This window comes from Zhouia amylolytica (genome assembly GCF_900116365.1).
Lineage (GTDB): Bacteria > Bacteroidota > Bacteroidia > Flavobacteriales > Flavobacteriaceae > Zhouia > Zhouia amylolytica.
Genome location: NZ_FPAG01000001.1, coordinates 271,595 through 600,677, shown reverse-complemented (window position 1 = coordinate 600,677; position 329,083 = coordinate 271,595). Strand labels below are relative to the sequence as shown.

Sequence of the window (329,083 nt, the reverse complement as noted above, 5' to 3'; positions counted from 1 at the left end):
ATTTTTGCTATCGCAAAACCATGAATTCAATCCTAAATGGTCTCCAAGGCTTCGACCATTTTTAACGGATTAAATCCATATATACTGCCGACGGGAGTACTCTTCTATCAAAATTTCTAATCGGATATATATGAAGGTTTTCATGAAATAGCTGTGGCTCAAGTGGAAGTGCGTTAGCGATAGCTAACAATGCATGTAACGCTAGAGACAACAGCGGTTTTGCGATAGCAAAAATTTCCTATAAACCTTCTTGATTTTTTGGTTCGTTTTGCATCAAGGCAAAATGAACAAGGAATATAATATTATAAACGAATGGTTATGGCAATGACGTTGCCGAAAACAATTTCTTTCACCCTGCACCCTTAAAGGGGGAAATTGTTTTATGTACTTATTGTCATTCCGTACTTGTTACGGAATCTATTGATACTATGTTTGAATTAGTAGGGTTTTTAAATCATTCAATTTCTTGAATTCCGATTTCCTTTAAATATTCATACGTCTTGTCATAAAAAGCCTTAGGTCTTGTATGATCAAATTCACTGCTTTGCGGAACAAAAATCACCATGCCTTGTCTTGCTCTAGTAAGAAGTACTCGGTATGTGTTTTTTAGATATTCTTTGTCTAAATTCTTATGAATATTTTGCCACTTCGTTCCTTTAAAGCTTTGATATTTCCAATCTGTATTATTCATATAGAAATTACCTCCCCAAGCAACACAAGCCCAATCTATTTCTAGCCCTTGAATATCAAATTCCGTTGCCACTTCTTCTAAGAAATAAGAAGATCGGATGTCATGGCTATTATTTAAAAACCAGTTTGGTGCAGATATTTCATTTTTAACATCTATTCCTAATGGTCGAAGTCGCCTGGCCCCAGAGGAGCTTATTAATCCAATCCTTTCGGTTCCTTTAGCCTTATCACGAAGCCATTGTTTTGCCTTTTCAAGGTTACGAGTCAAAACAATAGGATATAAATTTTTAATTTCGGAATAAATTCGCTGCGAGTTTTGAATATTAGTATTAAGTAATTCGTGAATGAAATTCGATAATTGTTCTGATCTAAATGATCTTACAGAAACTGCAAGATGCAATTCGTTTTCACTTATTCCATTTCCAATCAGCCACTTTCTTGATTCTTCTGATTTTAAATAATTATCGCTTTCCAGAATTAAACTTGAATAATGAATTTTCCAGTCAGAGAAATGATTTTTCAGAGAACTAATCCATTCTTCCAATCCAGCTTCACCTGTATTTATTTCTTGTCCACCACCAATTAAACAAACAATTGTACACCATTGAGAATGTCTGTCCATAACATCAATAAGAAATTCGGGCTCCGATTTGTTAAAATCTTCAACCCCCTTTTTTCTTTTCATGAATGAACTAACTTGATCATTTGTCCAAGCCCTTTGAGCTTCATCAAAAACTACAACCTTCTCAATTGGGGCATTATCTGAAAGTAAATTATCATCTCGAAAATGATGGATGTTTTGAATAAAGGCATTGGCTTTAATAGCAGCCTGCTTTTTGCTTATTCTTTCTCCATTTTCTTTAGCTGTTAATACCTCATCCCTTGTAAGTGCTTCTCGTAGAACCTCAACTAATGGGCCGTTCCCAGATAAAAATACTGCGTGTTCATCTTCATCAGCTTTCATTCTTTCAACCGCTATATTTAAACCAGCTAAAGTTTTACCTGCACCAGGCACACCGGTCACAAAGCAAATTGATTTAATTCCTTTGACCTTTGACTTTTCAATTACTGAATTAATACATTCTGCAGTTTTAGAAAGATTAATGGTTCCGGAATCAGATCTGGTTATTTCTTTAACATTATGTCCCTTATAAAGAGCTTGAGCTGCTTCTACGATGGTAGGAGTTGGTTTGTAGATTGAATTTTCCCAACACTCAATATCAATGGATTCGCTGTTTTCGCTTAAATATTTTTTGAGTGTTTCAGCTAAATTGTATTGATTGCATTTAGCAGCTGTTTTATGAACGATAACCCGACTATACTCTTCAGAAACACTTAAAGCATTTGTGGCAACCAAAACTGGTATTAGACTAATATTATGGCTTCCTTCATGGAAGTTTTTCAAATCAATTGTGTAATCAATTACTTGTTCAATTGCGTGTTTTTCATATCCACCATCACCAACCTTAAATTCGATTATAAAAGCCACATTATTAGTGATTACTATATTATCAACTCGTTTACCCATTCTTGGAATTGCAAACTCAAAATAAATTTGACCTTGAAATCCAATAAGTTGATTTTTTAGGATGGTGATTTGTTTACGCCATGCATTTACTTGTAACTCTTCAAGTGTTCGGTTACTATGATTAGCAGTTAATTCACCTAAAATACTCGAATCATGTTCTGTTAAAAATTCTTCTATATTATTCGAGTAATAGGCTCTTTTCATAAATGATTGTCTTGTTTACAGGCTACCTTAATGTTTTAGCCCATTCGTTTTCTCATTTAATTTATAAATATAGCTGAAAAGATGCAATTATATAAGGGTATTACCTCTATCCTTCATAGTAAATAATTAACATGAAGCATAATTATAAAGACAAAGAAATGCGTGAAGAAACTGGCTGAAGGTTGATTTTTTAGAGCTCTTTAAAAAGGTTTGACCTTTTTGGCTAGATTATGTTACAGCCTAAAGAGATTGCCACGCCTTGGTATTGCAAGGCTCGCAATGACGTTGCCGAAAACAATTTCTTTCCCCCTGCACCCCTATGATCTAAATGTCATTCCGCACTTGTTGCGGAATCCATTTTCCATATAGCATTACTCCAACACTACGCCAACGTCTATCTTTTCCAATAAATAAGGGTTATGGTCTATTACTAAAAGATCATTGTTCTCACTTAGTTGTTGTAATACCTCGTACAACAAATCTATATCGGCATAATGCAATCCGATGCTTGGCTCATCTAATATTAATAGTTGATCTTTGGTTTTGTTTTGCAACCAATTGAGCAATAACAGTCTTTGCTTTTCTCCAGAGGACAGTGATTTTACCGTTTGGTCCAATTGTACATGAGAAAGTCCTATTTGGCTCAGCTCTTGTAATTGTTGTACGGCCTTGGTCGTACCTGCAAAAGGGGCTATCCAATCCAGTAATTCTGTAATATTCATTCCTAAAACTGCTGCAATATCTTTTCCTTCGATGGTATATGCTAAAATAGCTTCCTGATAGCGTTTCCCTTCACAGACATCACACGTTTCAATATGCATGGCTGCTACATCCAAACTAGTGGTTACTACACCGCTTCCCTGGCATTGAGAACACTGACTCGTTTTGGTTTTATATGAAAAGTCTTTGGCTTTACCTCCTGTTTCCTTTGCGAATACCTTGGTGATCACTTTTAAGATATCTAAATACGCTACTAATAAGGTGCTGTTGTAGGCTTGTAGTTTCTTTGGTTCAAAATAATGTACCCCCTGGTATTGCTTCGGAAAATCAATACGGTTGCAATATACGGGTTGATGCTGCTGTAAACTTGGCATCACCACTTCTTTTACCAAGGTAGTCTTTCCAATTCCCGACTTGCCTGTTATGGCCGTAATACCTCCTACAGGAATATCCAGTTGAGCTTTTTCCAGGCTGTGACGTTCTACCCCTTCTATATGAATATACTTTTTCCCTTGCTGAAAGCTTATCGCCCTACTTTCTGTTTTTACATACGGGTGACATACTTCTGAAGACTGGTAAGCGGCTGCGCTTCCCTGAAACGTAATTGCTCCACCCATGCTTCCTGCCTTCGGACCTATCTGCACTATCTGATCGGCCGCCAATATAATGTCTTTATGATGCTCAATCACAATAACCGTATTGCCTTTGGCTACAAGGGCTTTTAACAATGCAATGAGATCCGGTATATTGTTTTGCGATAAACCTGCTGAGGGTTCATCCAGTAAATAAGTTACTCCTTGTAACGGACTATTCAATTGTTTGATGAGCGAAACCCGTTGTTGTTCACCGCCACTCAAAGTACTCGACTTTCGGTTGAGGTGTAGATGGTCTATATGCAATTGACGCGCCCGTTCTAAGGTATTTTGTAAATGCCCTTTCAATTTTGCTATTAATTCAGCATCAATGGTTTCTTCTGGCCGCGTCTTCACCAACCATTCTTCAAATGCCTGTAGACTCATGGTCTTCAAATCTCGCATAGATTGGCCGTCGATGGTAACTGCTAAACGCTCAGGCTGCAATCCGCTGCCCTGGCAATTGCTACAACCCTGGGGAGCTAACAAAGCGCGTAAGTGTTGAATGTTTTTATTCTTACGGGTCAGAAAGTACTCGTCCATTAAATAGGTAAACAAGCCTTTCCACACCATCTTCACCTGCTGGGTTCCCGCTCGTGATTTGGTTTTGAAAGTCCACGTAGCTTCCCAGGTTTTCTCAGGAATTCCATGAAAAATAATCGTCCGCTGCTCCGGAGTCAACTCCTTAAAAGGCGTTTGCAAACTAAAACCATGCGCCTTCCCTATTTCTCCTACAATGGCCATGTATTGTCCGCCTGCCTGTCCGTAGTAATGCAATGCTTTATTATGCTCGAAGAGTCCGTCGGCAATGCTCAGGGCTGAGTCTAATACTATTTTGGAGAGATCAGGGAGTAATTCTTGTCCCACACCATCACAAACACCACATTTCCCCAAATCGTGAGCATTCGAAAAATGACTGGCAGACCATCCCTTGCCTTGGTATTGCGCTTTACGCGAAAAGGCAAATCGCAAACTTTTATCAATATCGGTTTGCTTGGCTACATCCGAACGCTCAGAAAACTGCTGATCTTTTCGGGTGATGCAAATGCTGGGGGTTAGTCCGGTGATATGATCTACCTCAAACTGATAATCAACGCCTACTCTGTTTTGTTGATAGCTTGAAAATTGTTTGCTCATTTCCTGTAATCCATATCCGTGCAGGGTATCGATCACCAATGAAGATTTTCCCGATCCTGAGATTCCCGTCACCACCGTGAGTTGTTGTTTCGGGAATGTAATATCAATGTCTTTCAGCGCATGTGTTCGTGCTCCTTTAATATGAATGGTATCGGTGGCTGATGGTTCGGGAATAGTTTCGCTTACTGCAGTAATAGGTTCCGTATTATCTACCCATACATCACAGTCGGACTGAAACAAAGCGTGATTCTCAAAACATACAATCCCCGAGGTTTCGTGTTTCAACTGATGCAAAGCCTTTAGCAGTTGTACTACATTCTGCTGGTGTAGTCCGATGCTGGGTTCTTCCAACAATAGGATGGTTTGTTTGTTAGGTTTCGCAAAATACTTGGTTAGCTTAATACGCTGTGCTTCGCCTCCACTTAGGGTGTTAGAGGGTTGCCCGAGTTTGATATATCCCAGGCCTAAGCGTATCATCAGCTTCAGGGTTTCAGATAATTTCTTTTCTTGCTGAAAGTAATCATAGGCTTCTGCAATGCTGAGTTGATAAATTTCGGCAATGTTTTTATGGTTCCAGTGTACTTGAAGCACTTCGGATTTAAAGCGTTTCCCGTTACACTCGGGGCAGGTTTGGTTGATGGTTCCCATCACACTCATGGAAAGGGTTATAACCCCTGCTCCTTCACACCGTGGACATCGTCCCGCTTTATTATTAAAAGAAAAGGCACTTTTCTTTAGTTGCAAGGTTTTGGCTTCCTCCGTTTTTGCCAGCAGATCCCGAATCTTATCGGCCATGCCTGTATATGTCGCCGGATTGCTGCGCGGTGTTTTCCCTATGGGTTGATCGGTTACTGTGAGTAATTGCAGTGCTTTTTCTTCACTATAGGCTTTAATGTTATCTAAAACGGCAGCTGTTTTTTTACTTACTACAGCCAAGTTCCTGGCTTTTGGATAAAAGTCCGCTACTGAAAGCTCTTGCCGCTCGCTATTCAAACATTGGGAAGGGGCACGAAATTCAGCTAGGGTAGGGCTCTCTATCTCTTCTGCCTGTAGAAAGTCCGTTCGCTTTCCGTTAAAGATCACCTCTCCGCCATGAATCCCGGCTTTCGGACCTAATTCCACAATCCAATCTGCTTTTTGAATCAAATTTAAATCATGCTCTACGACCATAACGGTATTTCCCCGGCTGATCAACCGTCTTAAAATACTATATAAGTGCTGCTGATAGGTTGGCGACAATCCGATAGAAGGTTCATCAAAAACATATAAGATACCTTGTAAACTGCTATTTACCTGTTTTATGAGTTTGATCCGTTGTCCATCGCCACTGGAAATACCCATGCTCGGTGTACTCAAACGATAATGATCCATTCCCAACCGAATCAAATCGTATAATGGGGTGCATAGTTTGTCTACCAATACCTGCTCACCTGCCTCGTATTTCCCTGCTTTCAGGGTGTCATACAATTGCTGTAAAGGCAACTCCATCCACTCCTGAAAGTTCAATCCTTTCCATCGATATTTCAGATGTTCAGCCTTGATCCGTGCGCCCTGGCAACTGGTGCAAAGTTTAGCGCTGGTAAACCGAAGAATGCTTGGGTTTCTATCGGTTCGAAGAATATTGCTCATAATAGGCAATACGCCTTTGTAATAACCAATCTCGCGTGGTTTCGCTTTAAACCCTTCCCAGCGCAAACGCGATTCCAGGCTATGCTTTCCGTAGTACACCTGTACCCGCTCACTACCATTCCATATCACCTCTTGTTGTTCGGGGGTTAGGTCTTTCCACGGGATGTCTACATTAAATCCATGTGCTTCACAAACCTTATTCAACTCCTCCACCGTTACTTGAGAATACACGATATAGCCGTTGGGTAAGGTGGTTACAATAGCGCCTTCGCGCAAAGTTTTGGTTTCATCACCCACCAATTTACTGGTATCAATATACTCGGCCTCCCCAATGCCGCGACATTCCTCACAAGCCCCTTTGGGATGATTGAACGAAAACAAGGACTTGCTCACAAAGTGAGCTTTATAAGGCTCTGACGCCTGGGTTGAAATGCTTTTGTTTGGATTTTCCGATGGGTGCCTTTTGGACTTACCAGGAGGTAGTTGACTCGTGCTTTCTTCTGCAGCATACCGCGCAAACAAAATCCGAAAGATGGGCGTTAGTTCGGATAGCGTACCAAAGGTAGCGTTGATGGATTGAAAACGCCTTGATTGATCTACCTTGATCACCGGTGGAAGCTCCGCTATATCATCGACGGAAGCTGTGGGTATTGCAGCTGCATTTTGTTGATTATACGCCGGCAAACTCTCCAAAAAATACCGATAGCCTTCATTCCCGATCACACCCATGGCCAGGGAAGACTTCCCCGAACCGGAAAGTCCGGTAACCACAATTAATTGGTTTTCCGGGATGGTTAGGGATATATTTTTAAGATTGTTTTGGTAGGCGTTGTGAATGCGCATGTAGAACTTTCTTTTAATAGTATTGCCAAAGGTAAGGTAGTTAGGGCTCGTTTAAAAACAATTTAATTGGCTTTAAAAATGATTTTTAATCTGTATTGGTGTTTGTAATAAACCTTCATCGCGAACTGAATGGGGTGCAACAATTTCTTACCCCTGCGCCCCTAAAGGGGGAAATTGTTTTCTTCCTTGCTGTCATTCTGTTTTTTTTGTCATTCCGCATTTATTGGGGAATCTATGGGTTATCCCTTTTCCCAGGGGGTTTGATTTTTGATTAATTCAAAAACTTAAGTCATGATCATTTTCATCGCAAATCAGTGTTATGTTCATTTTTGTATTCGAGAGCTTGTCTATTGTTTTTAAAGGTTCTCATGATATGCTACGCAGTTCTTGAAACAAAAACGAACCAAAAAATTCAAGCCTTAGCTGTTCGGCTACCCGCTAGTTTTTTGAACACTAAATTATCTGAACTCGGCACTTTGCCTCAAACAGCAGATAATTTCACGTGTTCTGCAAATAGCGGGGCCCAGCCTGCCACAGCCTAGGGCGGTTTTCTATGTATGGATTAACAGACCTTTGGTTCGTCTAGCTTTATAGATGGAGATTTTTTGGCGGTAGGTGAATCCTTATAAAGAGTTTGCCAAGCCCTGCTAGCGCAAGGCTCACAATGAGGTAATACAATTTCTTACCCCTACACCCCTAAAGGGGGAAATTGTTTTTTTACTTCCTGTCATTCCGCATTTATTGCGGAATCTATTGATTCTATGTTTGATCTTTTTTATTTAGTAAGGAATTGTCTTAATTAATTTAACGGGCATGTTTATTTTTATTCATTTCTTTTATTCACCAATTTGCTAATTGTTTTATAAGGAGTTCATGATATGCTGCGCAATTGATCGTCCAAAAGAAACGAACCAAAGAAAAGGACGCCCGTCGAGAGGTATTTTTGCTATCGCAAAACCATGAATTTTATCCTAAATGGTCTCCATGGCTTCGACCATTTTTAACGGATTAAATTCATATATACTGCCGACGGGGGTACGCTCCTATCAAAATTATTAACCAAATAAAGAATCTTAACCTCACCTGCCACAGCCTAGGGCGGATTTAAATATCTGGTTAATCCTAACAAACCGTCATCGCGAACGGAACGAAGTGGAGTGCGGTGATATTTTGAAGGCTGGTAACTATTATTGAAGAGATTGCCACGTCAGGCTAAAGCCTGCCTCGCAATGACGTTGCCGAAAACAATTTCTTACCCCTGCACCCCTAAAGGAGAAATTGTTTTTTCCTTACTGTCATTCTGTATTTATTGCGGAATCCATGGATCCAGAGTTGAATCTGTTCTCTTAATATGCAATTACACACCAAAATAAAATAGTTAGCATTAACCCCTCTTTATTCTAAAAAGTGTAAACGCATATATAATCGTAAAAATGCCAGAAGTAATAATAAACATATAATCATGCTTATTATAGGCTATTACCACATACAAATGCTGGGCTATAGGAAATAATAATATCAGGCCTCCAATGAAAAATAGGTAGAAGTTCTTTTTAAAATCATATAAACTCTACCTCAAACCCCAATTGGTCAATAGGGATTAAATCTACACCCTGGCAACCTACCTCTTCTATGGCATTTTTTAAGTCTTCGGAGACATAATATCCTCTAAAGGTATGATCTAATCGGAAAATATCAGTATTTATTTTCTCTAATTTTAATACTAGTCGGTTTGGATTGAAGTATTTACCTTCTTTCATCTTCTTTGCAGTAAAATCTTCAAAAGAATATTTCATTGGTTCACCTATGATTGTGCCTCCTACTGAGGTTTCTACAAAAGCAGATTGTTGCCAATCAATAATTTCATTTTCCTTAGCATCGTATATGTATAAAAAATTGTAATGGTATTTTTTATCTTTATATAGAGCATAAGCGTCAAATATTTGAGTTTCAATAGGAATGGTATGATTTAAGATAGTTTTAGTCAATTTATCGCTAATGATTAGGTGACTACTCCCTATAGGAACTGAAACAATGATGTCCATCATTTTAGCTCGTTTAAGAATTTCAATCGCATCAATATCAGGAGTAAACTCGAGTTTACCTCTGACATTTAATTTGTATACTGAGTTTTCAGTATTGTACATATAACCCTCAACCATTTTATTTGATGCAACATAGCCAACTACTTTATTTATTAATTTAGGACGAATTCTGTACAACATCATTGAAAAAGTTCGTTTATTTTTTTTGTGGGATTAGCGTCTATCATTTGTTGTAATTCATTTGAAAGCTTTTATAATTCCTGATAAGCTCTTTCAGGATTGTTAATATATCGACGCAACCCTTCAAGGCGACTTTCAACATAAAGATCATAAGTGTTACGCCACCAGCCATCATACCAAGCAGAAAAAATGTACCGAAAAACTCTCCAAGATATTCTGTATCGAACGTAATTAAGAGAAGAGAAATACTGTGACTATTTTTAATAGGTTTAGGGTCATTTTAGGGGCTTACAACTAGTTTAATTCTCCGTTCGGAATATTTTTTTCTTCACAATATTTTTCGAATTCAGCATCATTTTCGAAATAGTTATCACAAAATTCATCGAGCTCTTTTTCTGTTGATTTATAATAACGCTCTTGGGCAGTCATTAACCTATCAGTTTGTTCTATGAATTGCTCAAACTCCTTATTTATTTTACAAAGCTTATCAATAGTCTTAAAATCCAATTCTTTATATTTTGCAGGGTATAGAATCTTACTTTTAAATGGATTAGAATTTAATACAATAATCCCTATACCAAAGGATTGATTTAGTCTTTCCATTTCATCAGATAAACTATCCCTAAATTCAAAGGCCACCAAATACCCATAATTTGCCCAGCTAGAATTCGAAACAGCTTGAAAATAAGCTTTCTTTAACTCTGAATCTGAGTTAACTTCCTTTTTCAATTCATAAGAACTTAATTTAAAAGTGTCTACCCTATTAATAGACTTTAAAAAATTTTGACTAACCTTGTTTTGCAAATTCAAAAACTTAACTCCAACCATGTCTGGATGCGTCCATATTTGATTATTATCCTTACCATATTTAGATTGTTCATGAAAAATGGTCTTTGAATAAATCGATGTGTTTTTGAGATAGCTACTTAATAGGCGATGTAAATCACGTTCAGCATACCCTTTAGGCTTTTTGCCTTTAATCTTTACATTTGGCTTTTCGCCAGATATTATTTCTAAATCAATATTTTCTTCCTTTCTAGTCAAATAATATGAATAATTTCCATTTTCTTGTTTAATTCGCTTAACTCTAGTGTCACCATTTCGAATAAACTCACCAAGTTGGGCAGAAATCGTTCTTTCTGGTGTTTTAGCCACTTTAAATTCGTAATATCCTTTATCAATAATATGATTGTACACATCTAAATATGTTACTATCCCTTCTAAATCTGATAAACTTTTTAAAATGGCTTCTTTGATTGTCATATTATAAGTTTTGCTCTAATATTGTTTTTACAATATTTATTACTCCATATTTCCTAAAAAAACTCATTACAAATACCACATCGATTATGCTCACAAAATCTACGGCGTTTTGAATTGTTTTTTCTTAAATTAAATCTGAATATTAATAAGTAGAAAACACAAAATAAGTTCTTTTAAAATTCTTACTAAATTTAATAAATAATCGGATGACTTTATTGTTTGTTCCTATTTTTTAAAAATATTTCAGATCCCTATAATGAGTAAAAAAAGAAACCTCACAGAAAATAGAGAACTTCCCACTGATTGGGGGTCAAATATTTATTCCAGTTTAGGGCCCAAACCTTCATCCTTTACCAGAGAGCTTGGTGGTTATTCCTTATAAGAGGTTGAAGCCTTTACTAAGATTCCAAAAGAACTTATTTTAAAATATGAAAAGGGGGAAATTGACACCCCGGAGGAGCACTTGAGGCTGATTAAAGAATTCTATAATAATGTAATAGATCCAGAGCACTAAATAAGCATCTACACTAACGGATCATAATTGTACTTAATAGTTGGTTTTAGAATAGCACCAAGAAAGGCATGGTAGCCATAGGGTAACTATAAGGAGACAACGGAATTCAAACGGACTTTAACGGAGTTCTAAGGGACTTGAAGGGACTCTATTTGGTAAATTTTGTATAAATTTAAGCTATTGTAGCGTATTCTTTTTCTTATTCATTTACAGAATAAATGTACATAAAAACATCATAAAATCCATAAAATATGCCCCTTAATAATGAAAAAAAATCTAATCATCGACTGAGTCCGGAAAGTATAAAAAGCAGTAAAGAATTTACATACGCCTCGCAGGCGGCATCAATTCTTAAAAAGAAATTAGCACCTTTGGTATTTAACAGCGAGGGTAAAAAGCTTCATAAACTACTTCAGTCGGTTGTAATTGCAATTCTCACCACCGGTCCGGTTGCACTAAAAGGTAAGCGTCAACTTGGTCATGGTAATGTTGGATTACTTAAAGGGACAGAATTAAACCAGCACACGAAGTTCGATAGTCTGGCGCATTTTATGTTTACAAGGATTGAGATAGAACCTACAAACGGAAAGGTAGTCGTTAGAGTGCCTGCTATTGCATCCAGTGATATAAACTGGCCTGAAAAGGCCGTTCAGGTAGTGTTGCGTATTCGCTGTTTGCTTATAGACCCAGATAAAGAGGGGTTCGCTGCTACGGTATTTGAAACGGCTCCTTTAATCTCTTCGGTATACGGCACTCTGTCGAAAGCGAAGAAAGCCTTATTGAAGGTAGGTGATACTGAAGGAAAGGTCATATTAGTGGCAGCTGGTATATCGTTTATAAGAACTGATGGTAATGGCACTGAACCCTATGAAAGTTATAACCGTAAGCATTATGCCGCCAGAATCCTGGAAGCGGTTTTTATAAAGGATGGAAAGGTGGTGGTGTTTAAGGAACAGACGAAGGTAAAACAGGTTGAAGTCCCTTCGGATACCTCAATTCCTGAAAAGTCGCAATGGGAGGATGATGAGGAGTAATATAATTATTGTCATTCCGCACTTGTTTCGGAATCCATGAGTTCTATATTTGATTTATTTTTTTCTTGGAAATGAATTGTCTTTCTTGCAGCAACAGGCAGGTATCAATAAAATTTACTCTTAATATATGTTCACTTATATACATTCTGATTAAAGAGCTCAATGGATATGATTATTGAGGCTGAGTAAATCGTCAAGGGTTTTTAGTGGTCCCAAAAGAAAAGCACAGTTTGTTAATGTTCGGCGATTCTCCTATATTTATTCTCCCATTTAATAGAGAATAATGTCTAAATCCAAATTTGAGTTTTTACAATCCGATTATCCGGAGTTATTTACTATTGCCGAGCTTACGGAAAAGCTTATTCATGTAGACCCTAGTTCTTCTTTGGCAAAATCTCGTTTATTTTCTGAAAAGCTATCTCATATCGTTTGGGATTTTGAGAGCTTAGGGGTTTTTAATGGTAATCAGGTAGAGCGAATTAATCAACTTAAATACACTAATGCCATACCAGATGTGGTTGCTGATTTAATGCATACCATTCGTAAATCTGGAAACAAGGCATCACATAGTGGAAAAGGATCATATCCTGAGGCGTTATTTGTTTTGAAAAAATGCTTCCGATTATCACAATGGTTTTACGAAACTTATGAGAATGATTATTTGGAAAACGGTCATTATGACTTGCCTAAGACAGAACAGCAACCATCAGTTGAAGAATTAAATAAACAATTACAGCAGTTATCACAACAGGTAATAGACTATCAAGCCAAAATTTCGGCTTTAAATGCTTCGCCAAAAATTATTGAGGAACGTAAAGAGCGGTCTATTAAAAATGCAAGGAATATTGATAAATCGGAAGCAGAGACCAGAGAACTTATCGATGAACAGCTTCGCAGCGTTGGGTGGGTATGCGATACTGAAACAATAAATTATAAGAAGAATAAGTCTTTACCCGAGAAGGGAAAAAATAAAGCTATAGCTGAATGGCCATGTAATGGAAAATGGGCTGACTATGCACTTTTTATAGGGAAAGAGTTATATGGTATTGTTGAGGCAAAGAAATATGCAACAGATATCTCGACCGATTTACGCCAATCTAAGGTTTATGCTGAAAGAGTTAATGAAATAGATAAGACAAATGTACTAGGCGAATGGCATGGATATAAAGTCCCTTTTTTATTCTCAACAAACGGAAGATCATACCTAGAACAACTTAAAACTAAAAGCGGTATTTGGTTTTTAGATATTAGAAATAACAGAAATCGTCCCCAAGCATTACGAGGTTGGTATTCTCCTGATGGTTTGCTAGAATTGTTCAATCGTAATGTCGAGGTTGCAGATAATCGATTAGAAGAAAGTGGGTATGATTACTTGAAAAATAAAAATGGCCTCGGTCTTCGTTATTATCAGATTGAAGCAATTAAAGCCATCGAAAATAAAATACGTAAGCATCCTGAAGATGGGCGCTCTCTATTGGTGATGGCTACTGGAACTGGAAAAACCAGAACAGTGTTAGGGCTCGCTTATCGTTTAGTTAAATCGGATCGTTTTAAGCGAATTTTATTTTTAACAGATAGGCGCTTATTGGCTGGACAAGCCAGAGATAGCTTTTTAGATAATAGAATTGAAAACCTACAGACTTTTGCTGGCATCTACCAAATGGAGGATACTACCATCACTCAACCGGATTCTGATACTCGTTTACATTTTGCAACAGTGCAAAGTATGGTGAAACGATTGTTTTATTCTGAAGAACCACTTGCAATTGATACGTATGATTGCATCATTATTGATGAGGCACATCGTGGGTATAATTTAGACAAGGAAATAGATGAAGGGGATTTACATTTTAAAGATGAAAAGGATTATGTGAGTCAGTACAAACGTGTTATTGAGTATTTTGATGCTTATATTATTGGTCTTACGGCTACTCCTGCTTTGCATACTACAGAAATATTTGGTGCCCCGGTTCATAGCTATTCGTATCGAGAGGCTGTAATAGATGGTTACTTAACCGACCATGAACCTCCTTATCTGATTAAGACAAAACTTAGTGAAGAAGGTATAGTTTGGGAAAAAGGAGAAAAGCCTGTAGTGTACGATCCTGAATCAAATTCTTTGGTAGAGTTAGCAGAACTAGACGATGAGTTACACATAGAGATAGAACAATTCAATAAGCTTGTTATCACAGAACCTTTCAATCGTGAAGTAGTTAAACAATTGGTGCAAGAGCTTGACCCTGAAAGTGATGAAAAAACGCTCATTTTTGCCGTACGCGATAGCCATGCAGATATGATTGTGGAACTACTTCGAGAAGAATTTGAAAATATTGGATGTGATATAGAACAAGGTACAATTGAAAAGATTACGGGTAGCGCCTATGATCCAGCAGGATTAACCAAGCGTTTTAAAAATGAAAAATACCCAACCATTGCAGTTACAGTAGACTTGTTGACTACTGGAATAGATGTCCCTCAAATTACCAATTTAGTTTTTCTTAGAAGAGTACGCTCTAGAATTCTCTTTGAACAAATGTTGGGTAGAGCTACAAGAAAGTGCGATGACATAGGCAAGGAATATTTTAGAATTTATGATGCTGTCAGAGTGTATGAAGCTTTGGAGGATTATACACAAATGCAAACGGTTTCTAATCCTAGTATTTCTTTTCAGAAGTTGGTAGAAGAACTCGATCTTATAGAGACACCGGAACGTGCCGAGAAACAGTTACAACAAATTATTGCCAAGCTACAACGAAAAAAGAAGAATTTAGAAGAAGAACGTCAGGAAGAATTCATGTATTTAGCTAATGGCAATAGTCCAGAAGAATTTATAGAGCGTTTAAAAGAAGTATCAGGAAACGATGTGCATCGTATTATTGCTGATTATGGAAGTTTATGGAAATTCTTAGATAAAAAGGTTTATCGTCCTAAAAGGCAATTGATTTCTGATCATGAAGATAAGCTATTAGGTATTGAGCGTGGTTATGGCAAAGCTCAAAAACCTGAAGATTATATAGAAGGCTTTAAGAATTTTATTCAAGATAACCGAAATAAGATTACTGCTATTAACGTATTGTGTACCCGTCCTTCGGAACTAGACCGAGCTTCCTTAAAAGAGCTTAAATTGTTACTAGATCAGGAGGGGTATACTGATATCGGATTAAAAACAGCCTGGAAACAATGGAAAAATGAAGATGTTGCTGCCGATATTATTTCTTTTATCCGTACCATGGCCTTAGATACAGATTTGGTTAGTCATGAAGAGCGAATTCACAATGCTGTTGAAAAAATTCGCGAAATGAAAAATTGGAATAAGATTCAACTACGTTGGATCGATCGTTTTGAAAACCAGTTGTTAAAAGAAACTATTTTACAAATACCCGATTTGAATCAAGAGCCGTTTAACAAAGATGGGGGGTATAAAAGATTAAATAAAATTTTTGACGGTAAATTAGATGATATAATCACACTATTAAATGAAAATTTATATTCAGCTTAAATCCCATGTTTATTAAAAACTATACCGATTTAATTACAAATTTACCTTATCAAGAACAGGCATTTACAATTAAAAGGAGTAATTGGTCTAAATATATCTCGGCAATAGATAGTAACAGGTTTTTTAAGGAAAGTAATGAAATAACGCTTTCTAGAATGGATCTTTTTCATGGAGCAGAAGAAATGGAATCATTTATTGTAAAAACATTAATGTGGGGATATCCAACTGGAGGAAGAGGAGATAATATTCAAAAAGTACTAAAAAAAGATTCCTTATCTCTACTTGTCGATATTTTATGCGATTATAAAAACGGCAATATTTCGAATGAGCGATTTACAAAAGATTTAAGTAATATAGAAGGGGTTGGAATTTCAACATTATCAAAGTTTACTTACTTTTTACAAACTTCAATTGAAGGATACTCATCACTTATCTTAGATGAAAGGATTATGAGAGTGATCAATGAGGTTAAGTTTAATGAATTAAAAGACTTAGGGAAATATAACAGAGAAAATGCAGGAAAGAAATATTCTATGTATATAAAGTTAATGGATGAACTAGCTAAAGATATGTCGGTAAGAGCAGACCAAATAGAGTTATTTTTATTTATGTTTGGTCAGAATTTAAAAGAATAGAAAATAATAGACGATAACTATGAGTGCAGAAGAAATTGCAAATAGGCTGTGGAACTTATGTAATGTTTTACGAGACGATGGAGTAACCTATCACCAATACTTAAACGAATTAACTTATATACTTTTTTTAAAGCTATCGGAGGTTAAAGATTTTGAAGAACATATTCCAGAAGCATACCGTTGGCGTGGTTTCGTAGAAGAACACGACAATAATGAAGCCTTTGTGCGTTACCGCAAGTTCTTGGCAGAAATTAGTAACAAAACAAGTAGTGAAAGTATAAAAGAGATATATACCAATGCTTCTACGAGCCTTCGTAAACCTGTAAACTTTAACACCCTGTTACAGGCTATAGATAAAATTGACTGGTATGAGCAAGACGACCGTGATGTGATGGGTGATATTTATGAGAGTCTGCTCGAAAAGAATGCAGGTGAGAAAAAAAGTGGTGCGGGACAATACTTCACGCCACGTCCCTTAATTAATGTGATGGTAGATTTAATGGTGCCGAAGATAGGAGAACGATGGAATGACCCAGCAGCAGGCACTTTCGGTTTTATGATCGCTGCCGACCATTACTTACGTAGTAAAACAGACGATTATTATACCCTCGATGCTAAGGCAAGAAAGTTTCAGGAAGAAGAAGCCTTTAGCGGTGTAGAGCTGGTGAGTGACGCCCACCGGTTAGCCCTAATGAATGCCCGTTTGCATGGTATGGAAAGTAAAATATACTTAGGTGATACCTTAACCGAATTTGGTAAAAGCTTGAAAAACTTCGATGGTGTATTAGCTAACCCGCCTTTTGGCACAAAGAAAGGAGGAGAACGTCCATCACGTGATGATCTGACCTTTTTATCCAGTAACAAGCAGCTTAATTTTTTACAACATATTTACCGAAGCTTAAAAAAGAATGGCAAAGCACGAGCAGCTGTAGTATTGCCCGATAATGTGTTGTTTGAGGACGGTGATGGCCAGCGCATACGTAAAGATTTAATGGACAAATGTAACGTGCATACCATTTTGCGTTTACCTACAGGTATTTTTTATGCAGCTGGTGTAAAAACAAATGTTTTATTCTTTACACGCGGTAAAACAGAAACCAACAATACTAAGGGTGTTTGGTTTTACGATATGCGTACCAATGTGCCTAACTATGGAAAACGTACCCCGTTTACCGAAACCGCTTTTACCGACTTTATTAAAGCCTATACTGGTGGTATTACCGCTGAAAATGTAGAACAAGATTATGATGGTATAGTAGATCAGGATAAACGTTTAGCCATTAAAGATGAACGTTGGCAATATCTAACCCGAGAAGCCATTACTAAAAAGAACGATAGTTTAGATTTAGGTTTGATAGCCGATGACAGTGTTAGTAATGGAGATGATTTAGGCGAACCAATCGCTATAGCCAAAGAAGCCATGGAGGAATTACAAAGTATAACGGCACAATTGGAAGCCATGATAAAGGAATTACAATAGTATGGGGCTACCAAAGAATTGGGTTGAAACAGAATTACATGATGTAGTTTTATACAAAAAGGGGAAAAAACCAAAAATCCTTAAGGAAGAGGAATTTGAAAATTCTCTACCATATCTAGACATAAAAGCTTTCGAAGAAGGAGAAATTAGGAGATATGCAGATAAAGATTCTTCTAATTTTATAGATGAAGAAGACATTGGAATTGTATGGGATGGAGCAAGAAGCGGTTGGGTTTCTATTGGAAAATCTGGAGCTTTAGGTTCAACAATAGCTAAATTAACACCATTAAAAATTGAAAGTACTTACTTATATAGGTTCCTTCAATCTAAATTTGCATATATAAATTCTAATACAAGAGGTACAGGAATACCTCACGTAGACCCGCAAGTTTTATGGTCTATACAATTTCCATTCCCTCCACTACCAGAACAGGAGCGCATTGTCACCAAATTAGATGCTTTGTTTGGGCAGATAGACCAAATGAAACAAAGTCTAGAGCGCATTCCCCAACTTTTAGCCAATTTTAAACAACAAGTGCTTACCCAAGCGGTAACTGGTAAGTTGACAGAGGCTTGGAGAGAGGGAAAGGAATTGGAGAGTTACCTAAATCAGATTAAATTAAATAGAGAGAACGCCTATAAAGAAATACTAGAAATAGCTAAAAGAGAAGGTGAAAGAAAACCTAAAAAGTTAATCAATAATAAATATGAAAATCATGCTTTTAATGAAGATTTTCTTAAAGTTAAATATTGGAAAGTTGATAATCTTGTAAATATAGCAGACTTAATTACAGATGGAGAGCATTCAACTCCTCAAAGACAGGACGAAGGCTATTATTTATTATCTGCAAGAAATGTAAAAAATGGATACCTTGATTTAAGCAAAGTTGATTACGTAGGAGAAGAAGAATATAAAAAGCTTGTAAAAAGATGTAATCCTGAACCTAATGACGTACTTCTTTCTTGTTCAGGAACGGTAGGCAGAACAACAGTAGTTCCTAAAGGGATTGAATTTGTAATGGTAAGAAGCGCCGCTTTAATTAAGTTTCAATCCAATAAAGAAATTTCAAAGTATATTGAAATTTTCTTGATGTCAACACCTGGCCAAAATCAGATAAACGAATTAAAAAAATCTACTGCTCAGGCTAACATTTTTATAGGCCCTATTGGCAAAATATCTATAACAATCCCATCTTTAAAGGAGATTTCTGAAATCATCAATCGTGTAGAAAATTTATTTACTAAATCAGACGCTATAGAAGCCCAGTACAAAACCCTAAAAGCTAAAATAGATAGTTTACCTCAAGCCATTTTACATAAAGCCTTTAAAGGCGAGTTAGTCCCTCAATTACCTACAGATGGTAATGCTAAAGATTTGTTGAAGGAAATTGAGAAGTTAAAATTAGATAAAAAGCAAATAGGTAAAAGAACACGAAGAAATAAATCTCCTTTAACCAAAAAGAATCAGATTGAACAGTTAAAACAAGAGATTAAAAAAATCTTAAAAGAAAAAAAACAAGGTTTAGATTACGAGTCTTTAAGGAAGGAGCTTTTGACTAATAAAAATGATATCAACTTTAAAATGATATTAAAAGAATTAATGGATGACGGCATAGTAAGTCAATACTTTAATAAAAATGAGAAGCAAATGATGATAAAAATTAATTTATGAATTTACTAAGTGTTAATTTATTAAGTGAAGAATTTAAGTCTTTAAAAAAGTTTGAAGAACCTATCATTTTTGAAGAGTCTCCTTCAAATGTTTTCGACCCTATTTGTTTTGTTGGTTTAAATGGAAGCGGAAAATCTCACCTAATGGAATTTATCGCTGAAAGTTTCATGCATTGCGAATTTTATTTAAGAAACGAAAAGATAATATCTGAAAGTAAAAATCCATTATTTTTTGAACTCATTTATTCATTAAATGCTGGCTCAAAAAAGGAAGTAGTAAAAGTAAGAAGAGATAAAAAAACTAAAATCGATTTTTTAAGACTTAATGATAAAGAAGAATTTGAAAATGTAGATTTAAATTATAATTTAATTCCAAAAAGAATTGTTGGTTACTCATCCGGTTTAAACGAAACTTTAAGCGCACCTTTTTTAGAAATCAATGCAGATTTTTCTCAAAAGTTAAGTACAGCTGCTAATACTAAAGAGAACTACAATGACATTGTTGATCCTGTAAGGATGACCTATTTGGATTCAAGTACAAATTTAATATTAGTCATTATTAATCTAATTTACCAGCCGGATGAATCAAAATTAGCCAGCTACTGCCATCTTCAAAAATTAAAGCATTTCAGTATTGAAATTGATCGAAATATAAGAGTTAAGGTTAATACGAATGCTCAACTAGATGGTATTATTGATGATTTAGGAAAGTGTGCTTATAGTAAGAATATAAATGAAGATAATAGTTTTTATTCTTTTAATTTCAATGTAGATGAATCCCTTAAAACTGCAATTAATGAAGTTTTTGGAGGGCCAATGTTGTTTTTTGATAGTTTAATTTTATTAAATCATCTAAACTTTCTTGCAATTCCTCCAAAACAAATGACTTGGTTAAGAAATAAAAGAAAGGAAGGTAAAATAATTGGTTCTCCTGTTATTCCTGATTTTCAAAAGTTTTTTAAAATCTCAAATGTCATTTTTGAAAATGAAAATGGAATAGAAATGGGATATGAAGGGTTAAGTGATGGAGAACATCAATTGTTTCAAACTCTTGGAAGCTTAAATATAATTGATGAAACAGATACTTTGTTTTTATTTGACGAGCCTGATACACATTACAATCCTGAATGGCGAAGTCAACTTTTTTTAGAATATAGTAATGTAAGTAAAGCTAGAAATCAAGAAATAATAGTGTCTTCACATTCACCATTTATTATCTCTTCTGTTAGAAGTGAAATGGTTTACCATTTTGAAAAGAATAGAAAACCATTAATAGAAAAGCCAAGATTTGAAACTTATGGCTGTTCTATAGATACAATATTAAGAAGATTATTTAAAAAGACTACGATGGTTCCTCTATTGCCTTACAAAGAAATGGAAGAGCTAGCCGAAAAAGGATATGAGGAAATATTAAGTAAAATTGATAATTATGGTGAATCTCACCCCAAAGCTATGCTATATAAACGTCTTATAGAATTAAAGAAATAAATGCTTTATCCAATAAATCAAATACCTACTGAATTATCAAGAATAGAAGAAATTCCAGATACGTTTTTTGCAAATATTGCAGCTAACCAAGATTTTGGATATGATTTGCTTCCTGATTGGTTTAAGGATGAGTATGGCCCACTTAGAGCAAGAGGGTTATATAAAAAAGCAGAAGATTTCTTTAATGCAATAAAAGCTTCAGGTAGAGAAAATGACATAATTAATGGTTATAATTCTAATAAGAAAATTGAAAATCATTGTTTTAATGTTAGTTCAATTTTATTCTATTTAGAGAGCATCGATCATAATTTATCTAGAACAGGTAAATCTTTTTTCGATGGCTTATTTGATAATCTTGATAAAGATTGGTTTACAAACTATACAAACACCAATGTTCTTGAATATCTCAAAGATTTTAAAGAAAGTAATGAATTTTACTTATGCCCAGTGTGTGCTAATGAAACAATTAAATCCAATATATATGAAGCTAGAGGCGCTTTAGATCATTGGTTTTGCAAGGCTAAATATCCTTTAACTGCTGTATGTTGGTCAAATTTAACACCACTCGGTGAAGGTTGCAATAGATCTCCAGTAAAAGGTCAGAACGAAATTGTATATACAGATAATAATCGAACAGGTAGGCAAATATTTCAATATCCATTTACTTATTTAGGAGACGTTGAAATAAGCTTAAACTGTTTAAGAGAGCCTGGTAATGGTATTAATGATTTTGGTGAATGGGAATTTGAGTTTACTGGTGAAAATGCAAATCATCAATCATTACTTGACACATGGAATGCTTTCTTTAGAATTAGCAATCGATGGGTTGAAGAAACTTTAATTGAATTTATTCAAACTTGGGTAAAACTCTTTTCAAAGTTTATTGTTTCAGAAGGGGTTGAAGACGATTGGGAGAATAATTACGATGATTATCTAGAAACTTATAGGAATTCGAAAGTTGCTTTTAATTTAATTCCTGGAGAGCGGATTCATTGGTTTTTTTTAAACTTTATAATAAATAACGCTTCAGAAGCTCTATATAAAGGCTACAAAGAACAGGTTAAAAATATTGTCAATTCATATTGAATATGGAGTTTTTCACAAAAAAAGATTTAGATTACTATTCAAGCGTCATTGGGCCAAAATATGATAAGCGTTCAATCGAATGGGACACTATAAAGAATAAATTAATAAATAATGGTGTTTTTGATAAAACAGAACATTGGGCTAAATTGCTGCAGAGATTAGGTTATACTTTTAACTTTAGATATGACTGGCAGATTTCTGGAAAAATTAGACATTATACTTGGGCTAAAGTATATTTAAAAGGACAAGAAGATTCCCGAATTTTATTTACTGTTGGAGTTGGTAGCCGAGTAGCAACAGGTTTGAAAGTTCATGATTTACATTTTAAATTGGATTGTAGACGTGACAAATTATCAAAATATCAAGTAGAGCTATTCGATAATTATATTAAATCAAATAATGTTAATTACTTAGGCATTATTCGAAATGAAAATCTTAAAGATTATTCTTGGGAATCATTAATAAATGAAACCAGAGATTTGTTTCAATCTCTTGAATTTCATTATTTAAAATTAATAGATATTATTTGGCCAGAAGGGAGTCATATTAGTCCAAAGGTAGCACGCATATGTTGGAATGATTTAGGTTGGGAGAAACCTTCTGGTAAGAAAGGTAAGAGCACAAACTCTGATACTTTTGAAAGTAAAGGCTATGGTCACGAAGAATGGTTGTTTGATTTAGATAGGGTTATTGACGGTTATCACTATGGTTTTGTTCAAGCTTTTAACAAGGGCCAACATTATGGTAAAAAATTCGATTTACATCTTTATACTCTAAAATATGTTAATGCTAGTGCACAATATTTTTGGGCGGGAAGAATTAAGGAGACCGCCGTGTTAACAAAAGAAGAGCAGGAATCAATTTTAAAAATTTATAAAGGAAATGGTTGGTATTCAGAGATGATGCAAGAACTAAATGATGCAGGTGTTAAAGAAAGGGATTTGGAAATGGTTTCAGAAGCAGAGCTGTTTAATGTCAAATTTAAAATAGACTCTGATAACTTTATAAAATTTGATGAATTGAAGGAAATTACTAATCCTTCTGAAGAAATAGGTCTGGGGTATACTCGATATGGTATAAAAGGTTTGAATAAAACTACTCAAACAATAATAAATACAAGCAAAAACTACAAATTCAGACCAGGTCATAATCCAACAAAAACAGGAACATCAAAAACAAAGTTTGTAAAACGCACGATAAACCGAACTCTTAACCATAAAAAGATTCAAGAATCAATGTTTAATCAGTTGGTTTTAGTTCACGGTAAGGATAACGTAGGCACCGAAGTACCAACTGGTTTTGGAACTAATATAGATGTTGTGGTACTTCAACCTGATAAATCAGAATGGTTTTATGAAGTTAAAACCTATAATCAGCCTATCATTTGTATTAGAGAAGCATTAGGGCAAGTTTTAGAATATGCTATGTTCTCAAAAAATAACCGTGCTGATAAACTCATAGTTGTTGGAATCAATAAACCTAATAAATTAGAGCATGAATATTTAGATCATTTAAGAGAGGTCACGAAGTTAAAATTATTTTACCAAGTTTTTGATTTCTTTAAAAACCAATTAATAAATAAGCTTTACTAATTCGAGATAATGAAACCACAAACCATACAAATATTTTTACCTGACGGATCTCCTACCAGTATTCGAGAAGCTGAACTAACAAATAGGTTAGTGAAAGCTATTTTATTTCCTAGAAATAAAATACAAGAAGTCGCTAAACGCGATATGGTACATTATACTGGTGTATATTTTTTGTTTGGTAGCACAGAAGATGGTGCCAAGCCTTTGGTTTATATAGGAGAAGGTGAAGATTGTTTTAAACGTATTCAATCACATAACTGCAACAAAGATTTTTGGACGCACTGTGTCATTATTTCCACTAAAACAGATGAATACACCAAAACTGATGGTAAATACCTTGAATATCACAGTTTGGTTAAAGCTAAAGAAATTGGTAGGTACATTATTGAAAATGATGGTGGCTCTAATAAACCTTCCATATCCGAAAGTAGAGAATATGACTTGTTGGATAATTTTGAGACAGCTAAAATGCTTTTGGCGACTTTAGGTTATCCTGTTTTTGAGGAAAAACGAAAAAAAGATTCAAAAAAGGAATTATTTTATTGCAAAGGAAAAGATGCCTATGCCGAAGGTGAATATACTGAAGATGGTATGTTAGTATATAAGGGAGGAAAATGCACTTTAAAAGAAACTCCAACAGCAGGGCCATGGGGCATTAATAGAAGACAAACACTCATTCAAGATCATATTTTAGTTAAAGAAAATGGGATGTATGTTTTTCAAGAGGATTATATTTTTGACTCGGTTTCAGCAGCTGCTGCAACTGTATTAGCAAGGAGGGCAAATGGATGGAAAGAATGGAAGAATAAGGAAGGAAAAACATTAGATGAGTTAAAAAGGAAATAATATATAAATACTACTAATAAGATAACATTGTTATGAGTAAATTAAAAGCTCTCTCCCTATTAAGAACAGCAATTGATCAACCAACCGCATCCTTTAGAGAAGGACAATGGGAAGCTATTGAAAGATTAACTGTTTATAAAGAAAGATTATTAGTAATAGAACGTACTGGATGGGGAAAAAGTTCGGTTTATTTTATAAGTAGTAAAATCTTAAGAGATCAAGGTAAAGGGCCCACAATTATTATTTCTCCACTATTAGCTTTAATGCGTAACCAAATTGAAGCAGCAGAAAGATTAGGGATAACAGCTGTTTCGATTAATTCGTCTAATTTTAATGATTGGAAAGAAATCCAAAATAGAGTTTTAAGAAATGAAATCGATACTTTATTAATATCCCCTGAGCGATTAGCAAATGAAAGATTTATGGATGAGATATTATTTCCAATCTCTGACCGAATTGGATTATTTGTAGTAGACGAAGCACATTGTATATCAGATTGGGGACATGATTTTCGACCTGATTACAGACGCATAGTAGGAATATTAAAATCTATGCCTAATGGTATGCCTATTCTTGGAACAACTGCAACTGCAAACGATCGAGTAATAGAGGACATTAAAAATCAACTTGGAGGTTTTAAAATTATAAGAGGGGCTTTGACCCGAGATAGTTTAATACTTCAAAATATTAAATTAGCTGACCAAGCTTCGCGTTTAGCATGGCTTGCAGAAAATATACCATTAATGAAAGGTAATGGAATTGTTTATGTTTTAACTAAGAGAGATGCAAGAATTGTAACTGAATGGTTAAATAATTACGGCATTGAAGCAGAAGCGTACTATTCTGGGATAGAAAATGATCATTTTGAAGATTCAACGGCTTATAGAGAATTTTTGGAAGACTCTTTATACAACAATGATATAAAAGTATTAGTTGCATCCACCGCTTTAGGTATGGGATATGATAAACCTGATCTTAGTTTTGTAATCCATTATCAGGCACCAGGTTCAATTATAGGATACTACCAACAGGTCGGTAGAGCTGGTCGTGCCATTAATACCGCTCATGGCATTTTACTTTCAGGTAAGGAAGATGGTGACGTTCACCAATATTTTAGAGAAGGAGCTTTTCCTCCAGAATCAGTAGTTAACAAAATACTTGAAGCTTTAGAAGAACATGACGGATTATCTATTCCTAAACTTCAAGAAACTCTAAACATTAAATATGGTCAAATTCAACAAACTATCAAATACCTTAGTGTTGAATCTCCATCTCCTATTTTTAAAGACAGAACAAAATGGAAGCGCTCCGCTGTAAGTTTTTCTATGGACAAAGAAAAAATTCATCGTTTAACAAATCAACGACAGGAAGAATGGAATACAGTTCTAAGGTATATAGAAACTAAGGAATGTTTAATGAATTTTCTTCAGAAGGAATTGGATGATTCTAACATTAAAAATTGTGGTAGATGTGTTAATTGTTTAGGAAAAGAAATCTTTTCTAGTTCAGTAAGTGATAAAAATAATTTAAAAGCTTCTATTTACTTAAAACACTCTGAATTTGATATTTTACCAAGAAAGCAAATAGCTGGGGGCGCATTACCAGAATACAATTGGCGAGGTAATTTAAGACAAGATTTATTAGCAGAAACAGGTAAGGTTCTATCAAGATGGGGTGACGCTGGTTGGGGGCATATGGTTTCAGAAGACAAGCATTCTGGATATTTTAGAGATGAGTTAGTGGAAGCAATGTATGATATGATTGTTAATAGATGGCAACCAGATCCCTTTCCTCAATGGTTAACTTGTATTCCTTCATTAAGACACCCTGAACTTGTACCAAATTTTGCAAAAAGGTTAGCGCGTAGATTAGGCATACCTTTCTTACCGATTATTGATAAAGTAAAAGATACGCAACCTCAAAAAGAACAAGAAAATAGCTACCATCAATGCCATAATTTGGATGGAGTTTTTAAAATAAGTGGAAAAGTTGAAAATAAACCTGTATTTTTAGTAGATGATGCTGTAGACTCTAGATGGACATTTACAGTAGCAACAACGTTATTAAAAAAATCTGGATCAGGTCCAGTATACCCAATAGCATTAACTTCAACATCAGTAAGTGAATAAAATGATTACAGAAAGAACCAAAGCCATATTATTATTAACATCCTATTTTTCTAAAGAATTAGACTCTAAAAACAAGCCTTTATCTATTTTGGAATGGAATAGAATGGTTAAATGGCTTCAAGTTAAAAATTTAAAACCTGAAGATCTTTTAACTAAAGATTTAAAAATTATTTTTTCTGATTGGTTAGATAAGACTATTGATTATAATAGAATTATATCTTTATTGAATCGTAAAGTTGCTTTAGCTCTAAAATTAGAAAAATGGACTAAAGCCGGAATTTGGATAATTAACAGAAGTGACCCGGATTATCCAAATAATTTAAAATTAAAGTTAAAAGATCGTGTTCCTCCAATTCTTTTTGGAATAGGAAACAAAGAATTATTAAATAAAAGTTACATTGGGATTGTAGGTTCACGGAATATTACCGCTAATGATATTGATATTACTGAATCTATTGTTAAACAAATCATTGATCAAAATTATGGTATCATTTCTGGAGGGGCAAGAGGTGTTGATGAACAATCAATGGTTGGCGCACTAAACTCTAACGGTTACACAATGGGGGTTTTAGCTGATAGTCTTTTAAAAAAATCAGCTTCTAAAATTTACAGAGATAGCATTTTAAAAGACAAACTTATTTTAATAACTCCTTTCAATCCTGAGGCTGGCTTTAATGTTGGAAATGCCATGGGAAGAAATAAGTTAATATATGTTCTCTCTGACGCTACAATAGTTATAAAATCTGATACAAAAGGTGGCACTTGGGAAGGAGCTAAAGAAAACATTAAATACAAATGGGTTCCATTATGGGTTGTTAATAATAAAAACATTAAAGAAAATAAAGGAAACAAAGAAGTTGTAAAGCTTGGTGCAAAATGGCTTGCAGAAGATTTTAAGATTAACACCTCTATATTAAGTAAAGAAGTATATAAAGAACCTATTTCAGTTAAGCAAGGAGATTTATTCGACTTAACTAGTAAGAACGAAAATATTATAAAGGAGATTGAATCGGAGGAACCAGAACAAGAAAAAGCCGACTTAAACACAGAAAATACATCCTTTTTTGATTTTTTTATTAATCAATTATCATCAAAATTTAAAACTGAGGAAATTAAAAAAAACGAAATTGTTAATCACTTTAATCTTACAAATAAACAAGTTGATGAATGGTTAAAAATAGGTGTAGATAAAAAACTAATTATTAAGAAAACAAAACCCGTCAGATATCTTTTAAAAAATTAACTATATAATAAATAATATCCCTTAGTTGTACACAAGCTAAGACACCAGCCCCACGAACAGCACATTTGTTTTTTTGCCGACACAAAAGCCAACGTTTAAAAAACCAAAAGAGCTGTTTTTTGCCAACGCTCGAAAAAACTGAAATGAAAGAATGCTAAATAAGATTATAATTATAAATTCTGAACTATATGCAAAAGCAAGTATCCATATTGGAGAAAGTGCAAGTATTCAAATTACGGCTGAAAACAATGTCGGAAAAAGCTCTTTTATAAATGCTTTAAATTTCCTTTACATAACAGACAAAGACCAAATGAGATTTGAGGACGACAGAAAACTTTCTGACTCAATGAAACATTACTTTGACGGAACAAGTTTACACAGCTTTATAATTTTTGAAATTATTAAAAATGGCTACTACTCTATTCTTGTAAAAGCGACACCAGAAAATACAATTGAATACTATAAAATTACAGGAGAATATGATGAATCGTGTTTTGTAGAAATACAAAACAATAAATTTAAAGCAAGAAAATTTCGTGATATTCTTCAAAACCTAACATTAAAAAATCCTACTGATGTCCCTGTAAAGCTTACAAATGAAGAATTGTATAATTTGGTCTATAATTCAGATAAAAATAAAAACCCTGTAGTTTGGCTCAAAAAATCTATTAAACGAAACGGAAGAAAATCCTTCTCAAACAGTTTTACTGACATATATAGGCATTTGATTAGAACAAGTGACATTAACGAAAAATCTTTTAAAAATGCTCTTTTGGTTGCTGATGGACAGCAGCACTTTCCCTTGAATGTGCTTTCAAGTTCAAGTTTTGAGAAAATTGACGAGTTTGAAAAAAAGAAAACACATCTTCAATGTCTTATTTCAATAAAACCAGATTTTGAAAAGCTAAAACTACTTAATGACGAATTTATCAGCCACGAATCAATTTTAGGGAAATTAAAAAACACTTTCCTCAAGAAATTTGACAAAGTTGAACAGGAATTATCTAATAAAATAGATGAAAATAGTGAGCTTTCTATTTTGATTAAAAATCTACAAACTAAAATCAATATAAATCTAAAAAAAGAAAGAGACGATTTGATTAGTCTTAAAACAACTAAAAAAAATAATTTAGGAACTCTTCAAAATGAAAATAACAAACTGTACACAGAATTAGAAGAACTTAAGGACTATGAGCCAAATGCTGAAAATTTGCTTTTTCAAGGCTTAAAAAATAATTTAGTTGAGGAAGATAAAAGACTCACAGAATTAGTTTCTAAATTAAGCCAACTAGAAAGAAGTCAGTTTACCGAAAAAGAGATATTGTTTTCAATCGAAACTCTTAAAAACGATATAACGAAAAAGCAAAATGCCATTAAACGATTTGATAATTTACTTTATCAAAATATCTCAAAAGATGAAAATACAATTAAAAAGGTCTATAGTTTTTTAAATCGAGATGTTGCGGAACTTGATAAATCAAAAATCAAAAAGGAGATTTCAAAATCTGATTTCCCATTACAATTTTTTGATGGATTAATTGATGTTTCAGATATTAACATTGAGACAGAACTTCCTACTATTAAAAATCTTCAGGAAGAACTTTTATCAAAACAAAAAGAACTAAAAGAAAAAAACTCTCAATTACAGATAATCCAAAATAGAAAGAGTGTTGAAAAAGAAGTACAGAAATTAAAATCTACAATTAAGACTAATTCTGAATTTATTCAAAGAATTGAAAAAAAACCTGAACATCAAACTAAACTTGAAGAAAATAAAAAAGCATTAAAATACCTTGAAAAAGAGCTGAATGATATTGACAAGAAAATTGACGATAAAGACTTAGAAATTGATAACGCTAAAGCCGATTTATCGAAAAAAATTACAGAAAAAAACAAGTACAAAGAAGATTTAATAGGTTTTAAAAAACAATACAAAGAAATTTTAGAGACTTATGACATCTATGAAATTGAAGAAATTTTAGATACATCTTTTGAGAACATTCACGAAGAATTTCATTCAAAGTACAAAAAATTTCTTCGTATAAAAGATAATAGAAACACTATTAAAAATGAATTAAACAACATTTTAAACCTGGATATTCAAGATATTAAAATGTTCATTCGTGAGATCGATGAAGAAATCACAAACATTCCTAGTACTCAAAAGGTAATAAATGGTTTACTAGACACACTCTCTCACGAAATAGGAAGCCCTACACACTCTTTTTTAACACAGTTCAATGATTTTAAAACTTTTGTGTCGAGAAGCTATAACCAAAAGTTAGCAGAATATCCCATTTCAAATATTCAAAGTGTTAAAGTAAAGATTGATGACAATACAGATTTAATTTCTGATTTGGACAAAATCTCTAAATTAAAGTTTTCGGATGGTTTAGACTTTGATAATTCCTACGCAGAATCAAGAGAAGCTTTAGAAAGACAATTATCAAATAATAATGGAAAGACTATTAATATTGTCGATTTATTTAAAATCAATGTAGAAATAACAAAGGTTACAGGGAAAACAGAAACTATTGACCTTTCAAAGCAAGTTCAATCGAGAGGAACTAATATTGTGCTTAAACTATATCTATTTCTCAATATTCTTAAAGAATTGGTTCATAACAATTCTGAAAATCGAGTTATAATTTATGTGGACGAACTTGACGCAATAGGTCAAAAAAATGTAAAGCACTTAATTCAATTCTGTAAAGTTAATCACTTCGTACCAATTTTTGCAGCACCGAGGAAAGTTGAGGGAATCGAAAAATATTATTTAATCAAAGAACCACAAAAAGATTCCAAAAACCAAAGAAGAAAAATTTCATTTGGAGAACTACAATCATTCCCAGTAATTTATAGAGATGCAGAATAAAACGTTTTTTAACTTTCTACTTAAGATGCTAGAAGAGGAAAAAATAAATTCCTCTTCTATAAGCGTATCAGTTAAACAAAGTGGAGACTTTAAAACATTACTAAATGGTAAGTTCATTAAGTATTCACAAGCTGTATCAGGTGGTGGAAGTTACCTCTTGAACGATAGAGATAATTTAGAACGTTATTTCAAAAGCAAGTTTCCTAAAGAACTTCAAGATAGTTATTCTGCGATTGGCAATATTGGAACTTTTAGAAATACTAAAGTAGGTAAGAGAACTAGCCAAAACGTAATATTAGTAAGAGGATTTAAAAATGTACTCATAAATTCAAAATTTGTAGAATTAGAGCACTTTACAAGTCAGTTCGGAACTTTTTCAGTACAAGTTAATGAGTTAGAAACTGATAGAATTTGCATTGTTGAGAATCTCGATTCATTTTTATTGGCAGAAAAAGTAATTGGAAAAGATTTTGTTTTTATTCATACTTATGGAGGTTTAGGAAAATCCGTTTTAAATAAATTCAAAACAAAAAACGTATTGATTTTTCCTGATTATGATTTTAAAGGTTTACAAAATTACTTAATGGTTAAAAAAGTATTTTCTAATACAAAGCTGTTCATTCCATCAAACTATGAGGAGCTATTTAAAATGTACTCTAGAACTACTAGAACAAAACAAGGAAGAGAACAAAACCCAACTAAAGAAGTAAAAGAATCCGTTGATGAAAATGTTATAAAAATTAGAACAGATATTTATAAAACCAAGCGCTTTTTGGAGCAACAAGCACTATTCGTAAAATTTCAGAATGATTAAATTATCAGGAAAATACATACTTAAATTTTTGCAAAATCATTACGAATTTGTACAGGATGCATTTAATTATAGCAAACCTGACTTTATTATCGATATTGATATTTTAGAAAAGTTAATTGAAGAATACAACATTAGTAATGAACCCAAAATATCTTTATCTAAGTTAATAGATGTCAAGTTTTGCAGACAGTTACCCACTAAAGATTTTAAAATAAATAGAAGTTACGTAGATTTCTTGCAGTTTCTCTTTGATGACTTTACGCTTGATTTACCACAAACTTTAAAGGAAAGGTATAAAACCATTTTTGAATTATTTTCAGCTTTAAAAACAGAGACTAAAACAAGCAAAACAACTATTTTAATTCAAAACATTATAAACGTAATTGATGTTTTCTTAAATGATATTCATAGACAAACTCAAAGACTTTTAAGTGATACAGAATCTTTAAAAGTAAATGCAGATGAATATTCAGATTTATCAAAACGGTTAGAAAAAGCAGTTTTTTGGATTGACGAGTATATTGAGCCGTTAAATAAAATTCTAGAAAAAGGGCATCCAGAATCCTTTTATTCTGCTTTAGTCGAAATTCAAAAATACACAAGTGAAAAACAGTACATAGCAAACAGTTTTAAACTTAAAAGAGAATATAAAAAACTATATGGTGCCGTTGTTTACGCTCGTGCTGAATTAGACCAGAACTTACAAAAACTAACAAGAGAATTAAGACCATTGCTAGATAGAGTCAAAAGTGATTCAATTATTTTAAGTGGATTTTATCATTTTGTAGAAAATATAGATTACCCTGAAAACTATGCTGTTCCTATTCCTAGTCCAATTAAAAAGACTAAAGGAAGTGCCATTTTCAAAGAGTTTCATAGCGAAGCAGAATTTTTTGTTGACCAATTTAATTACAAAACTTCTGATGTATATTATGAAGAACAAATTGAAGAGTTAGAATGGCTTCCTGATTCTACATATTTTAAAGAACAGCTACTCAATGAAAATAAAGTTGATGATTTTTATTTATGGTGCTTTAATACTTTAAAAAAGCATACTGATGAAATCACATTATCAAAATTTTTCTCTCTAACTAATCTTTTGTTAGAAGATGATTTAGTGGCAGAATACAAAACTGACGAGAGAAAAATAATTGATTTAAAAGATGCCTCAATTAAGATACCTAAAGTGAAAGTATATGAGAGAATACCCAAGTGAGCATAATAAAATAGTAAGTGAATTATTAGACGGCAAGTTCATTATTTCACCAAGTCCTTTGTTTTATAAAATTCAAGAACTAGAAGATGACTATTTCGAATTTTTTACGAAATCATTTAATTATAATCTGAATATTGAAGCAGAATTTGCCTATTTATCGTCAGATGAAGTAAACGAGAAAAGGACTAGAGACTTTACTTTGTTTCTAGCTATATTGTCAAGAGAGCTTGATTATTCAGGAAAAAACTTTAGAGATAAAATTGAATTAGGTTCATTTGACATAAACGAAACCGAACAATTATTAAGGCAATCAAGTAAATGGGAAATATTGGAAAAAACTACAGTTTCCGAATTTGAAAAGTTTTTAAAAACTTGGCGTGGTAAAAATTTAATTGTTTTGGATGGTAACAAATTTAAGTTTACCAAAGCCGTAAAGCTATTTTTCACTTTTGCTATAGAAATCGCAGAAGAGAAATTAAAAGAAAAAACAAATGAGGAAAATACCAACGCTTAATCGAAACAAAATGAATAAATTAGAAGTCAGATATAAGCCGAAAAGTTAGCACATAAAATCCGCTACTTTTTATATACAAGACCGTCAACAAAAAAACAGCATGTTAAATATGAATGTAGTTTGTGCAATAATATACAGAGACGATAAAGTTTTTATTGCTCGACGGAAACAAGGTAAATCGATGGCTAGTAAATGGGAGTTTCCTGGTGGTAAAATTGAAGAAAACGAATCTGAAGTAGAAGCTTTAAAAAGAGAGCTAATAGAAGAACTCGGAATGTCTGTTGATATCCATAAAAAATTAGGCTCTAACATTCACAACTATGATGATTTTACAATTAATCTTATTGCTTACAGTTGTGAATTTAAGTCTGCCACTTTTACACTAACAGATCATGATCAATACATTTGGGTGGAACCAAAAAACTTAAGTAAATATGATTTAGCAGAAGCCGATATACCAATAGCAAATCTTATTCCAGATTAAATTTACCTTCTAATACGTTAAATAAGGTTTAATTTAACGTATTAAAAACCGATACTAGTTATTTATCGGTAGTATACCAAATAAGTCAAGAACATACCTCAAAGCATCAGCATCTGAAAAATCAGGGACGCGTTCTTTTTTTGACTTGCCTTTGTTTAATGGAAAATTCGGTTAAAGTGAACCACTCTTGCCGGATGAAAGTGAGCAGTGTAAATGAAGTACCAAAAAATCGTTTCATTTGAGTGTTAAAATTAGTGATTCTTTTTTAATTTTTTTCTCATGGATTCTCCTTTAAAGTTAATGCGATGTGCTGAATGTACCAATCGATCTAAAATGGCATCAGCAATGGTCTTTTTCCCAAGAATACGCTCTTTGATAAACTGGGATTTCAAATAATTTTTGGGAACTATCAAACAGTCCTAATGTTGTTTTTCTATAAAAACCCATTTTTGAGTTTTGTTGTTTTAATGAATATCAAGGTTTGTGTATACGCATTTTTTATTTATAGATATTTAGCTATAAAAATATAAAAGAAAACCTCTCCAATCTCCCAAGGGCATTTTCCCCATTTCCTCAAAGAAACTAAACCAAAACCAACTTACGGTTTCCCGTATGAGTATATAAAAAACAACATCCTATTTACCCGTTCCGATCACACGAATGCTTCTTAGTTATTATAAGCAGTTTTTATTCTTTTATAGGGTTCTTAAATTCAGTTTCAATTTCAGTTGGCGAATCTATAAACTCAATTGCGTTTAAGTCCGTTTTTAAACTCCAAAGTGTTTCCACCATAAACTTATCTAAATCTGATGGGATTTCCATTTTACTATCTTCAAACTGTTTAATTAACACACTTAAATATTCCGAAATTGTTTTTTGTCCATGAAATAGAATTGTCCATAGTGATTACATTAAAATTTGTATAAATATAAAATTAAAACTCTTCATAGGGGTTTTTCACTTTTACCAAAGCAAAACACCATAATGAAATATCCTTTACGGAAAACCATAATTTATAATGAAAGGGGTTAGGGTTCTTGGTGGGTTTGGTTACCGCCTGGTGAGATTACCATGCTTTTTTATTACAAGGCTCGTAATGACGTTACTGTATATTATTTATAAAAATATATTTATCATTCATTTTCTTTGCTCATCCAAAGAAAACGAATCAAAAGAAAGGATGCCCGTCGAGAGGTATTTTTGCTATCGCAAAACCATGAATTCAATCCTAAATGGTCTCCAAGGCTTCGACCATTTTAACGGATTAAATCCATATATACTGCCGACGGGAGTACTCTTCTATCAACATTTTTAACCCATTAAAGAACCTTAACCTCGCCTGCCAAACCCTAGGGCTGGTTTTTTTGTATACGTTGACAATCTCACAGCCTGTTCGGTTCTTATAATTAATGTGGGAACAGCTATTGAAGGTAGGTGACTCATTTTGGTGAGATTGCCATGCCTTATTAACACAAGGCTCGCAATGACGATTCTATATATTATTTATAAAAATATATGTATCATTCATTTTCTTTGCTCATCCAAAGAAAACGAATCAAAAGAAAGGATGCCCGTCGAGAGGTATTTTTGCTAACGCAAAACCATGAATTCAATCCTAAATGGTCTCCAAGGCTTCGACCATTTTTAACGGATTAAATCCATATATACTGCCGACGGGGTACGCTCCTATCAAAATTTCTAATCGGACACGTTTGAAGGTTTTCATGAAATAGCTGTGGCTCAAGTGGAAGTGCGTTAGCGATAGCTAACAAAGCATGTAACGCTAGAGACAACAGCGGTTTTGCGATAGCAAAAATTTCCTATAAACCTTCTTGATTTTTTGGTTCGTTTTGCATCAAGGCAAAATGAACAAGAGATTAAAATATTGAAAACAAAAAATCCAACCTAAATGAATAGATTGGATTTCTTTACCTGTGGTCCCACCTGGGCTCGAACCAGGGACCCCCTGATTATGAGTCAGGTGCTCTAACCAGCTGAGCTATAGGACCGGCTAAAATTGGAGTGCAATATTACTACTATTTTTAAAATCGTGCAAGCCTTTTTTAATAATTACTCACCTGGTGAGAATTAATACCCTCCAACACTTGCGCTTATGATCTATTTTTTGGTTTTTCCGTTGTCATATCCGGCAAGGTTACTCCCGTCCTGTTTACTTAATTTCTTCACACAGCTCCACCAGTACGCCATTGGTGGATTTAGGGTGCAGAAAAACAACTTTCTTATTATCGGCTCCCTTTTTCGGGGTATCATTCAATACGACAAAGCCTTCTTTCTTTAATCTTTCTACCTCTGCTTCTATATTATCCACATCAAATGCAATGTGGTGAATGCCTTCTCCTTTCTTTTCGATAAACTTAGCGATCGGACTCTCCGCATTGGTCGCTTCGAGCAGTTCGATCTTACTTTCGCCGGTTCTGAAAAACATGGTCTTTACTCCTTCTGAGGCTACTTCTTCGGTTTTGTAGGCTTCCGTGTTTAACAGCTTCTCAAATAAGGGTCCTGAAACGCCTAAGTCTTTTACGGCGATGCCTAAATGTTCTATTTTCTTCACGTGTGTGTTTTTGTGTGTTTGAAATACATTGAATATAACTACTGAGAATCCTTACCTGGATGCTTTGTGAGCCTTCTCAAATAAATTTATCTTCACTTCTTTTCAAAACTCAAAGTTAATACTTTTATACTGTAATCTTTATTGTTGTATTTTTGTGCCATGGAATCTAACAGACAGAAAAAAATAGCAGGGGTAATTCAGAAAGATCTAGCCGATATATTACAACGTGCTTTGAAAGATAGTGGCTTAATGGGAACGTTGATTTCAGTCACCAAAGTAAAAGTTACTGTAGACCTTTCTATCGCCAAGGTATATCTTAGTATCTTTCCGAATAAGAATGACAAAGAGATCTTAGAAGATATTCGTACCATTCAGCCTAAAATAAAACACGAATTATCGCAACGTACCAAGCATCAATTAAGGAGAATTCCTGAACTTGAATTTTTTATTGATGATTCATTAGAATATATCGACCAGATTGATCGTTCTTTAAAAGGTGGGGAGAATCCTTTGGAGAATCCTGACCTATTAGGCAAAAGAAAGAAATCATAATTATTGTTTTTCCCTTTTTACATAGCGAAACGGTACCTTGTTTCTAAAAGCAGTCAGAATGCTGTGAACATCATCAATATGGTTACCTTTCTGGTGATCGTTATCGGTGCTGCTTCTCTTTTTATTGTACTTTCTGCTTTTGCCGGACTCAAAACCTTTAGCTTATCTTTTGCCAATGCCTTCGATCCGGATCTGAAGATCGTTCCCGTGAATGGCAAGGTCATTTCCTTCGATTCGGAAACCAACAAAAAGCTTGAGGATATCGATGGGATCGCTTCGTATTCCAGGGAACTGGAGGAGCGCGTTTTTTTGATGCACGATCAGAAAAATCACGTTGCTTACATTAAAGGGGTGGATGAGAACTACAATTTGGTGACCAAAACGGATAGTACGCTTTATGTGGGGGAATGGCTGAATGTCTATCCCGACCAGGTGGTTACAGGGTTTGGTATTGCTAATATTTTAGGGCTCGCGGTCAACGACCGGCTTAACTCCCTGGTTATTATGGCGCCTAAACCTGGTACGGGTCCGATCAGGACTTCTCAGAAGAAACCTTATAATACTTCTTATGCTTCCGTAAGCGGGGTTTATGCGGTGAATGAGGATCTGGATAAAAAATATGTTTTTGCGCATTTAAGCACCGTTCAGGGACTTTTAGAACGTGGACCTAGTGATATTAGCGGAATCAATATTAAACTCAAAGAAGGGGCCGATACGGCTGTTGTAAGCGAGAAGATCGCTGCGGCCTTCGATGGGCAGGTGGACGTTAAAACGCGTGCCGAACTGAATGCTACCTTGTACAAAATGCTCAATACGGAAAACCTGGCTATATACCTGATCTTTACCCTGGTTCTTATCATTGCGCTCTTCAATCTTGTTGGGGCGATTATAATGATGGTACTGGATAAAAAGTCGAACTTGAAAACCTTATACAGCCTGGGTATTACGATAAAAGGCCTTAGGCAAATCTATTTCTACCAGGGTCTCATCGTTTCTGCCGTAGGGGGTATCATCGGTATTTTGATCGGGTTTGTGTTGACGTGGACTCAGAAAACCTTCGGGTGGTTTATGATCACACCATCACTACCTTATCCGATGGATCTGACAGTTATGAATTTTGTGGTGGTATTATTCACCATTCTTATCCTTGGGTATCTGGCCGCTAAAATAGCTTCCCTGCGAATCAGTAAGAAGCTGATCGATTAAGATCAGGCTATACCATAAACTCTACATCCGTAAACTTCTCGATTACCTCATCTAGCACAGCAAATATATCTGCTGCATCGTCTGTGGTTACCAATTGCTGACGGTACGGTTTAAAGTTCGGGATGCCTTTGAAGTAGTTGGCATAGTGTCTGCGCATTTCCAATACTCCTAATTTTTCACCTTTCCAGTCGATAGACATTTCCAAATGGCGACGTGCCACTCGTACGCGTTCTTCCATCGATGGTGGTGCTAAATATTCGCCGGTTTTAAAATAGTGTTTTACTTCGTTAAAAAACCAAGGGTATCCGATACTGGCTCTTCCGATCATCGCTCCGTCGAGACCATATTCATCACGCATTTCTACTGCTTTCTCCGGACAGTTTACATCGCCATTTCCGAAAACGGGAATGTGCATACGCGGATTGTTCTTTACGGCAGCTATGGGTTTCCAGTCGGCATTTCCTTTGTACATCTGTACGCGGGTTCTTCCGTGGATGGAAATTCCCTGAATTCCGACATCCTGCAATTGCTCTGCAACTTCTACAATTTTGATGGAATCGCTGTCCCAACCTAAACGCGTTTTCACGGTAACAGGGAGGTTGGTGCGTTTTACCATGGCTTCGGTAAGTTTTACCATTAGCGGGATATCTTTAAGGATTCCGGCTCCGGCATTTTTACAGACTACCTTTTTTACCGGGCATCCGAAGTTGATATCAATAATATCAGGTTTGGATTGTTCCACGATATCGATAGCTTCGAGCATAGAATCCATTTCGGCTCCGAAAATCTGGATCCCTACCGGACGTTCCTTTTCGTAGATATCGAGTTTCTGCACACTCTTGGCTGCATCGCGTATTAATCCTTCCGAAGAAATAAATTCCGTATACACCACATCGGCACCATTCTCTTTACACAATGCACGGAATGGTGGATCACTCACGTCTTCCATCGGTGCTAACAACAAAGGAAAATCCCCTAATTCTATGTTACCTATCTTAGCCACAGTCTTTTACATTCAAAATTCGAGGTGCAAAGATAAACAAATATCACAACTTGCTAAAAAAGGGCTCCTTCTTAAATATTTATCTTTTCCTTAATCTGCTCATAAGCGCTTCTGGCACTGATTAGTTTTAAGGGTTCTTTGCCGTCCAGGTGAATGACAAACCGTCTGTTAAAATATTTTTGAACTTCTGTTACGTGATCAAAATTCACCATTAAAGACCGGTGTATTCTGATAAAACTATCCGGCAAGCTTTTAGAAATCTGTATTAAGGATTGTTCGGTGAGGTGTTTATTTCCTTTGTTATCGTAGATGTATGCATACTTCTCGGAGGCTTCAAAATAAAGAATATCGGCAATCTTAAGCAATACCATGCGGTCACCTTTTTTAATCGTAAAAGAGGTTGCTTTCTTTTCCTGCGGTTGCTGCTGTAAATCTTTTAATACGTCCAGCAGTTCTTTTTTAGAAATGGTGCTTGTGCTTACTTGTTCTAATTTCGCTACGGTTTGCGTTAGGCGATTTAGCTGTAAGGGTTTTAATAAATAGTCTATACCATTGGCCTCGAAAGCTTTAAGGGCATACTCATCGTAGGCGGTACAAAAGATTACCAGTGGAGCTGCGGTCATTCTTTCCAGGAGTTCAAAACCTGACAGCCCCGGCATTTGAATATCCAAAAAGATCAGGTCGGGCTGCAGATTTTCTATCATCTCCAGTCCTATGGTACCGTTAGGGGCTTCGCCTATAATTTCAAAGGTATCGGGAAAGTGCTTTGTTAACCTTATGATCCTGTCACGAGCAGATTTCTCATCATCAATTACGAGGGTTGTATATCGATCTACCATTTTTTACAAGTGTTTTTGTATCACGATTTCTATCATTTTTTCCGGTCTATTCTGCCATGATAATGTTGCCTGATCTCCATAGGTTAAGCTCAAAACATCCTGTATCATTTGCAATCCGTAACCACTAACCAATCCCTCGGGAAATGACGGTCCGTTATCATAAACGGTAATATGAAGGTCGTGCTGTTGTTTCTCAATCTTTAGTTTTATAATCCCTTTTTCTTCTGTTTTTGAAATACCGTGTTTTACGGCGTTTTCGATTAAAGGCTGAATCAGGAACATGGGTATTTCTACATTTTCAAGGTCATGCTCTACCTCGATGTTATAATCAAGTTGGTCTCCGAATCTAATCTTTTCAATTTCGAGATAATTCTTCACCATTTCGACTTCCTCCTTCAGGGTACTACTTTTTTTACTGCTTCTATTGATGGAATACCTGAAAAGATCTGAGAGTGACAAGGCCATTTGTTCGGTTTTATCCCGATCTGTATGGACTAATTCTGCAATCGAATTCAGGGAATTATATAGGAAATGCGGATTGATATGTGCTTGTAAGGACTTTAGTGCGGTTTGGGTTTGCAATTCTTTTAGTTGACTTAATTCCAGATCTTTCTCTTTGATGATGTTATCTGAAAAGCGTTTTAAATATATCAACACTCCTCTTCCCAAAGCCAGGATAAATGCCAGGGCATTGACCGCACTAAAATTACCGCTCGATATGACTCCGTCCGGTGTATTCCATTCTATTATTAAATAATAGATATTGATTGGAATTATGATCGACAGGTATAATAAACCTGCTTTAAGAAGTAGTTTATATATAAAACTATACCGTTCCTTAATTAAGTATTTCTCCGAGATCCACAACAGAAATGAAATGATCAAGGCACTTAGCACAGCCAAGATCAGATATGCAAATCCTCCCTGCCAACCACTAAAAATAATTTGATTAGGGTATAACAGATGGCTATGAAGATTATTAAAACCAAAAACCGTCATTAAAATAACAAAAGCGGTAAAACAATAATTAAGGTATTGGTTTTGAAATTTAGTCCCTAGAATGAATGGCCCTCCCAAGGCTACCACACCTAAAAAAAGTATAGCTAAAATGGTAAATACTATAGAAGTAATGGCAATTGGATTGGTAAAATTTAAGGTGTATCCAAATCCATAATAATCATGTAAATATGATTTAAACTGATCGATAAAATCAGGGGCATACAGTTTTTGCAGTAAAAACTTGTCTTGAGATGTGAATTCATATTGATCGGGGGTGTAAGCAGCTGATTCATAAACCGAATACTTCGTCTTTTTGTTCACATGATGTCCTTTTCTGATGTCACAAAGACTTCGTAACATTTCATATCTTATGTATGATTGTCTTTGCTGCCTTGAAATTGATTCTGAAAATGAAAAACAAACGGTGTTCGAACTAAAATATCGTGTATAGCCTACTTCTTTATAAGTTCTTAGGATCTGGTTCCCATCTTTTAAAGGAGATTGTGAATGACGTTCATTTATTCTATCGAGTGCATAACAATTGAATTTCAATTTAATGGCCGCCGTAGCTAAATCCAGGTAATTGTAGTCATCTTTCTCTTGATCATATTTTCCAACTGCTCTAATTTCGGCAGAAGACATACCCATGTAATCATCAAAAAAGCCCACTTTTTTATTGGGTAGAAGCCCTTGAATTTCCTTAATGACCTTGGAAACGGCCAGGCTATCTTCCTTTGTAGCCCTAAACATTTCAAATAAAATGGGTGTATGGTATTTGTTGACATAAAAATGATCTCCTGCAAACAACCTTTCTTTTACATATTCCCAATTAGGGTCAGTGTTATTTTCCTTTTTAGACACATTTGGAGAACGGTGACTATCAAGTCCGGGAAAGAATAAAATCAGTATTAAAAATAAAACAAGGGTAATGGCTCTTTTCATTGGATACAATTATAATATTTATATCACAAATGAAGGGTCTTCACGATTTAAAAAAAACAGATTTCTGACGAACGGTCTAATGGAAGCATCAGGTGCATTACATCACCGGTTTCTCTTCCAATCGCTCCTGCTCTTCGGATTTGGTTTCCCTGTTGTTATCGGCCAGTCTGAAGTTTCCAAACTTGTATTTAAATCCAAGGGTGATGTTTCTGTTTTCGGCCATCGATTTATAGGCGTTATCCTGGTTTAAGTACTGCGAGCGAATCCACACCTGGTTCGTATTGAAGATATCCGCGATGTTTAAACTGACAGTAGCCCTCTTATTCCACAGCGATTTTGTGAGTCCGAGGTCTACGTAGAACTGATTCTTAAAATGGTACGACCCCTGGATAAAGTTCGATAGGTAATACAGGGTCATATTCGCATTCAGCGTTCCGTCTTTTGCCAGGCTGAACTGGTTATATGCTTGTCCGAGGTAGCCCATAGTATGGTTCTGTTCCCTGACACCTCCACTTTCTAAGGCCACAAATTCATTTTCCAAATAGAATCCGGACATATAGGTATATAAATACCACCATGAATTTACATACCCGTAATAGGTAAAGTCGAGGCTGTATTGAAATTCATGATCGATATTATAGTAGGATTCGTATAGGATCTGATTCTCATTCTCCTGGAATACGAGCTTGGAAAGGTTGTTATTCACATGCTGGTAATAGAGTGAAAAAATGAACTGCCCTTTGTAGGTATAGTCCAAGGCTATTTTGTTCTCAATGGCCCTGGTTAAGCTTGGGTTTCCTCCGATGTACTGATCTTCGTTATAGTAATAGCGATACGGATTTAGACTCCCGTATTTCGGGCGCTCCAGGCTTCGTTTGTACGACATGCTATACTGATGATTCTCTGAAGGCACATACGTAATGATGGACGTTGGAAACAGTTCGAAATACTTTTGGGTATTGATGTCGCCCAAAGCGATCGAATTCGCTTCCACATCGGTGTACTCCCCTCTCAGTCCGGTGGACAATGACCATTTTTCCCATTCTTTGTTGAATTGAGCATAACCGGCATATACATTCTCGGTATACTTAAACTGGTCGTCGACCGTGTTTAAGGGTACCACATCGCCGGAATAATTTACCAAACTATTGCTTTTGATAGCACTGTACTTAACTCCTGTTTCAAAAGAAGAGGCATCTGAAGGGATCGAGAAGTCTAATCCCTGCGTATAGATATCATTCTTTTGCTCGGCATAAAAATCGAAACTATCGGTTCCGGTGGACGTATTATCGACCGCGTAATAGTTGGTTTCCAGAAACTGATTTTGAGCGTCTTTGTAATAGATATAGTCCGATACCAGATTCATGGTCGCTCCTTTCTCACCTATTTTCAATTCATAATCCATCGTAACGGATACGTTGGAACGGTCGTTATCCAAATCGCTGTCGGTATCGAAATAAGAAGCTAACTGCTCGTTAGCATCGTATACATTGGTTCTGATATCGTTGGCTAATTTCTTATTTGGTGAGTGGAGGATATTTGAACTGAGGCTGATATCACTTTTTTCCCCCAGGGTAAAATCTAAAATGGTACTCAGCTGATGCGCATACGAACGGGTTACTTTTCTAAAGTCCGATTCCCATTGTCCGTTCGGGGTGTTCCCATCGAACCAGTTGACATAACTGTTATCGTGTTTATATTGCTTTTTAGGGTTGTAGCTATAATTCAGAAAGGCGTTTACAAAATCGTTTTTGTAGTAATGACTGGTTCCAAGCGAATATTTTGGAAAAACAGCTTGAGTCCATCTCCCTTCTACACTTCCTTTATAACCAATAGATATACTTTTTGCAGTGGTGATATTAATGATCGTACTTGCTTCGGCATCGTATTTCGCGGAAGGGTTGGTGATGACCTCCACCGATTTTATGTTAGAACCCGAATAGTTGGTGAGTAAACTATTGAGCTCCGACCCTGTTAGATACACAGGTCGGTCGTTGATATATACTTCTGCGGAAGAGTTTTTTACCAGGATGGAACTATTGGTAACGATGACCCCCGGGGTTTGTTTCAGAATGTCATAGGAAGATAATTCTGAAAGGGAGGTGTTTTCTACATTAAAGACCAGGCGATCGGACTTGCGTTCTATGGTCGGTTGGTTGACAACAACGCCTTCTAACTCTTGCACATTTTTGGTTAATACCAATTGAATATCTTGAATGGAATTAGCAATTACCAAAGGTTGGGCATAATCGGTATAACCTACGTAACTCGATTTAAGAATGTAAGTGCCGGGTTCGATATGGGTAAACTCAAACGCCCCATGTTCGTTGGAAGAAACGGCTTTCACCAAAGTCGAATCTGAATTCTTTAGTAAAAAAACGTTGGCGTAGATTAAAGCTTTTTGCTCGTCGGAAATCACTTTTCCCTGAACTGAATATTTCTGGGCATTCCCTGAATAAGCAATAAAAACAAATACCAAGCCAAGTAATTTGGTTAGTTTAGTTAGCATGTTTTTAGTTGAGGCGTGTTAATTTGAGGTTAAATTTAAGAATATCTGCAAATGCCGCAAATTTTATATAGAGTATTTTCTGTAAATCTGTTATTTTAAATCCTTTCCAAAGTTCGATTTCAACTATTTTACCTCTTGAAAATAATGTATATTTGCAGATTCAACGATTGCTGAATCTTTTTAGGCCTAAAGCGCTCTAATTGATGAAATTGAAAACGACGGGATTGTTTGTATAAACCAAACACTGGAAAGAAGCGGCAACTAAATTGTACAAATGAAAAATATCAGGAATTTTTGCATTATTGCGCATATAGACCACGGTAAAAGTACTTTAGCAGATCGCTTGCTGGACTTTACAGGTTCAGTTACTGATCGTGAAAAGCAGGATCAATTACTCGATAATATGGATCTTGAACGCGAGCGCGGGATCACCATTAAGAGTCACGCCATTCAGATGGAGTACACTTACAAGGGGGAGCAATACATATTGAACCTTATCGATACTCCCGGACACGTCGACTTCTCTTATGAGGTTTCTCGTTCGATCGCGGCATGTGAAGGAGCTCTGTTAATTGTTGATGCTGCACAAAGTATACAGGCGCAAACTATTTCTAACTTGTACCTGGCACTTGAAAACGATTTAGAAATTATTCCTGTTCTTAATAAAATTGATCTTCCGAGTGCGAATCCTGAAGAGGTGACCGATGATATCGTAGACTTATTGGGTTGTGACCCTGAGGATGTAATTCCTGCCAGTGCTAAAACAGGACTCGGAATCGAAGAGATTTTAGAGGCGATTATCGAGCGCGTTCCTGCTCCAAAAGGCGAGCCGGATGCTCCTTTACAGGCCTTGATCTTCGATTCGGTTTACAATCCGTTCAGAGGGGTTGAAACTTACTTCAGAGTACTTAACGGTGAAATCAAAAAGGGCCAGAAGATTAAGTTTATGGCTACTGATAAGTCTTATTTCGCTGATGAGATCGGAACGCTTAAACTAAAGCAGCAACCGAAAAATATTATAAAGACTGGTGATGTAGGATACCTGATTACGGGTATTAAAGATGCCCGCGAGGTAAAAGTGGGTGATACGGTAACCAGTACTGAAAATCCATGTGTTAAGCCTATTGAAGGTTTTGAAAACGTAAAGCCTATGGTATTTGCGGGGATCTACCCTGTTGATACGGAAGATTATGAAGAGCTTCGCGGGGCTATGGAAAAGCTACAGCTGAATGATGCTTCTCTTGTTTTTGCTCCTGAAAGTTCGGCAGCATTAGGGTTTGGTTTTCGATGTGGATTCTTAGGGATGTTACACCTGGAGATCATCCAGGAACGTTTAGAGCGTGAGTTTGACATGACTGTGATCACTACCGTTCCTAACGTTAGTTACCACGCTTACACTAAAAAAAATCCGGACGAGATCATTATTGTTAATAACCCTTCAGACCTTCCTGATCCTTCTAAATTAGAAAGGGTTGAAGAGCCTTTTATCAAAGCAACGATCATTACCAAAGCTGATTTTATCGGTCCGGTTATGTCATTGTGTATTGAAAAGAGAGGGGTTATCACGAATCAGACGTACCTGACTCCGGAGCGTGTTGAATTGAGTTTCGACATGCCATTGGCAGAAATCGTATTTGATTTCTACGATCGTTTAAAAACGGTTTCAAAAGGGTATGCTTCATTTGATTATTCTCCTATCGGGATGCGTCCTTCGAAATTGGTGAAGGTTGATATCCTTATCAATGCGAACTCTGTAGATGCATTATCTGCCCTGGTACATATGGATAACGCTCATACCATCGGTAAAAAGATGTGTGAGAAGTTAAGAGAGCTTATCCCGCGCCAGCAGTTCGATATTCCGATCCAGGCGGCTATTGGGGCTAAGATTATTTCAAGAGAAACGATTAAAGCCTTGCGTAAGGATGTAACGGCTAAATGTTATGGTGGTGATATCTCTCGTAAGCGTAAGCTTCTTGAAAAGCAGAAAAAAGGTAAAAAACGTATGCGTCAGGTGGGTAATGTAGAGATCCCTCAACAGGCATTTATGGCAGTGCTCAAGCTGAACGATTAATACGGCCGATATATTATAATGAAAGCCTTCCTGAAGTACCATTCGGGAAGGCTTTTTTAATGCTATATTCTTTCTTTTGTAGGAGATTTTCTTGTAAAAACCTTAAGTTTTTATATCTTTAAGTAATTCACAACAAACAATTTACCTTACTTATGGCGGATTCAAAACCTATAAAAATGAAGTTCCTAAGGCTATTCGGAATCATTATATTCATGTTCGGAATGATCGCCTCTACCCTGTATCATTCCGCTACTGCGGATATTAATTGGATCGATTTTGTATTAGGCGCGATCACCGGTGCCGGATTAGGCCTCGCTCTTGGCCTCCTCAGACGGGGCTGATACTTTCTTTTTGGTTTCTTTTACCACCGGTTTTCCCATATAGACGAGTTTAGATCCTTTTTCGATTTCAAAATCTTCGTCAAGGGAACAAATGATATGCAACTCTCCGGTAAGGTCTTTTACAAATAAAGGAACTGCTTTTTGTTCTTTATTCAATTCATCTATTTGCTCTAAATATTGTTGCGTAGACTCTAATTCCAATTCATTAATGGTCGGGTAATCTCTGGCTACCTCACTTAGGTTGATGTAATCGTCTTTCTTAGAAAAAAGGTCTTCCAATGGTAATTGATTTGGGTTCCTTAATTCTTCTGAAGTAATCAGTCGGAACGCTCCGTTCTCACCCAGGTATTTCTTGAACCTGGACAGGGCATGTTTGTTTACATCATCACTACCGGTTAAAGCCAATAGATACCCAATATCACTCAACTCGACATCGGTTGATATATCTTCGGAATAAATATTTGATTCCATGGCGTCGAGGTTAATGGCTTTAGCCTTGGCTACATTGTCGCTGTTACTATCGATCAGTACCACGTGACGATCGTTATTTTTCAGGTATTTAGCAATCAATCGCGAAGCTTTGGAAGCTCCAACGATTAAAATACCGTTTGATTCTTTTAAGAATACCCCGATCAGTTTGGCAAACATCCTTGCGGTTGTTCCGTTCAGGAGTACGGTCACCAACACCAAGGTAACTACCAAGGGGGTTATATATTCTGCATTCGGCACTTCGTTCAGGGTTAGTTTAGTACCCAATAAAGAAGCGATACCTACCGCTACGATACCTCGTGGGCCTACCCAGCTAATAAAGAGTTTTTCGTTTGTTTTCAGGCTTGAGTTATAGGTACTGAAAAACACCGACAACGGTCTTAAGATAAATACAATTACTGCCATTAAGGCTGCGGTTTGCCAGTTATAAACCAACAACAGGTCGCTGATATTGATGTTAGCGGCCAGGAGTATAAATAGTATTGAAATCAACAATACACTCAATGATTCTTTAAAGTACAATAGTTCTTTGAGGTTAGGAAGGTTACTGTTTCCTAATACCATTCCCATAACCACCACTGATAATAAGCCTGATTCGTGTGCAAAGACATCCGATTCTACAAAGACTAGTAACACTACTGATAAGGCTGTTACATTCAGTAAGTAATGCGGAATTAACTTCTTCTTCATGGCGAAGTACAGCGCATAAGCTGCTGATACCCCGAAAGAGAAGCCGACGATGGCTATTTTTCCAAATTCCATAAAGGCTTGCTTGGTGAAGCCTGCGGATCCGCCTACGTTAATAAACTCGAATACCAATACGGCTACTAGTGCTCCCAAAGGGTCGATCAGAATTCCCTCCCATTTTAAAACGGCGGAAACGTCTTTCTTCAGCGGGATGTTTCGTAGGATTGGTGAAATTACCGTAGGTCCGGTAACGATGATCAAAGCGGCAAAAAGAAAAGAGATCTGCCAGGTTAGATCGAATATATAATGCGTGGCCACGGCAGCACCGATGAAGGTGATGACTGCTCCGATACTGATCAGTTTAAGGATCACCGGTCCTACCTTTGAGATTTCATTCTTCTTCAGGGTAAGACCTCCTTCAAATAAAATAACCCCCATTGCCAGGGATACGAAGTAATACAAGCTGTCTTCCGGGAACAATCCGTGGGTACCATTCCACACGGGTTCTATCCATTTGCTGCCATCTTCGGTAAACAAGGTTGACACCGGTCCAACGAATAACCCTATGAGTATCAATGGTAGTATCGCAGGAATTTTCAATCTCCATGCCACCCATTGAGCCAAAATACCAAGTATAACAATTCCTGCAAGCTCTAACATAAGCGTCGAATATTACATTATTTGAGTTCCTAAATATAGGAAAATGTTAAAAAACGCCTAATAAAATAAGGTAATAATGACTTTTCAGCAATGCTTTTATTAATTTGCAAGACTAATTTCTGAATATAGAAAATTGATTTTATGACACTTTACCCCATTGAATCCGGAAATTTTAAGCTTGATGGCGGCGCTATGTTTGGTGTAGTACCAAAGTCTATCTGGCAAAGAACCAATCCGGCAGATGCAAATAATATGATAGATATGGCTGCCCGATGCCTGCTTATTGAAGATGGTAATCGACTTACACTAATCGATACCGGAATGGGCAATAAGCAATCGGATAAGTTCTTTGGTTATTATTATTTATGGGGCAATCACGATCTTGACACTTCTTTGAAAAAGGCAGGTTTTCATCGGGATGATATAACGGATGTGTTTATGACTCATTTGCATTTCGATCATTGCGGAGGGAGTGTTCAATGGAACAAGGACAGAACCGGCTATGAGCCGGCATTTAAAAATGCGAAGTTCTGGACCAATAAAGATCATTGGGATTGGGCCGTAAAGCCGAATGCTCGTGAAAAAGCTTCTTTTCTTCCTGAAAACATAAAGCCCATGGAAGAAAGCGGGCAATTAAATTTTATCGATAATAATGGGGATTCATACGAAAGGTCTGTTGAAATGGGCTTTGACATTTTATATGTCGACGGTCATACCGACAAACAGATGATCCCTCATATTACATACCAAGGCAAAACACTTGTGTTTGCTGCCGACCTTTTACCAACCACCGGGCATATTCCTTTGCCTTATGTAATGGGCTACGACACCAGACCGTTACTCACTTTAGACGAAAAAGAGACTTTTCTTGAAACCGCTGTTGATCAGGAGTACTACATCATGTTGGAGCACGACGCCCATCATGAGATCTGTACCTTGCAGCATACTGAAAAAGGCGTTCGTTTAAAAGACACCTTCACCTTTGATGAAGTTTTTAAATAAGCTTTCAAAAAAATGAATCACTAAAAATTGAACTATAATTGATATTGAAAATGAGAATTGTTAAACCTATTTTAAGTACGGCCTCTATGGCTCTTATTTTGGCTGCATGTGGATCGCCAAAATTAGTTTCTACCCCAATAGAAAACATAGATAATACTCCTTTAAAAGTAACTGAACTTACAGATACTGAAATGAAGCACTGGGGTCATCTTGACCTGGTTCAGGATACCATCCCGGGAATGTCTGTTGAAAAAGCCTATAACGAAATCTTAAATGCTCGTAAGGGACAACCTGTGATCGTTGGGGTTATTGATTCGGGTGTGGATATTAACCACGAAGACCTGAAAGATGTGATCTGGATCAATAAGGATGAGGTTCCAAATAATGGAATCGATGACGATAAGAATGGTTATATCGATGATGTTTACGGGTGGAATTTCTTAGGGGAGGCTGTTGATGAAAACCTCGAATTGACCAGAATCGTAAAAAAAGGTGATGATGGTTCGGCAGCTTATCAAAAGGCAAAAGCTGAATTTGATAAGAAGAAGCAGGAGGCCTCTCAGAATGCACAGCGTTATGAACAAATATACCAGGTGGTTTTAGATGCGGATGAAGCCATCGCTAAACACCTGGGTAAAAAGGAATATACTAAAGAGGATGTCGATGCTATTGAAACTGACGATCAGGCTCTTTTACAAGCAAAAGGGATGATGTCTCAGTTTCTAAGCAGAACTGATGGTGTTGCGGATTTAAAAGAACAAATTAAAGGTGGGGTTGATTATTATACGGATCAACTTAAATACAATCTAAACCTTGATTTTGACGGAAGAGCTGTTGTTGGTGACGACCCTTATGATATCAATGATACTGATTACGGTAATGGTGATGTGATTACGGATAGCGAGCTTGCAAAGCACGGTACACACGTTGCAGGAATTATTGCTGCTACCAGAAATAACAATATCGGAATGGACGGTGTTGCTCAGAACGTAGAAATTATGGCGGTTAGAGCGGTACCTAACGGTGATGAGTACGATAAGGATATTGCTTTGGCTATTCGTTATGCGGTTGATAATGGTGCTAAGGTGATTAACACCAGTTTTGGTAAGTATTACTCTCCTAACCCGGAGTGGGTATGGGATGCGATTAAGTATGCTGCTGAAAAAGATGTGTTGATCGTTAATGCTGCCGGAAACGAAGGTGAGGATCTTGATAAAACGAATGTATATCCTAACGACGCAAAGGATAACAGTCCGGAGATCGCTGACAACTTTTTAACGGTTGGTGCTTTACACTACAAATACGGTCCTGAAATGATCGCTACGTTCTCTAACTACGGAGAGGTTAATGTGGATGTTTTTGCTCCGGGTACCAAGATATGGGCTACCACTCCTGAAAATACTTATGAATACCTACAAGGTACTTCTATGGCTGCACCTGCGGTTGCCGGGGTAGCGGCTACAATCAGATCTTACTATCCTAAGCTAAGTGCTGCACAGGTGAAGCAGGTTATTATGAACTCTGGTCTTGCGGCTAAATCTAATGTGATCTTAGGTGGTAATCCTGCGGATAAGGAGTCGTTTGCAACGATTTCTAAATCAGGGAAAATGGTAAACTTATACAATGCCATCATCCTTGCTGATAAGGTTTCGAGAGGAGAAATCAATTTATAAATATTATTCAAGAGGTTGTCTAAAAAGTGGTGAAAATTTATGTCACACTGAGCTTGTCGAAGTGTAATCTGTTGGAGATCAAATTGTCTTCGACAGGCTCAGACTGACAATTTTTATAAAAAGAAGCTTTTTAGACATGCTCTTTTTTTCTAAACTAACTTATTATGAAACGAACGCAATTATACATGAACTTATCTGTTGTCCTGATGTTGTTTGGTATTGCTTTAGCTACTGCTCAAAACAACACTTCGTATTGGCAACAGCATGTCGATTATAAGATGGATATCGATATGGATGTTGAAAATTATCGGTATGAGGGGCGTCAGGTGTTAACTTATACCAATAATTCTCCAGATACGCTAAACAGCGTTTATTATCATTTATATTTTAATGCTTTCCAGCCGGGAAGTGAAATGGATAGCCGTTTACAAAATATTCCTGACCCTGATGGTCGTATGGTTAATAACCTGGGGACTAAGGAAAATCCTAAATACGAAAGTCGTATTGCGAAGTTATCGCCTTCTGAGATTGGTTATATTAAGGTAAAAAGTCTTGAGCAAAACGGAAAGGCTGTAACTTATAATGTTGAGGGAACGGTACTGGAAGTTAGTCTTAATAAGGGTATCCTTCCTGGTGAGTCTGCTACTTTTACTATGGAGTTTGACGGGCAGGTGCCTGTTCAGATCCGAAGAAGTGGTAGAAATAGTAAGGATGGGGTTGCATTATCGATGACGCAATGGTATCCTAAAATGGCTGAATATGATTTCCAGGGGTGGCATACCAGTCCGTATATCGCTCGTGAGTTTCAAGGTGTTTGGGGTGATTTTGACGTGAAACTGACTATCGACAAGGATTATGTAGTTGGTGGTACGGGTTACCTGCAAAACCCTAATGAGATTGGTTACAACTACGAAAAAGAGGGTACGCAAGTTAAGCGTCCGCGCGGGAAAAAATTAACCTGGCATTTTAAAGCGCCGATGGTACACGATTTTACCTGGGCTGCTGATCCGGAATACATTCACGACAAACTGGAGACTGAAAGTGGTGTTACCTTACACTTCCTTTATAAAAATGATCCTGAGATCGTAGATAACTGGAAAAAGGTTCAAGGGCCTACTGCTGAGCTTTTAGCTTACTTTAATGAGCACATCGGACCTTACCCATGGAAGCAGTACTCTGTGATTCAAGGTGGTGACGGTGGTATGGAGTACGCTATGTGTACGCTTATTGCGGGAGGTAAAAGATATGGTAGTCTTTTCGGTACTACGGCACACGAAATGGCTCATGCCTGGTTCCAGCATTTATTGGCTACCAACGAGTCTAAGTACGAGTGGATGGATGAAGGGTTTACTTCTTATATCTCTACTCTGGCGGAAAATCACGTTGAAAACAAAAACCCTGTGAACCCGAGTATTGGTTCTTACAAGGGCTACTATTATATCGTTAAATCGGGAGTAGAGCAACCGCAAACTACGCATGCTGACAGGTATAACTATAATGCTGCATACAGTATTGCTGCTTATAGTAAAGGGGCTGTATTCTTATCTCAGTTGGGGTATGTAATCGGACAGGATAATTTAAAAGAAACGATTAAGCGTTATTACAACGATTTTAAGTTTAAACATCCGACGCCTAACGACTTTAAGCGTGTTGCTGAAAAGGTTTCGGGAATTCATTTAGACTGGTATTTAACGGATTGGACTCAAACTACCAATACTATTGACTATGGTATTAAAGGGGTTACTGCTGAGGGGAATAAAACCAAAGTAACTATGGAGCGTATCGGTTTAATGCCAATGCCTATAGATGTTATCGTTACCTATAACGATGGTTCTCAGGAGTATTTCTATGCCCCGCTACGAATGATGCGTGGTGAGAAGCCTACGAACCCGTATACAAATACAAAACGCACTGTATTGCCTGACTGGGCATGGGCGTATCCTACTTACGATTTTACCATTAATAAATCGAAGTCTGAAATAAAAAGTATCGTTATAGACCCTAACGGCTTTATGGCTGATATTAATAAGGATAACAATACTTATTCGGAATAATATTTTAAGTGTTATATTGTTTCTGATAAAAATGCCGACCTTAATTATTGAGGTCGGCATTTTTTATGTGGTTAATTATAAACTCTTTTTTTCGAACTATTACCGATTTAAAACAGGATACACACCGGAGAAGGAGCCGCTACTTCGCTTACATATGTTAGCAGTCCGGTTGTCTGATCTCTTTTAAATGCAATAATATTGTTGCTGTTTTGGTTGGCAACCAATAAAAAGTCTTGATCGGGCGATAATGTAAAGTTTCTGGGCCAGTCGCCTCTTACGGAATCAAAACCTATATTCATTAGCTCTCCATTCTCTTCCACTTTAAAAATGGCTATGGAATTATGTCCGCGGTTAGAGCCATATACATATTGACCATCTGAGGATATGTGGATATCTGCGCAATAGCTGTCGCCTTTAAAATCGGCTGGCAGGGTACTAATGGTTGATTGTTTTTCCCACTTGTCTTCAGCGTTTTTCTTCAGGGTTACAATGCTGCTGCTTAATTCATTAATAACATAGGCATAGGTGCCATTTGGGTGAAAGGTCATGTGCCGCGGACCGTCACCCGGATTCATATCGAGGGTTGCCGGTGCTTTGGCTATGAGGCTGTCATTTTTAATTTCAGAGAACCACAGTTGATTGGTGCCGAGGTCGACTTCCACCAAAGAACGATCGGGTTGTACCCATACGGAATGTGCATGCGGACCGGTTTGTCTTGCGTTTAAGGTATCGCCATGGTGCTGATGTATATCGAGCAAGTCTGATAGTTTTCCATTGGCATCCAGTTTTAAGAGTCCGGTATTTCCTCCTGTATAATTTGCTGTTAGCACATAATTATCTGGTGTGGTGGTAACAAAACAGGGATGTGCACCCCCGGAGGAACTTCTGTTTATAAACACCAGGCTGTCAGGGGTTATTTGGTAGGATTCTACCGTGCCTGTTTCATTTTCATTAACCGCCAATAAATAGGCTTTGTCTGCGGTATACGACAGAAAAGATGGATTTTCGGTAGCAGCCAGCAGTTTTTGTTTTTCGAGGGATCCGTCTTCAGAGAGTGCGTAGCGATAAATTCCGCGACTTTCTTTATCAGTATAGGTTCCGACGTAGAAATAGGTAACGTTTTCTTTTTTTTCCTCGGCGGTATCTTGTTTTTCTTTTTCCTTTTTACAACTTACAATAAGCATAAGCGTAAGGCTGGTAATAAGTAATTTCTTCACACTATTTTTGTCATGGTTATTAACTTCTGAAAGATACAATATCTATTCATAAAACAAGAGCCGGTGGTTTTTGAGACTTATGTGAATAGGTTTTTCTATTTTTACACAGAATGATATTTTGCTGCATGGATTACACATTTCCTAAAAAAGAGAAATTAAAAAGTAAGAAACTGATAGAACGCATGTTTACTGAGGGTTCGTCGGTTTCTAAATACCCTTTAAGGGTTGTTTATATTAAAAATGATGATTGGTTTGAAGCGTTTACGATTCAGGCGGGTTTTTCGGTTCCTAAACGCAAGTTTAAAAAAGCTGTAGACCGGAATAAGGTAAAAAGGTTGATGCGTGAAGCCTACCGTCTGAACAAAGAGCTCATTTTTAACAATCTGGAAACAAGTCATGCCTTTATGTTTTTGTACCTTGGAAAGGAAATTCCGGATTTTCAGGAATTAAATACCGCCATGCAAAAACTTTTAAATAAATTCATAAGTAAGATTCAGCAAGAATCGAACTCATAAAATACGATTGTTATGAAGAAGCTATTAAGAAAAAGAGTGCTAATCCCTGTTTTAGCGGTCTTCGTTTTAATTTCGGCAAGTTCGTTTAAAAACGATTTCTTTGAAATTGCCAAGCAGATAGAGATATTCACCACGATGTTCAAGGAGTTGAACATGAATTATGTGGATGAAACCAATCCTGCAGAACTGATGGATACTGCCATTAAGAATATGCTCGATGATCTCGATCCGTATACGCAGTTTATGAATGAACAGGATGTGGAAGAATTCAGGATTCGTAAAAATGGTGAATACTCGGGTATTGGTGCTGTGGTGCGCAACTATCCTGACAAAATTCTTATTGTAGAACCTTATAAAGATTCGCCTGCAGATAAGGCCGGATTAAAGGCAGGAGACGAAATTATTAAAATAGATGACGTCGATGTATCAGAATACAATGAAGATGCCTCAGAACTCCTAAAAGGAGCCAATAACAGTCAAATTAAGCTTACTTACAAGCGACAGGGAGCCACTGAGACGGCCACTATAGAGCGTGAAGAAATTGAAATTGATGCGGTACCGTTTTATGGAAAGATCGACGATAAAACCGGGTATGTTGTTTTATCGCGATTTAACAGAAAGGCTTCCAAACAAACCCAGGAGGCTATTGAGGCTTTAAAAGCCCAGGGTATAGAGCGTTTGGTTCTTGATCTGAGAGGGAATCCGGGTGGACTTTTAAGTGAGGCGATTGAGGTTTGCAATTTGTTTGTTCCTAAAGGCGAACTTATTGTGAGCACTAAATCGAAAGTTAAAAAGTTCAATCAGGCGTATTATACGAAACGTAAGCCTTTGGATGAAAACATTCCTTTGGTGGTATTGATTAATGGAAGAAGTGCCTCGGCGAGTGAAATTGTTAGTGGAGCGCTTCAGGATCTGGACAGAGCGGTGATTATAGGATCACAGAGCTTTGGAAAAGGACTGGTGCAGCGTCCGCTTAAACTGGTGTATGGAACACAGTTAAAAGTAACGATCTCGCGTTATTACACGCCAAGTGGAAGGTGTATTCAGTCGTTGGACTATTGGCATAGAGATGAACAGGGAAATGCGGTTAAAAACACGCAATTCAACGAGTTTAAAACCAAGAATGGCCGTAAGGTATACGACGGTGGAGGGGTTATTCCGGATCTTAAAATTGAAGCGCTTCAAAACAATGCTATCACGCGTGCATTGATTCAAAATAATGTGGTTTTTGATTACGCTACCAACTATTATTACAATCATCCGATTTCGGATATGTCTAACTTCGAATTAACGGAGTCTGACTACAGTGACTTTAAGTCTTTTGTGGCAGCGGCAGGTTTTGAATATGAAACCAAAACAGAAAGGGAACTCAAGGATTTAATGAGCTCAGGGGAGACCAAAGATTTTGGCGCCGAGGTACAAGCTGATTATGAAAAGCTATTAAAGGATATTCAGCAAAGTAAAATAAGCTCGATAGATACGTTTAAGAAGAATATTATTAAAGAGTTAGAAGATGAGCTTATTAAGCGTTATTTCTATCAGGAAGGACTTTATAATTACTATTTGAAAAATGATGAAGCGATAGTAACCTCATCTAAACTATTAGCTGATTCAGCAAAATTTAACAGCATATTACAATAAACACCCCAATGAACACAAACGATCATAATCCATTACCCTTATATGTACCGAATGCGAACCGTTATGAAACCATTCCTTACCGAAGGTGTGGGCAAAGCGGGATATTACTGCCTTTAATTTCACTTGGGCTCTGGCATAATTTTGGACACTCAAACGATTTTAAAAATGCGCGATCAATGGTAAGAACTGCTTTTGATCATGGTATTACTCATTTCGATCTCGCGAATAATTATGGTCCGCCATATGGTTCTGCTGAAGAAACCTTTGGCCGCATCCTTCAAAAAGATCTTGGTACTTACCGCGACGAACTCATTATTTCAACCAAGGCCGGATGGGATATGTGGCCGGGTCCTTATGGTAATCTTGGTTCGAGAAAATATCTTATTGCCAGTCTCGACCAGAGTTTAAAGCGTATGGGCTTAGACTATGTCGATATCTTTTATCATCACCGTCCGGATCCTGATACGCCGCTGGAAGAGACCATGGGTGCTTTGGATCACATTGTAAGACAGGGAAAAGCTTTGTATGTAGGTATTTCACAATACAATGCCGAAGACACAGCCAAGGCGGCTAAAATCTTAAAAGACCTGGGAACTCCATGCCTGATTCACCAGCCGCGATACAATATGTTCGACCGCTGGGTAGAAAACGGCTTATTGGATGTACTGGGAAATGAAGGGATCGGGGCTATTGCCTTTTCTCCACTGGAGCAGGGTATATTGACCGATAAGTATATTAACGGCATTCCTGAAGATTCCAGGGCGATTAAAGACGGTCGTTACCTACAGCGTGATAAGATTACCCCTGAAATTATTGAAAAGGTTAAGAAACTCAACGAAATTGCTCAACAACGCGGTCAATCGCTGGCACAAATGGCTATTTCGTGGTTATTGAAAGATAAAAGAATTACTACCGTATTGGTAGGGGTGAGTAAAACCGAGCAATTGAAAAACAATATTGAGGCTGCTCAAAACCTGAACTTCAGTAAGGAGGAATTGGATGCCATTGAAAAAGTTTTAAACGCTTAGTATCTATTTCAATGAATCATATTCCTGCGTTAAGTTCCATCCTTTGCCCGGAACATCTGGCAACCTGGGCGGAGACGAAATATGGCCTGTCAACTTGTGCACAAACGGGTATTTTAAAAACGGGTATCAACCATAATTACAGCATTCAAACTACGAATGGTAACTATGTGCTCAGGGTTTATTTTAAAGACTGGAAAACAGAAGAGGAGATAGCAGAAGAATTAAAACTGCTCCATTATTTAAATGAAAATAATGTTGGTGTTTCTTATCCGATAAAAGACCTGGAACAGCAATATATTCAACAAATTGAAGCTCCTGAAGGGCTAAGATTTGCTGTGCTGTTTTCTTATGCGGAGGGAGAAAACATTAAGAATCCATCAGAAAAGGTGTGTAGATTGTTGGGTAAGTCTATGGCTGAAATGCATCGGCTGACAGCGCATAAATCGATCGGTCGAAAATCCTATACTTCCGATACTTTAGTTGCCTGGGCTTATGACACCGCTCTGAGCTTTTTTCCGGAATCTAATCCTGAAATGCATTATTTTAAGCGTGCTAAAGAATTGATTCACGAAAGGTTCACCAGTGCTGATGCTACTAAATTGCGATCGGGGATCGTTCATCTGGACCTCTGGTATGATAATATGGCGGTTCAAAATGAGGATCGAATAACGTTCTTTGATTTTGATAATACCGGCAATGGTTGGTTGTTTTTAGACATCGGGTATAGCCTGATGCTGATTTTTAAAAATGAACCTGATAAGGAGCTGTTTAAAAGGAAAATGGCTGCTTTCTACGAGGGGTATGAATCTATAACCGGTATTTCAGAAGAAGAAAAAGAGCTGGTGCCTTTTGGCGGATTAGCCATTTGGCTTCATTATACCGGTATTCATGTGCAAAGATTTAACGATTTTACGAATCATTTTCTCAGTAATGATTTTTTGAAGTTCTGGATACATACCGTCAATGAATGGATGAAATATAACAGGATTAGTATTTAATTTAAACACTAAGAAGGGAATCATGAATGTTATTTATGCAAACGAGGCGCAATTAGGCATTGTACGTGCTTTGGCGTTAGAGACATGGCCTGCTACCTTTAAAGATATTCTATCGCCTGAACAAATTGATTATATGCTGGATTGGATGTATAGTACTGCATCGCTAAAGGATCAATTTAAAAGTGGAATAAAATTTATACTCGCAGAAGAAAACGACGACTATTTCGGCTTTGCGGCTTACGAGTTTAATTATAAGAACGAAGCTAAAACCAAGATTCATAAAATCTATATTCACCCTAAAAGTCAGGGTAAGGGTGTCGGCAGGATTTTAATAAACTTTATAGCTGAGGAGGCTAAGAAACACCATAATAATACCTTAACCCTGAATGTAAACCGTTACAATAAAGCAACTGGGTTTTATGAAAAACTGGGTTTTAATACCATGTATTCGGAAGATATTGATATCGGAAACGGGTATTTAATGGAAGATTTCGTGATGGATAAAGGGCTATAACGATCGGATAGTAGTATTGCTGGTGATGGGTGCAACAAAAGGCACTAATATAAAATCGGGCTCGGAAGGTATTTGTGGTAACGGGACCTCATTTTACCCGGCAAGAAACTGACCGCCTCTTATAAAATAATCAGGCCATTGTATCATACAATGGCCTGAATTAATCAACCAAATTAATCTATTTCTATGTGTAGATAATAGATTTTTTTTACTCCCAACCAGGATTTTGCTCCAGTTTAGGATTTAATGTAATTTCATTTAAAGGCACAGGAAGTAAATAATCTCTGTTCACATTAAATTGATTTCCTGATGCGATTTGATTTTGATGCGGATCTACATATCCGTCAGCATCTACCAAAACATCTACCCCAGGGGTAAGGTTAGGAAAATCTTCCTGTACAAAATAAACTCCTTTGAATCTTTTATTTACAATTAACTCATCTGCAGCTTGCCAACGCATGATATCATCAAATCGATATCCTTCAGCAGCGAACTCTACATGGCGTTCTCTTCGCACTTCATTAATAATTGGAGATAGCTCAGGGAAATTCCAATTCGGATCTGCAGGGATGCTGTTTAAGGTTAAATGAGGCATTCCTACACGATCTCTCAGCGCATTAATGGTCATATCGATATCCGTTTGGGTAATAGTTCCTAATTCGGCTTTTGCTTCTGCGTAGTTTAAAAGCACTTCAGCAAATCTAAAGATCGGTGATGACGTTGTACCTACACCTCCTGAAGAATATTGCGCAGGATCGGGATTTGCACCTTTAAACACCATATATCCTGAAGGGCAACCGGCAGATCCGCTCTGACCTAACGGAGCTTGTTCGAAAGCGGTAATTATTTCACCATTTACTTCCTCCATAGGATCTCCTGGTAAATATACTGTTTGGGCGAAACGTGGATCTCTGTTTGCTGACACGTTTTCCAATCCCTGATCGCCCTGGTATTGACCAGAGAGTGAAATTGGTAGGCCGTCGGCACATAGGTACTGATCTACAAGGTCTTTGGTTAATCCTACATCTCCTCCGATTCTCGGTAAATAACGTTGTCCGTTGTGGGCAATTCCCAAATCGCGATCGAAAGCTCTCCAGAGCATTACCTCAGGATGTCCTGAAAAATCGGTTTGATTGAATAATACCCAATAGTCGTTATCTGTGGCTCCGGTATTATAAACACCATAACCTGCAGGGTTATCTATTAATTGTTTAGCTGTATTGGCAGCAATTTGTAAAAATTGTGTTCCGTCAGATCCACTAACTCCGAAAGGGGTTCCTGAATGATACTTTTCCCAGGTACCTTCATACAATGCTACTCTTGATTTAAACAATAAAGCAATCTCTTTGTTTAATCTGTTCCCATTGCTTACTTCTCCGGAAGGCATATATTCTATAGCCTTATCAAGATCTGCGAGGATATTGTTTATTACTTCATTTCTAGGAGTTCTTTCACTGTATAATTCTTCTGAATCCGGGCTTAAAGGATCTGTGATCCATGGCACATCTCCGTAGCTTCTTACAAGATTAAAATAGTAATAAGCTCTGAAAAAATACCCTTCACCAACATATTGTGACATCTCATCAAATGGTGCATCTATTTCCTGGTATTTTGATAACATGGTATTTACAGAACGGATGTTACTATAGTTCCAGTTGCCATTACCTGAGTTGATGGTATTTCTTCCGGATAGCCTGTTATTGACATTGGTTCTAAGCATATTGTCACTACTGGCGTCATACCAGTAAATTCCTCCACTCCACTCTCCCGGACTCCATCCCGGAAATGAGGTGTAAAACTGAATGACAAATAAGTTTAAGTCATTCGGGGTTTGCCAATAATTATCGGTGGTTATATTATCCAGATCCGGGCGATCTAAAAAATCTTCATTGCATCCTACCAGTAGCATGATAGATGCTATAAATGATACTATTCTTATTGATTTCATAGTTATTTTTTTTTGTTTATAGACCTAGGTTTACTCCAAAAGACAATACACGTTGTAATGGATATATCTTACCATTACCCCAGGCACCTCCCAGCGCTTCCGGGTCAAAGTTCTCGTGTAAATCAGTAATGGTAAACAGGTTCTCACCACTGAAGTAAACTTGTGCTCTTGTTAAACCAATTTCATTAATTAAGCTGGTAGGTAATGAATAGCTTAATTGTACGTTCTTCAATCTTATATACGATGCGTCTTGTAAATATTTAGTTTGCGAACGCGTGTTCTTAACATGTTGACCTCCCATATAAGGTTTCGGGTAATATGCATCGGTATTTTCCGGTGTCCAGTAATCAAGAGATGTTTTGGTAATTGAGTTCTGCCACTGGTTTCCTCTGAATCCCCAGAAAAGGTTAGCTCCTGTTCCGAACATATAGTCTCTTTTTCCAACTCCCTGGAATAATACAGACAGGTCAAAACCTTTCCATGTAAGTCCGGCATTGATACCGTAGTTATAACGAGGTGTGCTGTTACCTATAATTTTTCTGTCGCCAGGATTATCGGTGGTATTATCACCAATATTAATTACTCCGTCACCGTTTAGATCGGCATACTGAATATCACCAGGTCCCCAGGTAGAAAAATAGTAAGATTGGTCTGCTGCATTTGCTACGTCTTCATCTGATTGGAAATAACCCACTGTTTCATGACCCCAGATCTCCCCTAACATTTGTCCTTCTCTATAAGTAGAAAAGATATTGGTAGGGTTATTAAACGAAACAACTTTGGTTTTGTTATCTCCAATGTTCACTCCTATACGGTATGATACTTGTCCGATTTGATCTCTCCACTTCAGGCTTAATTCCCATCCTTCCGTTCTTAATTCAGCATTGTTTTCCTGCGGTGCAGAAGCTCCTAATAAAGAAGGTAATGCTTCTACCGGTCCGATCATATCGCTGGTAGTTCTGCTAAACCAGTCGAAGGTCATGTTCAATTTATTGTTAAATAAAGCTGCATCTAAACCAAAATCGATACTGGTAACGGTTTCCCAGGTAAGGTTTGGGCTTACCAAAGAACCTAAATACACCACATTTGGTCTGGCTCCGTTTAACAAATAAGAACCGTTTCCAACATTTAAGAACTCTTGGAATCTGTTAGCTAAAGCCGGATCGTGATTTCCTAATTGACCCCATGATCCTCTGAACTTTAAGGTATTAACGGTATTTTTTATGCTTGACCAAAAATCTTCCTGAGATATCACATAACCGGCAGAAACCGATGGGAATACTCCACGACGCTTTCCTTCTCTAAAGAATGAACTTTCATCAATTCTTGTTTTACCTGAAAGTAAAAACTTGTCTTTATAGTTATAAGAAAGGCTGTAGAAGAAACCTCTTGTTGAATACTGACTTAAAGCATCGTCCGCAATGTCATCACCCACTGCCGTACTGATCGTTGGTACATTTTCAGTTACCAATTCAGATTTACGTCCGGTTAAGCCGGTATACTTTACTTCGCGTTGTTCATAACCTAATAAAAGGTCTATGTTATGATTCCCTATAGACTTTTTATAGTTGGTGGTGATGTTGAATAACTTATTGGTGTTTTCACTGAAACTACGAATAATTTCATCCGGATTGTACCCTACATTGTTAGAGGTTCCGTCTGGTAGAGGAATATAATTTCTCAACTCGATTCGTTCGGAATTGGCATTCGTAAGATGATAGTTATAACTCATTCTGGTTACCCAGTCGGTGATAGGCTCTAATTCTACCGCACCTTGAAGAATGGTGTTGTTGGTATAATTATTTGTATTCCCTGAATCCTGGATTCTTTTTACATCACTATTTACAATAGTTCCGTCAGGAGCGTACAATGGATTAACCGGCCACATTCTTGAAATCTGGTGATAGATGATGTTTTTGTCATAATTTCCAAATCCACCACTAGGCAATAAGGTATGTTCACGAGTATACTTAGAGGAAATATCAAATCGCAACCAATCGGTAGCTTCTGTGTTGAGGTTTAACGTAAAGTTATAACGATCGTACTCGTCGTCGGCGTATTCTAAATTACCTAATTGATTGTAATAGTTTCCGGATAGATAGAACGTTGTTTTTTCTGTTCCTCCATTTACCCCTAGTTTATGCTGCTGTCTCGGAGCATAATCTTTGTACATTATATCATACCAATCATTATTGGCATATCCATCAGTATAATACATCCAGTTGGTTCCTGAAACATTTGGTTGTGTTTCATCGGTAATATTTCCGGCAAGATAGTCCTGAATACGTTGTATTTCTTCGTCATCAAATAACGGGGTAGCCCCTCCGTTTGTTGCTGCATCATTATAGGCTCTTGCAAAGTCTAAACTGTTACTTGATTCAGGAAGGCTGGTAGGGGATGCAAATGCAATATTACCTGAATACTCAACAGAAATTCTACCCGCTTTACCTCTTTTTGTGGTAATTAATATAACTCCGTATGCACCACGTGAACCATAAATAGAAGCTGAAGCTGCATCTTTAAGAACGGAAACAGATTCTACATCATATGGGTTGATACTATTCATTTGACCCACGGTAATTGGCACACCGTCTAATAATATGTATGGGGTACCTCCGTTACCGGTTAAAGTTCCTGCACCACGAATATTTAAATTGGTTGTAGATCCGGGTTCACCACCACTACTATTTGTAGAAACATTAAAGTTGGCAATGGCTCCCTGAAGCATTTGATTTACTGATGCTACAGGTCGTTCCCCGATTTCCTTATCCATATTTACATCGGCAACCGCATCTGTTAAGTTGATTTTTTTCTTGGTACCATACCCTACGACTACCACCTCATCTAATTCTGAAGTATTTTCTACCAGGCTAATATTAATTTCCGTCTGGTTATTAACAGCAACCTCTTGCGTAGCAAATCCGACATATGAAAAGACCAATACAGGGTTTGATGCAGAAGTATTAATAGCAAATTTACCATTAAAATCTGTTGAGGTTCCGTTGGTGGTTCCCTTTACCATAATGGTAACTCCGGCCAAAGGTAATCCTTCGCTATCCGTTACCACACCTGTTATAGACTGTTGCATACGCGCCACAATCTGATCGTTTATTTTTTGTGGAGCCAGGCTTGATAATTCAGAATATCGCGATGTTAATAAATCAGTGAATTTTTGCTTGAGTTCAGGTTTACCCTTTGGAAACAGAATAATCTGATTTCTAACAAAACTATAGTCGATAGGACTTTTTGTAAAAAGAAGATTCATTACTTCTTCTAACTCCGTATTCTCTACAGAAATTGAAATTCGCTTTTTCACATCTATAATACTACTATTATAGAAAAAACTGTAACCACTCTTTTCTTCAATAGAAGAAAGAACAGTTTTTAATTCTTCGTTGTTGACACTTAATGATATGCTCTGTGCAAAGGCTTCAGATGCAAAAATTTTAGAAAGCGTAACACAAAGTAAAATGGCATAAATTTTCATAATCCGAAGCATGTGGATTTTTGAAAAAAGAAGTCTTCTTTTTTTCATAACTTTGGTCGGGTTTTAATTGTTTGTTTTACTTATTGTCTGTAACTAAATAATTAGCCTGAAAAGGTAAGTGCTGCAACACTTGCCTTTTATTTTTTCATTAATACTTCTATTTCTGTTTTATCATTGATTTTAAAGGTTATAGGCGACGATAATTCAAATAATTCTAATATTTGATTCAATGAAAGATTATCGAAAATGCCATTGTATTTATGTTCTAAAATTTTACTTGATTGTACTTTGAATACAACGTCGTAGGTTCTTTCCAGATCTTTTAAAACCTGGTCCATTGGAGTTTCGTTATAAATAAGTTTTCCTTTTCTCCAGGAGGTATAATGATGAGGGTCTACATCTTCAATAATGATTTGATCTTTTGTCTTTATATAGGTTGCCTTTTGAGAAGGATTTAATTCAACTGTTTTAAAAGTAGAATCTTCTATAATCTTAACCTTCCCTTCCACTAAGGTGGTTTCTATATATTGATCTTCCCTATATGATTTTATATTAAAGCTAGTACCTAAAACCTTTATTTTCATTCCGCTGGTGGTATAAACAATAAAAGGTTTTTCTTTATTCTCTGTTACATCAAAAAAGGCTTCTCCTTCTAGAATTACCTTGCGTTTAGAGCCTTCAAAATGTTTTTGATAGGTTAGGGAACTATTGCTGTTGAGAATAACTTTGGTGCTATCGGATAAATAGAATTCTTTCTTTTCACCTTTCTCTGCAATTATCTGAATTTTTGCATTCGAATTTTCAATTGGCAGTATGTCAGATTTATAGTTCCAATAAACCACAGAGGAGGTTATAATAGCTAATAAAACAATGGCATACTTATAAACATTCTTAGTGAAAGATTTTCTTTTGGGAGATGAAGTACCTGGGTCAGTACTTAAGGATTGAGCAATATGCTTTGCTTTTAACAATTCATATTGTCTTTGCCTTTTTGGGTTTTTAAACAACCATGCAATAACTTCCTTTTCCTTTTTTTCAGGAAGTTCATTTTTAATAAGTTTTAAAATTGTTTTTTTATTCATTCAAGAAACCCTTTACTATTATATACGAGAAAAGAGTTTACTACCCCCCAAATAAAAATCTGTTTTTATTAATTAAAGTACTCTGACAGGGTAGTTCTTAAATGCTTCAATACCTTGGTAATGTGGTTTTCTACGGTCTTTGGAGCAATTTGCAGTTCTTCTGAAATTTCTTTGTGTTTCTTTCCTTCGAACCTGCTTTTAATAAAGACAGTTTTACATTTATCAGGAAGTTGTTCCAGACTTTTTTCCACTTGTTTTTGAAGTTCTCTTTCTATAATACCAGATGCGGTATCGTTCGATAATGCATGATAGTTTAAAAGGTGTATTTGTTGCAGTGTATTAGATTCAACAGATAGTCTATTCTTTTTTGCTCTTAAATAATCAAGACAAGTATTACGGGTTATTCTGTATAAGTACCCTGTTACATTATTAGTAAAGTCTAGTGAATTTTTATTTTTCCAAACCTTTAAAAAAACGTCTTGTAAAAGTTCTTCGGCGTCCTCTTTAGAAACCACATACTGTCTTATAATTTCAAACAGCTTTGATGCGTGAAGTTCATATAAGGTATCAAACAAGGTATCTCCTTTTATTGGATCTGTTTTAACCGCATTCTTTGTTTCATCAAGAGATCGCATATCTGGAAGATTAATTCATAGTTTACTAATATAAAAAAAACATGTATCTATTTTTACAAATAAACAATTTTATTATTAATTAAATCTTAATTTAATGTAAGAAAAAGTAATATATTGAAAAATTATTAACCAATGAAATATTTTGAAGTCTTACGAATTCAGTTTTTTAATAAATAAATGAAAGTAAAGTTATGTTAATCTGTTTCTGGCAAGAACATATGCTCAAAAAGTCCTGAAAGGACTTTAATTCATGGGGGTGAAGGGTAATGAAAATAAGCTATAAAAATTGAAGTTATTCACGGATCATGGCAACATGAGGAATACCATCTTCCAGGTATTCTTCACCAACAGGTTCAAAACCATGCATTTGATAGAATTTAATCAAATAGGTTTGCGCTGATATTTTAATTCTGGATTGTTGATAGTGTTTTTTTATCGCTTCTATGGAAGCTTTAATTATATCATGGCCATAGCCGAATTGACGCTCAGTTTCTTTAACAACTACACGTCCGATACTAGGAAATTCAAAATAATCTCCAGCATTAAAAAGGCGGGTATATGCTACGATCTTTCCATCTTTTATACCCAATACATGAAGTGCTTTTTGATCTTTACCATCAATATCCTGATAAACGCAATCCTGTTCTACCACAAAAACTTCACTTCTTAACTGAAGTAGTTCATACAGTTCATTAGTAGTTAATTCATTATAGGTTTTAACAGTGATATCGATCATTCGGTTTAACTTTTAATCTTGAACAATAAAATCTTTTGGATCGTCTTTTTTAAACTCCGGTTGAATATTGACGTGGTTAATTCCGAAGTCTGTTTTAAGAAGTTCTTCTATTTGGTGTAGTATATGATTAAATTCATATAGATCTATGTTCTCTTTAAAATCAAGATGAGCTTCCAGGTGCATTTCATCATCATTTAAACACCAGATATGAATATGATGTAATTTATTAACTTTTGGTATTTGATGAACAGCTCGTGCCACCGCTTTTACATCTACACTATCAGGCGTAAAAAGCATTAACATTTTTGTAGATTCTTTTAAAAGGTCAAAACCCACATAAACCAGGTACACAGCAATTATAAAGGTGAGAAGACTATCTACCCAATATACCTGATAATACTTCATTAATAATCCGCCAATGAATACAGCAACACTTGCTAACATATCTGTTAATAAGTGTAAATATGCCGAACGCATATTGATGTTTTTATCAGCGTCTTTCTTGAGAATAAAAACACTTAAGCCATTCGCTATAATCCCCAAAAGGGATAACCAAATAACTAATTCTGAAGCAATTTCGTGGGGTTCTAAAAACCTTTTTACAGATTCTATAATAAGTAAAATGGCGATTACCACTAAGGTAACGCCATTTATAAACGCAGCTATTATTTCTGCTCTCTTATATCCAAAAGTACGATGGGTAGATGCCTTTTGTTTTGAAAGTCGATTCGCTATATAACTAATGACCAGCGAAACAACATCGGTAAAATTATGTAAGGCATCTGAAAGTAATGCTAAACTACCGGAGATAAAACCACCAATAACCTGAGAAAGGGTAATTACTATATTTAATATGATAGATATTAAAAGGTTTTTACCACTTATTGCGTTATGTTGATGCGATTGATGATTTACCTTCCCCATTTAATTTAGCAACCCATAGGTATCTTATTAATTCGGTTTTGATGTCTTCCACCTTCAAATTCAGTATTTAAAAAGGTTTCAACAATTTCAATAGCTTGTGGAATCGCCGTAAATCTTGCAGGAATACATAAGATATTAGCATTATTGTGAGCTCTGGTTAACTCCGCTATTTCCTTATTCCAGGAAAGACCAGCTCTGATTCCCTGATGTTTATTAGCAGTCATCGCTACCCCATTAGCACTTCCACATACTAAAATACCAAAATCAGCTTTGTTATTCTCTACATCATTAGCTACGGGATGAACAAAGTCAGGATAATCAACACTAGAAGTCTCATCAGTTCCATAGTTGGTTACTTCTATCCCTTTAGATTTTAAATACTCAACGATGGCAAATTTATAATCTGTACCAGCGTGATCGTTTCCTATTGCAATTTTCATTTGTTATAATTGTGTTGTTTAAACTGGTACAAAGGTAGTAAATAGCCTAGTTTAGAATCGTTAAGATGAAAATAAAATTATTTTCCTTCCTATTTTTAAACCTAAACAATATAATTATAAGGTGGATTACCTAATAATCGAGGTATTCAACACGATAATGTATTGTATTTAAAGGGTTTATATCGTAATTAAACAGTTATTAACAATGGTGTTTATTCAAAAGGTAAAAGCCTTATAAATAAAGAGGTTCTTTATTAACACAATCGTTAATAACTAATGCTTAAAAAAGGAATTAAAAATTTGGTGAATACAATTATAATCGAATAATGATTTTTTAATTGAATTGTGCAACTAAAGTTTTTTGGATTTGTTTCTTTTTTATCAATACCGAATTCAACAGTTATCAACATAAATTAACAGTCGATTTATTAAAATTTAAATCCAGTTAACAATTATCAACGGTTGTTAATTAAATATAAAAACTGTCTTATTTACAATTATTTAACGCCAAATAGAATTGTTAATTACTGTTTATAACGCTCCATAACTTCAACAAAAAAGAAAATCAACGAAAAGTTTTTCTACATATTCACAAGCAATAATAACAATCATAATAGATTTAAAATTTTTAAAAAAAGAAAAAGTATATAATGTATAATGTTTAAAATGTGAATAAGGTTAAACTAGTTTTAGATGTGAGTTAGGTTGATTTAAATCGTTTATGATTTCCTTTACGAAATCTACGTATGCCTTGTGTACTTTTAATTTAATGCCTCCGAGGGCGAATGAATAGAAGGGAGATACGGAAACAATGGTTTCATTCTCAAAAAAAAAGGGTACTTCCTCTTCGGTTAATACAGATTTTAAAACGATGTATTCGTGAGGATAGGTAAATGTAGCTACGGTAATGAAATTTTTCATAAGCACCTGTTTTTTGGGCTTATAATAAAGATACCAAGAACTTTTTAATATTAATTTGATATTCAGGAAAATTATTTGATTCGCTTGAATTCAAGTACTTTATGGATTGTACGATGTTTAAGATCGAATATTAAATTTAGAACAATTAATGGTTGTTAAATAGCGATTTTCCGGATAGGAAACCAGGAAGCTTACAGAAAATTAATACTTGTAAATGGTTCTGATATGATCTTTTTGCTTAGTTTTGCTACTGTCTACTGCATGTAAGACCTCCTTTTTCTCTAAAGAGTAGTTGATGTATACTGTAAAAGAGATTAAACCCATTATAAAAATGGAGGCAAAAAATATGATTATTTTATAAACTCGTTTCACAGATTCTAAGACTTTGTACTTTATAGACGAAGATAAATCCATAATGTTACAGTTTTTTTAATAAAATTTTAACTTTTTTTAAAGCCTGTAGATTCAAATCTTTTATTTGTATTTTACAGCAATTATTAAATTATATATGACGAAAAGAAAGAAAAGAGCTGAAAAGCAGCGGAAGGTAGAAATAACTAAAGGAATTTTTTCCGTACTTGAAAAGAACAAAAATCAACCACTAAACTATAAACAAATAGCTTCTAAACTGGGTATTAAAGATACCAGCGGAAGAAATTTATTGATTAAACGTTTAGGTCAGTTAAAAGCTAAAAATAAGATTGAAGAGGTTGAAAGAGGAAAATATAAAGTTATTCCTTCTCAAAATTATTATACCGGAATTGTAGATATTACCGGCAGAGGAAATGCTTATGTAATTTGCGACGACCTGGAAAAGGACGTTTTTATTCCATCATCCCTTTTAAGTAAAGCACTTCATGGCGATGAAGTGGAAGTATATGTTTTTCCACGAAGAAGAGGATCCAAGCGTTTGGAAGGTGAGATCACCAAAGTTATCAACAGAAAGCGAACGACCTTTGTTGGGATTGTACAAATGCAGAAGAATTTTGCCTTTGTCGTACCTGGAGATTTTAGAATGTATACAGATATTTTTGTTGCTAAAAACAAAATTAACGAAGCAGAAGATGGCGATAAGGTGTTGGTAGAAATTACCGATTGGCCGGATAAGGCTGAATCGCCATATGGTAAAATCATTAAAGTTCTTGGAAAGCCAGGAGAGCATCAGACTGAAATGCATGCGATTCTAGCCGAATATGGTCTTCCATATGAATTTCCAGGGGATGTAGAACATTTTGCCAATAAACTCGATACTTCTATTCAGGAGAGTGAAATTAAGAAAAGGCGCGATATGCGTGGGGTTACCACATTTACCATCGATCCTAAGGATGCAAAGGATTTTGATGATGCCTTGTCTTTTCAGGTACTTGATAATGGTAATTATGAAATAGGAATTCATATTGCAGATGTATCGCATTATGTTCAACCTGGTTCTATACTGGATGATGAAGCTTACAATCGTGCAACTTCGGTTTATTTGGTTGACAGGGTGGTACCGATGTTACCTGAGGTATTATCGAATAATGCTTGTTCCCTAAGACCAAATGAAGAAAAGTATACCTTTTCGGCGGTCTTTGAAATCGATCAAAACGCAGGGATTAAAAATCAATGGTTTGGAAGAACCGTGACCTATTCTGATCAGCGTTTTGCTTATGAAGAAGCACAACACATTATTGAGAATTATGAACTTGAGGATGGTGTTGATAACCCTAAAATTCTTCACAAGGAAACCGGAAAAGCTGATGCTGTGTCTATTCCTCAGGAATTATCGTTAAGTGAAAAAGAATACGAGGTTAGCGATACCATTGCAGAAGCAATTTTGGTTTTGGATAAACTGGCAAAAGTTATGCGTCACAGAAGAATGGATGCCGGGGCTATTTCATTTGATAAAGTGGAGGTTAAATTTCGATTGAATGAAGAAAACGATCCGATGGGAGTTTACTTTAAGGAAGCTAAGGATGCCAATAAACTTATTGAAGAGTTTATGTTATTAGCCAATCGCCGGGTAGCTGAATTTATTGGTAAACAAAAAAAGACTTTTGTTTACAGGGTGCATGATGAACCTGATGACGAAAAATTAATACAGTTAAATGGCGTTATATCTCGTTTTGGATATAGTGTTAACCTTAAGAGTAGAAAAACCATTACAAGCTCTTTAAATCAGTTATTGGATGAAGTGCAGGGTAAAAAGGAACAAAACCTTGTGGATACCCTTGCTATCCGAAGTATGAGTAAGGCTGAGTATACCACTGAGAATATTGGTCATTACGGATTGGCGTTTGATTATTATACCCACTTTACATCTCCGATAAGAAGGTATCCTGACGTTATGGTACATCGTTTATTGCAGCATTATCTGGATGGTGGTGAATCTGCAAAGGAAGAAGAGTATCAGGAAAAATGCAGACATTCTTCTCAAATGGAAGGTCTTGCTGCCAGTGCGGAACGTGACTCTGTGAAATACATGCAGATCAAATTTATGGAAGATCATAAGGATCAGGATTTTATTGGTGTTATTTCGGGAGTTACCGAATGGGGAATTTACGTAGAAATCATTGAAAATAAATGTGAGGGCATGGTGCGCATCAGGGACATAAAGGACGATTATTATGTTTTTGATGAACAACAATACGCGCTTGTTGGAGAGGTTACCAAAAATATGTATCAGTTAGGTGATGAAGTCATGGTGACTGTTAAGAATACAGATTTGATTAAACGTCATCTCGATTTTGAATTGTTAGGAAAGAAAGAAGAAGTATTGAGCTGATTATTTTTAGATTTTAGGATCACAAAGGCACAATAATTGTTGGAAGGATCGTTAACAATTAAATCTAAAATGTATTTACGTATGAAGAAAGTATTTTCAATACTCATGTTTGTATCAAGCTTTACGCTCTTGGCGCAAGATAAAGTTGTTAAGGAGTTAGGTGAGTTTTCAGAAATAAAAGCCTTTGATGGGATCTCTGTTAACCTGGTTAAATCTGATGAAAATAAGGCTATTGTTACCGGAGATGATGTTCATAAAGTAGTATTTGTTAACAATGGTGGAAAGTTAAAGATCAGGATGGAGATCGATAAAGTATTCAGTGGTTTTGAAACTTTTGTAGAGGTACATTACAAAGGAAGAATAGAAACTGTAGATGTTAATGAGAATGCCTTTGTAACTTCTAAAGATCTTATTAAACAGGAAACTTTAGAGCTAAAAGCACAGGAAGGTGGAGAAATTGATTTGAAACTCGAAGTACTCCGACTGAATGTAAAATCTATTACCGGTGGTATTATTGAAACCAGTGGTACTGCCAAGAATCAGGTGGTTCGTATCAATACCGGCGGACAGTACGAGGGTGACCGCTTGCAAACCGAACAAACCGATGTAGATGTCAATGCAGGAGGTACCGCTTATGTAAAGGCTTCTGAATTGGTTGAAGCTAAAGTTAGGGCCGGAGGTACGATTCGAATATTTGGTAAACCTAAGGTAATTGATCAGCAAAAACTTATCGGAGGTAAGATTATAGAACAATAAATATTGTTAAAATATATCTTTAAAAAATCAGCATATTCCATATTATATGCTGATTTTTTTGTTTTATCTCACTATTTTTGAAAATGTAAACCTTAATTATTACATTTTTTAACCGTTTCTAAATGACTCAAGACATTCTTTCTGCCATTCCGTGGGGTATATTATTAGCATTTACCATAGGACCGGTATTTTTTGTTTTGTTAGAAACCAGTGCATTAAAGGGATTCAGAGCTGGTTTGGCTTTAGATGTTGGTGTGGTATTAGGGGATATATTCTTTATTCTGATTGCTTATTTCAGTACCAATAAAATTTTAGAACGACTTAAGGATGAACCGGCATTGTTTATATTCGGTGGACTTATTCTATTGGTTTATGGAGTTATCTCTTTTATAAGAAACAGACGTAATTATCGAAGAGTTAAGGATGATGAACTTGAAGATTTCTTACCCAAAAAGAATTACCTGAATCTGGCGTTAAAAGGTTTTGTGCTCAATTTTATTAATATTGGTGTACTTGGGTTTTGGTTGGGAGTTATTATTGTTTTCGGACCAAAATTGGATATGAATCCAAATAGGATTTTTGTTTTTATAGCAACCATCCTTGTGACCTATTTATTGGTTGACTGTATTAAAATTTTACTTGCTAAGCAATTAAAAAGTAAGCTTACTCCTTACCGGATATTTAAGATTAAACGGGTGATTAGTATTGTCTTGATGTTTTTTGGATTTGCTTTAATCATTCAGGGTTTCTTTCCGAATGAAAAGGAAAAACTCAAGGATGCTATAGAAGACATACGAAACCGATGATTAACTACCATAATAAAATTTTTAAAACTGTTCGTAATTCCGATAACGGCGAAACCTCTTCTGAAACTGAATTTCGTTATCAGCAAGAGGGCAATATTTTAACTTCTGTTTATAAAGGAGGTCGTATTGTTTATGGACATTTATTGGGAATTGTACATGAGGATAGTAGTATCACCATGAAGTATCATCAGATAAATAAACAGGGTGAATTACTGACTGGTCAATGCCATTCAATACCTGAAATAATGCCTAATGGAAAAATAAGGCTTCATGAGACCTGGCAGTGGACTTCGGGCGATTTATCTGAAGGGACTTCGGTTATTGAAGAGGTTTAGCGAATAACAAAACCTTTTAAACCTTCTGCTAATTTTCGATCGTTAGATAACCTTTGAATTTTATTTTGTCCTCCGAGTTTACCTATTGATTTCATATACGAGGTAAAACCGCCATTTTCGATTTTACTTATTTTTAAGGTTTGCAATATCTTACCTTGAATTAGATCGTAATAATAACTATTTTGTTGTTGTAATGACGCATCTATTGTTTGAGCAAAGGATGCGAGATCCTGAGGTTCTTCTTCAAATTCGATAAACCATTCATGGTAGGGTAATTCATCACCTTCCGGATTGATTTGAGGTGCCACCGTAAATTCATTTATTGAGGCATTAGAAGCTTTTATCGCTTCATTTAAGGCCTCTTCTACTTCCTTGGCGATAACATGTTCACCGAAGGCAGAAATAAAGTGTTTAATACGTCCGCTAACGATAATGCGATATGGGTCTGTCGAAGTGAATTGAATAGTATCTCCGAGATTGTATGCCCAGAGTCCGGCATTTGTAGAGATGATCATTACATAATTAACACCAACCTCAACATCTTTAATGGTAAGACGTTTTGGATTCTCATCAAAGAATTCATCGGCTTTTACAAATTCATAAAAAATACCGGCATCCAAAAGTAGCAGCATACCGTTTTCTTTTTGTGAATCCTGATATGCAAAAAATCCTTCACTTGCCGGAAATAATTCAATACTATCTACTTTTCTGCCAATAAGATTTTCAAATTTAGATCTGTAGGGTTCGTAATTAACACCGCCGTAAATAAACAACTGAAAGTTTTTAAAAATATCACCTACTTTTTTATTGGTTTTATCATGTAAGCGTTCAAAATACATTTGTACCCATGAAGGTATACCGCTAATCACAGTCATATCTTCCTTTATGGTTTCTTCTACAATGGCATCTACTTTTGTTTCCCAATCCTCAATACAATTGGTTTCCCAAGTGGGCATTCTGTTTTTTTGGAGATACTTCGGAATATAATGTGCCACGATTCCTGAAAGGCGACCGAGTTTTATACCATGCTTTTCATTAAGAACCGGACTTCCTTGTAAAAAGATCATTTTACCATCGACAAAAGCTGCATTTTTAGTTTCATGAATGTAACATAGAATAGCATTTCTGGCTGCTTCTATATGATATGGCATGGATGCTTTTGTAATTGGAATGTATTTAGCTCCGGAGGTGGTTCCTGAGGTTTTGGCAAAATAGAGGGGTTTACCAGGCCAAAGAATATCTTCTTTCCCTTCTACAACTTTATCAACATACGATCTTAAAGCTTCGTAGTCTCTTACAGGAACGCGCTGAAGAAAGTCTTCATGATTGTTAATACTTATAAAGTCATGATCTTTACCAAAAGCTGTCCCTGCAGCACTGGCTATTAATTCCTGAAATACCTTTTCCTGAGCTTCAACGGGATGTTGAGCCCATTTTTGTATTTTTTTATAAACGTTTCTGGCAAATATTCTCGCAGCAAATGCTTTTATCGACATAGGTATTTATTCAAAATCAATATACTCTTCTGGGTTTACCGGGTTACCCTCACTCCACAATTCAAAATGTAAATGCGGACCGGTAGTGAGTTCTCCGGTATTGCCAACATTGGCAATGACTTCACCTGATTTAACTAAATCTCCTTGCTTTTTAGTTAATGAAGCGTTGTGTTTATAGACAGATATAAGGCCATAACCATGTTCAATGATTATGACATGTCCTGTTTCTGCAGTCCATTCAGAAAATATTACCGTACCATCTGCAACCGATTTAACAGGACTTCCCTCGGGGGCAACAATATCTACAGCAAAATGCTTTTCTTTTGCGTTGTAGGTATTGGTAATGGTTCCTTTTATAGGGGGAAACAACACAAAATCCATGCTGGATGATGCTGTTTCAAAGACATTGTATTTGTCTTCATGTGCTACTTCGGCACGTAGTAAAGAATCTTGTTTATTAGGAAGTAGATTTAACTGGGCAGTATCCTTCTTAAATTCGTCAAAGAGGGAATCTTTATCCATCTTTTCCATTTTGATATCACCTCTTAAAACCTGTTGAATTCTATCAAAATACAATTCATTAGTTGCTAATTTAGTTTCCAGTGAATCTACTTCATAGGCTAGTCTGGTGGCTTTCTGCTTAAGTGCGGTAGAGGCATATCCCGGGATGTATTCCCTCAATGGAGTAAAAGCAATAAGTACCGTAGTAATAGCAATGAGGAAAATAGCGAATAGGGTGCCTATTACAAATACATTGAGCCTGTTGAGTTTAAGAGAAAAGCGTTCTTCGAACGTATCTTCATTTAAAACTACTAACCTGTATTTATGCAGTAACTTTTTCTTTAATTGCTTTCTTTTACTTTTCTTTTTCTCCATGGAAAAACAAATATAGTTTTTTAAACTTTTTATTTATCCTAAAATATTCTGAAATCCCTATAAATTGAAGTTATGTTTGTAGTGTAGTTTCTTTTATATAAGTGAATTTCATCACACTTTTAATTGGAATATTTATAATATAAACTTATGAAATAACGTGGGTATTAAAGTTTTCTTATTACCTTTGTTTCAATAAAATTAAGAATCAAATGTTTGGATTACATATTTTTCTAGGAATGATTGGCCCATGGCAAATTGCAATTATCGTTGTTCTAGTGCTATTATTATTTGGTGGAAAGAAAATACCAGAATTAATGAGAGGCCTTGGTAGTGGTATAAAAGAATTTAAAGATGCCACTAAAAATGAAGATGAAGATAACCAGATTGAAGAAAAGAAATAAGTTATCAATAAAAAAAAACCTCGCTATTAGCGAGGTTTTTTTTGTTTATATAGTATTCTTCTTTTCTATTTTAAGTGTTTTCAGTATGGATTCTAACTGAAACATATAATCGCGTTTATCGGTTGAAGGGGCAAAGGTAAATCCTTCAAGAACCAATGTACGGTCGTTAATAGGATCCTTAACGATATAATTTATAAACGGACCTGCCATAAAGAAGTTTTTAACCTCCCACATACCTTTTGTTTCAATGGCTTCGTATCCATTAATATTGGAATCAAAGATATAAGGCGCATAGGCTTTCTCAGTTACCATCCACATCGTTTCCGGATTTCTTCCAGGAACATATTTTTTACCGATAGAATCTCTCATTTTAATAATTTGATCTACACGGGTACTATCTGTGGGATAATAATCTTTAGGCATTTCATAAACGATAATGTTCATGGTTCCTTTCGGAATTTGTCTTTCGATCCAAAAGAAATTATGATCTTCTTTTACGATCTTATAAACAGAAGGCATCGTTAATGAAACTCCTAACTTATTCTTTAATTCATTCTCCTTATTCAGGGACAGTTTAAACCTGTTTTGAGTTTCTTTAATGTCGTGTTTTTTGAAGGTACTTATAATTTCATCAGAATTGGCCTTGATAGCTTCTATCAGGCTTTCTGCTGTACTTCCTTTAATAAAGGCTACCTTTTGTGGTCTTGCGTATACATCGTCTTTAATAGCTGCTACATTAGAAGAATCTTGAGCTACATAAAGAATGTTACGACTATTACGAGCAAAATCGGTAAAGACTTCAGGAGGCATCTGATGAATGGTAAAAAGTGGCTCTTCCCAAGGTAATCCATCTACCGGTGCAGCAAAATGATCTCTGATCTCATCCCCTACCTTACCATTCCAAAGGTTATTGTCGATAACCACAGATAGTGTATTTATAGCACCTACTGAATTAGGTAAAACTCTTTTCGAATCCTTCTCTTGACAAGAGAAAATAAGCACACCAAGGGTTATTAAAACAAGAATTTTTTTCATTTTATTTTTGATTTAGCTGTGTTTCTAACATTTGCATAATTTAATTTTCATGCCAGGTTTTAAACTTCTACCGCTAATATCGTTCCATTCTTGTAAGTTTTTAACAGAAATTCCAGGAAATTTATTTGCAATACCCCATAGTGTGTCACCACTTCGAACCACGTATTCTTTTAAACCCTTAGTGTTTACAGTACTTGAGCTGCCAGATGACTTCTTAACTGCTACAGGTTTTTTAGGATAAATTTTTAAACGTTGACCAATTCGTATGGTATTACCTCTAAGGCCATTCCATCTTTTTATATCACTAACCCGTACGCCGTAACGTTCGGCTATTTTACCTAATACATCTCCACTTCTTACTCTGTGAGTAACCTGAGAATCCATTTTAAAGAGTTGAGGAAGCGGTTTCTCTTTTTTGGCTAGTTCTTCATCAATATGTTTATAGATAGCAGCTTCATTGGCTACAAATCTGCCAATATCCTTATTAGGCAGTCTTAAGATATGTACCTCGTCTTCGATATAAGGAATAACATCTATTTTATATGAGGGATTGAAGAATTGAACTTCTTCAACATCTATGTTTATCAGTTCTGAAATCTGATCAAAGGTGATCATTTTTTTAACCTGAATCGTATCGGTTTCAAAGTAGGCTACCTCTCCTCTTGGATCTGTTTTAAAGCCATGTTCTTCAGCATATTCAAAAATATACATCATAGTTAAAAATGCAGGAACATATCCGGCGGTCTCTCTTGGTAAAAATGGTCGTAGATTCCAATAATTTTCGTAACCACCACTTCGTCTTATCGCCTTGGATACATTACCCGGACCTGAATTATATGCTGCCAGTGCCAGGTCCCAGTCACCAAAGATATCATACAGTTTTGACAGATATTTAGAAGCTGCCTGGGTCGATTGAATAGGATCTCTTCTTTCATCTACATAGCTATTAACTTCTAAGCCATACATTCTACCCGTTTGAAACATAAATTGCCATAGACCTGTTGCACCAACCCTGGATCTGGCTTTAGGATTCAATGCTGATTCTATAACTGCCAGATATTTCATTTCTAACGGAATATCATTACGATCTAATTCTTCTTCGAACATTGGAAAGTAGAAACTACTTTTATTGATCATTCGTTGAACGAAGCCCCTCCTGTTTTTCAGGAACATTTTAATAACACTTTCTAATGATGGATTATACGCAACATTAAATGGTGTTTTTTGATTTAATTTCTCTAATCGCTTTTTAAGGGTATCGGTAGGAAGCTCCTGATATTCTACCTCTTCATAATCTAAACTTGTTATGTCGTTATAAAGGGTGTCAAAAAGTTCAGACTCATAGAGTTCCTGTAACCACAAACTATCATATTTAGCTGCCATCTCATTATCTTTGAGATTGTATCGACCTTCTGCTTTTAATAGTTTTTTGAGATCGTTAGAAATAGAATCTTTTGAAGTTTCGATGGTAATTTCTTGCTGATTCTTTATGATTGAATCGTTCGATTGTTCTGGTTTTGCAGGTTGCTGAGCAGCCGTTAAAAACGGAACAATGAAGGTTATCAGTATCAAAATCCTTTTCATCATCAAATTAATTTATTTAGAAAATAACACGAATTCGCCAAAAATCGTATTTTTTTGGTTATTTAACCGTTTAGAAATGTTAAAATACACGTAAAGTAGCCTTTATAGTGGCTTTAATAAAAAAGCGATATCAGATTTGATATCGCTTTTTTTATACGAATTTGTGGTATCCTTAATCTAGAATAGCCGCTATACCAGGTAATTTTTTACCTTCTAAACTTTCAAGCATGGCCCCACCACCGGTAGATACATAACTTACTTTATCTTCAAAACCAAATTGTTTAACTGCAGCAACTGAATCTCCTCCACCAACTAATGAAAAAGCTCCATTCTTTGTGGCTTCGTCTATAAAATTACCAATGGCGATTGTCCCTTTAGAAAAGTTTTCCATCTCAAATACTCCTACAGGACCATTCCAAAGAATAGTTTTCGATTGATAGATAACCTTTTTAAAGTTTTCCAGGGTAAGTGGACCGGCATCTAGTCCTTGCCATCCATCCGGGATTTTATCTACGTCTACCGTTTGAGTGTTGGCGGTATTACTAAAGTCATCTGCAGCAATTACATCGACAGGAATATGTACTTCTACCCCTTTCTTTTTTGCTTCAGCTAATATGTTTAAGGCAAGTTCTTGTTTATCATCTTCACAAATAGAATCACCGATTTTACCTCCCTGAGCTTTCACGAAAGTATAGGTCATACCACCGCCGATTATTAAATGATCTACCTTATCTAAAATGTTTTCTATAATGGTAATTTTCGAAGATACTTTTGCACCTCCAAGAATAGCTGTAATTGGTTTCTCACCACTTTGTAATACCTTGTCGATAGCTTCTATTTCCTTAGCCATTAGATATCCAAAGCATTTATTATCATCAAAAAACTGAGCTATAATAGCAGTAGATGCGTGTGCTCTGTGTGCTGTTCCGAAGGCATCGTTAATATAAATATCACCTAGTTTCGAAAGTTGAGCGGCAAATTCTTTATCGCCTTTTTCTTCTTCAGCATGAAAACGCAGGTTTTCCAACAATAGGATTTCACCTGATTTTAGATTAGCAAGTGCTTCTTCAGCTTTTTGCCCAACACAATCTTCAACAAATTTTACTTTTACACCCAGAATTTCAGAAACAGTGTTAACGATATGGGTCATAGACATATCCGGGTTTACCTGTCCTTTCGGACGTCCTAAATGACTCATTAAAACAGCGCTTCCGCCATCTTCTAAAACCTTTATGATTGTAGGTTTAGCTGCTTCTATTCTAGTGGTATCCGTTACATTAAAATCAGCATTTAAAGGAACATTAAAATCTACTCTTATAAGAGCCTTTTTACCTGAAAAGTTAAAATTGTCAATTGTCTTCATACACATAATGTTATTGAAGCCCAAAGGTAGTTATTTATTGTTTGTAGAGAAATTAGAATTCTTTATAAATCGTTAAATATTGGGGTTATTTGTTGTAATAAACAACTGGTTAATACATTTTATGGACCGAAATCGTTTTCAAAAAGTTTTATAGCATTATTCTATTCTTATAAAATTCTTCATCTTTGCTGTATTCTAGTTTATCAATATTACATGTTATTTTCTGAAATATTAGGACAGTCTCATATTAAAAAGCATTTAGTGTTCAGTGCTGATAATGGTCGTATTCCTCACGCCCAATTGTTTATAGGTCCGGAAGGTTCCGGAACCTTACCCTTGGCAATTGCCTATGCTCAATATATTTTATGCGGTAATAAGGATGGAGAAAATGACAGTGGAAATGCTGCGTGTAATGCTAAGTTTAATGCGTTAACCCATCCTGATCTACATTTTGCGTTTCCGGTGGCAACCACCAGCAAGATAAAGCAACATCCGGTAAGTAGTCATTTTCTGGAGGAGTGGCGATCTTTTGTAAAAGAACAGCCCTATGGTAATTTATTTGATTGGTATCAGGTGTTGGGAATTGAAAATAAGCAAGGTCAAATAGGTGTTGATGAAGCGCAGGATATTGTAAAATCACTTTCTCTCAAGTCATTTGAAGGAGGTTATAAGGTGATGATTATCTGGATGGCGGATAAGTTGAATACATCTGCTTCTAATAAGCTATTAAAACTTATTGAAGAACCACCTAATAAAACGGTTTTTTTACTGATTGCTGAGGATGAGGAGCAGATTATACAAACCATTAAATCTCGTTGCCAAATATTGCATTTTCCACCATTGGCAGAGAAGGATATTGTTGAAGCACTGGAACGTAGGAATATGAATAGTAATGAGGCCGTTAAAATTGCACACCGCGCCAACGGTAACTTTAACAAGGCTATTGATCTAATGAACAGGGATTCTGAAGATTTAGTCTTTGAACGTTGGTTTGTAGCCTGGGTAAGGAGTGCATTTCGTGCTAAGGGAAATAAGAAGGTAATTCACGATCTTATAAACTGGAGTGAGGAGGTTGCCAAAACGGGTCGGGAAACCCAAAAGAAATTTCTGGGTTATTGCCTCGATGTATTCAGACAAGCCTTGTTATTGAACTATAAGGCCGATTCATTGGTGTATATGGAAATGGAAACTGAAGGCTTTAAACTGGAGAAGTTTGCCCCTTTTGTAAATGGAAGTAACATCGTTGAGATTTCGAAGGAAATACAAGATGCGGCCTATCATATTGAGAGGAATGGTAATGCCAAGATTATTTTTACGGATCTTAGTATTAAACTAACCCGATTATTACATAAGAAATAAACCTTTAACACAATTATTTATGCATAACCTAACTACTAATATTACCGAGATTTTATTGTTATTATTTTTAATTATCACTTTCGGACAAAGTGGTTATGATAAAATTGCAGATTGGAAAGGAAACGTGAGTTGGTTGAAAGAACATTTTGCAAATACGATGTTTAAAAACCTCGTTCCTTTATCTGTTTTTGCTATTCTGGTAATAGAATTAATTGCAGCAGTATTATGTATTTGGGGTATTGTTGAACTTATTAGCAATAATGATCCGGATTATGCCTTATGGGGCGCTGTGATTTCTTGTATTGCATTGTTGGCCTTGTTATTTGGGCAGCGGGTAGCCAAAGACTATGACGGAGCGCGGACCATAGCGATTTACTTTATGGTAGCGATTTTTACAGTATATATGTTATCAAAATAAAAAAAGCGGCTTTAAAGCCGCTTTTTTATGTTTACACCTGATTATTTAGTGTAACTATCATTTAAAGCGTTTAATACCTCTTCAGTAATATCCTTAGATTCTGCGCCATAAAGTACGCTACCAGCTTCGTTAGCACCTAAGATAAAGGTATAACCGTTTTTCTTTCCATAGTCCTTTACAAACGTTCTAACTTTCTTTATTAAGCTATCTATTTCTTTTTGGCTCTCTTGAGATAGTTGTTGTTCTTCCATTTGCAACTGCTGCCCCATTGCTTGTCTTTTCTGTAAAAGAGCATTGTATTTTTCCTGTGCAGCTTGCTGAGATAGTTTTTTAGCTTCAGCCTCAAAAGCTTGTGCTTCTCCCTGGAATGCTCTTCCTAAACTGTCTGCTTTTTTATCGAAAATTTCGATCTTACCTTTAAACTTGGTTTCGATATCAATTTTCTCTTGATAGTCATTTATTACTTTTGTGTTGTCTACAAAAGCAATTTTATCTTGTTGACAAGAAACGAAACTCGTCGCTGCAATAATTCCTAAAATAATTTTTTTCATTTGATTCTAATTTTTCGGTCTTCTTTTTTTCTTTCAGTTGAACAGCAAAAATAGAAAAGTTGTGGTCATATCAATAAAAAATTTATCTATTTGTATTTGTTATCAATATTAAACAAACTATAAGATTTACTTATAATAACCAGGCCTTTTATTTTGCGTGTATAACATTATTAAATTTTATAAAGGTCTTTGTATGGGTTCTGTAATGAAAACAGCTCTAAAGGGCTAATATTGCTTAATGGGCTTTTTTTATCACATAAATGAGTGATGAGTATTCACCTGTCTGTTTTGCTTTAAGATTTGAAATAGTTCCACGTGTAAATGCTTTAATAAATCTCATTTTAGATCCTTTGTACTTTTCTGATAGCAGACTAACATAAAAGGAATCAAAAACCATAGGTAGGATTTTTACTACACGCATATTTCGCTCCATAAAAAGCTTTGAAATGGATTTTTTTGAAAAGTGCCAAAGGTGTCTGGGAACATCATATGCGGCCCAATGTTCTTCATAGTATTTTGCGTCATATGATTTGTAGTTTGGTACTGCTATAAAGATGGTTCCGTCATCTGATAATAGTGCTGATAGTTGTTGTATTTGTTCTTTCAAGCTTGGAACATGTTCCAATACATGCCACATGGTAATGACATCGTATTTTGTTTTTTCAATGGTGAGTTCTTCGGCTATGCTTATGCCTTTTTCTTTTGCAAGTATGCGTGCCTTTTTATTGGGTTCAATACCTTGCACCTCCCAGCCTTGTTTTTGAGCATAGAGTAAAAAGTCACCAGTGCCCGCTCCTATATCAAGTAGCAACCCTTTCTTTGGATTGGTGGTTTTAATGTGTTGAACTTTTTTATTGAGGTTTATTTTTTTAACGCGTTGGTAAAGCTTATCCAAGATCGTTTTGGAAGCATCGGTATGTGAAATATATTCATCGCTCTGATAATACGCAGGTAATTTTTCTGGGTCTGGTTGAGGATGCGTAATCAACATGTCGTAATCCTCATCATATACCAAATCAAAATTTTCACCGGTAACGGTATAATCCTTACATGATAAATATTTTGTTTTAGTCATAGGTGATATTTTTTTTAAACCTTCGAAGGTACTATTTATTTTTTTATGGTATAAAAAAAGCAGGTCAATGACCTGCTTTTACAAAATGTTCCACGTGGAACATGTCGTGTTTATCTTCCCATATAAACCAACATTACACTAATATCACTTGGTGAAACTCCGCTTATTCTAGATGCTTGTGATAGCGTTGTAGGTTTTATGTTTTTCAATTTTTCTCTTGCTTCATACGATAAAGATTTAAGTTTATCGTAATCAAAATTATTTGGAATGCGAATGTCTTCTAACCGGTTTAGTTTGTCCGCATTGTTTTTTTCTTTTTGAATATATCCCGCGTATTTAACTTTTATTTCCGCTTGTTCCAGTACTTCGTTATCTAGATTTTGATCGATAATAAAATCATTCACTCCTGGTAATTGACGCATGTGGTCCAAGGTGATTTTTGGTCGCGAAAACAACTTATACATTTTATCAGGTTGTTTCATGGTTGACGAATGGATATCTTCTAATATAGGATTTGCGTCTTTTGGTTTAACGCTTGTTTCTTTAAAGAATTTAACCAGTGTTTCGGTTTTGTTCAATTTCTCTTCTACCCTACGCATGCGATCTTCTTTTGCTAATCCAATTTCATAGGCTTTATGCGTTAGTCTAATATCTGCATTATCCTGTCTTAAAAGTGTACGGTATTCAGCTCTGGAAGTAAACATTCTGTAAGGTTCTTCAGTTCCTTTTGTTATTAGATCATCAATTAATACACCAATGTATGCCTCATTGCGTTTTAGTATGAATGCCTCTTTTTCCTGAACTTTTAAGCTTGCATTTAGTCCTGCCATTAATCCTTGACTTGCCGCTTCTTCATATCCTGTGGTACCATTAATTTGTCCGGCGAAATAAAGTCCATCAACAAGTTTTGTTTCCAAAGTGTGCTTTAATTGTGTAGGCGGGAAATAATCATATTCTATAGCATAACCGGGTCTAAAGAATTTTACATTTTCAAATCCTTCTACTGCACGTAATGCTTTGAACTGAACATCTTCGGGTAATGAAGTTGAAAATCCGTTTACATACACTTCAACAGTATTCCATCCTTCAGGTTCTACAAATAGTTGATGACGGTTTTTGTCGGCAAATCGATTGATTTTATCTTCTATTGATGGGCAATATCTAGGACCAATACTTTTAATTCTTCCATTAAACATTGGTGATCTTTCAAATCCTTCTTTAAGTAAATCATGCACATGTTCGCTAGTGTAGGTCATGTGACAATCGCGTTGATGCGTTAGAGGTTTTGTAATGTTTGAATACGAGAATTTTTCTGGGTGTTCATCACCTGGTTGAGGAGTCATTTTAGAATAATCTAAAGATCTTCCATCTACTCTTGGCGGGGTACCTGTTTTCATTCTGCCGGCCTCAAACCCAATTTCAACTAAATCTGCAGTGATTCCCGTAGCTGCTTTTTCTCCTGCTCTACCTCCGCCGAATTGTTTATCACCGATATGTATTAATCCATTTAAAAATGTTCCATTGGTGAGTACAACAGTTTTGGCGTAGATGTGTAAACCGAGGCTTGTTTTCACCCCTTTTATTTTGTTGTTTTCTATGATGAGACCAGAAACCATTTCCTGATAGAAATCGAGATTTTGTGTTTGTTCTAACATGTTTCTCCACTCTTCAGCAAATCGCATACGGTCACTTTGTGCTCTTGGAGACCACATTGCGGGCCCTTTAGATTTGTTAAGCATTTTAAACTGAATAGCAGTTTTATCGGTAACAATACCGCTATAACCCCCAAGTGCATCTATTTCACGAACAATTTGTCCTTTAGCTATTCCTCCCATTGCCGGGTTGCAAGACATTTGTGCAATGTTCTGTAGGTTCATGGTGATCAATAAAGTTTTAGATCCCATATTGGCAGCTGCAGCAGCAGCTTCAGAACCTGCATGGCCTGCTCCAACAACAATTACATCATATTCATTATAAAACATAAGTCTGTTTTTTTCTTGTTTTTTATTAAGAGTGTTTCACGTGGAACATTGAGATTTTTTCATTCTCTTTTTGTCTCATTAATGCTTTTTCTTCTGATGTTTTATCCTTGTAACCGCAATAATGTAAAACCCCATGAATCATAACTCTTTTTAATTCTTCTTCGAAATCTATATTTAAATCTGCCGCATTGTCTTTGACTCTTTCGATCGATATAAATACATCTCCTCCTATGGTTTGTCCTTCCGTGTAATCAAAACTGATGATATCAGTTAAAGTATCATGGTTTAGATATTCAACGTTTATTTTATGGAGATAATCATCGTCGCAAAAAATATAATTCAATTCTCCGATTAAAAGGTTTTCAGAATCAACACAGCGTTTGATCCAGTCATTATATGCTGCTGTTGCTTCTAGTTGAAATTCTGTTTCGTAATGAAAATTAATCATCTGTCTTAAAATACTGTTGAACCTTACGTTTGTAAATTTGCCGCAAAGGTAAGCTTTGTCTATTTAAAATTTCAACTTGATTGAAATATTGTTGTATATCAGGTGTTTGATTTTGAAGGTTATTGGTGTAATTTTTAGTGTTTGTTTCACTTTTTCGCTCTTTATTTTCGCCTTGCTGAAATGTAGCGTCGTCTAGTTTTAAAAGTTGATGCTTTAATCGAATCATACGTTGCAAGGTTTCATTATTAAAACCCTTTTCCAAAAGATCATTTTCAATACGTTCCATTTGTCTTAGTAATTGCTCCTCGTTACCAGACTTTCCTTCACCTTTTTTATTGTTTAATTGCTTTTCTAAAGCTTGTCGTAATTCCTGTTGTTGCTGGAATAAATTATAAAGCTCTTCACTCATTTGCTCATCAAGCGTGTTTCCGTTTTGTTGTTCGGACCCTCCTTTTTCCTGCTCTCCTTCTTTGCCTTGCTCTCCTTCTTTTTGTTGTTGCATACCCTCTTGCATTTGTTGATTTAATTGTTCCTGAGATTGGATGATGTCGGGAAGTTGCATTTCCTGACCAGATCCCTGGCCTCCACCTTGAGACATAGATTGCTGTAAATTGTCTAGGATATCACTTAAAAAATCAGATAGTTCATTGGTGGCTGTAATAGCATATTGTTGATTGGATACACCAATATAATAATTGGTTTCCGCAAAGGCTTCAAGACTTTTGTCGATGTTATAATAAACATCAGTAATGTTTTTATTAATTACCTCAGACATTTTTGGTTGTCTTAGTGAAAGAGAAAACAAACTATCATCTACATGTTTAAAGAGCGCCCGTAGGTCATTTTGTCTTTTTAGGTAATTAGCAATATTAGGATTGTCATCTTCAATATTGTAAAATCGATCCATTAAACTTTCTTGATCTAAAGAAAACTGAAGTAGATTATCGAGAATCTGTCTGAGCATTTCAACATCTTCATTAAGAGATTCTGTACTACTTCCCTGCATAGACATCGATAATTGTTTTGCCATTTTTTTCATTTTCTGGGAAGCATTTTGCTGAGATTTCTTTGCGTTTTCGTTGTTTTGTTTTTGTATTTCGTCTCCGGCATTTTTTAAGTCATCCGAAGTTTGCTGCTCCAGGTTTTTGTCTCGCTCCAATTCAAATGGCTTTTTTAAAGCACCGTTCTCTTTTTCAAGTTCATCTAATTGTTTTTTGATATTATCATATTTTTCTTCTATATCTTGCTGTTTATTCTTAGATAAAGAATCAATTTTTTCTTTAGAAAGTTCCTCTTGTTTTTTAGCCAATTCATTAAGATCCTTACTTATTTTTTCCGTTTTAGAGGAAACATAATATCGTTTTGTCAATTCTAAAAGTTGTTCCAGATTTCTTTTGTTATTGGTATTGTTCTTAGAAAGCTCCTCTAATTTTTTGGTAAGCTCTTCCTTGTTTATTTTTTCGGAAAGCTTTTCTATCTCTTCCATTAACTTTTCGTTTTTTTCTAGTTCCTTTTGTTGACGTTCTAAGCGCTCTTGTAACAATTCATTCATTTCATTTTTATCCGCTTCTTTTTCAAAATCGTTCAAGTTCTCCTCCAGGTTTTTGGAAAACTTTTTCATGAGTTGGTCTTGTTGTTTTTGACGCTGGATAAAATTTTCTAATTTCTTTTTATCGGAGTAGTTCAGGTTGTTCTTTTCTTTATTCAACCGAAGCATTTTGTTTAACTCTTCCTTTTGTGCCTCAGTCGATTTAATAGTTTTGTCAAGATTATTGATACTATTGCGTTGTTGATCTAATTGTTGTTGTTCTCTTTCGCTTTGCAATAGGCGATTATAACTGAAAATTTTACTCTTCGTTTTCTTTCCTCCCCTGAATGGATCATTGTCGGTAATACTAAAATAATAGCTATAAGAAACACCATCGTCCAGGGCGAGGCCGCTCGGAAATGTATAGTAGAATTGATCGAAATTGGCTTTTTTTACTGGTAATATCAATGCCTTTTTAGCTTCTTCCTGATTGGTTGGATAGTAGACAATTTCCAGTTTTTTTAATCCATAATCATCCGAAACCTGACCCAGATAATAAATTGTCTCCGTATTGGTTGAATCAACCACCTCTTTTAGGTTTATTTTGGGATACTGATCTGCTTCAGATTTTACAGAAAAACCCAGTTCTTCATAGTTTTTTAGGGACTCGTTGTTGGTGCTTAGTTTGTAATCGAAATTTGAAAATACCGTTTTATTATAAGTGAACAACTTCTCTTTTGCAGCGAAGGAGACCACTGTATCTTTTGTTATGAACTGAATGCTTTTTGTATTCGCTGCATTAATTTCCCAGGAAATTCGGCTGCCTTCAGGAACCGTAATATTTCCGGTACTTTCCAGAGTTTCATCAGTTTTGTTAGTATAAGCCGGATAATCGATGTTTAATTTAAAATTTAAAATTTTTGGAGCTTTTATTACTTTCAGTCTGTAGGGTGTTGATACGACATCAGAAGACTGAATTTTAAAAGTCAGGTCTTCTTTGGGTTGATTGAAAGTGTATTGAAAAGTAAGATCTGCTTTTTTTTGAAGGTAGTAGGATTCATCATTAATGACTATCGATGCGTCTTCAGGAACCACCTCCCCAACGGTTTGAATCCGAAGATTAAAGGCTTCATTCTCTATAGCGGTGAGTTCGTCATTTAGAATTACAAACTGAAAAGGTGCTGGAGGCACATAGGCAGTTTGATAATGAATTACGCGGTTGTAACTATCTGAAAACCATGTTATTTTTCCACTTGCCCAGAACAACAAGATGATTCCGATTGGAATAAAAACATATTTAATGTATTTGAGATTAGCTTTGAAATTAACGGCCAGATGAAAAGGTATAGGATTGATTTCCAACGATTTTTGTTCGATGCTTGCAAGAAGTAAATCAGACTTTTGTTCATTTTTAGCCAATTGCAGGAGATTGGTAAGCTTATCGCCTACTTCAGGAAAATAAGCGCCAATAATACTGGAGGCCTCTTTTTCATCGAGACCCTTTTTAAATTTAAATAGCTTAAAAAGAGGGATTCCTATAAATCGTATAAGCAACAAAAAGGAGATACTGACAAACAGCCAAAATAAAATACTGCGCCCCAGTTCATTAAGCCATAAGAAATATTCCAACAGTAAAGTAATTATACCGTATAATAAGAATATCGTTGCAAAAAGGATGGCACCTTTTATCAACTCATTGGTGTGATATCGCTTTATAAACTGTCCTAGTTTCTGTTGTATGTGCTTGTAATCGTTCATTTACAATGGTTATAACTAATAAATTTACAATTAATTCGGAATTATAAAGAAAGATTAAAGCGAATAGATTGTTAAAACTGATTGCCTTATTCCTGTGTAATAATTCATACTTTTGCATAAAATTTAAAAAAATGACGAAGAAAGTACGTGTTCGATTTGCTCCCAGCCCTACCGGGCCATTACACATAGGTGGTGTTCGTACAGCCCTTTTTAATTATTTATTTGCAAAAAAACATGATGGTGATTTTGTACTTCGTATTGAAGATACGGATCAGAATCGTTATGTAGAAGGCGCAGAACAATATATAATAGATGCTTTAAATTGGTGCGGTATTCCATTTGATGAAGGTCCGGGTAATGAAGGAAGCTTTGGTCCGTACAGACAGAGTGAGCGTAAAGCACTTTATAAGGAATATGCCGATCAGTTAATTGAAAGTGGTTGGGCCTATTATGCATTTGATACCTCTGAGGAACTTGATGCGCACCGTAAAGACCATGAAGCTAATGGCAAAACGTTTATTTACAACTGGCACAATCGTTTAAAGCTCAAGAACTCACTTGCTTTAACTGCAGAAGAAGTAAAGGCTAAAATAGATGCGGGTGAAGATTATGTGGTTCGATTTAAGTCGCCTCAGGATGAAACACTTCATCTAAAGGATATAATTCGTGGCGACATTAAAATAGACACCAATTTACTGGATGACAAGGTATTATTTAAGAGTGATGGCATGCCAACCTATCATTTAGCCAATATTGTTGATGACCATTTAATGGAAATAAGCCATGTTATTCGTGGTGAAGAATGGTTGCCGTCCCTGGCATTGCATGTTTTATTATACCGTGCTTTTGGATGGGATTCACCGGAATTTGCTCACTTGCCTTTAATCTTAAAGCCAGTAGGAAAAGGAAAATTAAGTAAGCGAGATGGTGATAAATTAGGTTTTCCGGTTTTCCCAATGATGTGGACAGATCCAAAAACCAATGATGTTTCACGTGGATACAAAGAAGATGGTTACTTCCCTGATGCCTTGATGAACTTTCTGGCGTTTTTGGGCTGGAACCCAGGAACCGAGCAGGAATTATTTAACCTTACTGAACTTATCGAAGCTTTTGATCTTAAAAGAGTCAATAAATCTGGTGCCCGCTTTGATCCCGAAAAGATAAAATGGTATAACCAGCAGTACTTGCAACAAAAAGATAATGCCGAGCTGGCAGAGCTTTTCATAAATTATATCGCAGCTGATCCGGTCATTGCGAATTCAATAGAGAAATCAGATACTTCTCTATCCATTACCTATGTTACTGAAGTTGTTCGTTTGATTAAAGAACGGGCTGCATTCGTTGCTGATTTCTGGAGTTTAGGTGGATACTTTTTCAAGGCTCCTGAAAATTTTGAGGCCAAAGCCGCCAAAAAGCAATGGAAGGAACAAACTCCTGAAATTCTAACTGAGTTGATTGGAGTTGTTGAAAATATTGAAGATTTTTCTTCTTCAAACGTCGAGACGATAGTTAAGGCGTGGATTGCGGAAAAGGAATTAGGCTTCGGACAAGTAATGCCGCCGTTTAGATTATCGCTGGTTGGCGAAATGAAAGGCCCGCATGTATTTGATATAGCTGCATTGTTAGGAAAACAAGAAACACTAAGCCGTATAAAATACGCTATAGAAACACTTTAATAGATTTCGAATGATTATAAAGCCGCTATGAGCGGCTTTTTTTATGCCTTTATTTTCGATTTTATCTAAGTAAGATTATTCTTTTTTGTAAATTCACTCTTACAAATTCTTAAACCTATTTTTCCATGATGGATTTTTTAATGTATCCCATTATTTTTGTGGGATTGGTCATTCTATTTAGCTCGTTTTTTATTGTAAAACAGCAAACGGCTGTTGTTATTGAACGTTTTGGTCGTTTTCAAAGTATCCGAAATTCCGGACTGCAAATGAAGATTCCTATTGTCGATCGTAAATCAGGACGTCTGAGCTTAAAGATTCAGCAATTAGATGTTATTGTTGAAACAAAAACCAAAGATGATGTTTTTGTAAAGCTTAAAGTGTCAGTGCAATATGTGGTTATTAGAGATAAAGTTTATGAAGCGTTTTATAAACTGGAATATCCACACGATCAGATAACCTCCTATGTTTTTGATGTGGTTCGTGCTGAAGTACCTAAAATGAAATTAGATGATGTATTCGTTAAAAAGGATGATATTGCTATTGCAGTGAAACGTGAATTGCAGGAAGCAATGCTGGATTACGGGTATGATATCATTAAAACCCTGGTCACTGATATTGATCCGGATGCTCAGGTTAAAGCTGCAATGAATCGAATTAATGCCTCAGAACGAGAAAAGATAGCAGCCCAGTTTGAAGGAGATGCACAACGAATTTTAATTGTAGAAAAAGCCAAAGCCGAAGCAGAGAGTAAAAGATTGCAAGGTCAAGGGATCGCTGATCAACGACGTGAAATTGCAAGAGGACTGGAAGAATCGGTAGAAGTATTGAACCGGGTCGGAATTAATTCGCAAGAAGCCTCTGCCCTAATTGTTGTTACCCAGCATTACGATACACTTCAGGCGGTTGGTGAGGAAACAAATAGTAATTTAATATTATTACCGAATTCGCCTCAGGCAGGAAGTAATATGCTAAATGATATGGTGGCCAGCTTCGTTGCAAGTAATCAGATTGGTGAAGCCATGAAAAAGCAACAAGACAAAAAAGATGACGATTCTAAGTAGCAAAAACCCATTTTAAGCACTTTTAAGAGCTCTTTATAATAAGGGCCTGGTATAACGACATAGATCGACCGTTTTGTGGGTTAAAAGACAGTTAACAAAGCCACTTTTAATAGATTTGATTAATTATTTCAGTATTACATATAGTTTTCTTCAATAATAGATTTAGACTATTAAAACATGAGTAGCCATAAAAAAACCCGAGATATTGGTCTCGGGTTTTTTTATTTAAATATGTCGAACCGCAACAGGTGAATTCCTGTTTTAGTGCTTTATTTTTTATCCTGAAGTTTTGCCCAGGTATCTCTTAAACCAACAGTTTTGTTAAAGATGATTCCATCTTTTGAAGATTCTGTATCTACACAAAAATATCCCAAACGTTGAAATTGATATTGTTCGCCTGGTTTACTTTCCTTTAAACTTGGTTCAGCGTATCCTTTTACCACAGTGAGGGATTCAGGATTGATAAATTCCATAAAATCTTTATTCTCATGTCCGTCAGGCTCCGCATCATTGAATAATCGGTCATAAACACGAACCTCTACTTCTTCCGCATGCGCTACCGAAACCCAATGCAGGGTTCCTTTCACTTTTCTCATGCTGGCTTCAGTACCACTTCCACTTCTACTTTCTTCATCATAGGTACAATGAATTTCAGTTATGTTCCCCTCATCATCTTTTACAACACTTTCAGCTTTAATGATGTAAGCGTTCTTTAATCGAACTTCCTTACCAAGTTTTAAGCGGAAAAATTTACGGTTGGCTTCTTCCCTGAAATCTTCCCTTTCAATATAGATTTCACGAGAAAACGGAACCTTTCTATAGGTCATCTCTTCCTCTTCAGGATTATTCTCTGCTTCGAGCCACTCTTCCTGACCTTCCGGATAATTAGTAATAACTACTTTTACCGGATCTAGCACAGCCATAACACGGTTGGCCTTTTTATTTAAATCTTCACGAATACAAAATTCAAGCAACGAAACATCAATAAGATTTTCTCTTTTAGCAATACCAATAGTATCTGCGAATTTTCTTATAGATTCAGCAGTATATCCACGCCTTCTTAATCCTGATATGGTAGGCATTCGAGGATCATCCCAACCTGTAACAACACCCTCCTCAACCAATCGCAATAGCTTACGTTTACTTACAACCGTGTGACTTAAATTTCTTCTCGCAAATTCTCGCTGTTTCGATCTTACATTTTGTTCCTCATAAACCTGGTCTAAAAACCAGTCATACAGTTCTCTATGCGGTAAAAACTCGAGCGTACATAGGGAATGTGAAACCTGTTCTATGTAATCACTTTCGCCATGCGCCCAGTCGTACATAGGATAAATATGCCAGTCATTACCAGTTCTGTGATGTGACTTGTTCAGGATACGATACATTACCGGATCGCGCATTAACATGTTGGTTGAGCTCATATCAATTTTGGCTCTTAATACATGCGCACCCTCTTTAAAGTCACCATTTTTCATGCCCTCAAAAAGTTCGAGGTTCTCCTCTATTGATCTATCCCTGTATGGGCTTGGAGTACCAGGTTTTGTAGGGGTACCCTTTTGTTCAGCAATTGTTTCGGAATCCTGACTGTCAACATAGGCCTTTCCCTTTTTTATCAAGTTAATCGCCCAGTCGTATAATTGTTGAAAGTAATCAGACGCATAACATTCTTTTTCCCACTCAAATCCCAGCCATTCTACATCGCGTTTGATAGCATCAACATAAGCTTGTTCTTCCTTGGCAGGATTCGTGTCGTCAAAACGCAAATTAACAGGAGCATCATATCGCTCGCCTAATCCAAAATTAAGACAAATAGAACTCGCATGTCCAATATGCAAATAACCGTTTGGCTCCGGTGGAAAACGAAAACGGAGTTTATTCTTTTGAAACCCCGCTTTTAAATCGTCTTCAATAATATGTTCAATAAAGTTTAATGATCTCTCTTCTGACATTTTACAGCTTATTTAAGATTGCAAAATTAGTGAAATCCACGAGGTAATCAATGGCTATTTTTTAAAAAGCTAATTTGTTTCAAACCTTTGGAAACGGATTTTTTTATCGAAAATTGTAAGCATTTTATTAATAATTAAATAAAAAGTCTTATTTTAGTTTTGTTAAAAGGACTGTTACGCCTAATATAAGTCACCCCAAACACTTTGTTAAGTACTACAAGTTCCTTGATTAACTAATTGAACCTAACCGAATTATGGATAGAAAGTTTTACCCCAACGCTATTCATGCTATTATGCTTTTGGTGCTTTTCTTTAGCGCGCAGATCGCTAGTGCCCAAACATTAAGTCAGCCGGTTTTAGGTTTTTCAAATCCCTGCCCTTCAGAAGGTTTTAATTCTTTTACAGTAGATTTTGCATGGCAAATCCCATTAGTTAATGAGGATAACAAATTTATTCTTGAATTATCTGATGCAAATGGCAGTTTTGATAATGCTACTACTCTTAGTACGGTTACCGATAAAAATACAGTGCTAACTTTTTCTTTCAAGTTTGCATTTCCGGAAGCGACTTATGGTGAAAAATATCGAATCAGGGTTAGAAGCACAAGTCCTGCAAAAACCAGTTCGGCATCAGGAAGCTTTCCTGCATATTACAGAACAGTCAATGAAAGCCTGGTATTGAATAACTTTCAGGATGCCACACTATGTAGTGACCCTATTTTACTTGAAGTTAATAATTACCCAGGCGAGGCCTATTATAACTGGTATAAAGATTTTAATCTGATACCAGGCGAAAAAAACGCTTACCTCGAAGTTACAGAACCCGGCCTATATTTTGTAGAAGTGGACTATGGTTTTTACTGCTCGAGTGAAACCTCGTCGAACCTGGTAAGCGTTACCCAAAACGATCAGTTAAGTGTTACTATTTCGGGAGATGCGAATGTGGAGCTTTGCCCAAACGGCTCATACACACTAACAGCGTCAACCGATATTACACCTGATGAAAACTTTACCTATCATTGGTATAGAGGTGAAACATTACTGTCTTCAACAGCTTCTAATTCATACACCGTTACAGACCGTAACGGTGATGCTGCTGGAGAGTATTTTGTGGAAGTAGATCCCGGTTCAGGTTGTCCTGCACTGTCATCTTCTGTAGTATTATCCATCAATGATTTTGAGGTAACAACCAATCTGGCAACAGACATTGTTTTAATGCCTTCCCAATCAAAAACGATTCAAGCTACCACCACCGCTTCAAATCCGGTGTATCAATGGTATAAGGACGATGTAGCGATCGCAGATGCAACCACAGCAACCCTGTCAATCAATGGTCCTGGCTCTTATTATGTTGAAGTAAAAGAAAGTGCCGGATGTGGGATCGCTAAAAAATCAACACCAATAACCGTTTCGTATCCTTCAGATTTTGAAATTAAAATTGCTGTAGGGGATTATACTGCATGTACTTCCTCTCAAGCTGCCTTAAGTTTAAGTGAACTTAAAGCACTAACCAATGACGGTACTGTGATTGCTGTAGATGAATCCATCGTCGAGCAATTCAGCTTCCAATGGTACCTGAATGGTACTGCTGTTTCGGGAGCAACAACCCGACAAATTACTGTGAACAACACCGCAGCGAATGGTAACTATACGCTTAAAGGTACTTTGGAATCGTTTAATTCAACCTCGAATGCTATAGCCATTAAAATTGGTATTGGTACTCCTGCAATTACGGCTGACCTCATGAAGATTTGCGAGGATGTAGATCAGGTAACAATTTCATCCTCAATTACAGCAACTTCATATACCTATTCTTGGTATAGAGACAACATACTTTTAGATGAAACCAGCGCAACACTTAAAACCTTAAAGTCAGGGACGTATCAGCTTAAAGTAAAAAATAATGATTGTGAAGTAGCTTCCAATACTGTTACGATTGAACCATATACCGACGACCAGATAACATTGAATAAAGAAGGGGTGATATACCTTCAAAAGGGTCAAGCACAAGAAGTTATAGCCAGTGGTGCCGATACCTATGTATGGTATGATAATGCCCAGCAAGTAGTAGGCACAACTGCAAGTTTATTAATCAGCACAGAAGGAGTGTATACACTGGTTGCTTCCATCGGAGGATGCGAGTTTGTTAAAGTTATTGAAGCAGTGTTACAAGAAAGTACCATTATTCCAAATGTTATTAGTCCGAATGGAGATGGAATAAATGATACCTGGGCAATTCCGGTTACCTATCTGAACAATCCTGAAATACAAATAAATATATATACATCGAGCGGAGAACTAGTGTTTTCCGGCGCGAATTATCAGAACAATTGGCCTGAGAGTACTATCAATTACTCTGGCAGAAATCCTGTGTATTATTACAGGATTATAAAGAATGGTGCAACCATAAAAAAAGGAACAATAACCATAATTAAATAAACTATGCGACGATCCCCCCTCCTTCTCGGCATTGTAATGATGTTTCTCGGTCTGCATTTTGTAAATGCACAGGAAGAAGATCCGTATATCTCTATTGATATACCGTCGCAAAACATGTTAAAGTTTAATAGATTTTTAATCAACCCAACTTTTTCAACTGTGAAAGAGACCAAGTCATATTTTAACCTATACCATCGTAATGAATGGGATAATAGTAATAAAACCTACTTAGGGAGTTATTCAGGGAGAATTAACGACCGAATGGGACTTGGGTTGAGTGTATATCATCAAAAATTCGGAGTGATATCTAATTTCGGATTGATGGGGAATTACACCTATGGGGTTCGTCTAAGCGAAACTGTAAACATGCACATGGGGGTTAACTTATCATATTATAATAGTGGCTTTGATCAAAGTGAAGCCCAAACTGTAGATGTAGATCCTATTATTCAAGAACTGAGTGGTAACTCATTAATTTCAGTACAACCCGGAATCAATATATCAATTGGTAATTTAGATTTTGGTGTTTATGCAGAAAACCTGGTTGATTTCAATTTGGATACAGGTGATGCACTTACCGAATTTGGAGAAAAAACCTTCTCCGGACATTTAATGTATACCAGAAATATTGCTAACGGAACCGGTTTGATGAAAAATGGCCGTTACAGTGTTCTTACACGCGCACGAAAAAGAGGCGACGAAAATATTTCACCATCTGCAAGTTTTATTCTAGATCTTCCAGCGGGTTGGTTTCAAACAGGTTACGACGATTACTATGGAGGAAGTGTCGGAGTTGGGTTTAATATTTCAAACCGAATCTCGATTGGATACGTATATGAAAAAGGTTTGAAGAATCCGATTTCTAACTTTGGATCTACTCACGAAATTAATTTTGCCTATTCTTTCCAACCACACTTAACGGATGACATGGTTCAAAATGAGGAAGATGAAGATGCAGAATTAGAGGAAAAACTTGCCGCATTAACTGAAAGTCAGGAACTGGAAGAAGGTGATACGGTGGTAGTTGAAAATGATACAATCATTGTTTATAAAAACGATGAAATGGCTATTGCATCATTAATTGAAAAAGAACAGGATGCTATTATGCGAAGTAGAGATACTACCCTGGAAAAGAAAATAATGGCAAGCGAAGACAGGAAACGTCAGTATGTAGAAAAATATATGGGTGAGTTAGCTGAAAAAGCACAACAAAACCCACAGACACAACAACAGGTTGCTCAGTTGAAAGATGAAATGGGCATCGAAGATCAGCCGGAAACAGCTATTGCTGTCGCGAATGACACGAAACCTGTGGTGACTATGAAAGAAGATAATAATATAGCTGGAACTAATAATGCCGCGAGCAAAGCTCCTGTAAGAAAAAGTTATAACAAGAACAACAAGAACAGTAGATATTTGGTAATCGCAAATGTTTTTAAAGAACAGAAAAACCTGGATGGTTTTATGAATGAAATGCGTTCGCAGGGAATTAATGCGAAAACTTTTTCTAAAAATGGATTACACTATGTGTACCTCGATGAATATAGAAATTGGGGTGAAGCAGCAGTGGCTTCTAATAATGGCTTGAACGGACAATACAATAATGATACGTGGGTGATGAGAGAACGAGTAAATGGGTATGAATCCGGTAAATATGGTGGGGCAAGAGATGGATGGACCAATGCCGGGCTTCTGGAATGTACAAAAGAAGATATCGAACGTTTAAATGCAACCAGTTTTTCCGGATTCAGAGGAAATGCGGGTATGCAAAAAATGTTAGATGATAAAATGCAGAAAGGGTATTACCTGATCGCAAATGTGTTTTCAGATCAAAATAATGCATCAAAGTTTATTGATCAGTTGAAATCGATGGGTATTGACGCCCGATATTTTATTAACCCTAATAACAATTATAGCTATGTGTACCTGAATGCGGATACAACATGGCAAAGTGCAAAAGCTTTATACAACCAAAATAAGAATAAAGAACATGCTTTTGATTTGTGGATCATGCATGTAAAAACATAACAAACTCAAAAGACTCAAAAAACTCAATTAGCCCCAGCAATCATGAAAAAAAACTACTCTAATATTCTAATAACGCTCCTTTTTTCCGGGTTCTTCATATATATGTACTCGGGAAATTCAGCCGAAAAGGTGCTTTATGAGAATGTTGAAAAATTATTCACTTTTATTGAAGAGACCAAAGCGTCCGTTGTGGAAGAAGTGTTTGAATCCAAAGCTTCGTCGGATAAGGGACTTTTTGAAACTGCTTCATTTGCGAACGAAATTGAATTAGTTAAACTAATTGAAGATACCAGTGGTAATACATTAAATACGAATGTAAATCCAGGGCAACAGCTTGTATATTCCCTGAATTACCACAATTCATCTGCAGCAACGATCTCTAATTATATAATTACTGACGTTCTGCCAGACAACCTGACTTATGTTAGTAATGACGCTCCGGGAATTACCTCTTACGATGCCAATACCAGAACAGTTACCATAAATGTGGGTAACCTGGCAGCTGATGAAGTTGGTGAGGTTAATATTACCGTTCAGGTTGCAAGTGATATAGAACTTTACAGAGATGCTTGTACAACAGCATTCAGTAATCAGGCGATTTCAAATTATAATGGACTGCAAGAAGGTAGTTACCCAAGTGTTGGGGCTACTACCCCTGCTCCATCCGTTTTTACGCTGAATCCTACAGCGGTTTCAACAGAAAGAACAGAGATATTATGTGGTGATACCTCTATTTCTGCCGGTGATGGATTTGATACCTATCAGTGGACACAAAACGGATCTTTTGTAGGGAATACCCAAACGATTACAGTAAACAATATTGGAACCTATGAAGTGGTGAAAACAAAAGATTGTAATGGTACTACCGTGAGTTATAAAGAAACGGTTCATATGCGATCTTTTAACAGTCTTACGAACCCTATCCTTGCTTATGCAGATGCTGTATCGGAATGTGTGAATGATGGTTCCGATATGCCGAACATTTTACTTTGCGGAGGAACTACTAGTAAAACCATTCAAACTGAATTTCAAGATATACAGAGCATTCATTGGCAAACCCTCAGTGGAAGTTGCTCTGCAGGCTCATTCAATTGCCCGAATACCAATAGTTCTTGCTGGACAACGGTTTCTACATCAAATGATTTTACAGTTGCTGCAGCTGGTGAATACCGCTTGGTACTTACCACCGATGGAGGATGTTTTAAAACCTATTATTTCAAAGCCTATACAGGATTAAATAACGTTCAGACGAGTTCTACAGATTATAACTCTCAATCTCTGGGTACTATTAGTATAACAGGAGCCGGAGACGGACCAATTTATACCTATAACTTAACCGATGGAAACGGCCTTACTACAACTTATGGGCCGACAACTGATAATAACTATACTTTTACCGGACTTAATACAGGAACCTATAACCTTGAAATTACAACCGATTCAGGTTGTTCTTATACCGAGAGTATAACTATTTCCGATAATAACCCACTTTATTTCGAGGCTAGAAAAGTATACGAAACGAAGGATTGTAACCGTGCTAAAGTACAGGTACACAGAGGTGGAGGTGATTCTCCTTATCGATTTGCAATCTGGAGTATCAATGGGGAAGCACTATATGATGATTTTAGTGAAATACCTGATTCAGAGTTTTCGAATGAAGAAAGTGATGGTACCGGAGGTTCTCAAGCACGTGTATTTGAAGTGCCTGTGCAGGAACAAGGGTACTATGTCTTTGTAATGAAAGATGATTCAGGAAACTATGCTTTATCAAATTCAGCATTAGTTGAGCTTGACCCTGCTTACCAGTTCAGCCTTTCTACCGAAAACGTTTCTTGTTACGGTGGGAATGATGGTTCGGTTTCCGTAGATTTCGTTCACGAAGATGATATTAAAGATTCGAGTATAGCGCTGTATATAGAAAATGAAGATGGCACTTATACCCTTCTTGGAGAAAATGTTGATGGAACCTATCCTAACCTTATTGCTGGTGACTACTTATTGGATGTTACCATTACCCTGCAACAAGGGAATGCAACCTGTACGTTCAGAAGGAACTTTACGATCACACAACCGGATGCCGCTCTAGTGGCTTTTGCCGGGGTGTCATCTGATGTTTCCTGTAATCCTGAAGATAACGTATCTGAAGTGCGTATTACCAATGCCAGTGGAGGGACTCCTCCTTATCAGTACAGTTTTGATGGAGGTAATACCTGGAGCGGTAATAACGTAGGTACCATGGCGAGCGATGGCTATGTGTACATCAGAGATGCGAACGATTGTTTACATGAAATGTTTGTAGACGTTAATGACGCTACCGAAATACCAGCTTTAGATTACGATACGGTATACGATTGTAGCGGAACAGGAACGGTAACCATCAACCCTTCAGTAACCGATCCGGACCTGGTTTATGAATATCAGTACAGTCTGAATGGTGGTATACCACAGGACAGTAATGTCTTTGATAATTTAGCTCCCGGACAACATACCGTTACGGTATATTACGAAAATGTAACCCCTGATATGCCAACACCGGGAATCCTGTTGGCAGAAGACTTTGGCGTTGGTGGAAATACTACTAACGATAATGTAAACCAAGACTATATTTATGAATCCCAAATGGGACAGGAAAATGATAATGTCGATGGAGATTCAGATAATATGTTGGATGATGGAGAATATGTTGTTACCTCAGATTTACAAGTGCTTGGAGGTCAGCAATGGTACAGCCCAACAGATGCTCAAGGAGTAACCGACGGCCGTTATTTAGCAGTAAATATCGGTGGAACCGCAGGTGAAGGAGGAGCTATCTATGAAAAGGAAATTTTTGATATTATTCCAGGTCTCGATGTTGAGGTAGATATTAGTCTTTACAATATCCTTTATTCTTCATCTAATCAGGCAGATCCAAATATTAGAGTAGAATTGGTGGATGCATCAGGTAATGTAGTGAGTTATGACGATACTGGCTCTATCAATAATGACGAACAATGGCATCATCTAAAACTTACGTTACCTTCAGTAGACGCTACCAACCTTACCTTTAGAATACGTAGTTACTCTACGGTATTCTCTGGAAACGATATCGCTATTGACGGATTAAAAGTATACCAGACTCCAATTATTTGTACCCAGTTTGGTGAGATTGTCATTGACGTTGAAGAAGCACAAGGGATTCAGGCTCAACTTATCGGAACTGATGACGTTTCTTGTTTTGGTGGAAATGATGGTAGTGCAACCTTCGAAGTAACCAATTTTGATGCTTCAACAGGTTTCGTATATAGCACGGATGGTGGAACGACCTGGTCTGCTCCGCAATTTTCTTCTCCTATAGTTATCGAAAACTTGCCTGCGGGTGATGTGGAAGTTATTGTGAGAGATTTACGTGATGAGGCTTGTGTAACTGAGCCAATTACGGCTACCATTACCGAGCCGACAATGCTTACCGTTACTGCTGATGTTACGAAAGATATAACTTGTGATACGACCCCTGGTGCAACAATCGTTGCAACCGCAGATGGGGGTACACCGGCGTATGAATATGCTCTTGACGACGGTGCCGGAACACCACTGGTTTGGCAGTCAAATAATGTTTTTGAAAACATTACTGCTGGGACTTATACCATTTATGTAAGAGATGCCAACGGATGTCAGGCGAATGCTTTAAATACGATTACCCTCGAAGATCCAAACCCTGTTGAATTTACTGCGGTTCCAACCGTATGTTATGATGGAACTAACGGGGAGATCGTGGTAACCGTAACCAATGGAAATGGAGACTACCAGTTTAGTATCGATGGAGGTACCACCTGGTTCAATGCAGATGCCACTACCCCTAACACATATACCTTTACCAATTTAACACCTGGTACTTATACGGTTAATGTTAAAGATGCTTCGAGTTGTCAGGGTACACCTATAGATGTTACCATAAATGAAACGCTGACGCTTTCTGCAACTTCACAAAGTAATGTAGACTGTTTTGGATCGAATAATGGGTCGGCAGTAATAACCGTGAATGATTTTATTCCACCATACAGTTACAGTGTGAACGGTACACCAACCGCAAGTGGTCAAACAAGCGGAACAATCAATTTGGATAATCTGGCTCCGGGAACTTATAATGTTGAAGTAACTGATGGAAATGGCTGTACTGCTGATGCTTCAGTAACGATTGAAGGGCCGCCTGCAACCTTAACAATGAGCCTGGATGTTACCCCGATGAGTTGTTCGGCAACTCCTTCCGGTAGTGTGACAGTTACAGCGGCCGATGGATGGGGTGGTTATGAATATACCCTAACGTATCCTGACGGAACTACAGCCGGACCTCAATCAACAAATGTGTTTACCGGTCTAACCCAAACAGGAACTTATACAGTGGCAGTAACAGATGCCGGAGGATGTACAATTACAGATACCTTTAGCCTGGAACCTGCTACCCCACCAACATTAACACTTAGCGATAGTGGTTGTTACGATGGTTCTTCCAATGTAACCATTACAGCAAATGCAAGTAATGGAACCGCTCCATACGAATACAGCCTTAATGGAGGTGCATTTGATAGTTCAAATACATTTAGTGTTGCACCGGGAACTTATACAGTAACCGTGAGAGATGCGCTTAATTGTACGGATCAGGAGCAAATTACTATTGATGAAGAATTAACAGTTACTGCTACCGCAGGAATATTACCAGCGTGTGGAGCTACAGCAAGTACTGATATAATAATTACGGCTGCTGGTGGCGATGGAAATTATGTGTATAGTATCGACGGCACGAATTTCCAATCCGGAAATACATTTGCAGTATCAACCCCAGGTACCTATACTGTTTATGTAAGAGATAATAACGGAAATCCAGTATACTGTGAGGCAACCACCCAGGTTACCATTACACAAGACAATGCCGTTGATTTTACTGAAAATCATACCGATGTTACCTGTTTTGATGGTACGAATGGAACCATTACGTTAACAGGCAGTGGAGGAACAGCACCATATACCTATCAGATTGAAAATACAGCTGATGGCATCGACATTACTAATACTACAGGTCAATTCGTTAACCTGCCGGCAGGTGATTATAATGTTACGGTTACTGATAACAATGGATGTACCGATGTCGGAACCATTACGATCACGGAACCAGCTGAAATTAATGCAACTATAGATGCTACTCCTTATACTTGTGTTAACGATGCCGCAATAACAGTTAATGCAACAGGCGGTAGCGGAAGCTTTGAATATAGCTTAAACGGAAGTGCGTGGGATAGCAATAATGTTTTTGCAGGTTTACAGGATGGTACTCATACCATAAGAGTAAGAGACGCTGCTGCAACAGATTGTTTTATTACATTAACACATACGATAGATCCATTACCGCCAGTACCAAGTTTAACGGCAACAGTTGATTATAGCTGTGATGGTACTGGGACAATTACGGTATTACCAAACGATCCGACCTATACCTATCAATTAGGTGCCGGAACACCTCAGGCTTCCAATTTATTTACAGATGTAGCTGCCGGAAGTTATGTGATTACAGTTGATTATGGTAGTGAATGTACAACTACAGTGCCGGTTAGTGTTCAACCTGGAGAGGCTTTAGCAGCCGATATCACTGCAGTTTCACATGTAACTTGTAATGGTGGTGTTGATGGAAGTATCACCTTCAATGTAGATAACTTTGATCCTGCTGCAGGATATGATTACCAGGTAATTGAAACTACCGGAGGATCTACAGTAGCCAGTGGAACGACAGAAACAAATCCTTCTGTTACTATTAACGGATTGGCTGCCGGAGACTATGAAATTATCATTACAGATCCAAGCGATAGCGCTTGTTCGATTACCCTGACACAGACTATTTCAGAATCAGCTGCACTTACGGTAGCTGCTGAGGTAACTACTGAAATGACTTGTAATAATGGGAATACGGCTGTGATTACAGCAACCGCAACCGGAGGTTCTGGAAATTATGAGTTCAGTATAGATGGAACTACTTTCCTATCTGACAATACATTTACTGTGACTACAGCGGGTAATTATACGATTACTGTACGGGATGTGGATAATCCTGGATGTACTGCTTCAACGCCTGCTCCAATCGCAGTAGACGAACCAGAGTTGGTTGATTTTACTTTCGATCCAACGTTATGCTATAGTGGTAATAATGACGGTACCATCGATATCGAAATTACTAGCGGAAATGGAAATTATTCAGTAAGCTTGAATGGAGGTCCATTTGTGCCTACTAATGTTGATGATACCCACCATCAGTATACAGGTTTAACCCCTGGAACTTATAATATTACCGTTAGAGATGGTTTTGGTTGTGATGTAACCAAATCAGTGACCATCGAAAGTCAGTTATCAGCGAATGCGATTTTAACTAAAGGACTAGACTGTAGTGTGAATGCTGATGGAGAAATCACTGTGAACATTAGTGGGGGAAATCCTGACTATGTTTATGATGTAAACATTAATGGTTCAGGTTATTCAGGAACAACCACAGCGGTTGGAGCAGGGAACACCTCTTTTGTTTATACATTCCCGAATCCGGCGGTAACTACTACATATCAATTTCAAATTACGGATAGTCAAGGTTGTACCGCTGAAACAGGTGTAATTACCATAGAACCTATTTCTGCACCACAAGCAACACACAATGTTACCCCTATTAGCTGTAGTGGAAATGATGATGGTGTTGTTAATATTAACATTAATAACAGTTTTGGAACCCCTCCATATCAGGTTAATTTTAATGGGTTAGGGTTCTCAAATCAAACAACATATTCTGGGTTAGCAGCTGGCACTTACAGTTACATAGTACAGGATGCAAATGGTTGTACCTATACCGATGATGTAACAATAGACCCTGTAGATCCTATTGAGGCAACATTAACCAAAACAGATGTGACTTGTAATGGGACAGGTGTAGACCCCGGAAGCGTTACGGCAACCATTACTTCTGGTGGGGTTGCTGACTTTACTTATACCTTATTTGATAGCAGCCATACACAGATCGACCAGGTGACAACTTCTTCTAAAAGTTATACTTTTAGTAATATCGATTATGGATTTTATTATGTTCAAATTGTAGATGCAAATGGTTGCGCCGGTGAAGAAGGTTCCATAAATGTAATTGCAGATCCTTTCTTAACACTAGAAGCGAATGTAACAGCTCCTGATTGTGTAACAGGTGGTTCCGTTACACTATTGGCCTCAACAGGTTCGGGAGATTATGATTTTGAAATTTATGGTTCATCACCTCTTGTTACTCCAGATAGTGAATATGCAGGATCTACGGTAGATGAAGAATATGCTGTATTTAATGGCTTAATTCCTGGATTGACCTATATATTTAAGGCAACAGATAATGTAAATGGTTGTATAAGTTACGTTGAGGTTGACATACCTTCAATTTCAAGCATGACCTTAACACTTTCTACTACTGATGTATTGTGTACTGCTGCAGATGATGGAACTGTGACCTTTTCGGTTGATCAGTACGATGCAACAACAACAGAATTAAAATATACAATTCTTAACAGTGTTACCAACACCTCCTTAGGTGCGGCGTATGAAGGTAATATCCCATCAATACCGCAACCAGGTCCAACGAGTGATGTTACCGTTGGAAATCTTCCTCCGGGCGATTATGTGTTGTTAATTGAGGAAGTTGATGGATTGCAATGTACGGTAACAGAAACATTTAGAATTACGGAACCAACTCCGGTTGATATAAGTTTAATTGATCAAACAAATGCCAACTGTAATGATGGTGCTTTTGTAACCGTTAGAGGATCTGGCGGAACCGGTCCTTATGAATATGCTTTTGTTGAAAATGGGGTAGCACCAACGGTTACAGACTATATCACAAATGCTACATCAGAATTAGATCCGGCCGTAAATACCGAATGGGATGTTTGGGTTAAAGATAGTAACGGATGTACTGATGTATTAGATGTTACGATAATTTTAGATCCTTCACCAATTATTTCTGCGATTGTAGTCGATGACTGTGTGAACGAAGGAAGTTTTGCCGTTGATGTTAATTTAACAACAGCTGGCATACCTCCATATAGTATAAGTCTTAATGGAGGGGTTTTCCAAAGTGCATCATTTGCATCAGGAACCTATCAATTAACAGGATTAAATTCAGGATTAAATCAGAGTGTAACTGTTAGAGATTCGAATGGATGTTTAACTACCGCTAACTTTGACATCTATCCTCCACTGGAGCTTAATGCTCAATTAATGGAAGGACTCGATTGTCAGGTTGGTGATGAAGATGCTGAAATCCAAATCGAAGTTAATGGAGGTTCTTCAGCAACCCCTTCTAATATTACTTATAGTATTGACGGTCCTGCTGGGTTTATAGATGTTAGTGGTGTTACTTTAACAGCGAACCCACTTACCATAACCAATGCTAATGTAGAAGGAATTTATACTATCACCATCAATGATACGGTGACAGGATGTTCCGTGATGACCACAGTTACAGTACCACCATTGGTAGAACCTGACCCGTATATTGACTCATATACCGATGCTACTTGCTTCGGTGTGGCTGACGGATCAATTACCGTGGGTGTAAACGACAATGGCTACGGGCCTTATACCTTTGAAATTACAAGTGCTTCTGACGGATCAGTTGTTACACCAATTCCAGCAGATAACACGACTCCGGGATACAGTGCCACTTTTAGCAATTTAGCCGGAGGATTTGCGCCGGATATTGAATATACAATTACAGTGACCTCAACGGTTAATGATTGTTCTGCAGTGGTATCTCAAATTATTACCCAACCTACAGAAATCACCGGCTTAGCCGCTACGGTAACTGACTTTGCCTGTACTGCAGGAAACACCGTAAACACGGCAAGAATTGTCGTTACGGGTGTAACCGGAGGTACTGGAAGTTATATCTACGAGTTCATTAATGATGCTACTAGTACGGTTGTTCAAAAAGGACCAAGCAATGAATTGGTATGGTCTGATCCTGCAGGTGGTAATTTCACTATCAATGTGTATGATCAAAACAATTGTCCTGCTAATACCAATGCGACCATAGCACCATTTATAGAATTAGATTCGATTACAGCAACGCCAACTGATCCAACTTGTACGACTGATGGACAGATCGTTGTAGATGTTACATTGAATCCATCTACCGGCACTGCCAATCTTACTTATGAGTTGTTTAATGCAACGGATATGAGTGTAGCTACGGCGGCTGTGAATCCTATTGTTTCAACGAATGATCAGGAAACATTTACAGGCGTGGGTGTAGGTAATTATGTGATCAGAGTAACTAATGACGACACAGGTTGCTTTATAGAAACCACCACCCAGTTAAGAGATCCGGATACTTTCGATCTTGATATTGATATCGTAAGCGATGTAGATTGCTTTAATACGACTACAGGTGTTGTAGACATTACAATTGTCGATACCGATACATCTAATGGAGATCAAGCTGGACAATTTACCTACACCATAACCGGCATTACGGATCCAGGCTTCACTGCTTCAGGAACCAGTTCCGGAATCAATGCTCAGGTTAATAGTTTGCCTGAGGGTGAATACACAGTAACGGCTACTTTAACGGGAGTTCCTGAGTGTTCAGTAACTGATACATTTAATATCCTCGGACCTGAGGCGGAATTAACGGCTACCGCTATCGTAACTGATATTACCTGTTTAGGTAATGATGGCGTTATCGAAATCACTGCCACTGGTGGTTGGGGAGACTATAGCTATTACGTATCCACTACCAACATTGCAGATCCAACAGATGCAACTTTATATACTGCAGGTCAGGCACGATGGGAAGGATTAACACCAGGTACTTACTACATCTATGTAATGGATGCCAATGGTTGTTATGTTGATCTTGGTACAGAAGTATTGGAAGACCCACAACCTATTACGGCCGATATTATTGCCAGCAATGCAAATTGTGATGGTAACAACGGTGAGATCACGGTTAATAATATTCTTGGCGGACAAGGAAGTAATTATACCATTCAACTTATAAAAGACGGGGTGCCTTACGGAGCTCCGCAAACCGGAATGAGTGCTGTATTTACAGGACTTGGTGCCGGAGAATATACTGCTGAGATCAATGATCAGTGGAGTTGTCAAACAACGCTGACCGCACCGGTAACATTATATGATGCCTTTACGCTAAGCTATAACATAGATAAACAAATATCTTGTGAGGCTCCGGTGGGAGGTCAGATAACGATTACCCCGGCTGGTGGCTCAGGAAACTTTAATTACAGTGTTGAGCTACCTGATGCAACTACAGTCGATAATGGAAATAACAATGTGTTTAGCGGATTAGACCAGGCAGGCACTTATACCTTTACGGTAGAAGATCTTGATACCGGATGTATCGAAACGATCGAAGTGATTCTTAATGATCCTGTGATCCCAATTATTGACACCATTGAAACTACCAATGTAACTTGCGTGGGTAGCGATGGTACAATAACAGTAAACCTCGATCCTGCAACTGAAACTGATCCTCCATATACCTATGAGTTGAGTCAGGGAGGTGCTGTCGTTCAAACGAACACTGATGGAATCTTTACAGGATTGGATGCAGGCACCTATGATGTGACGGTTACCTCTGCCTTAGGCTGTGAGGTTACGGGTACCGCTACTATCGGAACCGATCCTACACCGCAGATCTCACTATCGGTTACCGATAATTGTGATCCTGCAGGTGGATACGATATTACCGTTACATTAGATCAGGCGGGTATTGCTCCTTATAATCTAAGTGTAAACGGGGCGATCAGAAATATAACTTTCGACACCAACAATCAATATGTAATTACCGGATTAACAGCTGGCAGTTACGACATACAAATATTAGATGCTAATAATTGTGGTGATACAGCCAATAACAATATTGAAATCATTCCACTTGATTTCAATGCTCAGGTAACTGAACTATTAGATTGTGAAACTCCGGATCCTGCAGGTAATGCTGAAATCACTATCAGCGATATATCAGGTTCGGGATCTTATGAATATGAAATTACAGGTCCTTCAGGACTTACAAGAACAAGTCTTGATCCTGCGGGAGCTACCTGGAATGGTGCTGATGTAGCAGGTGATTATATCGTTACTGTATACGACTTGAACGGTAACTGTTCAGTGAGTAAAACGGTAACTGTTCCGGAACGATTAGAGCCGGAAATGGAGATTACCTATGTAGATGACGTAACCTGTGCGGGAGGTAGTGATGGAACCATCCACGTTCGAGCGATCGACACTGGTATCGGACCATTCATCTTCGAAATCACCGCGGTTGATGGAAGTGCAGCAACCATAGCTCCTACTTCTTCAACAGGCTATACCGCAATATTTGATGGATTAACCGGAACAACTACCGGAACGATCTATACCATAACGGCAACTGCAGCGAATAGCTGTGTGGTTAGTGAAGATCAGGTAATCACCGAACCGGATCCTGTTGATATCACAGATGTAAATGTATCTCAATTCTTGTGTACAGTGGGGAACATTACCGAGTATGCATTGATTGAAGTTGATACGGCTCAGATTACCGGAGGTAGTGGTACCTATACGCGATTTGAATTTATTCAAAATGGTACCGTACTTCAAGATGGAAGCAATCCGCAGTTGATCTATACAGACCTTAACGGAGGTACTATAACTGTTAATGTATATGACAGCAATGGATGTATGGATAGTATTGATGCTGTTATAGATCCGTTTACAGGTATTTCTGATCCTGTGGTAACGGTAGAAACAGCAGTAACTTGTGATACCGGAGAAAGTATCCGTGTCGATGTTACCGTTACGCCAGCTACAGCTACGCCTAACTTGCAATACATCATAGAAGACTCCAGTGGAAATGTAGTACATGACTCAGGAATTCAGAATACGACTTCTTATACCTTCTTTGATCTGGTTAAAGGCGGATATTATATAACCGTATTAAACACAGATACTGGATGTGAGGTGAATACTGTTCATAATGTGTTAGAACCAAACACTTTCGCATTAACAGCCAGACAAGAAAGCAGAGTAGCTTGTTATGATACCCCTTCAGGAAGTGTAGAACTTACGGTTGTTGATACATATTTGGCGGATGGAGATCAGTCAGGTAGCTTTAGCTATAGCATTGTGAACATAAATGATGCTTCTATAAGCTTCAGTGGTACCAGCACGGGCAATTCAATTGTAGTGAATGGTCTTCCGGCAGGTACGTATACAGCTTCAGCGATTCTAACCGATAATAACCAGAATTGTTTGATGAACCCGACATCGTTCAATATTTCACAATCTTTAGCTCCGCTTTCAGTCGTATCTGAAGAGGTGGCTAATGTGACATGTACAAATGACAAGGGTGAGATTTATGTGAATCCTGATGGCGGATATGCACCATATGATATAACCATCGTAAATAATCTGACCGGATATACTGAAACAGCAACAGATGTTAATGGATTTGTTTTTATCGGTCTCGGTGAAGGAACCTATGATATCTCAGTAATTGATGATGGTGGTTGTGAAATTACCGATCAGGTAACGTTGGTAAGACCGGAATTTATTCAGGCTGAGATTGAGAAAACAGATGTACTTTGTTTTGATACAAATACAGGGGAAGTTAGAGCAGTAAATGTTACAGGAGGTACGGGTCCTGAAGGTTGGTTCTTTGTATTAAAGAATCACGATACAGGAGAATTATCAGAGCCTCAGGATAACGGAACATTTAGTGATCTTCCAGTTGGAACCTATAGTATCATCATCGACGATTCCTGGAGTTGTTATTTCGAAACAGAGCCAATCACCGTTGGACAACCTAATCTTGTTGAGATTGTTGAGGTTGACAAACCAGCCCTGATCTGTTATGGTGAGAGTAATGGTTACTACCAGGCCCATGTAAGTGGTGGAATTGCACCGTACACAGCGATCTTAACGAATGTAGATACAGGAGATGTAGTAGAAACGCAAACCAACGTCCCTGATGACTCAGATATACTATTCAGTTCATTGAGTGGTGATGTGAATTACCAGATTACTGTTGTGGATAGCAATGGTTGTGAGCAAGTATTACCATTCATGATTCCTGAAGGTCCGGATTTAACCGCACAAGTAGAGGTGATCGAAGAATGTGTAGATAATTCAGCGACCAATAGAATTCGCGTAACGCTTGTTACCACAGAGATTACGGTGAATGATGTATTATATGCATTGAACTCAACGGATATCAATGACGCGACTATGTTCGATTATGTAGATGGAGATGCAGGTATTGTAGAGAATCTGGCACCGGGAGCAGATCAGTTTATTACGATCTTCTACGAAGGTTGTCAACAAATGATTCCGGACGATCAACGCTTTACCATCAATGAAATTGATCCGGTAACAGTGGTAGATACTTCAGATCCAAATACAATGAACTTGATTGAAGTAAATGCATCGGGCGGAGTACCACCGTATTCATATTACTTTAATGATAAGTATCAGGGCAGTGATAACACCTACTATTTAAGTAGTTCGGATCCTGGTTACACAGACGCTTCGGGTGCAGAAATCAAGCAGATTACCGTAGTAGTAACCGATGCCCTAGGATGTAGTCATGAAATTGTAGTAGAAAAAGAATTTATCGATATTGATATACCAGATTATTTCACTCCGGATGGAGATAGCTATAATGATACCTGGGGGCCAGACAATGATGAAGGATTCCCTGAAATACGAACAAGAATTTACGATCGTTATGGTAGAATGGTAGCTGAGATACGTGTAGGTGAAAAATGGGATGGTCGTTATAAAGGCCAGGAGTTACCTACAGGAGATTACTGGTATGTAATAAAATTAGAAGGAAACGATGAACGCGAGTTCATGGGTCACTTCACCCTAATGAGATAACCCCAATTAAACAAAGGGCTGGTAAAGCCCTTTGTTTTAACCATAACTTAAGTGTTGAATAGAAAAATTAAAAGCTAGTGAAACAAGTTGTAACCTATTTATGCGGTATTATATGTGTTTTAATGTCAGTGTGGCAAACTAATGCACAGGAATTAACCTTACCGCCATACACACAATATTTAGCAGATAACCCCTTTATCTTATCGCCGACATTCGCTGGTATTGGAGATCATATTCGAACCCGGCTAAATGGAGTCACCCAGTGGGTAGGTGTTAAAGATGCTCCGGATACTCAGTCGTTGGCGATAGATATGAGGGTAGGTAATCGCTCTGGTCTTGGAGCTATCCTTTTCAATGACCGAAACGGGTATACCCATACACGAGGGGCACGAGTATCTTTTGCTCATCACCTTACCTTCGATGCTTTTGATAATCATTATATGTCCTTCGGACTTTCCTATAATTACAATCAGTTTCGTATAGATACGGAAAGCTTTGATCCGAATGACCCAAGTGTAAATGACAGAAGAACGAACAACCACAACTTCGACGTGGGCTTTTTATACCGTTTACAGGACTTTTATTTTAGTTTGAATGCCTCGAACCTTTTAAACAAAGATCTTGACTTATTCGCCATTAATGAGCCTAATTCACTAAGAAACTATTATATCTATACAGGATATAAGTGGAGAGCTACCAGAACAAGTAATTTTGAGATCGAGCCATCAGTATTTTTTCAACTTTATGAAAGTGACCAACGTTCGAATACCGACATGAATGTGCGCTTTAGACAATACGATCTTGAAAACAGCTATTGGGCTGCCATTTCATACCGTTTTTTGAATGATCAGTTCTTCGATCCTTTGAATATTACCCCTATGGTAGGCTTTAATATTAAAAACTTCTTTTTTGCCTACGGATATCAGGTTACCTTAAATGAGTTGATAGGATACAATTCAGGGACACATATGATAACTATTGGCTTCGATTTCTTCCAGGGAATGAGTGAATGTCCATGTACCCAGAAGAAAAGTAGTGCACCAAAGATTTTTTAAACAAGCACTCAATACAAAACATAACATAGCCTGATAACTTCTCCTGAGCCTTGCGCTTTGGAGAAGTTATTTTTTTATGCCTATAGGAGTTAAATAGGCATTCTCTTATCAGGTATCATTTATATCCCTACCAGGAAAATTGGATTCCGCAACAAGTGCGGAATGACAAAAAAACACGGAATGACAAAAGGAAGAAAACAATTTCCCCCTTTAGGGGTGCAGGGGTAAGAAATTGTTTCGTGCAATCCCCATGTGAGGAGGATAATTAATTGTTTTCGGCAACGTCATTGCGAGCCTTGCGACAGTAAGGCGTGGCAATCCCATCACTGTTTTCTAAAAGACAATTCTTTGTTCATAATCATTCAGAACTCCATCTAAGAAAACAGATTATATCTTAGATTAAAGACTTCTTATAGAGATTCCGCAACAAGTACGTAATGACAAAAGGAAGAATACAATTTCCCCCTTTAGGGGTGCAGGGGTAAGAAATTGTTTTGGACTACCCCAAGGCGCGGCAATCTCATCAATAAGAGTCACCTACCTCCAAAAAATCTCCATCTATAAAGCTAGACGAACCAAAGGTCTGTTAATCCATGCATAGAAAACCGCCCTAGGCTGTGGCACGCGAGGTTAAGTTTCCTTAATTGGTTAAGAATGTTGATGGGAGTGTATTCCCGTCGGCAGTATATATGAATTGAATCCGTTAAAAATGGTCGAAGCCTTGGAGACCATTTAGGATTGAATTCATGGTTTTGCGATAGCAAAAATACCTCTCGACGGGCACCCTTTCTTTTGATTCGTTTTCTTTAGGTGAATAATTGCGTAGCACATCATGAACTCCTTATAAAACAATAAGCAAATTGGTGAATAAAGAAAATGAATAAATAATAAACATGCCTTATTAATTCAGTTCGACAATTCCTAATCAGGAAAAAACAGATCAAACAGTGGAATAACAGATTCCGCAACAAGTGCGGAATGACAAAAAAATACGGAATGACAAAGTAGTGCAGAAGGATATATTCAGGTAACTTAAAACCCTCTAGGCCCGGTGCTAAAGCATAGATAAGCCATAGATAAGGCATGTATAAGGTATGGATAGCCCATAGTTAAGGTGTACCAAACTAAAGGAAGTAGATATTTAAATGGCAGATAAAATCATAATATACGATTAAAAAGAAACCAATAAAAAGGCTAATTTTGCTTAAAAATTAAGCGTGGGAATAATTAGAGTAACAAACATTCAGGTATATGCCTATCATGGATGCCTTGTAGAAGAAGGAAAAATTGGTAGTGATTACAGAGTTGATGTAGAGGTAAAAGCTAACCTTCAACCCTCAGCAGTTAGTGATGCCCTGGAAGACACGGTAGATTATGTTCATGTAAACCGCATTGTCAAGGAAGAGATGGCTATACGTTCGAAGCTCCTTGAACATGTGGCTAAAAGAATCATTGACAGGATCTTTGATGAAATAGCAATTGCGAATGAAACCACAGTTCAGGTATCCAAGATCAATCCGCCTATCGGTGGTAATGTAGAAATGGTTACCATTGAAATGACATTGAAGCGATAATTTTTGTAAATAAATAAAATAAACTCTTATATTTGTCGCCCAAAATAACGGCATCGTGGCCGAGTGGCTAGGCAGAGGTCTGCAAAACCTTGTACAGCGGTTCGAATCCGCTCGATGCCTCTACAAAAAAGCACCTTTTTAAGGTGCTTTTTTTATGCGTTTACTTCAGCTTAGATCGTATTACTTAAAAGTTAAGCCTTTGTAATTTAGACCCTGGTACGATATTTTTATTTAAATTTATAGGTATCAATAGATTATAAACCATAAAACACAACATTATGAAAATTCGTTTAGTAATGCTGTTACTCTTCGTAGGGATCCTTGGAGTAAATGCACAAAGTAACTCCTGGATTAAATTGGCTGAAAAGACCGTAGCTTTTAAAAGTGAAACAGACAAAGTAACCTTGGTAGGAAAAGAGCAACGCGTAGATAGGATTAAAATAAAATGCACGCAGGGAACTCTGCAACTAAAGAAAGTGACCATTGTGATGAGTAATGGCACCAAAAAGGAATACGATGCCAAAGCTGGTGGTGTTCTTACCAAAGGAATGTCATCTCGAAGCTTTGACGTGCCTGGAAAAGATGAAAAAATCAAGCATATAGAGCTGGAGTATGACTCGAAAGGAAATGTAGTCTTAACAAAAAAAGCAAAAGTTGAAATATTAGGAAAACAAGGCAAGGACGATTAAACACCTATCAAACAGACTTTTAATTGCAGATTAATACATAGAAACCCCCGATTCTATGTATAAAATAACTATGTTTAGAAAAAGTTCTCGTACTTTTGTTTAGTAAAAATCTTTATGAATACAATTAAAGGAAGAACCAGGGCGCAGGAATCTACTAACGCCATCGAACGGATGTATATAACTATGAGACATCTGTTTAACAGGGGATTTTACAAACCTACCGGAGTCTCCGGAGATACTTTAAGAGAAGCATTACTGGAGTTAAGACCAGAAATATACGGATCTGTAGCTGAGGATAAAGCAGAGCTTAACGGATTGATGTATGTGCTGGATCGATTGCCTATAGGAATAGAAGAATGTCGTTATATTAATCTTATTTCTGATGAAGGGTATAAAGAGTCTCATTTTAAGGTGATCGTCCCTCCTAAAAGACGTAGAAATTGCTACCGGGTAGATGATGAACAGATGAATATTGAAATCACCCGAGGACGGTCAGATATCTATGATATCTTAACGCATCTTACCTTTTTGTTCATCGAATCGCATAAAATCAGTAAAAATGTTCTGGTCAATAAGTCAGGTGAGGTAACCAGAGACTGGACCAAGATTGAAAATATCGTAGGTAAAAAGAAATTAACCCTGGCAGAACGGGAAAATGCCTTAATTCATTTATCGAATATCTTGGGAAGGACATTCGATGAACTGCTTCAAGCCCATAAAACTTTTGCTACCAAAGAGAATCCTGAACGCTTTCTATCCATTATGTACTGGTTAGGAAAATTAGGCATCGAAGAGGTCGTTAATGAAAATAAAAGAAGCATCACCTTTAGTCCGATTCTCCGCGAACGTCTGGGACACCATATTCACGGGGAAATTTGGGCAAACACTATTAAGAAAACACTTAAAAAGGAAGAACTGTTAGGTCGGCCTATTCATATTATAAGTGCCAATATGCACAGTGTTATGAATTCTATTTATGCACCAATAGTAATCAACAAGGAAATTAAATCTAAAGGAGAATACAAGGTGTATGAGATGCTAAGCGACCCTAATAATGAGGAGCTGAGGGAAAAAGTCAAACAATATGCTGAAAAGAACGGGATGATCAGTATTCCGGATACATCTGGTACTAACATAGATGTTCAGATATTCGACACTTCCAAAATAGATTATGCCAAAGCAGATCTTAAATTAAAAGAGCATCTGAACAACCAAGAAAAGCCGGTGTTATTTGTCATGGATTACGCCTTTGGAGAACAGGCTTACGAAACCATTGATGAATTGCTTAAACCTTATAAAGAAGGGAAGCATAAAGAAGAATACTTAAATGTAGTATCAGTATCCATCATGGGTAAAGCTGGAATTTTAGAAGGAGGTAAAGGTGATTTAATGATTCCAACCTCTCACATCTTCGAAGGAACTGCAGACAACTACCCTTTCCATAATGAACTCAAAGTTTCCGATTTTGAAGAAAGTGAACTAAAAGTATTCGAAGGTGCCATGGTTACTGTGTTGGGTACTTCTTTACAGAACAGAGATCTTTTAAAGTTCTTCCATGACAGTACCTGGAATGTGATTGGTTTGGAAATGGAAGGAGCACACTATCAAAAGGCTGTTCAGTCTGCTTCAAAAATACGAAGGAGTATCCGGGAGGATGTTAAAGTCCGTTATGCCTACTATGCATCGGATAATCCATTAGAAACCGGAAGTACACTGGCTTCGGGGGGTTTGGGTATTACGGGAGTCAAACCCACTTACCTGATCACTAAAAAAATTCTGGAACAAATATTCGAGGGCTAAGCCTAAAATGCTGGTATTTAAAACTATTCATAGAAAATAAAAGCCCTTAGTCAGCTTTGTTTGTGGAGAAACATAAATATAGTACTTTTATCAGCCGTAAACTTTAAAGCAAATCAAGCATTATACTTAAGGGATGAAATAAGCGTTTTTAAATTTAATCAGATATCAATTGAAGGGTTGAATAGACTAAATTTAATTGGTAAATCTCTGAATATAACTTAGGGTTTAGCGCTTTATTTCGTTAATAGAATTGATAAATTATAAAACAGATGAAAATAAAAAACATTTGTTGTATTGGAGCCGGATATGTTGGAGGACCCACCATGGCGGTGATCGCACAAAAATGTCCACACATAAATGTAACCGTAGTTGATATCAATGCCGACCGTATAGCTGCATGGAACGATGAAGACGTAAGCAAGTTGCCGGTATATGAACCGGGATTAGATGCTGTAGTAGCTGAAGCACGAGGGCGAAACCTCTTCTTCTCTACCGATGTCGATAAAGCGATCGACGAGGCAGAAATGATCTTTATGTCGGTAAACACCCCAACCAAAACCTATGGTAAAGGAAAAGGGATGGCGGCCGATCTTAAATATATTGAATTGTGTGCCCGTCAAATAGCACGCGTGGCTAAAGATGATAAGATCGTTGTTGAGAAATCTACTTTACCGGTGCGTACTGCATCGGCCATTAAAAATATTCTGGATAATACCGGAAACGGAAACGGAATTAAATTTCAGATCTTATCAAATCCGGAATTCTTAGCTGAAGGTACAGCCATAGCTGATTTAATGAACCCAGACAGAGTATTGATCGGTGGCGATACCACCCAGGAAGGACAGGAGGCCATTCAGGCACTGGTTGATGTGTATGCTAACTGGGTGCCCCAAGCACAGATTCTAACGACTAATGTATGGTCTTCCGAGCTATCAAAATTAACGGCGAATGCCTTTTTAGCTCAGCGTGTATCCTCGATCAACGCCATGTCTGAGCTATGTGAAAAGACTGGTGCAGATGTTAATGAAGTGGCTAAAGCCATCGGAATGGATAGTCGTATCGGACCTAAGTTCCTGAAAGCCTCTGTAGGTTTTGGAGGTTCTTGTTTTCAAAAAGACATCTTAAACCTGGTATATATCGCTAAGACGTATGGGTTGGATGAGGTAGCTGATTACTGGGAACAGGTAATTATAATGAACGACCACCAGAAAAGACGTTTTGCGGATAATATCGTAAGTACTCTTTATAATACGGTTTCAGGAAAAAAGATAGCCTTTTTAGGATGGGCATTTAAGAAAGATACCAACGATACCCGAGAGTCTGCTGCAATTTATGTAGCTGACGACCTGTTGAACGAACAAGCCAAAGTGAGTGTATACGACCCGAAGGTACTGGCAGAACGTATGTATGCGGATCTGGATTACCTAAATACTCGTACAGCAGAAGAAAACAGAGAAGGTTTAGAGGTGTGCAAAGATCCATATCAGGCCTGTGAAGGCGCACATGCCATTGCAGTGCTTACGGAGTGGGATGAGTTTAAGAACTACGACTGGAAAAAGATCTATGATCAAATGCAAAAACCTGCTTTTGTTTTTGATGGTCGGGGGATTCTGGATAAGGAGCAATTAAAAGAAATAGGATTTGTATATTACAAAATCGGAGAAGGAGAATAAACCAGAATGGTTTATATTGTAGAATGTGCTGATGGTTCTTTTTACACAGGAATTACATCTGATATTGAAAGACGAATAAGTGAGCACAATACAGGTATAGATAATTTGGCATATACATTTAAAAGAAGACCTGTAGTTTTAAAGTGGTATGAGCGTTTTACAGCCCCCAGAGAAACTATTAAAGTTGAAAAACAATTAAAAGGCTGGAGTAAAAGGAAGAAAAAAGCTTTAATAAAAGAAAATTTGGATAAGTTAGTTCAGTTTTCTGAAAATTATACTCAGCATGGGTCTTCGACAAGCTCAGATTGATAAAAACAGGTTATATTAATAGAACGACAAAATTTAAACATTTGAAAAGAGTATTGATAACCGGTGCAGCCGGATTTTTAGGATCGCATCTGTGTGATAGATTTATCAAAGAAGGGTGTTATGTAATCGGAATGGATAATTTAATTACAGGAGATTTAAAAAATATTGAGCATCTTTTCAAATTAGAGAATTTTGAGTTTTACCATCACGATGTGACTAAGTTTGTGCATGTACCCGGACAACTTGATTACATTTTACATTTCGCATCTCCTGCAAGTCCTATAGATTATTTAAAAATTCCAATACAAACCTTGAAAGTGGGAGCATTAGGAACCCATAACCTTTTGGGTTTGGCGAAAGAGAAGAATGCCAGAATTTTAATTGCATCCACCTCTGAAGTCTACGGGGACCCTCTAGTGCATCCGCAATCAGAAGATTACTATGGCAATGTAAGTACGATTGGTCCAAGAGGTGTATATGATGAAGCCAAAAGATTTATGGAGTCGATTACCATGGCCTACCATCGTTTTCATGGATTAGACACCCGTATTGTTCGTATTTTTAATACTTATGGCCCTCGAATGCGATTGAACGACGGTCGGGTAATTCCTGCCTTTATAGGACAAGCGCTCCGAGGAGAGAATTTGACGATATTCGGTGATGGAATGCAAACGAGATCCTTTTGTTATGTAGACGATCAGATCGAAGGAATCTATAGGTTGTTAATGAGTGATTACCACTTGCCGGTTAATATTGGGAACCCCGATGAAATAACCATAAAGGATTTTGCAGAAGAAATCATTAATTTAACCAATACCGACCAGAAGGTAGTATATAAACCATTGCCTCAAGATGATCCGCTTCAGCGACAGCCCGATATTTCGAAGGCCAAGGAAATATTAGATTGGGAACCTCAGGTGAGTCGCCAGGAAGGAATGCGTGTCACCTATCAATATTTTAAATCCTTACCTTCAGAGGAATTGTATAAAAAGGCACATAAAGACTTTTCTAATCATAACAAAAAATAAGGTTTCCGTCAATTCGACTAAATTAAATTGCACTATCAGCGCATAAAGCCTTAATTTTGCCGAATCATTTTCATTTTTTAAATAGTAAGAAAATCATGAATATCCTTATTCTAGGTTCTGGAGGAAGAGAACACACGTTTACTTGGAAAATAGCTCAAAGCCCTAAAGTGGGTAATTTATTTGTAGCTCCTGGTAATGCTGGTACCGCTAAAATTGCAACCAATGTAAATATTGGCGTTACAGATTTTGAGGCAATAAAAGAGTTTGTTGTAGCGGAAGACGTAAATATGGTGATCGTAGGACCCGAAGATCCATTAGTTCAGGGAGTGGCTGATTTCTTTTTAGAAGATGATGCATTGAAACATATTCCGGTAATTGGACCACAAAAGGCAGGTGCAGCCTTAGAAGGCAGTAAGGAGGTAGCCAAAGAATTTATGTCACGTCATAAAGTGCCTACTGCGGCCTATAAAAGCTTCACAGCTGATAATCTGGAAGAGGGGTACGAGTTTTTAGCATCTTTGAACCCTCCTTATGTTTTAAAAGCAGATGGATTGGCTGCTGGTAAAGGTGTATTGATTATCGATAACCTGGAAGAGGCTAAGACGGAGCTTAAAAACATGTTGGTGGATGCTAAGTTTGGCGCTGCCAGCACTAAAGTGGTTATTGAAGAGTTCCTGAAGGGAATAGAATTAAGTGTTTTTGTGCTTACCGATGGTAAAGATTATGTGATTCTTCCAAATGCAAAAGACTATAAACGTATTGGCGAGGGAGATACAGGGTTGAATACTGGAGGAATGGGGGCTATTTCGCCGGTTCCTTTTGCAAACGATGAGTTTATGCAGAAAGTTGAAGATCGTATTGTAAAACCTACCGTAGACGGTTTTCATAAAGACGGAATACCTTATAAGGGCTTTGTGTTTATCGGGTTAATGAAAGTGGATAATGATCCTTTCGTTATTGAATATAACGTCCGAATGGGAGATCCTGAAACTGAGGTAGTACTTCCAAGAGTTAAAAATGACTTCGTTGACCTGTTCCAGGCTGTTGCTGATCAGAAATTAGGTGAAGTTGAGCTCGATATAGATGAGCGTACTGCTACTACGGTAATGGTGGTTTCGGGTGGATATCCGGAAGCGTATGAAAAAGGAAAAGAGATTACTGGAATTGAGGCGATTGAAGATTCTGTCGTTTTTCACGCAGGAACCAAACTGGATGATGGTAAAGTAGTAACCTCAGGAGGTCGCGTGATTGCTATTACTTCTTATGGTTCTGATTTTAAGGAAGCCCTTGACAAATCATATGTGAATGTCAAAAAATTAAACTTTGATAAAATGTATTACAGAACAGACTTAGGGTTTGACTTGTAGTATCATTAAATAATAAAAAAAGCCTGCATTTAGCAGGCTTTTTTTATTTCTATACCCATTATTCCACGCTAATAGTGGAAGTTTTCCGTAAAACTCATGTTTATGAGACACAAAAAAATACCCTTTCAATTTTGAAAGGGTATCAAATATATTTTAGCTGAAGTAACAACCTTCAGTTAATAGACGCTGTAAGTAATCGGATTAAATGTATGAATGTGCTGAAACATCCTTACGTTCCTCGTTATTATCGTTAAATTTCTTTAACTGAAGTACCCAGTATACCAAGGCTACGATACCGATAATAATAAAGATCCAGTTAATCGCGTTAGATCCCCACCAGCTATGCATAAAGCGTAAACTGTTTAAAGGAACAAATAAAATATCTTCAAATAAATATTGAATACCTTCAAAAAAATCTTTCATCAGTAAAAAGTTATATTAATTTTACGCTACAAAAGTATAAAAACACATCATGATTTCAAGCATTTTTGGTAAAACAAAACCCATAAATTTCATTTTTATTGGATTTTTTTTGTTTCTGTACTTTTGGAGTGTACAGTTTTTTGTGTTTGACAGTGCTTTTAAAGGTACTGAATGGCTTGAAAAATTCGGATTGTGTTTATTGCTTATTTTAAGTGCTCTTTTGGTGGATTTTATCAGCAAAAAGAACGATCTATCGCAAAGTAACTCCTATCCTATCCTCCTGTTTGTTTTACTTATGTGCATGTACCCGCCGATTTTAAAATCGAGTAAATTTATTATTGCTAATTTCTTTGTTCTTCTCGCAGTCAGGAGGCTGATGAGCTTACGGACGAACATGGCGATCAAACAGAAGCTTTTTGATGCTTCACTTTTGATTGGTTTTTCATTTTTATGGTATCAGTGGAGTTTACTTTTCGTATTGCTGGTATATACCGGAGTTCTGTTTTACGATGCAAAAGATTACCGAAATTGGCTGGTTCCTGTTATTGGAATTGGTGCGGTGTTATTCTTTGTGGTTACGTATTATTATATAACCGATAACATTTCCGGGTTGATTGAGGTTTTTACCTTTCATGTTGAATTTAATATTCAAAAGTATAAATATTTAAGCTTCTCCATTCCAATCGTAACTACCCTGATTATTGGAGTCTTTGCGTTGCTGGCATATCTGGTGAATATTAAAATACGCTCTGCAAAAGCCCAAAAAGCTATGGCATTGGTTGTGGCAAGTTTGTTTATTGGTTTGGGCATCTCAACCTTTTCGGAAGATGTAAACGTTGCAGAACTTATCTTTATCGCATTTCCTTTGGCGATGATTATCGCTAATTACCTTCAGATAACCAAGGTTAAATGGGTTAAAGAAACCGTATTATGGATATTTGTCTTGTTGCCCTTCCTGGCGCTAGTGTTGTAATTTAGCTCCATAAGAAAGGTCTCCCGCATCGCCCAAACCCGGTACGATATAGTCTTTTTCGTTTAGCTTTTCATCAATGTCGGCTATCCATAATTTAGTATCAGGGCGCAAGGTGCCTTCCAAATGCTTAATCCCTTCCGGAGTCCCTACCACTGCTGCTACATGGATATTCTTAGGAGCTCCAACACTTTCAATAGCTTTGTAGGCAGCTTCAAAAGATCGCCCGGTTGCAAGCATGGGGTCGACAAGAATCAACGTTTTATTTTCCAGAGATGGGCATGCTAAGTATTCGATTTCAATGTCAAAGGCATTACTATGATCGCGATGCTTTCGGTACGCAGAAATAAAAGCATTATCTGCCTGGTCGAAATAATTTAAGAATCCCTGGTGTAATGCCAGTCCCGCTCTGAAAATACCACAAATCACTAATTCCTCATTGATTTGATGTGTGTCTTTTATGCCTAAAGGTGTTTGAACCTCCAGGGTTTTATATACAAAGGTTTTACTCATCTCATACGCAAGCAACTCACCTATGCGTTCCATGTTCTTTCGAAACCGCATCCGATCTTGTTGAATATTAATATCTCTAAGGTCAGAAAGAAAGTGTTTTAATACCGAATTGTTTTTAGCAAGATGATGCGTTTCCATAAACCGTTTGTTTTAGAATGAGAAGAATCTCCCTCAAAAATAAGTAATAAAAGGTATATTTGCATTCAAAGTATCAGGAATGATACAATACACTAAAAAAGATTCTAATGCATAAAGATATCCACATATTTTGCATGAAGTGGGGTACCCTCTACGATGCTACTTATGTAAACCGATTGTACAGCATGGTAAAACGCAATTTAAACTTGCCTTTTACTATGGTATGTTTTACCGATGATGAAAAGGGAATAGACGATCATATTAAATGTTTTCCAATTCCTGAAATTGATATTCCCGGCAACCTGCCAGAGCGCATGTGGAAAAAACTAACCACATTAAAATCAGATCTCTATGGTTTAGAAGGGACGGCTTTGTTTTTAGATCTGGATGTGGTAATTGTCGACAATATCGATTGCTTCTTCGAAGATGATAATCCGTTCATGATCATCAAAGATTATCGAAAGCAATGGCGTATTACGGGAAACTCTTCTGTTTACAGATTCGAAATCGGGAAACACGGCTATGTATTTGACTATTTTGTAGCGAACTTTGATACCATCAGAAAGCAACATAGAAATGAGCAGGAATATTTAACCTGGGCGGTTCACGAGAAAGGAATGCTGAACTATTGGCCAAAACCTTGGTGTCCTAGCTATAAATATGATTGTATTTCTAAATTTCCATTAGCGGTTTGGAAAAAACCTACCATTCCGGAAGGAGCCAAAATTATTATTTTTCACGGAGAGATCAATCCGCCTAAAGCTATTAAAGGCGGAAGAGGCAAATGGTATCGCTATGTGCGACCAGCCAAATGGATTGCTAATTATTGGAAATAGAACTGTAATAATAACATACATAAAAAAAGGGCTCTGAGAAGAGCCCTTTTTATTGTTATATATCATCGTAGTCTACTACAATAGTATCGGTAAGAGGGTGCGATTGGCAGGTTAATATTAACCCTTCCTCCAATTCGCTATCGGTTAAGATCTGGTTTTTCACCATTTCAACTTTCCCTTCTTTCAATTTAGCCATACAGCTACTGCAAATACCTCCCTGACAGGAATATGGCGCATCAATATCTTCTTTTAAGGCTGCATCCAAAACACGTTCTTTATGATCCATAACGAATTCAAATTCTTCATCGTCAACAATCACTTTTACCTTGGTCTTTCCTTCGGGTATTGAAGAAAGATCTTCTTCTCCTTCATCAGAGGTGGTGAATAATTCGAACTTAATTTTCTCTTTGGCTACTCCCTTTTCAGTTAAAGTCTCAGAAACCGTATGAATCATAGCTTCCGGTCCACATAAATAAAAAGCATCGAAGTCGATCTCCTTATGCTTATTATTAAGCACAAAATTAACGGTTGAGCGCTCTATCCTCCCGAACATGCTATCACCATCTTGCTCCTGGCTGTAAATAAAGTATACACTTAAACGATCAGGATATTTGGCTACAAGGTCTAAAATCTCCTTGTGAAACATGGTTTCAGCAACGCTTTTATTACCAAAGACCAACACAAAATTACTATTGGTTTCTTCCAGTACGGTTTTCATGATACTCATTATAGGAGTAATACCACTACCGGCTGCAAAAGCGGCTATATTTTTATTGTTGCCTTCTGCAGGGTCAAAAGTGAAGTGACCTAAAGGGGGGTAAATCTCTAAAACATCACCAGCCTTTAATTCGTTGTTCGCATAGCGAGAAAACAAACCCGATGCTACCTTTTTAATCCCTATAGTTAGTTCGCCATTATTAGGCGAAGAACAAATCGAATAAGAACGACGAAGTTCTTGTCCGTTTAATTCCTTTTTTATATTAATGTATTGACCAGGTGTAAACTTAAACTCGCTTTCAAGGTCATTCGGGATCTCAAATGCTACCGTTACTGAATTTGGGGTAATGCGTTCTATATGTTTAACCCTTAGTGGGTGAAAATGACTCATAACTTTAAATTTTTGGTAAAAATAATAAATCCCATTGAACTTAATTCAATAAGTAAACCGCATATAATTATTAATATTATTTGATTACTAATTTCAAATTAGACTTTAAAAGAAAATAAAACCCCTACTTTTATGTAACAGATTACGAATTAGACCTACTAATACATACAAAACAACTAACCAAATAACAATGCTTAAACAATTTATTTCACTTCAGTGGAAGTCCTTTTTTCGGTCTGCTTCCCTAAGTTCTAATCTTTTTTTTAAGATATTAACCATATTCTTTGCCTTGTACCTCATTGCAATGTTTACTTTGCTTGGAGGGGGTATTTATTTTATACTTGAAGAAAAGGTACAGAAGGACCCTTTGTTGATTATTAATCAGTTCCTGATCTTTTATTTATTTATAGACCTGGTCTTTAAATACATGATGCAAAAAATGCCAGTAGTAAATATTAAACCCTTGTTGTATTTACCATTCAGCAAATCGAAGATCGTACATTTTAGTTTGTGGAAAACCATATTATCCTTCTTTAACTTTATACACTATTTCTTTTTTATTCCGTTTGCGGTTGTACTCATTATAGAAGGCTACCCCCCGGGACATGTTATCGGATGGACGATGGGAGCTCTTGCATTGATATATTGCAATAACTTCATTAATGTTTTTTTAAACGATGTGGACGCTGTTTTCTATTCATTTCTAGGAGCCTTGGTTATTTTATTCGGGTTGCATTACTATCAAATATTTGATGTAACCGTGTATACCGCTCCCATTTTTGATGCGCTATTCAATCAACCGTATTTGGTGATCATTCCGATTTTATTAATGATTTCAATGTATATCCTTGCTTTTAGATATTTCAAAAACATCTTGTATTTAGATGGAGGATTACAACAGAAGCAGCAAGAAGCTAAAACAGAAAGTTTTGATTGGTTAAATCGATTTGGAGGTATTTCCGTGTTTTTAAAAAATGATCTAAAACTTATTAAGCGTAATAAACGTTCGAGAACTGCAGTGATCATGAGCCTGGTCTTTATTTTTTATGGGATGTTGTTTTTTACCGGGGCTGTAGAAGCCTATGAAGGACCAGTTTGGAGAATTTTTGCTGGTTTATTTGTCACAGGAGGGTTTTTATTCACCTTCGGACAGTATGTGCCTAGTTGGGATAGCTCGTATTACCAGCTAATGATGAGTCAGAATATAATGTATCGGGATTATTTGAATGCCAAATGGTGGTTGATTGTAATAGCCACCATTCTCACTACCTTAGTGGCATCTTTTTATGCCTACTTCGGCCTTGAAGTATATCTGGCTATTTTGGTCGCAGCGATTTACAATGTTGGCGTGAATAGTCATATGGTTTTATGGGGGGGTGCCTATGTAAAAACACCTATTGACCTAACCTCCAATAAAAAAGCCTTTGGCGATAAACAGGCTTTTAATGTTAAAACCCTATTGCTGACCATTCCAAAACTTTTGTTGCCTATGGCTTTATATGCCGTCGGACATTACACTATTGGACCGATGCTTGGGTATGCCTTGGTGACGTTGGCAGGTTTGCTTGGGTTTGCGTTTAAAGAAAAGGTGTTTGACATTATTGAAAAGGTCTATAAAACAGAGAAATACAAAACGATAGCAGCATACAAACAAAAGAATTAAAATTTTTAGCAGTCATGATAACAGTCAATAACCTAACAAAAAAATACTCGGGCACAACGGTGTTAAATATCGATTCGCTTGAAATCCCTAAAGGTCAAAGTTTTGGATTGGTCGGAAATAACGGTGCGGGGAAAACTACCTTTTTCAGCTTGTTACTCGATTTAATCAGGCCAACAACTGGGGCTATTGAAAACAACCAGATTAAGGTTAGTGAGAGTGAAGCCTGGAAACCTTATACCGCAGCATTCATAGATGAAAGCTTTTTGATAGGCTACCTGACACCAGAGGAATACTTTTATTTTATCGGCGAATTAAGAGGTCAGAATAAAGCTGATGTCGATAGCTTTTTAGCTCCCTTTGAAGATTTCTTTAATGGGGAAATTTTAGGAGGAAAAAAGTATTTGAGGGACTTATCTAAAGGTAATCAGAAGAAAGCTGGTATCGTAGCTTCATTTATAGGCAATCCTGAGGTGATTATTTTAGATGAACCATTCGCTAATTTGGATCCCACCACTCAGATAAGACTTAAAAGACTTATTAAAGAGTTAGCTGATGGTAATGATGTTACTATTCTAATTTCGAGTCATGACCTGATGCACGTAACAGAGGTATGTGAGCGTGTTGTTGTTTTGGATAAGGGAGAAATGGTAAAAGACATCCAGACCTCGACAGAAACATTGCAAGAACTCGAAACCTATTTTACCCGATAATCGAACTTTAAATTTTGCAACTCATGCATCTGAATATTTTGTTTTTAGGTGTTAGCCTCATCTGGATTGGGATGAGTTCAGTATAGAAATCAACCAAGTTTTTAAATATCTATTTCTAATCAGAGCCCGTTTTACGGGCTTTTTTTATTTATATAAAAAAGAAATGTATTTTTACATGCCTAACAATATTTGGTTTAATAATAAGTTAATCAACTAAACCACCTACGCTTGAAGTACAAATACATCATATATCCCTTATCGCTCCTGCTTTTATGTACATTCGGATGTTCGACAAAAAAAGACGCTTTTGTAAACCGAAACTGGCATGCGTTAAATGCAGAATTTAACACGATTTATAACGGACAGTTAGCGTTAGATAAAGGAGTAGAATTACTCAAGGAGAATTATCGCGATAATTACTGGGAAATATTGCCTGTAGAGCGTATGGAGATAATTGAGGAGGTGAGATTATCCGGTTCGCCAATTAATCCAAATTTTGAAAGAGCAGAAGAGAAAGCTGTAAAAGCGATTCAGAAGCACGGAATGTACATCGATGGACAAGAAAAGAACACCCAGTCTGATGAAGCATATCTTTTACTTGGAAAAGCCAGATATTACGATCAGCGTTTTGTACCGGCCCTGGAAGCCTTTAATTATATCCTGTCTAAATACACCCGAAGCGACATCATAAACCAGGCCAAGATATGGAGAGAAAAGACCAATATCAGAATGGAGTATGAAGAGTTAGCGTTAAAAAACTTTAAACGACTACTCAGAAGTGTTAACATAAAAGATCAGGATTACGCCGATATCTATGCCATCATGGGGCAGGCTTATATTAATTTAGAACAGAAGGATAGCGCTGTTCAAAAATTAAAATTGGCGTCTAATTATACACGAAGTAATGAAGAAAGAGGACGGTATAATTTTATTATTGGTCAGTTGTATAATGCCATGGGGTATAAAGATAGTGCAAACCTGGCTTTTGATAAGGTAATCGACTTAAATAGAAGAACTTCCCGTGACTATTATATCAATGCATTTATAGAAAAAATTAAGAATATCGAAGTGACTCCCGAAAACGAAGAGGCGGTTTTAGAGTTGCTGAAAGATTTGGAGAAAAACAGGGAGAACAGGCCGTATTTAGACAAAATTTATCATCAATTAGCGATGTATTACCTCGATCGGGAGGCTCCGGAAGTAGCGGAGTATTATTTTAATAAATCTCTACGCACTGATAGTCCTGACAAAATTTTAAACGCCATTAATTATGAAACGCTGGCTGAAATAAATTTTGATAATCATGAATTTGCCGAGGCAGGAGCCTATTATGACAGTACACTTACGAATATTGAAGCAACCAGTAAAAAATTTAGGATACTATCTAAAAAGCGCGAAAATCTCGATGATGTTATCAAGTATGAAGGGATTTTAGCTAGAAATGACAGTATTCTGTATGTGGTTAATTTACCCCAGGAAGAACGTGATGCCTACTACCAAAAACATATCGATTCTTTAAAGGCTATTGAAATTGAGAAAGAGGAGCAAGAAAGAATTGCAGCCTTAAGAGAAGCCCAAAACAAAGCCATGGGGCTCGCAGGGCGCACCTTTAAAAGTTCTGATGCCAATACCTTTTATTTCTATAACGATCTTACTGTAAGTTATGGTAGAAATGAATTCAGAAAAAGGTGGGGAGCAAGAGGACTTGAGGATAATTGGCGTTTAAGTGACAGAGCTATAGCCACGAATGAAGTAGTGGTCAATACTCAAAATCGAAGTTCTGACTCTTTGGATATATATTCAATTGCATATTATACAGATCGTTTACCTAAGGAAGATAACGAACTCGATAGCATCCATTCAGAACAAAATTTTGCATATTACCAATTAGGTTTGATCTATAAAGAAAAGTTCAGGGAATATGGATTAGCGGTTAATCGTCTTGAATCCTTGTTGGGAAATAACCCTGAAGATAAATTAGTCTTGCCTGCAAAGTATAATCTTTATAAAATCTATGAAATAAACGATTCACCATTGGCTCAGCGCCTAAAAAACGATATAATTCTTAACTATCCTGAATCCAGGTACGCCCGTATATTGGAGAATCCGAAGGCTGTCTTAAAAGAAGGCCCAAACAGTCCGAAGGCTATTTATGCTAAGTTGTATAGCGCATTTGAAAAAGAACGGTATGATGAGGTTTTAGCAGGTACTGATAAGTATATAACGGAGTTTAATGGTGACGAAATAGTTCCTAAACTAGCCATGTTAAAGGCTACCACAGAGGCACGTTTAATTGGAGTTGATGCTTATGAACAAGCCTTGAATGCCATAGCGCTTAACTATCCGAACAATAGTGAAGGTAAAAAGGCTAAAGAGCTTTTGGAGACATTAGTACCAAGATTGAAAAAAGACACCTTAGTGAACGACCTGGATACAGCCACCAAATGGAAACTGGTTTATCCTTTTGCCTCAAGAGATACCAGTGGAATAAATGAGCTGTATAAGGTTATTTCAAAGTCGCTGATAGACCTGGAGTATGATGAATTAAAACTTTCTACAGACCTTTATGATAGTAATCAAACTTTTGTAGTAGTTCACGGACTAATTTCGAAACTTAGAGCAGAAGGATTTGCCGAGTTGCTAAAAATCAACAAATTATATTTAATACAAAACGAAAATTTTGTAATTTCCGCCTCCAATTATAAAAGCATACAAATTCATAAGAGTTTAGAAAAGTATTTAACCCAAATCTATAATAATAATCAAACCCCATATTAGCCATGTTTGCAGAATCTAAAAAAGGAAGAACCGAACAACCAACAGGACTTACAAATAGAATTTTACCTAATACTAAATTAAAAGGAGATATTATTTCAGAATCTGATATCCGTATTGATGGTGAGTTAGAAGGAAGTGTGAATACTAAAGGAAAATTAGTAATAGGTAAAACCGGATATATTTCTGGTAAGGCAGAGAGTGCAAATGCAGACATCGAGGGTAAGTTTAACGGAACCCTGAAGGTTGATGAGGTTTTAAGTCTAAAGGCTACTGCTTTTATAGAAGGTGAGGTAGTAATTGGTAAACTTGCTGTAGAGCCCGGTGCTGCATTCAATGCAACCTGTACCATGAAGGGACATGCTGTGAAATCATTAAAGAATGAATCAGGAAAAGCGGAAAAATCAGCTTAATAACTGGATAAAGTTTTCAAATATAGGCCTTCAAATGGCTATTATTATCGGAGCCGGAACCTATTTTGGGGTCTGGCTCGATGAAAAATATCCAAATAATTTTTCGGCTTTTACTATAATATTCTCTCTGCTAAGTGTTTTTGCTGCATTATATAACGTTATAAGGCAGGTAAAAAACATTAGTGAAAATGAAGATGATACTCCCAATAAAAATTAAATCCTTATCCAAACATACGCACATTAATGAAGCAAAAACTACTCAACTTTTTAAAGATTCTTATTCCGTTTGCCTTGGTGTTATTTGTATTGCATCATTTTGCCATTGGAGCACTGTCTGATCAGTATACTTTTTATTATAGCACCTGGAGTATCTACCTTTTTCATTTTACAATTACCTTCTTTATCTATTTGGCTGTTTTAGCGGTTAGTAATAATCTGCCTGATAAAACAGGTTTTGCTTTTTTGGCCTGCAGTGGTTTAAAAATGTTCGCTGCCGTTGTTTTTTTAATTCCTGTTATCCAGGGAAAAGCCCCGGAGCCTATTGCCGATGTAGCAGCTTTCTTTATACCGTATTTTTTATTTTTATTTTTCGAAACAGTCTTTGCAGTTAAGTTGTTGAAATAGATCAACTAACTATTTAGCTATCAGTAATTCAGGATATTTTTGTTAATGATTAAAAAAATATAGTTGTTAACTTCAAAATGTGAATAAAAAATGTACCTTTGCACCAAATTTTTGGAGACCATTTATTTTTATCAAGAAAAGGTATGATGATAGCACAGAAATCTATCAAGAGTTTGTCACTTTTAGCATTAATGTTTGTTTCGCTAGCGGGTTTTGCTCAGCATGAAAATGAAACACATGAGGAAAAAGCTCAGGAAGAAGAAGCGTTTGACGCGACAGAGCTAATTAACCATCACACAAAAGATTCGCATGAATTTCATATTGCCGACTGGAATGGACATGCTATTTCAATGCCGCTTCCGGTTATTTTATGGACAGATAATGGTTTAGTAACCTTTATGTCAAGTGCGTTTCATCATGATGAAGAAGGAAAAGTTGTTGTAGAGCGTAATGGACAACAATTTGTTCGTGTGCATGATGAAATATATTATGCGAATGCAGAAGGAGGGGTTACTTATGATGCTGAACATCACCCTACCAATAGCAGACCTTTAAACTTTTCAATTACTAAAAACGTGTTTACATTATTTCTAACATCAGCAATTATGTTGTTGATCTTTATTCCTGTAGCACGTTCTTACAAGAAGAATGATAAAGCACCAAAAGGATTAGCTGGTTTTATGGAGCCACTTGTTGTTTTCGTGCGTGATGATATTGCAAGACCAAATATCGGTGAGAAAAAATATGAGAAGTTTATGCCTTATTTATTAACGGTATTCTTCTTGATTTGGATTGGTAACCTTTTTGGTTTGATTCCTTTCTTCCCTTTTCAGGGAACTTTAACGAATGATATTCTTTTTACTGGAGTGTTAGCAACTATTACATTCCTTATTACAATATTTAATGGTAATAAACATTACTGGGGTCACATTTTCGCAACTCCGGGAGTTCCAAAATGGTTATTGCCAATTATGATACCAGTTGAGGTGTTAGGGATGTTTACAAAGCCTTTCGCGTTAATGATTCGTTTATTCGCAAACATAACTGCAGGTCACATCATCATCCTGAGTTTAGTATCATTGATATTTATTTTTGAATCAGCAGCGGTTTCGCCAATATCAATAGGGTTCTCATTATTTATGTACGGACTTGAATTGTTAGTAGCTGCTTTACAAGCGTATGTGTTCACGTTATTATCTGCTCTTTTTATAGGACAGGCAGTAGAAGATCACCATTAGAATTGAGTTTTATTTAATAACTATTATAAATTCTATTATTATGATTTTAGCTGGAATAGGAGCTGGATTAGCTGCAATCGGTGCAGGATTAGGTATCGGTAAAATTGGTGGTTCTGCAATGGATGCAATTGCACGTCAACCAGAAGCAGCTTCAAAAATTCAAACTGCTATGATTATTGCTGCTGCACTTATCGAGGGTGTTGCACTTTTCGCAGTAGTAGTTGCGTTGATCGCAAAATAATTTTTGAAAAAAGAAAGATCACGCTGTAACGGTTGGTTATAGCGTGATTTTAAAGTAGAAAGTAAAGAAACGTTATTTAATATCTATTATAATGAATATTACACATCCTGAAAGTTTGATCTTCTGGTCGCTTATCGTTTTTGTGATTCTTTTTGTGTTATTGCGTAAATATGCCTGGAAACCAATTTTAGGCGCAGTAAAAGGCAGAGAAGAATCTATTAACAGTGCATTGGCTTCAGCTGAAGAGGCTAAGAAAGAAATGCAGAATTTAAAAGCTGATAACGAAAAGCTTTTAAAAGAAGCGCGTGCTGAGAGAGAAGTGATCCTTAAAGAAGCTCGTGAAGTTAAAGAGAAGATGATAGCAGATGCTAAGGAGCAAGCTCAGGTGGAAGCTGACAAAATGATCAAGCAGGCACAGGCAGCAATCGAAAGCGAAAAGCAAACTGCACTTGCTGAATTAAAAGATCAGGTGGCTTCTTTATCTGTTGAGATCGCAGAGAAGGTTGTAAGGACTGAATTGTCTGATAAAGATAAGCAGTTGACATTAGTAGAAAACATGTTAGGAGAGGTAACTACCTTAAATAATTAAGAAACAGATGGCAGGATCTAGAGCAGCAATACGTTACGCAAAAGCAATTTTAGGATTGGCGACTGATCAGAATGCAGCAGCAGCTGTAAACGAAGATATGGGGCTAATCAAAAATACCATTGCCGGAAGTAGTGATCTTAAAGCGTTACTAGAAAATCCTATTGTAAAATCTAATGTAAAGGTTACAGCTTTAAAAGAGATCTTTAAAGGAATCAACACTATTAGTGAAGGCTTATTCGATTTATTAGCCGATTATAAAAGAGTTGATATTTTGGGAGATATCGCAGAAAAGTATATTATCCTTTACGATGAACAAAAGGGAAAACAAGTAGCAGTAGTTACTACGGCCGTTCCTTTAACCGCAGAACTTGAGCAGAAAGTTTTAGCAAAGGTTAAAGAATTAAGCGGAAAAGAAATTACACTTGAGAATAAAATAGATGAAAGCATTATCGGTGGATTCATTTTACGTCTTGGCGATGTTCAGTACAATGCCAGTGTAGCCAATAAATTGAATTCTTTGAGAAGATCGTTTTCAAACAGTTTATAATAACATTATAAAAAAATATAGGCGAATTAAGTAAAACGCCTTTAATCTAAATACTTAATTAAGATGGCAGAAGTTAAAGCTGCTGAAGTATCAGCAATATTAAAAAAGCAACTATCAAATTTTGATGCTACCGCTAAATTAGATGAGGTAGGAACTGTTTTGCAGGTAGGGGATGGTGTTGCCCGTGTTTTCGGTCTTTCTAATGCACAGTATGGTGAATTAGTGGAATTCGAAACCGGAATGCAGGGAATCGTTCTTAACCTGGAAGAGGATAACGTAGGTATCGTATTACTAGGGCCTTCTAAAGAAATTAGAGAAGGTGATACAGTAAAACGTACTGAGCGTATTGCTTCTATCAAAACAGGTGAAGGAATCGTAGGGCGTGTAGTTGATACTTTAGGAAACCCGATTGATGGTAAAGGACCAATTGAAGGTGAATTGTATGAGATGCCATTAGAGCGTAAAGCTCCTGGGGTTATTTTCCGTCAGCCGGTGAACGAACCATTACAGACAGGTGTAAAAGCAATCGATGCGATGATTCCTGTAGGTAGAGGGCAACGTGAGTTGGTGATTGGAGACCGTCAGACTGGTAAAACAACAGTTTGTATTGACACCATCTTAAATCAGAAAGAATTTTACGATGCAGGTGAGCCTGTATATTGTATATATGTTGCAGTAGGGCAGAAAGCTTCAACAGTAGCAGCTATTGCTAAGACCTTAGAAGAAAAAGGTGCTTTGGCTTACACTACTATAGTTGCAGCAAACGCTTCTGATCCTGCTCCAATGCAGGTGTATGCTCCTTTTGCAGGTGCTGCTATCGGAGAGTATTTCCGTGACACAGGTCGTCCGGCATTAATCATATATGATGATTTGTCAAAGCAAGCTGTGGCATACCGTGAATTATCATTGTTATTACGTCGTCCTCCAGGTCGTGAAGCATATCCTGGGGATGTATTCTTCCTTCACTCTCGTTTATTAGAGCGTGCTGCTAAAGTAATTGCAGATGATGATATCGCTAAAAACATGAATGACTTACCAGATTCTTTAAAGTCTGTTGTAAAGGGAGGTGGATCATTAACGGCACTTCCAATTATCGAAACACAGGCTGGTGACGTTTCTGCTTATATCCCGACTAACGTAATTTCAATTACTGATGGACAGATATTCTTAGAGTCGGATTTATTTAACTCTGGTGTTCGTCCGGCAATTAACGTTGGTATTTCTGTATCACGTGTAGGGGGGTCAGCTCAGATTAAATCAATGAAGAAAGTTGCTGGTACATTGAAGTTAGACCAAGCACAGTATCGCGAATTAGAGGCCTTTGCTAAATTCGGATCTGACCTTGATGCTGCTACAATGAACGTGATTGAGAAAGGTAAGCGTAACGTTGAGATCTTAAAACAAGCTCAAAACGATCCTTACACTGTTGAAGATCAGGTGGCAATCATCTACGCTGGTTCTAAGAACTTGTTAAAAGATGTACCTGTTGAAAAGGTAAAAGAATTCGAAAGAGATTATATCGAGTACTTGAATGCTAAGCACAGAGATATCTTAGATACGCTTAAAGCAGGGAAACTAACAGACGAAGTTACAGATACATTAGCGTCTGTGGCGAAGGAATTGTCTGAGAAATATAAAGGATAAATTAGATTTTAGTATTGAGTAGTGGGTGTTTTTCTCACTACTGAATACTCAATACTAAATACTATCATATAAATGGCAAACTTAAAAGAAATACGCGGTAGAATATCTTCGGTTTCATCAACCATGCAAATTACCAGTGCTATGAAAATGGTATCTGCTGCTAAGTTGAAGAAAGCCCAGGATGCGATTACTGCTATGCGTCCATATGCAGATAAACTTACCGAACTTCTTCAAAGCTTAGGTGCTACACTAGAAGGGGATTCTGGAAGTGTATTTGCTGAAAAGCGCGATGTGAATAAAGTGTTGGTTGTTGCTATTACATCTAACAGAGGGCTTTGTGGTGGTTTTAACTCAAACATCATTAAAGGTGCGGTTAAATTAGCTACAGAAGATTATGCTGGTAAGGAAGTGGAATTGGTTACCATTGGTAAAAAAGGAAACGATATACTAAGCAAGCGTTATAAGATTATAGAAAACAATAATGCTATATTCGACGACCTTACTTTTGAAAATGTTTCAGCTGTAGCTGAGCAATTAATGGGTCTTTATGCTGAAGGTGCTTATGATAAGATAGTTTTATTGTATAACCACTTTAAGAATGCTGCAACTCAAATTGTAACTGCCGAAGACTTCTTGCCAATTGTTCCTGCAGAATTTGATGAAGATGTTGCATTAGATTATATCTATGAGCCAAATAAAGCTGAGATTGTGGAAACTTTAATTCCTAAATCGCTTAAAACTCAGCTTTACAAAGCAATTAGAGACTCTTTCGCTTCAGAACATGGTGCGCGAATGACTGCAATGCACAAAGCAACAGATAATGCTGGAGAGCTGAAATCTGAGCTTACGCTAACCTATAACAAAGCACGTCAGGCTGCAATTACTGCCGAGATTCTGGAAATTGTTGGAGGTGCAGAAGCATTGAATAGTTAAGAATAGATTATTACATTATAATAAAAAAGGTTGTCTGAAAAGACAACCTTTTTTTATTGGGGTTATTCAAAGTCTGAAGGTAAATAGTAAGAATCTGGTGTTACCGGGAATAGCCCAGCTTCAAAAAAGTTGTTCATAACTCTGGTAGTTACCGGACTAATTCCTGTATTACTCCCGTCAATTTCATGCGGGTATGTCATGTTGGAAGAATGATTATAACCTATGGTGTGTCCTATTTCATGTGCCGTAATGAAACCAGTCTCTTTTTTGATATAGTCTCTGAGTATGTGTTCTGCAAAACCCAGGGTGGCACCCCCGCCCAATCCTGACACATTAACTACTTTACCACAGTTATAACGAGTTTTGTTTATGATTGCATTATATGCAGCCTCTTTTTCATTCGTGGTTAAAACTGTAATGCCGTCGTTTCCAATAATTGTTTCTTTCATAAACTCATCCTTGAAGGTGTCTGAGGCAAATACGATTCCTAGGTTAATCATTAACCCGGAAAAACGTCGAATATCTTTTGCGCTAATATCTTCGGCCCAATTGTTGCCAGTGTCATTATTAGGATCAAAATCATGATATTTAATGACCCATTTAAGAGAGCTCAGTTTTTTCAATTGTTGTATGATATCTGTTTCTCCAGTGTAATCAAATGTGATATTTTCAGGAGCTATCCCGGATTCTTTATATTCCGTGAGGTCTATTTCTTTATGATTAACCGTTAAATATTGGGTCGTGCCTTCTATAAAGGGATAATTAATGGTTTGTGCCGCATGTGCCCTGATCCTGGAAATTTCGAAAAGTTTAATCGGTGTTTGATAACCTTCAATTGTAGCTGTGATGGTTACATCTTCTAAGGCAATTGGTGCGAAATTAGCAACTTCTATCGTTTTATGGTCAACAGCCTTCACCCTGATAACTTTACTTATTTCGTAGGCTCTCCATTCTGAAGTCATGATTTCTGAATTCTCTCCATCCTGATACATAAGGGTAGAGTTAACTTCTGAATCAAATGCATAAGCTTTAAGTGCTACATCGGGAATTGATTCTTTCTCGCTGCATGATACAATTAGTAAAATGCATACGAAAAGTTTGTAAAATAATTTCATTTATTGTAAGATTTGGATTAATGAAACAAATATAAATCCAAATCAACTTATACCCTATAACATCGTAACAGTTATTTTTATCGTAACAAATTCAACCCCATAAATTAAATGGCATTAATTTTGAAACTGATATCTTTAGCATCTAATAGATTAGCATATGAAACAGTTGTATAAATATATATTAGGAGGTATTACAATCCTGAGTTTTGCGCAATGTGGCAGTTCACAGAAATTTGTTAGTCAGGAGGAAGTCCCTTTTCAATTTGGAGAAGTGCTGGTAGAAAATTGGACCATAGAAAATAGCAGCGATACTGGGGTTAATGTGTTTTTTCCTGTTGAAAATAAGGTAGATACAGCTATCGATAGTGTTCATTTTAGGGGTCAGGTGGTCAAGCCTGAAAGGATAAAGCGAGGCACATATTTGGTATATATTGCCCGATTTAGAAATAAAAAGTCTCCGGGAGATATTATTATGCATGCTGATCCAAGTAAAGAAGCAGCGAATGCGCCACCTATTATAATAAAACAAAGTCCTTTTGAGTTAGATACAGATGAAGTTGTTATTAGTTATGTTCAGGAAGGAGAAACAAAGTATTATAGGATTTCGGGTATTAAAGAAACAACTCCCGTTGTTTACCCCCACAAATCAAAAAATTAAAACTTTGTAGCTCGTTGTTAAAACATTACTTTTAACCCAAATAAATATTTACTAGTTGAGCGCACTTAAAAAGCTTTTTAAACATACTTTCATCTATGGTATTGCAACCGTGCTGCCTCGTATCCTGGGTTTGATATTAACCCCTCTTTATATTTCTTTTTTACCAAAAGCGGACTATGGAATTTATGTCAGCTTAATGGTGTATTTAATTCTGGGAAATGTATTGCTCTCTTATGGGATGGAAACAGCTTTTTTTCGTTTTATAAATAAAGAGAAGAAACCTGAAGAAGTGCAATCTACAGCATTGATTTCTATTTTGATTTCAACTATTTTAGTTTTGGCGGTTTCATTGCTTTTAAGAAACCAAATAGCTGATTGGTTAGAATATAAGATCGAATTTATTGTTTATGCTATTTTTATTTTGTGCCTGGATGCACTTGTGGTTATACCTTTCGCATGGTATAGGAATATGCAAATGCCTAAAAAATACTCTGCAATTAAAATATTCAATGTAATTGTAAACCTTTCTTTAAACTTATTTTTCTTTTTGATTTTACCTAAAATAGGTAAAAGTAATGAGTTGGTTCAGGCATTAACCTTTGATGATAAGGTACATTATATATTCATTTCAAACTTAATTGCCAGTCTTATTACGTTAGTAATTGTATTACCCCTTTATATTAAGATTGGAATTAAGTTCAACAGGTCTATCTGGATGCGAATGATTCAATACGGTTTTCCCGTATTAATTGCAGGTTTGGCATTCTCAATTAATGAAGGTTTTGACAAGCTATTACTTAGATATTTACTTCCTTCTAATACTTCAGATGCTGTAGTTGGAGTTTACGGGGCTTGTTATAAGCTAGGCGTTTTTATGACGCTCTTTGTAACGGCTTTTAAATTGGGTGTTGAACCTTTCTTTTTTCAAAATGCTAGTAAGAAAGATGCACAAAGAATATATGCTAGCATCACCCTTTATTTTACCATTTTTGGTGCTTTTATTTTTTTATTTGTGGTGGCTTATACAGATGTTTTAAAGTATCTTTTAATCCCTCAAAGTGAGTATTGGGAAGCGTTATGGATTGTACCGTTGATTTTGTTGGCTAATTTTTGTTTGGGTATTTATCATAACTTGTCGGTGTGGTATAAAATAACAGACCGCACAAAATACGGGGCCTATATATCGGTCGCGGGAGCAGTAATAACTTTAGGGTTAAACTTTTTGCTCATACCAATAATCAGTTATAAAGGATCGGCAATCGCCACCTTAGCTGCATACGGTACTATGATGCTGTTGTCGTACTACTATGGTAAAAAGCATTATCCAATTCCATACAACCTTAAAAAAATAGGATCGTATTTATTAGTTTCTATAGTGTTATCTGTCTTGTCATTCTATGTGTTTGACCGAAACCTTTATGTAGGAACCCTATTTGTTTTGTTATTTTTGCTGATGATATTCATTTTAGAAAAAAACGAACTTAAAAAAATACTGAAAAGAGCATGACAATAAAGATTATTAACAAATCGCAACACGACTTACCGAATTATGAAACGGAGGCTTCAGCCGGAATGGATTTAAGAGCTAATCTCGAAGAACCTATAACGCTAAAGCCACTTGAAAGAACCATTGTAAAAACCGGTTTATTCATAGAGTTGCCTGTTGGCTATGAAGCTCAGGTTAGACCTAGAAGTGGGCTCGCGGCTAAAAAAGGAATTACCGTGTTAAACGCTCCGGGAACAGTTGATGCAGATTATAGGGGAGAAATCGGTGTAATATTGGTGAATCTTTCAAACGAACCTTTTGTTGTTGAAAATGGGGAACGCGTTGCTCAGTTGGTTATAGCTAAACATGAACGAGCCGTATGGGAAGAGGTGCAAGTCTTGAATGAAACTTCCAGAGGAGCTGGTGGTTTTGGAAGTACAGGAGTTAAATAATTAAATTCCTGCTCATGCAGGAATCTATTTAAAATATGCTTGAATAGCGTTTATTAAGAATGACTAATAGTGAAATATCGCTTAGCATATTGGAGTGAAAAATAAAAAACTAAACTAATTAATACCACCTTGTAATGAAAATTATTGTACCGATGGCGGGAAGAGGTTCTCGACTACGTCCCCATACCTTAACTGTTCCTAAACCTTTAATACCTATCGCCGGAAAACCAATAGTGCAACGGTTAGTAGAGGATATTGCAAAAGTTTTAAACCAAGACTTGGATGAAGTAGCATTTATTATCCATCGTAGTTTTGGTAAAGAAGTAGAACAAGATCTCTTGGAAATCGCCAAAAGGCTTAATGCTAAAGGAACTATCTATTACCAGGATGAACCATTAGGGACAGGACATGCAATTATGTGTGCGAAAGATTCCTTATCGGGTCCTTGCGTAATAGCCTATGCAGACACCCTGTTTAAGGCAGATTTTAATTTAGATCAGTCAGCGGATAGTGTTATTTGGGTAAAACAGGTTGCAAACCCTGAGGCATATGGGGTGGTTAGTCTGAATGACGATAACAATATCATGGGGCTGGTTGAAAAGCCTAAAGAGTTTGTTTCTGATTTGGCTGTAATAGGAATCTACTATTTTAAAGATGCGGAAGTTTTAAAGAACGAATTGCAAAAAGTATTAGATCAAAATATAATCCATGGGGGAGAATATCAAATTAATGATGGTATTAAGGCAATGATGGAAAAAGGCATGAAGTTTGTTCCGGGTAAGGTAGATGAATGGATGGATTGTGGAAACAAAGATGTTACCGTAGAAACCAATGGAAAGGTACTTGGTTTTATTTATAAGGATGGTGAAGATTTAATTGCAAACGATATCACTTTAGAAAACGCCAATATTATTGAGCCTTGTTATATAGGGAGTAATGTAAAGCTTATAAATGCTACTGTTGGTCCAAATGTGTCGCTGGGCGATGGTTGTACTGTAGAAAATTCAACTATAAAAAACAGTCTTATACAAACCAATGCTAGTATAAAAAATGCTAACTTAGATAATGCTATGATTGGTAATCATGCGAAGTTTAACGGAGAGTTCACCGATGTTAGTATTGGTGATTATTCGGTTTTGGAATAGTGTATAGATGAAGCAATGCCTGAAAATATTATTAATTTTTACCGGATTAATTATTTGTCCGCAGGCTAGTATTGCTCAAGAAGAGGTGAATGCAGATACCACAAATGAGATTGTTCAGGATGCTTTTCAAGAACATTTTTATGAAGCCTTAAAACAGCGAGGCATTGAAAATTATGATAGAGCGGTACAACACCTGTTAAAATGTAAAGAAATATCGCCCGAAATTCGCGTAGTGGATTTTGAATTAGCTAAAAACTATACTGATTTAAAAGAATACCAAAAAGCGGTTTCTTATTTACAACCAATAGTTAAAAAAGATCCCGGCAATGTATGGTATTTAGAGGCGCTTCTCAATGTGTATGAAAGGCAACACGATACGGATCGAGCAATCGAATTAGCAGAGAAGCTCTCTGATAAACGCCCTTATTTTAAGCAAAATTTAGTTTTGTTGTACGCTCGGGTAGGCAGGTATGAGGAGGCTCTGAAGCTTATAGAGGAACTTGAGCTATTGTATGGGGAGAGTTATCTTTTAGACAGCCTTAGAGGTCATTTAAACGCCGTTTTAAAAAGTCAGGAATTGGCCGAGGTTGAGCCAGATGATGAAATGGTATCAGCACCCGACGATATAGATCAGGCCTTGTTAGAAATGCGTGGTTTAATTAAAGTCAATGCTTATCCGGAACTTCTTTCAATGTCAACTCAAACCTTAGAGAACTATCCTTCACATCCCGAGGTGTATTATTGTAAGGGCGTTGCGCTAAACGGGTTGAAAAAGTATAAGGATGCGGCTGAATTTTTAGAAATGGGCTTGAATTATATTATTGATGATAGAAAGCTTCAAGACAATATTTACAGGCAATTAGTGTTAGCATATAAAGGTATGGGAAATACGAAGAAAGAAAGTGAATATCAAAATAAGCTAAAAGGATAAAGCTATAGAAATGAAAATGAACCTAAAAACATATATCGTTTTTGTGATTTTGCCCATGTTGATGATATTGCAATCATGTGGTAGTAAAAGAGCGGTGGCCTCTAAAGATGCTATTGAAGGGCTGTCTGCAAAAACCATTATAAAAAACCATTATAAAAACGAACTTGATTTTAATACCCTTAGAGGTAGGATAAAAATTGGCTTCGAGAATGAAGAAACGTCCATGTCAAATTCTGTTTCTTTACGAATGGAGAAGGATAAAGCCATATGGTTGAGTGCTACTCTTGGTGTTGTAAAAGTGTTAATTACTCCAGATCGGGTAAGCTTCTATAATAAATTGGATAATACCTACTTCGATGGTGATTTCTCCTATTTAAGTGAGTTGTTGGGAACGACATTAGATTTTCAAAAGGTACAGAACATGTTATTAGGTCAGGCCTTGTTTGATTTAAAGAATGACAAATATGATGCAACCGTTGTGCAGAATAAATATCAGTTAAAGCCAAAACAGGATATAGCCTTGTTTGAAAAATTATTTTTAATAGACCCATTAAACTTTAAAATGGCCGGACAGCGTTTAAACCAACCTGGACAAAATCGTGTGTTGATGATTACCTATGATAAATATTATCAAATAAGTGGTAAGTTATTTCCGGAACAGATTGCTATATTAGCCACAGAGGGTAGTAACCAGACTAAAATAGACCTTGAATATAAAAATATAGAGTTTAACCAAAGTGTTTCATTCCCTTATAAGATCCCAAAGGGATTTAAACAGATTACCGTTAAATAATATGCCTACTAAATATCGCGCAAACTTTTTTTTAACGCTTTTAACAGTGTTTTTTGTTGTTTTAGGGGGGCAAGCCCAAAACCAGAAGCAAAAAGAGCTGGAGGCTCAAAAAAAACGCCTTGAACAACAGATAAAACAAATCAATTCGTTGCTTTCTCAACAAAAGAAGGAAAGAGCAAATGTCTTGGAGGAGGTTGAGGGACTTGACCAAAAGATTAAGGTTAGAGAACAATTAATCCGCGTTACGAATAGTCAGGCGAATCTTTTAAATCAGCAAATAAATACCAATCTTAACAATATTACGAGATTAAGGGATGAATTGACTTCATTAAAAGAGGATTATGCAGCGATGATTCAAAAGTCTTACAAAAGTAAGTCTCAGGAAAGCAGATTGATGTTCTTGTTATCATCAGATAACTTTCTTCAGGGATATAAGCGATTGATGTATATGAAGCAATATACAGATTACCGTAAAGAACAGGGTGAGCAAATTCAGGCTAAAACAGAAGAGCTTCAAAAGCTGAATAAAGAACTGGTTGTACAGCGCAAGCAAAAGGAACAATTGGTGGCAGCAAATAGAGAAGAACAAAAGAAATTAAAACAGGAAAAAGAGAATCAGCAAGCGTTAATCGCAAGCATTAAAAAGAAAGAAAGTCAATATGCCGCACAAATACGCAAGAAGCAACGAGAGGCGGATGCGATAGATGCTCAAATTGATAAAATAATTCGAGAGGCTATAGCCCGATCAAAAGCTAAAGCAGCAAAAAGTAGTACTTCAAAATCGGAAGGAAAGCCTGCCACCGCCAGATCTACAAATTTCACACTAACTGCAGAAGCCAAGCTTGTTGGGAATAATTTTCAGGCTAATAAAGGAAGATTACCATGGCCAGTTGAAAAAGGCGTTGTAATAATGGGATTCGGTAAGCAGCGTCACCCGGTGGTTAAGTCTGTAATGATACAGAGTAATGGGGTGCGTATTGCAACGGATAAAGATGCTACAGCAAGAACAGTTTTTGATGGAAAGGTGCTAAAAGTAATGGTGATCCGAGGAGGGAATAAAGCTGTGCTTATACAACACGGAAACTACATTTCTGTATATAATAACCTGGATAAAGTATATGTAAAAGAAGGTCAGACAGTAAAAACAAAGCAGGAAATAGGTCAGGTGTTTACAGGAAATGATAATAAAAGTATTCTGAAGTTTATGATCTACGAAAACTCCAAGATCCAGAATCCATCCAGTTGGGTGTATAAAATGTAAAAAGAGGCGATTGCCTCTTTTTTTATTTGTCTGTGAATAATGCCTTTAATTCAGTAGCATCATTAGGTTTCATTTTACCTGCCAAAACTAAACTTAGCTGTTTTCTCCTCAAAGCAGCTTCGAAACGCTCTTGCTCGAGTTCAGTTTCCGGGTTTAAAGGAGGTACTGCAACGGGCCTTCCGGTTTCGTCGACAGCAACGAAAGTATAGATAGCTTCATTCGCCTTCGTTCTTTTTCCACTTTCCCTATCTTCAATCCATACATCAAGATAAATTTCCATAGAACTTTTAAATGCTCGGGAAACGGCAGCCTCTACAGTTACAACACTACCTAAAGGGATTGCCCTGTTAAAAGCAACGTGATTTACAGAAGCTGTAACGGTAATTCTTCGGCTGTGTCTTCGGGCGGCAATACTTGCGGCTCGATCCATTCTTGCTAATAATTCACCACCAAAAAGGTTATTAAGAGGATTGGTTTCACTAGGTAAAACCAAATCTGTCATGGTTGTTCTCGATTCACTTGGCGTCTTTGCGTCCATTTTTATATGTTTTGAGCAAAGATACGTGCTGTTTGTTAAAGCAAAAAGCATTTTAAGGTTAACCCATTAAAAATGAATAATTCTTAATGTTCGAATTTTTACCTTTAAAAGGATATAGGTGTTTGCAGAAAAATAGTGTTAAGTCATTAAACTTTTCTGTAAAAAACAATGGGAAATAAAAAATCCTTCGCTTAAATAAGGAAGGATTTCAACCAAATTGATATTGTTTAGAGTTATTCAGAGACTAAAAGCCATGCCTCTGAAGATTCTTTTGTTTTGATTTCTCTTAAAAACTGCAATGCCTCATTAACCTCGGCAAAACTAGCATAAGAAACTTGGTGTAATCCATATTTGTTAACCCCAATTTTATCAGCACTTTTATAGCCCTTAGCTTGCAATTGTTTGATTCTTTTATCTGCATTGGTCTCTACTCTAAATGCACCGGCAACAATATGATATTTCAAAGGCTCCTTTGCAAGGTCAAGCGTTATAGAAGGCATTTCAATAGGGGTGGTGTCAAAAAAAGTAGCTTCCTGTATATTCTTTTGAACTTCTTCTTGGGCTTCTTGTTCTACAACCTGATAATTTTTAACTTGTTGCTTGTTAAGCATCTGGTATCCAACTGCTCCAGATGATATAGCTAATAGAAAAATGGCTGCGTATTTCAGATATGATCTTCGAGCTCTTTTCTCCGGCGTAAATAAGATTGGAGTGTTTTCTTCTAAAGCTTCAACTTCTTGCTTTAAAACTTCTCTTGTTATGGTAGGTGTTACCATGGAAGACAATCCAAATGAAGAAGTAAGATAGTTGATATTATCAACAGGATCAAAAATAAATTTACTGTCTTCAGATAAGGTAAGATCTCCTATGTTTTTTAAATTGATTTTTTCTTTATTGTTAAGAGATTTTTTCCATCGCAGAACAACCTCCTCTATTTGGTGAGCTGCAATCTCATATGAAATGTCCTCAGCTTCAGAGACATATTTTGTTAATAACCCATCATTAGATTTGAGCTGTGCATTAAACGAAAGTAACTTCGTTGGCGGATAGAAGGTATTTGTATGGGTGTCTACTGCGGCTGACTGATTTTGGGTTAGAAAAGAGCCAAAGCCTGGTACCGTTACACACTGATACCTGTAAAGTAAATCGCTGATATATTTTTCTAATCTCATAGAACAAAGATTGTAAAAAAAGTGCCAAGACCGGGATAGTTATTAAACATTTTATTAACAGTTTTTGGAGGTCGTCTTTTTTGTGTTTGTACTCCAACAAGTTAACAAAAAAATATTTTTAAATAGATTTTAATTTATACAATTCGATGTATTCCCTAATCAATACTAGTTAAATATTTTTACTTATTTTTAATGAAGAAAATTCTTATAAAATGAATGAAGATGTATTGCTTTATGTATTGGCTTTGCAACACTGTCCTGGAATAGGTGATATTTCAGCCAAGAAGTTGATTAAAAAATTTGGATGCGCTGAGGCTTTATTCAAAGAAAAGGAACATCACTTATTAATGCTTGAAGGAGTTAGAAAAAATGCTTTAAAAGAGTTGAGAGATTCAAAACATTTAATTGCTGCTGAAAAAGAGTTGGATTTTATAAAAGAAGAACGCATAAATTATCATTATTTTACGGAAGAATCCTATCCTCATAGATTAAAAAACTGCATAGATGCTCCAATACTCCTATTCTCTTCCGGGAGTATAGACCTCAGGCAACATCGAGTTATAAGCATTGTTGGAACGCGACAGATAACCGCATATGGTAGGACATTCTGTGAGGAACTGGTAGCGGAGTTAGCCCCTTTAAACCCGGTGATTGTAAGTGGTTTTGCCTATGGCGTCGATATATGTGCTCAAAGGGCAGCACTTGAGTGTAATTTACAAACAATAGGTTGTTTGGCACATGGTTTAAATCAAGTCTACCCCAAGGCTCATAAAAAATATGTCTCACAGATCGAACAGCATGGCGGTTTTTTCACTGATTTTTGGAGTACTGACATGCCAGAACGAAAAAATTTTTTAAAACGAAACCGTATTATAGCCGGCCTTTCAGAAGCTACAGTGGTTATAGAGTCTGCAGAAAAGGGTGGTAGTCTGGTTACCGCAGATATTGCAAATTCATACAACAGAGAAGTTTTTGCAGTTCCAGGAAGAGCTATGGATAAATACAGTGTCGGTTGTAATAACCTTATCAAACAGCATAAAGCCCACGCATTAACTTCGGTTGCAGACTTGGTGTATAGCTTAGGATGGGAGGTAAATACGAAGCCTCCCCAATTAGTTCAGAAGCAGCTTTTTGTAGAGTTGTCTGAGGTGGAAAGAATTATTTATGATTATCTCGAATTAAATGGAAAACAACTTTTAGATGTAATCGCTTTAGAATGTAAGCTTCCTATCCCTACTTTATCTTCAACTTTATTTGGAATGGAAATGAAGGGCCTTGTGCGCCCATTACCAGGTAAAATGTTTGAAGCGGTATAGGTCAATCCGGTTTTTCATTAGTTCATGTACCATTATCCTTATTCCATTGTTTTACCGTTTCAAAAGATCCTGAACCATTTTAATATTGTATCAGGTAATTATTTAAATCTCGATAAAATGGAAAACACAAAACGCGAATTGAATTTTTTAAGAATATGGACCCTTTGTTCAATGACGATATTCGTCTTAATTACGATTTATGGATTCAATAAATCAGGTAATCCCACATTCAATACCATAGACGTTCAAAGAATTAATATTGTTGAGCCTGATGGTACAGTAAAAATGATTATTACCAACGTAGACCAGTTTCCTAATGGTATGGATACCATTAATGGAAGATCGACCAATGTGAATAGAAAGAAACGATCAGGAATGTTGTTCTTTAATGAAGATGGAATTGAATGTGGTGGGTTTATTTATGATGGTAGTAAAAATGAAAATGGTCATAGTTCGGGACTTTCCTTAACGTATGATCAATATGATGGAGATCAGGTAATGCAATTACTTACCACTGATACTAAAAAGGGCGATAAAAGAACTGTGTCAAGCACCTTAATGTTTCAGGATAGGGCAGTAAATGAAAGTCAAGAAGGGATGCGAGAGATTATGAATGAGTTAAACAGCATAACTGATCCAAAATTGAGAAGAGCGCGGTATAAGGAATATGAACAAAAGCAGTTTATCGGATCGAAGCCCAGAATTATGCTGGGAAAAAGTAAAAGTAATAATAACGGACTTTTCCTCTTTGATCAGGATGGTAAAGCCAAGGCTATGTTTTATGTTGATGGAAACAATAATGCCAAACTGGAATTTTATGATGACAATGGAGAAATAACAGCTTCCTTTCCTAAATAATTTAACTGAAAGCATCCTTAAAACGTAGATAAGTTTTAAGGATGTTTTGTATTTTTCCGGTCATGAAAAAACTATTAAACTATCTGCAAATCTCTCCGGGTTTTATATTTTTTATTTTTTTGATGAGTTATTTGCTTGTCGTTGAATCACGAGTCAGAGCTGATGATAAATTGGCTGAAGTGTTTTTACCCGATGCCCCTATTGCACAGTTTCTTGCAGCTTTGTTTATTATATTTATAATACGAATATCAATAAATTATTTGGAGAGAAACCATGACGCTCCTCGTTTAAATTTTAAGTCATATTTAAAATATTTTGGTGTTTCCTTTCTTGTTTATTTGGCAATCTCAAACTTTCTTACTTTTATTGTAGCCTTACTATTTGAAACGGTTTCCAGAAATTTTAATAACTATACTATTACGGTTAATAATATTTCAAGAGGGGTGCAGTTTATCATGTTTGGTAGTATCTATTTGGCGACCTTATATTCCAGAGAAAACACCGAGTATAAACTCAAAATTGATAAGTATAGCCAAGCTCTGGATCATAATAGAATTAAAAATTTAAAGGCACAGTTAAACCCTCACTTCTTGTTCAATAGTTTAAACACCTTAGATCAGCTTATAGAAGAAGACAAAGAAGAAGCGAGTAACTTTTTAAACAGGTTTGCCGATCTTTACCGATATTCATTAGAAACGTTAGAAAAGGACTTGATTCATCTCGAGGAGGAGTTGAACTTTGTGAAAGACTATTTCGAAATCTTAAATATGAAGTATGTTAACTGTTATAAAATGAATATTATTACAAATAACAACCTGGAAAATAGTTTAATTCCTCCATTCGCGTTACAGCTTTTGGTAGAAAATGCAATACAGCATAATCTTGGAACGGATACAGATCCTGTGAAAATTATAATTCGAATTTCAGATAAGATAAGTGTTCTTAATACCAGGGTGATGAAACTAAATAATAAATCAACAAACGGGAGGGCATTGAAAAATTTATCGGCTCAATTTAAGTTATTAAGTGGAAATGATATTCAAATTAAGGAAACCAGTGATAGTTATGAAGTAATTCTTCCCCTGATAAATCTAGAAACAAATGCATAAAATATTAATTGTTGAAGATGAGGTACCAGCAAAAAAGAAACTAATTAGATTTATTGATGAAATTTGTTCTGATTATCAAATTGTCGGGGAGATTCCAACCGTAAAGGATGCTATGTTCTTTTTCAGTTCTCCAAGAGAAATTGATGTTATTTTCTCAGATATTGAATTAAGAGACGGAAATATTTTTGGTGTGTACAAAGAGCTTAGTGTTCCTTGTCCGATAATTTTCGTTACTGCCTATAATAAATTTTTGATGGAGGCTTTTGAAACAAATGGAATAGCTTATCTATTAAAACCATACTCTAAAGATCGATTTTCTAAAGCTTGGGAAAAATTTTTAAAACTGAAAGATCAATCTCAAAAAAATTATCAAGATGTAATAAATACGCTAAATGAATTACTTCTTAAAAGGCAGGCAGGTTTTACCGGATATAAGGAAATGTTTCCAATTAGATCCGCAAGAGGAATTTACTTCTTGAAGGTGGCGGAAATTGTTTATTTTAAAGCAGAGGATGGTTTGGTTTTTGCTTTCGATCACATAAATAAAAAGCATAAAATGTCGCATCGTACATTAAAAGAAGTTATAGAATTGCTGGATCCAGATTTGTTTTTTAGCATTAACAGAGGAGAATTAATACATCGTAAATATATAGAGCGAATTGAAAGGTATGATAAAAACACACTTTTAGTAAATTTAAATAAAGGGATGTTTAAATTAAAAACAAGTCAGCAAAAGACGGCTACTTTTAATCAATGGATAGGGTTGTAAAAGGTTGTATTTCAGTTGTTGTACTGTCTCTTCACGCAACCTTTTAACCTAAAAGGGATCTTATAGAAAACTTTAAAAATGAATAAATTAATCACCACAATTATTATTGGCCTTATTGTATGCGCGTGTTCTTCAGATAACTCAGATTGTTGCACGGTGATCGATATAGGAATGGATATAAAGTATGTTAATCAGGCAGGAGAAAATCTATTTGATATAGAAAATGGATTGGATATTGAAGAAATAAAAGTGTATTATAAAATTGATAATGAATGGGAACTTCATTACAGCTATAATTTAGATTCACCTAAAGGAATTAGTTTGATTCAACGCGGAGAAGAAACTTACCTACGATTAACCCCAAGCATTGATATTGTTACCGATGGTTATTCAGAAACTAAAATTGAGCTTTCTTCAGAAGAATCGGATGTCATAAGAACAATGATAGACAAGAGCCAGCCAAATGTTATTGTAACCAAAGTTTGGTACAATAATGATTTGAAATGGGAAGCATATGAAGATGAGCGTATGTTCGAGGTGGTGAAATAATTAGCTGATGTTTATTGTATTCTTTTGGTTATCTTGCACTTGATACGACTTCCATAAGTGTATCTCATCAATCATTAAACAATCAATCATATGTTAGCTAAAAAATGTTTTTTTAGACTGCTGATACTGTGTGTTATTCCTGTTATCAGTTCAACTGCACAAAATAATCAAAACGAAATCAAAGGTGTAGTCTTAAGCGCTAAAGATTCTATCCCACTTATTGGAGTTTCTGTTTATTTCGATGGAACAAGTATAGGAGTATCTACTGATCAGAAAGGAAGGTTTGAATTAAATTTTGAGGCGGGTATTAATTCTCCCATGGTAATAAGTTATGTCGGCTATGAACCTGTTATAGTAGATAATTATGCTACCTATAAAGGATTGGTTCCTGTAATTTATTTGCATGAAAAACCGGAAGAATTAGAGGCCGTTTATTTGGAGGATGACCCGTGGACAAGGAAAAAGAAATTAGCGGTATTTCGAAGGGAATTTTTGGGGAAAACTGAAGCCACAATTCACTGTAAGATAAAAAATGAAGAGGTGTTGAAACTGAGATACTTCCCATCTTCTCAAACCCTCATAGCTTATGCCGATAGTCCTTTGATCATAGAAAATAAATATTTGGGGTATAAGGTATATTATACGCTTCAGGAATTTGAAGCAGAATTCATAACAAACCTTCAAGGTCTTAGGTTAACAAATAGAGTTTATTATGAAGGGGTATGTTTTTTTAATGAATTACGAAAAAAAGCCTCGAAGAAGATTATAAAGAACCGAAACATTAGTTATTTAGGTTCAAGTTTGCATTTTATGAGATCTTTAGCAGCGCATAATCTTGAAGAGAATGGTTTCAAAATTTTTTATAATAGTTGGCAAGTTCCTGCTTATAAATATTTTGAAATGAAAAAGACCACTGATTTTACCAAAGTAACCCTTTTGGTAGACCAGGTGAGTGTCTTGTACCAAGATTTTGAGCAATCGGAATTCATGACTAAAGACTCTTTTTTTATAGACACTTTTGGTAATCACAGTCCGCCTAATGTAATAATATTTGGAGGGCATATTTCCATGAGTGGTGTTTCGGAGCTATTACCATTAGATTATGGAATCCACTAGGATGCATGCGTATAGTTTTTGAAATTACTTATAAATACAGGAATTGTTTGCTTTGAAAGTTTTTAAAGGAGCATTCTGGTGGGAGTGTATAAAAACCATTAAATTGCCCCATTCTAATTTTTTTACCAAAAAACCATAAAATCCATGAAGCATTCTTCTTTATTTCTGTTTCTCTGTGTAATAGTGTTGTTTAATGCACAAAGTCAGAATCAGTCCCAACTTACAATAGATCAGGTTATGAAAGGTGAAGATTTTGTGGGATACTTACCGACAAGAATAGAATGGAAAGATGATAGTGAACGTATATATTTCAGTTGGAATCCTGATAATGATACAATTCGATCAACCTATGGCGTTGATCTTCGATCAAAAAAAATTGAGAAACTGACGTTTGATGAGCTTAAATTAAAATCAAATTCCGGTCATTATTCAAGCGATTTTAAATGGAAAGTTTATGAAAAAGGAGGAGATCTTTTTTTAAAAAATTTGGATAATTATACCGTTAAACGTATAACCAATACGCTGTCATGGGAATCAAACCCTCAGTTTTCGGGGGATCAAAAATTCATTGTGTTCTATAAGGATAATAACATTTTCGCGTGGAGCATTAAAAATGGTACTACCAGACAGTTAACTGATTTTAAAAAAGGGAATGATAAAAAAGAACCCGAACTAAGTGAGCAGGATCAGTGGTTGGAAAACGATCAGTTAGCTCATTTTGATATTCTTAAAAAAAGGAAAAATGAAAGCGATGCTGGGGAATACAGGCGCGATCAAACCAAATTCGACCGACCGGAGTCTATTTATTTTGGTAGTAAACGATTAAGGATAGGAGGTATTTCCCCAGATCTGAACTATGTTGTCTATCATTTATACACATCGCCAAACGATAAAAAGACCATTGTTCCAAATTTTGTAACACAAAATGGTTATACTACAGATTTACACTCAAGAAGTAAGGTGGGAAGTCCACAAGCTACTTCAGAGACTTGGATTTATAATTTGAAATCCGGAAAATACTATCAAATTAAAACGGATGAAATTGAAGGAATTTTTGATAAGCCATTTTATTTAAAAGAGTATGCTGAGGATGCTCAAAACTATAAGGAAGTGTTTGATGCTCCCCGAAAAGTATCTATAAGTTCCCCGGTTTTTTCAGATGATGGAAAAGCCGTTGTTAATATTACCTCTGCAGATTATAAAGATCGTTGGATCATGCTTTTAGATCTTTCAGATGGAAAGTTAAAGCTTATTGATCGACAACATGATGATGCCTGGATAGGAGGTCCTGGCGTAGGATGGTTTTCAAGACCGGAATTAGGTTGGATTGATAATTCCAATATATGGTTCCAATCAGAAAAAACAGGGTATTCTCATTTATATAAAGCGAATGTAAATACGGGTGAAATAATTGCGTTAACAAAGGGTGAATTTGAGATACTCGATGTAAGCATATCCAGGAATAAGAAAACATTCTACATAACGAGTAATAGGGTAAGTCCTCATGAGCATCATTTTTATCATTTGCCTGTAAAAGGGGGAGAAATGGTTAAGATTACCTCTAGAAAAGGCGGACATGAGGTTACTTTGTCGCCGGATGAAAAGCAGTTGGCAATTCGCTATTCATATACCAATAAACCTTGGGAGCTATATGTGATGCCTAATAAACCAGGTGCGAAGATGGTACAATTAACAAAATCTACCACTGAGGATTTTGAAGCCTACGATTGGATGGATTCAGAAATCATTTATTTTACAGCCAGAGATGGTGTTAAAGTACCGGCCACGCTATATAAACCTGCAGCTCATAAAAAGAATGGAGCCGCCGTTATCTTTGTTCACGGTGCGGGTTATACCCAAAACGTACATTATTGGTGGCCATCTTATTACCGTGAATATATGTTTCATAATTTTCTTGCCGATAATGGGTATACAGTTTTAGCAATAGATTATAGGGCCAGTGAAGGATATGGTCGTGATTGGCGTACCGCAATTTATCGTCACATGGGAGGTAAAGATCTCGAAGATCAATTAGATGGAGCAAAATACCTGATAGAAAAGCAGAGTATCGATAAAGATCGATTAGGAATTTATGGAGGTTCTTATGGAGGCTTTATGACTTTAATGGCTATGTTTAAAGCCCCTGACGCCTTTAAAAGTGGTGCAGCGTTGCGTTCAGTTACTGACTGGGCTCATTATAATCATGGATATACAGCCAATATATTAAATACCCCTGTAGAAGACCCTGTGGCGTATAAACGAAGTTCTCCTATTTATTTTGCCGATGGATTGAAAGGTGAATTGTTGATGCTTCACGGAATGGTTGATCGGAATGTTCAGTTTCAGGATGTAGTAAGATTGTCTCAACGTTTAATTGAATTGAAAAAAGAAAATTGGGACCTTGCTGTTTTTCCTATGGAAGATCATGGTTTTATAGAAGCTTCAAGTTGGTCGGATGAATATCGTCGAATATATAACTTGTTTGAAAACACTCTTAATAGATAAGTACATGTTCATCGACCTACTATTTCTATTGAAGTGTGCCCATTTTTATATGAGTTGAACGTATAATTGATTTACGTCAAACTCAATTTCAACTGGTCGGTTTAGACGAGGAGTTGGTGCTATTTATGTTATATTGCCCCTTTAAATCAATAGAAAAAGAAAGTATGAGAGTTTTGATTGCTTTTGTTAGCTGTGTTTTACTAGTGTTTGTCTCATGTGTTAAGAATGAGAAAAAAGAGAATAAAAGACCTAATATAATATTAATTTATGCTGATGATCTCGGAATCGGTTTGTTGGGTCATGAGGGTCAGGAGATAATAAAAACTCCAAATATAGACCGATTAGCCTCAGAAGGAATCCGATTTACCAATGCTTATTCTAATATGTTGTGTGCTCCGGCACGTGCTTCATTGATTACGGGTTTACATGATTGTCATAAAAATGGGTTTCAAGTTACTGGCGGTGGAGCCTATAAGTATGTTCATACAGAAAAGGCTAGTTTAGAGGAGGTCGATAAACGACTGAATGAAGCGTTGGATCCTATTCCGGAAAATCAGGTCTTTTTGGGGCAGGTAGCGAAAGAATCAGGATATAAAACTGCTCAATTTGGTAAGCTTGAATGGGGATTTTCTGCCACTGACCACCAGATGAAGCGACATGGTTGGGATTATTATTTAGGGTATTTAGATCATGTAAGAGCTCATGGGTTTTATCCGCCATTTTTATTTGAAAATGGAGCCATTAAAATGTATGAAGGGAATACTTTAATTAATGCAGGTAAAACGGGAGAGCCCGAAACAGAGGCTATCTACAAGGAGCGTTGGAATATGGAAGGTAAGGAGGTATATTCCCAAGATATTTTTATGGAAGGGATTCTCAGTTTTCTCGAATCGAATAGCGATCAGCCTTTCTTCTTGTACTTTCCGACACAATTGCCGCATGGTCCGGTAGCGATTCCCGAAGTCCATGCTGATTTTATAAATGACGACCGTTTAACGCCTATAGAAAAAGAGTATGCCTCTATGGTTAAATTGTTGGACGATAATGTTGGGCAAATAATGGATAAGCTTGTGGATTTAGGTATTGATGATAACACCTTGATAATTTTTACGGCCGATAACGGCCATGAAATCTATTATGCCCAGGAAGGAAGAGTTACTAAACCTTATTCAAATATTAAAACAGGAGAACGTTTCGATGATCTTGGAAGAAAATATTACAGTGATTTAGCGGGAGATATTTTTGATGGAAATGGTGGTAGAGCAGGAATGAAAAGAAGTAATTTACAGGGAGGGATTAATGTCCCCTTAATCATGAGATGGCCGGATAAAATTAATGAAAATATAACTAGCGATAGGTTAATTGCAAGTTATGACCTTTTACCAACAATAGCTGAAATAGTGGGGTATAATAAACCAATAGAGGTAGATGGGGTGTCGTATTTTAAGGAGATATTTGGGGATGACAATGTTGAAGAACATGAATATGTGGTTTATTCTTCGTTTACAGGACCGACCCTTATCACCAAAGATGGTTGGAAAATTAGGACACATTTAAGGAAGAACGCTTTCGAATTATTTTACCTTCCGGAAGATTTTAAGGAAGAAAAAGACCTTTCTGAACAATATCCCGAAAAGTTTAAAGCACTTAAAGAAATGATGCTCTTGGCATGCGACGGGGATTTTAAAAATGGTTTATATGGGGGGTAAAATTCACTAAATTTGTATATAACAAAGGTTAGTGAAATGAAATTTGAACTCCTTAAGGGGGATATTACAACACTCGAGGTTGATATTATTGTTAATGCAGCTAATAGTTCACTTTTAGGTGGAGGAGGAGTTGATGGTGCTATTCACAGGGCAGGTGGGCCATCCATCTTAAAAGAGTGTAAGGAAATAGTCGACGAACAAGGGAATTGCCCCACGGGAGAGGCTGTTATTACCAATGCTGGAAATCTTAAAGCTCTAAAAGTCATTCACACGGTTGGGCCAGTTTGGAAAGGAGGTCAATTTAAAGAAGCACAAGCTTTGGCTAATTGTTATTACAACAGCTTGAAGCTTGCTGAAATAGCTGAGGTGTCATCTATTGCCTTTCCTAATATAAGTACAGGGGTTTACGGATATCCTAAACAGCAGGCTGCCGAGGTTGCTGTAAAAACAGTGTATGGCTTTGTTTTTAACCATGTTAAAAAAGTTGTATTCGTGTGCTATGACGACCAGAACTATAACATTTATTCATCTTTGCTATTCCAATAGTTGTACATTCTGTCATTGGATGAGTAAACTTTTTCCTATTTTTACCATTAATACTCGAAAGTGAATTTTTAACCCCAAAATCATGAAACTAATTTAGGGTGTCATTATTTCAAATTACTTCAAGGAAATAATTGATGCTTTTGTTAGTTCCTGAATGTGTTCAAATGTTTTGGACCATCAGGAGATTAAAAAATTTAAAAAAATGAAAAAAATCTTAACATTACTCGTGTGCGTTTTATTAATTTCTGCCTGTTCCTCAGATGATGATGGCGAATCCTGGGCAATAGAGAATGTCGATATTGCCTTTAATATTATCTCATCTGATAACAGCCGGGTCTCTGATATTTCATGTGCAATCGAAGGTAAAGGTATTATCGTAGGTGATCAATCCTATAGTAATGAACATTTACCATATTCAAAGGCTTTTACCGACCAGAATGTGGCTTCTGAAACCGTAATGGAATTGAGTTTTAAAGATGATACTAGTGCCGACGGTACTATTTTTGAACCTTATGGTATAACGATGTATATTACTTTAGATGGAGAAACAGTTGCCAGGAAAGAGGTAACGATCAGTGAAGAGGGAATGCTTGAACAATTGAATTATGTTATAAATTTTTAGCGTATAACAAAGTATAAATAATACAAAAACTGTCTCAAATGATTAAACTAGAAGCTTAGCAAAAAATCAATTGAGACAGTCTTCGTTTATATTGCATCGCATTTTACATCGATGCGTTGGCACTTAATTTAGTTTGTAGTTCATTCATATATTAAAAATCATCAGGATTATAAAGATGATTATATATGACATAGAGTTTTAGTATCCCAAAGTTTCTCTAACTCTGTTAAGGGTGGCATTCGCTACGCCTGCAGCTTTTTTAGCACCTATAGCCAGAGCCTCATCAATTTCTTGAAGATTCTCCATATAATAGTTGAACTTTTCACGAGTCTCGCCAAAACGATCCAGAATTAATTCATATAAGGCTTGCTTGGCATGTCCATATCCATAATTGCCACCTAAATAATTAGCCCTCATTTGCTCAACCTGTGCTGTAGTTCCTAAAATTTTGTATAAGGCAAATACATTACAGGTGTCAGGGTCCTTGGGCTCTTCAAGAGGAGTGCTATCCGTTGCTATTCCCATAATTTGTTTACGTAACTTCTTGTCCGGAAGAAAAATATTAATAATGTTTCCTCTTGACTTACTCATCTTTCCGCCATCGGTTCCAGGGACATACATTGACTCTTCTCGAACTTTGCCTTCAGGCAATACAAATATCTCCTTTTCCATTTTACTATGAATACGCGAAGCAACATCCCTGGTGATTTCCAGGTGTTGTAACTGATCCTTTCCTACAGGTACAATCTCGGCATCATATAATAAGATATCCGCAGCCATAAGCATTGGGTAAGTGAACAGGCCTGCGTTAACATCCTCAAGACGATCTGCTTTATCTTTAAAAGAGTGTGCAAGTGTCAGGCGCTGAAATGGAAAAAAGCAACTTAAGTACCAGGTGAGTTCAGCTGTTTGGGGTACATCACTTTGACGGTAAAAAACTACTCTATTAATATCTAACCCACATGCTAACCAAGTCGCCGCTACGGCATAGGTATTGTTTCTGAGTGTTTCCGCATCTTTGATTTGGGTAAGTGAGTGCATATTGGCAATAAAAAGAAAAGAGTCATTTTCTTTTTGTTGAGCCATCTCAATAGCTGGTAAAATTGCTCCTAAAATATTTCCTAAATGTGGAGTACCGGTACTTTGAATTCCTGTTAATATTCTCGCCATCTTATATATTTTCAACGAAGCACAAAGGTAAAAGGTTTGTGTTAAACTACCTGACAAATTATGTATTTTTGGGACCATGATCGTACTACTTAAGAAATTTTTGATTTTAGTGTGGCGCATATGGTTCTATGTGCTTGTAGCAGTACCAATTATTATAATGTTTCCTGTACTATTGGTGCTGTCCTCTTCAGACAGATTATACCCGCAGTTTTTTTGGGTAGCAAGAAATGTATGGGCAAATATTATCCTGTATGGTATGGGGTTTATTCCGCGAATCGATCGTCAGCAGAAAATGGAAAAAGGTAAGAGTTATATGTTAATTGCTAATCATACCAGCATGACAGATATAATGCTTATGTTGAAAGCGTCTCCTAATCCATTTGTTTTTGTGGGAAAAAAAGAATTGGTGAAGATTCCTGTGTTTGGCTTTTTCTATAAAAGGGTCTGTATAATGGTTGACAGGAATAGTGCAGGGAGTCGAACAGCGGTGTATAAAAGAGCCCAAAAAAGGTTACATCAAGGATTGAGTGTTTGTATTTTTCCGGAAGGTGGAGTTCCTGATGAGGATATCTTATTGGATAAGTTTAAAGATGGAGCTTTTCGTCTAGCAATTCAGCATCGGATTCCAATTGTACCTATGGTCTTTTATGATAATAAAAGACGCTTTCCATATGATTTTTTTGAAGGAAGTTTAGGGCTGATGCGGGTTAAGAAGTTACGATTTATAGAAACAAATGGACATGCTACTATCGATAAAAATCATATCAGAGAGAAGTGCTGGAGTGTAATTCATGATGAATTATCCAGATAAAGATTCGTTTTTTATATCTTTATTCATTAAGCATCTAATTATGAGGAGTAGCTTTATTATATTATGGGTCTTTTTGGTCTTATGTGCTTGCACTGAAACGAAACAGATTAGTTCTGTCAATTCGGAGAGTTGGAAGCAGCGTAGTGTATCTTTAGAAGGAAAAGATAGTCTTTTATATGGAAAAACATATTTACCTGTATATTCAGAAATATATAGTTTTTCCGAATCACAAACTACCTTTTTAACGGTAACTGTTAGTTTGAGGAATATTGATATGGATAGTCCTGTTTATATAACTTCAGCGGACTATTACGATACTCATGGAGATCTGATAAGGAATTATTTTAAAGAACCAATTGCTTTAAATCCTATAGAAACAGTTGAAATCATTGTAGATGAAGAAGATGATTTGGGAGGTGTCGGAGGTAATTTTATATTTGAATGGGCAATAGACGATGATGCCGTAAATGAGCCATTATTTGAAGCGGTCATGATATCAATGAAGGGGCAACAAGGCTTGTCTTTTACAACCCAGGGAAGAAAATTAAAAAAGTAATTGCAGTAGCATAGTAAAATGAGCTTCATTTTTCATGATAACGATATTTAATACTTTTCCGACCAATAAAATGAAGCTTAGCTTGTCACATAAAATAAAAAACGCCCCAACCACGAGGCGTTTTTTGAGGCATATTATTGCTTTTGAGCAATAAATAAAACCTAACCAACTAAAACCTAAAACTAAAACCTGTATAAACACCTAGTGTATATGGCTTAAAGCCATTGTTTCCACTAGAAAATGTATTCAATTGATATTTAAACATGGGTTCCATGTTAATGAGGAACCTGTCTGAAAAATTATAATCAAAACCTATGCCAAAATTGGTGCTGAAATTAGTGCTGTTAAGATTTGTGGCTTCTCCCATTCTAGTTTTCAGACCATCAATGGTCTCTAAGGTGATGTTGTTGTGCGTTAGGAATAATGAGCTCATACCACCTATAAGGTTGATGCCGAATTTATCATCTAAAATTCGATACTTCAATTCTAATGGAACCTCTATATACCCTAGCTGTTGATTCATGGCTCCATCATATATAATGTTACTTTCCGCAGGTGTTTCTGCGATAGTAGCTAAGGTTCCTTTATTTAGGTCGTTACTCACCATGAGCCTTGATGATTCGTTTGAGAATGCTACATTTGTAATCACTTCCGCATTAAAACTGGAAGGAGAAAATTCAACATTATTAGTATTATAGCCCATGGCGACCTTATTGACTCCAGAACGCACGCTAAGTTTATCATTAATTTGATAAGCTAAATTAAGGCCATAGCTCATATTTATGTTGCCCGATTTGTTGTTGCCGTCAAATTGAGAATGTATCGGGGAACCGCCGGATAAAGTACTGTAATAAACGGGAGCTACCGTAGGGTTTAAACTCCATTTATTTGGTTTCTTGTTTACGGCTAATTCTTTTTCTTTTTCAATAGCATCAAAAATTGATATTTTCCCATCACGAGAATTCTTTGCGGCAACAACCTCTTCTTCTTTTAATGAATTTAGTAGTGTACTACGGTTGGTGAGGGAGTTGTCTTGCTGTACTCCTATTTTACTGTTTTTATCAAGTGGATTATTTGATTCGTTTTGCGCAATTGATAAACCGCCTTTTTTGTTGTTAGCTAAAGATTCATAATTCTTTTGCTTGCTGCTTTCTGAGTATGCTTTACTGTTAATTTGGGTGGCTGTATCTGTATTTCTTTGCTTTGAACTTACAGTGCTGGCACTAGTTATGGTGGCGCTTTTGTCTTTTTTAGGGTTGGAGGATGTGTTTATTTGGTTTTTATTGGGGTTTGCTTCTACAACAGCCTCATCCTTGTTTTCAGGGTTACTGAATGACGGGTTGGAATTTTCTTTTATGCTGTTAGTTACCTCAATGGAGTTTGTTGAAGTATCATTGTCAATTAGGTTGTAACCAATCGAAAATAATATAGCGAGTCCTGCGGCAATACCTCCAAACTTCCACCAGAAAGGAATCACCTTTCGATCTTTCTTTTTAGTCTCGAGTTGGGCTTCAATAGTATTCCATAAGTCTTTTGAAGGCGAGGCCTCAAAATCTTTGAACTTTTCTTGAAACAATCGATCTATATTTCTTTTATCGCTCATTCTTTATATTCAATTCACCTTTTTTTTTAAATGATCCAGTTCTATTCTTTCCTTAAGAGATGCCCGGGCCCTGGCTAAATTTGATTTAGATGTGCCCTCGGTTATTTTTAGCATACTGGAAATCTCTTTATGAGAATACCCATCTAGTACATACAAACTAAAAGTAATTCGATAACGGTCCGGGAGTTCTTGAATTATTGATAATAAGTAATCCAGACTGATGTCGTTATCTTCCACCTCAATACTTTCATTCTCGTCGGGTACTTCATTTATAATATCAAAAACACCGTCACTTCTGTATTTTTGAAGTGAAGTGTTGATAGTTATTCGTTTTAACCAGCCTTCAAAGGAACCTTTATAGCTATATTGGTCTATTTTGTTAAAAATAGTCACAAAACTATCTTGAAGATTATCCTGCGCCTGAGCTTCATTACGTGAGTATTTTAGACATAATGAATATAGCTTATTACAAAATAATCTGTATAGCTGTTCTTGTGCCTTCCGGTCACGACGTTTGCATTGGTCTATGAGTTCTTCTAAACTCAAATATCGAGGTGTTATATATTTTGTTAATAAAGATTTACTGTTTCATTAAGGCTTTATTGCTGTTGTTTGCTCTTCCTCAACAGGAATTTCTACTATAATATACTCATCTTGTTGAGTTTCTTCGTTAATTCCTGTCCAAAATCTAAAAGTATAGGTGCCCTTAAACCTCACCTCAAATGGCAGAATCTTTGTTTCAAACGTAATACCTTCAGTACAGGCTCTATCGTCATAAACAGAAGCAACTGCAGTTACTGTTCTTTCTAAGTTTCCACTATGAACATAATCGAAACCTTGAAATACATAGCATGATGACGGCTTTTCATAAGTTATGTTGAAATCATAAGTTTCACCATACACAAAGCTTTCAGGTAAATCTACCTCAGTAATCGACATGGCTTCGAAATGAAAGTTAGATTCATCATCATCTAAGGAACATGAAGTTAAAACCAACGCAGTAAAGGTAAAAACCAAAAACTTAATCTTTTTCATCTTTTGTAAACAACTAGTTTAAATTAATCTTTTATTTATAGATGATAGTTGTTTGAAAAGGTTGCGTTTTGAGCAAAAAAAAATCCCGAGGTAATCGGGATTTTAATTTTGAAGAGTTTTTAAGGCTTCTCGTATTTTTTGTTCCAGTTCTTCCATTAGTTCAGGATTATCCTGTAGTAAAGATTTAACAGCATCTCTTCCCTGGCCTAATTTGGTGTCACCATAGCTGAACCATGAACCACTTTTCTTTACGATTTCGTATTCTACTCCCATATCGAGAATCTCACCTACTCTAGAGATCCCTTCACCGAACATGATGTCGAATTCCGCTGATCTAAATGGAGGAGCAACTTTATTTTTAACTACTTTCACTCGGGTTTTATGTCCTGATGCGTCTCCATCATTTCCTTTTATTTGAGTCGAACGTCTTATATCTAATCGAACAGAAGCGTAGAATTTAAGAGCATTACCTCCAGTAGTGGTCTCTGGATTACCAAACATTACACCAATCTTCTCCCGTAACTGGTTAATGAATATAACCGTACATTTCGTTTTACTGATGGTAGAAGTTAGTTTTCTTAAAGCCTGAGACATTAATCGGGCATGGAGTCCCATTTTAGAATCTCCCATTTCTCCTTCAATTTCGCTTTTAGGAGTAAGAGCAGCAACTGAGTCGATAATAACAATATCAATAGCTCCGGAACGAATTAAATTGTCGGCTATTTCTAGAGCTTGCTCTCCATGGTCAGGCTGAGATATAATAAGGTTGTCAATGTCTACACCTAGTTTTTCTGCATAAAACCTGTCAAAAGCATGCTCTGCATCAATGAAAGCAGCAATACCTCCCGCTTTTTGAGCTTCGGCAATTGCATGGAGTGTTAATGTTGTTTTACCAGAAGATTCTGGTCCAAATATCTCAATAACTCTTCCTCGCGGATAACCACCAACACCTAAGGCAATGTCAAGGGCAAGGGATCCTGTTTGTATAGCTTCAACTTCTTCAACTGCACTATCTCCCATCTTCATAACAGCACCTTTCCCGTATGCTTTATCTAGCTTGTCTAGGGTTAGTTTCAGTGCTTTTAATTTCGCTTCTTTATCTGAACTCATGATTGTGTTTTTCTGTGAATTAATGAATCGTGCTAAAATACTATTTTCTTTTTATACCTATAAATATTTAACTTGAATTATCGGTAAAGAGTATTCAAGTTGAATAAATTTAGAATGTAGCCTGTAAGTGCTTAGCTTTCAGTTTTAAATTAACGATTAATATTACGCAGTTTGTAAAAACATTAACATGTTTTGCCATTCTTTTAACCTTTGTTTTTCTTATCTTTATAATAGGCTGAGTGAGTTAAGATTAAATCAGTTAAAATTATAAAAAACAGGTGTTAGGTGGTGTTGTTTTCTACGACTAAGTCTTTGTAAAATATTAACCGGTCAGGTTGCTTTTAAGGCTAAGATGTTTGATGGTTAGGTAAGATGGTTTTATTGTAACAGGCCGGTTGTGAAAAGCGCTTCATGTATATGAGGCGCTTTTTGTTTCTAAATGATTATCTTTGCCGCGCAAAATGATAGTAAGATTTTAATAATCAACAAAATGACTGATTCTGGAAGGATTGAGCTAATGGCGCCTGCGGGGAACTTTGAATCGTTACAAGCCGCGATTGTAAACGGTGCTGATTCTGTTTATTTTGGAGTGGAGCAGTTGAATATGAGGGCGAGAGCCAGTATCAACTTTACACTTGATGATTTGCCTGAAATTGCACGACGTTGTAAGGAATATAGGGTTAGAACATATCTCACCTTAAACACGATTGTGTATGACCACGACCTTTCTATTATAAAAACTGTGTTAGATGCGGCTAAGCAGGCAGAGATTACTGCTGTAATAGCTATGGATCAGGCTGTTATTGCCTATGCCCGACAGATTAATCTGGAGGTGCACATATCTACACAAATAAACATAACCAACATCGAGACAGTTCGATTCTATGCTATGTTTGCTGATACAATGGTAATGAGTCGTGAGTTAAGTCTTCGACAGGTGAAAAAAATCACCGAACAAATAGAAAAAGAGCAAATCAAAGGGCCATCAGGAAATTTAGTGGAAATTGAGATTTTTGGTCATGGAGCTTTGTGTATGGCAGTTTCCGGTAAATGTTATTTGAGTTTGCATTCACATAATTCATCAGCTAATAGAGGGGCGTGTAAACAAAACTGTAGAAAGAAGTATACCGTAATTGATCAGGAAAGTGGTTTTGAGGTGGAGATTGATAATGAGTATATGATGTCTCCTAAAGACCTTTGTACTGTCGACTTTTTAGATCACGTAATCGATGCCGGAGCTAAAGTCCTGAAAATTGAAGGAAGAGGAAGAGCTCCAGAGTATGTGGCAACGGTTATTCGGACTTATAGGGAGGCTATTGACGCATATTACGAAGGTAATTACAGCAAAGAAAAAGTGTCGGATTGGATGGAGTCTTTACAGAAAGTATATAATCGTGGTTTTTGGAGTGGCTATTATTTAGGTCAGAAATTAGGCGAGTGGAGCGAAGGGCCAGGTTCACAGGCTACACAGAAGAAAGTGTATGTGGGTAAAGGAATGCATTATTTTCCTAAAGCCAATGTAGCTGAATTTAAGATTGAAGCCTATGATATTAAAGTTGGTGATAAACTCTTAATAACGGGGCCGACCACTGGAGTTGAAGAGTTTGAGTTGACCGAGATGATGGTTAATGATGAGAAATTGAACACTGCTAAAAAGGGTGATTCCTGTACGATACCTACAGGTTTCAGAGTTCGTTTATCAGACAAGTTATATAAAATAGTACAGGCTTAATGGTAGTAATTACATTGCAACGTGCAAAATGTATTGGGTGCAATTATTGTGTTGAAATGGCGCCGGGACAATTTCAAATGTCGAAAAAAGATGGAAAATCTGTATTGCTTCATGCTACAGAAAAAAAAGGGTTTTTCACATTAAAATCACATGATGATACCATTTTTGAAGAGTGCTCTGAAGCTCAAAAGGCCTGTCCGGTAAAGATTATCACTACCAAAAAAATATAGTGGGTGATTATCTTGAAAATTACCTCATAAAGTAATGGGGGATTTTTTAATTTTGAATTAGAAATTATAAAATAAATTAAGCTCACCTGGTGAGTAATTATTCTTTAACCTTAAAAATAGTATAGCATGCAACTGTACAATAATTTAAGTGCTGAAGAAAGAGCTGCTTTAATTGAAGAAGCAGGAAAAGATCGTTTAACAATCTCTTTCTACAAGTACGCCAAGATTGGAAATCCTGAAATTCTTAGAAATCATTTGTTTGTTACCTGGAATGAATTAGATGTTTTGGGTAGAATATATGTGGCAAACGAAGGTATTAATGCCCAATTGTCGGTTCCGGCAGATCACTTTCAAGCTTTTAAAAGCCATCTTGATACGATTTCATTTCTTGAAAATGTTAGACTTAATATAGCTGTCGAACAAGATAATTTTTCCTTTTTAAAATTGAAAGTGAAGGTGCGTGAAAAGATTGTTGCTGATGGTTTGAATGATCATACTTTCGATGTTACTGATATTGGTGTCCATGTCGATGCTGAAAAATTTAATGAACTAATAGAGGACCCTAACACTGTGTTGGTTGATATGAGAAACCACTATGAGAGTGAGATAGGGCATTTTAAAAATGCAGTTACTCCAGATGTGGATACATTTAGAGATTCTCTGCCAATTATTGAAGACGATCTCAGTGAGCATAAGGAAAATAAAAAACTCGTTATGTATTGTACCGGAGGAATTCGATGTGAAAAGGCAAGTGCTTATTTTAAACACAAAGGTTTCAAAGATGTTTACCAATTAGAAGGGGGAATCATTAATTATGTAAGACAGGTCGATGAGAAAGGTCTTGACAATAAATTTATAGGCAAAAATTTTGTTTTTGATGAGCGAAGGTCAGAGCGTATTTCGGAAGATGTTATTGCGCAGTGTCATCAATGTGGGAAACCATGCGACACTCATGTAAATTGCGCTAATGAGGCTTGTCATTTATTGTTTATACAGTGCGAGGAATGTGCTGTAAAAATGAATAATTGTTGTTCAGATAACTGTAAAGAAATAGCTGCTTTGCCCTATGAAGAGCAAAAAAGACTTAGAAGAGGACAATATAAAAGCAATGCTATCTTTAAAAAAGGACGTTCAGAAGTCTTAAAATTTAAGAAAAATGTTCCTGAAAGCTAGTTTTTGCTTCAGTTATAATTAATTGTATCTTTACAACATTGAGTAATTAATTATGAACCTTCCCTGTTAGCACTCATTTACTGAAAGTTAACAGGTCAACGATATAAAATTATGGGATGTAGCAGTTGTGCCACCGGTAAGGATGGGCTGCCACGCGGATGTAAGAACAATGGAACCTGCGGTACTGATGGTTGTAATAAACTTACCGTTTTTGACTGGTTGTCTAATATGGCGTTACCTGCAGGTGAAGAGCGATTCGATTGCGTAGAAGTTCGATTTAAAAATAGTAGAAAAGAATACTTTAGAAATCCAGATAATTTAACACTCTCTATTGGTGATGTTGTAGCTACAGAAGCTGCTCCAGGACATGATGTAGGTATTGTTACTCTTACCGGAGAATTGGTAAAGGTACAAATGAAGAAGAGAAAGGTTGATTGGAATGAGGAAACACTTCCTAAAGTATACCGTAAAGCTTCACAGAAAGATATAAATATCTGGCATGATTCGCGTGATAAAGAACCTGCCGTTCAAAAGAAATCCAGAGAGCTGGCATTAGCATTAGGACTTCAAATGAAACTTTCAGATGTAGAGTTTCAAGGCGATGGATCTAAAGCGACATTTTATTATACCGCCGAAGAACGTGTTGATTTTCGTCAGCTTATTAAGGATATGGCACGGGAGTTTGGAATTCGTATTGAGATGCGACAAATCGGGTATCGTCAGGAGGCGGCCAGATTGGGAGGAATTGGATCTTGCGGACGTGAATTGTGCTGTTCAACTTGGTTAACCGATTTCAGGTCGGTAAATACCGCTTCTGCCAGATATCAGCAATTATCACTTAATCCCCAAAAGCTTGCAGGGCAATGTGGTAAGTTAAAGTGTTGCCTGAACTATGAACTTGATGCATATCTTGATGCTTTAAAGGAGTTTCCGGAACAGGATGTTAAACTTAAAACGCAAAAAGGACTTGCCGCTTGTCAGAAAATAGACATATTCAAAGGGTTAATGTGGTTTTGTTATCTGGATGAACCTTCGGCCTGGCATAAGCTAACTGTTCAGCAGGTTAATGAAATTATTGATTTGAGTAAGAAGCGAAAACCAGTGGCTAGTTTAGAAGAATATGCAGCCGAACTTTTGGAAGACGATCAGAAGGACGCTACCTACGAAAATGTAGTAGGGCAAGATAGTCTTACACGTTTTGATAAGCCAAAAAAGGGACGCGGGAAAAAAAGGAAGAAACGACCAAGAAATAACAACAGAAAAAAATCGAAGAATGGCTAAGTTTTCTGCGTATTGTCTGGTGTTGTTTATTATGTTTTCTTGCGACTCAAAAAGCATTTACTCAGAGTATAAGTCAATAAGCAATAGTTGGGGAAAAGACGAAAAAATCACCTTTCAGTTCAAGGCGCCCGATTCAGTTCAACCATATAATATTTTTGTGAACCTCAGAAATAATGAGGAATATAAGTACAGTAACTTGTTTTTAATTGTAAATCTTGATTTTCCAGACAATGAAACAATTACAGATACGTTAGAATATATGATGGCTGAGCCCAATGGTGAATGGCTGGGAAAAGGTTTTAGTTCTTTAAAGGAAAGTAAACTTTGGTACAAAGAGAATGTGGTTTTTCCTCGAAATGGAGAATATAAGATTACCGTAGAACAGGCAATGAGAAAGGTTGGATCTGTCGAAGGGATTCAGGAATTAGATGGAATTACGGATATTGGGATTAAAATAGAAAAAGCAAATAAAGAATAACATGGCAAAGAAGTCTGTTGCTAAAAAGAAAAAGGGGAATACAGGTTTCCTTAAATTTATTAAGTGGTTTTGGTTGTTGTTTGCAAGCGGTGTTGCAGCAGGAGTACTAGTGTTTTTGTTAGCATCTTGGGGAGTTTTTGGAAAACTTCCAACATTTGAAGTCTTAGAAAATCCGCAAACAGATCTTGCCTCTGAAATTGTCTCATCTGATGGTGAGACCTTGGGAAAATTTTATATTGATGCCAATAGAACACCTGTAAGTTTTAGTGAATTGCCAGACCATCTGGTGAAAGCTTTGATAGCAACAGAAGATGAACGTTATTACGACCATTCCGGGATAGATGCAAGAGGTACCTTAAGAGCTGTTGCATATATGGGGAGTAAGGGTGGTGCCAGTACCATTACACAGCAATTGGCTAAACTTTTATTTACAGAAAGGGCCTCAAGTAATATTGTAGCTAGGGTTATTCAAAAGGTTAAAGAATGGGTGATTGCAGTGCGTCTGGAAAAGCAATATACCAAAGAGGAGATTATAGCCATGTATCTCAATCAGTATGATTTCGGTTATAATGGAGACGGGATTCGCTCCGCTGCAAGAATTTATTTCGGGAAAGAACCTCAAAACCTGAGCATTCAAGAATCTGCTATGTTGGTAGGTATGCTAAAGAATTCTTCTCTTTATAATCCTTTTCGAAGAGAAAAACTGACCTTGGACAGACGAAATACAGTGTTAAGTCAAATGGAGAAAAACGATTTTCTTTCAGAAGAGTTAAAAGATTCTCTCCAGCAGCTACCATTGGAAATAGACTTCCATCCGGAATCCCATAGAGAAGGGATCGCCACTTATTTTAGAGAGTACTTAAGAGATTGGTTGAAAAAATGGGCTGAAGACCCTAAAAACTTTAAACCGGATGGGGAAAAGTATAATATATATTTAGATGGACTTAAAATATACACCACCATCGATTCTAGAATGCAGGCATATGCAGAAGAAGCTGTAAATGAGCACATGCCGCGTTTGCAAGCTGAATTTTTTCATCAAAATACCCCTGATAGAAATCCAACAGCACCATTTTTAGGACTTACAAATGATGAAATTGATAACCTTTTGGAGCGCTCAATAAAGCAATCTGAACGTTGGAGACATATGAAATATGACCTGAAAAAAAATGATAAAGAAATCAGGGACTCTTTTGATAAGGAAATTGAGATGACGGTTTTTAGTTGGGAAGGTGAAATAGACACCTTAATGACACCTCTAGACTCAATTCGTTATTATAAGAAATTCCTGCGTACAGGAATGATGTCTATGGAGCCTCAGACCGGTCATGTTAAAGCATGGGTTGGAGGAATCGATTACAGGCATTTCCAGTACGATCAGGTAAAGCAAGGTTCGCGCCAGGTAGGATCCACGTTTAAACCCTTTGTTTATGCTGCAGCTATAGATCAATTACATGTGTCGCCTTGCGATTCATTACCGGATGTTCAGTTTTGTATAGAGAAAGATAAATATGGAAATCCTGAGCCGTGGTGTCCGAAAAATGCTGATGGTAAGTTTACGGGAGAAATGATGTCGTTAAAAGATGGCTTGGCAAACTCAGTAAACTCTTTAACCGCAAGATTAATGGATAAGGTTGGGCCTCAGCCTGTGGTTAATATGGTAAAAAAGCTAGGCGTTGAAGCAGAGATTTTACCAGTACCGTCTATAGGGTTAGGAACCCCGGATATTTCAGTGTATGAAATGGTAGGCGCCTATGGAACTTTTGCCAATCAGGGGGTATACGTAAAACCGGTGATGGTAACTCGTATTGAAGATAAGAACGGTACGGTGTTATACGAGTATGTGCCGGAAACTCGGGATGTAGTTAGTGATGAAGTTGCTTATACCACTGTAAAACTTATGGAAGGGGTAACTCAAGGTGGGTCAGGAACCCGTCTTAGACATAAATGGGCTAGTACAGCTGTTTATAAAGAGATCATAACGGGTTATCCATATGAATTCAACAATCCGATTGCTGGTAAAACCGGAACAACTGATAATCAAAGTGATGGTTGGTTTATGGGGATGGTGCCTAATCTTGTAACAGGTGTATGGGTAGGTGCTGAAGATCGTGCAGCTCACTTTGCTAGTATTACCTATGGTCAGGGAGCGAGTATGGCACTTCCTATTTGGGCACTATACATGAGGAAGTGTTACAATAATGAGGATCTAGGAGTTTCTAAAGAGGCTTTTCAGGAACCTGAGGAGCTTACCATTAGAGTAGATTGTGATAAACCTGTGGAGGAAGAAGATAAGCCTGTTGAAGCGGAAGAGGTTGAAATAGACTTTTAATTAAGGGTAGCACTATGAAGGCGTTGTTAATAGTCGATGTTCAAAACGATTTTTGCACTGGAGGTGTTTTAGAGGCCAAAGGAGGTGAAGAAATAACAGATGTTATTAATAATATTGCTCATAGATTTGATTTGGTCATTGCTTCTAAAGATTGGCATCCGGACCAAACGGATCATTTTTTAAAATGGCCTAAACATTGCGTTCAATTCTCTAAAGGAGCCGAGTTTCATCCATCGTTAAACACCAATAATATACAGCAGGTATTCTTAAAAGGGACAGGAATTCTTGATGATGGATATTCTGCTTTTGATGCTAGTAATGTTGATCTGGCTGCATATCTCAGGAAACAGGGAGTAGATGAACTTTATGTAGTAGGTCTGGCAACGGATTATTGTGTTAAATCTACTGCCTTGGATGCTGTGGATAACGGATTTAAAACATTTGTTTTAACAGATGCGGTCAAAGCTGTTAATGTAAATCCTGATGATGGTGAAATCGCGTTAAAAGCTATGGCGAATGCAGGTTGTATATTGTTGGATTCTTCTGTAATTTAAAGTATTGAGACCTTAGTTTACTTCATTTATTTTGTTGATAACATATTCGTGATTTTAAGAGATTAATTCTGCAATTCGTTGAAATATTCGTAATTTTCAGCTAAAATTTTACGAATGATCAAAAAGAAAGTCAGTACGGTGTCTGAAGCACTTCTAGGGGTCGATAACGGCATGACCTTTATGCTCGGAGGGTTCGGTTTATGTGGTATTCCTGAAAATACTATATCGGAGCTTGTAAAACTGGGCGTAAAAGATCTTACGTGTATCTCAAATAATGCCGGGGTCGATGACTTTGGTCTTGGTTTGCTTTTACAGAATCATCAGATAAATAAAATGATTTCTTCATATGTTGGAGAAAATGATGAATTTGAACGGCAGATGCTTAGTGGTGAACTTGATGTTGAATTAATCCCTCAGGGAACATTAGCAGAGCGTTGTAGGGCAGCTCAAGTTGGCTTACCTGCAATTTATACCCCTGCTGGTTTTGGAACTGAAGTTGCTGAAGGGAAGGAAACCAGAGAGTTCGATGGTAAGATGTATGTTTTAGAGCATGCCTTCAAAGCTGACTTTGCTTTTGTAAAGGCATGGAAGGGAGATGAAGCCGGTAATTTGATTTTCAAAGGAACTGCTAGAAATTTTAACCCGGTTATGTGTGGGGCGGCTAAAATAACGGTTGCCGAAGTCGAAGAACTTCTGCCTGTAGGGTCATTAGATCCAAATCAAATTCATATACCAGGAATATTTGTACAACGTATTTTTAAAGGTGAAAAATTCGAAAAGCGAATCGAACAGCGTACCGTTAGAAAAAGAGATTAATTATGAGTTTATCAAAAGAACAGATTGCCCAGCGAATCGCTAAAGAGGTTAAAGATGGCTACTATGTTAATCTCGGAATTGGAATTCCCACACTTGTCGCTAATTATGTTAGAGATGATATTTCGGTAGAGTTTCAAAGTGAAAATGGAGTTTTAGGAATGGGGCCCTTCCCTTTTGAAGGTGAGGAGGATGCCGATATAATTAATGCTGGTAAGCAAACGATTACAACCTTGCCAGGAGCAAGCTTTTTTGATTCTTCATTAAGTTTTGGGATGATCCGGGGGAAGCATGTTGATCTTACTATTTTAGGAGCCATGGAGGTGTCTGAGAATGGGGATATTGCCAACTGGAAAATCCCTGGCAAAATGGTTAAAGGAATGGGAGGTGCTATGGATTTGGTGGCCTCGGCTGAGAACATCATCGTCGCTATGATGCATACCAATAAGAGAGGAGATTCTAAATTGCTAAAAAGATGTAGTTTGCCTTTAACCGGAGTACAGTGCGTAAAGAAGATTGTCACTAATTTAGCAGTGATAGAGGTGACAAATAAAGGGTTTAAATTGTTAGAACGGGCACCAGGTGTTAGTGTTGATAGTATAAAGGACGCTACTGATGGTACCTTGATCATTGACGGGGATGTGCCTGAGATGAATCTGTGAACATTAAAAAATTAAATGTATAATTTGCGGAAGCTAAAAAACGTCGATGCTAAATTCCTTTTGGAATGGCATCGATTAGTTTTTTAGTGTATGAAGATGTCGGGTTTGAGTATATTAAATCTGCGTCTCCTAATTCTTCTATTTTACCATTGTTCATGACTAATAATTGGTCCGCCATGAATTTAACCACCGCCAAATCATGAGAAATGAAGATATAGGTAAAACCAAAAGTTTCTTTTAGTTCATTCAACAAGTTCAATACCTGAGCCTGTACTGAGATATCTAATGCAGATACCGATTCGTCGCAAACGATGAGTTTTGGGTTCAGAGCAATTGTTCTTGCAATTCCTACACGTTGTCGCTGACCTCCACTAAATTCATGAGGATATCGGCTATAATGTTCTTCAGAGAGCCCGACCCGTTCTAGAATATCAATTGTTTTTTTCTTACGGTCCTTTTCGGAGGTATAAATCTTGTGCACCTTCATGGGTTCTGAAATTGCTTTTCCAATGGGGATTCTCGGATTTAATGAGGAATAGGGGTCCTGAAAAATTATCTGAACCTCTTTTCTTAGTTCTCTGAGCGCTTTTTTATTAAGCAGGGTTATGTCCTCTCCCTTATAGAGAATGGTTCCCGCAGTGGCTTTATCTAGTTGAAGAATGGTGTTTCCTAATGTTGATTTACCACAACCACTTTCTCCTACCAGGCCTAGGGTTTCACCTTCATAGAGTTTAAAGCTTACGTTGTTAACGGCTTTTAAAGCATCCTTTTTAAATAATCCTGCCTTTGAAAAATAAGTCTTTTCAATATTTATAACCTCAAGTATCGGAGGTTGCTCATAGATTTTTGCCTGTATTTCTTTTCGTTTATCTTCTGATATTATTTTTGGTTCAAAACTTCCATCCAAAAAATCTTTTATGGTAGCTAGTTTTTCAAGTCTTTTGTTTAGTGGTGGACGCGCATTAAGTAGTGCTTTCGTATAGGTGTGTTGGGGATTGGAAAAGATTTTATTGGTTGCTCCTTTCTCCACAATTTCTCCTTTATACATAACTACAATACTGTCGGCTATTTCAGAGACCAGTGATAGGTCATGAGAGATGAAAATGATACTCATGCCAGTTTCTTTCTGAAGATCTCTTAAAAGAGCTATAATTTCCTTTTGAACGGTAACATCAAGGGCAGTGGTCGGTTCATCTGCAATTAAAATTTTTGGTTTGCATGCAATGGCCATGGCAATCATAACCCGCTGTTTCTGTCCTCCACTTATTTGGTGAGGATAACTGTCAAAAATAGAGGCTGGTCTCGGAAGTTTGACTTTTTTAAAAAGAGCCAGAGTTTCTTCTTTTGCCTCTTTTGAAGTCATTGAGGAATGTTGAAAAAGTATTTCCATAACTTGAGTTCCGCATTTCAAAGAAGGGTTTAAGGAACTCATGGGCTCTTGAAATATCATGCTTATTTCTTTTCCTCTGATTTTTCGAAAGTCTTTATGGGCTATGGAAGTTAATTCTTTGTCTTCAAATCGGATGTATCCTGATTCCAATTTTGAAATTTTCTTGGGTAAAAGCCCCATTATGGCAAGTGAACTTACAGACTTTCCACTTCCGGATTCTCCAACGATTCCTAAAATTTCATTCGTTTTGAGGCTGTAGGAAATATTTCTAACAACGGTCTGGTGTCTTTTTTCTGTGGAAAAAGCAATGGAGAGCTGGTCTATTTCTAATAAGTTGTTTTGCATTGTCTAAAAATAAAAAATCCCGAACAATTTATGTTCGGGATCGTATAAAGACTTTAAAAAATATTAATTACTTCGTAGAAGCTTTTAGATATTCTCTGTTCATTCTTGCAATATTCTCTAAAGAAATACCTTTAGGGCATTCTATTTCACAGGCTCCTGTATTCGTACAGTTTCCAAATCCTTCAAGATCCATTTGACGAACCATGTTCATTACGCGATCCGTAGCTTCAACTTGTCCTTGTGGTAATAAGGCAAATTGAGAAACTTTTGCAGATGTAAATAACATGGCACTGGCATTTTTACAGGCTGCTACGCAAGCACCACACCCAATACAGGTTGCTGCGTCAAATGACTTATCAGCATCGTGTTTGTTTACCGGAATTGAGTTTGCATCTATGGTGTTACCTGAGGTGTTTACCGAAATAAACCCACCAGCTTGTTGAATACGGTCAAAAGAACTTCGATCTACAATTAAATCTTTAATTACAGGAAAGGCGTTCGCTCTGAAGGGTTCTATAAAAATAGTGTCACCATCCTTGAACATACGCATGTGTAATTGACAAGTCGTAACTCCGCGATCCGGACCATGTGGCTCACCATTTATCTGTAATGAACAAGTTCCGCATATACCCTCTCTACAGTCATGATCAAACTCAACGGGCTCTTCCCCTTTTGAGATTAATTGTTCATTTAAAACGTCTAACATTTCAAGAAAAGACATATCCGGAGATACCTCGCTGATAGGATAATCAACGATCTTTCCTTGAGTGTTTGCGTCTTTTTGACGCCATATTTTTAATGTAAGATTCATAATATTTAGATTTTAGTATTGAGTATTGAGTTTTGAGCAGTTAGTCTAACATCCCATGTCTCAATACTGATATCTATTTATAACTTCTTGTTTTTAATTCGATGTTCTTATACTCTAAGTCCTCCTTGTGAAGTACTGCATCACTTGGTTCGCCTTTATACTCCCATGCGGCTACATACTTAAAGTTCTCATCGTCACGTAAGGCTTCACCTTCTTCCGTTTGATATTCTTCACGGAAGTGTCCACCGCATGATTCATTTCGGTGTAGGGCATCCTTGGCGAATAATTCACCTAATTCCAGAAAGTCAGCAACACGCATTGCTTTTTCTAACTCAGCATTTTTACTGTCAGCACTTCCTGTAACGCGAACATTTTTGTAAAAATCTTCACGTAGTTCTTTGATTTCTTTAATAGCTTCCTTAAGTCCTTGTTCGTTCCTTGCCATTCCACATTTATTCCACATGATTTTACCAAGTTTTTTGTGGTAATGATCAACAGAATTGGAGCCATTATTGTTTATTAGAGCGTCAATTTGACCTTGAACATTCTTTTCAGCTTCCTCAAATTCAGGAGTCTCAGTAGATATTTTACCTGTCCTGATATCTTGCGATAAATAATCTCCTATAGTATAGGGAAGTACAAAATAACCATCGGCTAATCCTTGCATTAGCGCTGAAGCTCCTAGACGGTTAGCTCCGTGGTCAGAGAAATTGGCCTCACCAATGGCGTAACATCCCTCGATAGAAGTCATTAAATTATAATCAACCCAAATACCACCCATTGTATAGTGAACGGCAGGGTAAATTTTCATTGGCGTTTTATATGGATTCTCATCAACGATCTTCTCATACATCTGGAAAAGGTTTCCGTATTTATTTTCAACAACCTCTTCCCCAAGTTTACGAACCTCTGCATCGCTTGGATTGTGATTACCGTGAATAGCGGCTTGTTCTCTACCGTAGCGCATAATAGCAGATTCAAAATCTAAAAATACGGCCTCACCGGTAGCATTAACACCAAACCCGGCATCACATCTTTCTTTTGCTGCTCTTGAAGCAACATCTCGAGGTACCAGGTTACCGAATGAAGGATATCTTCTTTCCAGGTAATAATCTCTGTCTTCTTCCGCCAATTCAGTAGGTTTTAGTCTTCCTTCACGAATTGCAATCGCATCTTCCTTTTTCTTTGGCACCCATATACGGCCATCGTTACGAAGTGATTCAGACATCAATGTTAGTTTTGATTGATGATCACCTGAAACTGGAATACAAGTCGGGTGGATTTGCGTGAAGCATGGATTGGCAAAATACGCACCTTTCTTATGGATTTTCCATGAAGCTGTCACGTTACTTCCCATTGCGTTTGTTGAAAGAAAGAATACGTTCCCATATCCTCCTGAAGCAATGACAACCGCATGCGCAGCGTGTCTTTCAATTTCACCTGTAACCATATTTCTTGCAATGATTCCACGTGCTTTACCATCTACAACTACGATGTCGAGCATCTCATGACGGTTAAAAGACTCAATTTTACCTCGGTTGATTTGACGGTTCATAGCCGCATAAGCACCCAATAAAAGCTGTTGTCCTGTTTGACCCTTAGCATAGAACGTTCGCGATACTAAAACACCACCGAAAGAGCGATTATCCAATAACCCACCATATTCACGAGCAAAAGGAACTCCTTGCGCCACACATTGGTCGATAATGTTTGCAGAAACCTCTGCTAATCGATAAACATTCGCCTCGCGAGCGCGGTAATCACCACCTTTAACGGTGTCGTAAAACAAACGATAGGTGGAATCACCATCGCCTTGATAATTTTTAGCAGCGTTGATACCTCCCTGGGCTGCAATCGAGTGTGCACGACGAGGTGAGTCTTGATAGCAGAAAGTCTTTACATTATATCCAAGTTCTGCTAATGTAGCTGCAGCCGATCCTCCGGCAAGACCAGTACCAACTACGATAACATCTATGTTTCGTTTGTTGGCTGGATTTACCAGGTTTATATTGTTCTTGTGATTTGTCCACTTATCGCCTATTGGCCCCTGTGGTATTTTTGATTCTAATGTTGCCATTTGAATTGATCTTTAATGGTTAAAATGATGGAAAAGAGCAATGAAAATAAACCCAAGAGGGATCAAGATTGCGAAGTATTTCCCGAAAGCCTTTAATGCCGGTGTGTATTTGCCATTACATCCTACAGATTGAAAAGATGACTGAAATCCATGCAAAAGGTGTAGAGATAACAAGGCAAAAGACACAACATAAGCGCCAACTCTTAATGGGCTTTCAAACTTATGAACTAGCTCACCATAATAACGGGTTGGGTCTTCAGGGTTGAACTGAATGTACTTATAGTTCATTTCAGGAATCCAGAAGTCAATGAAGTGTAACACAAGAAAAGCTAAGATCACAAGGCCGCTGTATATCATATTCCTTGACATCCATGACGAATTTGCGCCACCATTATAGCTAACATACTTGATTTTACGAGCACTTTTATTTTTAGCTTCTAAAATAAAGCCCATTACAAAGTGAAAAACAACGGCAAAAATCAGTACAGGTTGCATGACAGCCTGAATTAGAATATTTGTGCCCATAAAATGAGAAAGCTCATTAAATAGATTTTCACTGATAACAGATGTGAAATTTATTAAAAAGTGTTGTAAAAGGAAGATTAATAAGAATATAGCAGAAAGAGCCATTGCGACTTTTCTCGCTATTGATGAATTTAAAATTCCGCTCATTAGTAGATGATTTTTATTGATGAACAAAAATACTGTACAGGCAATTCATTAACAAACTTTAGATTCTAATTTGAGCGCAATTTAGAATGAGTTTAAAATAAATTGAAATTTAACAAAGAATGGCAGCTAAAACGATTGAAATTTAACAATAAACGGGAGGAATACTATTAACAATGGGGAAATAACCCCTGTTTTAAAATGTATTGAGTGGTTATATTTGAGATAACCAATTAAAACCCTACATAGATATTTGTAAGTTAATTTAAGTTAGTTTTAAAAAAGCGTTGGTTTTCAGTATTTAGGTGGCTTGATCAAGCCACCTAAATTTTTAATTACTTTACAGTGAATTGTTTTTCTTTGGTTCCTGCAATTATTTTATATGTCCCTTTAGGTAGGTAGTATTTGCCATTCGCTGCCTTTTTCAGGTTGGCGTTTTTATTCTTTTTGGCATATGCCTTTCTCCCATTATCCGAAAAAGTGAGATCAAATTTCTTATAATTTAACCCTTGGTCTGCATCCAGAGCTAACGAGTTTACAACGATGCCGTTTGTGGTTACTACATTGGCTTTTAATTGTTTAGAGCTAGACACATAAAAAGGAATGGTAATGTGTGGCTCATAGGTTTCAGACCACTGGCTCCACTTGTTACCCCAACGAGTAGAATGTCTAATATCATTAATATCAAAAAGAATAACCTCTTGTGTCATGGAATTTTCCGTTAATTGCTGTAATTGAGCAATGTCAGCAATGTAGATACTCCTTCCATGAGTCCCAACAACGAGGTCCTTAGCTTCGGGCTGAATGACAAGGTCGTGCACTGCTACCATAGGAAGGTTTTTACCGAATGCCTCCCACGAATTACCGCTGTTTAATGAAACAAACAAACCATTATCGGTTCCAAGGTATAACAGATCTTGATTCGTTGGGTCTTCTCTAATCACATTCACTGGAGAAATTGGAAGATTCGAACTGATGTCTTTCCAGTTTTTTCCATAGTCGTCACTCATGTAAACATAAGTATTAAAATCGTCCCAGCGATAACCGTTTAAAGTGACATAAACTCTTTCTTTCTTGTGAGAGGAGGCAATAACCCTTGATACCCATAAATCCTTTGGCAGGTTTGAGGAGATAACTTCCCAGCTGGCACCGGCGTTCTTGGTTACATGTATCATTCCATCGTCACTTCCTGTGTAAATCAGACCAAATTCAAAAGGAGATTCTGAAATGGTTGTGAGTGTTCCATAGGCTACATTACCTGGTTTTCCCCCATTTGTTAAATCTTCTGATATCGCAGTCCAATCATTGCCCTGATTCATGGAGCGCATTAGCTTATTACCTCCTAAATACAAAATGTCCTGATTGTGCGGAGAGAGCAGTATTGGGGTTTGCCAGTTGAATCGATAAGGGCTTTCGCCAAGTTCATGTTTTGGTTGTATATAAACTCTCTTGTTTTTTTCTTGATCTATTCTGTAGTAATTTCCAAACTGATAACCCGTATAAATAATGTTATGATTTCTGTTGTCAATCTGTACTTGCATTCCGTCACCGCCCATTAATTCCTTCCAGGGGTAGCTACCATACTGTTTCCAGCTTTGATCTTGTCGAGCGTTATGAGGTGCGGTCCATACCCCATTGTCCTGTAATCCTCCGTATATATTGTAAGGCTTTTGATGGTCGATATTAACTGCATAAAACTGACCTACTGCAGGAGTGTTATTTTTAATCCAGTGTTCGCCGTCATCATAGGAAATGTTAACGCCACCATCATTTCCATTGATTAAGTGTCCTGACTTATTCGGGTTGATCCATAATGCCTGATGATCAGCATGTACGTTTTCCTTGCTGATGATTTTCCAGTTTTTACCACCATCATCGGATTTAACGAGTGGAACTCCGCCTATATAAAGTTTATTGGCATTGCTTGGGTCGACCCTGATTTCTCCAAAATAATAACCATAGCTATAGAATAATCCATCGATGTACTCTTCATGTGTTTTATGCCAGGATTTTCCACCATCAGTGCTTTTATATACCTCAGCGCCTTTTACTGGTGTGTCAAAAAGTAAAGCGTTGGCGTCTTCTAGATACTTGGCCAAATCATTTGGTTTTACAGTTCCGGTGCTAACTAGTTGTTTTACATTTTGAGCGCGGTATTTTTCGTGAAACCCATTCGTTTTTAAGAACTCATTTAGCTTTTTATTGTCAAGCTTCATAAACTCATCCATCGGCATTGATTTAAAGTCGTCTTTGGTGAGTTTATCTGAACTGTCGGAAGTATCGTCTTTTTTCTCTCTGTGAAATTGACTGTCGTGGACAGCAAATAAGGTATTGTCGTCATATACGGCCAATCCGATTCTTCCAACACCCTCTCCTGTAGGAAATCCACTGTTTTTAGAAGTAATTAATGACCAGCTATCTCCACCATCGGTACTTTTGTAGATTCCGGAATTGTCACCACTACCTGTAAAATTCCATGCTTTACGGTCTCTTTCCCATGCAGCAGCATACATGACATTAAAATTATCAGGAGAATGTACTAAGTCTATTATACCTGTTTCGTCATTAATATAGAGCGTTTTCTTCCAGGTTAATCCTCCATCCGAAGTTTTATAAACACCTCTTTCGCTGTTTTTTGAATATAAATGTCCTGTAACCCCGATTATAACCTCATTAGGATTTGTTGGATTTATGATAATTCTCCCGATATGATGGGAGTCATTGAGTCCCACATTTTTCCATGTTTTTCCCTGGTCAGTCGTTTTTAAAACTCCAATACCCGCATATGAAGAGCGAGAGGAATTGTTTTCTCCGGTTCCTACCCAAATGGTGCCATTTTTCCAGTCAACTGCTATGTCACCGATATTTTGAGTTGGAGCTTGGTCCATTATGGAAGTGAAGCTTGTCCCGTTATTATTAGTGTGCCATACACCGCCGGAAGCGTAGCCAACATAAAACTCCGAAGGGTCATTGGGGTTAACATCCAAATCCACTACCCGTCCACTCATAATAGTGGGTCCGATACTGGTGAAAGGAAGGTTTTTGACTATTGATTTTTCACGCATGTTTTCATGGTCTGAAACGCTTTTCTCAACAAGATCTGGAGCGGTGGGGGGTTGTTGTGCCTGAATAAGGTTGAAGGCTGATATAATACCAGCTAGGAGTATATGTTTTTTCATATTAATGATTGTTTTACTAGCGGATGAAAATAGAGATTGTTAAAATAACCTCAAAAAGATTAAAAGAAGTTTAACGGTTTTATCAATACGTTTTAGCCATATCCTTGTCAACAACTATAATGTAGTGAGCCGAATTCATATGTTCTGCTTCTGGTTTCCTGAGTGCTTTTTGTTCTACAATGTTAATGGTTTTTATGTTTAATTCTGAACGTTGTCGTTTTAAATACCAACCAATTCCTTCAAAATTATTAGAATGATAAGACCCGTTGTAATGGATGAAGAGGTGGTTGGTTTTTAAATGTTTTAATATAAAGAAGGCCATTGTAGCATCCTTAATTGCTTGCGCCTTGGGCAGGTTTGCTCCTCCATGTCCCGGCATCATTTCTAGCATAGCCTTATATGAGGGGAGGTTCGGGTCATAAGCAATTGGAAGTTTAGCTATATAATTTTTTTCTTGATCAGTAAGGGGGTCAAGGGCCTCGAATCCTTTTTTGAATACCAGATTGGCGTATTTTCGGGGTACATTGGTAGCAATAAAACTTAGCTTGTTTCTTTTTGCTAAATCCACCAATGGTTTATAGTCCGTGTTATAGTTAGGCCAGGGACTGATGATTGAATCCATGGTTTTTGCATTTATGAACCCCATGAGGTAATCATTGAGAGTGTTTTGGTCATCTGCTTCAAACATCTCTGCCCCAAGAATTAAAGAATCGGATTTCAATAAATCAGAAGTGACTTCATATTCAAGCCAATGGGCTATAGGGTTGTTGTGCAGTTCGCCAAAAAGTATGACTTCCGATCTGGAGAGATCTTTAAGCATTTTTTTATAAGACACTTGCTTGCCTTTCTGGTTAAAAATGCGATATGGATCTTTGATTTGAGCGGTGGCGCTGAGCGTGATGAATCCTATAAAGAGTAACAGGTAGTTAGTTATATTTTGCATCCGATTAATATGTAATTCATTATCAAATGTATAAATTTGTTTTTAAATATATTGATATGAAATACCTTCCGATAGACAAAAATCTTTTTGTAAAAAATAGGACAAAGTTCATGGCTGCTATGAAGCCAAAAAGTATCGCAATTTTTAATTCAAATGACATCTATCCAATTGGAGCTGACTCAACTATTCCGTTTCAGCAGGCAAGAGATCTCTTTTATTTAACCGGAGCCGATCAGGAAGAGACCGTATTGTTGTTATTTCCTGATGCTCATGAGGAGAAGCATAGAGAGGTTTTATTTGTTAGAGAGACTAATGAGCATATAGCGATTTGGGAAGGCGAAAAACTAAGTAAAGAAAAGGCATTCGAAATAAGTGGGGTCAGAACTGTTTATTGGTTGTCTGAGTTTGAAAAGATCTTCTTCGAATTAATGACTGAAGCAGATACTGTTTATTTCAACACTAATGAACATTACCGTGGAGGATTGGCGGTTGAAACTGAAACCAGGGAAGATCGATTTATAAAATGGTGTAAAGAGAAATTCCCAGCCCATAAATGGGAAAAAAGTAATCCGGTAATGCATCAGTTAAGAGGAGTGAAGGAGATAGAAGAAACAGCTATTTTAAAGCATGCCTGTGAAATTACTGAAAAAGGATTTAAACGGGTTCTGAATTTTGTAAAGCCCGGAGTAATGGAGTATGAGATAGAAGCTGAATATATGCATGAATTTTTGCGTAATAGATCGCGAGGATTCGCTTACACCCCAATAATCGCCTCGGGTTTTAACGCTTGTGTATTGCATTATATTGAAAACAACCAGGAATGTAAGGATGGTGACATGCTTTTGATGGATGTGGGAGCCGAATATGCTAATTACAGTAGTGACATGACAAGAACAATTCCTGTGAATGGTCGTTTTACGCAAAGGCAAAAGGATGTGTATAATGCAGTTTTGAGGGTTAAGAAGGAGGCGACAAAAATGTTGGTTCCAGGCACAATTTTGAAGGAATACCATAAAGAAGTCGGTAAATTCATGACTTTTGAGTTGTTAGAGTTGGGGTTGTTAGATAAAGCCGATGTGCAAAATGAGAACCCCGAATGGCCGGCATATAAAAAATATTTTATGCATGGAACAAGTCACCATTTAGGCTTAGATACTCATGATTATGGCGAACTTAAAACCCCAATTAAATCTAATATGATATTTACGGTAGAACCTGGGATTTATATTCCAGATGAAAACTTGGGAATTCGACTAGAAGATGATGTGGTGGTTCAGGAATCTGGTGAACCAATTAATTTAATGAAGAATATACCAATTGAAGTAGGTGAAATCGAAGAATATATGAACAACAAGAAATAGTTTTCATATTCAATAATATTTCTCTTCATTCGTTATTGCACTAATTCAAAAATCAAGTGCAAGATGAAAAGAACGAAAATAACCGTTGGGCATCAGCAAATGATGCCCTTTTTAATGCTAAAGGACATCGATATGTTTATTGATTTCACTCGAAAAATATTTAATGCTGAAGAAAGAGTGAGGAGATTGGATAGGCACAAACGGGTAGAGTATTCGGAATTAAGAGTGGGGGATACCACGGTGATGATTACTCAGGCCGTTAAGGGTGATGTTTCTTCAAAATCAGCATTTTATATTTATGTCAATGACGCAGATGCTATCTTTTACAAGGCGCTGGATAATGGTGCAGTTCCTCTAATGTTTCCGATGAATGAAGATGATGAAACAAGAAGTGCCGGGTTCGAAGACCCAATGGGATGTGTTTGGTGGATAACCACCTTGAATTAAAAAGGAAAAGAAATGAATTAGCTTGTCGATTTAAGCTTGTCAGAATATTTTAAAAAAATGTTTGTTGCTATTAAAGCAATAAGGGCAGGTGCGGTCCAACCCAATTGGTGTTCCGAAAATGGTATAAATTGATGCCATGATGAGAAATCCTGATGAAGTCCCAGGGTTTGTATAAAATCTGGAATGCTGAATAAAATGGTGGTGATTACTACCATTTTGAAAACAACAGAAGAAGTATATTTCGCAGGAATTGCATTGAGTATGATCAGTACGATGGTGATTGGGTAAATAAATGCCAGCGCAGGAATTGCTATGTCAATAATGTAACCAACATTAAGTTGCCCCACCAGTATGCCCAGACTGCAACCCAGGATAGCTGTAATGAGGAAGGCAGTTTTGGAATTGTTGAAGATTTGTTTTGCGTAGTCTGAAGTTCCTGTAACTATACCTACTGCAGTCGTGAAACACGCAAGCGTAACCAGGATACTTAGAAACTGACGACCAATGCTGCCTAAAGTTTTGGCAGCTATTCCGTTTAGGAGATTAGTTCTCGAAACATTATCTGAAAATTCAGGGCCATACAAAGCACCGGTAAAGATAAGTCCGGTGTAAATTATAAATAGTCCCAGGCCAGCCAGAATACCTGCTCTGCTGATTAGCTTTCTTTTTGCTATATAGGTCTCATTACTTCTTATGTTAATGGAAATTATGATAACGGCGCCTACAACAACAGCTCCTATGGCGTCAAAAGTTTGATATCCTTCTAAAATTCCCGAAGAAAAGGGTTTTGGATAAGGTGAATTTGCGGCTGGGCTGTTATTCGAAAAGATAGATACACCCATGATGCTTATTAATATGAATAGAATTAATGGTGTTATAAATTTACCGATAAGCTCGATGAGTTTAGAGCGATTAATGACGATTATAAAAACCAATATAAAATAAACTGTACTTGTGATTAACGGTGAAACATTAAAATAAGGACTAATGGCCATTTCGTGGGTAACAGAGGCTGTTCTCGGGGATGGTAGACCTATGGCTATCAGGTATACTAATGAGCAGTATACAAAACTAAAAACAGGAGACACTTTTTTTGCGAAGTCGATCATAGTCCCTTGTATCTTTGCGTGTGCATAGATACCGAGTATTGGTATTAGGACCGCTGAAATTGAAAACCCAATCGATGTTAAAAACCATTGATCGCCACTATTGTATCCCAAAAATGGTGGGAGTATAAGATTTCCGGCACCAAAGAATAAAGAAAACAAGGCAAAAGCGGTTAGCAGAGTTTCTTTCGTTTTGTTCATGTAGTTAATATCTTTGACGCGTTTTTAATAGAAGTCTAAATTAAGAATTTTAAACAAAGAAGGTGATGGAGATTTTGCATAAAGGAACTTCAGTTTATTTCGAAGATGAAGGCAAAGGGACTGCTGTAGTTTTTCTGCATGGATTTTTAGAAAATAGTACTATTTGGAAAGAGGTGAAGTCATATTTTGTTTCTAAATACAGGGTGATTAGCATTGATCTTCCCGGGCATGGTAAAACTGGATGTTTTGGTTATGTACATACCATGGAGATGATGGCTGAAGTAGTGGAGGCTGTTTTGAATTATCTTAAAATACGCAAATCTGTATTCGTTGGGCATTCAATGGGAGGATATGTAGCTTTGGCATTCGCTGAGAAAAATCCTGACAATGTGAAGGGGTTGGTTTTGCTGAATTCTACTTCGAGAGCTGATTCCGAAGAAAAGAAGAAGAATAGGGATCGTGCTATTGAAGCTGTAAAATATAACCACAAAAGCTTTATTAGAATGGCGATCACAAATTTATTTAGACCTAAGAACAGGAAAATCTTTGCTGAAGAGATTAAGGAGTTAAAAAAACAGGCACTTCAGACTCCTTTGCAAGGAATTGTGGCCGCTTTAGAGGGGATGAAAATAAGAGATGACAGAGAAGTGTTGTTGCATTTTTCTCCTTATCGGAAAATGATAATTATTGGAAAAAAGGATCCAGTATTAAACTATAATGACTTATTAGAGCAAACCAGAAACAACAATGTAGAGGCTGTTGAACTGGAGGATGGGCACATGTCTTATATAGAAAATCAGGAAGAATTTGTGAAAAACTTGCTTATTTTTTTAAAAAGTATTTGATAAAAGGCTAGATTTTAATAAATTAGACCACCCAAATCAAAAAATACGTATGTCAAAATCTAAGCAAACCCCCGGATTTTCTTTGGCTAATTGCTTATGCAGCATTTTTGGTCATCGATACAAAGTCTCAAAAAAAGTGACCCCACATGTTACAGAATTTCAATGCTCTGTTTGCAAATGTGAAAAAACTACCGATGATAGAGGTCATATAGTGAGCTTGACCCCCGAAAGAAAAGAAATCAATAACACATTGGCTCATTTCTACCGTAAAAGGCATAGGCAAGCCTTAGAATACTAATCTTTTTCCGTCTCATTGTTGTTTTCACTATATGAATTCCAACCCATAGATGTGATTGGGATTTTTGTGTTTGCTCGTGTAATGAGATGAATGCCTTCACCCTCTGCTGTCATATGGCCTATGACGGTAAGGTGTGGATTTGCCTTAATTTTAGGGTAATCATCCTGAGAAATAGTGAATAATAATTCATAGTCTTCGCCGCCGCTCAGTGCAACTGTAGTGCTATTGAGATCAAATTCCTCACATGTGGAAATTACCTGAGGGTCCAAAGGTATTTTATCCTCAAACAAATTGCATCCTACTTTAGAGTTCTTGCAGATATGAATGATTTCTGAAGAAAGTCCGTCGCTAATGTCAATCATCGAAGTAGGTTTTACCTCAAGATCTTTCAAAAGTTGTGGTATGTCTTTGCGAGCCTCTGGCTTTAATTGTCTTTCGATAATATATGAATATGGAGAAAGATCAGGTTGGTTGTTAGGGTTTACTTTGAAAACTTCTTTTTCACGTTCCAGTATTTGTAAGCCCATATATGCCCCGCCAATATCTCCACTGGTAACAAGGAGGTCGTTGGGTTGTGCCCCACTTCTATAGGTGATTTCATTGTCTGTAGCCTTACCTATTGCAGTGATAGAGATTAAAAGCCCTTTGTTGGATGAGGTCGTATCGCCTCCTATCAGGTCCACCTTATAGTTTTTACAAGCTAATTGAATACCTGCATAGAGTTCTTCAAGAGCCTCAAGAGGGAATCTGTTAGAGGCAGCAATGGATACCGTTATTTGGGTAGCAAGTGCATTCATTGCATAGATGTCAGATAAGTTAACCATTACAGCCTTGTAGCCTAAATGTTTTAAAGGCGTGTAGCTGAGGTCGAAGTGAACCCCTTCAACCAGAAGGTCTGTTGAGATTACCGTTTTATGACCCTTAAAATCTAAGACAGCCGCGTCGTCTCCGACGCCTTTGATGGTAGATTCATGGATGGGATCAAAATATTTCGTAAGATGATCGATCAGGCCGAATTCGCCAAGATCTGATACTGTTGTGCGCTTTGGATTCTTATCTTCTAACATGTTGCAAAGGTAATATAAAGTTGGAAGTTAAAAATTAAAAGTAGGTTGTCTTTGTGTGGCGCTTAAGTTGACACTTCATTATAAAATGAAATATTCAAGATTCGGTTGATATAGTTTTGCTGAAACCAAGAAAGATTATGAGTGCAACAGAATTGTTAATATTAAACTTCTCCGAAACAAGACGGCGAAGTGCTAAATTATGGAGAGGAATTCCTGTAGAATATTTAAATTGGAGGCCTGATAAAAATGCGTTTTCCTTAATAGAAATAATTCGCCATGTACTAGAAGGGGAGCATTTATATCATAAAATTATAGAAGGTGAAGGAGTTTTAGGTGTTTATAAATCTCCTTGGGAAAGTCTTAGTTATGGAAATGTGGAAAAGGAACTTGACTTTGCCCAAAAATACAGGGAAAGTTTTATTGGAATGATCAAAAAACTTTCTGATACTGATCTTGATAGCATAAGAATTGTGAGGAAAGAATTAGGGCAGAACAAAAAATTAGGGGATTATTTAAATCGGATGGTGTATCATGAAGCTGTTCATGCAGGACAAGTATTGAGCTATTTAAGAACACTTGGAGTCGATCGTCCGCTTGTTTGGGATTAATAATTAATAATGGAAGAAATAGAAGATCAATTTAGTCGAATAGCAGTATTGATAGGTGATAAAAGTCGCGCTATAATGCTTTGGAATTTGCTTGATGGAAGATCCTATACGGCTTCTGAGCTAGCAGTATGCGCTGATGTTTCTCCACAGTCAGCCAGCAATCATTTGACTAAATTGGTAGCTTCCGAAATCCTTGCTGTTACAAAGCAAGGTAGGCATAGGTATTACACCTTTCAAAATGCTTCAGTTGCTCAGGCTATTGAGTCTATGGCTAGCTTGATACCAAACCATGAAGGGTATAATAGGGTTAAAAGGCCCCATCCTAAGGGGCTTACTGAGGCCAGAACATGTTATGATCATCTCGCTGGAGCCCTGGGGGTGAAACTTACAGAAGCTTTAATTGATAACGGTATATTAAAATTCTTAAATAAGGATTATGTAGTTACTTCCTATGGAGAAAAATGGTTTTTGTCTTTTGGGATCGATGTACGTCAGTTGAAGAGTGAAAGGAGATCTTTGGCGTATCAATGCCTGGATTGGAGCGAAAGAAGGCATCATATTGCCGGAGCGCTTGGTGCAAAAATATTTGAAAATATGCTTCAAAAAGGATGGGTTAAAAAAGTAAAAAATTCCAGACAAATCATATTGCTTCCTGAGGGGAAGAAAATGTTGAAAGAGCTGTTAAACCTAGATGTGTAAAGACTTCTCAACTTATGTTCGTTTCATAAAGAATAGTTATAATATAAATCTATAGAACGATTTGTTATAATAATGTTGTAACTTATGGTAAATCGGCTTTAAAATACTATTTTTGCCTACTATTTAGAACTAATCTGTTTAAAGATGATAAAGGTTTCTGAAACAGCGAAAAATAAGTTAGTAGAACTCATGTCAGATGATGGGTTCAACGCCGCACAGGATTACGTTAGAGTAGGTGTGAAGAGTGGCGGTTGCAGCGGTTTGTCTTACGATTTAAATTTTGATAAGAGTAAAACCGACGACGATAAACTTTTTGAAGACAACGATATAAAGCTTGTAGTAGACAAAAAGAGTTTTTTGTATCTCGTAGGCACCACTTTAGAATATTCTGGCGGACTAAACGGAAAAGGTTTTGTGTTTAACAATCCAAACGCACAGCGTACCTGTGGGTGTGGTGAAAGCTTTTCGTTATAAGAATCGACTAATAAATTGGTTGACTAATTTTGAAATTGACAAAGATGGCGTATACTGAAGAAGAATTAAAAAAAGAACTCGAAACTAAAGAATACGAATACGGGTTTTATACAGATATTGAAGCTGAAACGTTTCCAAATGGTCTGAACGAAGACATCGTGCGTGCTATTTCTAAAAAGAAGGAGGAGCCGGAATGGATGACCGAATGGAGACTTGAGGCTTTTAGAGCTTGGGAAAAAATGGAAGAGCCTGAATGGGCGAACGTAACGTATAAAAAGCCGAGTTTTCAAGATATATCATATTATTCTGCTCCGAAAAAGAAACCGGAATATGAAAGCCTTGATGAGGTAGATCCTGAATTGCTGGAAACTTTCAAGAAATTAGGGATTTCTATTGAAGAACAGAAAAAATTGGCTGGTGTAGCTGTTGATGTTGTAATGGATTCAGTGTCTGTTGCTACAACTTTTAAAAAGACATTAGCTGAAAAAGGAATCATTTTTTGCTCGATATCAGAAGCGATCAAGGAACATCCTGAGTTGGTTAAAAAGTACATAGGTACCGTGGTTCCGCAAAGAGATAATTTTTATGCGGCCTTAAATTCAGCGGTCTTCTCTGACGGTTCATTTTGCTATATACCGAAAGGTGTAAGATGTCCGATGGAGCTGTCGACCTATTTCCGTATCAATCAGGCGGGAACCGGACAGTTTGAAAGAACTCTCGTGGTTGCTGACGAAGGTAGTTACGTGAGTTATCTCGAGGGCTGTACAGCTCCTCAGCGAGATGAAAATCAATTACATGCTGCTGTAGTAGAGCTTATTGCTTTAGATGATGCAGAGATAAAGTATTCGACTGTTCAAAATTGGTTTCCGGGAGATAAAGAAGGAAAAGGTGGAGTTTTTAACTTCGTTACCAAAAGAGGGCTGTGTGAAAAGAATGCTAAGATTAGCTGGACCCAGGTAGAAACTGGTTCGGCAGTTACCTGGAAATATCCTTCATGTATTCTTAAGGGAGATAATTCGATTGGTGAATTTTACTCGATAGCTGTAACAAACAACTACCAACAGGCTGATACCGGTACTAAGATGATTCATATTGGTAAGAATACCAGGAGTACCATCATCTCAAAAGGTATTTCTGCCGGAAAGTCACAAAATAGTTACCGTGGATTAGTGCAGGTTAACAGAGGTGCTGAAAATGCAAGGAACTTCTCGCAATGTGATTCGTTGTTGATGGGTAATTTATGTGGAGCACATACATTTCCTTACATAGAGGCAAAAAATAAAACGGCGCAGATAGAACATGAGGCCACTACCAGTAAAATTGGTGAAGATCAAATATTCTATTGTAATCAGAGAGGGATCGATACTGAAAAAGCAATTGCGTTAATTGTTAATGGGTTTAGCAAAGAAGTGTTGAATAAACTTCCGATGGAGTTCGCAGTAGAAGCTCAAAAATTATTGGAAATTTCCCTGGAAGGATCAGTAGGATAGGATTAAAATTTAGAAGATTAAGGGGCAACCCTAAAAATAAAGATATAAATTCAAATAGATAAGATGTTAACGATTAAGAATTTACATGCCGGTATAGAAGAGAAAGATATTTTGAAAGGTATCAACCTTCAGGTAAACCCAGGTGAAGTACATGCTATTATGGGACCAAATGGTTCTGGTAAAAGTACTTTGTCGTCTGTGATAGCAGGTAAAGAGGAGTATGAAGTAACAGAGGGAGATATCGTTTTCGAAGGAGAGAATATTAACGAATTTGCACCTGAAGAACGTGCGCATAACGGAATATTTCTTTCGTTTCAATATCCGGTAGAAATTCCTGGAGTAACGGTTACCAATTTTATAAAAACAGCTATTAACGAAACGCGTAAGGCAAGAGGTTTAGAAGAAATGCCTGCAAATGAGATGTTAAAGCTTATCCGAGAAAAATCTGAGTTATTAGAAATCGATAGAAAATTCCTTTCGCGTTCCTTGAATGAGGGATTCTCAGGAGGTGAGAAAAAGAGAAATGAAATTTTCCAGATGGCAATGCTAGAGCCAAAACTTGCCATTCTTGATGAAACAGATTCAGGATTGGATATTGATGCCTTGAGAATTGTTTCTAATGGAGTTAATAAACTTAGAAGTAAAGATAATGCGGTAGTAGTAATTACACACTACCAGCGATTACTTGAATATATCGTTCCGGATTTTGTTCACGTATTATTAGACGGTAAGATTGTTAAATCTGGAGGAAAAGAACTTGCTTTAGAACTAGAGGAGAAAGGTTACGATTGGTTGAAGCAAGAGCTATCGGTATAATTTTCTTGAGGAAAGATAAGTTCTCAGGATTTAAAAAAATTTTGAATGAAGTTTCTGTGTGAACAGAAATTACAAAAAGTATAAAATGGATTTGAAAGAAAAATTGGTTTCATCTTTCATGGCTTTTGAAGGTCAGATTGATGTAGATGCACCGGTTCATGAAATAAGATCTGAGGCCATTAAGGTTTTTGAACAAAAAGGCTTTCCTACAAAGAAGGAAGAGTCTTGGAAGTATACATCCTTAAATGCGCTTTTGAAAAACGACTATACTGTTTTTCCTAAAGAGGAATCAGCACTTCAATTTCAGGATGTTAAGAAATATTTTTTACATGAAATCGATTCGTATAAGATCGTTTTTGTTGATGGAATATACAGTTCTTACCTTTCTGAGACTTCACATGAAGGACTTGATGTGTGTTTGATGAGTGCTGCACTTTCAAAACCAAAGTATCGATTAATTATTGATAATTATTTTAATAAAATAGCCCCTAAAGATGATGGTTTAACAGCTTTGAATACGGCATTTAGCCGCGAGGGTGCATTTATTAATATACCTAAAGGAAAGGTGGTTGAAAAACCAATTCAAATATTGCACTTTTCTACTGGAAAGGAATCGGCCTTAATGTTGCAGCCAAGAAATTTAGTGGTTGTCGGAGAAAATGCCCATGTACAAATTATTGAACGTCATCAAAGTTTGACAGAGAATCCTGTGTTGACCAATTCGGTAACCGAAATACATGCCAATAGAAATTCAATAGTTGATTACTATAAAATTCAGAATGACGCCCAAACGGCATCTTTAATAGATAATACTTATATCGCTCAGAAGAAACACAGCCATGCTTCTGTGCATACTTTTTCTTTAGGTGGAAATATCACTCGTAATAATCTTAATTTTTATCATTTAGACGAGCGAATTGATTCTACATTAAAAGGAATTACGATTATTGGAGATAAACAGCATGTAGATCACAGTACGTTGGTTCATCACGCTCAGCCTAATTGTGAAAGTCATCAAGACTACAAAGGGATCTATGCAGATAAGAGTACAGGTGTGTTTAACGGAAAGGTTTTAGTTGATAAAATTGCTCAGAAGACGAACGCATTTCAGCAGAATAATAATATTCTGATCGATGACAGAGCAGTAATTAACACTAAGCCACAGTTAGAGATTTTTGCGGATGATGTAAAATGTTCTCATGGATGTACTATAGGTCAACTGGATGAAGAAGCTTTGTTCTATCTACAGTCAAGAGGGATTCCTTCAAAAGAAGCAAGAGCATTGTTAATGTATGGTTTCGCAAACAATGTATTAGCTAGTGTTAAGATTGATGAAGTAAAAAAGAGAATTAAGAAGCTAATAGCGATGAAGCTTAATGTGAATATTGGTTTCGAATTATAATATTTTATGAGTACAGTAATTCAGAATATGCCCTTTGATGTAGATGAAATCAGAAAAGATTTTCCTATCCTTAAACGTGAGGTAAACGGATATCCTTTGGTGTATTTTGACAATGCTGCTACATCGCAAACCCCTCAGCAGGTAATCGATGTTATTGTAGACTATTACAGTAACTACAATGCAAATATCCACAGAGGAGTGCATACCTTGTCTCAGGAAGCTACGGATGCATATGAGCAGGCACGTGTAAAAATTCAAAAGCATTTTAATGCTGATAAGTCTCATGAAATCATTTTTACCTCAGGTACCACTCACGGTATTAACCTGGTTGCTAATGGTTTTACTGCCATCTTACAAGAGGGGGATGAAATCATAGTATCTGCCTTAGAGCATCACTCTAATATTGTGCCTTGGCAGATGTTATGTGAGCGAACTGGTGCCATTCTCAAGGTAATACCTATGAATGAAGAAGGCGCGCTTATAATGAGCGCATATGGTGCCTTGTTATCTGAAAAGACCAAATTGGTTTTTTGTAATCATATATCTAATGCTTTAGGAACTATAAACCCTATTGAAGAGATTATTACAAAAGCACATATGGTTGGAGCTGCTGTTTTGATTGATGGTGCTCAGGCATGTCCGCATGTTAAACCAAATGTAAACGAGCTTGATGTTGATTTCTATGTAGCTTCTGCTCATAAAATGTGTGGTCCTACGGGTGTGGGTGTTTTATATGGTAAGGAGGAGTGGCTTCAAAAATTACCGCCATATCAAGGAGGTGGGGAAATGATTGCAGAAGTAACCTTTGAAAAAACCACCTATGCGGGTTTGCCTCATAAATTTGAGGCTGGGACACCTAATATCTGTGGTGGAATTGCATTTGGAGCTGCTTTAGATTACATCAACAAGATTGGTTTCCAGGCTATTCAGGATTACGAGCATAAATTGCTGGCCTATGCTACAGAAAAATTGCTGCAAATAGATGGGCTCAAAATTTATGGAACTTCTGCCAATAAGACCTCTGTAATTTCTTTTAATATTGATGGGATACATCCTTACGATATAGGGACCATTATAGATAAATTGGGTATTGCTGTCCGTACCGGGCACCACTGTGCTCAACCTATAATGGATTATTTTAATATCCCAGGTACGATCCGTGCCAGCTTTGCTTTCTATAATACTACAGAAGAAATAGATCGTTTCGTTGAGGCCGTGGTAAAGGCTAAAAATATGCTGTTATAACCCATTCTTTTATTTATCGATAATTGCTCGTCTGGTACCATGTATTAAGACCAATTTCTCTTTTTATTTTTTGAAGTTTATATGCTCGTGAATTAGCGCTGTTTCTTACAGATATGTGTATTTCATCGAAAAATTGTTAAAAATCCTTAACGGACTACTAATGATTTGTTAAAAAAATATATATATTCGCTTCGCTAATTTATAACTAAAACTAATTTTTTATGAAAAGAGTATTGTTAAGTATGGCTGCTATAGCTATACTGATGACTTCGTGTGAGAATACCTCGTCGGAGGTTAAAGATGAGGGGGTTACCCTCGGTGAAGATCAAGAATTTGCATTATCAGATGATCAGTGTGGAACAATGGGTGTCCTGGATGAGCTCTTAGCCAAGGATCCTTCGATAGCAACCAACATGGCCGCTATTGAAATGCATACCGCTAATGCTATTAAAAGTGGTTTAGCTCAGCGAATTGCTGCCGATGGTGTTCTTGAAATTCCAGTGATTTTTCATGTGATTTACAGAACGCAGAGTGAGAACATTCCTTTGTCTCAACTGGAAGATCAGATTGATGCTTTAAATGAAGATTTTAATCTTAACAACCCAGGGCGAAATACAATTCCTGCAGAATTTTCTGCGGTGGAGTCTAATGTTGGTATTCGCTTTGTATTAGAAGATGTAATCAGAGTGCAGTCTAATAAGCGTCAGTGGAGACCTGATGATTCTATGAAATTTACTTCAAGCGGAGGGTCTGATGTTGTAAACCCTCAACAAAATCTGAATATCTGGGTGGTAAACAATATGCCATATAGAGGTGGTAATATATTGGGTTATGCTCAATTCCCTGGAGGTAGTTGGTCTACTGATGGTGTGGTATTAGATCATCGTTTTACCGGAACAACGCAGTATTCAACGGGTAGAACGGCTACTCATGAAGTTGGACACTGGTTAAATCTACGTCACATCTGGGGAGATGGTGGTTGTGGCGCTTCGGATTTTGTTGCTGATACACCTGATTCTGATGGACCAAGTAGAGGATGTCCAACATATCCACAGGTTAACTGTGGTACGAATGACATGACTATGAACTTCATGGATTATTCAGACGACCCTTGTTTAAATATGTTTACCGAAGGTCAGAAAAACAGAATGATGAGTGTATTTGCTTCTGGCGGATTTAGAGAAGCTATGGCTCAGTAAGATTTAAAATTTGAGTTAGTATGAAGGCATCCAGTAGCGGATGCCTTTTTTTATGTTGTATTTCGTCGAAAAACTACTTAAAAAATTTAACAAAACTGATTATTATTGTTAAAATAATATATCTTAGTGCAGCTAATTATTAATTTTTAAACTAATTTTTTATGAAAAAAGTATTGTTTACTGTGGCTGCACTCAGTCTGTTAACCCTTTCGTGTGAAAATGAAAAGGTAACTGATACGAGTACAGAAGCAGTGGTTGCTCAGGAAATAGACATGAGTGACTTTTATGTGTATCCGGAAGAAGATGATTTGGCCTCAAAGTCAGCCAATGAAGGAAAAAATTGTTATTCCATGCAGGTGTTAAAAAGACAGTTGGATCAGGATCCAAATCTTTATAATCGTATGTATAACATTGAGAAAAATCTTAGAACGTTTATTGCTGCTAAAAAGCCTGACGGTGTAGGTAATGGAAATGGCAATGGAGGAAATGATGGAGGAGGAGACCCGCCGGTTGATGATGGGTTAGGAACGATTAACATTCCGGTTGTGGTTCATGTGCTGTACAATACGGATCAGGAGAATATAAGTGATGCTCAGATTAATTCTCAAATCCAAATATTAAATGAAGATTTCACAGCTTCCAATAATGACTTAAATCAAGTGCCTGGAGAGTTTGAACCAGTAGTTGCAGATGTTAATGTTACCTTTACTTTAGATCAGGTAATTCGCAAGTTTTCAACGAAGACTTCCTGGGGAACCAGAGATGCAATGAAAGATGCTTCGCAAGGAGGTTCTGACGCTGTAGATCCATCTAACTATTTGAATATTTGGGTTTGTAATATTGGTGGAGGCATATTGGGATATGCTCAATTCCCTGGAGGTAATGCATCTACTGATGGTGTGGTTATTTCTCCTCAATATTTTGGAGATCAGGGGTATGTGTCTGCTCCATTTGATAAAGGAAGGACTGCCACGCATGAGGTTGGGCATTGGATGAATTTACGTCACATTTGGGGTGATGGAAGATGTAGACAGGATGATTTTGTTGCCGATACACCTGCTTCTGACGGACCAAATTATGGTTGTCCATCGTATCCAACCGTTAATTGTAAATCGAATGACATGACCATGAATTATATGGATTATGTTGATGATGCCTGTATGTATATGTTCTCTGAAGGTCAAAAAGCAAGAATGAGAGCGATTTTTGCGGCAGGCGGAGCTCGTGAAAGTTTCTTGAACTAATTCAAAATACGCAATGAGAATTGTTAAAGGCGCCTTCGGGTGCCTTTTTTTGTACCTTTATAAAAAACACAGGATGAAAATAGCAGCAATACTATTTGTGATTATAACCTCAATTTCAATGACATGTGATTCGTTAAAAACTAATCAGGAATCGGTAACCGGCTTTCAGTATGAAACCTACACCAGGGGTTCCCAGTATAAAATTATAATAACCTCAAACAGAACACTCGTAAGACAAACGGGCTTAAATTCCTTTCAGCAGGAACTTAATACTCCGGAGAGTAAATGGAATGAATTGATGCAATTGGTGAAGAAGGTTTCGTTGAATGATCTGAGTACCTATAAACCTCAAAGTAGTGGTAGGTCATTAGATGCAGCACCACATGCCACTCTGGAGGTGTTAACGGCCGATAAAAACTATAAATCGAGTACATTCGATCATGGAAATCCTCCCGCAGAAATTGAGTCATTGGTTAAAGCTATCCTAACATTGGCAGAAACTGTTGAAAAGCAGTAATTCTTATTGTATTTTTGTTTCAAAATAAATAGAAATGACTATTCAGGAGATACAGGACAATATAGTGGATGAGTTTTCGATGTTCGATGATTGGATGCAGCGTTATGAGTATATGATTGAGCTTGGAAAATCGTTACCTATTATAGATGACCAATACAAAATAGATGAAAACCTGATTAAAGGTTGTCAGAGTAAGGTATGGGTACATGCAGAGCTTGAAGATGATAAATTAGTGTTTACTGCCGATAGTGATGCTATTATCACCAAAGGGATTATTGCCATTTTGGTACGTGCCTTTTCAAATCAAAAGCCACAAGATATTATAAATGCAGAAACAGACTTTATTGATGAAATTGGGTTGAAGGAACATTTATCACCTACGCGGGCTAATGGCTTGGTGAGCATGATCAAGCAGCTTAAATTGTATGCAGTGGCCTATCAAACTCAACTGAATTAAAATTATAAAAATTAAACGATGAGCGATCAACAAACTATAGATACAGCACAGTTAGGAGAAAAAATAGTAACGGTTTTAAAAACCATCTATGATCCGGAAATTCCAGTAGATATATATGAACTTGGATTGATATATGATGTTTTTGTCAATGAGGATAGTGAAGTAAAAATATTAATGACGTTAACGACGCCTAACTGCCCGGTTGCAGAGACTTTACCTGTTGAGGTGGAAGAGAAAGTTAAAACAGTTGATATGGTGAAAGACTGTGTGGTTGAGATTACCTTCGATCCACCATGGAGTCAGGATTTAATGAGTGAAGAAGCCAAACTGGAGCTCGGTCTTTTATAAGGTCGGCTTATCAAAAATTGTTTAAATGGCTGATGAAATTGTAAATAGGGTAGCCCAAAGTAAACTGGTTACCATTAATCTTGAAGACTTTTATCCGGAAGGAGCGCGAATTCAAATTGATGTTTCTGATTGGTTAGAACAAGGCTTCTTACTTCGTGAAAAAGATTTTCGTACCAAGGCCCAGGAGCACGAATGGGAGCAATATGCCAATAAATATGTAGCATTATATTGCTCAACCGACGCTATAATTCCTGCATGGGCCTATATGTTACTAACAACCTATTTGTCCTCATATGCCAGAAAGGTAGTCGTTGGGGACTTGGAAATGCTGGAGTCTGTCTTATATCAGGAACAGATTGCAGCTTTAGATGTTTCAGCATATCGGGATCTTCCGGTTATTATTAAAGGGTGTTCTGATAAACCAGTTCCAAAAAATGCGTATCTTTTCCTTATTCAAAAGCTCCAGCCAATTGTGAAGAGTATGATGTATGGCGAAGCTTGTTCCTCCGTGCCGCTTTATAAAAGAAAAAAGTAAGATCTAGTTACTGGCTTAAACAAAAGTAACCTTATATACTATCAAACATCAAAGAATCTATTATGAAGAAAGTTTTATTCACCTTATTCATTTTAACAGGAGTTTCTTTTAGTTATGCGCAAGAAGCTGCTGAAGAAAAACAAAAAGAAGGTTGGACAAAGAAAGGAACCTTTACTTTTTTACTCAATCAGTCGGCATTTAAGAACTGGGTAGCAGGAGGGCAAAACAATGTTTCTGGAACTGTTGGAGTTAATTATGATTTTAATTATTTAAAAGGAGATTGGTCTTGGGACAACAAGGTAATAGCCTCGTATGGTCTCACGAATACCAAAGATCTGGGTACGCGCAAAACGGATGATCGTTTTGAATTGAATTCATTGGTAGGTAGAAAAGCCTTCGATAATTGGAATTATTCATTCTTTCTCAACTTTAAAACTCAGTTTACAGACGGGTATGATTATGATAATGATGAGGATTCTGATTTTCCTACTTCTGGCTTGTTCAATCCGGCATACTTAACCTTTGGACCAGGTATGGAGTGGAAGAAAAGTGATAATCTTAAGTTTAATTTATCACCGGCTACCTCAAAAATGACTTTTATTAAAGATGATTTGTATATATACGATTCTGATTTAGGAAGCTTTGTGCAGCACAGTGGGATTGATAATGTAAATGCATTACAAGCCTATGGAATTGATCCTGGTGATACATTTCGTTATGAATTAGGTTTTTATGCCTCTGGTTATTACAAGTTTAATATCATGGAAAATGTGAGTATGGAGAATATTTTGAGTTTGTATTCAAATTACCTTGAAGATCCGCAAAATGTCGATTTGGACTATACCATGAATATTGTAATGAAGATCAATAAATACCTTTCAACCAACCTTACAGTGCAAACAGTTTATGATGACAATGCTGTAAGTGCATTACAGCTGAGAGAAGTTTTTGGTTTAGGAGTGAATTTAGGTTTTTAATAAAGAAAATATAATAGTATAAAAAAGCGCCTGACAAGGCGCTTTTTTATTATAAGTCTTTTTCCATTTCGTCGTATTCGGGATATAAAAAATGATTATACGGGAAGCGGGTAATATGTATTTTTCGAACTTCCTGATAAACCCTTTTTCTAAACTCTTCCATATTCTCTTTGTTCAGGGCAGAGATAAAGAGGGCGTAATCGCCTATTTTCCCCATCCAGGTGTTCTTCCATTCTTTAAGCGTAAAGTGCTTTGCTGTTTTTTCGGTCACCAAATCATCTTCATCAATGCTTTCATGTTCGTAAGCATCAATCTTGTTAAACACCATGATGGTTGGTTTGTCTGCACTTTCTATCTCATCTAAGACTTTATTTACAGAGGCTACATGCTCTTCAAAATTAGGATGAGAGATGTCTACCACATGTAGCAATAAATCAGCTTCCCTAACTTCGTCCAGGGTACTTTTAAAGCTTTCTACCAACTGTGTAGGTAATTTTCTTATAAAACCTACCGTGTCGCTTAATAAAAAAGGAAGGTTGCCAATAACAACTTTTCTAACGGTTGTATCCAGGGTGGCAAACAATTTATTTTCGGCAAAAACTTCACTTTTACTAAGTACGTTCATTAAAGTAGACTTCCCGACATTCGTATAACCTACAAGGGCCACTCGAACTAAAGAACCTCTGTTCCCTCTTTGAGTAGCCATTTGCTTATCTATTTTCTCCAGCTTCTTTTTTAATAAAGCGATTCGGTCACGTACAATACGACGGTCAGTTTCAATTTCTGTTTCCCCCGGACCTCTCATTCCGATACCCCCTCGCTGTCTTTCAAGGTGAGTCCATAACCCGGCTAATCGAGGTAACAAATATTGGTATTGAGCTAATTCAACCTGTGTTCGTGCGTAACTGGTTTGAGCACGCTGCGCGAAAATATCGAGAATTAAACTGGTACGATCCAGGATTTTACAGCGAAGAATTTTTTCAATATTCTTTTGTTGCGCCGGACTTAATTCATCATCAAAAATAACGGTTCCAATGTCGTGAGTTTTTACAAAAGCACGAACATCTTCCATTTTTCCGGTTCCGATAAATGTTTTGGGATTTGGCGTGTCTATTTTCTGCCAAAACCGCTCAATAACCTCACCGCCAGCTGTATAGGCCAGAAATTCCAGTTCGTCTAAATATTCTTTACATTTTTCCTCATCTTGTTCTTGGTTTACAACACCGATAAGAACAACCTTTTCATAGTCTAATGTTTTCTTTTCAAGCATATATTTGATTAAAGTACAAAGGTAAGTATTTGATTTACTATTTTTAAATAATGAAAGATATTAAACATACACCGCCATTTTCTGAAAAATCTGCTAGTAATTTATATACAGTTGCATTTTACAATCTTGAAAATTTATTTGACACCAGAAATAATCCAAATACGCTCGATGATGATTTTACCCCGGGAGGGGAAAAACGTTGGGATGACAAGCGTTATCAAAATAAAATTTACAAATTAGGAAAGGCTATATCGGAAATTGGTTATCAGGCTGCAAAAACAGCTCCTTCAATAGTGGGGCTTGCAGAGGTTGAAAATCAATATGTGCTGCAAGATCTGATAGATTCTGAAAATTTGAACGGATATGATATGGGTTATGTACATTTCAATTCTCCCGATGAAAGAGGAATTGACACTGCTCTTTTGTACCGTAAGAGGGATTTTGAAGTAATTAACTCTGAAGCCATTCCTTTATTGATTGATAATGTAGATGGTGCCCGCGATTATACGAGAGATATATTGTATGTAAAAGGAGTTTTAAACCATCAGGAAGTACATGTATTGGTAAATCATTGGCCTTCCAGGAGAGATGGGGCTGCTCAAACTGATTACAAGCGCATTGAGGCCGCTAAAACAATTCATAGCGTAATGGATGGTATTAAAGAAGAAGAAGCTGACCCTAACGTTATTATAATGGGAGATTTTAATGATGATCCGATGTCTACGAGTATAAAAGATCATTTAATGCTCCCCGATTTGTATAATCCGATGTCCAAACTAATGGATCCATTTAATAAAGGGAGCTTGAGTTATCGCTCAAGATGGAATTTGTTTGATCAGATTATATTTACCAATAATTTTTTTGAAGATACTCCAGGAACTCATTCATTTGCCCATGCGGATGTATTTGATAAAAGATTTTTGAGGGCGTGGAATGGTCGGTTTAAAGGTAATCCGTTTAGAACATTTGCCGGAAGAAAATATCTTGGAGGTTATAGTGATCATTTTCCTGTCTATGTGTTATTAAGGAAAAATGAATAAAAAAGGCCATCTAAAAGATGGCCTTTCATTTATCAGTTAGTCGATGATTTCAACGTTTACTGCGTTAAGGCCTTTTTTTCCTCTTTCGGTCTCAAATTGTACTTTGTCATTATCACTGATATTGTCAATTAATCCGCTTTCATGAACGAAGATATCTTCGTTAGAGTCAGTTGTTGTGATAAATCCAAATCCCTTGGTTCTGTTAAAGAACTTTACTGTTCCTTGTTTCATTGTATATTAAATTTAAAATGTTCAAATTATATTGATGTATTCATACAAATTGCCTTAAGAAGTAGTATAAACCCTCTTGCGAACAATTGACGATAACATCAATAGTTACCCAGCAAAGAATCAAAAATTAGGAATAAATTATTGTGTGAAGAATAAAAAATTGCTAGCCCTTGTGCTCTATGTTGCTAAAGCTGTGCAAAGTAACGTCATTAAATCGGATAAAACTATTTAATTATTACTTTTTTATTTTCTAAGTGAGTCCCGATGGGAATAGGCCCCTCAATACCAGTCTGTCTGAATTGTTCCAAACGCGCACTTCAAAGGGCTTAAGTCGTTTTTTCTTTTTCGTGTTTACTGTCTCAGATGATTACATGATAGTCAGATTTTGAAATATATAAAAGACGCTATATATACGCTATATACATGTTATAAATACGATGTATATATACTATAAATATATTCTATGTATATTTATATATTGACTGAACCAAACTTTATTGGCATGGCAAAGCAAAAAGGCATTATTAAATTAACAGGCACTATTGGCGATATTAATTTTTATTATCGAAAAGGTGTTCCGGTAGCTCGAAAAGCCGGTGGAGGCTTTAACTCGGAGGCTATAAAGAAATCTCCAAAAATGAAAAGAGTACGGGAAAACAGCAGTGAGTTTGGTCTCTGCTCACGTGCCAAAAAAGTTTTTAAAAACAGTCTGCATCCTTTTTTAATACATTATAAGGATCCTACTTTACATGGTAGAATGATGAGATTATTTCAAGAAATAAAGGTTTGTGATGTTTTGTCGGAACGTGGTAAACGAACAGTAGGCAATGGGTTAAAATCTGATGCCGGATGCAAGTTGTTACTGGATTTTAGAATTACTCCTAAAAGGGATGTTGCCACCAGTCTTATGGGTAAGATTACCTTTGATAAGGATAATTATATCTGTCGTATATCAGAGTTTAATATTGAACAGTTTAAATTTTATGGAAATGCCTCACATTTTGAATTGCGATTTGGGATTGTTCGGATGGACTTTGATACGTTGAGCGCTACAACCTATATGGCAAAGTCCAGAGTGATAGGAAAGGATTTTGATAGTAGTACAATTGCGTTAAGATCTAAAGACATCCCCACAGAGGGAGGTATAAAGTTTGCTTTTTTGGGTATTTGTTTCTACCAGGAGGTGTCTGGACAACTAGAGGTATTAAAAGCTGAAAGTGCTACAGGGCTACAACTTCTCAAGATTTTTTAAATTGCTTGTTACGGCGTATAAATTTAAGGAGCTCTAAATTGGAAGGGTCTTTGATTGTGAGGTGTTTAGTTATTGTGAATTGGTTTGGCTTCACTGAAGCTCGGGGCTAAAGTTTAATCATTCTGAAGTTCAAACTTTTTAAAATAGAACGTATAGCCAAGTAAGAACCCTAACGAGTTGTATGAGGCTTTCGTAATGGTTCTTGAACCTTGTAAAAGGTCTCCTTCAGCCGGATTGTTTAAGCTTCCTTTTTGCTCGTAATTGTTGGTAACGCCAGTACTGTAAAGCAATCCGAGACTTAATTGACTTTTTTGTTTCTTTAGGGTGATACCGGAAGCAAAGTGATATAGATTCCAGTCACTTATGGTGGCTTTAATTCCATTCGATTCATTCAATCTTTTATCAAAATATGTTAAATCACTACGTCCGCTTAAATAGAGGGATAAATCATTTTTCAGCATGTACTCATATCCAACGGCCATATTAAATACATCTTTGGCCGCTGCCTGTGCCCTCATAAAATCATCGCTTGTTAATTCTGGTGCAAGTGAGGCTGGTCGTACGAATGTATTTGGGGCAACATCCATGATATCGTAGACATCGATACTGGCGTAATATTGAAAAGCAATTCCAATTTTAGATTTATCTTTATTGTAATTAACGCCACCGGAAATCGAAAATGGCGATTTGTAAGTGGTTTTCAATTCTGCCTGTCTATCCGTGGCAACACCACTAATTCTTTCATCATCGATAAGTTTAAGGTTTCTTGCTGCGATATTCGAAGCTACGGTTCCTATTCCCATAAAATTTATCGAAGGGGTCGTAATGGTTAGCCCTGTTTTCCAGTTTCCTTTTTGATAAGATAAACCCAATTTTGCCGCATACCTAACATTATAGTAATCGATATTTTGAGAAAGATTACCTCCTACCAGGGTGCTATTGGCGTCGTTCATAAAAACATATGCCGAATAGTTGCGATTAAATGTATGTGATCTGACAGTTATGAGATTACTTACCCCAAATGACCAGTTGTCATTAAATCGGTGAGCTACCCCAAAGGCAACTAGAATTTCAGATAGTTTGTTGGTAATGCTGGATTCGCCAACAAGTTCTTCTAATCCCGGACTTTCATCATTGGCAATAATGTCAAAATTTCCATCACGCCTGGCGATTGCTTTAAAATCAAAGTTAACGGGGGCCATGAAACCATAAGCGATTTTCCAGTCTTCATTTTTGGTGTCAATCATTCCTCCTGCTAATAATGGAACAGAGCCTAATTGCTTACTGTTAAAACTGGCTTTTTCTCCCAAAGCATTTGCGATACTAATATTTTCAATCCTGTAGGCGTTCGCATTTACAGAAATGGAGGTGTTGTCCAGAAATCCTAATGCACCTGGGTTGTAAAAGAGCATGGTATTATCGTTTGCACCGCCTATAACAGCTCCTGACATTAAGGCCGATTCTGTTCCGAACTGCTGACTCCAATAATGCGTATCCTGACTGTACACAATCAGGTTACTGAAAAAAACAAGAATTGTTATGAGTTTACTGCAGCTTTTCATTTACGATCCTTTTAATGGAGTTCAATTATAATTCCCAACCAAAAGTGGTTTGTAAAATGTAGTCATCATATGCCGATCCCTGTACGGGTTGATTGTCATAGTTATACGTTATGCCTAATTTGATGAAAAACTCTAAAGGCAAATCGTATTTTAAGTCCACCTTAAAATCAGTTCTCCACCTTCCGCTTTCAGTTAAACTGGGATATACAGTGAGATTAGAAAGTAGACTGATGTTTTCGAAGTCGAACATGTTAACCTCAACCATCCCGAAAAGTTCAGCACTTTTCCGGTCATCGGCATCATTGAAGTAATTTTCATTGTTGTAAGCAATTCCACCCCCAGTTCCCAAATACATTTGATTGGTGTGTACGAAGTATTTACCAAAACCTAATTTGTGAGTAAGACGGAGGTCCAATTGTTGTTCTGTATTAGCCAGGAACTCCGACGAAAATAATATAAAACGATCCTTTTTTAAAAAGTAGTTAAAGGCAACATAAGCATCTGTACGATGAATTTCATCAGAATCATCCTGATTACTTCTTACCGAGTTATATGAGCCTTCCACACTCCAAAAGTTTGCCGTATAACCCAGGGTACTTCTAACGGTTAGCTGTTTGAGGTTTTTTGATTTTGTGAAGTTAAACCCAAAAGAAAGGGAGGCATCCAGTCGAGAGATGAAATCTTTTTTTACAGATCGTATAAAAACGATGTCTTCCACATTAATGGTGGTAATGTTATTATCTTCTTCTTTTAATATAATCTCATCAGAACTGTCTTTATGGCTTATCTGAGAAGCTTTTATTCGGCGTCCGTCCTTGAGAGTGACAAGAAAATCCTGAGTACTTATAATTTGTTGTATCTCTACCCATGTAACTTTAAAGTCATCATCACTATAATCAGTTTCAATAGTAAGGACTCCTTTAGACATTTGTTTGATTTCACCAATAAGTCGATCCTGATTCTTCAGTGTAATGGTGTCGTTTTGCCCATGGGCTTTGAAGAAAAAAAGACACAAAAAAACATATATAAGTTTGAATGCGCCTTTGTTTGGTTGATAAAACTTCATGTTTATTTTGTATCTTTTTGTACAGTTAATAGTGTTTATTTTATTGATTTCAGTACGCCATCCTTAACGAGTTCTTTAATTATAGCACTGGTATACCCTTCAACAAAATTATCCAAATCAGACGGGTTGTAAGTTTTGGACTGAGCGGACCATAAAAGTTCTTCCGTATTAGCATCATATAGGTTACTCTCTAAGTAATAAACCTTATCTGTGGTATAATAACCAGGGTCGTAGGCATAGGGGTAAATGTTATTATAATATCCCCAGAAACTGCCATAATAACCATAATACCCTAGTGGAGCGTAGCCCATAGCATAGTTTGTAGTTCCCGGAACGTAACGAGTTTCGCTTTGTTGATCCTTAAGAACAACCGTAAAAATAGTTTCGGAGTTGGTGCCTCTTATAACTGAAAGCAACTCTTCCTTTGAAGGCTTACTTTCCTTAGTAAAGGTCGTACGAAAGGTATTGTGCGATTTAATTGCCTTGATACCGGCCTGTTGAGCTTCATAACCGAGCTGATCTTCTAAAAGGGTTTTGGCAGCTGTATTTGAGGACAGCACGGCGATGAAAACACTGCTGAATGATTTGTTTTCTAGTTTTTCTTTGTTGGTCCATGCCCCGGTGATTTTGGTATTACTCCCACAGGCAACCATTACCAAACCAATGACTAGTAGTAATTTTGATTTCATAGATTAATTAAGTTTTTGAATTTCAGTTATGAAGACACGCAGTTTTGCGTTACTCTTTATAAAAATACATAAAAATATTTTGTCCTAAAGAAAGAATGATAATTGTTTTTTGAAAGATATAACCTACTATATATTACAATGTCGTCTATTCATCTTAGCGCTTTAAAGTGTAAGAAGCCAAATGAGTTTAGCGGTTACATATAATCCAAGACCATATATTAAATGGGTGAGTAAACTTTTTAATCTGACTAAATTAGGTTGAGGAAGTTTTGAGCCTGCTACACCAAAGCCAAATGCGGGTTGCATTATAAAGAAAGGGGCAATGATTGTTGTAAGACCAATAATAATAGCTGGCAGAATAGTGGGGTCGCTTAACCATGCTTCGCCATAAGTCTGTCTTAAAATAAAAGCGAAACCTATACCGATGCTGTAGTGGGCGATCCAACCAAGAGCAAGCTCCTTATTAATGGGGGTAGCGGTAATTATATTCAGATGATAAAACTTACCCTTGGGGATATGGCCAAGCCATCTACCTAGTAAGGCGTAGTTCAATGAAGGGATTTTAAAAAGATTTCGAAGTGTTAAGGCGTATAGGTCCATAAAGATGGTAGCGCCAATTCCAACCAAGGTTGTTTTGAGAATGAGTTCCATTTGCGTAGTTTTATTTTAATGGGATTTTAGGATTTCAAAGATAATAATATATTTGCTATTGCAACATAGTCGCGTTAATTATGAGTAGAAGAAATACGAAATCGCAACAGGAAGTTTTAGATATTTTAAAACAATCGGGGCTGGCCTTAAATCATGAAATGATACAGGAACAAATGAGCCTAAATACGGATAGAGCGACAATTTATCGCATTTTAAATAGGTTTAGTCAGGATGGTATCGTTCATAAAGTTGTTGGTGATGATGGAAAGCAATACTTTGCCTTTTGCAGTAATTGTACTAAAGATGGGCATCAGCATAATCATTTTCACTTTAGATGTATTGAGTGTCAGAATGTAATTTGTATAAAGAATGAGCTTAGAGTTCAATTGCCAGAGGGCTATGAACCCATTAATTTCAACGGTGTAATTTCCGGGTATTGCTCAAAATGTTGTAAGCAACGAAATGGAGTTTAGATAAGAGGGTTTTATTACTTGAGTCTCTAATTTTTATCGTAGGGAGTTTCCTGTAGCTCTTCCTTGTTACCAGCTGAACTATCTTTCATAGTGTATTTCATTTTAAACTGGGTTACAGCTCCTATATTTTCCGGTTTTTTTTGATCAGCTTTCTGAACTTTAATGATGGTTTCCGGCTGTTTTGTTTTCAGGTAATTTTTTACATTCAATATTAAAGCATCTGAATATTGTTGGGCTATAGAGTCTAGTTGTGGAGAGAGATTTGATTTTTCTAAACCAATTTCCACACTTAAACTATCTCTTGAAAGGCTGTCAGCTGGAAGATTAGTTTTAATATTTTCGTAAATGGTGTCCTCAGATGCATTTGTTAAGGAGTCCAAGCCATTCGCTTTGGCTATTTCTTCTCTAAGCAGATCATTATCCGCAATATAATTCATCTCAATTTGCAATCCGGGTTTAATTTTTTCCAATCGTAGTAAGAGATCTAATTTTCGTTGTTGCTCGGTGTTGATAATTGTATCGGGATATTTAAAGGTAATTTGCTCCAGATCTTTAGGTTTTGCATCTACCAATTGGGCTAAATGTTTTACTGGGTTTTTGGTGGTATTAAAGATGAGCTTTTTTAAGGTAGCCCAAACAATTTTCCAGACATCTATTTCAGGTTTGTTTAAATCACCTCTAACTGGTACTGTAAGCTCAATGTCTCCATTCTTGTCTTTTAACAATAAAACAGCAAATTTCAACGGTAAAGAATAAAGTCCACCTTTAATATTTTCAACAGAAACATTTTTTATTAATAAGTTGTTGTTGCTTTCTATAATGCCATTGGTAATTTTAGAATCAGTAAAATAAAACATATCACCACGCAGTACAGAGTGTCCGGCATAATAGTTCGCATAAATGTTGAGGTCTGAGAGTAAAAAGTCTTTAATGGCAATATCGAGATGCATGTTCTTTAAATTGGCAGGATTAAAACCAACCTCAGCTTTAAGGGTCCCCCTATTATTTAGAAGCATGTCGGAAGTGAACTCAACCCATTCACTTTCACTATTAATACTGTCAGTGTCTATCAGAATTTCGCTAAGATGGTAATCAAATGGCTTTCCGGTGAGATTATCGGTATAATCTAAGACTCCATTTTTAACCTCTACATTATTTATAGCGTAATAAATTTTCTTTTCACCAGACAAATTTTCTGAATTTTTTTCATCACTCTCCTTAAGATCTTCAAAGGGATTAAAAATGCGAGAAAGATTATTGGAAACAGTATCAAGCTCGAATTTAATGTAAGGTTCTTCAACATTCAGGGATTCTATGATATATGAAGCTTTGGCTGGGTCGATTTTCTTTAATTTACAAGTAACTTTCTCCCCTCCCAGAATTTTTTGATTGTTTTGGTCGGTTAGCATTAATTTTAGGGTTTCTACTTCACCTGATAAAACAGTTTCATTAGGGTTTTTACTATTTCCATTAAAATTAAAAGTGGCGTTCACAGTACCTTCCAATGTATTAATACGGGCATACTGCGCCGCATATTTATAAAAGGAATTGAGCTGTAATTCGTTGATTCGTATGGCTCCATTAAATTCGCCGGTTTGTGGAAACATATTAAAATCAGATTCAATGTAGCCATTATTATCCAAATTGAATTTTAGATTGGCATTACTTTCCTGTTCCTGATCCCAACTAATTCTCGGGATGAAAAAGGAAAAGTTGTCAATACGTGTTTCATCATCAACATTAGCGTTGTAAAATAGAAACGAGGCGTTTTTTAATTCGAGGTTTTCCAATAAGTATTTAACAGATTCCTTTTCTGAGGGTTTTGCCTGAATTGAATCTGAGACTGAATGGTATGCGATGAGATCATCATAATTAAATACGCTGTCTTTTTTGGAGATATTTACCCTTAAGCCTTCCAGGTAAAATTGCTCCAAGGCCTTAACATTGCTGAAATATTTTAATGGTGCTGCATTAATTAATAAAGTATCAAAGGAAGTGAAGACATCTTTATCATTGGCTTCGTACATTTTAAAATTATAAACTTTCAGTGTGCTGGTAAAGTAATTGATACTTAATTTTTCCATATCAATCTGTCTTCCCACTAGTTCTTTGCTGTTTTTGATCAAATAGTTTTTAGCAAAGGAAGGAAGTGCTAGCATTATTATAATGATAACTAAGAATAATAGGGATAGCCCATTCCTTATATGTCGCTTCCTGATTTTCACTAAGTGGGTTCATTTATTAAATTTCAAACAATAAACTACGGTTGTTGAAATACAGTTTTACCTTCTTTGATGCTTTCTAAAACCTGTATATCCTTTATATTCAAAGGATCTATCTTTAATGGGTTTTTATCTAAGATTACTAAGTCTGCCAGTTTTCCTTCCGTAATGGTTCCTTTGTGATCTTCCTCAAAATATTGGTAAGCAGCCCATTCGGTTAATGTTTTCAATCCTTCATACGGACTAATGCGTTGTTCAGGTCCTAAAACGACACCACTCCTTGTAACCCGGTTCACCGTAGCATCCAGCACTCTCAAGGAGTTAGGGAAGGTAACGGGGGCATCGTGATGGGAGGTGATTTTAAGGCCTGCATCAATAACATCCCGACATGGTGAAATGTAGTCAGCCCGAGGATGTCCTAAAACGGATTCAACATGCCAATCCCCCCAATAAAAGGTATGCATTGGAAACAACGAGGGCATAATTTCCAATTCTACCAGCGCTGGTATTTGATCTTTACGTAAAGTTTGCCCATGAATCATTACGGTTCTATGGTCGTCATATCCATAAGCTTCTTCGGCAGCTTTTACAGCCATGAGGTACTGATCAATAGCAGCATCACCGTTAGTATGACATAATATTTGCCATTTGTTTTGAAACGCTTCTTTCACATATTTAATCGCCATGGAGTCTGGCATGACCGGGTAGCCCTTATAATCTTTATCCTGACCTTGAGGCGGAACGTGGTAATGTTGGGTTAACCAGGCAGTTTTACCTTGTGGGGAACCATCTAAGGTTAATTTAACCCCTCCTATTCTATAATTGTTTTTATATTGGTGATCTGCACTATAGTAATCTTCAGTTACGTTTTCAGGTCCTAAGGTAATATCAGGGTAAGATACCACATCAATATAAAAAAGCCCTTTTTCTGCTCCCTTAATAAAAGCAGCCATTTGTGCGGTCGAGCTTCTGCCATCTTGAGCTGTGAGATATCCTTTTTTGGCGTATTCTTCTTGTCCTTTTTTGATACATTTCGTATCAAAGTTTTCATCGGCTTTGCCCAGAATGGGAAATAAAACATTAAACATGGCATTTTCTTCAAGAACACCATTCGGATTACCATTTTTATCTTTTCTCAGGGAGCCTCCGGTGGGGTTAGGGGTAGTTTTAGTTATTCCTAAGATTTCCTTCGCCTTCGAATTAATAACTCCAAGGTGTCCGGACTGATGCAAGATGATAATAGGGATATCAGTACTTACTTTATCCAGATCTATGCTTTTGGGGTGATCCTTTTCTTCTAGTTGAGAGTCATCATAGCCGTTTCCAATAATCCAGCCGAATTTATCGATGAAATATTTACCATCTTCGCTTTCTTTCCATTGATTCAAGGCATCTACGATCGACTCATAATTATGGCCTGGTCCATCCGGAGGAGGTAATAGGTTGGCTACAATTGAAGCAAAACCGACATTGTAAAAATGACCATGTCCGTCTAAAAATGCAGGTAAAAGTGTTTTACCATTCAGGTCTTTTTGGATCGTTGAATCACCAACCATGCTCATTAGTTCTTCCTGAGTCCCGACACGAGCAATTCTTCCATCCTTAATACCAATAGCCTCCACATAGCCAGGTTGATCTCCTTCCATAGTGATTATATCACCATTGAAGTATATACTGTCTAATTGGACAGTCTCTTTTTTACTTTCTGAGCATGATATTATGCAAAAAGCAATTAATAAATAAATGATCCTCATAATCTGATAAGTTAATTTAATAGTATACCATATTTGCTATTTAGGAAATAAAAGTGTTAACCCTCCTCTTATACCCCAGTCTGCAGCATTGCCATTACCATAGTGAATTCGGGGTCCGACAAAAACTTGAGCTAATTGTGATCCTAACGATACAACTTTAGATCCTACCAAATGAAAACTACCGGATGAGGTGTCTGCTTCCCAGTTTTGGGTAAATTCTGTATTAAATGCTAATGCGTAACCTCCAGAAAAGTTATGGGCAATAAAAGGTTGTAAAAAGGTGGCATTTACATCTGCTCTGTCCTGATTACCTGCTACTGACCATATATGATTAACTAAAGCACCAATGGTATTACTTCCAATTTGTTTTAAAATGACTCCTGTCGGACCCAAACCGAACTTCTTGGTGCCCAGAAGATCATCAGTTGCGGTTGGAACCAGCATTACTGGACCTGCTCCCCAGATAATCCCTCCTTTGGTCGGTTCTTTTGGTGAGAAGAAACCGCTTATCACAGCATCACCAAGTCCGGTTTGATTGCCGCTATTCCCAAAAACATCCGATTGAGAAATAACTGGTAAAATAGCACGCCCTATTAAGTTCCAGTTTTCACTGATACTAATGGGAATTACCGGTTGAATATTCATTGTGAATCGGGTTCCATCATCTGGGCCAACGCCAAAATCCATATTTCCCTGAAAGGGAACGCTGATCAGACTGGCAACGGGATTTTGTAATTTTTTTGCTAATTCGTCGGCCGATGGGCCGTCTTCTTGTCCGTAAATAAGCGAAAAGCCAAAAAGGATGGTGAACAAGAATAGATGACTTTTTATTCTTTTTTGCATTTTTCGTAGTTTCAATTCGAGTTAAGTTTATTTGATTAAAGGGCTTATAACACAATAAGCCCTTTAAGTAAATCTGTTGAGTTTTATTGACGAGTATCTGATTTTAAGATTGCATCAATGGCGTTGTTAATATCTAACGAAGCTGCAGCCTGACGTGGGGGGAATTCCTTAAATGTCGATAAGTGCTCACTCAATAATCCGATGGCGGGTTGCATGACCCAGGATTTATTCATGATTAAATGAAACCCGGTAATATCGTCGTATTTTTCAAATGGGTCTTTTCTCAGATTGAATAATTGTGGCATGGTATGCGCTACCATATCATCGAAATATCGCTCTTTGGTAGCAAAGTGCATCTTCCATGGGCCTACACGCATCGCTGTTAATCCTGATTCATAGTAATAAAAAAAATAATTTCTTGCTGATTTATCAGCCTTTCCAGTCCAGTAGTCCAGGTTGTTAAATCCATCGATATAAACCTTATAGGTCATATCGCCAATCGTTTTACCTTTCTTTAATTCGTCTTTAATACGGTCATTACCAACAGCAGCCATAACGGTAGGTAGAACATCTTCATGAGCAGAAATGCCATTTTTTATAGTTCCTGCAGGAATTTCATCAGGCCAGCGTACCATAAACGGGGCTCTAACTCCACCTTCATAAGTGGTCATTTTCTCTCCTCTGAACATGGTAACTCCGGCATGAGGCCATGTGCTTTGCTCGGGGCCATTATCGGTTGTATAGATAACAATGGTGTTTTCATCCATCCCTAATTCATCTAAATAATCCAATATTTCTCCTACATGACCATCGTGTTCCATTAAACCGGAACCAAATAAGTCCATATCGGTGCTAATGGGTGTTGCCAGATTCCTGGATTCTTCTTTTAAATGGGTATATACGTGCATACGGCTGGTAGCATGCCAGATAAAAAATGGCTTTTTAGCATCTTTAGCGCGCTTCATAAAATCTTTGGTTTTAGCAACTAATTCCTCGTCAAAGGTCTCCATGCGTTTAGAGGTTAACTTACCTATATCTTTTACCCTTTGCTTGCCGATTACCCCAAATCGAGGATCCTCAGTGCTGTCGTATGTGTCGGTTGCATAAGACTCAATAATCCCACGAGGTCCGTATTTTTTATAAAATTCTTCGCTCTTTGGGTAATCCGCTTGTTCTTCTTCTTCTGATACGTTTAAGTGATAAAGATTTCCGAAGAACTCGTCAAATCCATGAACCGTTGGTAAATGTTCGTTCCGGTCTCCTAAATGGTTTTTTCCAAATTGTCCGGTCATATAACCTAGTGGCTTTAAAAGTTCGGCCAATGTAGGGTCTTCTTTCTTTAGGCCTAATGGATTACCTGGTTGTCCCACGGTAGTAAGGCCTGTTCTTACAGGTTTTTGGCCGGTAATAAAAGCAGCTCTCCCTGCGGTACAGCTTGGTTGTGAATAATGGTCCGTAAATAGAACCCCTTCCTTTGCAATACGATCGATATTAGGTGTAGGGTATTGTAAACCTAAGCTGTAACAGCTAAGGGAGTTAGGAGCAACGTCATCGACCATGATCACCAGAATGTTTGGTCGATCTTGTGCATGTATTCCCTGTGTTAACATCCCCGCAAGAAGGATTAAAATACTGATTGCTAAACAATTGTTTTTCATGAGGTTAATGATTTTATAATTGAACATGAGTTGTTGAATATTCAGATGTATATGATAGGGTCGGTAAATTTTATATTAGTCCTGTTACATATCCGGGAGTTATAAATTTACTTTTATTACAAGCTGTACAATAGCATTCTATGCTAATAATTCTATATTTTAATGTAAGTTAAAGATTAAATTGGGGGAGTGATAAATCTTTACTTTTTACTACATTATGAATGAACTTCTTTTACCTTTTGTTTTTAATGAAGTTCAAATTTACAAGGGGGGTATTAAAGATATAAAAAAAATGATTAAAAATATCGGGGGTTTTTCGGATTATTGTTTTCGTCTTAACAGGCGGTAATTCAGTTGTTTAGTGTGTGTTTTTGAGTTTTGGGGATTGGATTGAGTTTAAAAGACAAAATATCCTGATCTCATTCTGTTTTATCAAAGTACTATGGGTGAATTATAGAAACTGTTTGGATTAAAAACACTTAGGTTTCAATTTTATGTAACTTTCCCGGTTTAATGCAAAATATTAAATTATGATGTTTAAGCGTTACGTTTACTTTATGTTGGTACTTCCAATATTTGTTGCTCTTTTATCCTGCAATGGAAAAACAGGGGATCAAAATAAGAGGAAACAACTCCCTAATATTATTTACATTAATGTTGATGATTTAGGATGGAAGGATACAGAGGTATTCGGTAGTACATTTTATGAAACTCCCAATATAAATAAATTGGCGCAAGAAGGAATGACCTTTACCCGTGGCTATGCCAGTGCTGCAAATTGTGCCCCTAGCAGGGCTTGTTTAATGAGTGGTCAAAATACACCGCGCCATGGAATTTATACAGTGGCAAATTCAGACCGGGGTGATAGCAGAACAAGAAAAATTATTCCCATTCAGAATACAACCGTTTTAAAAGACTCTGTAATCACCATAGCTGAAATGTTAAAGGCTGTTGGTTATAACACAGGGACTTTTGGTAAGTGGCATTTGGGAGAAGATCCGCGAACACAGGGATTCAATGTTAACATTGGAGGTGGCGAGCAGGGGAACCCTGGTGCTAAAGGGTATTTTGCGCCCTATAATGTGCCGTCAATTGGCCAGGGACTTAATGGAGAAAACCTTACTGAACGTCTTACCACTGAGGCTATAAGCTTTATGGAAGAAGCAAAGGAAACCCCATTTTTTGTTTACCTGCCATATTATGCAGTACATACCCCTTTGCAGACCCTTAAAAAACTTGAAGAGAAATACACGGAAAAAGGAGGAGATGAATTTCAGCATAATGCCAAATATGCCGGGATGGTAGAAACTGTTGATACAAATATTGGACGAATATTGTCGTTTCTTAAAGAAAAAGGATTAGAAGAAAATACCTTGGTTATTTTTACATCCGATAATGGCGGTATAAGAGATGTCAGCTTTCAGGATCCACTACGAGCTGGGAAGGGGTCTTATTATGAAGGAGGCATCAGAGTGCCATACATTTTTAAATGGAAAAATGTTATTGCGGCTAACACGAAATCAATTGAACCCATAACAAACCTGGATATATATCCAACCTTAAAGGAAATCTCAGGTTCAAAGGTTTCTAATACTATTCTGGATGGAATTTCACTTTTACCTGCTTTAAAAGGAGGTGAATTACCTGATCGTGAACTTTATTTTCATTTTCCAATTTACCTCCAGGCCTATAAGCCCAAAACTGACCAGGGAAGAGATCCTTTATTCAGAACGCGTCCAGGTTCGGTAATTATTGATGGAGACTGGAAACTACATCATTTCTTTGAAGATGACGAATATGAACTCTATAACCTTAATGAAGATCTTGGAGAACAAAATAACCTTGCTTCTAAGGATCCGGAAAAAACAGAACAACTTTCAAGAAAATTAGAGCGTTGGAGAAAGGAAGTGGGAGCCCCCATACCTGTAGATCCAAATCCTGATTATGACCACGAGTTTGAAGCAGAAAAAATAGCTAAATTAAAAATTAACCTGAGATGAAATCAATTCTAAGTATTCCTGTTAGATTAATCGTATTGATGACTTTAATAGCAGGAGTTTCCTGTAACACAAATTCAAAAGAAACAGCTGATCAGTCAGCATCTAAACCCAATATTGTTTTTATTATAGCAGATGATATGGGGATAGGAGATCTGGGGAGTTACGGGCAAAAACATATAAAAACACCCAATCTCGATCAATTGGCTCAAGGAGGTATGCGGTTTACTCAATTTTATGCAGGAAGTACCGTATGTGCGCCTTCCAGGGCAAGTCTAATGACCGGACAACATACTGGGGTCACCCATATTAGAGGGAACGGGGAATTTCCATTAAGAGAGCAGGATACCATAATTCCTCAATTACTAAAAAAACAAGGGTACCGAACCGCTATGTATGGAAAATGGGGGTTAGGAGTACAAGGAACCCCTGGATCTCCGGAGAAAAAGGGTTGGGATGAGTTTACAGGTCATCTCCATCATGTTGATGCTCATTTTCAGAGACCTGATTCTGTCTGGACTTTAAATGAAGGAAAGCCGGAAAAGTTAGCCACTCCTAAAGACAGTTATGGTAATAATATTTTTACCGAAAAAGCTTTAAGTTTTATAAAGGAACAATCAGAGGAAACACCTTTCTTTTTGTATCTCTCTTTTACAGTTCCACATGCCGAATTGGTGGTGCCTGAACAGTATATGAAACAATATTTAGATGAAGAAGGCAATAGTGTATTCTCTCCCGAGAAAGCATGGCCCGATGGAAGGCACTATGGAGGGCAGCCGTTTCCGAAAGCTGCGTATGCTGCAATGGTTAGTAGCATAGACGATTATGTAGGTGAAGTTGTTTCCGCTTTAAAACAGAAAGGGCTTGATAAAAATACGTTGGTTGTGTTTACAAGCGACAATGGAACCCATATTGAAGGTGGCCGTCAAAGGAGCGATGTCGATTTTTTTAAAAGCAGTGGAGTCCACAAAGGGGTTAAAAGAGACCTTTATGAGGGAGGAATACGAGAACCTTTTATAGCTTATTGGCCCGGAACCATAAAAGCAAATCAGGTAAGTGATCATGTTGGAGCTTTTTGGGACATCCTGCCTACCTTCTATGAACTCTCCGGTGGAAACCCTGAGGGCCTCAACACCACAGGTATTTCATTTCTTAATGAATTGTATGGGAAATCAAAACAGGAAAAACATGATCATCTTTATTGGGAGTTCTATGAAGGCGGTGGAAAACAAGCAGTCTTAAAGGATGAATGGAAGGCGATTCGTTTAAAGGTGAAAAAAGACCGTAATGCTCCTATAGAATTATATAATTTGGCGAATGATCCTTCGGAAGAAAAGAACGTAGCTGATGATTATCCGGATGTAGTAAAAATGATGGATTCGATTATGACAGCATCTCATACGGAAAACCCATTATTTTCATTTGATAAATAAGATATTCCTATTTATAATAATAAGTTCCTGAAATGAATAAAAGCTGGCTTTAATTATTAAAGCCAGCTTTTTTATGGATGATTATTTACGTTAATTACTACCTATTGATTTAATTTTTTCTTCAATGGCACTTAGGTTAAAAGACCCTGGAGTTTGACTGGGAGGATAGTCTTGCATGGTCTTTAAGAAATTAGCGGCCAACCCCTGAATGGGAACTATGACGAAGGCGCGATCGAGTAACCAGTCGAAATAAGTGTTTGAATTGTGTTGAGATTTTTCGAACGGGTCCCTTCTTAAGTTGAAAACAAGAGGTACACGTAACTCTGTAAAAGGTTCCATCCAAACTCCGAATTGTTTTCCTCTGTTCTCGTAAAATACAATTTTCCAATCGTCATATCGGGCGGCAACAACCTGGCCGTCATCATTAACATACCAAAATTCATGACGTGGAGATTCCTTTGTAGACCCCATGAGATATGAGGTCAAATCATAGCCGTCAATGTAATTTCTATAGTTTCTTCCATTAAGCGATACACCGTTACGTAGCTTTTCCTTAATACTATCCGCTCCTGCAATGGCGGCAAAGGTAGGTAACCAATCCTCATGAGAAACAATTCCGTTTAAAGTTACACCTGCCGGAAATTTTTCCGGCCATTTTATAAAGGCTGGTACTCTATAGGCCCCCTCCCAGTTTGAGTTCTTTTCACCGCGGAAAGGAGTAGTTCCTGCATCCGGCCATGTGTTGTAATGAGGACCATTATCGGTTGAATACATAACGACAGTATTATCTGCAATTCCAAGTTCATCCAATAGTTTTAAGAGTTCTCCGACATGCATGTCGTGTTCAACCATACCGTCAGAGTATTCATCCTGCCCACTAATTCCTTTATGTTCGGCTTTAACATGAGTCCTGAAGTGCATCCGCGTTCCATTCCACCACACAAAAAAGGGTGTTCCTGCGTCATTAGCCTCTTTGATGAATTTTTTGGCTGCTGCCACTGTTTCGTCATCAATGGTTTCCATACGTTTTTTAGTAAGAGGCCCCGTATCTTCTATGCGTTGCCCACCATTGCCATCTGCCCATGTATGGAGAACTCCCCTTGGTCCGTATTGCTCTCTGAAGGTTTTTCCGTTCTGTAACTTCTTATCTCCAGGATAATCAAAGTTTTCAGGTTCTTCTTCAGCATTCAAGTGGTATAGATTTCCCATGAATTCGTCAAAACCATGCATCGTTGGAAGATGTTCATCCCTATCTCCCTGGTGGTTTTTACCAAATTGCCCTGTAGTGTACCCCTGACTTTTAAGTACAGTGGCCATAGTAACATCTGTCATTTGCCATCCTTGAGCAGCTCCGGGTAATCCAACTTTTGTCATACCGGTCCTAACAGGGACATTACCTCCTATAAAAGCCGCTCTACCAGCCGTACAGCTTTGTTGTGCATAATAATCGGTAAATGCAATCCCTTCCTTAGCGATTCTATCAATATTTGGTGTTTTGTAGCCCATCATCCCTCGATTATTATGACTGATGTTCCAGGTTCCTATATCATCACCCCAAATAACAAGAATATTTGGTTTGTCTTGGGCCAATGATTCGAGACACATAAAGACTGATATAGCCAATACCATTAATACATTGAGCTTTTGTAGTTTCATAATTATTTTATTTTAGTTAATTAATATTTATTGAGAGTTTATACGCTTTTGATATGCCATATGATTCCCCTCAAACAATTTGATTAAGAAGAAAAAATAAAAGGGGGAGTGGGTTAAATATGAGCCGGAATGGATTAAAATGAGGTGATAAAACTATTTTGTGGTTTAATGGTTAAGGTTATTTAATTAATAATAATCAACCACAAATGCAGGTTGACTATATAGCGCAATAATTACTTAAAACATAGAAAGAAAATCTCCTTATGCATTAATAATAAAATTTAAGAAAATACGACATTGAATTCGTCGTTAGCGCTATTAATCAACTGAATACGACCTTTAAATTACAAATAATTTTGTGATTCATGACGATATCATTGTAATATTTGTGTTAAAGAAGGTGAGGTGATTATCCAATATTAGTAATTTGCTAATTATTGAGGTTGAGATTGTTGAGTAGTATTGTTAATCTTATCCCAAATAATGTTAAGGAAGAATTGATTCTTTAAAAGATTACTTATGTTTGAATTCTCATATACAAGATTTAGAGGAACAGGCGTTTCATTTTTTGCGGGTGGAGCGCCTGCTTATTTGTATATACTTCGTATTGCTCAGTTTCCAGGATAAGACAAAAGTTTTTCGATAGGAGTAAATTATCATCCGTACACTAAATATTCATGTGTTAAGCTTATCAGTCATTTTAAAAGGCAAGGGTGAATCTATAGGTGTTTCATGCAAAAAACTATTTTCATGATTTCTCAGACCGTTACGATTTAGGTTGTGAATGACGAGTTTAAATAAATTCAAAATAAAATAGTGCATTTGTACTAATTTTGTATATTGCTACTTGTAATTTTAATAAATAAGGTCTAAAGCCTCAGATTATATGCAAAAAGCGTCAGCCATAGACATCGTTGTTATTATTCTATATTTGGCCCTCATCCTATTTGTAGGTTTATGGTATAGCCGTAGAAGTAAAAACACAAGTGAAGGCTATTTTCTGGCAGGAAAATCATTAACCTGGAGCGTTATTGGAGCCTCACTGTTTGCTTCAAACATTTCTACAGTTCATTTGGTTGGTTTGGCTGAATCAGGTTTCGTTGATGGAATTGTATGGGGCAATTTTGAATGGTTTTCAGCTTTTGAACTTATTATTCTGGCATTCATATTCGTGCCTTTCTATTTAAGAACCAAAATAACCACCCTGCCTGAATTTCTTGAAAAAAGATATGACAGTCGATCAAGAGTTCTATTAGCTATTTTTAGTATTACAGCAGCACTATTCATGCATATTGGCGTTAGTTTTTATGCCGGGGCAGTTGTTTTTGAAAAAATGTTTGGAATACATATTATTATTTCCATTGTAATAATAGCAATTGCAACAGGTATATATACCGTTATTGGAGGTTTGGTTTCAGTGGTGGTGACGGAAACCGTTCAAACCATTATACTCATTATAGGTTCGCTTACCATAACCATTCTGGCAATCTATCAATTGCCCGAAGTTGGAATTCATTCCTATGAGGCATTGAAAGAAGCCGTAGACCCAGATAGGTTTAAAGCTGTAAGTTTTGATGAGGTTAAAAAGGGCTTTTCATTTTTAGATATTCTTTTTGGACATCTAATATTAGGTATTTGGTATTGGTGTACCGACCAAACGATAGTTCAGCGCGTTCTGGGTGCACGATCTGAAAAACAGGCGAAATTAGGTGCTTTGTTTGCAGGTTTTCTAAAAATCCTCCCTGTATTTATAATGGTTATTCCGGGTATTCTGGCATTCGCACTCTTTAAAGAAGATGTCGGGGCCAATACAAAGAGTGTACTTCCGGTAATGATATTAAAATTAATGCCGATCGGATTAAAAGGACTTATGGTAGCTGCCTTATTGGCGGCTGTTATGAGCAGTGTTGCGGCCGCCCTTAATAGTTGCTCGACCCTGATTGTATATGATGTATTCAATAAGCTGAAGCCCAATCTTTCTGATGCTCGAAAAATTCAAATTGGAAAAATAACCAGTATTGCTGTATTGATTCTTGCGGTAGCCTGGTCACCTTTCCTGGGAGATTTGGGAGCCATATTCGAACTCATTAACCAAATGTTTAGCATTTTTGCGCCGTCTATAGTTGCTGTGTTTTTATGGGGGATTTTGTCAAAAAAAGGAACGGCAAATGCTGCTTTCTGGACCCTCTTGGGGGGCAGTCTTATCGCAGCAGTTATATTTTTAATCGAAAAATATGCTACCATTGGAGGGATTAAAAATTATATATCAAATCCGGAAGGTTTAGGAATAAATTGGCTAAGACAGACCTATGTATACTTTATTATTTCTTCTTCTATTTATGTACTAATTTCATTTTTTGATAAATCAGAACAGCATATACCGGATACTTTTTATCTGAAAGCAACCCGATCTTCTAAAATTGTAAATTATTTAAGCATATGCCTGGTAGTTATAATGCTAATCATTTATGCTATTTTCTATTAATTTAAAGTTTTGATAGCTAAATGTAGTTCTGAGGGAAGTTGAAAAATAAGGATAGGATGTACTATTTTAAAAATTACTAATTATGAAGTTTAAAACATTGAAGCGTTTTGTTTTTTGCGCAGGAATCTTTGTGGGATTGATGTCTTGTAATTCTGAAACTAAAGGTACCGAGCAGTCTCCTAATATTGTAATTATTTTAGCAGACGATCTGGGATATGGCGATCCCCAGATATATAATGTCGATTCTAAAATTCCGACTCCAAATATAGATAAGTTGGCACGAGGCGGTATGCGTTTTACCGATGCCCATACCCCTAGCAGTGTATGTACTCCAACGCGTTATGGCTTGTTAACCGGACGATACGCCTGGCGAACTCCTTTAAAAAGAAGTGTTCTTTGGGCATGGGATAAACCTTTAATTGAAAAAAACAGATTAACCTTACCTAAACTCTTAAAGTCTAAACAATACCACACTGCCTGTATAGGAAAGTGGCATTTAGGCTGGCGATGGCCATCGAATACTGATAATGGCTTTGTTAACGACACCATTAAAATAGGTGATTATGGACTCAAGGGAAGAAATGATCTTTGGAAAAAAATGGATTTTTCTAAGGCTTTGGCAGGTGGTCCGCTTGAGGCTGGTTTCGATTACTATTTTGGAGATGATGTGCCAAATTTTGCGCCATATACCTTCTTTGAAAATAATAAGCTGATCCAAATTCCCGATCGCCTAAAGCCAGCAGATATGTTTGGAACGCCGGGACCTATGGCTGAAGGATGGGAATTAGACAAGGTGATGCCAACAATTACAGAAAAAGCTGTTGATTATATAAAAGAACAATCAAAAACAGAGAATCCGTTCTTCCTTTATTTTGCACTAACCGCCCCGCATACGCCAATTGCCCCGGCTTCAGAATTTAAAGGAGCAACCGAAGCTGGTTCCTATGGTGATTTCGTTTACCAGGTTGATTATACCGTTGGTCAGGTGGTTGAAGCTTTAAAAGCATCTGGTCAGCTCGAAAATACTTTGGTTATTTTTACTTCTGATAATGGGTCGCCACAAAGAGATGGCACCAATATGGCTGGAGTTGCTGGGTCGGTAAAAAAGTATGGGCACGACCCAAGTAAGCCATGGAAGGGAATGAAGGCTGATATTTTAGAAGGTGGGCATCGTGTGCCTTTTGTGGCTTCATGGCCTAAAAAAATAAAAGAGAATTCTATAAACAATCAGGTTGTTTGTTTGACAGATATAATAGCAACAGTGGCTTCACTTGTAGAAATACCATATGACGAAAAGAATGCCATGGAAGATAGTTATGATATTTCATCCTTATTTATGGGGTCCGATGCTCCGGTTCGAACTGATATCGTACATCACGCTATCAATGGTACTTTTGCTATTAGAAAAGGAGCTTGGAAACTTATTTTAGGTAAGGGTCCTGGTGGTTTTAGCCGAAGTTTAAATCTTCCGGAGTTTCCGGTAAAAACGGAGGGGCAATTATACAACCTTTCGAATGACCCTTCTGAAACAGATAATGTATATGCTGAATACCCTGAAAAGGTGAGAGAATTGACGGAGTTACTCAATCAGTATAAAATTAACGGTTCCAGCAATCAAATAGAAATCTAAGAATATTCCTTATGGATTTACCAATTGCATTAAAATTGCCTCAACCATCTCTGCCAATTGTAATTATTGGAGCGGGGGGTATCGTTAAAGATGCGCACTTACCAGCCTATGCTAAGGCAGGGTTTAAAATACAAGGAATTTACGATATAGATATCCGGAAAGCCCAGGTGCTAAAAGAAAAATTTCCCGAAATTCAAAAGGTCTATGCTTCTTTCGAAGAGATGATTTCAGAAACTAAAAATAAACAAGTCGTATACGATCTTGCGGTACCCGCTAACTTACATTCCGAAATACTGGAAAAGTTACCCAATGGGGCGAATGTTTTATTACAGAAACCCATGGGTGAAAATTTAGAAGAGGCTAATGCTATTTTGGATATATGTAATAGAAAGAAGTTAACAGGAGCTGTTAATTTTCAACTTCGATATGCACCTTATTGCCTTGCAGCGAAGAAAATGATCGAAGAAGGAATGATAGGTGAAGTTTATGATATGGAGGTGAAAGTATGTGTTTACACACCATGGCATTTATGGGATTTTCTTTTCTCCTTGCCACGGGTGGAAGTGTTGTACCATAGTATACATTATTTGGATTTAACAAGGAGCTTTTTAGGAACCCCCAATAAAGTATATGCGAGTACCTTAAAACATCCTAAGATGAAAGATCTGGCCTCTACCCGATCGACCATAATACTGGATTACGACGATTATACACAAGCTCGTATTATAACCAATCATGGTCATGATTTCGGTCTGAAGCATCAAGAGTCTTATTTGAAAATTGAAGGAACTGAAGGGGCTATAAAAATAAGAATTGGATTGTCATTAGATTACCCAAAGGGAATGCCGCCAAAATTTGAGTATAACTTGTCGAATGATGGAAAAGGTTGGCAAGAACTACCCTTAGATGGCGCATGGTTTCCGGATGCTTTTATGGGTCCAATGGCAGCCTTGCAAATGCATGTTATAGATAACAAACGAGATATAGGAGTAAGCTTGGAAGATGCTTATGAAACTATGCGATTGGTAGAAACAGTATATGAGTCAAACGAAAACGGAGGAGTTTCTTTTTAAAGTGCATACTAATAGCTTGTAAAGCATCTTATAATTCAATGTTAAACATAATATTACAAATGGAATTTAAAATTAGAATACTATTAGCTGCCGTTTTGGTTTACTTCAGTAATAATGTAATTTATTCTCAAGAAGTGGAGCTGTCAAAAGCTAGTATAGACCAATTAGAAAGGGGGTATGGAATGTTTATTCATTTTGGTCTGAATACCTTTAACGAAATTGAATGGTCTAAAGGTGACCTCCCTCCATCGAGCTATAACCCTACCGAGCTGGATTGTGACCAATGGGTGAGAACGGCCAAAGAGGCTGGATTCAGGTATGTTATTTTAATTACTAAGCATCACGATGGATTTTGCCTGTGGGATAGTAAATATACCGATTATGATGTTGCTTCTTCACCTGTTAAAACTGATGTTGTAAGCGAAGTGGCAAAAGCCTGTAAAAAATATGGTATAAAATTAGGCCTGTATTATTCGCTCTGGGATCGCCATGAACCATCGTATAAAGACACTAAAAAATACCTCAAATACATGAAGAATCAATTAACAGAGTTAATGACTAATTATGGTGAAATCTGTGAACTTTGGTTTGATGGTGGATGGGGTAAAAAAGACGAAGAATGGAATTTACCCGAAGTCTACAAATATGTGAAAAAAATGCAGCCGAACTGTTTAATAACCGTAAACCATACTATTGGCTGGCATGAAAATAGAAGTAAGGTTAAAAATCCAACAGACTTTGAAAAAGGCGACCCCATTCGCTATTTTCCGGTAGACTTCCGTATTAAGGATCCTAACCTGGCAAAATGGGATGATCCTAAGTATTATGAATATGACGACGAACTTCATTATTTGCCGTTCGAACATACCATTTGTATATCAGATAGATGGAATTGGTTTCAGAAGAAAAACGTATTGGCAGCACGTCCTTTAGATGAATTGGAAAGTTTGTTCTATTGGTGTACAGCAAATAATAATGTTATGATTATTAATATACCTCCGGATAATACAGGGAAAATCAGAACTAACGAAAGGCTTCGAATATTAGCCCTTGCTGATCGATTGGGAATCCGAGGCGGAGAAACAGAATTACCTTCCGGTCCGATAAATAAAACATTCAACCAAAAAATTACCGCTAGCAGTGCTAAAGAAAAACATCCTGCCAAGTATGCCAATGATACTAGTTTAGAGACTTATTGGGTGGCCAATGATACCTTAGCTGATTTGGAGATTGAGTTTGATTCACCTACTGTTTTTGATAGGGTCGGTCTTTTTGAAAAAGGTGATTTGAAATCATTGGGAGATGGGTTTTCTAAAATTCGAACCTTTAAAATAAAAGCCTATGAGTTACACTATATGTATAAGGGTGTCTGGGATGTCTTATATATAGGTGATTCCATTGGTGCTTGCAAAATTATTAACCTCCCGGAAGCAATTACCGCCGAAAAAATTAAACTGAAAATTACACAGGCAGATAAGAATTTAGCTATTAGTCATGTTGAGGTTTCTTTAAAGGCCTCAGGAGTTAAGAGAACATTAAAAAACATTGTTTTAAAAAATGAGTAAACACCAGTTCATAGGAAAGTAGAAGCAAAGTAAAAAAGAAAGAATTTTTATCCCAACCCTTAATAAATAAAATCACAATAGTAAGATGTCTCTTTTAAAGCAATGTTTTCTTGGTTCATTTTTCGTGATCTTAACGATCGGATGCTCTAAAACCGAAAATAAACAGAAGAAAATTATATTCGAACCAACTGTTGCTTCATTACAACAGTATAGAACTCCTGACTGGTATGCTGATGCTAAATTTGGAATTTACTGTCACTGGAATGCCCAATCAGCATCTAAAAGTAAATATAGCGGATGGTACGCCAGGCACATGTATGAACAAGGCAGTCCTGCCTACAATGATCATTTAAAGAATTGGGGACATCCTTCAGAAGTGGGCTATAAGGATATTATTGAAGCTTGGAATCCCGATAAATTTGATGCTGACCGTTGGGTAAAACTATTTAAAGAGGCTGGAGCTAAATATGTACTAACCATGGCGGTTCATCACGATAATTTCGATTTCTGGGACTCGAAATATCAACCGCGTTGGAATTCGTTAAACTATGGACCCAAAGTGGATGTATGTAAAGAAATGCGGGAAGCGTGCTTAAGAGAGGGGATCCGATGGGGTGCCAGAACTCATTTGGGACGATCTTACAGTTGGTTTCAAACGAATAAAGGTTCGGATACCACAGGAGTTAAAAAAGGAATCCCCTATGATGGTAATAACCCTGATTATGAAGATTTATACATTGAAAAGGCAACTCATGAACAAATAGGAACCAACTATAGTCAAATCAGACATCCTCTTAATCCTTCTGAAAAATGGATGGAGCATTGGAAAAATAGAATGTTCGACCTAATAGATAATTACCATCCGGACCATTTGTACTTCGATGGCGCTAGCCCTTTTATGAATGATGAAGGTCAGGCAGGCCTTGACGTAATTGCTCATTATTATAATCATAATGCTTCAAGACATAATGGAGAGAATCAAGGTGTAATGGTCATAAAGGATATTAAAAATCACGGATATTTTTATGATAAAATCTCTACAGTGGTTTTAGAGCGAACCCGGGAAAATAATATTGTTGAAGAACCCCGGGAAACAGAAAATTCAACCGGCCCTTGGTTTTATACAGGAGATGAAACAGGTTATCGTAGCTCTGAAAGCTTATTACATGAAATGATTGATGTTGTTTCGAAGAATTGCAATTTTGTGTTAAACATTCCTCCCCGACCCGATGGTAGTTTCGATGATCAATCCTTAAAAATTCTTAAAGATTTCGGTATGTGGTTTAAAAGAAATGGAGAAGCCATCTATGGTACCCGCGCATGGCATACATTTTCAGAAGACGAATTCCGATTTACTGCAAAAGCAAAAAGCTTGTTTGCAATAGCTTTAAAGCAACCTGGTGAAAAAGTGTTGATACGTTCTTTAAATTCATGGAAACCAGAAGACATTATGTCTGTAGAATATGGATTTAAAGAAAAGTTGAATTGGGAATTAACTACTGAAGGTTTAGAAATTAAAATACCTGAAGAATTCTTAGGTGAAGAACTTGCTTATGTATTTAGAATTTCATGCTCCAGAGAGGTTAAGAATTTGCCCTACAGAAAAGTGGCTATTCAATCTGTAAAAGAAGATAACGAGGAAAATAGCAAAAAGTTCGGTGCCGATGGTAATGGAGGAGAAACCCTTCCAACGCGTAAAAAGTAATCAGGAAGCAATAGTACTTCATCTAAGACTATCATAATAGAAAAATTAAAGATAAAATGAATAAACCCGTGTACATAAAAAAGGTAGAAGCAGTCGATACGCAATTTAATCTTAAAGATGGGGCAGGTTCCGATGCTATACATACTACGCCAATATATGCTTATGCAGTTTGTAAAATACATACCGATAAAAAAATTGAAGGAACAGGATTAGCATTTACGCTAGGAACGGGGAACGCCCTTGTTTGTCAAGCAATCAATTATTTAGCAAAACATATAGAAGGAAAAGAAATTAATGAATTAATGTCTGATTTTGGCAGCACTTATAAAGCCATGGCAGACGATCCGAATTTTCGTTGGCTTGGCCCTCATAAAGGAGTCGTTCATTTGGCACTGGCATCAATCGTAAATGCATGTTTTGATCTCTGGGCAAAATCAAAAGGGGTTCCCTTGTGGAAACTCTTGGTTGATCTATCTCCCGAAGCGATTGTGAGAACACTTGATTTTTCATACTATGAAGATGTATTAACTCCGCAGGAGGCTATAGATTTAATCAATCAAAATAATCTGGGGATCAGTGAGCGAATTCCTATATTAGGTGAAGGCTATCCGGGTTATGACACTTCTGTTGGATGGTTTAATTATTCTGATGAGCAGGTTGCAGCCAATGTCAAAAAAGCAATGGATAATGGCTTTACAGCGATGAAACTAAAGGTAGGAAGTGCAGATAGCGCCAGAGATATCAGACGTGCTGAAATGTTGAGAGCTCTCGCAGGAGATGAAGCAACCATTATGTTTGATGCCAATCAACAATGGAATTTACCTCAGGCGATTGCTATTTGTAGAGAGTTGGAAAAATTGAATCCTTTATGGGTAGAAGAACCTACTCACCCTGACGATGTGAATGCTCATGTTAAATTAGCAACGGAAGTTCCAGTAAACTTAGCCTTAGGGGAACATGTTCCAAACAAAGTAATCTTTAAGAATTTTTTACAGTCAGGATGTATGTCTTTTAATCAGGTTGATGCCGTAAGAGTTGGAGGGGTTTCAGAATTCATATTAATAAGCTTGCTGTCCAGAAAATATAATATTCCCGTGGTACCACATGTTGGCGACATGGGGCAAATACATCAGCATTTAGTACTTTTTAATCATATTACACTAAATCATCCTGTTGTGTTTTTAGAACATATACCACATTTACAAGATTATTTTAAACATCCTGTACGGATCGAAGGAGGTAAATACATTACCCCTATGGAGCCCGGTCTGAGCAGTGATTTAAAATTATAACTCTTTATTAAGGGTCTGCGAATATTGGGTTGTTATTGGGTCTTAAAAAAATGTATCCCTGTAGAAAATTTCGGGATGCAGCTTTTTATATACATTTAAGTTTGACTTAACGCTCCGCTCAGTTAGCGGAGTGTTTTTATTTGTTGCGATGGTACTGGTTCCAAAAGTTCAATGATAAATCAAATTTTGTATACTTTTATAACCAGAGAAGGATTAGTGTATTTAAAATAATACAATAGAATAAAATCATGTCGGTAGGTTCCAAAGGAAAAAATAAAAAATTAAAGACCAAACAAAGGATAATTAATCAGGCAATCGCGCTGTTTAATAAAGACGGAGTTCGAAATGTGACCATTAGGAATATAGCATCTGAAATGGCTATTGCACATGGAAACTTAACTTATCATTATAAAAATAAAGAGGATCTGTTATTGGCAATTTATGGGCAGATGAGAATTGAAATGTCTCAATCCTATATTTTAAGTAAAGATTCCGCTACCTCTTTTGAACATTTCCACCGTTTACTATTGCATCTGGAGCATTTTCAATTGAAGTATCGTTTTTTTAACCTGGATGTGTTAGAGATATCCCGAACGTTTTCAAAGATTAACGAGGTACTTCAGGATACCCTCTTACTCCGACGTGACCAAATGGTTAAATTGTTTCAAGGGTTTTTAGATGAGGATTTAATAGACGGCACCTCCGTTGATGACTATACCAGATTAAGACATACCATTAGAATTCTAATTACTTTTTGGCTATCACAAATGGAAGTGTTTCCGGAATCAGGCACCAAAGAGGAAGGGGAAATGGTCGCACATATTTGGAATCTCATTAAGCCTCATATGACTGAAAATGGAAAAAAGGAGTTCACAAGGGTTTCAGAGCAATTTTTGCGTTATGAGGAAGAGGTCTGAAAACCTCCTGGATTGGAACAGACTGATGGGTCGTGATGTAGCGTTTAAAATCGTTGAAACCTGTAATTTAAGTTGAGCAAGAATTGACTTCTTTTGCCGAACACTCCCATCTCGGATCTTTATTCCCTAAATGTTTGATAATGCAAGTCCTCTATCAAAACCGAATTCTACTTTTCCTGAATTTAGTTTATCTCCAAACAACAATGATATAAGTATTTGTCCGTAGCTTAATTGTAAGCCGAACATCGCAAAGACAGTAAAAAAGAAAATCCGTTTTGACATATTACCAAAGAGGTTGAAGTTTTAGTCGTTATAATTCAAAGGGATAAACAACTTTCCAATCACTTTTCATATCGACAAGAGTCCATCCTTTTTCCTGTGCTTCATCCAGTCCTTTATCGAAAGTACCTATATGAGACTTTCGGTCATAGGCCCATTCTCGGATAGAGTCTGTATGGTGAATGTATAATTGAAAACTTTTATGCTCATTGGCATCAGTCCACCGTAACATTTGCAGATCACCATCTGAATTACCCGCAGCAAAAACGGGTTTTTTGCCTATAAACCGATTAATGCCAATCGGCTTTCCTTCTTTGTCATCAATGAAGTTTATTTTAGCCAGACGTTTAATTACAGGATTTCCATTATTGTAATCGTACTCCGTTTGAATACTGCTGCCTACTACTTGATCTTTTGGAATACCGTATACCTGTTCCGTCCAAGGTCTCATAAATTCAATACCACCTCCTGAAACGATAAAGGTTTTAAATTCATTGGCTCTTAAATATTCAAGCAATTCCAGCATGGGTTGGAATACCATCTCGGTGAACTTCCTTTTCTTAACAGGGTGTTCTGCAGTAGCAATCCAGTTTTTAACAATAGCCTCAAATTCATCCGTAGTCATTCCTGCATGGGTTGTCATTATTATTTCAATCAGTCCTTTCATCCCTTGCTTTTTGAGGTCTTCCATATTGTTCTCTAAAACAGCCTTGAAAGGCTGTTCATTTTTCCATTCCGGATGGTCTGCTGCTAAAGACTTTACTCGGTCTATAGCAAAAAAGAATTGAAAATACACTGGTTGTTCGCTCCAAAGGGTGCCGTCATTATCGAAAGTAGCAATGCGGTCATTTACATCGATAAAGTTCGGACTATTAATATTTGTTACATCTTGAACATAAGAAATGATAGCTTCTTTGGTAGCACCATTATTCCATGATGGTAGCGGGTCCATTGCATTTTCTGAAGATTCGGTTATTTCAATAACTGATTCGTCAGTTTTTGGGTCTGTGTTCGACTTACAGCCTGTAAAGATTAGGGAGATAAAAAGTAATGGGAGGATGAAGAAATGGTTTTTATGTGTTTTCATGATGGTTATAATTTTTGATTGATTAATACTTCGTAGGTTTAACCGGATATTTCTTCATTAGTTTTCCAATCTTTTTTGGTATCGCTTTCTCCCGCTTACTTGGGTTTTCTTGTACAACCGCTGTTATGATGCCTTGCCATATCAGTCTTTTTGTTTCCCTGTCGTACATGTCTACAACAAAAGTACCCTCGTTATAATCATTTTCACTTATGGTAGTAGTTGCGGAAACACTGCCGGCGCCCATTCCATAACGCCAACCCCATCGGGCTCCATAGCCATAATAATTATTAAAGTCAGTGTAGGCCGTTTTACTGGTTTTGGCGTTTACCACAACAAATAAGGTAATAGCAGCATCTCCACCTGAATTAACCAATTGCATACCGCGTAGTGAGAATTCATTTTGAAGCGCATCAGTGATCCGCTTTTTATCAAAATCGTTCAGGATTTTATCACTATTCTTTTCCCATCCTTCAAATGAATAGGTTCTGTATTTAGAAAAGTCAGCTTCTTTATCGTAATCACTTCTAATTTGGGCATTTCCAAAAGAAATTACAAAGAACAAGATCAGGATCGGACCAAACGGTTTTAGCATTGTTTTCATCTTTTAAAATTTTGAGTTAAAATCTAATCAATAAGTCATTTACTAGTGCAATCTATTGTGTTTTACAGGATCACTATAAGGGGGTATCATGATTTTTGATATTGCTCAACAATTATAAACTAATCATCAAACTTTTAATATCAAGTATGTTCTGGGGTCAGGGATCAACTAATTATTTGGAGGGGGAATACTAAAATTACTAAAAAAAAGAATTAATCAATAAGGAAATCCCGTGTTTAACAAGTGATTTCAACTTATATTTTCAGTTTTGCTACACTTTGGCTTATCAGAATTCACAATATTTATCATTAATAAAGACGCCATCTATTACAAGAATTAAGAGGATTAACGCCAGGTTGAGATGTAGTGATGTAATTATTTTTTTATATGCGAAGGGAGCTCACCATCTCTTCCGAAAGTATTGAGTGCTTTCATAGCATTTTGCATAGGGATGGAAATAAATTCACAATTCTCTTTATTCAAATAACGTATTTCTCCCGCATCCATTTTGGGGGCATCCGGGATATAGAGACTTAAAAATCCATTTTCAGTTTCATTGGTGATAAAGGCCAAAATATAGCTTTGGTCTTCTTTTAGAAGTATAGCCTTCCAATGGTCTTTTGTTAGGTCTTGCTCTTCATCAAGTAATCGGTATTTAAGCATTTGCAGGCTAGGAAAAATAGTAAAGAGTCGCTCTTCCATTTTTTGACTCCATTGATGTACCACCCCCATTTCAAGGAGTAAGCCACTAATGTAACATAAACCCAAAAGCAATAAAACAGAAACAATGGTAAGGGTTGCAGCACCAAAAATGGTATGAATATTTAAAAGGTCTATAAGTTTCCTTCCTATTGGAAGAAGTAGGTGAATGGCATTGTTGATTAAAAAAATAAAAATGATCAGGGGGATAACGAAGAATAAGCCTCCTAATATCAAAGCTCTCGATGGTCGTTTATATACAGACATTTTTATGCATTTTATATTCCGGTTAAAATTTCCAGGCTACACCGACACCTAAGGTGAATGAATCATAGGCTTTCCATCTGAAGTCATATGAGAATTCAGCAATAAACTCCCAGTTGGAGGCTAATGGTGTTCCGTATTCTAGTGAGGCCCTATTCAGGAAATAATTCTCATCCTTAGAAAACTCTCCTCCTGCTCCAAATAAAATGGACCAATGTTCACCAGGTTTATAGGCGCCCATAAGAGCAGGGGCAACAGGTCTTGAACGTTCTATTTCTTCACCGTTTTCTCCTTCTGCTACAAATTGTTCCAGGATAATGTCGGTGTGAAGGCCGATCGCCCATTTTTCATCCACTTCATAATTATAATTGATTCCCCATGCTGCCAGTTTTAACCATTCTTTACCACCATCAGAATCCCGACCTTCAAGGACGTTAGCATGACTTAAAACGATAGAAATAGAATGGCGAGTTTCGGACTCTTCTATTTGCTCTTCCTGACTGTAAGATTGAACACCCCAAAATAATATACAGAAAAGTATAAAGTACAAATTCTTCATATTGCAATGTGTTGGTGGTTAATAAATCTTGGGGGAATAGGTACAAGTTACTTAAAGTTTTTTAAAGAAAACTTCAGACATGTAAAATTTCTTCAGGACTAAGAATATCATCGCCTTGAAATTTTAAAAGTACCTGGGCAACGGCTACCGTATCTTTTTCACAGTAGATGATTATTTTATCGAGATCATTTTGCTCATAAAAAACAGCTCTAACCATGCTTCCGTCAATATCGTCTTTTGGCGATGGGATGTTTAAAATATTGGTTAATAGTTTTAGTGATGTGAAATGTTTGTAATCTCCAAATCGCCATAGTTCCATAGTGTCAATATGAGGGATTTCCCATGGCTTTTTCCCCATTAAGTTTAATTTATTGGGTAATGCAATTCCATTGATGATCATTCTTCTGGCGATATACGGAAAATCAAACTCTTTGCCATTGTGTGCACATAACAAATGTTGCGGTTTATTAAAATGTGTCTCAAGCATGTTCTTAAAGTCCAAAAGGAGTTGATGCTCATCACCGTAAAATGATGTTACCCTAAAATTCCTGATGGTACCTTTAAATGTAAAGTACCCCACTGAAATACATACGATTTTGCCAAATTCAGCCCATATTCCGGCACGATCATAAAATTCTTCCGGAGTAAAATCTTCTTTTCGCTGATATTTGGTTTTTTGAGCCCACAACTCTTTTTTCTCCTCAGTGAGGTTTTCGAAATTTTCATTTTCAGGAACTGTTTCGATATCTAAAAAAAGAATGTTCTCAATTTGAAGTTTGCGTTGCATTATTTGAGCATTTTGTAGGTTTCATCAATATAACCATAGATGTCATCCCGAAATGGGTCATCGGGTTTTTTTTCAGCTCTTTCATGGCCCAGTCTAACTATAATCAGATTATCATTGGGTTCTACAATTACGTATTGACCGAGGTGACCTCTTAGCATAAAGAAGTTTTTTCCTTTATAAGGAAGTAGCCAAAACCCATATCCATACATCCAATCATTTTCAAATCGTGGAGTTATTGATTTTACCACAAAAGAAGAATCGAGTATTTGCTGACCGTTCCATTTACCAAAATCTTTATAAAGTTTTCCAAAGCGGGCAAAATCTCTGGCATTGCTGGCAATACAGCAATAGGCTTTCTCCAGTCCGTCTTCTTCACTATCGAGTTGCCAGTAAGCCTCGTTTTCTGCTCCTATTGGTTTCCAAAACTTTTCAGACAGGTAATCTGCCAAAGTTTGTCCGGTCGCTTTTTCAAGGATCATTCCCAGTAGTTGAGTGTTTCCACTTAGATATTTAAAATATTGTCCTGGTTCTTCAACTACCTTAAGGTTAAGGATCACATCTCGTAAATTTTCATCGAAATAGGCTCTGGTTGTTATTGAAAAGGGAGAATAGTATGCCTCATCCCAGTTTAACCCACTGGACATTGAAGAAAGATCTCCGACGGTCATTTTACTAGCGAGACCCATAGAAAATTCGGGATAAAAATCACCGACAGGCTGTTCAAGGCTCTTTATTTTGCCATCCATAATAGCCCGACCTAGCATCGCGGAAACCATGCTCTTGGCCATAGAAAAGGAGTTGCTCTTGGAGTCCTTATCATAACCATCAAAATAAGTCTCATGCCACAAGCTATCATCCTTGATAACAAGAAACGCTACCGACGAATATTTTTCGTGAAGCTTATTTAAACTGTCCGTTGCAGGAGTAGTGTTGTATGCTATATGCTTTGGCCATGGCTGTGGCTTGGCTGATGCTATTGTTCGATTGTCAAAAACCTTGTAGTCATCTAAATAAGCAGTGGTTTGTCCATTTAAATAAATCGTCCTTACCGCTTTTATTAAATAATCGTAATCAAAGAGGTATAGTAACATTATGATAAGCCCAAATGGAATCAGAATCCATTTAAGAAATAATCTGAATACTTTCATGAATTTTAAGTTGCAGGTTCCGACTAAAGATAAGTTTTTTCTTTAAAAAAGGGATTGCTGGGAAGGTGGATTTTCATGATCTAAAAGCCACTTTTTTCTCCATAGACCACCGGCATAACCTGTTAAAGAACCATCAGTTCCAATAACCCGATGACAGGGTACGACAATCCACAGAGGGTTTTTTCCATTTGCCGAAGCAACAGCACGTATGGCTTTAACGTCTCCAAGCCTTTTTGAAAGGTCTAAGTAGGAGATGGTGTTTCCATAAGGAATTTCTTGAAGGGATTGCCATACTTTTTTTTGAAAGGAAGTACCTGAGGGATTAAGTTTTAAGTTGAACTCCGTTCGTTCACCTTTGAAATATTCTTGAAGCTGTATCGAACAATCCATTAATGTAGCAGGTATGTCATGAGTGTTTGTGTTGCCGTTAGAAACGTCATCATCTAATACCCTAATAGTACTAATTCCTGCTTCATCACCTTCAATGATAGTATTTCCAAGGGGTGTTTTAATGCAGATCTTCTTCATGTTTATTACCCGGGTCTTTGGTTTTAGGATCTAGATTCGAAAAATCTTCCTTATTCAGGATCCCCAGACGTTCAGCTCTGGTTTGCCAATTTCTGCGAGCCAACTGTTGAAGGTCTTCAACATTATCGCTCTCATCAACGATCTCAAGACCGAGAAGGGTCTCAATGATGTCTTCCATAGTCACAAGGCCGCCAATGGTTCCATATTCATCAACGACAAGGGCAATATGTCTTTTCTCACTGATAAGCTCCTCGAAAAGTGTAGGGATCGGCATATCTCTGCGGACGATCATGATTTCTCTTTTGATTGATGATAGTGGACTTTCCCCATGGCCGTTGATCATTTCTTCCATGACCTGGTCTTTCAGAACGAAACCTGAGATATTATCGTTATTATCCTTAAAAAGAGGAATACGTGAAAAACGTAGTTTAGGATTCTTAGTTAAAAACTCTTTTATCGTAGTATCTTCCGAAGCAATTTTCATAACAGTACGCGGCGTCATGATATCTTTAGCCTTTACCTCATCAAACTTAAGAAGGTTCTTGATTACCTTGCTTTCTGATTCTTCCATAACACCTTCTTGATGTGCTATGTCAGCCATTGAACTAAATTCTTCACGACTAAAAACAGATCCATGGGCACTTTTACCACCAATTACTTTAGTAGTTAACTGAAGTATCCAGAGTATGCCGGTATACTTCAATACGTTTACCATAATTTGCAGGGTAGAAGCGGCAAAGCCCGAAAGTTGTTTCCAGTAGGTTGCACCAATCGTTTTCGGGATGATTTCAGACAATACCAAAATTAGAAAGGTCATTATCGCCGAAACAATTCCAACAGAATTATTTCCACTTCCAAAAGTCTTTTCTGCCTGTACACCAACAAGAATAGCACCAACAGTATGCGCAACGGTGTTGATTGTAAGAATGGCAATTAAAGGTTTGTCGATGTCCTGTTTTAGTTCTTCCAATGTTTGAGCATAACCTTTCTCTTCTTGCTTCTTAAGGTTAATATAGGTAGGTGTAATACTTAATAACACTGCTTCCAGAATCGAACACAAGAATGAAAAGAAAATAGAAATTACAGCGTAAACTATTAATAGGGTCATGGTTTTTGGTCGTTGTTATGCTAATTTAATAAAATTTATAGGTTTTAACTTACTAACGGAGCAATGAAATGTTTTGGTGCTCCTCTTATAAGTTTTTTTAAAAATTTAACAGATACGTTTTGTAAGCTAAACTTACCATCCCACATATCTTGGAGGTTTAATATTGTTCAGGTTCAGGTAAACAATAAGCTGTCCACGATGGTGGGTTACGTGATCTTGCAGAAGGTTTAAAATTTGCAATTTGGTCTTAGGTCCTGCAAAGAACTCTACGGTTTCTTCTAATTCTTTTGCAGGCGTATTTTTTACAGCTTTTGCCACTAAATCAAAAGCCGTTTGTAAACTTTCTAAGGTAGCTTTTTTATCAGTATTGTGATTAGGCACCTCCCTTTTTTCAGCATGGAAATAGGCATTACTTAACCAGGCCATATTATCCTGAATGTGCTTGAGTTGTTTGGCAAAGGTCATTTCTCTTTCTGTAGGTTTATATGCATAAGCATTTTCGGGCATGGCCTCAGCAATTTCCAAAAGATAGTTTTTAGAGTTCTCCCATTTTTCAAGGAAGGCAGAGATAGGTTCACTTTGGGCTTTTCCCTGGGTTGCAACGAGAAAAAATATAAATAATATCAGTAGGTGTTTCATGGTATTTTTTTAAATTTTCACACATAAAAAATCCCGTTAATACGGGATTTAAATGTACAAAATGATTTGGTATAATTCCTTAATGGAATTATAATGTTTAACTGATTCGTTATACCACTGCTATATCGAATCAAAACAAGGCGTTTTGCTCACGCCAATGCTCAAATTCTATGGTGTCACCATGATGATTCGTTGTAATCTTTATACGAATTCCATTACGTCCCCATCCTCAGGAATCAAAATCTTGTCATTCAGCTGTTGTGCTGTCATCAAGGCGTTGAGTTCCTTTCTTGTTAGCGGACAATGATTGATCGCTTCCATATGATTGGCAATTACCTTCCCAGAGGTGTTTTTTACAAATCGGGTAAGGTCATTTATATCCATTATCAGATGTCGGAAAAGATCAAATTGGGCAGCACCGCAGGCCAATATATTAATATCTGGTTGATAGTTTCGCAGAACGGTATCTACCGAATCCGTATAGATGGTATCCGAACTAAGGTAGACAGATGGTTGAGTGTCTGATTTGATATAATAACCGATAACATTCCCCATAAGTTTTGAAACAAAGCCATAGCCATGCTTTGCAGGGATTCCCTCAATGGTACCTCTAAAAAATGTTTGTTTTTCCCAATATTTTAATGCTGAAACCACCCGTAAACCACGCTTCTCAAGTGCTCTCTTATCCTTTATACTGCAGGTAACAGGTATGTTCCGTTCGATTAAAAATGCCACTCCTTTACTGTCCAGGTGGTCTGGATGTTGGTGGGTTAGCAGGCAATGTGTTACTTTGTTTAGGATGCTGGTGCTGTTGGGCGGAAGAGGTACTGTAGGATTCTTTCTGGCTTTATGTCTGAAGAGGGTAAAACTGGGCATGAATCCCTGGTCGCCTAACATCGGATCAATTAAAATAACCTGATCTTGCATTTCAAGTACCATGGTCGCGTTTCTGATATGATGAACTTTTAGCATATACTTTGAATTTAAATGAAATACAAAAATGTAGGAAAATGAAATGGTGTGAATTGATTGAAATCAAGAAATACGTTTTCGAATTCGGCTAAGGGTTTCAGGGGTAATGTTCAGGTAAGAAGCAATATGGTACTGTGGAATATACCGAATCCATTCTGGTTTTTTCACCAGCAGTTCCTGGTAGCGCGTTTCCGGATTTTTGGTAAGATGGTTATATTCAAAAGATTCCTTCTGTGTCAATAATTTTTGAAAGGAGGATGTTACAAGCGACTTCCCACATTCATACTTTTCTAACAGTTCAAAAAAGATGTGTCTGTCGATAGATAAGACCTCAACAGCTGATAAGCACTCTTGATATTTACGGGTTGAAGTATTTTGATTAAATGCAAGCAGATCTGATATAAACTGTGGCTTTACATAAAAATTAATGTTGCGCTCTATATCCTGGTTATAATAATATTCCCGAACAATACCATTATTTAGAAAACGAAGTTTTTTCTCTTTTGTTTCCGCTTGCAGCAGCATACTATTGGCTGGATAATGGGTTAACCTAAAATGAGAAAATAATTCTTCAAGCCCATGCTCATTGAGGGGGAATTCAGTTTTAAAAAAGTCAGAGATGGCTGAAAACATATTTTCGTAGCTAAAAGGGAATAAATGGGATTCATTATCAAAAAAAATCAGATGCATTAAGTTATCTCAATGTTTTAATATTCCGTATTGTCGAGATAACTTAATACACCTAACCGGTGCTAACCAATAAGCTTTACTACGTCCTTAGCGAAATAACTCGCAATGATATCGGCGCCAGCCCTTTTTATAGCATAGGTCTGTTCAAGCACTACGGCATCGTGATCAAGCCATCCTTTTTCAGAAGCAGCTTTTATCATAGCATATTCCCCACTTACCTGATAAACAGCAACTGGAACATCATATTCATTTTTAATATCTCTTACAATATCCAAATAGCAAAGTCCGGGTTTTACCATTACAATATCTGCCCCTTCATCAATATCCATTTCTGTTTCACGTAGTGCTTCTATGCGATTGGCATAATCCATTTGATACGTTTTCTTGTCTTTAGGAACCTCGGCCAAATCAACCGGAGCAGAATCTAATGCATCCCTGAACGGCCCATAGAAAGCTGAGGCATACTTGGCGCTATAGCTCATGATACCGGTGTTAATAAATCCTTCCTCTTCCAGGATCTCGCGCATTTCAAGTATGCGTCCATCCATCATATCACTGGGTGCAACAAAGTTTGCTCCTGCCTGCGCATGACTTAATGCCATTTCTGACAAAATTGATGATGATTCATCGTTTAAAATCATGCCATTTTCAACCACTCCGTCATGCCCATATGACGAATATGGATCTAATGCTACATCCGTCATAACTAACATATCCGGCACTGTATTCTTAACGGTTTTGATAGCACGTTGCATTAATCCATTCGGATTTAAAGCTTCAGTCCCCTTGTTATCTTTAAGGTGGTCCGGAACTTTAACAAAAAGTAAAACCGATTTCAGGCCTAAATTCCATAACTCCTTAACTTCTTTTTCTAATTCATCCAGGCTGAAACGAAAGTAGTTTGGCATAGAAGGGATTTCATCCTTTACGCCTTTTCCTTCGGTAACAAATAGTGGCACTAAAAAATCATTTGGGGTAACAATGGTTTCGCGAACCAATCCTCTGATAGCTTCGCTCTGTCTTAGTCTTCTATTGCGTCTTAATGGGAACATATGAATATTATTTTTTATCGATATTAAGTTTTTTATTAATCTTATCAGCAGTTTTCGTGAAAGTTCTTGGAGCCTTAAAACGGTAACCGATATGAATATTGAGGTAATTCATGGTGTCTCTGAACTGCATGTATCGGGTACTGTTACTTTTTAAAAATAATACATTAGATTGTATTCCTCCAAAAAAACGATCGTAATTAAAACTTAAAACCCCCTGTAGTGATAGTTCATATAAAGAGGTGAGTACATAATCATTTCCAAAATCGTTGTAATTGAGTCCAAACCCGGCAGAGGCTCCACTAGAAAACATAAAATGTTCGTTCAATACAAAATTATAAAAATACGAAGGAGCAAGTGCGATGTCTACGGAACTGCTGTTGTGGTTAAAGCCACTGGACTGTAATACAAAATTAGTGTAATAGTAATATAGCTTGGGAATGAAACTACCCGCACTTTTCAATTGCCATTCGCGCTGACTCCTTGTAGCACGGTAAGAGAATTTTTTGTTGAAGGAATATGCTGTGGCTCCTCCGATCTTATTGGTTTCCATCAATGGAGATATTTCATCTCCGGAACCCCTGTTGATGGTAAAACCTCTCTGGTGATAAAAACTCACATCCTGTATCCAGTTTTTATAAAAACCCTTTAGGGCAAGGTTAATGATATTAGCATCATCAGCATGGCTATTTCCAGGAAGGAAACCCGAAGAAATACCCACGCCAACTTCTAACGACCTGAATTGTGCAGTGATAGACAGGCGTTCTTTTTTGTTTGGAGATATTTCATATTTTGTATTGGCATCTTTGTCATTATATCCAAAACTATTCGAGTTGTGGATAAATGCCAGTTTTAGGGCGACTTCATCCGGAAAGCTTTTTATATATCCATCCTCGTGGATGCTATCAGTTCCCTGCGCGGTTATGAAAAAGCAGTGGCTTATGAAAAGTAAGATCAAGGCTTTTTTTAAACCCATGCTTTAGGATTTTTTAAAACTGTGATTAATTTCTCTTCTTCACTTCCTTTTTCAGGATGATGATCATAAACCCACTGCACATGGGGCGGGAGACTCATCAGAATACTTTCTATTCTGCCGTTTGTCTTCAGTCCGAACAAGGTGCCTTTGTCATGTACCAGGTTAAACTCTACATAGCGTCCTCTTCTTATCTCTTGCCAGTCTCTGTTCTTTTGAGTGTAGGGTAAATCCTTGCGTTTTTCAACGATGGGTACATAAGCAGATAAAAAACTATCGCCAACTTCGGTCACAAAATCGTACCAGGCACTCATATCCATCGTTTCATTGGCTTTGCAATAATCAAAAAATAATCCTCCGATGCCTCTTGCTTCATCACGATGTGCATTCCAGAAATACGTGTCACATTTCTTTTTAAAGTCAGGATAAAAAGATGGGTTATGTTGATCACAAGCCGTTTTGCAAACTTCATGAAAATGCCTGGCGTCTTCTTCAAACAAATAGTAAGGAGTTAGGTCTTGGCCACCACCAAACCAGCTATCGACAATATTACCCGCTTTGTCATACATCTCAAAATAACGCCAGTTTGCATGAACGGTAGGGACAAAAGGATTCTTAGGGTGTAGTACCAGGCTAAGGCCGCAGGCAAAGAAATCGACATCATCAACTTTAAAATACGATTGCATAGCTTTCGGAAGCGGTCCGTGAACGGCAGATATGTTTACACCCCCTTTTTCAAATACGCGACCGTTTTCAATAACTCTCGTACGACCGCCACCTCCTTCAGGACGTTGCCATAGGTCCTCCTGAAACGTTGCTTCTCCATCGATAACTTCAAGTTTTGAGGTTATGGTATCTTGTAATTGTTGTATGTATTGATAAAATTTTTCTTTCATGTTAATTGCGCACTAATGGGTTTAAATTTTTTAGAAACTAATAAAATAGCTTCGATTATGGCGGTAATGCTATAATAGGAAAAACCGAGGCAAATAGCGGTATATGGTTTTTCCAGGAAAAGTCCGCCTTGTGTTCTGATAAGGTGATACCCGGATTGATCTAAAAACTGATCGTTTAATCCTAAACTGGGTATATATGGTGAACCAAATCCTATAATAAAAATAAGAATAAAGTAGGTGAAGCCAGCAGAAACGGCCATTACTTTTGTTCGCTTTTTAAGCTCGGGACTCGGGTTGCTGAAGGCAAATCTCATACGGTTTAAAATAGTAATTAAATAAACCATTATAATGAGATTGTTGGTCACCAGGGTATTAAAAAAGTAAGCGAATAACCCATAGAATGGGAAAAAAATAAAGAGGGTGTATTTCTTTGGGAATACGGCCATGAATATTCCGGTGTGCAACATGATAAACTCGGCGGCTATGAGAATGGCCAAATTCATAATTTGTGCGGCTTGATCTGGTTTCGGATCAATCCATAACATTAAGAATTGTAGGGCTATAATGATATTCATCATGATGCCGGTGTACTCAAACTGCTTATCGTATTTTTCCAGAATACTACTAATCATTTACTATTGGTTAATCACTAATTTTTTTAGTAATAATGGTGCTGTACTTTTTAAATTTATGATGGGTTTCGATTATAATTTTAGCGGCATTTTTCACCTTAAATTCCAAGTTGATCACCGCTGGTAAACCAGTTCTTTTTTTGTCGTTAAATATGGTGATTAATTCGTCCGGGGTATATTTATCATCAAGCTTCACATCTTGATTGTAGAGGAAATTATAAGTGGCATCCAGCTGTTTATTATCGGCATCATAAAACCGGATGGCTTTGTAGATGTTGTATAGGAGCGTGTTATAGTTTTTTCTGGGTATTGATAATACTACTGCGCTCTCGTCAAAATGAGCTGTAATGCCTTTATTTTTGGTGTTATTTTTGGTCAGACTCAAATTTCTGCTTTCTGTTGGAATATATAATGACAAGTTAATTTCGATAGTATCACCTTCTGGTAAGGGTTCGTAGATGTCTTTATAATATTCTCCTAGATACCCCACAGAAAATGAGTCGTAGTCCTCTTGTCCCGGAATTAACTTTAAAACCTCTCTGCCCTTAGGAGTGTGGAGGTAAAAGTTATTAACTTCAATATAGGAGCCGGTCGGGTATAAAGTGTCCATTTTGGTATTGTAAACGGATATGCTTTGATAGTTGCTATTGTTAGATAGTATTTCTAAAGATTCACTATAGGCCTCAATTTGTGAGTTAGAAAAATTATTCTGAAATGGATAAAATTCGAGTGCTGCTTTATCGATATATTTGTCGGCTGAATACCAGTTGTTATAGACTTTTTTAAACGCCAAATCCTGATAGTCAATGATGAGGGGTGGATAATCATAGCCTTGTAATTTGGTGAGCATATACATGTTTCCGCGATCCCCAAAATTCAGCATTAATTTCGTAAGCTTCTGAATACCTGTTTTTCGATCGTAGATGGAAGTCCCTCCCATATGCACTTGGTTCTTTTTTACCTTAAAAATGCCTCGACTTTCAACAATAACCTCTTCTTTATTCACCTCGATAATAGTATGTTCAACAAGAACCGCTAGCTTTTTGTTTTTTTGAAATGAAAAGGAATCAAGTTCCGACCAGTTGTAGCCTGTCTTTAACTGGATATCTTTAAGGGGATTAATCTTTTTGTTGCCAAATTTATCCGTTAATTGATTAAGGATACCCTCCACTTCGGCATCGTTTATATCCAAATGATATGTTTTTGAAACAATTCCATTGCTATCAACTTCAAAGGTAAGAGGCTTGTTGATGATGTGCTTAGCTAATTTTTGAACCCGTTTGTTTTCCTTAGCGATGTTTTTAGTATGGAAATAAGCACGGTTATTGTAACCCTGGCTCATAGAACCTTTTATATCGTGAAGAACAATTTCAAAATCGAGGTCTTTATTGGTATATGTTAAGCCAAAATCAAAATTGATCATAAAAGCAATATCGTCATCTTCCTCTAAAATTAATTCTGTCTCATATTCATATACCTGATCAATTACAGGTCTTAATTTCAACTGTTGCGAATACCCGGTAAGGGAAAAAACAATGAAAGTGGTGACAAGTATAATTCGGTCTATTCTCATAGATGCTGTTTAAAAATCATATCAAATGAACCAGTTGATTTTTAAGGGTACTGAGCTCGTTAAGATTCGATACCTTTTTACTGGTTGTAACAAACTGTAATAATTCCTTGGCTAATTTTTCACTGTCAGTCTCAATAATATTGTTGCGTTTGAACATTTTGTGAACAAAGGTACGACCATATGCATTGTTGTGCAGGTCCATAGCACGCTCCAAAGGTTTGTTTGGAGAAAATTCTTCGTGCCAGTCAGTGATTGTTTTAGCCCATTGAAGCGCCTCGTCAAAATCTTTGTTCCACTGATAAGCTTCCTTGGTTAATAAAATATTCCATAAGGCATGTCTAAACGCATTCGAACTGTTATTTAGATGATGCAGGTTTGGAAAATAATGATCAGAAATATGGATACAGTTTTTTGTTGCTTTAATGGTTGGGATGACCATAAGCGGCCGCCTGAAAAATAACCCCGAAAGGCTTATGAGTTTCTTATAATTTAAACTTGTTAAAAGCGTTCGGGGTATCATTTTATTTATATTCTTTAACCGCTTCTATAAAGGCTTTGGCATGATCAACCGGGATATTAGGTAAAATACCATGTCCTAAATTAACCACATACTTATCTTTCCCAAATGCATCGATCATCTCATGAACCATTTTTTTAATGGTTGGGATCGGGGATAACAAGCGCGAAGGATCAAAGTTTCCTTGCAAAGTGATATTTCCTCCCGTTAAATACCTTGCATTTTGAGGCGAGCAGGTCCAATCTACACCTAGTGCTGAGGCTTTACTTTGTGCCATGTCGTTTAGGGCAAACCAACAACCTTTTCCAAACACAATAACTTCAGTTAAAGGAGCTAACGCTTCGATAATTTGGTTGATGTATTTCCATGAAAACTCCTGGTAATCTACCGGAGAAAGCATGCCGCCCCAACTATCGAAAATTTGAACTGCATTGACCCCGTTTTTTACCTTTTCTTTTAAATAAAGAATTGTGGTGTCAGTTATTTTCTGAAGCAATGCATGGGCTGCTTCGGGTTGAGAGAAACAAAAACCTTTTGCAGTATCAAAACTCTTAGATCCTTTTCCTTCTACAGCATAACAAAGAATAGTCCAGGGAGAACCTGCAAAACCGATTAAAGGAACCTCGTCATTAAGCATTTCCTTTGTGAGCTTAATAGCATCCATTACATAGCCTAATTCTTCATTAATTTCAGGGATAACAACTTGTTCAACATCTTTAGCGGAACGAACCGGATTAGGTAGCCACGGACCAACTCCGGGCTTCATTTCCACTTCAATGTTCATCGCCTGTGGAATTACCAGAATGTCGGAAAACAAAATAGCAGCGTCCGGCTTAACGATACGAATAGGTTGTACGGTTATTTCAGCAGCTAATTCGGGAGTTCGACAACGAGTAAAGAAATCATATTTTTCTTTTAATGCCATAAACTCAGGTAAATATCTTCCAGCCTGTCTCATCATCCATACAGGTGGACGTTCAACAGTTTCTCCCTTAAGTGCTTTTAAAAATAAATCGTTTTTTATCATGTGTTCTATGGTCTTTCTTTATGAGTTAAAATGTTTAATCACTTGTACAATCACGTTTTCTATGGTCGGTTTATTTGCCGTGATAATATTGTTGGTGTGTTTTTTTACTTCAGCCTCTGTTGTTTTTCCAAGAGAAAAAACAACAGCTTCTTCAATATGATTTTTAAGCGTGAAACTTTGTACGGCACTCGGACTGAAAAACATGATTCCGTCAAACTCTTCAAACAATTGTTTAGAGTCGGCCTCTGTCTTATATACTTCAATCTCTTTAAAAGCAACTCCATGCTCGCTTAACAGTGCAGGAAGCTCTTCTCTTCGACGGTCACCGCAGAAAAAGATAAATTCTTTTTCTTTATGATTGTTTATGATCTTAGTGGCCAGCCCTTTTGCCTGGTACGCTTTTTCCGTTACAGGATAGCCTTTAGCGATTAAAAAAGCTTCTGTTTTATCACCGACACAGTACGAGTTTTTAATCGCAATATCACGATTGGATATTTGTTTTACAGAGTTCTTGCTGGTAAATATGGCGTTTTCAATTTCCTTGGGACAACTAAAGTCAATCCCTTTTACCTTTATGAAATCAGCTTCAAAAACCGTAATATTAGCTTCTTCCAGCATATTTCGTTGTTGTTCTGTAAGCTCCTTGGTGCTTAATATTTTAGGTTTCGTGTTCATATTCTAATAATTTTATTCAGCTAAATCGACTCCAAAAGCCGTTATATCATTATTGTTACCAAATACAATTAAAATATCATTCTCTTGCAGTTTTGTCTCGTTATTAGGGATGCCAATAACTTCTTTTTTCTGCATTTTGTTTCCTAATAGATTGGTCTTTTCACAGTCTCTTAATATGGTTACGACATTGAGATTATAATGCTGTCTGAAGCTTAATTCCTGCAGTGTTTTTCCAGCCATTCTTGCATTTATCTTTATTTCCGATATCGAATAGTTCTTATCGATATTAAAGCTGTCGATAACGTTTTTTAAGTTAATCTTAGAGGTCAGCTTTTCTGCTGCTTCCTGTTCCGGATGAACAATGCGATTGATGCCCATAGCTTTCAGAACCGTATCATGAATAGGAGAAAGTGACCTGCTTATAATATCCGCTTTTGTTATTTTCTTTAAAATGGCAGTCGTTATGATTGCAGCTCCTTCGTTTTCTCCAATGGCGACCACTGCAATATTAGTGTCTTTAAGTGGAATAGCATCATAGGCAAGTTCATTTGTTGCATCCATACATATGGTATGAGCAATTTTATCTTTAACAAGATTGATCTTTTCCATTTTATGATCGATACCTATAACCTCATTACCCGTTTCAGTAAGCTTCAAGGCTAGAGAGGTTCCAAAATTTCCTAATCCAAATATTATAATTTTCACAATGCTAATTTAATTAATTCAAATACCTCATGTTGCTCATAAACAATATGATTAGCTGACTCTAATTTATTAAAATGTTTTCTTTTGGGTACTGATACATTTTCGAATTTATTCTTCTCAATAGCCCAATTAAAATATTAAGCATTCCAATTCTACCGATAAACATAACCAATATTAACACCAGTCTGCTGGCATTAGAGAGATCAGGTGTTAGGTTAAGGCTTAACCCCACGGTGCTATAGGCAGAAAAGCATTCAAAAGCAATATGCAATAAATCCTTGCCTGGTTCAAAAATTAACAATAACAATATCGCGACTCCTATCGTAATCAATGAAATGCATAAAATGGCAAAAGCTCTTTTAATGGTATCGTTGTGGATGCTCCTTGTGCCGATTTCTATCTCAGGCTTATTTTTAGCAGTAGAGAGTATGTTAAGTGTAGCTAATGCAAAGGTTGTCGTCTTAATACCTCCTGCAGTAGACGCTGGTGACCCTCCAATCCACATCAATAGCATAACAAAGAGTATCGATGGTAAGGCTAGGCTTCCATAATCAATTGTGTTAAATCCTGCAGTTCTTGGGGTCACTGACTGAAAGGCAGCAGTTGTAAATTTTCCCAGCCAACTGTCATGTACTGCAATCGTGTTGTTAAACTCACTGATACCAAAAAATGCAAACCCGGCAATAAGTAATATTACAGTGGTTACTAGTACGATTTTAGAATTTAAAGTAATGAGTCTTACGATAGGTTTTTTGTGCTCTCGGTATATTAGGTTATTTATTAAAACTTTGAAGTAGCTATAAAAATTGAAAACTATGTTGTAGCCAAGCCCTCCTAAGATAATTAGTATCATAATAATCCATTGGAACGAATAATCGAATTGTAAGTCAGTATTAAAAAGTCCATTGGATATATTCGAAAATCCCGCATTACAAAACGCCGATATGGAGTGAAACACACTAAAGAAAACAGGATTTTGAATATCAGATGCATGGTCTAAAGAAAAGTAGATCAGGATAGAGCCAAGTGCTTCAATACCCAAAGTAAAGGTGACGATTTGCATAGCAAAACGCAAGGTGTCTTTTAAATTTTCTGAAGAGACAAAATCTTTTAAATAAAGACCTTCCTTAAATGACGATCCGCTTCTGAAGAAAAAGGCAAAGAACGAGGTGAAAGTTAAGATCCCTAAGCCTCCTAATTGAATTAGAAAGAGTATAATTGACTGTCCAAAGGTTGTGAAATCTTTTGAGGTGTCTAAAACCGCTAATCCCGTTACACAAACAGCACTGGTTGCGGTGAACAGGGCATCGATAAAATGAATATTACCCTGGGTGGTGGCCTTCGGTAACATAAGTAAAAAGGCTCCGAGAAGATCAATGATAAAAAAACTCCCAACAAAAATAATAGCAGGATTAAAATAAATGCTATAAAGATACCTGATAAGAATACTGAGTCGAATAATCAGATATAGCAATAAGGAACCCTCAAGGTAAGGTTTCATATGTAAAAGAAAATCCGCTAGTGCGCGCTCAGGAGAAAAAAGAAAAATAATAAAACTGCTTACCAAAACAATCGAAAATAGTATGGTATAGGTAAGACTAAGTGTTTTTTTTATGGATTTTTTCTGGTGATAATACCTAAAGATGTTTACAGCAAGTAAAATAGGTATTAAGCAAGAAATTAGTATGAGTTTATGAGTTTTAAATTTCTCATATACGATAAAACCAAAGTCGAAAACAAGAAAGCTAATTACGATAAAATCGACAATTAGAAGTGTCAATCGTGCATACTGTAATTTTTTCAATCGACAAGGTTTTGGTTCCTGTTTTAGTTAATTGTTTTTCGAATTTCTTCCATGATCGACTTGCCTCCTTCATTAAACACTTGTTGTCCAAAACTAATTCCTTTATTCAGATGATCTTTTAAAGGAAAGGAAGTGTTAACCGCTGCTTTCTGACTTCCGTCCAGAGAAAAAACAGCAGCGTTAAAATGAATGGTATTGTTATCAATAGTTGCAAGCGCACCGATTGGTGCGGAACATCCACCCTCTAAGGTGCGCAAAAAATCACGCTCTATTTTGGTGCAGATTTCTGTTTCAATATGATTGAGCTGAGCAACCGCTTCCTGAACATATGGGTTGTTTTCCATGACGGCAATCGTAATGGCGCCCTGTGCAGGTGCCGGTATCATCCAGTCCAGAACCGTATTGTTTTCAGGCTTAAGGGCAATACGCTCAAGTCCGGCTTTAGCGAAAATAGCCCCGTTCCAGTTATTGTCATGCAGTTTTTGCATGCGAGAATTTACATTGCCACGGAGTCCAACCACGGTATGTGAAGGATATTTGTGTAGCCATTGCGCTTTCCTGCGTAAACTTCCTGTAGCAATAACGCCGTGCTCTTCAGATAGAAAATCAGTGTTTCCTTTGTGTATAAGAAGATCTTCTACATTGGCGCGTTCTAAAACCGCACCTTGAATAATGCCTTTGGGTAGCATGGTGGGAACATCTTTCATGCTATGAACGGCAATGTCAATAGTGCCATTAATCATCGCGATGTCAAGAGTTTTTGTAAATACCCCCGTAATACCCAATTCATATAAGGGTTTGTCTAAAATCAGATCACCTGTGGATTTAACAGGAGTTAACTCAGTTTTATACCCTAAGTCCTCTAATTTCTTTTTAACAGTATTAGCCTGCCATAACGCCAATTCGCTATCGCGGGTTCCGATTCGAATAACTTTATTCATTTACGCTTTGGTTTCCAGTTGAAACACCTTCTGAATTAAGTCAATACTTTCGTCTGAAGTGTTTGAGTTGTCTTTTAGGTGATTAGCAAAGTGAGTAGTGATCTTTTGAATGATACGCTCACTGATAATCGTAGCCTGTTCTTCATTAAAGTCTTCAATTTTTCTTCTCTGAAAATCAATTTCAGCATCTTTAAGAGACTTTAATTTTTTCTTGAGAGCTTTAATGGTTGGGGCAAACTTCCGCGTTTGCAACCATTGAATGAACTCTGTTTTTACCTCTTCGTTTATTTGTTCGGCTTTTGGAATGTGTGCTTTTCTTCGCTCTAAGGTCTGATCGGTCATTTGTGATAAATGATCCAAATGAACAAGAGTAACATTGTCCAGTTCGCTCACGTCATTTGCCACATTTTTAGGGATCGACAGATCCAATATCAAAAGAGGCTTGGTGCGATGAATCAGGTCTTTGGATACAGTAGGGTGCTGAGCTCCGGTCGATACAATTAAAATATCGGTATTTAAGATCTCTGTTTGTAATTCACAGTAGTCTTTTACGATGAGGTTAAATTTACCCGCAATCTTTTCAGCCTTATCTTTAGTGCGGTTAATAAGCGTGATATGTTCATTCTTGGTGTGTTTTACCAAATTCTCACATGTATTACGCCCAATTTTACCAGTACCAAATAATAGAATGTTTTTGTCTGAAATGTTTTCAACCTCGTTCATGATGTATTGAACTGAAGCAAATGAAACCGAGGTAGCCCCCGAACTAATGTCCGTTTCATTTTTTATACGCTTACTTGCCTGAATAACAGAGTTGCATAAGCGCTCTAAAAAGTGATCAGTTAATTCCAATTTCTTGGAGGCAGCAAAACTCTGCTTTAGCTGACTTATAATTTCAAAATCACCCAAAATTTGACTATCAAGACCAGTGCCAACCCTGAATACATGTGCAATTGCATCGTTGTTTTTGCATACATAGCCAACTTGTTGGAACTCCTCTACCGTTCCATTGGAATTGTCACAAATTAATTTGATAAGTTGAAAAGGGTGCTGAGCAAAACCATACACCTCTGTACGGTTACATGTAGAAATAACCAATAAACTTTCTAAGCCTTCATCTTTAGCTTGAACAAGTAATCTTTCTTTTCCAACGGTATCCAGACTAAAACGTCCACGTGTCTCTGCATCTGCTTTTTTATAGCTTATCCCTACGGCATAAAAAGATTTACCTCTTGCTATGTTGTATGCTTCCATGTAATAAATCTGATAATCGGTAGCAAAAATAGAAGTACAATTGGTAAAAAAATAACGCTAGAAGAACTATTTGTGTCGCTTTAAGATTTTTTGGCCTTGAATTGGGTTGAAAACGCTAAAATACCTTACATTTGGATATAATCAAGCCTTTTTAGAAATTTTTGTTTAGAACGAATCTAAATAAAAAGGAATTTAAAAAGCAGGAGAATCATTAAAAAAATAACGCTGCAGGAACTATGGAAGAAATTCAGATATCAGACGGATTTTATTTGTTAAAAACACAGAATGACGGTAACGATCCTCAACAGTATGAGCGTCATGCAGATAGTAGCTATATTCAAATGCATTTTTGCTTGAAGGGGAGTTCTAAGTTTAATTTTAATAAAGGGCGATATGCGCTTGAGGTCAACGAAGAGAAAGCGCTGTTGTTATACAATCCACAACAGGATTTACCTATCAATTTAGAATTGGAACCGAAATCATGGCTTATTTCAGTTTTGATTTCTATCAAAAAGTTTCATTCGCTATTTTCCCAGGAAGCCGATTATATTCATTTCTTGAGTGAAGATAACAAAGATAAGAAGTATTATACCAATGCGCCTATTACGCCTGCTATGGCAGTAGCTTTAAGTCAGATAATGAATTACCATGTGCATTCTTCTATTAAGACACTTTATCTAAAGGGTAAGATATATGAACTTATTAGTTTGTATTTCAATAAACCCGAGGATGCAGATGTCGAACAATGCCCTTTTTTAATAGATGAAGACAACATCCGAAGAATACGTAAGGCAAAAGATATCGTCATAGCACGAATGGCAGAACCACCATCCCTTTCTGAACTTTCTGAAGAAATAGGGTTGAATTTGAAAAAGTTGAAAGAAGGATTCAAACAAGTTTATGGCGATTCGGTTTATAGTTTTTTGTTTGATTATAAAATGGAGTATGCCCGAAAGGTGCTGGAAAGTGGTGAGCATAATGTAAATGAAGTAGCCTTAAAGGTCGGGTATAGTACATCAAGTCATTTTATTGCTGCTTTTAAGAAGAAATTCGGAACCACACCAAAAAAATATTTAATGTCCTTAACCAACTCATAACAATGAGAAAAAAGCTTTTACTATCTATTATTGCAGGATTGTTATTCCAATGGGGGTACAATCAAAATCCTGTTGATTCCTCACAAAATGAAAATATACTTTTGTTTACTAAAACTGCAGGCTTTCGACATAGCTCGATAGAGACAGGGGTCAAGCTTGTTAAAATGCTGGGAGAACAAAATGGATTTAATGTTACACATACAGAAGATGCATCCGTTTTTAACGATTCGTTCCTGAAAAATATAGACCTTATTGTTTTCTTGTCAACTACCGGAGATATTTTAAACCCTAAGCAAGAACTGGCGTTTAAAAATTTCATCCAAAGCAAGAAGGGTTTTTTAGGGATCCACGCAGCCACAGACACTGAATTTGAATGGGAGTGGTATGGGAAACTGGTTGGCGGCTATTTTTCTGATCATCCAAGAGTTCAAGAGGCAAGGTTGGAAGTATTGGATAAAGATCATCCGTCGTGTAAGCATCTGCCTGATACCTGGATTCGGAAGGATGAGTGGTATAACTTTAAGAACCTGAATTCAGATGTGAGGGTTTTGATTAACCTTGATGAATCTAGTTATGAAGGAGGGAAAAACGGGGAAAATCATCCTATTGCCTGGAGTCATGTTTATGAAGGAAGCCGAATATTTTATACTGGTGGAGGACATACGCATGAATCTTATGATGAACCGCTCTTTGTAAAACATATTTTAGGGGGCATTCTTTGGTGTCTTAACAGAGAAAATGCTATTGAATAAATCTATACAGTTATTAATATTCTTAACGGATGGTTTAGAAATAAGCTTTGAGGAAAAGTGTATTTTTGCCATGAATAAATTAAAGACATGAAAGGAGTTTTACTTATAAACCTGGGTTCGCCGGATAGCACAAATCCTAAAGACGTTAAAAGATATTTAGACGAATTTTTGATGGATGAAAGGGTGATTGATAAACCTTACCTGTTGAGAGCTTTTATAGTAAAGGGAATTATCCTAAATACAAGACCAAAAAAATCAGCTGCTGCTTATAAAAAGATTTGGTGGGATGAAGGTTCGCCTTTAATAGTACTCTCTGAAAGACTTAAGAGAAAGGTAGACGATTTAACCCAGGTTCCGGTTGCTCTTGGAATGCGTTATGGGAATCCTTCAATTAAAGCCGGGTTACAGGAATTAGCAGACCAGGGTGTCGACGAGGTGTTAATAGTTCCACTTTATCCCCAGTTTGCCATGTCTACTACTGAAACCGTACTGGTGAAAGCTGAAGAGGAAAGGAAAAAACATTTCCCTGAAATGAAGTTCACGAATATTCCTGCTTTTTATAATCACCCGGATTATGTAAGAGTACTTGCCGCTTCTATTAAAGATGAATTGGAGGGGAAAGAATGGGATCACCTGTTGTTTTCATACCATGGGGTGCCGGAGCGACATATCAGAAAATCGGATATAACCAATTCACATTGTAAAATAGATGGTGTATGTTGTCAAACAAATTCACCAGCCCATCAATATTGCTACAGACACCAGTGCTTTGAAACCACTAAACAGGTCGTTGAATTACTGGGTATAGACAATTCAAAGTATTCAACCTCCTTCCAGTCCAGATTGGGAAGAGATCCATGGATACAGCCATATACTGATGCCACCATCGAAAGTCTGGCTGAAAAAGGAATTAAAAATCTCGCAGTAGTTACACCTGCGTTTGTCTCTGATTGTTTAGAGACCCTGGAGGAAATTGCTATGGAAGGTAAAGAGGACTTTATTGCAGCAGGTGGAGAGCAATTCTACGCAGTTCCATGCCTGAATGATAATGATGAATGGGTGAAAGTATTGTCAAGATGGGTTGATGAGTGGGCAATAACTGAAACAGCCAACGCTTAATGGCAAAGGTTAGTGCTACCGACTTAGGTTCAGAGCCAATTGGTAAACTCTTGGTAAAGCAGGCTATACCCGCTTCTGTAGGGATTCTGGTAATGTCTCTGAATGTCCTGATCGATAGTATTTTTGTGGGTAAATGGGTAGGTTCGATTGCCATCGCTGCAATCAATGTAGTATTACCCGTATCATTTTTTATTGCCGCTCTAGGAATGGCAATTGGAATTGGAGGTTCGTCCATCATTTCCAGAGCTTTGGGAGCCGAAAATCCCGAGAAAGCCCTGACTACTTTTGGAAACCAGATCACTTTAACGATCCTTATTACCGTCGGCATGGTAATTCCAGGCCTTATTTTTGTCGATGATATCATCCCGAGTTTTGGGGGTAAGGGGGCCATTTTTGATCCCGCTAAAATATATTACACGGTGGTGCTCTATGGTGTGCCTTTCCTGGCCTTATGCATGATGGGTAATAATGTAATACGGGCAGAAGGAAAGCCACGGTATTCTATGATAGCCATGATCATACCAACCATCGGAAATTTGTTTCTGGATTACCTGTTGATTCATGTGTTCGACATGGGCATGAATGGAGCCGCCTGGGCTACTACCTTGTCTTATTTGATGTGCTTTGCCTATATATTATGGTTCTTTCTTAGTAGAAACTCAGAGCTTAAAATCAATATAACTCATTTAATTCCTAAAAGAGAAATTGTTTCTGAAATTGGCTCTCTTGGGTTTGTAACCCTGGCACGACAGGCTGTGGTTAGTATTATTTATTTGATTATGAATAATATCTTGTTCAACCTTGGAGGGGAGGCATTAGTCTCTGTATATGCCATAGTGGGTAGAATGCTGATGTTTGTCCTGTTTCCTGTTTTGGGAATTACTCAAGGTTTTCTGCCGATAGCCGGTTTTAATTATGGGGCTAAAAAATATGCCCGGGTGCGAGAATCGATCAATAAATCAATAATTACAGCATGTTTTGTAGGTTTGCTGGTTTTCCTGATCATATTCTTTATCCCTGATGCCTTTACAAAACTATTCCTCAAGAGTAATGGTACACTCTCTCCGGAAGAATTAAAAACCAATGCTACCATTTTAGCCAAAGCTCCTGATGCACTTAGGATGGTTTTCGCGGCAACGCCTATTATAGCTATTCAGTTAATTGGAGCAGCCTATTTTCAAGCTATCGGGAAAGCAATCCCCGCTTTACTCCTGACCCTGAGCAGACAAGGGTTTTTCTTTATTCCTCTGATACTTATATTGCCTGGAATCTATGGTGAAACAGGTGTATGGATCTCCTTCCCTATAGCAGATTTCTTAGCTACCATTGTTACTGCATATTTTTTGAATAGGGAAATTAGGCGTACGACAAAGTTGGAAAATGCTGTTTGATATTTTTCAAAAAGACTACCTTTTTTTTAAGAAAAATCTTATATATTAGCATTGTTGTATTGAATAAGATTCATCTTGAAATTTTGTGTCTAAATGAAAAACCTTAAAAGCCTATTCAAGAATCCTGTATATGTATTACTTGGAATTTTAATATTGGTAGTATTGTACTTTAATATAGCTGAACTAATGCACCAATTGGGGGAGGTAGCAGGACGCAGGGTGTCAAAACAGTGATCAGGCTTTTTTAAAAATTCAAGACAGAATTGATGACTGTGGGGCAATTGCCAGATTGGTTTAAAGGGCCGTACAATATCATATTTTATTCCTACCTTTAAGTGCAAACCAATGCACTACTTTAAAAATGATAAAAAGACTACTATTTCTCAGTATGTTAATCATACTGGGCATTTCAACTTCCTGGGGACAAACAAAGAAATCTAAGAAATCAAAAACAACCGAAACAGAACAAAGCCTGTATAGTGGTTTGGAATACCGGTTAATAGGGCCTTTTAGAGGAGGGCGTTCGGCAGCTGCAACCGGAGTTCCGGGAAAACCGAATCTGTACTATTTTGGTTCTACCGGCGGAGGTGTATGGAAAACTGAAGATGGAGGGAGAACCTGGGAGAATATTTCAGATGGGTTTTTTGGAGGAAGTATAGGTGCCGTTTCAGTGGCGCCAAGCGATCATAATGTAATCTACGTCGGAGGAGGAGAAAAAACAGTGCGCGGAAATGTCTCTTCAGGTTATGGCATCTGGAAAACAGTTGATGCAGGTAAGACCTGGAAGCAAATGGGACTGGAAAAATCGCGTCATATTCCCAGAATCAGGGTACACCCCGATAACCCTGATATCGTATACGCCGGAGTTTTGGGTAATATCTATAAACCTACCGAAGAACGTGGTGTTTACAAGAGCACGGACGGCGGTGAAACCTGGAGAAAAACGCTATTTGTAAATGATATGGCCGGAGCTGTAGATTTGATGATCGATCCTAATAATCCAAGAATATTGTATGCCTCAACATGGCGTGTGCAACGTACTCCTTATAGTTTGAGTAGTGGAGGTGAAGGTTCTGCACTATGGAAAAGTACTGATAGTGGAGAAACCTGGACCGAAATATCAACAAAACAAGGATTTCCAAAAGGAACCTTGGGGATTATAGGCGTAACGGTTTCACCAAAAAATTCGGATCGGGTATGGGCTATTGTTGAAAACAAAGATCAAGGTGGTGTATATCGTAGTGATGATGCCGGAGCGACCTGGAGACAGGTCAATAGTGATAGAAGTTTACGACAAAGAGCCTGGTATTATACCAGGATTTATGCCGATACCGACGATGAAGAAGTGGTTTATGTGGTGAATGTACAATATCATAAATCAAAGGACGGCGGAAAAACATTTTCTTCTTCAAGCGCACCACACGGAGATCATCACGACCTATGGATAGCTCCGGAAAATCCGGATAGGATGATAATTGCTGATGATGGCGGAGCCCAGATCAGTTATGATGGAGGAGCCACCTGGAGCACCTACCATAATCAGCCTACATCTCAATTTTACAGGGTTACAACCGATAATCATTTCCCGTACCGTATTTATGCGGCACAACAGGATAATTCTACCGTTAGAATAAATCATAGAAGCGACGGTTATTCCATAGGGGAAGATGATTGGGAGTCTACAGCAGGAGGAGAATCAGCACATATTGCAGTCGATCCGGAAAATGACGATATTGTTTATGGTGGTAGCTATGGAGGTTTTCTAACAAGAGTCAACCATAAAACAGGTACCGTAAGAGCTATTAATGTATGGCCAGATAACCCAATGGGATATGGAGCAGAGGGGATGAAGTATCGGTTCCAGTGGAACTTCCCTATTATGTTTAGTAAGCACGATCCAAATAAATTGTATACGTTTTCCAATCATGTGCACTTAAGTACAGATGAAGGTCAAAGCTGGACCTTATTAAGCGATGACCTTACCACAAATGACCCGGAAAAATTAAAATCTTCCGGAGGGCCAATCACACAAGACAATACCGGAGTAGAATACTACTGTACTATATTTGCCGCAGATGAAAGCCCTTTAAAAGAAGGACTCCTTTGGGTTGGTAGCGATGACGGCCTTATTCACCTTACCCGGAATGGAGGGGAGACCTGGGAAAATGTGACACCTAAAGGACTTCCGGAATGGAGTATGATTAATAGCATCGAGTCAAGTGCCTTCGAAGAAGGGACTTGTTATGTAGCGGCTACGCGCTATAAATTAGGTGATTTTCAACCTTACCTGTATAAGACTACGAACTATGGTAAATCATGGACGCAGATAACCAATGGGATTAATGAAGAGCATTTTACCAGGGTGCTTAGAGCCGATCCGAAGCAAAAAGGGTTGTTGTATGCAGGTACCGAAACGGGAATGTACATCTCTTTTGATGATGGTAAGAACTGGGAGTCTTTTCAGTTAAACCTGCCGGTGGTTCCCGTTACCGATCTTGCTCTGAAAGATGACAACCTGATTGTCGCTACTCAAGGCCGTAGTTTATGGATAATAGACGACCTTACCGTTTTACATCAATTAAAAGATGTTCAAAACAAAAAGCAGGTTCTTTTTGCTCCTAAAGATGCCTATAGGATGAAAGGTGGAGGAGGTAGCGCTTCTAAAACAGCAGGAGCTAATCACCCTAATGGGGTCATTACCTATTTCTACTTAGAGGATCTAAAAGAAAAAGATAGCGTGTCCCTCACCTATTTTGATAAAGCCGGGGATACCATAAAAAGTTATAGCAATTTTGATAGTAAGAATAAATTACAACTTCAGAAAGGAGCGAATAAATTCGTATGGAATACGCGCTATGATGGAGCTGAAAGGCTTCCGGGAATGATCCTTTGGTGGGCAAGTTTGAGCGGTGCGAAAGCCGTGCCGGGCAACTATAGTGTTGAACTCGATGTAAATGGTCAAAAAGAAACAGAAATATTTAATATTTTACCGGACCCCAGAGCTGAGGTAAGCGTTGCAGAGATGCAAAAACAGTTCGATTTTGTGGAGTCTGTAAATAAAACGGTCGATAAGGCTCACAAATCAATCGCTAAGATCAGAGCGATTAAAAAGCAATTGGATGCTTTTGAAAAGCAATATAAAAATGATCAGGCAGTGAGTGAATTGGTCGAAAGAGCCGATACGCTAAGTAAGCAGTTTACAGCGATTGAGGAAGCCTTATACCAGACCAAAAATCGCAGTGGCCAGGATCCTCTTAATTTCCCGATTAAGCTTACAAATAAGCTGGCGCATTTAAATAGTCTGGTTACGATAGATGATTTCCCGCCAACAGATCAAGACATTGCAGTTAAGAACCAACTCACGGCTAAAATTGAGGAAGAATTGGTTAAATTCGATGCATTGGTTTCGGAGGAAATAAAGGCTTTTAATAAAGAATTTAATGCCTTAAACTTGCAGTATCTATTTGTAGAATAAAAAGGTATGTATAATTATATAAAAGCACTCCATTTAATATTTGTAATCACCTGGTTTGCAGGCTTGTTTTATATTCCGCGACTATTTGTGTATCAAATAGAGGCCTATCATAAAGCTTCCCCGGAGAAAGAGATTTTAGGGAAACAATTAAGTTTAATGGCGAAAAGGCTGTGGTATATCATTACCTGGCCTTCTGCAATATTGGCTACGGTTTTTGCCGTCTGGTTACTGATTTTGATTCCCGGTTGGTTGACACAGGGATGGATGCATGTGAAACTAGGCTTTGTAGTGTTACTTTTTGCCTACCATTTAAAAACACATCAGATTTTTAAACAATTACAGCGCAATGAGGTAAAATATACCTCAAGCTTTATGCGTATCTGGAATGAAGGATCAACCATTATCTTGTTCTCTGTGGTTTTCCTGGTAATTTTAAAAAGCGCGATTGATTGGGTGTTTGGGGTGGTTGGTATTTTTGTACTGGCACTTTTACTTATGTTGGGCATTAAATGGTATAAAAAAATACGAGATAAAAATCCGGAAGCCTGATTGGCAAGGATGTTGTAATGAAATCACAAAACTGAAAACGTGAAAAAAAGAATATCTCTTCGATACCGGATTTTCTTCACCATGATTTTATTGGTACTGATAGCTTTTTTGCTAATCGCTGCAGTGACCATATATCAATATAAAGAACAGTCCATAGACTATCATCGCGAAAGACTTGAACGTAAGGAAAGTCAGGTGATTGCCCAAATTGATTATGAACTGCGGGAAACTACTTTTGAAGTTAAATCAGACAACCTTCAATACATCTTTAGAAACAGGATTTATGAAATAGCAGACATTCAAAACCTGAACTTTAATATTTATGGCCTGGATGGGGAATTGATCCTTAGCAGTAAACCAAAGCGTGAAGAGAATGGAACTGTGATTGATGCAGCAACCCTGAGAGAACTTTCGTTAAATCCTGATCATAGAATTGTTGTAAAAAGAGACATAGCCGGCTATGACTTTCAGTCGTCATATGTTTACATCAACGACCTGAAATTTAAGCCTATTGGCATTTTAAATGTCCCCTATTACGAAGACGATAGTTTTAACGATTATGAACTTCGGGAGTTTTTAATTCGACTGGGAGCGGTATATTTCTTTTTATTGCTTTTAGCCATTTTGTTAGCTTACTTTATTTCAAAATATATCACCCGATCCCTCAAAGCCGTTAGTGAAAAAATAGAAGAAACGAGGTTGACCAAAACCAACGAAAAAATAATCTTGGAAAGACCAAGCGAAGAAATCGGAACCCTTGTCGACGCCTATAATAGTATGATAGATGAACTTCAGGAAAGTGCTGCCAAACTAGCAAAAAGTGAACGGGAGCAGGCATGGAGAGAAATGGCAAAACAGGTGGCTCACGAAATTAAAAATCCGCTTACCCCCATGAGACTGAGTGTGCAAAGCTTTGAACGCCGCTTTGATCCTAACGATCCTGATGCCTCGAAAAAGCTTCAGGAGTTTTCAAAGACACTTATTCAGCAAATCGATACCATGAGTAATATTGCCTCTGCCTTTTCTAGTTTTGCTGAAATGCCGAGGCAGAGGAAAGAGTTGTTGAATGTAGTGGATGTGGTGAAGCTATCCCTGGATATCTTTAATGAAGACTATATAGAATTTCGTTCAGAGGAGAAAGAGGTGATGGCTAAATTAGATCGAACCCAGCTGGTAAGAGTGGTAACAAATCTGGTAAAGAACGCCATTCAGGCAATGCCTGACCATGTCGATCCTAAGATAATGGTAGAGGTGTCCTCCATTGAGGATCAGGTTAAGATAGCTGTTTCAGACAACGGAAAAGGGATTCCTGAAGAAAATCACGAAAAGGTATTTGAACCCAAATTTACCACCAAGTCCAGTGGCATGGGACTCGGTTTAGGAATGGTGAAAAATATTGTTGAAACTTACAACGGAACTATTAGCTTTTCATCAGAAAAAAATAAAGGAACCGTCTTTACGGTTTTATTTCCAAAGGAAAAATCATAATTTCGAAGGACGGACACAAAAACAACATAACATGAGCTACGAAAACATTCTAATTGAAAAAGAAGAAGGGATAGCTATTATTACTATAAACAGACCAGCAAAGTTAAATGCACTGAATATAGCAACCATAGATGAACTTCATAGAGCATTAAAAGAACTAAAAGACGATAAAGACACCCGCGTGCTTATAATTACAGGAAGCGGCGAAAAGGCATTCGTTGCGGGTGCAGATATTTCCGAATTTGCCGATTTCTCTGTTAAACAAGGTAAACGTTTGTCTGAGAAAGGACAGGACAGTTTATTCGATTATATCGAAAACTATAATAAGCCTGTAATTGCAGCAATCAATGGGTTCGCTCTTGGCGGTGGCCTAGAATTGGCGATGGCTTGCCATTTCAGATTGGCCAATGATCATGCTCGAATGGGATTGCCGGAAGTTTCCTTGGGGGTTATTCCTGGCTACGGAGGTACACAACGTTTGCCCCAGTTAATTGGTAAAGGTAGAGCCATGGAAATGATTATGACAGGAGGAATGATTGGAACAGAACAAGCCTTATCCTATGGACTTATAAATCATATGGTGGCTCAGGAACAATTAATTCCAACGTGTAAGGAGATTGCACATAAAATCATGAAAAACTCTCCTGTAGCGGTTGCTACGGCCATCAAAGCAGTTAATGTCGGGTATAGTAAAAAAGGCTTCGATACTGAAATAGATCTGTTCGGAGAAAGTTTCGGAACAGAAGATTTTAAAGAAGGAACCGCCGCATTTTTAGAAAAACGAAAGGCGAAATTCCCCGGGAAGTAAATAAAAAAGCGCTCATTTGAGCGCTTTTTTATTTATCAAGGGCGAGATATTGTTATGTAAGTTCCCATCCTTTTCTGTAGTTTCCTTTAACCCACTCATTGGCCTTGTCATAGTTGGTGATCAACATATTTTCACCATCCCACTTCAGCTTCTTTCTTCCAGGGTAGTTATATGGAGCCCAGTCAGTTGGTTTTTTACCATCCTTTAAAACTTTATACTGAAATGCCTTAATAGCGAGATTACCCATAAGAACTGACTCTGTTAGCGGTCCGGCGTATGAGAAAGGCGATGAGGTTTCTGTACCCTTTAAACACCCGTCAACAAAATTGTCAGCATGGGTGCCCTTCACTCTTTTTAAGGTTTCCGGCGGATATGAAATACTGCTTGGAGTATAGTTTTTTAAGAACCTCGGATTACGTGAATACGTATCGGTTACTAAGATTCCTTTTTCACCATAGAATATAGATCCGCCATCTACATTTCCAATGGTTTCCCCCTCTAGGATATTATCCGGCATGTCAGGCATGATACCACCGTCATACCAATTTAATGCGACATCACCGTGTTGATCATTTTTGAATTTAAGTCTTACAACAGAAGAAGGCGGACATGCTTTATTGTAATCGGCTTCAACAAAATCTCCCGACCATACCGTGGTACAACTCGCTTCAGCTTCATATGGATATCCTAAACTAAGGGTTTTAAAAGGAGTTTCCATAATATGACATCCCATATCACCCAAAGCTCCTGTTCCAAAATCCCAGAATCCACGCCATTTAAATGGTAAATATGCCGAATTATATGGACGCATCGCAGCAGGACCTAACCAAAGATCCCAATCCAGTCCTTCCGGAATAGGTTCTCCCTCATTAATGGTTCGCATCCCCTGTGGCCAAACCGGCCTGTTAGTCCAGCAATCTACACGATAAACTTTCCCTAAAATACCGGCATCTAACCACTCTTTGGTTTTTCTAACATCATCTGTACTACTTCCCTGGTTCCCCATTTGGGTTACGATTCCATTTTCTTTGGCAACTTTAGCCATAAGCCGTGCTTCATGTATATTGTGCGTTAATGGTTTTTCAACGTAAGCATGCTTTTTAGCTCTCATGAATGGCAGCGCTATAGTGGCATGGGTGTGATCTGGTGTAGCAACCACTACCGCATCTATATGCTTTAACTGCTCCTCATATACTTTTCTGAAATCTTTGTATTGTTTAGCTTTGGGGAACTTTTTATAAGTACCCCCGGCGCGACGATCATCAACATCACATAAGGCTACAAATTTTACTTTTTTGGTAGCATTAAGCTCGCTGATTACACCTGCCCCTCTTCCTCCGGCTCCTATGGCAGCAACATATAGCGTGTCACTTGGCGCCGTATGAGTGCCTCCCAAAACATGGCTGGGGACTATATAAAAAGCGCTGCCCGCCGCAGCAACATTCTTTACAAAATCTCTTCGTTTCATTTATTTTAAAGTTTTTGTTGATTAATGATCCTTTAATGAAGGCATAAGTTACAAAAAAATGATTATGAATAATTTTAAACTTATGGGGGTGCTGGGATATGATATTGTTGGCTTAAAATGAAGAGCGTCATAATTTTAATTTCTTTATGAGAATGGAGATACTCAGAATTGTTGTGCTCTGGGGTGTTAATGTTTATAAACAATAAAGGGCCCTGTGTGATAATAGCCTTGAAATCAATAAATTTATAGTCTTGTTTGATGTGGATGAAAGATAAAACGATCATAAAAGGCCGTGGAGCACAGATGAATGTACAAAACAAGTTTTTGGAACATTCCGAAGAGGTGCGTGATGACTATTTAGAATATTGTCGGTTAGAAGGGGAAGAAGCGGATCCTAACAAAACAACCTACATAGAAGTAACATCAAAATCTATTGTGAATAAAGTGAACAGTCCGGATGTCGGAATGTCTTATTCCATGAATCCATATCAGGGTTGTGAACACGGTTGTATCTATTGCTATGCAAGAAACTCTCATGAATATTGGGGGTACAGTGCTGGTTTAGACTTCGAGAGAAAGATTCTGATAAAGAAAGATGCCCCTGAATTATTGGAAAAAAAGCTACAATCTAAAAGTTGGAAAGCTCAAACCATTGTGCTCTCCGGGAATACAGATTGTTATCAACCTGCTGAACAACGTTATGAAATTACCCGAAGATGTCTGGAGGTATTTTTAAAGTATAAGCACCCTGTAGGTATTATTACAAAAAATGCCTTGATATTAAGAGACCTCGATATACTGAAGAAATTGGCAAAAGATAACCTGGTAAGTGTCAGCATATCGATAACATCCTTGTCAGAAACCACCAGGCGAGCGTTAGAGCCCAGAACCGCCACCATTAAAAGAAGGTTCAAGACGGTAAGGGAGTTAACCGATAACGGAATCCCGGTCAATGTTATGATGGCTCCCGTAATTCCCGGTGTCAATAGTCATGAAATATTGCCATTGGCTAAAGTAGCCGCTGAAAATGGGGCCCTCTCTCTCGGTTTTATTGTCGTAAGACTTAACGGTGCCATCGGACAAATATTTACCGATTGGATTCGGAAAACCATGCCCGATAAAGCTGACAAAGTATTGCATCAGATTGAAGCATGTCATGGGGGTGCCTTAAACGATTCAGAATTTGGAACCAGGATGAAAGGCAAAGGTAAAATAGCAGAGCAATTGCATAGCATGATGCGTATTGCAAAGCAGAAATATTTCTCAGATAAGGAATTTCCAAATACAAATCATACCCTATATGAAGCCCAAAAACAACTTCTCAAACAACCAAAAAATGGACAAATGAGATTGTTTTGAGCGTTATCCCTTAATAAAGCTTTTTATTTTCCTTTTCTTAACGAGAACAGCCATGGCCAGGAGTATCATAAAACTGGCAACATAATAAACAAAACTCGGTATAGGTAATGGATCTCCTGCAGCGTAACTGTGAAGTCCCGACAAATAGTAATTAACACCAAAAGAGGTCATGATGATCGACCAGAAACCGAACATGGCAGCAATGTGAAGGGTAATAGGCCCTTTCAATCCCGGGATTAATCGCAGGTGTAGGATAACTGCATAGACCATCATACTAATTAATGCCCATGTTTCCTTTGGGTCCCAGGCCCAGTATCTTCCCCACGATTCATTCGCCCAAATGCCCCCAAGAAAGGTGCCGATGGATAGTAAAAACAATCCAATGGTCATAGCCATTTCACTCACATAGGTGAGCTCTTTAATTTTGATGTTCAGAACTTTATTTCTTCGTTCGTTACCAAATAAAAATAAGAGTAATGCCATGATGCCTATTAAAGCCGCCAGGGCTAATGGCGCATAACTGCTTACAATGGTCGCTACATGAACTTTTAACCAATATGATTTAAGCACCGGCATTAAATTGGTTATTTCCGGATTCAACCAATCCAGGTAACTGACAAACAAGAGCGCTCCACTAAATAAAGAAGCGAGTGGAAGTGTAAAGTCAGATTTTTTATAAGTGATCATACCGCATAACAAAACACACCAGGCAACAAAGATTAACATTTCGTACCCGTTACTCCAGGGAGCATGCTGTGCTACATACCATCTCAATACAATATTTCCGGCAAATACAATAAACCCAATAAGGGTGGCAATTATCATGCTGTTCCATGCAAAATTTAACCAGCTCCTTTTTACGAATACCTTTGTGATGGCCAATAGGAGCATGATCAGTCCAACCGTAAAAAAGTATTGAAACAGCCAAAAGTTTAAATTCAGTCTATTGTACCATATTTCTGCTTCTATTCGTTGAGGTGAAGGGATGATGTCTTTCCCCAGCTCTTTTTGATAGGTGCTGATATAAGTAAGTTTTTCATCAGCATCCTCCCATCGTTGATTCAGAATATCACTGAAATATGCCTGGGTAATGGTTTTGGCGAACTGACCGTCCTCTTGCGGAAAATCGTTAAAGTGATGGTTGTAACTAAACCAGGTTTCGTTGGTATCAAGCTTATTAGGAAATACTTTAAAGTAGTTTCCTGAAAATACATTGTAAAGGATATTAAAGCGCTCATCAACCTTTAAAACTTCTTTGTCAAATTCATTACGCTCCGCAGGTTTTTTTTGGTTTGCCTGCTCTACAGCATCCGTTAAGATATACGCATTATCACCTTCATTCAACAAGTCCTTAAAAGCAACCAACTTTTCATCATTTGGTTGTAGATCTTTAAATAAGTCGCCTCCTTTCTTCTTGTCAATTTTAATTATAGGGATGTTTTGCCAAATTGCCGGTGCAGTATGCATGGCTAAAAAAGTCTGGTTGGCATCCATTTTAATAATGTTCCCGTTGGGTTGATGTAGTTTAAAGTAATATTTACCGGATATCTTCCTTAAAAACTCCGATGCCAGCGAGTTCATAGGCTTGATCCTTCCATCCAAATCCTGTACGAGCAACCTGCCGAATTGATCAGAATGAGTCTTGTCAATGATTTGCTGAGAGCTCATCCCTTGGCTGTTTGGATTTTCCTGAGCGAAAATAAAGTTGTTAGTACCTAATAAAAGGAAGGCAACCCAAATAGCTTGAATGCTTTTAAGCTTCTTTAGTTTTTTATTAACCAATCGGAATCTCGTCCCGTTGCCGAAAAGAGTGAAGAACATACCAATACTCATGAGAAAATATCCCAAATACGTTACATAGGTTCCCGGGCGATCATGGTTTACAGAGAGTACAGTTCCTAATTCATCGGTGTCATAACTGGCCTGAAAAAAGCGATAACCCTTATAGTCAAGAACATTATTCATGAAAATGCGATGCGGGATCGTTTCATTTCCATCCATAACGGTTACCTCACTGGCATAAGAAGATGGACTGGTAGAACCGGGGTAACGCTCCAGTTGAAAATCGTTTAACTGAATGGAGAAAGGAGTGGTTAACTTTTTAGCGCCGTACGATATACTTCCATTTAGACCCGCTATCGAAACAGGATGCTCTGTAGGTAAAAACCCTTCCCGGTATAATAGGGGAATCGTCTTCTCTTCCTCCCCTGAACTCACAGTAATTAATACGGCGTCATCTAGATTTTTATCATTCTCTTTGGGATTTTCGGCGCCACTTTTCAATGAGACCTTTCCTTTAGGGTAAAAGGCCATCGGTACAAATGAAAAATCGCCAACACGATACAGGGTTCTCAGATGCACTGCCTGTAAACTGTCCTTTTTTAGCTTGCCGGCTTCCTGAGTGGCCATTATAAAATAATCGATATGTTGGGTTGGTGAAATAACGAGTGTGCCATGGTCTTCTTTAATATTAATACTATGCTCGGCATCAGTTTCAAAGCCTATTTGATGACGATGACTTCCTATGGCTTGTACTTCCCCTTTTTTGAGAAAGATGGTTTCCTTTCCATTATCACCAGCTACCGTTAATTCAAGCATCGGCACGCCTTCTTCACTGTTAGGAACAATTTCAGGTAAGGCATCCGGAATATAAGCTTCGAAAGCAATAGAGATGGGGGTTTCGTTGAATTGGGTGTTAATCGTGAACTCATTATCTTTTACAGCTGAGAAGTTTTTCTTGGCCTTTATAGATTTTACTTCTTTGCCATTGCTCAGGCTCAGGTTAAGGTAGTTTTCATCAGAAATGATTGTATTGGAAGAAGCACCTTCACGAATGCGCATAATTCCACCGTAGGAAGTGAATCGGGTAATTCCTGCGCCTATGATAATCACAATAAACCCAATATGAAATAGTAATACAGGCCATTTTTCTTTTCTGTATAACTTGTATTTGTAAATGTTTATGATGAAGTTGATGGTGAGTAAAACCATTAATAGCTCAAACCACCAGGCATTGTAAATTAAAGCCCATGCTGCAGCAGTTCCATAATCGTTTTCTATAAAGGTGGCTATGGCCATGGCACTTGCAAATGCTAATAGAACCAGTAAGGCAATCCGGGTGGAAGAGATGAGTTTATACAAATATTTCATAAGGGGTAGTATATTTTAAAAGGTGTAAAGAAAGAAACACCTCTTTACACCTTTGGAAGACAGTTTAATAATACTTATTTATTGATTTGCGGCGTCATTTTGGCTTCGCGTTCTTTCGCTTTTTCCAGCCATTTCGGTACAACGGTTTCTAAAAACACCTCTTTATCGCTATTTAACTTTTCCATATCCAGTCCGATATAAGCCTGTGCTTTTTCCTTAGAGGTAATATCAGGCATATCTACAGGAGCATTGTGTCCCAGGTCTGCGAGTAAACGAGCCAGTTTTATTCTTCCTTTCTGAACAATTTCAAGGCCACTTCCTAAAACCCGTGCCGTCTCAACAGGAGAGTGAAAAGAAGCGCCATGGGCGGCTGCTGCATAATCCCAACGCCATTGCGCATGACGAATATCCTGAAGGATTTCTTTCATCTGATCTTCTGTGGCTCCAAGATCCCAGGCTTTTTTAGCTTCAATATGTGCTTTTACCAAAAAGCCTTCTAGCTTTAAACGATTCTCATTGGCCTTACGTTGGCGTTCGTATACGTTTTCCGCTAATTTATTAGCTTCCTCCCTATGACAAACCTGGCAGGCATTGGCTATGTTGTTTAAAGGTGATTGTATATGATGATCGGTAAATTTTTGTCCGCCTTCACTTTTATAAGGCATATGGCAATCAGCACATGAAACACCTCTGTCTGCATGCACACCGGTTAAATAGGTTTCATAACCTGGGTGTTGCGCCTTTAACATTGGTGCTTTACTCAGTTGGTGAGTCCAGTCTGAGAACTCAATCTCGTCATAATATTTTTCCATATCCTCGACAGACATCCCATTTTTCCATGGAAAAACAAGATATGGGGTGCCCTCTTTGCCAGGTAAGTTTTTATTGAAGTAATACTCCACATGACATTGGGCACAAACTAAAGAACGCATTTCCTGATGCGTAGCCTGGGTGATGTCTTTTCCCATAGACTCGAAGGCTTCGATCAATGCAGGTCTGGTTATTGTTAACTTCATGGTTTTTGAATCATGGCAGTCGGCACAACCGATCGGATTCACAACCTCTTCACCTTTGTCTGCCCATTTACCTTGATAAAATTCCGCTATGCCGTGTTCGTTCATGAGTCTCGGAACATCCGGACTTTTACAAGTCCAGCAAGTTGCTGGCATTGGCCCGTCACCAGGGCCTTTAGGAGCTCCGGTTCTTAGAGTATTGTGAATATCCTCTACCGCATAATAATGTCCACGTCCCTGATTGTAGTCTTTTGAGAAACCATATCCGGCCCATAAGATGACTAAATTCGGATCTTCCTCTAAAACATCTCTCATCTTAGACCCTCCTTGATAGGAAGCAAATGAAGTATCAGCTGTTTGAATATAAGATTGATATTCTTTTGGGAAATTCTCACCCCAAACCGCATTTCTTGGTTCATGTTCACTAATGTTCACTTGAGGAACATACTTGTACTTAGCTTCATTTTTTCTGTTGATAATACTTGAAGCAAGTAACCCCAATAAAAAAACTACTATGACCGTAACGAGAAATAAAACTTTATTCTTCATGAGGAGATTGTTTGTCTTGATTAATTTTTTGTTCTAACCATTCCGGAATAACCGTTTGTTCGGTATCCGTTGGAATGGGAGCGATATTATGCTTTATAGTTGATATTCCATGAATTCTTCCGTGTGGTACCTCGCGATGACATTCCCAACATTGACGATCAGTTCGGTTGGCACCGTGAGTTTCAATCCATCCATCATATTTAGTTTGGGTAACCTGTTGGACATGACACCGTATACAATTGTCTTGTACCACTTCCTGAGATGCTTCACGCATAAACATAACCTCTGGTTCAGCTCTTAAAGTAAATACCGAGGCATGAAACAATCCGTCTTTGGCCTTGAAGTAATATGTGTTTACAATATTGTCATGAGGTACATGACAATCATTACAAGAAGCCCATTCTCTATGAGAACTATGCATCCAACTGTTATAAACAGGGGTCATTACATGACAATTTACACAAGCCTTTGGGTCGTCTGACATATAAGAAACAATTTCAGCTTCTTTTGCCATAAACAGGCCCAGGCCCATCATGATAGCAATCAGAAATACGGCTGTTGCCCGCCAGTTGGAATGCTTTTGTGGTAATATGTTTTTAAGCATATGTAAAATATTGCATTTATAAACACATTGTGCATCCGGTATGTACCGGATCTTCGGTTTGGTTATATGTTGAACCCCTTTATTAAGTTATAACTTAATAAAGAAATTGATTTCGTATGACAATATTCTTGAACAAGTCTTGAAAAAAACATGACTTATGTCATCAAGTTATAAAAAAGTTCTGAATGTTTATGTAAGTTGTTGGTTAATATTTGATTAATCAAAAAATCAAGGCAGGTTTACTAGAGCTTTTTTTCGAAAATAACTTCTAAATTCCCATTTCGATCTTCATCAGTGTCTACAATATCAAATCCGTTTTTAAGATTGAGTATCATCATAGGCCGAAAACGGTTCATAGATTTCGTTCTTAGCCTGGTATATCCTTTAGATCGAACCCAATTTTCCTGAACGGAGGCAAGTGCTTTAGCTACACCCCTTTGACGATAGTCCTGTATAACTCCGCCAGACCAACTATAATAAACCGTTCCTTTTAGTGCATATCCTATTTTAAATCCTACAGGTTTACCATCAATAGAAGCAAGTAATAGTAACAAGTCTTTTTTGTTTTCTAATTTCTTTAAGAATGAATCTTTATTCGTATTGTCAAACACTTTTTCGTACAATGTGTAGATCTTCTTAAGCTCATCAGATGATGGCGCTACGGTAATTTTCTGTATGTTGAGTTTCCTTGATATCATTGAGTATAACTCTTATATGATGCACTTACTTTTTGGGTTTCGATAACCATTCTATGCTTATTATAAATCTAGTGAATGCAGTTGGTTCTACCATCATTTTTTTCTTATTAATTAGGTAGTCTATTTTCCCACAATAAAGATTCAAAACATACCTTAAGGCAGGATGCATTAACCCTTCCGGAAACATATCACTTGATGCTATGGGATTTTAGCTCCCGGAAAATGAGGTGTGGTACTTTTACTTTGAATATTGCTTAAAATAGAAGGTCAGGAGGGTGTTGTGAAAAGATAATGGTGTTGTTTCCTTTGATTGAGGGAGTATCTACTTCTTTCCATCCCATTCATCGTAGAATTGTGATAAGAAACGCTCCATAAATTGATGTCGCTCCTGGGCAATTTTTTTTCCTGATGTTGTCTTCATGCGATCTTTTAACAACAGAAGTTTCTCATAAAAATGATTAATTGTCGGAGCCTTGGACTTTTTATATTCCTCTTTACTCATATTGAGTTTAGGAGCAATATCTGGATTGTAAAGTTCCCTGTTTTTAAAACCTCCGTAATTAAAAGCCCTGGCAATTCCGATGGCGCCAATGGCATCCAGTCGGTCGGCGTCTTGAACAATATTTAATTCTAAAGAGGAGAAGGAACGTTGGTCAAAATCATTTTTAAACGAAATGTTCTCTATGATGTGCACTACATGATTAATGACAGGTTCTTTTACGGCTAGAGATTCAAGGAATTCACGAGCTATTCTTGGTCCGACACTTTCATCACCATCATAAAATTTTGGATCCGCAATATCGTGCAAAAGGGCTCCCAGACTCACAATGAGTGGATCGGCTTCCATTTCATCTTTTGCAATGGCGATGGCGTTGTTGAAAACCCTCTGAATGTGAAACCAATCATGACCACCTTCTGCACCTTTTAATGTTTCTTTGACAAAGGCAATGGTCTCTTCTACGATTTCAGTGTTAGTCATTAGAAATGTCTTTTACAATGGTTTGCTCTATCTGCTGGGTGAGTTTAGAGATATCTTGCCCCGCTATTTTTATCGGATCATGAACCTTAAATTTAATATGATTCCCAATACCTAAAGGGAAGTTTCCATATCGGAAGAGCTTCCATGAGTTGTTAATGGTAATCGGAACCACCACCGCTTCAGGAATCTGTTGAAACATTAACTTTAAACCACTAATCTGAAATCGTTTCGGCTTACCGTTTTTACTGCGGGTGCCTTCAGGGAATATAACGGCAGCATAATTGTTTTTTCTGATGTATTGAGAAAAGTCTTTAATCGCTTGAAGTGCCTGTTCAGAGTTTTTTCGATCAATTAAAACCGATCCGCCATGACGTAAATTATACGATACACTCGGAATCCCTCTGCCTAACTCGATCTTACTGATAAACTTTGGGTGATACTTACGCATATGCCAGATAATTGGAGGAATATCATGTAGGCTCTGATGGTTAGCAACAATTATAACAGGGGTGTCATCCGGAATATTTTTGTTCATTTCAAAAGTATAACGGTTTCCAAGCAGATTAACACAACGCATTAAAAACCAATTCAAAAGGCTAACACTTTTTTTATGTGCTTCATACCCGAATAAATTGAGGCATATCCATTGGGTAATATGAAAAATAACCAACGTTAGTCCGAAACAGAGGTAGTAGATGACAGATAAGGGGTATGCGAGTATTTTGGCCATGAATTTGTTAAAATTATGGGTGAATTTAATGCTTTTTCAATTATACAACAATCGTTAAAAAGGTTTTCTGTGTATTCGGTTCGTTTTTATCCATAAAAAAACCACTCTTACTTTTAAAGAGTGGTTTATAATATGCGTTTAAGCTTTATTAACAAAAATCGTTGTAAGCTTCCATAAGGTTTTCAGCGATCATTTCAGCTGGTCTTCCTTCAATATGATGACGTTCTAACATATGAACTAATTCACCATCCTTAAATAATGCCATACTTGGTGAAGATGGAGGGAAAGGAAGCATATAGCCCCTTGCTTTGTCTGTAGCCTCACGATCAACACCAGCAAATACAGTATATAAGTTATCTGGTTTCTTAGCGTTTTGTAAACTTATTTTTGCTCCCGGACGCGCATTCGCAGCCGCACAACCACAAACTGAATTAACCACGATTAAAGTGGTTCCTTTTTGGGCGATAGCTACATCTACATCTTCAACGGTTACAAGTTCTTGAAAACCCGCTGAAGTTAAATCTTCCTTCATTGGTTTTACTAGCTCTGCTGGATACATATGATTTAAGAATTTAATTCAACAATAGTATCTGCAAAGATAATGAAAAAGAATTGGGTTTTAGGGTAATTAATTCATGCTTAAAGTTTATTGCAGGATCAATTTTGTTTATTGATTCGATAAATTTTTAAAATTGTTTAAAACCCTATCTTTGCCTGCAAATTAAATAGAATGATATGGTAAAGTGGTTAGCCGCTTTTTTAGGATACATGATTTTTAGACTACCTGGAGCAGTAATGGGGTTTTTACTTGGTAGTTTTTACGATATGATGAAAGATGATAAAGGAAACAGATCTTTTAATCAAAGAAGCAGCCGGACGGTGACCCCTGCCGATTTCGAAATGCATCTGATTTCCTTGTGTGCCATTGTTATAAAAGCAGATGGCTCCGTCAATCAAACCGAATTAAATTACGTACGCCAATACTTTGTTTCAACCTACGGGAAAGAAAGAGCCAATAATATTTTCAGAACATTTAACACCGTAATTAAGGATCGTGAAATTTCAGCTCAACGAGTGGCCTCTTATCTGAAACAACGATTGAGGTATGAGGTGCGTTTGCAATTACTTCATTTTTTATTTGCCATTGCTAAAGCAGATGGTGCAGTTTCGAAAGCTGAAATCGAAAAGATCAAGGAAATTGCAGGGTATTTGCAAGTTAATTATCGCGATTTTGAGAGTATCATGGCGATGTTTGTAAAATCTGCTGATAATGCATATAAAATTTTAGAGGTAGAGCAATCAGCCTCAAACGATGAGGTGAAAAAAGCCTATCGAACCATGGTTAAGAAATATCATCCTGATAAGGTCATTACTGAAGATGAAGCTATTAAAAAAGGAGCTGAAGAGAAATTTAAAGAGGTGCAGAGAGCATACGAAGACATTCAAAAGGAACGAGGGTTTTAAATAAAAAAGGGCATTATGCCCTTTTCTTTTTTTTCGTTTTATTCAACCAGATAAGCGTACCGGTAATGGGCAAGCTAGTTCCTATTAAACATGCCAGGAAATAGAGTATTTTAGAAAAAACACCATATATTTCCCCGGTATGTATAGGTTTTATTAAACTCGCAATTTGCACGTTTAAAGGTTTTTCAGCAAAGAGCTCTTTTTTTAATACATTTCCGTAGATATCAATCAGTACCTGATCCGAAGTTACGGGCGACCAGTTATCTTCATTGTACTTACGAATACTGTAATAAGCATTGTTAGTATTAGGAAAATTAATAGCGGTTTTGCCTTGGTATGGGAGCGATTGATCGGCTACAGCCATAGCCTCTTCATAAGAAATCGTTGGGAGGCTCTCGTGGGTTACTGTGTTTACCGGGTTGCCGCCTCTGTTTCCAAATACCTTGGTCCCCATTACGACGCTTAATCCATTACGATACCCTTCGAAAGACCAGCATAATCCTGTAAGTCCCATGATTAGAATTAAAATGCACGAGTAAAAGCCCAGTGTATTGTGCAGATCGTGATTAACACGTTTCCAATTGGCCTTGGTTTTTATTTTAAATCCTGCCTTAAAGTTTTTCCATTTCAATTTCTTTGGGAACCACAGAACAATTCCGGAAATACTTAAAATGAGAAAAAGGATGGTTGCAATTCCGACGATAGGTCTTCCAATCTTACTGTCTACTAACAACCACCTGTGGAGTTTAAACATGGAGAACATAAAATCGTCAGCACTGGTTTTTTTGGGCACAAGCGATGCTCCTGTATAAGGATCTACAAAGTAGGTGGTCCCTCGTCTTTCCTTGGGAGATTGTTTTACCCGAAACTCATAAGGAGCGGTTGATTTTTCAGGAAGGGTAACACTGGATATAATAGCTTCTTTCCCGAGCTCTTTTGACAAGTTTTCTTTTAGTTCGGTTAATGAAATCTTTTTTCCGCTTGGGGTTATTTCTAAAGATTCGGAAAAAAGAGCTTTTATTTCATGCTCAAAGGTCAATATGGTTCCTGTCAGACATACGATAAATACAATAATCCCGCTGATAAGCCCAATCCATAAGTGGATGTCGTTGATCAGCTTTCTGAAACCATATTTTTTCTTTTTCTTCATGTGGCTTAAAATTTAAAAGCAGGCATAATACATTATGCCTGCGGTAACAACAAATAATTTCATTAAAACCTGTAGGTTAATACACCTCCAAAAGTTCTCGGGTCCGTCTGATTGATATATCGTGTTCTGTATGCGTTATATCCGATTTCGTTAAATAGGTTATTAGCTAATAATCGAACATTCCAATGCTGATCTATTTGATAAGCGATCTGGGCATTTACTAACGTATAAGAAGCGACATTAAATGGCTTCTGTCCCGGCACAATTCCTTCATGAGTAACAGCACCTGCACTCCAGTCATTAATAGGGCGCTCGCCGGTATAATAAGCTCCGGCTCCAATACTTAAGCCTTCCAACGAACCTTTGAAGAGGTAGTTGGCATAGGCATTAAAAGTATGCTTTGGAGTATTTAAAGGCGCTGAGCCATAAACAAATGAAGTATGCTCTTTATATTGGGCATCGATATAGGAATATCCGGTGATTAATTCAAGGTTATCTAAGATTCTACCGGTAAGTTCTACCTCAATTCCCTTTCGCTCGTCATTACCTCCTTTTTGATAAAAGCCGGTAGCTACCCAGTTTTCATCATATACCGGAAGGTTGATGTCTCTGTTGTTGATCTTGAAAAAAGTAAGGTTGAAACGTAATTTATTGTCCAGCCAGTTTGTTTTAATTCCGGCTTCCAATTGATCAAATCTTTCATTACCCAATGGATTTCCGTTCACATCTAAGCGATTCCCACTTCGTGGATAAGAACTGTTGGTATAAGAAGCAAAAACATTAACATGTTTATAAGGTGAAAATACGATACCTACTAATGGATTTAATGCATCACTTGAAGTGGTTTCCTGATCAGCAATTGTTTCTGTAGTGCTATATCTTAATCCTAAAAATGCTTTAACCCATGAATTGAAGGTAATAACATCCTGCGCAACCACACCGATCGAGTTTGAAGATGCTTTAGCTTCCGACGGACTGCCGAAAGGAATAGCATCAGGTAGTCTGTTTGAGGTATTGGTGAAAATATCAATGGTGTCAATTACACTGCTTCGCTCGCTGAAAGTATTATAAGAGGTGGTTCTGTAATCAAACCCAACCTGAAAACTGTGTTTGATGCTTCCTGTTTCCAGTTCGTCGCCGATAAGGTCGAATTGTAAGACACTATTCTTGTCGTTTCGCTCTGAAATAGAATATCCTCTTTGCCTTTGGTTGTAGATAGGTTCTGAGTTCTCGTCAGAAATGTAATTACCAAGACTTGCGGCTTTATCATTCAAGGCCAGATCGGAGGTGTAATAAGCGCCCTTTAATTGTAATTTATCGGTTAACTGATGATCTAAACGCAATGCAAAAGTCGTATTCTTGGTAACCGCTCTGTCGTTTTCAAACCCGAGAAATTGATCGTGAGGAAGATCGTAAATGGCGTTGGTATCATTTTCTCCAAGGTTTACAGTTCCCATGTCTGGAGTTCGGCTGTCGTCTAAATAATCCATTTCAGCAGTGAACGTCGTATTCGGGCTTATACGCCATTGAATCGAAGGGTTAATGTAAAATCTTTCAGACGATATGCCATTACGATAGCTGTCAGCCCTTTCTAATGAACCGTTAAGTCTGAATGCTAGATTCTTCTTATCGTTCATAGGACCGTAAATATCGAAAGCAGGACGTACCAGGCCAAAGCTTCCTGCACGCATAGAAGCACTTCCACCAAATTGATATTTAGGGGTCTTGGTAACAATATTAATAACACCACCCGGACTTCCTAAATCCGTTGCTACTCCCTGGGTAATCGAAGCAGCGCCTTTTAAAACCTGAATGTTGTCAACACCTTGCATATCGGTAAGAATACCAACCCCTCGGAAATCAGAATGAATACGTACCCCGTTTTTCAAAATCGGGATTCCTCTGAATCCCCTCGAAGACATACTTTCTCTACGATTACCATAGGTGGCAAAAGTGTATACGCCCGGTACATTTTTGGTGGCCTCGGAAATGGTTAAATTTCCTTGCTGTTCAATAAGTTTGTCCGAAATAATCGAAATACTTTGAATTTGCTCGTAAGGTGCCAGGGGTAAGCGGGTTAAAGCTTCAATTTTATCGGGATGTTTGAACCTGTTGCCAAAAACCTCTACCTTTTCTAATTGCATGTCTTCTTCAAGGGTGAAAGCGAAGCTTTTAGATTCGTTTGGTCCAATGATAACAGGTTCTATAACGGTTTTATAGCCTACCGCACTTATCACGATTTGATGATTCCCTTCAGGGATGTTGGAAAGATTGAAATTTCCATTTTCATCCGCGTAAATTCCTATGTTGGTTCCCTGTATCTGTATGGTGGCGTAAGCTATGGGAGACTCATGACCATTGATTATATGACCTTTTATTTCGGTGTTTTGTGCCTGTGCAAATGAAACACATAAGAGTATAAAGAGTAATTTTTTAAACATGTTTATTTAGATTTATTAAAAATAACAAGGCAAATATAGGCCACCCAACATTCTTGCAAAACATTATTTAGAATAATTTTAAATAAAGAAATAAATGTATCTGATAGTCAGATCATTGGTAAGTGTTAAAGTTTTTTAGAGTGTTTTATTGGTCTCTAAATTTGATGGAGTGAATATTAATAATGATCTATTCAATCCTGTCTAACCTTTGTTTCCTTGCCTTTTTAGATTCGATTTTTTTCGTTGGTAATTAAATTAATCGTATGTTTGGGAGGAACAATAAATCACGTATTTTACTTAAATTACCTAACTTACTATGGATCAATTTTGGTTCTATTTTAAACTAGGGCTTACCCACGTCCTGGACCTGTCTGCATACGATCATATTTTATTTTTAGTGGCATTAACGGTGCCTTTCACATTTAAAGACTGGAAAAGAGTATTGTGGCTGGTAACTGTTTTTACCATTGGTCATACCGTTGCTTTAGTATTATCCTCTTATAATGTTGTGAGTATAAGAGTAGATCTGGTAGAATTTTTGATCCCTGTTACCATCCTTGCAACAGCTTTGTTTAACCTATTCACAGCAGGTAAAGGAGCCCGTAAAGAGAAGTTGGGTGTTACCTTTTTTGTCACTTTGTTTTTTGGGGTCATTCACGGTTTAGGCTTCTCGAACTATTTTAAAGAAATTATAGCAGGACAGGAAAGTAAATTATGGCCACTAATTGAGTTTGGTCTTGGGGTAGAAGCTGCTCAGGTAATAATAGTCTTATTGGTGCTTATCTTTAGCTTTATAGCGCAATCCATATTCAGGTTTAATAAAAGAGATTGGATCTTGATAATTTCTTCGATCGTAATAGGTTTTGTTATACCAATGCTGAGAGAAACATACCCTTACTAAGTAGAAGGCGTACATCTAATTAATATTAGGTAAAAATTAACGCCTATCTGGTTGGTTGTAAGGGCTAAACCTTATATCTTCGTTAAAAATAACTTTACAGCAACCTTGGTGTTGCTTTTTTTGATCTCTATCAGTATTTATGACTGACAAAAAGCAATTACGTTACGACAAAGCATATTTAAGAATGGCCGTTGAGTGGGGCAAATTATCTCACTGTACCAGAAAACAAGTTGGAGCCATTATTGTGAAAGGAAGAATGATCATTTCCGACGGATACAATGGAACCCCTACAGGTTTTGAAAACCCTTGTGAAGATGAAGAAGGGTATACAAAATGGTATGTGTTACATGCTGAAGCAAATGCCATTTTAAAAGTTGCCTCCTCTACCCATGCTTGTAACGGGGCTACCTTATACCTGACCTTGTCTCCATGTAAGGAATGTAGTAAGCTTATTCATCAGGCCGGAATTACCCGCGTAGTGTTTATAAGCCAATACAAAGACGACTCTGGAATACAATTTCTTGCTAAAGCGGGCGTTGAAGTAGAGCAATTATCAGATATCGAAGGAGAATAATGTTGAAAGGAAAAAATTATATATGGCCGGTAATTATTTTGGGGGCGCTAGCACTCGGGGTTTTTATTGGTGGTAAATTACACTTTAATGACACCCCTGAAAAGTTATTTACTACAAATTCAAAAAAAGATAAATTAAATCGTCTGATCGATTATATTGATTTTGAGTATGTAGATGAGGTGAATACCGACAGCATTGTGGATGTTACGGTTAATAATATACTAGATAAATTAGACCCTCATTCTGTATATATCCCAAAAGAACAGGCTAAAAGAGCTGCCGAAAGCATGAAAGGTGATTTTGTGGGGGTGGGTGTTAGTTTTTATATGTATAAGGATTCCTTGACGGTTATTCGTCCAATTAAAGGTGGACCCTCATACAAAGCAGGGGTTAAACCCGGAGATCGTATTCTCTTTGCCAACGGTGATACCCTGTTCGGGAAAAAATTGGCAAGCGAAGAAATTATAAATAAACTTCAGGGAGCTAGAAATACACCGGTCAACCTTAAAATATTCAGAAAGGGAGAAGAGGGACTTTTAGATGTTAAAATCAAACGTGCAGAGGTGCCGCTTCCAAGTGTGGATGCCTATTACATGCTTTCAGATTCCCTCGGATATATCAAGATTAATCGATTTGCAGAAAGCACCTATCAGGAATTTAAAATTGGCCTTAACGCCCTTTTGGAAGAAGGGATGACTGCTTTAACCCTTGACCTGAGAGATAATCCGGGTGGGTATATGGGTATTGCGGAAGAAATAATAGATGAATTTCTTGAGTCCAGAAAACTAATCGTATTTACAAAAAATAAAAGCGGAGCTATTCAAAAAAGTTATGCGACTAAAAAAGGCGACTTTGAGGATGGACATGTATATGTGTTAATTAATGAAAAGTCGGCTTCTGCCAGTGAGATTGTTGCAGGGGCATTACAAGATAATGATAAGGGAACCATCGTCGGTAGAAGAAGTTTTGGAAAAGGATTGGTACAAAGAGAAATGGGGCTGGGAGACGGGTCTTCAGTGCGTTTAACTGTTTCTCGATACTATACCCCTACCGGTCGTTCTATTCAACGTTCATATGAAAATGGAACTAAAGATTATTATGATAATTTCTATGAACGTTACCGCAATGGTGAATTAAAAAACCAGGATAGTATCAAAGTTGCTGACTCCTTAATCTTTAAAACCCCTAAAGGAAAAATTGTTTACGGTGGTGGAGGGATTATCCCGGATGTTTTCGTTCCTATAAACGGCACCTATAAAGATGAGTCACTTGATGTGCTTTTGAAATCGGACTTCACTTCTTTTTTTGCATTTGAATTATTGGATAAAGATCGCAATGCATACAGTGATTACGATGCTGATAGTTTTATTGATGAAGTGGTAATTACTGATCAGACTGTAGAAGACTTTATTAATTATTCTCGTAACGATCGAGGTTTGAATATTGATTTGAACCCTTACAAAAAAGCGATGAAAAAATATATTAAAGCGGCTATTGCAGAACAATTATACGGTCCGAATATTAAGGAACAGATTCTCAATCAAGATGATCATATGCTAAAGAAAGTTATTGAGCTTTCAAACAGCGATTCGGAAGATGTAAATCAAGAAGAGTAGGGAAGGTGCTTAGACAAGCTTATCGTGCACGTGAGCATGTTTTCCGTTATTCCACAAGGTCAGGATGTCCGTAGCCACTTGTGCCCCACTTCCCGCAGCTATAGCAAATTGACTTCGCCACCCCGCTAACGTTCCGGCTACATAAATTCCTTCGGCTACAAGATGATTGGTGTTTTTTAATTGTACGCGCTCTTTTTCCCGATTTGATAACTCGTGAGGTTCGAGATACTGATTTAATCCCTCAATATTGAAAAAATTTGTATAACCAAGAGCTACTATGATCAATTTGGATGTATACCGGTTTTTATTGGTAAATATTGTAAAGTGATTGAGGTCCTTTTCTACTTTTAGAACTTTTTCATTTTCGATTTGAAGGACATGAGGATAAAGGTCAGCCAGATGTTTCTTGCTCGCATTTAGAAGGTCTAATCCGCTGGTTCCCGGTGCTATTCCAATAGCATTATTCAGCTCAGCAGACTGTAAATGCGATGCTTTTTGGTGTGCTATAATCCCAATTTTTTTGTCTTTCGCAAATTCTTTGCTCTTGGCAGAGCCTAATATCAAAGCACATTGCATTCCGGCTACTCCGCCACCGATCACTAATACGTCTAACATTAATGATTGTCTTTAATTTTATCTTGGATTTTCTTAGATAATGTGAATATCGTCAATAAAAGTATAGCACATATGGAAGCAACAACACCTATAATAGCCACTACGCTGTCTCCTTTAAACGGTTCACTAAAGTCAATCAGGGTTACATTGTAAGCTATAAGGGCTACAGCTAAAAGAATTAATATGGAAATAAGTATTTTCATTATCGATTGTAATTACATCACAAAGGTATTGAATTAAGGTATGTATGACAAAAAACACTGCCGAATACCAGTTCTTTTCAGAATAGTTTAACAACAAATGTTAAAATAATCCTGTCACATTAGCAGAAAACAGCTTAACTGCAATTGCTAAAAGAATGACACCGAATACCTTACGGATTACAGCTAATCCTGATTGTCCTAGAATACGACTTAACTTTTTAGAGGATTTAAGAACGATGTACACAAATATGATATTGATAATAATTCCAGCGGCAATATTTTCAACATGATATTCAGCTCTTAAAGATAAAATTGAAGTTAAGGTACCTGCTCCCGCAATCAAAGGGAAAGCTAAAGGTACAATGGATGCTGTTTCAGGGGCATCATCTTTATACAAGGTAATCCCCAGAATCATTTCAATAGCTAAAAAGAATAGTATAAATGAACCGGCAACGGCAAACGAATTTACATCAATACCAATAAGGTTTAAGATTTCTTCCCCGATAAACAGAAAAGCTACCATTATTAAGGCTGCAACAACAGAGGCTTTCTCAGATTGAATGTGACCTACCTTATTGCGTAGATCGATAATGATAGGTATGCTTCCGACAATATCGATTACCGCAAAAAGAATCATGCTAGACGTAAATATTTCTTTCACATTAAAATTCATGACAATAACTTGTAAGCGTTTAAAAATGAGCGTGCAAAGCTAATATTAACTTTCGTATTTCAATTACAAAAAAACTAAATTTTTAATAAAATTTTATTGATGAGCCACTTCTTAAAAAGTATCTTTGCCGCATGTTTCAATTAGGAAAGACTATAGTATCGGAGGAGATCATTGAAAATGATTTTGTTTGTAACATTTCAGCTTGTAAGGGAGCTTGTTGTGTTGAAGGAGAAGCAGGTGCACCACTTGAAGATGAAGAGACAGGTATTCTGAAGGATATTTATGATAAGGTAAAGCCTTATCTCAGACCCGAGAGTATAGCTGTGATAGAAGAACAGGGCACCTTTGTTAAAGGACTTGATGGCGAATGGGAAACTCCGTTGGTGAATGGAGCAGAGTGCGTTTATGTTACTTTCGATGAAAAGGGTGTAGCAATGTGCGGTATTGAACAGGCACATAGAGATGGAGTGGTAGATTGGAAAAAACCCGTTTCATGTGAATTGTATCCCGTACGTGTAAAACAATACTCGGAATTTGCTGCAGTTAACTATCATAAATGGCATATTTGTGACGACGCATGTAGCTTGGGTAAAGAACTACAGGTTCCGGTTTATAAATTTGTAAAAGACGCCTTGATTAGAAAGTTTGGAGCTGATTGGTACAAGGAGTTGGAGTCGGTTGTCAAGCAATTAGAGGAATAACAGATCACATATTTTAAAGTTAAAGAATTAAATGATATATTAGGGAGGCATATCCCTTACATCTTTATTATCATGGCTTTCATGTTGGCATACTTATGCGTGTTTTGTCTAATACGTAAAATAATTCAAGTATGAGTATTTCTAAGATGGATTTAAAGTTTTTTAAGCCAATCTTGTTGGTTTTTGTGTTACTTGTAATTTCCTGTAAAAACGATAAAAAATCCGAAAGCAATACAGCTCGGGAGGTGGTTGAGGTAAAAGTAGATTCCGTTATGGAGTTAGGTATGGTTGATATCCTTACCACGGCCATGGAGTTTCAAATGCCGGATACACTGCCAGCGGGATGGTTGCATTTACGATATAAGAATGCCTCCGCCGAACCTCATTTTTTTATTCTTGAGAAATATCCCGAAGGGGTTGGAATTGAGGAGGCAAAAAAAGAAATAGTTCCGGTCTTTCAGGATGCCATGGATTCAATTATGGTTGATAGGTTTGAGGCGGGGATGAAGCGTTTTGACAGCCTTCCTGCATGGTATCAGGAGGTGGTGTTTCACGGTGGATCTGGATTGATATCTCCGGGGAAAGTATCAAATTCTTATGTGAATTTACAGCCTGGTACATACCTTATTGAATGCTATGTCAAGATGCCTAATGGAAAGTTTCATTCCTCTATGGGAATGTTAAAACAATTTGAGGTTGTTGATAAGTGGAGCTCCATGTCACAACCAAAAGCTACTGTCGACCTCACTGTATCATCTGATCAGGGCATTACTTTCGATGGTGATGTTTCGTCCGGAGACCATGTTTTTTCAGTGTTTTTTAAGGATGCTAAGATCTACGGAAATTTTGTTAATCACGATGTCCATCTCGTTAAATTGGAGGATGAAGACGCTGTTGATAACTTAAATTCCTGGATGAATTGGCTCGAAAAAGATGGGTTTATTTCACCAGGCCCACAGGGAGTTATATTTTTAGGGGGGTCACAGGAAATGCCGATGGGAAGTACTACCTTCTTTAGGGCAACCCTTACTCCAGGCCTCTATGGGTTAATTGCTGAAGTCCCGGATTCTAAGGCTAAAGGATTGTTCAAAACCTTTACCGTGAGTGAATAAGGTTTTTATTTAAAAATAAATGAGCTCTCAATGGTCTTAACTCATTGAGAGCTTGCTGTTAACGAGGTTTTGTCCATCGTTAGCACCTTAATTCGTGAGAATTTTCCCGATTTAAACATTTGGTTAACAATTACTTAACAAAGTCAATAGCAATCAGCGGTTTGCGATTTGTCAACAATTTCTGTTAAAAACTTTTAAAGTTAAGTTTTGATTTCTGCTTTCAATTTTGGGTTCGTTTTGCAATCTTTGTTAGTCCCGAATCACTTCAAATTCCATTTTTTAAAACATTAAAAACGAGATAGATGTCAGCATCAGTAGAACCAATTTTACAAGAAAACAAAGACAGATTTGTTCTTTTCCCGATAAAACATGAGGATATTTGGCAATGGTATAAGAAACAGGAGGCTTGTTTTTGGACCGCTGAAGAAATTGATTTACACCAAGACCTAACAGATTGGAATAATAAGTTAAATGACGATGAGCGTTATTTCGTAAAACACATCTTAGCCTTTTTTGCGGCTTCAGATGGTATTGTGAATGAAAACCTGGCCGAGAATTTCGTAAATGAAGTACAGTTTACAGAGGCTAAATTCTTTTATGGTTTCCAGATTATGATGGAAAATATTCATTCAGAAACCTATTCATTGCTTATTGATACCTATGTAAAGGATGAAAAAGAAAAAGATGTTCTTTTTAAAGCAATAGAGAACTTTGAGGCTATCAAGAAAAAAGCAGACTGGGCTTTAAAATGGATTGAGTCTCCTAGTTTTGCAGAAAGACTAATAGCATTTGCTGCTGTAGAAGGAATTTTCTTTTCTGGGGCATTCTGCTCGATCTTCTGGTTAAAGAAAAGAGGTCTTATGCCGGGGCTTACTTTTTCTAATGAATTAATTTCAAGAGATGAAGGGATGCACTGTGACTTCGCAGTTCATCTACATAATAACCACTTGATTAATAAAGTCCCTAAAGATAGAATTAAAGAAATTATCATTGACGCACTTGATATCGAGCGTGAGTTTATTACCGAATCGTTGCCGGTAAGTTTGATTGGGATGAATGCTAAATTAATGACCCAATACCTCGAATTTGTTACAGATAGATTGTTAGTTGAGTTGGGATGCGAAAAGGTATACAATGCTACTAATCCTTTTGATTTTATGGATATGATATCTCTTCAGGGGAAAACCAATTTCTTTGAGAAAAGAGTTTCAGAATATCAAAAGGCAGGAGTGCTTAATAAAGATGAAGATTCTCAAAAAATTAGTTTCGACGCCGATTTTTAATAACTAAAGTTTTAACCACCGGGGTTTAATATAAACCTCTTGAAAAATATAATATAAGCTGAAGAAGTGCATTCTTTGGCCTGGACAAATAGTCTTTAACCTTAAATAGTGTAGCGTATGTTTGTAGTCAAAAGAGACGGAAGAAAAGAGCCGATTATGTTCGATAAAATAACGGCCCGAGTTCGAAAATTATGTTATGGTCTGAATCCACTGGTAGACCCTGTAAAAGTAGCCATGAGAGTTATAGAAGGCTTATATGACGGGGTGACTACTTCGGAATTAGATAACCTTGCGGCAGAAATCGCTGCAACATTAACCACTACACACCCTGATTATGCTAAATTGGCGGCTAGAATATCAGTGTCCAACCTGCATAAAAATACAAAGAAGTCATTTTCGGAAACAATGACCGATTTGTATGAGTATGTGAATCCTCGTACAGGTAAAAAAGCTCCCCTGATTGCAGATGATGTTTATAAGGTCATTGTCGACAATGCCGATAAGCTAGATTCGACCATTATATATAATCGCGATTTTGGGTATGACTATTTTGGTTTTAAAACATTAGAACGTTCGTACCTTCTTAAAATAAACGGAAAAGTAGCCGAACGTCCTCAACATATGCTAATGAGAGTCTCTGTAGGGATTCACCTGAACGATATCGATAGTGCAATTGAAACGTATGAGTTGATGTCGAAAAAATACTTTACGCACGCTACACCAACATTATTCAACTCAGGTACACCTAAGCCTCAAATGTCTTCATGTTTCTTGCTAACCATGAAGGATGATAGTATTGATGGTATATACGATACTTTAAAGCAAACAGCTAAGATTTCTCAATCTGCCGGAGGAATCGGACTTTCTATCCATAATGTACGTGCCACAGGTAGTTATATTGCAGGCACAAATGGTACATCTAATGGTATTGTACCAATGCTAAGAGTCTTCAATGATACTGCGCGCTATGTAGACCAGGGTGGAGGTAAAAGAAAAGGGTCTTTTGCGATCTATGTTGAACCGTGGCATGCGGATATTAACGACTTCTTAGACCTTAAAAAGAATCATGGTAAGGAGGAAATGCGTGCACGTGATTTATTCTATGCAATGTGGATTCCTGATTTGTTCATGAAGCGTGTAGAAGAAAATGCTGAATGGACCCTTATGTGTCCTAATGAATGTCCCGACTTATGTGACACCTATGGAGAGGAGTTTGAAAAATTATATACCAAATACGAAAGCGAAAGTAAAGGACGTAAAACCGTGAAAGCGAGAGATCTTTGGGAAAAGATACTAGAGTCTCAAATCGAAACCGGTACCCCTTATATGTTGTATAAAGATTCTGTTAACAGAAAATCAAATCAAAAGAATCTTGGAGTAATACGCTCGTCAAACTTGTGTACGGAAATTATGGAGTACACATCTCCTGATGAAGTAGCGGTTTGTAATTTGGCATCAATAGCGCTGCCAATGTTTGTTAAGAACGGTGATTTTGATCATAAAGAGTTGTTTAAGGTTACAAAAAGAGTTACAAAGAACCTGAACAAGGTGATTGACCGTAATTACTATCCCGTTAAAGAGGCAGAAAACTCTAATATGCGTCACCGACCTGTAGGGCTTGGGGTGCAGGGACTGGCAGATGCCTTTATTATGTTAAGACTCCCTTTCACCAGCGATGAGGCTAAAAAGTTGAATCAGGAGATATTCGAAACCATGTACTTTGCAGCAGTTACCGCTTCAATGGAAATGGCGAAAGAAGAAGGAGCCTATTCTACCTATGAAGGCTCTCCGATTTCCCAGGGAGAATTCCAACATAATATGTGGGGTGTAAAAGATGAAGAACTTAGCGGAAGATGGGATTGGAATAAACTACGTAAAGATGTTAAAAAGCACGGAGTGAGAAATTCATTATTAGTGGCTCCGATGCCGACAGCATCTACCTCTCAGATCCTTGGAAATAATGAATGCTTTGAACCGTATACATCAAACATATATACGCGTCGTGTACTTTCCGGAGAGTTTATAGTTGTAAATAAACACCTCTTAGAAGATTTAGTTAAACTAGGTTTGTGGAATGAACAACTCAAGCAGGAGTTGATGAGAGCAAATGGCTCAATTCAGCATATTGATATTATACCACAGGAAATAAAAGAACTTTACAAGACGGTATGGGAAATGAGTATGAAAGATATCATAGACATGGCCAGACAAAGAAGTTACTTTATAGACCAGTCTCAGTCTCTTAATTTATTTATGGAAGGTGCAACCTTTGCTAAATTAACCTCGATGCATTTCTACGCTTGGAAAAGTGGTTTAAAAACCGGAATGTATTACCTGAGAACTAAGTCTGCTGTTGATGCAATTAAATTTACTTTAGATAATACAAAGAAATCAGAACCTGTTGTTGCAGCTGCTACTGTAGCACAGAATGAAGTTGATCCTCAGGCTGTTGAAATAGAGCCTATGGATCCGGAAGAATTAAGAGCTATGTTAGCGCAATCACGCGATAATGAAGATGATGATTGCCTGATGTGTGGTTCTTAAAGATTAGATATCCATTAGACTTAACCTTAATTTTGAAGAGCCCCTCCAGAGGGGCTTTTTTATACATCTGTTTTTATGAGTGAGCAATTTAAGGTAACAGAAGATCTCTATACAAGCAGGGGTAATCGTCTCCTCAATTATATAATCGACCAAATCGCGTTCTGTCTATTGTTTTGGGGGTTGTTCTGGCCTTGATAGGTGGCGAACCAGGTGTCTTAGCGAATAGGTTGGCAAATATTAACCCTTATTTGGATATGCTTATTACAAGTGTGTTGTTTGCTTTGCTCTACTTTCTTAGTGAGGTGATTTTTAAAGGACGCAGTATTGGTAAGTTTATTACGAAGACTAAAGTAGTGGACCCGTATGGAAATACCCCATCTCTTATGGGAACTTTTACGAGATCAGCCTCGAGGTTAATTCCTTTTAATGGACTCTCATTCCCTATGGGGGCCAGAGGGTGGTATGATGCCCTGTCCAAAACCTATGTCGTGGATGTCTATGAGTTTGAAAAGAAAAAAAGACTGTTTGGAGAGTTCAACCAGATAGGGGCTGGTATTGGAAGGTGAATTGTAAAAAAAAAAGCCCCATTTTGGGGCTTTTCTATTGATCTATTGGTCTTCTTCTGGTATTTCTTCTAAGCTAGGTGCCGGAACAGAACTGTCGTATTCTTTATAATAAAGTTCGAGTAAGTCCATTACAGCATTGATTAAATCTTTGGTCTCCATGAGTAGTCCAAAATACAAGGTAGTGTTCTTAGGGCTCGATTCCTCTGTACGAGTTCTTGATACCTGTTTCTGTATTTTATCAGATACATTTTCTAGTAGTGACTTTTCATTATCAAGAATTTGTTCAATGTTCTCAAATGATCGGTCATCGAAAGTCATTTCGATCTTCTTGAAAAGATCACCCATGTGTTTTTGAATTTCTAAAAGATCTTTGATCTGATTGAATTTCAGTTTTTTATGGTTGTTGTTGACGTGCTTGTAATTGGTCTTCCCAATGTATTCAAGCGATTGCGTCATGTCTTGTAAATAACCAACTGCATTGATGTAAAAATTACTTGCTCCAACGCTAGATTCGTCAAGGTTTTTAATGAAATAAAATATATTGTCTCTTAATTCATCAACCTCTGAGGAAAGTTTAGCAATACCCTTTTTACATTTTTTCAATTCCTTAAGGTCTTCTTTTGAAAGTCCGGTAATGGCAGAGCTAAAGATTTTGTTACTTCTTTTTGCAACAGCTGCTATGTTGTCTGCACTCTCTTCAATAACACCTTGAATAGAACTGCTTTCAGACTTCTTAAGGCTGTCTTCAGCTTTGAGCTCTTTGGATGTTTTCTTGTAATTGATGTAGTTTCTAACCAATAACACTATGGCAAAGAATAGTAATATAGCAATAGCTGCAGGTCCCCCAATGTAAATAATGTATGCCATGGTAGCAGCAGCTACAAAGGCTGAAATAGCTGTGAAGAACCATCCACCGATTACATTAAATACCCCCGCTACACGATATACAGCGCTTTCTCTACCCCATGCACGATCCGCTAATGAAGTACCCATAGCTACCATAAAGGTTACATAAGTGGTAGATAAAGGTAGCTTAAGTGAAGTTGCTATTGAAATAAGAACCCCAGCAATCATTAGGTTTACTGATGCACGAATAAGGTCAAACGCCGGTAATTCGTAGTTCTTGTCTTTTCTTACATTAATGACAGGCTTTTCGAATTGTTTTTCAACTTTCTTTCTTGTTTTCTCTGGTAATAAATGTGAAAGTGCTTTACTGGCTTTGGTAGCACCTCTTACAATTGTTCTTGAAAGTAAATTCGGTTGAAATTTTTCTTGTCCTTCATCTTGTCTTGACAATCCAATCTCAGTCTCGGTAACACGTTTAGCCTTCTTAGAAAACCATAAAGTCAGTACCATAACACCTCCCGCTAAAAATAATAGTAGAGGCTCTGTAGGAACCTTTTTTGAAAGAGCACCCATAGAATAGGCGGTAGCATCCATTCCAGATGCCGACCAGGCTTCATACGAGTGGTAGGCTGCCATTGGAACTCCAATAAAGTTTACCAGGTCATTCCCTGAAAAAGCTAATGCCAATCCAAAAGTACCGATGATAATAACAAGCACCAGGATATTCTTTTTGATGATGTTCATATAAATAAAGGAGAACAAAGACCATACGACAAGACTTCCCGCGATGATTATTAATTCATTCCCTTCCAGGATGCCTTTTAAGTCAGAATAATAAGGAGTTCCTTTAAGACCTTTCATGAAGATGAAATAAGTAATAGCAGTTAATGCAGCACCTCCGAAAAGGAATCCGAATTTCTTCATCTTTTCATTATAGTGAAATGAAAAGATAAGACGAGATATATATTGTACAAGAGCACCAATGGTAAAAGCAATGACTACTGAGAGCAAAATTCCCGAGATGATCATTAAGGCTTTATCTGAATTGATGTACTTCGAAATATCTGCTAAAGTTTCCGTTTCTGAAGTTGAGACCTTGATAAGAGCCATAACAACCGCAGCCCCTAACAATTCAAATACAATAGAAACAGTAGTAGATGTAGGCATCCCAAGTGTGTTGAAAAAATCAAGTAAGAGAATGTCCGTGATCATTACCGCCATAAAAATGATCATGATCTCATTAAACATGAAATGTTCAGGTACAAAAATCCCTTTTCGGGCAACTTCCATCATCCCGCTCGAGAAAACGGCACCTACAAAAATCCCGATGCTGGCCACAATCATAATGGTTTTGAAAGATATGGCTTTCGAACCGATTGCAGAGTTTAAAAAGTTAACAGCATCATTACTAACCCCAACAATTAAATCGGCTACTGCGAGCACAGCCAGGGCAACGATCATTAACAAATAAATGTTTTCCATAATTACTAATAAATGTGCTCAAGTTAGTTTAAATTCTCTGAACACGAATTGTTTTTAATTTAAAAATGTACGTCCAATTGTAATCGCCACATCAACTGATCGTTAACGTTTGCGATGTCCATATAACTAATATCTGTTTGAACCTTTAACTTGTGTCCTACAATATACTTGGAAAGTCCAATTGTATATTGGTTTTGCTCTTCTTTTCCTGTTACCGCCTGATCCAATTCAACATTTGAATATCTCGTTGAAACCTCCCAGTTGTTTTTAAATAAATAGCCCCCTTGAAGGTTAAAACCATTTCCGATTTGAACAACATCTCCGGTGAGTGAACCATCTGAATTTCTTGCAAAAGGATCGTCAGCATTCCTGTCAGCATATTCAGCCATTACTGAAAAACCCTTGTATTTAAACATTAAATCTGCAAAGAAAGTGGTGATATTTGTTTCGTAAAGACCGTTGTCTGTCTCCATATAAGATCCTTGGTTACTTCGTGTTTTTACAGCATTATTGTTGTAATCGTAAGAAGCTGCGATCATTAACTTAGGGGTCTTCTCTCTGCTCAAATCACCTCCGGTATAATCTCCTTTATTCTCGAACAATCCAAAAGGTAATAATTCAAGCCTTCCTGTATATTGATAACCTCCAATATTACCTGTTACCACATTCCTGCCTTCACCTTGTGCAACAGAGACAATCTCTCTCATGATGAAATTCTCACCGAGGTTGGTATGATGTCTTAGCTGTATCCCCATATCACGATCAATATTGAAGGTGGAGTTTAAGATAGATCGATCCACCATTTGTAGGTTGGCCGACGAAATTACACGTTCAACATTACCCGGTAATTTGGTTTGTCCTGCCCATAGTGTAAAGTTTTCGTAAAAATTCCATTTTACAACGGCATCTAAAATATATCGGGGTGTGTTTCTTGTGTAAATCGAAGCACCTGCAATGTCTCTGTTAGATAAACCTAACTCAATTTTGTACTTAAATTTTGGAGAAAAAGCAAATCCGTCCATTTTAATACGTGCACGTCTGATTAGAATGTTCGATTGCGGATTAACAAGATGACCATCTTCGTTTGACCAGTCATATATAGATAACATTTGAATCCTTGCGCCTAATCTCATACTCCAACTATTGTCTTCCCCTGTAAGATTTAGAATTCCTTTGCCAAACTTAGGAGCTTTTACCTCTTGCGCATACACCGCTGAAAACAGTGAAAAGCATAGCACGAATGCTAAAGTCTTTAATTTCATTATTTCTTAGTTTTTGTCGCCGCAAAGAACAGATTGCAATGTTAATTTAATGTTACCTGGATATTAATCTTTAGTCAATATAAGTTTAATTTATAGATTATTAATGAGTTACTGTAAGAAAAGGGCTGCCAAATGCAATTGGCAGCCCTGATGATTTCATAAATCAAGTCGACAAAAACTAATGATTAAATGAAATGCCTTAAAAAGACAATGCCAAAAATCGCTTTCATTTTTGAGATGCACGTAACCATAATATTATCTAATTATTAACTCTAACCGATAATGTTAATATAAAATTAAGAGCCCTTCTGATGATATTTGTGAATTGGCGTATATTGCCATCATTATTTAATATTTGCAATGAACTGGGAAGATTTATTATCATTAAAACGCTATGGAGACCATCATAAACGATTAAGGAAAGAACAAGATGAAACGAGATTAGGATTTGAAGTAGATTACGATCGTATTATATTTTCTTCGGCATTTCGAAGTTTACAAGATAAAACTCAGGTAATTCCATTATCTAAAACAGACTTTGTTCATACGAGGTTAACCCATAGCCTGGAAGTGTCAGTAGTAGGTAGAAGTTTAGGAAGAGCCGTTGGAAAAGCAATATTAGAAAAGCATCCTTATTTGAGTGAAGTTCATGGTTACCGATTTAATGATTTCGGAGCTATAGTTGCAGCAGCTGCTTTGGCTCATGATATTGGAAACCCTCCATTTGGACATAGCGGAGAAAAAGCTATTGGTGAATTTTTTAAGAACGGCTCAGGACAAAACTATAAACCGCAATTAACACCCAAAGAATATCAGGATTTAATAGATTTCGAAGGAAATGCGAATGGATTTAAAATATTAACTGAGAGCAGAAAAGGAATTGCAGGAGGCTTGCGATTGAGCTATGCTACCCTGGGTGCATTCACAAAATATCCGAAGGAATCATTACCCAAAAAACCTACCAGGCACATCGCAGATAAGAAGTTTGGATTTTTTCAGGCTGAAAAAGAATCGTTTAGTGAAGTTGCGAATGATCTGGGGTTAATCAAAACCTCTGGTGGAGAAGAGCTGTCTTTTGCTCGTCATCCCCTTGCATTCTTAGTGGAAGCCGCTGATGATATATGTTATACCATTATAGACTTTGAGGATGGTATTAATTTGGGGTTAATTCAGGAAGAATATGCGCTGGAATATCTTATTAACCTGGTGAGAGATTCCATCAATACAAAGAAATATCATTCACTTACCACCAAGGAAGACCGACTAAGTTACTTAAGAGCACTTTCTATTAATACCTTGATAAGTGATGCAACTCGCATATTTCTGGAGAATGAAGAAAGTATATTAGATGGAACTTTTGATTGTGCTTTGCTGGATAAATCAAAATATACCGCTCAAATAAATGATATTATACAATTAAGTATTAATAATATCTATAGGAGTACAGAGGTAGTACATAAGGAAATCGCAGGATATAAAATATTAAATACATTATTAGGGGCGTTTTCAGATGCCTTAATTCGTACCAATAACGGTACAGCCTCTAATTATGATAAGTTAGTGTTGGAATTACTTCCGGAAAAATACACCAAATCAGGTTCGGTCTATACCATGTTGCTGTCTGTGTGTCAGTTTGTAGCTGGTTTAACCGATGGTAACGCTGTTTTGTTGTTTAATAAATTAACGGGAAGTTCATTAAAATAAAAGGCTGCAAATTCATGCAGCCTTTGTCTTTTCTTAAAAGGTATATGTTTTTGCCTTGCTGAAGTTATCGTCAAAGGCTATTTGGGCATGTCCGCTTGGAGCATCATATGGAGCATCCGGTAGAATAGAAGGGTTGGAAGGATAGGATCCGTCCTTGTAAATTAATTCTTTTAAAGCTCCTTCGTTTCTTATGAGTAATACGGCCCAATCCTTATCTTCTCGCTTTTCAATAAATAAGGGAGGTGTCATAACCGTAAAGGAAGTGATAACGCTCAAGTCAGAATTTAGTAAAAGCATTGTACAACCTCCCGAGCCACAAAAATAAGAGCCGTTAAGCAAAACGAATATTTCTTTGTTTTGGTCCCCGTTTAAGTCAGTAGTATAAAATTGAAAACGACGATCAGTAGCATTTAAAAAGTCAATATCCTTTTTTACGATACTATCTGTTATGTATCCGCCAATCCGCTTGGCAAGGACATCGTCATAACTGTTTTTAATATACTGTTCAGCCTCCTTATTGGTTTCTTGAGAAGTTTCAATTTTTGTGGTGTCTTGAACTTCAGGGATATCGTGTCCTTCCTTCTTGTCATTCTTACAGGATGAAAGGATTAATAAAATAAATACAATCTTTAACAGGTTCATAGTCTTAATTAATTTTGATTTATACCAACTCTGTAATACGTGCCGCTTTGAGCAGTTTCAAATGCTTCGTCAAGTTCGTTTAGTGAAAATTCCTGCCCTACTAATTCCTTAAAAGGATACTTTTCATGGCAGGAGTTAAGAAAATCTATAGCAAAGGCAAGATCATCCGGAGTGTAATTGTGTAATCCTTTAACCGTCAAAATTTTTCTCACTACTGTTTCTGCATTAATTTGTGTTTTAGGTGCACTATATACGGCACCCACCCAAACGGCGATACCTCCTAAAGTTAATAAATTAATGCCAGATTCCATTGCTTTAGGATTCCCTGTGGTGTCAATTACCACATCAATCTTTTCAGATTTTAACTGATCTTGGATTTCTTCATCGCTTAAAGAGGCAGGAAATGATGCCGTAGCTCCGAAAGAAGTGGCTGATTTTAAGCGTTCTTTATCCAGGTCGATCGCATATACGTTTTTAGCTCCTTTTTCTTTACTCATTGCACAGGCAGAAAGACCTAACATACCGGCACCGAAAACCAATACATTTTTGCCTTCTAAGGTGCCGGCTAACCTTAAAGCCCCGGCAATGGTCGCATGAGTGCAATTTAAAGGGGCTGCTTCACAAGCCTCTAATGCTTCCGAAAGTTTAAATACCGAAGTGCCTTTTCTCAAAATACAATGAGAGGCAAACCCCCCACTTAACGGAGAGTCGTTTAATATAGTTTGATGCCCGTACTTGAATAAGTCGGGAGATTTTTGTGGTATACCTATTTGATCCATTGGATTTCCTGAACTAAAGGCATAAACAGACCAGGTTATCATATCCCCCTCATTAAGTGTATTACCATTATAGTCTTTATGGACGTTAGCTCCAAGCTTAACTATTTTACCTATAATTTCATGGCCTAAAATACTCGGGCTTGGAGATTTCCTTCTGCCGTAATAAGTATGTAAGTCACTTGTACAAATAGTGGTATAGGTTATTTTTACAACTATTTCATTAGCTGAAGGAATTGGAATTTCAACTTCAAAATCACTAAACGGTTCATTAGGTCTGTTAAATATTTTTGCAGAAGCCATCATAGTGCTCATAATTCTTAAATGGTGGTTATAAAGTAAACGACTAGCAAAACAGATTCAGTGTCTAGATTGTTTAAAGGGACATGGGGTTGTCTGCCATCAAAATAAAGAGAATCTCCTTCTTTTAAATTAAAGGTTTTGTCTCCTAGTTTATAGGTAATGTCACCTTTGATAATATAGATGTACTCAAACCCTTCTGTGCTAACACGCTCTCTTGTCGCATTTTGATCTAGGGTTAAAATCGATATTTCAAGTGAAACATTACTTATGGAATGTGTGAGTACTGTTTCATACTTAAAACCTATAGAAGCTTCTTTAGATGTTTCTTTGCAATCCTCTCTTTTTACTAAAATATGCCCGGGAAATTTGGGGCCCTGATTTACATCTTCAAAAAATTCATTAAGATCAACCTCTAAGGTTTTTAAGATTTGCAGAAGGGTTGGGAAAGTCGGGAATACTCTACCGTTCTCAATTTTTGAGATCATCGGAATGCTTACTTCAGAATAATGAGCCAGATCACCCAGTTTCCAATTTTTAGCAATCCGCAACTCTCTGATTTTCTTTCCAATCCATATTGTTATATGTTTGTTTTCGGTCATAATTCGTAATTTAAAAAAACAAAGATAGTTTCTTGATAAGAAAATTTATTTATTAATAAGAAAATTTAACTGTTACTTTACATTCCCTTAATTTATGGTGAAGCCATGAAGTTTACATTTGCGATAAACTCAAAATCTGCTGGTAATGAAGGAACTTAAAAATAAAATGATGACATCAAGTTGGTTGAGCTCGGCTTGGATTATGATCGCTGCATTTTTATGCTATACAGGAATGTATGCGGTACGTAAATCATTTTTAGCAGGTCAGTACCTCGATTTAGGACTTAGTTTTGATGTTGATGCAAAGACAGTGTTGGTGATTAGCCAGGTGTTAGGCTATATGCTGTCAAAATTTGCAGGCATTAAAATTATCTCAGAAATGGCTCCCCACAAGAGGGTGAAGTGGTTAATTGGTCTCGTAGTTTTTGGTTTGGCCATGCTCGGAGTCTTTGCTGTGGTTCCGCCACAATTGAAGGTGTTGGCTATTTTTCTAAACGGACTTCCCCTGGGGATGGTTTTTGGCGTGGTCCTCTCCTATATTGAAGGGAGGAGAAATACCGAATTACTTGCAGCAGCCTTAAGTACCACGTTTATTTTTTCAACAGGCTTGGTTAAGACTGTAGGAGTGGTGTTAATGCAAGATTATGGTGTGGCTGAATACATCATGCCTTTTATAACTGGTTTGCTCTTTCTTCCCTTGTTCTTATTGGCAGTTTGGATGCTTAAGCATTCTAAAAAAGCAGATGATCGCGATGTGAAGGAAAGAACCGAAAGGGTGCCAATGGATCGCGCTAAAAGAAAAGAATTTATAAGAAAGCATGGGATAGGATTCGCAGGACTGGTGATCATATATGTGTTATTAACTATTGTTCGGGATTTTAGAGACAACTTTGTAGTGGAATTTTGGGCCGAATTGGGATATGGACAAAAACCGGAACTAATTACCTTAACGGAAATTCCTGTGGCTGTCATTGTACTGGTACTTACTGCCATGGGTATCATCATCAGAAAAAATAAACTGGCTTTTAATATAGGAATGTGGCTCACCGTTTTAGGATCCTTAATGGTCCTGTTGGCTACCCTGCTATTTGAAAACTCATTGATTTCTCCCGTTGCCTGGATGATTAGTACCGGGGTGGGTATATATTTACCTTACATCCTTTTCCATTGCCTTATATTCGAGCGTTTAATTGCATTTTTGAGATACAAAGGGAACATTGGCTTTTTATTCTATACGGCAGATGCCTTTGGGTATATGGGAAGTGTCATGGTATTGCTCCTGAAAGAAGTATTTGAATATAACCAGACTTGGGTAGAGTTTTTTGTGAATCTTAATATAAAATCTGCTATAGGTATGCTGGTATTGGTATCCCTAACCATGCTGTATTTTAATATTGCCAAAAGTCCTGAAAAAGTGTTTGGTGAGCTGCCAAGGGAACTGTAACAATTAATTTCTTATAGCTTTATTTATTACTTTTTCTTTACTTTGTGTTTTTAATATTTGTAAAGTTATTTTAGTTATGGTAAAAAATATACGTTGGATTTTAGTGCTTTTGCTAGCTGTTACAATAAGTTGTAATAGTACTCAATCGGTGTCAAAACAGGATAAGAAGCCCGTGGCAAAACGTGTCATCATTCTCGGACTGGATGGAATCAGTGTAGCGGGTTATAAAACAGCTAAACATCCAAATCTGGATAAACTTTTTAGTAATGGTATGATATCTTTTACTACCAGAACCGTAATGCCATCCGTAACCTTGCCTAACTGGACCAGCCATTTAACTTCAGGAGGGCCAGAACAACACGGTGTAGATGGTAATGGGTGGACTATTGAAAAAAATAATATCCCTCCGATCGAACAAGATGAAGATGGCTATTACCCTTCTATTTTTAAAGTGCTGAAGGAACAGGTGCCTGAGATTAAAACGGCTTATTATTATAATTGGGGCAATCTAATTAACCCTATCAATCAACGATACCTGGATGAGGTTAATTTCCTGGAGGATGATGCCTATCACGAAAATTATGAATATGCTGTCCGGTTTGCAGAGAAACATAAAAACGATCCTACTTTAATATTTTTGTATTCAGTACATACCGATCATGCCGGACATAAACATAAATGGATGTCTCCTGAATATATAAAGGCAATCGAAGAAGCCGATGTTGCCATTGGACAACTAATGAACCAAATGAAAGAAAAGGATCTCTTTGATGACACACATTTTATATTAATTACAGACCATGGTGGTAAAGGTAATGGCCACGGTGGCGTGAGTGAAGTGGAGATGACTGTACCATGGGCTATTGTTGGACCCCAAATTAACAGCTCAGCAACCTTTCAGTCGCCAAATAATAATACGAATACGGCCGCTGTAATTGCAGAATTATTTAATTGTGATAACACCCCAAAATCATGGGTAGGACAAGTTCCGTCAGGAGTAATTAAGGAATAATAGATCAGAGATTTGAAACAGTTAAGTTATATATTCCTGTGTTTGTTATTCGGTAGCCTAAATCCAATAGAAGCCGACGCCCAGGTAAAAGAGGAGTTTATATGGACCAAAATTAAGCCAACCGAAGTAAACGGTCGATTGGCTGACAAAGACATTGATAGGTTCAATAGACTGCCTTTGGCTTTGAAATCTGAGGTAAGAGAACCGGTTTGGAGATTGTCTCAACACTCAGCAGGCTTGTATCTTCAGTTTACTACGGATGCCGAAAAAATACGTGTGGAATACCAGGTCAAAGGGAATAAAAGTATGCCTCATATGCCTGCTACAGGAGTAAGTGGAGTAGATTTATATGCCCTTGACGGACCCAGTGAATGGTGTTGGATTCGGGGGAATTATAGATTTCAGGATACCATTTCTTATAATTATTCCGGGATATCTAAAAGGTCTTCAGAAAGGGTTTATTACCTGTATTTACCATTATACACCAAGGTTGAATGGCTGAAAATAGGGGTTCCGAAAAATAATAACCTTGAAATCAAGAGAGAGAATAAGACAAAACAGAAGCCTTTAGTTGTCTATGGAACGTCGATAGCTCAGGGAGCATGCGCTTCAAGACCGGGAATGGCATGGACGAATATTTTGTCGCGTAACCTAGCTCGGCCTATAGTGAATTTAGGTTTCTCAGGAAATGGATTGCTCGAAGAACCAATATTGGATTACTTTACTAAATATGATGCTGAGGCCATTATATTAGATTGCATGCCAAACTTTACCAGGGATAATATGGGGCCCGAACAAGCCCGAAAAAGACTTAGGGAAGCCATAACATTAATAAGGTCAAAACATAAAAAAACTCCAATGCTACTAGTACAACATGGAGGATATTCCGATGGTGCCCTGCAACAGGATCGAAAGCAGCTATATACCTCACTTAATAAAGTCGTAACTGATGTTTATCACGAAATGATTGAAAATGGAGTTCAGCATATCTATATGCTGACGAAGGAAGAAATTGGATTGGGGGTTGATGCTTTTGTCGACGGAACACATCCGAATGACCATGGGATGATACAATATGCCAGGGCGTATGAAAAGTTTTTAAAAGAGCAGCAGTTAATAGAATAATTAGAGGTGTCTGGGTGTATTGTTATGTAAAAGATCGAATTTGTTAAATACGTTTTCTAAATTTTGAATATCTTGTCTGCAAATTAGACAGATGAAAGACTATATAATTGGTATTGGTAAACGAATAAAAGAAATTCGAAAGGATAATAAAAAGACCATTAGTGAAATCGCATCTAGAGCAGACGTTAGTAATGGGCTGATTTCCAGAATTGAAAACGGAAGAACCATTCCTTCATTACCAGTCCTATTTAATATAATAAAAGCACTTGAAGTTGAGGTTACAGATTTCTTTCTGGGTATGCCAAATTCAAACGGATCTTCTTATATCCTTACTAAATCCTCTGAATTCTCTGTAATTGAAAAAGAAGATGAGGCCGAAGGCTTTTTGTATAAATTCATATTCAATAAACAACTCTCATCTATTGGTTTCGAAGCTGTATTGTTAGAGGTTTCTCCTAATTCAAAGCGGGATAAAGTAATTACCGAGGCTTTTGAATTTAAGTATATGTTAAGCGGAAGCTGTAATTATATAATTGGAGATGACGAGGTTACCGTAAATGAAGGTGATGCCTTGTTCTTTGATGGCCGAATACCACACGTGCCGGTTAATAAATCAGATCAGAAAGCAAAAATGCTGGTGATGTATTTCTACTTGTAAAAAAAGGACTTTAATTGCTTAAAGCCCTTTAATCGTAAAAGTAAATCAAATTAAAAAAAAACAAATGAATGTTTGATATTATAGAATTGACTCTAATTCTTTAAGGGAGTCAATGATGTATTCAGGGTTGGCTGTTAGAAGTTGTTCTCTGGTATGTGCACCCGTTGTTACACCTATTGAGTATATACAGTGAGCATTTTTCCCTTCTTCTATGTCGATGATAGAATCACCAACCTTTACCACATGATGGGCATCAGAGACCTGAAGTTTATCCATGATCAGTGTGATCATATCAGCATTCGGACGACCGTTTTCTACGTCAGAAGCAGTAATCAATAGGTCGATATCCCTACCTGTTTCCCAACCTAACTTATCTATGAGTAAATTGGCGGTTTTAGCATCGTATCCCGTGTTAAGAGCAACTTTTATGCCTCGGCTTCTTAATGAATCGAACAACTCTTTGGTGCCTTCATAAGTTGATACATTCAAAGTGTCATAAGCTTCTTTTAAAAGTCCTTTGAAGTCTTCAAATGCACTTTCCGCCAAAGCTGTATCATGTACATTGGCTTCGGCAAGAATATCTATAATCGCCTGCTTTTTTTCTTTCCCGGCACCATGTTCAAGGACGAATTCAAGAGAGAAATCAAAGCCGGTCTTATTAATGGCTTTTCTTAAGGTTTTGTATACTACATTGTCTTCATCTACAGTTGTTCCTGCCATGTCAAAAACAACAAGTTCAATTTTTTGGTCCTTCATTCTAATTATATATTAATTCAATATTTTGTTCTGAAAACCCGGCGCTACCAGTCATCCCTTTACCGCCGATTCCTGTCACAATGTGAATGTGGTCATCCACATCATGTATAAAAATGTCTGTGTTCTTACATTGTGAATATTTCCCATACCAACGTTGGGCTATTTCATAATTCGGAAGATCGATTATTTTTTTGGCCTCATTAACCATAAAATCATCCAATTCCATATTTAAGTCAAAGCCGAGTGTGTCAGCGTTTTTAGCATCGGCATATTCATGCGAATCGCCAATGATAACCGAACCGTCAGTGGCTTGTTTAAAAAGGATATGGACACCCCACTGCTTTTGATAACTATCAATGGCCTCCTTAGCCTTAATCTCTTTGTAGGACGCACACTCTCTGAAACTTTCATACCTTCTGATGGTCCACCCGGTGAGTATAGACCCGGGAATTACATGATTTTTTTGAGGCTTTGTTTGCATCATTTGAAGCTTACAAACCTCTAGATCACTTTGATTAAAAATTTCAGGATATAAGGTTTTAAATTCATTGCCATTACAAACAATAACCTTAGAGGCATAAATGATTCCGTCCTGAGCAGTGGTAATTTCAACTTTTCCATTTAAAGTTTCACAATTCACTACGTTCATCTGGTAATGCAGAGTTAGCCCCAATTCAGAAACCATATATTGCTGTAATCTCGAAATCATAACCCGTGATTCTACGGTAATTTCTTCCGGAAAGAATAAACCGGCCTTCACATAGTCGCTTCTTAACCCTTTATATTTCTTAAGACATTCCTCCTTGGTTAAAATTTGGGAGGCATACTTGTTATTTTGATTGATTTGATATAATTCTTCAATAAGTTGAACCTCCTCTTCATTAGAAGCCAGGTATACCGTTCCGTTTTGTCTGGCTGAAATATCAAATTTTGATTGAATACTTTTGTAAATGTCCAGGCTTCGTCTTCCATAAGTTTGCCACTTGCTGTCCATTCCGGATGGAACCACCTGTCCGAAGTTGCGGACTGTAGCTCCCATCGGTTGTAGGTCCTTCTCTAAAATAGCAACTGATAGGCCCTTTTTTAGAGCATGGTAGGCGTGAAATGTACCTAAAATCCCACCCCCAATAACTACTAAATCGTACTGTTTATTCATGATTTTAAATGGTTGCCCCATTAATGTTTATCTAATGTAAAAAATATTTACAAATATTAAAAATATATAATTATTTAACAACAGGAAATCCCCTTTGAAAACCTGTTTAGTGTTAAGATTATATTAAATGTGATCGTCTTGATTAAACTTATTTATTTTTAAAGAAATAGATGTTTCCTGCGAAATCACATATAAAGAATCCTTCCTTGGTTACTGCTGCTGAAGTTAATATTGGTGCACCAAGATTTGTTTTCCATATTAACTTACCGGTAATAGCATCCAGTTTGTACAACCATCCATCCATTGCACCAAATAGAAGTTGGTCGCCTACCAATACGGGTGTTGTCTCAATGCTCCTTTGATGGTCTGAATAATATTGAGGGGTATAAAACAATGCAGGTTCAACTTCAAATAACCATTTTAGATTTCCGGTAGTTCTTTCATAAGATGCGATTCCGGGATCAGATCCGGCGATATAAATTGAATGAGGAGTTACTATCGGCGTAGTGGTACTCTTGTTTTCAATATGAGTTTCTATCGTTTTTATTGATTCACCTGTTTTGGGTTCCAATACGTGCAATGTTCCCTTTGCTCCGTCATTTTCTGCGATCCAAAGTTTGTCCTCTTTGAATAAAATGTTGCCATCCCGAAATCTTAAACCATTATCGTTTCTTTTCCATAAGAGTTCGCCGGTATTTTTATCATGCGCATATAACGCACCCCAATTGGCAGAGGTTATTAATATTTCAGGGGTAAGTGTCATGGTAGTTGTACTTCCATAACCGCCGGTCCAGTCCGAATTGATCCATGTTGTTTTACCGGTCTCGACCTCAATGGCCGATAGGGTTTCCCCAAATCCCGTAAATACCATTGTTCCATCTGTAACCAGACCAGATATAAATCCTGGGAGTCGGTTATATTTTAAATCTTTTTCCCAAACAAGATGCCCTGAAGTGGTATTAAGGGCATAGGTGTAACCTTGCATATCGGTGGCAATAAGTATATCTCTGGCAATCACCATTTGATTCTTTATACCGTTCCGGGTTTGATATCTCCAAACTTCCTGACCCGATTGTGTGTCAAAGCATACAATGTGATTTTTCTCCGCATTTCCATCATCAAAACTGGCTGTGAATACATGATTTTCATGTAAAATTGGCGAACTCATGTATATGTTGCTCCCAATATTTTTAACCCATTCCAGTACATAGTCCTTTGTGTGATTAAAATTAACAACGGCATCATGCGCACTATTGCCGGCAAGGTTGTGCCATTTATTATCGAAAGCTTTATTTCCCCCCGGTTTAATGGTGAACTTTTGTTTGTCATACAATACTTTCCCGTTTTTTAAATAAGCTTCAATGGCTAATTCATAATTATTGTTTGGAATCTCTGGTTTAAATGTGGCTTCCCAGTTCCAATCTGATCGTTGGGTCATATGATGCATCTCGGAGCCTTTTACATAAGTTTTCCAGGTTAAACCTTTTTCATCGTATACTTTGTATTTTACACTGTCAATCGGACTGTTCGAACTATATACGTTCGAAGATAAATGTACGTGTTCTTTGCCGTGTTGGTGTAATTCATCGTGATGTGGAGAAACAATTTGCAACTGGTCGTTAACAAAAGTCCATACCAGATCAGAGGAACTGCTGCCGGCATCGTCAATTTTAATAACACGGAATGAAGAAGGTGAATGGTCAATTCCCCCTTTTGCAGCGGTAGCTGTTGAGTAGGATTTTATATTCGTAATACCGTGAAGCTTGGTAATATTTGCATGGCGGTGTCCATAGATCCATGCTTTGATGTTGTAATTGTTTAAAAGAATCTCCTTGTTATCATTTATTTTAAATACAAATTCATCACCATTGGTAAGATAATCGTGGTTGAAAAAATATTTAGGCATTTCCTTGGGATAAGAGTCCAGCAAGTTCTGTAACCAATTCCCAATTTCTTCTCGTGTATATCCTGGTTTAAAATCACCTCCCATCATAGGGGTTATAACAAATAAGGCTTTCCCTTCCTCAAAAGCATACCATCCAGGACCAAATTTGTTTTCAAAATATTCTTCTCCGTAATTGCCTTTAACCAGATCGTGATTTCCAATACAATAGTAGACCGGAGCATTCATAGTTTTAGTGGTCATATTGTCCGCATGCCAGGTCATACCGGATTCATAGCAGATATCACCAGTGTGGATTATAAAATCCGGATCTATAGAATTACTATATGATTTTAAATTGTTTAACCAATCTTTATATTCGAAAGTTTCTGTGTCAGATACCTGAATAAAAGAAACTTCTTTTTTGATTTCTTTTTTTTGAATTGCGAAGTTGTAGGTTTTAATGCTCTTATCTACTTTAATATATCGAGTCTTTACAGCTTGACTTGCGCCGGGGTAAATAGTTATAAAACGAGCCTTTTCCCAAATAGGTAAAGTAAATACACCATTTTTATCCGTTTTTACAACTTCAAGACCATTAGATACAATAGCGCCTTCAATTCCTTTTTCTCTCTTGTCCTTTAACCCATTTCCATTTTCATCCCAAAATACCGATCCCTTAATTTGAGAGGTTACCTCATGGGAAATGAAAATGATGAATAAGAAAATAATCTGATTAACTGTTTTGTTCATGTTATTCGTTTAGGTAATTCATGCCTCCATATAATTTTAACAACATCAAGAAATCAAAGGATGTTCATTTGAGTTTAATGTGTTTAGGAGTCTTGTTTATTACAATTTGTAAAATTAACAGCAATTAAAAGATGTTATTTTTAATATAAGTAAACAAATATAGTGACTAATATTCGGAATTTATGTATGGTGAGATAAAACTATAGTTAAGGAAATATTAGAAGAATTGACTGTTGGAATATTTTATTCATAGAAAAAGTCAGCCGGAATCTTCCCGACTGACTTTTTTATAGGTTGAATAAAATGAATGCTAAATGTGTGTTAATTGATGAAATTTACAAACTCCACTTAATTCCTGCCTGTCCTCTCAGACCATGAAATTCTACTTGTCTCGGTCTGCTGGAATCCCCGTAATAATATTCTAATGGTTCATTAAGAATATTGTTGATTTCAGCGAAAATGGTAAAATGATCACTGATTCTGAAGGAAGCATTCGCATCCAGGGCAGAATAATCGCCATAGTAAATATCGTCACGCTTAGGGCCACTGCCATGGTCGGTTATATACGCTCCTTTAAAATTGTATGCTCCTCTGATATTAAAGCGCCCTTTCTCATAGTATAGTTGCGCATTGATTAAATGATCTCCCTGTCTTGGAAGTCTGGTTGTTCCCTCCCTGCCTGGAATGGTGAATTCAGACTTGGTAAAGGTGTAGTTTGCCTGCATCCCAAATCCATTGAGGAAACCCGGTAAAAAGTCAAACTTTTTATTGGCGCTTATCTCTGCACCCATTAACCAGGCATTGTCTCCGTTTCTTGGTCTTGATATTTCAACACCACTAATCCCGTTTATAGTTCCCTGTTGTGTGTCATTAAAAATAGGATCCGAAATAGATTTGTAGAAAACTCCTGCAGTGATCACATCTAACTTACCTAAGTAAAATTCCCCCATAAGGTCGAAATTCAATGAGTAGGTTGGATTTAGATCCGGATTACCACCCTTAAATTCATTGTCCGCTGCTATATAAGTACCTCCTGGAGCCATATAAGCAAATTCAGGTCGGGCAAATGTTCTGGTAACCGCAAACCTCAAATTTGTTTTCTCATTAGGAACGTATTTTAAATGTAACATAGGTAGTAACGATAGATAGCTTTTGGTTTGTGAGACCTTTCTTAAAATTCCATCAGGATTCTCAGGTGTTACATCAAATTGATACCCGTCTATGATCGATCTGGTATTGGTTGCTCTTAGTCCTCCTAATAAGGTTAGCTTATCAGAAAAGCTATAGGTGGCCATACCATATACCGAAGCATGTTGTTCATTGATGTTGAAATTCCTTCCAAGACCACCACCGTTTCGTAATAATTCAGAATCGTCTTCAAGCAAAGAAAGGTTGCCATTGAAGAAGTTATCCTTGTAAAATTGAATCATGCCTTCCGTAGAAAGAACCTGGTTGAAGGATTCTCCCGAAGTATTTAATTCATTTAAATAATCCAGCCTTCCGGGTTGTTCAATGTTAAATTCACGATAATCAGCAAGTGTAGGTGAAGCATTATTACCAGACCAACCGTAAAATTCGTCTGCAAATACGGCCTTTCTGTCCTTATCTCTAAACTTCGCGCCAAATTTTAGCTTCAATTGATCATTTGCGGTTAATTCGTAATTGGCACTGGCAATTACATTATCACGTTCCATAACACCCACTTTATACAACTCCAGGTCAGCAAATACCATTTTAGTAGGATCCATCTGGAAGTTCGGGTCCGAATACACGTCAAACATATTGCTGAAATAGTTCATAGCACCACCATCAGAATCCCAGTAAGCTCTTGGACCAACTCCTCTGTCTTCAATAAGGTCCGCGTTAAAGCCTACGTCATTTTGATTAAACTTAACAACATAGTAACTGTTATTATTCCTGTCGGGAATGTTTCCGTAGCTAAATTCATTTCTGTAGGTAGCCAGGCTCCAGTCAAAAACCCCATGGTTGCCAAGGTGTTTACCCCCAAGTTCAGCACCGATAAATTCGAATATGAGGTCGTTGTAAATGTTTTGTAATTCCACACGTCCGGTTTCCGTGGTCTCATTGAATTTGTCAAAACGTACCCGGTGCTTATAATGAATTTCAGTATCTAATAATTTTCCATAGTTTATTTTAGTGTAAATTTTATCCCTTTTACTTGGGTTAAATTCAAAGGCACCATTGACACCGGTAGTTTTTCGTTCACCCACATAATCTCTTAGCTCCAGGCGATATACTCCATAATCACCACTTCTTCGGGCTTCAAAGTTGTCTGATGCCCAGTTTCTGTTCCATTGAGAAACACTTAAAATAAAACCGGTTTTTCCTGAATCCGACTTGTTCCCAATGGTAACATTTCCACTGTATATACCTTTTCCTGATTTTTCATTATATCCCGTACCTAAAGTGGCATCAACCGTAAATTTAGATGGAGCTGTCTTGGTGATGAAATTGACACTTCCACCAATGCCATCAGCGTCCATATCCGGAGTTAAGGCTTTAGATACTTCTACATATCCGATCATTTCCGTTGGAAAAAAATCAAAAGCCGTAGCCCTGCTTCCACCTTCATCAGCTCCGGTAGGAATACGGTTGCCGTTCATGGTGGTAGCGTTCCATTCAGAAGGGAGTCCTCTGACAGCTACATACCGCCCCTCACCCTGATCTCTTTCAATAGAAACTCCGGGTACACGCTGTACCGCTTCAGCAGCATTACGATCCGGAAGTTTTCCTATACCGTCAGAGGCAATTACACTTTTTATGCTCAATGCATTTTTTTGAAGGTTAAGGGCCTTGGCTTCACTTAATCTTCTGGAGGCAGTTCCCTGTACAACAACCTCCTCTAATTGGGAAGCTTCAGGAGTTAAGGTGATGTTCCCAAGGTCCAATACCTTTTGGCTGCCAAAATTCAAAGTAGTGGATTGCTTTTGATATCCAATGTAGCTTACAACCAACGCTTGGTCGTCCTGATTTATTCCGGTGAGTGTAAAATAACCGTCAAAATCTGTTGTAGTTCCTTTCTGTGTGCCCTGGATATGCACCGTGGCCCCGGGAAGTGGAAAATTGCCGTCCATTACGCGTCCCTTCACACTACCGTTCTGGGAAAAACTTACTGACGATACGATCAGTAATACAAATAGATTAATTAGTTTGATTGTTTTCATTTTTGAATTAAAAGGTTAGTAAAGTTTAAAATTCGGCACAAAAATGACTTATAATTTTACTATTTGTAAATTTATCAGGTTAACAAATATTCAACATAGTTTTACTAATATGTAAAAGAAATGTTAATATCCTGGTGAGTATAAAATGTTTTAATATGAAAGAATTTATGGGCAAAAAAAAGCCAGCCGGTATGAGCCGACTGACCTTTGGTGCAGTCTTATTATATAGAGCAGTGGTTGTAAAAAGAGTGTGAGTGACGTGATTTACATGCCCTAAATAATACTGCTTCATTTTAATATCTGTGAAGCGTATTCTAAATATTTAGTGATACCTCTTTATGTAGGATCTTCTAAATTAGAAACGACTAATACTGCTATTAGTGTATGAACCACAAAAATGAAATAATTATTTAATATTTGTAAATTTTAGTTTTTATCAAATCCTTACTTTACTGTTATCCTTATGTGTCTTAAAAGTTAAGATTGTTAAGGGGTTTTAAATTTTTTAAGTTTGAATAAACTGAGACAGCTGATAGACAGGGGTGTATTCATTTTTCGTAAAGGGTGTAGTGTATGTCTAAGACTGTCATATTCCTGGTTTAAGGTGTCTAGGCCCGGTGCAAAGGCATAGATACCTTAGGGATAATCCATAGATAAGGCATGGGTATTCTATACTTATTAAAGGATATTTGTTCAATGTGAAAGTGAAACTTCAGTTATAACGGGAGTTATTAATATTCGGTGCCAAGACAAAAACATGTATAAATAAAAAAGCCTGATGAAGTGTCATCAGGCTTTTAAAGTACCTCGGGTGGGAATCGAACCCACACTCCAAAGGAACACGAGTTTGAGTCGTGCGCGTCTACCAGTTCCGCCACCGAGGCAATTTCGGAGTGCAAATCTATAAAATATTTTCTTTTCTAAAACAAAAATATCTACAATTATACTTTTGCTCTAAGAATAAATTTCTAAATTTGCACCTCATTAAACGCAACACATCAATTAAGTAACTACTAAACAATACGTTAGAATGCCATATACAGTGCCAGATCCTAAAATTTTTGCTTGTACTCAAAGTACAGAATTGGCGGAAAAAATAGCAAAGTCGTACGGAACAGAATTAGGTAAGATATCTTATACCAGATTTAGTGATGGCGAATTTCAACCGTCGTTTGAAGAATCGGTTCGTGGAGCCAGAGTCTTTATTGTAGGATCAACTCATCCAAGTAGTGAGAATCTAATGGAGATGTTATTAACATTAGATGCTGCCAAAAGAGCTTCAGCAAGACATATTACTGCTGTAATGCCATATTTCGGATGGGCAAGACAAGATAGAAAAGATAAGCCTCGCGTGCCGATAGGTGCAAAACTTGTGGCTAAACTATTAGAATCTGCCGGAGCAACCAGAATTATAACGATGGATTTGCATGCTGATCAGATTCAGGGATTCTTCGAGAAGCCTGTCGATCACTTGTACGGATCTACATTCTTTTTGCCTTACTTAAGAAGTTTGGAGCTTGATAACCTAACAATTGCTTCACCAGATATGGGAGGTTCTAAAAGAGCGTATGCATATTCTAAGTTCTTGGAAAGTGATGTGGTTATCTGTTATAAGCAACGTAAAAAGGCAAACATAATAGAGCACATGGAGCTAATCGGGGAGGTTAAAGGTAAAAATGTAGTACTGATCGATGATATGGTTGATACTGCAGGAACACTTACCAAGGCAGCTGATATGATGATAGAAAGAGGAGCCTTAAGTGTGAGAGCGATTACGACACATGCCTTGCTTTCTGGAAATGCATATGAAAGAATTGAGAACTCTAAATTAACTGAATTAATAGTTTCTGATTCGATTCCGTTAAGACAACAGAGTCCTAAAGTAAAAGTATTAAGCTGTGCTGATCTCTTTGCAGATGTAATGCATAGAGTACACCATAATACTTCTATCAGTTCAAAATTTATCATGTAAATTATTTAATTTTTATATAATGAAGTCAATTACAATCAAAGGATCTCAAAGAGAAAGCGTGGGCAAAGTATCTACTAAAGCCTTACGTAATGCTGGAAAGGTACCTTGCGTAGTATACGGAGGGGATAAGCCATTGCACTTTTCAGCTGATGAATTAGCATTTTCTAAATTGGTTTATACTCCGGATGCACACACCGTAGTAATTGATCTGGAAGATGGGACGAAACTAAATGCAATCATGCAGGATATCCAGTTTCATCCAGTTACTGACAGTATTTTACACGTAGATTTCTACCAGTTACAAGATGATAAAGAAGTAACTATGGAAATTCCTGTAAAAGTTGTAGGTAACTCTCCTGGTATCATGGCTGGTGGTGTTTTACGTTTAGTAAACCGTAAGCTTAAAGTAAAATCATTGCCTGCAGACTTGCCAGATTTTATCGAGGCAAATATCAGTGAATTAGAAATGGGTAATAAATTATATGTTACTCAACTAGCAGCTGATAATTATAAATTTATGCACCCGGACAACACTGTAGTATGTCAGGTAAGAGTATCTCGTGCTGCAATGAAAGCCGCTCAAGATGCTGCAAAAGCAGAGAAAGAAGCTGCGAAAAAATAATAAAGCCTATTGTATTATTTAATACAGTGATGAGCATTCGGTATCTGATACCGAATGCTTTTTTATTTTTGTTCAAAATTCAAATATGTCCGGTTTTTTAAATCTTATATTTGGTCGAAATAAATCGATTACACAAGAAATTGATCCTATGAAGAAATTTTTGATTGTTGGGTTAGGAAATATTGGTGCTGAGTATGCTGATACACGTCACAATATTGGTTTTAAAGTGTTGGATTATTTTGCAGAAAAAGAATCATTAAAGTTTGAGACTAAAAGATTAGGTGACCTTACTTCCTTTAAGTTCAAGGGAAGAACATTTGTGTTTTTAAAGCCTAATACCTACATGAACCTTAGCGGAAAGGCTGTTAGGTATTGGATGAATACTGAAAAAATTCCTATAGAAAATATATTGGTAATTACAGATGATATAAATCTTGATTTTGGGACCATCCGTGTTAAAGGCAAAGGAAGTGATGGTGGGCATAATGGATTAAAGAACATTCAACAGGAATTAAATACCAATAAATATCCGCGATTTAGATTTGGTATAGGAGATTCGTTTTCAAAGGGAAAACAAGTAGACTATGTGCTGGGAGAATGGAGTGATGATGAACTCTCGAAAATGCCTGAAAGATTAGAGAAATCATACGAGCTCATTAAGTCTTTCGGTACTGCCGGGATGAATAATACCATGAACACTTTTAACGGTAAGTAAAATACGTAATTACTGAAGTCTGAATTCATAAATTCCTGAATCGGAGGTATTCCCTTTGCTGTCCTTCGAGATTACTTTCCAATAATAAGTAGTTTCCAATGCTAAGGTAGGTGTATTAATACTTTTGGCGATTGTATTCCCCAATAGAGTGCTTGCCTCGCTATTCGTATCCAGGTAGACATCGTAGGAAGCAATATCGTCATCAATATCATTCCCATTCCATTTTAAAGTTACAATATTGTTGTTCGCACTAACGGTAGAACCTCCTTTTGGGTACACTATTTCCGCAGGAAAGGGAGCATAGTTTTCAACACCATCACCTGCAGCATAAAAACGCCAGGTGCTACTGGTGGCTGGTTCGTCCGGGAAGTTGTTGGAGAACGATGTAACAAGCCAGGAATAAGGCATTCCTTTAGTGAGCATAACCTCTTGTGAGGTCGAGGTTGTTGAAAATGTTTGAATGGCCGAAGTGTTTAAGTTTTGTACCTGTAAGCGGTATTCATTAGTATTGTTGGAGGCACCCCAACTAAAGTTGATGGTAGTCTCAGTAGAATTGAGGTCAACGCCGTCAGTACATTCAGAATTGTTTTCCGGAAATAGTAAGCCTGCAGCAACGGGAGGCTGGGGGTCATCTTTACCACCACAACCTGTTAGTATTAGTATGAATACGAATATATAGACTTTAGATTTCATTCTTTTACAATTTTAATACTTGTACTAATTTCACTTCCCGAAAGATGAACAATATATACCCCGGTTGATAGCGAGGTAAGATCTAACGGAATAGTACCCTTGCTGTCCGATCTGCGCTTAGCACTATAGAGTTTACTTCCGTTTAAAGAAGCTACGGTGACTGTAATATCTTCATCGGTATTACCCGTAAAAAGAGTTATTTCATTTCTAAATGGGTTTGGATAGGCTAATGCTTCACCCGCCAGAAATACCATCTCTTCAAAAATGCCTTGACAATCTTTGTTGGTGGTAACTTTTATCGTATTGTTACCTTTCGCCAAGGTTAGGCTAATAGTATTTGAAGTGGTTTGGGTGGTAATCCCGTTAAGTTCAATATTGTATACAGGAGCACCTTCCAGGGTTAAGGTTATGAGCTTTTCTTCGGCAAGGACTTTAGATATCACCTGCAATGGCGCTGGTTGAGTAATGGAAAGGTCAAAGCATTGTTGGTATTCAGGCTGACCGGCTACTGTAAAACATAACTGATAATCTCCCGACGAAAGATTGTTGAATTCAGCAGAGGAGGTAAAACTTAGATTGTTATTGACCCCTGTGCCAATAAGGGTAGCGGTATAATCTAAAGGCTCGTTAGCCGAAATGATAATGTTTCCATCGTTATTATTAATACAGCTTTCACCGATTGTTTTTAAGCTGAAGTTGTCCGCAGGAAGGGAAAATACAGGACACCCGTTAACATCAACTTTGGTATTGGCCGGGGTATTCGGGCAGGCATCCAACGGGTCGTATACACCATCCGCATCGGTGTCTTGCCTTGTGCAAATATCCAGGCTAAATGAATTCAGGCTGCCTCCGTCAATGCTGTATCCATCAGATACCGTAAGTATCCAGGTTCCGGTTGCAGCTTCGCCGACAAAACTAGCTAAAGCTTCTTCCGGCTTTATCACGCCTGTAATAGCAGGATCCGTTCCGCATAAAATTGAGGAGCCTTCATCAGAGAAAGTCGCATTTATATTCTTGCCATCTCCACATACTTCATTAATTAATGTGATGGTGGTGCCGGAAGGCGAAGTAAGCGTTATTGTTAAGTCGCTGATATAAGTGTGGGTGATATCAAGATTTACAAACATCTCATGAAGATATCCGTCATCTGTAATATTGATCTCGGATGTTATTTCATTTGGTTGCTGACTGTTAATTGATCGTGTGGTCGTATTGCTGTTACTACTGCAATCCAGTGTAATGGTGGAAAATGAATAAGTGTTTGAATAATTTCCCGTACCGCAATTGTTCAGGGGGCGCACTCTCCAATAATAGCTAACTCCCGATTGCAGGCTTGTTGGGGTGTAATTAACTTCACTGACTGTCGACGATTCCAGTATGGTAGAAAAATCCGTAACTTCTGAGAATTCAATTTCATAAGCCGTGGCGTTTTCAACGGCTTCCCACTCAAACCTTCTGTTTAAAACAATTTCCGTAGCTGCATTCGATGGACTGATGAGATTGGTTATATCAAATGAATCATCGAAGAGGTTGATTTCAATCGGGTATTGTTTGCTTAGGGAAGAGGCATCCGCATTGATGGTAAAACTGTATTTCCCCCTATCCAGGTTTTCTGTGCCGGTAACCGTTACATCGATGCTAGTTCCGTTAGTTACCGCAGATGAATTACTGAAATTAACATTCAGGCCAGCAGGAACATCAGTTGCTGTAAAGTTGGTGGTCTCATTAAATCCGGCAAACGTACTGTAGGTAAAGCTAAAGTTGAGGTCGTTTGGTTTACAGACCTCGTAGCTTAAAGAGTTTATATCGAGCTTAAATTCACTTTGCTGTATTTGTAAAGTAGCTGTACTGATAGCAAAGAAGATGTTATTGGTCGGTTTTATGAGTATTCTCGCATTCGAAGTTGTAATGTCTCCCGGAAAAATTACATTTTCTGCTCCGTCATTAGGAGTGTTGGTGGCTAAAGAAACCAGGTTTTCAAAATCTTCGTCGATGATTAAAAATATATCAACGGCTGTGGCATTTACAGGGGCAATATTCGTATTAGCGATATCCCAGGTGATCCCTACGGCATCTCCACCGGTAATAGTGCTGTTGTCGGTTTGGGATGTAATTAAAAAGGGACCGGAATTTGCATCAGCAGTCACTTTCACATCGTCCCTGGCTGTTTGTCCGCCATTAAGATTGTTGTCTCTAACCAATAAGGCAAAATTGTACTCCCTTCCTGCACTGGAAATTACCTCCCAGGTCGGATTTAGATTATTGGCTAAAATATCCGCTTCACGAGGAAAATATCTTTTAGAAGAAAATTGAGGCGATCTTACTCTGAAAGCAGGTCCTTCCTCAGAATCGGAGGCAGGTGGTTGTGCGGTTACAGCATTATCAATTTGTTCCCAGCTATAGGTAAGGATGTCGCCATCGGTATCAGTTGCAGTACCTTCGAGGTAAAAAGCAGTACCCTTAGGGATGGTGTAATCGTTCAAGGTGGTAATTACCGGGGCATTGTTGCCGATGCTTACGGTAGTGGCACAATCGTTTACCCCGTCTGTAATATTATTCCAAATCTGGGCAATACTTACAGCGTGAAAAAAAGGATCGCTTGCACCCTGAACATTGGGCGGGCATATCCCTGCATAGGCCATGAGGGTTGATCCACTTCCGGGTTCCACAGCTGTATTGTCAGACCGATTATTGTTACAGGAATTGTTAAAGGTGTGGGTGGCCCCAAATTGATGACCGATTTCATGAGCAACAAAATCAATGTCAAAAGGATCGCCTACGGGGTTTGCACTACCAGTTACACCTCTTGCCTTTGCGCTTGTACAAACAGAAGCTACCGAGGCAATACCTCCACCCCCTGTGCTGAATACATGCCCTATGTCGTAATTGTCAACTCCGATATTGGTGTCGATCACATCTTGAATTTCATCAATAAGGGTGTCACCATCATCATTTGTGAAAGGGTCGGTATCAGGATCTAAGTAGATAATCTGGTCATTAGTAGCAACGATTTCCATGCTGACGGCCAAATCTCTTTCAAAAACCTCATTTACACGGGTGATTGAAGTATTCATGGCAGATAAAACCGCAGATCTTTTAACTTCGTCGGTTCCGTCAGAAACATTGGCGGCATTAATATGATAATTAGAATATTCTCCAGTACTGGCAATGGCAATGCGATAGGTGCGAAGTAAGCCGTCATTTACAATTTCTTCCTTGTTCAAAAGCTGACCTTTAAGCTGTTGTGCCATAGCTTCATCACCCGTTTTACACATAAAATCATGGGCCTTGAAATCTTGTTTTGAGGCAATGTAGTAAAGATCCTTTTCTTCCGGTACTGGGTTAATGTAGGATATGCCCTTTTCAGAATGTATCAATCCATGAAATCCAAAATCATCCAGGCTCAGTCTTATGCTTGTTCTCGGATTGCTGACAGAGATCCCATAGTATGATTTAATATGGGGGTATTTTTTTTGTAAACCAGCCGAAAGTACCGAAGCCTCATAAATCCTGAATCGTTCCAAAGAGCCATTTTGTGTTGGAAAACTAACGATCTTTCCTGCTGCCTTTCGAACCCCATGTTTTCTGTTAACAACGTTTATTAGTTCGTTCTTAAGTAATCCGCTATTGAGTTGAAATGCCTTGTAGTTCTTAGAGCTCTTAACCGTTTCAGGTTTCACCTCCTTTTTATAACTCCAAATCCCATCATCTTGTGCGAATATGTTGCTGGTGTATGCAATGCAAACAAGAAAGAGAAAAAGTAGTGTTTTTTTCATTTTATTAAAATGATTGATGCGTAAATATAAATAAATTAAGAATAGTGGGAGATTGTTGTTTATTCGGCAAGGCTAAATAACTCTACTAATATAATAAAAGCATTGTAAAAATTCGTTACTTTGCTGTAACAATCAATGCTAAAAATAAACAAGACTCAAGTGGTTATAAAGAGAAACCTGTCTGATTATAATGAAGAATATTTTTCGGTTGTTACTATTGGTACTTTTGATGGAGTTCATGTAGGTCATAAAAAGATTATCAAGCGATTAATAGAAAGTGCCAGAGCAAACGATTTAAAAGCTACTATACTTACTTTTTTTCCTCACCCCAGAATGGTTTTGCAGCAGGATGCAGACCTTAAACTAATCAATACATTAGACGAAAAAATTGCGATACTGGAGAAAACTGGCCTCGATGTGTTAGTCATACATCCTTTTACCAAATCCTTTTCCCGATTATCAGCATCTGAATATGTTCAGGAGGCTCTGGTGAAAAATCTTAATGCCAAAAAAGTCATTATCGGATATGATCATCGTTTTGGAAGAAACCGAACAGCAACCATAAAAGACCTCCAGGTATATGGCGAAACTTATGGCTTTGAGGTGGAGGAGATCTCTGCTGAAGAAATCAATGAGGTTTCGGTTAGTTCTACCAAAATAAGAAAAGCACTGGCAGAAGGAGATATAAAAACGGCGAATGAGTTTTTGGGATATGAGTTTATGTTAAATGGGGTAATAACGAAGGGTAAAGGTCTTGGGAGGCAAATAGATTTCCCCACAGCGAATCTGTATATCGAAGAAAAATATAAGTTGATACCAAAAGATGGAGTCTATGTCGTAAAAAGTATTTTAGACGACAGGGAGGTTTTTGGGATGATGAACATCGGCTATAATCCGACCGTTAACGGAGTGAAAAAATCAATTGAGATACATTTCTTTGATTTCGATGAAGATCTGTATGGTAAAAAAATACAGATCGATATGTTAACGCGTTTACGAAATGAACAGCGTTTCGATTCGATTGATATGTTACAGCAACAGCTTAAAAAAGATAAACTAAATGCCTTGGCGTTTATAAATGCTCAATAGACTTCTTTTTAAACAAATAGATAATGTTTCCCTGGTCGTTTTTAGGGTGTTTTTCGGCTTTCTCATAGCCGCCGAAACTTTTGGCGCTATCCTTACCGGATGGGTTAAAAAAGCACTAATAGCACCGGAATTTACATTTACAGTCATTGGTTTTGAGTTTTTGCAACCGCTCCCGGGATATGGAATGTATATCTATTTTGGCGTAATGGGAGTTTTAGGATTGTTGGTCATGATAGGTTATAAATATCGCCTTAGTCTCGGACTGTTCACAGTCATGTGGACCGTTGTGTATATGATGCAAAAAGCCTCTTACAACAATCACTATTACTTGTTAATTCTTATTTGTCTGTTGATGCTGATACTTCCGGCGAATCGATACCTGTCATTTGATGCTAAAAGAAATCCCGACATTAAACGCATTTCAATGCCGGCTTGGTGTAAATGGATAATTGTGTTTCAGTTGTGGATCGTTTATACTTATGCCTCATTGGCCAAATTATATCCTGACTGGTTAGATTTTACAGTAGTACGAAATTTAATGAGTGCGAAAGATCATTATTACCTGATCGGTGATGTTTTGCAGAATCACTGGGTGCATGTGTTTATTACCTACACCGGAATTCTGTTTGATCTCTTGGTGATTCCACTATTGCTTTGGAAGCCTACCCGGAAATTAGCATTTTTTGCTTCCCTGGTATTTCATCTGTTTAATTCAATAGTGTTCCAAATTGGAATTTTCCCATACCTGTCACTGGCGTTTACATTGTTCTTTTTTGAACCGGAGACCGTCAGGAATATTTTTTTAAAGAAAAAAACATTGTACGAAGGGAATGAGGTCATGGTTCCTTCATATAAATATACTTTTTACACCGTCGCAACAATCTATTTTTTAATTCAAATTGCCTTGCCATTACGACACTGGTTTATAAAAGATGATGTACTGTGGACTGAAGAAGGACATCGATTAAGTTGGAGGATGATGTTACGCAGTAAAGCCGGATATTCTACCTTTAAAGTAGTTGATAAATCCACTGGAGAAACAGAACTGGTCTATCCTAAAAATTACCTTACCAGGAAACAAATGGGGATTGTCGGAACCAAACCTGATGTGATCTGGCAATTTGCCCAACGCCTGAAGAAGCAATACAATGCACAGGGAAAAGAAGTGGCAATTTATGTTAAGAATAGAGTAAGTGTGAATCACAGACCTACAAAGCCCTTAATTGATGAATCTGTTGACTTGGCCGCTGAACCCTGGAAACAATTTAAACACCATACATGGCTGCTTCCTTCAGATCTTGAAAAGCAGAAAGCTGTTAAAGATTAAAATATGCTGCTGAGCCACTTCCTTCTTGCGTCATGTGGTTATATATCAGGATAGAATTGGCCATTGATATTAAGGAAGGTTGATTAATGAGGAGTTAAAGAATGCAGGTTGGCTTCCAAAAGATAAAGGCATGAACGATCGCTACCTGAGAATTGCTAAACTTTCAACAGCTAAACTTTCTACTTCAATACTATTTATACTAAATTTGTCGCTTAATTTAACGGCGATAGGGAAGGAAGTAGATGGTGTTTGCGCTTTGTGAGCAAAACCATGAGCAAACAGCCTGCCCGAAAAGAGGAACGCCCAAATAAAAATTATTTAACGATGTTACAAGTACCGTTTATCAGAGAAAACAAAGAAAAGGTTATCGAAGCCTTGAGCAAAAGAAATTTTGCTGCTGATGAAGTTATTAATGAGGTACTGTCTGTAGATGAAGAACGTAGAGCAATACAGGCGGAGCTAGACAATACATTGGCGGAGTCCAATAAACTGTCGAAAGAAATCGGTAATTTGTTTAAGTCCGGGAAAAAAGAAGAAGCAAATGAGCTTAAAGAAAAAACCGGATCGTTAAAAGAGCGTTCTAAAGAATTGAATGAGCAATTAAATGAAAAGACACAACGCTTAAGTGAATTGCTATACAATATTCCCAATGTACCACACCCAAGCGTTCCTAAAGGAAATTCTGACGAAGACAACGAAGTTGTTTTTGAAGAAGGAACAATTCCGCAATTGGAAGCTGAGTCATTGCCCCATTGGGAGTTGGCAAAAAAGTACGATATTATTGATTTTGAACTGGGAACAAAGATCTCAGGAGCTGGATTCCCGGTGTATAAAGGAAAAGGAGCTCGTTTACAACGTGCACTCATCTCTTATTTCTTAGATAAAAATACCGCTGCAGGATACAAAGAATATCAAGTGCCGCATTTAGTTAATGAAGCATCAGGATATGGTACAGGACAATTGCCTGATAAAGAAGGTCAAATGTATCATGTAACCAACGATGACCTGTATCTGATTCCTACAGCTGAGGTGCCGGTAACGAATTTCTTTAGAGGAGAGATTGTAAATGAAACCGACTTCCCGATCTGTTGTACAGCTTATACTCCTTGCTTCAGAAGAGAAGCAGGTAGTTATGGGGCACACGTTAGAGGGTTAAATAGATTGCACCAGTTTGATAAAGTTGAGATCGTAAGGGTGGAGCATCCGGATAACTCATACAATGCATTAAATGGTATGGTTGAGCATGTAAAAGGAATTTTACGTGAACTTAAATTACCATACAGAATTCTAAGGCTTTGCGGAGGTGATTTAGGTTTCACTTCAGCTTTGACTTTTGACTTTGAGGTGTATTCCACGGCACAGGAGAAATGGCTTGAGATCAGTTCGGTTTCTAATTTCGAAACCTACCAGGCTAATCGTCTTAAATTACGTTTTAAAGACGAAAATGGTAAAAGTCAACTGGCTCATACTTTGAATGGTAGCGCATTAGCCTTACCAAGAGTGTTGGCAGGGATTATCGAGAACTATCAAACCAAAGATGGAATAGCCATCCCAGAGGTGTTAATTCCATATACAGGCTTTGATATCATCGATTAAACTTGGAATATTAAAAAAAAATTACTTAATTTGAAGTAGCCTAATTCTTATTTACGATCCTACTGATGTTGAAATTTATGTTTACCCATAATGTACTTCACGTCAGAAATATCCAGGAATAGGCTTGTTACAGGTAAAAGATTATATTATATGCCAACGCAAATAACAATCACAGTTTATGTTGATTAATAGCACTTTATTTAGTTGGTAGGGGCCCAAGCGAAAGTTTGGGCTTTCTTTTTGAATAAATACTTCAGTTTCCTTTTACTATCTTTGAGATTAAAGTGTTTGTCACTTTAATTATAAAAACACTTATGAAAAAAATTTGGATCGTCTTGTTCATATTGTTTGTTAGCGTGGTCAATGCCCAAAATGATGCATTGGCAAGGCAATATATGGATGATGGTGAGTTTGAAAAAGCAGTAAGTGTATACGAGAAACTCTATAATACCAACAGCGGTAACTTTTCCTATTTTCGTTCTTTATTGGAGTGCTATCAGCAATTGGAAAGATACAATGATGCACAGGAATTGTTGGAGTCAAAATTTAAACAGGGTCGATTCTCTGCCGCATTGTGGGTGGAAATGGGATATAATTACCAGTTAATGGGCGATCAGTCTCAGGCAGAATCCTATTATAAAAAAGCCATAGAAAGTGTTTCAGAACAAGTTACAAATGCCTATGCCGTGGGGAATGCATTTCGGCGATTGATACTTTTGGATTATGCTGTAGAGACCTATAAAAAAGCTATGGAATTGAATCCGGACCTTAATTTTAATTATAATCTGGCTTTGATCTATGGAGAACTGGACGATGTACCAAATATGTTTAAAACCTACCTCGATTTAATCGCTTTTGATGAAAAATATAAGGCACGGGTGTTAAATAACCTGGGGAAATTTATTTCAGATGACACAGACAGCGAAAACAATCAATTGCTTAGGAAAGAATTGCTGAAACGTTCCCAATCGAATCAGGATGTGCTTTGGAATGAACTTTTAAGTTGGTTTTTTGTGCAACAAAAACAATTTGGAAGTTCGTTTATCCAAGAAAAATTTATCTATAAAAAAAGCAATAAGGAAACCCTGGGAAGAATAGTAAACCTGGGTCGTTCAGCATATGAAGCCGAAGATTATAAGGCGGCTAAAGATATATTTCTGTTTGTGGTTGATAATAGCCCTTTTCAGGAAGTTACCTTAGAGGCAGAGTTGAGTATAATAAAAATCGACCTGTCTGATTCTACTGAAAAAGATGTAGAGAAGATCAATAAAAAGTTTGTGTCTTTACTGGAAACCCATGGCAGAACCAAGCAAACAATCCCCTTGCAATTAGCTTATGGAGAGTTTATAGCCTTCGAGTTAGGAGAGCCTGACAAGGCACAAAATTTTATCACTGAAATATTAGAACTGCCTTTAAATAATTTTGAGGAAGCAAAAGCTAAGATGTTATTGGCTGATATCTTAGTTTACAATGAACAATTTAACAGGGCTCTGATCTTGTATTCTCAGGTTCAGCGAAAAGTAAAAAATGATGTAATAGCTCAGGATGCCCGGTTTAAAGTAGCCAAAGCCAGCTTTTATAAAGGAGATTTTGCCTGGGCTGAAAGTCAATTAAAAGTGTTGAAGTCTTCAACATCGCAACTGATAGCGAATGACGCATTGCAATTGAAACTATTGATTTCAGATAACTCTCTTGAGGATTCAACCCAAACGGCTCTTAAAATTTATGCAAAGGCCGATTTGCTGGCCTATCAGAAAAAGAATAAAGAAGCAGTAGCCTTACTGGAAAATATTCTGGTAAATCATAAAGGGGAAAGCATCGAAGATGAAGCATTACTGAAACAAGCCATTTTACTCGAAGATCTTGGAGATGTGGAGCGAGCAAGCTTAAACTATACGAAGATTATAGAATTCTTTCCGGACGATATTCTAATGGATGATGCGCTGTTTCGATTGGCTAACTTATACTATGCTCAGGGAGAATCAGAAAAGGCAAAACCTCTGTATGAACGCATTGTTTTGGAACATCCCGATAGTATTTTCTTTGTTCAGGCACGAAATACTTACAGGAAAATAAGAGGTGATGTCCTAAATTAACGTAGTTAGATAGCTAGATGTTTTGATGCCATAAAAAAACTACGGTTCTTTGCAGCAGATTAAAATTTATTCCTAAACAAACAGCATTATGTTTATCTATAACGTAACAATTAATATCGACGCTAGTGTTCATGACGATTGGGTGAAGTGGATGCGTGAAACACATATACCTGATATGTTGGCAACGGGAAAGTTTACCAATGCACGTATGGTAAAAGTATTGGTAGAAGAAGAAATGGGAGGAACCACCTACTCGGTGCAATATCTTACCGACAGCAAAGATACCTTAGAGCGCTATTATCAAGAGGATGCAGAAAGGTTGAGATTAGAGGCCATGAAACTATTTGCAGATAAGTTTGTTGCTTTTAGAACAGAGCTTGAGATCATTAGTGAGCATTAATAAAATTAGGGGATGAGTAAGGTAAGGGCCAAAAAACACTTAGGGCAACATTTTTTAAACGATGAGAATATCGCCCGTAAAATTGGAGACACGCTGACACTTCAAAATTATAATGAAGTATTAGAGATCGGTCCTGGTATGGGGGTGCTTACTAAATACTTGCTTCTCAAAGATATTAATGTAACCGTAATGGATATTGACACAGAATCCATTGCCTACCTAAAACAGCATTATCACGAAGACGGATCTAAATTCAGTATTGTCGAAGCAGACTTTCTCAAAACCGATTTGTCTGAACTTTTTGGAGACAAACCCTTTGCCATAACAGGGAATTTTCCATACAATATATCATCGCAAATAGTTTTTAAGATGTTGGAATGGAGACATCAGGTGCCTGAATTTACCGGGATGTTTCAAAAAGAAGTAGCACAGCGAATTTGTGAAAAAGAAGGAAGTAAGACCTATGGGATCTTATCCGTGTTTGCCCAGGCTTTTTATGATGCTGAGTATTTATTTACGGTAAAACCGGGTGTTTTTAATCCACCTCCAAAAGTAGACTCCGGGGTACTAAGATTAATTAGAAAAGAAAATTACAAACTTCCGTGTGATGAGAAACTGTTTTTTAGAGTGGTAAAAACAGCTTTTAATCAACGAAGAAAGACGCTTCGTAATAGTTTAAAAACATTTCAGCTTTCAGATAATTTAAAAGAAGATACTATATTTGGGCAGCGTCCTGAGCAATTAAGCGTAAAAGATTTTATTACGCTGACAGAAAAAATACAGCATGACACCATTTAAACTCACAGACGAACTCATTGCGGAAATCAATTTATTGATTGCCGAGAATAATGCCGGTGCACTCCTCGATATGATGAGTGATTTGCACTATGCTGATATTGCAGAGATCGTTCATGAGCTGGATGATGTAGAGGCTGTGTACCTCATTAAATTGCTCGATAGTGAGACGACCTCGGATGTACTGGCAGAATTAGATGAAGATGTTCGGGAAACCATCCTTCGTAAGCTCTCGGCGAAAGAAATTGCAGATGAGCTTCTGGAATTAGATACTGATGATGCTGCCGATATTATTGGAGAACTTCCCAAAGAGCGTGTAAGTGAGATTATCTCTCAGATAGAAGATCGGGAACACGCCAGGGATATCGTAGATCTATTACGTTATGATGAAGGAACAGCAGGTAGTTTAATGGCGAAAGAGCTCGTGAAGGTGAATGAAAACTGGAGCGTGCTTACCTGTGTAAAAGAAATGCGTGCACAGGCAGAAAATGTGAGGAGAGTGCATTCCATTTATGTGGTTGATGATGAGGACAAGCTTAAAGGAAGACTCTCACTAAAAGACCTTTTAACCACCTCCACCCGAACAGCTATTAAAGATGTATACATACCAAAAGTGGACTACGTTTCTGTAAACGATGAAGCAGAGGAGGTAGAGAAGATCATGTCTAAATACGACCTGGAAGCAATTCCGGTCATCGATGAATTAGGGAGATTGGTAGGCCGTATCACCATCGATGATATTGTAGATTTCATAAAAGATGAAGCGGAGAAAGATTATCAGCTCGCCGCGGGTATTACCCAAGATGTAGAGGCAGATGATAGTATTTGGGAACTCACCAAGGCACGCTTACCCTGGTTGCTAATCGGTATGTTAGGCGGACTGGGTGCAGCGAGTATTATTGGAGGTTTCCAAGACGTTTTAACCCAATACCAGGCTCTGGTACTTTTTATTCCTTTAATCCAGGCAACAGCAGGTAATGTTGGAGTTCAATCATCCGCAATAGTCGTTCAGGGACTCGCAAATGATACCATAAAAGGTGAGTTGTGGGGCAGGCTATTAAAAGAAGGACTCCTTGGATTAGTAAATGGTTTAGCAATAGCCTTAATAGTACTGCTGATTAGTCATTTTGCATTTGGAACTACTTATTTTGAGTCAGCAACAATTTGTGTGGCACTTGTTTCTGTTGTGATCATTGCCGCCCTGATCGGAACTTTTATACCGATATTCTTAGATAAAAGAGGAATTGACCCTGCGGTAGCTACCGGGCCATTTATTACCACCAGTAATGATGTATTCGGGATTCTTATATACTTCCTCATAGCCAAAATGATCTTAGGGTTTTAAAACCCTTCGAGATTTGTTTTTTAGCCACTACAAGGCATACCAACTGCACCGGAGACTCCTATAACAATAGAAAGATTGAAAAGCAAATAGTCATAAAAACTTAAGCAACTACAAAAGAACTCCTACAAATCACTACCTTTAGCCGTAGATATTTATTAACAACCCAAAATCAAATTACGATGAACTTAAAAACCAGCCTCTTTAGCCTTGTGGTATTATTTATCGGTGCGTTCGCATCGGCACAAGATTATAAAAAGGAAATTGAAACTGAATTCACAGCCTATCTCGATGCTATAGTTAACAGAGAGTTTGAAAAATCGATGGATTATATAGTGGACGATTTCTTTAACATCATTTCCAAAGAACAAATGGTAGAATTGATGGAGAAAACATTTAATAACCCTGAGATCGAATTCGAGATCAAAGATCAAGAAATTATCAAGATCAATGATGCCGAGGAAATAGAAAACAAATTCTATGCATTACTGTCGTATTCCAATAAAATGAATATGAAGTTTAATAGTAAGCCATCAGAAACTGCAGAAGAAATAGAGACAAAAAACAACCTGATAATGTCTTCTTTGGAAAGTAGCTTTGGTGCCGAAAATGTAAAGTATAATAAAGAGACTAAATTCTTTGAAATATATTCGGAAAAGAATGTGTATGCCATATCAGATAATGGTGCAACAGCATGGAAATTCTTAGTTGTAGAACAACGCCAAAAGCCAATACTAGAACAGCTCTTGCCGAAAGTATTGGTCGACAAAATATAATAATAAGAGAATATAACTGCAAAGTCATGTCGACTTCAATGGAGACATCTTAAATTATAAAAGAATAGAATAGATTCCCCCACTCCGGTCGGAATGATTGTTAGCTGCCAAATGTAATGTCGAGCGACAGGTCAGTCATTTAAAAACAGCAACGGTTCTATGTTTAAAACTTAACACAAGTTATTATCTTTAAGGCATGTCTAAAACCGGAAACGCAGTTAAAATATTCAATGAGTATGCATTGCAATACGAAGCAAAGTATATGAATGTAGATGCTTACAGTCCGTCATTGGATGTGTTCTGTAAGCTTCTGCCAAAAAGTGAAGCAACTGTATTAGAGTTGGCATGTGGCCCCGGTAATATCACTAAATACCTGTTACAAAAACAACCAACCCTGCAAATACTGGCAACAGACCTGTCCGAAAATATGCTGAATCTTGCAGCCAGGAACAATCCAAAAGTTAACACCCAAAAATTAGACTGTAAAGACATTAAAAAGCTTGAAAAAAGGTTTGATGCACTGGTGTGTGGATTTGGATTGCCGTATTTATCGAAAGAAGAAACGAAACGGTTAATAACAGATGCTGCTGAGGTTTTAAATAGTAAAGGCGTTTTATACTTGAGTACTATGGAGGGAAACTACGTGGATTCAGGATATGTAGGACCCTCATCAGATCCTGAAAAAAAAGAGTTGTATACCTTCTATCACGAGGCACCTTATCTGTTAAAAACCTTGGAAGAAAGTGGATTTAATAATGTTATTGTCGATCGGATCCAGCATAGTGAAACTGAAACCGATCTGATCATTATAGCTCAAAAATAATAAATGAAGTATAAAATAGAACCTATCAATCCGTTGGCATATGAGGAAGTAACTGAAGTCTGGGAGGCTTCAGTTAGAGCAACGCATCATTTTTTAAAGGAAGAAGACATACGGTATTTTAAGCCATTAATTAGAAATGAATACCTTAAAATGGTAGAGCTCCGGTGTATTAGAAATGAACAAGATCGAATTCAAGGATTTTTAGGGGTTGCTGATGATAAACTGGAAATGCTTTTTATAACTCCCGAAGCACGCGGTAAAGGAATAGGAAAAGCCTTGTTAGACTTCGCTATAAATGAATTGAGAGTAACACAAGTAGACGTGAATGAGGATAATGAACAAGCAGTTGGTTTTTACATTCACTCGGGGTTTGAAACCTATAACAGATCAGAATTAGATGCAACAGGTAAACCATACCCAATACTTCATATGCAATTAAAATAAAGGCAATGAAAAAAACAGTTTTTCATATCAGTAAAATGGATTGTCCTTCTGAGGAAAACCTCATACGAATGAAATTAGACGGTTTTTCAGCAATTAAAAATCTTGATTTTAATATTTCGGAAAGAACACTGACTGTTTTTCATGAAGGACAATTGAATAGTATAGAAGAAGCTTTAGAAGCATTGAACCTGGGAGCCAAAAAAACAACTTCAGAGGAAACCAATCAAACTACCTTTCAAGAAGCATCACATCAGAAAAAACTGCTTTGGAGTGTGTTGGCTATTAACTTCGTTTTTTTTCTGATTGAAATCACTACCGGACTCATTTCTAAATCGATGGGGCTGGTAGCCGATAGTCTCGATATGCTTGCCGATTCATTTGTATATGGAATTAGTTTGTTTGCCGTAGGAGGTTCGATGATTCGAAAGAAGAGAATAGCAAAACTCGCAGGATATTTTCAAATAACATTGGCACTCATCGGTTTTATTGAGGTCCTTAGACGATTTTTTGGAGCAGAGCGTCTTCCTGACTTCACCACCATGATTATTGTTTCCATTTTTGCACTTATCGCTAATGGAATTTGCCTGTATCTATTGCAAAAATCTAAAAGCAAGGATGAGGCGCATATGAAGGCCAGTATGATTTTCACCTCCAATGATGTAATAATTAACTTGGGTGTTATCGTTGCCGGATTACTAGTAAACTGGCTGCATTCCAACAAACCCGATCTTATTATTGGTAGTATCGTTTTTGTGTTAGTGATACAGGGAGCCATCCGAATACTGAGACTGGGAAAATAAATACATCCTGGCCACCACATCAGAACGGATCCAAAGCAAAGCTTATCCACAAAGACGGTTTAGTAAGGAATGAATCTTATTTTTGGTTCGTTTTTGCATGAATAACTGGCTTTTGGTCCAACAGAAGAGGTTGAAAGAAATTCCATTTTAAATTCTAAAACGACAAATACCCCAAATGAATCTTAAAATTAAATAGAAAGTTT

At 37.1% G+C, this 329,083-nt stretch carries 266 protein-coding genes, 3 tRNA genes and 1 pseudogene; 158 read left to right on the top strand and 112 right to left on the bottom strand.

All coding sequences use genetic code 11. The annotated features are described in order from the left end of the window. Positions 1 to 454 precede the first annotated feature (454 nt). The 4 genes from BM361_RS02495 to BM361_RS02480 all read right to left on the bottom strand — a co-directional run bounded on the left by BM361_RS02495 (position 455) and on the right by BM361_RS02480 (position 10,871). Positions 455 to 2,422, bottom strand: coding sequence for a DUF2075 domain-containing protein (locus BM361_RS02495; RefSeq protein ID WP_074976668.1), 1,968 nt, complete (start codon positions 2,420 to 2,422; stop codon positions 455 to 457). Positions 2,423 to 2,793: 371 nt separating this feature from the next. Further along, on the bottom strand, positions 2,794 to 7,383 hold the full coding sequence (locus BM361_RS02490) for an ATP-binding cassette domain-containing protein (protein ID WP_074976666.1): 4,590 nt from the start codon (positions 7,381 to 7,383) through the stop codon (positions 2,794 to 2,796). Between the two features lie 1,559 nt (positions 7,384 to 8,942). Further along, entirely contained in the window at positions 8,943 to 9,611 is a 669-nt protein-coding gene (locus BM361_RS02485; RefSeq protein ID WP_139226585.1) for a hypothetical protein, read from the bottom strand. A gap of 291 nt (positions 9,612 to 9,902) precedes the next feature. Then, a complete protein-coding gene (locus BM361_RS02480) occupies positions 9,903 to 10,871 on the bottom strand; it encodes a hypothetical protein (RefSeq protein WP_074976662.1) in 969 nt (322 codons plus the stop codon). A gap of 765 nt (positions 10,872 to 11,636) precedes the next feature. Here BM361_RS02480 and BM361_RS02475 point away from each other — a divergent pair. The 16 genes from BM361_RS02475 to BM361_RS02400 all read left to right on the top strand — a co-directional run bounded on the left by BM361_RS02475 (position 11,637) and on the right by BM361_RS02400 (position 33,991). Beyond that, positions 11,637 to 12,419, top strand: coding sequence for a hypothetical protein (locus BM361_RS02475; protein ID WP_074976660.1), 783 nt, complete (start codon positions 11,637 to 11,639; stop codon positions 12,417 to 12,419). Between the two features lie 283 nt (positions 12,420 to 12,702). Next, positions 12,703 to 15,918: a type I restriction-modification system endonuclease gene (gene hsdR / locus BM361_RS02470; protein WP_074976659.1), complete on the top strand. Its 3,216-nt coding sequence runs from the start codon at positions 12,703 to 12,705 to the stop codon at positions 15,916 to 15,918. 5 nt (positions 15,919 to 15,923) lie between these two features. Then, a complete protein-coding gene (locus BM361_RS02465) occupies positions 15,924 to 16,553 on the top strand; it encodes an 8-oxoguanine DNA glycosylase OGG fold protein (RefSeq protein WP_074976657.1) in 630 nt (209 codons plus the stop codon). 19 nt (positions 16,554 to 16,572) lie between these two features. Then, positions 16,573 to 18,033 carry a class I SAM-dependent DNA methyltransferase gene (locus BM361_RS02460; RefSeq protein WP_074976656.1) on the top strand — a complete coding sequence of 487 codons (1,461 nt, stop codon included), beginning with the start codon at positions 16,573 to 16,575 and terminating at the stop codon, positions 18,031 to 18,033. Between the two features lies 1 nt (position 18,034). Further along, entirely contained in the window at positions 18,035 to 19,705 is a 1,671-nt protein-coding gene (locus BM361_RS02455) for a restriction endonuclease subunit S (RefSeq protein WP_074976653.1), read from the top strand. Further along, entirely contained in the window at positions 19,702 to 21,192 is a 1,491-nt protein-coding gene (locus tag BM361_RS02450) for an AAA family ATPase (protein ID WP_074976651.1), read from the top strand. The genes BM361_RS02455 and BM361_RS02450 overlap by 4 nt, the downstream gene beginning before the upstream one ends. Then, entirely contained in the window at positions 21,193 to 22,278 is a 1,086-nt protein-coding gene (locus tag BM361_RS02445) for a hypothetical protein (RefSeq protein ID WP_074976649.1), read from the top strand. Between the two features lie 2 nt (positions 22,279 to 22,280). After that, complete coding sequence (locus BM361_RS02440) at positions 22,281 to 23,870, top strand: hypothetical protein (RefSeq protein ID WP_074976647.1); 1,590 nt, start codon at positions 22,281 to 22,283, stop codon at positions 23,868 to 23,870. A 90-nt stretch (positions 23,871 to 23,960) separates the two neighbouring features. Continuing rightward, complete coding sequence (locus BM361_RS02435) at positions 23,961 to 24,716, top strand: GIY-YIG nuclease family protein (RefSeq protein ID WP_254785724.1); 756 nt, start codon at positions 23,961 to 23,963, stop codon at positions 24,714 to 24,716. 32 nt (positions 24,717 to 24,748) lie between these two features. After that, positions 24,749 to 26,845 carry a RecQ family ATP-dependent DNA helicase gene (locus BM361_RS02430; RefSeq protein WP_074976644.1) on the top strand — a complete coding sequence of 699 codons (2,097 nt, stop codon included), beginning with the start codon at positions 24,749 to 24,751 and terminating at the stop codon, positions 26,843 to 26,845. Between the two features lies 1 nt (position 26,846). After that, positions 26,847 to 28,088, top strand: a complete 1,242-nt coding sequence (locus BM361_RS02425; protein WP_074976642.1) for a DNA-processing protein DprA — start codon at positions 26,847 to 26,849, stop codon at positions 28,086 to 28,088. 151 nt (positions 28,089 to 28,239) lie between these two features. Then, complete coding sequence (locus BM361_RS02420) at positions 28,240 to 30,963, top strand: coiled-coil domain-containing protein (protein ID WP_074976640.1); 2,724 nt, start codon at positions 28,240 to 28,242, stop codon at positions 30,961 to 30,963. 25 nt (positions 30,964 to 30,988) lie between these two features. Next, positions 30,989 to 31,777: a Wadjet anti-phage system protein JetD domain-containing protein gene (locus BM361_RS02415; protein ID WP_139226584.1), complete on the top strand. Its 789-nt coding sequence runs from the start codon at positions 30,989 to 30,991 to the stop codon at positions 31,775 to 31,777. Then, complete coding sequence (locus BM361_RS02410; protein WP_074976635.1) at positions 31,770 to 32,993, top strand: hypothetical protein; 1,224 nt, start codon at positions 31,770 to 31,772, stop codon at positions 32,991 to 32,993. Before BM361_RS02415 ends, BM361_RS02410 begins: the two co-directional genes overlap by 8 nt. Further along, a complete protein-coding gene (locus BM361_RS02405) occupies positions 32,974 to 33,507 on the top strand; it encodes a condensin complex protein MksE (protein WP_074976633.1) in 534 nt (177 codons plus the stop codon). Before BM361_RS02410 ends, BM361_RS02405 begins: the two co-directional genes overlap by 20 nt. A gap of 100 nt (positions 33,508 to 33,607) precedes the next feature. Beyond that, positions 33,608 to 33,991 carry a (deoxy)nucleoside triphosphate pyrophosphohydrolase gene (locus tag BM361_RS02400; RefSeq protein ID WP_074976632.1) on the top strand — a complete coding sequence of 128 codons (384 nt, stop codon included), beginning with the start codon at positions 33,608 to 33,610 and terminating at the stop codon, positions 33,989 to 33,991. 251 nt (positions 33,992 to 34,242) lie between these two features. Here BM361_RS02400 and BM361_RS16840 read toward each other — a convergent pair. The 4 genes and pseudogenes from BM361_RS16840 to mce all read right to left on the bottom strand — a co-directional run. Continuing rightward, a pseudogene (locus BM361_RS16840) lies at positions 34,243 to 34,356 on the bottom strand (ATP-binding protein); the annotation flags it as partial. 322 nt (positions 34,357 to 34,678) lie between these two features. Next, a complete protein-coding gene (locus BM361_RS17185) occupies positions 34,679 to 34,813 on the bottom strand; it encodes a hypothetical protein (protein WP_262508047.1) in 135 nt (44 codons plus the stop codon). Between the two features lie 1,113 nt (positions 34,814 to 35,926). Beyond that, positions 35,927 to 36,000, bottom strand: a tRNA-Ile gene (locus tag BM361_RS02395). A 161-nt stretch (positions 36,001 to 36,161) separates the two neighbouring features. Next, the gene (gene mce / locus BM361_RS02390; RefSeq protein WP_074976630.1) at positions 36,162 to 36,563 is read right to left on the bottom strand and encodes a methylmalonyl-CoA epimerase; all 402 of its coding nucleotides are present in this window, start codon (positions 36,561 to 36,563) and stop codon (positions 36,162 to 36,164) included. A 159-nt stretch (positions 36,564 to 36,722) separates the two neighbouring features. Between mce and rbfA the strand changes: the two genes are divergently transcribed. Both rbfA and BM361_RS02380 read left to right on the top strand, forming a co-directional pair. Continuing rightward, positions 36,723 to 37,115, top strand: coding sequence for a 30S ribosome-binding factor RbfA (rbfA, locus tag BM361_RS02385; RefSeq protein ID WP_038268135.1), 393 nt, complete (start codon positions 36,723 to 36,725; stop codon positions 37,113 to 37,115). A gap of 63 nt (positions 37,116 to 37,178) precedes the next feature. After that, positions 37,179 to 38,321, top strand: coding sequence for an ABC transporter permease (locus tag BM361_RS02380; RefSeq protein ID WP_317039382.1), 1,143 nt, complete (start codon positions 37,179 to 37,181; stop codon positions 38,319 to 38,321). 7 nt (positions 38,322 to 38,328) lie between these two features. Here BM361_RS02380 and dusB read toward each other — a convergent pair whose 3' ends face one another. From dusB to BM361_RS02360, 4 genes are all read right to left on the bottom strand, one after another. Further along, the gene (gene dusB / locus BM361_RS02375; protein ID WP_038268140.1) at positions 38,329 to 39,324 is read right to left on the bottom strand and encodes a tRNA dihydrouridine synthase DusB; all 996 of its coding nucleotides are present in this window, start codon (positions 39,322 to 39,324) and stop codon (positions 38,329 to 38,331) included. Between the two features lie 71 nt (positions 39,325 to 39,395). Then, a complete protein-coding gene (locus tag BM361_RS02370) occupies positions 39,396 to 40,163 on the bottom strand; it encodes a LytR/AlgR family response regulator transcription factor (protein ID WP_074976626.1) in 768 nt (255 codons plus the stop codon). Positions 40,164 to 40,166: 3 nt separating this feature from the next. After that, positions 40,167 to 42,104, bottom strand: coding sequence for a sensor histidine kinase (locus BM361_RS02365; protein WP_074976625.1), 1,938 nt, complete (start codon positions 42,102 to 42,104; stop codon positions 40,167 to 40,169). A gap of 97 nt (positions 42,105 to 42,201) precedes the next feature. Continuing rightward, complete coding sequence (locus BM361_RS02360) at positions 42,202 to 44,613, bottom strand: outer membrane beta-barrel protein (RefSeq protein WP_083425839.1); 2,412 nt, start codon at positions 44,611 to 44,613, stop codon at positions 42,202 to 42,204. Positions 44,614 to 44,887: 274 nt separating this feature from the next. Between BM361_RS02360 and lepA the strand changes: the two genes are divergently transcribed. Both lepA and BM361_RS16925 read left to right on the top strand, forming a co-directional pair. Further along, on the top strand, positions 44,888 to 46,684 hold the full coding sequence (gene lepA / locus BM361_RS02355; RefSeq protein WP_074976623.1) for a translation elongation factor 4: 1,797 nt from the start codon (positions 44,888 to 44,890) through the stop codon (positions 46,682 to 46,684). Between the two features lie 176 nt (positions 46,685 to 46,860). Beyond that, the gene (locus BM361_RS16925; RefSeq protein WP_175496536.1) at positions 46,861 to 47,025 is read left to right on the top strand and encodes a hypothetical protein; all 165 of its coding nucleotides are present in this window, start codon (positions 46,861 to 46,863) and stop codon (positions 47,023 to 47,025) included. On the opposite strand, the gene BM361_RS02350 is transcribed toward BM361_RS16925, so the two are convergent. Beyond that, a complete protein-coding gene (locus BM361_RS02350) occupies positions 46,990 to 48,861 on the bottom strand; it encodes a cation:proton antiporter (protein WP_074976621.1) in 1,872 nt (623 codons plus the stop codon). The two genes, BM361_RS16925 and BM361_RS02350, sit on opposite strands and share 36 nt — an antisense overlap. Before the next feature lie 141 nt (positions 48,862 to 49,002). On the opposite strand from BM361_RS02350, the gene BM361_RS02345 reads away from it, so the two are divergent. The 3 genes from BM361_RS02345 (at position 49,003) to BM361_RS02335 (ending at position 53,590) form a co-directional block, all read left to right on the top strand. Then, positions 49,003 to 49,863, top strand: a complete 861-nt coding sequence (locus BM361_RS02345; RefSeq protein ID WP_074976619.1) for an MBL fold metallo-hydrolase — start codon at positions 49,003 to 49,005, stop codon at positions 49,861 to 49,863. A gap of 50 nt (positions 49,864 to 49,913) precedes the next feature. Continuing rightward, positions 49,914 to 51,536: a S8 family peptidase gene (locus BM361_RS02340; RefSeq protein WP_074976618.1), complete on the top strand. Its 1,623-nt coding sequence runs from the start codon at positions 49,914 to 49,916 to the stop codon at positions 51,534 to 51,536. A 164-nt stretch (positions 51,537 to 51,700) separates the two neighbouring features. Further along, positions 51,701 to 53,590, top strand: a complete 1,890-nt coding sequence (locus BM361_RS02335) for a M1 family metallopeptidase (RefSeq protein ID WP_074976616.1) — start codon at positions 51,701 to 51,703, stop codon at positions 53,588 to 53,590. A gap of 107 nt (positions 53,591 to 53,697) precedes the next feature. Here the strand turns inward: BM361_RS02335 and BM361_RS02330 are convergent, their stop codons facing one another. Beyond that, positions 53,698 to 54,807, bottom strand: a complete 1,110-nt coding sequence (locus tag BM361_RS02330; RefSeq protein WP_254785723.1) for a lactonase family protein — start codon at positions 54,805 to 54,807, stop codon at positions 53,698 to 53,700. 125 nt (positions 54,808 to 54,932) lie between these two features. On the opposite strand from BM361_RS02330, the gene rnpA reads away from it, so the two are divergent. From rnpA to BM361_RS02305, 5 genes are read left to right on the top strand one after another with little or no spacing between them, the layout of a single operon-like run. Further along, positions 54,933 to 55,322: a ribonuclease P protein component gene (rnpA, locus tag BM361_RS02325; RefSeq protein ID WP_038268150.1), complete on the top strand. Its 390-nt coding sequence runs from the start codon at positions 54,933 to 54,935 to the stop codon at positions 55,320 to 55,322. Between the two features lie 12 nt (positions 55,323 to 55,334). Further along, positions 55,335 to 56,963 carry a S41 family peptidase gene (locus tag BM361_RS02320; protein ID WP_074976614.1) on the top strand — a complete coding sequence of 543 codons (1,629 nt, stop codon included), beginning with the start codon at positions 55,335 to 55,337 and terminating at the stop codon, positions 56,961 to 56,963. Between the two features lie 8 nt (positions 56,964 to 56,971). Then, positions 56,972 to 57,991 carry an L-glyceraldehyde 3-phosphate reductase gene (mgrA, locus tag BM361_RS02315; RefSeq protein ID WP_074976612.1) on the top strand — a complete coding sequence of 340 codons (1,020 nt, stop codon included), beginning with the start codon at positions 56,972 to 56,974 and terminating at the stop codon, positions 57,989 to 57,991. Positions 57,992 to 58,002: 11 nt separating this feature from the next. Further along, positions 58,003 to 58,989 carry a phosphotransferase gene (locus tag BM361_RS02310; RefSeq protein ID WP_074976611.1) on the top strand — a complete coding sequence of 329 codons (987 nt, stop codon included), beginning with the start codon at positions 58,003 to 58,005 and terminating at the stop codon, positions 58,987 to 58,989. A 22-nt stretch (positions 58,990 to 59,011) separates the two neighbouring features. Next, entirely contained in the window at positions 59,012 to 59,503 is a 492-nt protein-coding gene (locus BM361_RS02305; RefSeq protein WP_074976610.1) for a GNAT family N-acetyltransferase, read from the top strand. A 208-nt stretch (positions 59,504 to 59,711) separates the two neighbouring features. Here the strand turns inward: BM361_RS02305 and BM361_RS02300 are convergent, their stop codons facing one another. From BM361_RS02300 to BM361_RS16920, 9 genes are all read right to left on the bottom strand, one after another. Next, complete coding sequence (locus BM361_RS02300) at positions 59,712 to 61,451, bottom strand: RagB/SusD family nutrient uptake outer membrane protein (protein WP_074976608.1); 1,740 nt, start codon at positions 61,449 to 61,451, stop codon at positions 59,712 to 59,714. Positions 61,452 to 61,467: 16 nt separating this feature from the next. After that, entirely contained in the window at positions 61,468 to 64,986 is a 3,519-nt protein-coding gene (locus BM361_RS02295; protein WP_083425838.1) for a TonB-dependent receptor, read from the bottom strand. A gap of 89 nt (positions 64,987 to 65,075) precedes the next feature. Next, on the bottom strand, positions 65,076 to 66,020 hold the full coding sequence (locus BM361_RS02285) for a FecR family protein (RefSeq protein ID WP_074976607.1): 945 nt from the start codon (positions 66,018 to 66,020) through the stop codon (positions 65,076 to 65,078). A 68-nt stretch (positions 66,021 to 66,088) separates the two neighbouring features. Continuing rightward, positions 66,089 to 66,655 carry an RNA polymerase sigma-70 factor gene (locus BM361_RS02280; RefSeq protein ID WP_051413588.1) on the bottom strand — a complete coding sequence of 189 codons (567 nt, stop codon included), beginning with the start codon at positions 66,653 to 66,655 and terminating at the stop codon, positions 66,089 to 66,091. A 292-nt stretch (positions 66,656 to 66,947) separates the two neighbouring features. Further along, a complete protein-coding gene (locus BM361_RS02275; protein WP_038268168.1) occupies positions 66,948 to 67,391 on the bottom strand; it encodes a GNAT family N-acetyltransferase in 444 nt (147 codons plus the stop codon). 12 nt (positions 67,392 to 67,403) lie between these two features. Then, entirely contained in the window at positions 67,404 to 68,315 is a 912-nt protein-coding gene (locus tag BM361_RS02270; protein WP_038268171.1) for a cation diffusion facilitator family transporter, read from the bottom strand. A gap of 5 nt (positions 68,316 to 68,320) precedes the next feature. Next, positions 68,321 to 68,755, bottom strand: coding sequence for a ribose 5-phosphate isomerase B (rpiB, locus tag BM361_RS02265; RefSeq protein WP_038268175.1), 435 nt, complete (start codon positions 68,753 to 68,755; stop codon positions 68,321 to 68,323). 678 nt (positions 68,756 to 69,433) lie between these two features. After that, positions 69,434 to 69,676: a hypothetical protein gene (locus BM361_RS02260; protein ID WP_038268178.1), complete on the bottom strand. Its 243-nt coding sequence runs from the start codon at positions 69,674 to 69,676 to the stop codon at positions 69,434 to 69,436. A 201-nt stretch (positions 69,677 to 69,877) separates the two neighbouring features. Next, positions 69,878 to 70,090 (bottom strand): hypothetical protein, encoded by a 213-nt coding sequence (locus BM361_RS16920; protein WP_038268181.1) that lies wholly within the window; start codon positions 70,088 to 70,090, stop codon positions 69,878 to 69,880. 94 nt (positions 70,091 to 70,184) lie between these two features. On the opposite strand from BM361_RS16920, the gene BM361_RS02250 reads away from it, so the two are divergent. From BM361_RS02250 to BM361_RS02235, 4 genes are all read left to right on the top strand, one after another. Beyond that, positions 70,185 to 72,440, top strand: a complete 2,256-nt coding sequence (locus BM361_RS02250) for a ribonuclease R family protein (protein ID WP_074976605.1) — start codon at positions 70,185 to 70,187, stop codon at positions 72,438 to 72,440. A gap of 81 nt (positions 72,441 to 72,521) precedes the next feature. Continuing rightward, entirely contained in the window at positions 72,522 to 73,196 is a 675-nt protein-coding gene (locus BM361_RS02245) for a head GIN domain-containing protein (protein WP_038268187.1), read from the top strand. 122 nt (positions 73,197 to 73,318) lie between these two features. After that, entirely contained in the window at positions 73,319 to 74,002 is a 684-nt protein-coding gene (locus BM361_RS02240) for a LysE family translocator (protein ID WP_038268190.1), read from the top strand. Beyond that, the gene (locus tag BM361_RS02235) at positions 73,999 to 74,337 is read left to right on the top strand and encodes an avidin-fold protein (protein WP_074976604.1); all 339 of its coding nucleotides are present in this window, start codon (positions 73,999 to 74,001) and stop codon (positions 74,335 to 74,337) included. The genes BM361_RS02240 and BM361_RS02235 overlap by 4 nt, the downstream gene beginning before the upstream one ends. Here BM361_RS02235 and BM361_RS02230 read toward each other — a convergent pair. Further along, positions 74,334 to 75,833 (bottom strand): GH3 auxin-responsive promoter family protein, encoded by a 1,500-nt coding sequence (locus tag BM361_RS02230; protein WP_074976603.1) that lies wholly within the window; start codon positions 75,831 to 75,833, stop codon positions 74,334 to 74,336. The two genes, BM361_RS02235 and BM361_RS02230, sit on opposite strands and share 4 nt — an antisense overlap. A gap of 6 nt (positions 75,834 to 75,839) precedes the next feature. Then, a complete protein-coding gene (locus BM361_RS02225; protein WP_074976601.1) occupies positions 75,840 to 76,709 on the bottom strand; it encodes a M23 family metallopeptidase in 870 nt (289 codons plus the stop codon). A gap of 209 nt (positions 76,710 to 76,918) precedes the next feature. Here BM361_RS02225 and BM361_RS02220 point away from each other — a divergent pair, with 209 nt between their 5' ends. After that, on the top strand, positions 76,919 to 77,110 hold the full coding sequence (locus tag BM361_RS02220; RefSeq protein ID WP_038268202.1) for a twin-arginine translocase TatA/TatE family subunit: 192 nt from the start codon (positions 76,919 to 76,921) through the stop codon (positions 77,108 to 77,110). Positions 77,111 to 77,155: 45 nt separating this feature from the next. Here BM361_RS02220 and BM361_RS02215 read toward each other — a convergent pair whose 3' ends face one another. The 3 genes from BM361_RS02215 to BM361_RS02205 form a co-directional block, all read right to left on the bottom strand. Then, positions 77,156 to 78,145, bottom strand: a complete 990-nt coding sequence (locus BM361_RS02215; protein WP_074976600.1) for a DUF4837 family protein — start codon at positions 78,143 to 78,145, stop codon at positions 77,156 to 77,158. A 24-nt stretch (positions 78,146 to 78,169) separates the two neighbouring features. Next, positions 78,170 to 79,732 (bottom strand): LysM peptidoglycan-binding domain-containing protein, encoded by a 1,563-nt coding sequence (locus BM361_RS02210; RefSeq protein ID WP_074976598.1) that lies wholly within the window; start codon positions 79,730 to 79,732, stop codon positions 78,170 to 78,172. A gap of 169 nt (positions 79,733 to 79,901) precedes the next feature. Next, entirely contained in the window at positions 79,902 to 81,092 is a 1,191-nt protein-coding gene (locus BM361_RS02205) for a phosphoglycerate kinase (protein ID WP_074976597.1), read from the bottom strand. Between the two features lie 213 nt (positions 81,093 to 81,305). Here BM361_RS02205 and BM361_RS02200 point away from each other — a divergent pair, with 213 nt between their 5' ends. Then, positions 81,306 to 82,451 carry a DNA polymerase III subunit gene (locus tag BM361_RS02200; RefSeq protein WP_074976595.1) on the top strand — a complete coding sequence of 382 codons (1,146 nt, stop codon included), beginning with the start codon at positions 81,306 to 81,308 and terminating at the stop codon, positions 82,449 to 82,451. Positions 82,452 to 82,470: 19 nt separating this feature from the next. Next, on the top strand, positions 82,471 to 82,869 hold the full coding sequence (locus tag BM361_RS02195; protein ID WP_074976593.1) for a DoxX family protein: 399 nt from the start codon (positions 82,471 to 82,473) through the stop codon (positions 82,867 to 82,869). A 41-nt stretch (positions 82,870 to 82,910) separates the two neighbouring features. Here BM361_RS02195 and BM361_RS02190 read toward each other — a convergent pair whose 3' ends face one another. The 5 genes from BM361_RS02190 to BM361_RS02170 all read right to left on the bottom strand — a co-directional run bounded on the left by BM361_RS02190 (position 82,911) and on the right by BM361_RS02170 (position 90,211). Beyond that, positions 82,911 to 83,420, bottom strand: a complete 510-nt coding sequence (locus BM361_RS02190; protein WP_074976591.1) for an OmpH/Skp family outer membrane protein — start codon at positions 83,418 to 83,420, stop codon at positions 82,911 to 82,913. Between the two features lie 235 nt (positions 83,421 to 83,655). Then, positions 83,656 to 84,495 carry a class I SAM-dependent methyltransferase gene (locus BM361_RS02185; protein WP_074976590.1) on the bottom strand — a complete coding sequence of 280 codons (840 nt, stop codon included), beginning with the start codon at positions 84,493 to 84,495 and terminating at the stop codon, positions 83,656 to 83,658. 110 nt (positions 84,496 to 84,605) lie between these two features. Continuing rightward, a complete protein-coding gene (gene mnmG / locus BM361_RS02180) occupies positions 84,606 to 86,477 on the bottom strand; it encodes a tRNA uridine-5-carboxymethylaminomethyl(34) synthesis enzyme MnmG (protein WP_074976588.1) in 1,872 nt (623 codons plus the stop codon). A 25-nt stretch (positions 86,478 to 86,502) separates the two neighbouring features. After that, entirely contained in the window at positions 86,503 to 86,925 is a 423-nt protein-coding gene (ybeY, locus tag BM361_RS02175; protein WP_038268235.1) for an rRNA maturation RNase YbeY, read from the bottom strand. Further along, positions 86,918 to 90,211, bottom strand: a complete 3,294-nt coding sequence (locus tag BM361_RS02170; RefSeq protein WP_074976586.1) for a DUF4175 family protein — start codon at positions 90,209 to 90,211, stop codon at positions 86,918 to 86,920. The genes ybeY and BM361_RS02170 overlap by 8 nt, the downstream gene beginning before the upstream one ends. 131 nt (positions 90,212 to 90,342) lie before the next feature. Between BM361_RS02170 and gltX the strand changes: the two genes are divergently transcribed. Together gltX and BM361_RS02160 are read left to right on the top strand one after the other, a co-directional pair. Continuing rightward, a complete protein-coding gene (gltX, locus tag BM361_RS02165) occupies positions 90,343 to 91,887 on the top strand; it encodes a glutamate--tRNA ligase (protein WP_074976584.1) in 1,545 nt (514 codons plus the stop codon). Between the two features lie 128 nt (positions 91,888 to 92,015). Continuing rightward, positions 92,016 to 92,948 (top strand): SPFH domain-containing protein, encoded by a 933-nt coding sequence (locus BM361_RS02160; RefSeq protein ID WP_394331300.1) that lies wholly within the window; start codon positions 92,016 to 92,018, stop codon positions 92,946 to 92,948. Between the two features lie 269 nt (positions 92,949 to 93,217). Here BM361_RS02160 and BM361_RS02155 read toward each other — a convergent pair whose 3' ends face one another. Next, complete coding sequence (locus BM361_RS02155; RefSeq protein ID WP_074976583.1) at positions 93,218 to 94,900, bottom strand: glutamine--tRNA ligase/YqeY domain fusion protein; 1,683 nt, start codon at positions 94,898 to 94,900, stop codon at positions 93,218 to 93,220. 254 nt (positions 94,901 to 95,154) lie between these two features. On the opposite strand from BM361_RS02155, the gene BM361_RS02150 reads away from it, so the two are divergent. The 12 genes from BM361_RS02150 (at position 95,155) to purD (ending at position 122,781) form a co-directional block, all read left to right on the top strand. Next, positions 95,155 to 97,338, top strand: a complete 2,184-nt coding sequence (locus BM361_RS02150; RefSeq protein ID WP_074976581.1) for a T9SS type B sorting domain-containing protein — start codon at positions 95,155 to 95,157, stop codon at positions 97,336 to 97,338. Between the two features lie 3 nt (positions 97,339 to 97,341). Then, positions 97,342 to 99,366, top strand: a complete 2,025-nt coding sequence (locus tag BM361_RS02145; RefSeq protein WP_083425836.1) for a PorP/SprF family type IX secretion system membrane protein — start codon at positions 97,342 to 97,344, stop codon at positions 99,364 to 99,366. 42 nt (positions 99,367 to 99,408) lie between these two features. Then, a complete protein-coding gene (locus BM361_RS02140; RefSeq protein ID WP_083425835.1) occupies positions 99,409 to 113,286 on the top strand; it encodes a T9SS type B sorting domain-containing protein in 13,878 nt (4,625 codons plus the stop codon). Between the two features lie 77 nt (positions 113,287 to 113,363). Beyond that, positions 113,364 to 114,341: a PorP/SprF family type IX secretion system membrane protein gene (locus BM361_RS02135; RefSeq protein ID WP_038268257.1), complete on the top strand. Its 978-nt coding sequence runs from the start codon at positions 113,364 to 113,366 to the stop codon at positions 114,339 to 114,341. A gap of 1,217 nt (positions 114,342 to 115,558) precedes the next feature. After that, complete coding sequence (gene folB, locus BM361_RS02130) at positions 115,559 to 115,915, top strand: dihydroneopterin aldolase (RefSeq protein WP_074976574.1); 357 nt, start codon at positions 115,559 to 115,561, stop codon at positions 115,913 to 115,915. A gap of 49 nt (positions 115,916 to 115,964) precedes the next feature. After that, positions 115,965 to 116,035, top strand: a tRNA-Cys gene (locus BM361_RS02125). A 158-nt stretch (positions 116,036 to 116,193) separates the two neighbouring features. Next, positions 116,194 to 116,604 carry a DUF2541 domain-containing protein gene (locus BM361_RS02120; protein ID WP_074976572.1) on the top strand — a complete coding sequence of 137 codons (411 nt, stop codon included), beginning with the start codon at positions 116,194 to 116,196 and terminating at the stop codon, positions 116,602 to 116,604. A gap of 114 nt (positions 116,605 to 116,718) precedes the next feature. Then, a complete protein-coding gene (locus BM361_RS02115) occupies positions 116,719 to 118,404 on the top strand; it encodes a DUF6909 family protein (protein ID WP_074976571.1) in 1,686 nt (561 codons plus the stop codon). A gap of 269 nt (positions 118,405 to 118,673) precedes the next feature. Then, positions 118,674 to 120,077: a UDP-glucose 6-dehydrogenase gene (locus BM361_RS02110; protein ID WP_074976569.1), complete on the top strand. Its 1,404-nt coding sequence runs from the start codon at positions 118,674 to 118,676 to the stop codon at positions 120,075 to 120,077. A gap of 6 nt (positions 120,078 to 120,083) precedes the next feature. Continuing rightward, positions 120,084 to 120,386 carry a GIY-YIG nuclease family protein gene (locus BM361_RS02105; protein ID WP_074976568.1) on the top strand — a complete coding sequence of 101 codons (303 nt, stop codon included), beginning with the start codon at positions 120,084 to 120,086 and terminating at the stop codon, positions 120,384 to 120,386. A gap of 41 nt (positions 120,387 to 120,427) precedes the next feature. Further along, entirely contained in the window at positions 120,428 to 121,414 is a 987-nt protein-coding gene (locus BM361_RS02100; RefSeq protein ID WP_074976720.1) for a UDP-glucuronic acid decarboxylase family protein, read from the top strand. Positions 121,415 to 121,509: 95 nt separating this feature from the next. Beyond that, positions 121,510 to 122,781, top strand: coding sequence for a phosphoribosylamine--glycine ligase (gene purD, locus BM361_RS02095; protein ID WP_074976566.1), 1,272 nt, complete (start codon positions 121,510 to 121,512; stop codon positions 122,779 to 122,781). 201 nt (positions 122,782 to 122,982) lie between these two features. On the opposite strand, the gene BM361_RS02090 is transcribed toward purD, so the two are convergent. After that, positions 122,983 to 123,204 (bottom strand): DUF6341 family protein, encoded by a 222-nt coding sequence (locus BM361_RS02090; protein WP_038268273.1) that lies wholly within the window; start codon positions 123,202 to 123,204, stop codon positions 122,983 to 122,985. Between the two features lie 49 nt (positions 123,205 to 123,253). Between BM361_RS02090 and BM361_RS02085 the strand changes: the two genes are divergently transcribed. Continuing rightward, entirely contained in the window at positions 123,254 to 124,177 is a 924-nt protein-coding gene (locus tag BM361_RS02085; RefSeq protein WP_074976564.1) for a DUF6427 family protein, read from the top strand. Here BM361_RS02085 and upp read toward each other — a convergent pair. Continuing rightward, entirely contained in the window at positions 124,166 to 124,825 is a 660-nt protein-coding gene (gene upp, locus BM361_RS02080) for a uracil phosphoribosyltransferase (protein WP_074976562.1), read from the bottom strand. The two genes, BM361_RS02085 and upp, sit on opposite strands and share 12 nt — an antisense overlap. Before the next feature lie 107 nt (positions 124,826 to 124,932). Here upp and BM361_RS02075 point away from each other — a divergent pair, with 107 nt between their 5' ends. Next, positions 124,933 to 125,661 (top strand): glycosyltransferase, encoded by a 729-nt coding sequence (locus tag BM361_RS02075; protein ID WP_074976560.1) that lies wholly within the window; start codon positions 124,933 to 124,935, stop codon positions 125,659 to 125,661. Between the two features lie 55 nt (positions 125,662 to 125,716). Here the strand turns inward: BM361_RS02075 and BM361_RS02070 are convergent, their stop codons facing one another. Further along, positions 125,717 to 126,769 carry a ferredoxin--NADP reductase gene (locus tag BM361_RS02070; RefSeq protein ID WP_074976558.1) on the bottom strand — a complete coding sequence of 351 codons (1,053 nt, stop codon included), beginning with the start codon at positions 126,767 to 126,769 and terminating at the stop codon, positions 125,717 to 125,719. A gap of 190 nt (positions 126,770 to 126,959) precedes the next feature. Here BM361_RS02070 and BM361_RS02065 point away from each other — a divergent pair, with 190 nt between their 5' ends. The 12 genes from BM361_RS02065 to atpG all read left to right on the top strand — a co-directional run bounded on the left by BM361_RS02065 (position 126,960) and on the right by atpG (position 138,146). Then, the gene (locus tag BM361_RS02065) at positions 126,960 to 128,432 is read left to right on the top strand and encodes a DUF5687 family protein (RefSeq protein ID WP_038268289.1); all 1,473 of its coding nucleotides are present in this window, start codon (positions 126,960 to 126,962) and stop codon (positions 128,430 to 128,432) included. A 14-nt stretch (positions 128,433 to 128,446) separates the two neighbouring features. Further along, positions 128,447 to 129,142: an ABC transporter ATP-binding protein gene (locus BM361_RS02060; protein WP_038268292.1), complete on the top strand. Its 696-nt coding sequence runs from the start codon at positions 128,447 to 128,449 to the stop codon at positions 129,140 to 129,142. 228 nt (positions 129,143 to 129,370) lie between these two features. Continuing rightward, positions 129,371 to 131,920, top strand: coding sequence for a type IX secretion system periplasmic lipoprotein PorW/SprE (gene porW, locus BM361_RS02055; RefSeq protein WP_074976557.1), 2,550 nt, complete (start codon positions 129,371 to 129,373; stop codon positions 131,918 to 131,920). Positions 131,921 to 131,922: 2 nt separating this feature from the next. Further along, positions 131,923 to 132,330, top strand: a complete 408-nt coding sequence (locus BM361_RS02050; RefSeq protein WP_038268298.1) for a bactofilin family protein — start codon at positions 131,923 to 131,925, stop codon at positions 132,328 to 132,330. Then, a complete protein-coding gene (locus BM361_RS02045; RefSeq protein WP_074976555.1) occupies positions 132,299 to 132,547 on the top strand; it encodes an AtpZ/AtpI family protein in 249 nt (82 codons plus the stop codon). Before BM361_RS02050 ends, BM361_RS02045 begins: the two co-directional genes overlap by 32 nt. Before the next feature lie 26 nt (positions 132,548 to 132,573). Beyond that, the gene (locus tag BM361_RS02040; RefSeq protein ID WP_074976554.1) at positions 132,574 to 132,954 is read left to right on the top strand and encodes a DUF6168 family protein; all 381 of its coding nucleotides are present in this window, start codon (positions 132,574 to 132,576) and stop codon (positions 132,952 to 132,954) included. Between the two features lie 146 nt (positions 132,955 to 133,100). Next, positions 133,101 to 134,192 carry a F0F1 ATP synthase subunit A gene (atpB, locus tag BM361_RS02035; RefSeq protein WP_051413592.1) on the top strand — a complete coding sequence of 364 codons (1,092 nt, stop codon included), beginning with the start codon at positions 133,101 to 133,103 and terminating at the stop codon, positions 134,190 to 134,192. A gap of 40 nt (positions 134,193 to 134,232) precedes the next feature. Beyond that, positions 134,233 to 134,433 (top strand): ATP synthase F0 subunit C, encoded by a 201-nt coding sequence (gene atpE / locus BM361_RS02030; RefSeq protein WP_008611555.1) that lies wholly within the window; start codon positions 134,233 to 134,235, stop codon positions 134,431 to 134,433. Between the two features lie 91 nt (positions 134,434 to 134,524). Continuing rightward, positions 134,525 to 135,022 (top strand): F0F1 ATP synthase subunit B, encoded by a 498-nt coding sequence (locus BM361_RS02025; protein WP_038268311.1) that lies wholly within the window; start codon positions 134,525 to 134,527, stop codon positions 135,020 to 135,022. 7 nt (positions 135,023 to 135,029) lie between these two features. Beyond that, complete coding sequence (atpH, locus tag BM361_RS02020; protein ID WP_038268313.1) at positions 135,030 to 135,569, top strand: ATP synthase F1 subunit delta; 540 nt, start codon at positions 135,030 to 135,032, stop codon at positions 135,567 to 135,569. 63 nt (positions 135,570 to 135,632) lie between these two features. Further along, entirely contained in the window at positions 135,633 to 137,213 is a 1,581-nt protein-coding gene (gene atpA / locus BM361_RS02015; RefSeq protein ID WP_038268316.1) for a F0F1 ATP synthase subunit alpha, read from the top strand. Positions 137,214 to 137,285: 72 nt separating this feature from the next. Further along, positions 137,286 to 138,146, top strand: a complete 861-nt coding sequence (gene atpG, locus BM361_RS02010; protein WP_074976552.1) for an ATP synthase F1 subunit gamma — start codon at positions 137,286 to 137,288, stop codon at positions 138,144 to 138,146. A gap of 62 nt (positions 138,147 to 138,208) precedes the next feature. On the opposite strand, the gene BM361_RS02005 is transcribed toward atpG, so the two are convergent. Continuing rightward, positions 138,209 to 139,261, bottom strand: a complete 1,053-nt coding sequence (locus tag BM361_RS02005) for a zinc metalloprotease (protein WP_074976550.1) — start codon at positions 139,259 to 139,261, stop codon at positions 138,209 to 138,211. Between the two features lie 157 nt (positions 139,262 to 139,418). Between BM361_RS02005 and BM361_RS02000 the strand changes: the two genes are divergently transcribed. From BM361_RS02000 to BM361_RS01970, 7 genes are all read left to right on the top strand, one after another. Then, the gene (locus BM361_RS02000) at positions 139,419 to 139,919 is read left to right on the top strand and encodes a hypothetical protein (RefSeq protein WP_074976548.1); all 501 of its coding nucleotides are present in this window, start codon (positions 139,419 to 139,421) and stop codon (positions 139,917 to 139,919) included. A gap of 55 nt (positions 139,920 to 139,974) precedes the next feature. Next, positions 139,975 to 141,426, top strand: coding sequence for a lipopolysaccharide biosynthesis protein (locus BM361_RS01995; RefSeq protein WP_074976547.1), 1,452 nt, complete (start codon positions 139,975 to 139,977; stop codon positions 141,424 to 141,426). Then, positions 141,423 to 141,857 carry a dUTP diphosphatase gene (gene dut / locus BM361_RS01990; RefSeq protein ID WP_074976545.1) on the top strand — a complete coding sequence of 145 codons (435 nt, stop codon included), beginning with the start codon at positions 141,423 to 141,425 and terminating at the stop codon, positions 141,855 to 141,857. The genes BM361_RS01995 and dut overlap by 4 nt, the downstream gene beginning before the upstream one ends. 134 nt (positions 141,858 to 141,991) lie before the next feature. Beyond that, entirely contained in the window at positions 141,992 to 143,002 is a 1,011-nt protein-coding gene (locus tag BM361_RS01985) for a sugar phosphate nucleotidyltransferase (protein ID WP_074976543.1), read from the top strand. A 7-nt stretch (positions 143,003 to 143,009) separates the two neighbouring features. Beyond that, on the top strand, positions 143,010 to 143,933 hold the full coding sequence (locus BM361_RS01980) for a tetratricopeptide repeat protein (protein ID WP_074976542.1): 924 nt from the start codon (positions 143,010 to 143,012) through the stop codon (positions 143,931 to 143,933). Positions 143,934 to 143,943: 10 nt separating this feature from the next. Next, on the top strand, positions 143,944 to 144,726 hold the full coding sequence (locus tag BM361_RS01975; RefSeq protein WP_074976540.1) for a lipoprotein insertase outer membrane protein LolB1: 783 nt from the start codon (positions 143,944 to 143,946) through the stop codon (positions 144,724 to 144,726). Between the two features lies 1 nt (position 144,727). Continuing rightward, a complete protein-coding gene (locus BM361_RS01970) occupies positions 144,728 to 145,987 on the top strand; it encodes a murein hydrolase activator EnvC family protein (RefSeq protein ID WP_038268341.1) in 1,260 nt (419 codons plus the stop codon). A 22-nt stretch (positions 145,988 to 146,009) separates the two neighbouring features. Here the strand turns inward: BM361_RS01970 and BM361_RS01965 are convergent, their stop codons facing one another. Then, positions 146,010 to 146,525 carry an acyl-CoA thioesterase gene (locus BM361_RS01965; protein WP_038268344.1) on the bottom strand — a complete coding sequence of 172 codons (516 nt, stop codon included), beginning with the start codon at positions 146,523 to 146,525 and terminating at the stop codon, positions 146,010 to 146,012. Positions 146,526 to 146,758: 233 nt separating this feature from the next. Next, entirely contained in the window at positions 146,759 to 147,697 is a 939-nt protein-coding gene (locus BM361_RS01960; RefSeq protein WP_074976538.1) for an HU domain-containing protein, read from the bottom strand. A 212-nt stretch (positions 147,698 to 147,909) separates the two neighbouring features. Here BM361_RS01960 and dprA point away from each other — a divergent pair, with 212 nt between their 5' ends. The 10 genes from dprA (at position 147,910) to BM361_RS01910 (ending at position 158,796) form a co-directional block, all read left to right on the top strand. Next, positions 147,910 to 149,013 (top strand): DNA-processing protein DprA, encoded by a 1,104-nt coding sequence (dprA, locus tag BM361_RS01955; RefSeq protein WP_074976537.1) that lies wholly within the window; start codon positions 147,910 to 147,912, stop codon positions 149,011 to 149,013. A 117-nt stretch (positions 149,014 to 149,130) separates the two neighbouring features. After that, a complete protein-coding gene (locus BM361_RS01950; RefSeq protein ID WP_074976718.1) occupies positions 149,131 to 149,871 on the top strand; it encodes a hypothetical protein in 741 nt (246 codons plus the stop codon). A gap of 62 nt (positions 149,872 to 149,933) precedes the next feature. Beyond that, positions 149,934 to 150,980 (top strand): sensor histidine kinase, encoded by a 1,047-nt coding sequence (locus BM361_RS01945; protein ID WP_074976536.1) that lies wholly within the window; start codon positions 149,934 to 149,936, stop codon positions 150,978 to 150,980. Beyond that, positions 150,973 to 151,749 (top strand): LytR/AlgR family response regulator transcription factor, encoded by a 777-nt coding sequence (locus BM361_RS01940; RefSeq protein ID WP_074976535.1) that lies wholly within the window; start codon positions 150,973 to 150,975, stop codon positions 151,747 to 151,749. The genes BM361_RS01945 and BM361_RS01940 overlap by 8 nt, the downstream gene beginning before the upstream one ends. Before the next feature lie 78 nt (positions 151,750 to 151,827). Beyond that, a complete protein-coding gene (locus BM361_RS01935; RefSeq protein ID WP_074976533.1) occupies positions 151,828 to 152,298 on the top strand; it encodes a hypothetical protein in 471 nt (156 codons plus the stop codon). Positions 152,299 to 152,388: 90 nt separating this feature from the next. Continuing rightward, complete coding sequence (locus BM361_RS01930; RefSeq protein WP_074976532.1) at positions 152,389 to 153,414, top strand: carboxypeptidase-like regulatory domain-containing protein; 1,026 nt, start codon at positions 152,389 to 152,391, stop codon at positions 153,412 to 153,414. A gap of 144 nt (positions 153,415 to 153,558) precedes the next feature. Next, complete coding sequence (locus BM361_RS01925; protein ID WP_074976530.1) at positions 153,559 to 155,919, top strand: alpha/beta fold hydrolase; 2,361 nt, start codon at positions 153,559 to 153,561, stop codon at positions 155,917 to 155,919. A 164-nt stretch (positions 155,920 to 156,083) separates the two neighbouring features. Next, a complete protein-coding gene (locus BM361_RS01920; protein ID WP_074976528.1) occupies positions 156,084 to 157,628 on the top strand; it encodes an arylsulfatase in 1,545 nt (514 codons plus the stop codon). Positions 157,629 to 157,664: 36 nt separating this feature from the next. Further along, complete coding sequence (locus tag BM361_RS01915) at positions 157,665 to 158,174, top strand: O-acetyl-ADP-ribose deacetylase (protein WP_074976527.1); 510 nt, start codon at positions 157,665 to 157,667, stop codon at positions 158,172 to 158,174. A gap of 202 nt (positions 158,175 to 158,376) precedes the next feature. After that, positions 158,377 to 158,796, top strand: a complete 420-nt coding sequence (locus tag BM361_RS01910; protein ID WP_139226581.1) for a hypothetical protein — start codon at positions 158,377 to 158,379, stop codon at positions 158,794 to 158,796. Between the two features lie 198 nt (positions 158,797 to 158,994). Here the strand turns inward: BM361_RS01910 and trpS are convergent, their stop codons facing one another. After that, complete coding sequence (trpS, locus tag BM361_RS01905; RefSeq protein ID WP_038268376.1) at positions 158,995 to 159,966, bottom strand: tryptophan--tRNA ligase; 972 nt, start codon at positions 159,964 to 159,966, stop codon at positions 158,995 to 158,997. Between the two features lie 76 nt (positions 159,967 to 160,042). Between trpS and BM361_RS01900 the strand changes: the two genes are divergently transcribed. Next, positions 160,043 to 160,777, top strand: a complete 735-nt coding sequence (locus tag BM361_RS01900; protein WP_038268379.1) for a lysophospholipid acyltransferase family protein — start codon at positions 160,043 to 160,045, stop codon at positions 160,775 to 160,777. A 40-nt stretch (positions 160,778 to 160,817) separates the two neighbouring features. Continuing rightward, positions 160,818 to 161,333 (top strand): DUF3124 domain-containing protein, encoded by a 516-nt coding sequence (locus tag BM361_RS01895; protein WP_074976715.1) that lies wholly within the window; start codon positions 160,818 to 160,820, stop codon positions 161,331 to 161,333. Positions 161,334 to 161,502: 169 nt separating this feature from the next. On the opposite strand, the gene BM361_RS01885 is transcribed toward BM361_RS01895, so the two are convergent. The 4 genes from BM361_RS01885 to recA form a co-directional block, all read right to left on the bottom strand. Further along, positions 161,503 to 162,936: an outer membrane beta-barrel protein gene (locus tag BM361_RS01885; protein WP_074976523.1), complete on the bottom strand. Its 1,434-nt coding sequence runs from the start codon at positions 162,934 to 162,936 to the stop codon at positions 161,503 to 161,505. A gap of 9 nt (positions 162,937 to 162,945) precedes the next feature. Then, positions 162,946 to 163,482, bottom strand: a complete 537-nt coding sequence (locus tag BM361_RS01880; protein WP_038268391.1) for an RNA polymerase sigma factor — start codon at positions 163,480 to 163,482, stop codon at positions 162,946 to 162,948. 45 nt (positions 163,483 to 163,527) lie between these two features. Beyond that, positions 163,528 to 163,971: a hypothetical protein gene (locus tag BM361_RS01875; RefSeq protein WP_038268394.1), complete on the bottom strand. Its 444-nt coding sequence runs from the start codon at positions 163,969 to 163,971 to the stop codon at positions 163,528 to 163,530. 102 nt (positions 163,972 to 164,073) lie between these two features. After that, complete coding sequence (gene recA, locus BM361_RS01870; protein WP_038268397.1) at positions 164,074 to 165,081, bottom strand: recombinase RecA; 1,008 nt, start codon at positions 165,079 to 165,081, stop codon at positions 164,074 to 164,076. A 490-nt stretch (positions 165,082 to 165,571) separates the two neighbouring features. Here recA and BM361_RS01865 point away from each other — a divergent pair, with 490 nt between their 5' ends. From BM361_RS01865 to BM361_RS01825, 9 genes are all read left to right on the top strand, one after another. Then, positions 165,572 to 166,813: a peptidase U32 family protein gene (locus tag BM361_RS01865; RefSeq protein WP_038268667.1), complete on the top strand. Its 1,242-nt coding sequence runs from the start codon at positions 165,572 to 165,574 to the stop codon at positions 166,811 to 166,813. Further along, positions 166,813 to 167,043, top strand: coding sequence for a ferredoxin (locus BM361_RS01860; protein WP_038268401.1), 231 nt, complete (start codon positions 166,813 to 166,815; stop codon positions 167,041 to 167,043). Before BM361_RS01865 ends, BM361_RS01860 begins: the two co-directional genes overlap by 1 nt. A gap of 126 nt (positions 167,044 to 167,169) precedes the next feature. Then, entirely contained in the window at positions 167,170 to 168,216 is a 1,047-nt protein-coding gene (gene trhO, locus BM361_RS01855) for an oxygen-dependent tRNA uridine(34) hydroxylase TrhO (RefSeq protein WP_038268403.1), read from the top strand. A gap of 111 nt (positions 168,217 to 168,327) precedes the next feature. After that, positions 168,328 to 169,497, top strand: a complete 1,170-nt coding sequence (locus tag BM361_RS01850; RefSeq protein WP_038268405.1) for a PSP1 domain-containing protein — start codon at positions 168,328 to 168,330, stop codon at positions 169,495 to 169,497. Continuing rightward, on the top strand, positions 169,490 to 169,975 hold the full coding sequence (locus BM361_RS01845) for a gliding motility lipoprotein GldH (RefSeq protein WP_038268408.1): 486 nt from the start codon (positions 169,490 to 169,492) through the stop codon (positions 169,973 to 169,975). The genes BM361_RS01850 and BM361_RS01845 overlap by 8 nt, the downstream gene beginning before the upstream one ends. Before the next feature lies 1 nt (position 169,976). Then, positions 169,977 to 172,307 (top strand): penicillin-binding protein 1A, encoded by a 2,331-nt coding sequence (locus BM361_RS01840; RefSeq protein ID WP_038268411.1) that lies wholly within the window; start codon positions 169,977 to 169,979, stop codon positions 172,305 to 172,307. A 14-nt stretch (positions 172,308 to 172,321) separates the two neighbouring features. Next, positions 172,322 to 172,861: an isochorismatase family protein gene (locus BM361_RS01835; RefSeq protein WP_038268414.1), complete on the top strand. Its 540-nt coding sequence runs from the start codon at positions 172,322 to 172,324 to the stop codon at positions 172,859 to 172,861. 114 nt (positions 172,862 to 172,975) lie between these two features. Continuing rightward, positions 172,976 to 173,677, top strand: a complete 702-nt coding sequence (locus tag BM361_RS01830; protein WP_038268417.1) for a CoA transferase subunit A — start codon at positions 172,976 to 172,978, stop codon at positions 173,675 to 173,677. A gap of 2 nt (positions 173,678 to 173,679) precedes the next feature. After that, positions 173,680 to 174,336: a CoA transferase subunit B gene (locus BM361_RS01825; RefSeq protein WP_074976521.1), complete on the top strand. Its 657-nt coding sequence runs from the start codon at positions 173,680 to 173,682 to the stop codon at positions 174,334 to 174,336. 49 nt (positions 174,337 to 174,385) lie between these two features. On the opposite strand, the gene BM361_RS01820 is transcribed toward BM361_RS01825, so the two are convergent. The 6 genes from BM361_RS01820 to BM361_RS01795 form a co-directional block, all read right to left on the bottom strand. Continuing rightward, a complete protein-coding gene (locus BM361_RS01820) occupies positions 174,386 to 176,071 on the bottom strand; it encodes an ABC transporter ATP-binding protein (protein WP_038268423.1) in 1,686 nt (561 codons plus the stop codon). A 67-nt stretch (positions 176,072 to 176,138) separates the two neighbouring features. Continuing rightward, positions 176,139 to 176,882: a succinate dehydrogenase/fumarate reductase iron-sulfur subunit gene (locus BM361_RS01815; protein ID WP_038268427.1), complete on the bottom strand. Its 744-nt coding sequence runs from the start codon at positions 176,880 to 176,882 to the stop codon at positions 176,139 to 176,141. Between the two features lie 73 nt (positions 176,883 to 176,955). Then, complete coding sequence (locus tag BM361_RS01810; RefSeq protein ID WP_038268429.1) at positions 176,956 to 178,959, bottom strand: fumarate reductase/succinate dehydrogenase flavoprotein subunit; 2,004 nt, start codon at positions 178,957 to 178,959, stop codon at positions 176,956 to 176,958. A gap of 12 nt (positions 178,960 to 178,971) precedes the next feature. Further along, complete coding sequence (locus BM361_RS01805; RefSeq protein WP_038268431.1) at positions 178,972 to 179,631, bottom strand: succinate dehydrogenase cytochrome b subunit; 660 nt, start codon at positions 179,629 to 179,631, stop codon at positions 178,972 to 178,974. Positions 179,632 to 179,963: 332 nt separating this feature from the next. After that, positions 179,964 to 182,807, bottom strand: a complete 2,844-nt coding sequence (locus tag BM361_RS01800) for a WD40/YVTN/BNR-like repeat-containing protein (RefSeq protein WP_074976519.1) — start codon at positions 182,805 to 182,807, stop codon at positions 179,964 to 179,966. 82 nt (positions 182,808 to 182,889) lie between these two features. Then, positions 182,890 to 183,750, bottom strand: coding sequence for a ChaN family lipoprotein (locus tag BM361_RS01795; RefSeq protein ID WP_074976516.1), 861 nt, complete (start codon positions 183,748 to 183,750; stop codon positions 182,890 to 182,892). 56 nt (positions 183,751 to 183,806) lie between these two features. On the opposite strand from BM361_RS01795, the gene BM361_RS01790 reads away from it, so the two are divergent. Both BM361_RS01790 and BM361_RS01785 read left to right on the top strand, forming a co-directional pair. Beyond that, positions 183,807 to 185,111: an aminopeptidase P family protein gene (locus tag BM361_RS01790; protein WP_038268668.1), complete on the top strand. Its 1,305-nt coding sequence runs from the start codon at positions 183,807 to 183,809 to the stop codon at positions 185,109 to 185,111. A 63-nt stretch (positions 185,112 to 185,174) separates the two neighbouring features. Continuing rightward, a complete protein-coding gene (locus BM361_RS01785; RefSeq protein WP_038268437.1) occupies positions 185,175 to 185,558 on the top strand; it encodes a VOC family protein in 384 nt (127 codons plus the stop codon). A gap of 17 nt (positions 185,559 to 185,575) precedes the next feature. On the opposite strand, the gene brnQ is transcribed toward BM361_RS01785, so the two are convergent. After that, a complete protein-coding gene (gene brnQ / locus BM361_RS01780; protein WP_074976514.1) occupies positions 185,576 to 186,865 on the bottom strand; it encodes a branched-chain amino acid transport system II carrier protein in 1,290 nt (429 codons plus the stop codon). Positions 186,866 to 186,930: 65 nt separating this feature from the next. Between brnQ and BM361_RS01775 the strand changes: the two genes are divergently transcribed. Continuing rightward, positions 186,931 to 187,710, top strand: a complete 780-nt coding sequence (locus BM361_RS01775; RefSeq protein ID WP_074976513.1) for an alpha/beta fold hydrolase — start codon at positions 186,931 to 186,933, stop codon at positions 187,708 to 187,710. 294 nt (positions 187,711 to 188,004) lie between these two features. Here the strand turns inward: BM361_RS01775 and thiL are convergent, their stop codons facing one another. Next, positions 188,005 to 189,075 (bottom strand): thiamine-phosphate kinase, encoded by a 1,071-nt coding sequence (gene thiL, locus BM361_RS01765; RefSeq protein ID WP_074976509.1) that lies wholly within the window; start codon positions 189,073 to 189,075, stop codon positions 188,005 to 188,007. A 137-nt stretch (positions 189,076 to 189,212) separates the two neighbouring features. On the opposite strand from thiL, the gene BM361_RS01760 reads away from it, so the two are divergent. The 14 genes from BM361_RS01760 (at position 189,213) to BM361_RS01695 (ending at position 201,086) form a co-directional block, all read left to right on the top strand. Beyond that, positions 189,213 to 189,683: a DinB family protein gene (locus tag BM361_RS01760; protein WP_074976507.1), complete on the top strand. Its 471-nt coding sequence runs from the start codon at positions 189,213 to 189,215 to the stop codon at positions 189,681 to 189,683. 9 nt (positions 189,684 to 189,692) lie between these two features. After that, positions 189,693 to 190,382: an ArsR/SmtB family transcription factor gene (locus tag BM361_RS01755; protein ID WP_074976506.1), complete on the top strand. Its 690-nt coding sequence runs from the start codon at positions 189,693 to 189,695 to the stop codon at positions 190,380 to 190,382. 144 nt (positions 190,383 to 190,526) lie between these two features. Continuing rightward, the gene (locus BM361_RS01750; RefSeq protein ID WP_038268449.1) at positions 190,527 to 190,856 is read left to right on the top strand and encodes a HesB/IscA family protein; all 330 of its coding nucleotides are present in this window, start codon (positions 190,527 to 190,529) and stop codon (positions 190,854 to 190,856) included. Between the two features lie 44 nt (positions 190,857 to 190,900). After that, positions 190,901 to 192,346 (top strand): Fe-S cluster assembly protein SufB, encoded by a 1,446-nt coding sequence (sufB, locus tag BM361_RS01745; protein ID WP_038268451.1) that lies wholly within the window; start codon positions 190,901 to 190,903, stop codon positions 192,344 to 192,346. 63 nt (positions 192,347 to 192,409) lie between these two features. Then, entirely contained in the window at positions 192,410 to 193,162 is a 753-nt protein-coding gene (sufC, locus tag BM361_RS01740; RefSeq protein WP_038268453.1) for a Fe-S cluster assembly ATPase SufC, read from the top strand. An 85-nt stretch (positions 193,163 to 193,247) separates the two neighbouring features. Further along, positions 193,248 to 194,564 carry a Fe-S cluster assembly protein SufD gene (gene sufD, locus BM361_RS01735; protein WP_038268669.1) on the top strand — a complete coding sequence of 439 codons (1,317 nt, stop codon included), beginning with the start codon at positions 193,248 to 193,250 and terminating at the stop codon, positions 194,562 to 194,564. Between the two features lie 6 nt (positions 194,565 to 194,570). Then, on the top strand, positions 194,571 to 195,809 hold the full coding sequence (locus BM361_RS01730; RefSeq protein ID WP_074976505.1) for an aminotransferase class V-fold PLP-dependent enzyme: 1,239 nt from the start codon (positions 194,571 to 194,573) through the stop codon (positions 195,807 to 195,809). A gap of 221 nt (positions 195,810 to 196,030) precedes the next feature. Then, positions 196,031 to 197,008, top strand: a complete 978-nt coding sequence (locus BM361_RS01725) for a zinc metalloprotease (RefSeq protein WP_074976503.1) — start codon at positions 196,031 to 196,033, stop codon at positions 197,006 to 197,008. A 161-nt stretch (positions 197,009 to 197,169) separates the two neighbouring features. After that, on the top strand, positions 197,170 to 198,252 hold the full coding sequence (locus tag BM361_RS01720) for a zinc metalloprotease (protein WP_074976501.1): 1,083 nt from the start codon (positions 197,170 to 197,172) through the stop codon (positions 198,250 to 198,252). Between the two features lie 73 nt (positions 198,253 to 198,325). Then, the gene (locus BM361_RS01715) at positions 198,326 to 198,769 is read left to right on the top strand and encodes a hypothetical protein (RefSeq protein ID WP_074976499.1); all 444 of its coding nucleotides are present in this window, start codon (positions 198,326 to 198,328) and stop codon (positions 198,767 to 198,769) included. Between the two features lie 34 nt (positions 198,770 to 198,803). Then, a complete protein-coding gene (locus BM361_RS01710) occupies positions 198,804 to 199,226 on the top strand; it encodes a SufE family protein (protein ID WP_038268464.1) in 423 nt (140 codons plus the stop codon). Between the two features lie 18 nt (positions 199,227 to 199,244). After that, on the top strand, positions 199,245 to 199,574 hold the full coding sequence (locus tag BM361_RS01705; RefSeq protein ID WP_038268466.1) for a DUF59 domain-containing protein: 330 nt from the start codon (positions 199,245 to 199,247) through the stop codon (positions 199,572 to 199,574). 25 nt (positions 199,575 to 199,599) lie between these two features. Further along, the gene (locus tag BM361_RS01700) at positions 199,600 to 200,109 is read left to right on the top strand and encodes a DUF2480 family protein (protein ID WP_074976497.1); all 510 of its coding nucleotides are present in this window, start codon (positions 199,600 to 199,602) and stop codon (positions 200,107 to 200,109) included. A 62-nt stretch (positions 200,110 to 200,171) separates the two neighbouring features. After that, on the top strand, positions 200,172 to 201,086 hold the full coding sequence (locus BM361_RS01695; protein ID WP_038268470.1) for a DUF3078 domain-containing protein: 915 nt from the start codon (positions 200,172 to 200,174) through the stop codon (positions 201,084 to 201,086). A 49-nt stretch (positions 201,087 to 201,135) separates the two neighbouring features. On the opposite strand, the gene hflX is transcribed toward BM361_RS01695, so the two are convergent. After that, positions 201,136 to 202,356 carry a GTPase HflX gene (gene hflX / locus BM361_RS01690; protein ID WP_038268472.1) on the bottom strand — a complete coding sequence of 407 codons (1,221 nt, stop codon included), beginning with the start codon at positions 202,354 to 202,356 and terminating at the stop codon, positions 201,136 to 201,138. Positions 202,357 to 202,406: 50 nt separating this feature from the next. Here hflX and BM361_RS01685 point away from each other — a divergent pair, with 50 nt between their 5' ends. Further along, complete coding sequence (locus BM361_RS01685) at positions 202,407 to 203,396, top strand: endonuclease/exonuclease/phosphatase family protein (protein WP_074976495.1); 990 nt, start codon at positions 202,407 to 202,409, stop codon at positions 203,394 to 203,396. Between the two features lie 36 nt (positions 203,397 to 203,432). On the opposite strand, the gene BM361_RS01680 is transcribed toward BM361_RS01685, so the two are convergent. Next, positions 203,433 to 203,627: a cold-shock protein gene (locus BM361_RS01680; protein ID WP_074976493.1), complete on the bottom strand. Its 195-nt coding sequence runs from the start codon at positions 203,625 to 203,627 to the stop codon at positions 203,433 to 203,435. A gap of 502 nt (positions 203,628 to 204,129) precedes the next feature. Between BM361_RS01680 and BM361_RS01675 the strand changes: the two genes are divergently transcribed. After that, positions 204,130 to 204,879, top strand: coding sequence for a hypothetical protein (locus BM361_RS01675; RefSeq protein WP_074976491.1), 750 nt, complete (start codon positions 204,130 to 204,132; stop codon positions 204,877 to 204,879). A gap of 113 nt (positions 204,880 to 204,992) precedes the next feature. Here BM361_RS01675 and BM361_RS01670 read toward each other — a convergent pair whose 3' ends face one another. From BM361_RS01670 to BM361_RS01655, 4 genes are all read right to left on the bottom strand, one after another. Further along, entirely contained in the window at positions 204,993 to 206,441 is a 1,449-nt protein-coding gene (locus tag BM361_RS01670; RefSeq protein ID WP_074976489.1) for a hypothetical protein, read from the bottom strand. Positions 206,442 to 206,466: 25 nt separating this feature from the next. Beyond that, positions 206,467 to 207,507, bottom strand: coding sequence for a DUF481 domain-containing protein (locus BM361_RS01665; protein ID WP_074976487.1), 1,041 nt, complete (start codon positions 207,505 to 207,507; stop codon positions 206,467 to 206,469). Positions 207,508 to 207,542: 35 nt separating this feature from the next. Beyond that, complete coding sequence (locus BM361_RS01660) at positions 207,543 to 208,196, bottom strand: hypothetical protein (protein ID WP_074976486.1); 654 nt, start codon at positions 208,194 to 208,196, stop codon at positions 207,543 to 207,545. Between the two features lie 162 nt (positions 208,197 to 208,358). Next, entirely contained in the window at positions 208,359 to 208,847 is a 489-nt protein-coding gene (locus BM361_RS01655) for a DUF2938 domain-containing protein (protein ID WP_074976484.1), read from the bottom strand. Between the two features lie 80 nt (positions 208,848 to 208,927). On the opposite strand from BM361_RS01655, the gene BM361_RS01650 reads away from it, so the two are divergent. After that, the gene (locus BM361_RS01650; RefSeq protein ID WP_074976482.1) at positions 208,928 to 209,320 is read left to right on the top strand and encodes a Fur family transcriptional regulator; all 393 of its coding nucleotides are present in this window, start codon (positions 208,928 to 208,930) and stop codon (positions 209,318 to 209,320) included. A 26-nt stretch (positions 209,321 to 209,346) separates the two neighbouring features. On the opposite strand, the gene BM361_RS01645 is transcribed toward BM361_RS01650, so the two are convergent. From BM361_RS01645 to BM361_RS01630, 4 genes are all read right to left on the bottom strand, one after another. Beyond that, positions 209,347 to 211,545, bottom strand: coding sequence for a DUF748 domain-containing protein (locus BM361_RS01645; RefSeq protein ID WP_455436018.1), 2,199 nt, complete (start codon positions 211,543 to 211,545; stop codon positions 209,347 to 209,349). Positions 211,546 to 211,580: 35 nt separating this feature from the next. Further along, the gene (locus BM361_RS01640; RefSeq protein WP_074976478.1) at positions 211,581 to 213,296 is read right to left on the bottom strand and encodes an amidohydrolase; all 1,716 of its coding nucleotides are present in this window, start codon (positions 213,294 to 213,296) and stop codon (positions 211,581 to 211,583) included. Positions 213,297 to 213,332: 36 nt separating this feature from the next. Next, complete coding sequence (locus BM361_RS01635; RefSeq protein ID WP_074976476.1) at positions 213,333 to 214,139, bottom strand: hypothetical protein; 807 nt, start codon at positions 214,137 to 214,139, stop codon at positions 213,333 to 213,335. Positions 214,140 to 214,222: 83 nt separating this feature from the next. Beyond that, the gene (locus BM361_RS01630; RefSeq protein ID WP_074976714.1) at positions 214,223 to 215,797 is read right to left on the bottom strand and encodes an arylsulfatase; all 1,575 of its coding nucleotides are present in this window, start codon (positions 215,795 to 215,797) and stop codon (positions 214,223 to 214,225) included. Between the two features lie 530 nt (positions 215,798 to 216,327). On the opposite strand from BM361_RS01630, the gene BM361_RS01625 reads away from it, so the two are divergent. After that, on the top strand, positions 216,328 to 217,797 hold the full coding sequence (locus BM361_RS01625) for a sulfatase (protein WP_074976475.1): 1,470 nt from the start codon (positions 216,328 to 216,330) through the stop codon (positions 217,795 to 217,797). Then, complete coding sequence (locus BM361_RS01620) at positions 217,794 to 219,227, top strand: arylsulfatase (protein WP_083425834.1); 1,434 nt, start codon at positions 217,794 to 217,796, stop codon at positions 219,225 to 219,227. Before BM361_RS01625 ends, BM361_RS01620 begins: the two co-directional genes overlap by 4 nt. A 90-nt stretch (positions 219,228 to 219,317) precedes the next feature. On the opposite strand, the gene BM361_RS01615 is transcribed toward BM361_RS01620, so the two are convergent. Then, a complete protein-coding gene (locus BM361_RS01615) occupies positions 219,318 to 220,883 on the bottom strand; it encodes an arylsulfatase (RefSeq protein ID WP_139226580.1) in 1,566 nt (521 codons plus the stop codon). 886 nt (positions 220,884 to 221,769) lie between these two features. Here BM361_RS01615 and BM361_RS01610 point away from each other — a divergent pair. The 7 genes from BM361_RS01610 (at position 221,770) to BM361_RS01580 (ending at position 231,550) form a co-directional block, all read left to right on the top strand. Further along, a complete protein-coding gene (locus BM361_RS01610) occupies positions 221,770 to 223,368 on the top strand; it encodes a sodium:solute symporter family transporter (RefSeq protein ID WP_038268493.1) in 1,599 nt (532 codons plus the stop codon). 82 nt (positions 223,369 to 223,450) lie between these two features. Continuing rightward, positions 223,451 to 224,998: a sulfatase family protein gene (locus BM361_RS01605; RefSeq protein WP_074976473.1), complete on the top strand. Its 1,548-nt coding sequence runs from the start codon at positions 223,451 to 223,453 to the stop codon at positions 224,996 to 224,998. 11 nt (positions 224,999 to 225,009) lie between these two features. Further along, entirely contained in the window at positions 225,010 to 226,071 is a 1,062-nt protein-coding gene (locus BM361_RS01600) for a Gfo/Idh/MocA family protein (protein ID WP_074976471.1), read from the top strand. Between the two features lie 59 nt (positions 226,072 to 226,130). Next, a complete protein-coding gene (locus BM361_RS01595; RefSeq protein ID WP_074976469.1) occupies positions 226,131 to 227,636 on the top strand; it encodes an alpha-L-fucosidase in 1,506 nt (501 codons plus the stop codon). A gap of 85 nt (positions 227,637 to 227,721) precedes the next feature. After that, complete coding sequence (locus BM361_RS01590; protein ID WP_074976468.1) at positions 227,722 to 229,341, top strand: alpha-L-fucosidase; 1,620 nt, start codon at positions 227,722 to 227,724, stop codon at positions 229,339 to 229,341. A 56-nt stretch (positions 229,342 to 229,397) separates the two neighbouring features. Beyond that, on the top strand, positions 229,398 to 230,633 hold the full coding sequence (locus BM361_RS01585) for an enolase C-terminal domain-like protein (protein WP_074976466.1): 1,236 nt from the start codon (positions 229,398 to 229,400) through the stop codon (positions 230,631 to 230,633). Positions 230,634 to 230,881: 248 nt separating this feature from the next. Continuing rightward, on the top strand, positions 230,882 to 231,550 hold the full coding sequence (locus BM361_RS01580; protein ID WP_074976465.1) for a TetR/AcrR family transcriptional regulator: 669 nt from the start codon (positions 230,882 to 230,884) through the stop codon (positions 231,548 to 231,550). 310 nt (positions 231,551 to 231,860) lie between these two features. On the opposite strand, the gene BM361_RS01575 is transcribed toward BM361_RS01580, so the two are convergent. From BM361_RS01575 to hemA, 23 genes are all read right to left on the bottom strand, one after another. After that, on the bottom strand, positions 231,861 to 232,916 hold the full coding sequence (locus BM361_RS01575) for an HAD family hydrolase (RefSeq protein WP_083425833.1): 1,056 nt from the start codon (positions 232,914 to 232,916) through the stop codon (positions 231,861 to 231,863). Between the two features lie 22 nt (positions 232,917 to 232,938). Then, a complete protein-coding gene (locus BM361_RS01570) occupies positions 232,939 to 233,517 on the bottom strand; it encodes a DUF4136 domain-containing protein (protein ID WP_038268507.1) in 579 nt (192 codons plus the stop codon). Between the two features lie 375 nt (positions 233,518 to 233,892). Further along, positions 233,893 to 234,483 (bottom strand): hypothetical protein, encoded by a 591-nt coding sequence (locus BM361_RS01565; RefSeq protein WP_038268509.1) that lies wholly within the window; start codon positions 234,481 to 234,483, stop codon positions 233,893 to 233,895. A gap of 22 nt (positions 234,484 to 234,505) precedes the next feature. Further along, positions 234,506 to 235,039 carry a hypothetical protein gene (locus BM361_RS01560; RefSeq protein ID WP_074976463.1) on the bottom strand — a complete coding sequence of 178 codons (534 nt, stop codon included), beginning with the start codon at positions 235,037 to 235,039 and terminating at the stop codon, positions 234,506 to 234,508. Positions 235,040 to 235,112: 73 nt separating this feature from the next. After that, positions 235,113 to 235,826, bottom strand: a complete 714-nt coding sequence (locus BM361_RS01555) for a 3'-5' exonuclease (RefSeq protein WP_038268513.1) — start codon at positions 235,824 to 235,826, stop codon at positions 235,113 to 235,115. Continuing rightward, on the bottom strand, positions 235,826 to 236,974 hold the full coding sequence (locus BM361_RS01550) for a serine hydrolase domain-containing protein (protein WP_074976461.1): 1,149 nt from the start codon (positions 236,972 to 236,974) through the stop codon (positions 235,826 to 235,828). Before BM361_RS01550 ends, BM361_RS01555 begins: the two co-directional genes overlap by 1 nt. A gap of 42 nt (positions 236,975 to 237,016) precedes the next feature. Next, positions 237,017 to 237,502: a methylated-DNA--[protein]-cysteine S-methyltransferase gene (locus tag BM361_RS01545; RefSeq protein WP_074976459.1), complete on the bottom strand. Its 486-nt coding sequence runs from the start codon at positions 237,500 to 237,502 to the stop codon at positions 237,017 to 237,019. After that, the gene (locus BM361_RS01540) at positions 237,483 to 238,610 is read right to left on the bottom strand and encodes a CNNM domain-containing protein (protein WP_051413600.1); all 1,128 of its coding nucleotides are present in this window, start codon (positions 238,608 to 238,610) and stop codon (positions 237,483 to 237,485) included. The genes BM361_RS01545 and BM361_RS01540 overlap by 20 nt, the downstream gene beginning before the upstream one ends. 132 nt (positions 238,611 to 238,742) lie before the next feature. Continuing rightward, on the bottom strand, positions 238,743 to 239,249 hold the full coding sequence (locus BM361_RS01535; RefSeq protein WP_074976456.1) for a DinB family protein: 507 nt from the start codon (positions 239,247 to 239,249) through the stop codon (positions 238,743 to 238,745). Positions 239,250 to 239,450: 201 nt separating this feature from the next. After that, positions 239,451 to 240,221 (bottom strand): MBL fold metallo-hydrolase, encoded by a 771-nt coding sequence (locus BM361_RS01530; protein ID WP_074976454.1) that lies wholly within the window; start codon positions 240,219 to 240,221, stop codon positions 239,451 to 239,453. A 63-nt stretch (positions 240,222 to 240,284) separates the two neighbouring features. Further along, on the bottom strand, positions 240,285 to 240,911 hold the full coding sequence (locus BM361_RS01525) for a Crp/Fnr family transcriptional regulator (RefSeq protein ID WP_200909623.1): 627 nt from the start codon (positions 240,909 to 240,911) through the stop codon (positions 240,285 to 240,287). 62 nt (positions 240,912 to 240,973) lie between these two features. Beyond that, positions 240,974 to 241,963 carry a porphobilinogen synthase gene (hemB, locus tag BM361_RS01520; RefSeq protein ID WP_038268522.1) on the bottom strand — a complete coding sequence of 330 codons (990 nt, stop codon included), beginning with the start codon at positions 241,961 to 241,963 and terminating at the stop codon, positions 240,974 to 240,976. A 7-nt stretch (positions 241,964 to 241,970) separates the two neighbouring features. Then, a complete protein-coding gene (locus BM361_RS01515) occupies positions 241,971 to 242,936 on the bottom strand; it encodes a DUF4421 family protein (RefSeq protein WP_074976453.1) in 966 nt (321 codons plus the stop codon). Further along, positions 242,927 to 243,829, bottom strand: coding sequence for an oxygen-dependent coproporphyrinogen oxidase (hemF, locus tag BM361_RS01510; RefSeq protein WP_074976451.1), 903 nt, complete (start codon positions 243,827 to 243,829; stop codon positions 242,927 to 242,929). Before hemF ends, BM361_RS01515 begins: the two co-directional genes overlap by 10 nt. Further along, positions 243,826 to 244,461: a hypothetical protein gene (locus BM361_RS01505; RefSeq protein WP_074976449.1), complete on the bottom strand. Its 636-nt coding sequence runs from the start codon at positions 244,459 to 244,461 to the stop codon at positions 243,826 to 243,828. The genes hemF and BM361_RS01505 overlap by 4 nt, the downstream gene beginning before the upstream one ends. A gap of 10 nt (positions 244,462 to 244,471) precedes the next feature. Then, entirely contained in the window at positions 244,472 to 246,034 is a 1,563-nt protein-coding gene (locus BM361_RS01500) for a hypothetical protein (RefSeq protein ID WP_074976447.1), read from the bottom strand. A 16-nt stretch (positions 246,035 to 246,050) separates the two neighbouring features. Further along, positions 246,051 to 246,554 (bottom strand): DUF6973 domain-containing protein, encoded by a 504-nt coding sequence (locus BM361_RS01495; protein WP_074976445.1) that lies wholly within the window; start codon positions 246,552 to 246,554, stop codon positions 246,051 to 246,053. A gap of 1 nt (position 246,555) precedes the next feature. Then, a complete protein-coding gene (gene hemE, locus BM361_RS01490) occupies positions 246,556 to 247,578 on the bottom strand; it encodes a uroporphyrinogen decarboxylase (RefSeq protein WP_038268529.1) in 1,023 nt (340 codons plus the stop codon). A gap of 18 nt (positions 247,579 to 247,596) precedes the next feature. After that, a complete protein-coding gene (locus BM361_RS01485) occupies positions 247,597 to 248,253 on the bottom strand; it encodes a uroporphyrinogen-III synthase (protein WP_074976443.1) in 657 nt (218 codons plus the stop codon). A 12-nt stretch (positions 248,254 to 248,265) separates the two neighbouring features. Continuing rightward, complete coding sequence (locus tag BM361_RS01480) at positions 248,266 to 248,958, bottom strand: potassium channel family protein (RefSeq protein WP_074976441.1); 693 nt, start codon at positions 248,956 to 248,958, stop codon at positions 248,266 to 248,268. Between the two features lie 61 nt (positions 248,959 to 249,019). Continuing rightward, positions 249,020 to 250,762 (bottom strand): TrkH family potassium uptake protein, encoded by a 1,743-nt coding sequence (locus tag BM361_RS01475; RefSeq protein WP_074976439.1) that lies wholly within the window; start codon positions 250,760 to 250,762, stop codon positions 249,020 to 249,022. 23 nt (positions 250,763 to 250,785) lie between these two features. After that, a complete protein-coding gene (gene hemC / locus BM361_RS01470; RefSeq protein ID WP_074976437.1) occupies positions 250,786 to 251,703 on the bottom strand; it encodes a hydroxymethylbilane synthase in 918 nt (305 codons plus the stop codon). Next, a complete protein-coding gene (gene hemA / locus BM361_RS01465; protein WP_074976435.1) occupies positions 251,704 to 252,957 on the bottom strand; it encodes a glutamyl-tRNA reductase in 1,254 nt (417 codons plus the stop codon). It lies immediately after the preceding gene. A 236-nt stretch (positions 252,958 to 253,193) separates the two neighbouring features. Here hemA and BM361_RS01460 point away from each other — a divergent pair, with 236 nt between their 5' ends. The 9 genes from BM361_RS01460 (at position 253,194) to BM361_RS01425 (ending at position 263,636) form a co-directional block, all read left to right on the top strand. Continuing rightward, on the top strand, positions 253,194 to 254,054 hold the full coding sequence (locus BM361_RS01460) for an AraC family transcriptional regulator (RefSeq protein WP_038268538.1): 861 nt from the start codon (positions 253,194 to 253,196) through the stop codon (positions 254,052 to 254,054). Positions 254,055 to 254,056: 2 nt separating this feature from the next. Then, positions 254,057 to 254,806, top strand: a complete 750-nt coding sequence (locus BM361_RS01455; protein WP_083425832.1) for a ThuA domain-containing protein — start codon at positions 254,057 to 254,059, stop codon at positions 254,804 to 254,806. Between the two features lie 87 nt (positions 254,807 to 254,893). Further along, entirely contained in the window at positions 254,894 to 255,925 is a 1,032-nt protein-coding gene (gene hemH, locus BM361_RS01450) for a ferrochelatase (RefSeq protein WP_074976434.1), read from the top strand. Continuing rightward, positions 255,925 to 257,316: an MATE family efflux transporter gene (locus tag BM361_RS01445; RefSeq protein WP_038268544.1), complete on the top strand. Its 1,392-nt coding sequence runs from the start codon at positions 255,925 to 255,927 to the stop codon at positions 257,314 to 257,316. Before hemH ends, BM361_RS01445 begins: the two co-directional genes overlap by 1 nt. 93 nt (positions 257,317 to 257,409) lie before the next feature. Continuing rightward, a complete protein-coding gene (locus tag BM361_RS16915; protein WP_175496534.1) occupies positions 257,410 to 257,550 on the top strand; it encodes a hypothetical protein in 141 nt (46 codons plus the stop codon). A 127-nt stretch (positions 257,551 to 257,677) separates the two neighbouring features. After that, the gene (locus BM361_RS01440) at positions 257,678 to 260,791 is read left to right on the top strand and encodes a WD40/YVTN/BNR-like repeat-containing protein (protein ID WP_254785722.1); all 3,114 of its coding nucleotides are present in this window, start codon (positions 257,678 to 257,680) and stop codon (positions 260,789 to 260,791) included. Between the two features lie 6 nt (positions 260,792 to 260,797). Continuing rightward, positions 260,798 to 261,340 carry a CopD family protein gene (locus BM361_RS01435; RefSeq protein WP_074976430.1) on the top strand — a complete coding sequence of 181 codons (543 nt, stop codon included), beginning with the start codon at positions 260,798 to 260,800 and terminating at the stop codon, positions 261,338 to 261,340. 81 nt (positions 261,341 to 261,421) lie between these two features. Further along, complete coding sequence (locus BM361_RS01430; RefSeq protein ID WP_074976428.1) at positions 261,422 to 262,828, top strand: sensor histidine kinase; 1,407 nt, start codon at positions 261,422 to 261,424, stop codon at positions 262,826 to 262,828. 31 nt (positions 262,829 to 262,859) lie between these two features. Continuing rightward, positions 262,860 to 263,636: an enoyl-CoA hydratase/isomerase family protein gene (locus tag BM361_RS01425; protein WP_074976426.1), complete on the top strand. Its 777-nt coding sequence runs from the start codon at positions 262,860 to 262,862 to the stop codon at positions 263,634 to 263,636. A 52-nt stretch (positions 263,637 to 263,688) separates the two neighbouring features. Here the strand turns inward: BM361_RS01425 and BM361_RS01420 are convergent, their stop codons facing one another. Further along, positions 263,689 to 265,104: a Gfo/Idh/MocA family protein gene (locus tag BM361_RS01420; protein ID WP_038268554.1), complete on the bottom strand. Its 1,416-nt coding sequence runs from the start codon at positions 265,102 to 265,104 to the stop codon at positions 263,689 to 263,691. A gap of 264 nt (positions 265,105 to 265,368) precedes the next feature. Here BM361_RS01420 and BM361_RS01415 point away from each other — a divergent pair, with 264 nt between their 5' ends. After that, entirely contained in the window at positions 265,369 to 266,463 is a 1,095-nt protein-coding gene (locus BM361_RS01415; RefSeq protein ID WP_074976424.1) for a PA0069 family radical SAM protein, read from the top strand. Between the two features lie 3 nt (positions 266,464 to 266,466). Here the strand turns inward: BM361_RS01415 and ccsA are convergent, their stop codons facing one another. The 7 genes from ccsA to BM361_RS01380 all read right to left on the bottom strand — a co-directional run bounded on the left by ccsA (position 266,467) and on the right by BM361_RS01380 (position 274,745). Then, entirely contained in the window at positions 266,467 to 269,613 is a 3,147-nt protein-coding gene (ccsA, locus tag BM361_RS01410) for a cytochrome c biogenesis protein CcsA (protein ID WP_074976423.1), read from the bottom strand. A gap of 74 nt (positions 269,614 to 269,687) precedes the next feature. After that, complete coding sequence (gene nrfA / locus BM361_RS01405; RefSeq protein WP_074976421.1) at positions 269,688 to 271,175, bottom strand: ammonia-forming cytochrome c nitrite reductase; 1,488 nt, start codon at positions 271,173 to 271,175, stop codon at positions 269,688 to 269,690. Then, positions 271,165 to 271,779: a cytochrome c nitrite reductase small subunit gene (gene nrfH / locus BM361_RS01400; protein ID WP_038268561.1), complete on the bottom strand. Its 615-nt coding sequence runs from the start codon at positions 271,777 to 271,779 to the stop codon at positions 271,165 to 271,167. Before nrfH ends, nrfA begins: the two co-directional genes overlap by 11 nt. A 242-nt stretch (positions 271,780 to 272,021) precedes the next feature. Continuing rightward, positions 272,022 to 272,477: a GNAT family N-acetyltransferase gene (locus BM361_RS01395; protein ID WP_074976419.1), complete on the bottom strand. Its 456-nt coding sequence runs from the start codon at positions 272,475 to 272,477 to the stop codon at positions 272,022 to 272,024. 322 nt (positions 272,478 to 272,799) lie between these two features. After that, positions 272,800 to 273,456 carry an HD domain-containing protein gene (locus BM361_RS01390; RefSeq protein ID WP_074976417.1) on the bottom strand — a complete coding sequence of 219 codons (657 nt, stop codon included), beginning with the start codon at positions 273,454 to 273,456 and terminating at the stop codon, positions 272,800 to 272,802. After that, a complete protein-coding gene (locus BM361_RS01385; protein ID WP_316930422.1) occupies positions 273,449 to 273,991 on the bottom strand; it encodes a lysophospholipid acyltransferase family protein in 543 nt (180 codons plus the stop codon). Before BM361_RS01385 ends, BM361_RS01390 begins: the two co-directional genes overlap by 8 nt. 343 nt (positions 273,992 to 274,334) lie before the next feature. Next, entirely contained in the window at positions 274,335 to 274,745 is a 411-nt protein-coding gene (locus BM361_RS01380; RefSeq protein ID WP_038268566.1) for a BrxA/BrxB family bacilliredoxin, read from the bottom strand. Between the two features lie 176 nt (positions 274,746 to 274,921). Between BM361_RS01380 and BM361_RS01375 the strand changes: the two genes are divergently transcribed. Continuing rightward, entirely contained in the window at positions 274,922 to 275,650 is a 729-nt protein-coding gene (locus BM361_RS01375; RefSeq protein WP_038268567.1) for a tellurite resistance TerB family protein, read from the top strand. Positions 275,651 to 275,663: 13 nt separating this feature from the next. Here the strand turns inward: BM361_RS01375 and BM361_RS01370 are convergent, their stop codons facing one another. Together BM361_RS01370 and BM361_RS01365 are read right to left on the bottom strand one after the other, a co-directional pair. Further along, positions 275,664 to 276,800: a PepSY-associated TM helix domain-containing protein gene (locus tag BM361_RS01370; RefSeq protein WP_074976415.1), complete on the bottom strand. Its 1,137-nt coding sequence runs from the start codon at positions 276,798 to 276,800 to the stop codon at positions 275,664 to 275,666. Positions 276,801 to 276,862: 62 nt separating this feature from the next. Beyond that, the gene (locus BM361_RS01365) at positions 276,863 to 279,241 is read right to left on the bottom strand and encodes a TonB-dependent receptor (RefSeq protein WP_074976414.1); all 2,379 of its coding nucleotides are present in this window, start codon (positions 279,239 to 279,241) and stop codon (positions 276,863 to 276,865) included. A 316-nt stretch (positions 279,242 to 279,557) separates the two neighbouring features. Between BM361_RS01365 and BM361_RS01360 the strand changes: the two genes are divergently transcribed. The 3 genes from BM361_RS01360 (at position 279,558) to BM361_RS01350 (ending at position 282,332) form a co-directional block, all read left to right on the top strand. Further along, the gene (locus BM361_RS01360) at positions 279,558 to 280,142 is read left to right on the top strand and encodes a HupE/UreJ family protein (RefSeq protein WP_074976412.1); all 585 of its coding nucleotides are present in this window, start codon (positions 279,558 to 279,560) and stop codon (positions 280,140 to 280,142) included. Between the two features lie 139 nt (positions 280,143 to 280,281). Continuing rightward, complete coding sequence (locus tag BM361_RS01355; protein WP_074976411.1) at positions 280,282 to 280,716, top strand: deoxycytidylate deaminase; 435 nt, start codon at positions 280,282 to 280,284, stop codon at positions 280,714 to 280,716. Beyond that, the gene (locus BM361_RS01350) at positions 280,716 to 282,332 is read left to right on the top strand and encodes a S41 family peptidase (protein WP_038268578.1); all 1,617 of its coding nucleotides are present in this window, start codon (positions 280,716 to 280,718) and stop codon (positions 282,330 to 282,332) included. Before BM361_RS01355 ends, BM361_RS01350 begins: the two co-directional genes overlap by 1 nt. Positions 282,333 to 282,341: 9 nt before the next feature. Here BM361_RS01350 and BM361_RS01345 read toward each other — a convergent pair whose 3' ends face one another. The 3 genes from BM361_RS01345 to BM361_RS01335 form a co-directional block, all read right to left on the bottom strand. Beyond that, positions 282,342 to 282,947, bottom strand: coding sequence for an FAD-dependent oxidoreductase (locus BM361_RS01345; protein WP_074976409.1), 606 nt, complete (start codon positions 282,945 to 282,947; stop codon positions 282,342 to 282,344). Next, positions 282,947 to 283,150: a hypothetical protein gene (locus BM361_RS01340; RefSeq protein WP_038268582.1), complete on the bottom strand. Its 204-nt coding sequence runs from the start codon at positions 283,148 to 283,150 to the stop codon at positions 282,947 to 282,949. The genes BM361_RS01345 and BM361_RS01340 overlap by 1 nt, the downstream gene beginning before the upstream one ends. Before the next feature lie 100 nt (positions 283,151 to 283,250). Further along, a complete protein-coding gene (locus BM361_RS01335) occupies positions 283,251 to 283,823 on the bottom strand; it encodes a MarC family protein (RefSeq protein WP_038268583.1) in 573 nt (190 codons plus the stop codon). 131 nt (positions 283,824 to 283,954) lie between these two features. On the opposite strand from BM361_RS01335, the gene BM361_RS01330 reads away from it, so the two are divergent. From BM361_RS01330 to BM361_RS01310, 5 genes are all read left to right on the top strand, one after another. Beyond that, positions 283,955 to 284,524, top strand: a complete 570-nt coding sequence (locus BM361_RS01330; protein ID WP_074976407.1) for a DUF3109 family protein — start codon at positions 283,955 to 283,957, stop codon at positions 284,522 to 284,524. 131 nt (positions 284,525 to 284,655) lie between these two features. Beyond that, positions 284,656 to 285,636, top strand: a complete 981-nt coding sequence (locus BM361_RS01325) for a hypothetical protein (RefSeq protein ID WP_083425831.1) — start codon at positions 284,656 to 284,658, stop codon at positions 285,634 to 285,636. Between the two features lie 302 nt (positions 285,637 to 285,938). Continuing rightward, positions 285,939 to 286,919 (top strand): ribonucleotide-diphosphate reductase subunit beta, encoded by a 981-nt coding sequence (locus tag BM361_RS01320; protein ID WP_038268586.1) that lies wholly within the window; start codon positions 285,939 to 285,941, stop codon positions 286,917 to 286,919. Positions 286,920 to 287,036: 117 nt separating this feature from the next. Then, positions 287,037 to 289,463 (top strand): ribonucleoside-diphosphate reductase subunit alpha, encoded by a 2,427-nt coding sequence (locus tag BM361_RS01315; protein ID WP_038268587.1) that lies wholly within the window; start codon positions 287,037 to 287,039, stop codon positions 289,461 to 289,463. A gap of 173 nt (positions 289,464 to 289,636) precedes the next feature. After that, a complete protein-coding gene (locus BM361_RS01310; RefSeq protein WP_074976405.1) occupies positions 289,637 to 290,029 on the top strand; it encodes an RDD family protein in 393 nt (130 codons plus the stop codon). A gap of 42 nt (positions 290,030 to 290,071) precedes the next feature. Here the strand turns inward: BM361_RS01310 and BM361_RS01305 are convergent, their stop codons facing one another. Together BM361_RS01305 and BM361_RS01300 are read right to left on the bottom strand one after the other, a co-directional pair. Then, positions 290,072 to 292,357, bottom strand: coding sequence for an inorganic phosphate transporter (locus tag BM361_RS01305; RefSeq protein WP_074976403.1), 2,286 nt, complete (start codon positions 292,355 to 292,357; stop codon positions 290,072 to 290,074). A 59-nt stretch (positions 292,358 to 292,416) separates the two neighbouring features. After that, positions 292,417 to 293,619 (bottom strand): porin, encoded by a 1,203-nt coding sequence (locus tag BM361_RS01300; protein WP_074976401.1) that lies wholly within the window; start codon positions 293,617 to 293,619, stop codon positions 292,417 to 292,419. A 360-nt stretch (positions 293,620 to 293,979) separates the two neighbouring features. On the opposite strand from BM361_RS01300, the gene BM361_RS01295 reads away from it, so the two are divergent. Then, a complete protein-coding gene (locus BM361_RS01295; protein ID WP_074976399.1) occupies positions 293,980 to 295,323 on the top strand; it encodes a deoxyguanosinetriphosphate triphosphohydrolase in 1,344 nt (447 codons plus the stop codon). A 33-nt stretch (positions 295,324 to 295,356) separates the two neighbouring features. Here the strand turns inward: BM361_RS01295 and BM361_RS01290 are convergent, their stop codons facing one another. From BM361_RS01290 to BM361_RS01280, 3 genes are read right to left on the bottom strand one after another with little or no spacing between them, the layout of a single operon-like run. Beyond that, a complete protein-coding gene (locus BM361_RS01290; protein ID WP_074976397.1) occupies positions 295,357 to 295,965 on the bottom strand; it encodes a hypothetical protein in 609 nt (202 codons plus the stop codon). An 8-nt stretch (positions 295,966 to 295,973) separates the two neighbouring features. Beyond that, positions 295,974 to 297,047: a zinc-binding dehydrogenase gene (locus BM361_RS01285; protein WP_254785721.1), complete on the bottom strand. Its 1,074-nt coding sequence runs from the start codon at positions 297,045 to 297,047 to the stop codon at positions 295,974 to 295,976. 14 nt (positions 297,048 to 297,061) lie between these two features. Then, a complete protein-coding gene (locus BM361_RS01280) occupies positions 297,062 to 297,643 on the bottom strand; it encodes a helix-turn-helix domain-containing protein (RefSeq protein WP_074976393.1) in 582 nt (193 codons plus the stop codon). Positions 297,644 to 297,788: 145 nt separating this feature from the next. Here BM361_RS01280 and BM361_RS01275 point away from each other — a divergent pair, with 145 nt between their 5' ends. The 4 genes from BM361_RS01275 (at position 297,789) to BM361_RS01260 (ending at position 301,882) form a co-directional block, all read left to right on the top strand. Next, positions 297,789 to 299,087 carry a DUF5690 family protein gene (locus BM361_RS01275; RefSeq protein WP_175496533.1) on the top strand — a complete coding sequence of 433 codons (1,299 nt, stop codon included), beginning with the start codon at positions 297,789 to 297,791 and terminating at the stop codon, positions 299,085 to 299,087. Positions 299,088 to 299,163: 76 nt separating this feature from the next. Next, on the top strand, positions 299,164 to 300,099 hold the full coding sequence (locus tag BM361_RS01270; protein WP_074976390.1) for an alkaline phosphatase family protein: 936 nt from the start codon (positions 299,164 to 299,166) through the stop codon (positions 300,097 to 300,099). 12 nt (positions 300,100 to 300,111) lie between these two features. Then, the gene (locus BM361_RS01265) at positions 300,112 to 301,224 is read left to right on the top strand and encodes an SGNH/GDSL hydrolase family protein (protein ID WP_139226578.1); all 1,113 of its coding nucleotides are present in this window, start codon (positions 300,112 to 300,114) and stop codon (positions 301,222 to 301,224) included. A 91-nt stretch (positions 301,225 to 301,315) separates the two neighbouring features. After that, positions 301,316 to 301,882, top strand: a complete 567-nt coding sequence (locus BM361_RS01260) for a helix-turn-helix domain-containing protein (RefSeq protein WP_038268601.1) — start codon at positions 301,316 to 301,318, stop codon at positions 301,880 to 301,882. A gap of 78 nt (positions 301,883 to 301,960) precedes the next feature. On the opposite strand, the gene BM361_RS01255 is transcribed toward BM361_RS01260, so the two are convergent. The 5 genes from BM361_RS01255 to BM361_RS01235 form a co-directional block, all read right to left on the bottom strand. Further along, a complete protein-coding gene (locus BM361_RS01255) occupies positions 301,961 to 302,638 on the bottom strand; it encodes a phosphonatase-like hydrolase (protein ID WP_074976388.1) in 678 nt (225 codons plus the stop codon). 1 nt (position 302,639) lies between these two features. Then, positions 302,640 to 303,794, bottom strand: a complete 1,155-nt coding sequence (locus BM361_RS01250) for a TIGR03364 family FAD-dependent oxidoreductase (protein WP_074976702.1) — start codon at positions 303,792 to 303,794, stop codon at positions 302,640 to 302,642. Between the two features lie 148 nt (positions 303,795 to 303,942). After that, entirely contained in the window at positions 303,943 to 306,429 is a 2,487-nt protein-coding gene (locus BM361_RS01245) for an outer membrane protein assembly factor BamB family protein (protein WP_074976387.1), read from the bottom strand. 335 nt (positions 306,430 to 306,764) lie between these two features. Continuing rightward, entirely contained in the window at positions 306,765 to 309,614 is a 2,850-nt protein-coding gene (locus BM361_RS01240) for a TonB-dependent receptor (protein ID WP_074976385.1), read from the bottom strand. A gap of 803 nt (positions 309,615 to 310,417) precedes the next feature. Continuing rightward, positions 310,418 to 310,498, bottom strand: a tRNA-Leu gene (locus BM361_RS01235). 146 nt (positions 310,499 to 310,644) lie between these two features. Between BM361_RS01235 and BM361_RS01230 the strand changes: the two genes are divergently transcribed. From BM361_RS01230 to pth, 3 genes are all read left to right on the top strand, one after another. Further along, positions 310,645 to 311,586 (top strand): ribose-phosphate pyrophosphokinase, encoded by a 942-nt coding sequence (locus BM361_RS01230; RefSeq protein WP_074976384.1) that lies wholly within the window; start codon positions 310,645 to 310,647, stop codon positions 311,584 to 311,586. A gap of 19 nt (positions 311,587 to 311,605) precedes the next feature. Next, a complete protein-coding gene (locus BM361_RS01225) occupies positions 311,606 to 312,208 on the top strand; it encodes a 50S ribosomal protein L25/general stress protein Ctc (protein ID WP_038268609.1) in 603 nt (200 codons plus the stop codon). An 85-nt stretch (positions 312,209 to 312,293) separates the two neighbouring features. Then, positions 312,294 to 312,923: an aminoacyl-tRNA hydrolase gene (gene pth, locus BM361_RS01220; RefSeq protein ID WP_038268612.1), complete on the top strand. Its 630-nt coding sequence runs from the start codon at positions 312,294 to 312,296 to the stop codon at positions 312,921 to 312,923. Between the two features lie 9 nt (positions 312,924 to 312,932). Here the strand turns inward: pth and BM361_RS01215 are convergent, their stop codons facing one another. Both BM361_RS01215 and BM361_RS17195 read right to left on the bottom strand, forming a co-directional pair. After that, positions 312,933 to 313,616 (bottom strand): fibronectin type III domain-containing protein, encoded by a 684-nt coding sequence (locus BM361_RS01215; RefSeq protein ID WP_074976382.1) that lies wholly within the window; start codon positions 313,614 to 313,616, stop codon positions 312,933 to 312,935. Further along, positions 313,613 to 317,392 carry a reprolysin-like metallopeptidase gene (locus BM361_RS17195; protein WP_083425829.1) on the bottom strand — a complete coding sequence of 1,260 codons (3,780 nt, stop codon included), beginning with the start codon at positions 317,390 to 317,392 and terminating at the stop codon, positions 313,613 to 313,615. Before BM361_RS17195 ends, BM361_RS01215 begins: the two co-directional genes overlap by 4 nt. Before the next feature lie 135 nt (positions 317,393 to 317,527). Between BM361_RS17195 and BM361_RS01205 the strand changes: the two genes are divergently transcribed. The 11 genes from BM361_RS01205 (at position 317,528) to BM361_RS01150 (ending at position 328,880) form a co-directional block, all read left to right on the top strand. Further along, a complete protein-coding gene (locus BM361_RS01205) occupies positions 317,528 to 318,481 on the top strand; it encodes a bifunctional riboflavin kinase/FAD synthetase (RefSeq protein ID WP_275126036.1) in 954 nt (317 codons plus the stop codon). After that, positions 318,471 to 319,808, top strand: coding sequence for an HTTM domain-containing protein (locus tag BM361_RS01200; RefSeq protein WP_074976380.1), 1,338 nt, complete (start codon positions 318,471 to 318,473; stop codon positions 319,806 to 319,808). Before BM361_RS01205 ends, BM361_RS01200 begins: the two co-directional genes overlap by 11 nt. Before the next feature lie 324 nt (positions 319,809 to 320,132). After that, positions 320,133 to 321,404, top strand: a complete 1,272-nt coding sequence (gene serS, locus BM361_RS01190; RefSeq protein WP_074976696.1) for a serine--tRNA ligase — start codon at positions 320,133 to 320,135, stop codon at positions 321,402 to 321,404. A gap of 314 nt (positions 321,405 to 321,718) precedes the next feature. After that, the gene (locus tag BM361_RS01185; protein WP_074976377.1) at positions 321,719 to 323,500 is read left to right on the top strand and encodes a tetratricopeptide repeat protein; all 1,782 of its coding nucleotides are present in this window, start codon (positions 321,719 to 321,721) and stop codon (positions 323,498 to 323,500) included. 88 nt (positions 323,501 to 323,588) lie between these two features. Next, positions 323,589 to 323,900, top strand: coding sequence for a DUF4286 family protein (locus BM361_RS01180; protein ID WP_038268616.1), 312 nt, complete (start codon positions 323,589 to 323,591; stop codon positions 323,898 to 323,900). A gap of 12 nt (positions 323,901 to 323,912) precedes the next feature. Next, a complete protein-coding gene (gene rsmA, locus BM361_RS01175; protein WP_038268617.1) occupies positions 323,913 to 324,698 on the top strand; it encodes a 16S rRNA (adenine(1518)-N(6)/adenine(1519)-N(6))-dimethyltransferase RsmA in 786 nt (261 codons plus the stop codon). Then, a complete protein-coding gene (gene mgtE, locus BM361_RS01170) occupies positions 324,685 to 326,040 on the top strand; it encodes a magnesium transporter (RefSeq protein WP_038268618.1) in 1,356 nt (451 codons plus the stop codon). The genes rsmA and mgtE overlap by 14 nt, the downstream gene beginning before the upstream one ends. A gap of 179 nt (positions 326,041 to 326,219) precedes the next feature. Next, positions 326,220 to 326,813, top strand: a complete 594-nt coding sequence (locus BM361_RS01165) for a hypothetical protein (RefSeq protein ID WP_074976375.1) — start codon at positions 326,220 to 326,222, stop codon at positions 326,811 to 326,813. 196 nt (positions 326,814 to 327,009) lie between these two features. After that, a complete protein-coding gene (locus BM361_RS01160) occupies positions 327,010 to 327,636 on the top strand; it encodes a class I SAM-dependent DNA methyltransferase (protein ID WP_074976374.1) in 627 nt (208 codons plus the stop codon). Positions 327,637 to 327,639: 3 nt separating this feature from the next. Beyond that, positions 327,640 to 328,080 (top strand): GNAT family N-acetyltransferase, encoded by a 441-nt coding sequence (locus BM361_RS01155; RefSeq protein WP_074976372.1) that lies wholly within the window; start codon positions 327,640 to 327,642, stop codon positions 328,078 to 328,080. A gap of 5 nt (positions 328,081 to 328,085) precedes the next feature. Continuing rightward, complete coding sequence (locus BM361_RS01150) at positions 328,086 to 328,880, top strand: cation efflux transmembrane domain-containing protein (protein WP_074976371.1); 795 nt, start codon at positions 328,086 to 328,088, stop codon at positions 328,878 to 328,880. The last annotated feature ends 203 nt before the right edge of the window (positions 328,881 to 329,083 follow it).

What these genes read in the sequence shown, in the direction of transcription:
- BM361_RS02495 (WP_074976668.1), bottom strand. Translation starts at nt 2,422, where the DNA reads ATGAAAAGAGCCTATTACTCGAATAATATAGAAGAATTTTTAACAGAA.
- BM361_RS02490 (WP_074976666.1), bottom strand. Translation starts at nt 7,383, where the DNA reads ATGCGCATTCACAACGCCTACCAAAACAATCTTAAAAATATATCCCTA.
- BM361_RS02485 (WP_139226585.1), bottom strand. Translation starts at nt 9,611, where the DNA reads ATGATGTTGTACAGAATTCGTCCTAAATTAATAAATAAAGTAGTTGGC.
- BM361_RS02480 (WP_074976662.1), bottom strand. Translation starts at nt 10,871, where the DNA reads ATGACAATCAAAGAAGCCATTTTAAAAAGTTTATCAGATTTAGAAGGG.
- BM361_RS02475 (WP_074976660.1), top strand. Translation starts at nt 11,637, where the DNA reads ATGCCCCTTAATAATGAAAAAAAATCTAATCATCGACTGAGTCCGGAA.
- hsdR (WP_074976659.1), top strand. Translation starts at nt 12,703, where the DNA reads ATGTCTAAATCCAAATTTGAGTTTTTACAATCCGATTATCCGGAGTTA.
- BM361_RS02465 (WP_074976657.1), top strand. Translation starts at nt 15,924, where the DNA reads ATGTTTATTAAAAACTATACCGATTTAATTACAAATTTACCTTATCAA.
- BM361_RS02460 (WP_074976656.1), top strand. Translation starts at nt 16,573, where the DNA reads ATGAGTGCAGAAGAAATTGCAAATAGGCTGTGGAACTTATGTAATGTT.
- BM361_RS02455 (WP_074976653.1), top strand. Translation starts at nt 18,035, where the DNA reads ATGGGGCTACCAAAGAATTGGGTTGAAACAGAATTACATGATGTAGTT.
- BM361_RS02450 (WP_074976651.1), top strand. Translation starts at nt 19,702, where the DNA reads ATGAATTTACTAAGTGTTAATTTATTAAGTGAAGAATTTAAGTCTTTA.
- BM361_RS02445 (WP_074976649.1), top strand. Translation starts at nt 21,193, where the DNA reads ATGCTTTATCCAATAAATCAAATACCTACTGAATTATCAAGAATAGAA.
- BM361_RS02440 (WP_074976647.1), top strand. Translation starts at nt 22,281, where the DNA reads ATGGAGTTTTTCACAAAAAAAGATTTAGATTACTATTCAAGCGTCATT.
- BM361_RS02430 (WP_074976644.1), top strand. Translation starts at nt 24,749, where the DNA reads ATGAGTAAATTAAAAGCTCTCTCCCTATTAAGAACAGCAATTGATCAA.
- BM361_RS02425 (WP_074976642.1), top strand. Translation starts at nt 26,847, where the DNA reads ATGATTACAGAAAGAACCAAAGCCATATTATTATTAACATCCTATTTT.
- BM361_RS02420 (WP_074976640.1), top strand. Translation starts at nt 28,240, where the DNA reads ATGCTAAATAAGATTATAATTATAAATTCTGAACTATATGCAAAAGCA.
- BM361_RS02415 (WP_139226584.1), top strand. Translation starts at nt 30,989, where the DNA reads ATGCTAGAAGAGGAAAAAATAAATTCCTCTTCTATAAGCGTATCAGTT.
- BM361_RS02410 (WP_074976635.1), top strand. Translation starts at nt 31,770, where the DNA reads ATGATTAAATTATCAGGAAAATACATACTTAAATTTTTGCAAAATCAT.
- BM361_RS02405 (WP_074976633.1), top strand. Translation starts at nt 32,974, where the DNA reads ATGAGAGAATACCCAAGTGAGCATAATAAAATAGTAAGTGAATTATTA.
- BM361_RS02400 (WP_074976632.1), top strand. Translation starts at nt 33,608, where the DNA reads ATGTTAAATATGAATGTAGTTTGTGCAATAATATACAGAGACGATAAA.
- BM361_RS17185 (WP_262508047.1), bottom strand. Translation starts at nt 34,813, where the DNA reads ATGGAAATCCCATCAGATTTAGATAAGTTTATGGTGGAAACACTTTGG.
- rbfA (WP_038268135.1), top strand. Translation starts at nt 36,723, where the DNA reads ATGGAATCTAACAGACAGAAAAAAATAGCAGGGGTAATTCAGAAAGAT.
- BM361_RS02370 (WP_074976626.1), bottom strand. Translation starts at nt 40,163, where the DNA reads ATGGTAGATCGATATACAACCCTCGTAATTGATGATGAGAAATCTGCT.
- BM361_RS02365 (WP_074976625.1), bottom strand. Translation starts at nt 42,104, where the DNA reads ATGAAAAGAGCCATTACCCTTGTTTTATTTTTAATACTGATTTTATTC.
- BM361_RS02360 (WP_083425839.1), bottom strand. Translation starts at nt 44,613, where the DNA reads ATGCTAACTAAACTAACCAAATTACTTGGCTTGGTATTTGTTTTTATT.
- lepA (WP_074976623.1), top strand. Translation starts at nt 44,888, where the DNA reads ATGAAAAATATCAGGAATTTTTGCATTATTGCGCATATAGACCACGGT.
- BM361_RS16925 (WP_175496536.1), top strand. Translation starts at nt 46,861, where the DNA reads ATGAAGTTCCTAAGGCTATTCGGAATCATTATATTCATGTTCGGAATG.
- BM361_RS02350 (WP_074976621.1), bottom strand. Translation starts at nt 48,861, where the DNA reads ATGTTAGAGCTTGCAGGAATTGTTATACTTGGTATTTTGGCTCAATGG.
- BM361_RS02345 (WP_074976619.1), top strand. Translation starts at nt 49,003, where the DNA reads ATGACACTTTACCCCATTGAATCCGGAAATTTTAAGCTTGATGGCGGC.
- BM361_RS02340 (WP_074976618.1), top strand. Translation starts at nt 49,914, where the DNA reads ATGAGAATTGTTAAACCTATTTTAAGTACGGCCTCTATGGCTCTTATT.
- BM361_RS02335 (WP_074976616.1), top strand. Translation starts at nt 51,701, where the DNA reads ATGAAACGAACGCAATTATACATGAACTTATCTGTTGTCCTGATGTTG.
- rnpA (WP_038268150.1), top strand. Translation starts at nt 54,933, where the DNA reads ATGGATTACACATTTCCTAAAAAAGAGAAATTAAAAAGTAAGAAACTG.
- BM361_RS02320 (WP_074976614.1), top strand. Translation starts at nt 55,335, where the DNA reads ATGAAGAAGCTATTAAGAAAAAGAGTGCTAATCCCTGTTTTAGCGGTC.
- mgrA (WP_074976612.1), top strand. Translation starts at nt 56,972, where the DNA reads ATGAACACAAACGATCATAATCCATTACCCTTATATGTACCGAATGCG.
- BM361_RS02310 (WP_074976611.1), top strand. Translation starts at nt 58,003, where the DNA reads ATGAATCATATTCCTGCGTTAAGTTCCATCCTTTGCCCGGAACATCTG.
- BM361_RS02305 (WP_074976610.1), top strand. Translation starts at nt 59,012, where the DNA reads ATGAATGTTATTTATGCAAACGAGGCGCAATTAGGCATTGTACGTGCT.
- BM361_RS02300 (WP_074976608.1), bottom strand. Translation starts at nt 61,451, where the DNA reads ATGAAATCAATAAGAATAGTATCATTTATAGCATCTATCATGCTACTG.
- BM361_RS02295 (WP_083425838.1), bottom strand. Translation starts at nt 64,986, where the DNA reads ATGAAAAAAAGAAGACTTCTTTTTTCAAAAATCCACATGCTTCGGATT.
- BM361_RS02285 (WP_074976607.1), bottom strand. Translation starts at nt 66,020, where the DNA reads ATGAATAAAAAAACAATTTTAAAACTTATTAAAAATGAACTTCCTGAA.
- BM361_RS02280 (WP_051413588.1), bottom strand. Translation starts at nt 66,655, where the DNA reads ATGCGATCTCTTGATGAAACAAAGAATGCGGTTAAAACAGATCCAATA.
- BM361_RS02275 (WP_038268168.1), bottom strand. Translation starts at nt 67,391, where the DNA reads ATGATCGATATCACTGTTAAAACCTATAATGAATTAACTACTAATGAA.
- BM361_RS02270 (WP_038268171.1), bottom strand. Translation starts at nt 68,315, where the DNA reads ATGGGGAAGGTAAATCATCAATCGCATCAACATAACGCAATAAGTGGT.
- rpiB (WP_038268175.1), bottom strand. Translation starts at nt 68,755, where the DNA reads ATGAAAATTGCAATAGGAAACGATCACGCTGGTACAGATTATAAATTT.
- BM361_RS02260 (WP_038268178.1), bottom strand. Translation starts at nt 69,676, where the DNA reads ATGAAAAATTTCATTACCGTAGCTACATTTACCTATCCTCACGAATAC.
- BM361_RS16920 (WP_038268181.1), bottom strand. Translation starts at nt 70,090, where the DNA reads ATGGATTTATCTTCGTCTATAAAGTACAAAGTCTTAGAATCTGTGAAA.
- BM361_RS02250 (WP_074976605.1), top strand. Translation starts at nt 70,185, where the DNA reads ATGACGAAAAGAAAGAAAAGAGCTGAAAAGCAGCGGAAGGTAGAAATA.
- BM361_RS02245 (WP_038268187.1), top strand. Translation starts at nt 72,522, where the DNA reads ATGAAGAAAGTATTTTCAATACTCATGTTTGTATCAAGCTTTACGCTC.
- BM361_RS02240 (WP_038268190.1), top strand. Translation starts at nt 73,319, where the DNA reads ATGACTCAAGACATTCTTTCTGCCATTCCGTGGGGTATATTATTAGCA.
- BM361_RS02235 (WP_074976604.1), top strand. Translation starts at nt 73,999, where the DNA reads ATGATTAACTACCATAATAAAATTTTTAAAACTGTTCGTAATTCCGAT.
- BM361_RS02230 (WP_074976603.1), bottom strand. Translation starts at nt 75,833, where the DNA reads ATGTCGATAAAAGCATTTGCTGCGAGAATATTTGCCAGAAACGTTTAT.
- BM361_RS02225 (WP_074976601.1), bottom strand. Translation starts at nt 76,709, where the DNA reads ATGGAGAAAAAGAAAAGTAAAAGAAAGCAATTAAAGAAAAAGTTACTG.
- BM361_RS02220 (WP_038268202.1), top strand. Translation starts at nt 76,919, where the DNA reads ATGTTTGGATTACATATTTTTCTAGGAATGATTGGCCCATGGCAAATT.
- BM361_RS02215 (WP_074976600.1), bottom strand. Translation starts at nt 78,145, where the DNA reads ATGAAAAAAATTCTTGTTTTAATAACCCTTGGTGTGCTTATTTTCTCT.
- BM361_RS02210 (WP_074976598.1), bottom strand. Translation starts at nt 79,732, where the DNA reads ATGATGAAAAGGATTTTGATACTGATAACCTTCATTGTTCCGTTTTTA.
- BM361_RS02205 (WP_074976597.1), bottom strand. Translation starts at nt 81,092, where the DNA reads ATGAAGACAATTGACAATTTTAACTTTTCAGGTAAAAAGGCTCTTATA.
- BM361_RS02200 (WP_074976595.1), top strand. Translation starts at nt 81,306, where the DNA reads ATGTTATTTTCTGAAATATTAGGACAGTCTCATATTAAAAAGCATTTA.
- BM361_RS02195 (WP_074976593.1), top strand. Translation starts at nt 82,471, where the DNA reads ATGCATAACCTAACTACTAATATTACCGAGATTTTATTGTTATTATTT.
- BM361_RS02190 (WP_074976591.1), bottom strand. Translation starts at nt 83,420, where the DNA reads ATGAAAAAAATTATTTTAGGAATTATTGCAGCGACGAGTTTCGTTTCT.
- BM361_RS02185 (WP_074976590.1), bottom strand. Translation starts at nt 84,495, where the DNA reads ATGACTAAAACAAAATATTTATCATGTAAGGATTATACCGTTACCGGT.
- mnmG (WP_074976588.1), bottom strand. Translation starts at nt 86,477, where the DNA reads ATGTTTTATAATGAATATGATGTAATTGTTGTTGGAGCAGGCCATGCA.
- ybeY (WP_038268235.1), bottom strand. Translation starts at nt 86,925, where the DNA reads ATGATTAATTTTCATTACGAAACAGAATTTCAACTAGAAGCAACAGCA.
- BM361_RS02170 (WP_074976586.1), bottom strand. Translation starts at nt 90,211, where the DNA reads ATGAACGATTACAAGCACATACAACAGAAACTAGGACAGTTTATAAAG.
- gltX (WP_074976584.1), top strand. Translation starts at nt 90,343, where the DNA reads ATGACGAAGAAAGTACGTGTTCGATTTGCTCCCAGCCCTACCGGGCCA.
- BM361_RS02160 (WP_394331300.1), top strand. Translation starts at nt 92,016, where the DNA reads ATGGATTTTTTAATGTATCCCATTATTTTTGTGGGATTGGTCATTCTA.
- BM361_RS02155 (WP_074976583.1), bottom strand. Translation starts at nt 94,900, where the DNA reads ATGTCAGAAGAGAGATCATTAAACTTTATTGAACATATTATTGAAGAC.
- BM361_RS02150 (WP_074976581.1), top strand. Translation starts at nt 95,155, where the DNA reads ATGGATAGAAAGTTTTACCCCAACGCTATTCATGCTATTATGCTTTTG.
- BM361_RS02145 (WP_083425836.1), top strand. Translation starts at nt 97,342, where the DNA reads ATGCGACGATCCCCCCTCCTTCTCGGCATTGTAATGATGTTTCTCGGT.
- BM361_RS02140 (WP_083425835.1), top strand. Translation starts at nt 99,409, where the DNA reads ATGAAAAAAAACTACTCTAATATTCTAATAACGCTCCTTTTTTCCGGG.
- BM361_RS02120 (WP_074976572.1), top strand. Translation starts at nt 116,194, where the DNA reads ATGAAAATTCGTTTAGTAATGCTGTTACTCTTCGTAGGGATCCTTGGA.
- BM361_RS02115 (WP_074976571.1), top strand. Translation starts at nt 116,719, where the DNA reads ATGAATACAATTAAAGGAAGAACCAGGGCGCAGGAATCTACTAACGCC.
- BM361_RS02110 (WP_074976569.1), top strand. Translation starts at nt 118,674, where the DNA reads ATGAAAATAAAAAACATTTGTTGTATTGGAGCCGGATATGTTGGAGGA.
- BM361_RS02105 (WP_074976568.1), top strand. Translation starts at nt 120,084, where the DNA reads ATGGTTTATATTGTAGAATGTGCTGATGGTTCTTTTTACACAGGAATT.
- purD (WP_074976566.1), top strand. Translation starts at nt 121,510, where the DNA reads ATGAATATCCTTATTCTAGGTTCTGGAGGAAGAGAACACACGTTTACT.
- BM361_RS02090 (WP_038268273.1), bottom strand. Translation starts at nt 123,204, where the DNA reads ATGAAAGATTTTTTTGAAGGTATTCAATATTTATTTGAAGATATTTTA.
- BM361_RS02085 (WP_074976564.1), top strand. Translation starts at nt 123,254, where the DNA reads ATGATTTCAAGCATTTTTGGTAAAACAAAACCCATAAATTTCATTTTT.
- upp (WP_074976562.1), bottom strand. Translation starts at nt 124,825, where the DNA reads ATGGAAACGCATCATCTTGCTAAAAACAATTCGGTATTAAAACACTTT.
- BM361_RS02075 (WP_074976560.1), top strand. Translation starts at nt 124,933, where the DNA reads ATGCATAAAGATATCCACATATTTTGCATGAAGTGGGGTACCCTCTAC.
- BM361_RS02070 (WP_074976558.1), bottom strand. Translation starts at nt 126,769, where the DNA reads ATGAGTCATTTTCACCCACTAAGGGTTAAACATATAGAACGCATTACC.
- BM361_RS02065 (WP_038268289.1), top strand. Translation starts at nt 126,960, where the DNA reads ATGCTTAAACAATTTATTTCACTTCAGTGGAAGTCCTTTTTTCGGTCT.
- BM361_RS02060 (WP_038268292.1), top strand. Translation starts at nt 128,447, where the DNA reads ATGATAACAGTCAATAACCTAACAAAAAAATACTCGGGCACAACGGTG.
- BM361_RS02050 (WP_038268298.1), top strand. Translation starts at nt 131,923, where the DNA reads ATGTTTGCAGAATCTAAAAAAGGAAGAACCGAACAACCAACAGGACTT.
- BM361_RS02045 (WP_074976555.1), top strand. Translation starts at nt 132,299, where the DNA reads ATGAATCAGGAAAAGCGGAAAAATCAGCTTAATAACTGGATAAAGTTT.
- BM361_RS02040 (WP_074976554.1), top strand. Translation starts at nt 132,574, where the DNA reads ATGAAGCAAAAACTACTCAACTTTTTAAAGATTCTTATTCCGTTTGCC.
- atpB (WP_051413592.1), top strand. Translation starts at nt 133,101, where the DNA reads ATGATAGCACAGAAATCTATCAAGAGTTTGTCACTTTTAGCATTAATG.
- atpE (WP_008611555.1), top strand. Translation starts at nt 134,233, where the DNA reads ATGATTTTAGCTGGAATAGGAGCTGGATTAGCTGCAATCGGTGCAGGA.
- BM361_RS02025 (WP_038268311.1), top strand. Translation starts at nt 134,525, where the DNA reads ATGAATATTACACATCCTGAAAGTTTGATCTTCTGGTCGCTTATCGTT.
- atpH (WP_038268313.1), top strand. Translation starts at nt 135,030, where the DNA reads ATGGCAGGATCTAGAGCAGCAATACGTTACGCAAAAGCAATTTTAGGA.
- atpA (WP_038268316.1), top strand. Translation starts at nt 135,633, where the DNA reads ATGGCAGAAGTTAAAGCTGCTGAAGTATCAGCAATATTAAAAAAGCAA.
- atpG (WP_074976552.1), top strand. Translation starts at nt 137,286, where the DNA reads ATGGCAAACTTAAAAGAAATACGCGGTAGAATATCTTCGGTTTCATCA.
- BM361_RS02005 (WP_074976550.1), bottom strand. Translation starts at nt 139,261, where the DNA reads ATGAAATTATTTTACAAACTTTTCGTATGCATTTTACTAATTGTATCA.
- BM361_RS02000 (WP_074976548.1), top strand. Translation starts at nt 139,419, where the DNA reads ATGAAACAGTTGTATAAATATATATTAGGAGGTATTACAATCCTGAGT.
- dut (WP_074976545.1), top strand. Translation starts at nt 141,423, where the DNA reads ATGACAATAAAGATTATTAACAAATCGCAACACGACTTACCGAATTAT.
- BM361_RS01985 (WP_074976543.1), top strand. Translation starts at nt 141,992, where the DNA reads ATGAAAATTATTGTACCGATGGCGGGAAGAGGTTCTCGACTACGTCCC.
- BM361_RS01980 (WP_074976542.1), top strand. Translation starts at nt 143,010, where the DNA reads ATGAAGCAATGCCTGAAAATATTATTAATTTTTACCGGATTAATTATT.
- BM361_RS01975 (WP_074976540.1), top strand. Translation starts at nt 143,944, where the DNA reads ATGAAAATGAACCTAAAAACATATATCGTTTTTGTGATTTTGCCCATG.
- BM361_RS01970 (WP_038268341.1), top strand. Translation starts at nt 144,728, where the DNA reads ATGCCTACTAAATATCGCGCAAACTTTTTTTTAACGCTTTTAACAGTG.
- BM361_RS01965 (WP_038268344.1), bottom strand. Translation starts at nt 146,525, where the DNA reads ATGGACGCAAAGACGCCAAGTGAATCGAGAACAACCATGACAGATTTG.
- BM361_RS01960 (WP_074976538.1), bottom strand. Translation starts at nt 147,697, where the DNA reads ATGAGATTAGAAAAATATATCAGCGATTTACTTTACAGGTATCAGTGT.
- dprA (WP_074976537.1), top strand. Translation starts at nt 147,910, where the DNA reads ATGAATGAAGATGTATTGCTTTATGTATTGGCTTTGCAACACTGTCCT.
- BM361_RS01950 (WP_074976718.1), top strand. Translation starts at nt 149,131, where the DNA reads ATGGAAAACACAAAACGCGAATTGAATTTTTTAAGAATATGGACCCTT.
- BM361_RS01945 (WP_074976536.1), top strand. Translation starts at nt 149,934, where the DNA reads ATGAAAAAACTATTAAACTATCTGCAAATCTCTCCGGGTTTTATATTT.
- BM361_RS01940 (WP_074976535.1), top strand. Translation starts at nt 150,973, where the DNA reads ATGCATAAAATATTAATTGTTGAAGATGAGGTACCAGCAAAAAAGAAA.
- BM361_RS01935 (WP_074976533.1), top strand. Translation starts at nt 151,828, where the DNA reads ATGAATAAATTAATCACCACAATTATTATTGGCCTTATTGTATGCGCG.
- BM361_RS01930 (WP_074976532.1), top strand. Translation starts at nt 152,389, where the DNA reads ATGTTAGCTAAAAAATGTTTTTTTAGACTGCTGATACTGTGTGTTATT.
- BM361_RS01925 (WP_074976530.1), top strand. Translation starts at nt 153,559, where the DNA reads ATGAAGCATTCTTCTTTATTTCTGTTTCTCTGTGTAATAGTGTTGTTT.
- BM361_RS01920 (WP_074976528.1), top strand. Translation starts at nt 156,084, where the DNA reads ATGAGAGTTTTGATTGCTTTTGTTAGCTGTGTTTTACTAGTGTTTGTC.
- BM361_RS01915 (WP_074976527.1), top strand. Translation starts at nt 157,665, where the DNA reads ATGAAATTTGAACTCCTTAAGGGGGATATTACAACACTCGAGGTTGAT.
- BM361_RS01910 (WP_139226581.1), top strand. Translation starts at nt 158,377, where the DNA reads ATGAAAAAAATCTTAACATTACTCGTGTGCGTTTTATTAATTTCTGCC.
- trpS (WP_038268376.1), bottom strand. Translation starts at nt 159,966, where the DNA reads ATGGCGAGAATATTAACAGGAATTCAAAGTACCGGTACTCCACATTTA.
- BM361_RS01900 (WP_038268379.1), top strand. Translation starts at nt 160,043, where the DNA reads ATGATCGTACTACTTAAGAAATTTTTGATTTTAGTGTGGCGCATATGG.
- BM361_RS01895 (WP_074976715.1), top strand. Translation starts at nt 160,818, where the DNA reads ATGAGGAGTAGCTTTATTATATTATGGGTCTTTTTGGTCTTATGTGCT.
- BM361_RS01885 (WP_074976523.1), bottom strand. Translation starts at nt 162,936, where the DNA reads ATGAGCGATAAAAGAAATATAGATCGATTGTTTCAAGAAAAGTTCAAA.
- BM361_RS01875 (WP_038268394.1), bottom strand. Translation starts at nt 163,971, where the DNA reads ATGAAAAAGATTAAGTTTTTGGTTTTTACCTTTACTGCGTTGGTTTTA.
- recA (WP_038268397.1), bottom strand. Translation starts at nt 165,081, where the DNA reads ATGAGTTCAGATAAAGAAGCGAAATTAAAAGCACTGAAACTAACCCTA.
- BM361_RS01865 (WP_038268667.1), top strand. Translation starts at nt 165,572, where the DNA reads ATGACTGATTCTGGAAGGATTGAGCTAATGGCGCCTGCGGGGAACTTT.
- BM361_RS01860 (WP_038268401.1), top strand. Translation starts at nt 166,813, where the DNA reads ATGGTAGTAATTACATTGCAACGTGCAAAATGTATTGGGTGCAATTAT.
- trhO (WP_038268403.1), top strand. Translation starts at nt 167,170, where the DNA reads ATGCAACTGTACAATAATTTAAGTGCTGAAGAAAGAGCTGCTTTAATT.
- BM361_RS01850 (WP_038268405.1), top strand. Translation starts at nt 168,328, where the DNA reads ATGGGATGTAGCAGTTGTGCCACCGGTAAGGATGGGCTGCCACGCGGA.
- BM361_RS01845 (WP_038268408.1), top strand. Translation starts at nt 169,490, where the DNA reads ATGGCTAAGTTTTCTGCGTATTGTCTGGTGTTGTTTATTATGTTTTCT.
- BM361_RS01840 (WP_038268411.1), top strand. Translation starts at nt 169,977, where the DNA reads ATGGCAAAGAAGTCTGTTGCTAAAAAGAAAAAGGGGAATACAGGTTTC.
- BM361_RS01835 (WP_038268414.1), top strand. Translation starts at nt 172,322, where the DNA reads ATGAAGGCGTTGTTAATAGTCGATGTTCAAAACGATTTTTGCACTGGA.
- BM361_RS01830 (WP_038268417.1), top strand. Translation starts at nt 172,976, where the DNA reads ATGATCAAAAAGAAAGTCAGTACGGTGTCTGAAGCACTTCTAGGGGTC.
- BM361_RS01825 (WP_074976521.1), top strand. Translation starts at nt 173,680, where the DNA reads ATGAGTTTATCAAAAGAACAGATTGCCCAGCGAATCGCTAAAGAGGTT.
- BM361_RS01820 (WP_038268423.1), bottom strand. Translation starts at nt 176,071, where the DNA reads ATGCAAAACAACTTATTAGAAATAGACCAGCTCTCCATTGCTTTTTCC.
- BM361_RS01815 (WP_038268427.1), bottom strand. Translation starts at nt 176,882, where the DNA reads ATGAATCTTACATTAAAAATATGGCGTCAAAAAGACGCAAACACTCAA.
- BM361_RS01810 (WP_038268429.1), bottom strand. Translation starts at nt 178,959, where the DNA reads ATGGCAACATTAGAATCAAAAATACCACAGGGGCCAATAGGCGATAAG.
- BM361_RS01805 (WP_038268431.1), bottom strand. Translation starts at nt 179,631, where the DNA reads ATGAGCGGAATTTTAAATTCATCAATAGCGAGAAAAGTCGCAATGGCT.
- BM361_RS01800 (WP_074976519.1), bottom strand. Translation starts at nt 182,807, where the DNA reads ATGAAAAAACATATACTCCTAGCTGGTATTATATCAGCCTTCAACCTT.
- BM361_RS01795 (WP_074976516.1), bottom strand. Translation starts at nt 183,750, where the DNA reads ATGCAAAATATAACTAACTACCTGTTACTCTTTATAGGATTCATCACG.
- BM361_RS01790 (WP_038268668.1), top strand. Translation starts at nt 183,807, where the DNA reads ATGAAATACCTTCCGATAGACAAAAATCTTTTTGTAAAAAATAGGACA.
- BM361_RS01785 (WP_038268437.1), top strand. Translation starts at nt 185,175, where the DNA reads ATGAAAAGAACGAAAATAACCGTTGGGCATCAGCAAATGATGCCCTTT.
- brnQ (WP_074976514.1), bottom strand. Translation starts at nt 186,865, where the DNA reads ATGAACAAAACGAAAGAAACTCTGCTAACCGCTTTTGCCTTGTTTTCT.
- BM361_RS01775 (WP_074976513.1), top strand. Translation starts at nt 186,931, where the DNA reads ATGGAGATTTTGCATAAAGGAACTTCAGTTTATTTCGAAGATGAAGGC.
- thiL (WP_074976509.1), bottom strand. Translation starts at nt 189,075, where the DNA reads ATGTTAGAAGATAAGAATCCAAAGCGCACAACAGTATCAGATCTTGGC.
- BM361_RS01760 (WP_074976507.1), top strand. Translation starts at nt 189,213, where the DNA reads ATGAGTGCAACAGAATTGTTAATATTAAACTTCTCCGAAACAAGACGG.
- BM361_RS01755 (WP_074976506.1), top strand. Translation starts at nt 189,693, where the DNA reads ATGGAAGAAATAGAAGATCAATTTAGTCGAATAGCAGTATTGATAGGT.
- BM361_RS01750 (WP_038268449.1), top strand. Translation starts at nt 190,527, where the DNA reads ATGATAAAGGTTTCTGAAACAGCGAAAAATAAGTTAGTAGAACTCATG.
- sufB (WP_038268451.1), top strand. Translation starts at nt 190,901, where the DNA reads ATGGCGTATACTGAAGAAGAATTAAAAAAAGAACTCGAAACTAAAGAA.
- sufC (WP_038268453.1), top strand. Translation starts at nt 192,410, where the DNA reads ATGTTAACGATTAAGAATTTACATGCCGGTATAGAAGAGAAAGATATT.
- sufD (WP_038268669.1), top strand. Translation starts at nt 193,248, where the DNA reads ATGGATTTGAAAGAAAAATTGGTTTCATCTTTCATGGCTTTTGAAGGT.
- BM361_RS01730 (WP_074976505.1), top strand. Translation starts at nt 194,571, where the DNA reads ATGAGTACAGTAATTCAGAATATGCCCTTTGATGTAGATGAAATCAGA.
- BM361_RS01725 (WP_074976503.1), top strand. Translation starts at nt 196,031, where the DNA reads ATGAAAAGAGTATTGTTAAGTATGGCTGCTATAGCTATACTGATGACT.
- BM361_RS01720 (WP_074976501.1), top strand. Translation starts at nt 197,170, where the DNA reads ATGAAAAAAGTATTGTTTACTGTGGCTGCACTCAGTCTGTTAACCCTT.
- BM361_RS01715 (WP_074976499.1), top strand. Translation starts at nt 198,326, where the DNA reads ATGAAAATAGCAGCAATACTATTTGTGATTATAACCTCAATTTCAATG.
- BM361_RS01710 (WP_038268464.1), top strand. Translation starts at nt 198,804, where the DNA reads ATGACTATTCAGGAGATACAGGACAATATAGTGGATGAGTTTTCGATG.
- BM361_RS01705 (WP_038268466.1), top strand. Translation starts at nt 199,245, where the DNA reads ATGAGCGATCAACAAACTATAGATACAGCACAGTTAGGAGAAAAAATA.
- BM361_RS01700 (WP_074976497.1), top strand. Translation starts at nt 199,600, where the DNA reads ATGGCTGATGAAATTGTAAATAGGGTAGCCCAAAGTAAACTGGTTACC.
- BM361_RS01695 (WP_038268470.1), top strand. Translation starts at nt 200,172, where the DNA reads ATGAAGAAAGTTTTATTCACCTTATTCATTTTAACAGGAGTTTCTTTT.
- hflX (WP_038268472.1), bottom strand. Translation starts at nt 202,356, where the DNA reads ATGCTTGAAAAGAAAACATTAGACTATGAAAAGGTTGTTCTTATCGGT.
- BM361_RS01685 (WP_074976495.1), top strand. Translation starts at nt 202,407, where the DNA reads ATGAAAGATATTAAACATACACCGCCATTTTCTGAAAAATCTGCTAGT.
- BM361_RS01680 (WP_074976493.1), bottom strand. Translation starts at nt 203,627, where the DNA reads ATGAAACAAGGAACAGTAAAGTTCTTTAACAGAACCAAGGGATTTGGA.
- BM361_RS01675 (WP_074976491.1), top strand. Translation starts at nt 204,130, where the DNA reads ATGGCAAAGCAAAAAGGCATTATTAAATTAACAGGCACTATTGGCGAT.
- BM361_RS01670 (WP_074976489.1), bottom strand. Translation starts at nt 206,441, where the DNA reads ATGAAAAGCTGCAGTAAACTCATAACAATTCTTGTTTTTTTCAGTAAC.
- BM361_RS01665 (WP_074976487.1), bottom strand. Translation starts at nt 207,507, where the DNA reads ATGAAGTTTTATCAACCAAACAAAGGCGCATTCAAACTTATATATGTT.
- BM361_RS01660 (WP_074976486.1), bottom strand. Translation starts at nt 208,196, where the DNA reads ATGAAATCAAAATTACTACTAGTCATTGGTTTGGTAATGGTTGCCTGT.
- BM361_RS01655 (WP_074976484.1), bottom strand. Translation starts at nt 208,847, where the DNA reads ATGGAACTCATTCTCAAAACAACCTTGGTTGGAATTGGCGCTACCATC.
- BM361_RS01650 (WP_074976482.1), top strand. Translation starts at nt 208,928, where the DNA reads ATGAGTAGAAGAAATACGAAATCGCAACAGGAAGTTTTAGATATTTTA.
- BM361_RS01640 (WP_074976478.1), bottom strand. Translation starts at nt 213,296, where the DNA reads ATGAGGATCATTTATTTATTAATTGCTTTTTGCATAATATCATGCTCA.
- BM361_RS01635 (WP_074976476.1), bottom strand. Translation starts at nt 214,139, where the DNA reads ATGCAAAAAAGAATAAAAAGTCATCTATTCTTGTTCACCATCCTTTTT.
- BM361_RS01630 (WP_074976714.1), bottom strand. Translation starts at nt 215,797, where the DNA reads ATGAAAAACAATTGTTTAGCAATCAGTATTTTAATCCTTCTTGCGGGG.
- BM361_RS01625 (WP_074976475.1), top strand. Translation starts at nt 216,328, where the DNA reads ATGATGTTTAAGCGTTACGTTTACTTTATGTTGGTACTTCCAATATTT.
- BM361_RS01620 (WP_083425834.1), top strand. Translation starts at nt 217,794, where the DNA reads ATGAAATCAATTCTAAGTATTCCTGTTAGATTAATCGTATTGATGACT.
- BM361_RS01615 (WP_139226580.1), bottom strand. Translation starts at nt 220,883, where the DNA reads ATGAAACTACAAAAGCTCAATGTATTAATGGTATTGGCTATATCAGTC.
- BM361_RS01610 (WP_038268493.1), top strand. Translation starts at nt 221,770, where the DNA reads ATGCAAAAAGCGTCAGCCATAGACATCGTTGTTATTATTCTATATTTG.
- BM361_RS01605 (WP_074976473.1), top strand. Translation starts at nt 223,451, where the DNA reads ATGAAGTTTAAAACATTGAAGCGTTTTGTTTTTTGCGCAGGAATCTTT.
- BM361_RS01600 (WP_074976471.1), top strand. Translation starts at nt 225,010, where the DNA reads ATGGATTTACCAATTGCATTAAAATTGCCTCAACCATCTCTGCCAATT.
- BM361_RS01595 (WP_074976469.1), top strand. Translation starts at nt 226,131, where the DNA reads ATGGAATTTAAAATTAGAATACTATTAGCTGCCGTTTTGGTTTACTTC.
- BM361_RS01590 (WP_074976468.1), top strand. Translation starts at nt 227,722, where the DNA reads ATGTCTCTTTTAAAGCAATGTTTTCTTGGTTCATTTTTCGTGATCTTA.
- BM361_RS01585 (WP_074976466.1), top strand. Translation starts at nt 229,398, where the DNA reads ATGAATAAACCCGTGTACATAAAAAAGGTAGAAGCAGTCGATACGCAA.
- BM361_RS01580 (WP_074976465.1), top strand. Translation starts at nt 230,882, where the DNA reads ATGTCGGTAGGTTCCAAAGGAAAAAATAAAAAATTAAAGACCAAACAA.
- BM361_RS01575 (WP_083425833.1), bottom strand. Translation starts at nt 232,916, where the DNA reads ATGAAAACACATAAAAACCATTTCTTCATCCTCCCATTACTTTTTATC.
- BM361_RS01570 (WP_038268507.1), bottom strand. Translation starts at nt 233,517, where the DNA reads ATGAAAACAATGCTAAAACCGTTTGGTCCGATCCTGATCTTGTTCTTT.
- BM361_RS01565 (WP_038268509.1), bottom strand. Translation starts at nt 234,483, where the DNA reads ATGTCTGTATATAAACGACCATCGAGAGCTTTGATATTAGGAGGCTTA.
- BM361_RS01560 (WP_074976463.1), bottom strand. Translation starts at nt 235,039, where the DNA reads ATGAAGAATTTGTACTTTATACTTTTCTGTATATTATTTTGGGGTGTT.
- BM361_RS01555 (WP_038268513.1), bottom strand. Translation starts at nt 235,826, where the DNA reads ATGCAACGCAAACTTCAAATTGAGAACATTCTTTTTTTAGATATCGAA.
- BM361_RS01550 (WP_074976461.1), bottom strand. Translation starts at nt 236,974, where the DNA reads ATGAAAGTATTCAGATTATTTCTTAAATGGATTCTGATTCCATTTGGG.
- BM361_RS01545 (WP_074976459.1), bottom strand. Translation starts at nt 237,502, where the DNA reads ATGAAGAAGATCTGCATTAAAACACCCCTTGGAAATACTATCATTGAA.
- BM361_RS01540 (WP_051413600.1), bottom strand. Translation starts at nt 238,610, where the DNA reads ATGACCCTATTAATAGTTTACGCTGTAATTTCTATTTTCTTTTCATTC.
- BM361_RS01535 (WP_074976456.1), bottom strand. Translation starts at nt 239,249, where the DNA reads ATGAAACACCTACTGATATTATTTATATTTTTTCTCGTTGCAACCCAG.
- BM361_RS01530 (WP_074976454.1), bottom strand. Translation starts at nt 240,221, where the DNA reads ATGCTAAAAGTTCATCATATCAGAAACGCGACCATGGTACTTGAAATG.
- BM361_RS01525 (WP_200909623.1), bottom strand. Translation starts at nt 240,911, where the DNA reads ATGCATCTGATTTTTTTTGATAATGAATCCCATTTATTCCCTTTTAGC.
- hemB (WP_038268522.1), bottom strand. Translation starts at nt 241,963, where the DNA reads ATGTTCCCATTAAGACGCAATAGAAGACTAAGACAGAGCGAAGCTATC.
- BM361_RS01515 (WP_074976453.1), bottom strand. Translation starts at nt 242,936, where the DNA reads ATGGGTTTAAAAAAAGCCTTGATCTTACTTTTCATAAGCCACTGCTTT.
- hemF (WP_074976451.1), bottom strand. Translation starts at nt 243,829, where the DNA reads ATGAAAGAAAAATTTTATCAATACATACAACAATTACAAGATACCATA.
- BM361_RS01505 (WP_074976449.1), bottom strand. Translation starts at nt 244,461, where the DNA reads ATGATTAGTAGTATTCTGGAAAAATACGATAAGCAGTTTGAGTACACC.
- BM361_RS01500 (WP_074976447.1), bottom strand. Translation starts at nt 246,034, where the DNA reads ATGAGAATAGACCGAATTATACTTGTCACCACTTTCATTGTTTTTTCC.
- BM361_RS01495 (WP_074976445.1), bottom strand. Translation starts at nt 246,554, where the DNA reads ATGATACCCCGAACGCTTTTAACAAGTTTAAATTATAAGAAACTCATA.
- hemE (WP_038268529.1), bottom strand. Translation starts at nt 247,578, where the DNA reads ATGATAAAAAACGATTTATTTTTAAAAGCACTTAAGGGAGAAACTGTT.
- BM361_RS01485 (WP_074976443.1), bottom strand. Translation starts at nt 248,253, where the DNA reads ATGAACACGAAACCTAAAATATTAAGCACCAAGGAGCTTACAGAACAA.
- hemC (WP_074976437.1), bottom strand. Translation starts at nt 251,703, where the DNA reads ATGAATAAAGTTATTCGAATCGGAACCCGCGATAGCGAATTGGCGTTA.
- hemA (WP_074976435.1), bottom strand. Translation starts at nt 252,957, where the DNA reads ATGGAAGCATACAACATAGCAAGAGGTAAATCTTTTTATGCCGTAGGG.
- BM361_RS01460 (WP_038268538.1), top strand. Translation starts at nt 253,194, where the DNA reads ATGGAAGAAATTCAGATATCAGACGGATTTTATTTGTTAAAAACACAG.
- BM361_RS01455 (WP_083425832.1), top strand. Translation starts at nt 254,057, where the DNA reads ATGAGAAAAAAGCTTTTACTATCTATTATTGCAGGATTGTTATTCCAA.
- hemH (WP_074976434.1), top strand. Translation starts at nt 254,894, where the DNA reads ATGAAAGGAGTTTTACTTATAAACCTGGGTTCGCCGGATAGCACAAAT.
- BM361_RS01445 (WP_038268544.1), top strand. Translation starts at nt 255,925, where the DNA reads ATGGCAAAGGTTAGTGCTACCGACTTAGGTTCAGAGCCAATTGGTAAA.
- BM361_RS16915 (WP_175496534.1), top strand. Translation starts at nt 257,410, where the DNA reads ATGAAAAACCTTAAAAGCCTATTCAAGAATCCTGTATATGTATTACTT.
- BM361_RS01440 (WP_254785722.1), top strand. Translation starts at nt 257,678, where the DNA reads ATGATAAAAAGACTACTATTTCTCAGTATGTTAATCATACTGGGCATT.
- BM361_RS01435 (WP_074976430.1), top strand. Translation starts at nt 260,798, where the DNA reads ATGTATAATTATATAAAAGCACTCCATTTAATATTTGTAATCACCTGG.
- BM361_RS01430 (WP_074976428.1), top strand. Translation starts at nt 261,422, where the DNA reads ATGATTTTATTGGTACTGATAGCTTTTTTGCTAATCGCTGCAGTGACC.
- BM361_RS01425 (WP_074976426.1), top strand. Translation starts at nt 262,860, where the DNA reads ATGAGCTACGAAAACATTCTAATTGAAAAAGAAGAAGGGATAGCTATT.
- BM361_RS01420 (WP_038268554.1), bottom strand. Translation starts at nt 265,104, where the DNA reads ATGAAACGAAGAGATTTTGTAAAGAATGTTGCTGCGGCGGGCAGCGCT.
- BM361_RS01415 (WP_074976424.1), top strand. Translation starts at nt 265,369, where the DNA reads ATGAAAGATAAAACGATCATAAAAGGCCGTGGAGCACAGATGAATGTA.
- ccsA (WP_074976423.1), bottom strand. Translation starts at nt 269,613, where the DNA reads ATGAAATATTTGTATAAACTCATCTCTTCCACCCGGATTGCCTTACTG.
- nrfA (WP_074976421.1), bottom strand. Translation starts at nt 271,175, where the DNA reads ATGAAGAATAAAGTTTTATTTCTCGTTACGGTCATAGTAGTTTTTTTA.
- nrfH (WP_038268561.1), bottom strand. Translation starts at nt 271,779, where the DNA reads ATGCTTAAAAACATATTACCACAAAAGCATTCCAACTGGCGGGCAACA.
- BM361_RS01395 (WP_074976419.1), bottom strand. Translation starts at nt 272,477, where the DNA reads ATGATATCAAGGAAACTCAACATACAGAAAATTACCGTAGCGCCATCA.
- BM361_RS01390 (WP_074976417.1), bottom strand. Translation starts at nt 273,456, where the DNA reads ATGACTAACACTGAAATCGTAGAAGAGACCATTGCCTTTGTCAAAGAA.
- BM361_RS01385 (WP_316930422.1), bottom strand. Translation starts at nt 273,991, where the DNA reads ATGAACAAAAATATTCCGGATGACACCCCTGTTATAATTGTTGCTAAC.
- BM361_RS01380 (WP_038268566.1), bottom strand. Translation starts at nt 274,745, where the DNA reads ATGTATCCAGCAGAGCTAGTAAAACCAATGAAGGAAGATTTAACTTCA.
- BM361_RS01375 (WP_038268567.1), top strand. Translation starts at nt 274,922, where the DNA reads ATGGTAAAGTGGTTAGCCGCTTTTTTAGGATACATGATTTTTAGACTA.
- BM361_RS01370 (WP_074976415.1), bottom strand. Translation starts at nt 276,800, where the DNA reads ATGAAGAAAAAGAAAAAATATGGTTTCAGAAAGCTGATCAACGACATC.
- BM361_RS01365 (WP_074976414.1), bottom strand. Translation starts at nt 279,241, where the DNA reads ATGTTTAAAAAATTACTCTTTATACTCTTATGTGTTTCATTTGCACAG.
- BM361_RS01360 (WP_074976412.1), top strand. Translation starts at nt 279,558, where the DNA reads ATGGATCAATTTTGGTTCTATTTTAAACTAGGGCTTACCCACGTCCTG.
- BM361_RS01355 (WP_074976411.1), top strand. Translation starts at nt 280,282, where the DNA reads ATGACTGACAAAAAGCAATTACGTTACGACAAAGCATATTTAAGAATG.
- BM361_RS01350 (WP_038268578.1), top strand. Translation starts at nt 280,716, where the DNA reads ATGTTGAAAGGAAAAAATTATATATGGCCGGTAATTATTTTGGGGGCG.
- BM361_RS01345 (WP_074976409.1), bottom strand. Translation starts at nt 282,947, where the DNA reads ATGTTAGACGTATTAGTGATCGGTGGCGGAGTAGCCGGAATGCAATGT.
- BM361_RS01340 (WP_038268582.1), bottom strand. Translation starts at nt 283,150, where the DNA reads ATGAAAATACTTATTTCCATATTAATTCTTTTAGCTGTAGCCCTTATA.
- BM361_RS01335 (WP_038268583.1), bottom strand. Translation starts at nt 283,823, where the DNA reads ATGAATTTTAATGTGAAAGAAATATTTACGTCTAGCATGATTCTTTTT.
- BM361_RS01330 (WP_074976407.1), top strand. Translation starts at nt 283,955, where the DNA reads ATGTTTCAATTAGGAAAGACTATAGTATCGGAGGAGATCATTGAAAAT.
- BM361_RS01325 (WP_083425831.1), top strand. Translation starts at nt 284,656, where the DNA reads ATGAGTATTTCTAAGATGGATTTAAAGTTTTTTAAGCCAATCTTGTTG.
- BM361_RS01320 (WP_038268586.1), top strand. Translation starts at nt 285,939, where the DNA reads ATGTCAGCATCAGTAGAACCAATTTTACAAGAAAACAAAGACAGATTT.
- BM361_RS01315 (WP_038268587.1), top strand. Translation starts at nt 287,037, where the DNA reads ATGTTTGTAGTCAAAAGAGACGGAAGAAAAGAGCCGATTATGTTCGAT.
- BM361_RS01305 (WP_074976403.1), bottom strand. Translation starts at nt 292,357, where the DNA reads ATGGAAAACATTTATTTGTTAATGATCGTTGCCCTGGCTGTGCTCGCA.
- BM361_RS01300 (WP_074976401.1), bottom strand. Translation starts at nt 293,619, where the DNA reads ATGAAATTAAAGACTTTAGCATTCGTGCTATGCTTTTCACTGTTTTCA.
- BM361_RS01295 (WP_074976399.1), top strand. Translation starts at nt 293,980, where the DNA reads ATGAACTGGGAAGATTTATTATCATTAAAACGCTATGGAGACCATCAT.
- BM361_RS01290 (WP_074976397.1), bottom strand. Translation starts at nt 295,965, where the DNA reads ATGAACCTGTTAAAGATTGTATTTATTTTATTAATCCTTTCATCCTGT.
- BM361_RS01285 (WP_254785721.1), bottom strand. Translation starts at nt 297,047, where the DNA reads ATGATGGCTTCTGCAAAAATATTTAACAGACCTAATGAACCGTTTAGT.
- BM361_RS01280 (WP_074976393.1), bottom strand. Translation starts at nt 297,643, where the DNA reads ATGACCGAAAACAAACATATAACAATATGGATTGGAAAGAAAATCAGA.
- BM361_RS01275 (WP_175496533.1), top strand. Translation starts at nt 297,789, where the DNA reads ATGAAGGAACTTAAAAATAAAATGATGACATCAAGTTGGTTGAGCTCG.
- BM361_RS01270 (WP_074976390.1), top strand. Translation starts at nt 299,164, where the DNA reads ATGGTAAAAAATATACGTTGGATTTTAGTGCTTTTGCTAGCTGTTACA.
- BM361_RS01260 (WP_038268601.1), top strand. Translation starts at nt 301,316, where the DNA reads ATGAAAGACTATATAATTGGTATTGGTAAACGAATAAAAGAAATTCGA.
- BM361_RS01255 (WP_074976388.1), bottom strand. Translation starts at nt 302,638, where the DNA reads ATGAAGGACCAAAAAATTGAACTTGTTGTTTTTGACATGGCAGGAACA.
- BM361_RS01250 (WP_074976702.1), bottom strand. Translation starts at nt 303,794, where the DNA reads ATGAATAAACAGTACGATTTAGTAGTTATTGGGGGTGGGATTTTAGGT.
- BM361_RS01245 (WP_074976387.1), bottom strand. Translation starts at nt 306,429, where the DNA reads ATGAACAAAACAGTTAATCAGATTATTTTCTTATTCATCATTTTCATT.
- BM361_RS01240 (WP_074976385.1), bottom strand. Translation starts at nt 309,614, where the DNA reads ATGAAAACAATCAAACTAATTAATCTATTTGTATTACTGATCGTATCG.
- BM361_RS01230 (WP_074976384.1), top strand. Translation starts at nt 310,645, where the DNA reads ATGCCATATACAGTGCCAGATCCTAAAATTTTTGCTTGTACTCAAAGT.
- BM361_RS01225 (WP_038268609.1), top strand. Translation starts at nt 311,606, where the DNA reads ATGAAGTCAATTACAATCAAAGGATCTCAAAGAGAAAGCGTGGGCAAA.
- pth (WP_038268612.1), top strand. Translation starts at nt 312,294, where the DNA reads ATGTCCGGTTTTTTAAATCTTATATTTGGTCGAAATAAATCGATTACA.
- BM361_RS01215 (WP_074976382.1), bottom strand. Translation starts at nt 313,616, where the DNA reads ATGAAATCTAAAGTCTATATATTCGTATTCATACTAATACTAACAGGT.
- BM361_RS17195 (WP_083425829.1), bottom strand. Translation starts at nt 317,392, where the DNA reads ATGAAAAAAACACTACTTTTTCTCTTTCTTGTTTGCATTGCATACACC.
- BM361_RS01205 (WP_275126036.1), top strand. Translation starts at nt 317,528, where the DNA reads ATGCTAAAAATAAACAAGACTCAAGTGGTTATAAAGAGAAACCTGTCT.
- BM361_RS01200 (WP_074976380.1), top strand. Translation starts at nt 318,471, where the DNA reads ATGCTCAATAGACTTCTTTTTAAACAAATAGATAATGTTTCCCTGGTC.
- serS (WP_074976696.1), top strand. Translation starts at nt 320,133, where the DNA reads ATGTTACAAGTACCGTTTATCAGAGAAAACAAAGAAAAGGTTATCGAA.
- BM361_RS01185 (WP_074976377.1), top strand. Translation starts at nt 321,719, where the DNA reads ATGAAAAAAATTTGGATCGTCTTGTTCATATTGTTTGTTAGCGTGGTC.
- BM361_RS01180 (WP_038268616.1), top strand. Translation starts at nt 323,589, where the DNA reads ATGTTTATCTATAACGTAACAATTAATATCGACGCTAGTGTTCATGAC.
- rsmA (WP_038268617.1), top strand. Translation starts at nt 323,913, where the DNA reads ATGAGTAAGGTAAGGGCCAAAAAACACTTAGGGCAACATTTTTTAAAC.
- mgtE (WP_038268618.1), top strand. Translation starts at nt 324,685, where the DNA reads ATGACACCATTTAAACTCACAGACGAACTCATTGCGGAAATCAATTTA.
- BM361_RS01165 (WP_074976375.1), top strand. Translation starts at nt 326,220, where the DNA reads ATGAACTTAAAAACCAGCCTCTTTAGCCTTGTGGTATTATTTATCGGT.
- BM361_RS01160 (WP_074976374.1), top strand. Translation starts at nt 327,010, where the DNA reads ATGTCTAAAACCGGAAACGCAGTTAAAATATTCAATGAGTATGCATTG.
- BM361_RS01155 (WP_074976372.1), top strand. Translation starts at nt 327,640, where the DNA reads ATGAAGTATAAAATAGAACCTATCAATCCGTTGGCATATGAGGAAGTA.
- BM361_RS01150 (WP_074976371.1), top strand. Translation starts at nt 328,086, where the DNA reads ATGAAAAAAACAGTTTTTCATATCAGTAAAATGGATTGTCCTTCTGAG.